This window comes from Candidatus Flexifilum breve, from assembly GCF_016713355.1.
The window spans coordinates 1-461,373 of record NZ_JADJPI010000037.1 but is presented as its reverse complement, the minus strand read 5'-3'; the positions used below and the strand labels follow the sequence as shown (position 1 = coordinate 461,373).

Sequence of the window (461,373 nt, the reverse complement as noted above, 5' to 3'; positions counted from 1 at the left end):
CCCACTCACTCGTCTCTGCGATATTTTTGACCTCGTCTATAGCACGGGCAACAATACTTGGTATTGGTCAGCCGGCACGAGCATGGCGACCCCGCACGCCGCGGGCATCGCCGCGCTGATCATCAGCGAGCACGGCGGCAGCCTCGCTCCGGCGCAGGTCGAAGCGGAAATGCGTGCGCGTGCTACGCATCCCGGCTCGAACGGTCGCGATCCCTTCTATGGCCTGGGCGCGATCAGCAGCGGCTACTAAGCCCGCGTAACTAATTCCGGTAAAGGCTCTACTCTCGGGTAGAGCCTTTACATTGGGAGGCTTTCTTGGGTCGTTTGCTGCTGTTTTTCAGCCCATTTGACCGCGCTGCCACCGTGACGATCGTTCGGACGCTGGAGGCCGCTGGCGTCAGCGTTCACCCCGTGCGCGCGGGCACCACGCGCTGGCAGACCATCGCCGCACCGAGCGCGGCAGTGTTCATCATTAGCCCGCTGGCGCTGCGTGATCCGTTGCTGCGCCAGCAAATGCGCGCCGCGCGGCAGCGGGGTTTACGCTGCATCGCCGTGGCGGTCGCGCCGCTGGATCACGCAATTCACGCGGTACCCTTCATTGACGCGTCCGTCGATTTACAGGCCGGCAGCGCAGAACTCATTGGAATGTTGGGCGCGAGCAAAGCGCGCGTTGTCCCTAATCGAAGCTGGTTATGGGTGGTCGCGGCCTTGATCGCCCTGTTCGTCATTCTGCCGATCTCCATCGGCATGGCGTTAGGCGACCGAGCCGCCAACGAGGCGACGCTGCCGACGCTGCATCCCTTTTCCGATCTACCCACGCCGCTGGTCAGCGCGGAGGAAACAGCCGTCGTCGAAGCTTCGTCGTCGCTCATGCCGACTGCTCCCATCGTCATCACCGTGATGCCCACACCCAGTTTGACATCGACACTTCCGGCGACAGCCACCGAAACCCCATCGGTCACTGCCACCGTTACCAACACGTGGACGGCGCTGCCCAGCGCGACGGCCACGGACACGAGCACACGCACTCCACGTACGACACGCAGCACTACGCCCGCGCTCACAACGACTGCTACCCGCGCAGTTGACGAACTGGAAGCCCGCTTCACAGCGGATCTCACTACCGGATCTGCGCCGCTGGTCGTCGTATTTGAGAACAACAGCCGCGGCGAAATCAGCGCGTATGCGTGGGACTTCAACGGCGATGATCAACCGGACAGCACGTATGCCCGTCCCTTCCCGTTCACCTACGAACAGCCCGGCCTTTACACGGTGACGCTCACGGTTTACGGCGAGGACGGGGAAAGCGCCAGCGAGACGCTGGAGATCACGGTGACGGGCAGCACCAATCCGCTGAGCCCTACACTGCCCAGCGGATCCAGTACCACGGCGATTGAGCCCGCGCAGGCGTTGTTCTACGCGGACAGCACCTCCGGCGACTATCCGCTCACGGTCGTGTTCACCGACGACAGTTGGGGCACGATTGCCAGCTATGCGTGGGACTTCGACGGCGATAGTCAGGTTGACAGTAGCGCACCGGAACCGCCGCCGTTCACCTATACGCGCGCCGGGATGTTCACAGCGCTTCTCCGCGTGACCGGAGCAGATGGCAGCATCGACGAAGAGCGAGTCACGATTGAAGTATTCGCGCCCGCGCCGCCCGTGACGCGCCCGCAGCGCATCATCCGCACGCTGCCACCCACCGCGACCGTCACGACTGCCGCGCCGACTCTGACGTTCACATCCACAGCGACTGCCACCCTCATGCCGACCGCGACCTTCTCGCTGACACCAACCCAGACGTTCACATTGGCAGCGACGGCGACGCTCATCCCAACAGCTACACCCACGCTCACCGCCACGCCCACTTTCACCTTGACGCCGTCCAGCACTTTCACGCCAACCGCGACCGCCACGCTCACGCCGACGGTTGTGTCCCCACAGCCACTGCCACTCACGGCGTCATTTGACAACGGCGCGACCGATTGGCTGGCGACGGGCAGTTGGATGCTGACCACCGAAGCGGCCGCGAATGGCATTGGCTCGGGCTGGCGCGCGACCGCGGGCGCATCCAGCTCGACGCTGCTGTGGTCGACGCCCATCGATTTGCGCGCGGCGCTGGTACCGCAGGTGAGCTTCCAGTCGTACCAGTCCGCAGCCAACGCTTCAGCCGCGCAGGTGCAGATCACGAGCAGCGGCGGAACGCAGAGCTACCCCATCCCACCCTCGGCGGCGGGCTGGTCGATCATCGAGCTCGACCTGAGCGCGTTCCGCGGGCAGATCATCAGCCTGAGCTTCGTTTGGATACCCGCGGCGAACACCAATGACGTGTGGCTGATCGACTCGCTGGTCGTGCAGGAAACGCCCGCAACGCTGATCCCGAGCGCAACCCAGACCCCCACCGAAACGCCCACGTTCACGCCGACCTTCACCAACACGCCAGAGCCATCAGCAACCGAACTGATCACCGTCCCGGTCGAAACGACTGCGGAAGCAACCATGAGCGTCACCCCGTAGTGGATTAAGCCCTGCAAACCAAAACGGACGCCATGAGGCGTCCGTTTGTTTTTACCAGCGCCCCACGTTAGCGCGTGCGGACGCGGATCACGCTCAGGGAGTGGGCAGGCACGGTGTAGCTGAACCGCGGCGCGACCATCAGCGGGCGCGTCTCCGGCTTGACGATATGTGTATGCCAGAACGAGTACGAGTTTTCTGCCAGCGGCGCACCGCTCAACACGGTACAGATCGCCTCCGGTTGCAGATTGACCACACCAGCGAGATCGATCTGCAGCTCGACGGACACGTCGGCGCGGCTGACGATCTTGAGTATCAGGTCGCCCGACTGGACTTCAACCACAGTGGAGGCGGCGAGGGTCTTGTCTTCGGCATAGCTCAGATCGGTGGGCAGATAGCTCTCGCCGGCATTCACGCCGAATAACTGCTGGACATAATAGTTGATCGTCGGGTAGACATTGGTGTTATCAAAGTAGATCAGGTCGGGTTCCCACTGACTGCGGCGCTGTTTGCCGAGCAGCGGCGCATACGATGACAAGCGCACGATGTCGCCGTTGCGTTCGAGCGTGGTCAAGTAGGCGGCTTCGGCGAGCGCGGAGCGTAGGGTGCTGCGCCGACCCATGTCATGCGCCGCGTATTCGCCGAGATAGACCGTCGTTGAGACGCTGCGGTCGTAGGCGTCGAAGCGACCGAGATTGTCCCAAAACCAGTCCGGCGACTTATAACCGTGCTCATCCACCATTGGGATCTGGTAGTCGCGGGCGAACTGCCAGCCATCCTCGTAATCCTCGCCTTCGGGGCGTGGGCCGACCGTGCCGATCACCGTGATCTCCGGGTATTTGGCTTTCACCGCGTTGGTGATCAGCAGAAAGCGCTCTTTGAACACGTCGGTGATGCGGTCTTCGTTGCCAACGCCGAGATATTCCAGATTGAACGGTTCGGGATGACCCGCCGCCGCGCGTTTTGCTCCCCACGGCGAATCGACCAAGCCGTTCGCCCACTCGATAAGGTCGAGGACTTCCTGCACATAGTCGTCCATCTCATCCAACGGGATGCCACACTGCCCCTGCTCCCACAGACCGTTGTAGCGCGCGCCGGTATTCGGGCAGCACACCCCGGCAGGAACGACGGGCAGCGGCTTCGCGCCGATGTCTTCGCAGAACTGGAAGTATTCGAAGTAGCCAAGGCCGACGCTCTGGTGGTAGTTCCAGATGTTGAACTGCTCCTTGCGCGTCTCGATGGGGCCGATGGTGTCTTTCCAGCGATACAGATTGCCCAGCCCGTCGCCGTGCACCAGACAGCCGCCGGGAAAGCGGATGAAGCGCGGCCTGAGGTCAGCGATCACCTGCGCGAGATCAGGGCGGAGGCCGTTGGAGCGATTACGGAAGGTCGCGCGCGGGAACAGGGAGATCACGTCCAGCGCAACAGTACCCACCCCACTCACCTGCACGCTGAAGCGCCCGTGATTGTCGCTGCCAGTCGCCACCAACGCCGTGGTCAGCTTCGTCCACGTGCCCGTCGGGGCGGGCAGCACGGCTTCGCCGAGCACCTCGCCCAAGCGACCTTCCAGCCGCACGGTCAGCGCGCCGATTGTGCCAGCGAGCGTCCGCGCGAACAACGCGACATCGTAGGTCGCCCCCGCGTTGATCACAATCCCATCGTAACCCGTGTTGCGCAGCCCGACCGCGCCGTCGACGTTCAGCGCGAGGTAATGCGGGTTGTTCGGGTGAATGGGCGCATCCGTACCCAGCGCGATTGAGCAGGTACCGCCCCCGACACGAGTTCCCACCCGGTGAAGAAGTTCCAATCCGGGTTGTCGGCGGAGGAATAGGCAAACGAGCGATTCTGAATGAGTTCGGCGTACAGACCGCCATCGGCGGAATAGTTAATATCTTCAAAAAAGATGCCGAACAAGTCCGGGCTGATCGCCTTCGGCTGATCGGCCTGCACGGTGAGGCGAGCGGTGGTACTGGTCATAGTGGAAGTTCCTACAGAAACAGGCAAGAGCAAGTAACGAGCACCGATGTTAGCCGCACACGAAGCTGGCGGTCAAGTCACGGTCGACTTGGGAACGTACCCGTGTGCTTAGGCTATCGATTTGTTGGCTGCGGCAAGAGTATAATGGGTGCGAAAAGTCGAGACTGAAGCAGCCAAACAGGGATTGTGGTGGCGCATCAGCGCGCGCTGCAGTGCCGCTGATCAGCTAACATCAAAAGCGCGAAACGAGATGTCGTTACCTCATCTGCTGCATCACCGTTATCAACTCCTCCAGCCCCTCGGTGAAGGCGGCATGGGCAGCGTGTATCGCGCGCTGGATCGCCTCACCAACCAGATGGTCGCGCTCAAATTTGGCAAGCTCGGCACATCACGCTCAGACACTGACTCATGGGCAAAACAGGCGACCGCCCGCATGAGCCTGATGCGCGAATTTCAAACCCTCACTCAGCTCAATCATCCGCACATCGTCAGCGTGCTCGATTTTGGCTTTGACGACCAACTGCGCCCGTTCTTCACGATGGTACTGCATGAGCACGCGCGGGATGTACTCACCGCCGCCCGGCAGACGGACTCTGCCGGCAAAATTCAGTATCTGATCGAAACGCTGCAAGCCCTCGCCTACCTGCACCGCCATCATGTCATTCACCGCGACCTCAAACCGTCCAATATTCTGATTGACGAGAGCGGTCAGGTGCGCGTCGTCGATTTTGGGCTGGCAACACCGCAGGGGATGGCGTCCGGGTTGGATGGCACACTCGCGTATCTCGCGCCAGAAGTCCTCGAAACTTTCAGCGTGAGCCCCGCCTCCGATCTGTACGCGCTGGGGATTGTCGCCTATGAACTGTTCGCGGGCGTGCATCCGTTCGCCAAACTCAGTATCGGGCAGCTCCTGCAAGCGAAAGTTCGCCGAGCGCCGGATCTCAGCCTGGTTCAAGCGCCGGACGGGGTGCGCACCGTGATTGAGCGGTTGCTCCAGCGCCATCCCACCGCTCGTTATGCCAGCGCCGAAGCAGTGATTAGCGCCTTATGCGCCGCGGTTGACCACCCGGCCCCGGCCTTCAGCGCCACCCTCGGCGAGCATTACTGGCAATCCGCGCGCTTTACGGGACGCGAACGCGAACTCACCCAGTTGACCACCGCGCTCGATACCATGTTGAACGGTCACGGCAGCGCCCTGGTGTTCATGAGTGCCAGCGGCACGGGCAAAAGTCGTCTGCTCGACGAACTGCGCGTCAGCGCTGTGACGCGCGGCGCGCTCGTACTGCGCGGTGGCGGCGTGGAAGACGGTGGCCTCCCCTATGCGCTGTGGCGCGGCATCGTCCGCGAGCTGCTGCTCCTCACCCAAGTCACAGACGGACAAGCGGCAGTGCTCAAAGCGCTGGTGCCTGATATTGACGATTTGCTCGGTCGTCCGATTCCGAGTGCGCCGCCGCTCTCTGCGGATGCCGAACAAGAGCGCCTCATCTTCACGCTGCTGCAGGTCTTCCGCCAGCAGACCAAGCCGCTCGTACTCCTGCTTGACGACCTGCAGTGGGCGGCGGAAAGCCAGATCGCGCTCACCCGGATCTGCGAACTGGCGCCCCATCAGCGCCTATTGATCGTCGGCGCCTACCGCACGGACGATCCCGCCTGGTCGCCGACCATGTTCAGCAAACTGCAGGTCATTCCGCTCAGGCCCTTTTCGGTCACCGAAACGCAGCTCATCAGTGAATCGATCATCGGCGATCTGAGCCCCCGTCCCCACCTCGTCAAGTTTCTGGTCGACCACACGGAAGGCAACGCCTTCTTTCTCATCGAGACGCTGCGTACGCTTGCCGCCGCAGCGGACAGTCTGGAAGCGATTGGCGCGGCGGAACTCCCGAACGAGATCGTGCCACAGAGCGTGCTCAACGTCGCGCAGCAGCGGCGCAATCGACTGCCCGCGGCTTACCAACCGGCGTTGTCCAGCGCCGCCCTGCTCGGTCGCGATTTGGATCTCGCCCTGTTTGCGACGCTCGCCCCGGCGCTCGATCTCGAAGACTGGCTGCTGCGCGCCGAAGATGTCGGCCTGATCCAGTTCGAACAAGGCCGCTGGCGCTTCACCCACGATATGATGCGGGCGGGCATCAGCGCGGCGCTGACGGCTGACGAACGCCCCACGCTGCATCGGCGCTGTGCGCTGGCTATCGAAGCGCTCTATGGTCACCGCAGTGAGTCCGCCGCCCGCCTCGCGCAGCACTGGAAAGCAGCGGGCGATCTCCTGAAGGAACTACACTATACACTCAGCGCCGCCCAGCAGTGGCTGCGCCTGAGCGATTTCCAGACCGCGCGCGAACAGCTCGTCTCGCTGCTGGAACGTGTAGGCGACAACCCGCGCTTGCTTCGCGAACGCAGCACCTTACATGCGCTCATTGCCGAAACCTATCAGAAGACAGTCGGCTACCAACAAGCCCACGCGCACTACGGGGCGAGTCTCGCGCTCGCCACACAGACGGGCGACGCCAGCATGCAAGCCGAAGCGCAGCTCGGCTTGGGACAGATGCTGATCGTGCTCGGGTTGGCCCGTGAAGCGGAAGCCCCAATCCGGCGCGCGCTGGCTGCCTATCAAGCCGGTGAGGATCGCTCGAAGCTGGCCAAGGCGATCTTTGCGCTGGGCGAGCTTTACCTTTTAAATCGTGACTATCCGAACGCCCGCCGGCAGTTTCAGGCGAGTCTCGACACCTTGGCAACTGTTCCCGATCCTGAGTTCTACGCTCGCATCCTGACCCGGTTGTCGAATATCGCGAATACCTGTAAGGAATATGAAACCGCTGAAAATCTGGCGCAAACGGCGTATACCACATTCCGTGAAATCGGTAATCGCTTCGAAATGGGCAATGCGTTGACGGCGCTCTTTCTCGCCGCTATTTGTCAGGATAAAGACGAGGCAGCCGAGGCCTACGCGCGGGAAAACCTACAAATCTGCACCGAAATCAACCATCTACGGGGTGTAGTGACGATCCAGATCAACCTCGGTTACTTCGCCTTCATCCGCGGTCACGCCGCGGAGAGCATCACCCACTACACTCAGGCCGCAGTCGCCAGCGAAGTGATCGGCTTAGCAGATAAAGCCTGTTCCGCATGGTCATCCTTGCTGCAAATTCATGCCTTACTCGCACAGTGGGAAGAAGCGCGCAGCAGTGGTCAAGCGTGGCTGCGAACCACCCAGGCACTCACGAGTGGAAGAGCCAATCTGCATGGTTTGTATGGCTTGATCCGACTGGCAATCCACGATCAGCGCATTGAAACCGCGGCGCACTGGTTAGGCGCGCTGGACCAGCACGGCGTGCCCGAAGATCGCGATGAGGAGGATCTGCTCCACTTGCACCAGCAGATCGGCCAACTGCTGGCCGCGGAGACGTTGCGCGCCGCGCTGGCGGATGGGGCCAGCTGGACGATCAGCGAACTGATGGACAATTTGCAGGCCTATTTCGACGCAGCGGATCAGGCGCGCACGCCGTTTGCCTCCACCTGATGCCTCTGGTAACTTCCCCACGAATGCACACTTTTCGCCAACCGTTAAGCAGTGCATACTAGGGGCTCTGATTTGAAAATTGCCAAGTCTCTCCTTAAGGAGTTAATCGATGATCGAATTTAGCGTTGATCCGCACAGTGCGGGGCGTCCGTTCCCGCATTACTGGGAGCACTGTGTCGGGAGCTGCCATGCCGTCATGGGGCTGCGCGCTGACTGGCGGGAACAGCTCGAAAAGAGTCACCGCGAACTCGGCTTCCAGTATGTGCGCTTTCATGGCCTGCTCGACGACGATATGAACGTCGTGATGCGCGATTGGGATCATGCGGCCGGGCGTTCGAAAGGTACGGTGCGCTATTCCTTCTACAACATCGACTCGATCTTCGACTTTCTTCTGAAGATCGGCATGAAACCGTTCATCGAACTGGGCTTTATGCCGTCGGTGCTGGCGTCCGGCACGCAGACCTGCTTCTACTACAAGGCGAACGTCACGCCGCCCGCCGATTGGGCGGAATGGAAACCTGATCCGCGCGTTGACACAGCATCTGGTCGACCGCTACGGCATTGACGAAGTGCGGACGTGGTTCTTTGAGGTGTGGAACGAGCCGAACCTCTCGTACTTCTGGGGCGGCACGCAGGCGCAGTACTTTAAGCTGTACGAGCACGCCGCGCGCGCCGTCAAGAGCGTGAACAGCCTGCTCCCGGTCGGCGGCCCGGCGACCTCGGTCAATTCATGGATCCCCGAAATGCTGGAGTTCTGCCGCACCAACAACGTGCCCATCGATTTCGTCTCCACGCATCACTACCCCACGGACGATCCGCTGTGGCGGCACAGCGACATCAGCGAGGAAGAGATCTACAAGCAGTTCGGGCACGAATTCGGCAAATACGAGCGCGGTGTGCTGCACAAGATGACCGCCCGCGCCCGCGAACAGGCGGGTGATCTGCCCCTCTACTACACGGAGTGGAACACCTCGGCGTGGATGGGCGATTCCATTCATGATGACGCCTATTCGGCGGCGCTCACGCTCAAGGCGATTGCGGACAATGACGGGCTGGTGCAGGCGTATTCGTTCTGGACCTTCTCCGATCTGTTCGAAGAGCCGGGGCAGTTCTCCGCGCCGTATCACGGCGGCTTTGGCCTGCAAAACATCTACGGCATCCCCAAGCCGACCTACCGCGTGTTCGAGCTGCTGCACAACCTCGGGGATCAGCGCTTAGCAGTGAGCGGCGGCGCGGACGCGACCGTCGAAGTGCTGGCCGTGCGTGGCGGTCACACACTGCAACTGCTGGCGCATAACCACAACACCCCCGGTCAGCCGATTGCCACCGAAGACGTGACCATCAATCTGCCCGGTCTCGCCCCGAGCACGCCCGTGACCATCGCCCACATCGACGATGAGCACCTCAACCCGAAGGCCGCGTGGATCGCGCAGGGTCAACCCGAGTACCCCACCCGCGCGCAGCTCGCCGAACTCGAACAGGCCGCGGAGTTGATCACACAGCCCGCCACGCTGGAAGCCACGGGCACGGGCAGCGCGATCAAGTTTGCGCTGCCACCGCACGGCGTCGTCGCGATCACGCTGACGCTGCCGTAAATCCGACGTTTACAGACAAAACGGGCGATCTTGATGATCGCCCGTTTGTGCTTTTAGCCGTCAGACAACTGGATTGAACAGGTTACGCGGAATGCGCGGCGTGCTCGTGTTCCGCCTCGTCGACATGATGGTTAGTCGCGTGCTCAAATGTGACCTTGAAGCCCGGCGGCAGCGGCAGCGCGTCGAGGTTGACCTGCTTGACGGTCAGCGCGATGTCGTCGTCGGCTTCCATCAAGGCGTCGCGCAGGAACTTATCCGTCGACATGTGCAGCAGATTGTACGGGAAGCGAGTGCGCAGCGCGCCGATGTAGATCTGGAAGTGGACATCCGGCGTTTCGGACTTCAGTTCCTTGAGGATGGCCGTTACCATGTGATACAGGTCGCGGTACGGGTCATCCACGATCACCATCACACTCGGATCCCAGCCGTTGAGTTCGGCGATTTCCCGCGACCGCTTTTCGAAAGCTGCCGCGCGCTTCGCATCCACGCCGATGTGAATGATCTTGAGCGGGATACCGCGCTTCACAATCGCGCTGACCACGCTGACCGCCAGCTTCGACCACGTATCGCAGAAGTAGACGGCCAGTTCCTTGTGCACAGCCGGGTCGAAGGGGACGGCGGTATGCTCAAAGACGGGCGTTTCGTCGAGACGCAGGCGCGCGGCGGTTTCCTTATAGTGGCGGTGAATCTGGAAGAATACCCACACCAGCGTCGGGATGAGCAGCACGATGAACCACGCGCCGCTCGTGAACTTGGTGATGATGAATACGATCATTACGACGAAGGTGATCACCGCGCCAATGCCCGACACGGCCAGCTTAACCCGCCAGTGCGGATCGTAGAAGATTTTCGTCTCCAGCCCGTAGGTGAATTCGCCCGGCTTGACGTGCCCGGAGCGCCAGAAGCGACGCAGCATGCCCGTCTGGCTGATGGTGAAACCGAGGAACACGCCAATCGCGTACAGCGGAATCAGGTTGGTGACAATCGCGCCCGTGATCAAGACGAGGACGCTCGCACCAATGGAGAGCGTGAGCACGCCCCATGTGAAGACCAGACGGCGACCGCGATACGTCAATTGACGCGGCAGGAAACCGTCGGCGCTGGCCAGCGCGGCGAGCTGCGGGAAGTCGGCAAACGGCGTGTTCGCCGCCATGAACAGCACAGCGAACGCCCCGATGATCGTCAGCACATAGCCACGTAGCCAATCCCCTGATCACCGTAAAGGTGCGTGCGAGCTGGCTGATGACCGTCTCGTGATGACGGCACAGCATCGCATTGGCGAGCGGTAATGCTCAGGAAGAAGGTAATGAGGATCGCCGCCATGACCACGAGCGTCTTCGCGGCGTTCTTGGCGCGCGGCTGCTTGAACAACTGCGTGTCGTTCGAGATGGCTTCGATCCCGGTGAGCGCCGTACACCCAGACGAGAATGCGCGCAGCAGCAGGAGCAGGGTGATCGGCTCCAGTACGTTGTGTTGAATGGCTTCGACGCCCTGCACTGTGCCGAGCGTGCCCGTCAGCAGACGGACAAAACCGATGATCAGCATCAGCCCCATCGTCCCGAGGAAGAAATAGGTCGGGATGGAGAACAGGCGCGCGCTCTCTTTGACGCCGCGCAGGTTGATGACGGTCATGAAGGCAATGATACCGATGGTGATTTCAACACGCCACGGCGCGAGATCTGGCATCACGCTGATCACGTTGGCGACGCCGGCGCTGATGCTCACGGCCACTGTCAAAATATAGTCAGTGAGCAGCGCCGCGCCGGTCACCTGCGCCAGTTCTTCGCCGAGATTTTCCTTGGCGACACGGTAGCCGCCGCCGCCCGCCGGATTCGAGAAGATGGTCTGGCGATACGAAATCGTTACGATCCCGATGAGGAGCGCAATCGCAATCGCAATCGGGATAGAGATGGCATTTCCGGTAAAACCGAACAGCGCGAAACCGCTGATCGCCGCCGTATTGAGGATGATCAAGATTTCCTCAGTCGCATAGGCGACCGAAGACATCGCGTCGCTCGCCAGCACTGCGAGGCAATGAAATTCGGCGCAGTTTGATGAGCGATTTCGGCGGATTGCAAGCGCTTGCCCAACAACGTCGAGGCAAACTGCTCGCGGAGATCGTAGATGGTCATAACAAGACTGGCTCCTACTAGGTCACGGACAAAATTATACGTCCGGGGGTAGTCAACCGAGCCTCAGAATGCGTACCAATATGGTCAAAGCAGTATCAAGATGACATCAAAGAAAGATCAAGATCCTCAATTCTCCTCTCGCTGACGGTTCGCTCATAGCGCTGTGTCCGAACCACGGGCAGGTATAATCAGGACGATATCAGGAAGCAGGTTGCGCTCGGCAAGTGTGCCGCGCTGATGCCGGGGCGGACTATAATCTGAAGTGAATGCACAAGCCGCAAACTGGCAGGTGAATATGGACAAGTTGAAACTCCTCGTGATCGATGATGAACCGCAGATTCGGCGGCTTCTGGAGCATGGTCTAAACAGCTACGGTTACAGCGTCGTGACGACCGATAACGGCGAAGATGGCATCGTGCTCGCCGCGCAAATTGAACCCGCCGCCATCATCCTCGACATCCAACTGCGCACCGCGCCAGATGGCGTCGGCGTGTGCAAGGCCATTCGGGAATGGTCGGCGGTGCCGATCCTCATTCTGTCGGTCGCCGACGCCAAAGCGATCAAGCTGGCCGCGCTGGATGCGGGCGCCGATGACTACATCACCAAGCCGTTTGATATGGCGGAACTCGAAGCGCGGATTCGCGCGGTGCTGCGCCGCTCGATCATGCGCGACACCAAAACGGCGGATGCGATCATTCAGGTGCGCGATCTTGTGCTCGATCTGGTCAAGCGGCGCGTCACCCTAAAAGGTGAGGAAGTTCACCTCACGCCGACCGAATATGATCTACTGCGTCTGCTGGCCGCGCACCCGGGACGCGTCGTCACCAACCAGATGCTGCTCGACGCGGTGTGGAGTCAGGACAAAGCGCCGCAGCCGCACTATCTGCGCGTGTACGTCAACACGCTGCGCAAGAAGCTCGGCGAACGCGCCGACAGCGAGTTCCATTACATCATCACCGAACCGGGCATCGGCTATCGCTTCACCGACCTCCCCTAGCCCGTGATCTGGATGTCACGACACAATTGAAATCAGCACAAGTGGTAAGGGTAGAAATGGACGATCAGCGCCCCAATCTCGACGGGCTTCTTCAACCGACGCCAGCGGCGGGGGGCGGCAGTGTCGATGCATACGGGCAGCCTAAACTGCGCCGCCTGCGCCTGCCCCGCCGGACGAGCAGTTGGCGGGCTTATGCGCTGGCGCTGGCCGTCGTGCTGATCTGCACGCTGTTGGCCTCGCTGGTCTACCCGCTGTTCGCCCCGGCGAATCTCGTCATGATCTATCTGCTCGGCGTGGTGATCGCCGCCTCGCAGTATGGCCGCGGCCCGTCCGTGCTCGCCTCATTGTTGAGCGTGGCCGCCTTCGACTTCTTCTTCGTGCATCCACATCTGACGTTTGCCGTCGCCGATACGCAGTACATTTTCACGTTCGTCACCATGCTGCTCGTCGGCCTGACCATCAGCACACTGACCGTGGAGATCAAGCAGCAGGCCGAACAAGCCCTTGAACGCGAACGGCGTACCGCCAGCCTGTACGCGCTCAGCCGCGACCTCGCCAACACCCGCGACCCCGATGCGCTGGTCGGCCTCGCGGCACAGCATATCGGCGGCGTGTTCAACAGCCGCGTCACCATTCTGCAAACCGCAGGTGGACTGCAGCCCGCCGCCTTCAACGCCGAGCTGATCGACGCGCAGGAAGCGACGGTCGCGCGCTGGGTCTATGAGCATCAGCGCTTGGCCGGGCTGCATACCGATACGCTGTCCACGGCGCGCGGCTTGTATCTGCCGCTCACCGCATCACAGGGGGTGGTCGGCGTGCTGGCGGTGTTTCCGAACGATCCCCGGCGGTTCATCCCGGTCGATCAACTGCATCTGCTGGAAACCTTCGCCAATCAGACAGCGCTCGCGCTAGAACGCACCCGCCTCGCCGATGACGCGGCGCGCGCGCAAATCGAGGTGGAGGCGGAACGCACGCGCAACACCCTGCTGAGTTCGGTCTCGCATGATCTGCGCACGCCGCTGGCGGTGATCACGGGCGCGACCTCCAGCCTGCTCCAGCGCAAGGAAGCGCTGACGGAGACCGACCGCCGGGAATTGGCGCAGGTCGCCTTTGAAGAGTCGGAACGGCTGAATCGCTTTGTCGGCAATCTGCTGGACATGACCCGCCTGGAATCCGGCGCGATCCACGTCACGAAAGAGTGGCAGCTCCTCGAAGAAGTGATTGGCGCGGCGCTCAACCGCATTCATTCCCGCACAGCCAGGCAGGCGATCCATGTGTCGATCCCGGCCGATTTCCCGCTGGTGCAGTTTGACGAAAGCCTGATTGAACAGGTGCTGAATAATCTGCTCGAAAATGCGCTTAAGTATTCCCCACCGAACACGCCGATTGACATCAGCGCGCAGGCCGGGGCGGACGAAATCACGGTCGAGGTGGCGGATCGGGGTCCGGGTCTGCTGCCCGGCGATGAGGAGCGCATCTTCGACAAGTTCTACCGCACCCAACCGAGCCTCACAAAAGGCGTCGGACTGGGACTGGCGATTTGTCGCGGCATCATTCAGGCGCATGGCGGGCGCATCTGGGCGGAGAATCGGCCGGGCGGCGGGGCGGTGTTCCGCTTCACGCTGCCCGTCAGCGGTGACGCGCCGACCGTCGAGGAGGAATATGAACTGTAGCCCACTAGCGCAGCACGGAAGCGGCGCTCGCTGGTAGCTACAGTCTCTTTGGGGCCAGCGGACGCAATAATGCAATTTAACTTGCGGTCCCGGGGCGTACAAGGCGACCGTGGTCCTTTCCCGCTTGGGAAACGCATAAATCGCGTCCGCAACATCCCAAAACCGACCTACAACCCGTTTTCACGGCATCCTACGCACTTACCCACGCGGCACACCGCGCTATTTCTGGCGCGGCTGCATCAGCACTTCGTCGACATAGCACCACAGCCAGTTTTCACCCTTCTCGAAGGTCTGGATGAGCGGGTGTCCGGTCGCGTGAAAGTGCTTGGAGGCATGCTGATTCGGGGACGAATCGCAGCAGCCAACGTGCCCGCAAATCAAGCAGATGCGGAGCTGCACCCACGACTCCCCGGTCTGCAGGCACTCTTCACAGCCCTGCGCGCTCGGTGTGACGCGCTGGGCTAGGCCAAGATGGGTGCAAGCTTTAGGCATCGTTCTAGTCCTCACTGCTGCTGGTGGTCACTTCGATCTGGGGTTCTTCCTCGGCGGGAAAGGCTTCGCCGATGGTGTAATTGAAGGCGAAATCGATGTACTGCACATCGAGATCATTCTGCATGAGGCCGACGATCACGCAGCCATCCCGATACGCCGACCGGGCGATGGACTGCGACGCGACCGGAGCCGAAAACAAAATCAGAATGCCGAGCGCAACCGCTTTGGGCGCAGTCGCGGGCAGCAGCAGCGCCGACGCGATCAGCAGGCCGACGATGCCGACCGACGAGACTTTGCTGCTGGCATGCAGCCGGGTGAACACATCCGGCAGGCGGATGGCGCCCCACACGCCAATCACGCTGAAAAAGACGCCGATGAGCAGGATGAGCGCGCCAATCAATTCCAGCACCATCAGAAGAACCGTCCTTCCGCGATATAGCGAGCGATCGCCAGTGTCGCGACGAACGAAAAGGCGGCCAGCGCAATGCCGATGTCGATCATCTGGGCGTTGTCGAGCACCAGCCCGAGCACGACGATGATCCCGACGAACACGTTCGTCGTCAGGTCGAGCGCCTGCAAGCGCTCCATCGCCGACGGCCCCGTCCAGATGCGATAGGTCGCCGGCACCAGCGCGATGACCAGCACGATCAGCGCGAGGTTTTCAATCAGTTCGATCAGGCCGTTCATGCTCGGTCACCCCCATATTTCGCGCAGCAGTTTGAGGCGTTCCTGCTGCTCGGACTCCAGCAGCAAACGCGACGTTTCGGATCGAGGCGGTGGACGTAGAGCGTCCCATCGTCGTCAAAGTCGATCACCAGCTCGCCCGGCGTCATGTTAAGCCCGTGCGCGCTCAGCGCCGCTAAGCGTTGTTCGGGCGTGGTGTCCCCAGTTTTGAGCGCCAGAATCCCGGTCTTGAGATCAATTTTGGGGCGCATGAGCATGCGGGCGACGTGCACGCTGGAGACGATCCCATTCCAGAGGAGCAGGCCGCTGTAGCGCACCAACGCGATCAACTGGCGCAGGGTGAAGCGTCCATGAAAGCGCAGCCCCACCAGACTCAGGCCGGCCAGAGTGAGCACACCAATCACGTAGCCGACCAAGAGGCTCTCCCAGTTAACGCGCCCGGTCACCGCCACCCACAACAGGCTGATCGGCAGCGCGGGAATGAGAATCTGCATCACTGCACCTCCCCGGCCTGCGCCAACTGCGGCAAACTGGCACACAAATCGAACGCTTCAGAGCGCAGCAGACTCGGCGGCAGCACGGCGCACGTATACACATTCGGCTGGGTGATCTGCGCGACGGTCGCTTCCGCCACACTAATCAGCGGCGTGGCGAAGAGCCCAAGCACAATACAGAAGCCGAGCAGCAGCGCGGCGCGAGCGGGCTGTCCGGTCGATGCGTCTCGATCTCAATCGTGCCGTGCGCGGGCGGCTCGGCATCCGGCGGAGCCCCCGGCGCGCGCTGAAAAATCCACTGCCACGCCCGCGTCATGTAGATCAGCGTGAGGATGCCGCCCGTGATGACGAGGCCGAGGATCGGCCAGCTCTGCACGTCGACGCCACCGCGCACGAGCGCCAGTTTGCTGATGAAGCCGTTGAACGGCGGGACGCCCGCCAGCGCCAGCCCACCCACCAGATAGAGGATGCTCAACAGGACGTAACCGCGTCCCGCACCTTCTAAGTCTTTCATGTCGGAACTGTGACCGTTGATGCGGCTGGCCAAGGCGCCGGTCAGCATGAGCATGCCCGATTTAATGTAGGCGTGGTTGACGATGTAGATGATCGCCGCGACCAGAGCGATGGGCGATCCCCACCCAATAGCGACCAGCATGAAGCCCACCTGCCCCAGCGTCGAATAGGCGAGCATGCGCTTGGCGTTCCATGTACGCAGCGCCGACAAGCCGCCGAAGAAGATACCGACCAGCCCGAGAACGATCAGAATGTTCTGGATGAACGGCGCTTCCTGCGTGAAATAGAGCGTGTTGCTGCGGATGATGCCGTAAATGCCGACCTTGACGACGACGGACGAGAGCAGCCCGCTCACCGGGGTGGGCGCGGTGGTGTGAAAGTCCGGCTGCCAGAAGTGGAACGGCACCACCGCGCTTTTGATCAGCAGCGCGCTCATGAACAGCACGGCGGCGGGCAGTGCCAGCAGCGGACGCTCTCCGGTCGCCAGCTCCTGCGCGATGTGCGCCATCGTCAGCGTCCCGAACGTCGTGTAGACCGCCGCGATACTGAGCAGCAGCAGCACCGAGCCAATCCCGCTGATAAACAGGTACTTAATCGCCGCTTCCAGCCCGAGGCGGTTATCGGAGACGGCCACCATGACGACTGACGACATCACCATCAGTTCGAGAAACACGAAGAAGGTGAACACATCCCCGGTGTAAAAGCTGCCCGCCAACCCTGCGCCCACGCACAAAAACGCAGGCATGAAAACGGGATACGTCAGCGAATGATCGCGGCACTGCAAGCAGTAGAGCAGCCCCGCCGCCACCACGCTCGTCCCCATGACCGCGAACACGGAGGCCATCAGGTCGGCGACGAGCACGATGCCAAACGGCACGGCATAGCCGCCGACGCGGTAGATCTGCACGGCGTTCGCGCCGCCTTGCAGGTTCGCCAGCAACACGGCCACGCTGCCCACACACGCGATGATCCCCGCGCCGAGGGCGACGACGCGCTGCGCGCGGTTGCGCCCGGACAGCAGCAGACAGATCGCCGCGCCGATGAGCGGGACAATGATCGGGGCGAGGATGAGCGGATTGTCGATTCCGGTCATCGCCTAGCCCTTGAGCTGATCGACTTCATCGGAATCGACGGACTTGTAGCGATTCGCCGCGGCGTTGACCATACCAAGCAGCAGCGCATACGAACCGAAGCCGATCACGACCGCCGTCAAAATCAGCGACTGCACCACCGGGTCGCTCGGCTGACCGTTGACCGCCTGATCGGTATAGGCGGGCACCTGACCATCAAACACCCCGGCGGAGAGCATGAACAGATTCACCGCCGTGAATACCACATAGAAGCCCATCGCCGCCTTGACCAGATCGCGACGCAGCATTTGAAAGACGCCCAAACCGAACATCAGCCCAGTGGTCAGCGCAAACAGAATACTCATAGCTGTTCAATTCCTTCCGGATTGGTGATCGCGTTCAAAATATTGACCATGCTGGCGAAAACCGTCAGCGCAATAGCAATTTCAAACAGGGTGCTGGAACTGAAATGCAGCCCCGCGGGCAGCGGAATGTCGCCGAATTTGTTGTGCGCCAGAAAGTCCTTGCCCAGCAGCAGCGGCAGCGCTGCATTGAACAACGCGAGGCTTAACCCCACCCCGATCAAGCGATCCGCGCGGATGCGGCGCAGCCGTTCGACGCTGTAGCCGAACACCTGATACCACAGCGCGAGGCTGATCCCGCCGATGACGCCCGCCGTAAAGCCATCGCCCGGCGCGTTACCCGCGTATAAGAGCTGCGCGAGCGCGATGATCACCGCGAATGGCAAGAACAGCGTGGCGGCCCAGCGGGTCAGCGGCGTGGTGATCTGGCTCATGGGCATGGGCAGTTGGAACGCGCCGTCCATGTCGCGGCGTTTGGTCAACTGCAGCACAGTGAGCGCGCCCAGCCCCGCCATGCTGAATACCGTGATTTCGATCAGCGTATCCGTCGCGCGGAAATCGGTGATCATCGCGCCGACGACATCGGTCACGCCGACGCTTTCGGTGTTGGTGAGGTACCACTCCGCGATGATGCTCTCGCGATCCGGGCGGTTGATGACCGCGGCTAAGGCGAAGGCGGTCACGCCCGCGCTCACCATCACGGCGACGAGCACATCGCGGCGCAGCGTGGCGCGCCCCTTCCCCCACAGCACATCCGCCGCCCGCCGCCGCCGCTTTTCGCTGATGCGGCTCAACATCACGATGATCAGCACTGCGCCGAGCGTTTCGACCAGCACCTGCACCAGCGCGACATCGGTCGCGGGTTCGAGCAGGAACACCCCGGCGACCGAATACCCGGCCACGCCCAGCGCCAGCGCCGCCAGCAAATGCCCTTTGAACAGCACGCTCGCCAGCGTCGCCACCAGCGACAGAATGAGCAGCACCGCCTTGAGCAGATCGGTTGCGTCGCGCAGGCTGAACTCGACGCCGACGGTCTGCAGGTATTGTGTGCCCGGCAGCACCATCAGCACGCCAACGACACCGAGAATCACGGCGAGGTAGTGGCTCAGCTTGCCGTTTTGCGCGCGCAGCAGGAAATCGCCAGCGCGATCAACGCCCCGCAGCAGCGCTTTGTAACCGCGCGCCACACTGAGCGGTTCCGGGAGTTCCCGCAGCCAGAAGCGCCGCGCCAGAAAGACCGCGATACCAGCGGCGACGATGATCAGGCTGAGGATGAATTCCGTATTCACCCCGGCGAACAGGTACAGCGAGAACTCGCCGGGCAAGATGGTCGCCAGCAGCGGGTTGATCAGCGGCTCGAGCAGCAGCGCCCGCACCAGCGACAAGATCGCGATGACGGCCGGCCCCAAAAAGATCAGGCGATTCGGCGCATGGTGGTGGGCGTCATCATGTGGGGCGTGACCCGCGGCGTGATCCTCTTCGACTGGCGTGCTAGCATCGGCGGAGCGCGCCGGACGGAAGAACACATCCCACACAAAAATCGCCGCGACGATGACCAGCAGCCCCGCCGCCACAAAGACAACCAGCGCGATCAACGTCGCGTATTCGCCGTGATAATGGGTCAGCGCGTGGATGAGCGTCTCTTTGGAGACAAAGCCCATGAGCGGCATGATGCCTGCCATCGACAAGCCGGAGACGATAGCGATTACCGCGCCGATGGGCATGGAACGCGCCAACCCGCCGAGCTTGTCGATTACGCGTGTGCCCGTCGCGTGATCGATCACGCCGACGAGCATGAACAGCGGGCTTTTGTACAGCGCGTGACCGATGATGCCCACCAGCGCTGCCAGATAGCCTTCGTAATGCGGCAGGCCGAGCAGCAGCACGAGCGCCCAACCAACTGACGGTGGCGTAGGCCAGCAGCGCTTTGAGATCGCGTTTGAAGGGCGCATTCAGCGCGCCGACGAGCATGGTCACCGTGCCCACACCGACGAGCGCTGTGAACCACAGATCGGTGTCCGCCAACGTGGGATAGAAGCGCGCCAGCAGATACACCCCGGCCTTGACCATCGTCGCGGAATGAAGGTAGGCGCTGGCAGGGGTCGGCGCGGTCATGCCGCCGGGCAGCCAGAAGTGAAAGGGCACCTGCGCGCTCTTGGTAAAGCAGCCCGCGAGGACGAGCAGCGTGATCGCGGCGTAGTGGGGGTGATCGCGCAGCGGCGCGTTTAACACCTGCGCGAGATCAAACGAGCCGCTGGCCGTGCCCATGAGGATGAGGCCGACAAACAGCGCCAGCCCACCCCCGCCGGTGATCACGAGTGCCTGTGCTGCTCCACTCCGCGCTTCCGGCTTGGTGCCATCAAAGCCAATCAGCAGGAATGAGAACAGGCTGGTGAGTTCCCAGCACACAAACAAGAGGATGAGATTGCCGGAGAGGACAACGCCCAACATACTGCCCGCAAAGGCCATCAACAGGGCGAAGAAGCGCGGGGCGCGGGGATCGTCGTCGAGATAGTAGCCCGCATAGAGGAAGATCGCCGCGCCAATCCCGGTGATCAGCAGGGCGAAGAGGAGCGCCAGCCCGTCGATGTAGAGCGCGAACGTGAGGCCGAAGCTGGCGACCCACGCCTGTTCGACGATCACCGCGCCCTGCGTGGCAATCGTCGGGAACAACGTCAGCAGCCAACCGAACAGCGCCAGCAGCACCGCCGCCAGCAGCCAGTTCAGTCGCGTTGCGTGCATGCGCCCGCCGATGATGGGAAGCGCAGCGGCGAGCGCAAATGGGATCAGGATCAGCGCAAATTCCATATCGGTTCCAATGGTCTATCGGGTATTTTCAGCTTAGCGCCCCAACTTGTGATGCATTTAAGATGACTCTAAGAACTTTCTTATTTCTGACTGAAAGCTTAAAAGCGAGTCTAAGATAGTGGTTAATCAGGCTGGTAGAGGACACGCGAATCGATGCGATTACTGCTCGTCGAGGATGAAGAAGGGATCGGCAAATTTATCTGTCAGGGACTGCGCGAAGCCGGGCACACGGTCGACTGGGTGCAGGACGGCGAAAAAGGCCTAGACCACGCCGCGAACCTCGACTATGACATCGTGGTGCTGGACCTGATGCTCCCCAAGATGGATGGGCTGCAGCTGCTCCCCCGGCTGCGCGATTACGGCGTCAAGACGCCCATTCTGGTGTTGACGGCGCGCGACGCGGTGGAAGATCGGGTGCGCGGCCTCAACGCGGGCGCAGACGATTATCTCGTCAAGCCATTCGACTTTTCCGAACTGCTGGCGCGCATCCATGCCCTGCTGCGCCGCCCGCCGCTGCAAACAACGAACCTGCTCAAAGTGGGAGATCTCGAAATGGATACGCTGCGGCATGTGGTGCGGCGCGATGGGCGCGTGCTGGATCTCAGCCAACGCGAATTCATGCTGCTGGAATACCTGATGCGCAACGCCGGGCACGTCCTCACGCGCACACAGATTGGCGAGCGCGTGTGGGGCTTCGACTTCTACAACGAATCGAACGTGGTCGATGTGTATATCGGCTACCTGCGCCGCAAAATCGACAAGCACGCGCCGCAGCCGCTCATCCAGACGGTGCGCGGCATCGGCTACCGTTTGAGCACCGATGAAGAACTGGACTAGACTCAATACGCTGCACACCCGCCTCACCCTGTGGTATGTGGCGCTGCTGGCCGTAACCGTCCTCGGCTTCTGCTTGTACCTCCAGTTTGAACTGGAATTGAGCCTCGCCAATCAGGTTGACGCCGGGTTACAGGTGGCCGCCTCCCAACTGCTCGTCGATGTCGACGACAGCGTCGATCCGCCCATGCTGCGCCCCATGTCCGACTCGGCGGTCACGCAGTTGATGCAGTCGCGCTTTGCCCTGCGCCTTGTCAACGAGAGCGGCGAGGTCGTCGCCGAAGTGGGGATTTTCCCCGAGGGTATTCCCGTAACGCCGACGCGCACCGGGTTCACGACGGCGGAGGCCGAAGGCACCACCTGGCGCATCCTCACGCAGCGCGTCGAAACGCAAACCCAGCAGTTCGACGCGTGGCTGCAAATGGCGCAGTCGCTCAACATGGTCGCCGATACGCGCAGCAGCGTGCTGCGCATCATCCTGATCGGCGTACCGCTCGTGCTGATCGTGGCGGGCTTGGGCGGCACCTTCATGGCGACGCGCGCGCTGCGCCCCGTCGATGCGATTACGCGCACGGTACAGTCCATCAACGCGACCGACATGACGCGGCGCATCCCCATCCAGCAGACCGCCGACGAAATCGGGCGGCTGGCGACCACGCTCAACTCCATGCTCGACCGTTTGCAGTTCGGCTTCGAAAAAGAGCGCCGCTTCACCGCCGACGCCTCGCATGAGCTGCGCACGCCGCTCACTGCGATCAAAGGTCAGATTGGGGTGACGCTGGCGCGGTCGCGCACGCCGGACGAATATGAGGCCACTTTGAGTCAGGTGCAGTTGGAAACGGATCGCCTGATCCGCCTTGCCAACGATCTGCTGTTCCTCACCCGGTTGGACGCGGCTCCGGCCTTCATCCAACCGGAACCGATTGACCTGAGCGATCTACTCAGCGCCGCCGTCGACCAGATCGGCTTAATCGCCGCCGACAAACAGATTCGCGTGACGACCGACTTCCCCGAAGCGCTGCCGATGCTGGGCTATACCGATCACCTCATTCGGCTGTTCTTGAATCTGCTCGACAACGCGGTCAAGTACACACCGCAGGGCGGAGCCATTCATGTGACCGGAAGCAAGACCGAGACCGACGTCCAGATCACCATTGGGGACACCGGCAAAGGCATCCCCGCGGAGCATCTGCCCCATTTGTTCGACCGCTTTTACCGGGCAGAAGCGGATCGCAAATACAGCGGCGGCGCGGGGCTGGGGTTGGCTATCGCCCAGCAGATTGTGCTGGAACACGGCGGCCACATTGGGGTTGAGAGCACCGTCGGTCAGGGAACGCGAGTGCAGGTGGGTTTACCCGTCACACCGCCGAGCTGTTGGTAAGAGCGATCTTAGATCAACCTTAGATCCGTCTCAAAGTCGCTTGCTAGACTGGAAGTCGAAGCAAAAGGCGGGAGGCTACCTATGAGCGGATTTAGCGCAATCATTGAAATAGCACTCACCATTATCGGTTGTGCGTTCTGGATTCTGATTCTGGTGGCGGTCAGGCCGCAGTGGGTCATGCAAAAACCCCGCGCGCGGCTGCTGCGATCCATTGTCGAAGGTGGCCTGTGCGCGTTCATCTGGCTGCTGCTGTTGGTGGTGACGGCAAACCCGATCACCCTGGAGAGCATCGAGGTGGCCGCGCTGTGCGGCGTGATCTGGGCGGCGGTTGCGACCTACATCCGGGGACGCTATCAGCTCGCGGCACCGGAAGCCTCCCTTTAAATCAACTTCAGCGTAACGAGTTAGCCTGCGTTCATCAGCGCCGCTGCTTTACCGTGCTTAGGTTACGACCGTGTGCCTAAGCGCGTCGATCAGCGGCCTGCTCCCTACCAAAGACAATCGTTCCCTTTCCTTCGGCTGTATGTTGTCGACAGCGCCAGATTCACCCACCCCACCCTAGTTCACCTTTACGCCGTTTTTACGGCTTTGCGCACTTTCCTTGCGTCCTTTTTCGACTGTTCAGTTCAATAATCAGAGGCAGTTTACGATCAGGCGCAGAACGATTGGGCGTATTCAAGCATGAACAAACTCAAGCTCCTCGTAATCGATGACGAGCCGCAGATTCGTCGGTTACTGGATCATGGGCTGAAGGGCTATGGTTATCAGGTATTTTCGGCTGACAACGGCGAAGACGGCATTGCACTGACCGCCCAGTTACAGCCCGCGGCCATCATTGTTGACATCCAACTGAATTCCGCGCCCGATGGCGTGGCCGTCTGTAAGGCGATTCGTGAATGGTCGTCCATTCCCATCCTCGTCGTGTCTGTAGAAGACACCAAAGCGACCAAACTCGCCGCCTTTGAAGCTGGCGCAGATGATTACGTCACCAAGCCCTTTGATATGGCGGAACTGGAAGCCCGGATTCGCGCCATTCGGCGGCGGGCATCAGTGGGCGAATCGGCTAACCCCGGTGGGATCATTCAAGTGCACGACCTCAAGATCGATCTCATCAAGCGCCGTGTCACGCTCAAAGGGCAAGAGATTCATCTCACGCCGACCGAGTACGAACTCCTGCGCATGCTCGCGGCGCATCCCGGTCGCATCGTCACCAACCAGATGCTGCTCGATACCGTCTGGCACGATGACAAAGCCGCTCAACCGCACTATGTCCGCGTGTACATCAATACGCTGCGCAAAAAGCTAAATGATCATCCGGACAGTGAGTTTCATTACATCGTCACCGAACCCGGCATTGGCTATCGTTTCGCCGAACTCACCTGAATTCTTCACCAACCGAACGTAAATCGAGGGAGTGCCCGCAGTGGATGTCGTATTCGTCATCTTAGTTCTGATTTTCTTTGCCTTGTCCTGGGGTTTCATCAAACTGTGTGAACGGGTCTAGGAGATACGTTGATGACCGTGTTGTATATCGTTGCCGGGCTGATCGCACTGGCACTGCTGATTTATCTGGTGATCGCTTTGCTCAAACCGGAGATGTTTTCATGACCAGCATCGGGATTCTACAACTCATCCTGTATGTCGTTGTGCTGCTGCTCTGCGTCAAGCCGCTCGGCTCGTACATGGCGAATGTCTATGAGGGCAAGTCCGCGCTGAACCGCATCTTCGCGCCCGTTGAACGCGGTCTTTACCGCTTGTTCGGCACCCGGGCAGACGTCGAAATGAATTGGAAAACGTATGCGCTCGCCTTCCTCGCCTTCAACCTTATCGGGCTGCTGATCGTGTACGTCGTCCAGCGCGCCCAAGGAAGCCTGCCGCTCAATCCGGCCGGACTCGCGTCAGTCTCCCCCGATTCGTCGTTCAATACGGCGATCAGCTTTGCCAGTAATACCAATTGGCAGGGATACGGCGGCGAGACGACGATGAGCTACTTAACCCAGATGGTCGGGCTCACTGTGCAGAACTTTGTCTCGGCGGCGTCCGGGATGGCAGTCTTGGTCGCGCTGTTTCGCGGTCTGTCTCGTCGCACAACGAGCGTCATCGGCAATTTCTGGGTAGACCTCACCCGCTCGACGCTCTACATCCTCCTGCCGTTGTCCATCATCCTCGCGCTGCTGCTGGTCTCTCAGGGTGTCGTGCAAACCTTCGACAATTATCAGACCGCACAGGTGGTCGATTCAACTGCACTGACGGATGCTGACGGAAACGCAGTCACCGAACAGGTAATCGCCGTTGGCCCCGCCGCAGCGCAGGTAGCGATTAAACAGTTGGGAACGAACGGCGGCGGCTTTTTCAACGTCAATTCGGCGCACCCGCTCGAAAACGCAACACCACTGTCCAATTTCCTCGAATGCCTCGCCATTCTCCTCATCCCGGCGGCGCTGTGCTACACCTTCGGCAAGATGATCGGGGATACGCGGCAGGGTTGGGCGATTCTCGCGGTGATGACGATCATCTTTGTGGTGCTGTTGGGCGTCGCCACCTTTGCCGAACAAGGGGGCAACCCGAATTTCCCTGACGGAGTTGATCAAACGGCAAGTGCTGTCAATCTCGGCGGCAATATGGAAGGCAAAGAAGCACGCTTCGGCATCCCGACGTCAGTCTTGTGGGCAGTAGCCACTACTGCCGCGTCGAACGGATCCGTCAATTCCATGCACGACTCGTATACGGCGATTGGCGGTCTTGTTCCCATGTGGCTGATGCAGTTAGGGGAGGTCGTGTACGGTGGTGTTGGATCAGGTCTTTACGGCATGTTGATCTTCGCCATTATCGCGGTCTTCATCTCCGGCCTGATGGTCGGGCGTACACCGGAATATCTCGGCAAAAAGATCGAAGCCTACGAGATGAAAATGTCCTCGCTGGTGATTCTGATTCCGCCCGCGGTGGTATTGATCGGCACGGCAATCGCCGTCATCAGCACGGATGGCTTGGCGACGGTCTACAACACCGATCCCGCCGTGCATGGGTTCAGCGAAGTGCTGTATGCCTTCTCGTCAGCGGGCAACAACAACGGCAGCGCGTTCGCCGGGTTGGGCGCGAATACGCCGTTCTATAACACGGCGCTCGGTATTGCCATGTTGTTCGCGCGCTACTGGCTGGCGATCCCCACCCTGGCGATTGCCGGGTCACTGGCCGCGAAAAAGATCATCCCGGCGGGTGAAGGCACGCTGCCGACACACACGCCGCTGTTCGTCGTCCTGTTGATCGGGATCATCATTCTCGTCGGCGCCCTGACCTTCTTCCCGGCACTGGCGCTGGGTCCCATCGCCGAGCATTTCATGATGATTGGAGGCTGAGATCATGACTCTCGAAACCAGAGCAAACACGCGTCCCCTGCTTGACCCGCCCATTGTGCGTCAGGCGGTGATCGATGCGTTCAAGAAACTGAATCCGCGGCAGCAGTTGCGCAATCCGGTGATGTTCATCGTGCTGGTGGGCGCCGTACTCACGACCATCCTGTTCATCCTCGCGCTGATCGGCCAGGGTGAAGCCGCCCAGTACGCTCTGAGCGTCGGCGAGACGCCGGAACGCGCCGCCGAACTCTCACGCGGTGCCGCGCCGTTCATCTTCGCAATTGCCGTGTGGCTGTGGTTCACTGTGCTATTTGCTAACTTTGCGGAAGCGATGGCCGAAGGTCGCGGTAAAGCGCAAGCGGATACGCTGCGCAAAGCGCGCCGTGATGTGAACGCTAAGAAACTGAACAATCCGCGCAACCGCTCGCAGTTCACCACTGTGCCCGCCTCCGCCTTGCGTCGTGAAGACGTGGTGATCGTCGAAACAGGCGACATTGTCCCCGGCGACGGCGAAGTCATCGAAGGCGTGGCCTCGGTGGACGAAAGCGCCATCACGGGCGAAAGCGCCCCGGTCATCCGCGAAAGCGGCGGTGACCGCAGCGCGGTGACGGGCGGCACGCGCGTGCTCTCCGATTGGCTGGTGGTGCGCATCTCTGCCAACCCCGGCGAAGCGTTCCTCGACCGCATGATCAACATGGTCGAAGGCGCGAAACGCCAGAAGACGCCCAACGAGATCGCGCTGAGCATTCTGCTCTCCGTGTTCACGATCATCTTTCTGCTGGCGACAGTCACACTGCTGCCCTTCTCGCTGTACGCGGTGAACGCCAGCGGGCAAGGCACGCCGATCACCATCACCGTGCTGGTCGCGCTGCTCGTGTGCCTTATCCCGACGACGATTGGCGGACTGCTCTCCGCCATCGGCATTGCGGGCATGGATCGCATGATTCAGGCCAATGTGATCGCCATGTCGGGGCGCGCGGTCGAAGCCGCGGGCGATGTCGACGTGCTGCTGCTCGACAAAACCGGAACGATCACCCTCGGCAACCGCCAAGCCGCCGAATTCATCCCCGCGCCCGGTGTGAGCGCCGCGCAGCTCGCCGATGCGGCGCAGTTATCTTCGCTCGCCGATGAGACGCCCGAAGGCCGCAGCATCGTCGTACTGGCGAAGGAACAGTTCAAGCTCCGCCAGCGCAACATCGAGGAACTCGGCGCGGCGTTCGTACCATTCACTGCGCAAACGCGCATGAGCGGCGTCAACATCGATGGACGTGAGATTCGCAAAGGTGCAGCCGATTCGATCCAATCCTTTGTGATGGATTGCGGGGGACAGTTCCCGCCACAGGCGCGGCAGATCGTCGATGAGGTGGCGCGGCAGGGGGCGACACCGCTGGTCGTCGCCGATGGGAAGCAGGTCTTAGGCGTGATTCGCCTGAAAGATGTCGTCAAGGGCGGCATCAAGGAGCGCTTTGGCGAACTGCGGCGCATGGGCATCAAGACGGTGATGATCACCGGGGATAACCCGCTGACCGCTGCCGCCATCGCCGCGGAAGCGGGCGTCGACGACTATCTCGCGCAGGCCACGCCCGAAGCGAAGCTCAAGCTGATCCGCGAACATCAAGAAGGCGGGCGCCTGGTCGCCATGACGGGCGACGGCACGAACGATGCCCCCGCGTTGGCGCAGGCCGATGTCGCGGTCGCCATGAACACGGGCACACAGGCGGCCAAAGAGGCGGGGAACATGGTAGATCTCGACTCGAACCCCACCAAGCTGATCGAAATCGTGGAGATTGGCAAACAGCTGCTCATGACGCGCGGCGCGCTGACGACCTTCTCGATTGCCAACGATGTGTCGAAGTATTTCGCCATCATCCCGGCGGCGTTCGCCTCGGTCTACCCGCAGTTGAACGCGCTCAACATCATGGGGCTGGCCACGCCGAACAGCGCGATTATGTCGGCGGTGATCTTCAACGCGCTCATCATCATCTGCCTGATCCCGCTGGCGCTGCGCGGTGTCAAGTATCGTCCCATTGGGGCGTCGGCGCTGCTGCGCAACAACTTGCTCATCTACGGGCTGGGCGGGCTGATTGCTCCCTTCATCGGCATTAAGGTTATCGATCTGATTCTCGTCGCCCTGGGTTTGACGTAAAGGACAAGAGCATGCAGCAGCAACATAAAGTGGAATGGGCGCAGGTGCTGCGCCCGGCCATCATCTCGATCATCTTCTTCACAGTGCTGACGGGCGCGCTTTACCCGATGCTCATCACCGGGTTAGCACAAGTGATCTTCCCGTATCAGGCGAACGGCAGCCTGATCACCGATGCGCAGGGCAATGTCATCGGCTCGGCGCTGATCGGACAAGAGTTCAGCGATCCCGCCTATTTCTGGGGACGCCCGTCGGCGACCAGCCCCGTCCCCTACAACGCGGCAGCTTCATCGGGCTCGAACTATGGGCCGCTCAATCCCGCGCTGATCGGTGAGGGTGGGCTGATCCAGACGCGCATCGCCGCGTTGGCAGCCGCTAATGCCGCCGCGGGCGTAACCGTGAGCGGCGCGATCCCGGTGGATCTGGTGACGGCCTCGGCCAGCGGCCTTGACCCGCACATCAGCCCGGCAGCCGCCGAGTATCAAGTGCTGCGCGTAGCCGCCGTGCGCGGCCTAGACGCCGCCGTCGTGCGCGAACTGGTCGCTCAGCATACCGACAGCCGCACGTTCGGTTTACTCGGCGAGGCCCGCGTCAACGTGCTGGAACTCAATCTCGCACTAGACGCGCTCGAGGGTACATAATCGGAGTGAGTAGGAGTGGTAAGGGCAGACATGGACGATTATCGACCCAACCCTGATGAGCTTCTCCAGCAGATCCAGGCGGCAGAGGAGAAACGGCGACGCGGTCGGCTGAAGATCTTCTTCGGGGCGGCGGCGGGTGTTGGCAAGACCTACAGCATGCTTGATGCCGCCCATCTGCGTCGCGCCGACGGGATCGACGTGGTGGTCGGCTACGTTGAACCGCACCCCCGCCCGGAAACGCTGGCTCAGCTCGACGGGCTGGAAGCCGTCCCCCCGCGCATGATCGATTACAAAGGCACACAGCTCCGCGAGTTCGACCTCGACGCAGCCCTAGCCCGCCACCCCGCGCTCATCCTCGTCGATGAACTGGCGCACACCAATGCGCCGGGTTCACGCCACCCAAAGCGCTGGCAGGATGTCGAAGAACTACTGGCGGCGGGCATCGACGTGTATACGACCGTCAATGTGCAGCACATCGAAAGCCTGCGCGATGTCGTCGCCCAGATCACCGGGGTGACGGTGCAGGAAACCGTGCCGGATTCGATCATTGAGTCGGCGGACGAGGTCGAATTGATCGACCTCGCGCCCGAAGACCTGATCAAGCGCCTCAAAGACGGCAAAATTTACCAGCCACAGCAGATCGAGAATGCGCTGCGCAGCTTCTTCCGCACCGGGAATCTGCTGGCTTTGCGCGAACTGGCCCTGCGCAACACCGCCGCCCGCGTCGATGAGCAGATGAAAGAATACCGCCGCGATCATGCTATTCAGCAGACATGGCCCGCGGGCGAGACACTGCTCGTGTGCGTCAGCCCGAGTCCGCTCGCGCCGCGCTTGGTGCGCGCCACCAAGCGCATAGCTTCCAGCCTGCACGCCGATTGGATCGCCGTGTATGTCGAGACGCCGCGCCCGCTGAAGCCTGCAGATCGTTTGCGCATCACCGAGACACTCCGCCTCGCGGAGCAGCTTGGCGCGCAGACCGTCACGCTGCACGGCGCGCAGGTCGGCGACGAAGTGCTGCATTACGCCCGTGAACACAACATCAGCCGGGTGATCGTCGGCAAACCGACGCATCCGCGCTGGCGCGACCTGCTGTTCGGCTCGATGCTCGACGATTTGATGCGGCGCAGCGGGGACATCGATGTGTATGTCATCACCGGCGAACCGGAACAATCGCGCCCGCTGTTAGCGCAAATGCCGCGCCGGACGAGCAGTTGGGGCGCTTACGCGCAAGCATTGGCCATCGTGCTGATCTGTACGCTGCTGGCCGCGCTGGTCTACCCGCTGTTTGTCCCGGCGAATCTCGTCATGATCTATCTGGTGGGTGTGGTCATCGTCGCCTCACGCTATGGTCGCGGGCCGTCAGTGCTCGCTTCGTTTTTGAGCGTCGCCACTTTCGACTTCTTCTTCGTGCAGCCGCATCTGACGTTCGCCGTCACCGATACCCAGTACATTTTTACGTTTGTCACCATGCTGATCGTTGGGCTGACGATCAGTACACTCACCGTGCAGATCAAGCAGCAGGCCGAACAGGCGCGCGAACGTGAACAGCGCACCGCCAGCCTGTACGCACTCAGCCGCGACCTCGCCAATACCCGGGACAGCGACACGCTGATCCGCCTGGCGACCAAACACATCACCGAGGTCTTCGCCAGCCGCGTCAGCGTGCTGCTCCCGGACGCCCACGGGGATCTCACAGCGAGTTCACCCCATGACGAAACGTCGGTTCAGCCCGAGACCGCGGTCGCGCGCTGGGTTTACGACCATCAGCGCTTAGCCGGGCTGAATACCGATACCCTACCGGGTTCAAAAGGTCTATACCTGCCGCTGACCGCCGCGCACGGTGTGGTCGGCGTGTTGGCGGTTTTCCCCTTGACGCGAAACGCTTCACGGCCAGTGAACAACTCCATTTGCTCGAAACATTTGCCAACCAAACGGCGCTGGCCCTCGAACGCGCACGCCTAGCGCAGGATGCGGCGCACGCGCAGATCAAGCTGGAGACCGAAAGGACGCGCAATACGCTGCTCAGTTCCGTGTCGCATGACCTGCGGACGCCGCTGGCCGTGATTACGGGCGCGACCTCGAGTCTGATCCAGCGTGAAGCGACGCTCACCGCCGCCGATCGCCGCGAATTGGCGCACGTCGCGTTTGAGGAATCCGAGCGGTTGAATCGCTTTGTCGGCAACTTATTGGACATGACGCGGCTGGAATCGGGCAGCATCCATGTGCATAAAGAGTGGCAGTTGATCGAAGAGGTCATCGGCACCGCGCTGAATCGCGTCCACAGCGAGACCGCGCCCCATCCCATGCACGTCACTATCCCGCCGAATTTCCCACTCGTCCAATTTGACGAAAGCCTCATCGAGCAAGTGTTAATTAATCTATTGGAAAATGCTTTAAAATACACCGCCAGTGGCACACCGATCACCATTGCCGTCCACGCCGCTGACAAAGAAGTACTCGTCGAAATCGCGGATCGCGGCCCGGGCCTTCAACCCGGTGACGAAGACCGCATCTTCGACAAGTTTTACCGCTCACACCCCGCAGCAAGCGAAAGGCGTGGGACTCGGTCTGGCCATCTGCCGGGGATCATTCAGGCGCATGGTGGGCGGATTTGGGCGGAAACCCGCCCGGATGGCGGCGCCGTCTTCCGGTTCACGCTGCCGCTCACCGGAGAGCAACCGCCCGTCCTTGAGGAAGAATATGACACCAATGTCTAGCCCGGACGCGCTGCCGGGCGCGCTGATTCTGCTGATCGAAGATGATACGCAAATTCGCCGCTTCCTGCGGACGACGCTGACGAACAGCGGCTATCGCCTGCTCGAAGCGACATCCGGGCAAGAGGGGATGCGGCTGGTCAGCACCCAACATCCCGACCTGATCATTCTCGATCTCGGGTTACCGGATGTGGATGGTCTCGATGTCACTGAACAACTGCGCCAGTGGACGTCCACGCCGATTATCGTCCTGTCCGCGCGCGACAAGGAAGGCGACAAAGTGCAGGCGCTGGATCGCGGCGCAGATGATTACCTGACCAAGCCCTTCGGCACCGAGGAACTGCTCGCGCGCTTGCGCGTGAGTCTGCGGCACCGCCAGCAAACACTGTATGTGGAAACGCCCGTGTTCAGTTTTGCCAACGTGCGGATTGATCTCGAACACCGGCAGGTATACGTGGCTGAAGCCGAGGTGCACCTCACGCCCATCGAGTACAAACTGCTGACGATCCTCGTCCGCTATGCGGGCAAAGTCGTGACACAAAAGCAGCTGCTCAAAGAGATCTGGGGGCCAACTTATGAAAAAGAAACCCACTACCTGCGCATTTACATGGGTCAGCTCCGGCACAAGCTCGAAGCTGACCCCGCGCAGCCGCGTTGGCTCATCACCGAACCGGGGGTAGGCTACCGGCTAAAGGTGGATGAGTGATCATTTCAATCGTCAGCGGCCCCTCTTTCGGCACAGGCATCGGTTGATCCAACGTGACGAGTTTGCTGCCGAGGAACTGACCAGCGCGCCACACTTGGAAACGCTGCCAGTAAGGGATCCAGCTTCGGGGGAAATGGGCGAATACAATCTCCGCTCCAAAATGCTCCACGGCTTGCAGGAGTGCGTCAAATGACGAGATGAAATGCATCGCTTCAATGGTCAGGTTGACGCCGTAATCTTCAGCCGTTGCGCGGTATTCGTCGAGGCGGCGGTATTCGCGCGGGGTGGTTGGCAGATATCCGATATCCGTACCCAGATAACCGGGGTGGGGCACGGGGATCAAGCGCAGCACGATGACGCGCGCCTGGCTGTTGCGCGCGACGATGCACGCTTGGGTGATGGCCTCGCTTGTCCAACGAGCTTCGGCAAATTGAACTAGGATGGTTTTCATGGGTGAACCTGTATTAACCACAGCTAGGGTCATTGTAGGTTGAGGTTGGGTCAAAGAGCGGACAGGAAGCTCGGCATTCCCGCAAAAAAACCGTAAAGACGGGAATGCCGAGCGGAACTAGGTGGCTGAATTCGGCGTGGCGGCGTGTGACGCGGTTTCCGCCTGTTCGTCGATGTGGTGATCCGTCGCATGTTCGAACGTCACCTTGAAGCCTTCCGGCAGAGGCAGCGCATCCAAATGCACCTGCTTGACCGTGAGGGCGATGTCGTCACCCGCTTCCATCAGGGCGTCGCGCAGGAACCGATCGGTCGACATGTGCAGCAGGTTGTACGGGAAGTGCGTACGCAGCGCGCCGATATAGATCAGGAGGTGAACATCGGGATACTGCGTCATCAAGTCTTTGAGAATGGTGGTGACCATGCTGTACAAGTCGCGGTAGGGGTCGTCAATGACCTCCATCACGCTCCGATCCCACCCGTTAAGTTCGGCGATTTCCTGCGACCGCTTCTGGAACGCCGCTGCCCGCTTGGCGTCCACGCCAATATGAATGATCTTGACCGGGATGCCTCGCTTGATGATCGCCCCCACCACGCTCACCGCCAGTTTAGACCACGTATCGCAGAAGTACACCGCCATTTCGCTGTGGATGGTGGGGTCAAACACGATGGCTTTCTGGGCAAAGACCGGGGTTTCATCCAGCTTCAATCGCGCGGCCGTCTCTTTGTAATGCCGGTGAATACGGAAGAACACCCACACCAGCGTTGGGATGAGCAGCACGATGAACCAAGCACCATGAGAGAACTTGGTGATGATGAAGACGATCATCACCATGAAGGTCACTACCGCGCCCAACCCGGAGATCGCGATCTTGATCAGCCAGCGTGGGTCATAGGTAATCTTCGTTTCCAGCCCATAGGTGAACTCACCCGGCTTCAACTGCCCCGCCCGCCAGAAGCGGCGCGTCATACCCGCCTGACTAATCGTGAAACCAAGGAACACGCCAATCGCATAGAGCGGGATCAAGTTGGTGACCACCGCGCCCGTGATGATGACCAACACCATCGCGCTGATCGAGAGTGTCAGCACGCCCCACGTGAACACCAGACGCCGCCCGCGATAAGTGAGCTGACGCGGCAGAAAGCCATCCGAGCTGTGCAGCGCCGCCAACTGCGGGAAGTCGGCAAAGGGCGTGTTCGCCGCCATGAAGAGCACCGCGAACGCCCCAATGATCGTCAGCACGTAGCCCAGATAACCGATCCCGTCACTGCCGTAGACCGTGCGCGCCAATTGACTGATCACCGTTTCTTCGTGCGATGGGACGGCCTGAACGGCGTTCGCCAGCACCGTAATGCCGAGGAAGAACGTGATCAGAATGACCGCCATGACCACGAGCGTATTGGCCGCATTTTTCGCGCGCGGCTGCTTGAACAACTGCGTATCATTGGAAATCGCTTCGATCCCGGTGAGCGCTGTGCAACCGGACGAGAACGCGCGCAAAAGGAGCAGCAGAGTCACCGGCTCGACTGCTTCATGGATGGCTTCGACCCCGGTCACGGTGCCGAGCGACCCCGTCAGCAGGCGCACAAACCCGACAATGAGCGTCAGCCCCATCGTGCCGAGGAAGAAATACGTCGGGATGGAAAATACCCGCGCGCTTTCCTTAACCCCGCGCAGATTGACGTGAACCCGGTCAGTGCTGCCGTGCTCAAAATGATCAAGATTTCCTCAGTGGCATAAGCCACCGACGACATAGCATCGCTCGCCAGCACGGCGAGCGCGATGAAGTTGGGCGCGGTCTGATGCGCGATTTCGGCGGATTGCAGGCGTTTACCAATCAGCGTGGAGGCAAATTGCTCACGGAGATCACGAATAGTCATAGCAGAACTTGCTCCTCATGCAGTACGAGGGCAAGTGTACGGCGGTCAGCCGTCAAATGGGCATTAGGGATACGCCAACCGCCGGAAAGATTTCGTCAAGGCCGTGTCAAGTTTTCATAAAGACGCTGCCTCGTGTGCACGCTGTGTGCTCCTTCGAACGGTAGGCCACGGAGTGGGATCAAGGTTTGGCTGAGAAACAAAATAGTCTGCGTAATTGCAGACTGTAAGAGTGTCCAAGCAGGTCGTTAAGCCGCCTTATCCATACCCACTACAATAAGTGCCTTTTCTCGGACTTATGTAGCAGGTAAGAATCGGTTTGAAACGAAACTGTTGCTTGATTTTCGTTTTAGCCGAAGTGTATGGAATAGCCCTTCGCAGATTCAGAAAACTCTATAAAACTGTGTCCGGATACCAACATCGAATTAGAGGGTGTCCGCATAGCAGCCTCGGCTACCTTGTTACGGCTGCCTTTGCAGAACAAATTTGACTCTCACTCTCTGTGGACTAGTTATAGGGAGCAGATCACTACGATCTTTATGCCAGTTCATCCAGCTTGCGCCGCAGATAGGCGTGTTCCAGATTATTCTGGCACAATTCCAGCGCCCGTTTATAGGCACCTGCGGCGGCTTCACGCTGATTTGTGCGGCGTAAGAGGTCGGCGTAGGCGACATGAAACGGAAAAATTCTTCCATTTCCAGCTTCAGGCGGTGCAGAATCTGCAGCCCTGCCTGTGGGTTTCCCGACATCGCCATCGCCACTGCCCCGTTGACTTCTACGACTGGCGAAGCGGTCATCTGGAACAGCGTCTGGTAGAGTTCTACGATTTGCGCCCAGTCAGTCTTTTGGGCGGTTTCTGCCTGTGCGTGTACGGCACTAATCGCTGCCTGTACCTGATAAGGACCGGGATTGAGCAGCCGCAGGGCGTTATCGAGGATCGCTGTCCCTTCGTTTATGCGGTCGTGATTCCACTTTGCGCGATCCTGATCTTCCAGCACGACCAGTTCACCGTTGCCGTTGACACGGGCATCTCGCCGGAGTCATGCAAGAGCATCAGTGCCAACAAGCCCCGTGCTTCCGCACTGATCGGCTTATCGGGCAGCAGTTCCACCAGAATACGGCATAAGCGAATCGCTTCGCTGCAAAGTTCGTGTCGAATCAGGGTATCGCCGCTGGTGGCGACATAGCCCTCATTGAAGATCAGATAGATCACGGTCAGCAGTGCGTCCAACCGCTGCGGGAGCAGTTCGGAGGGGGGTACACGGTAGGGGATACCTGCGTCCCGAATTTTGGTGCGTGCTCGCGCCAGACGCTGTGTCATCGTCGTCGGCGGGACGAGAAAAGCGCGGGCGATTTCGTGCGTGGATAAGCCGCCTAACGTACGCAGGGTGAGTGCGACCTGTGCATCCAGATTGAGCGAGGGATGGCAGCAGGTGAACATTAGCTTCAGGCGTTCATCCGGGATAGTCTTCATTTCTTCTTCCTCATCGTCTTCATCCCCTTGAAGGGAGTCGAGGATGACCTGCTGTTTGCGGGTGAAGTTCGAGTCGCGGCGGATGCGGTCAATCGCTTTACGTTTCGCAATCGTGGTGATCCATGCACCGGGATTACGGGGGACGCCGTCCTGCTTCCACTGTTCTAATGCCGCGATCAGCGCATCCTGCAAAGCATCTTCTGCCAGCTCGAAATCACCTAGCGTGGCGATCAGCACGGCGAGGATTTTGCCATGCTCCTGCCGGAAGGTGGTCTCGATTTGTGCCGCAATCTGTCCTGTGGTCATCCTCTATCCGTCATCAGACGGGCGGATTTGAAATCCGCCCCTACATGCACGTTTATTCAAACGTAACCACTGGGCGGATTTCAACGCTGCCCTCTCGCGCAACGGGGATTTTCGAGGCGATGTCGATGGCTTCATCAAGGTCTTTGCAGTCGATGACGTAGAAGCCAGCCAGACCTTCGCGGGTTTCGACAAACGGGCCATCGGTGGTGAGCGTTTTGCCATCGCGGACGCGGATGGTGGTGGCAGCAGAGGTGGGGTGGACGGCTTCGCCTGAAACGATGGTGGCGCGCTGGCGAGCATATTCAAAAAAGGCGTTGTAGTCCTGTATCTCCTGCATCTGTTCTTCCTTCGTCATGTTGGCGGCGGCGGCTTCGTCACGATATTTAAGCATCATGTATTTCACGGGAAGTTCTCCTGACCTGGTTTGTGTGAATGATTAGGCTGAAACGCACTTTTTCGCATTTCTATCAATACGTCGAATGAGAGTCCATCAAAATGACATCTTTGTTCTCATGTTAATCCTTCTCTCATTTTTATATTCGAACTGATGCTGCCGGAAATCTACAATATCGATAGGTTGTTGTGTTTCAGCATTCGTTGAACAAACAGATCAGCATGATGAGTGTGGGAGCAAAGAGGCGGGCATAGACACTACCGATTACTATTAGCGGCGCATAGGGCATAGCATAACACGTATGCGTATTGAAGTTTGAAACGCGTCCCAAGTTTCCGGTTAAAGTCGGGACATTATCCACATGACAACAGGACAGAGCATCCACTAACGTAGAAGAAAGGATCATTCCGCCTGCTTTAGCCAAGGAGCATGGTCATGATTAATCCACTGACGATTACGGATAGCAAAGGTCAACGGGGAGCAGTTGCTACCAGACAGATCCCACGTTTTGCCCTTCGATTGCTGCTCTGTACAGTGATTGTGCTTGTGTGTTCTCCAGTGTTCGCCCAAACTTCCCCCGGCACATTTTGTGTAAGTGATGAGATGGTGACACTGTATCGTTGTCCACATCACACCTGCCCAAACAATACTCATCTCGGTAGTCGTGTCCCTATGTATCGTCTTGGTTCAGCCGAACTGGAAAATACGATTTGGACAATTGTTCGTTATGACAACCGCTACTATTTCGCGCCAGATCTCACGTGTGTTCCAATGAAAACGCTGTGGTCAGAAGTACAACCACAGCTCGATCAGTATAGCGAGATACTGGCGATGAACCCTGATGATGTAGACGCGCTGATCGGGCACGCACAGCAGTATTCGCAGCTGGGCGAATATGAACTCGCGCTTGCGGATCTGGAGCATGCTCTTGAAATAAATCCGGAATCCGGTCTAGCGCATGGTTGGCATCAACTGATTTTGAACAATTTAGGGCGGTTGAATGAATTGTGGGCAGAAATTGTCCCACCAAACTTGCCGCCTGCCGAACTTTACGACGAAAGCAGCAGCTTGGACTGGTTCGAAGATGTCAACTCTGTGTTTTACCTCGATCACGGATGGAGTCTCGTGTACTTCCCAGTGAGCGCGTATGTATCGGTTCCCTTGGGCTGGCAAGCCGTTGATCGGATCAGCAGCGGCTATTTACTTTATCCGCCGTCAACCGATTACGAAGGCTATGAGGTACTGCTGCGCTTCAGCTCATTTGGCTACGAGGGGGATGATCGTACCAGCGCCGAAGCTGCCGCTGAATTGATCGAAGCTTATTCGGCTGAATCTAACTATGTTGTGATTGACCATGCGATCATTGATGCTCATTCTGGCTATTTGCTCGTCGATATGGTTGAAGATGATCAGCATTACTATCTGGTGGTGGGTTTCGCCGAGTCCCTGAATTTTGGCTGGTTTCACCTCGCCACCGCTTTTACGCGTGAACCTGAACGCTGGGATGATTATTTCCCGGTGATCCAAGCCATCTTCGCCCATTTGCGGACAGTCGATAGTGCGCCCGCACCTATCCGCCTGCCGGACAGCTTAATTGATCTCAGCGCGTTCGAAGTTGAATAAAGAAACAGACGGAGTTAGCTGTTAAACCCGCCTATCAAAAAGTGGCCCATCATGTCTGCAACAAAGTTGAATAATTGGGAGCATGCATCATGAAACAGCGTATCGGGTTACTCCTCCTCTTCAGCTTGCTGCTGCTCTTGCCAGCACAGACACCGCTGACAGCGCAGCAGGTTATCCTGCTCGATCCTACCGGAGTTTTTCCTATCGGCTTGACATCGCGCTACTGGATAGACGAAAACCGCTTCGACTTCGAGACGTTCACGCAAGAAAGCGATCTCCAGCCAGGGTATGGCGCTCACCGTGACCGATACGTTACTAAAAGCCGAACCAACGCGGCGTTCGGCGGCGGTGACAACGGCGGAAACAGGTCAACTTGTGGAAATCACAGTCCTTGATGGGCGTTGGGCCAATATCACGTTTGATGAGTATTCGGGGTGGGTCGTTGCCGCTGAGCTCATCAATGTTGACGCCTCGGTGGTGAACGATCCTCTGCATCACCGCCACCTCGTGGCTCGTGTATGGTATCCCTCCATCGAAGCTCCAGATGCCCCGCTTGCACCCTATATGCCTGATTTCGTCGGCCCAGCGGCAGAACGTGTGATTCCTCTGTGGGGCTTTGACACCTCTGATCGCAACGACCGACAGTTCGTCGCAATGGCTTCTCATGCACGGATTGACGTCCCCGTCAGCGATCAAGCTCGAACGCTATCCCGTTATCCTCCTCACGACGCCTTTTCCCCGGAAACGCTCACGATGCTGGCAGAAGAATTGACGAGTCAGGGCTATATCGTTGTTGGAATTTATCACACTTACCCCATCGTTTACGGCGATGGAACTTTATGGGGGGCGAGTTCCGATTCTGGCGTGGAACTGAAGAAATCATCGTTAATTATTTAGCCCAGGATATCCGCTTTGTGCTGGATCAGTTGGAGCATGAAAATGCTGCGGATGGTTTGCTGGAAGAGCAGCTTGATCTGGAACATGTGGGCATCATCGGTGGCTATTTCGACGTCCCGGGCGTTTTGCTGGCCGCAACCGAAGATCCGCGCATTGACGCGGTGATCGGTATGGGGACGAACGGTATACCCGTACCCCAATTCGAGCAGGCATACCTAGAATTTCACTGGCCCCAAGGTGCAGAGCTGCCGCTGGGACCGTACCACAGTGTTTACCCTACGTCCAATGATTTGACGTTCTTCGATTTCCCGGCCTGGGATCTTCCCGGACTGCCCTCGGGCACAGATGAAGAGGGATCAGCCCATAGCCTTATGTTGATGGCGTCCCTTCGACCACGAGATATCGAAATCGTGCGCACCTACGCACGGGCGTTCTTCGATACTTACCTGCGCAGCGAGCCTCTGGGACTGCTAGGGGAAGCGTCACTCGACTATCCTGAGCTGAATATCATTTGTTACACCCCGAACTAAACAAGCAGGATGAGGCAGTGCCTCATCCTATGCTCACGATAGTTTTTGTCATGTTCCTCTATCCTATCACTGGCGCATAATCATAGAACAAGTGTACCATCCTCAGCAGGGGTTAGTGCGTTTGCAGAGGGTGTGTATAGTGGGCGAAACGACAGAGAAGGTCTACTGCTTTATTCGGGATTATGTCGGGAAACATGGGAAAGCACCGAGCTACGCGCAGATCGCGGAAGCGTGCGGCATTCGTCCCGGTACAGTGGGGGCGCACCTCTCGTATCTTGAGGCTCGCGGGTTGATCCGGCGGGCTGACAATACGCGCCGTGGCATTACCCTGCTGAAGATCAAGTCAGATTGACGGTGGCATCTCGGCTCGGAAACGGTTTCCACATGGTCATCGGAGGAACCAACCACCAACACCGATGATCGAGACTTCTCGGGTGGTCATCGTCCGAGGTAGGTGGTTTTGAAAGAATCAGGCGGAGATTGTTCTACCCCCTCCTCTTGGTAATAAACGCGCACCATTAAGTGAGCAAAACGAACTTCGTCACCGCGTTCGACGACATATTGGAATCCGGGGCGCAGTCGAGCCAAGTTCAAGTATGTCCCATTGGTGCTGCTCAAATCGGTCAGCAGCAGCGTTCGCTCATGCCACAAGAAGCAGGCATGCCGACGTGAGACACCGTGCTGCAACGCTCCATAACGGGTCAGATCAATCGGCACATGGACTGAATGCTCTTCATCGGAACGACCGACCACCAATCGCGTCGCAAGGGGAAAAGTCACTATGGAGCGGGGTTGTACGTCAATTTCGAAGATCAGCAAGCTTTAGTGTCGATAGCGGCACTCGGTTGCGTATCGCCCTCGGTATCCGCCTCTCCCAGAATCCGTAGCTTGGGAAGCGTACCGGTTGGTTTGTCGCAGTTCAGACAAGTGAGCCGGTTCGGTTGAAGGTCAGCCCCACATAAAGGACAAGCGTTCATACGGTTTCCATCCCAGAAGTTACACTGTACCGGTTTGTGGAAAGAGGCAACCATGTCTGTTCAGTACTATATCCGAGAATTGAAATAAAATATGTAAAATCTCTAGCGATTGCGCAGCGGAATCGCCATTAGAAGTGGCCGTTTTTTTCTCTCGAATTACGTACGTAAATCCGCCTTTTCGTACGTAATTTGTGGTAGAATGGGAGGTAGCAAGTCGACGATTTGAACCGTTTTTCAGGACATGACCACCATGATTCAACCACCTCAAGAACAGCCCAATGCGCTTCAGACTGTGGATACCACCGCCGCGATGAAGTTTGCCGAGTTGGCGGAAATGACACTCTGGAGTGTCGCCAAGACCAGCGCGCGGGTCTATGGGCAGACGCTGAAGGCGTGGTGCGCGTGGTGCGACCTGAACGGCCTCGACCCGCTCGACCTGCGCCCGGCGGTGGTACTGGAATTCATCAGCGAAGGTGATACCACAGCGGCGACGCGCAAGCGGCAGCTGTCGGCACTCCGGAAGTTGGCGCAGATGGCCTATGTTCTGAATCCGACGGACGACACTCGCCGCTTTTATGAGGCGTTACGGATTCGTCCGACCACCCACGGAAGGCGTCAGCGACAAGACGCGGGCGCGCCGAGCGCTGACGCCCGCCCAAGCCGACAAGGTACTGCGAGCATGGGACGGTGATACGGCCCCGGAACGCCGCAATCGTGCCCTCATCAGCTTGCTCGCTCTGACCGGCATTCGCCGCGCCGAAGCGGCATCCCTGCGCTGGCAGGATATCGATTTTGAGAACGGCATCATCCATATCGCTCACGGCAAAGGCGACAAGCAGGGCGATGTCCCGGTCGCCAGCGATTATGCGCTGGAAGCCCTCCACGCATGGCGCGCACTGCTGCCATCTGGACGGGACTATGTCTTTTGCCCCGTCGAGCGCGGCGGCCATCTGGGCAAAGACAAACCCATCACGGGGACTGATATTTACCGCATCGTCAAGGCGACGGAAGCGCTCACAGGGATTGAATTCAAGCCGCATGACCTGCGCCGAACGCTGATTACCGAGGCACTGGCCACTGGGACGCCAATTCAAACGGTACAAGCGATTGCTGGCCACAGTCGCGGCGAGACCACGCTCCAATATGCCCAAGCGGTCGATGCGCGGAAAGCCCGCAAAGAATTGAAGCTGAGGTATGGCTGAGAAATAACTCCTGCTCGACGCCCATTTCAGTACAATCGACGCCGAACAGGTTCATCAGTATAATGACAAAACGTTCAGGAGGTATCCCATGCGTCAGGTTATCCTCATCCCCGATCCAGACGGCGGTTTTGTCGTCGAAGTCCCTAGTTTGCCCGGTTGCTATTCGCAAGGAGAGACCGAGGCAGAAGCGCTCGCCAATATTCGTGAGGCGATTGATCTCCATATCGAGAGCATGATTGCGCACGGTGAGGAAGTGCCCGAGGATTACGCGCCGATCCAGCTGGCAACGATTTAGGCTCGGCCTGTTCTCGGTTCACAATTTCACGGATGATCTAGGTAGCGGCTTTGCTTTCAGTCGAGGCAGGTACAGCATGGGTAAGCTTTCTCCCGTTTCGGCGCGCGACTGTCTCCGTGCCTTGCAGCGAATCGGCTTTAAGGTTGACCGGCAAAGCGGCAGCCACATCACACTGATTCTGCGAAGACCCGGCTGCTCGTGTCACCGTCCCCAACCACCGCGAATTGAAGATCGGCATGTTACGAAGAATTATCCGCGATGCCGATCTGACCGTCGATGAGTTTCTCGAATTACTCAATTAGACTACGCCACATGCATTGCAGACGACCTCGCCGTCGTCTGCGGTTGGCGAATAATCTCTAGTCACGCTTCTTTATTTCGGAAAGCCGTTCGATTTCGCTGCTTAGACTGGCGCGTTCTTCTTCGCTGAGGGGGAGTTCGCGCAGTTTTTTGCAGGCTTGCGCTGGCGGTTGCTGTTTCTTCCACGTCCAGTGCGATTTCCGCACGCAGCAGAAGCGCACGAGCAATGAGGATTTTTGCCTCGTCTGAATGGCGTTCTAGCGCGACATCCAGAATTTTTGCCGCGCCAGACAAATCAAGCTTGAACTCGCGGAAGCGCGTAGCCCGTGAAATCGCAAACTCCATTGGACTTTGGTCTCCCCTTTGCTCGGAGTTGACTGTGATTTCTTCGTCTTCATTCCCAAATTTGATGAATGTCACCCAATTGCCTGAAGGGTCGGTCACGGTGAAGCGCGTTTGGCCTGGTCTGATGCGCGTGATACGTGGTAAACCCTTGTTCGGAACACGTCCCAATTTCCCCTTCAAGGCGTTGGAAAAATTCTGGTGTACAACCTCGACATCTGTCACCATCACCAGACAGTTACAGGGGTTTTCTTCGGGCTTTAGCCCATTTTGCTGGATAAAATGCAGGCCGTATTCGCCACGACTCATCACTCCATAACCATAGGGGCTTTTCTGATAATAGGTTTTTTCGTAGCCGAGCGCTTCCCAGAAATCGAGCGTTTCATCCAGCGAAGCAGCGAACAATACGGGGACAGTCATCCATTCTTTTTGATTCATTTTGTTCTCCAATTGCTTCTTAGCCTTATCCTAAAGGGCTGATGTACTGTTGGAGACTTAGGCCATGACCTCGACTGTAAATCCGCCAGGAGCTTTGACATAGAACGTCCAGGCATGATGGTGTTCGGGCGCGGCAACATCGAAACCATCGGCTTTCAGGACTTCGTAGATTTGATTAACCTTTGCTTCGCTTTCCTGCCCAAAACCAATGTGAAAGGTCTCGGGATAGCTGCCCGAACCTTTCATCAGACTGAGCACAAGGCCATCGTCATCGAAAAGCACGGTAAAGCCTTTGTTGCCGCCCTGATTCGTCATGCGGAAATATTTCTCGAGAAATTCCGCTGCTGCGAGGACATCCGTCACAGTGAGATTGATGTGATTGATTTTCATACCACCTCCTTTTCCCTTATTTTAAGGGGCTGGTGGAAAGGTGAAGGCTTTTAGCTCTTGTCGGGATTCGCTGCCAGATATTCGGCGACTTCCTGCTTCATATCAGGCGCATTTTTGACCTGGGCGAGATTTCCGAGAGTGCCTTAATCACGGCGGCAGGACTGCTGACTTTCAAGGCAATCACCTGAAATGCACGCGGGATTCGTATCTGTGTATGGTCATGGAAGACGACAATCACGACTGTTCCGATAGCACTGCCATCACTGCGGCTGATTTTGCTCCACATCCAGCGCTGCCTCTCGCTCTCATTTTCGCCCCATTCCCGCGAATTCATCAAGCTGCCGGGCAAGCGTGGACTCGCCTGCAATCCCAATTCTTTGAAGCGCTCATGAACCTGCTGGAAAAGCTGCTTGCCATAAATCGCGTAGACACTATCGCCAATATGCGGATACATTTCTACCATCTTGCTCTGGCAATGCTGAAAACGGCTTTCCCAATGCTGGTTGATGTGCTCCTGAATGTAGCGCCCGATGCTATGAATATCGTCCATATGGCCTCCTGATCAACTTGGCTATTTTCATGATAGAGGCTTGGAGGATAGATGGAGGGTTTTAGCGCGATAGCTCAATCAATTTCCTGAGTTGCTGGATGATGGCTTGGGCGCGGGATTCGAGTTCGAGGAGGCTTGAGAGCCAGTGATCAGCGATGACTTCGATATATTCATTGGCGCTTTCTTCGAGCGGGAGTTCAAGCTTTTCGCCGAGCTTTTCGCTTTGGCCTGCCTCATAAGCTTGCAGCATGCGCAAAATCGCCATGAGGCTGTAGCCGGCCTGTAGCAAGCTGCGAATCACGCAGATCCGGCCCAAATTCGCGCATCCCATAGAGGCGATAACCACTCTGTACTTCACGCGGAACAGTGATCAGGCCATTGCGCTCCCAGTTGCGGAGCATATCCACGCTGACATTGAGGCGCTTTGCTGCTTCGCCAATCGTGACGGTATCCTCAAAGGCATCCAGCAAATTTCCTGCCGCCCACTGCTCCAGAAATTCAATTGCTGCTTCGGTGGATGTGCGTTCCATGCGGATAAGTGCCAGATATTGGAAGGCTAATTCAATCGCCGTGCCGAAATTCTGGTTAGCGGCATTCCGCAAAAGCTGAAATATGGCTCTTTATCGCCAAGATACGGCCAATGCAAAGTCAGGCGCACGAGCCTAGCATACTCCAGATGCAATTCGCTGTACTGGCGATAGCGATTCTCCCCGCGTGGAATGGGCGGCAAAAGCCTGCTTCTTCGTAGAGGGAACGGTATTCACATGAACGCCCAGTGCTTTGGCGATGTCGCTGGTTTTCATCTTGAGTCGACAGTAAACAGTTTTCAGTAAGGGATAGGCCAGTTCACAGAAGTAAACGGGATTTTCTTAGCCGCAATCCTGAGCTTGCGGCGTTCACGAATCATAATAAAAAGCCTCCAATAGCATACCAGGCTACACATTATTTTGCTGCTTTTTCAATTGCTTATCATAGCCACCTGGAAGACTCAGGAAAAGGTAAATGGGCACTTCCGATCATCCAAAGCGCTACAACTTCCAGCAATGAGATATAGCCCAAGAGATGAGCAAACGGAACTACAAGCGCAACAGCGGCGGCCAACACCCCCACCATTCCTCCCTAGTAAATCCAGAAACTATGTTTATTGGGAGTTTTCGTTCATGACTGAGGGGTTTTAATACGAGAATCCTGAGCGTTAACCGACCTTTTGCGCTGCTTTCTCCCGCAAGTGAGTCAAGAAAGGCTCTTTTCTCGTATTAAAAGGGATATTTTAGGACAAGTTTAGGAATGTCACCTATATAGTCATTCAGATGCGCTAATTAGGCAACACAACCGTGATGATCTACTTTGGCGACGGACGTCTCGTCAGATCAAACTGCGCGTCAGTCATTGTATAAACAGTTGAATATATCAAGCCAATCCAGGGAACCAAGGTAGGCCAAACTCTTTTTCCTTATAGTAGACCTTCTTCTGCCTGTAACTCTGTCCGCGCTTTGTATTCAACCCGCGCGGTGCTGACATCATCCACATGCGACTCTGCCCACGCGCACAACTGTTTGAGCGGCTCGACCAACGTTTCGCCCAGCGCTGTGAGTGAATACTCACACGCGGTGGCGTGACTGGGTAGACCTTACGCTTTACCAGCCCATTCTGTTCCAGACGGCGCAGGGTGAGCGTGAGCATCCGAGTCGAAACTCCCTCGAGCAGCACCTTCAACTGTGTGTGGCGCAGTGTGCGACCGTGCAGGTGATAGATGATCAGAATCGCCCACTTATCCGCCACTAGTTCCAGCACACCGCGCAGACCAAATTCGTTCGGATGCATGAGGTTCAGTTCCTTTTCATAACTTAGGCACATAAATGTATGTGCATTACATGAATGCGTATCACGCTTTCTGACACTGACATTTTACAATGGTGACATCGTTTCTTGATACCCCGGAGACAGCCTGATGTCCCAACCCAACATTCTGATCACCGGCGCGACTGGTACGATTGGGAGCGCGCTAATTGCCGAGCTTGAGCAACATGGTATCGCTGCCCGCGCGGGCGTGCGCACCATTCCGGATGTGCCACCCGACGGCATAACGCAGTACGTCCCATTCGACTTTGCACAGCCTGCCATGATGGACTCAGCATTGCGCGGGGTACGCACCCTGTTTCTTCTCACCCCGAACACGGGCGAGGCGATCGACTATGCACGCACGGCGATCGCGGCGGCGCGCATGGCGGGCGTGAGCCACATCATTCGCTTATCCGCCTATAGTGACCCGGATGAAATCTACAACCCGCACCGGATCACTGATGAATTAGTCGTTGAAAGCGGCATGGCCTACACCCTGCTTCAGCCAATCCCGTTCATGCAAAATTTCGTCAGCGCCTTCGGCGCAACCATTCGATCTCAATCGGCGTTGTACGAGCCGCTAGGTGACGCGCGCGTCAGTTACATCGACGCCCGCGATGTCGCCCGCGCCGCCGCCGCCGTCCTGAGCGATCCCGCCGCGCACGCCGGACAAGCCTATCACCTGACTGGACCCGACGCGCTGTCGGATTACGACATCGTCCGCATCCTGTCCGATGTGACCGGACGCGCAATTCAGTACGTGAATATTCCCGAGGAAGCAGCACGCGCGTCATTGGTTGGCATCGGCTTGCCCGCGTCCGTCGTCGAGACGGTGATAGGGCTGTACGGGCTGATGCGCGCGGGCAAACGTGAATCCGTCACACAGCATGTCGAGGCGATCACCGGACAACCCGCCACGCCCTTCGCCGTTTTCGCCCGTGACTACGCCGCTGCATTTACTGCCTGACGGCGAGAAAGGTTAAACACGATGTTCATGGTTGAAGCACGCACGCAAATTGCCACCCCGCCTGCTTTGCTGTGGGGCGTACTGATGGACGTGGGGCGCTACACTGAGTGGAGTACGCTGCTGCACGCCGAACAGACGACCTCCCCCAACTCGGCGCGACGATCCGGCTGCGGCTGGCAATACCGGGTGGTCCGACCTACAGCTTTGCACCAGAGGTCATCACACTGGAGGCGAATCAGCATTTCGCGTGGCGGCAAAAAACCGCGCTGGTCGGCATCTTCGACGGCGAGCATCATTTCGTGCTTACTCCGGTTGGGACAGAGGCGACTGAATTGCATAACTACGAGCGCTACAGCGGGCTGCTCTCCCCAATCATCCAACGACTGCCGATGATGCAGGGCGCTGCGGGCGGGTTCGAGGCGATGAACGACGAGATCAGGCGGCGCAGCGAAAGCTTGTACACCAAGGGAGGTGCACGATGATCACCCTCTCTCGACGCGACGACGTTGAACTGGTCGATTGGGGTTGGATACAGATGCGCAGCCCGGTGCTGTACCACATGCCGTACGGTTCGCTGGCGGTGTTCACCGACGGTCTGATGCATCCAGGGCAGGGCTTCGACATGCACCCACATCGCAATCTGGAGATCGTTTCGGTCATCCTAGAAGGCGAGGTCACACACCGCGACTCGACGGGCAACCTTACGCGTATGGCGGCGGGTAGCGTCCAACGCATCACCGCTGGTGGGCATCTACCACGCCGAACACACCACGTCGCCGGAAGCAGTACGCATGTTCCAGATTTGGTTCATCCCAATCGCGCCGAACCTGTCGCCCGACTATGCGCGCACTGACTTCATAGGTGTGCAGCCGAAAAACATCCTGTACCCAGTCGTCGTCCCGGCGATGGACACCCATCCGCCATCAGGTGCACTGGTCATGCAGGCGGATGGGTGGGTCTTCATGGCGAACATTACGCCGGGGCAGACCGTTCGCCACACACTGCACGCTGAGCGTAAGTTGTTCGTGTATGTCATCAGCGGGCAGATATCGGTCAACGGGCTGGCGCTAGCAGATCACGGCACGGACGCATCTTCCCGGAAGTATTTTCCTGTGAAGGTTAACCCAGTACCGAGCTTGCCCCGAAGAGTGGTTCTTCCGCAATTGGATGTTGCCTGCGGATCGATGTAGAAAGGGTTGTGAGGGAAAATGCGCTGAAAAGACTCACTTTCACCAGGAGGTCGTGACATGTCCTTGCAGCCTCGGTTCGTTTCGGAGGTACTAAAAGAGAACCGACGAGTAGCAAAAGCCGCCCGTTTCGCTACTCAAGGTGATAGGGCTGGAGTATGAGCTACTCGGCCTCTCACTGCGCGACAATTTGATGACGCTCTACCGCGCGCAGCTCCGCTAACGGGGCGTGCTCGTCAGCCGCGATCTCGACCGCTATCAGGATGGGGCTGCGGTGACGGTGGCCGGGCAGATTCTCGTGCATCAGGCGCCGCCGACCGCCAAAGGGCATCACTTCATCACGTTGGAAGACGAAGCTGGCTTCCTCAACATCATCGTGCGCCCCGACGAATACGCCCAGTACCGCCGCGTGCTGCGCTTGACGTTCATCCTTGGTTTATCGTTCGTACTCGGTGGGGGTGTCGTCGGGGTCTGCGAAAAAGCGAGACAATTGATCTGCGCACGCGCCCCAATTCCGGCATCTGGCGTACGCTACAAAGCGCGGTGCGGGTGACCATCGCCTTTGGTCTGGTTGGAGGCGTGATCGGCGCGCTGATCGGTTGGCTGCTGAGCACACTCCCCGAAAATGACCGTAACTTTGTGGCAGCCTTCAGCAACACGTTCATCCCCAGCTTCCTTATTCTCGGAGTCGCGATTGGTCTGGCACTCGGCTTGATAATGGACGGCACGGAGGCGGTCGTCATGACCACCTTCCAGTTGGAGCTAAAAAGCTTAGAAATTCTGGAGGTTGATGAAGGAGACGCGGAGTAATCAGCTTAGGCTGAAAGCCTGTGTAGCTGAGGAACTTACTCGAAGCCCTATAGTCAAAGAGCCTTTGCTAGAGAGGCTCTTTGCCTATTGGCCTCACTGTAGTTTACCGCTGGTAGAAGGTGCCAAGCAGAGCCGAAACAGTAAGGGATTTATCTTGGCCACGACAAAAGTCCGACGTTAGGTACTTATCGTCTTGAGTCAGCGGCAGAACCTGCGAAATGACTATAGAATAAGTCAATCTATGTGAAACCTATAGTCCAACAGAGCAGGCAGAGCCGCAGTGACCTATATCTTTGTGTCCTACGCCAGTGCTGACCGCGAGTTCGTCGCGCGGCTGATCCCTGATCTCCAGAATGCGAACATCACCGTCTGGATTGACCAGCTCAACCTGAAAACCGGAACGCCCGACTGGGAACAAGCCCTTCGGTCAGCGATCTCTCAAGCTTCTGCAGTACTGCTGATTGCGACGCCTCAGTCACTCAAGTCCCAACCCGTCTCAGCTGAACTTGCTATCGCCCGCATGTATAACGTGCCTGTCTATCCGGTGTGGGCGGACGGGCAGCACTGGGTTGAAGCGATCACGATGGATCGCTTCAAGTCGCAGTATATTGACGCTCGCAGTGAGAAGTACAGCGCGGGGTTGGCGGCCATCATCGCGACGCTCGGCGGTCAAGGCATCACGCCTGCCGTGCCCGAGGCCATCGTTCCACCGGCGGCGGCTGAAGTCCCCATCTTCAATCCGTATAAAGGACTGCGCGCCTTCACCGAACAAGACTCGGCGCTGTTCTTTGGGCGGGAGCGCTTTGTCACGCAGCTCGTGGACAAGCTCGACGAAACGCTGCGGAACAACGAACCGCGCCTGCTCGCTGTGATTGCGCCAGCGGCTCTGGCAAGTCGTCGGTGCTGATGGCGGGTCTCCTCCCGAAGCTGCGTGGCGGCGGGATTGCTGACAGCAACCAGTGGCACTATCTCCCAGCGCTCGTGCCCGGCGCACACCCACTGGAAAGCCTCTCTGATGCACTGGCTGGCGTGCTGCCCAACGTGAGCATGACCGCCCTTGATGAGGATTTGCGCAATCCGAACGGGCGCGGACTGCACCGCCTAGCTGGGCGAGTTGGCGGGGAACAACACGTTGTACTCTACATAGACCAGTTCGAAGAGCTGTTCACGCAAACTGCTGATGAGGCAGAACGAGCGCAGTTCATCAGCCTGCTGACCACGGCCATTACCGAGCCGGACGGCAAGCTGATCGTGCTGCTCACCCTGCGCGCGGATTTCTACGACCGACCGCTCAACTATCCAGAACTCGGCGCGCTAATGGACGCGCACAGCGGTGTCGATTTTGCCGATGGCGCTGGCCGAAGTCTTTGACGCCGTGCAGAAACCCGCCACCGCCGCGGGTTTAACCTTCGACGAGGGACTGGCCGCCGATCTCGTATTTGAAGTCCGCGAGCAGCCCGGCTCGCTGCCACTGCTGCAATTCGCGCTCGACCAGTTGTACAAGGCGCGCACTGACCGGCGGCTCACGCGATCCGCTTATGAGGCTATCGGCGGCGTGCGCGGCGCGCTGGCGAAACACGCCGAAGCAGTCTATGCGGGTCTACCAGCGGATGCCGACCGCACCTTAGCTCGCGCCTTATTTCTGCGCTTGATTGAGCCGGGTGCCACCGAACAGGACACTGTGCGCCGCCGCGCCGAACGCTCTGAATTGACACTCGCTGATAGTTCTCAGACCGAACGCCTACGCACCGTCGCCGATACCTTCGTCGATGAACGTCTGCTGGTCACCAACCGCACGGGAGACACAGAAACGCTGGAAGTGGCGCACGAAGCGCTCATCCGCGAATGGGAGCGCTTGGGCACGTGGCTGCACGAAGCGCGCGAGGATATTCTGCTTCAGAAGAAGATTAGTGCAGATACCCTCTCATGGGTCAAAGACAATCGGCAAGCAGACTACGGAGCGCTCTACAGTGGGCGAGTCCTGCGTGAGGCCCTGCAATGGGCGGAACAAAACCTGCCAAGCGCCGACGAAGCGGCCTTTCTACGCGCGGGGACGGAACGAGAAGCACAACTGGAAGCGCTCGAACTCTCGCGCAAGCGCGAGCTGGTGAAAGCCGCCGAACGCGCTGAGACATCTCGCCGTGCATCGGTTGCCGCGGCGAACCGAGCACGTATCATCCTCCTTGCTTTGATCGCCTCTGTGCTCATTGCAGCAGTCGCCTTCTTCCTGGCTAATGCCCAATACGTTGCCAATCAGAGCAGGCGAATGCCACCCCTGACCCTCGTTGGCGAGCAGGTGCTGAGTGCCAATGCCGCACTGACCCCGATCCCGATCACGCTTGCCGCCGCCAATGCACAAGTCACGGATGCGGCAGCGCTCGTAGCCACATCGGGCGCGGAAGCGACCTACGCTTCCGCTTTGGTCAATGAAGTTGTCAACGATACCAACCGACAGCTAGACGCTGCTGCAACCGCACGGATCGGTGCGGAGAACGCAGCGGCAGATGCCGGAACACTCGTGGCAAATGCCACGGCGACACTCGGCGCCGTGCAGGCGCAGGGGACGCAAGTCGCGGCACAGGCAACCTATTTCGGTATCGAGCAGGCGCGTATCGGCACACTCTCGGCAGGTGCGGTGGTCATTCCGCCGGGCACACTGACGCCAGAACTGCTGCTGCCAACATTGACCGGGATCGCGCAGCTTCGCCTGTGGGAACCACGCATCATCGTCGAGGAAATTGAGGGCGTGAAGATCGAGATGGTCGAAGTACCGCCGGGCTGCTTATAATGGGCAGCGTGGCGGGCGGGGATGAGGTCCCCGTGCATGAGCAGTGCTTCAATGAACCGTTCCGCATGACCGCTACGAGGGTCTCCTGCGCAGTTCACCGCGCTGAATGGCGAGATGGCAGCAGATTTCGCGTTCCCCGGTGAGGCTCGTCCGGTCGAGAACATCAACTGGTTCGAGGCGCGCGATTTTTGTGCACTGCGCGAAGCACGCTTGCCTACCGAACGCGAATGGGAGTATGCCGCACGCGGCCCCGACAGCCTGACCTACCCATGGGGCAATGTTTTCGTGCCGGAAAACGTGGTCTACAACCGTGTCGCAGCGCAAGGGACAGCGGATGTGGTGGATGCAGAGGGCAACCCTGCCCGACCGGGCGGTGCGTCGTGGGTGGGCGCGCTGGACATGAGCGGGAATGTATATGAATGGACGAGTACACGCTACGATGAGCTCGACTATTCACAGCTCACACTCAACTTTCAGGGGCTGTTCCCATACCCGTACCGCGAGAACGACGGGCGTGAAGCGGACGAAACGCAAATAGCTTTTAATCGCCGCGTATCAGAACAATCATTCTACGTACTGCGCGTTTTACGCGGCGGCGCGTGGGACTTCACGGGCACGGTCGTCCGGGGTGCGGCTCGTAACAAAACAGCCCTGAAGGCGTGAGCGGCAACTTCGGTTTTCGCTGTGTCCGCTCGTTGACCTTCGGTCAACATAGTTCTGATGCCTCATCGCCGAAGCAAGTAGGGACGATTTGTGTGTAGGGACGGGGCAATCTCCCGCCATTTTTATCTGCCTAACGCCTTAAAAAAACGGTCTATCCTAGTATACAGACCGTCATACAATATATTGACTTACTATTAAGGAGTGTCCAAGTAGGTCGTTAAGCCGCCTTTTGTCGTGGGTGATCATCTATCTGGGACGGCGATTGCTCGCCGCCTCTAGCAGCATACCCGGCGCGGGACGGGTCGCCCCAGTGCGCCTGCTTTGCCTTGCTCCCGGTGGGGTTGCCTAGCCGCCGACATTACTGCCGGCGCTGGTGGTCTCTTACACCACCGTTTCACCCTCGCCGCCCTTGCAGACGGCAATATACCTCTCTGTTGCCCTATTCCGTCGGGTCACCCCGCCCGGCTGTTAGCCGGCACCGCACCCTATGGAGGACGGACTTTCCTCGACGCCGCAGCGCCGCGATCACCTGACCTGCTTGGACACACCTGCCATTATAGACGCTTGTGCGCGCCGCACAGAGGGCGGATTCACATGAACAGCGGGTAAATAGTTGGGTAGACGTGGGTTGTCATCGCCTTTACAATGAGACAGGTATTGTTACAGGAAGTGTGGATGGCTACCCTCGTCAAACCGAGTTCTCCCCAGCGTTCACTGCGCCGCCTGCTTCAGCGCGTGCGTTCCTATTACGCCCACGGGGAGATCACCGCGCTGGTGATCGCGGTGCTTTTGTTGCTCATGCCCGCCCTGTCGCTGAACAGCGCCGCGGGTTGCTCGATATGCGCACGCTGCTGCCCGTCGCGGCGCTGAGCGTGTTTTTCGGCTTTGTGCTGGCGCGCAGCCAGTACAACGAGCTGATCGGCTTAATCATCACCACCATTTACGGCGGCTGTTTCGTCGTGCTGATCGCCGCGCTCAATGACCCCGCGGGATTGGGGCGCGGCATCTATAACGTGTTCATCCGCCTGTTCACCTGGATTGTCGACGCGACGACGGGTGGCATTAACCAGGACAATCTGATCTTCACGCTGCTGGTATCCAGTCTGTTCTGGTTTTCTCGGCTACAACCTGTCATGGCATCTATTCCGCATCGACCGCGTGTGGCGTGCGATTCTACCGCCCGCGCTGATTTTGTTGGCGAACAGCATCTACTACACCGGGGCGAACAACCTCGACGGCTACCTGATCCTGTTCGTATTCCTGTGTCTCCTGTTGATCATCCGCTCGAACCTCGACGCGCGTGAGTGGGACTGGTATCTGCGGGGCATTCGCTTCCCGCGCAAAGTCCGTAACCAGTTTTTCCGCGTGGGCGCGGTACTGGCGTTGGTGATTTTGACCGCCGCCTTCATCATTCCCTCCAACGACATTCAGGAGCGGCTCAACCGCTTTCAGGAATCCTGCAAAACGACCCGCTGATGCAGTTCAGCGAGTTCTGGAATCGCCTTGTTCGAATCGGCGGAGACGCAAGGCCCAGCCACGACCGATTACTACGGCAGCGACGAACTCAGCCTCAGCGGATCGATCCGTTTGGGCGATCGGGTCGTGTTTCTCGCCAGCGCGCCACAGGGTCGGCGCTACTACTGGCGGTCACGCACCTTTGACAACTACAACGCCGGGACGTGGACCTCCGCCGCGCAGATCCGCCTCACGGATCCCGATGCGCCGCTGGACATCCTGCATGAAGCCTACTTCCCGGAGGCGCGCGCGTGCCCGTCCAGCAGATCTTCACGATGGGTTTGAATGCGTCACGCTTAGTATACTGCGCCGCAGCCGCTCCGCGTCGACCTGCCGACGCGCACGGACTTGAGCTATACCGCCGCCGAGAATTCGCCCGATCAGAGCATGGTGATTTCGGTCATCCGTCCGATGCGCGTCGTCTACGAAGGCGAATCGTATTCCGCGACCAGCCTGATGCGCAACGCGACGGGCGATCAACTGCGGCCAAGCGGGGACGAACTATCCGCAGTGGGTGCGCGACACGTGTACCGTCGGCGATCCCCAGCGCGACGGCCCGCACGCTGGCTCGCCCAACAGATCGTTCAACGAAGCGGGCGCAGTGACGCCGTACGACCGCGCCAAAGCGCTGAGGCCTGGCTGCGCGCCAACATCACGTACAGCGAGACGATCCCCGGTGCCGCCCGCCAACCGGGATGCGGTTGATTGGGTGTTGTTCGATCTGCGGCGCGGCTACTGCAACTACTACGCGTCGGCGATGGTGGTCATGCTGCGCACCATGGGTATCCCCGCGCGCATGGCGGCAGGCTTCGCGCAAGGTGAATGGGATGCTGGCTGAAAACGCCTATGTCGTGCGCGAAAAAGACGCGCATACATGGGTGGAGGTTTATTTCCCCGGTTACGGCTGGGTGGAGTTTGAGCCAACTGCGGCGCAACCGCCCTTCGTGCGTCAAAACGATGACCCGCCCGCGGTGATCGCTCCGACACAGCCGCCAAGCGCGACGCCGACCTTCACGCCCTCGCCGACGCCGACTAACACGCCGGAACCGCAGGATGTCGCGCCGACCGACAGCCGCTCGGATCTCATTCCGCCTACGCTGACTAACACGCCGACACCAACGCCCTCCCCACGCCCGTGATCATCCCGACGCAGCCGCCGCCGATCTGCCCACAGCCGCGCTCACCGCTCGTTCCTGATTCCGGCGATTGCCGGGGCATTGCTGGTCTTGCTGGCCGTAATTCTGCTCGCAGGGCTGGGCGTGTTCATTTACTGGTGGTGGGAATGGCGCGGGATGCGTGGGATGAGCCCAATTGCGCGCGCTTACGCCCGCCTCGAACGCTATATCCCGATGATCGGCATTCGCACATCGCCGCAGCAGACGCCCAGCGAACGCGCGCAAACCATTGTGCGCGAGCTACCGCTTGCCGAGCCGCCCATCAACGCGATCACGCGGCTCTACAGCTCCGAGCGTTACGGACGTCCGGCGCGTGAAGCCGATCGCGCTGCAGCATGAGACTGCTGACCGCGCTTGGGTCGATGCGCGCTCGAACATTCTGGCGCGCTGGTTCCGCCGTGTGTTTATGCCGTGGAAAAAGTGAAGGACTGAGGTGAAAGGACTGAGGACTGAGTAACAAACCGACACGGTTTGTTTCAAGTAAGTTCGCAGAAGTAATCCACGAGGTGCTGTAGGGGCACACCTAGGTGTGCGCCCCACAATGGGCAGACACAGAGGTCTGCCCCTACATAAGGACTTTCGGAAAACTACTTCAGTCCTCAGTCCTGTAGTTACTCAGTACGCGTTTACCGCTCGTTGATGAGGCTGAACACCATCGGGCGGCGTTTGGTTTCGTTGTAGAGCATGCGGCTCAGGGCTTCCTGCAGACGATCCCGGCGGCGACCATTACGGATCTGCCGGGTGCTGTTAAGCACCTCGATCACCGTGCTCTTGATCTGTTCGAGCAATTCATCGGCGTCTTTCAGATAGATGAAGCCGCGCGAGATGATTTCGGGGTCGCCGATCAGGCGTCCGTCACCATCGACCGTTGCCACCACCATCATGAAACCGTCGCGCGCCAGAATTTCGCGATCGCGGAACACAGCGCGACCGATATCCCCTACGCCGCTGCCGTCCACAAAGACATAACCGCCGGGGATGCGTTCATTGGTCATCCGCGCACCGTGGCGATCCACTTCGATCACCTGCCCGTTTTCGACCACAAACACATTTTGCGGCTGGATGCCTGACTGCATCGCCAACCGCGCATGTGCGCGCAGATGGCGCAGTTCACCGTGAATGGGCATGAAGAACTTCGGGTTCGTCAGGCTCATCAACAGGCGCATCTCTTCCTGATTCGCGTGACCGGACACGTGCACGGGCGCAATCGGATCGTAGATGACTTCTGCGCCCCGCTGGAACAGGCGGTTGATCGTGCGGCTGACCGTCTCTTCGTTGCCGGGGATGGTGTGCGACGACAGCACAATCGTGTCGCCTTCCATCACGTCGAGGCTGCGATGCTGCCCCGTCGCCAACCGTCCGAGCACGGCGGTCGGTTCACCCTGCGAACCCGTCGCCATGATGACAATACTCTGCGGTTGGTAGCTGCTGATGCGATCCAGTTCGACGATCATATCGTCGGGAATGTCGAGCAGACCAATCTTGAGCGACGTTTTGACGTTCTCGCGCATGCTGTGACCCGCAATCGCGAGCTTACGGCCATAGCGCCGTGCCAAGTTAGCCACCTGCTGAATACGCGAAATGTGCGAGGCGAAAGTCGCCACAATGATGCGGCCCTTGGCATCGCGGAAAATATCGTCAAAGGCGGCATTGACGATGATCTCCGACTGCGTCCAGCCCGGTTTTTCCGAGTTGGTGCTGTCGCCCATGAGCATGAGCACGCCGCGGCGGGAGAACTCCGCCAGCTTGGCGTAATCAGTGCGCTTGCCGTCAATCGGCGTGTTATCGAATTTGTAGTCGCCGCTGTACACGATCAGGCCGTGCGGCGTGTTGATGCCAAAACCCACGCAGTCGGGAATGCTGTGGGTGACATGGTAGCTTTCCAGCGTGAACGGCCCCACCGTGATGGTATCGCCGGGTTTGAACACGTTGATGGTCGTCTCGTTGCTCAGGCGCGCGTCGCGCAGCTTGACTTCGATGAGCGCGGCCGTGAGCGGTGTGGCGTAGATCGGCACTTTGCGGAACTGGTCGATGACATGGGCCACCGCACCCGTATGGTCTTCGTGACCATGAGTGTAGACGATCCCATGCAGGATCAGGTCTTTACGTTCGAGAATGTAGCGGAAATCAGGAATGATATAGTCGACGCCCAGCATGTCATTTGCAGGAAACATCACCCCGGTATCGATGATGAACGCGTCGCGCCCATACTCGAACAGAGTCATATTCTTTCCGATTTCCCCGCACCCACCAATCGGGACGATTCGGAGCTTCGGTTTTGTTTTTGCCATAGGTGAATGGGCGCACACAGGCGCCCTCGTCTTCCTTTCAATACGAAAGATAGCTTACATTAAATGCAAGTCTCGTAATAAATTGATGCAATCTCTTTGGGACCGCTCGGCGGAGCTTCCGAGCAGACGATCATTAAAAGTCTGATGAACATCAGCTATTTCTGGCCATTATAGCATAAATCTCAAACGCGCGATCTGTCTATCCACATTACGGCGCAAATCTTGAGAATCTGCTCATCTTCCCAGCGTATGCGACAGGTTGTTGAGAACCTGCTCGGCGGTCACAGGCGGCTCCCCTTCCCAGCTCACCCGCTGGATGAGCAGCGCGCCATCGCTCGTCAGCACGACCACCCCTTCGCCACGGCGAATCTCGATCACGCGCCCGATCACGCGCCCTACGTAGGGCGGCACGGCGACGCGCTGCGCCGCCCAGATATACAGGCGATGACCGTTGAGCGTGGTAAAGGCGCCGGGATAGGGCGCGCTCACGGCGCGGATCAGGTTGTAGATCACCGCCGTCGGCTGTGTCCAGTCGATGCGGTTATCCTCGGGGATGCGCTTGCAGGTATAGGTCGCGCGGCTTTCGTCCTGTTCCGTGCGCCCCGCCGTCCCGTCCAGCAGCGCGGGGAGCTGCGCCGCCAGCACCGCCAAATAGCTTTGCGTGACGGCTTCCATCACATCGGCGATGGTGTCGTCGGGGCCAATGGGCACACGCTGCTGCGCGATGATGCGGCCGCTGTCGACGCCCTCGGCGATCTCAAACAGGGTGACGCCGGTGTGATCTTCCCCATTGATGATCGCCCACACCGTGGGCGCAAAACCGCGGTAGGCGGGCAGCAGCGAATCATGCAGCACGTACGTCCCCAGGCGCACCCGCTCATAGACTTCGCGCGGAATGAGATAGCGCCAACTGACGGTCAACATCAAGTCGATGGGAGTGTTCGCCCAGAAATCCGCCCACTTGGGCGCGCCGACCTGCCGCGCCTCGTAGAAGGTCGCGCCATGCGCTTCCGCCAACTGCTGGATATCATCCAGAAACGGCGGTTCGTGCGCCTCTTCGCGAAAGCTGAACACGATCAGTTCGGCCTCCGGTTGCTGACGAATCAATTGTTCGAGGACACGGAAGCCGCGCCGCGTCGCACACAGCAAAGCAATGCGCATTTGCCGTTAACCTAGCTTCCGCTGGCGGGCGAGAACGGCCGTGGACCAGCGGTGATACCAACTGCCAGTCGCCGTGGGGACAAATCCCTGCCGGGTATATAAACGCTGCGCGCCCACGTTGCGCCCCTGCGTGACCACCTCAACCGTGCGGAAATCGCGCTCCCAGAACCAGCGCAGCGTCCCCTGAACGAGGCTGGAGCCTAAGCCCTGACCGCGCGCCTGCTCGCCAATGGCGATCAAGGTGAGCTTGGCGCGGCGGCCTTCCGGCGTCTGCGCGATTTGCAGCGCTGAATAGCCCACGGGCTGCTCGTCGCCCTGGTCGACGAGCACCGCATCGGCAATCGCCCCGGCCATGCTCCGCTCAATCCACGTCACAAAGAGATCATCGCAGCGATTGTCGGGGATGACCGGGTCAAAATAGAAACGCGAGTCCCGGTGTCCAGTGCGGGCAATCTCCCGGAGCACGGGCAGGTCTTCCGGTTGGCTCAAGCGGATGGCGGTGGGCTGCGGTGGCGGTGCGGTGAGCTTCGCCGTCAGCACGACACGGTTATCAACGTACATAAAACCGCCTTGCTGCGCCAACCATGCCGTTTGACGATCCGCCGAATCGGCGAGGAAGTACAGGCAGTCGACCGGCTGCTCCGCGCACCATGTTTCGATCTGCGTCAACGTCTCCGCGGTCAGTTGATTGACGTTGGCGCAACCAATGTTAAAGCCGAAGAAGTCGGGATCCCAGTCGAGGCGTTGGCAAAGATCAGTCATGCCGCTCCTGTGTGTTCACGCACCGTATAGACCGGGCGGTCCATCGTGCGGAAGTGAATGCGCGCCAAGTATTCGCCGATGACGCCGAGCGCGAACAACTGCGCTCCGCTGAAAATCGAGATGATCGAGGCGATGAACGGGAAGCCCTGCACCACCTGCCCTTCGACCAGGTAGCGTCCGATCACATATACCAGAATGATCACCCCGAACGCCGCGAGTACCAAACCAATGATGCTGGCAATTTGCAGCGGCAGTGTGCTGAACCCGGTGATCATGTTGATAGCATGGCGAATCAGCTTGCTCAGGGTGTAGCCGGAGACGCCAATCGTGCGCTGCTCATGCCGCGTGGTCACCGCGCCGAAGCGGGTAGTCCCCCACGTCAGCAGCACGTCGATGGAGACATACGGGCTGCTGTAGTTGGCGAAGGCGTCGCGCAGAACCGCACGGAACACGCGAAACGCGCTGACTTGGCGCGCGATATCGACGCCCATGCTGCTCTGCAGGACGAGTTTGGTCGCCTGAGACGCGAGATCGCGCAGCAGGCCGTGCTGTTCGTGTTCCGGCGCGCCGTAGACCACATCCAGATCGTTGGCGCGGAGATAGTCCAGCATTTTGGCGATTTCGGCTGGCGGATGCTGCAAATCGTCGTCAATGGTGACGATCAACTCGTAACGCGCCTGGCGAATAGCGCAGAGGAGCGCGTTGTGCTGCCCATAGTTGCGCATCATATTGATGCCGTGCACCCACGGGTAGCCCGCGGCCAGTTCGCGAATCGCCGCCAACGTTTTACCGCCGTCCGGGCTGCCATCGTTGACGATGATCGCCTCAAACGGCGCGCCACCCGTCAACGTGGGGAGCACGCGCTCCAGTTCGGCGATGAGCGGGGGCAGGCTTTCGCTGCTGCGGTATGCCGGAATGACAACGGAGATCGATTCCAAATCGTTTAGTTCCTCAGCGGACGCCGAACCGCGGGCGTCCCGGCGACATTAACTGTACAGATAGCGCTGGTGCATGGCAGCGTGCGTCTCCTGCACGACCTTGAGCACGGCATCCGGGCAGTGTTCGCCGGGCACGCCGCCCTGTTCAATGTAAGCGTTGCGCAGGATGCGCCCCCAGTTGCCCGTGCTGCGCAGCTTGGGATCATTGATGTACTGCTGGATCGTTTCGGCTTCGTGCCCGCTGAGCGGTTCGAGCATCCGTTCCAGACTGGTATACACCTCGTCAATGTCGCGCGGCATCACTTCGTCAATCTCTTCGAGCGCGGCATGCATAAAGCGACGCTTCAGCGAATAGAACTCGGAGAGGCGCATCTGCCGACCGCCCGCCGTGGTCAGCACCATGTCCGTGCCAACGCGATCCGACTGATCTTGCTGCGCGTGGAACGATTCAATCGAGAGCGGGCCGAGGATGTCCCACATCACCTTGTTGTCGTGCATCGGGCCGAGGTCACAGCCGTGCTTGCGGAAATACGATTCGACTACGGCGTGCGTGAATTCAAAGTCAGTGATGACCGCTGCCATGCGCGACGCGCTGATGTTGGTCGGCATGCCTGTGCTTTCGACCGTGCACACGCGCTTCGACGTAGTGAGGTCAGGGCGCACGCGCCCGATCGGGTTGTGCATCACCGAAATCGGCAGGCCGAGGTCGTCATTGTACATGGTGGCGCGCCCGGTCGCGTTGGCGCGTTCCAGCAGCAGCAGTTCGGCATATTGATCCAGCCCATTCGCCATCAAATGCGGGCTGATCGGGAGTTCGAGATAGCGCCCGGTGACGGTCGTGGCGCGGACGTATTCGCGCGCGTCGAGCAGTTCCGCATCGCAGGTGCCGTTGATGAACGGGCAGCCCTTGAGCACCGCCGAATTGGCGATCGCCGTCGCGCTCTTGAGGATGGTGTAGAACGTGAGCAAGCCGAGCGCTTCGGAGCGGCCCGCCAAGTCAATGTGAATGTGACAGCCCTGATTGCGGAACATGTTCACATGGTGACAGGTCGCCGGATCGACATGGAAGCGCGCCTGCGCATCCGCCAACCGCTGCGCGTATTCCGGGAACAGACCGTTGACTTCCAGCATGAGATCGACCGCCGTCTGCACCTTCGGGTGATCGGTCATCTTGAAGTCAGATTCGGTCGGGTAGCACGAAAAGACGGCGGTGATCAACCCGGTGTCTTGGCTGGCAGCGGCGAGCGCGGTCAAAATGCCGTTGAGCGCGTTGCGTGTCTTCACATAGCCGACGCTCGGCGCAATGTGGGCTTCGACCTGATACTGGCAGGCTTCGCGATCCAGCTTGGGGTAAATGCCGATGCGCAGCGCATGGTTGTAATAAGCGCTCATGAAATTCTGCACGGACTGTTCCGAGGGCGATGCGCCATCCGGGTGCAGCAAGCCGAGTTCGATCTCCGCGCCGATCACGCGCATCCGGGTGATCGAGTCTTCCGTCTCCGCCACATTCGTGTGGTTGACGCTGGGGTTCATGTTGTACGGGACAATGCTTTCGGCGAGGCTGTGCCCAGCGCGGTAACGACTGCTGACGACACTGCCCAAAATAATCTTGCGGCCACCATATTCTGAAAGAATGACATTTCCACCAGAACCAGCGGCATCGTCAGTTTTGTAGAGGCTGACCGGAGCGCCCACCGCTTCGGACAACTTGTTGAGGGGCAGTGTATCACCCGCGTGCTGCAGCGTGTCTAACTGGCGGTTGAACTGCCGCCGTTGGCGCTCTATTTCCAGCCACGGAACATCCTGACTGAACGCCGTCAGTGCGTCATTAGTCGGCAGAGACATCCGCATTGTTGAAACTCCCGTCATATTTCTAAACACACCGTAATTGTGTCTTATCCGCGCCTATCCTTCAAGTCATTATGTTCGCGATCTTGGAAGCAAAAATCGCGGCGCGCGGCTCCCCCCAGCCGCATGGACGCGGGCGACTGGCCGCATTATCCTAACGATTGGAAAAGAAACGCAATTCCGAGTATTATCTAGCCTATAAATTGCAGCCCTCATTTAACGGAGAGCGCCCTGAATGACGACGATCTATTCCCTCCCTAACGTGGAGATCACGCATCTGGTCGATATTGTGGAAGAGCGCCCGATCGCCCTGCTCGCCGGGGAACGCGCGTGGCGCGCAGTCAATTCCCTGCTGAGCCTGCCGATTGTGGTACAGGCTAACCCGGAACGACTGGAAGCGGATTATCTGGACGGCCTCGCGGCTGATCTGCCACCTGAAGTTGAAGCGGTCTACGGGATCGGCGGGGGCATGGTGGCCGACGCCGCCAAATATATCGCCTCGCGCCGCGGGCTGCCCGCCGTCGTCATGCCGACCGCCTTGTCGGTCGATGGTTTTTTCACCCCCATCGTCGCCATGCGCGGCGGCGGTTCGGTCAGCTATGTTGAGACCGGCCCCGCGGAACGCATTTACATCGACTGGGACGTGATTCGCACCGCGCCGCAGCATTACCGGGGCGCGGCCATCGTCGAACTGCTGACGATTGTCACCGGGCTGCTCGACTGGAAGTACGCTGCCGAGCATAACAAGAACACGGCGGACATGCGCTACGTCGAATGGGCGGCCAAGGTCATGGCGGGCATTGCGCAGCAAGCCTTCAAGATCGCGGCGGGCGTCGGACGCGGCAACGTCGAAGCGCTGCGCAACCTGCTCGATCTGATGTGTCTCGAAGTGCAGATCACCAATCAACTGGGGCACACACGCCCGCAAGAAGGCAGCGAACAGTACTTCGCCTACGCGCTCGAACCGCGCATGGTCACGCGCCATATGACGTATGCCGATATGGTCGCGCCGGGCATTCTCATCTCCGCCGCCCTGCACAATCAGGACGTCTCGTCGATCCGCTCCACGCTGGAATCGGCGGGCATTCGCCTCAACCAACTGACGGCACAGGACATCCGCGACACCATCAACATCCTGCCGAACTACGTACGCAAGCACAACCTGCCGTACAGCATTTTGAACGATCTCGACCTCACCTCGGAACGCGTCGACGAAATTCTGGCGCAGACCGGGCTGGACAAATCGAGCTAAGCCCATTGACGCTCAGCCCGCCAGTGGTGTGGGCTGTGAACTCGTCGCACCGGCGTGAGTCCACTCACCCGGTGTGACGCAGACAGCGTCTTTGTCAATGTACGTACACCTCAAGCAAGAAGGACAGCAAAGACTATGATTCGCTTTGGTACGGATGGTTGGCGGGCGGTGATCGCCGACACGTTCACCTTCGCTAATTTGCGCATGATCTCGCAGGCCGTCGCCGACTCGGTCAAGAAGAACCACGTCGGCAGCGAACCGCCGCAGGTCGTGATCGGCTATGATACGCGCTTCCTCTCTGACCGATTCGCGGCGGAAACGGCGCGCGTGCTGGCGGGCAACGGCATCATCGCGTGGCTGACGCGCACCGACGCGCCCACGCCTGCGATCTCCTACAATGTCAAGGAAATCGGCGCCGACGCGGGCGTCGTGATCACCGCGAGCCACAACCCGCCGCGCTACAACGGCTTCAAGCTCAAGGCGAGCTATGGCGGCAGCGCGACCGCCGAGGAATGCGCCCGCGTCGAAGAGGCGCTGGTTGACATGGAACGCGATGCGCGCGGCCCGAACATCATGGAATTTCAGAAAGCGGTTGATCAGGGTTTGATCCGGCGCTTTGACCCGGCGTGGTCGTACTATCAGCATCTTGCCACGCTCGTCGACCTCGACAAAATCTCCGAAGGCGAGCTGAATATCGTCTCGGACGCGATGTGGGGCGCGGGGCGCGGCGCGTTCACGAGCATTTTGTCACGCACGCGCTGCCACGTGACCGAAATTCGCGGCGCGCTCAACCCCGGTTTCGGCGGCATTCACCCCGAACCGATCCTCAAGAACCTCAACGAGCTGGTCGCTGCTGTGCAGCGCAACCAAGCCGATGTTGGCCTCGCGACCGATGGCGACGCGGATCGCATCGGCGCGGTTGATGCGCGCGGCAACTTCATCGACCCGCATCACGTGATGGCGCTGGCGCTGCGGCATCTGGTCGAACGCAAGGGGCAGACGGGCGAAGTCGTCAAGACCGTCTCGACTACGCTGATGATCGATTCGATCTGTCGGAAGCACAACCTCACGCTGCATGAGACGCCCGTCGGCTTCAACCACATCGGCGACCTGATGATGCACAAAGACATTCTGATCGGCGGCGAGGAAAGCGGTGGTATCAGCATCAAGGGGCACATCCCCGAAGGCGATGGCATCATCATGGGACTGCTGCTGCTCGAAATTATGGCGACAGAAGGCGCGCCGCTGCACGAAATCGTCGCGGATTTGCAGGCGGAACACGGCCCGGCGCACTATTCGCGGTTGGACGTGCACCTCACGGCGCAAAAACCGAAGAAACAGATCGTCAGAGCGCTGCAAGACAGCGCCCCGGCGACGCTCAACGGCGAGCAGGTCGTACGCGTCGACACGATGGACGGCATCAAGTTCTACATGAGCGACAATTCGTGGCTGCTGATCCGCCCGAGCGGGACGGAACCCGTGCTGCGCACCTATGCGGAAGCGCGCACGCCGGAAGCGGTCAAGGCGCTGCTGGAAGCGGGCGACGCGATGGGTCAGCGCGTCACCGGGCACTAAAAGCAAAGATACTTAACGCAAAGGCCGAACAGAGGACACAGAGTGAAAGTTTAATGAATTTTCTCTGTGCTCTCTGTGTTCTCTGTGGTTCATATTTTGTTACTTGATCAAGGTTTCGATCTGCTGTTTGACACTCTCGGCGTCACGCACGTGCCAGCCAATCGCCGCGGCTTCACCCTCTGCCCCCGTGAAGTTCACCTTGAGAATCGGCGTGAACGACCAGCGTCCCATGAAATTTGACACCAGTTCTACGGACTGAATTCCCCGGATAGGCACGCGGAATTCGCGATTCGTCACCCACTGCTTGAAGTACAGCTCATCCCGCGTGATGACCAGAATGCCGTTTCCGCGCAGGCGCACACTCGGATCCGCGGTCAGGCCGGCGAAATTGGCGTTGAGCACCGCCAGTGCCTGCGGAAACTGTTCCCGGGCCTTCGCGATCTGCGCCCGTGACACTCGGCTGAGAATCAGCAGCGTCACGACCATGATGATGCCGACAATGACGAGCGTTACAACCGTGATGAGAATGCCGAGTTCCAGTGGGTTCATTGCGCACGCCTCCGTTAGCTGCTGGAACTGCTGCTTCGACCACGCACGAGCCGGTTGAGCAGGTCAAACCAGAACGGCGCGCCCTGCGCGATGGCGAGGCTGGTAATGGCGATGCCGATCAGCTTGCGCAGGATGAAGCCGAGCCAGTCCGGGTTATTGGACGGGTTGAGCAGCCACAGATTGCGCGTGTTATCGCACAGCAACCGCGAATCGCCGTCTGAGGTGAAGCAGTCGACCGTGAGCGGTGTGTTTTCCCACGAAATCGGCAGGTTGAGCGCCAACAAGCGGTTCAGAAGCTGTTCGACCTGCGCGATGGCGACGGTCGTTTCGACCAGCGGATTCGTCTCGGCGGCAGGTTCGGGCGTGGGCGTCGGTTCGAGCGTTGGCTCAACGCCCTGCGCGCTCAACCCCGCTTCGGCGCTCGCCTCAACCGTCGCTTCGGGCGTGGGTTCGAGTGTCGGTTCAAGCGTCGGCGTGGCCGTGGGAACCAACTGCTGAAGTTCCCCGCTGTCCACGACCTGATTCGCCGCTGCGACCACCGCCGCGCGCAGCGACGGATCATCAAACAGCGAGCGGGCAATCTGGAGCGAATCGGCGTTCAGCACGAGCGCCAGAAAAATCCCGATGCCCAGCGAGAACAGGGTGATGCGCCGCTTGTACAGCTCGGTGAGCTGATCCATGCGCTGATCAAACCACGTTTCAAGCTGCTGCTGCGCTTCGTCGAGCGTGCGCGCGGAGGTCACCAGCACTTTGACCGCTTTGCGGAACGAGTCTTCGTTGACGTAGCGCAGGCCTTCGAGCAGCGGCATCACGCGGCTGCCATCCTGATTATTCAGGTTGAGCGCCTTGCGCCGCGCGTCGATCTGGTTGTAGACCTTTTGCAGTTCGTCGCGATCCGACGGATCGCCGAGTTTGTAGATCTCACGCTGGAATTCCTCAAACGTGAGCGAACCGCCCGGCAGCAAGTCGACCATATGGGACAGGCGGTCGCGTTCCGCGCCTTCGAGCACGCTGTCGATGACGCCGTAGAGCGGCGCGAAGAGCGTGAGCGCGGCCTTCTCCGCGAGGATGTCAGTCATGACTTTGGAGAAGATCTTCGGGTCAATCCATTCGACGCGGTTAAGCGAGGCCGTCTCCTGCGCGCGTTCCTGCGCCTGAGCCAACGGATGGCGCCAATTGAAGCGAATCACGTTCGTCAGAAAGCGGATGATCACTTCCTGCCAGTGCGCCCGGACGCGCGTCCTCTGCTCTACCATATTGATGAGCGGGTGATGCAGAAACAGGTCTTTGACTTCGGGATCGCTGAGAATCGCGTCCAACCCCTGCTTCAGGTGGCGGGCGCGCGTTTTAAACAAGTAGGCAATGATCGTGTTGAGCGTCGTCGCGATGATGCTCAACAGACTGTAGACAAAAATCAAACCGATGGCGACTTCAATAATGCCTAATCCGGTCATGGCATTTCCCCTCTTCGAGCGCAAGCGCTGTGCATTCCTTAGTCTAAGCGAATGTGCCGAAATCGCAAAAACCGGACAGCACGCTGAGCGCAGGGCGACAAAGACCTGCACATGCTATTTCAATGCGGAGAAATATCGCACAACCCGCTGCACGCTGTTATAATGCGTACCGCTATCTGAACACTGTTATAAAACGAAAGCAACTGCAAGGAGATTACGCTTATGGCGTTCGACAAAATCGTCGTGCCGTCCGAGGGTGTTAAGGTCACTGTCGAGAACGGTAAGTTGAATATGCCTGACAACCCCATTATCTGCTTCATCGAAGGGGACGGGATCGGCGGAGACATCACGCGTGCCAGCAAACGCATCTGGGATGCCGCTGTCGAAAAAGCTTATAACGGCAAGCGCAAAATCGCATGGATGGAGATTTACTGCGGCGAAAAAGCGGCGGATCTCTACGGCGGTAACTACATGCCCGAAGAAACCTTCGAAGCGCTGCGCGAGTACAAAGTCGGCATCAAAGGCCCGTTGACGACCCCGGTTGGTGAAGGCTTCCGCAGTCTCAACGTGACGCTGCGTCAGGTGCTCGACCTGTATCAGTGCGTGCGCCCGGTCCGCTGGTATAACGGCGTCCCCAGCCCGCTCAAGCGTCCCGACGAAGTCGACGTGGTCATCTTCCGCGAAAACACCGAAGACGTGTACGCAGGGATCGAATACGAATCCGGCGCCGAAGACAACGCCAAGCTGGCGAAGTTCCTGCGCGAAGAGCTGGGCGCGGAATTCTTCGAAGGCGCGGGCCTCGGCATCAAGCCGATCAGCGCGTTTGGCACAAAGCGCCTCGTGCGCGCGGCGATCCAATATGCGATTGACCGTAAGCGCAAGAGCGTCACACTGGTGCACAAGGGCAACATCCAGAAGTTCACCGAAGGCGCGTTCATGAAGTGGGGCTACGAAGTGGCGCGCGAGGAATTCCCCGAAGAAACCATTTCGTGGGATGAAGTCGAAAAGAAGCACGGCGGCAAAGTGCCCGCGGGCAAGATCCTGATTCAGGACAGCATCGCAGACATCATCTTCCAGAAGATGCTGCTGCGCCCGACCGAATTTGACGTGCTGGCGACCCCCAACCTCAACGGCGACTATCTGTCGGATGCGGTCGCGGCGGAAGTCGGCGGCGTCGGCATCGCCCCCGGAGCCAACATCGGCGACGAAGTGGCGCTGTTCGAAGCGACGCATGGCACCGCGCCGAAGTACACCAATCTGGACAAGGTGAACCCCGGTTCGCTGCTGTTCAGCGGTGTGATGATGCTGGAATACATGGGCTGGCAAGAAGCGGGCGACCTGATCACCAAGGCGTACGAAAAGACCCTCGATCAGAAGATCGTCACCTACGACTTCGCCCGCCAGATGGATGGCGCGACCGAGGTCAAAACGAGCGAATTCGCGAGCGCAGTCATCCGCAATATGGACTAGCCTAGCGCCAGTTAGAGATAAAACAGGCACCTGTAGTTACGCCTAACTGCCGTTCCGCATCCGACCCCACCCCGGCCCTTCCCCGAATTCGGGGAGGGGCGACAGATAAGTGAGTCTGTGTAGGGACGAGGCATGCCTCGTCCTGAGCGGTTTGGTGGGTGATCACAGTATGGGCGCAGATGCGGATGGATCGACAAGCAGCTTATCCCTAACTGACGTTAACTTATTGTTTGTTACTTCCCTCGTGCTCCGGTGCGAGGGAAGGTAAATCTCCGTTATACGTCCCTGCACAAGCGCCAGATCAACGAAGTGGTGTATAATCCCGTGCAGCATCCTATCCGCTGCAAGGTGAGGAACATCAATGGCGAAAAGCATCCTGATAGTTGATGACGACGCATTGAACCGCGAACTGCTGCAGACCGTCCTCAAGCGCGCTGGCTACACGGTTTTGCAGGCGAACAGTGGTAAATCGGCGATCAGTCTGGTCGAAACCGAAATCCCGAACCTGATTCTGCTGGATGTGCGCATGGTTGGCATGTCGGGTTATGAAGTGTGCAAACACCTGAAGAGCAACCCGCAGACAAAGGCGATCCCCGTCATTATGCTCACCGCCTACGACGAAAAATCGGGCGAGCGCGAGCATGCCGAAGAAGCGGGCGCAGACGACTTCTTCCCCAAAATGCGCGGCTGGCAGGTGCTCATCGAACACATCCAGAAGTTGATCAACTAGGAAATTCACGTGGCTTATCGAACGCCTAGAAATCGAGGCGGGCTGCCCGGGCTGCTGGTCTTCGTCTTGGGCGCGGCCTTGATCTTCGGCGGCTTCTATATCTGGCAGGGCGCAGCGAATTTCATCCGCACGGGGGGCATGGGCGTTGTCGAGGCGACCGAGCAAGCGCGCGTCGTCGCCAGCGCGACCGCCGTCCGGGTGACGCGACTCGCCACGCAGGGCGCGGTCAGCCTGCCGCCCACGGCGACCATCCAGCCCGAATGTCAGGACTTTCGTGTGGCTGTGCCGAATGCGGTCGTGCGTGAACTGCCCGCCCCCAACGGTCCGGTCGTGACCGGACTCACGCAGGGGACGATTGTGTGCGTGCTCGGGCGGGAAGCCGGCACCGAATGGTATATCATCGACCAGAACCCCGATACGCGCCGCGCCGAAATCGCGTACATGCATGAAACGGTGATCGAAGCCGTCTACCCGACGCTGACGCCGAGCATCACCCCCACTCCATCGAACACGTTCACGCCGCCGCCGACGGTCACCAACACGCCAATTCCGAGCGCCACCGACGCGCCGCCGACCGCGACGCGCGACCGCCGCACGCCGCTGCCGAGCAGCACGCCTATCCCGACCATTACCCCCACGCCAAACACCATTCAGAACGCGTAAACAAAAAGGACGAGGGGGCGCCTCGTCCTTCAGATTCAACTACCAATTAGCGTTTAATCGCCGCCAGGAGAGGGCGCGTGTGCGACCCGCACGGCCAAGCGATTCGAATGCTGCCGCGCCATCGTCGCTTCGATGATGATCGCCGAGGTGATGCGTAAAGTCGCGCCGATCAACAGCACGGGGATGAGCACAGCGCCACCGCCCGCCAGCGCACCACCCAGCGTTGACCCCAGCGCCATGCCGAGACCGAGCGCCTGATGATAGGCGATAGAATACGGCGCACCATTTTCGGTCGGCGCAGTCTCCATATAGAAGCCGAACAAGCCAATGCCCGCCGTCGCCGCCCAACTCGCCCCGGTGAACAGCGCGCCGATCAACGTCAGATTGACATTGGGCGCCAGCGTAATGATCACGATGCCGAGGCCAGTGCCGAGCATGCCGAGCGCCATCAACGGACGGTTGCCGATTTTGCGGACGACGCGCGGCGCGATCAAACCAGCCGCGGCCGCCGACGCCAGTTCGACAAGGCCAAACAACGCGACGAAACCTTCCGCCGCATTATGATGCCGCACGAGAAACAGGGTCACGTAGGGCGCAGCCACCATGAAGGTGAAATGCGTCAGCCACGCGAACAGAATGACGGGTTGAAAGGTGCGCGACCGCCACGCCGTGAGCGGCGCCAGCAGCGACTCTTTGAGCGACACCTTGACGTGTGTCAGCGCCGCTTCCGGCAAAATCGGCTTGCAGCGCGAGACGTGATAGACGCTCATCAAGGCGAAGACGAACGAAAGCAGGTACATCGACTGGTAGTTCAGCGGGAATGGCGCGTGTTCCAGCCACATCCCATAGAGGAGCGCGGCGATACCCAGCGTCACGTTGAGCGAAAGCTGACGGAAGCTCAAGAGTTCCGTCATGCGGCTGTTAGAAACGGTTTCCCGCATGAAGACCACAAAGGTGACGGACGCCATCCCTTGCGCCAATGCAGGCAGCGAGACCGATAAGACCAGCCACCACGGTTGGAAAGCGGTGGGAAAGAGTGGGGCAAACACCGGCAATAAGAAGGGTAAACGGACGATCAGTGAGACCGGAATCAGCGCGCGCAGAGTGGTCTGATAACGATTACGCCACCAAGCGCCAAGGGTCGATGTGAGCAGCAGCAAAAACGCAGGCACCGAACTGATCAGCCCCAATTCAAAGGGCGAAGCGCCTAAACGAATGGCGAACACCGGGAGAAAACGGTTCGTCGCGGCAAAAGCCAAACCGAACCACGCGATATCTATCACGAGATGATTGAAATTCGATCGCTCGGTATCGACGTTATGCACTTGTGTATCCAGCATGGTAGAGAAGATCCAATGAAACTTGGTTGAGTCGCCAGAGACAACCCTAGTACGAGATGACACATTCCACAATAAGTCCATTTGACCGTGTTGGATATAAAGGATTCTCTCAATTTTTAGTGAAGAATGCTGCTAAAAAGCAGTGTACGAAGCACCCATAAATCGCTGATTTTTCAGCCAAAATCAGAATGGGACATTCTGCGCCCGCACTTTAGACAAGCTGCATATGTTGCGCTGCGAGTCAGCTCGTATACTTAGCCATAACTGACGTTCTTTGAAAGGTTACTTAAGCCATGATTTCCAACCTCGCCATCGCCCAGCAAGCCAAATTACAACCGATCAGCCAGATCGCGGAGGAGATGGGACTGTCGCCCAAAGATTTTGATACGTACGGCAGTCCGTACGTCGCCAAAGTCAACCTCGACGTGATCGAGAAGCTGAAAGACCGCCCGACGGCGAAGTATGTGGTGGTCACGGCGATCACGCCCACGCCGCTCGGCGAGGGCAAAACGACGACGACCGTCGGCTTGGGGCAGGCGATGAAACACCTGGGCAAGCGCGGCATCGTTGCCATGCGCCAGCCCTCGCAGGGACCGACGTTCGGCATTAAGGGCGGCGCGGCGGGCGGCGGTTATGCGCAGGTCGTGCCGATGGAGACGTTCAACCTACATCTGACCGGCGACATTCACGCCGTCACTGCGGCCAATAACCTGCTCGCGGCCATGATCGACAACCGCCTGCTGCGCGGCAACCCGCTCAACATTGATCCGGAAACGATCACGTGGAAGCGCGTGCTTGACGTGAACGACCGCGCGCTGCGCCATATCATCGTCGGCATGGGTGGCAAGACCGAAGGCGGCTACCTGCGCGAAACGGGGTTCGATATCTCCGTCGCCAGCGAAGTCATGGCGATCCTCGCCCTCACCCGCTCGCTGAAAGACATGCGCGAACGCTTCGGGCGCATCGTCATCGGCCTGACCTACGACAAGCAGCCCGTCACTGCCGATATGATCGGCGGCGCGGGGGCGATGGCCGTGCTGATGAAAGAAGCGCTGCGCCCCAACCTGCTGCAAACGCTGGAAAACACGCCCGCGTTCGTGCACGCCGGGCCGTTCGCTAACATCGCGCACGGCAACAGCAGCATCCTCGCCGATTTGATCGCCACCAAATGCGGTGACTACGTCTTCACGGAAGCGGGCTTCGGCGCGGACATCGGCGCGGAGAAGTTCTTCAACATCAAGTGCCGCACGAGCGGGCTCAAGCCGAATGCCGCCGTGCTGGTCGCGACGGTGCGCGCGCTCAAATCGCACAGCGGGCGCTACAAGGTCGTCGCAGGTAAGAAACTGCCGCCGGAAATGCTCGAACTCAACGTCGCGGATGTGGAAGCGGGCGCGGCGAACCTGATCAAGCAGATCGAGAACGTCAAGAAGCACGGCGTGACGCCGGTCGTCGCGGTCAACGTGTTCGAAGGCGACCATGCCGAAGAAATCGCCGCTATCAAGCGGATCGCGGTCGAAGCAGGCGCGCTCGGCGCGGCGGTCTCGCGGCACTTCGCGGAAGGCGGCGCGGGCTCGGTCGAACTGGCGGAGATGGTCATGAGCGCGGCGGAAGGCGAGAGCACGTTCCAGCCGCTGTATGACCTCGACCTGCCGATCAAGACCAAAATCGAGACGATTGCCAAAGAAATCTACGGCGCGGACGGCGTGAGCTTCGAAGCCGCCGCCGAACGCCAGATTCGTGACTACGAAGCGAATGGCTTCGGCAAGCTGCCGATCTGCATGGCGAAGACGCACCTCAGCCTGAGCCACGACCCGACGCGCAAGGGCGCGCCAAGGGTTTCACGCTGCCCATCCGCGAAGTGCGCGCGAGCGTCGGCGCGGGCTTCATCTACCCGCTGTGCGGCGACATGATGACCATGCCCGGTTATGGCGAACACCCCGCCGCCGAAAACGTCGATATTGACGACGACGGCGAAACGATTGGTCTGTTCTAAGCGCCTCTGTGCCAGGCCTCCTGGGGGCTGATTCTTCCCCCGCATCCTCTCCATGCGTAAATTCGCGCCCGCTTTTTAACTGGGGAACTGCGTAGGCAGTTAAACGTGCCAGCGCTTATCGCCTATGAGGAGCCCTCATGGAACAGGTGCGATGTTGAAAGGTTCGGCATTGTTATCGCGCGTGTTTGCCTACTGCTCCGCGTGGTCAGCGGGGTGTCACTCGCGGTGTCCCGTGAAGGTTGTCGCGGCGCAGAATTCGAGTCCGGCGGCCGTTCGCACGTGCTCCGCCCGCCCCACCAGGAGACTATGCGGTCAGTTCGCCTTGATGACATGCGGAATTGAAGCCGGGGCCCCGGAGTGCTTCGCGAAGAGCAATTTGCACGGCGGATGCCCACGACTTCTCTCCCCGCGCCGCCAAGGTCACCTTCTGCTTTCTTCGACTGCGGACCAGGTCGCGCTGCTCAACCCGCCGAACGCACCGTCGCCAGTCACCTCTGTCGTGGGCTGGAAGACCTGACGCAGCTATGCAGTGAGGAACCGCCCATGAAGGATGCTTCCCGCTGCGACGGGGGTCACCCGAGTGACAATGGGATCGCCAATCGGCTGGCGACCCGTCCAGGCCGCAGGGGCAAGACATCTGGATCCTGTCGCTCATTTTTCACCGGGATTTGGCGCGCAACCAGCGTTCTATTCCGCGCTGCTCACAGAACTTGCCAGTCAGGGTTACATCATCGCGGTCATTACGCACACCTACAGCATCCCCGTAACGCGGTTCCCGAACGGCGATCTGATCATGGCAAATGGCGGCAGGTGACGCTCAACGAAGCGGATATGGGGGCGGTGGGTACGCGCCGGACGCACCTTTCTCGGCGACAACCGCTTCGGGCAAACCGCAGCCAGATATCCTTGCAGAGGATTACTGAACTTCTGGCGGGCACCTCGACTTGACGCAATCGGCCCAAGCGTACTGTCCCGAGGTCCCCGAAGGCTATTGGACCATTGGCTTCCCTCTAGAATCAGACACTCTTCAAGGACTGCAAATTGGCGATCGGGTCGACGTACTCGCGGCAGTCGACGGACAGCTTCGGGTGATGGTCGCCAATGTGCTGCTCGCTGACGTGCGCGACGGAATGGTGACGCTCGCCGCACCGTCGTGGCAGCACAGCATCCTGATCTGGCTCTACACCAGCGGCGCATCCTATGCGTTGCGCCAGTACACGGGCGACGTCTCAGCAGTCGCCACACTGGATGCCATGCCGACCGAATACACCTTCACCGCGCCCGAACCGCTGCCCGATGGCTATGTATTCGACCTGATTGTCGACCGCGGCCGCCGGGCTACATGTTGACAGGGCTGCCAGATTCCGCGCAACATCGAGTTCACCGTCGGATATCGGCATTTCTGTTCAGCGCGCCGTTGTTTGGCATTGTTGAGGGAACGACGGTCACCATCGGCGCCGCCGGCGACGCTTTCGCCGTGATTATCCGTTCAATCAGGGGGCACCTTCCTCCCAGGATAATATCGACGCGCAGTAAAACGAAAAATCGTTTAGGGGGGTGACGTGACTCAACCGCTGTTTTTGTGCGTGTCGGGCGCTCAAACGCTGAATAATGCGAGCTTGATCGTGTAGAATGAGACTCTGAATGACCGACTCCTGAATGGGAGGGGGAACTTATGTCGTTTTTCGGCAACCGCCGTCAATCTGAACAACAACCACCGCCGCCACCGCCGAAGCCCCAAGCACCACCGCCCGCCGCTGCCCCGTCGCAGCCTGTGGGCTTCGAAACGGTTTTAGGCGCAAATACGACGCTGGAAGGCACGCTGCGCAGCAACGCCAATGTTCGGTTGGATGGCACGTTTACCGGAACGTTGGAAATCAATGGGAATGTCCTCGTCGGCGAAACCGCCAAGATCAACGCGGACATCAACGCGAAGAATGTGTCGATTGCCGGAGCGGTGCGCGGCAATGTCAGCGGCAAGAAGGTGCAGCTTTTGCGCACGGGTCGCATTTGGGGCGACATCCGTGCCGCGGCGCTCACCACCGAAGAAGGCGCGTTTATCGACGGCAAGATCACGATGATCAGCCAGGAGATGCCGCCGGGCAGCGCCGTACCCAAACTGGAAGAAACAGCCGAGGAAAAGGAGAGTTCTATGGACAAGCTCAAGCTCGATCCGCCGAACATCCCTGCCGACCCCGATGCCATTTCACCATCCGTCACGCCGACCAGCGAACCCGCCGACGTTGACGCTGTCTCACCTGCCGTCACCCCGACCGGAGCACCGGAAGATACGACGAACAGTCTCGGCGCAACCGAGACCGATGTGGACGAACTCTTCGACCAGCCCACGGGCGACACCGTGCAGGATGGCCTCGTCGAGAACATCAGCGAGGGGCACGAGAACGAACTCCACGTCGGCGGCGACTGGACAGCCGGGCAGACCAACGAAGACTTCGGCAAAGACACGCCGACCGACGAACCACGACAATCAACTTAGGACTACGGTAGGGAAGCTGGCATGATCAGGGTGTTATTCGTCTGTCTCGGCAACATTTGCCGCTCACCAATGGCCGAAGCGATCTTTCAGGATATGGTGAACAAAGCCGGACTGAGCAGCAAAATCATGGTTGACTCGGCGGGCATTGGCTCATGGCATGTGGGCGAACGCGCGCACAACGGCACGCTGGAGATTCTGACGAAGAACAAAATCAGCTACGACGGGCGCGCGCGGCAGATTGAGCGCGTCGACCTCGACAAGTTCGATTACGTGCTGGCGATGGATCGGGAAGTCTTGCAGTACATTTTGCGCAACGGCACGGGCGCGCAAGCGGAAATCACGCTGTTCCTGACCTATGCCAAACTCGCGGGCGCGGTCACAGGCGATGAAGTGCCCGACCCGTACTACGACAACTCGTTTGACCGCGCTTACAGCTTGATTCAGCGCGGCTGCGCGGCTCTGCTCGACAGCATCAGGCAGTCCGAAGGCGTCTAAGCGGACGTCTGAGTTTTCGCACTGGGCAAAACCTTGTTAGGGCGCACGGCCGTCCGTCCTCAAACCTCAGTCCTTATTGCCCTATTCCCGTTCCTCAAGCGGCTTCCACGCCAACCCCAGCGGCCCAACATAATCCACACTCGGACGAATGAGGCGGTTGCTCTCCACCTGTTCGATAATGTGTGCGGTCCACCCCGCCATGCGGCTCATCGCAAACAGAGGCGTGAACATATCCACGTCGATGTCGAGCGTGTAGAGCGCGATGGCGCTGAAGTAATCGACGTTCGGGTACAGGTTGCGCTCGATGAAATACTGATCAGCGCGCGCCAGCTTGGCGAGGTTATCGGCGATCAGGAACCACTTCATGTTGCCCGACGCCTTCGCCAGCGCCTCGGAGCGTTCGCGCAGCACCGCCGCGCGCGGATCGAGTGCCTTGTAGACACGGTGACCGATCCCCATGATGCGGCGATTGCCATTCTTGATATTGTCATTGAACCAGCGGTCCACATTCTCAACTTCGCCGATCTCCATGAACTGGAGCATGGCTTCCGTGTTCGCGCCGCCGTGCGCCGGGCCTTTGAGCGTGCCGATGGCGCTGACGATGGCGCTGTGCATATCCGAGCCCGTGCTGACGGTCACGCGCGAGGCGAACGTGCTGGCGTTCATGCCATGCTCGGTGAGCAGCACCATGTAGGCGTTGATGGCGTCGACGGCGGTGGCGGCGGGTTCAGCGCCCGTGATCATGTAGACAAAGTTCGCCGAGAGATTCAGGTCTTTGCGCGGGGCAAGCGGTTCTTTGCCCTCACGGATGCGCATCCAAGCCGCGCTGATGGTCGTCACCTGCCCGGTCAAACGCACAGCCTTACGGCGCAGCGCGTCAAGCGAATAGTTTTCGCTGTCCGGGTCGTAGAAGGCGAGCGCGGAGACGGCAGTGCGCAGTACTGCCATCGCATTGGCATCCTTAGGGAACGTTTTGAGGAGAGTCAGCACTTCATCAGGGATGCCAGCGTTCTCAGCAATTGCGGCGCGGAGCTGCTCCAGTTCGGTCGCATTCGGCAGCTTACCTTCCCACAGCAAATATACGACTTCTTCGTATAGGGCGTGGGCGGCTAAGTCTTCAATCTTGTAACCGGAGTAGATCAATTTGCCTTCGGTACCGTTGACAAGACTTAGTCGACTATCACCAATAGAAACGCCATCGAGTCCCTTTTTCGCCTGACTCATCGCTCAAAACTCCTTACGGGCTGGGTTGTGTAGCGCGTGAGTATAGCGATTTGTGCCGTTCGTAACAAGCGAAAGAGCGATTGAGCGCCCCAAATAAAAAGGGCGCAGCAGAGCTGCGCCCTCCCAGGTGTTACACGAATACGAGCTAACGCTGATCGACCGGCACGTAGTCACGGGCAGTTTCGCCCGTGTAGATCTGGCGCGGGCGGTTGATGCGCGTCTGCGGGTCGTTGTGCATTTCTTTCCACTGGGAAATCCAGCCGGGCAGACGACCGAGGCCGAACATGACCGTGAACATCGACGTGGGGATGCCGAGCGCGCGGTAGATGATGCCGCTGTAGAAGTCGACATTCGGGTACAGCTTGCGTTCGATGAAGTACGGGTCGCTGAGCGCCGCGTCGGCCAGCCCGCGGGCGATGTCGAGCAGCGGATCGGTCACATGGAGCGCGTTGAGCACATCGTCCGCCGCCTTGCCGAGGATCTTAGCGCGCGGGTCGAAGTTCTTGTACACGCGGTGACCGAAACCGAACAGGCGGAAGTGGGAATTCTTATCCTTCGCCATGTTGACGTACTTCTGCACGTCGCCGCCATCCTTGTGGATGTCTTCCAGCATCATGATGACTTCCTGGTTCGCGCCACCATGCAGCGGCCCCCACAGCGCGTTGACGCCCGCGGCGACCGAGGCAAACACGTTCGCCTGGCTGCTGCCGACCATACGGACGGTCGAGGTGCTGCAATTCTGTTCGTGATCGGCGTGCAGAATGAGCAGCAGGTCAAGCGCCTTGACGACAACATCCGGAATGTCGTAGTCGTGCGTCGGCACCGAGAACATCATGTGCAGGAAATCGGCGGTATAGCTCAGGTCGCTGCGCGGGTAGACGTACGGCTGGCCGACCGACTTCTTGTAGGTGAAGGCCGCCAGCGTCTTGAATTTCGCCAGCAGACGCATGATGTTGGTGTCGATGATTTCGGGATCCAGCAGATCGGGATGATAAGCGGAAAGCGAAATGACCATCGCGGACATGATCGCCATCGGGTGCGCGCTCGGCGGATAGCCTTCAAACAGCTTCTTCATGTCTTCGTGCACGAGCGAGTGCTTGTTCAACCGAGCATTGAACTTTTCCAGTTCATCCGCCGTCGGCAGGTGGCCGTAGATCAGCAGGTAGCAAACTTCGACAAACGTTGCCTGGGTCGCGAGCTGTTCAATCGGATAGCCGCGATAGCGCAAAATGCCTGCATCGCCATCAATGTAGGTGATCGAACTGCTGCACGCACCGACATTCCCATAACCGGGATCATACGCAATTGCGCCGGTCTGCGCGCGCAACTTGCTGATGTCGATGGCGACTTCGTTTTCCGAACCTGCGAATACGGGGAACTCGTATTCCTTGTCATTCAAAATGAGCTTGGCGTTGGGCATTTTTGCTTCCATTCAATAGATTTTGACGTGTTCAAGCCTTTGACTGTCAAAGTTACCTGAAACTCGCCATTCGACGCATGATAGGTGACATACCTTTGACGGGATATTTTACACTAGCTGGTTCTGTAATGGAATGAAATGTGGGGAACGCTAAGGTTTACGTGTAGCTTACGGGTCGTGCTCATCCCGCACTGCCAGCCACTATCCATGCTATGGTGGCGACTGATGCGCCCGTGTGCCCTAACCGCTATACTGCCAAACGCCAGGTTTGACAGTCATCATTCCAAAGCCAGCGTTTTGCACAAACGCGCAGCCGTTTAAAATCTCCCGTCTGCACATGGGCGAACCTCAGGCATGACGGCATACTCTATAGATGCTCAGACGACGTGGTGACTTACCTTACAGCTTGAAACAGTCTGTAATTGAGGTCGCGTAACCCCTTGCAAAGTTTTTCGGACTATGATAGTCTCTTCAACATGACTAACTTGAGTGGACACGTCGACTTCAAACACCCCGCGCACATCGGCCTGATGTGTAGCATGATGATGTGTTGTCTGGAGTACAGGGATACCCCCGGACGTGTCGCGCTGCGCGGTAGAGTGTAAGTCGTTAACCGCGTATATCACGCTGAAATGTGAGAGCCGACCTTCCGGGGTCGGCTCTTTTTGTTTCTGGTCGTGATGAGTTATTTGCGTAGGGTTTGCCCTACACCGCACTTGGGAGAAAGTATGCGCGTCATCTTGGAACGAGCGCTGCAGAAGCGCATCTTTGCACATTTGGAATCGACCTACCCCAACGAGGGCGGCGGTTTCCTGCTCGGGACGCAGACGGCGGATACGCTCGTCATCACGGAGACGATTCCCGTCGAGAATGTCTTCGAGGCTGAGGAGCAGTATCACCGCTACGCCATGACACCGCTCGACTGGGCGCGTCTGGAAGATCAAGCGGATGAACGCGGGCTAACGCTCGTCGGCTACTACCACAGCCACCCGGATTCTCCCGCAATTCCCTCGGTTTATGACCGTGACCACGCTCTACCCCATTTTTCCTATTTGATCACCCAAGTACAAAACCAGCAGGCCGTCGAGATGCACGCGTGGCGCTTGCGTGACGACCGCACTGCGTTTGATGCAGACATATTGGATGTTAGAGGAGAGAACAAGACGATGGCTCAGCCGCTGGTGACGACCCAATGGGTTGCCGACAACAAGAATAGTGTCCGTTTGATCGAAGTCGACGTGGATACCACGCAGTACGAACAGGGGCACATCCCCGGCGCGGTCGCCTTCAACTGGCAGACTCAGCTCCAGAACCAGACGACGCGCGATATCGCCTCGCCGGAAGAATTCGCCGCCCTGCTCAGCCAGGCGTCGGTTACACCGGACACGCATGTCGTGCTGTACGGCGATAACAACAACTGGTTTGCCGCCTACGCCTTCTGGCTGTTCCAGTACTACGGCCACACCAACATCAGCCTGCTGGACGGTGGCCGCAAGAAGTGGATCGCCGAAGGCCGCGAAACCACGACCGATGTCCCCACCTACCCCGCCACGAGCTACACCGTCACAACGATCAATCACCATCTGCGCGCCGACCGCGACTACATCAAGCAGCGCCTCGAAAAGCAGGGCTTCGGCTTGGTCGACGTGCGCTCGAATGACGAGTACACGGGCAAGATCATCGCCCCGCCCGGCATGAGCGAAACCGCGCAGCGCCCCGGTCACATCCCCGGCGCAGCGAACATCCCGTGGGCGCAGGCCGTCGCGGAAGATGGCTCGTTCAAATCGAAGGAAGAACTGACCAAGCTGTATGGTGCGAAGGGCATCAGCGCGGATGTGCCGGACGTGGTGGCGTACTGCCGCATCGGCGAACGCTCGTCGCACACGTGGTTCGCGCTCAAATACATTCTCGGCTTCGAGAACGTGCGCAACTACGACGGCTCGTGGACCGAATGGGGCAACCTGATCGGCGCGCCGATCCGCAAGGGCGAACAGCCGTAAAACAACAGTAGTCAGCGAACAGTTTACAGTTCACAGTGAAAGATCAACCTCACCCCTGCCCCTCTCCTTGAGGCGTGGGGTGAAAAACATCGCTGTAGGGTCACGGCATGCCTTGCCCGACCAAAAGCAGAAACATTGTAGGGACGAGGCAGGCCTCGTCCGCCCAACTTCCAACCTGTGACAGAACGACGAGGAAGACCTCGTCCCTACGAAGGAATGAGAGAGAACGACGATGGCAGGCACGAACGGAACCGAACACCAAAAGGGCTTTGATACGCTGGCGCTGCACGCGGGCTACTCGCCCGACCCGACGACGGGGTCACGCGCCGTCCCGATCTACCAGACGACCTCCTACCAGTTCCGCGACACGGAACACGCGGCGAACCTGTTCGCGCTGGCCGAACCGGGCAACATCTACACGCGCATCATGAACCCGACGAACGCGGTGTTCGAAGAACGCATCGCCGCGCTCGAAGGCGGCATCGCGGGTCTGACGACGGCGTCCGGCCAATTTGCCGAAACGCTCACCGTGCTGACGCTGGCGAACGCGGGCGACGAAATCATCGCGACCTCGGCGCTCTACGGCGGCACCTACACGCTGTTCTCGCAGAGTCTGCGCCGCCTGAACATCACCGCGCATTTCGTCCAAAATGCGGATGTGGCGGGCATCGAGGCCAAAATCAACAGCAAGACCCGCCTGATCTACCTCGAAACTATCGGCAACCCGAAGCTGGAAATCCCTGATTTCGAAGCGATTGCCGCGCTCGGCAAAGCCTACGGCATCCCCGTCGTGGTCGATAACACCTTCGGCACGCCGTACCTGTTCTCCCCATTCAAGTGGGGCATCAACATCAGCCTGCACTCGACCACCAAGTGGATCGGCGGGCACGGCCTGAGCATCGGCGGCGTGATCGTCGACGGCGGCAACTTCGACTGGAAGGCCAGCGGTCGCCATGACGGCATCGTCGCCCCGGAACCGGCGTATCACGGCGCGGTCATCGCCGATGTGGCGGGGCCAGCGGCGTTCATTGCCCGCGCGCGGATCGTCGGCCTGCGTGATTTCGGCGGCAGTCAGGCACCGTTCAACACGTTCCTCAACATCATCGGGCTGGAGACGCTGTCGCTGCGCATGCAGAAGCACGTCGCCAACGCCAAGGCGGTCGCTGAATATCTCCAGCAGCACGCGGCGGTCGAATGGGTCAATTACCCCGGTCTGCCCAATCACCCCAGCTACGAACGCGCGCAGAAATATCTGCCGAAGGGCGCAGGCGCGGTGCTCGGCTTCGGCATCAAGGGCGGCAAGGATGCCGGACGCAAGTTCATCGACAACTTGAAGATTTTCTCGCACCTTGCTAATGTAGGTGACGCGCGTTCTCTGGCGATTCACCCCGCCACGACCACTCACAGTCAATTGAGCGAGCAGGAACAGGCGACGACCGGCGTCACGGACGATTACGTGCGCCTCGCCATCGGCATTGAAGACATCAACGACATTCTGTGGGATCTGGATCAGGCGCTGGCGGTGTCGCAGGGCGTGAGCGTCCACGCGGTGTCGTAACCATTGCATCCGAGCGCCGGGGCGGGGGACGCCCTACCCCGGCGCGCAGCATCCGGAGAGGGATATGCGCACGCACGAGCCGAACTCAGTCGGGATCGTAGCTAAACAATATGCACACTTTGACCAACCACTCCACCTGCGCACCGGGCAGGTCCTGGAGCGGTTTACGCTGGCTTACGAAACCTATGGGACGCTCAACGCGGATCGCTCGAACGCGATTCTGATTTGCCATGCTCTCTCCGGCGATTCGCACGTCGCCGGGTACTACACGAATGATCCCGACGAAAAACCGGGTTGGTGGGATGAGGCAGTCGGACCGGGTAAGATGTTCGATACCAACCGCTACTACGTGATCTGTGCAAACGTGATCGGCGGGTGTCAGGGCAGCACCGGGCCGTCATCGCCCGCTCCGGATGGTCAGCCGTACGGGCTGCGCTTCCCGGTAGTGACCATCGCCGATATGGTGGCGGCACAGCGGTTACTCATGGACCGGCTCGGCATTGAGCGGTTGTTCGCGGTGGCGGGCGGCAGCATGGGCGCGATGCAGGCGCTGCAATGGACGGTCGATACGCCGGAACGCGTGGCGAACTGCCTGTTTCTCGCCGCGACGCCGCGCTCGTCGACGCAGAATATCGCCTTCAACGAGATCGGGCGGCAGGCGATTTACGCCGACCCGCGTTGGAATCGCGGTGACTACTACGGCGCGGATCGCGAAGCGCCGGATGCGGGGCTGGCGGTGGCGCGCATGGTCGGGCACATCACCTACATGAGCGAACGGTCGCTGGAAAGCAAGTTCGGGCGCACGCTGCAAGGGCATGAGCAGCTGCCGTACACCTTTCTCGCGCCGGAATTCACGGTCGAGAGCTACTTGCAGCATCAGGGCGAAAAGTTCGTGCAGCGCTTTGACGCGAACAGCTACCTGTATATCACGAAGGCGCTCGACTACTTCGACATTCAGGAAGACTATCCGACGATGGCGGACTCGCTGCGGCGCACAAGCCCCGACACGAAGTTCCTCGTCGTGAGCTTCTCGAGCGATTGGCTGTACACGGCGGCGCAGGCGCAGGAACTGGTCAACGCGCTGCATACGGCGGCGCGCACGGTGCGCCATCATGAAGTGATCGCGGAATTCGGCCACGACTCGTTTCTGGTCGAGGTCGAAACGATGACCCACCTCGTCGGCGGGTATCTCGACGAACAGTGGACACTGCGCGGCGCATCCATCGCCGCAGATTGAAGTAACCTCACCCCACTCGCTGCGCTCGTTTCCCCTCTCCTAAAGGAGAGGGGTTAGGGGTGAGGTTGATACGACCCGGTGGCTGAACGGCTAGGCAGCGGTCTGCAAAATCGTGTGAACGGGTTCGACTCCCGTCCGGGTCTTGGAACTTTTAATGGCAATGAAAGCGAGAGTCAGAGAGTCATGGCAAGCATCAAAATTCCGACGCCCCTGCGCGTCTACACGGGCAACAACGCTCAGGTCACGGTGAGCGGCGAGACCGTCGGGGCGGCATTGACCGACCTGACGACCCAGTACCCCGAACTCAAACAGCACCTGTTCAATGGCGACCAACTGCGCAACTTCGTCAATGTGTACCTCGGCGAAGAAGACATTCGCTTTTTGAGCGGGCTGGACACCGACATCGACCCGGATACGCTGCTGCGTATCATTCCCAGCATCGCCGGAGGCTGATCAATGCGCAAAGTTGACCAGAGCGGTCTCAAGACCGGGCAAGCCCTGACTATCATCCTGCTGCTGGCGGCGTTCATTCTGAGCAGTCCGCTGCTTGTCGCCATCGTCGCGATTTCGCAGTTCCTCGGCGCGCTGGATGTGTCGTTCGCGCCGTTCCGCGTGGCCTATAAGACCGTCGGGCAGCGCTTCGTCAAGCCGAACGTCATCACCGACAACCCGGAACCGCATCGCTTCGCCATGCTCGTCGGCTCGATCTTCAACGGTGTGGCGACGCTCGCGCTGCTGAGCGGGGCGTCAACCGTCGGCTGGGTGCTGGTGTGGATCGTGATCGTGCTGGCCAACCTGAATTTCTGGCTCAACTTCTGCGTGGGCTGCCTGATGTACTATCAGCTCAATCGCTTCGGTGTTCCCGGCTTCAAGTACGCGCCAATTCCGGACTAGGGGAAAGACAGGTCTATGCTTGAGCGACTGCTGATCGCTGCCGTGCTGCTGGCGGCAGGCTATGTGGCTTATCGCGTGTGGATCGCCCGGCAGAAGGGCACGGTCAACGCGCTCGTGCCGGTCGACCCGCTGCTCACCAATGTCGCGCCGGGCGTTCCGGTGATCGTCTATTTCACCACGCCCATGTGCGTGCCGTGTAAAACGCAGCAGCAGCCCGCCCTGGAACGCCTGCGCAACGAAGTGACAGTGCAGATCGTCAAGGTCGATGCCTGCGAAGACCCGGAGGCGGCGGATCGCTGGGGCGTGTTCTCGTCGCCGACGACCTTCGTCATCGACGGCTACGGCCAAACACGCGCGGTGAATCACGGTGTTGCCGATTTTCACAAATTGAAGGCACAATTGCAGGCATAGCGTTCACTTTCTGAAGTGAATTGTAGGGACAAGGTATGCCTTGTGCTCACGCTTGACCAAACAGAGGACGACGCATGCGTCGTCCCTACTCTAGGGACAACAGGATATGCAACCATTAGTGAATGAACTAGGTGACCTGTCCAACGCGGAGATCAACCGCTACGGGCGCCACCTGATTATGCCGGAATTCGGCATGGACGGTCAGCGCCGTTTGAAGGCGTCCAGTGTGCTGATCATCGGCACGGGCGGCCTCGGCAGTCCGTTGGCGCTGTATCTGGCGGCGGCGGGCATCGGGCGCATCGGGCTGGTCGATTATGATGTGGTCGACGAGACCAACTTGCAGCGGCAGATCGTGCACGGGCAAAGCAGCGTCGGCGTGACCAAAGTCGACAGCGCCGAGCGCCGGCTGCGCGACCTGAACCCGTTCCTGCAAATCGATAAGTACAACGTCCCGCTGACCAGCGAGAACGCGCTGGAAATCCTCGCGCCGTACAATGTCATCATCGACGGCACGGACAACTTCCCGACGCGCTATCTGACCAATGACGCCTGCGTCAAGCTGGGCAAGCCGAACGTGTACGGCAGCATTCTGCGCTTTGAAGGCCAGCTCAGCGTGTTTTACGCCAAAGAAGGCCCGTGCTACCGCTGCATGTTCCCCGAACCGCCGCCGCCGGGACTCGTCCCGAACTGCGCGGAAGCGGGCGTGCTCGGTGTGCTCCCCGGCGTGATCGGCACGATGCAGGCGACCGAAGCGATCAAGCTGATCACGGGCATCGGCCAGACGATGGTCGGGCGCATGCTGCTCTACGATGCGTCGGACATGACGTTCACGACGATCAAGGTGCGCAAGAACCCCAACTGCCCGGTGTGCGGCATCCCGCACGAGCAGGTGCAGTTGATCGACTACGAGCAGTTCTGCGGCGTCCCGGCGCATGACCATGTGCCGAGCGCGGCGGCGGTGAACGGCAATGGCAACGGCAAAGTCACCGACCCGAACGCTCCGGTCAAGGGCATCGACGTGGTGCAGTTGAAGGCGCTGTATGACAGCAGCACCCCCTTCGTGCTCGACGTGCGTAACCCAGAAGAGTTCGAGATCGCGATCATGCCGGATACGGTCAAGATTCCCAAGCCGCAGATTCAGTTGGCGGTGGAAGATGTGAAGGCCGGACGCAAGACGGTCGAGCAGACGGTGCTGGCGCAGATTCCGCGCGACCGCGAGGTGATCGTGCACTGCCGTTCGGGCGTGCGCTCGGCGGATGTGATCAAGCTGCTGCGGCAGGTCGGCTGGGATAACGACAAGCTGATCAACGTGGAGGGCGGCATCCTCGCATGGGCGCGGCAGATCGACACGAGCCTGCCGACGTACTAGGCCAGATTATCACTCAGGACAAGCGCGGCTTCGGTTGCGCTTGTCCTTTTAACCCTCAGATTCAATCAGGCGAACAGTGATTTGCTCATCGGTCGCCGGATCATAATATCCAGTGAACCTCAGCCGTCCGTCTTCGAACCATTCGATATGTGTGTAGTTGATCAAAGCGCCTCCGGTCAGATTCGCCACCAGTCGATCTTCCACCACATCGTAAATCGCGCCATTACTCAGCAGCATACGCGCTTGATCCGATGAGGTCGCCAGAATTTCAACGAATTGGTCATGCGGGAGCTCCTCTGCAGCGATCACATAGACACCCCGGTTCGTGCTCAGCAGCAGATCCGTTCCCATAAACGGTTGAACATCTGCCAGCCAGCAGGGTTGCAAAGCCGCATCCGCAATCTGCCCATCAGCGCCTAAGGCTGACAGGTGTCGCGCCGTGCGCCTGCTGCAGCATATAGTCGATCTCGCCACGATACAGCACAGTGGGTCTGCTGCTGGCTGAGGTCACGTCGAGCGAAACGAGCTCGGACTGTCCGGCCTCCGCATCAATGATCCGCAGCAGGGTGAGCGTTTCACCATCAGAGCGGATAATGCCGCACGAGGCTTCTGGCCCGGCGAGAACCGTTTCGATCTGACAATCGGTCTCCAGATCATATTCGCGCAGTCCAGCCGCATCGTACATCGTGAACTGACAGGGCGCACTGCCCATCGAGGTTCCGGCCATCTGAGAGAGCCAGCGTCCGCTGATCAGCATTTCCGCTCGTACCCTTGGTTGAGTGATGATGTCGGGATAACCGTCGAAAATCACGCTCAGGCTGTTTGGTGCTGTTACATCGAAGCCGTAAAGCGTATCCCAAAGACTGTCACTGTTGGTTGTGTTGATGATGGCACCCTGAGTCGCGCTCAACCAACTCAAAATATAGGGCGGATAGCTCGAAAACAGGTCATAGGGAATCGCCCCTAAACTGACAAAATCGTCAGTGTGGGTTGACACCGCGTAATAGTCATAGCGGTTGTCGCCGTAAGCGCCCAAAAGCAGCCAACCGCCATCCGGTGATAGGCTAGGCTGACGATACACGCCATTTTCGTAGCTTGTCCAAGCGGCGCTGATCGGCAGTCGTCGCAATTCGCCGGTCTCTGCTTGACATAACACCGCCTCTCCGCTGGGATCATCCATTAGAATCCAGCCCGAATGTCCGGATACGGGGTCAAAACCGCACAGGTTGTGCGGCAGAGTCGTCACCGCGCGAGGTACGGGACTCCGGTCGATAACGGCCACAACAGACAGATCAAACGGGATAAGATCGACTTGCGCCTGTGCCTTGGACAACCACCCCAGACTCAAGAGCGTGAGTAGAATGATTACACCAACGGGTAGTGAGCTGCTCGTCTTCATAGAGTTTCCCTGAGACGCCTGTTAACTGCCGGGGAGCACCCGCGTGGATGCTCCCCGGTTGCTTTACTTTCCGCGAATGATCGTATCCGCCCATTCGATGTGTTCGGGGTAATGCCAGAAGGTGTTGGCGGCGATGCGTGTGAACACCGGGTCGCCGTCGCTGTTCTCCTGACCCGCGGGCATGTACGCGCCATAGGGCTTCTGCAAATCCGCCCATGTCAGCGAGCGCGCCTTGGCGATCAACCCTTGATGCGCTTCCGCCATGCGCCGCTTGACTTCGTCCCACGGCACAGCGTGCGTGCGCTGGCGAATCTGCTCGTTCATCAGGTCATACTGGCGCGCCGCCCACGCCGCCGGGTCGATGCCCATCGCGGCATTGCGATCCTGTTTGTTCAGCAGCGCGGTCACCCCGCCCGTCCACACCGCCAGATGCATCACATGATCTTTCGCCGTCCAGCCCGCCGCATCGGTCGCTCCGGTCGCCTCGGCTTCGGTGAGTGACTCGCAGTAGCCGCGCAGGTAGTCCCACGCCTTGTCCGCGTAGGCGACCAAAGTGTCCAGCGAATCGATGGGATCGGTCATCTGGATCGCTTCAATCCACGGGCGGTGTTCGGCGTAATGCAGATAGCCATCGCCCATGACGTAATCAAGGATCGGGCGGCCTTCGTTGTCGGCCTGATCATCCGGCAGGAAATTGCCGTAGGGACGGTGCAAGTCCTCCCACGACAGGCGTTCGAGCGCGGCCATCATGCGCCCATGCGCGGCCTCGAAGCGGCGCAGGACTTCGCCCCATGACAGGTAGCGGTTGTTCTGCTGGATCGCCGCGTTAATCTCGTCCAGCTCATGGCGATCCCAGATCGCCTGATCCACGCCCATCGTCGCCACGCGCGGACCTTTGTTGAGCAGCGCCGCGACGCCATCTTCCCACACGGCGAGGTGAATCACATGGTCTTTGATCGTCCAACCTGCCGCATCCGTCGCAATCGTAACGCGCGTCAGATCAAGCGGAGTCACGAAGGCGATAAAATCGTCGTACCCCTCGCGCATCCGGCTCAGCAGATCGGCTTTGTCTGTGGGATCGTCGTCTGCGCTGTCGCCACGCGCGATGGCTTCCAGCCACGGCAGGTGTTCTTCGTAATGCTCATAGGTGTTCCCGGCGATATACAGATAGAACGGTTCCTGACGGTAACGCTCGCTGGCCGTCGGCAGATACGTGACCAGCGGCGCGTTGATGTCCGTCTCGCTGATCGACTCCACGTGCGCCAGCAGCCGTGTGTGCACCGCGTCAAGGCGGCGCAGCACCTCGTCAAAGGGGATATCCTTGGTCTGCGCCTGTACCGCCGCGTTGATCCCATCGACATTCAACGGGTCGAACAGCGCCGCGTCAACACCCATCACCTCGGCGCGCGACCGCCCGGTGAGCAGCGCCCACACGCTGTCTTCCCACACCACCGCGTGCATGACATGATCTTTGATCGTCCAGCCCACCGCGTCGGTGTGCACCGAATGCTGCTCCGGTGTCAGCGTGTGCAGATACGCGACAAATTCGGCGTAGCCTTGCCGCATCTTCGTGAGTAATTCGTCTTTTTGCACCTAATTCCCCTTTCCAAACATGACTTCCAGCGCCCGCCACACGGTATTCGACCACATGGTGTAATTGTGGCTGCCGCTGAATTCGTGATAAATCACGTTATAGCCGTGCGTGCGCAGCAGTTCGTGCATCTGGCGGTTGCCCGTGAGCAGCCATTCGAGCGTGCCCGCGTCCTGCCAGATCTGGATCGACCGGCCCTCGCCCAGCTTGATCAACTTATCGATGAGCATTTCGCGGCCATCCGGCGCAATCCCGAACGCCCCCGACTGGCTAATCACCTTGCCGAAGATCTCCGGCATGCGCACGCCCGCCCACAACGCCATCAGCCCGCCCATCGACGCGCCGAGCACGCCGTAGCTCCCCGGCTGCGCCTTGATGTCGATCAGGTTGAGTTCCGTCTGTGCCAGCGGCAGCACATGTTCGCGCACGAAGTACAGCGTCGTGTCGTTCTCCGTGTATTCGACCATGCGCGCCGATCCGCCATTGCCGAGCAGCGCCAGCGCAATCGGCTCAATGCGCCCCTGCGCGATCAGGTTGTCGACGATGTTGCACAGGTAGGCACGGCGCATGTAGTCCGGCCCATCCCACACCACGACCAGCGGCACGGCTTCGGTCACAGGCGGCTGATAGAGGTAGACCTCGCGCGGCGCGCTCGCCACCGTGCTCCCCGCCTCGACCAGATGTCGGGTCACCGTCCCACGCTGCACGCCTTTTTTGCGCGCCACCAGATCGGTCAGGTCGCATTCTGGCATGATGAACACATGGTTGACCGCATCCATGCCGTTCCATACTACATGCGGATTAAACGGGTCGGCGAGTCGCTCCTCGCGCGAGAGCATGTAGGCATATTCAATATAGGCGTCGGCGGGCAAAGTCATGGTGTGTGCCCACACATCCGGCTCAATCTGCTCCAACTGAATCGGGCGCCCCGCGCCATCCCAGTCATTAAAATCGCCGACCAGTATTGGAGCAGGTTCCGCGCCTTCGCCATACCAGACAAACGTCACTTGATCACCATCAATTAACGGGGTACCTTCATCCCGTGCTCGTTCTAACCATGTCATCAGGCTCATCTCCACCTTAGAAATTAATTTCATAAATTCTATCGAATCCTGACCTTTAGGCTATCTGCATGGTGACAGAGATTGTTAAAATTGGATCAAGATCACTTTTAGGGATGTCACATGCCTGTTTTGTTGCTCTCGCGTGGTGACCAAGCCAGCCGCACCTTGCTCAAGCAAGCGATTGAGGCGCGCTATGGTCACAGCCCGCCGATGATCGAAACGACGAAGATCGATCTCAAGGGGCGCAGCCGCGTTAAACTGCCGTTTACGACGACATGGATGCCAGTCGAAGCGACGGTGTACGTTAAATTTCCCTCGGCGATTCGCTGGGATTTCACCATGCGTCCGGTGGGACTGCCCGTGAGCAACATGAGCGAAGCCTTCGATGGGTCGGCGCTGCGGCGCACGCGCGTGCTGCGGAGTTCCGAGGTCAACACGGATACGGGGCTGCTCCATTCATTACGCGCGCGTCTGTGGTCCATGGCGGTGATGCTGCTTACGCCGCTCTCTGATCCCTCGGTCGAAGTGCGCATGCTCGGCGAGACGACGCTCGTCGTCGAAAATACGCAGACGGATATTCGCGTCAATCTGCAGTTGAACGCCGATAAAACGGTGCATCAGATCGGCACGGTGTGCTTTAACCCGCTCACGGAAAAAGAACAGATCTACACCTTGCGCGCGACGCATGGGCAGGAACAGATCGGTGACATCATGTTCCCGCGGCAAATTGAGGTGCTGTGGGATGACGAAGTCGAGTCCGAGCTCAACCCGGTCAGCATTGAGACGAACCTGAGCCTCGACGATAGTTTCTTCCGCATTTAGGTCTTGTAGCGGTCGGGCATGAGCTGCCGCTGGACGTCGTAGACCTCAAACCCGCGCTTGATGTAGTTGGGAAGCGCGGCCGGGCTGTCCAAGTTGCAGGTATGCACATACACCCGCTTCGCCCCATCTTTCCACGCCTGATCAATCGCCGTGCTCAATAGATGCTTGCCGAGCCCTGCGCCCATGCTGCCGGGGAATAAGCCGAAATAGGCGATTTCGGTATCGTCGCCCTGCCGTTCCAGCTCAAAGTACCCGGACACCACCCCATCGACAGACAGCACGTAAATGCTGACTTCCGGGCGCGTGATCGCTGCCAGCAGGTCGGCGTCAGACATCAGCCGCCGATCACGCCAGAACAGCGCCTCGCCGACACCGTCATACAGGCGGCGGTAGAGCGGCACATCAGGCGTCGTCAGCTGCCGAATTTCGACTCCGTCACGTTGGATGAAGGCGGGCATGAAGAGCGTGGCATCGGTCATTTCGAGATACGTAATGATGAGGAATTCAGGAAAATCGCTCGCTGGCGCAGTCATCAGCATACCCCTCTTAATCCAAATCCGTTATAATCGGCATTCATCTATTTTGATGAAAACAACGCGCTCAGGATCGGGCAATTTGCCCAAATCTTCAGAGCGTTGACCGTCAATAATTCACAAAACGAACCAGCAGACTTTTAGTATTGAGGTCACTCATGGATTTCTCGCTCTCCGAAGAACACCTGCAAGCTCAGAAAATGGTGCGCGACTTCGCCGCCAAAGAAGTGATCCCGGTCATCGGCGAATGGGATCGTAAGCAAGAAATGAACCCTGCCTTCCTGCCGCGCATGGCGGAACTCGGCATCCTCGGCATCTGCATCCCCGTCCGCTACGGCGGTCAGGGCTTTGACTACATCACGCTCGGCCTCGTCTGCGAAGAACTGGAACGCGCGGACACCCATCTGCGCGTGATTATGTCGGTGCACGCGGGCCTCAACAGCCTGTCGATTCTGCAATGGGGTACGGAAGAACAGAAGCAGCGCTTCCTCGTGCCGCAGGCCAAAGGCGAGAAGTACGGCGCATTCGGCTTGACCGAACCGGGCGTCGGCAGTGACGTGATCAACATGGCGTCGACCGCGCGCCGTGAAGGCGACGTGTACATCCTCAACGGCGAAAAGATGTGGATCAGCCTCGCGACCAAGGCGCACAATTTCCTCGTCGTCGCCAAGACTGATCCGAGCGCGGGGCATCGCGGCCTGACGGCGTTTATCGTTACCAGCGACATGAAGGGCGTCAAGACGGGCGATATTCACGGCAAGCTCGGCGTGCGCGCGGGTTCGACGGGCTGGGTCGCCATGGAAAACGTGGAAGTTCCGGTCGCCAACCGTCTCGGCGAAGACGGCGAAGGCTTCAAGATTGCGATGGCGGCGCTGGATAACGGGCGCTACACCGTCGGTGCGGGCGCGGTCGGCTTGATTCGCGCATGCCTCGAAGACAGCATCACGTATGCCAAGGAACGCCGCACCTTCGGCAAGCCGATTGCCGATCACCAGTTGATCAAGCAGAAGATCGGCTACATGCAGCAGTGGTACGACGCGGCGAGCCTGCTCATCTACAAGGCGGGCTGGATGAAGAACATGGGTATGCGCAACACGCGCGAGACGGGCATGGCGAAGTGGTATGCCACCGACATGAGCGTGCAGGCCGCGCTGGAAGCTGTGCAGATTCACGGCGCGTACGGCTTCAGCGATGAGTACCCGGTCGAGCGTTACCTGCGTAACAGCAAGGGCGCGGTCATCTACGAAGGCACCAGCGAAATCCACCAGTTGATGCAGGCCGACTATGCGCTTGATTACCGGCACGACGGCAATCTGCGCTGCGAACTGCCCGCCTACGACTCCGAATACTGGCAGAGCGAGCCCGTCGAGGGGTAATCGCGCCTCTTTCGCCCGTGAACTCAACGACGACACCTGAAATCTCTTTAGCGTCTCTCCCGCAGTTTTACGAGCCTGAGAGCAGAGGCCAATTCCCGACCTCATGGTGCTCCTGCCCGACCCAGTCGCCGGCTTAACGAACTGGGCTTACGGTATTGGCAGGCGTGAAAATCGTCTTTCTCGGCGACAGCCTGACGTGGGGCGGCTATGGTGGCAACTTCGTCGATGAAGTCCGGCGCTTGCTCCCCGACCACGAGATCATCAATGCGGGCGAAGGCGGCAACACGGTGCTCAATCTGCTGCGGCGGCTTGAGCGCGACGTGCTCAGTCACCAACCGGACGCCGTGTTCGTCATGGTGGGCGGCAATGACGCGATCTCATATAGCCAGTTCAAAACGCGCTCGTACTATCGCCAGGCACAGGACATCGAGAATGGGTTTGTCACGCCGGAGATGTTCGAAACGGGCTATCGCGATCTGCTCACGCAGCTCCAGCTCGCGCATGTGATCACGTGGGTGGGGCTGGAACCGTCCGAGTACAACCAGACGGTCACCGATACGCTCTATGATTACAATCAGCGCTTGCGCGAGATGGCCCGGTCGATGAATGTGCCCGTGCTCGACCTGATGAGCGAATTCAACCCGGCACATGTACCGGAGCGTCAGCCACTGGATATCGGCTTCATTCTGACGATTGGCAAACGTGAGCAAACCGGCTGGAACGAGTTCGAGAAGGCGCAGAAAGAAGGCGGCTACTCGTTCAGCTTTGACGGGCTGCACCTGACCCCGCTCAGCGCCAAGAAGATCGGCGCGCGGATTGCACAGTTTGTGCAGGGACAGACCTCTAGGCCACAATTGAACGGTCAAACCAAAAGCAAAGGACCAGGCCATGCCAGTAGCTCCAGAGAATAGCCTGACCGACTTCCGTCTGACCAAAGGTGGATCGGAAATACCTACAGCCCCGATGAGAATCTGTTTGGTGGGATGCGTTCGACGCGCGCACATCCTCCCCCCGATTTCCCCAGCGGAGCAAAAGACCTCGCTCATGAGCGAGGTCTTTTGCTTGCTATGGAGGTGCAGGACTTCGCAATCCTGGTCCGATAGACTCGAAACTATGCGTCTACAGGTTTAGCCAGATGTTTGTTCTCGTAACGCCTAGCCCCATCCGACGTGGTACGGGCGTTACCAGCCGATAGTTCTTTGACCCCGTGAATCGACATGGCGGGTGCCGCACGCTGTATTTGGTGACGCCCAGTAGTTCTCCGCACAGCGACGGACAACGTGGACGGCTGGGTTACTATGACCCAGCACCCTGACTATACAGCCTTAGGCGGCGTAAGCCAGAGCAGGTTGGTTGTTGTTGGCATTTATAGCCGTGCCCATTTTAACGCAGGTAGGCGCTGCGACCTGCAACATAGCCCCAGCCTCTACCGTCGAGACTATTTCACCCCCGGGTAGATGTGGTGCTAGCCACATCGATCAGTTTAGCAGAATTTAACCGAGAAGTAAACGCCACCCGCATAAGAAGCGCATCAGAACACTTTCGTCCAGAAATAGCCGATATACGCTTCGGTGAAGCCGATGGTGTTGTAGAAGGCGTTCTGCCCTTCCCCGGAACCGGTTTCCACATAGATGTGCTGCGCGCCCAAGGCCTTGAAGCGGTGCAGACCTTCGAACATCAGGGTTTGCGCGAGATGCTTGCGCTGATGATCAGGGTGCGTGCACACCGGCTCGAAGACGCCGTAGCGATTGGTCGGCTCGTAGGTCAGACCGACGTGCGCCGCGAACGTGCCATCCGGCGCTTCCGCGACGAGATTCAGCGCGTGCTGAAAGGAGGGCGACCGCAGCACGAAATTCTCGTACTCCCGCGCGGTATGGATGTTACGATTGAACGCCGCATTGAGCAGCGCCGCCATGTGTTCGTAATCGGCTTGTTCGGTGCGCGTTTCCCGCAGGCTGTACCCGTCGGGCATGGTCACCGTTGGCAGGGGCTGATTCCCGAGAGGCATATGCCGCAGCATCCAGAAATACGACCCTTTGGTGAAACCATGCTGAGTCAACACCTGCTGACGCGGCGTGTCATGCTCAAAGGCGACCGTTTCGAGCTGGCGTTGACCGTCATCGTTCGGCGCGGGCAGCGTTTCAACCGCCCACGTGACCATTTCCGCTTCGATTCGACTGCGGTAATCCGGGTGAATCTCAAAGTGCGCGTTGCCCGGTCGGCTCTCCGCGTGCGCCACGCCGATCAGTTGGCCGTCGGCGGTCTCCCACAGGCGGATATTCTGCGCCCACTCCGGGCTGAGCACTGCATCCTCATTGTGATAGCGCTGACCGTCCCAGTGCCGGATCTCCCAGACGTAACCGGGACCGACGAGCGGATGCAGGTCGATGAGCAGTTGGCGGACGCGGAAAAAGTCGGCTTCGGAGTCAATGCGGGACGGGCGAGAAGTGATGGAGCTAGACATGGAGTTGCCTTACGGTGGGGATGTAGGGGCAGACCTACGTGTCTGCCCTTGAGGGCGCACACACAGGTGCGCCCCTACATAGCGAATGCTGGACTGCTTACTTGCCGAGGCGCTTCTTCGCTTCAGCGGTGATCGCCGGGAGAAGCGCATAGAGATCGCCGACGAGGCCGTAACGCGCCATCTTAAAGATGGGCGACTCGGCGTCTTTGTTGATCGCCACGATGATCTTGCTCGACCGCATACCGGCCTGATGCTGGATCGCGCCGGAAATGCCCGCCGCGATGTACAGATCCGGCGCGACGACCTTACCCGTCTGCCCGACCTGATGCGCATAGGAGATGTAACCCGCGTCAACCGCCGCCCGGCTCGCGCCGACCGCGCCGCCGAGCACATCGGCCAATGGCTGCAGCACGTTCGCAAAGCCATCTTTGGCTTTCCAGACCGCCGCATCGTCGCCCGACACGCCCGCCGGGGCGTCCTTCGGGTTGTTCGCCATTCCGCGCCCACCCGAGACGATGATGGCCGCGTCGGACAGGTTGACCGTACCCGCTTCCGCTTCGAAGCTTTCGATCTTGGTGCTGATCTGATCTTCGCTCAACGCCGGGGCGACGGTGGTCACGTCGGCGGTCGCCGCCGCATTCGGCGTCGCCGCCTTGAACGTGCGCGAACGCACGGTGATGAACATGGTTGCGCCGCCGGTGATGGCATTTTCGCTCAGCACCTTGCCCGCATAGACACCGCGTTCCGCGGTCACACTGCCGCCGTCCACACTGAGCGACAGCACGTCGCCGAGCATGGGGCTGTCAGTGTCCGCCGACGACGCGGCCAACAGTTCACGGCCACGCGTAGTCGCCACGGCGAGCACGGCCTTCGGCGCTTGTTCCTTGACCAGCTTGGTCACGAGCGCGGCATAGGCTTCCACGCGGAATTCCTTCAGCGTCGCGTCGTCGCTGACCAGCGCCTTGTTCGCGCCATAGGTCGCGGCTTCTGCGGCGACGGCAGCGGCATTGGTTCCGAAGACAAGAGCGGTCAGCGGCACGCCGAACGCATCGGCAGCCATCCGACCCGCGGCGAGAGCTTCCCACGCCGCCGGAATCGCCTTGCCTTGAAAGGTCTCAATCCAGACAAAAACGGCGCTCATAGAACTTTTTCCTCCAGCAGGCGGTCGATCAACTTCTGCGCCTGTTCTTCGGGCGTACCCTCGATCAATTCAAAGCGCGTGTCGCGCGGGGGCAGATTCTTGTACTTGGTCACCTTCGCGTTGACGGCGGGCAGCGCCACGCCGAGATCGCCCAGCGACCATTCGGGAATGACAGCCTTCGACGCCTTACGGATGCCGATGAATGACGGATAGCGCGGCTCGTTGATGTCCTTGAGGACGGTGAGCACGGCGGGCAGCTTGGCGGTGACGACCTGCTTGCCCTCTTCCACAGTGCGTTCGACCTTGATGGTCTTGGCAGCGGGGTCAATGGCGAGGATCTTCGAGACATTGCTCAACAGGCTGTAGCCGAGCTTGCGCGCGGTCTGGTACGCATGCTGATCGGTGCCGACATCGATGCTCTCGCGCCCGAAGAGGACGAGATCGACCGAGCCAACCTTCTTGACAGCAGCGGCGGCAACAGTCGCGTAGGCCAGCGAGTCCGCGCCTTCGAGCGCCGCATCCCACACGCGGGCGGCTTCATCCAGCCCCATCGCGAGGCTGTGCTTCAACGCTTCGTTGTGCATGTCCGGGCCAATGGCGACGACGGTCGCCTTGCCGCCCGCGGCTTTGGCCTGAACGATGCCTTCTTCAAGGGCGTATTCGTCCCACGGGTTGACGACGAGCGCGGCGTCTCCCCACGTGACTTTGCCCGCTCCATCCACCTCCACCTTCGCGGCGGTGTCGGGCGTACTGCGTGTAAATACGACGACGTGCAAGGTATATCCTCCCAAACATTATTAGGGGTTTTTCTGCATTGCTTTGTGATTGTAACGCAAGTTGAATTAAATAATCAAATCAAAATTCGATTAGCGCGGAATGTCATGTAAAACGAGGAAAAGCCGCGTCCGCCCCTCAATCACGAGGGGCGGAGAAACCTTGGCGTTAGGCCGAACGGCGCTCGTTGGCGGCGACGTAATTGAGGAACAGCGCGGCGAGCGCGCCCGGCACCCATCCTGCAACGGTGAGCGCCAGCACAATCAAAATTGTGCCGCAGCCCCGGTCAATCACTGCCAGCGGCGGCAGGAGTATGCATAACAACGCGCGACCCAGACCCATCGTAGTGCTCCCTTCATCATGGTCATTTCGTATATATATACGAGCGAGCGGGCGCAGGGTTGCAGAGTCTCCCCCGGATTTCAGGGGGTAGATCAACGGGGTTCGTCGTGTCGGGGCAAGGTTCGCCGATAGGTGACGTGAAGTCTGTGTTTTTGGCCTCACCCCCTGCCCCTCTCCGAACGGAGAGGGGAGAACCGCGCAGTCGTGAAGTCCCCTCTCCCGTGGGAGAGGGGATTTAGGGGTGAGGCTGATGGGACCACGCTATCCAGCGTAGCTCCAGGCGCGCCTTGCCCCTACCCATGCATACACCACCCCAATACTCGCGTACATGTCAGGCATCGATTGAGCGCCGCAGTCTTGCGACGGTTTGACACGCTCTGCTACACTGGGACGGCTGTACAGCAAAGTTTGAGTAGGTTGATATGAAACGACTATTCCTGATGCTGCTGTTGATCGGCGCGGCGTATGCCCTGAGTGCGTGCAACTTCTTCTCGCAGCCCGGCGATCTCCAAACCGAAAACCTCGCCAACGACCTCGCCAACACGGAGATCGCCGCGGTGCGCCAGACGGCCACGGTCGGCGCTGACCGGCTGCTGGTGACGCTGCAATTCGTCGAGACCTCGGTCGGCATCATGCAGCAGCAAGGCACGCGCATCGCCGCGACGATGGTCGCCGCGGGCATGCCCATCATCGATACCAGCGCCATCACCCCCATCGCGCCCGCGAACGACCCCGGCGCGACCGCGAACCCGGCCAATAACCTCGTGACGCCCGTCATCAGCGGTCAAGGGGCGGCGAGCGGCAACATCACCATTCAGAACCCGCCTACCCCGACTCCACTGGCTACGAGTGATCCGAATGTGCCACGCCTCGATAATATTCTCCTGGCGGAACAGGTCGGCCCGGATGACTGTCCGCTCGGCGCGTCGACCACCTTCTCGGGTGCGACAACCGACATCTACGCGACGGCAATTGCCTACAACCTGTCCTCGGCCAATACCTTAAGCTCGCGCTGGCTGCGCGACGGCACTGAGATTGCCCGCTACGACTGGACGCCGAACTTCAATATCACGCAGGCCTGCATCTGGTTCCATCTGCCGTCGGCGGCGGTGGAATTCGTCCCCGGCAATTGGAGCGTCGAGATCACGCTGGATGGCGCGCTCGTCGGTTCGCCGATCAATTTCACGATCAACGCGGACGCCACCGGCGGCGCGGATACTTCAAACAGTGGAGGCTAAGAGACTATGGCGATCAATGTCGGCTGGCAGGATAAAAATCAGGAAATCATTCGCTGCAACGCCGAAGGGCGCTGGACGTGGGATGATTTGCAGCGCGCGCTCAACGCGACGATCAAGCTCATGGACACCGTCGAGCACAAGGTCGACTTCATCATCGACCTGCGCAAAGGCAGCTTTGCCATCAACCCGCTGAGCATTCTCGGGCAGGCGCGCAGCGTCGCCACGCCGGAAACGCACCCGAACGAAGGCGTCAAAGTGGTGCTGGGCGCGAACGGTATGGTGCAGACCGCCTATGATGGTTACCGCCGCATCATCGCGGGCATGGGCAAAACGCAGATTTTTCACTTCGCGGACAGCGAAGCCCACGCGCAGCAAATCATTGAGCGCGAACGAGGCAAGTAAAGTGATGCCCTGTGAGGACAACGTAGATTGTGACCGCTTGAGCCAAATCCAGCCACTAACCGTTCGATCAGTTCACGCTGGTTCACTTCTCGCATATAGTGAGACAGGATGTTTAACCAGATGAGACATGGTGGCGGTATGTGGCGTTACGCTTTTCCCGGTTCTGAGGATGAGAAGCCCAGTAAAATCACGTGGGGCTTGATCAAGCGCGTGCTAGCTTACGCCGCGCCCTACAAACGCGAGATTGCAATCACGCTGGTGCTGATTCTGTTCACGAGCGGTCTCGGTCTGCTCACGCCGCTGATCTTCCGTGATTTGATCGATAATACGCTGCCTTCGGGGAATGTCGAACGGCTCAACCTGCTGGCGCTGGCGCTGATTTTGATTCCCATCCTCAACAGCGTGATCGGCATCATCAACCGCCGCCTTAACTCCACCATCGGCGAGGGCGTGATCTACGACCTGCGGCGGGGGTTATACGCGCATTTGCAGCGGATGTCGCTGCGTTTCTTCACCAACACGAAATCCGGCGAGTTGATGAGCCGTCTGAACAACGACGTCGTCAACGCGCAGAATGCCATCAGCAACACGATTGTCGGCATCGTGACCAACATCGTCACGGTGATCGCCACGCTCGCCGTCATGCTGACCCTAGAATGGCGGCTGACGATCATCGGGCTGGCGGTCTTCCCGCTGTTCATCATCGGCGCGCGCTTGATCGGGCGCAAGCTGCGCGATATCGCCCGCGAACAGATGGACATCAACGCCGAGATGAACGCCATGATGAACGAAACGCTCAACATCAGCGGCGCGCTGTTGATCAAGCTGTTCGGGCGCACCAGCCTCGAAACCGACCGCTTCGCCCAACGCGCAAGCCGGGTGCGCGACATCGGCGTGCGGCGCGCGGTGCTCGGCAGTCAGTTCTGGGCGATTCTGGGCGGCGTCGGCGTGATCGGCACGGCGCTGGTCTACTGGCTCGGCGGGCATCTCGTGTTGAGCGGCGTATTCACGATCGGCACGATTGTTGCCTTCGCAGCGTATCTCGGTCAGCTCTATGGCCCGCTCGAATACCTGATCAATGTCCCGGTCGAATTCTCCACTTCCATCGTCAGCTTTGAGCGTGTCTTCGAAGTGATCGACCTGCCCATCGAAATCGACGAGAAGCCGCACGCCATCGCCAAAGCCCCGAAAGAGATTCAAGGTGAGCTGGTCTTTGACGACGTGACCTTCCTGTATCAGCCGACCGGCACGGGCGGTCTGCGCGACGTGCACCGCTATGGGCGTATGGAGAATGTCAAAGCGGTGCTCTCTGGCGACGGCAAAGCCGCGCCGAACGGCCTGCAGATGCCGACCGCCCCGGTCACGCAGGCGCGCGAAACCGCGCTCGAACACATCAGATTCACGATTCAGCCGGGGCAGTTGGTCGCGCTGGTCGGGCCGAGCGGCGCGGGCAAAACGACCATGACCTACCTGATTCCCCGCCTGTACGATCCGTCGCAGGGGCGTATTCTGCTCGACGGGCACGATCTGCGCGACCTGACGCTCGATACGGTCACGCATGCGGTCGGCATGGTGACGCAGGAAACGTATCTGTTCCACGACACCATCCTGACGAACCTGCTCTACGCCTGCATGGACGCAACCCAGGCCGACGTCGAAGCGGCCTGTCGCGCGGCGAATATCCATGACTTCATCATGGGGCTGCCCGACGGCTACCTGACCATCGTCGGGGAGCGCGGCTACCGCCTCAGTGGTGGTGAAAAGCAGCGCTTGGCACTCGCCCGCGTCATCCTCAAAGACCCGCGCGTGTTGGTATTGGACGAGGCGACCAGTCATCTCGACAGCCAGTCCGAAGCGCTGATTCAAGAAGCGCTCGAAAAGATCATGCACAACCGCACCAGCATCGTCATCGCGCACCGCCTGAGCACCATTCTGGCCGCGGATCAGATTCTGGTGATGGATCGCGGGCGCATCATCGAACACGGCACGCACGCCGAATTGATCGAGCAAGCGGGGCTGTACGCGCAGTTGTACGAAACGCAGTTCCGGCATCAGCGGGAAGTTGACAGTCTGCAGTTCACAGTGGACAGTGAGAACGAGTCCGCGCTGTAATTCTCCGCATGCCTAAAATCCAGTCGGGGCATGGCACACCCTGCCCCGACGCATCTGCAAAACTACGCGCTTTGACGGTCAACTGACCACTGTAAACTTTTCTTCCCACTTGGTTCACATGGTCTTATACAATGGTACCGACTCCGGATGGTAGAATGATCTGGTTCCTAGGATTCGGAGTTAACCCAACTTGCGTGAAGAACTGCGCCAGCACGTGCGCCATAATTTTGCTGTGAATGTCACTGATGCCGGGTTCTACGGCCTCGGCTTGAGCTTTGCTTCGTTTAGCACAATTCTGCCTCTCTTTGTCTCCACCCTGACCGACTCGACGCTGTTGATCGGCATGATTGGCGCGATCCACTCGATTGGCTGGTTCTTCCCGCAATTGCTCACCGCGAAATCGGTTGCACAACTGCCGCGCTTCCGCCCGATGGTGCTCAAGATGACGCTCAACGAGCGCATCCCCTACTTCCTGCTCGCGCTGGTCGCGTGGCTGGCGGTCGGCGTGCTCAACCGTGAGCTGGCGCTCATCCTGACATTCCTCATCATCATGTGGCAGGCGTTCGGCGCAGGTCTGACAGCGACTGCGTGGCAAAGCATGGTGGCGAAGATCATGCCGGACAACATGCGCGGTACGTTCTACGGGACGCAGTCCGGGTTGGCCAACCTGACCGGGATCGGCGGCGCGGTTTTATCGGGCATCATTCTGCAAACGCTCCCATCGCCGCTCGACTTCACACTGTGCTTCATCATCTGCGGCATCGCGATGATGCTCTCGTTCGCGTTTCTGGCGCTGACGCGTGAACCGGCGATTGAGCCGCCCAAAGAAATGACGATGAGTTGGGGCGCATACTGGCACAAGCTGATGACTATCCTGCGCGAAAATGCGAATTTCCGCTGGTTCATCGTGGCGCGCATCATCGGGCAGGTCGGCGTGGTGGGCGCGGCCTTCTATACCATTCATGTCGTCCGGCACTTTGGCGTGGCGGAAGGCACGGTCGGCGTGATGGCGGGCGTGCTCAGCCTCGCAGTGACGGTCGCGACGCCGTTCTTCGGCTGGCTGGGCGACCGTTACAGTCACCGCGCCGCCTTCGCGGTCGGCATGCTGCTGGCAGGCGCCAGCGCGTTCATCGCGTTCATCGCGCCGTCGGCGGAGTGGTTCTATCTGGTGTTCGCGCTGATGGGCGCGGCCAATGGCGCGCTGTGGACCTCGCCGATGGCGCTCAACGTCGAGTTTTGCAGCGAGAGCGAACGTCCGTATTACATCGGGCTGGCGAGCACGCTGGTTGCGCCCATGTCGCTGATCGCGCCGATTGCCGCCGGGCTGCTGGCCGATTCGACGGGAATTCCGACCACGTTTGTGCTGGCGACAGTCGGCGCATTGATCACAGCGGCGGTGGTGGCGTTTGTGGTGCGCGAACCGCGCCACGTCCTGAGCCCGGTACAGCCGACCTACGCGGCTCAGGCGATGGATTAAAAGAGGCGTAATCCCACAGGTCGAAAAGGGTGTTGAGTCAAGCTTTAGGCAGGCTCAACACTCACTACTTATCCACGTTTTAGATAATCAGCATTGGAAGAATTAAGCCTGTGTGTTATAATTTCCACACAGGTAAGTGTAAGTCTACGCATGTTCGCCCTGTCCAACCTACACGGGGCGTTTTCACATAACAAGGGTAATGGATGACACTCACGTTTGAAAGTCTGGGCTTGCGCCAGCAACTCGTGCAAGCCGTGATGGAACTGGGCTATGAGAACCCGACTCCCATTCAAGAACGCGCCATTCCGGCGCTCCTCGAGGGTCGTGATGTTCTTGGACAAGCCCAGACGGGGACGGGCAAAACGGCCGCCTTCGCGCTGCCTTTGCTCGAACGCTTAGATATGAGCACCCGCAATGTGCAGGGGCTGATTCTCACGCCGACGCGTGAGCTGGCGCTGCAAGTGACGGAAGCGCTCTATCAGTACGGCAAACATATGGGGACGCGCGTGGTCGCGATTTACGGCGGCTCATCGTACGCGCGGCAGTTGAAGCGGTTGGAAGAAGGGGTGCATGTGGTCGTGGGCACGCCCGGCCGCGTGATCGATTTGATTGAAAAGCGGGCGCTGCGCCTGAATCATGTGAGCTACATGGTGCTCGACGAAGCCGATGAAATGCTGAAAATGGGCTTCATCGACGATGTCACGACCATTTTGAACCAGACGCCGAGCGAACGGCAAACGGCGTTGTTTTCGGCGACGCTCTCCGACCCGATCCGTGAGATCGCGCGCAAATACATGCATGATCCGCAGGTGGTAGCGATTGAACAGAAGACGCTCACCGTGCCGCAGATCGAGCAGCGCTACTATCTCGTGGAAGAAAACTCGAAGGTCGCGGCGCTGACGCGGCTGCTCGAAGTCGAACATGTGTCGAGCGCGTTGATCTTCACGCGCACCAAGATCGGCGCGTCCAACCTGGCCGATACGCTGCTGGCGCGGCAGTTCCCGGTCGAAGCGCTGCACGGCGATCTCAGCCAGGAAGCGCGCGAGACGGTCATGCGCCGTTTCCGCCGCGGGCAGATCACGATCCTCGTCGCAACGGACGTCGCCGCGCGCGGCCTCGACATTCAGGATATGTCGCACGTCGTCAACTTTGACGTGCCCTACGACGCGGAAGACTATGTGCACCGCATCGGTCGTACGGGGCGCGCGGGCCGCGAAGGCATCGCCATCACCATGGTGACGCCGCGCGAACGCCGCTGGCTCAAGACGATTGAGCAGTTCACCCGCCAGCCGATCAAGCGCGGCAAGCTGCCCACGGTCGACGAAGTGATCGCCAAGCGCGATCAGAGCTTCACCGAAAAGTTGAGCGGCATGCTGGAGACCGAAGACTTCGAGCGTGAGGTCAACTTCCTCAACAGCTTGATCGCGGTCGGCTATGATCAGGCGGAAATCGCCGCGGCGGCTATTCGCGTGGCGCGCTCGTTCGAAACGCAGCGTCCGATTGAAGATATTCAGGAACCGCGCGAACGCACCTACGCCGAACGGCAGGCCGCCCGCACAGGTGATCGACGCTTTGGCGGCGAGCGCCGTTACGGGCGTGAAGGCGAACGCGGCGGCAGTCGCGAAGAGCGCGGTGGTGAGCGCGAGAGCTTTGACGGCGACCGTCCGCGCCGCCGCACGGGTGAGCGCGAATCGGGCATGGTGCGCCTGATGATCGACGCGGGGCGCGTGCACGGCATTCAGCCCGGCGATGTGGTCGGCGTGATTGCCAGCGAAGCGGGCATCCCCGGTCGCGCGATCGGCGCCATCGACATCCAGAAGAACCAAACGTTCGTGGATGTCAACGAGATGCATGTCGAGCGCGTGCTCAAGCGGATGCGCACGGGCACGATGCGCGGGCGACAGGTCACCCTGCGCCGCGCTGACGCGTAAAAATTAACCTCACCCCAACCCCTCTCCGGAGGTTGAGGGGCGTAACCAGGGTACAACCAACGTAGGGACGAGGCAGCTGCCTCGTCCTTTTGTTTCCCCAACCCCATCTTTACCCCGCCGTGACGGTTTCTGCCGCTATAATCACGCTAGAGAACAGGGGATGACATGGCAGTAGCAGTGGTGGACAAGCAGCAGCAGGCGACGTTGACAGGATGGCGCGCAGCCCTGATCTATGGCATCGGGATCGCGCTGGCGCACCGCGTCCTGCTCACCCTGTGGATGGCAATCGTGTGGGGTATCGTCGGCGCGAGCCTCGGCAGCACGCGCATCGACTTTCACAGCGTGAACGCGCAGCTCCCGGCGCTGACCTCACCGCTGGAGCAGAGCGTTTTCGGCGTGTGGCGGCGCTGGGATGCCGTGCATTACCTCGACCTCGCCGTGAACGGCTACCGCCTCGACAACGCAGGCGCGACCGTGTTCAGTCTGCTCACGCCGTTCACCTTCCACACCGCCGATGCGCTGCTGCCCGGGAGCATTGATCTCGCTGCGGCGGTGGTGGAGACCGTCGCCTTCAGCGCGGCGCTCGCCCTGCTCTACCGCGTCGTTGAGCTGCTGTTCAGCGATGAAAAGCTGGCGCGCTGGTCGGTCGTCGCGCTGGCGCTCATGCCCGTCTCCTTCTTCTTCGCTGCGCCTATGTCGGAATCGATTCACCTCGCCTTCGTGTTGGCGTTCGTCTACTGCGCACTGAAAGATCGCTGGGCGCTGGCGGGCGTCATGGGCATGTTCGCCACGCTGGCACGGTCACAAGGCGTGTTCCTGGTCGGCGTCGGCGGGCTGCTGCTGATCGAGCGGTACGGTTGGCCGCCGCGTCAAGCGCTCGGCACATACGGGCGCCAAATGCTGCCGCGCGCCGTCTGGTTAGCGCTGATCCCGCTCGGCATGTTGATCTTCCTCGCCTACCGCGCCAGTTTGAACCTACCGCCGCTCGACGCCATCTACAGCAGCTACTCCTACGCCTTCTTCGTCAATCCCATCGAAGCCGTGCTCATCAATCTGCGCTGGATCGCCGCCAACCCCAACCTCGCCCTGTTTCACCCGGATATGTGGGCGCTGTTCCTCTCGATTGGCCTCATCGTGATGATGGTATTCCGCCCGCGCCACCGCCGCCCCGCGCTCGTCTTCTACGTGGTGGTCAACCTCGCCTTCCAGATCACCAAAATCAACTATGACTGGGGGACGAACGTCGTCATGTACTCGCAGAGCGTGGCCCGGTACGCGCTGCTCCTGTTCCCGCTAACCGTGTTGATCGCCGATGGGCTGAAGTCCACGACCAAGTGGGGGCGCATCGTCGGCGTACTGGTGCTGCTGACCAGCGTGTTGGCGCTCAGCGCGGGCTATGTCCTCGCCCTGACCGGCCCGTAAACGACCGCGTCCTTATATGGTTCTAGCCGCCGTGGGCGAGCATTTCTATAATCAAGACACTCACATCAACCTCAAGTGGAGCACATGAGCATGGCGGAACAGGGCAAACCCAAGTTCGCCTTCTTTGAAGGCAAAATAGTCCCGATTGAAGACGCGAAAATCAGTGTCATGACGCACGCCTTTAACTACGGCACGGGCGTCTTCGGCGGCCTGCGTGGCTACTGGAACGACGACGAAAACCAGTTGTTCGTCTTCCGCCCGCACGATCACTTCGAGCGGCTGACGCAGTCCGCCAGCCTGCTGCGCATCAACGTGCCGCACAGCGTGCCGCAGTTGGTCGGCATCCTCAATGAACTGCTGCGCACGGAAGGCTTCCGCGAGAACGTGTACATTCGTCCGCTGGCCTACAAGTCGACCGAGATGATCGGCGTGCGCCTGCACGATGTCGACGACGAAATCACCATGTTCGCCATGCCGTTTGGGCGCTACGTCGAAAAAGAAGAAGGGCTGCACGTCGGCTTTTCGTCGTGGCGGCGCGTGGATGACAACGCGATTCCTGCGCGCGGTAAAATCACCGGGGCCTATGCTAACAGCGCGCTGATCAAGTCGGATGCGGTGCTGGCGGGCTACGACGAAGCGCTCGTGCTCAACGAAGACGGGCATCTGGCGGAAGCCAGCGCCGCGAACTTGTTCATCGTGCGTAAAGGCGTGGTTTACACCCCGCCCGTCGAGTCGAATGTACTGGAAGGTATCGTGCGCCGCTCGCTGATCACGCTCATGCGCGACGAACTCGGCCTCGACGTCGTCGAACGCAACGTAGATCGCACGGAAGTGTACATTGCCGACGAGATGATCATGTGCGGCACGGGCGTGCAGGTCGCCGCGGTGACGCGCGTCGAACACCGCGCCATCGGGTCGGGACAAATGGGGCCGATCACGCGCAAGGTGCGCGATCTGTTCTTCGATGTGGTGCGCGGGCGCGTAGACAAATACCGCGAATGGCTCACGCCTGTGTACGAAAACGTCACCGCAAAATAGAAAAGAGTAAGGCAAAAGATTCAACGCAAAGGCGCAAGGACACAAAGGCGCAAAGCGTAATAACAAAGGACGCCCAGATGGGCGTCCTCATTTACTTTTCTTAGCGTCTTGGCGTCTTCGCGCCTTTGCGTTGAATCTCGATCTTTACGCGAGCGAGTAAACGCGCCCCACGGCGAACTGTTCGCGGGCGGCGGCGGCCAGTTCTTCGCGGAACTTGGGATGCGCCACGTTGATCAGTTCCTGCACGCGCTGCGCAATCGTCTTGCCGAACAGCGTCGCGATGCCGTATTCGGTCGCGATATAGCGCACATCATTGCGGGTGGTGGTCACGCCCGCGCCCGGCTTGAGCATGGGCACAATGCGGCTCAGCGTGTCGTCCTTGGCCGTGCTCGGCAGCGCGATGATCGACATGCCGCCCTTGCTCCGGCACGCGCCGCGCACAAAGTCGACCTGCCCGCCCACTCCCGAATAAAACTTCGTGCCGATGCTGTCGGCGCATACCTGCCCCGTCAAATCGACTTCCAGCGCCGAATTGATCGAGACCATCTTGTCGTTCTGCGCGATGATGAACGGGTCATTGACGTATTCGGTCGGGTGCAGCTCAATGATCGGGTTATCGTTGACGTAATCAAACAGCGCCTTCGTGCCGATCACAAAGCCAGCGACGACCTTGCCCGTGTGAATGCTCTTGGCGCGGCAGGTCACCACGCCCGCTTCCACCATGTGCATGACGCCATCGGAGAACAGCTCGGTGTGAATGCCGAGATTCTTGTGATTGGTCAGGCGGCTGAGCACGGCATCCGGGATGCCGCCGATGCCAGTTTGCAGGGTCGCACCATCTGGGATGAGCGCGGCAATGTGCTCGGCGATGCGATCCTGAATTTCCGAGGCCGGATGCGGGTTGACCTGCGGCAGTTCGTAATCGACATGGATGCAGTAGTCGATCTGATTGACGTGAATGAAGCTGTCGCCTAACGTGCGCGGCATGTGCGGGTTGATCAGCGCGATCACCATCTGGGCGGATTCGGCGGCGCTCTTGGTCACGCCGACTTCAACACCATACGAGCAGTAGCCATGTTCATCCGGCGGGCTGACGTGGATGACGGCAATATCAATGGGGAGCAACCCATCGCGGAACAGGGAGGGGATTTCGGAGAGGAAAATGGGCGTAAAGTCGGACGTGCCCGAATTGACCGCTTTCCGCATATGGTCGCTGATGAACAGGTTGTTCACGCGAATATGATCGGCGATGTCCGCCGTGATGTATTCACGCATGCCGATGCTCAGCACCTGCACCAGTTCAACATTGTCGAGCTCTTCATAACGCGCGACCAGCGCCTGAAGGAAGGGGATGGGCGTGGAGCAGTTGCCCGTGACGAACACGCGCTGCCCCGACTTCACTTTCGCTGCCGCCTCTTCGGCGGTGATCATGCACACTCTGCGCTGCATAGGCATCTGCCTCGAATGATCCGATTATCTGTCTGTAGGTTTTTTCACAATCGAACATAGCCTACCCCCCTTTACTCTGTGGCAATAGTGTCAATCATCGTAAGCCACAAGCGATATATGACACTACGCCGCACCCCGGACTAGGCCGAAGATAAGGTTAAGATTGAAAATAGTGGAGTGATCATTATGTTAGATTACGTGCTTGTCCCCCTAGATGGCTCACATTTAGCCGAATCAGCCCTTGAACATGCGATGAAGATCGTTAAGCCGGAAGGCACGCTGATTCTCCTCACGGTGCTGCAGACGCCAGAGTATCCTATTTACGACTTCTATCCGATGACCACGACGATGGCGCAAAAGTACGACAAGACGGTCAGTGATGCGCTGCCGCGCGCCAAAGAGTATCTCGCGGGCATCGCCGCGAATATCGAAGCGAAGTCGAAGCTGCTGGTTTCGTATTATGCGGAGGTGGGCGACCCGGCCGAGGTGATCGTGAAGATCGCCCAGGATCACCATGTACAGGCGATCTGTATGTCGACCCATGGGCGCTCGGGCTTCACGCGCTGGCTGTTCGGCAGTGTGACGGCGAAGGTGCTGGCGACGGGCTACTGCCCGGTATATGTTGTGCCCGCGCAGCAAATGGAAAAACGCAAGACATCCGAGCTGGTCGCTGCGAAGCACAACGGCCAATAACAGCGGCACACGCAGCACGCTGCGACAAGAGGTAAATAACCGGACATGGGGGTTGCAAGGGCGCACGGCCGTGCGCCCCTCTGTTCGCTCATGAATTTCGATCGAGAACTGACTCTAGAGAACGCTAAGACAGAGTGCGGTCTCTATTTCGTGTCCGGATTCGACGGAGGAACAAGTTCGTTGATGTTGTGCTTGACCGCATAGGCGGCGGCTTCGGCGCGGTTGGAAACGCCGATCTTCGCCAGCACACTGCTAACATAATTGCGCACCGTGCCCTCGCCCAAGTACAGCTTGACCGCGATCTGCCGGTTGGTCAGCCCTTCGGCGACCAACGCGAGCACGGCCAGTTCCTGCGGCGTGAGGTCGGAGAAAGCGGCGGCTTGCTGCGCCTGATTCGCTTTGCGCATCTCCTGAAAAACGGTCGACGTCATGGCCGGATCCAGCATCCCCTCGCCGCGGCTGACACGCTCCACCGCCTGCACCAGTTCGTTATCCCCGATGCGCTTGAGAATATATCCCGATGCCCCAGCTTGAATGGCCGTGAATAAGAGTTCGTCTTCGGCGTAAGAAGTGAGCATAATCACACGACAACCCGGCACGGATTCGACGATGCGGCGGCATGCCTCGATGCCCGAGAGACCGGGCATACGGATGTCCAGAACCGCCACATCCGGGTGATTCTCCTGGGCTTTGGCAACTGCCTCTTCACCCGTTCCTGCTTCCGCAACCACCCGGAAGTGTCCTTGCCGTTCGAGCAGTGCTCTCAGCCCGGCACGCACAACCGAATGATCGTCGGCAATTAATATCCGTACGATTTTCGACATGGCTTTAACTCGCCTAAGTGATAGAATTGTCGTTAAGGGTTCGTAACTAGCAAGGATATCATAAGTAACCATATGACATCTAGTGACGAATATGCTCAAAAATCCGTGTCATCTGTACTCCCTCGGCTAAAGGAAATTGCCGAGATGGTCATGCGCGCCGCCGAAGCGGATACGCTCGGCGAGGTTCTGGAGCGCATTGCCGAGGCGTCCCGCGAATTGGTCGGGGCGAAATATGCCGCATTGGGCGTGCCGGATGGCAAAGGCGGACTCGAGTTCTTCGAATTCAGTGGTATGGATCGAGAACACGTCCCCATCATCGGGCATCTCCCCTTAGGCCGCGGTTTGATCGGTGCGGTCATGCGTGAACGCCAGCCCATCCGGGTCGAACACATGCAGAGCGATCCACGCTCCTCCGGGTTTCCCGCTAATCATCCCAATATGGAGCGCTTTCTGGGCGTGCCCGTCATGGCGGGCAACGTGCTTTATGGGCAGTTGTACCTCGCGGATCGGCTCGACGGCAAGCCGTTCAACGAGCAGGATCAATGGCTGATCGAAACGCTGGCCGGGTACGCAGCGCTGGCGATTGCCGGAGCCAACCTGCGGGAGCAGCAGCGGCGCGTCGCGCTGCTGGAAGAACGCGACCGCATCAGCATGGAGCTGCACGACGGCGTGATCCAGTCGCTGTATGCGATTGGCATGCACATGGAACTGCTGCGCCTCTCAGAGAAACCCGTCGAAGCGACGGAACTGCAGGGCATGGTCGGCAGTCTGAACGATGTGATCGAAGATATTCGCAGTTATATTCAAAACCTCAAATTGCGCGAACGCTATGGGCGGAACTTGCGCGAGTTTATTTACGATATCACCCGTAAATTGCACATTCCACGTACAGTCAACATCGAAATCGACACGCCCTCCGAAAACCTCGCCACACTCAGCCCGCAGATCTACGAGGCTATGTGCCAGATGGCGAATGAAGGTATCAGCAACGTGATTCGGCACGCCAGCGCCAGCCATCTCAAAATCTCGGCGTCGCAGACCGACCGCGCCTTCCAGCTCAAAATCGCCGATGACGGCGTCGGCTTTGACCCCGACGAAGTCGAGGCGCATTCCGGCTTAGGCTTACGCAATATCCAACACCGCGCGCGCCTGCATGGCGGTGATGTTTACATCGATACGGCTCCCGGACAAGGCACCTGTTTGACCATTAGCCTGCCACTGAATGCCAAAAAACCGGTCGTCCGCCCCGCGTGACGATCATCACCCAAAGCACAGTACCATCGTTTACACAGTCTCCCGTATTTTGTAAGAAAGCGGGAGACTAAACCGTTCCTCCCGCGATTTGGGAGATAAATTGCCATGTTAGAAAACATTATGGTCAGTGAATGGATGACGAGCCCGGTGCTGTCGATCACCCCATCCACCCCGATCGCGAACGCGCACCAGATGATGAAAGATTACGGCATCCGGCGCTTACCGGTCGTGGAAGATAACCGGCTCGTTGGGATCATCACGTTGGGCGATGTGCGTGAAGCCAGCCCTTCGGATGCGACCACCCTCAGCATCTGGGAACTGAATTATTTGTGGGCACAGTTGACGGTGGATCGCGTGATGTCGCGCAAGGTCCTGACCGTGCATCCGACTGATTTGGTTCTGGAAGCCGCTCGGATTATGCTGGAACACAAGGTGAGCGGTCTACCCGTCGTGAATCAGCGCGACGAGCTCATTGGCATCATCACCGAAAGCGATATTTTCCGCATGCTGGTAGAATCAAAGACCAAAGCCATTGAACCCAAGCCGTAACTGGCATTCACCATCACGCAGTGAACAATGACCCCTGTGCTGGCAGGGGTCATGAATTTTCCAGAGGGAACCCAATGAATGTATCCGACATGATGACCGCTAAGCCTGTCTCGATTCATCAGGACGGCTCTTTGCGTCAGGCGCTCGAACTTATGGACAAGCACCACTGCCGTCATCTGCCGGTGATGAACGGTGAAGGCCAACTGGTGGGGATTATCAGCGACCGCGATGTGCGGACAGCGCTCAATTCCCCGCATATCCTGCGCGAACGCTGGCAGGATGAGCAGTTGGCGACCTCGCTGCGCGTGCGCTCCATGATGACCCCCGCTCCCATCGTCGTCGAACCGGACGCCGAAGCCGACGAAGCCGCGCGCCTGATGCTCGACAATCACATCAGCTGCTTGCCCGTCATCCTCGGCGAATCGCTCGTAGGGATCGTCACGACCTCTGATATCATGATGGCGTTTATGAACCTGTACCGCTCAGTCCGCCGCTATCACGAAATGCCGCCCGGCAAATAGGCTGCCGGATTCCTACTGCTCTGCGTCCGAAAGACCCCGCCGCTGAAGCGGGTCACTGATCAAACCACCGCCCCGCACGGTCGCGCCGATCACCAAAGCCGCGCTGATTAAGACAAGATTTTTGACAATGTACTGCCCTTCGATGGTCAGGACGAACGGAAACGTCGTGAACACGAGATCGGGCCGCAGCAGCACCGGGGAGAGCGTGCCCGGCATCTGCAGGAACAGCAGCAGAATGGCCGCGCGCATAAACTTCCCGGTGATGAAGCCCACCCCGATCAGAATTTCCCAGATGGCGAGTAACGGCAAAAACAGCGCCATCGGCACGAACGTGATCGTCTCGCGGATCAGAGTTTCGGCGGGGCTGAGCGAGGGAATCAGCTTGAGCGCGCCAAACCAGACGAAGATAATCCCCATCGAAATGCGCAGCAGCGTCACCCCGCTGCGCGCCATCCAGCGAGTCACGCGCTCGTCGACGCGGTTGAACTCGCGAAGCAAATGCTGGTTGCGGACCGTCATTCCAGTAATCCTCATTCCACTTGTGGCATTGTGAATAAACGTACAATGAAAGATGCAGGTATAGCCCCCTAATTTTCGGGGCTGGTACGCGGTTTACAACTATCCCTCACTCGCAACTTTCGCTATGCTTGGTGCGTAACATCTCCAAACAGCGACGCAACTATCAGGAGCAACTGTGACGCTTCCGAACGGCAAACACCCGGTGATTCGCACCCGCGACCTCACCAAAGACCTCCCACTAGGCAAAACGGTCGTGCATGCGCTGCGCGGCGTGGATATGGATATTTACGCGGGGGAGATGGCAGGCATCGTCGGCCCGTCCGGCAGCGGCAAGTCGACGCTGCTTGGCTTGATCGGCGGGCTGGATACACCGACACGCGGCACGATTGAGATCGACGGCGTGAACATCACGCGCATGAACGAAGATCAACTGACCGAAATCCGCAACGAGAAGATCGGTTTCATCTTCCAGTTTTTCAACCTGATTCCGACGCTGACCGCGCTGGAAAACGTCGTGCTGCCCATCCAGTTTGCGCGTAAAGCTCGTTTCAGCCCGGAAAAGCGCGCCAAAGAACTGCTCGACCTGCTCGGCCTCAAGGATCGTATGAAGCATCGCCCGTCTGAACTCTCCGGCGGGCAGCAGCAGCGCGTCGCCATCGCGCGGGCGCTGGCGAACAACCCGCCCCTGCTCCTCGCCGATGAGCCGACGGGCAACCTCGATTCGGAATCGGGCGTGCTGGTGCTGGAGGCGCTGCGCGAGATCCGCGCGAATGCGGGGACGACGGTCGTCATCGTCACGCACGACCGCGCGCTCGCGGAAAAGACCGACCGCGTCATGACGCTGGTCGACGGACAGATCGTGCATTAGGTCAAGCGAGCGGAAATTTGGATATTCGTTTCTAGCGTAAGGACAAGGCTTGCGTGGGTAAAAAAGCATCCGTATAACTTCGACCTCACGCTAGCGGACGCGATAAATCGCGTCCCTACGAAAAAGAATTCGCCTGGCAAGCGCTGTTGTCTCTCCTCCCCGAATTCGGGAAGGGGCCGGGGGCTATCAGGGGGTCGGAATCTGCCCAAGCCGTGGGCGCACACGCAGGTGCGCCCCTACATTCCGGTCGAATATTCTGTTTCCGACTCTAGAACCGCATACAGGCCGACTACCTGTCAATCCATACGGCAATTTGCCCAACGCAGTGTTAAAATGGGCTCGCAAATTGCCCTTATGGAGTCTTTCCGATGAGTTCGACCTACGAAACCTATCCCGTTGAAGTCGCGGGCGTCAAACGCGAGCTTCGCCTGTTCACCATCAAGCCCGGCATCCGCATCGCCATCCTGAACATCCTCGGCGACACGGAATTTGTGCAAGCCGTGAGTCAGGCGCTGGCCGAGAAGCTGGCCAACCAGCCCATCGATGTGATTGTCACCGCCGAAGCCAAGAGTATCCCGCTGGCGCACGCCGTCGCCGTCGCGATGAAGCTGCCCTACGTGGTGCTGCGCAAGTCGTTCAAGCCGTACATGGGCGACGCGCTACGCTCGGAAACGCTGAGCATCACGACCGGCGAACCGCAGACCTTGTTCCTCGACGAGAAAGATCGCGATTTGATTCGGGGCAAGAACGTCGCCTTGGTTGATGACGTGATTTCGACGGGCAGCACGCTGCAAGGCATGCGCCTGATCATGGATCATGCGGGCGCGAAGGTGACGGTCGAAGCCGCCATTTTCACCGAAGGCGACCGCGCCAAATGGTCGAACATCGTCGCACTCGGTCACCTGCCCGTCTTCTTTGACGAGAAGTAACGCTCAAGCAGATTCTCGAAGAGCTGAGGCGAGGCGCAGCGCCTCGCCTCAGCCATGGGTTAGTGGAGACGCCTCATCGCCGCCTTGCTGCGCCTCACCACGATTATCAGTCTGCTGTGCATCGGGTTGAGCTTCGCCGTCGCTCCACTGGGACATGGGCAACCGCCGCCCGCCGTACTGGCGCAGTTTCGCGCCTGCACCGACGCGCCCTGCTTCTTAGGGATCGTGCCGGGAGAAACGCGCATTGATGCGGCGTCAGTGATCTTAGGATCCGCCGGGTTTCAGTTCAATACGAATGAACGGGTCTTCTATTCCGCCGACCGGGAAACGCGCGTCTTTCTGACCTTCAACGGCACCAGCACCATTCAATCGATTATGGTGCAGTTCGTGGCGCGCGCGGCGCCGAACATCGCGCAAATGATGCAGACCTTTGGCAAACCCTGCGAAATGTTCGCGGGAGCGCCGTTTGTCCTCGATTTTGCGGGGCTGAATGCGCTCACCAGCTCGGATGGCGGGCATGGCTTCGTGCGGGTGCGTCCGACAACGCGCATCCTCTCCGTCTACGACAACGCGCGCTACCAATGCGGCAACGAAAGCTATATCGGCTTGCCGTGGCGCGGCTTTGCCCGCTACCCATCCGCCAATCCCTAGCGCACCTTTTCGATCACCAGCAGATGCGATAACCCAAACGTGTCGAGCGGCGTGCCTTCAATGTTTTGCAGCACGGCGCGCAGCACTTTGCCCGCCCCACCCAACCGCGCAATGATGTTGTCGTAGCCGCCGTAGATGCGCTGATGCGTCACCACACGCGTCGGCGTGCCCGCGAACAGGCGCCGGATACTGCGTTCGGTGTAGGCGCGCACATGCGGCGCAAGGCGATTACGCAGCGCATCCGGCAGGTAGTTGATGAGCGGCGTATTGCCAAAGTGATACTCACCCTGCCAGTAATGGCCGTGCGTCTCAAAGGGATACCAGCGGTTGGGCGCGAAGATCACGATGCGTCCGCCGGGACGCAGCACGCGCACCATCTCCAGCGCGGCGGCGCGGTCATCATTGACGTGTTCCAGCACTTCATGCGAGAGGATCAGATCAAACGTGTCGTTGGGGTACGGCACGGCTTCGGCGACGGCGACCACGGCGGTCGGCGTATCGGCGCGGGTATCGACGACGCGGTCATATTCGATGTCGAACGCTTCGACGTGCGGGGTGTAACGCCGCCCGATCTGCGAAGCGTACATGCCGACGCCGCAGCCATCGATTAGCACGCGCGCCTGCTCACCTTTCGCCGCCAGTTCGCCCCATTGAGCGATCATCTGCAAGCGGCGTTCCTGGCCCGCGCGCCACACATAACTCGGTTCACCGCGCAGCGCGGCCAAATCAGACGGCATGGAATGGACTCCCTTGTGTGCGGACGACCGTGCGGGTCGATGCCTAGAAATGCGGCAGGTGCGGGATCAGCGTTTAGGCCTCTTTCCCGTTGTTGCTGCGCTCCGCGGCGGCAATTGCGAGTTTGGTCGTCATATTTTGCTTGAGCAGCCGCGCGGTGTCATGCATGTACACCGGGAAGATGATCGTGATCTTCGTGCCTTTGCCCGGCGCGCTGCTGATGCTCAACGTCCCGTCAAGCATTTCGGCGCGTTCCCGCATATTGATCATACCTAAACTGCCGCGAGTTTCGTAGTTCCCGCTGACGGCATCGACATTGAAGCCCTTGCCGTTATCCGCGACTTCGAGCACGGCCATGCCGCTTTCACCGGTGACACTCACGCTGATGATCTGCGCTTCGGCATGTTTGCGGGCATTATTGACTGCCTCTTCCGAGATGTAGAAGATCACGTCCTGCTGCTGGCGATCCAGCACCGATTCGATCTGCGCATCGACCCGCACGGAGACCGCCTGCTTGTGCATTTCCATCATCTTGTCCGCGAGCTGATTCAGGGCAGCACGTAAGCCCTGCGTCTCCAGCACCAGCGGGCGCAGCACAAACAGCATGTGGCGCATGTCTTTGGTCGTATTCCGCGCGAGGTCTTCCAGCTTCTTAAGTTCATCCGGCACCTGCGCAGGCTGTTTAGTCACCAGCTTGGTGATATAGCCCGCACGCATGGCAATCGCCGCCACACCTTGAATCGGGCCGTCGTGCAGGTCGCGCGCCAGCTTCTTGCGGGCTTCTTCTTCCGCGTCGATGATGCGCTCTTTTTCGGTCAGGAGATTGTGGTACAGGAGTGAGTTTTGCAGCGCCAGCGTGGTTTGAATGCCGATCATCGTCAGCACTTCGATGTGATCCTGCGTGAAAGCGCTGGGGCGTTCGCTGGCGTAGATCAGCACGCCGAAGTTGTCATAGCCAGCGCGCAGGGGAATGCACAGCAGCGACTTGGCATACTGCAAACCGATGAAGAAGCCAAGTTCCGGGTCTTTGCGCACATCCGACCCGAAGATCGGTATGGCTTCAGTCAGCGCCTGCGCGACGATCCCCTGCTTGCCCGCCAGCGTTTTATCTTCGTCGGCACGCGGGAAGCGGCGGCACGAGGCGATATGCAGTTTATTGTCGAGTGAGTGAAACAGGAACACGGCGGAGATCAAGCCGCTGCCTTCGCGTTCCGGCAGCGCCAGCCCGAGCCGCCCCGCCCCAAGCGCCGCATCCAGCACCTTGCGGTAGTTGAGATTCGCGCCGAGCGTGTAGGTCAGTTCGGAGATCGCGCGGGTATATTCCTGCCGATCCTGATTGTGTTCCTCTTCGGCGAGGCGCAGCGCGTTGATGCGGCGGCGCAGCGTGCCATACCAGCGATCCAGTGCATAGCTCGTGAGCACCATCGAGGCGGCCAGCAGCGCCAGATTGAGCAAATCACCCGTATGTTCGGTGATTGACCCGTGCGTCCGCAGAACCGACAGCGCCGAGATGATCACCAACCCGAGCGCTTGCAGCGCATTCCACTGCACATCCGGGCGCACCAGCGCCGACACCAGCAGCAGCGAGGCTGCGGTGAAAGTCACGCGTGCATCCGAGACTTGATTGAAGGCAAACGCTGCGAGCGTCAGGGCATCGGCCACCGCAAATGAGGGGGAAAGCATCGACCCGACGCCGCGTCCCTGCAAAACGAGCAGCAGGATGACATTCACCAGCATCGCTTCCACAATGGGAGTGATATACGCGCTGATCGCTGCGTTCGGGTCGTTAAGCACGATGATCGCCACAGCAATCAATAGGATGATCAGCCAACGGGCCGCGTAAAGCGCCCAATCGCGCTGGCCAAATCGCTCCGACTTCGTCTGCATAAATCCTCCGCACCTTGATCGAGGTGTGTCTCTGCCTATTTTAGCGTGAAGATGCGTTCGAATGGATTGTGAATCTCAGGAATCGGACACGATTCGGCATTTGAGCAGAAGTGAGCAACCTGTCACTGCGGGAAAAAGCGGAGTGAATGTGTCACCACTGCACCAGTAAGCCTTCCATGGTCAAGCCGGGGCCGAACGCCATCAGTACGCCGTAGTCATGGGGTTGTGGTTTGTTACAACGTTGGATGTAGTCTAACACGAATAAGATGGTTGCGGAGGACATATTTCCGAATTCGTTGAGGATATGATGGGAGACGGCGACCTGCGCGTCAGTCAGGTCGAGACTCCGCTGCACATGGTCGATGATGGGGACGCCGCCGGGGTGGATGCCCCAATGGGTCACATCGGAGCGGGCGAGTCCGGCTCCAGCGAGCAAATCGTCGACAAAGGAACCGATCTGCGCACCGAGGAGTTCGGGCACATAGCTGGAGAGATACATGCGAAAGCCCGTGTCCGAGATCGTGAACGTCATGTGCTCGAAGGTCGTGTAGTCGCAGCGCGTCGCACTGCGGACGAGGCGCGGGTAGTTGATTGTTCCCGGCTGCGATCCGATCACCGCCATGGCGGCGCCGTCGCCGAACAGTGCCGACGTGACGACGTTCTCGGTCGAATCGTCAAACTGCATGTGCACGGAACACAATTCCAGCGCGAGGACAAGCGCGCGTCGTTCCTGATCTGGTGCGCTCGACACCGACTGCTGGGCACGCAGCAAACCGGGGAACGCGCCATAGCAGCCCATGCTCAGAATGCATGAGCGGCGCAGATCCGGGCGCATGCCAAGGCGCGCCGCCAACTGTAAGTCGAGACCCGGCGTCGAGAAGCCCGTACATGAGACGATGATCAGATCGTCGATATCGGTGGGCGCTAACCCGGCGGCGTCCAGCCCACGGCGGATCGTCGCTTCGCCGAGCGGCACCGCTTCCCGCATGTACAACTCGTTCCGCGCCGCCGTGCTGCGTTCTTCGAGGAAGAACTGGTCGCCCGTGACGAAATGCCGCCAACTGACGCCCGCGCGCTCGAAGATCGTGCGCATGGCGCGCGCCCGGCGCGTCGCCTGCCGCCGGGAGGCAATGTTGATGAAGTACTCGGCGATTTCAGCCTGGGTGTAACGCGCGTCGGGCACGCCAATGGCGAGCGCTTGAATGGCCGGAACGGTCATAGACAAATCTCCTTACCAGATGATCGGGACGGTCAGGGGTGAGCTGGTGCACGCGTTTGACGGACAAAGTACTGACCCAAGGCGGGGGCGGCATTGATCAAGGTCAGCCCGGCGGACAGCAGCGCGGGTCGAAAGAGCGACGCCTGCAGCCAGCGCCCCAAACGGATGCGCGCCACGAACTGCTCGCGCCACGCCGTGGTGTAGAGGCGTTTGAGCGTTACCGCGTCGCTCTCCCCCCATAGATAACGGGTGATGTGGTCGGCCGCCAGCAAACCACTGTGCAGCGCCATCGACATCCCATCGCCCGCCAGCGGCGCGATCATCCCCGCCGCGTCGCCCACCATGAGAATGTCGTGTTCGACAGGCTGCTTGTCATGGTCGTTGAACGGCACCTGACTGATGCTCAACCACCCGGTGACGTGCTCCGCGGTGGCGAAAAAGCGCATCAGATGGCGGTTCTGGCGCTGCATCCACTGCACAAAGGCGGGAATCGAGTCGCCGCGCTTGAAGGTCTCCAGACGCACCAGCAGGCACACGTTGACCAGCCCGGCTTCGATGCGGGAAACGCCGCAGTAACCGCCGGGAAAAGCGTGCAGATCGACGGTGTCGGCGCGCACCGCGCCGCGAAAATGGGCTTTGAGGCCGACATAGGGCTGCGGCTGCGCCATGAACGGACGGTTGAGCACACGATCCAACGCTGTGCGCTTGCCATGCGCGGCGATGACCGCACGGGCGCGGATCGAATCGCCCCGCATGGTGACAGTGAAACCTTCGGTCAGATTTCCCGATACGCCCGTGACCTTCTGGCCGGTGACGACATGCACGCCGATGGCGCGCGCCCGGTCGATGAGCAGTTGGTCAAGCTTGTGGCGGCTGAGGCCGAGGCCCGCGCTCGTGTGTGTCAAAGCGCCGGTCCACTCGCCGCCCGCCGCCGAAGTGACGCGCACACGGGTGAGGCGCGCTGGCTGCTCTGCCTCAATGGCGGGGAGCGCTCCGAGCGTGGTGAAGTAATTGACGGCTTCCGGCGACAGAAATTCGCCGCATACCTTATGCCGGGGATACGTGCCCGCTTCGATCAGCATGACGGGCAGGTCGGCTTGCGCGGCGCGGATAGCGGCGCTCGTCCCCGCGATACCACCCCCGATCACAATCAGCATCAGGCCCTCCTGTCTTTGTCGACGACCAGCGTCATCCGAAACAAGGGATGCAGATGGACGCGGGCGTGGGGCAGCCCGGCTTGCCGCGCAAGATCGCGCAGTTCTGCGGGCGTGTAGCCGCGGCGCACGGAGACATCGGCGTCGTAGCGGGTGATGGCGCTGCGGGCGAAGATCGGCTGCACCAGCTTGAAGCCAACGAGCGGCAGCACGCCGCGCACCAGATCGGTCATGATCAGGCCGTGGCGCACGCGGGCGTAACAGTCGCGCAGCAGCGTGATCACTTGCTCGGGGGAGAAGTGGTGCAGAAACAGCGACGAGAGGAAATAATCGACATGACCCGGCGCGAACGGCAGGTGCAGCGCATCGGCCTGCAGCAGATACACGCCATCGGCGGGTTGCTGGCGAGCGAAGTCGAGGTTACGCGTCGAGAAGTCGACCGCATAGCATTCGCAGCCCCCTCGGGCGCAGATCAGGCGCGGCAGCGCGGCGGAACCCGTGCCCAGATCAACCAGCCGAATTGGCGCTTGGGTGCTCTGCAAACGGCGTAAACGTGGATAGAGATGAGCGGTGAGCGCGCTCACACCGCCGAGGTAGCGATTAATCCGTTCCAGATCGCGCAGGGAAGCGTGCGCTTCCGCCAGTGTACCCGCGCCGAGGTCAAGGAGTTCCGGCTGATCCAGTCGCCGCATCATCGCATCTGACTTTCGTCTACAGGGTCAACCGACCCATGCGGCAGTTTTCGCTCTCAATACCTTACTTTTAACATTAAATCAACCGAAGTGAAGCTCTCGCTGAGTGAAACATGAATATTTCGATAAGGGGCGGGTGGGGTAAAATTGGTTCGACACTGGCGGTGATTGTTGTTACAATCTAACGTGGTACCGATTGAAAGCGAACGGAGGTGAAGCGAAAGCAACTGATGAAGGTCAGTCTGTGCGTGTTTGTGTTTCAAATTATCTATTACTACAAGCGAAGGGACACGATCCTGATGAAGAAATTGGCTATGCTCTCACTTTTGCTGCTCGTGCTGGTCGGAGCCTTCTCCGTCGCCGCGCAGGACGCCGTCACCCTCACCATTGAAAGCTGGCGCAACGACGATTTGGCAATCTGGGAAGATGTCATTATCCCCGCGTTTGAAGCACAGCACCCGGAGATCAATGTTGTCTTCTCGCCCACCGCGCCGACCGAATACAACGCCGCGCTGAACACCAAGCTGGAAGCGGGCACCGCGGGCGACCTGATCACTTGCCGTCCGTTTGACGCTTCGCTCCAACTGTTCGTTGACGGGCACCTGTCCTCGCTCAACGACCTGCCCGGCATGGAAAACTTCAGCGATGTCGCTAAGAGCGCGTGGATCACCGATGATGGCTCGGACGTGTTCTGCGTGCCGATGGCCTCGGTCATTCATGGCTTCCTGTACAACGCCAGCATCTTCGAAGAACTCGGCCTGAGCGAACCGGCGACCGAAGAAGAATTCCTCGCCCTGCTCCAGACGGTCAAGGACAGCGGCAGCTACGCACCGCTGGCGATGGGCACCGCTGACCAGTGGGAAAGCGCCACGATGGGCTTCCAGAACATCGGCCCGAACTACTGGGGTGGTGAAGCAGGCCGCCTCGGCTTGATCGACGGCACGGCCAAGTACAACGAAGGTGGCTTCCTCGCCGCGTTTGAAGCCCTGTCGCGCTGGACGCCCTTCATGGCGGACGGCTATCAGGCACTGACCTATGCCGACGCGCAGAACCTGTTCATGTTCGGGCAGGCCGCGGTCTACCCGGCTGGCTCGTGGGACATCGGCTACTTCGAAAATTCCGGCATCGACTTTGAACTCGGCGCGTTCGCCCCGCCGCCGCCCGCAGGCGCGGACACCTGCTACATCAGCGATCACACCGACATCGCCATGGGTATGAACAGCGCCAGCCCGAACGCTGAAGCCGCGCGCACGTTCCTCGAATGGATGACCTCGCAGGAATTCGCAGAACTGTACACCAACCAGCTCCCCGGCTTCTTCACGCTGTCGAACCACGAGATCAGCGTCGAAGACCCGGTCGCGGGTGAATTCCTGAGCTGGCGCGGTCAGTGTGAAACGACGATCCGCTCGTCCTACCAGATTCTGTCGCGCGGTGAGCCGAACAACGAAACCGACCTGTGGACGCAGAGCGCCCAGCTGCTGAACGGCGCCGTGACGGCGCAGGAAGCCGCCGACACGGTGCAGACTGGTCTGGAACAGTGGTACGCGCCGCAGCAGGGGTCGTAAGTCTCCCGGCACGGTCAGCAACCATCATCTGAGTTACACGGCAGGGGCGCAGCATGCTGCGCCCCTGCCCATAGAGCCACTGTTCTGGCGTAAAGGACTCGGTGTGCAGTATGGTACGTGAAAAAACACGCTCCCTCTCCCAAAGCACAACGCCCCAGAAAAGCAAAAAACCTTTTCCGGTCCATATTCTGGTGTTTCTCGCCCCGGCGGTGATCATCTACACGGCATTCATGATCATTCCCCTGCTCGGTTCGCTCGGTCTCGGCTTCTTCACGCAGAACGAGACTGGCTCAGTCGTATTTGCCGGGCTAGACAACTACATCCGCCTGCTGACGGATCCACTGTGGTCGCCGCGGTTGTGGGGCGCGCTGCGCAATAATGTTATTTTCTTCATCGTACACATGTGTGTGCAAAACCCGATCGGTCTGTTCCTCGCCGCGCTGATCAGCTCGCAGTTGATCGGCAGCCGCGCCGCGACCATTTACCGCTCGCTGATCTTCACGCCGACCGTGCTCTCAGTGGTGCTGGTCGGCTTCATCTGGCGCTTGATCCTCAGCCCCGTGTGGGGCGTCGCTGACGATTTATTGGCGGCGGTTGGCATTCAGAGTCAGCCGTGGCTCGGGCTCGAAACGACGGCGCTGCCCGTGCTCTCGCTGATTTCGGTGTGGCAGTGGGTAGGGATTCCGATGATGCTTTTCCTCGCCGCGCTCATGGGCATCCCCGACGAGATCGTCGAAGCCGCCCGCGTCGATGGCGCGACCGCGTGGAGCGTGTTCTGGCGCATCAAGTTCCCGCTGATATTGCCGACGGTCGGCATCGTCGGCGTGCTGACGTTCGTCGGCAACTTTAACGCCTTTGACCTGATCTACACCACGCAGACCGCACTGGCCGGGCCAAACTTCTCGACGGACATCCTCGGAACACTGTTCTACCGTACGTTCTTCGGCTTCCAGCTCCAGCTCGGCAACGACTACATGGGCGCGGCAGTCGCGGGCGTGATGTTCGTGATCATCGCGGCGGGTGTGCTGGCCTATCTGTTCGGCTGGCAGCGCCGCATCCTCAAAATGGACATTCAGCTATGACGACGTTGACGGGCAAACAATCATGAGATGGCTGCAAAAATTAGGCGTCCACGCGGCGCTCATCCTGTACACGCTGGTCGCCATCTCCCCGGTCTTGTTGATCGTCATGAACTCGTTCAAAAACCGCCGGGCGATCTTCCAGAGTCCGCTCAGCTTCCCGACGCAGGAAACGTTCGATCTGGTCGGCTATGAGACGGTGTTCGACCGCTCGGCCTTTCACCTGTACTTCGGCAACAGCCTGATCGTGACAATCGTCTCGCTGCTGCTGATTCTGCTGGCTGGGTCGATGGCGGCGTACGCGCTCGCGGAGTATCGCTTCAAGGGTAACACCTTCCTCGGGCTGTATATGGCCGTTGGCATCATGATCCCGATCCGGTTGGGGACGGTCGTGCTGCTCAAAATGCTGGTGGCGCTCAGCCCACCCTCGCCGCTGATCAGTCTGGTGCTGATCTATACGGCGTCTGGCTTGCCCTTGGCGGTGTTCGTGCTGTCGCAGTTCATGCGCCAAGTGCCCAAAGAACTTAAAGACGCGGCGCGGGTCGACGGAGCGAGTGAGTACCGCATCTACTGGATGACGCTGCCGCTCGTGCGTCCCGCCATCGGCACGGTGATGGTCATCAACATGATTCCAATCTGGAACGATCTGTGGTTTCCGCTGCTGCTCGCCTCCGCGCCCGAATCGCGCACGGTGATCCTCGGCGCGCAGATCTTCCTTGGCCAGTTCGTCAGCGACTGGAACGCGGTCTTGTCGTCGCTCACGCTGTCCATGCTGCCGGTGATCGTGCTGTACTTCATCTTCTCGCGGCAGTTGATCCGCGGGTTGACGGCGGGCGCCGTGAAGTAGAAGCGAGTTCACAGTGAACAGTGATCAGTTGACAGTCAAAATGCTGGAATAGGCGTTTGGTAGGGACGCGATTCATTACATCCGCGTCTTATCAACCTCACCCTGCTTGCTGCGCAAGCCGTCCTTCTCCGTGGGGAAAGGGACATAACCGAGCCCTTGCCCCTCTCCCTATGGAGAGGGGCAGTTGAGCGAAGCGAAACGGGGTGAGGTTAGGCACATTGCTGATTCTGAATCGACTTCATGACTCTTCCTCGGCACGATGGGACGCAAAAAGGAGACTTATTGCATGGTCAAAGTAGGTTTAGTTGGCGCTGGCTTGATGGGCTCGACGCACGCTGCCGGGTGGGCGCAGACCCCGGCGACGCTGGCGGGCTTTTACGCGCTGAACCGGGCGCAGGCCGAAGCACAGGCCGCGCTCTACGGCTGTCAGGTCTATGACAGCCTTGACGCACTGCTCAACGCTGTGGATATTGTCGATGTGTGCTCACCCACCGACTACCACTACGAACACGTCATGGCGGCGGCCAACGCGGGCAAACACATCATCTGCGAAAAGCCTATCGCGCTCAGCGTGGCGCACGCGCGGGAAATGGTCGCCGCGTGTCAAGCGCGCGGCACACACTTTCTGATAGCACATGTGGTGCGCTTCTTCCCCGAATATGAGCTCGCGAAAACGACCGTCGCGCGCGGCGACATCGGCGACCCGGCGGTCGTGCGCCTGACGCGCTGCAGCGCCGTCCCCAAGTGGACGACCGTCGAAGGGGCAACCAACTGGTTTCTCGACCCGGCCAAGTCGGGCGGCATGATGGTCGACCTGATGATCCACGACTTCGATTACGCGCGGTGGATCGCCGGGGATGTGGTCAGCGTGTACGCCCGGAGCGCCCGCGGACAAAATCCGGATGCGGCCGGCGACTACGGCATCGCCATTCTGACGCATGCCAGTGGCGCGATCTCGAACGTCGAGGGCGGCTGGTGCTACCCGCAGGGCATGTTCCGCACGGCGCTGGAAATAGCGGGCAGCGCGGGCGTAATCGAACAGCCGGTCGGCAGCGCTACGGCGGTCAACGTGTATCTGCATCAGACCGAAGACACGGCCTCCGTGCCCGTGCCGCGCAGTCCGCTCGCCGAAAGCCCGTATGTCACCGAGATCAAACACTTCTACGATGTGATCGTCAACGGTGCGACCCCACGCGTCACCGCCGAAGATGGCTTGCGCGCGCTGGAAATCGCGCTGGCCGCCGTCGAGTCGGCCAAGACCGGGCGTCCCGTCAAGCTGGAGAGTGCCTCATGATGCGCATCGGTTTACTGAGCTTTGCCCACGTCCACGCCGAAGGCTATGTGCGCGCATTACAGGCCATGCCCGATGTCGAACTCGTCGGCGCGGCGGACGACAACACGGCGCGCGGTCAGCACTTCGCCGAGCAATTCGGCATTCGCTTGTTTGACTCGTATGCTGCCTTACTCGCCGCGGGCATTGACGGCGTGATCGTGTGCTCGGAGAACAGCCGCCACCGCGAACTGGTGGAACTGGCCGCGGCACAGGGGGTCGCCGTGCTGTGCGAAAAACCGCTGGCGACGACCGTCGCCGATGCGCAGCGCATGGTCGACGTGTGCGCGCAGGCCAATGTCCCGCTGATGACGGCCTTCCCCATGCGCTTCAGCCCGCCCGTGATGGAAATAAAAAAGCTGATCCCGGCGCTGGGCGCGATCTACGGCATCAACAGTACCAATCAAGGCTCGCTGCCGGAGTTTCATCAGGCGGAAAATCTCGCGTTTCTGGGACGAAACTGGTTCGCCGATCCCGAGTTGGCAGGCGGCGGCGCACTGATCGACCACACGGTGCACCTCGCCGACCTGTTCCGCTGGTTGTTCGACGCGGAAGTTGCCGAGGTCTACGCGCAGACCAACACGATCATTGGGCGGGACAAAACGAGCGTCGATACGGGCGGGCTCGTCATGCTGACCTTCCGGAACGGCATGTTCGCGTCGATTGATTGCAGTTGGAGCAAGCCCGCCGCTTACCCGACGTGGGGCGGCCTCGCGCTCGATATCATCGGCACGAACGGCGTGGCGACCGCCGACGCTTTCAAGCAGCGGATCGCCGTATATGCGCATAAGCCGCGCTGGGCGTTCTGGGGATCGGATGCGAATGCCGGGATGATCCGCGATTTCCTCGACGCCGTGCGCGACCAACGCGCCCCGACTGTCACGGGCGTTGACGGCCTGCGCGCGACGGAGATCGTCGCGGCGGCGTATCAGTCGGCCAAAACGGGGGAACCGGTCAAGATCTAGCCGCGTCCTAACATCGTAGGGATGTTTGCCCCTCTCCCGATGGAGAGGGGCGGTTGAGCGCACCGAAACAGGGGAGGTTACTTCACCGGAATCTGGAACGCGTAGCCGAAACGATTCTGCGGGTCGTACTGCGCCTTGATCGCCGTCAGCCGTTCAAACTTGGCCGCTGTGTACGCCTCGCGGATGCGCCGCTGCGCTTCCTCACCGTCGAGGAAATTCGCGTACACGGCTTCAGAGCGCGCCGCGCCGAGTTCCTGCATAAACTTCGCTGTATATTGCTGGAAGAACTGGCCCGCTTCCGGCGTCGGCGCGACGCCGATCATGACCAAATTGAGCGTTTCGTCACGGTGGCTGTAGGCGTTGGCGTCCGCGCTCACGCGGCTGATCGCGCCGCCCATGTGGCGGACTTCAGCAAACACCAGCGGCGGTTGACCGCCCTGCCCCAGCCCATAGCGGATGATCGTGTCAATCGCGTCGTCGCTGAGCTCGCGCAGATACGTGCCATTCGTCGCGCTCGGCATCGGGTCGACCGGATCATTGCTGATCGCACGCATTTCGCTGACGGGCAGCGTCTGGAACATATTCGCCATGGGGGCGCGCCACTCCAACCACGGCTGAATGTACGCCGCACCTTGCGCCGCATCCCCGACATACGCGCCGCGCACCATCAGCGCCGATTTACCGCGCAGGAATTCGGGCACCTGCGGCAGCGGCGGGAAGTTCATCAGCACAATCGAACTGGTAAATTCGTCGGGCAGCGTCTTGATCCACTCGCGATAGAAGCGGTAGACATCCGCCGCCATCTCAATCGGATACAGCAAATTACCGCCGTACACGGTCTGCACCGGGTAGAGCTGAATCTCCATGCCCGTGACCACGCCGAACGCGCCGCCACCGCCGCGCAGCGCCCAGAACAGATCCGGGTGCTCGTCTGCGCTCACGCTGAGAATGTCACCCTGCGCATCCACGACTTCCAAACGAACGACGCTGTCCGTCGCCAAGCCGTACTTCCGCCCGAACCAGCCCATCCCGCCGCCCAGCGTATAGCCGACCACGCCGACGGTCGGCGAGGAGCCGAACAGCGGCGTGAGGCCGTAGTTTTGCGTGTGGGCGACGACTTCACCCCACTTGAGACCCGCGCCAACCCAGGCGCGCTGAAGTTCCGGATCCACGGTGATATCCTTCAGCGCCGAGGTGATGATCAACGCCGCGCCTTCATCCGCCGGACGGATCGTACCGTGCCCGGTCGATTGTACCGCCACACCTAAACCTTCCGCGGCCGCCGCGCGCACCGCTTCCGCAACATCGTGCGCGGTCTGCGCCACGACAATCCACGCCGGGTGGTGATTAACGCTGAGGTTCCACGCCTTGCGCGCGTCCTCATAACCTGCCGTGCCCGGTCGATACAGTGTCAATTCGCCCATGAATTGCGTCATGGTAGTCCCCCTACCTGTGTCTGATTTCACAAATACGGGTACATCATACGAGCGATCACTTATATGTTCATCCGCCAATGGATGGAGTTACGGGCGCGGCATTCGCCTGAGATTTAGATCGGACTAGTGATCTGTTCGAGGGTAATCAAGTAGGTATAAGCTTCGGCGAAACTGCGACCGCACATCTCTTCGTTAGGGCGCAGGCGGTTACACACCTCCGGGCGTTCGGGCGTCCCGAAGATCAGGCAGCGGTTATCTTCACTGAGCTGTACACAGCGCACCCCTGCCGGTTTGCCCTCCGGCATGCCCGGAATCGGCGACGAAATCGAGAGCGCGATACAGCACGCGCCACACCCTACCCGACAATCCATGACTACATCCTACCTAGGCGACAAGTGACCTGCCCGAGCACGGGCAGGTCGACCATTATACACCCCAGAACAACCGCATCCCGATCAGCAGCGTGATGAGCACAAGCGCGGTCAGCGGCAGGCCGACGCGCACGAAATCTGCGGGTTTGTAGCCACCTGGCCCCATCATCAGCACATTGACCGGATGGGCGATCGGTGTGAGGAAGGCCGTCGAACAAGCGACCGCCACGGCCACGCCCATGGCTTGGGGGCTCACGCCCATTTGCTCCGCCGCGGTGATGGCAATCGAGCCGATGATCAGCGCAACTACCTGCCCACCGATCACCTGCGTGAGCAGCATCGTCAGGAGGAACAACGCCGCGATCAGCGTCATGCCGCCATACGGCGCGACCACGCCAACGAGCAGTTCTCCGATGCGTGCCCCTAACCCGGTGTTGACGAGCGCAATACTGATCGGCAGCATACCCGCAATCAAGAAGATGACCCGCCACTCGATCGCGCGGTAGGCTTCGTCTAGGCTGATGCAGCGCGTCAGCGCCAACGCAGCTACACCAAAGAGCATCGCTTCGCTGGTAGGCATCAGCTCGAAGATCGCGACCAGCAGTACTACGATGGTGATCGCCAGCGCGATGGGCGCTTTGTGCGGAAGCGGTGGCCGGTAACGGTGACCGCTTTGCAGCACCATGAAGTCGCGCTCCTCCGCCAATGAGCGGATTTTCGCGGGCGCGCCGACCATCAGAATCGCGTCGCCCACCTGCAGCGGCAGTTTGCCGACATCCGTGCGGTAGCTGCGCCCCTCTCGCCACAGCGCGACCGCTGTCAGTTGGTGCTTGCTGCGAAAGCGCGTATCGGTGAGCGTTGATCCGATGATGCCCGAGCGCGGGGGGATGACGACCTCAGTCAAATCCACGGTGTAATCGCGCTTGCCATTCGATTTGGCATCGGGACGCCCGATCTCAACACCCCAATCATGCATCAGCGAAACCCGATCCTCGCGTCCGAGAATCACGAGATAGTCCTGCGGCTGGATCATCTCGACGGGCAGCGGGTTCAGGATCGCGCGGTGCCCACGCCAGATCGCCAGCACGGTCAAGCCGAGCGCTTCCCCGATGCGGCTCTGTTCCAGCGTCACATGGGCGAGCCGCGATCCCGGCAGCACGCGCAGTTCCCACAAACGTTCGTCCAGGTGATAGGTTTTGGAGAGCGACTGCGAGAGGAGATAGGCACTGGCGGTCTGCGCGGATGAGGCGTTGGCCGGCAGCAGACGCCGCCCGACCAAGAGCATATAGGCGCTGCCGACCAGCAGAATCAGCCCGCCCACCAGCGCGAAATCGGTCATGCCGAGCGCATCGAGGCCGCGTTCGCGCAGGATACCGCTCATGATGATGTTCGCCGTGGTGAAGTAGGTCGCCATCCCGCCGAGCAGCGTGCCGAACGAGAGCGGAATCAGTATCTTCGACGGCGCCACATTCGATTCGCGCGCGACTTGCGCCGCCGCGGGCAGCAGCACCGCCCCCGCGGCGATGTTGTTCATCACGAGCGAGAGCGCCGCCCCGGCCAGCATGAACAGCGCGACCAAGCGCATCTCAGAGCCCGCACCTATCGCTTTCATGCGCGCCGCAATCCACTGAATGATGCCCGTGTCTTCCAGCGCCTGCGAGATGATAAACAGGCCGATGATGGTGATAACTGCCGACCGGCTGAACCCGGACAACGCTTCTTCCGGGGAGATGATCCCGGTGAGCGGCAGTCCGACGATGAGCATCAAACCGACGAGATCCGGTCGAACCCGCCCCGAAATGATCAGTGCTACAGTCGCGAACAGGACGATGATGAGCGTCAGCTCCGGCAACGAAAGCTGCACAAACTCCCTTTCCTCTACGTGCTGGTGTGCACCGCAAAACCAAGCGACTCGTGAACGCAGTTGGCGGCGGTCAAACGGGCACAGCATACACACTGACTGATGGATTCTCAGCGTACACCAGAGTGCCCCATTCCGCCTCGCGAATCGCTGGGCGGATTTACCAAACTCTTCCCTAAATGTGCGAATTTTACAAAACGTTTACGCGAGCATTACACATTCTTCAGTATTCTTAATGTCATCTCAATTCTATGCTGTACCAAAGGTAGAAAGAGTTTGGAGATGTGCGTGCAAACCCGGTCTGAACAGTTCCAGACCACCATTGACGCAATCCCACAGCCCATTCTCGTGTTTGACAGTCACTTGAAGGTCTGCGCGGCAAACAGCGCTCTGCTCACGTGGCTGAACCGATCGTTAGCGGATCTCTGCGGCTGCTCGTTGTCCAGTCTGATGCCCGAGGCGCACGCCATCCCACTGGTGCCTGACGCGGATACCGTCTACAACGTCGATCTCGCGCTGCTCGGTCACTCGGTCCGTGTGTTCAGTCTGCGCCCCATCGCCGACACCGACTGTTCGCTCATGGCGCTGCACGCGACCCCGCTCCACACCGAAACCGTTCGTGACAAGATCATCCAAAAGTTCAATCTGGTGGTGCAGTCCGGTCAGGAATTGAGCAGCACCTTTGACCCCGACCTGATCTTTGAGCGGTTGTATACCATTCTGTCCCGCTCGATGGACTGCACGACCTTTCTGCTCTCCAGCTACAGCGCCGACGACCAACTCATCCGCTGCCTGCACGCCCGGCATGAGGGCGAACTGCTCGACTTGTCCGTGTTCCCGGCTATTCCGCTCCAGCGTGACAATCCGCATGCGACGCAAAGCCTCGCCATCGATACAGGCAAATCACTGCTGATCAACGACTTTGTTGCGCATACCAGCGGCAAAACGCCGACTATGTACGTCGACCAGGACAGCAAGGTCTACGATGGGACAGACGACGAAGAAGATTACACCCGGTCGGCTTTGATCGTGCCGATGCGGCTCGACAATCAGGTCGTCGGCGTGGTTCAGGTGCAAAGCTACAAGCTCAATGCCTACACCGAGGATGACCTCCGCTTTCTAGAAGCGCTCGCGCCGCAGATCGCGATTGTGCTGCAGAATGCTTCGCTGCATCAGAGGCTCCAGCGTTACGCCGCCGAACTCGAAGACCGCGTCGCCCAGCGCACCCACGCGCTGGAGCAAGCGCTCGTCAACGAAAAGCAGCTCACCGAGATGAAAGCGCGTTTCACCTCCATGCTCTCGCACGAATTCCGCAATCCGCTGGCGGGCATTCAAAGCGCGCTCGATCTCATCAATCTGTACGGCCATCGCATGACGCCCGAACAGCAGAAAGAGCGCTTACAGCAGATTCAGGCGCAGGTGGATCGCCTCAAAGATATGACCGAAGAAGTGCTGTTTATCAGTCGCTCAGATACGGTGGCGGTGCAGCTTCGGCTGGAAGCTGTAGATCCGTTCATGCTGTGCCAGATCATCGTCAATGAGATGCAGCCGATCACGCCTGATCACCGCCTCAACCTGACGCTGAACGGGGTGCCAGGTTCCGTGCTGCTGGATGTCAAACTGTGCCAGCAAGCCATCAGCAACCTGATTTCGAACGCGGTCAAGTATTCACCGGGTCGGGATCACGTGGATATCGCGGTCACCTTGGATGAGAAAGAACTGTGCATCGCCGTCTGTGATTCCGGCATCGGCATCCCCGAAGCGGAACTGCCGCACCTCTTCGACACGTTCTATCGAGCGTCGAATGTCGGGGGGATTGCGGGGACGGGGCTCGGCTTGGTGGTCGCCAAACGCGCGGTCGAAGCGCATGACGGGCGCCTCGAAGTCGAGAGTCACCCCGGCGAAGGGACAATCTTCCGCATCTGCCTGCCCGCGCGAACAGCGTAAACAACAGCAACCTGTTCGTAGGGAAACTGTAAAGGGTTGCCTAACCTCACCCCGTTTCGCTGCGCTCAACCGCCCGTCTCCAAGGGGCGAGGGGAAAGGACGCGGCGGATCGTGTCCCTCTCCGTAGGGCCCCGTAGGGAGAGGGACGGCTTGCGCAGCAAGCAGGGTGAGGTTGATTTCGCCAATAGTGAAATACGCTCACGCCTCGTCCCGACAGGTGATGGGCTGATTGGGCAGCCGCTGACGGCTATATGACCCAACAGCTACACCAGCACCGCAAACTTGACCACCTCGACACCTTCCGGGTTGATTTTGAGCAGTTCGCCCGGCTGAATGTAGTCGTTTTCGTGCTGGCGGCTGAACTCTCCACGCGTGAGCCAGCTTTTGAGCGCGGCGATCACAATGCCGTGCGTGCATACCCACACATGCTGATGTTCAGTCACGTTCACGTCGTCGATGAAGGCTTTGACGCGGTCGACGATCTCGTTGAACGGCTCATCGACGCGCTCGTTCAGGCGTGGGTCGGCGACAAACGTCCGTCCTGTAATGTCGGTGACGATCTGCGCGGTCTGCTGGCAGCGCAGGAATTCTGAGCGCGCCCCCCAGTCATAGGGACAGGTGTCGAGAAATCGTCCTAAGCGCTGCACGGGCGGAATGCCTTCCGGCAGCACCTGCGCGGTGCGAATCTGCGCGCCATAGCCAGTCTTGCTGTGCGTGGCGAGTCCATGTCGGAAGATGTACCAGTGTTTGGTGACGTTCATGTTGTCGTGTCGCCTCATCAACATTGCATTCAGAAATTTGATCACAGGCTAGTGCTGCACATGCTGCAAAGTCGCCGCGTACACGTCGACCACGCGCTCGGCGACCGTTGTCCAGTTCAGGTCTTGCACCGTGTTGAGCATCTGCTGGCTGATCTGGTCGTGCTGCGCGCGATCCATCAGCAGACGCCCCATCTGCGATGCCAGCAGGAGCGGGTTGTTCACTGAGGTGATCAGCAGGTCATGCCGTCCGTCGATCAGCGTGGAAATACCCGTGGCGTTCGTCGTGATGATCGGCGTGCCGCACGCCATCGCTTCGGCGGCGGCCATGCCAAACGACTCGTAGTGCGACGGCATGACGGCGACATCGGCGGCGTTGTAGTAGTACGGCAAAATCTCCTGCGGCTGCTGCCCGGCAAATCGTACCAGCGGCGCCAAGCGGAGTAAATGGCGCAGTTCTTCCAGCTTTTGCAGCTCCTTCGACCACTGCGACGGCGGCTGCGACACGTTCCCACCAATGATCGTCAGCCCGACACGCATGTCTGGGTTCTGCTCAATCATGATCTTGGTGGCGTAGAGCAGCATGTCGATCCCCTTGAGCGGCTCAATGCGCCCGCAGAACAGGATCAGCAGTTCGTCGGGATCCATGCCGAGATGCGCGCGCGCTTCCCGCTGATCAATCGGCTTGAAGTTCTCCAGATCGACGCCCGGCGGGATGACGACCACGCGGTTGAGGTCGGCTTCGAGCAGATATTGCAGGTAACGCTGATCGCTTTCGCTCGGCGCGATGATCGCGTCGGCCACGCGCACCAGCTCGAATTCGGCGTCAATGCGCGGTCGTTCTTCCAGTTCCAGTTCGTCGCGCGCGACGAGGTTTTTCATCAGCGCCAGTGTGTGGAAGGTCATGATCAACGGGAGCGGCGTCGTTTTTTGAATCTCGATGCCGATCAAGCCGGAGAGGTAGTAGTGACAGTGCATGACGTCGTACTGCACACCCTGCTCAGCAACGAATTTGTGATAATTGGCTACGAATTCGGGCAGATACTGTATGAGCTGCTTCTTGGGGACGGGGCTTTCCGGGCCAGCGGGCACATGAATCACGCGGAAGAAGGGATCGACCTGCACGATGTGCGGTTGATGCGAGTCCTGACTGCGCGTGAACACATCGACGGCGATGCCCTGTCGCGAAAGTTGGCGCGAGAGCTCATAGACATAAACGTTCATCCCGCCCGTTTCTTTGCCCTCCTGCTGCGCCAGCGGGCAGGTATGAAACGAGATCATCGAGACACGGCGAATCGGTGCCGACATAAACAAACTAGCTCCCAATGGAAAACAATAAGGCTCGTCAAGGTGTTAGACGCTGCATACTGACCATATCATCCCATAAACCTCATCAGAAGATTAGGCTTATGTTCGATTTCGAGTAGAATGTGACCAGTCCGCGAATTCGTGGTACTGTGGACAAGGTGTGATCTTCAACGCTGGTGAGTGCGTGTGCGACTCTGGATTCTGACTCAATTCTATCCGCCGGAAATGGGCGCGGCGGCCGTGCGGCTCAGTCGATTAGCGCGAGATGTGGCCGACGAAGGGCATGAGGTGACGGTGATCACCAGCGTGCCCAATTACCCGGAAGGCATTATTCCGCCGCAGTATCGATCCCGGTTGTTCTACCGTGATCAACTGGAGCGCGTAACCGTGGAGCGGGTGCGGGTATACGCCTCGCCCAAGAAACGCGCGCGTCAGCGGCTCGCCAACCAAATCAGCTTTATGGGACTGGCGGCGCTGCGCGGCACGTTTTTGCCGCGTCCGGACGTCATTCTCGTTGAGTCGCACCCGCTGTTCGTGTGTCTGGCGGGCGGCTGGCTCAAACTGATGAAGCGCGCGCCGATTCTGCTCAATGTGTCGGATCTCTGGCCGGAGTCTGCCGTGGCGACGGGTGTGCTGAAAGAAGACAGTCTGCTGGTCAAACTGGCGCGCCCGGTGGAAAAATGGGCGTACCGGGACGCCGCGCACATCGTCGGCCTGACGAGCGGCGTCGTCGACGGGATCATCGCCGTCGATGGGAAACCCGACCATGTCACGCTGATTCAGAATGCGGTCGATCTGCGCAAATTCTGCCCGCCGACCGAAGATGAACGTCTGGCGGCGCGGGCGAAGTTCGGCCTCGATCCGGACAGATTCACGCTTGTCCACGTCGGCAACATGAGCCTGACCTACGACTTCGATCTAATTCTGAATGCGGCGGCGCAGCTCCCCGAAATAAGCTTTCACTTTGTGGGCGGTGGCAGTCAGTTTGAGCGCGTGCGTCAGCAAGTCGAAGCCCGGAAACTCACCAACGTGATCCTCGCGGGGACGCTGCCGCACACCGATATGCCGAGCGCGTGGGCGAGCGCGGACGCTACGCTGGTCGCGCTGGCGGATCACTCGGTGGCGGGCGGCACACTGCCCGCGAAAATGTACGAAGGTCTCGCCACCGGCACACCGATCATCGCGGCCATTCGCGGCGAAGGCGCGACACTGCTGCAGGCCGCCGAAGCGGGCGTCGTCGTCCCCATCGGTGATGTCAACGCGCTGGTGGAGGCCATTCGGGCGCTCGCCGCCGATCCCGAACGGCGCGATCAACTGGCGCAGGCCGGACGCCGCTATGCTGAACAACACCTCGCGCCCGAACGCGTCAAAACCGGCTATCTCTCGCTCTTGCAGCGCATCGCTCGACAGGAATCGCTATGACCACCCAACCACCGCTCACTTTCGCCGTCGTCGGCTGCGGCCGCATCTCCAGCCGCCATACGCAGGCGCTCGCCGATCTGGCGCCGTCACACAACGTCAAGCTGACGGCCGTGTGCGACATCATCGACTCCCGCGCCAAAAACACCGCCGCTAAGTATGGCGTCAAGGCTTACACCGATTATCAGCAGGTGCTGGACGATCCCGACATCGACGTCGTGTCGGTGTGCGTCCCCTCCGGGCTGCATTCGCCAATGGGACAAGCGGCGGCGCGCGCGGGAAAGCATGTGCTCATGGAAAAGCCGATTTCGCTCTCGCTGGCGGATGCCGACGCCTTGATCGAAACCTGCGAACGTGAAGGCGTGACGCTCGGCGTGGTGCTGCAAAACCGCTTCAATCCGCCGATGCGGGAACTGCGCGCGCTGGTCGATTCGGGTCAGCTCGGCCAGCTGCACCTCGGCAATGCGACGGTGCGCTGGTATCGCCCGCAGGAATATTACGAGGACGGCTGGCACGGGACATGGTCGATGGACGGCGGCGCGCTCATGAACCAGTCGATTCATCACATTGACGCGCTCGTCTGGCTCATGGGCGAAGTCAAAAAGGTCACGGCCTATACCGGGACGCTGGCGCATCGCATGGAAGCCGAAGATGTGGGCGTCGCCGTTTTGCAGTTTGTGAGCGGCGCACTGGCCACTATCGAAGGCTCAACTATCACCTACCCCGAAAACCTCGAAGGCTCGGTCGCGCTGTTTGGGCAGCACGGCTCGGTCAAGGTGGGCGGGACGGCGCTCAATCGCAAGGTCTTCTGGAAAGTGCAAGGCAGCCTCGAACATGAACGCGAACTGCTCATGCGCGAAGCGGTCGACCCGCCGTCGGTTTACGGCTACAGCCACCGCGAACAGTACATCGAGATGATCGACGCCATCCGTCAAAATCGCCTGCCCGCCACGCATGGTCGCGAAGCTCGGCGCTCGCTGGAGGTGGTCACGGCGATCTATCAATCCGCCGCAGAAGGCCGTGAGATCGTGCTGCGGTAAGAACGTCACCCCGGCCCCGCGCCGGTTGGCGGCGGGGCTGTGCTGCTCGGTTGGATACAGTAACAGGTGCATTTTGCGTCAAATTGCCCGTGTGATTTTGGCTCTTCAGCCTGTAGTTTTGGTCGTGTTGATCGCGGCCACATGGCTGCTGTCGTATCAAGCCCGCATGCCGTGGCTGCTGCTTTATGTGCCCGTGCTCATTGCCCGCCTCATCGACCAACGGCGCTTGTGGGTGCGCACGCCGCTTGACATCCCGCTGCTCGCTCTGCTGCTCCTCGCGAACATCAATCATCTGATCACGCCATTCACGTGGGGCTGGGAGATGAGTGGGCGCATCACCTTCGGCATCGTGATCGTGCAGCTTCTCACCGATATTGGCCGTGGACGGCGCGCATTCTCCGTATTGCTGCTGGCAACCAGCGCGCTCACGCTCGGCGTGGGTCTGCTGGCGCTCGTCAGCTCGCAGTGGATCGGCAAGTCGTCAGCACTGCTGACGATTGCACAAGCCATGCCCGTGTGGAAACAGTTCCCCGGCGCGGAAGGCGGCTTCAACGTCAACGAGATCGGCGGGGCGCTGGCATGGTTCGTGCCGTTCGCCTTCGCGCTGCTCATCAGCGCTTGGTCGAAGCGCCTGCATGCCGGGCTGTACGGCGTCGGCTTCGCGGCCGTCGCGCTGGCCATCGCGCTCGGTCAAAGCCGCATGGCGATTGCGGGCGTGCTCGTCGTGCTGTTCGCACAGGCCGCGCTGCTCATCCCGCGCCGCCGCTGGAAAGTCGCCGTGTGCGCGGGGATCGTCGTGCTCATGCTGCTGGAGATCGGCCTGGTAGCCGGCGTCTTCGACACCGCTAGCGATCAAACCGCCGGGATTGCGTTGAATCAACGGGATGAGCAGACAGCGTCGATGCGTTTCGACATCTGGAGCGTGGGGCTGCGCGCAATTATGAACTACCCGATCACGGGGATTGGCATCAACAAATTCCGCGCGGCGGATTTCCGTGATGCGGGTTATACCGTCGTCGGCTATCCCGAACGCAATCCACCGCACGCGCACAATGAACTGCTGCACGTCACACTCGACATGGGGCTGCCGGGGCTGCTGGCCTATGTGAGCCTGCATGTGGCGCTCGCGTGGTGTTTATGGCAGGTATGGCGCGGCGGTGATGTGCGTCTGCGCGGCGTGGCGGTCGCCGTGGCGGGCGGTCTCCTCGCCCACGCGATCTTCGGGCTGGCGGATGCGGTCACGCTGGCGGATCGTTGGATCTGGGCGTTCTGGTGGTTGGTAGGTCTGGGTGCGGCGGTCTATGTACAACACAAACAGACTGTACCACGCGATCAGCACTTAACCTGAGGAGCGAGGGGCGGGACGAGTCCCGCCCCTACTCCAGACCTCAACCCCGCTTTAAGAAGATTGACCGGCGTCGATGGCTGCGCTCGCGGCCATGATCTGGTCGGCGAGCGGCCCCAACGGATCCGATACGTGGCGTTCGCCGGGCGGGAAATACACGATGCCCATCAAGGGCATGCGCGACCGTAAGCGCGGCATGTCGTACCCTTCCGCAAGATGCAAGCGCGCTTCCGGATGGTTGATGTCGAGCATCGGCGTGTAGAAGTAGCGATATTCGCGTTCCAGGCCTTGCAGCAGTTCCAGACTCGTACGGCTCATCCACGTATTGGTCGTGGCATCAAACAGCTCCCAGTGATCATCGACCCACACTTCTTCCCATGCATGTTCACCGACAAATTCGATCGTGCGAATGGTCAGGCCGAGCGCCAGCGCGATATGATTCTGCGGCACCATGTAGGTGCCACAGTGCGCGCGCTCCTGCGTGAGAAACTCGGCGACCGAAGCCGGAAAGGTGGTCACGCCGTAGGGCATGCTGATGTGGCTGATGTACATGCTGAAAATCCCAGCGAGCCGCGTGGGGTTGTCTTCCCGCCACAGCAGTGCCAGCCGTTCGGCATTCGCTTCATAGTAGGCAGCGACCGCGGCAAGGATCTCTTCGTCGGTGACTGCGCCCGCCTCAGCTGCGAGCACTTGCAGGGTGGGCACGTCCGGGCCGGGCTGATGCTCGAAGACGAGGTTATAGGTGGGCGGCGGTGGGTTTGAGCCTTGCAGCGCAAGCACCGACCACACGCCGAGCAAAAAGGCGATCAGCGCGATGAGGATAATCCGAATCAAGCGTAAGACGTGTTTCATGAGCGGCATCCCGACTAGGTGAAGTGTTTCCATTTTAGCGTGAGTTATCTGAAAATGTGGCTGGAGCTAGTTGAGTCGGGCGCGGCTATGTTATGCTAGCTTCGTCGACCTATGCTCTCTGAGAGAGAAAACCATGCGAACCATTGCGAAACCCCAACCGGGTGAATACGCGCCGTACACGCTCGACTACATGAAGCTCGTCGCCGATGACGGCCTCGTCTTGCAGCATTTGGAAACAAGTTTGTCGGCAGTCGAAACCGTGATCAACGAGATCCCGGCGGCTTGGCTGACCAAGCCGTGCGCCGAAAATGAGTGGACGGTGCAGGAGATCCTCGTGCACATCATGGACACCGAGCGGATCTTCGGCTATCGTGCATTGCGCGTCGCGCGCGCGGATCTCACCGAACTCGCCGGGTTTGATCAGGACACATTTGTGGCCTCGTCTGGCGCAAACCAGCGCTCGCTGGCGTCGATCTGGGCGGAATACACCAGCATCCGCGCGGCGACGCTGTCACTGTTCAATTCGTTCGACGATGAGGCCTATGTGCGCGTCGGCGCGGCAAACAAGAACCCCCTCAGCGTGCGCGCGGCATTGTATATCATCGCCGGGCACGAACTGCATCACCTGAAGAGCATCCGCGAGAACTACGGCGGACGGTCGTAAACCTGAGGATGACATATGGGGCGCACCTCATGCGCCCCGACTTACTCGAGTGCCCCGGCGACCTGTACACGCTGATCAACGCCCGCGCGCAGTTCCTTCTGCATGCGGTCAAAGCGGCGCTTGACGTGCATCCCGGCGCGCTCGTAGAGAGCAACCGCCCCGGTCAGGCTGGAGGCATCGACGTAAAGCGAAGCTGCCCGTTTGCCACGCGCCTGAAACTGTGCCAGCGCCGAGGTTAACAGGCTGAACGCAATCCCCTGCCGGCGATTCGCGCGGCGCACCCCCACGCTCGCAATATAGGCGACATCATCAGCGCCGTTGTAGGTCGGTTCGCCCAAACACACGCCGACCGCTACGCCGTCTTGTTCGGCGACAAACCAGTAGCCTTCGTGGAAATTCTTCTCCCAGTAGTGCCGCCAATCGGTATAGTCTTCCTCATAGGTGCGCGGGACAAAACCCCACATGTCGAGCCACGCTTCGCGGCGTACGTCGAAGACATAATGCCAATCCTCGTCGCGGCGAAACTCACGGATGGTCAACCCGGCGGGGAGCACCGGGGCGGGCAGCAGTTCGTTGAAGTCGATCCACATCAAGTAGGAGGAACGCACCACTTCCAGACCCAACTGCCGCAAATGTGCCTGATACCAATCATCGTTGTGATAGCACCACGCGGTGACGGTCACGCGCTCATGTTCGGGGACGAGCGCCAGCGCGTCACGAGCGCGGGTTTCCGCCCACGCCGTCAAATACGGCATGACGACGGTATCGGTCGCCCAGAAGTCGGGATGCATGTACAAGTCGATCTCCACATCACGGAGCAACCGCAGATATACCCACCCAAACCCGATCAGCTCGCCCTGCGGGGTGTGCACTACCCGCACATCGCGGTCAAGGTCGACGAACGGTTCCTGCATGGTATCGACAATTTCTTCGAGCGTCTCTTCCGGCTCGCCAATCAGCTTTTGGGAAACAGCGTGGTAGATGGCCAGCATGGCCGGCGCATCGTCGAGCCGCGCCGGGCGGGCGGTCGAGCCATCGGCCAGCGTGACAATATTGCTCATGGTTCACTCCGAGTCTAGGATGGGTCACAACGGTTCTAAGTCTACGAGATGTCAGGAGATGTGTCAACGGGCGTTCAGGATACGCTATACTCACCCGCGTATGGGAACAAGTACGGGTATGGATGGCATGAGTGAACGCTGGCGTCTGCATGTACAGGGGATTGTACAAGGCGTCGGTTTTCGTCCCTTTGTCTATGGGCTGGCGCTTCGCTATGAACTCGGCGGGCATGTCGGCAACAACGGCGACGGCGTGTTCATCGAAGTCGAAGGCGCGGCGGCGGCACTCCAGCAGTTTCACGCGGCGTTGACCGCCGAACTCCCCCCGCTGGCGCACATTGATGCGCTCACGGTGACCGCACTGCCCCTGCTCCACGAGACCGAGTTCAGCATCCGCGCCAGCCAGAGCAGTGACCGCGTGAGCGCGCACATCCCCGCCGATGTCGGCGTATGTGACGCTTGCCTGCGCGAACTCTACGACCCGGCGGATCGACGCTACCGCTACCCGTTCATCAACTGCACGCACTGCGGGCCGCGCTTCACCATCATTCAAGCGATTCCCTACGACCGCGCCAGCACGACCATGTCCACCTTCCCGATGTGCCCGGAATGCGCCGCCGAGTATCACGACCCGCTGAGCCGCCGCTTTCATGCGCAGCCCGTCGCCTGCCCCGTGTGCGGGCCGCGCATCTGGTTACAGGCGAAACACGGTGACTCGGTTCGCGGCACAGAGGCCACCTTGACCGCCGTCAGTGAGCTACTGCGCGCCGGGCAGATCGCCGCCATCAAGGGTTTGGGCGGCTTTCACCTCGCCTGTGACGCCACCAACGACGCCGCGCTGGCGCTGCTCCGTGAGCGCAAAGGCCGCGTCGACAAGCCATTCGCCGTGATGGTGCGCGATCTGGAAATGGCACGCCACATCGCCCACATCAGCGACGAGGAAGCGGCGCTGCTCGTCAGCCGCCAGCGCCCCATTGTGCTGGTCAAACAGCATGCCGACAGCCCATTGAGCGCCGGAGTCGCGCCGGGAAATCCGTACGTCGGCCTGCTGCTGCCCTACACGCCGCTGCACTACCTGCTGCTCGACGCGCTGCCCGACCCGCTGGTGATGACTTCCGGCAACCTCTCCGGCGAGCCGATTGCGATTGACAACGCCGAAGCCCTTGACCGCCTCGCGCCGCTGGTCGATGCGTGGCTGCTGCATGACCGCCCGATCCACACGCCGTGCGATGACTCGGTGCTGCGCGTATTCGAGGGCGGCGAACTGCCAATCCGGCGATCACGCGGCTACACTCCCTTTGCAATCAAACTGCCGTTCGCCGCGGAGTCGGTGCTGGCGACGGGCGGCGAACTCAAGAACACATTCTGCCTCACGCACGAAGGCTACGCCTTTTTGAGCCAGCACATCGGCGACATGGAAAACTTCGAAACACTCACCGCCTTCGAGCGGGCGCAGGCGCATCTGCGGGAGCTCTATCGCGCCGAACCGCGCGCCCTCGTGTGCGATCTGCACCCCAACTACCTGACGACCCAGTGGGCGCAGCGCGCCGCCGCGCAAACGGGACTGCCGCTCATTCAAGTCCAGCATCATCACGCGCACATGGCGGCGGTGCTGGCCGAACATGGTCACGATGGCGCGCAGCCCGTGATCGGCGTGTGCCTCGACGGCACGGGCTATGGCACCGATGGCACGATCTGGGGCGGCGAGGTGCTAATCGCCGACTACGCCGATTTTCGGCGCGCGGCCTACCTTAAGCCGGTGCCGCTGCCGGGCGGTGATGCGGCGGTCAAGTTCCCGTATCGCATGGCGCTGGCGCAGTTATGGGCGGCGGGCATTGAGTGGAATGACGATGTGCCGCCCGTCGCTGCCTGTCCGCCTGCCGAACGCCAAATTCTGCGGCGCCAGTTCGAGACGGGCTTTCAAACCGTGCCGACCAGCAGCATGGGGCGGCTGTTCGACGCGGTGGCCGCGCTGATCGGCGTGCGCCAACGTGTCACCTATGAAGCCCAAGCCGCCATCGAACTGGAAGGGCTTGCCGGAGACGACGCCCAGCCCTACGCTCTCGCCATTGTGGCGGATGCGGGGGGCGCGCTCGTCCTCGATCCCGCGCCGCTCATCACGCAGATCGCCGCCGATGTGCGCGCGGGCGTCCCAGTCAGCCGGATCGCGGCGGGCTTTCACAGCGCGGTGGCCGAGGCACTGATCGCCGTCTGTGACCACCTGCGCGCAGACGGTCACGGCAGCACAGTCGCCTTGAGCGGCGGGGTGTTCCAGAATGTGCGCCTGCTCGACGCGCTGGTGCGCGGGCTGCGAGAGCACGGTTTCACGGTGCTGGTGCAGCGTCAAGTGCCGAGCAACGACGGCGGCTTGGCGCTCGGTCAGGCGGCACTTGGCGCATGGCGTCTCCAGCAAAATCGACTGAAGTGAATTTCATGAGAAAGGATCACACGATGATTGCACAAGTTCCGTTTGGGCGCACCGGGCATCTGAGCACCCGCGCCCTGTTCGGCGGCGCGGCCTTCTGGCAAACGCCGCAAGCTGATGCCGACCGCATTCTCGATCTGCTGCTGGAATATGGCATCAATCACATTGACACGGCGGCCAGCTACGGCGATTCCGAGCTGCGCATTGGCCCGTGGATGGCGCAGCATCGCGCCAAGTTCTTCCTCGCCACCAAAACCGACGAGCGCACCTATCAAGGCGCGAAAGATCAGTTTCACCGCTCGCTCGAACGGCTGCGCGTCGACTCGGTCGACATGATTCAGATGCACTATCTGGTCGACCCGCAGGAGTGGGACGTGGCGATGGGACCGGGCGGCGCGCTCGAAGCCTTGATCGAAGCGCGCGAACAAGGGCTAACACGCTTCATCGGCGTCACCGGGCACGACATCAGCGTGGCAGCGATGCACAAACGGTCGCTGGAACGCTTCGACTTCGACTCCGTGCTGCTGCCGTATAACTTCGTGCTCCTGCAGAACCCGCAGTACGCCGCCGATTTCGAGGCGCTGATGGCGCTGTGCCGTGAACGCAACGTCGCCGTGCAAGCCATCAAGTCGATTGCGCAGGGTGGCTGGGATAATCAGCCGCACACGCACACGACCTGGTATAAGCCACTGAGCGAACAAGCCGCGATCGACAAGGCGGTGCATTGGGTGCTGGGACGCGATAACTTCTTCCTCAACACCCCCGGCGATCTGACACTGCTGCCCAAAGTCCTCGACGCGGTCAGCCGCTACGAACGCCGCCCGAGCGATGAAGAAATGCGCGCGGAAGTCGAGCGGACGCAGAGCACTGCGCTGTTCACCTGATTACATCTGCAAAGGAATTTGTAGTGTTCACCCATCTGATTCACCGCCCGCGCACGGGGGCGGCGTGGCAAAAAATCCCGTGGCATGACCCCGAGTTCAGCCGCCGCATGCTGGTGGAACATCTCACGCAGGCGCACGACATGGCCAGCCGTCGCCAGACGATCATCGATCAGCAGGTGGCATGGATCCAGCGCAAGCTTCTGCGCGATCAGCCATCACACATTCTCGACCTCGGCTGCGGTCCCGGTTTCTACACCAGCCGCCTGACCGCGCTCGGGCATACGTGCCGCGGCCTCGACATTTCCCCGGCCAGCATTGCCTATGCGCGGGAGCAGCACCCGGAGATCGAGTATGTGCTCGGGGATGTGCGCACGCTCGATTACGGGAGCGACTATGACTTCGCAGCCATGATCTTCGGCGAACTCAACGCTTTCGCGCCCGACGAAGCCGAGCACATCATCGCGAAAGCGCACGCGGCGCTCAAACCCGGCGGCCAACTGCTGCTGGAAGTGCACCCCTATGCGGTCGTGCATCGTCTGGGGCAAGGTGCGCCGTCATGGTACACCGCCGAACAAGGCTTGTTCGCGGATGAGCCGTACCTGTGCCTGACCGAAGCCAGCTTTGAGCAGGATCACGCCGTGTTCCAGCATTACGTGTACGCGGCGGAAAGCGGCGCACAGTCCCTTTACACATCGATGCTGCAAGCGTACACCGACGACGAATATCTTCACCTGCTGCGCGCCTTCAGCCGCATCATGTTCTACCCGTCGCTAACGGGCGACGCCGACGGCGGCAATCTGTTTGTGATCGTGGCGGAGAAGTAACAGCGACTTTCGGTCGGGGTGCAAACTACTGCGCCCCGACCCCACTGACCGAAGGGTTAGGCCAGCGCGAACGCCGCCTCGGCCCGGTTGACAATCATCTGCGCGATGACGAGCAGCGCTAGTTTGAAGTCAGGGTGGCGGCAGAGCAGTTCGCGCGCCGTAGCCAGACCGACAATCCCCCCGCCGACCTCAATGGCGCTGTAATGATTTTGTGTTGATATAGCTGGTTCATGCCTGTGGGTGAAAACTGTCGAAGTACGGTTATACTATGCCATATTCAGAGTGTCCGCAACCCGACTGCGGACAGGTTACTTTCAGGGACAGGTGTATGGCAACGTATATTCACCCCACCGCCGACGTCGCTGCTGACGCGCAGATCGGTGAGGATACCAAGGTGTGGCATCTCGTGCAGATTCGCCCCGGCGTCAAAATCGGCAGCGAATGCATTTTAGGGCGCGGCGTGTACGTCGATGCCCATGCCGAAATCGGCAACCGCGTCAAAATCCAGAACTATGTCTCGGTCTACGAAGGCGTGATCATCGAAGATGGTGTGTTCGTCGGCCCGAACGCCGTGTTCACTAATGACAAGATTCCGCGCGCCGTCAACCCCGATGGCTCACTGAAAAGCCCGACCGACTGGAAGATCTCGTACACGCGCGTGGGCGCGGGCGCGGCGCTCGGCGCGAACTGCACGATTGTGTGCGGCGTCACCATCGGCAAATGGGCCATGGTCGGCGCGGGGTCAGTCGTGACCAAAGACGTACCGGATTACGCGCTCGTGGTCGGCAACCCGGCGCATGTGATCGGCTACGTGTGCAAGTGCGGTGAACGCCTGCCCGAAGGCGTCGACCCGGCGACGTATGTGTGCGATCACAAGTAGACGGTTTCACCTGCCCCGCTGAGGTTGCGCCATGCGTTTATCCCGATTAGCGTTCGTCTTCGCCGCCGTCTACTTCACGTTGATCGGGGGTAGCGTTTATTACTTTCAAATCTTCGGTGTGCGGGTACTGCACCACGCCGTCGTGACGGTTCTGCTCGGCGTATGGCTGCTGCGGCGTATGCGCCGCGGGCTGCCCACCACGCCGCTCAACCCGCTCATCGGCGCGCTGATCGGTGTGTGGGCGCTGTCAGCGTTCTTCAGCCTCGATCCGCGCTCAGCGTTCGAAAACCTGTGGTTTCCGCTGTCACACGTCGTGCTGTTCTTCATCATCGCCGACTTGATCGGGCGTGGGCGCGAATCCCTGTTGATGGAGACGTTCTTCCTCGTCACCGCGCTGATCGCCGTGCTGGCGCTCGCGCAATTGATGGCGTGGTATACGGGCATCGACCTGATCCCCGAACCGGGCGTCGGTTGGCTGAACGTCGGCCTGCTCATCCCACCCGAAACGCCCATGATCTACATTCCGCTCGGCGTCAGCACGTGGATGGCGGGGTTCGCCGCGCCCACCATGATTGTGGCGCTCGGTTGGGCGTTTAGTTCGACTAAACGCAGCTACCGCGTGGTCTTTTTCGGCATCGCGGGGATGCTGCTGCTGGTCCTAATCGGCACATTCTCGCGCGGCGGTTTCCTCGGCGCGGGGGCGGGTCTCGCCGTGTTGATCGGCTTGCGCCTGCTGCGCGCTGTGCTTCCGGCACAAAGCACGCCAGCGATCAAGCGTCCGCAGTTCGCCCGGTTACTCCCGGTTCTCGGGCTAGCGGTCGTGATCTTGGCCGCCGTGATCGGCTTGATCGTGTGGATCGGGCGCTCAGAAGCCCGCGCCTCCGGTGACGACTTACGCTTCGGCTTGTGGGGCGGCGCGGCCTCAATGATCGCGGCTGACCCGCTGACGGGCGTTGGGCCGGGGCTGTTCGGACGCGCTTACCGCGAAATCCGGTCTCCGGTCAACGTCGATGATCGCCTGTCGACGGCGCACAATGCCTACCTCAACAACGCCGCGGAAACTGGACTGCCCGGCGTACTGGTGATGATCGGCTTCGGCGTCGTGATCGCGCTGCGCTGGTGGTCACTGTGGCGGCGGGCTGATACACCGACGCGCCAGCGGCGGCTTGAAGGCGCGGGAGCGGCGCTGATCGCATTAGGGATCCAAAGCGTTTTCGACACGTTCACCTATACACCGTTGGTGCTGCTCAGCCTCGTCTTGATCATATACTGCACGGTCGAACCGGGGTCATTGCTCACCGTCACGCCGCCGCGCTGGAATCGCGTGGGCGCGGGCGCGCTGGCCGCGGTCATCAGCGTATACGGCCTCGCCTTCATCCAGTTTGACCGGGCGCACGCGCAGTTCAACGCCAGCGTCCGCGGGAACGATCTCGACGCGGCCCGGCAAGCCGCCGAAATTGATCCTCATTTACACCTGTATCAACTCCAAATCGCGTATTTGACCAGCACAATCCCCGCCTATGAGCAGGCGCTCACCCTCGAACCGACGTGGGAAACAGGCTGGCTGAATCTCGCGGGGCTGCGCGAACAAGCCGGAGACATCAGCGGCGCGCTCGATGCTGCCTGGCAGGCGCGTGAACTGCGCTACGCCAACACGGGCGCGTTCAACTGGGCACGCATCGGCGATGCCAACAATGCCGCGCCGGACGCCGACATCCTGCTCAATTACCAGATGGTCACTTATGCGGAAGTCCCGCTCTCCGATTTCTGGATGCAGACAGAGCGCCGCCGCGCGGCCATCGCCGAACTCATGCGCGCAGACAGCTACGCGCTGGACTTGCGTTACCGGGTCGCTACCACGTTCGATCCCGATTACGCCGTCTCGCTGGTAAACCCGACACCGACGAGCGCCATGCAGTGGTGGATTGTCGGTCAGCATGAACTGACTGTGCAGGGCGATCCCAGCCGGGCGGCGCACGCCTTCACCCAAGCCATCGAGCGTGACCGCGGCAATGGCGATTACTACGTATCCCGGGCGCGGGCAGAGGTGAGCGTTGAGCCAGCGGCGGCGCAGCGCGATCTGGACATTGCCGACATGCGGCCGACGTGTCAGGAACTGCCCAACGCGGTCCGGTTAGCGCTGGTCGAGTCGCCGGAAGTGCTGAACCGTCTGCGCGCGGTCGCCGTGCCCGGTCGCATCATCGAACAGAACTTTGAGGGCGTGCTGTTTCAGGGGCGCGTCGCTTCGATCGAGCTGCTGCCGTCGATGCGCCTGCCCGGCCCACCGACTGAAGTGCTCCAGCCGTGGTATGATCTCGCTGCCGCTTATGAGGCCAACGGGCAGCCCGATGCCGCGCTGAACGTCTACCGCGCGATCCTTGACCTCGCACCGTATGAACAACTTGCTAGCGAAGGAATCAACCGTCTATCATGACGATAACCTCAACACATCCGCTTGCATCCCTGCTGCGCCTGAGTATTCCGGTCATGGCAAAGCTTGTCCGCAGAATTCCGCCTGTTCACTGGCGTGTCTGGTTTTATCAAGATCGACTGCGGAAGTTATTCTCGCCGCTGTACGCGGGCAATCCAGCCGACTGGACTATCATTCACGACTTTGACGGCAGCCTAAAGATGAAACTGCGGCGGTCAACCTATCTCGGCGGCCTCATCTACTGGCATGGCTATCAATCGCGCAACGAATTACTACTTCTGAATCGATTGTTGTCCCCAGATATGACCTTTGTCGATATCGGCGCCAATATGGGCGAATTCACGCTCTTTGCCGCAAAACGCCTGACAAACGGTCAGGTTATCGCTTTCGAACCGCAGCCCTCACTTTACCAGCTCCTGCAAGAGAACATCGCGCTCAATCACTTCCAACAGGTGCGCACATATAACTTGGCACTCGCAGATCAACCAGGCACGCTGACAATGTACACGTCGACCGATGCAGTAGCCCATGCAGGCGTCAATGAAGGATTGGCAAGTCTGTTTCAGTCGACCGAGCGGGCCGAGGTCGTCGGTGAAGTTGCAGTAGAACTCCTTGACACCCTCCTTGAACACGAACCCCGCATCGACTTTATCAAGCTTGACGTCGAAGGCGCGGAACCGCTCGTGCTGCGTGGAGCAAAAAAACTGCTCGCAAAACATAAGCCGCAGATTTTGATGGAACTCAATCGGGAGGCGCTCACCGCCGGAGGATCGAGTCCGGAGTTCGTATTAGGAGAACTCCGCGAGCTTGGGTATCGCTTTGAACTGGTCATCAATGACGGGCGAGGATTGACCCGCCCAACCGAAGCCTTCCCAGATTTGTGTGATGTTCTGTGCATTGGGGACACCCATTGAACCGAATCTCACTGCGTGGAGCATCGTTTGATCGCCTGAGAACGCAGATCGCCTTGGTCGCAGGCAGTACAGCGATCGGACAAATCCTCGTCACAGCCAGCGCCCCACTGATCGCGCGATTGTTCACCCCCGCGGATTTCGGAGTGAGCGCTGGCTATTCATTTCTCTTGATGCTGCTTCTGGCTGTGAATTCACTGCGCTATGAGTTCGCGATTCCGCTCCCCAAAAGTGACGCAGAAGCATCCAATCTGACGGCACTTACGATATCACTCGTAGTTGGGCTGTCCATCCTCTTCACGGCTCTGGTCTGGGGATTTGCCGACCAAATCACGCGCCTCTTAAACGAACCGCGCCTCCGTGAGCTGCTGCCACTGCTGCCAGTCGGCCTCATCATTGGCGGAGTACTACTCGCGCTCAATTACTGGTTGACGCGGCGCAAACAATTCGCGCCGCTTAGTTTAATCCAACTTAGCAGCAATATTGGACAAGTCAGCGCTCAGATCATCGCTGGCGTGGCTCATATGGGGGCGTTTGGCCTAGCCCTAAGCTTCATGGTCGGTCAGTTTATCGCCTGTGTAATTGCACTACGCCGCACCCTGCCATTACCGGATGTTCAACCGCGCACATGGCTGCCGCTGGCACGAGAGTATAAGAACTTTCCGTTGTTCACGACAGCAGCGTCCCTGGTGGACATCGCCGGAACAAACTTACCGGCAGTCCTATTTCTGGCCTATTTTTCGGCCACCGAAGCGGGATATTTTTCGCTGACTATGCGTCTGATGACGCTGCCCGCATCTCTGATCAGTAATGCGGTCGCTCAAGTCATTTATCCACGGCTCTCCGAAGCTCGAGAAGATAAACTAGCCTTACGCGCGCTGTTCTTGAACATTGCAACTGCTTTGCTCATCTTGTCTCTGGCCGGTTTCGGCTTTGTACTCGTGGCTGGTGGACAGCTCTTCTCAATCGTTCTGGGAGAACTGTGGCGAGCCTCGGGGGTTTACGCGCAGATTCTGGCACCCTTCTTTCTAATCTCATTTATTTCCTCACCACTTAGCACACTCTCACTCGTATTCGAGCGGCAAAAAGTTGGACTAGCCTTCAGTGTGATAGTGACCGTTTTACGAGTAGCAGCGCTTTTGCTCAGCGCATTGACAAATTCACCTGAAGTCGGAGTCGCACTCTTCTCACTCACCAGCTTCATCATCTATGTCGTGTATCTAGTTTGGCTGTTACATCTGGCAGATTTGCGCTTAAGCGATTGGTTGTGGTCACTTCGTGGGTTAATTGCACTGAATGGATTGCTGATCTTGGCAGGCTTTATGTTGTCAAACACACCTTTTGTCCTGCTGGTAGGCATTGGTTTTGCAGCAGTAGCATTGTTCTATGTACGCAAGGTAAACCTGTCATGAGCCCACATTGGCCACTACATGTCTTGTTTCTGCCATCCTGGTATCCATCACCAGAGATGCCAGTCAATGGAATTTTTACTCAAGTACAGGCGCAAGTTTTACAGAATGCAGGCGTGCAAGTCGGTATCGTTTTTCCGGAACTCAACTATTGGCGACGCTTCAGTTTGCGGGTTTTGTTCGATGGATTAAGACGAACTGGTTTTCACGATGAGGGTGGAATTCGAGCATATCGCCTCCATGCTTGGTACATGGTGTGGTTTCAACGCTGGTTAGGTACTCAAGCGTATGTTTTCGGAACAAAGCAGTATATTGAGCGGCCTTCGCGACCCGACCTAATTCATGTCCATGTGGCTGATTTCGCGGGCTTTGCGGCGCTTCGACTTTGGGAAACAGAGCGTATTCCCTATGTGATTACTGAACACAGCAGTGCCTATCTTGAAAATCTCTATTCTCTAGAACAACTACGTAAATTGCGTCCGATTTTTCGGTCTGCGCAGCACGTCATTGCGGTTAGCCAAGCGGCTGCTCAATCACTACTTGATTCTGACATGTGTGATCAATCAAAACTAAGCGTTATTTCTAACGTCATCGATACAAACTTTTTTAGTCCAAACACAACTTCAAAGAAAGATGATGGGAAGTTTCGATTTTTGACCATTGGACTTATGGCAGCGGTGAAACGCTTCGACTGGGTACTTGGGAGCTTTGCAGCTGCGTTTGGCAACCTCACTGATGTCATACTCGAAGTCGGCGGTGATGGCGAACTACGTCCGCAATTGGAGCAACTCGTTCATGAGTATGGTATTGAGGCCCAAGTTAGCTTTCTAGGTCAACTTGACCGGGAAGGGGTAAGATCTGCGCTACGTCGTGCTGACACATTCATTCTCGGAAGCCAATTTGAGACTTTTGGAATTGTCCTTATCGAAGCTTTGGCATGTGGTGTTCCAGTGGTTTCAACTGCTTGTGGTGGTCCCAACGAAATCGTTACGCCTGAAACAGGGCTACTTGTACCCGTAGATGATCAAGTAGGGTTCGCCAACGCACTCCAAACAATGCGAACCTCTGCCCATAACTATGATCCAATGGCTCTGCACCAGTATGTAGTCGAGCGATACTCCGCACATAAAGTGAGTGCCGACTTGATCGCACTGTACAATTCAATCCTATAACGACAAATTAGCTCCTGCTAACCCGCAACAAGAAGGATCGGTCGATGCTTGCGCGCGCCATCACTTACGCCTGTTTTCTCCTGTATCTGACGCTCGGTGCAACTTTCAACGGCATAGTGCAGCCCCAAACGCGCCTGCTCGGTCTGCTCGGCGTGATCGCCATCGGCGGCGCGTGGCTGGTCGCGCGGCGGCGCTGGCGCAGCACGAGCACCGTGCTCGATGGCGCGTTCCTCCTCTGGGCGGTCGCCTTGAGCGCGTCACTGCTGGCCAACACGGATCAGGCGCGGCGCATCCTCATAGGCTTGTGGTATGTCGGCGCATACCTCCTCCTGTGGCTGCTGCTGCACGACCTGCTCGCCAATCGCCTCATCACGCGGCGCGTACTCATGAACGCACTGCTGCTCTCCGGCGTGCTCATCGTTGCCTTCGGCTACCTGCAAACCCGCACCTGGTTCACCTCAATGCTGCCGCTCATGCTCAACGGCGCAGTGGATTTTTCGCTGCCGCGCCCGGTCAGCACGCTCGGCAACGCGAATACGCTCGGCGCATTTCTCGCTGTGCTCCTGCCCTTGGCGCTCGAAGCCACACGGAGCAGCAAAGGGATCGGTCGCGGCCTGCTGGCACTCTACGTGCTCTTGATCGGCGGCTTGCTCGGGCTGACCTACTCGCGCGGCGCGTGGGTCGGGGCGGCGGCGGGAGTCGGCCTGTACGTCGTGCTGCTCCTGTGGCGCGCGGGTTGGCTGGCTCCAAAGCGCTGGCGGGCGGTCTGGTCAACCCAGAATACCCTTCGGCGGAGCCTCATCGTCGCTGTGCTGCTGATGGTCTTCGGGGTGGCGGCGCTCGGATCGTTCCTCGTCGCGCGCTCAATCCTCAGCCCTGGTGGGCGTTCGCTCGACACCCGTACATGGATTTACGAAACCGCGTGGCAGACCTTCCGCGAACAACCGCTCACCGGTTCCGGATTATTCACGTTTGGCACCGATCTGGCGCGCTTCAACGGCAATCCCCCGCGTGAACCGCATGCTCATGCCCATAATCTCCTGCTGCATGTGGCCGCCGAACTGGGCGTGCTCGGCCTGCTGGCGCTGGTGATCAGCGCCGGGCTGATCGTACGTACGCTCGTTCAAAAAGCCCGCCGTGACCCTGTCATCATCGCGGGCGCGGGTGGCGTCATGGCGTTCGCCGGACATCATCTGTTTGATGTACCGAGCCTCAACCCCGTGATCGCGCTCATTGGCTTAGTCGCGCTCGTGATCGCCGTCGCCCCTTTCGAATCCGTCACCTTGGTCGGGACGCGGCGGCAAATCATGCGTTTCGCCGTCCCCATTGGCGCGCTGGTGCTGGCGCTGACCGGGTTGTGGAGCGTCAGCATTTACCAGCAGTATGTCAGCATCATCACGCAGACAGCGAAAGGCGAGCTCACGCCGCTGGACGGCGCGCGCCAATTGCAAAGCGTCGTCGAGGCCGATTCCGGGATGGCGCTCTACGTCTATGAGCAGGGTTTTCTCTACGGCTTGGCAGGTGAGAGGCAAGCGGCTATCGCGGCCTTTGAACGCTACACCCAGCTTGATCCCGATTACGCGCTCGGCTGGCTAAATCTCTACGCGCTCTACCGCGCCGCCGGGGATCTCGAACGCGCAGGCGCGGCCATTGCCCGCGCGCATCAGGTCAGCCCGGACGAGCAGCACATTACCTATCAACTCGCCGAGACGCAAACGCTGCTCGGCGACATCGAAGGCGCGCGTGCCAGCTACCAACTGGCGCTAATCACCGAACCGGATTTCCAGATGCTGCCGACATGGAACGCCGATCCGCTGCGCGTTGAGGTGCTCGCCGCGACAACACAAACCGTGCCGACGGCGGGCAGCATCGTCCGCGACCTGCGCCGGGGCGATCTGCAGGCGGCGCAGGCCGGCTTGACCTACTATCGCGCCATCACGCCCAGCCCGACGAGCGCCGCCGTCTTCGATGCGCTGTTCGCGCTCCGCGCGGACGACCGCGCTGCCGCCGAACTCGCGTTGGTGACTGCGCAAGCCGTGATTCAGGGTCAAGGCGATAGCGCGTGGAGCGCCTATGGAGCCGCCTGCCTCGCCCGCTATGACGGTGACGAAACAGCAGTCGCAACTGCGCTGACCGCGGCCCGGGAGGCACTCACTCTGGAGCCGTTCGAAACGGACTGGCCGTTCGGCGCGAACATCGGCTACACCCAGTTGATGCGCATGATGATTCCGCGCGTCTTCCTGCCGGAAGTCGGCTATCCGGTCGTCAGCCCCACCCTCAGCGCGCTGCTGGAGACGTTCGCCGCTGTGCCGGAAACGCGCTATAGTTCCTGTCCATAAACGGTCGCAGGGCTGCGACCGTCTACACAGCCTCGTAAGGAGCCATCTTGAACGAACCACTACGTGCAGGTGTGATCGGGGTGGGCGCAATGGGTCAACATCACGTTCGCGTCTACCGGGAAATTCCGGGCGTTGAACTGGTGGGGATCGCCGATGCTGACGAAAAGCAGCGCGCCAACCTGTCACAGCGACACAACGTGACTGGCTACAGTGACTTCCGCCAATTGTTTGATGAAGCTAAACCGCAGGTGGTCACGGTCGCCGTGCCCACGGCGCTGCATTTCGAAGTCGCCAGCGCCGCCATCGAACGCGGCATCCATGTGTTGATCGAAAAGCCGATTGCTGAAACCGAAGCCGATGGGCGAGCACTGATCGAGCTGGCCGCCGCGCACGGCGTGGTGCTGGCGGTTGGTCATATCGAACGGCATAACCCGGCCATCACCGCGCTGAAACAGGCCATCAGCGACGACAAGCTCGGGCGCATCTTCCAACTGCGGGCGCAGCGCATCGGTCCCTTCCCCGCCCGCATCCGGGATGTCGGCGTCGTCCTCGACCTTGCCACCCACGATATTGACATTCTGTGCCACCTCGCCAGCAGCCAGCCGATCCGCGTGTTCGCGGAGACGCAGCAGAATATCCACAGCACGCGCGAAGACATGGTGAGCGGCATTCTGAGCTTCGGCAACGGCATCACCGCCATGCTGGAGGTCAACTGGCTGACGCCAACCAAGAGCCGCCGCCTCGTCGCCCTTGGCGCGCGCGGCATGTATGAAGTGGATTACATCACGCAGGACCTGACCTACTATGAAAATGGTCTGGCGCAGCAGGACAACTACAGCAGCTTGCAGCTCCTGCGCGGCGTGAGCGAAGGCCGCGTGATCCGCGAACCGGTCGAAAAGCGCGAACCGCTGCGGCTGGAAGTTGAAGATTTTATCGGTGCGGTGCGCGAAGGTCGCGCGCCGCGGGTCACCGGAGCGCACAGCCTGGCGGCGCTGCGCATCGCCCACGCGCTGGTGCTCTCCGGTCAGACTCATCAAGTTGTGGAAATCGAAAACTAAATGATCGAACAGTTAACCGCGAACATCACCGCAAAGACGGCTGCGATCGGCGTGATCGGTCTCGGTTACGTCGGGCTGCCCGTCGCCTGTATGCTGGCCAACAGTGGTTTTCAGGTGACCGGCATCGATATTGACGCCGACCGCATCGCCACTATCAACCGGGGCGAAACGCCCATCGGCGGCGAAGAACCGGGCATCGCCGAGCTGATCGCGTCCGTGGTCGGGGCGGGCCGCTTGCATACCACCACCGACTACGCCGCCCTGCGCACCGTCCAAGTGATCGTCATCTGCGTGGACACTCCTGTCGATGAAGGCACACATCTGCCCTCGTACCGGGCACTGCGGTCCGTGCTGGCGCAGTTGGGAGGCGTGCTCGCGCCGGGCGCGCTCGTCATCATCGAATCGACGATTGCGCCGGGAACCATGCAGCGCGTGGTCATTCCCGGTCTGGAAGCATCGACCGGCCAGCAGGCAGGCCGCGATTTCTATCTCGGGCACTGCCCGGAACGGGTCACCCCCGGCCTGCTGCTGCACAACCTGACGCACATGAGCCGCACGGTCGGCGGGCAGACGCCCGCGGTCGCGCAGGCGATGATCGCGCTGTACCAGAACTATGTCACCGGCGAGCTTGACCCTGCCGATCTCCTCACCGCGGAGATCGTCAAGACGGCAGAAAACGCCTACCGCGACGTCCAGATCGCTTTTGCCAACGAAGTCGCCCTGATCTGCGAAGCGCTCGGCGCGAACGTGTACGACGTCCGCAAGCTGCTCAATAAATCGCCGGGACGCAATATGCTGCTGCCCGGCGCGGGCGTCGGCGGGCACTGCATCCCGAAAGACCCGTGGCTGTTGATTGCCAACACGCGCGATCAGGTTCAGCCGCAGTTGATTCCGAGCGCGCGGCAAGTCAACAACCGCATGCCGCTGCATATGGTCGACCTGGTCGAGGGCGCGCTGGCGCGGCATGGCATTGTGCTGAAAGGCGCGAAAGTCGCCGTGCTTGGTTACGCCTTCCGCGAAGATACGGACGACGACCGCGACAGCCCGACGGGCTACATGGTTGCCGAACTGGAACGCCGCGGCGCAATCGCCGCTGTGCAAGACCCGTATGTGCCCGAATACAAACGCTCGGTGGTGGATGTGACCGCGGGCGCGCATGCCGTGGTCTTCATGGTGGCGCACACCGTCTACAAAAGTCTGGATCTTGCCGCCACTGGTCAACAGATGAGCACGCGCGTCCTCGTCGATGGGCGCAACATCATCGACCGCGCGGCAGCGGAACACGCCGGTTTCACGTATGCGGGCGTGGGCAACGTCTAGCCCGGCGCGTGCAGCGTGAACTTTTCTCGGAGATGAGGCTGGCCTTCATCTCCATCTGCAGGTCTCGCTTATTCGGCTTCAATGCATTTTTCTCGACTTCGCAGGTTATAGTAAAAGCATTGTTGCTGATTCTGGTAGGAATATACGCTCTATGATCCCCATTTCCAGCCCCCAGTTCGGTGAAGAAGAACTGGCACTCGTCAAGGAAGTCCTCGAAAGCGGCATCATCGCGCAGGGTCCCAAAGTCGCGGCATTGGAGCAGGAATTTGCCAAGCTCTCCGGCACTCAGTTTGCGGTCGCCGTGGCGAACGGCACTGCGGCGCTGCATCTCGCGCTCTTGGCGAACGGCATCGGCCCCGGCGACGAAGTAATCACCAGCCCATTCACGTTCATCGCCAGCGCGAACAGCGTGCTCTACACGGGTGCGCGTCCGGTGTTCGTCGACATCAAAGAAGACACGTTCAACATCGATCCCGCGCTCATTGAATCGGCCATTACGCCGCGCACCAAGGCGATCATGCCCGTCCACCTGTACGGGTTGATGGCCGACATGGATGCGATTATGGATATCGCGCAGCGCCACAACCTCGCCGTGATCGAAGACGCGGCGCAGGCGCACGGCGCGACCAATCAGGGACGCCCGGCGGGCAGTTTTGGCACAGGCGCGTTCTCGCTCTACGCCACCAAGAACATGACCACCGCGGAAGGCGGCATGGTCACGACCAACGACCCCGCCATCGCGGAACGGGTCAAGCTGCTGCGCGCGCACGGCATGAAGGTGCGCTACTACCACGACATGCTCGGCTTCAATTTCCGCATGACCGACATGCACGCGGCGCTCGGCCTCGCGCAGATTCGCAAACTGCCCATGTTCAACGAACGCCGCCGCCAGAATGCCGAATTCTTCAATCAGCACCTCAAGCGGGTGGTCACGCCGCATGCGCCGGAAGGCTACGGCCATGTGTGGCATCAGTACACCATCCGCGTGACCGACGGCGACCGCGATGCCGCCGTCAAGAAGCTGACGGACGCCGGCGTCGGCACGGGCATCTTCTATCCGGTTCCGGTCTACCGCCAGAAGGTCTATACGGAACTGGGCTACAATCAGTCGCTGCCCGTGACTGAACTGGTCACGCAGCAGGTGATCAGCCTCCCCGTGCATCCCAAGCTGACCTCAGCCGATCTCGAAACCATCGTCGCGGCGGTTGAGTCACTGTAGCTCAGAAACTGGAGCGGCGCAGGCGCCTGCGCCGCTCCAGCAGGTGAGTTGTTAGTCAAGGCAGTGGTTCTAACTGCGCTTTCGAATGCGCGCGTAGGCCTGCTCCAACCGCCGCACGAGTGCTTCCTCACTGAAACGATCGACACAAATCTGGCGAATGGTCTGCGGGTCAAAACGAGCGTATTCCGTCCTAATCTGCTGCATAGCTGAGGCGAGAGCCTGTCGATTCCCCGGCGGAACTAAAAACCCGCTCGCGTCGTTCACATAATCTTCCGGCCTCCGAGATCGTGCTGACAACGGGCTTCCGCAAGCCATCGCTTCGGCGACGCTCACGGCAAAAGTCTCGACATGGCTCGACGACACGATCACATGGCTGCGCTGAATGAGATCGCGCAGCTGTTCAAGCGTCATGTAGGGAAGGAATTCCACCTGTGATCCGAGATTCAAACGCGCAATGTGCGCTTCGATCTCCGGCTGGAGCGGCCCGCTGCCACGAATGTAGAGCTTTACCGTGTCGTCACCAGCGAACGCCTGATGAAATCCATCGATCAGGATTTCGAAACCTTTTCGTCGCTCTTTCAACTGCGCGATTACGGTGAAGATGAAGGGAAGCGGCGGCGGAGTCGTACTGGACGGTACAAAGAGATCGGTGTCGATCACATTTCCCAGCACATCGATCTCGACTTCAGGCGCGTATTTGTGCAGCGCCGGGATGAGCGCCTTCCCGACTGAGAAACGGGCATCCATGCTTCGTAGCACGTCACGCACAATCTGCCCCTGTCCCGGAAAAATGACGAGTCCCTCTAAGAAGCTGCTTGAATGTTCCAGCAGTATAGCGGGCACACCGTAATGCACCTGAATCTGAGCTGCGAGATACCCGCCGTAAAACGTGTTGTGGGGATACAGCACGTCGGGCTTGCCGTGCGCACGGCAGTAACGTTCGAAAGCAGCGAACCCGGCCCGTCGAAGTAGAAAGGTGACGGCGACAGGCAGCACACGAGGAAACCAACCCCAGTGCATGCGGTAAACAGAGTAATTAGGCTCATTCGCGTCGACCGTGACTGTGCGTATAGAAGCCAGCCCCTCGCGCTTGATGTGCTCCCATGTAACATTGATTCGCGGAGTCACCAGCACGCCGACCTTGTGCCCAGCTTTGCGCAGCGCCTGAGCCTGCTTTTCGATGAACGTGCCTGTAAGCGGCTGCGCAGGACTCGGATAATAGGATGGGATGATCAAAATGTGCATGAGAGTTCAGCTCTTTTGTTGAATCGGCGCGACAGTGCTGTTCTCGACATGCGACAGCCACTGTTCGGCGGTGACCATCGAATAGATCACCTGATTGTAATTGCGGAGTTCGCGCACATGCAATGAGATCGCCGGGGACGCCGAGCGCGAATTCCGCCAGCCGATGGTCGAGGAACGGCACGCGCGCCTCGATACTGTAGGCCATGCTGTTGCGATCTTCGTAGTGGAGCAGCGCGGGGATGCTGTCGCGCACTGCCTGCTGATACAGGTGCTGGTTCAGGTCGTCCGCGCCCTTGAGCGTGCGCTGCATCTTTTGCTGGGCGCGTTCGTGGGCTGCGCCTTGATACTCAGTTTTGAGCACATGCACGGGTTGACGGCCAATTGTCGCGTACTGGTACAGGCGATACGCCATTTCACGCGCGTTGAAGTGCGAGAAGAAGCGCGGATACGCTTCGGCCATAAAGGCCGCTTGTTCGCCGACCCACCGCCGCGGATCCCGGCGGCGCAGCGCGCCTAAGTGGAACATGACTGCACTCAGGTAACCTGCAAACAGTTCATCCGCCCCCTGCCCGTCAAGCAGTACGGTGACGTTACCGTGCGCCAACTGCATGACGAAATTCTGCGTGTAGACCCCTGTCGCCACCGTGGGGATGTCCTGATGCCACGTAATGCGGTTCATCAGCGACAGCCAGTTCTCTGAGGACGGAGTCGTCTTGTGGCCGATGGTCTTGAACTGATTCGCGACGATCTCCACGTAGCGCCCCTCGTCGAAGCCGCGCACCGGATACACCGACGAAAAGCTGTTCATGCGCCCGCCGTGAAGCTGTTCGGTCGCCAGCGCGACAATCGTGCTGGAGTCCAGCCCGCCGCTCAAGCAGGTGCCGACCGGGACGTCACTGCGCAGCCGCAGCTTGACCGATTCGCGCATCAGGCGCAGGAATTCACCTTCGGGATCGTTGTAGTTGTAGGTCGCGCGCGCCCGTTCAAGGTCAATGTCCCACCACTTGACGGGTTCGCGCACGACGCCATTTTCGACCAGCAGGTAATGCCCGCCCGGCAGTTCACGGATGCCTTCGAAGAAAGTGTACGGCGGGTTGAAGACGCCGCCGTAGTGCAGGAACCAGAATAACTGGTTCATGTCGGGCGCATAGGCGTCGGGGTCAAGCGGACGCAGCACCTTCATCTCGCTGCCAAAGGCGAACAGCCTGGGGTTGTTCACGTAGTAAAAGGGCTTAATGCCAAAGCGGTCGCGCGCGCAGAACAGCCGCCCGCGCTTTTGATCCCAGATGGCGAAGGCGAACATACCGACGAAGCGTTCGAGACAGTTTACGCCCCACTGGTCGTAGGCTTGCAGCAGCACTTCGGCATCGCTTTCACTGTGAAAGACCACCCCTTGCGCCTTGAGTTCGTCGCGCAGTTCCAGATAGTTGTAGATTTCGCCGTTGAAGGTCAGCCAGAGCTGTTCGCCGGCGACGGTCAGTGGTTCGTGCCCGCCCGGCGACAGGTCGATAATGGCCAGGCGGCGATGTACCAGCGCGAGATCCGGTGTCAACGGCGCGGGTTCCGTCACCAGCGGATGCTGGATGATGGGCGCGGTGTCGTGACCATTGCGCAGGCTGTGGTCGCCCGTCGCCGTGTTGAGCAGCAGAAAACCGTCACCATCCGGCCCACGGTGGCGCATCAGCGTAGACGCCTCAAGTAGGCAGTTCGGGTCAACCGGGCTGCCATCCAGACGATAAATTCCCGCAATTCCGCACATAGAGGTCTACTCTCCGAGTAATTGCTTGAACAGGGTGATCAGCTTGGCCATTTCCGTATCGGCATTGATCGCTTGGGCGGCGACGCGCGCCTGCGCCCGCATGCTGATGAGCTGGTCGACGGTCAGCGAGTTAAGCGCCGCGGCGGCCGCGGCCGCCGTGAATGACGACGCGACCACGCCAAATTCATACTCACGGACGAGCTGCGCCATCGCCGGGGAACTACCGATCACCACGGCTAACCCCGCGACGATGAAGTCGAAGAACTTGTTGGGCAGCGCAATCTGATTGTTGTAGTTGGTCGGCGCGAGCACGTAAAAGCCCGCGTCATATTTGGCGATTTCGCTCACGACCTGCGCGGGCGGCACGGGTGGCACAAAGAAGACGCGTCCCGGCGCGACTTCATCGGCCAAGCGGCGCAGCGGCTCGATCTCTGCATCCGTCGCCACGAGCATGAAATACAGCTCAAAGCGCTTGTCCGCCTGCCCCAGCGCATGGATCATGACCTCCGGCTGGCGGTCGGGGCTGTACTTGCCGTGGTGAATGAGCCGGATGCGCTCGGGATTGATCGGGTGATCGGCGACGGTGCGCAGCTTGGGCGCGCTCATCACGACAATCGGGCGAAAGCCGAATTCGCGCTCGTAGCGTTCGGCAATGGGCGCACATACGGTGATGGTCGCCGCAGCTTGGGGGGCATACTTGCGAATCAAGTAGGTGCGGTTGGGCGTCTCCAAACGCTTGAACTTCGGCGTTTCCTGTTCCAACGGCGAATATTCGTGCGCGTCAAAGACCAGTTTCGCGCCGAACTTGCGCGCGAGATGGGCGGCAATGGGCAGCGCGGTCAAGTCATCGGCGAGCACGGCGTCGGGACGCTTATCAACTACCCGACGCGTGATCCAGTAGCGCGCGCGCGCCACCTCCAGCAGATCATACGCTGCCGGGATGACGCGTCCGACGGTCTGCAAGCCGTTGCGGATGATCTTGGCCAGCAGCGGGTCGCGGTCGGGAAAGAGCCGCCAATCCACACCAGAAATATCAGGCTGCGCGCCAAACCCGACCACGGTGAGGTCATAGTCCGGCGCAAGATACTCGATCTGACGCAGCACGCGCCCGTCACTCTTGATCGGGGAGTACGAGATGATGCAGATGCGTTTACGCGACATCGGCGTTGGCCAACAATTCAGAGAGCAGGTTCACCAGTTTTGCCATCTCCACTTCTGCATTGAGGATCTGCGCCGCGCGGCGGGCACGTTCCCGCGCCGCGCGGATATCGTCGGTGGTCAGCGCGTTGAGCGTCTGGGCGAGCGCGGCGGCGGTGAAATCGGCGGTAACCCAACCCACGTCATGCTGGCGGATGAGATCGGCCATCGCGGGCGACCGGCCGACAATCACGGGCTGCCCGGCCACAATCGACTCAAAGATTTTATTCGGCAAAGTTAACCAGTAGGTCGCAGTTGCGGGGGGGATCAGGCTAATCCCGATGTCGTACTGGGCAATGGCGCGCACGATCTCGGTCGGGTAGACGGGCGGCTGAAAGAACACGCGTCCCGGCGCGACCGTCTCCGCCAGATGTACCAGGCTGCGATAGTACGGGTCAGCCTCCGGCGCAACGAGCATCAGGTGCAGGGTATAACGTGCATCGGCCAGTGCTACCGCTTCGATCAGGGTTTCGAGACGGCGGTTCGGAACAGGGCTGCCTTGATGCACCAGCGTAATGTGCTCCGGGTCAATGTCACGGCGCGGCACGTCCACGAACTTCGGCGCGTTATAGACGAGAATCGGGTTGAGGCCAAATTCCGCATGATAGCGATCAGCCATCGGTTGGGAGACCGTCGCCGAGGCCTGCACTTTGCCCGCATATTTCGTCAAAAAATGACGAATCAGCGGGGAGAAAAACAGCTTCCACGCCCGGCTGCTCTCAACTTCGCCCGGCCAGTATTCATCGGCATCAAAGACGACGGGGCGCTGCCCGGCGGCGGTCACCGCCAGCGGAATCGCCGCCCAATCATCGGCAAGAAACGCATCGGCGCGCGCCATGCGCGCACAGTTCAGCGCCTGCTGGTAACGCGGGCGCTGCCAGTACCACACATCATAGAATTTGGGCAGCACGCGCCCCCCAAAGACCAGCGCGCGTTCCCACAGCTTCTGCCGCGGGCTCTCGGTCCGGTCGATTGGCTTCCACGAGCTGATGTGGTCCCACACGCGCTCTGGGTTCCCATAGCCAATCACGGTCAGGTGATAATGCGGCGCGAGATATTCGATCTGCTTGATCAGCCGGATGTCGACCTCAATCGGCAGCGATAACGAAATGATGCACAGGTGTTTGCGCGCCATCATGCCCCTGTCAGCGCCGCGATGATCCGTTCACTGGCGTGACCATCTCCGTAGAAATCAGGATGCGCTGCCGGGCGCGCGGCTAATGCGGCGGCTACGCCTGCGCTGATCGCCCCGGTATCCGCGCCGACAATGCGATTCCAGCCCGCGTCCACCGTTTCGACCCATTCGGTTTCGGTGCGCATGGTCACGCACGGCACGCCGAGCGCGTAGGCTTCTTTTTGCAGCCCGCCGCTGTCGGTAAGGATGACACACGCCGCCTGACTCAAACTCAACATGTCAAGATAGCCGACCGGAGGAATGATGATGACGTTCGCCGGAAGTGCAATCGCAAACCGCTCCAGCGCCTTGCGTAAGCGCGGATGCGCGGGCAGTACGACGGGGCGATCCAGCGCCGCGAACGCCGCGAAAATGCTGGCGAGCGGTTCCGCCGCGTCGGTGTTGGCCGGACGATGCACGGTCGCGAGGAAATACTCACCGGCTGTAACGCCCGTTTCCCGCAGTACGCGGTCGCTGGTGCGCGCGCGGTTCTGCAGCAGCGCGTCGATCATCACATCGCCGACGACGCGCACACCCTCCGTAATGCCTTCGCGGGCGAGGTTCGCCTGCGCCACGTCCGTTGGGCAGAAGAGCAAGCTGCTGATGTGATCAGTCAGCACGCGGTTGTTTTCTTCGGGCATGGCACGGTTGTAACTGCGCAGTCCGGCTTCGACATGGGCTACGGGAATGCCGAGCGCCCGCCCGACCAGCGCGCCCGCCAGCGTCGAATTGGTGTCGCCGTAGATCAGCAGGTAATCGGGCTTTTCCTGCAGCGCAATCGGCTGCAGCGCGAGGATCATGTGCGCGATCTGCTCAAGGTTGCTCAAGGCGCCCACGCCGAGATTGACATCGGGGCGCGGGATGGCCAATTCGTCAAAGAACACATCGGACATGTCGGGGTCATAATGCTGCCCCGTGTGGACAAGGATTTCAGTGTGCTGCTGGCGCAGCGCCCGGCTCACAGGCGACGCTTTGATGAACTGGGGGCGCGCGCCGACAATCGTGATAACCCGCATGCAGACTTCCTCTGGTCAGGAAAACTAGCCCATTGTACCGTATTTTAACGCGGCATGAAGTTTGATGAGGCGAAAGAAAACGCCCGCGCCGCCAAACCCATAAGTTCGGCTTATGGCAGCACATAAGCGATCGGCGCTAGTGCAAGCCAGCGCGCATCCGGTAAAGTCAGCGCAGTATTGATCTGCGCGTTCATGGACTTGTCTGATGCCAATCTATGAGTATGACTGCCCGGGCTGCGGGCGGACGTTTGAAAAACGCGTGCCGATGAGCCAAGCCGATGCTGTCGAATGCCCGAACTGCGGCAGCAAATACCCACAGCGCAAGTTATCCCGCATTGCGATTAAGGGGCATGTGTCCGTGAGCAGCGCGCCCGCGCCCGCTCCGGGCGGTGGCTGAGGGATCGGACGCAAGTGCTGACCGTGTGTCAGCCTCAAGCAGTCCAACCAACCCAGAGCGACTCCCGGAGAGTCGCTCTGGGTGTTTTAGCTACTTGAACATGATGTCTTCGATGGAACCGAGGAACAGCGTCCGGTTGAGCGGTTTGGCAAAGTAGCCGTCAAAGCCGTATTGGAGCGCGTCGTGCTTGAGTTCGGGCGTGTGGTACGCGGTGATCGCAATGCAGCGCAGGCCGTTCAAGCGCGCATCGCCGCGAATCGTCTTGAGCAGTTGAAAGCCATCCTGCCCCGGCAGCGAGAGGTCGATGATTGCGCCCGTGTACGCGCGCGCTTGCAGCATCGTCCACGCCTCTTCGGCCGTTCCGGCGATCTCGCACTGAATTTTGACCTGACTGAGCATGCGGGCAACGACTTCTTGCCCATCCGGATCATCTTCGACGACGAGTATGGGATTGTAGGGCATGGCAAAAACTCCTAAGTAGGGCTAGATAGTTTCGAGTAGTGGCGCGTAGTCCGGCAGCGGTGTGAGCAGCTTGATGATCTGCTGGATGAAGCTCATCGGGTCCAGCGGCTTGGAGATATGATCGAGAAACCCCGCCGCGATGCAGCGTTCGCGGTCGCCCGCCATCGCATGGGCGGTCAGCGCGATCACCGGGATGTTCTGCATCACCTTTTCCTGCTGCAGCAGATACAGCAGTTCCCACCCGTCCATATCCGGCATCGAGAGATCGCTGAGCACAAACTTGTACGGGGCGGAGCGCGCCTGCACTTTCTGCAGCGCCTCGACGCCGTTGCTGGTCATCGTGACCGTCGCCCCCGCGATCTTCAACAGGCGCGAGGCTACCTCCAAGTTATCCTGCTCGTCATCCACGACGAGCACCTCCCAACCGACAAAGGCGCGCGGAATCTTCATCATTTGCTGGTGCTCCCCTGCGCATCCAGCGCGGGCTGCGCGTTGAGGCTGTCCGCGAACACAAACTCGGCACGCTTACGGCGATCAGTCGGCTCGTAGTGCGGCAGATTGAGCGGGAGTTCAACGGTGAAGGTGCTGCCCTGCCCCACATCGCTGACGAGGTTGATCGTGCCGTTCATCAGCAGTACCAACCGCTTGACGATGGCCAACCCCAGCCCCGCGCCCTGCTGCTTGCGCGTTGAGGTCGAATCGACTTGGAAGAAGTCGTCGAAGATCAACTGCTGTTTGGACTGCGGAATGCCGACGCCCGTGTCTTTCACCTGAATGACCAGGCGCTCATCATGCCGCTTGAACATGAGATCAATCGTCCCCTTGTCGGTGAATTTGATCGCGTTGCTGACCAGATTGATCACGATCTGCGACAGGCGCGTTTCATCGTGGTTGATGCTGTCCGGGATCGTCGGATCAACCGAGAGTTCGAGCCGCAGGTCTTTTTCCTGCGCCAGCGGTTTGAGATCGTTGAACAGCCCGGCGGAGATGTGCCGCAGCGCCAGTGGCGTCGGCACGATTTCCAGACCGCCGGTCGCGATGCGCGATAAGTCGAGGATGTTGTTGATCAGAGTGAGCAAACGATTCGTGTTCGCCAGCGACCGTTCTGCCATGTGCGTGTTGTCGTCGTCCAACTGCCCGCTGTAGAGCATCAGATGCAGGAAGCCGATCATGGCGTTGAGCGGCGTGCGCAGTTCATGGCTCATCGTCGCGAGGAACAGGTCTTTCATGCGTGTGGCTTCGACCGCTTCACGCCGCGCCAGATCCAGACCTTTCGCGACGTTGTTGAAAGCGACCGCCGCCTGCGCCAGTTCGTCGCGGCTTTGCAGCACGAGATCACCGGGGATCTGGTTCTTGACGATCCGCTCCGAAGCCTTATCCAGCGCGGCAATCGTCTGCTTCACTGACAGATAGAACCCGGCGAAGACATAGGCGGTCGCTACCAGCGTGATCAACGTGACCACGACGACAAAGGCACGTCCCTGCTCAATGCCGTCGACGCGTTTCTCCAGCAGTTCATCCAGTGAGTTCGCAACTGCGCTGTACAGCCCGAAGCTGCTGTCAAGCGCCTGAGTGGAAATGGCGACAAACGAAGTCAGGATTTCACCATCCTGACGGGCGGCATCCGCCGTCAGCAGCGTGGTATTCAACACATTGAGGAACGATTCGAGGTTTTGCTCATTGGCCGCCGCAATCTCGGCGAGCTGCGCCTCAATCGCCGGATTCGCAGCAAATGTGTAAGCATAGGAACGGATATTCTCGTCCAGCGCCGACTGCGCCAACCCGGAGAGAATCGTCAGACGGGTGACATCGCTGGGCATGAGCGCGCCTTTAGCCAGCGCGGCAGTGCCATCGCTCCGCAGTTGGCTGAAGTATTCCATCGTTTGGGGCAGCGTGGTGATAACGCTGTTCATCAGATAGTAGCTGTCGATATCGGGGTCGAGGATAAGGTTGGAGTTGTTGCCCACCTGCGTAATCAGCGCCAGCAATTGATTGTTGAGCCAGAGGTGCTGCGTTTTGCTTTCGGCGGCGGTGAGCGTCGGCAGCGCAAGCATGAGATCGTCCCATGTCGCTTTGATCGCCGCCCAAGCCTCGGTGACCTGCAGGTCGGCGCCCAGCTCGGCATCGACCGCGTCAACGGCGGCGATCCGCGTGCTGATGGTCTCGCGGACGGTAGCAATGTCAGCCTCAAACAGCGTCGAACCGTTCAGCGCGGCACTCATGAGAGCGTCATGCAGCTGCGTAACCGCCAGTAAGTCGATCAACGGCTCGTTGTAATCAAGACCAAGCTGTTCTTTCGCGCTGAATTCGATGTCGTGGGCGACGTTGACGAGGTATTGGCTCATCACGATCACGAGCGGCACAGCGAACAACACGCTGATCAGCAGGAATTTCTGCAGATATTTGAGTCGGTTCATCAGGGCGATAGCGGGTACGGCGGCACGCTGCATAACATTGTCTCCTGAAACCGCGCAATATATGCGAGATTACGCATTTCATTAATTACTGCGGATTATTGTTAATCTTCGCACATTACAGTTTTCCAGCCAATCATGAAATTCTGAAAAAAACGTGAATAAGTACTCCTATCCCATTGCGTGATCAACGACGCAGCTAGGGTCGGTTCTCAGCAGCTCCAATATAGGGGCGCCCCACGCAAACAAAAAGACGCCGGGCGGCGTCTCAACATTAGTTCATCCGGCTCCTTAGCCGCGAGGCGTATCCTTCTCGGCGATCAGCTTTTCGGCGACCGTGCGGTCGGTAATGAGCACATTGACCCACTTGCCGAGCAGCGCGCCACGGATCGCGCTGTACTTGCGCAGCCCTCCCGCAATGCCCACCGACCGTTTCACGTGACGAAGCTGTTCCAGCGTCATGCCGATCACGCGGCTGTTGAGCGGGTTAACGACCGGAAGGCCGTGAATGTCGAAGAAGCGCATGCAAATATCGCCAACTGCGCCGAGATCACGCAGATGATTCAGTTCTTCGGCGGAGAAGCGGTTGCCGCTGCTGGCGAGCAGTTTCGACGGCTCGACCGTGCCAATACCGACCAGCGCCAACGTCACATGCTCAAAGAGCGTCAGCGCCTCGCGCACAAACGTATCCTCCGAGATAACCTGCGCCATTTCCACCGAGCCGACAACACCCGGCGCAGGCAAAAACATCGACTTGCCGTGCACCAACTGTGTGAAGCGTTCGGTCAGGCGATTGGCGTGAACGCGCGCATTCGGATTGCCGATGCCACCGAGAATTTGCACGATTTGCACGTCCTGCGTGCGGGGGAACGGGCGCATCGCGTCGACCATCGCCAGCAGCGTTGCGCTCCACGACGACAGCCCGATCACCTCATGCGCCTTGATCGTGTTCTGCACGTAGAAAGCTGCCGCCGTGCCCAACGCTCGTTGAAGCTGTTCATCGTCGTCGTCCGCCGCATCGACCACGATCACTTCTTTGAGATCGTAGGCGACTTGCAGCGCGTCTTCGAGTTCAGCATTAAAGCCCGCGGGCAGACTCACCGAAATTTGCACGATGCGCTGTTCGAGCGCCCGCTTGAGCAAACGTGATACGGTCGCCTGCGACAGGTCGAGGCGCTGGGCAATCTCAGCCTGCCCTAAATCCTGCTCGTAGTACAGGCGGGCGACTTTAGCAACGAGACGGAGTTCCTGACGGTTGATCATAAGGTTCGTTTTGGCACTTACATGATCTTGATCGCGAGTGGTTTAACTATAGCGCAAAGCTCAATTTTCGAGATTGCTAGCGGCAGGAAGCAGGTGGACGCTCATCCCTCCCCAAACTCGGAGGAGGGACGAGCGCAAAAAGCGGTGCGTTAGCCGATGTGGTAGTACGTTTCCCAGCCGAAGTAGGTGGTGAAGGCTTCGTTGAGCGTTTCCGCTGAATAGGACGCGTTCATCGCCGCGTGATGCTCAAAGCCGTTCTTGCACACATGGCGCATCAACTTTTGCAGGCCGGGCACGACCACGACCGCGCGGCTGCCGAACGTCTCCAGCGGGTCATTGACGAAGTCGCCATCCCCCACATAGGTCTTGATCACGCCGTTCCGGTCATCGGTGGTGATGCGCGCATAGCTGAAAGGGCCAGCCGGGGTGCGTCCATTGACCGTGCCGTAGGTGTTTTCGACGCCGACCGACGTGCCGAGGATCGGCGCGTTGCCCATTTCCATCGTGTCGCCGAGGAAGACTTCCGCCCAGTTGCCGCAGTGGAAGAGCACGCACTTGTCCGGGTCATCGCCGTAGTTATTGTTCCAGTCGACCAGCGCGCTCGGCGTATCCGACGCGAGCTGCAGCGCGTACATCGACGCCACGCCCGTGATGTCAACTTCGCACGCGCTCGGCATCAGCGATTGGCTCATCATGCTCATGAGCGTGCACACGTTGACGCCGTAATTCTGCTGGAGCGAGGTCCAGCACTGGATCGCGGTCGCGTCGAGGTCGTTGGCGCTCATCCACTCGTCGATCACCACGCCGAGCTTGGCCTGCTTGACGATGGCCGGCGCGGGGACTTTGCCCGTGCGCACATACGAGCCGATGCGTTCCAGCCGTTCGGTCACGCGGCCATCGCCGTCCGCCAGCTTGTTCGCGCGACCAAAGACTTCCGAGAGGTCGAGCGTGCTCACGGTCATGCCGAAGGCTTGCAGCAGTTTTTCGCTGTAGCGGGTGGTGTTGAAGGCGTTCGGACGCGCGCCAATGGCGCCGAAGCGCGCATTGCGAATCCCCTTGACCACGCGGCACACGCCGAGGAACTTACGCAGATCGCGCTTGAACGACTCGCTCTTGGGATGCACGGTGTGCTGATCGGTGACGGTGAAGTTGTAGCCGTACTGGTACAGGTTGTTGCACACCGAAATCTTGCCGCAGAAGGCATCGCGGCGGCGTTCGACGTTGAACTGGTCAAGGCTGTCCGGGTACGCCTGCACGAGGATCGGCACATCGAGGCGTGACAGCTTGATCGCGTCGGCCACGCCGCGTTCGTCACCGAAGTTCGGCAGCGAGACGAGAATGCCGTCGATCCGGTCGGCGTTCTGCCGGAAGAGTTCACCGCACTTCTTGGCGTGATCCCACGTTTCGACCGCGCCGAGTTTGGTCGCGTCTTCGTCGAGAATCACCGCGTCAATATTGAATTCTGCCAGCACCTCAAGGATATCGCGCCGCCCCTCGCTGATCAGCACATCGGGGAAGAAATCGCGGTTGCCGACGATCACGCCTAAGGTCATTTTTTTGCCCATCGAAGTCGCCTTCTTTCTATCTATGTCTCTACACAAGAACCTGAAGCACTGCTGCCTGCCAGCCCGCGTAATCGGCGGCGAACTTCTCCGCCTCCGGCGCAGGCACATAATCGTTGAAGTCGTGCGGGAGTGCGTCGAGATCGGCCAGCGAATTGGCCAGCCCCATGCCGAGCATCCCGGCCAGCGCCGCACCCAACGGCGACAACTCCGGCAGCGCCGCCGCCCGCACCTGCAAACGCGTCACATCCGCAACGAACTGCATGAGGAAGTGGTTGTTGACCATGCCGCCGTCGCCATGCACCTGCTGCATGGTGATCCCGGCTTCCACCCCCATGAGGTCGAGCACGTCTTTGACCTGATAGGCGATGGATTCGAGCGCGGCGCGGACGACGTGCGCGCGCGTCGCCGCCGGGGTCAGCCCGACGATCGCCGCTTTGGCGTTCGGTCGCCAGTAGGGCGCGCTCAACCCGACGAAGGCCGGGATGAGGTACACGCCGCCGTTATCTGGCACGGACTCGGCGAGGGCTTCGGTTTCGCGCGGATCGCTAATTAACTGCAACTGGTCGCGCAGCCATGAGATCGTCCCGCCCGTCAGGTTGATCAACCCCTCGAAGGCATAGGTCGTCTGCCCCTGCACGCGCCACGCAATCGCCGTGACGCCGGCCGTGCCGCCCGTACGCGGCTGGTCGCCGATATTGAGCAGCACGGACGAGCCTGTGCCAAACGTGACCTTCGCCATGCCCGGTTTGAAACAGTGCTCGGCGAACAGCGCCGCCTGCGAGTCGCCCATCACGCCGCAAATCGGGATCGCGGTGGGCAGCACGCCTTCGACAGTGGTTTCACCGAACGTCGCGTTACTGTCGCGCACGTCGGCGAGCGCGCCGCGCGGCACGCCGAACAGGCCGCACATCTGCTCGTTCCACGCCAGCGTATTGATGTCGAAGAGCAGCGTGCGGCTGGCATTCGTCTGGTCGGTGGCGAAGACCGCGCCGCCCGTCAGACGATAGATCAGGTAGGTGTCAATCGTGCCGAGCAGCGCTTCGCCGTTTTCCAACTTACGCTTGATCTCTGGCTCGTTTTCCAGCAGCCACGTCATTTTGGAGGCGGGGAAATACGTGTCGATGCGCAGCCCGGTGATCTTGCGCACGGCGGGGTTGTGGATTGCCAAGCGTTCGCAGATCGGTTCGCCGCGGCGGCACTGCCACACGATGGCGTTGTACAGCGGCTTCCCCGTGCCCCGCTCAAACACGACGAAGGTTTCGCGCTGGTTGGTGATGCTCAGGTAGAGCGGCTGCGCATCGGGATGCCGCGCCAGCAGCGCCCGCACCACGGCGACGGTATTGGCGTAGATTTCCTCGGCGTCGTGTTCGACCCACCCCGGCTTCGGGTAATGCTGCGTGTGTTCCAGGGACTCCCGATCCAGCAGCGCGCCCGTCGCATCGAACAGGAGGGCTTTGGTCGCGGACGTACTCTGATCAAGGGCGAGGATGAGGCTCATCCGGTCACCTCCGCGTGCAGCAGGGTGCGCGCCGTGGCGGCTAAGCCGTCCGGCGAAATGCCATAATGGGCGAAAATCTCCATCTGGCTGCCCGTGACCGTGTATTCATCGGGGAAACCAACAATCTTGAAGGGCAGCATGACCCGCTTTTCCATGAGGATCGACGCGCACCGTTCGCCAAGGCCGCCGTAGACGCTGTGTTCCTCAACCGTGATGATCGCCCGGGAAGTGGCCGCCGCGTGCAGCAGCGCGTCCGTGTCAAAGGGCTTGAGCGTGTGCATGCTGATCACACCTGCGGAAATCCCCTCATCAGCCAGTTTTTCGGCGGCGAGCACGGCCTGCGGCACGGGTTCGCCGATGGCGATGAACGTCACATCCGTCCCGGTCTTCAGCGTGATCGCTTTGCCGATCTCAAAGGTTGTGCCGGGGGCGTGCACGTGCGGCATGTTGCGCTTGCCAAAGCGGATATACAGCGGGCGCGGGTGGTTGAGCGCCGCGCGGATGACTTCCCGCGTCTCGAAGTTGTCGGCGGGCGCGACGATGTCGATGTTATTGATCGCGCGCAGCACCGCGTAATCGTGCAGCGAATGGTGCGTCGAGCCGAGCGCGCCGTAGCTGACGCCCGCGCTGATGCCGATCACCTTCACGCGCTGATCCGAGTAGGCCACGTCATTCTTGATCTGTTCGAGCGAGCGCGCCGTCAAAAAGCAGGCGGGCGACACCGCGAACACCTTTTTGCCCGCCGACGCCAGGCCCGCCGAGATACCGACGAGATTCTGCTCGGCGATGCCCACTTCCACAATCTGATCCGGCAGCGTTTCGCCGAATTTTGTCAACTTGCCCGACCCGCGCGAATCACTGGTCACGGCGAGGATATCGCGGTCGGTCTGCGCGAGACTGAGGAGCGTCTCGGCGAAAACGTCGAGATTCGCTTTGCCGATTTCCATCATGCCTCTACCTCCGCTTGCGCTAGTTCGGCGAGCGCCGCGGCGAATTCGCTGTCCGTCGGCACGCGGTGATGCCACTTCGACCCCGCTTCCATAAAGCTAATGCCCTTCCCTTTCACTGTATGCGCGAGGATCAGGCTCGGCTTGCCTACAGTGAACGGCAGGCGATCAAACGTGCGAACCAGCGCGCCGATGTCGTTGCCGTCGATTTCGGTCACCGCGCAGCCAAAGGCGCTGAACTTGGCGGCCAGCGGTTCAAGACCGTTGACAGCTTCGGTATTGCCGGTGATCTGGAAGTGATTGCGGTCGACGATGACCGTCAGGTTGTCGAGCTGGTAGTGCGCGGCGGTCATCAGGGCTTCCCAGCTGGAGCCTTCGGCCAGTTCGCCGTCGCCGAGCAGCGTGAACACCCGGAACGAGCGCTTGTCCTTCTTCGCGGCGATCGCCATGCCGACCGCCACCGACAAGCCGTGACCGAGCGCGCCGGTGTTCTGTTCAACGCCGGGGACTTTGCGGGTGGGATGCCCGATGAAGTGTGAACCATAGCGGCTGATGGTATCGAGGTCGCTGCGCGGGTAAAAACCTTTGTCGGCCAGCACGGTGAACAGCGCTTCGACGGAGTGGCCTTTGCTCTGCACGTAGCGGTCGTGATCGGGGTCGTGGAAGTTGGCCGGGGTGACGTTCATGACGTCGTTGTACAGCACATTTAAGATATCGACACACGAGAGACTGCCCCCCGTATGCCCGGCATTCGCCAGTTTAATGATCTCCAGTACCGTGCGCCGGTACTGAATGGATTTCAATCTCAATTCGCGTTCATCCATCAGCGTTCTCCACCGCTCAAACTGCGCGCTCAAAAATGATGGGGTCAGTTACTCAGTAAGTCTATTGATCTTTTTGGGTTCGCGGGCGCGGGTGGATACAGGCAGTGTGGCGGGGACTCGGGGAGTCCCCGCCAGCTTAACTTAGCCGCTTGAGTTAGCTCAGGCGAGCGAAAATGCCGTATTCATCCACGTTTTCCGGGGTGATGAGTTCGCACGGAACCGACTGCTTTTCCTGGTCCGGAGCAACCCCCGTCTGAATGTACACGCTGGCCTGTTCCACCGCGAGTTCGGAGATGTACGCCGCCGGCTGGAGCACCGTCGCCGCAATCGTGCCCTGGCGAATGGCTTCCATCACGTCCGGGCTGCCGTCAAAGCCGACCACGATCACATCGGTCATGCCCGCCGCCTGCAAGGCCGCTGCCGCGCCCAACGCCATCGTATCGTTCCCGCTGATGACGCCCTTGATGTTCGGGTTCGCCTGAATGATCGTCTGCATGACGTCGAAGGCTTCGGTCTGCGACCAGTTCGCCGACTGTACCGCCACCTTGACCATGTCCGGGTACTGCCCGATGATGTCATTGTAACCCTGCGAGCGGATGTGGGCGTTGGTGTCGGTTTCGCGACCCAGCAGTTCCACGTATTCGCCAGTTTCACCCATCAAACGCACGAATTCTTCCGCGCCCAGCGTCGCGCCCTGATAGTTGTCCGACACGATCTGCGCCGCTGCCACGCCCGTCGCGTTGATTTCACGGTCGATCAGGAACGTCGGGATGCCCGCGTCCTTGGCCTTCTGCACGGCCGCAATCGACGCATCTGCCCCGGCGTTGTCGAGGATGATGGCCGCCGCGCCACGCGCAATCGCCGTATCGAAGTGCTGATCCTGAAGCGCCGCGTCGTCGTCATGCACCAGCACCAGCGTCTCGTAACCGAGCGCCTGCGCGCGGGCTTCCGCCGCATTCGCTTCTGCCGCGAAGAACGGGTTGTCGTGCGACGGCGTGATGATCACGATCAGTTCGCCGTTGCCCTGCGGAATATCAGAGGCAACTGGAGCTTCGGTCGCTTCGGGCAGACGGGCGAAAATGCCGTATTGATCGACGTTTTCGGGGACGATCAGTTCACACGGAACCGACTGCTTTTCTTCGGTCGGAGCTGCACCGGTCTGAATGTACACGCTGGCCTGTTCCACCGCGAGTTCGGAGATGTACGCCGCCGGCTGGAGCACCGTCGCCGCAATCGTGCCCTGGCGAATGGCTTCCATCACGTCCGGGCTGCCGTCAAAGCCGACCACGATCACATCGGTCATGCCCGCCGCCTGCAGCGCCGCCGATGCACCCAACGCCATCGTGTCGTTCCCGCTGATGACGCCCTTGATGTTCGGGTTCGCCTGAATGATCGTCTGCATGACGTCGAAGGCTTCGGTCTGCGACCAGTTCGCCGACTGCACCGCGACCTTGACCATGTCCGGGTACTGCCCGATGATGTCGTTGTAACCCTGCGAACGGATGTGGGCGTTGGTGTCGGTTTCGCGACCCAGCAGTTCCACGTATTCGCCGGTTTCACCCATCAAACGCACAAATTCTTCCGCGCCCAGCGTCGCGCCCTGATAGTTGTCGGACACGATCTGCGCCGCTGCCACGCCCGTCGCGTTGATTTCACGGTCGATCAGGAACGTCGGGATGCCCGCGTCCTTGGCCTTCTGCACCGCCGCAATCGACGCATCTGCCCCGGCGTTGTCGAGGATGATGGCCGCTGCGCCGCGCGCAATCGCCGTGTCGAAGTGCTGATCTTGCAGCGCCGCATCGTCGTCATGCACCAGCACCAGGGTCTCGTAACCGAGCGCCTGCGCGCGGGCTTCCGCCGCGTTCGCTTCTGCCGCGAAGAACGGGTTATCGTGCGACGGCGTGATGATCACGATCAGTTCGCCGTTGCCCTGCGGCACATCTTGCGCCGCCACAGCCGAAACACTGAGAAGCAGGATTGCCACTAACGCAAAGAGAATTCGTCCTAGATTGAGCTTGTGAAACATATTTCCTCCAAAGAGAGCCTTCACAACACTTATTGCTTGCAAGCTGCCGTGCGGGAGTTTTTAGTTCGCCACGCCTCCCTTCACTTGCGCTTGCTCAACCACCTGCGAAGTCGCTTGTTGAAGCACAAGCTGACGCTGCAGCCGCTGCTGGAATTGGTCGATCACGACGGCGAGGATGATCACGAAGCCGGTGATAGCGACCTGCACGAATTCGGATAGGCCGATCAAGACCATGCCGTTGTTGAGCACGCCGATCACGAACGCGCCGACAATCGTGCCGAAGATGGTGCCGCGCCCGCCGCTCAGCGAGGTTCCGCCGAGCACGACGACCGCGATGGCATTCAGTTCATAGTTCGTGCCCGTCGCGGGGTGCGCCGCTACGAGCTGTGAGGTGAGGATCAGACCGACGACCGCCGCGCAGAAGCCGGAAATCATGTAGACGAGCACCTTGACACGGTTGACACGCACGCCGGAGAGTTCCGCGGCGCGTTCGTTGCCGCCGACGGCATACACCTGCCGACCGAACGGCGTCTTGAGCGCGACGAAGGTCGCGATGATGGCGAACACGATCATCAGCCAGATGGGATACGGCAGGTTGAGGATCGTGCCCGTGCCGAGCAGCGGGAAGCCCGTGTTGCCGAGCGCCTCGAGGCCGACGAGGTTCGGGAAGGTCGCGCCGTTGGAACGCAAGAGTGCCCCACCACGCGCCAGATACAGCATGCCGAGCGTGGCGATGAACGGCGTCACATTGAAGCGCGTGATGACGATGCCGTTGATCATGCCGATGAACATCCCGACCAGCAGTGTGAGCAGCATGACGATGGGGATGTTGAAGAAGATCGACACGCCGAAGATGGGCAGGACCAGCCCTTCGTTGATCAGGCCGCCCGCGATCATGCCGCAAATGCCGACGATGGAGCCGACCGACAGGTCAATGCCACCCGTCAGGATGACGAACGTCATGCCGATGCCGAGGATGGCGTTGATGGCCAACTGCTTGACGAGGATGATCAGGTTGCCGGTCGTCAGGAAGGCGGGCGCGGTGAACGAGAAGATCACCACGAGGATGAACAGCGCGATCAATGTGCGGAGCTGCAAAAACAGCATGCGCGGGTCGCGGCGAATATCAGGTTTCTTGGCGGTGCTGCGCACAGTCATGGGTTTTGCCTGGCTCATGCCGATACCTCTTCTAAGGTGCGAACGGACGCGGCGACAATCGCCTCTTGGGTCAATTCAGAACGATCAAATTCAGCGGTGATGCAGCCTTTGGCCATCACGAGCACGCGGTCGGCCATGGCGAGGACTTCTTTCAGCTCGGAGGAGACGAACACGACGGCCAATCCCTTCAGCGCGAGCTGATTCATGATCTCGAAGATTTCGCCTTTCGCCGCGACGTCGATGCCGCGCGTCGGCTCATCCATCATGAGGACTTTCGGTTCGGTCAGCAGACTCTTGCCGACGACGACCTTTTGCTGGTTGCCGCCGCTCAGGGAGGTGACGAGGTTCGCCACATCCGACACTTTGATGCGCAGTTCGCCGACTTCCTGCTGCACTCCGGCCTTCTCTTTGCGCGCGGACAGGTAGAAGCGGTTGAGGAAGCGTGTCAGGCTGGCGAGCGTGATGTTGTGCGCCACGGACTGCTTTTGCACCAGACCGCGGAGCTGGCGATCTTCAGGGATGAGCGCCAAGCCTTTGCGGATGCGGGTGCGGATGTCGTCGCGGTTGGTCAGCGTCGCGCCATCCAACCAGATCGATCCGCTGGCTTCCGGGTGCAAACCGATCAGGCTTTCGAGCAGTTCGGTGCGTCCCGCGCCCATCAAGCCGTAGATGCCGAGGATTTCGCCGCTGCGCACGGAAAAGCTGACGTGATCGACGACGTAGCCGCCGCCCGAACGGGGCAGCGACAGGTTGTCGACACGCAGCAAATCTTTGGTCGCGGCGTGGTCGCTGCGATGAAACAGCGCTTCTGGCCGCCGCCCGACCATCTTCTCGACAATCCAGTTGAGCGAAACGTCACTGGCGGGCGCTTCGGCGACGAGATGGCCGTCGCGCAGCACGGTGAAGTAGTCGCCGATTTGCAGCAATTCGTCGAGTTTGTGCGAGATATAGACGATGGAGACGTTCTGCGCCTTGAGTTCGCGAATGATGCGGAACAACACTTCGACTTCCGTGTTGCTCAGCGCGGAGGTCGGCTCATCCATGATGAGAATGCGCACGTTCTGCGCCAGCGCCTTGGCGATCTCGATGATCTGCTGCTGGCCGATGCGCAGGTCGCCGACCAGCGTTTTCGGCTCAACATCGAGTTCGAGGCGCTGCATCAGTTCCCGCGTGATGCGCTGCTGCTCAGCTTCGCGGATCATCCCGGTCGGCGTGACGAGTTCGCGCGCCATGAAGATGTTTTCCGACACGCTCAGGTTCGGGTACAGATTCAGTTCCTGATAGATGATGCCGATGCCATGCCGGGACGCCTCACGTGGCGAACGCACGGTAATCGGTTTCCCATCCAGCAGCAGCGTGCCGCTGGTAGGCGATTCGACCCCGGCGAGGATTTTCATGAGCGTGCTCTTGCCCGCGCCATTCTCGCCGATCAACACGTTCACTTTGCCCGGATAGATGTTGAAATCGACATCTTGTAGGGCGACCGTGCCGGGGTAGACCTTGGTGACCTTCTCCGCATGCAGGATGACTGATTCGGTCGTCATGATCATCAACCGCTGATCGTCAGTTCGGCGGGCGTGACGACGATTTGATCAAGTTCCGCCAGCGTGAACGCGCCGTAGAAGGTGATGCTCTTGCCGTTCAGCGACGACAGATCGCCGATGGGCGTGAGGATCTGCGTGTTGATGCGCGCATGCATCTCATTGGAAACGGACGCATATTCCATTTGATTGGTGAATTGGTTGAACTGGATGAACGGCAGCGAGTCCCGCAGCGCCGTCCCACGGATGACGGGGCCAATCGCCAGCGCATAATCGGCCGTGCCATCGCCGTTCGCATCGACGGGCGCAAGACCAGCCCGCGATTCGAGATTCACTTCGGTGATCGTACCGGAGCCGGTCACCATGAAGCTGTACGGCTGGCGGCCCTCGTGGCGACCGTACTGCTCCGCCGCGCCGGTTTCATCCGCCCGCAGCGCGTCGAGCACCGTCATGATGTCGTTCGCCTGTTCGTGCAGCACGGGGATCACCTGCTCATCCCACAACTGCGCGACGTAATTGGCCGCATTGAACTGTTGATCTTCATTGCCAATGATGGCTTTGCCCGTGACAGGATCGAGAGGGCGAATCGTGGCGAGCGTACACCCGCTGAGCAGCACCGCACAGAGGACAAGGATGCTCAGAGCAACCCTGCTGGTCGAAGGCGACAATTTCATACTTTGATCTTTCGACACATCAAACCAATGATTAGCTTGAATATTTATGCACTATCTAATTTTTATTCAAACTACATCAAAGATAATCAACTTCCGGGCGGTTGTCAACAGATGAATGTCATCGACACGGGCGGCGGACACAGTCTTGTGCACTTTGCTGCACTGCTGGCAGCACCGGGCAACCCGGCTGGTCGTTGCAGGCGTTCAAACGGGACCCGATTCAATGTGAAATCTCGCTAATTTGGTTGACGAAAAACTAGGGGATTTCCCCCAATTTTGAGCAGCATTTGGGGGTAACAACTGTCACTTTTTCTCGTGGAAAGCCCGAACAATTGCAAGCGCTTTCAGAATCCGGCTCAAAACCGATTTTGTTTGCTTCAGATGGTGTATATAATCGTGGGAACGTTGCCAAACATAACCGTCTACCGATGCTTGTACGGCAGCGCGGAAGATCCTAAGTCATGGTCGCCGCAAGCGGATCATGAACCGGAGTAGGGCATAACAGAAGTAGTTTGAAGTTCGTTTTCGCTCAAATTTTTCTCTATTCAAGGGGATGTCCCAATGCATTCCAAGTTTGTCCGTGTTCTCTCCATTTTATTTGTGTTCGCCCTCGTTTTGGGGATGAGTGTCTCGGTCGTTCGTGGGCAGGATCCGATCAAGGTCGGTCTGTCGTTCTCGGATTTCGCTACTGAACGGTGGCGTAATGAAGAAATTCTGATGCGCGGCCTGCTGGAAGACCTCGGCTACGAAGTGATTTCGCAGGAAGCGAATCATGACGTCGTGCTGCAGAACAACCAGATCGACAACATGGTCACGCAGGGCGTGGCGGCGATCATCGTGGTCGCTGAAGACGGCGACGCTGCTGCGACCGCGGTTGATGCCGCTGCCGCCGCTGGTGTGCATGTTCTGGCTTACGACCGCCTGATCAAGTCCCCCAATATTGCTGCGTACCTCTCCTTCAACAACGTGGAAGTCGGCCGTCAGCAGGCGCTGGGCGTGCTCGCCGCGCTCGACATCGACGGTGGCACGTGGACCGCTGAAAACCCCGTCCGCCTCGTCAAGCTGGGTGGCAGCCCCACCGACAACAACGCGATCCTGTTCCGTCAGGGTCAAGATGAAATTCTCCAGCCGTACGTTGACTCCGGCGTCATTCAGGTCGTCGCCGATCAGTGGGTTGACAACTGGGATGCGACCAATGCCCTCCGCATTATGGAAAACGTCCTCACGGCGCAGAACAACGAGATCGATGCCGTGGTGGCCTCGAATGACGGTACCGCCCTTGGCGCGCTGCAAGCGCTTGCAGCTCAGGGTCTGGCGGGCGTCGTCCCGATCTCCGGTCAGGATGCGACGGCGGATGGCGTGAACAGCATTGTGCGCGGCCAACTGACGGTCTCGATCCTCAAGGACATCCGTGATCTGTCGCCGCTCGCGGTCGAACTGATCGATGCCCTCATCAAGGGTGAAGACATTCCTGAACTGCAGACGTTCACGATGGCCGAACTGACCAATGACCCGGCGCGTGAAGGCGAAGTACAGGCGTACTTCCTGCCCGTGTTCCAGGTCAATGCGGAAAATGCGTACGACTTGGTCGTCGCCAGCGGCTTCCAGGCGTATGATGATGTGTACCGCGATGTGCCGGAAAACGAACGTCCGCCGCGTCCGGAAATGATGGAAGCCACCGCAGAAGCTTCGAGCTAATCACGCTCTGCGCGTGCGCAAGTTGATGTTGTAGTACCGCCAGCAAAACTTCTGTTATGCCCAAGCAATCTGTAAGGGGACTCTCGGGCTGCATTCCGCCACGGGAGTCCTTTTACCACTAAGGACAGTAAATTTATGGCGAACGCGAGCACTGCAAATATCCTTGAGTTTCAAAATGTAACCAAACGTTTTGCCGGGGTCACGGCCCTGAATGATGTTTCTTTCAGCATCCGACGCGGTGAAATCCACGGGCTATGTGGCGAAAACGGCGCGGGCAAGTCGACCTTGATGAAGATCCTCTCCGGGGTGTACCCCGCGGGGACGTATGAAGGCCATGTGCTCTACGACGGCCATGAGCTCAAACTGGAACACAGTTCGATCCGTCAGGCCGCCGATGAGGGGATCGCCATTGTGTACCAAGAGCTGACGCTCGTGCCCAGCATGACGGTCGGCGAGAATATCTTCCTCGGCAAAGAGCCAGTCGAGCGCGGCGTGATCAACTGGGACAAGCTGTATGCCGACACCAAGCAGCTCCTTGAACGCTACAAGCTGGATATCGTGCCGCAGAAGTTGGTCGGCAGCCTCGGCGTCGGCAAAATGCAGATGACCGAAATCGCCAAAGCGATTTCCGGCAATGCGCAGGTGCTCATTCTCGACGAGCCGACCAGCGCCCTCACCGAATCTGAAGTCGAAAAGCTCATGGAAATTCTGGAGACGCTCAAGGCGCACGGCGTCACCTGCATTTACATCACCCACAAGCTCGAAGAACTGTTCCGCATCACCGATCGGATCACCATCCTGCGCGATGGCAAAGTGATCACCTCGCAGCCAACCGCCGACCTCAACCGCGAACTGCTGGTGAGTCACATGGTCGGGCGTGAGATGAAGGAACGCTTCCCCGAAGGCCACCACGCGACTGAGCGGGTTGTGCTGGACGTGAGCGATCTCCACGCGAAAGACCCGGAGACCAATCGCGAAATCGTCAAGGGCGTCACGTTCCAACTACACGCGGGCGAAATCCTCGGCATCGCCGGGTTGATGGGCTCGGGACGCACCGAACTGGTCGCGACCATCTTCGGCGAATACGGCAAGATCACCAGTGGGTTGATCAAGCTGAACGGCGAGCCGATTGAACTCAAGAGCTCGCGCGAAGCCGTAGCGCATGGCATCGGCCTCGTGCCCGAAGACCGCAAAACGCATGGGCTGGTCCTCATCCAGTCGATTCTCAAGAACATCTCGCTGGCCAACCTGCCCCAGTTCTCGTCCATGTTTGCGATTGACAAGGACGCCGAATTGAAACGCAGCCTGCAGTACGCCAAGAGTCTCGCCATCAAAGCGCCGCATCTGAATGTGCCCGTCGACTCGCTGTCCGGCGGCAACCAGCAGAAGGTGGTCATCTCCAAGTGGCTGATGTCACAGCCTAAGGTGCTCATCCTGGATGATCCCACGCGCGGCATTGATGTCGGCGCGAAATATGAGATCTACAAGCTGATGCGCGAACTGGCGGCGCAGGGTATGGCCATCATCATGATCTCGTCCGAACTGGAAGAAGTGCTCGGTATGAGCGACCGCATCATGGTCATGAGCGGCGGACGGTCGGCGGGGATTATGCCCGCGGAAGGTGCGACGCAGGAAAAGATCATGGCGCTGGCGACTGGAACCACTCTCTCGCAGCCAAGCGCTCTTCTCAACGAAGCCTAGTGAACATCCACCTATTTAAGAGGTAGTTTCTTATGAGCTCGATTTCTTCAGCCTCACCATCCTCGTCGGGAGCGTCGGGTCCTTTGGTCGGCATCGCCAAACTGCTGCGCGCTAATTTACAGACCTACGCGCTGATCTTCGCCACGGTCATCATCTGGCTGTACTTCTCCTACCTGACCAACGGCAGTTTCCTGTCGCCGCAGAACTTCTCCAACCTGTTCCGGCAAATGGTAATCACGGGCTTCCTCTCGGTCGGCATGGTGCTGGTCATCGTCACCGGCAACATTGACCTCTCGGTCGGCAAGCTCGCCGGGTTCGTCTCGGTCGTAGTCGCCGCCGTGCAAGCCAACTTCCTGACCGTGCAGTTCCCCGACCAGCCGATCCTGATCGCGGCGCTGTCGGTGGGGACGGGCATCGCGGTCGGCTTCCTGTGGGGCGTTGTGCAGGGCTACATCATCGCTTATCTGCGCGTGACCGCCTTCATCGTGACCCTCGGCAGCAGTTGGCTGCTCAACGGCTTGATCCTGCTCGTGACCGAAGGCCGTACCATTCCGGCGAATCAGCCCACCTTCGCGCAGATCGCGCAGGGCTACCTGCCCAATGAAATCGGCTGGATCATCGCGGTCATCACGATCATCCTGTTGTTCTACGGCATGATCAGCGGTCGCCGTCGTAAGCGCCGTTACGATTTCGAACTGCCGCCCATGGCACTGGATATCGCCAAGACCGTCGGTTTCTCCGTGCTGGTGGTGGGTTATGTCTACATGGTCAACCAGTACCGCGGTATTCAAGCCCCGGTGCTGCTGCTGGCGCTCGTCGCGCTGGCCGTCGCCTACGTGTCGAACAATACGCGCTTTGGACGCTACGCCTACGCCATTGGCGGCAATCGACAGGCGGCGCAGTTCTCCGGCGTCAACATCCGGCGCAACCTCTTCACGATCTTCGTGCTGATGGGCACGCTGTGCGGCGTCTCCGGCGTAACGCTGGCCTCGTATGTCGGCTATGGCACGATTTCGGCGGGGCAAGGCTATGAGCTCGATGCCATCGCCGCGTATCCTTGGCGGCACATCGACGCTCGGCGGTGTCGGGACGGTGTTCGGCGCAATGGTCGGTTCGATCATCATGGTCAGCCTGACCAACGGTCTGCAAATGACCAACACGCCTGCGGCGCTCCAGTACGTGCTCAAGGGCATTGTGCTGGTCATCGCCGTGTACGCGGACATTCGCATCAAGCGCGGCAGCAGCAACAGCTAAACTCTGCCAGTTCCGGTAACTCAACAGCGGGGGACGATTGCGCAATCGTCCGCCGCTGTTTTGTATTCCTATTTTTTCAAAGCCACAAAGCGAATGTCAGCCAAAGGACGAGGCATGCCTCGTCCCTAAACAGACGCAATCTGTCTCCCCTCCCCGAATTCGGGGAGGACAGGACACTTTTAACATGGGGAACCCTTAAGGAGCTCGTTTGAGGGAAAACGTGGTTTGTAGGGACGCGCAACGGCGCGTCCGTTGCGCCCCTTCCCGGCGGACGCCCCGTTGGGCGTCCCTACAATCCCCTCGATTGTTAAAACTGTCCCTCCATCAACCGAATTCGGGGAGGGGCCGGGGGTGAGGTCGGAATCTGCCCTCTTTCAACCCTCTCATACCTCGTCCTGCCTCAGCGTCTATTGGATAGGGGCTTAGGTTGTCCTGCGCCCAGACCTGATTTCACCGGTTGCTGATCAACTACTTGACACGACTAGAGATTCGTGTTTTACTGTAATTGAACCGGTTCAAATTATGTCTTTTCCGGTCATTCTTTGGTGCTCAAATATGCCTACGATTCGTGATGTCGCGCGGTACGCCAATGTATCCGTGGGCACGGTTTCCAACGTGCTTAACGGCAGCCAACTCGTCAAAGATGAGACCCGCCAGCGCGTGTTGGAAGCAATTGAAGCGCTGCAGTTCCACCCCACCGCCGCCGCGCGCACTCTGAGCACCCAACGCACCAACCTGATCGGCATGATCCGCACCGAGCTCCGCCCACAGAACCAGCGCATCGAAATCGACCCGATGGTGCTCGACTTGATCGAAGGCATCACTGCCGCCGCCATCGAAAGCAGCATTGGCCTCACCTTCTGGACAATCCCGGTGGGGCGCAAAGAGATGGACGTCTACAAGCGGGTCGTCAACAGCCGTCAAGTCGACGGTCTCATCCTGTTCGCGCTGCGCGAGAATGATCCGCGTTTGGCCTTCCTGAACGAGCAGGAGTTCCCGTTCGTGACGTTTGGCCGGCTGGATCGACAGGACACCGACAACTGGATTGACCTCGACAGCACCTACGGCATCGAACTGGCGACGCGCCACCTCATCGAACTCGGCCACCGCCGCATCGGTTACATCGCCCCACCCTCCGAGCAGTTTCTCGCCCGCCAGCGCTGGCAGGGTTTCGTCAACGCCATGAACGCCGCCAACCTGCCCATCGATCATCAGCTCGTGCAGGAAGGCGACTTCAGCGAGAAATCCGGTCAGGCCGCGGCGACGCTGCTGCTCGAACGGGCGCAGCCGCCGACGGCGATTGTGTGTAACAACGACCGGATGGCCTTTGGGGCGATGCGCGCGGTGCAGGCGCACGGTCTCGTCGTCGGTCAGGACGTATCGGTCATCGGCTTCGACGATTTGCCAACGGCGCGCTATACGCATCCGCCGCTCACCACCATCAGCCAACCCATCCACGAGATCGGGAGCGCGCTCTTCAATCTGCTGGTCCGCTACATCAATCGCGATGCGGTTGCTGGACTAGCTGGAACGCTGTTTAAACCGGAACTCGTCGTGCGACAGTCGACCGGGTTCCCGCCGTGAGTTTTAAAGTTCTATAGAATTGAAACGGTTCAAAAGCGAGGTGCAGACGAGACAAATTTCGACCAGTTTCTGTCCATGCAAATAAGTGAATTTCCTTAAGGAGTTGAAGATGAAGACTAAAGTCATGCTCGCCGTTTTGCTCGTCATGTTGTTTGTCGTCCCGGTGACGTTCGCGCAAGAACCGGTCACCATCACCTTCTGGCACACGTACAACGAAGTGTCCGCGGAAAATCAGATGCTGACGGAAACGTTGATTCCGGCGTTCGAAGCAGCCCACCCGGAAATCAATGTCGAATCGGTCGCCTACCCCTATGACGGCTTCCGTCAGGCGCTGCTGACCTCGGCGGCGGGCGGCGAAGGCCCGGATCTCGTCCGTCTGGACATCATCTGGTCGCCGGAATTCGCGGCGCAGGGCATTCTGCTCAACCTCAGCGAAAATATGTCCGACTTCCAGACGTTCGCCGACGCCGTGTTCCCCGGCCCGCTCTCGACCAATGCTTACGACGGTGCGTATTACGGCCTGCCGTTGGACACCAACACCCGCGTGTTCATCTATAACCCGGCCGTGATGCCGGAAGCGCCGGAAACGATTGACGATCTCGCGGCGATGTGTGAATCCCTGCCCGAAGGCAGCTTCCTGTTCAGCGATGGCGGCACCTCCGGCTGGAACATGCTGCCGTGGATCTGGAGCTTCGGCGGCGACATCACCGATCCCGACATCACAACGTCAACGGGTTACGTGAACGGCGAACAGTCGGTCGCGGCGATCCAGTTCCTCACCGATATGGTGCAGAGCGGCTGCTTCTCTGATGGTTACATCGGCAGCGGCCTCGATACGTGGGGCGGCTATTTCGGCGGCACGATCTCCTCGATGCTGGAAGGCCCCTGGTTCTACCCGACGCTGGAACAACAGTATCCGGACTTTGAAGCAGCCGCCGCGCTGATGCCGGCGGGTGACGGCGGCCACATCTCTGTGGTCGGCGGTGAAAACATCGTCGTGATGGCGAGTTCGCAGCAACAAGCAGCGGCGCTCGAATTCCTGCGCTTCACGCAGAGCGACGAATATCAGCTTCAGATGTCGACGGTGGGTCAGCTCACCGTGTTGAGCAGCCTGCTCGAAAATGAATACTTCACCGATCACCCGTACTACGGCGTGTTCCTCGACCAACTGCAGACGGCCAAGGCCCGCACGCCCCACCCCGCCTACAACGAAATCGAAACCGTGCTCAGTGACGCGGCCCAGCTCGCGCTGCGCGGCGAAATGAGCGCGCAGGAAGCCATGGATCTGGCAGCCGAAGAAATTGACGCGCTGCTGGCTGGCAGCTAAGCTCTCACCAGCGGGTGGTGTAGATAGGTTCGCCTGCCTGCACCACCCTATCCACAGAATTTGGGAGGGGAATTGGCGATGAGCAGCAACGTGATAGATACGCGCGCCGCAGCCGGAAAATCAACGCAGCGGCACTCAGCCGACCGGAGCAAACCCTACTACCGCCCCTACGTTCCGTACTTGTTTCTCCTTCCCGGTCTGGCGCTGTATCTGATCTGGTCGTTGTACCCCCTGCTGTACCAGCTTTACATCAGCTTCTTCGACTGGCGCATCATCCCCGGTCAGACGAGCACGTATGTCGGCTTCGCGAATTACGAGGCGGTCTTCGCGGATCGCACCTTCTGGCTGGCTATGCGCAACACCGCCGGGTACGCCGTCGTCACCGTCGCCGGGCAGATGATCATCGGGCTGACGCTCGCGTTTCTGGTACATCGCGTCACCGTCGGCAAGAAGTTCTTTCGCACCGTGTACTACCTGCCCGTCGTCACCTCATGGGTGGTCGTCAGCTTCCTGTTCGTCTACCTGTTCAGCGCGGGCGACGCCGGGTTGATCAACTTTATCCTGATGAAGCTGGGTGTCATCGACAAGGCCATCTCGTGGCTGGCGAGCAGCGACACCGCATGGATCGCGATTGACAGCCTCGGCATCTGGAAAGGCATCGGCTGGGCGATGGTCATCTTCCTCGCCGCGCTGCAAGGCATCCCGACCGAACTATATGGAAGCCGCGGCGATTGACGGCGCGAACGAATGGCAGCGACTGCGCTTCATGACCCTGCCGCTCATCCGCCGCACCATCTTTTTCGTCCTCATCGCGTTGATGATCGGCGGCTTTCAGGTCTTCATCTCCGTCCTGCTGATCACGGGCGGTGGCCCGCTGCACCGCACCGAAGTCGCGCTCACGTACATGTTCGACGAAGCGTTCGGCAGCCTGCATTTCGGCTACGGGGCGGCGTTGAGCTATGTGCTGGCCGTGGTCATCGTGCTGGTCAGCCTCGTGCAGTCGCGCCTGTTCGGTCGTGGTGACAAAGACGTGGAGTATTGATCATGATCGCAACTTCCGGCAGCCAGCAGCGCGTCCTCAACCTCCTGATCTTTCTCGTCCTGTGTGTGGGCGTGTTCATCGCGGTCGCTCCCCTGCTCTACATGACCTCGACAGCGCTCGGCGGCGTCGCCTATGTGCAGACGTATCCGCCGCGCCTCATTCCCGAAACCGTCAGCTTCGAAAACTTCGAGCAGGCGTTTGCCAGCCGCAACTTCCTGCGCGCCTTCTTCAACAGCGCGGGCGTGTCCATCGCGACCTCGTTCCTCGTCACGACCCTAGCCTCGACCATGGCCTACAGCTTCGCGCGCTTTGAATTTCGCTTCAAGAACGTCATTTTCGGCGTGCTGCTGGTGATGATCATGATCCCCGGCGTGGTGCTGCTCATCCCGCAGTTCATACTGGCGAAGAACTTCGGCCTGCTCAACAGCCTGCCGGGGATCGCGCTGGTCTACAGCGCGGGGCCGCTCGCCTTCAACACCTTCCTGCTGCGCGGCTTCTTCGAGAACCTCCCGCGCGAACTGGAAGAATCGGCCATCATCGACGGCGCGAGTCCGTTCACCGTGTTCTGGCGCGTGATGCTGCCGCTGGCCGCGCCCGCCATCAGCACCGTTGCCGTGTTCAGCTTCCTCGGCGCGTGGGATGAATATCTGCTCGCGCTCAACTTTTTGACCGACGAAAGCCTGCGCACGCTGCCCATCGCCATCGCCAATTTCCGCGGCCAGCACGCCTCCAACTGGGGTCTGGTGTTTGCCGGGTCGCTCACGGCCGTCATCCCGACCGTGATCCTGTTCGTCGTCTTCCAGCGCTACTTCATTCAAGGCATCACCAGCGGAGGCGTACGCGGTTAACCTGATGCACGTGTTTCACCGTTTGTTCGTCATCTTGTTCCTGATCCTGTTCCAAGGGGGCGCTGTGTCCGCCGTCGATTCAACTGTACAAATTCTGCCCAATAAAAGCTATTACCATCCCGGCGATACCGTGCAGCTCACGGTGAGCGCCAGCGCGGGCAGCACCGTCCGCGCCCGGGTGACCTACCTGAATACGTTCGTGACCGAACTCAGCGCGCCGCTCACGGACGGCCAAGCCGGGCTCACATGGACGCCGCCCGCCGAAGCGCCGCGTGGCTACGGCGTGACCGTCGATGTGCTGGACGCGAGCGGCACGGTGCTGGCGACGCAGTCGTCGGCCTTCGATGTGCTCAACCACTGGATCGAAGCGCCGCGCTATGGCTTCCTGACCGATTTCAGCCCGGCGCACCGCACTATCGCGCCCACGCTCGACTGGATGCTGCGCCACCACATCAACGGCGCGCAGTTCTACGACTGGCAGTATCGCTGGGAAGACCTCATCCCCCCGGATGATCGCTTTGACGATGGCCTGGGGCGCGATCAGTCGATGGCCACCGTGCGCAACCTGATCGATTTGCTGCATACGGGCGATATCGCCGCCATGCCCTACACCGCCATCTACGGCGCGTCGTGGGCGTTCTTCCAGCAGCATCAGGACTGGGGCATGTTCGACGCCCGCGGTAATGTGCACACCCTCGGCGAAAACTTCATCGCCATCATGGATGCGACGCCCGGTTCACCGTGGAACGTGCATCTACTGGCAGAATTCGCCGATGTCCTCGACAACACCACCTTCGACGGCATTCACATCGACCAGTACGGCGCGCCCAAAACGGGCTTCGACACGCTTGGCAACCCGATTGATATGGCGGACGTCATGCCCGCTTTCATCAACCAGACCGCCGAACTCGTGCAGGATCGGCGCGGCGCTGCCGGCGTCACGCTGTTCAACAGCGTGGGCAACTGGCCAATTGACGCCGTCGCCCCGGCGCAGCAGGACGCCTCGTACATCGAAGTCTGGCCGCCCTACGATGACTACCTCGACCTCAACCGAATCATCACCAACGCGCAGACGCTCGGCAATCAAAAACCCGTCATCCTCGCCGCGTACATCCCGCCGGAGCGCGTGATCAACTGGCGTTTGGCCAACAGCGTGATCCTCGCCAGCGGCGCGTATCATCTGGAAACCGGCGAACCGGGCGCGATGCTGCAAGACCCGTATTTCCCGCGCTTTGGCGACATTGCCGAAGCCGATCAGCCGCAGTTCCTGCGCTACTACGATTTCATCGTGCGCTACGAAAACGTGCTCTCCGTGGGGACGACCGCGGCCAGCGCGGAGCGCCACAGCGCGATCAGCCTGGGCGACGTGCGGATGCGCGGCATTCGGTCGCGCGACCGCGTCGTCCCCATTGTGCGGGCGGGCGCCGATTTCGAGACGTTCAGCCTCCTCAACTTCCTCGATATCGAGGGGGCAGACTGGAATGCGCCGACCACGGTCGGGCCAACGCCGCTCACTGACCAAGCGGTCAGCCTCACGGTCGAGCGTCCGGTTACGGCGGTGTGGTACGCCTCACCCGATACCGCCGAAAATATGAGCGCGAATTCTCTTCCATTTAGCGTCGAAGCGGGTACACTACAGTTCATCCTTCCCCGTCTCGACTATTGGAGCATGATCGTCGTGGAATATGAACATGGCAGTTAAGTCGCCCGGCCTCACGCCGCTGCATGAGCACAGCCTCAAGGTGATTCTGGACAATCAGAACGAGGGTGGAGGCTATCTCGCTTGCCCGGTAATGCCGGACTACCAGTTCTCGTGGTTTCGCGATGGCGCGTTCATCGCCTACGCGCTCACGGTGGACGGCACGCTGAACCCGATCCCCCACGCCGTCGGACGCAACGCCCAGTGGGACAGCGCCGACAGGTTTCACCGCTGGTGCGCGCGCATGATCAACAGCCGCGCCGCCGCTATCGAACGCACGATTGCCCGCGCCGCAAACGGTGAGCCGCTCGTGCTGGCCGACACGCTGAACGCCCGCTATCAACTGCACGGCGACCCGGGGCCAGATGACTGGCCGGAGTTTCAACTCGACGGCCCGGCGATCTGGCTGTGGTCGCTGACCAAATACGTCGATGTGTGCCGCGTCCGGCCGCTGCCGCTGGAATGGGAGCAGGCGGTCGAGCTGACCGCGCGCTATCTGGCCGCGATCTGGCAGTCGCCGTGTAATGATTGCTGGGAAGAACGTGGCACCGAAGTGCACGTCAGCACATTAGCCGCCATTTTCGCTGGGTTGAACGCGGCGGAATATCTCGTCCCCCGGTTGAACTTCAGCGCCGTGAAAGACGCCATTCAGAAATTCATCTTCGCGCAGGGCATCACGCCGGGCTACGAACTCGCGAAAGCGGTCGGGCTGGACATGGTCGACGCCAATCTGCTGCTGGCGGCGCTCCCCGACTTCGGGCTGCTCAAACCGGATGATCCCCTCATGCAGCGCACCATCGCCCGCATTGAGCGCGATCTGCTGGCGCAGGGTCACGGCGTGCACCGGCACCGCGCGGATACCTACTACGGCGGCGGCGCATGGGTGCTGCTCGGGCTGTGGCTGGCGTGGTACTACACGCAGATCGGCCAGCCGAAACGCGCTCAGGAGATTCTCGGCTGGGCCGAGGCGCACGCCGACTCCGACGGCAACCTGCCGGAACAGGTCAACGATGTGATGTTCGCGCCCGATTTCTACGAACCGTGGGTGCAGAAGCGCGGCGAAATCGCACAGCCGCTGCTGTGGACCCATGCCAAGTATCTGCTGGTGCGCAACGCGCTGGCGACGTGATTCTCTCTCCTCAATTTCGAATAGCACTCCTAACCTACCCGTGAGAGTTGTCTCACGGGTGGGTTTGTTTTCTGTTCAAGCTGAGGTTACGCACGGATCGTTTCTGCTTGTGCTGGCACTGCTGGAGGGTAGAATCGCCGAATATGCTTCGCGCGCAGAAAGGCAGAATGGATGACTACTCCCCCGGAGACGACCGTCGCAGCGTCTTTATCCAGAATTATCAAAGTCAGCGAACGCCTTGGGACACCGGAATTACCCCGCCGGAAATCGTTCAGATTCTCCACGAACTGCCGCCCGGGCGCGCGCTCGACATAGGGTGTGGGACGGGAACCAACGTGCGCTATCTACTAGAGCATGGGTGGGAAGCGGACGGTCTTGATTTCGTGCCGCAGGCTGTCGAGACCGCGCGCTTGAAACTGGTCGCATTTCCGCCGACACGCTGCTCGATCAATGCGACCAACTGCGCGCCCCGTATCAACTCGTAATCGACATCGGCTGTGGGCACAGCTTCAGGCAGGCACAGGCGGCGAAGTATGCGCGGGATGTGGCAGACCAGCTCACGCCGGGTGGCACATTGATGTTGTACGCCCACGTCCACACGCCAGCGCGCAACTCGGGTTGGCAACCAGAGGAGGTGCGCGACTTGTTTGAACCCTATTTTTCGCTCATCTGGCAGCAGGTCAACACGGATTCGACGGTTGGCACCCTGGCGGGTTGGTACAGAATGACACGAAAGCCTTGAAGCTGAGACCTGAGCCAAACGGTGTTATGTAACGTCAGTTAGGGATAAAACAGCCGAGTGGCGATGATTTTGCGTGACTGCCCTGTGTATCCGGCCCCGCCCCGAATTCGGGGCGGGGAGACAGATAAGTGCGTCTGTGTAGGGACGAGGCATACCTCGTCCTGAGCGGATTGGCGGGTGATCACAATACGGGCGCAGATGCGGATGGATTGACAAGCAGCTTATCCGTAACTTGTATTTTGAAAGCAGAGGGTGCAAGCTCTCTTTCAAAGTCAGTGGCACAGGGTGAGTTTCCATCCCTAAGCAAGCTGTGAGCTTGGACGTCAGATTAAACCCCCTGGGCCAAGATAGGCGTAGAGGTCGTACGGTATCGAAAGTCGCCTACTTTTGAGGCTGAACTTGGATGGACAAGTTTGACCACAACCCCTATCGATGAAAAGGATCGCCATCATGGTCAATGTCTTGGGAATTGATGTTGCCAAAGCCAAGCTCGATGTCGTCTTGTGCAACGAGGCTCAACAGGAACATAGCGGTGTTTTCCCCAACACTGCCAAAGGGTTTGAGCAACTCCAGATCTGGTTGAGCAAACGGAGCCCGGGAGCGTTACACGCTTGTTTGGAAGCCACCGGTCAGTATAGTGATGCCATCGCCGAGTTTTTGCATCAGGCGGGCTACACGGTGAGTGTCGTCAATCCTGCACGCATCAAAGCGTTTGCTGCCAGCCGACTCAGCCGACAAAAGACCGACCAAACAGATGCTCGCCTCATTGCCCTGTTCTGTCAATCGCAACATCCGGAGGCTTGGACACCCCCGCTACCGGAACAGCGGGCCTTGCAAGCGATGGTACGTCACCTGCATGACCTCAAAGCGATGCGTCAGCAAGAACATAATCGCTTGGCTTCCGGGGTTTCCGCTGAAGCCGTCGTGCAGGCTTTGCAACAACATGTCGCCTTTCTCGACCAGCAGATTGCGGACCTCCAGCGTCAAATCCGGGATCATCTTGACCAGCATCCTCGGCGAAACAGCAGCGCGATCTCCTCGACTCTATCCCGGGCTTAGGCGACACAACTATTGCCACACTGCTGGCTGAAGTTCCCGATATTCGCGCGTTTGACTCCGCTGCTCAGTTCGCTGCTTATGCGGGCGTCACCCCACGTCATCACCGCTCGGGTTCGTCCGTCCGAGGACGCACCCGCATTTCGAAGTGTGGCAATGCCCCCTTCGGGCTGCCCTCTATTTCCCGGCGATGGTTGCTTTACGCCATAATCCCATTGTTCGTGCCTTTGGCGAACGCCTTCGCACTCACGGACTGGCTCCGAAAGCGGTGGTCGTCGCCGCGATCCGTAAGCTGCTGCATTTGGTCTACGGTGTGCTTAAGTCCCGTCGTCCCTTTGATCCCGCTTTCGCTTCACAAATCGTTCGTGCTTGACTTTTTAGACGGTATCTGACGTTATGTAATCAACCTCGGCTGCCACTCAACGGGCAGCCGATCTTTCCCTGACCGTCAGGCTTTCCCTCAACTGCGGGCTTTACTGTCCGACAACCGGCGCATCCCGCAAGCTGATATTGACGACTCCGCTGACATAGCGTCCGCCGCGCGCGTCGCCGGGGACAACCAGACGAATCGGCCCCGACCCACCGGCGATCGGTGCGCCATTCTCTGCATAGGCCACTAAAATCGGTTGATTCCCAAATTCGGGGTCAATTTCGCCCCAGGCGATCACGGCCTGATAGCCGTCGGCTGCTGTCACAACGATGAAGGTGCTGAGGCGATCATTGCGCACATCCGCGTTCAGGTTCGGCTGCGCCGCGCTGATAATCTGCCACAGGGGCACACCCGTGAACGAGGTCGAAACCGTGTCGGTGCGCTCAAATAGGTGACGTCAACGGTCTGCGTCGAAAAACTGCTGGTGAGGTCAGCCACCGTCAGGGTGATAGGGTTCAAGACCTGACCATCTACCGTGAAGGCCGTATTACCCTCCGGCAGGGTCACAGCATAGGGCACTTCGGGGATGCGGACGGAGATGAAATTCCAGTTGACCAGAATGTCCTGTCCCGCATCGGACAGCACATAATCAACAAAGGCTTGTGCCAGCTCGGGGTTGGCGGCGTCGTTGGTGACGGCAATCGGGTAAGTCGCAATCGTGTTCAGATAATCCGGGATGGGGATGGCGATCACCTGTTCGCTGATGTCCGGCGTCACATCCGAGATGTAGACGATACCCGCATCCGCTTCGCCCAGCGCCACTTTAGCCGCCACCTGACGCACATTATCTTCTTCCGAAACTACGTTGGCCAGCACAGCCGTACTGTACACTTCGCCGTAAGCAGGATCGGCGGCGAGACGCTGGAGCATCGTGTCAGTGTAGGTGCGGACGGGAACATCCGGCGCGGCAATGACCAACTGCACTCCCTCATTGGCCAGATCGCGCAGTGTCGCAATGCCCGCCGGGTTATCGGCGGGCACAATGAGAACCAGCCGATTTTTGACGAACGTGCGGGGCGATCCGGCGATCCGCTCGGCATCGCGCGCCACTGTCATCTGGGTGTTATTAGCGCTGGCAAACACGTCAGCAGGCGCGCCTTCAGCGAGCTGCGTGGCGAGGGTCGATGAACCGCCAAAGCTAAACAGCACCTCGACACCGGGGTGAGCGGCCTCAAAGCTGGGGGCGATTTCTTCAAAGGCATCGGTGAGCGACGCCGCAGCAAAGACAGTGAGGGTTTGCGCCTGTTGAGCGCTCACGGCAAAGGTTCCGACCAACAAGGCAATCAAGACGAGAACGAACACGGTTTTCTTCATGAGACGATCTCCTTAGGTCTGCGTGGACTGCAAAACCAACTCGCAGCGGTCGATCCAAGTGAGGACGGCCCCAAGTTGGGTGATCACCATCTCGGCGGCTAAATAGCCCATACTTTGTGGATTATTGCCCTGCGCGCTTTGTAACCGGGCATACTCTGCCTGACAGACGGCACGCTGTCGCGCAATAATCGGCGCTGTCGGAAGCTTCAGGAGTTGAGCGATATACAATCGGCTCAAAAACTCGACTCGAACGCAGCGAATACTGGCCGAGGGAGCGACCGTGCTCAACCACTCGTCGAGCACGCGCCATCCTGCCTCAGTCAGGGAGTATTCGATGCGCGGCGGCGCACTTTCTGACCACTGTTCGACTCCACTGATCCACGCCTGCCGTTCCAGTCGTTTCAAAACGGCGTAGAGCTGACTGGTGCTGAGCTTCCAGACCTTGCCTAACCGCGCCGGATCTTGAAAGGTCTCAAGGAGCTGATACCCATGTTGTCCTTGTGCCGCGAGCAGTCCCAAAATTGTTTCATCAGGTGTCAATGCATTCATGTCTGTATTCCATCATGGAATAGATCCTATTCTAACTTGGAATAGGCCACTGTGCAAATTGTGAAGGCTGGATGAGCGACCGTCCAGAAAGCCCATCGCTTCGGCGAACGGAGGGGTACGACGCACTGAGCGGGTGAGATGCTATATTGAGCGTGGTACCTCCGCAGCGCTCAACAAACGTCGCAGCGCTCGAATAGCGAGGATTAGGAAGGAAAACGGCGCTGGAAATCAGCGCTGGTGCGCGAAACATGCCTTGACCTGCTTATTGTTCTCGATCAGCAGCACCACCTACATCCTTACCGAGTAGCTTAACTATTACGATTGCGGTCGCCCGCATCAGGGAATCGAACAACGCCTCCCGATCCCGCTGCTGAATATAAACCCTCAAGGGCAAATCCAAGGGCGCGACATTTTGCATGGTCTCATCCACGATTATCCCCGTGTCGCCTAGCTTACCCGTGCGGATACGGTTTTCGCACCCCACACCATGTTGCTGCTGCTCCACTGAACTTACGGCAGTGCCTCAGCCCGGGCCTTTGCGGACGTCTATTCCATACTCGGCGAACGCCTTGAAGTCCTGCATGTGCTGTTGCGACTGCTTGCGGAAAGTGCCAGGCATCAGGAGTCCCACTAACCGCATCAGCAAGCCGCTAAACCGGTATTCGTTCTCGCTCACCCAGAGCGTCGTATCCGGACCGACTTCGGTCAGCCGCTCGCGCGCGACATTCCACATGCCCTCGGTGACGATCTCGCGCTCGAAGCGAACAGTGCTCCCTTTTGGGATACTTCCTAGGTCTACCGGTTCTCGGCGTGTGATGGTTTCGGTGGCTTCAAACTTTTGCTGCCCCATCTCCATCACGACCCGCGACTTGGTACCGACTTGACCGTGTACCCCACTCAGCGGCTCATGCAGCACCACGCCCCGCAGCCACTTTGGTATGTGTGCCGGATCGGCGAGCAACTGTGCCACTCTCTCAAGCGGCAGCGCGATCTCGATCGATACAGTGTACTTCATGGCGGTTCCCTCCATATTCAAAAGTGCACGACACACAGGCTATTAGAAAATTTGTTCTGTGTCAAGAAGTGGAAGAAAATCGTGACTGAACAAACCAACAACACCTCAATCCGTATCCTCAAGATCGGCATACCCCGCATCGTTGCCGAGGCCAGCCTGTCCCACCTGAAACCCGAAAAACTTCGGGAGACGACCAAAATCACCTACTCGAAATATAAACCGGTGAGGCATGGGAGATGTGCAACAAAAACGCCGGGGATGTTTCTCCCGACGTTTACCCCGAACAAGGTTCGAGTCCAATCTAACTTGCTCTGTAACTTGGACTCGAACGATTGATACCAGCGGAAAGAACATAAGAAGAAGTTGATCGAGAATTAAGGCTTGAGCCGGAGAACGTCTCTATTTCCCGAACTCGAACCCTGCCCTGCCTCAGCACAACAAAAAAAGCGACCGTGTATGGTCGCTTTTTCGTGTGTTGTGGGCCCTATAGGACTCGAACCTATGACCTCACGGATGTGAACCGTGCGCTCTAACCAACTGAGCCAAGAGCCCGTCACGCCGCGCGTTTGAAGCTACGGTCAACGTGATGTAAAGTATAGCCTGCCTCGTCCACGTTGACAAGGCTCTGTTTTAGAGAGAGACGAGGGTGTAAGTGCGACTTTTGCGCTACCGATTCTCCGCCCTGCTGCGCGCGCTGATGTGGCGCCGGCAGCTTTCCCCGTTGATCACCGCCATGTCGTTGATGACGAGCTGTACGCTCAGCGCGCAGCCTCCCCCGCCCACAGCGACCACGCCGCCGACCGCCGCGCCCATCCCCACGCTCGACACAAGCGGTTGGGAAGTGCTCGCGAATGGGCTGGAACGGCGCTTGATCACCGTGACCGCCAACACTTTTTCGACCCAACTGCTCGTGCTGCGCATCGATCCGGCGCTCTATACGTTGCGCGCGCACTATCGCCCCGGCGAACCGCTCACGCTCGGCACGTGGCGGGAAGTGCTGCCCGGCGCGGTCGCATTCGTCAACGCCAACTTCTTTGATACGGCGCAGCAGGCGCTCGGGCTCGTCGTGAGCGATGGCGTCGCCTATGGGCAAAGCTTCACCGACCGCGGCGGCATGCTGCAAGTGGAGAACGGCGTTCCGCGCGTCCGGTCGATTCTGCAAGAGCCCTACTACGGCGAAGCGCTGGAACAGGCGGTGCAGGGTTTCCCGGTGCTGGTCGCCAACGGGCAGACTTCATTCACCAATACGCAAGGGGATCGGGCGTCGCGGCGGACGATTGTCGCGCAAGACGCTAACGGACGCATTCTCCTGCTGACGACACCCTCGCTGTTCGGGATGCGGCTGGTCGATCTCAGCGCCGGGCTACCCGCGACCGATCTGAATCTCGTCACGGCGGTAAATTTGGACGGCGGTGGTTCAACCATGATGTGGATCGGCGGGAACGCCGCGTATCAGCTTTACTCGTTCGATCCGGTACCAGCGGTATTAGCGGTCTATCCGCGTTAAAATCATCCGGCATAAGGGGCTGCGCTGCGGCGCGGCCTGACACTTTGATTATTGGGAAAACATCATGGCTAATCCAAAGACTTATCTTCGCCCGACTACGCTCGATCAAGCCTCTGAACTGGCGCAGAAACCGGGCAGTTTGCTGCTGGCGGGCGGCGCGCTGGCGCTCGGCACACTTGACCTGCCCTACGCCACCGTGATCGATTTGCAGGCGATCCCGGAACTCAACCGCCTGGACATGGATGAAGGCGGCGTGACGCTCGGGTCAGCGGTCAAGCTGGAGCAGCTGCTCGGTTGGGAAGAACTGCCGGACGTATTCCGGCGCGCACTCACCCGGGCAATCCCCGCCAACATTCGCACCAATCTATCCATCCTCGAAAGCCTGCGCGAGCGCCAGCACCCTATGCTGCGTGAATGGCTGGCGGCCATCACCGCGCACGATATCGGCATCGAATGGCTGAAAGAGGGCCAGCTTGATTGGGAGAGCATCGCCGGGCTGCTCGTTCACGCCGACGAATTCGATCAATTGTTCATCACCTCGATTGACATCCCCGCCGTGCCGCAACGTCAGGCGTTAGGCGCGGCCTTCGTCGCCCGCACGCCCGCTGATGTGCCGATTGTCAACGCGGCGGTGTACGTGTATTTGAACGAGGAAAACACGGTCGAATCGATGTTCGGGGCGCTGTGCGGCGCCACCGCTGATCCGGTGCTGGGGTTCACGCTTGAAACGTTGATCGGAAGCCCGCTCGACGCGGCTAACATCGCCAGCGCGGTCAAGGCCGTCGCGGCACTAGTCGATCCGGTCGGGGATTACCTCGGCAGCGCGGAGTATCGCCGCGAGATGGCGCGGGTGTGCGTTGAGCGGGCGCTCACCGAATGCTTGGAACAGCTCAGCGCGTAACCAGTTCAGCGCGCGCGGAAGTAAACGAGATAGCGCCCCTTGGTGATCACAAAGTCGACCGGGGGCGCGAAATCAGCGGTTTGCCCGTACGCGCACTCGGGATCGGTCTCGAAGCAGATGAGAATATCGGCATCGAGCGCCCGAAGCGCCGCACCGGGCGTCATGTCATGGTAGATGGCGTAGCGATGCAGCCCTTCCCAATCGACGAAGTCACGATCCTGCTGGAGGGTGAACCAGAATAACTCATCGCCGACGACAGTTGTCCCCGTCGGCATTCGCCATGTCAGCAGATCGGCTTCCGCGATGACGCGCGAATTCGGGTCATCGCCCTGTGCATTGGCCATATCGAAGATCGGCGGCGCAGCGAGGGCGGGCAGAACGACGAAGACGGCGATCACCAGTGCCAACCGGGAGCCCACAGCGCGGGCAAACGCATAGGCGACAAACGGCGCGAACAGGGCAAAATAGCCGTAGGTCGTGTTGATGAACAAGGGCAGCAGCAGCAGCGCCGCGAGCAGCAGCGCGACGAGCGCCCGTTCGCCGCGCCACAGCAGCAGCGCGAACGCGATCACGATGGCAAGCAATTCGACTGGCGCCAGCGCCAAACTGAAGCTGACAATATACTGCCCAATCAGTTCGAGCGATGAGGGAGAGAAGCGGAGACCGTTGAGACCCTGATAGTAGGCGGTGAACTCCCGATAATGGCGCAGGCTTTCCCCAATATCTGGCAGAAAGTGTCCCGCGCCGTACAAAGCAACGCCAACCGCGCACGCCAGCGCATAGACGAAGACGTACTGCCACTGACGGCGATAACACAGCGCGATCAGCAGCAGGCCGAGCAGCACGCCGAAACCGAAGGCCGCCGTCGGCACTGCTTCCAGCCCAATCCACAAAGACACCCCCATCACGGCGGCCGGCCACACACGTTTGCGCTGCAAGAAAGCAAGTAAGCCGTACAAAACGCATGAGGTATACACCGCCAGTAGTATGTCGGGGCGCATATTGTGCGCAGCGCGTGTGAAAGCGCTCAACGCCAGCATACAGGCGACGCCAACCAGCATGCGCCCGCGCATGCCCGCCCGCCACAACGCCGCCCCCGTGATCACCACGCTGAGCAAGCCTAGAAACAGCGGCACCACCCGCAAATTGATAAGCGAGGCATCGGTGAAGCGCATCCACAGCCCCATCAGGGCGTAGTAGCCGGGCATCACCGGGTCCGGGTCGCCAAATACGGATGCCGGGAAGTTGACGGCTAACCGACCGGTTCTGGCAAAGTGGGTCGCGGCGCTGCCGAACCACGGTTCATCCGGTAGATCGAGCGGCATGAACTCGCCGAGACTGGACACGTGCATGACGACCAACGCGACTGCGATCAACCCGGCCACCAGCGTTGCATAACCGAGCAAACGCGCGCTCGGCGCAGCGCCGGGCGTAGTGGTCACCATGACCGCCGCCAACGCGCACAGCGCGACTGCATGCACGGTCACGACCCACAGGCTGACGGGAAAGGTCATGAGGCGCGCATGCTGATCGAGATAGGTAATCGAGCCCATCACGAGAAAGGCGATCACACCAGCGGCGACGAGGACGAGCGCCGTCCCGGTGCCATCCGCCAGTTCACGGCGGATGCGGGGCTCCAGCAGCACGAAACCCACAGCCAACGCGGAAAGCAGCAGGTAACCTGTGAAAAGTGTCGATGAATTGATGTGGTAGTAACGAGTCAGCCACTCGGCGTCGAGTGTTTGCCGTGTGGCGAGTATGCCCCACGCCAGCAGCGTGAGCAGCAGCGCGGTCAGAGCAAAAGGGCGGGTACGGAGGCTGTGTATCATGCCGCCTATTCTAATCGGTGCACGGCGAAGATTTCAACCAGCGGCGTGAGCGCGGTATACTAAGAGGGTCACTGGTGTACACAGGTACTACCGGGCTTCAGTCTCACGGTGAAAGTCATATTTGCGTGAAGGAGATCGAGAGTGAGGACATTCACGGCGTATATTGAATATGATGCTGAGTCCGAAACCTATGTTGGCTTGTTTCCTGGCATTCCCGGCGCGCATACATATGCCGATACACTGGACGAACTCCAGGAGAATCTGAAAGAGGTTCTCGAATTGTGCTTGGAAGAATTCGATGGTGATCCTGATGATCTGCCCAAGTTTATCGGAATCCAGCAAGTCGCCGTTAATCTATGAGCAAACTGACCATCATCAATGCCAAGACGATGGAAAAGCTGCTGGCCAAATTGGGTTTCAAAGCAGTTCGTCAAAAAGGGAGTCACATCTTCTATCGACACGCTGATGGCAGGACGACCACAGTTCCCCACCACAAATCCAAAGACCTGGCACGTCCGCTAATTCGTAAAATTCTCAGCGATATTAATTTGACGGCTGAACAATATCAAGAAGAGCTCGATAACCTTTAGGAACTTGTTATGCAAATCACTGTTACCCTCAACAACGAAAAACGCACGTTCGAGGTGCAGCCGCATGAACGCCTGCTGCGCGTGCTGCGCCGCTACGGCTGCTACAGCGTCAAGTTTGGCGACGAGCACGGCCTAACGGGCGCGGACACGGTGCTGCTCGACGGCGTGCCCGTCAATTCCGGCAATCTGCTCGCCATGCAAGCCGATGGTCATGTGATCCTCACGCTGGAAGGCATCGGCACCTCGCGCAACCTGCATCAGCTCCAAGAGGCGTTCATCGAAACCGGGGCGATCCAGTCCGGCTACAACACCCCCGCGCAGATTCTGTGCGCCTATGCTCTGCTACAGCAAAACCCCAACCCGACTGAAGCCGAAGTCCGCGAAGCGCTCTCCGGTGTGCTCGACCGCGAAACGGGTTACGTCAAACCGGTGCAGGCGATTCTGCGGGCGGCGGCGGTGCTGCGCGGCGAAGACGTGCCGCCCTACGAACCGCTCCAGCGGGCCATCCCCGCGCCGCCGGAATTATTCGGTTCGCCGTTCGACGACTCATGGTTCGGCGGGGGCGATGGCGGCGGCGATGTGCAGACGCGCACCAAAGCCGCGATCATCGTGTCGCCGCCGGAAGTCGAAGCGCTCAAGACCGTCGGCAAGAGCGAACCAAAAGTCGACGCGGTCAAGCTGGCGGCGGGGAAACCCGTCTACACGGACGACATCGAACTGCCGGGAATGCTGCATGCCGCGCTGCTGACCTCGCCGCATGCCCACGCCCGGATCAAGCACATTGATACGCGCGCGGCCAAGGCGCTGCCCGGCGTGCATGCCGTGCTGACGTATCAGGATGTGCCGCGGGTGTACTATGCCTCCGGCGGCCAAACCTACCCCAACCCCAAGCCGTATGATCAGGTGAGCCTCGACAACAAGGTGCGCCATGTTGGCGATCGCGTGGCGGTGGTCGCCGCCGAAACGCCGGAGATCGCCCGCGAAGCGCTCAAGCTGATCGAAGTTGAGTATGAAGTGCTGCCCGCCGTGTTCGACCCGCTGGAGGCGATGGCCGACGGCGCACCGATCATCCACGACGATCCGAACGTCGACGGTATCTACGACGCGACACATAACATCGTGCACCGCATCCATGCTGATGTGGGCGACCCCGATGCGCAGTGGGCGCAGGCCGCGCGCATCTTCGAGGGCGAGTACAAAGTCCATCAGGTACAGCAGGCGAGCATCGAACCCCATGTCACGGTGACGTGGTGGGACGAAGACGACCGGATGACCATCCGCACGAGCACGCAGGTCCCCTTCCATGTGCGCCGTATGGTCGCCCCGTTGATTGGCTTGCCCGTCAAGAAAATCCGCGTGATCAAGCCGCGCATCGGCGGCGGCTTCGGCGGCAAGCAGGAAATGCTCATCGAAGATTTGTGCGCGCACCTCACCATCGCGACCGGTCGCCCCGTCCGCTTTGAGTACACGCGCGAACAGGAATTCACCAGCGCGCGTTCGCGTCACCCGCAGATTTTGCGCTTCAAGACGGGCGTCAACGCCGACGGGCGCATCGTCGCGGCGGAACTGCACATCATCGCCAACACGGGCGCGTACGGCACGCACGGCCTGACCGTGCAGATGGTCAGCGGCTTCCGCGGGCTGTCGACGTACAACGCGCCGTACAGCAAGTTCACCTGCGACGTGGTCTACACGAATATTCCCACTCCCGGCGCATATCGCGGCTATGGCGCGCCGCAGGCGCTGTTCGCGCTCGAAGTCCACATCGAAGAGATCGCGGTTGCTTTGGGGCTGGATGTGGTCGAGTTCAAGCGGCGTAACGCCATCAAACAGGGCGACCCGCTGGTGATGGCGGTCGCGCTCGGCGAAGGGCGCGAAGGCATGCCGCAAGTCGTGACCACCTGCGCGCTGCCGGAATGCATCGACATCGGCACGCGCGCGATGAACTGGTATAAGAAGCGCGGCATTGAGCGCACTGTCCCCGGCAAACCGCATCTCAAGCAGGGGATCGGCATGGCGCTGGCCATGCACGGCACGGGGATCGCCGGGTTGGACATGGGCGCGGCCTCGATCAAGATGAACGACGACGGCTCGTTCAACCTGCTGTTCGGCGCAACCGACCTCGGCACGGGCGCGGACACCGTCCTCGCGCAGATCGCCGCCGAAACGCTCGGCGTGCCGCTCAACGACATCATCGTCTACGCCTCCGACACCGACTTCACACCGTTTGACACGGGCGCGTATGCCTCCAGCACGACTTATATCAGCGGCGGCGCGGTGCTCAAGGCGTCGGAAGAAGTGCGCGCGCAAATCCTCGACCACGTCGCCAAGCACATGCTCAACTGCTCGCCCGACGACCTCGAACTCGAAGATCGCAAGGTCGTGCATCGCGATGGGCGCTCCGTGACGATGGAACAGGTCGGCCTGCACAGCCTGCATCAAGCCGACCAGAAGCAGATCATGGCGACCGCCAGCCACATGAGCGAGCTCAGCCCGCCGCCGTTCGCCGCGCAGTTCGCCGAAGTCACGGTCGATACGCAGACCGGGCAGGTCACGGTAGATCGCCTGCTTATGGCGGTCGACTGCGGCATCGCCATCAACCCGATCACCGCCGCTGGGCAGGTCGAAGGCGGCATGGTGCAGGCACTCGGCTACGCCCACTGCGAGGAAATGGTCTACGACGAAGACGGCAAGTCGCTGGCGAACGATTTCGCGCACTATCACATCTACCGTGCGACCGAGATGCCGCAGCTTGAGGTGATCTTCGTGGAAACTTACGAGCCTTCCGGCCCATATGGCGCGAAAGCCGTCGCGGAAATCCCGAAGGACGGCGTCGCCCCGGCGGTGTCGTCGGCGATCTACGATGCCATCGGCGTGCACCTGCGCGAAATCCCGTTCACGCCAGAAAAAGTGTGGCGGTCGATTTACCAGTAACAGTAAAGTCTGCTATTTAGTAGCCAAAACAGCCACTACCGCCGGATCTCGTTTCTCTTTACGCTGGAAGCATTCAACTGGGAGGCGAGATCATGGCGGAACTAGCGAACTACCACCACTTTGACGGAATGCCGTGGGCGACTGGCTACCTTGTCAATGCCCTGGCCTATCAAGGCGTGACCGCTCCACACACCGGAAAACCGTATACCGAAGCGATCTGCTCATGGGCATCAACGGCGGACTGTGCGCGGGCTACTTCTCGTTTGAGTACACGGGTGAACTCCCGCATCTGCATTTTCTGACGCGCTATCTCTTCGACGAAGAACCGGGCAAGGTCTTCGAACGCCTCGCTATTCCCATGCGTATGCAGCAGACGACCGACAGCACGAAAGCCGCAGCCAACGTGATCAATGCGCTAGCGCAGGGTAAGCCCGCCATCGTCTGGGGGGATGTGCTCAGCCTGCCGTACAACTCATTTGCACCGGGTGCTGGTTATTGGCTCATCATGCCGGTACTGGTCTATGGGTACGACCCCGTTGGCGAGGTCAAAATCGCCGATCGGGCGCGCGTCGGGTTGACGGCCAGCGCCGCAGATCTCTCAGTGGCCCGCGCCAAAATCGGCAAGGTCAAGAATCGCATGATGACCATTGGCGCGCCCAACCCCGACAAACTGACCGACGCGGTCCGCAGCGGAATTCAGGCCTGCATCGACATCATGCTGCACGAGCCGCCCGTCGGTCACAAAAGCAGCTTCGGGCTGGACGCCTATCAAAAATGGGCAAAACTGTTGGAAAGCAGAACCAAGGACAGTTGGGCAGTGCGCTTTGCGCCGGGCGCGCGGATGTACGCCGGGCTGACATCCAGCTATCGTTACATTCAGGTCTGGTTCACCGGGGGCCGCGGCGCGCGGCACATCTACGCTGATTTTCTCGATGAGGCAGCCGTCATTCTTGAGAGCCCGGCACTGCAGGAGGTCGCCCAGCATTTTCGCACGGCGGCAGTCGCCTGGGACGGGCTCACGGCGGCGCTCCTACCCGATGCCGTGCCGCTGTTCCGTGAGACGCGCGAACACATGGAACGTAGCTATCACCTGTTTCTCGATCAAGGCAACGCCTCTGTTGATGAGCGGCGCGCCCTTCACCAGCGGTTGAAAGTCTTGGAAACAACCGCGGCAAAGGACTTCCCGCTCAGCGCGACAGAAGCCGTGGCCATGCGCCAGAACCTGAGAGAACACGTTTTGCACGTTCACGACGTGGAGAAAATTGCGTTGTCCGCACTGATGGAAGCGATGGCATAATAGAAAGATAGATTCATCGTCAACCAGTAGGAAAACGTGATGTGGCTGGTGCGTTTGGGCGTTCGGCTCCTCGTCCCTGTGCTCCTCGGCTTTTGTCTCCTGATCGGCGCGGCGGTGCTGGTCGGCGGTGGCGTGCCGACATTTCCCTCGGCGGAAACGGCCGTCGGGAAAAATCCGTGCGCGCTGCCGTGTGTGTATGGCATCACCCCCGGCGCGACTGACCGCCTAACCGCCTTCAGCACCGTCGATCAGATCGCGCTCAACCGCAGCTTTCTCACCATGACGCGCACCTCGTTCACCCTGCCCGACTCGGTGCTGGGGCTGCTCACCTTCGATCAACAGGCCGAACAAGCGACCGTCAGTTCCGTCGGGCTGTGGGGCATGTCGACGCGGCTCGGTTCGGTCGAAATCGGCGAATTCAGCGACCTGCTGGAACGCGGGTGGCGACCGGAGCGGGTGTTCCTCACCTGCGACTTTTCGTCCATCATTCAAATGTTCATCATCATGGACGAGGGACGCGTGCTAACCCGCATCCCGCTAGCAAACATCGGGATTGACGCGCCCGTGCTCTCATTCACCATGTACGGCGGGCGCGGCGGCGCGGATCAGTTCATGGATGCAAATGTCGAGTGCCTGACGGAAACGCAGTGGATCGGCTTTGCTGCCCCGTGGCGGTATTCACAGGCAGCAAGGATAAGCGGAGCAAATTTTGCCGCAAGATCGCATGCAGCAGCGGTCTTGCTGCTAGTAGTAAATGCAGGACAGAGCAAGTTGCTGCAAGTGGCGAGCGCACCGACATGGTGATCGCAATTGTCATCACTGTTTTGCGCTCTTGGTCACCGATAACAACGACTTCCCCGGTGAAAGAGTATCCGCCAAGCAAATAAATAAACGCTAGACCTAAACTGAGTATCAACGCGATAATCAGTCATCGCAAAGCTCATCCCATGGATTTCATACAATTCGCCTGATGATAAGCGACCAGGCTGCGTTAACCGGTGCCGATGGCCGCGCATGGATAGAGTGCCAAGAACGACAAGTCGGATGTGATACCCCAATCTGAACTCCGCAAAAACGACGACCCATGTCACCAAAAACAACAGCATCACCGCGAGTGTAAGCCGCAGGAACCCAGATGCAGCGGCATTATCTCGTTTATAGAGTCGGGGTAGTGCCGCGACTAACTTCACGATCTTCTCAGCGTTGTCGAGATTTTGAGGATCATCGGTCTTTCCATCTGACCAGCAGTAAGGCCCGTATATCAGAATCCGTGATTCCATCACGCTGCCGCCTCGAATAATTCTGATAGTCGCGGAATAGCAATGCATCGAAAATTGATTTCGCGGCTCCACCAAAAGACGCTAGAGCAACGATTGGCTTGTTGAGGGAATAGGCTGAAAACCCGATTGATGCGGTTCCTTCACCACCGCCGATCAGCAGAATTACATCCGATATTTGGACATCCGGAATCATCGACGCACTGCGCGGCAGCCCCGAGGAACTTATCCTCGATCTCAAGATTTTCCAGCTTGCGCAGTTCTGCCAGCGAGTCAAGTTCCGGGGTTGTATTGACTGGCTCAACTTCATTAGGGGAATAGAAAACTACTTTATGCTTCTTTCCATCTTTCAGTGGTTCTTCGTTTGCCCCCTCCATGACATACGCTGCCACAGCGCGGCGCTCTAGCAGGTTCTCCCATTGAGGCACACCAACAACAATTGTCATCCCCTTTCGCGCAAGCAGACGGCCAAGAGTTTTGCATGCGGCAGCATAGCGAGCTATTCGTTTCGCGTAATCCTGTTTCTGCTGCTCACTCCAACTATCTTCCGGCTTTTCGATCGATCCTTTCACCAACACGCGCAATTTAGCCATTAGTAGCTATATCCTTACTACAGCGGCGCTAGTACTTCATATTATAGCACCACGCATAGTAGAACAGCCGTAACCATAATTTTGGCCTGCAAGAGCGTAAGGACAATCACTTGGGAAAAATGCTGTTATTACGCCAACTCGTAACTGGGGGAAGGCTCCCCTGGCGGCTAAACGCGCGGCGTACTGGCGCTTGTAGTATTCGAGGTATTCACCCGTCTTGATCTTGCGCCACCACCATTCATTCTGGCGGTACCAGTCGACGGTGAGCTGAATCCCCGTGTCGAACGAGTGCGCCCGCTGCCAACCGAGCGCCCGTAGCTTGTCGCAGTTCATCGCATAACGGCGATCATGCCCTTCGCGGTCAGGCACATGCTTGAGCAGCGACTCCGGCTTGCCGAGCAGCGCGAGCATGGCCTTCGCCACCTCGATGTTGTAGCGATTGTCTTCCCCGGCGATGTTGTAGGCTTCACCCGCGACGCCCTTGTGCAGCGCCGTGTCGATCCCCGTGACATGATCTTCCACATACAGCCAATCGCGCACCTGCAGCCCGTCGCCGTAGAGCGGCAGGTTTTTATCGTCAATCGCCTCGGTGATGAAGAACGGGAGCAGCTTTTCCGGGTACTGGTAGGGGCCGAAGGTGTTGCTGCCGCGCGTCACGACCGTGTTCATGCCATGCGTGACATGATACGAACGCACCATGAGTTCGCCGCCCGCCTTGCTCGCCGCATACGGGCTGTTCGGCGCAAACGGATCGGTTTCCACCGAGTAGCCTTCGTGCACATCGCCGTAGACCTCGTCCGTCGAGACATGCAGGAAGCGATCCACGCCGTGCTTCTTGGCTTCGTCGAGCAGAATATACACGCCGACCACATCGGTGTGGATGAAGGCGTCGGCGTCGAGGATGCTGCGGTCGACGTGGCTTTCGGCGGCGAAGTTCACCACCGTGTCGATGTCATGCGCCTGAAACACGCGCGTGATCGCCGTACGGTCGGCAATATCGCCGCGCTCGAAGCGGTAATTCGGCTCATCGCTGATCGGCAGCAGATTGTCGACATTGCCCGCGTACGTCAGCTTATCCAACACGATGATGTTGTAATTTGGATAGCGCGCCGTCATGTAGCGGGCGAACGCGCTGCCAATGAAGCCTGCGCCCCCGGTGACGAGAATATTCTTCATCCTTAGCTCGCCCCCTCTTCTTTCTTAGCTTCAGCAGGCTTCTCCGCCGCTGGTTCGGCGGGCTTTTCGGCTGCCGGAGCCGGCTTCGGCTTGAGCACAAAGCGCTCGAATGCCTCGGCGACGCCATCCTGATCATTGCTGGCGACGACGTGCTTGGCCGCTTCTTTCGTCTTGGCGTCGGCATTGTCCATCGCCACGCCGATCCCGGCGAACTGAAGCATTTCGATGTCGTTTTCCGCATCGCCGATCGCCATGACCTGATCCGCCGCAATCTTGTAGTGCTTGCACAGCACCTTGAGCGCGTTGCCCTTCGACCCGCCCGGCGGCAGGATTTCGAGATGTTCGGGGACGCCCGCCTGCATCAAGCGCGCAGAGCCGCCGAGCGAGGCATTCAACTGCCAGCGCAGGCTCTTGATGCCGACCGGGTCGCCAAAGGCGATCACCTTGTTGATCGGCGTGTTGATGAGCACGTTTTGCAGTGCGCCGACGATTTCCGGCGGGTTTTCGTGATAGGTGGAGAACGATTCTTCGATCACCTTGCTGCGCGTTTTGGTGAGCATGCGCGAACCGCTGTAGGCGACGAGCGTAAACCCGCGATCTTCCGCAAAGGTGATCACCTGCCGCGCGACGCCCGGATCGAGCGTCTGCGAATGGATCGTCTTGCCGTCTGCGTCCAGCGCGATCAAGCCCTGATTGAAAATCCCCGGCGATTCGATGCCCAGCTTCTTGAGGTGATTGATCACGGCGTTACGCGTCTTGCCGGTGGCAAATACGACCATCACCCCCTGCGCAATCGCTTCGCGCAGCGCCGCTTCGACGCGTGGGGTCATTTCGTGCTGACTGTTGAGCAGCGTGCCATCGACATCAATGGCGACGAGCTTGATCTCTTTTCTATCCAATGCCATGTTTGTTGTCCTAGATAATCCAAACGTTGCTGTGATCGCCAATATTGAGCGTAAGCGCCTTGGGCAGATCATCCTTCTTCTGCACTGTGGCGTTCCGCCCGATCAAGCTGCCGTGCAAACGCACGCCGAGATCACAGATGTTGCAGTGTTCGAGGATAATGCTGCGCTCGATCTCGCAGTTGCTCACCCGCGTATGATGATGAATGCTCGTATACGGTCCGACATAGCTGTTTTCGATGACGCAGTCTTCGCCGATGATCGTCGGGCCGTGAATCGTGCTGTTGCTGATCTTCGCGCCGCGTTCCACGATCACGCGCCGATCCAACTGCGAGTTCTCGATCACTGCGTCCGGCGCGACGCCCGGCGTGAGTTCTTCGAGCACAAGCGCGTTCGCGTCGATCATGTCGATGCGCTTGCCCGTGTCAATCCACCAGCCCTGATGCACATGCGGCACGACCGTATAGCCGTGCTGGATGAGCCACTGGATCGCATCGGTGATCTCATATTCGTTGCGCCCGGACGGCGGAATGCTGTTGACCGCCTCGAAAATGTGCTTGTCGAACATGTAAATGCCGACCAGCGCCAGGTTGCTCGGGGGGTTCTTCGGCTTTTCGATCAACTGCTCAATCGTGCCATCGGCGCGCAGTTTGGCCACGCCAAACGATGACGGGTCGTCCACCGCTTTCAGCACGATCTGGCTGTTCCACTGGTCAAGGTGGTTGGTGAAATCCGCGATCAGCTTCGCGATCCCCCCCTGTATGACGTTATCGCCGAGAAACATGACGAACGGTTCATCACCGAGATAATCCTGCGAGATCATGACGGCGTGCGCCAACCCACGCGGTTCGTCCTGCGGGATATAAGTGATCTTGACACCCCAGGTTGAGCCATCGCCGACCGCCGCTTTGATCTCCTCGCCCGTCTGCCCGATCACGATGCCGATTTCGGTCACACCCGCGTCGCGGATTGTTTCGATCACCCGGAAGAGCACAGGTTTGTTGGCGACAGGCATCAACTGCTTCGCCCGGGTGTAGGTCAGCGGGTACAACCGCGTCCCCTTGCCGCCGCTCAGGATCAATCCCTTCATCATTCATTTCCTTGGCTGTCGCGTCTGCAAGCACGGCGACATGTCTAGATCGATGTATTGGTGTAGGGACGAGACATGTCTCGTCCTCTCTTAATTCCCGCAAAAACGGACGAGGCATGCCTCGTCCCTACAAGGTAATTGTTAGGCCCGTCCGGCAATCAGGCTGATCAAGGCGACCACGCCAAAGGCCACGAACAGCCAGAACCACCAGGTGCGGAACACGTTCCCACCGCCGAGCAAGGGCGGCATGGCCTGCTTGGTCGGCTGGCTCTGGGGAAGCTGCTTCCACTCGTCGACTGCTTTGGGATCGGGTGGGAGTTCCGGCATCGTGGCTCTCCGAACGCTCTAGTAACCGGACACGTTCTCACGCGGGGCATTCGTCAGCGCCACGCCCAACAACCGGACGTGCACGCGCTCCAACGTCTGCTTCGCGCGCGCCGCTTGATCACGCCGGGTCACGCCGACGCGCATCGCCAGCACCACGCCATCGACCTTCGCGCCGAGCAGCGCCGCGTCCGCCGCGACGAGAATCGGCGGCGCATCGAACAGGATGTAGTGTGCCCGCGCGCGCAGCACGCCGATGACTTCGGACATTTTCGCGCTGCTCAACACATCCGACGGCACAGGCGGCAGTTTGCCGCTCGGGAGCACGCTCAAATTCGGGATGTCGGTTGCGACGAGCGGCGGCGACGACATGGCAGTATCCTGCAAAATCATGTCCGTCAGGCCGCGCTCATTGGCGATGCCCCACAGCTCGTGCTGCGCGGGGCGGCGCAAATCCGCATCCACGATGATGGTCTTGTTGCCCGCCTGCGCAAACGTCACGGCGAGGTTCGCCAGCACGACGCTCTTATCTTCGCTCTGCGCCGACGAAGTGACGAGCAGCGTTTCGAGCGGCCGTTCAACGCTGGCGAACATTAGGTTCGTGCGCAGCGAACGGTACGCCTCTGCCGCGGCAGACCGCGGGTCAGTCAGGGTGATCAGGGTTGCTTTCGCCAAGTCAGTTTACTCCGGGATGGTGGATAAGACAGGCAAGCCGAGCGAGCGTTCGATATCATCGCGGCGGCGCACAATGGCACTTTCGAGATATTCCAGCACGAATACGATCACCGCGCCGAGCCCAAAGCCGATCAGCCCGCCCGCCGCCGTATTGATCGGGACGTTGGGACGCAGCAGACCATACTGCGGGCGATCCACCAGCAGCGCCGTGATGCGATCCGACTGCTGCACGGTCTGGTTTTCCCGGTTGCGGTACTGCACGAGCAAACTGCCCCATTCATAGGCGATATCGTTGGCCATATCGCCATCCGGCAGGTCGATATCGATCTGCATCGTGAAGCGGTTGCTGTCGGCGGTGAAAGTCGCCGCGCCCAGCAGATCGCCGGGGGTCATGTCGAGGTCAAGGGAGTCAATCACCTGCTGCGCGCGGTCGGTACTGCTCAAATACACGCGGTAGGACTGCATCAAACGGATCAGGGCTTCGGTCAGGCCGAGGTCGGTCCGCGCCGGCTGAATCAACACCAGTTGGGTCGAACGGTAGACGGGCGTCTGCTGGCGGCTGATAAGGTACGCGCTGGCCGCGGTGAGGATGGCCAGCAGGATCATGATCCAGCCTCGACGGAGAAGAATGCGCCCATAATCGATCAAGTTCATAGAGTATCCTCGCAAACAAAAGCCGCCTAATTCTACCGCATTCGCCAAAATAGTGAACGTTTGCTTAAACCTGACTGAAATTCATGTCCTTCTTAAGTCACCGTTTTACTCTGTATTCGCTGTGACTAGGACTGAAGCTGTAATGGAATGGTGGTCAAATGGATAAGCTGCTGAGCGACATGAATCGCTTCCACAGACATGATGATGGTGATATGCTTACCGTAATGCACGACAAAATGCAATCACCCGAATTTATGCAAGCCTTTGAGTTAGGATTGCCGCCTGTGGATCACGACAAGATTGAAACGTCGATGGTCAAGATTCTGGAAGCGGTGGGCGAAGACCCCAGCCGCGAAGGGCTGCTCAAGACCCCCAACCGCGTCGCGCGCATGTACGAGGAACTCTTGGACGGCTACCGAACTGACCCGGCCAAACTGCTGAACGGCGCGCTCTTTGATGTCGACTACGACGATATGGTGATCGTCCGCGACATCGAATTCAACAGTCTGTGCGAACATCACATGCTGCCCTTCTATGGGGTGGTTCATGTCGCCTACATCCCGCGCGACAAAGTCGTCGGGCTGTCGAAGATTCCGCGCATCGTGGACATGTTCGCGCATCGCCTGCAGGTGCAGGAACGCATGACGCGGCAGATCGCCGATTTCATTCAGGAAGTGCTGGATCCGCAAGGCGTCGCGGTCGTCGCCGATGGCGTGCACATGTGCTCGATGATCCGCGGCGTCAAGAAGCACGAATCGAGCATGACCACCAGCGCCATGCTCGGCCACTTCCGCACCGATCACATCACGCGGGGCGAATTCATGGCGCATCTGGGACGCCCGACCGCGCACCGCTAACCCCCCCCCCCCGCTGGTATTCGTTCTCGATGGTTACGGTAGGGGCCGCAACGGTTTTGTTTGGCGGCGCGCGCCCCTACGTGCTTTGGTCGCCCCGGACGGCACAGCCTCCCCGCGCCCCTATTCATAAGTTAAACTGCAGCCAGTAGCCCACATCCACCTATGTGATAGAAAACCTGAATATTCCCTGCGTCTGCTGCTGGTCTTTACACATTATTTAGAGGCCGCAAGCACTTTTGACTTGCCAAGGCCACAACACAATGCTATAGTGAATCCTAATGCAGTTGCGATGTGTTATGTCGGGCTGCACTCATCAAGAGCGAGGGAGAGAACGGCTCGTTGATCTCGCGGCAACCCCCGGAGCGCCGGGTAGGTGCCAATTCCGTCCAGAGCAAGACCTCTGGCAGATGAGCGGATAAATCAGTGATTGAGCTGAAGACGTTTCCCTGCCGGAGAAACGTCTTTTTTATTGGAGGCTCACACTCTCATGGTGCAACAACAACAGCAGGCTGCCGGCTCGACTTTCATGTCCTCCCCACGGTACTTCTTCACCTCGGAGTCCGTGTCGGAAGGCCACCCGGACAAGATGTGCGATCAGGTCTCGGATGCCGTATTGGACGCCATTCTCACGAATGATCCGAATGCGCGTGTCGCTTGCGAAAGCTCCACCACGACGGGTATCGTGTTCGTTTTCGGTGAAATCACCACGAGCACGTATGTCGATATTGAAGAACTGGTCCGCGAAACCGTGCGCGGCATCGGCTACACCCGCGGCAAGTACGGCTTTGACGCCGACACCTGCGGTGTGATGGTCTCGATTAAGGAACAGTCGTCAGATATCGCGCAGGGTGTTGACAAGGCGCTGGAAGCCCGCGAAGGCCAGATGAGCGATGCGGAAATCGAAGCGACGGGCGCGGGCGATCAAGGCATGATGATCGGCTTCGCCTGCGACGAAACGCCGGAACTGATGCCGCTGACCATTTCGCTGGCGCACAAGCTGACCCGCCGCCTCGCCGAAGCGCGCAAGTCCGGTGAAATCGACTGGCTGCGTCCCGACGCCAAGAGTCAGGTGACGGTCGAATATGCTTACGGCAAGCCGAAGCGTGTCGACACCATCGTCGTCTCAACCCAGCACGCGCCGGAAGTATCGCAGGAAGAAATCCGCAAGACGGTGATTGAACAGATCATCATGCGCGTCGTGCCCCATCACCTGCTGGACGACAACACGCGCATTTTCGTCAACCCGACCGGTCGTTTCGTCACCGGTGGCCCGCTCGGCGACGCTGGCCTGACCGGACGCAAGATCATTGTCGACACTTATGGCGGCGTGGCCCGTCACGGCGGCGGCGCGTTCTCCGGCAAGGACCCGACGAAGGTCGATCGCAGCGCGGCGTACATGGCGCGCTACATCGCCAAGAACATCGTCGCGGCGGGCATCGCCAAGCGCTTTGAACTGCAGGTGTCGTACGCCATCGGCGTCGCCCAGCCGACCTCGCTGGCCGTCGAAACCTTCGGCACGGGCGTCATCCCGGATGAACAGATCGAAGCGATCATCCGCAAGCACTTTGACATGCGCCCCGCCGCCATCATCCGCGACCTGAACCTGCGCCGCCCGATCTACAAGCAGGTCGCCGCGTATGGTCACTTTGGCCGCGATGATATCAGCGTGCCGTGGGAACAGACCGACAAGGCGGATGCCCTCCGCGCTGAAGCCGGGCTGTAGGAGAAGTTGACAGTTCACAGTCTTCAGTGAACCGTTAAAGACTAGAACTGATGTAGGGGCGCACGGCGGTGCGCCTCTACCATTTAACCCCCGTATCTCTAATTCGCATCGGACGACCGCGTTTGCTTCTGCCACGGATAACTGTGAACTGATCACTGTCAACCTATTCTCATTGCCGCGCTGCCTCGGGTTAGTGTATAGTTTCAGCAGCGGACTATTCACGAAGGTAAGGGCGATTATGCGCGCGTTGAAAGCTATCGGCAGCGGTATCAAAAACTTCATGATTCTGTTCTCGTTCATCGTCAATCTGATTCTGATCATCGTGCTGGTGGTGCTGCTCCTGCTGATCTTCGACATCAAGAACAACGTCGCCTCGCCGCTGCTCACTGGGCTGCACAGCAGTTTCGTCGGGCTGGACGAAGCCACCATCGACTGGACAATCCCCGTCCGCGATACGATCCCCGTCGTGCTCAATGTGCCGCTGGAAACGCAAACCGTCGTCGTGCTGACGCAGTCCGTGCCGCTGGTCGTGAACGCAACCATCACCCTCCCCGGCGTTGGCGTGCTCAACAACGCCAGCGTGAATCTATCGCTGCCCGCGGGGCTGGAACTGCCCGTCGCGCTCGATTTGGATGTCCCCATCAACGAGGAATTACCCGTCGCGCTGGATGTCCGCGCCGTGATCCCCGTGTCGGAGACGCAGCTCCACGACCCGATCAACAACCTGCGCCTCACGTTTGAACCGATTGTCCGCGCGCTGTTCAACCTGCCCGACAATTTTGCCGAAGCTACCCAGTTCGCCGCCGACGCGATCAGCGGGGAGCCGATCTACCTGATGGCGGACAGCGATTATTCGCGCGATCCGTGGCCGGGCTTCTCGGAGACTGCCGGCTTGGGCTACACGCTCGATGATGAACCGGTGCCCATGGCTAACCAACCGATCCCGACGGGACTGGTCGCCATCGGCGGCATTCGCGCGCTCGACGAACTGCTGCGCCCACAGTTGTACGAAGGCGATTCTTCGCCGGAAACGATCAATCAGCAGGCGGTGACCACTATGCAGGGTCAAGCCGTGCCGCCCGAGAACTACGACGGGAGCTACGCCCAGAGCAATTCGCCATAGCGCACCAGTCGGAGTGCGCGCATGTCAATCTGGATGGGGCGCAGCGCGCTGCGCGCCTCCTATTCGTTTCTACGGTCCCGACCTCCTTTGACCGGCCCATCCCCGCCATCGTTAAAGAGTGCATAATAGCCGGATTCACGTCGGGTTCAGGCCGTCAACCTGTGATAAAATCAGTCCAGAAGTTTGCCCAGTGAGAGATGAGAATGTCCAAGCCCGACTCCCAACCCCGCATCTGCGATTACGAAGGTTCGAATTACCGTACCGACTTCTGGGAGGGACGCGGGCGCGAATATGAAGACCGCGTCGAGCGCATCGCGCTGCGCAAGCTGCTGCCGAAAACGGGGCAGCGCCTGCTCGAAGTCGGCGCGGGCTTTGGGCGGCTCACCAACGAATATGCCAATTTCGAGCAAGTGATCGTGCTCGATTATGCGCTTTCGAATTTGCAGGATGCGCAGGAGCATCTCGGGCGGTCGCCGCGTTACATCTATGTGGCCGCTGATGCCTATAAACTGCCGTTCCAGCCGGGCATCTTCGACTGCGTGACGGTCGTGCGCGTGCTGCATCATATGTCGGACGTGACACGCGTGCTCAACCAAATCCGCCGCGTGCTGTCGCCGGGCGGCACGCTGATTCTCGAACACGCCAACAAGCGCAATCTGAAGGCGCTGGTTCGGCACGCGCTGAACAAGCAGGCGTGGGATCCAAACAATCTCGACCCGGTCGAATTTGTCGAACTCAATTTCGACTTTCACCCGGAGCACATCCGGCAGGAGCTGGGACGCGCCGGGTTTGACCTGAAGACACGCGTACCTGTTTCGTTCTTCCGCCTGCAGCCGCTCAAGAAGTACGTGCCGCAGAATGTGCTGGTCGGCATGGACAGCGCGCTGCAAGCGACGGGACTGCTGTATTCGCCGAGCATCTTCACCAAGAGCATCGCCACCGGGCCAACGCCCGACAATCGCTCGGTCGAAACGCTGTTCGCCTGCCCGGAATGCGGCGGCGAGGTCGTGCGCAGCGGCGAAATCCTCACCTGCCGCACCGATGGCCGCCGCTGGGCAGTCCGCGACGGCATCTATGATTTCAAAGCGCCCATCGAAGTCGACTAAATGGCTGACCTGCGCAACCTCGGCCCGAAAAGCCGCCAATGGCTCGCCGAAATCGGCATCACGACCTTCGAAGAGATTGAACGCCTCGGCTCGATGGAAGTCTACCGCCGCCTGAAAGCCAGCCGTCCGCGCGAGGTATCGCTCAATATGCTGTACGGGCTGGAAGCGGCCATCCTCGACATCCCGTGGCAGCACCTGCCGCAAGATGTCAAAGATCAACTCAAAGCACAGGTTGATTAAAGACTCAACGCGAAGAAATTAACCACAGAGAACACAGAGAGCACAGAGGAGAAATTCAGATCTATTTCTCTGTGTTCTCCGTGTTCTCTGTGGTTCAACAGCTTTTTACAGCTCTTCTAGGTATTTCTGCTTGGCGACTTCGTAGCGTTCACGGAGCTGCTGGGTGAGCACTCCCGGCGTGCCATCCCCCAGTTTGATCCCATCAATCTCCACGACGGGCACAATCCCCCGGCTCGCGCTGGTGATAAAGGCTTCGCTCACCCGCGGCACATCATTCACGTGGATTGGCTGACGGCGTACGGGCAGCACCTCCGCTGCGACTTCCAGCGCAATCTGCTGCCCAATCCCCGGCAGTACCCCTTCCCCGGCGGTATACAGCACGCCATCGAGAATCGCGTAAAAATTGCTCGTCGCCCCTTCCAGTACGTGCCCTGCCGCGTCGAGCAGCAGCGACGTATAGATCCCGGGCGGCAGCGTCGATTCCAGCTTCTCGCGGTCGTGCATCCAGCCCGTGGTTTTGGCTTCGGCATTCTGACGGGCGCTGTCCGGCGCGGTGATCACGCGGATGCCGTTGGCGATCACCTCGGGCGGCACGCCCTTGAACGGTTCGACACTCAGGATGAAGCGCTCCGGTTGGTCGGCGGGCACAGTGATGCGATAGCGCACGTCCCCGTAACCTGCCAGCATAATCAACTCACGGAGCGCCGCACGCAGCCGGGAACGATCCAGCGTGAGCGGAATGTGCGCCCGCCGCGCCGAATCTTCCATGCGGTCGAGATGCGCGGTCAGCTTGAGCGCCTTGGTGGTGTCGAACGTGTTGCCGACGGTGTAGATGCCATTGGCGGGTTCATAGCGCGCCGCCGCATTCAGCGACTCAGCCGTGTAGTCGGCGGGTTGCAGCCCTTCGGAGGTCAATATACGGATAGTACAGGGCATGGTTTCACCTCATAAGTCCGGATTGCTTGGAATGCCTACAGTGACATGAGCTCTTTTAGCTGTCAACTGTAAACTGAATACTGTGAACTATTGCTTCTATTCCTGATGACGTGCTTGACACGACTATAGGAAAACGTTAGCATATCTACTAGCGTTGTGCAGGAGACCAATCGTGCCAACAATTTACTGCTTGTCGACTACCGGTATGGGTATGACTACTCCACATATTTATGTGCGGGGTCGCTTACGCTTGCCGTAAAGTCTGAGCAGGACGATAGACAAACAAAGCGCGTGGCCCCGGGGTCACGCGCTTTTTATTTCGCTCAAGGGGACATCATCATGCAAACCATTACCATGAAATTTGGCGGGACGTCGGTCGGCAGTCCGGAAGCCATCAGCAACGTCGTGAATATCGTCGGGGAAGCAGTCGCACAGGGCAACCGCGTGATCGTGGTCGTCTCGGCGATGTCCGGCGTCACCGACCAATTGATCGGTTCGGTGCGCGAGGCAGCGGCGGGCAATCGTTGGGGTTACCTGTCGTGTTCACAAAAGCTGCGCGACCGCCATCACGAAGTCGTCAACCTGCTGACCGTCCCCGGTAAGAATCGCGGCGATGTGCTGAACGACATCGAAATCCTGCTCTCGCAGCACACCGAACTGTGTAATGCCATCAACATTCTCGGCGAAGCCACCCCCCGCATCAGCGATTCGATTGTCGCCTTTGGCGAACGTCTCAGTTCGCGCATCGTCGCCGCCGTCATGCGCCACGCCCGCATCAACGCGCGCGCCTTCGACGCCGGCCAGTTCCTCGTCACCGATGACCGCTTCGGCAGCGCGACGCCCAACTGGGAAGAGACCGAACGCCGCATTCAGAACGCGCTCGTCCCCCTGCTCGATCAGGGCATCGTTCCGGTACTGACGGGCTTCATCGGCGCAACCCCCGATGGCCAGATCACCACGCTGGGGCGCGGCGGCAGCGACTACAGCGGCGCGATCTTCGCCGCGTATTCCAACAGCGACGAGCTCATCATCTGGACGGACGTGGACGGCGTTATGACGACCGATCCGCGCATCGACCGGCGCGCGCGCGTGCTGCCGAACATCTCGTATACGGAAGTGGGCGAACTCGCGTTTTACGGGGCGAAAGTGCTGCATCCTAAGACGGTGCAGCCGATCCTGAACAAGGGCATCCCCATGCGGGTGCGCAATACCTTTAATCCCAAACACCCCGGCACGCTCATCAGCGAAGTCGCCGAGCCGACCCACACCGTCATCAAGGCCGTGACGGCGGTGCGCAACGTCAGCTTGGTCACCGTGCAAGGCAAGGGCATGATCGGCGTGCCCGGCATCGCAGGCCGCACCTTCCTCGCCACAGCGCGCGCGGGCGCGAACATCCTCATGATCTCGCAGGCCTCGTCTGAGCAGAACTTCTGCTTCGTGGTCATGAACGAACGGGTAGAACAGGCGAAAGCCTCAATTGAAGAAGAGCTCGCCAAAGAGATTGCGCGACAGGATGTCGATGGCATCGACGTGATGCAAAAGGTCTCGGTCGTGACGGTAGTCGGCGCAGGGATGCGCGGCACGCCCGGCGTGGCGGGACGCGTGTTCACGACGCTCGGCAACAACGACGTGAACGTGATCGCCATCGCGCAGGGCGCATCCGAGTGCAGCATTTCGTTCGTGGTCGACGAAACCAACATCGAACGCACCGTGTTGTCGCTGCACGATCTGGCGCTCGAAGCCGTCCCCGTTCATTAGAGACATCTAACCGCAGAGAGCGCAAAGAGCACAGAGGAAATTTCGGATATTTTCTCCGTGTTCTCTGTGTTTTCCGTGGTTAATAATCTCTTCTGGTTAAAACGCGAAGGGGTCGCTGTCGTCGTCGAGGCCGAGCGCGTCGCTCATGAGGATCGCGCCCTCATTCGCCTGCGGCAGTCGGCTCAGGTAGCGTTCGGTCACGGCGACGTTGCTGTGCCGCAGCAGGCGGCTGATCTTCTCGATGGGCACACCTGCGTGCTGGAGTGTCCCGGCGACCGAGCGGCGCAGGTCGTGCGGCGCGACGTGCCCGATCTGCGCATCCGCCGCCGCATTGTCGATGATGATCCAGATACCGTTGGGCGACAAGCCGAAACGGCTGATGCGCCCGCCCTTCCAGATGCGGCGGATGAGCGGTGACGTCGGATGCGGTGCGTGCCCCTCCCGTCGAATCGCCCGGTTCCAGTTTTCCAGCGCCAGAATCACGGCACGCGGCATATCGACAAAGGCCGCTTTCTTCCCCTTGCCATGCACCCGCAGCACCACCCGATCATTCTGCTTGCTGATGTCTTCCCAGCGGGCGAGCGCCAGTTCTTCGCGGCGCAGCGCCATCGTGCACAGCATCGTCATGACGACATTGTTGCGCAGCATTTGATTGTCGCTGGTGGCAATGTTACGCCCGGAGATCATCAACTGGCGGATTTCAGCCGTGGCGAGCCAGCGACCGGGGCGCTGCCCCTCCTTCGGCGCGCGGCATTTTGACGCGCGTCATCGTCGCCGGGACATAATCGTCCAGCCACCCCGCCTCGGCCAGCAAGCTTGTCAGCGTGAGAATCGAGGCGCGCGCCTGCATCAACGCCTGCTTGCCCTGCCCGCGGCTGTGCAGCATGCCTAACCACGCGCGAAGCTGCGTCGCGCTCAGGCAGTTCTGCAGCACGGGGATGGGCAGCGCGCACATGCGTTGAATCCGCTGCGGGCCGCGCGTCGGCTTAACGCCCGTCAGATCGACCAGATACTGATCCACCCAGCGGAAGTAGGCGCGATGCGTGTGCTTGCTCCCGGCCTGCCCGGGCAAGACCGCCGCGAAATTGAATGTCAGGTCGTCACGGTCGCCGAGCGGCGCGGGTTGACGAGGTACGGGTAGGTTTCGGTTGTTCATGCCGCCGATTATACGCTGAAAACGGCCAACAGGCGTTAGTCGAAGCGGATGATATCGATTACCTAAATTTAGTTGGTTCGCTCACGTTTACGCTCTTCAGAGATGAAATAGACTATCCTATATGATGAGGCTAATAAGTCGCCGCTCATGTGATGTATGTGCTGGTTAACTATGTCGGGAACTGATCTCGAAGCCATTCTCAGTCAAGCAGAACCACCCGATGCCGACACCTGGCAGCGGCTGCGGGAGGCGCTCCGCACCTACCAGACGCAAGCGCAAGGTAACCGGGACTTTTTCGATCAGGTCCGGGAGCTGTTCCACGCCTACAGCATCCCCCAATGCCTGACGAACCTCGACGGCGTGATCGTCGACATCAACGCGCGCGCTTGCGAACTTTCGGGCTTCACGCGCGACGAATTGCTCGGCCAACAGGTGCTGGATCTCGCCGTGTACAGCACGCCGGAACAACGCGCGCAGTTACTGGAACAGTTCATGCGCGCCGGGCATCTCCGCGACATTGAAGTCGAATCGCGGCGCAAAGATGGTCAGCGGATCGTGGCGATCATGAACTGGGATCTGCTCATCTCGCGGGGGCGGCAGTTCATCCTCACCACCTTGTACGATGTCACCGCCATCCGCGACAGCGAAGAACAACTGCGCAACATGCATCAGATCGCCACCCGGCAGGCGCAGGAATCAGCGCTGCTGCACGAAGCGCGCACCATCCTCTCACGCAGCATGGATTTGCCGACCTTGATCCGCGCGATTGTCGACGGGGTGGCCGAAAAGTTCGGCTATACCCTCGTCAGCCTGTATCTCGTCGAAGATCAGGTGCTCAAGTTACAGCATCACCACGGCTATGTGGTTACTCTCGGCGATCTTCCGCTGGATCGCGGCATCATGGCGCGCGCCGTGCGCCTCAAACATCCGCTGCTGCTCCGCGACGTGAGCACTGATCCAGAGTTCATACAGGCGATCGCGGGCGTTCGTTCAGAAATCGCCGCGCCGCTGTTTGTTGACGACGATGCGGTTGGCGTGCTCAACGTCGAATCGACCGGAAATTTGGAGCTCGGCGACGCCGATTTACGCTTGATCGTCGCACTCAGCGAGCATATCAGCCTCGCCATTCAGCGCGCGCAGTTGTTCAGCAGCCTCGCCGACAGCGAGCGGCGCGAACGCGAACAACGTTTGTTCGCGGAAGCCCTGCGCGATGTCGCCGCCGGGTTGAACGGCACCCTCCCGCTGGAACCGATGATCGACCTGATCATGGGGCACCTGCAGCGCGTCATGCCCCTTTTTGACGGGCTGCGCATGCTGTTCATTCACGGTGAGCGGGGACGGGTGGCGGTGCAGCGTGGCTATCCGGCCGGGAGCTTCGCCGGAACCTTCCCGCTGAGCGAGATACAGTGCATCAGCGATATGTTGACCAAGCGTCAGGTGTGCCTCTATCAGGACGCGCCAGCGCCGTATGACTGGGCGCAGGGAACACCGCTCGCCAGCGTCCGTTCGCTGATCGGCGCGCCGATCATGGCGGATGGCCACGTCATCGGCGTCCTGTTCCTCGATAGTCAGGCGCCGAACACGTTTGCAGAGAAGCACGCTGATTTGCTGCAAGCCTTCGCAGATCAAACTGGGATCGCGCTCAAGAAAGCGCAGCTCCACAAGCGTCTGCGCCGCCAAAACCGCATGCGTCTGCATCAGGCCATGCAGTATGAACGGCGCGTTTCCGAAATGCGGGCGCAGTTCGGCATCGCCATCTCGCACGAATTCCGCACCCCCCTCACGACGATCCACACCGCCGCCGATCTGCTGCGGCTGTATGACGAGCGGCTTACGGCAGAGCGCCGCCGGGAATTACTCGGCAAAGTCAAAACGCAGATCAAGCACCTGACGCATTTACTTGACGATATCATGCTGCTCAGCCGCGCGGAATTGATCGGCATCCAGATCAATCGCAAAGCCGTCGACCTCGACCAACTCTGCCGCGATATCACCTCGGAGATTCAGTGGATCGCCGGGGACAAGCATCGCATTCTCTTCTTCGGCGATGGGCTGTGTCAGGAGGCCTATATCGACGAAGATTTGATCCGCCGGATTTTGATCAACTTGCTGACGAACGCGGTGAAGTACTCACCTGAGGGTGGCAAAGTGCTGTTCATCCTCAACCGGGAAACGGACGATGCGATCATCGAGATCACCGACAATGGCATCGGCATTCCAGCCGAAGAGGTTGATAATCTCTTCCAGACTTTCCATCGCGCGGGCAATGTCGGCTCGATTCCGGGTACGGGGTTAGGCTTGACGCTCGTCAAACAGGCCGTCGAAATGCACGGCGGGGCGATTCAGGTCACCAGTACGGAAGGCATGGGCACGACCTTCACCGTACGCCTGCCGATTGCGCCCCCGCCCACCTAGCCGACCAGCTAGGCACCGCCTACCCAGTCAAATCCAACCTTCTCCGCCTAAAGACGGAGCTAGGTTCAGTCTTTGGCACTTTGTGACCCCTACCGCCATCGGTTAAAGTTGGGGGGTATGTGAAGGGTGGTGGTTCACCCACGCCTTTTGCCGAGGGGGAAAAGATCATGATGAACGAACAAACGATCCGTGACGCGGCTGAGTGCTATGTTCAAGCGCTCGCCGACAACTCGTCGCACTTCCTTGAGCAATTTGCGCCGAATGCGTGGATTGAGGATGCGGACGGGGTTCAGCATCGCGGTCGCACCGCGATTAGTGAGCACATGACGGCGTGGCTGTCCGGCTATCAGTCGGTGCAGTTCACGGTCGAACGGATCGTCGTCGCGCGTGATCAAGCAGCCGTACGCTGGAAGGCAAAAGGCGTGACCGCCACCGGGCATCGGGTGGTGTTCGTCGGCATTTCGATCCTGCGCTTCGACGCCACCGGGCAGATAGCTGGCGCGCGCCAATATGAAACGGGCGTCCTCGCGCAGAGCGCCTGAACCGCCCAAACACCCCTGTGAATCAAAAGCGACCATAGCGGTCGCTTTTTTGTTGGCTAGTCGAGATACTCAGGCAGTTCAAACCAGAAAACCGAACCGCCGGAAGGTGGACAATCTACGCCTACCTGACCACCATGCAGCAGCACCATATGCTTGACGATCCACAGGCCGAGCCCGGTGCTGCTTTCGTTCGCGGTCGGGCGCGGGCTGAGCTTGCCGAATTCGGTGAACAGCAGATTGCGCTCATTCACGGGGATGCCCGGTCCTTGATCCGCGATGCAGAAGCGCACAAAGCCCGGCGTCACTTCGGACCACAGCCGCACAATCGTATCGCTGGGGCTGTACTTGAGCGCATTGCTGACAAGATTGTTCAAAATCTGCGTGACACGCGCCGGGTCGGCGTGCATGAGACCGGGGAGCGGATCAATCTGCACTGTGATGCCTTTGCTCTCCGCCATCATGCTGAACTCTTCGATCACCGGCTCGACCAATTCACCGAGCGCTACCGCGCGCAGTTGCAGACTGATCCGCCCATTCTGACACGCGGCCACGTCGAGGAAATCTTCGATGAATCCGTTCATCTGCATGACGGTGTGCTGCAAGAGGTCGAGCAGTCCCAGCGCGTCGGGGTCATGCGCGAGGCTGGGTCGGAGCAGGGTTTCCACCATGTTGATGTGGGTGAGCGGCGCGCGCAAATCGTGCGAGGCGATGCGCATCAGCCGATCTTTGAGGACGCGCGACGCCTCAAATTCGCGGATCATCCGCTTCTGCAAATCCATCATCCGCTTGAGCTTGAGCTGCGTTTCGATGCGCGCCAGCACAACTTCCACATCAATCGGCTTGGTGATGTAGTCGTTCGCGCCGAGCTGCAAGCCGGACACAATAGCGTGATTCTGCGCCAGCGCCGAGATGAGCACCACCGGGGTATCCTGCGTGGCGGGATGGCTGCGAATGTGGCGCAGGGTCTCTAGCCCGTTCATGCCGGGCAGCATAATGTCGAGCAGAATCAAATCCATCGTCTCCTGTTCCAGCAGCGCCAGCGCGGTATCCGCGCGATCTGCCTCGAAGAGTTGATGTTGATTCTTTAGGATGCGCTTCAGGAGGATGCGATTGACGATTTCATCATCAACAATCAGGATCTTGGCTTGCGTCTCCTGAACATCAGTTGTCGTATACGAGAAATCGGAGGGGATCATTGTGCTCTCTGCGATTGCGCCGATATTTATACAATAGCGCAAGGAGAGCGTAAACTTCATTCATCCCTCATGAAATTTACGTTTGAAATCTACGGTTTGTCAATGCAGTTACGGTACCAAAGTCACACAGCTTGGATCGAGCGAAAAGCAGACGTGCCGGGGCATGGCGGACCCTGCCCCGGCGTGAGAATGAGGGGTGCGGAGGTTTCTAGACCGGCTTGGCTTCTTCGGTGAACTGTTCCTGCTCGGTCGAACCTTCCAGCGCCACCGTCGATGAATGCCCCTGCATGATCGCCTGCTGCACCGCGTCGAAGTAGCCCGTGCCGACGAACGTCTGATGCTTCACGGCTTTGTAGCCATCGGTATGCGCAAGTTCGAATTCGCGATCCTGCAGCCGCGCATAGGCTGTCATGCCTTCGCCGCGGTATCCCAGCGCCAGTTCGAACATGCCGAGGTTCAGCGAGTGGAAGCCCGCCAGCGTGATGAACTGAAACTTGTAGCCCATCGCCCCGAGTTCGCGCTGGAACTTGGCAATCGTCCCCGCGTCGAGGTTGCGCGTCCAGTTGAAGGAGGGCGAGCAGTTGTACATGAGCATCTTGCCGGGGAATTGGCGATGAATCGCCTCGGCGAACTGCCGCGCCTCGTCGAGATCTGGATGCGACGTTTCCATCCACAGCATGTCGGAATAGGGCGCGTAAGACAAGCCGCGGGCAATCGCGCTTTCCAGCCCATGACGCACGCCGTAGAAGCCTTCAAACGTGCGTTCACTGGTGAGGAACGGCTTATCACGATCATCAATGTCGCTGGTGATGAGTGTCGCGGAGTCTGCATCGGTGCGGGCGATGATCAGCGTCGGCACGTCGAGCACATCGGCGGCGAGGCGCGCCGCCACCAGCTTGTTGATCGCTTCCTGCGTCGGCACGAGCACTTTGCCGCCCAGATGCCCGCATTTCTTGGCGGAGGACAGTTGATCTTCGAAGTGCACGCCCGCCACCCCGGCATCGATCATATCTTTCATCAGTTCGTAGGCATTGAGGTTGCCGCCAAAGCCCGCTTCCGCGTCCGCGACCATCGGCAGGAAGTAATCAACACTCTCCTTGCCTTCCAGATGCTGCACCTGATCGGCCCGCGTCAGTGACTTGTTGATGCGCCGCGCCAAGTCCGGGACGCTGTTGACCGGGTACAGGCTTTGATCCGGGTACATTTGCCCGGAGGTGTTGGCATCGGCGGCCGTTTGCCAGCCGCTCACATAGATCGCCTTCAACCCGGCCTGCGCCATTTGCACCGCCTGATTGCCCGTCACCGCGCCGAGCGAGTTGACGTAGGGCTCGGTCGTGAGCAAGTCCCACAGGCGTTCCGCGCCCAGCTTCGCCAGCGTGTATTCGATGTGAATGCTGCCGCGCAGCTTGAGCACATCCTGCGCCGTATACGGACGTTTGATGCCGTTCCAGCGTTCGTTACGCTGCCAGTACTGGTTCAACAGGGTCGGGTTATTCATCACAGCTACTCCAGATTCTCGTACGCGGGTAAGGTCAGAAATTCAGTAAAGGTCGGTTTCCGGATCATCTCGCTGAACAGCAGCCCCGCGGTGCGGAAATGCCCCCCATCAAAGCGCTTCGATCCCACTTCAGCGCGGATCGACTCCATCTCTTCCTCAAACAGGCGATCAAACAAGGCGGGCGTCACCTGCCGACCATCCTCCAGCGTCACACCGTGATGCAGCCACTGCCACACCTGACTGCGGCTGATCTCCGCGGTCGCGGCGTCTTCCATCAGGTTGTAGAGCGGCACGCAGCCATTGCCCCCCAACCATGCTTCCAGATACTGAATGCCCACCCGCAGATTCCACTTGAGGCCGCGTTCGGTGATGATGCCTTCGCTGGGGCGCAGCAGTTCGGCGGCGGTGGGATGCACATCCTCGCGCTGCCGGTTGATCTGGTTGGGCTGCGGCATATGCTCGTTGAACACGGCAAAGGCGGTCGCCACGAGGCCGGGATGTGCCACCCACGTCCCATCGTGACCATCCTGCACTTCGCGCAGCTTGTCGGCGCGCACCTTTCCCAGCGCGGTCTCGTTGGCTTCCGGGTCATGCTTGATCGGGATCTGCGCCGCCATGCCGCCCATCGCGTGGATGCCGCGCTTGTGACACACCTTGATCACGAACTGGCTGTACGCCCGCATGAAGGGCACGGTCATCGTAACCTGCGCGCGATCCGGCAGGATGCAGTCCGGTCGATGGCTGAACTTCTTGATGTAGCTGAAGATGTAATCCCAACGCCCGCAGTTCAGCCCGGCGGAATGATCGCGCAGTTCATACAGAATCTCGTCCGCTTCGAAGGTGGCGAGGATCGTCTCGATCAGCACGGTCGCGCGGATTGAACCCCGCGGAATGCCGAGTTCGTCCTGCGCCAGATTGAACACATCGTTCCACAGCCGCGCTTCGAGGTGGCTTTCCAGCTTCGGCAGATAGAAATACGGGCCGCTGCTGCGATCCAGCAGTTCGCGGGCGTTGTGGAAGAAGTACAGCCCGAAGTCGAACAGGCTGCCGCTGATCGGCGCACCATCGACGAGGAAATGCTTCTCGACCAGATGCCAACCGCGCGGGCGCACCATCAGCACCGCCGTCTGCTCGTTGAGGCGATACTGCTTGCCGGCCTCGTTGGTGAAGGTGATCGTGCGGCGTATGGCGTCACGCAGGTTGATCTGCCCGTCGAGCAGGTTGTCCCACGTTGGCGCATTCGAGTCTTCGAAGTCCGCCATGAACACCTTCGCCCCGCTGTTGAGCGCATTGATGATCATCTTGCGGTCGGTCGGCCCGGTGATCTCCACGCGGCGATCCTGCAAGTCTGCCGGGATAGGAGCGACGCGCCAGTCAGCGTCACGAATGGCCTGCGTCTCCGGCAGGAAGTCCGGCAGTTGTCCCGCGCGAATGGCGGCCTGGCGATCGGCGCGGCGCTGCAAGAGCTCGCGGCGGCGTGCTTCGAAGGCGCGTGCCAGCTTGGCGAGAAAGTTCTGCGCTTCTGGCGTGAGGATCTCCGCATACGCTGACGTAACAGGTCTCGTAATCTCAATCGTTTCGTGAACAGACAAAGTCATAACGACTCCTCAAAATACAGCGCTTGTCAGGCTCAATGGGAGATATCGACGGGCTGCGAACTAATCAAATGCTGATTAGATTGGCTACTTATGTTTTCATTCTATGGAAATTTGCGCGGTGTGTGATGCACAGAATCGTGAAACTTTTCGCGATCTATTCGTACACAGTGTCGGAGATTGCTTGTGAAACCGGTAACATATCTTGCCAGATTCGGTATATTTTCACTGGAAGCGTTTACAATCGATCACATCAAGGGGAAGAGGCGCTGACCTGTTTAGACACAATGTCTGAGTCGACCTCGGTACTGACCGCGCTTCGGCACACCTCTAGACCGCTGCCGCCTTCAATCAACTGCTTGAGGCGAGAAGTGAAGCGGGCGGCGGGTGCGCCATCCGTGATGGCATGGTCAAAGCTGACCGTTACACACAGCAGGTCGCGAATCTCAATGCGTCCGTCGACGACGGCGGGTTTCTTCGCCATGCCGCCTAACGTGAGCATCACGGCGACCGGAACCACGGGAATCCCCACCCCGCGCCCTGACCAAACATACCAACCGAGGTGATCGCCGTGGTGCCACCCATCGCTTTGAAGCGGTGTGGATTCCGCAGCATCAAACGCATGAGCGGACGGCGTAAAAAGGCGGGGATCGCCGCGTACAGTTCCAGCAGGCGCAGCGGGCGTCCGTGTTCGATGGGATTACGCTGCGACTCGCGGATTTCGCGGCACATCTCCAGCACACCGCGGCGATTGGTCTGCCGCAGCACGTGCTGCGCGACGATTTTGCCGCCGCCGGCTTCACGCTCGATCATGATATTCACGTCGACATCGTCATGCACGATCAGCTTGCGCCCTAGGCGAAACGCTTGAATGCGCTTATCCTCGTCGATCGCTTTCCCTAAACAGTGGGCGATGAAGGCCACCACGGAAATGTCGTCACCCGTGCGTTGCTCATATTCGTGGATGGACTTCAACGGGTCCGTCATATCGACTTCGATGAGACCATGGATGACTTGGCGGTCACTCGTGACACGCAGCACATCGTCTGAACCGATACGATGACGAGGAAAAGTCAGCTCTTGAAACCCGGAATTTGGCATAAAAACACCCCCACAGCCCGTTTATAATGATCGTGCGGCAGGGGTGAGGGTGTGAATAGTGACGTTTGTCGCTTTAGCGTGGTGCGGGTGTCACCGCCCTTTCCAGACCGGAGCACGCTTCTGCGCGAAGGCCATAAAGCCTTCGATGCCATCCTCCGAGTTGAAAATCGCCCGTTGGTGCTCATGTTCACGGTCGAGGGCTTCGGCGTAGGTGCTGTCGAGTGATTGCAGCATGGCCTGCTTGCCACGCCACAGCGCCCCCGGTGACTTCTGGCTGATGATCGCCGCGTAACTAACCACATCCTCCATGAACGTCCCAACGGGATAGAGGCGGTTCGCCATGCCGATCCGGTAGGCTTCCTCGGCGTCGACATCCATGCCCGTATACATCAATTCGAGCGCCCGCCCCAACCCGATAATACGCGGCAGCAGGTACGTCCCGCCGCCATCCGGTATCAACCCGACCCGGATGAACAGTTCGGCGAACTTACCGCGTTCGCTGACGAGCCGAATATCGCAGGCCAGCGCCATATCACAGCCGATGCCCGCTGCGAAACCATCGACTGCCGCGATCACGGGCATGGGCAGCGAGCGAATCGCCTTGAGCGTCGGTCCGTAGACTTCGTTCAACACGCGGTGCATTTCCTCAGCGGAAAAGCCGTTCGCGACCGCCTTTTTGATGTCCGCACCGGAACAGAAGGCTCCGCCCGCCCCGGTCAGCACGACGACGCGCGAACCGTCCGACTCACACGCTTTGAGCGCGCCGTGCAGCGCAGTCATCAGCTCAGCATCGACGGCGTTGCGCACTTCCGGTCGATTGAGGGTGAGCACGGTGACAGTGTCATAGCGGTTCACTAACAAAATATCGCTCATCAAAAGCATCCTTTCACACAAGTCTTTAGGTTGAAAGCCGCGCACGGAGCTGCTGCGCCAGTTCGTCGAGGCGCGCGTCACTGATCTGCAAATACTGCCCGTCTTTAAAATCCATAGCGGCAAATTGCTGCTGATCGAAGGGCGTGCCCGGTGGGCAGGGGCACACATGCATATGCACATGCGGGTTGCGTTCCGGGCTCCCCAACGAGGCGACATACACGCGCATTGCCCCAGTCACCTCGGCGACCGCGCGCGCCACCGCCCGCACGACGCTTTGCAGATGCATCCACTCCATGTCGTCGAGATCGCTCTCCCACCGTTCGGCATGGCGCTTGGGGCACACCAGCGTGTAACCTTCCTGCGTCGGGAACTGGTTCAGGAAGGCGATGACATGCTCATCTTCATAGACGATGCGCGGGTCTGCGACGAGCGGGTTACCCGCCACCAGACGACACACGAAACAATCCGACCGAGCGATCTCATCATACTCTTCCGGCGTCATCTGGCGCATAGCGTCCTCACCAACTCATCGGATTCTGCTGGCCGCTGGTCGTCTTGGAGCTGGCCGCGGTCGTTCCAGTTTTGCGCGCCGTACTCGTGGAGCGGGTCGGGCTGGTCGAGCGACTCGCGCCTGTGCTGGATCGGGCAGTCGCCGCGCGCGGCACAGTGGGCTTCGTGCTGACGGCTTTCGCCGCGCCCGCGGCGCGCCCTTCGGACGATTTCTTGGGTGGCTTCTCTTTGGCCTTGAGCGTCCGCTGAAGTTCGCCCACCAGCAGATCGCAGTTGGCGTGATCGCCTGTCATCGGGATATAGAGATACGCGCCGAGCGGGATCACGGCCAGCGCGGGGACAGCATTCCCGCTGGTCAGCAGCAGCACCGCCAGCAGCCCCAGCGCCACAAACACGACAATCTGCCCTTGCTTATCCACGCCGCTCGGCACATCACCGCGCACGGTGGTGACGCCGTTCTCGCGCTCGATCTTCCCGCGCAGCACCGTACGGCGGTGAAAGCGACCGATCACCGGCGTCGACACGCTCAAGGCGAACGAGCCGTTCTTCTCCACCCAACCACCGAGGGATGCGCGCGCCGCGCTCTCTTTGGCTTGCATGCGCGCATTGATAGCAGTCAGAGCCTGAGCGGGCGTTTTTTCCGTGTAAAGCAAAATTCTCAAGATTGGTTCTCCGTGCGTGGTACTCAGCGGACGTAAATCGAACGTCCGTTATTTGCAGGTGAACCGACTGGGGACGCGCTTCTGCCGTCATGGACGCGCAGAAGCGCGTCCCCCTTCGCTCGCCCCCCCCCCCCCCCCCCGCAACCCCCCCCCCCCCCCCACAAACCAGCCACCCCCCCCGCGCGAAGGGGGTTTCAAATCATTGCGCCGACAGTGATCAAATCCAGTCTCTATTTTAGCACATTTGTTTCAATATTGACGGTAAACTGACCGCATTACAGCATCGGAATTGTCAGACCGCCGTCCACCACGAAGACCTGTCCGGTCGTGTAATTGGAGGCGGGCGACGCCAGATACAGCGCGATCCCAGCGATATCTTCCGGCTCGCCGATGCGCTTCATGGGTGTGCGGGCGACAATCGGTTCAAGGATCATCGGGTTATCCCACAGCGCGCGGGCAAACTTGGTGCGCGTCAGGCCGGGCGCAATGGCGTTGACGTGAATGTTGTCGGGCGCGAGCTCCATGGCCAGCGTTTGCGTCAGGTTGATGACAGCGGCTTTGGTCAGGCTGTAGATCCCCTGCATAGTGCCGGGACGGAGTCCATTCACCGACGCGACGTTGATGATCTTGCCGCCGCCCCGCGCCTGCATGTGGGGCACGACGGCCTGTGTCAGCCACACGTTGCCCATGATGTTCACTTCGAGGGTCTTTTGCCACAAGCTGTCTTCGGCTTCGAGGACAGGACCAAAGTGTGGATTGGTCGCCGCGTTGTTGACGAGGATATCCACGCCGCCATACTGCGCGACCGCCGCCGCGACCAACGCTTGCAGGGCGGCTTTGTCGCCGTTGTGCGCCGCCACGCCGAGCGCTTCACCGCCCTGCGCTTTGATCTGCGCGGCAGCTTCTTCCACCTGATCCTGTTTGCGGCTGCTCAGCACAACTTTGACGCCCGCCGCGGCATACACCTGCGCGATGGCCAAGCCAATGCCGCGTGACGCGCCCGTGATAATGGCGACTTTGCCCTGCACATCAAACGGTGATTTCATCGTCATCCTCGCCTGTTTCAGCGGTCAGATTGTATCGTATTATCGGGCAGTGCGCCTGTTCCGGCAACCGCCTGAATCAAGAGCGGAGCTGCCGTCAGCCGCATCTCAAGGTGAAATTCATTGTGCAAGGATTGTTTTGTGAAATTTTGACGAAGTTACCCCAATTTTTTCATACGTTAAGTCTGTATTTCGGAACATTTTGCTATAGTTAATATTGACACTCCACTGCCGTAGACATCGCAAAACTCTGTGTGTGTAGGTAGATAGGTAAGGTCAACCTCGTGATTATTAATCAAGCGTATGAACTCGAAACGGTGAATTTGAGCGGGCTGCCCCTCGCCGGGCTCAATATCGAAGCGCATTTCGGGGATTACAGCATCGACTTCGCGACACCGAACCCGACTGGTCAGGGCGACTGTCACATTTCGCTCGGCAGTGGTGATTTTCGGGGCAGCAGTCTGCTCAACAGCCGCTTCGACCGCATGAACGTGCGCACAGTCAGCGGGCGCATTCGCCTCGCCTTCGATGGACTGTCGCTGGAACACGACATGAGCGTGCGGCTCGCAAGCGAATCGGGCGGCATCTGGCTGGAAATTCCGAATGACATCCCCGCGCAGATCACCTTTGTGACCGACAACGGCCGGGTGATCAAGATGGACGAGGGCTACGAGCAAGTCGATTCGACAATTTATACGACCCGCGGCTATCATTTGAGTGAGTCGCCGCGTCTGACCATCGAAATCGACACGGTGATGGGAGACTTACGCCTGACCAACTGCTGATCTGTCGGGCGCACAACCATTCACAGGATCACCATGCTCTATGACATCACACGGACGGTCTCCGCGAGCAGCGCCGTCTGGCCGGGGGATGCGCCGTATCAAACGCAGCTCGGCTGGAGCCTCGCTGCCGGGCAAGCTGTCAACCTCGTCACGATCACCACGACGCCGCACGTTGGCACGCACGCCGATGCCTACTACCATTACGAAATCGCTGGGGCGCATCCCGCCACCATGCCGCTCGACGCGTATCTTGGGCGAGTGCGCGTGGTCACGGTGAGCAAGCGCGACGGCGCGCTCACCCCGACGGATATCCCCGTCGCGCTGGACGGCGCGGAACGCGTGCTCATTCACAGTCATGTCAGCGATTTACCCGATTCAACGTTCGCGCCCGAATTTCCGTACCTGAGCGTCGAACTGATCGCCTGGCTGGCGTCACTGGGCATCCGGCTGATCGGGCTGGATTCGCCCTCCGTCGACGCCTTCGACAGCCAAGAACTCCCGTGCCATCACGCCTTGGCGCGTCATGGCCTCGTCAACTTAGAAAATGTCTATCTGCGCGACGTGCCGGATGGCGATTACGAGCTGATCGCCCTGCCGCTCAAACTGGACGCGGCGTGCGCGTCCCCGGTGCGCGCTGTGCTTCGCTCCTTGAACGAGAGGTAGGTCAACCCGCATGAGTCCCGTGGCGCTGGTCTTTTACGTCTTATTCGGCGTGATTCTGTTCATCATGTATCTCGGCATTCGCCGCCGCTGGCTGCCCCCGACCCCGTTGGCGATTCTCGGCGTGGTCGGCAGCATCATCACCATGACGCTGATGGCGCTGGCGCAAGGCAACAACATCGTGCAAGCGCTCTTCGTCGGTCTGCTGGTCGGCGGGCTGTTCAGCGCGGGGACGCTGGCGATGGCGTGGTATTTCCACTCGAATACCAAACGCTAAAACCAAGAAAAAGCCTAACGCAAAGACGCAAGGTCGCGAAGACGCAAAGGTGATTTCTGGTCTTAGCGTCTTTGAGCCTTTGCGTCTTTGCGTTGAATCTTGGCTTTCACTCCACCTGTAAAATCACCAATTCGTAGCGACCAGAACCGTCGAAGCGTGACGCTTCGACGACATACGTCCCCGTTGCGGGCAGACGGACCCGGCTGATTTGCGCGTTGACGCCCATCGCGGCGTCCGTGGTGTCGTCGTTGTAGGCGAGGCGCGCGCCGTCCGGGCCGAGCAGTTCGAGCGCGGGGTCGAGATCGCCGCTTTGCGTGATCATCGTCAGCGTGATCACCTCCCCTTCGGTGCCTGCAAACGCCCACCGTTCGACCGGAGCCGCATCGATCAGCGCACCTGCCACGCGGATCACATTGTCTGCGCCAACCGCCGCCCATTGATCGCTGCGCACGCTGAGCAGATACACGCCGCCGCCCTGCACCCACTCCACCGCGACCGTGTACACGCCATCGGCGGGCAGCACGAGATCGGCGATCTGCGCATCGTATGCCCCGAACAAATCCAACCCGAGCTGATCGTCGTTGTAGGCGATCTCCGCGCCCGTCGGACCAGACACGCGCAGCGCCATATCCAGATTGAGCTGGAGCGGATCCGTCAGCGACGGGTCAATCGCGTTGATGCTGATCGTCTCGCCCGCGTGCCCCTGATACGTCCACGCCTGCCGGGGCGCGGCTTCGCTGAGCATGCCATAGCCCACGCCCGCGCCGCTCAAGTGCAGGGGCGCGCCGCCGCGATCCGTGGGCAGGACTTTGCTATAGCCCGTCAATCCGCCGTTCACATCGATCACGAACAGGCGTAAGCCATCTTCGGACAGCGCCGCGCTCCGCCCGCCCACGGCGAGCAGCGTTTCGCGCGTGCCCCACAGCGTCTCATAGACGATGGTCCCCCCGGCGATGACGATGCCGCCGCGCCCATCACCCGTCACATCGAGCGGATCGGCGTGCAGCGGCGCAGAGTCCGGCAGCCAGAAGCCGCTGAGCGTGCCGTCATTCTCCACGGTCGAGAGATAACCGGCCAGTGACTGATCGAGCAGCGATGCCAACCGTTCGACGAGCAGCGGGCGCCCGTCGGCGTCGACCAGCACGAAGGGCGGCGCGGTCGCGTTGAAATTGAGCGGGATCGGATCATCCGCGCCGAGGATATGGAGCGCGTAGTTGATATTGTCTTTATAACGGTCAATCGCGTAGACCGTGCCGTCCGGGGCAACGGCCACGCCGAGCGGCGCATTCCCCGCATACGCACCCACGGGGTCAAGCCACGCACCGTTATGCAGGCGCAGCACGCAGCGGCACACAATGTCTGCGACGTACACGGTGCCGTTCGCATCGGCGGTGATATCCGTAGGCTGGGTTGGGTTCGCAAACGGGTACGCGCCGATGACTGTTCCATCCGCCGCACTGATGGCGAGGACACCCGGCTCATCGCCACCGTACAGCGCGTAGACCACGCCGTTCGCGCTGTAGGTCACCTGCGTCAGCGCGTGGTCACTGTGCGTCCACAGAGGCTGCAAATGCGGGCAAAATCGGCTGCGTGAGCGATAACCCCGCAAACACCTGATCGAGCGGCAGGGTGCCCCCCGTCCAGCGCGCGACGGCCACGATGATGCGGTCATCGGGCAGGTAACCCGCACGCCCTTCCCCCAAATACGCCCGGTTCGCCGTGACTGCTTCCGCGCGCCACGCCGCGCGTCCGTACAGCGTCGCCGCTTCGAAGCCGAAGTGCACGAGATCGAGCGCGGGCAGGTCCGCTGTGAGCGCCTCGGCGGGATCGCCGCTTTCCAGCACGCGCAGTTGAATCGTCAGATTAGCGTTATCGCTGATGGTGACCGCGGGGCCATCGCCCGCGAGGGGTGCGGCTTGCCACGTGCGCGGCAGCGTAAGCGTGATGCCCGCCGTCTCCCACACAAACACGATCCATTCCTCAGCCAGCAGCGGCGCGGCAGTGAGGACGAGCAGAGCGAGGGTGGCGGCGAGGGCAGCGCGCATCAGGTCACCTTTTGGGAATTGAACCGACGACTTTGAAACCGAGGCGCTCAACCTCATCCCGGCGGCGCAGAATCGGATCAAAGGCATACGCGAGCACCGCGAGGCCGAGGCCGACGATCACGCCGATGCCGATGCGCAGCAGCGCGTCAAAGCGATTCATGAGCGGCGGCGGCGCTGCGCTAACCGGAGCGCGATGCAGAATGGTCACAGCGGCGGGTGCGCCGCCCAACTGCCCAAAATACGCCTGACTGCGCGTTTCCAGCACGGTGATCACCGCGTCGGTGATGAGCGTGAGCTGATCGGCATTCGGCCAGCTCAAATACAGCCGCCCGACCACCCCTTCGTTATCGGCGGAAACCGCCAGCGCCGCCGCATCGAACGCATAGCCGTTCTCGGCGGAAACCTGCGCAACTTCAGTCGCAAACGCGCTGCCGCGCACCCAGTCTGTGAAGGCATCAACGGTCAGTTCAGAGGCGCGCCAGATATCCTGATAGTCGCCATCCGTCCGCGGAATCGCGTCCATTGACTGCGCCGCCGTATAGCTCAGCAGCGTGCTGAAGCCGCCGGATTCCCCACGCCGCAGCAAATCTGGCAGCGCCAACGCCGCCGTGATCACGATGGGGATGAGGATCAACCACCACCAACGGCGAACGATTGCCCAAACAATTGCGAGTTCCAACGCTTGCTCTCCCAAGTAGGGACGCACGTCAGCGCGTCCGCTTTATCTGATGAATCGACGCCCCGTTGAGCGTCTCTAGGCCTGCTGCTGAGTCTGAACAGCCTGTTCGATGTACGCCAGCAGCTCCCGCTTGAACACCGCGGTGTCAAACTGTTCGGCATGCCGACGAATCACCCCTGTATCATACCGCGAAGCGTCGAAATCGCGCAGCACGTTGACAAGGCTTTCCACCGTGAGATCGGCGAACACTTCCCCCGTACGCCCCGGAATAACCGTGTCGAGCGCGCCACCGCCGCCATACGCGATCACCGGGCGACCCGCCGCTTGCGCTTGCACCGGCGTGATGCCGAAATCTTCCAATCCGGGGAAGAGGAACGCTGTGCAGCGCGCCATCAGCCCCGGCAGTTGCTCGTCCGGCACATAGCCGAGGAATTCGACGGTTGGCCCGGCCAGCGCCTTGAGCTTCTCCAGATCACGCCCGCGTCCCGCGACCTTGAGCGGCAGTCCAAGCTGCGTCGCCGCCTGCACCGCCAGGTCGATGCGCTTGTACGGGATGAGGCGCGACACCACGAGGTAGTAATCTTCGACCTGTTCCGACGAGACGGGCTGAAAGCGTGTCGTGTCGACGGGCGGGAAGATGATGACCGAGTCGCGCCCGTAGTACGTTTTGATGCGCGCCTGAATCTCCGTCGAGATGGCGATGAAATGCGTCACGCGCCGCGCCGCGTCGAGATCCCAGCTCCGCAGCGCCGCGATGAGCGGGCGCAGCCCGGCCTGCGTCAGCTTGCCGAAACCTTCACGCTGAATATAGGCATCAAGCTGCCATACGTAGCGCGTCGGCGCGAGGCAGTAGCAGATGTGAATCGTGCGTCCGCTCCACCGCAAGCCGTGACAAAAGCCGCTCTTGTTGGTGAGGATGACATCATACGCGGAGAGATCCAGCCCGCCCCACGCCAGCGGATACACGGGCAAGTAGGGCTGATGATGCGCGTGAATGCCCGGCAGTTTGTTGATCCACAGCGGGCGGATATCCCATTGGCGATAGGCAGCGGGCATTAGGTCAGGGGCATAAATACTGGTATAGACGGGGCTGTCGGGGAACATGTCGACGAGCGTTTCGAGGACGTCTTCCGCGCCGCCGCGCTGATTCAGCCAGTCATGGACGAGGGCAAGTTTCACGGGCAGACCGCCCGGCTGATGAGCATAGCATTTCCTTCCGCGCGGCAAACCAATGAGCGCCGCCGCGATCGGACGCTATTCTAGCACGGAAGGCGCGTTGAGAAACGCTTGCAGATCCGCGCTGAGCGGCGCAAGTTCAGTGCGCTGCTCGTCGTTGACGATGCGCTCCACCTCGGCGGGCACTAACTGCTGCTCAATGCGCTGGCGCAGCGCCGCCTCTTCGCCGGGGTCGCGATGCAGCGGTTTGGCGTAGCGCAGAATCGCGCCGAAGCAGCGCGCGGCCAGTTCAGGCTGACGCCGATACAGCGCCAGATCCGCTACCCCATACAGACCATGCAGCACGCCGATCAAGTTGTCGATCTGCAGCCCGATTTCCAGCCATTGGCGAGCGCTGGCAGTCGCCTCAGCCCACTTGCGGAGGGAAATCTGCACCTGCAGCAGCGCCCCGAGTTGGTTGGCCGTGCTCTGTGGGCGCTTGATCTGCTGGCAGAGGGCGATGCCGCGTAGAAAATAGCTTTCAGACGCTTCGAGTTCACCGAACTGAGCGCTGAGATAACCGAGATTACCGTGTAACTGGGAGAGCGCGAGCTGCGCGCCGGATGTTTCACCCAAGCGGATGCAAACATCCCCCCAGCGCCGCGCCTCCGCGTAATCGCCTTTGGTCGCATAGATCGCTGTGAGGGTATTGGTCGTGTTGACCATCGCAAACCGGTCGCTGTGCTTCTCGTTGAGTTCCAACGCCTGCAAAGCATAGTGCACCGCTTGATCGAAATTCTTATCCAAAAAGTACGCCGACGCGAAGATGTTGTAAGCGCGTCCGATCCAATACTCCAGACCGAGAGCCGAAGCGATGCTCAATGCCCGCTGGCCCAGCGCGATCATTTGCGCTGTCTCACCCAGGTCATAGAAGATGACCGCGTAGTTCATCAGCGTTTCGATGACGGTCACGTCCTGTCGGTCAGCATACAGGCGGAGCGCCTCTTCTATCTGGCTGCGCGCGACCTTGAGATCACCGCGACGCACGTTCAACATACCGAGCAAGACAAGCGCTCCGGCGCGCATGGCCGGATCTTGGCGCTCTTCCGCCACCTCAAGCACACTCTGCGCGACCGCCTCGGCTGGCTGATGTTCGAACAATTGGTAGAGCGCTTTGCCGTACAGCAGTTGGAGCGCGATGCGCTCCGGCAACAACGCAGCATCCGCTGTCGCTGTCAGCATTTCATCCAGCAGCCTGCGCAGCAATTTGTATTCCCCGCGCCGAAACAAGTTCTCGCATTCGCGCTGGGCATAGCGCAGCGCCGTCGCGACTTCCCCAGCGGCCCGCCACCACGTATATAAGCGTCCAAAGTAGTTCGGGTCATCGGGGTAGATGGCCTCGACAGCCAGCGCCGCCCGCCGATAATCTTCCGGACGGGCGAGATGCAGCAGCCCCTCGCGCATTTTGTCATGACTGAAGCGCAGCAACCCGGCGCGCGTGGTGATCAGCGCGACATTAATGCCGCGCACCATCCACGCATCAAGATCTGCCTCCGAATCCAGTTGGCGTACATAAGCCAAGTCAATTTCGCGGCCATAGAGTGCGGCCAAAATCATGAGCACCTGCTCAGATTCCGGGAGCAAACGTAAACGCCGCACGCTGATATCGAGCATGCCTTGGGAGAGCACAGTCTCAGGCAAGGTCTCGCGTCCAATTTCGCGCAGGCTCCCCGACGTCTGCGCCAGCGTCCGCAGCGTTTCCACGAGGAAGAACGCATTGCCTTCGGTGTGATGCATGAGGAAATCAACAACCTGGGGATCGCGCCCACTCTCACCCAGAATGGCGGGGCTGAGCAAGCGGATTTCGTCGTACGTGAACGGCAGCAGCGTCAGCACCTGCGCCGCTGGGAACAGATCCGGCATCAGGAGCGCTTCATCCGGGCGATACGACGCGATGATGATCATGGGCAGATCTTTCACCTGCTCGACGAGCTGCACCAGCGGGTACAAGCTTTCCGTCAGCCAGTGAATATCTTCCACGAGCAGCATCGTCGGCGTGTGCAGCCGTATAAAGACATCGGTGATCGTCAGGCTCATGCGCTGCTGATACTGTTCGCCATCCAGACGGGCAGCCACATCGACGCGCTGACCTTGCAGCGCATCAATATCCGGCACAATGTCCTTGAGGATGCTCAGCTCGCTCTCGTTCATCGGCACTTTGAGGGCGAGCGCGCGCAGCGGTTCATACCACAATTGGAACGGCTGGCTGTCGTTCTCCAGCGCCTGCCCGACGATGACGTTCATGCCGTGCACGAGCCCGCGAATGCGCAGTTCGTCGAGCAAGCGGGACTTTCCCACGCCCGACTCCCCGCCGATCAGGTATGCGCCGCCGCGCCCGTAGGTCGCCGCCCGCAGCGCCTCTTCGAGCAGTCTTTGCTCGGTCTCCCGCCCCACAAACGGCGCGGCCTGCAAAAAGCTTTCGCGGATGACCGCGTCTTCGCTCGTCAGCGGCATGTCTGACGCTCTGAGCAGATCGACGATCACGCTGGCGGCGTCGCTGTAGCGGGTGTTGCGGTCACGCGTGAGCAGCCGCGCGATGACGGCCGTCACATCCGGATTGGTCACCGCGGCGACGGGGTGCATATCGGGCGTTTCATGCTGAATACTGTGCATCAGCTTGGTGATATTGCGCGTCTGATACGGGAAGTGCCCCGTGTACAGCTCGTACGCGATCAGCCCGACCGCGTATAGGTCACTTTGCGCGCTGCATGTGCTGCCACTGAAGATTTCGGGCGCGATATATGCCAGCGTGCCCGAGAGATCGCTCACAAGATTAGCTTCGGAGACCAGCCCGAAATCGAGCAAGCGCAGCTTACCCCCGCTGTACAACAGGTTATCCGGCTTGATGTCGCGGTGCACGACCCCATGCCGGTGCAGGTAGGCTAAGCCTTGCAGTAGTTCGATCAACAGGCAGGTTTTCGCGTGCATGTTCAGCCCCAACATCTGGCTGAACTGCAGGATATTCTGCGGCAGGTCCAGAATTTCCATCGTGAAGTACGGCTGATCGTGATCAGTGAAGCCGTAATCCATCACGCTGATGATATTGGGGTGGCGCAGCGCCGCCAGCGTCCGGAACTCATTCGCGAGCGAGATGCGGCTGGCTTTCGGCGTTTGATCGGGCGTGGCACTGCCCGCGCGCACGATCTTCAACGCCACACGCGTCGCGGTGAGGCGATCAAAGGCTTCATAGACGATGCCCATGCCCCCCTGCCCCAAGACGCCGTGCAGTTCATACCGGCGGGCAATCGTCTCAAATGCATTCAGTGCAGAAACCGATACCATAGCATCCCGCAGTACGTTAAATCACCTTAATCATTCTATACGAGATTCCGAACGCCAGAATAAATGAGTAAAAAGCCATATCAAAACAGGCGTAATTGGCGCAATGGGGCGAAGGTCATGCGGTGCAGCGGCGTCGGGCCATGCTCGCGGAGCGCCGCGTGATGGGTCGCCACGCCATAGCCTTTGTGCCCGGCAAAACCGTAACCGGGATACTGCGCGTCGTACTCGACCATCCAGCCATCCCGCGCGACTTTCGCGAGAATGCTGGCGGCGGCGATGCTCAGCGACAGGCTGTCGCCTTTAATGAGCGCGGTGTGCGGGAGCTGGCGGTTCGTCCAGCGAATGGAGTCGATCAGCAGGTAGTCCGGGGTGGCCTGCGCCTGCACGAGGGCGAGCGCGCGTTCCATCGCCAGGCAGGTCGCCGGGACAATGCCGAGCGCATCGATCTCGTGGGCTTCAGCGCGACCGACGCCCCACGTCCGCGCGGTCGTCTGGATGCGCTCAACCAGATTGCCCCGTGCCCGCGCGCTGAGCTGTTTGCTATCGTAGACGCCAGCGAGGAGCTGCGCGACATCGTCACGGTCGAGGGGGAGGCAGACCGCGCCCGCCGCCACCGGCCCCGCCCACGCGCCGCGGCCTGCCTCGTCAATCCCGACGATGACTCGATAACCCTGCGCCACCAGGGCGCGTTCGTGCTGCAGGCCAGCCGTGCGGGGCGCGTGCGGCGCGGTCATTTGCCGACGGGAAGATACACACCCGCCCGCCAGTTGCGCTGAATATCCCAGATTTCACGCAGCAGTTTGAGCGAGTCCTGAACGAGGCGCATGCGGCTGTCCGCATCAAAGTACCACGTGATCGGCACTTCGCGGATCGTATAGCCGCGCTTCTTGGCGAGGAACAGAATTTCGATGTCGAAGCCGATGCCCGTCATCTGCTGCACGCTGAACAGGTCTTCGGCGGAGCGGCGGTTGAACATCTTGAAGCCGCACTGGGTATCTTCGAAGCCACGCACAGCAGTCAGCTTGATGATCCAGTTATTGACGCGCCCCATAAAATGGCGGTATTCCGGCTCATTGATGCGCTGCGCGCCTGCGCCTTCCCGCGTGCCGATACTTACATCGTAGCCATCAGCGTACGGGGGCAGAAACTTGACGATTTCTTCGATAGGCATCGAGAGATCCACATCGCAGATGAAGCGGTATTCGCCCTGCGCCGCCAGCATGCCCGCTTTGACTGCCAGCCCTTTGCCGCGCGTTTGTACCACCATCAATTTGACGTAGGGATGTTCCACAGCAAACGCCTGCGTCACTTCAGCGGTGCGGTCGTGGCTCCCATTCTCGACCACGATCACTTCGGCGCTGAACGATTGGCTCGCCAGAAACGCATCAATTTTCGCGAGGCTGGGGGGAAGCCGATGTTCCTCGTTGTGCGCGGGCATAATGATCGAAAGCAGGGGGCGCTGTTCAGGGGTCAAAACTGATTCTCCGTAAGCGCGTTCCACGCGCATGTATTTACCTCACCTTGATCGCTGGGAATCAACCCACGCCGTCCGAAGTCAGCAGCGCGTCGATCTCCGCAGCCGAGACGCGGCACAGCGCCTGCACCGAGCGCCGCTTCCTGAGCATCCGCGGCAGCCCGATGATTCCGGCGATCATCCCGCGCAGTTTCGCGCGCGCCGCCTGGCCACGCCACGCACGGATTGCCGCCCATGCCTGCCGCGCCTGCGCCCGTAGAATCTGCCCGCCATATTTGCGCCACAGCGCGCCGGGCAAATTCTTGACGAGGATGAAGATCAAATTGCGCCCGTCATAGTAACTGGCGGTCACTCCGCCGCCAGTTGCCGACAGATGATGGTACACGATTGCGGCGGGTGTGTAAAGACAGCGCCAACCGCTCAGATTGACGCGCCAACCGAGGTCGACATCCTCGCCGGAAAAGAAGAAATCGTCGTCCAGCAGCCCGATCTGGTCGAGCATAACGCGGCGGTACGCGGACGAACCGCCGCACGCGCTGAAGACGTATTCCTCGCGGTCAAACTGGCCTTCGTCCTTCTGCCACACGCCGCGATTCCCGGCACGCCCATCCGTGGTGAAGAAGTCGCCCGTCGTATGGATGTGATCGCGCTTTTCGAACAGCAGCATTTTGCTGGCCACGCTGCCGACTTCGGGATGCCGCGCGAACGCATCGACCACCGCCGCCGCCCACCCGGGATCCACTTCGGTGTCGTTGTTGAGCAGCGCCACGATCCCCCCGGTGGCGGCGCGCATCCCCGTGTTACACGCGCCGGTAAAACCGGTGTTCGTCGGCAGTTCGATCAGCTTGACCCACGGGTACTCCCGCTGGATCAAGTCCTGCGAGCCATCGCTCGACGCATTGTCGACGATGAGCACTTCGAGCGCGGGGTGCGTTTGCTGGCGGAGCGCCTCCAGGCACACGGGCAAAAAGCGCGCTCCGTTCCAATTCGGGATGACGATTGAGAGCGTGACCGGCATTAGACAATCGTGTCCAGTACGCTGCCGAGAATACTGATGATCTCGTCGACTTCCGCCGCGCTGATGACGAGCGGCGGCGCGAAAGCGAGCGTGCTGCCAACGTTACGCGTGCGCAGCCCGCGATCCTGACACATGCGCATGACTTTAGCCGCCAGCGCCGGGTCGGCCGTCTTGGAGTCTTTGTCGCTCACCAGTTCCACACCGCAGATCAAACCGAGGCCGCGCACATCGCCGACAAAGCGGAACTCTTTGAACGCTTCCAGACCTGCTTGTAAACGCGCGCCCATCTGCGCGGCATGTTCGACCAGCTTCTCGTTTTCGATCAGTTCGAGGTTGCGCAGCGCAACCGCACACGCCGTCGCGTGACCGGAATAGGTATAGCCGTGCATCCAGCTATCGGTATCCGGCGCGCTCTGAATCGCATCGTAAATCGCATCGCTGATCTGGTTGCCGCCGAGCGGTTGGTAGCCGCTGGTGATCGCCTTGGCGAACGACAGAATATCGGGCTGCACGCCGTAGCGGTTCAAGCCGAACAGTTCGCCTGTGCGCCCAAAGCCTGTGATCACCTCGTCGGCGATCAGCAGCACATTGTACTGATCGCAGATTTCGCGGATGCGGGGGAAGTAGTCGTCGGGCGGGACGATCACGCCGCCGACGCCCTGCACCGGCTCGGCGATGAACGCCGCGACCGTCTCCGGCCCTTCACGCAGAATCGCTTCTTCGAGGAGGCGCGCCGCCGCCGTGCCGATCGTTTCACCGGGTTTGACTTCACCGTCAAAGCGGTAAGGATACGGCGCGCCGATATGCACGAAACCGGGGACTGCCGGGCCAAACATCTTGTGATAGCGTTCGATGCCTGTCGCGAAGGTCGCCGCCAGCGTGATGCCGTGGTAGGCGAACTTGCGCGCGATGATCTTCACTTTTTCCGGCTTGCCCAACCGCTTGAAGTAGTAGCGGGCGATTTTAAAAGCGCTGTCATTCGCTTCTGACCCGCCGGAGGTGAAAAAGGTCGTTTTGAGGTTGGGATACGCATAACCGGAGAGCTTTTTCGCCAACTGGGTCGCGGGGATGTTGGTCATGCCCGCGAAATTCGAGGTGAAGGCCATGCGCTTCATCTGGTCGTAGGCCGCCTGCGCCAGTTCTTCGCGCCCATAGCCGACATCGACGTTCCACAGCCCCGCCATCCCGTCGAGGATTTTGCGGCCGTCGGCGGTGTAGAGATACACGCCTTCGCCGCGCTCGATCACCAGTGGATCGGCGTGGGTTTTCGGGTGCTGGAGCGGGTGGAGCTGCAGCTTGTCCTGTTCCTGTAAAGTGGCATTATCCAGTTGAGAAGTGGTCATCATAAGCGCCTTTTTTTGGTTTGGTCATGCTGGCTACCGAGTCTATATCGAGAACATGCTGTTGTACAGGACATGGAACAGAGAGGGCGCGACCAGATTACGCGACCGCTCGAAAATGTAGCCGAACGCCAGCCCTAACCCCATCTGAAAGACGATGGTGCTGGCCAAAGCCGTGAGCACACCGCCCGGTTCGCCAAAATTGCTGTAGCCGAGGCCGACATGCCACACACCGAAGATCACGGCTTGCAGCACCAGCGCCCACCCCGGCGACAGCAGGCGGCGCAGTCGGGTTTGCAGCGCGCCCCGGAACAAGAATTCCTCGAAGAAGCCGTTGTTAAGCGCGTTCGACAGGATCACCTGCCCCACCCAATTGAGCAGCGCCCCGTTGACGATCAAATAGGCGATAGCCAGCACGGGCACGATGCACCAGATGAACGTCACGCGCAGGACGCGGTGACCGCGCCCTAACCCGAGATCCGGCAGCTTGGCGCCGAGCAGCAGGAGCAAAATCAGCGGAATGACGAAGTACAACACGGGGTTGGTCAGGTAATTGTCGTTGCCGAACGTCCGCCCACTGAAGCGTTCAAGCGCGTCGACCAACGGCGTCCAACCCGGAATCACGGTGTTGAACGGGATGAGATCGTGAAACTGCATCCCACGGAGCCCCGTCAACCCGATGAGGAGGAAAATCACGGCGAGCTGCAAATAGATTTTGCGCCGCTCCCCGGCGTCCACTTCGACAAGGTGCGGGTTGGGTTGGGTGTTCAGCGCGGTGATCAGCATGAACACGGTGATCCCCGTGAGGCTGGCGAGTCCACCCCACGGGGTATGCCCATAGGCGAGCAGCACGACCGCGCCGATCACCCACAGGGCGATGAACGCCAGAGTCGCGCGGGAACGAAAAGTTTCAGACAGAGTGGATTGGGCTTGCTGCCGAACCGATGGTGTGGCTAAAGCGTGGGCGGTCATGGTGCTCCCTTGAATGGCACCGCGCACAGATTAAACCGCTGACGAGGATGAAAGGGTACGGTGAGAGCAGGGACAACGTTATCCCTGCTCGGTCGTGCGCGGTTAGCGGAATAAACCTTCTTTGGTCAGAAATGCGTCCACCGCGGCCTGCCACGGTCGCAGCGTCACACCGACTATTTTACCTGCCAAATTCGCCAGAGGGGTAAATTCCGGCGGCGTCGACGGGCGCGCCCACGCATGGCTGGTGATGCGTCCGATCGGCATCTCGGCGTAACCCGCATGATCCAGCACGTAACGCGCGAAGTCGTAGCGCGAACAGTAGCCATCGTTGACCATGTGATACACCCCCCAACGCCGCGTCGCCATCAGGTTGACCAGCGCGACCGCCAGATCGTCGTTGTACGTCGGACACGCGATCTCGTTAACGACCACCTTCAGCGGTTTGCCCGCCGCCGCTGCGCCCAACATTGTCTGAATGAAGTTTTTACCGCCGTGCGCGAACAACCACGAGGTGCGCGCGATCATGTGGCGTGGGTTAACCCCGACGACCGCCTGTTCGCCGACCCATTTGCTGTAGCCGTACGGGTTGATGGGCTGCGTCCGGTCGTATTCGCGGTACGGCTGTTTCGCCTTGCCATCGAACACCTCGTTGCTGCTCACGTACAGAATCGGGACGCCGAGATCCGCCGTCGCCGCCGCAACATTGCCTGCCCCCAGTCCGTTGATCGTGATCGCATTGTCCGGCTCACGCGCGCAGCCATCCACGTCTGTCCACGCCGCCGGGTGAATCACAAAGTCGGGCTGTGCCGCGGCGATCCACGCGCGGGTGGCCGCGTAATCGGCAATGTCAAATTCGGCAACATCGGCGGGGATCGGCGTATGCCCGCGCGCGCTCAACACCTCGACCACCCGTGAACCTAACCGCCCCGCCGCGCCCGTCACCAGTACCCGCATGGCCATCCCTTTGCAAAGTGAGTTCTAGCACCAGGACTGAGGTTTGAGGACTGAGGAAAAATCGTTTCAGGGTTGTAAGAGCAGACATCACTCTCGTGCAAATTCTCAGTCCTTTCACCTCAGTCCTAAATCATGACTATCCGTTCGTCGCTGCGCGTGTGCGCCCAGACTGGGCTGAAATAGCGATTGTGCAGGTCGATCACCTCGTTGACATCGGTCACGGGTTCGATCACCTCGCGCCCCTGCGCCGCCTTGCGCCATGCGAAATCGGTCAGGTTCGCCGAACCTTTGAACGCCAGCAGCCCATCGATCACCACAATTTTCTGATGCGGAAAGTGCGGGCTGTCATTTGGGAAGACCTGCAGTTTCAAGCGCGGCGCTTCGTCGTGATACTCCGTGATCTCGCGCAGCACCATATCATGCTTGATGCCGGAGACGATGCCGCGCACGTCGACGCGCTGCGCCGTCAGTTTGAGCGCGCCGAGGATCAGCACGCTGATGCCGTAGGTCGTGAAATGCACGAACTTCTCAGCATTTTGCAGCGCCTCAAATAACGCGCGGATCGGCGGGTATGGCGTGTACTGCCCATACGGCGACATGACCGATTCGCGGGTCTTGCGGGCAATGCGGGCCAGCGCCTGACTGTGCTCGATCAGGTCTTTGTAGTGCAGATCCAGCCCTTTGGCGCGTAAATACTCATCCGGCATCGGGTAACGGTCGGTGGCGATGTACTGCACGCCGCATACCGGGCACACCACCCGCCCCACGTCGACCAGCAGCGCGTAACACCGTTCGCACAAATAGCCCGGCGGCGTAAACCGCAGCAGCGAATCAATATCAAAGCCCGTTTGCACTACCGTTCGCTCCAGTGCTCAAACACCGCTTCGAGATCCTGCCGCCATTCGGCTTCAAGGTCATCGGTTGAGCGCTCATCCATCCGCTCGAAGTAGCCGCCGCCGGGGATGCCCGTCTGCTTGGTAACGACCAGCGCACACAATTGCCCATCGCCGTCTTCCCACGCCTCACGGCAGACGTCGCGCAGCAGGCGGTGAAAGATATGCGAATGGTAGTGCAGCGTGACCGTCTGCAAGCGCAGGCACAATTCCGAGTAGGTAATCGTCTCGCGTGCCCGCGCCACCTCGATGAGCAGCGCGCGCATTTCGGCTTTGACCGCCCGGTAATCGGCGTCAATCAATTTGCGCGGCATGCGGTGCTCCTCCAACCTTTTTCCAACGAAGCGCGGCAGATACTAAACCATTTGTTCTGATATCGCAACCCAATCCTTTAGCGGTTACCGCAGCACGACCGTGAGATTCTGGTCGTCGATGATAACCTCGGAAAGCGAGTAGTACCCGCCGCCCGCCTGCACGCTGAGCTGGCGCAGCAGCTCATTGCCGCGCGTCTCAAATTCGGTGATCGTCGTGCCGAAGCTTTCTGGCGGCACGGCGTACAGGCTGCCGTTGAGGTCAACCCCGGCGAAAGCGAACTGACGGCGCGTCGAGTCCAGCGTGAGCACGATGCCCGCCGTCTGCGTGATGCCGCCGTACTCGGGGAAAGTCACGTCGACGTACACGACTGCCCCACCGGGGCGCAGATCGATGCGCGGGTTGCGGATGCGCGGGTCGGGCGATTGGTCGCTGCACAGGGCGCTTTGCGCGCGGCACAGTTCCATCAAGCCCGCTTCGCTGAACGTGGCGACGGCGGCTTGCCCACCGCTCGGCAGTTCGCCTAATGTGAAGTCGTAGAGGTTGCTGTTGGGGTCCAGCTCGCGCACGCCGTACTCGCCCAGATTCAGGCTGATGTCGGCGGGCTGCGTGGGATTGAGCAGTTCGATGGTCGGCACGGGCGTGACTTCGTCAAAGACCTGCGCCGTTTCCCCTTCGGAGCGCAGCCCGGCGATCTGCGCGACAATGCCGGAGAGGTTCGGGCGGAAAAGCAAAACGGCGGCCAGAATCACGAGGGCGGATGCGCCGAGCAGCAGAAAGCAGCCACAGCCCACCGCCACCAGCGAAGTCTGCCGCCGCCGGACGGGTCGAACATAACCGGATGGATTGTTCCGCAAAAAGTGCCTCCAGTGTCACAGTTTACTGTTCAGCGTGCAGCGCGACCGAACTGATCGCCTGTACTGTTCCCAGTTTACTGCGCACTGTCAAGCCCGTTTAGTCGGTGCAGTTCTCGCACTGCGTCACAAAGTAGACGATGCCTTCCGCGCCCACCACGCCCGAATGCGGACGGTTGCCGGGGATATTCAGCCGATCACCGGCCGCTACATTGAAGACATCTTTGCCAATGGTGATTTTGGCGCTGCCACTGGCAAAACCGAGGACGAGATCCTGCGAATTCCGGTGGTTTTCGTAGGTGGCGTGCGGCAGTTCGACCACTTTATGCGCGTTGTGACCGTGGCGGCTGACATGTTCGCAGATCTGATCTTCGGTGAGTCCGACGTAGACTTTGGGCTCGTGAATGGCCATCGTAATGAACTCCTTAACTCGTGATATGGTCATTGTAGCCGGGATCGCCCGGCCTGACCCGTTACGCTCATCAACTTTTTGGTCGCTAAACGTCACACTTTGTAACGTCCCCACCAGCCGACCGTCACAATCCTGCCAGGGTTGAGCACAATCTCGCAATCTTAATCTTAATACTCTGTGAGAGGGTGCGTCGAGATCAAGCCGCATTAATGCGATTTGTCATACAATCGGGTTGGTTATACGGAACTGAAGGTGGCTGTATGAGTCAGGCTAGGCGCGTCATCGACCAAAGTGGGGCTGAAGGCGTTATCGAGATGCTGGATGGCAAGTTCGCCCGGCTGCGTTTGCACACGGGACGCACGGTCGCTATCCCGCGCGAAGCACTCAACTGGGATGCGGAGGCCAACACGTACCGGGTCCAGCTCGATCTCACCCGCCTCGGCTCCCGCGTCGAAGAGCAGACGGTCATCCCGTTAGCCGCGGAAGAACTCACCGTGGACAAGCAGACCGTGGAAAACACCGTGCGCGTCCAGAAGCGCGTCCGCGAAGAAACGGTCGTCGTGGATGAAGTTCTGCGCCGCGACAGCGTGGAAGTCGAGCGCATACCGATGGATCGCTACGTCGATCAACCGTTGGAACCGCGCTACGAAGGCGACACGATGATCATTCCCATTCTAGAGGAAGTGCTCGTCGTGGAAAAACGCCTGCTGCTACGCGAGGAGATCCGTATCACCCGGCGGCAATCAGTGGTGCGCGACCCGCAGGAGCATGTGCTGCGGCGCGAAGAAGCCACTGTCACGCGCGACCAGACCGATCAATCAGTCGAGTAAGAGAAGCAAGAGGAGTCGAAGATGGCACATACAGTAGTAGCGCTCTATGATGACTTTGATACCGCGCGGCGCGTGGTAGAAGAATTGGTGTCCGCGGGCTTTGACCGCGAAGACATCAGCCTGGTGGCCAATGATGCCAGTGGCAGCATGGGCTCGGCGCTCAAAACGGACAAAGACGATGTGACAGCAGGTGAAGGCGCCGGCTTTGGCGCCGTCGTCGGCACGCTGATCGGCTTGGGCGTAGCGCTCATTCCCGGCGTGGGGCCAGTTCTGGCGGCAGGTCCGCTCGCGGCAGCGCTCATGGCGGGCATCGGCGCGGCAGCCGGCGCGGCGACGGGTGGCATCGCGGCCAGCCTGATCGACCTCGGCATGTCGGAAGACGAAGCCGGCTACTATAACGAAGGTCTGCGCGGTGGCGGCACGCTCGTGACCGTCAGCCTCGACGACGACACGTATGTCGGGCGCGCGCAGGACATCATGAACCGCTACAACCCGATTGATGTGAGCGACCGCTTCGGTGGCAGTTCGCTGTCGAGCGACACCAGCGGCCTGACGACGGGCACGAGTGGCCTGAGCAGCGGTCAGAAGCAGTCGAGCATGGGCACGACCAACCGCAATGTCGATGCGGGTGATCAGGTCAGCCTGCCCGTGGTTGAAGAAGAACTGAACGTGGGCAAGCGCACAGTTGAAGAAGGCGTGGCGCGGGTGCGCTCCGTCGTGCGCGAAACCCCGGTCGAAGAACAAGTGCATCTGCGCGACGAACACGTGACGGTCGAACGCCACCCCGTGGATCGCCCGGCAGATCCGAATGATCTCAACGCCTTCCGCGAACAGACCATTGAGGTCACGGAACGGCGCGAAGAACCGGTCGTGCAGAAGCAGGCGCGCGTGGTCGAAGAAGTCGTGGTCGGCAAGGAAGTGGAAGAACACACCGAAATGGTGCGCGATACCGTGCGCCGTACCGATGTGGAAATCGAAAACGCGGAAACGACGGGACGCACGGGCATGTCCGGCATGACCTATCGCCCGTACACTGACTACGAGACCGATTTCCACACGCACTACGACACCAACTACGCGTCGAGCGGCTACACGTTCGACCAGTACACCCCGGCGTACCGCTACGGTTACACGCTGGCCACCACGGATCGCTACGGCGATTACGATTGGGATCGGCTGGAACCGGAAGCCCGCCGCTACTGGGAAGAACGCAACCCCAACACGTGGGAACGCTTCAAGGACAGCATCCGCGAAGCGTGGGATCGCGTGCGCGGTCGTTAGTGAGTTAAGCTCACCCCCTACCCCCTCTCCGGGTGGAGAGGGGAACATCAGGGCAATAAACAGGGCAGACCAAGTGGTCTGCCCTGTTCGTTTGGAAAAGCACAGCTGAATCTGTGCGCAAGTAGCGGACTGATCGGTTTTGGGGTTTGCGAGAGCGATCAAAAGGGAGTCTTAAAAGCGCACAGTTATCTTGATGCAAAAGGTTTTTGTAGGGACAAGGCATGCCTTGTCCACTGTATATTTCTCTAAAAATTAGGACGAGGCATGCCTCGTCCCTACACATAACAACCTTATTGGACGCCCTCTCAATCGTGTCCCTACACAAGCACCATTTTTCGTAGGGACGCAATGAATTGCATCCGCCGCTTCCAAACCAAGTGTTCGTTATCTTGCAGAGCTATCCGCGCGCCTTGCCACGACGATCCGGTAAATCGTCTAATCAAACTCCAGCAGCGGTTCGAGCCGCTGTATGAGCGCCTCCCCGATGCCTTCAATGGCGTCGAGGTCGGCCATGTTTGTGAAGCGCCCCACTTGATCGCGGCGGTCGATGATGCGCTGCGCCAGCACTTCGCCGACTCCGGGGAGCGTCATCAGTTCATCGAGATTCGCCGTGTTGACGTTGACCCGTGCCCCACCCTGCGGCGTCGCGATGATGCTGGTATCAGCGTCGGCTTCGACTGCCCCTATTTCATACACATGGACCTGATCGCCATCGTGCAGCACGGCGGCGAGGTTGACGCGCGTCAGATCGGCGTTGGCCGTTGTTCCGCCAGCCAGTGCGAGCGCATCACTGACGCGGCTGTTATACGGCAAACGGATCACCTGATTCGGCTGGTTGACCGCGCCCGTCACATACACCTGAATCTCGCCGGGCGTGGTCGCGGTCGGCGTCGGCACGGGCGGTTCGATGACGATGTGTATAGGTTCAGGCCGGGTGGTGAGCAGCAGCACCGCGCCCCCGATCAACGTGATGATGAGGAGCGCGAACGCGAGAATTGAGAGGCGGGGTGCGGTGGTCATGGGCGGTCTTTGCGGCGATAGACGAACTTCAGGCCCGACCACTGCGCATCGACGGCGATCACTTTGACGTCGACCAGACCGTGTGCCAAGCCATAGTCGCGAATGATGTTTTCGTCCAAATCGGTGGGGATGCCCGCCGACTTCTTATACCACGAGACCCACAGCATCCCATTCGGCTTGAGCAGCGCAGCAAGGCGCTCAAAATCGGCGTCGAAGGCCGCGTAATCGCGCACGAACAACTGAATCAAGTCGAGCGGCGGATCGAGGCTGATCTCGACATCAGGCAGAAGCAACCCCGGCGTGTACGTCTCCGGCGCGCTGACAAACGCGATCCGCATGCCCGGTTTGACGCCAAGCTTGTCCAGCAGTGACCGTTTGGAATACCCTGCCGCGTCGGTCATGGCACGTCAGCGCGGAGGTTGGGCAGGACGCGGCGGCGGCGGCGGTGGCTGCATCGACGCGAAGGTCGGCGTATTGTTGCTCACGATGATCGATTCTTGGAACAGCGTGCGATTCGGCACGAGGATGCGCTGCGTCTCCGTCTGGAGCGTGGTGTAGCGCAGGTCGATATCGGTCACGATGCCCTCATGCGCTCCCACGCGGATGTAATTGCCGCGCCGGAAGGGGCGGTACATCAGGATGAGGATGCCGGAGAGCAAATTGCCGATGATGTCCTGCAGCGCGAAGGCGACGGCGAACGTCGTGATCCCCAGCCCGGCGACCAGCGCGGAGACATCCACGCCAATCGTGCCGAGCGCGGTCAACAGGCCGGAAACGATGATCGTCAGGCCAATCACCTGCGTCATCAAATCCAGCACCGAGTCATCGAGCCGCGTTTTGCTCCCAAAGCGCCGTACGGTCGCGCGGAACAGAATGCTCACAATCCAGAAGGCAATGAAGATCACCAGAGCCAGCAAAAGCTGCGGAATAAAGCCAATGATCTGTTCGGTTAACGTCGGCGCGACGACTTGCGCGGCGGTCTCGATGGTCTCGGTGGGCATAGTATCAGTTTAGTAGCGGCGGACGATGGACTTGTAGACGGTCGGCTGGCGGTTCTGGATCAACTGCCATTCTTCGCGGCTGCGGCGGATTTCATCCACGTCGATGCGCGCCACGACAAAGCCCTCATTCGGCGCGCCCGTGTCCGGGTTGGTATCGCCCGCCATCGTCGCGTAGATGTCACCGCGCGGCCCGACGATCATACTGTCACCACCGAAGCTCATGGTCACGTCTTCGCCAACACGGTTCGACCCGGCCATGAAGACCGCGTTTTCGTAGGCGCGAGCGCGCATGAAGGTCTTCCATGCGTCCACATCGGACGCTTCCCAGTTCGCCAGCACGCACAGAATTTCCGCGCCATCCAGCGTGAGCGCGCGCGCGACTTCCGGGAACGCGAGGTCGTAACCGACCATCAGGCCAATCGAGCCGATTTCCGTCTCGATCACGGGCATCTGGTAGCCATCGCGGAAGGCCATGCGTTCTTCGCCGCGCAGGTGAATTTTGTTGTAGACGTCGACGACATCGCCTTCCGGCCCCACCAGCACCGCCGAGTTGTAGAGCACGCTTTCGACTTTTTCCTTGGTCACCATGCCAAAGGCGATATACACGCCGTATTCGCTGGCGCGCTGCGCCATCAGGTTGACCGTCGGACCGGGAACACGCTGCGCCTTTTCAGTAAAGCGTAAGCCCAACTCATACCCGCTGGTGATCAGTTCGGGGAACACAATCAGGTCGACGCGCTGGGCGGTCGCCACCTTGCTGATCATGTCGGACATCTTGATCAGATTTTCGTCAGTTTCACCGAGCTTAGGACTCATCTGAACAACAGCGACAGAAACTTCGCGCATGGAATTTCCTTATGAGCGTTAAGCGATTCGACTTAAATTGTACTATGCCCGGCGCAAATTCTCCAAGTAGCCCTCGAGTTCGGGCGGCAGGGGCGACTCGAAGCACAGGCGCTCTTTGGTGCGCGGATGATCAAAGCACAGCTTGGCGGCGTGCAGAAACTGGCGGTGATAGCGCGTCTTGCGGAAGCCGTAGACCTTATCGCCGACCAGCGGGCAGTCGATGAAGGCCAGATGCACGCGAATCTGGTGCGTGCGCCCGGTCAGCAGCTTGACCGAAACGAGTGTTTTGCCATCTTTGAAGCGTTCCACAACCTGAAATTCGCTGATGGCAGGACGCCCGTCGCGCGTAACCTTCATGCGTTTGCGCTGATTCGGATCACGGGCAATCGGCGCGTCGATGCGTCCCAGGTTCGTCTTAGGGGTTTTCTCGGTCAGCGCGAGGTAGACCTTCTCGACCGTACGCGCGGAGAATTGGCGCATTAAGCGCTGCAGGGCGGGCGCGCGGCGCGCAACGAGGATCAGGCCGCTCGTCTCTTTATCGAGGCGATGCACGATACCGCGCCGCTTGGGGGAGTAATCCATCTCGGCGATTTCCGGGTAGCGCGCGAGAATGGCGTTGACGAGTGTGCCCGTCTCGTTGCCCGCGCCGGGATGCACGACCATGCCCGCGGGTTTGTCGATCACGGCGATATCCGCATCTTCGTAGAGCACCACCAGCGGAATCGGCTCTGGTTCGACCGTCTTATCAGGCGGCGCGGGCGGCACCGTGACAATGATGCGTTCGCCCCCCTTGAGCTTGATGCCGGGTTTGATGATCTCGCCGTTGACGCGCACATGCCCTTCACGGATGAGCGTTTGAATCTGCGAGCGGGTCAGGCGGTCGCCGACGTGCGCGACGATCAGTTTGTCGAGGCGTTCGCCTGCCGTTTTCACCGTGAATTCGATGTGTTGAGACATTACAAGCCTTTTATACAGTAACGTTGACCGAAAGGTGAACTATGATACAATGAATACTAACCTGTTTGAGTGATCGTGAGGAGTCGATTCTCTGGAAGCGTTAGATTTAGCCCGCGAAATTGTTCACGCCGTTGAGGATAAGAAAGCCGAAAACATTCTCCTGTTGGATTTACGCCCGGACACCGTAATTGCGGATTTCTTTGTGATCTGCACGGGGACGAGCGACCGCCAAATCCGCGCCCTGGCCGAAAATGTCCGCGAATCCATCAAAACCAAGTTTGGCAAGCTCCCCCACTCCACGGAGGGTGAGCATACCAGCGGATGGATGCTGCTCGACTACGGTGATGTGATCGTCCACATCTTCGGGGAAAGCCAGCGCGAGTTTTACAATCTGGAAAGTTTCTGGCGTCAAGCGAATGTGCTGCTGAGTATTCAGTAGTGATAGGACTGAGGTTAAAGGACTGAGGACTGAGCAAGCAGCAAACTCAGTCCTCGGCACTCAATCCTCAGTCCTGCCTTTTAGCGACCTTCGAAAATCCACGGGTCGGTGACGCGACCCCACGAAATGAGTTCCGCTTCGGTGAAGAAGTTAGCGATTTCGACCAGACCGTTTTCCGGGCTGTCGGAACCGTGCACGAGGTTACGGCCAATTTCCAGACCGAAATCACCACGGATGGTGCCCGCGCCCGCCTTCGCCGGATTGGTCGCGCCGATGGTGCCGCGCGCCGCTTCGATGGCATTCGTGCCTTCCAGCGCGATCACCACGACGGGCGACGACACGATGTAGTCGACCAAACCGTTGAAGAACGGCTTGCCCTGATGCACGGCGTAGTGCTTTTCCGCTAATTCCCGCGACACCTGCATAAACTTCATACCGACGATGCGCAGACCGCGCGCTTCAAAGCGGCGGATGACTTCCCCGGTCAGGCCGCGCTGCACGGCATCCGGCTTCACAATGATGAGTGTACGTTCCACTGCTAAAACTCCTCGATGATCTGAGCTTTGGGCACAAAAAACGGGTCATTGTGACCCGTTCTGGTAAGTCTGCTGCTGATTATAGCTGATTCAGGGCTTCCCGATAAGTGTTGAGCGCGTCCTGCAGTTTGCCCTGCCGCATCAGGCCGTCGCCGAGCACGCGATACACCGCCGGGACGGTGCGGTACGATTTGACCATCTGCTCGAGGTCGGCCACCACGGTGTCGATATCGACGCTCGCGCGGATCAAGCCTTCGTATTCGCTCAGGCTGCCTTCCAGATCGCCGCTCTGTTCGAGGTCGCGCGCGCTCTGGAGCGCTCCCGCGCTGACCGGCGCCCGCGGGATCAGCGGCGCGGCGGTGGTCGGCGGCGGGACAGGTCGCTGCGCCACAGGCGGCACATAGACCGGTTCCGGCTCGGGTTCCGGTTCAAACGTGAACGCGGCGGGTTCGAGATCGGCGGCGGTTTCGGTGAGCCAATCTGGCACTTCGACCGCTTCCGGGTTCTCCAGTTCGGAGAGCCAGTCCGCAAAGGCCGGTTCCGCGGGCGCGAGTTCGACCACTTCCGGTTCGGCGGCAACCGGGAGTTCGGTACCCGCCATCCACGACGGCAGGCCCTGTGCTTCGCCCACGGGCAAATCTTCAGCGGGCAGCGGCTCATCGATCAGCTCGTCGTCCTGCTGTTCCAGCTTTTCGACGGCGGCAATCCGCGCCGGGTCGCTTACATTCCGTTCGTACCAGTCTGGCACTTCGGCTACGTCAATCGTGCCCGCCTGATGTTCAAGGTCAAAGGCTTCGGCCCACGTGTCATCCGGGTCGACTTCAACGCCAGCGGCCGGTGCACTGGCCACCTGCGCCACTGGTTCCGCGGTTTCCGTGAACAGGGAACCGAAGTCCATCGGCTGATCGTCCGGCTCGGCTTCTTCTTTCAACCAGTCCGGCATATCTTCCGATACGGGCGTGGGTGGGAACAACGCGTCGAGGCTGGCGGTCGGCTGCGGTGCGGCGGGCGGTTCAGCGGGTGCGCCGCCCATCTGTTCCAAGAGCCAATCCGGCAGTTCGGCAGGCACCAGCGCAGGTTCTTCATCCAGCTCCGGCATGACCATATCCGGCTCATTGACGATTTCGTCAACCTTCGCCTCGAACAGCACCTGAATCTGTTCCCGGGTGACCGAGCCATCGGCCAGCGCCCGCTGAATCGAGTCCATGGACATCTCGTCTCCGGACTCGTCTTCCGCAACCGGGGCCACCGGCGGCGGCGCGGGGGGCGCATCGTCGGCCAGGCTGCTCAGGAAATCGGACGGATCGCTCAAAGTCGGCGCGGGCGCCCGATTATTCGTCACGGGCGGTGTGTCAAACGAGAAGGCGACATACCCGGGCGCTTCAATTTCGTTCAGTTCCGGCATGGGAATATCGAGCTGTGCCGGGGTGAGCAGTTCTTCGGTATCCGCACCCTGACGCCGTGCCAGCGACTCCAGCCATTCGACCGAGTCCGATCCACCAAACGGATCGCGCGCGGGGGCGGGCTGCGCCAAGGGATCATCCTGCGTGCGGGCGAGGTCTTCCAGCCATGAAAGCGAGCTGCCCGCTTCGGGCGCCGCGGCGGCAGGGGTCGAGTCTTCGGTCGAGAGGTTTGACAGGTCGAGATTGAACAGGCTGTCATCTTCGCCACCGTTGCCACCGGCCAGACTTTCCAGCCACGCCAAACCACCCTCTTGCGCGGGCGGTGCAGACCGGGTCGCGGCGGGAGCGGGCGGAAGCTGCGCAGCGGCGGGACGCGCGGGCGCGGGCTGCTGCACAGTCGGCGGTTGCGCAGGCGGTGCAGGCGGCGCAGAGGTCGCCGGACGCAGCGGAGCCGCGGTCGGCGGTGGTGTGATCACACGGGCGGCCGGGCGCTGCGGTTCAGCCGCAGGCGGCTCAACAGGCTTGACCGGTTCCGGCGCGGGCTTCGGAGGTGGCGGCGCGGCGGCTTTCGGCACGCCCGGCTTGATCGGCTCCATCTTGCCTTCTTGCCCATAGGGAACATATCCCGGTTCGTCGATGACGACGCTGTTCGGGTCAATTTCGGCAATGTCCATGTCAGCAGATGAGACGAGCCCCTCGGTTGCGCCTTGACGTTTCGCCAGTGTTTCGAGCCATTTATTGATCTCTTCCGGCGACATCTTGTCAAAATCTGGCATGTTGTCCATCAAACCACCTCGTTAACGCAACCATTCCGGCAAATCGGCTTCATCGTCGTCGGATACCCAGTCCGGGAAATCCTCGTCAGGCTGAGGGGCGGCAGGTTGTGCCGGGGGAATCAGTCGGTCTAACCAAGCGGGCGTCTTGCTAAAGGTGAACGACGATGCCGCTTCCGCCAATTCCTCATCAACCATATTGTTCAGCCACGCAAATTCACGCGGAGACGCTTCTTCCACCTCGTGCGTCTCTTCCTCGACGGTCTCGGTCGGCGCATAGTCGACATCGAGGCCGGGGACCATCGCGTTCAACCAATCCGGCGTGTTATCCGCCTCAGCATCACTGTGTTCAGTTATAACATCGGGTTCCGTGACCGCGCTAGGGACAGCCTCCGCATCCAGCACGGGGATCACGTCTTCGGCAGGCACAGCAGCGGCGGCAAATTCTTCTTCCGGCGTCGCCGCGATCACCGCGTCATCCGGTGTGTACGGCAGAATGTCCGCGTCAAAGGCGCTCTCGTCCGCCATAAAGGCGGTTTCGGGCGCGTCCGGCAGCGCTTCGGCTTCCGGTTCAGCGTCAAACAGCGACGCGAGTTCTTCGGCGGAAGCGGGCACGGCGGCGTCTTCGTCTTCGGTAGCGATTTCTGGCTCCAGCTCGCTGATCCAGTCGATTTCGGCGTTCGGCGTGGAGGTCGGCGCGGACATGGCATCGACTTCGCTCAACGGCATGTTGAACGCGTCAAATTCGGTGGTCGCGGGCGTATTCAGCTCAGGCAACCAATCGACATCGGCCTCGTCCGCGGGCTGGGCGTCGAGTTCAGCTTCAAGTTCGCTGTCCGCACCCGGATCAAGCGCGCTCAACCAATCGGGCGTGCCATCGGCGGCGACCGCTTCAGCTTCGGCCTCAAGTTCGACTTCAGCTTCTGCCGCGGGTTCCAGACCCAGATCGGTCAGCCAGTCGGCCTCGGCTTCCGCCACAGGTTCAGCCTGGGGTGTCGGCCACGTTTCCGGTTCAGTTTCCGTCAGCCAATCCGGCGTGTCGACTTCAGCTTGCGCTGGGGCGGCTTCAGTTTCCGGTTCCAGTTCGCTCAACCAATCGGGAGCTGCTTCAGCGGCGGGTTCAGCGGGCGCATCAGCTTCGAGGCTCAGTTCACCCAGCCAATCGGCATCTTGGGCAGTAACCGCCGACTCGACGGCGGGTTCGCTCTCGGGTGCAAGTTCGCTGAGCCAATCCGGCGTCTCGGTAACCGTGACTTCGGTTACCGCCGGGGCTTCAGGTTCCAATTCACTCAACCAGTCGGGCGAGGTTTCAGCGGCGGGTTCGGCCTGCGCTTCCTCTTCGACCGGGTCATCGCTGAAGGCGTCCATCCAACTGAGATCGTCGGCGGCGCTGGTAGGCGCGCTGACCGTCTCCGCGGGGGTTTCCGCGACAGGCGCAAATTCGCTCAGCCAATCGGGCGTCTCCGCCTCAGCTTCCGCGTCCAATGCGAATTCTTCGTCGGCTTCTGGCTCCGCTTGTGGTTCCAACGCGCTCAACCAGTCCGGCGTGTCGGCAATGGCCTCAACTTCTGGATCCAGCGCGAATTCTTCGTCGGCTTCCGGCTCGACTTCTGCTTGCGGTTCCAGCGCGCTCAGCCAATCGGGCGTATCGGCGACAGCCTCAGCTTCCGCGTCCAGCGCGAATTCCTCATCGGCTTCCGGCTCGGCTTGCGGTTCCAGTGCGCTCAACCAATCGGGCGTATCGGTCAGAACAGCATCCGCCACCGGGAATTCATCTTCATCATCCGCAGTCGCTTCCGGTTCCAGTTCGCTCAACCAGTCGGGGGTGGACTCGGCAGCAGGCGCGGCTTCACTGGGTCTCGCGCTCGCCTCAGCCATCGCATCCATCCAACTCAGGTCATCGGCGACGGGCGCGGTCTTCGGCTTGATCTCGCTCAGCCAATCCGGCGTCTCTTCCGTGGCCACGGCGTCTTCAAAATCGAGGCCAAAATCATCCGCCGATTCATCGGTCGGCTCGGCGCCCGTTTCCGCTTCGAATTCGCTCAGCCAGTTCGGCGAGGTCTCGGCCACGGGTACGGGCGGCGTGAACTCCGCTTCGACTTCCTGCCGCAGATCGCCGAAGTCGCTCATCCAGCTCGTATCATCGTCCAACCCGCTGACATCCGCAGCAGCGGGAGTCGCGGTTGGCGGGGCAGCGGCTTCCAAATCGCTCAACCAGTCGGGCGCGGCTTCCGGCGCGTCAGTGTTAGGGAAATCCGCATCCGGGTTAGCGGGCGCGGCGAAATCGCCAAATTCGCTCATCCAGCTTGGATCATCCGCGGTGGTCGCGGCGGGCTCGTTGTCAAACAATCCCGTCGCATGAACATCGGCGGGCGTTTCAAAATCGATGCTCGCCTCGGTTTCATTCAACCAGTCGGGCACAGGTTCAGAACTCTTCGCAGATTCATCGCCGAAGTCGATGCCGTTCATCCAGTCGAACGCGTCGTCAGCGGTGCTGGTCGCCGGAGCAGCAGGCGCCGCTGCGGCCAGCCAATCGGGTGAATCCGTTGGCGTGGCGGCGGGTTCTTCGGACGTCTCGTCCATCCACGCGAATTCTTCGTCGATGCCACCGCTCGCTTCTTCATCATCATCGCTGCCGCTGATTGAGCTCATCCAGCCGAGATCATTCTCGTCTGAGTCATCCGATGAACCGCCAGCTTCGTCAGCGGGCTTCAGTTCGGACAGCCAATCGGGGACTTCGGCGCTCACAGGTTGATCGTCGGACGAGGACGCCCCGTCCATATCATCCATCCACGAGAAAGCATCGTCATTGTCGTTTGCGTCTGCGTTGAACCCAGATGTATTGTCGGGCATTTCATCACCGCCGCTCTGTGGCACTTCGTTCCCCCATGTGAGTGTCCCCGTATCGGGCATATCGAGACCAAATCCGGCATCGTCGAGGCCGCTCAACCAATCGGGATTGGTCGTCGTGACGGCAGACGCTTTCTTCTTGTCGTCAAACTGGGCGCTCCACTCATCATCCGCCTCGTCTTCCGTCGCGGTTGGGAGGTTCCAGTCGAAACTCGCATCGTTGAACATCGCCGTCAGGCCGCGGCGCGGTCGCGGTGATTCCGCAGACGCATCGAGCGTATTCGTGACGGGCGGCGGTTCGGCAGCCGGCTCCTCGCTCCAATCGAGGAGCGCGCTGCTGTCATCGTCCTCGGCGGGCTGTCCGGTGGGCGCCGCGGCAGTCAACCAATCGAGGCTGTCGTCCGCGTCGGACAAATCCGGCGAACCGATAGACGTCAGCGGTTCATCATCGCCGAACAAATTATCCGGCTCATCGCTCATTTCGAGATTGTAGCGTCCCATCCACGCCGTCGGATCGTCGGGTTCCGGCATCACGAATTCGTCGTCGGTGTCGCTGAGCAGCGCCGCGGCGGGGGAGAGCACTTCGGCGTCTTCTTCAATTTCGAGCCCGCGTTCACGCAGCCACGCCATCGGGTCTTCAGTCTCAAACCCCGATTCCTCGCCAAACGTCCCCGTCTGAAAGATGGTGTCGATCTCGTCGAGTTCGCCAGTTGAATTCACATGAAAGGGGTTTAGTTCCCCGGAATCCAGCGTTGGCTGCTCGGCTTCCGGCCATTCGCGCTTGGGAGATGGGGCGGGCTTTTCGACAGGCTTGGGCGTGCCTTGCAGCATGGCGCTCACCCATTGATCCCACTGATCATCAGCGGGCGGGTCGTGCGCCAGGGCTTCAAATTCCGCCGTGCGGGTCGTCGCGCCGGAAGTCGGCGTGGTGATGCCCGCCAACCAGTCGGGGTTGTCTTCCGCGACCACGGCGCTTTTGGCGGCGCTGCGGAAATCCAGTTCTTCGAGGCGGAAAGCGTTATCTTCGACCGGCTCGCCTGTCACCAGTTCGACCGCCAGATACGGATCGACAGATTCCAGATGATTAATGTAGCGCTGCGCGTCCGTCGGGCGGCCTTCAGTCAGCCACAACCGGGCCATGATGCGATTCGCGCTCAGGCAGTCGGGGAGCTTTTCGAGCACATCCATCGCGAGTTCTGCCGCTTCCAGCCGAAACTCCGCTTCCCACAGCACTTCGGCCAGCAACAAGCGCAAATCGACGCGCTGCGCCGAGCGCAAAAGCGCGCCGCGCAAGGTGTCTGCCGCTTGCACATAACTCTGAGTTTTCAACGCCTGCCGCGCCACTGCGACCGCCGTCAGCGGAATTTTCGCATTTTCAACGCCGTGGTGCTGGCTGTATAACAGGCGCAGTTGTTCAAGAATATTCTTATCCGCCGGATGCTGCTCAAACGCGCGTTCGAGATGCCAGATCGCATCTTCGGGGTGATTCGTGCGTTCCATCGCCTCGCTCAAACCAACGTGCGCGACGAAATCATCGGGAACCACGCTCAACACGCGCTGCAGCGCCGAAGTCGCCTCTTCCCAACGCCCATTCTCCACCAAGGCCCGCCCCAGATACCGGTAAGCGGCAACATTCTTGGGGAAGTATTGCAGGATGTGACGACAGTGTTGAATCACTTCGTCCGCAGAACTGGCGTTTAAGAGGTTGTCCAGCTTGGCTAGATAGTCTCTTAGGCTAATTTCAGACATACTCTATCCCATACGCGGGTAAACCTGCTGACTAAAGCATAACACGAATCAATAAAAACATACTTGATTTAGGCAGATCGTAGCGAAAATCAAATCAGGAAATTGGTACATGTAGCCCTTGCCGACATTGCAACGCCCGGTAAACTCTTAGGCAGTTTTCTTAATACACGGAGGCAATCAGATGCACCGAAAAGGTTTACTTTTTGTCATCGCCGCCCTCGCATTCGTTGCGCTGGCCGTCGCTCCCGCATTCGCGCAAGATGAGTTCGTTTTTGGTCTCGTGCTCGTCGGGCCGGAAAACGATCGTGGCTGGAGTCAAGCGCACTATGAAGCCGGTCTGTACGTTCAGGAACATGTGCCCGGTTCCCGCATGATCTTCTTCCCCAGCCTCAACCCGGCTGATGCGCCGGAAACCACCCTGCTCGATGTCGCCACCGAGCTGGTTGATCAGGGCGCGCAGGTCATTTTTACGACTTCCGATGCGTTTGAAGAAGATACGGACGCCGTCGCCGCCGCCTTCCCCGATGTCCCGTTCATCAATATTTCCGGCGACAATTACCTGACGGGTGAAGCGCCCGCCAATGTCGGCAACCTGATGGGTCAGGCCGAGTGGAGCAAGATCATCGCCGGGTGCGCCGCTGGTCTCGCGACCGAAACGGGCAGCATCGGCTATCTTGGGCCGCTGATCAACGGTGAAACCCGTCGTTTCGCGTCGTCGGCCTACCTCGGCGCGCGCTACTGCTACGAACACTACAAGGGTGGCAACCCGGATGATCTCACGTTCACCGTAACGTGGATCGGCTTCTGGTTCAACATCCCTGGCGTCACGCTCGACCCGACTGAAGAAACCAACACTTTCTTCGACAGCGGCGCGGACGTCGTCCTGAGTGGTATCGACACGACCGAAGCGATCACGATTGCCGGTCAGCGGGCGGCGCAGGGCGAAACCGTGTGGGCTGTGCCCTACGATTTCATCGGCGCGTGCGATATTGCGCCGGATGTCTGCCTCGGCGTGCCGTACTTCAACTGGGGTCCGAGCTACACGGCCGTGATTCAGTCCGTTCAGGACGGCACATGGTCGCCGAGCTGGGATTGGGTCGGGCCGGATTGGTCAGACATCAATAACCCCGAAACGTCCGCGGTCGGTTTCGTCAAAGGCCCCGGCCTGACCGAAGAACAGAGCGCGCAGTTGGACTCGTTCATTGCCGATCTCGCGGCGTACGCGACCAACCCATTCGTGCCGAACAGCTTCGCGCTGTGGAGCGGCCCGATCAACCTGCAGGACGGCACGGAACTCGCCGCTGCTGGTCAGTTGGTTGACCCGCTGGATGTGTGGTATCTGCCGCAAATCCTCGAAGGCATGGTCGGCGCCAGCGAATAAGTCGGGTGCTTAATCCACGCTTCTGTGGTCAACAGGTAGGGGCAAGGCGACGCCTTGCCCCTACGCATTCAGTACGCAACCTAGCTGTGAGAAAGCTCCCCAATGAAGATCGAACTCAGGCATATTCACAAACGGTTCGGCCCGGTTCACGCCAACAATGACATCAGCATGACGGTCGACGCCGGGAAAATCGTCGCGGTGCTAGGCGAAAACGGCGCGGGCAAGTCGACCTTGATGAAGATTCTTTCCGGCTATCAGCCCGCCGACAGCGGTGACATCATCCTCGACGCCAAACCCGCCAGTTACCACACGCCGCAGGGCGCGATTGCTGCCGGGATCGGCATGCTGCAGCAAGACCCGCTGGATATCCCTGCGTTCACGGTTTTAGAAAATTTCGTTTATGGTCAAAATGTTGGTTTCTTTTACTCCCCGCGTAAATGGCGGGAACGGTTGAAATCGATCTCGGCGCGGCTGGGCTTTGAACTCGATCCCGATCAGCCAATTGCCGCGTTGAGCATTGGTCAGCGGCAGCAGTTGGAGATTGTGCGTCTGCTCTCGATGGGCGTGCGCACGTTGATCCTCGACGAGCCGACGACCGGGATTTCCGCCGAACAAAAAACTATTTTGTTCCAAGCGCTGCGTGAATTGGCGCGCAACGACGGCATGAGCGTGCTGCTCGTGTCGCACAAATTAGAAGATGTGATCGCCCTGTGCGACAGCGTGGTCGTGCTGCGCGGCGGGCGGCTCGTCGGGACGCTGCAGCTCCCGGCGACGATGGAACAGCTCGTGCGCCTGATGTTCGGCCAGGAACTCGCGCCGCCCGCGCACGAATGCCTCGTCAACCCGAAAACGGCGATCGCGCTCGACAACGTCACGCTGCGGGGCAAACGGGTCACGGTGAGCAATTTCAGCATGAAAATCCGCGCCTGTGAAGTGATCGGGCTGGCCGGGTTGGAAGAAAGCGGTCAGGAGTTGATCCTGCGGGCATGTGCTGGGCTGGTCAAAGCCGCGCACGGTCACATTCACTTAGGCGAAACGGATATCACGGGCAAAAGTTATCGCGATTTCCTCGCGGCGGGCGTAGCATTCGGCGCGGCGGGTCGTCTCGAAGAGGGCTTGATCGCCGGGCTGACGCTCACCGAACACATCGCGCTGACCACAGAAAATAAGAGTCTGGTGGATTGGGCGCGCGCCAAGTCACTCACCGACCAGAAGCTCAAGCAGTACAATGTGCGCGGTCGTCCAGACAGCCTGATCGAACAGCTTTCCGGCGGCAATCAGCAGCGCCTGCTCATGGCGTTGATGCCGGAACAGCCCATCCTCATGGCGCTCGAACAACCGACGCGCGGCCTCGACGTCGACTCGGCGCAGTGGATCTGGCAGCAGTTACTCGAACGCCGTGAACGTGGGACAGCGATTCTGTTCTCATCGCCCGACCTCGACGAACTCGTCACCTACAGCGACCGGATTTTCGTCGCTTACGCGGGGCACATCGTCGAAATTCCGGATGCCCGCCAAACGAACATCGATGAACTCGGCCGTTTGATCGGCGGCCACTTTGAGAAGGCAGCCGTATCATGAAAAATCGCACATGGTTATCCGTCGGCTTCGCGCTGCTGCCGATCATCGCCTCACTGGTGATCACCTCTGTGTTGATCATCGCCGTGGGCAGCAACCCGGTGGACGTGTTCGTCGCCGTCACCGAAGGCGCATTCCGCGACTCCCGGGCCTTTGCCGGTGTCGTCAATTTCTGGATTCCGCTGGCGCTGTGCAGCCTCGGTTTGATCGTCACGTTCACGGCGGGGCTGTGGAATATCGGCGTTGAAGGGCAAATGATGGTCGGCGCGGTCTTCGCGTCGTATGCCGCCCTCTTCATCGACCTGCCCGGCCCGGTGCTGATCGTCGTGGAAATTCTGCTCGCCATGCTCGGCGGCGCGCTGTGGGCGGGGCTGGTCGGCTTCCTCAAGACGCGCTTGGCCGTGCACGAGATTTTCGGCGGTGTAGCGCTCAACGCGCTCGCGAACGTGTGGGCGATCTATCTGATCTCTGGCCCGTGGGCGCCGCCGTCAGGCGGCACCGCGCAGGCGACCGCGCCCTTCAAAGAATCCGCCGTGCTGCCGCCGATTTCTCCCGAATTCCCCGTCAGCTTGATCGCGCTGCTGCTCGTCACCGCTGGTTTGGTGCTCATCACCTTCGCCCTGAGCGGGACGCGCTGGGGTTTGCAGCTCAAAGCGACGGGCAAGAACAGCCGCTCCGCGCTGCTGCTCGGCGTGCCGACCAATCGCAGCGCGATCTCCGCGCTCGTCGTGTGCGGCGCGCTGGCGGGCATCGCCGGGTCGTATCGGGTGCTGTTCACCTACGAAAGCCTGCGTCCGCTGGCGTCTGGCGGCATTGGCTTTCTCGCGCTGCTGGTCGTACTGCTGGTTGGCCTGCGTCCGCTGTTCGCCACCCTCGTCGGGTTGGCCTTTGCGGTGATCCTCGCGGGCAGCACCCGCTTGAAAGTCGCCCTCCAGCTCGATCAATCGCTGGCCGGCGTGCTGCAGGGCTTCATCGTCCTGCTCGTGCTGCTCTCCAACGGCCTGCGTCAGCGCTTTACCCCTGAACCTACGGGCGTGGAAACGCCGAAACCGACCGCCACCGTCGAAATCCAGAGGACGCAAGAGCATGGATGAGAGCTTAATCAATATTCTGAACAGCGTGGTCGCCAACGCGACGCCGCTGGTGATCGCCGGGATTGGCGAAACGATCACGGAACGCGCGGGCGTGACTAACCTTTCGCTTGATGGGTCACTGGCGCTGGCCGCGATGATCGGTTTTGTGACCGCGCTGACCACGCAAAGTCTGGCGCTCGGCCTCATCGCGGCGATGATCGCGGGGGCGGTCGTAGCGTTGATTGTCGCGTTAGCCGGGATTGAACTACGGCAGGATCAGGTCGCGGTCGGCTTCGTGCTGACGCTGCTCACCGCTGATCTCGCGCAGTTCCTCGGTCAGGACTACACGCGCATCCCCGGCCCGACCCTGCCCTACGTTCCCATCCCCGTGCTGAAGGATATTCCCGTCGTCGGGGAAATCTTCTTCAATCACGAGCCGCTGGTCTACTTCAGCTATGTGCTGATTTTTGTGACGTGGTATGTGCTGTTCCACACGCGCACCGGCTTATCGCTGCGCGCCATTGGCGAACGTCCCGCGGCGGCCTTTGCCCGTGGCACGAACGTCAACCGGCAGCGCTACCTGTACACGATGATCGGCGGCGCGCTGGTCGGGCTGGCGGGCGCGGCCTATTCGCTGGCCGTCAAGCCGGGCTGGTCAACGCCGCCCGTGATGCGCGGCGACGGCTGGATCGCGCTGGCCATTGTGATCTTCGGCGGCTGGCATCCGTTCCGCGTGGTGCTCGGCGCGTATCTGTTCGCCGGGCTGCGCTCGCTCTCCTCGGCGATTCAGCGCTCGCCCGACATTCAAATTCCGCTGGTGCTGCTCAACGGCCTGCCGTGGCTGCTCATGATCATCACGCTGGTGCTGGTGAGCAGCGGCGCTATCGAACGCCTGCTGCAAATCATGCCCCGCCCGCTGCAAACAGCCATGCGCGGCGTCTTGCGCAGCGATCCCCCGGCGGCGCTCGGCACACGCTTCGACGAGGGGTAGGTCTCGTAGAACCGATGTTTCGGTAGATTTCTAGCACAACAGTTGTAGGGGCGAGGCGAGCCTCGCCCAAGAGACGGGCGGGACAAGGCTCGCTCCTACAGTGAGGTTGAGTTCAATCCCCTGACTAATTCAACGCTATAATGGTGTGGAGAGTGAGGAGCATGGGTACATGACCGCGAATCCACAAGCGCGCCTATCTGTCATCACGGAAGACGAACTGATCCGCTTGGACAGTGAGGGTAAATTCTTTGAAGTCGCCAATGGGGAGTTAGTGCCGATGAGTCCAGTCGGGTATGAACATTCGGAACTCACATTTCATGTTGCCAAACTGCTCGACTCGATTGTGCGAGATCGCAAGCTCGGCTATGTGCATCCTGACAACTTGATCTATGTGCTGGCGCGAAACGAAGCCGAGGGACTAGAAATCGCCCGTATCCCGGATGTGTCGTTCATCCGTCGCGGACGCTTCCCGAAAGATTTCGACCGCAAGCGTCCGTTTCCGGGTGCGCCAAATCTGGCCGTCGAAGTGATCTCGCCGAGCGAAACTGAGACGGTCACGCTGGCGAAAGTCCGCGACTATCTGCGTTATGGTTCCGAGGAAGTGTGGGTGTTGTTCCCCGACGCCCAAGAGGTTTACCAGTACCGCAGCAGTGACCCGAAGACGATCCACGTCTACACGGGCGATGATGTGATCGACACAACCGCTCTTTTCCCCGGCTTGATGCTCAAAACCAGCGATCTGTTCGTGCTGCCCGAACTCGAATAGCTTCTACAACAAACAAAACGGACGAGCGCTCGGCTCGTCCGTTTGATTGCTATTTCTGCTGGGCTGTACGGGTGTCTGTCCGCTTTTATGACTCGGTCTGCGCGTCTCTGAGATCGGTGAAACGCGTCTCCAACTCCGCGTCGCGGAAGTTGAACGGGAAGACTTCGCTCCACGCCAGAACCCATTCGTAGTCGGCCAACGCGCCCGCTGCATCGCCCGTTTCGAGCAGAATCTGCGCGCGGACGTACCGCCGCCGTGCGGTATCCGCCACGTTCAACGCGCTGTTGATCGCTTCGAGCGCCGCTTCGGTATCGCCGAGGCTCAACTGCACGCGAGCGAGGTATTCCTGCGCTGTCGCGCGGTCATCCCGCGAAGTCAATGAGGCCGCCGCCTGCGTGAGATAGGTCTGCGCCTGCTGCAGCGTTTCGCTGTCGCTGGAGTCAGCGCTCTCCGCCAGTATGCGGCCCATGAACAGATTAACCGTGCCGTTGGTGCTCTGACCGCGTGTCAGCAGCGACTCGGCGGCGCTGCGGGCATCGCTCGTTTGCCCGGCGAAGTAGGCTGCGCGCACATAGTTGACGCGGTCTTGCGTCACCGGGTCAGCGTCGAGAATGCGCTGATAGTCGGCCAGCGCGAGGTCGTACTGGCGGCGATTCAGGTAGATGGCGGCGCGGGCGCGCAGCATTTCCAGCGTGTCGGGATCGTCGGTGTTCGCTTGCAACCCACGCTCGATAATTTGCAGCGCGAGGTCGTCACTGCCCTCGGCGATATGCGCTTCCGCCAGCAAGCGATGCGCTTCCGTCTTGCCGGGGAAGTAGAACAGGTAATCCTGCGCGTATAGGACAGCCTGACCGTACTGGCGGCGATCCATGGAGATCTCCACTTGCAGACGGTAGGCGTCTTCGGTGGACGGATCGACGTAACGAGCGAGGAACGCCTGATACAGCGCCTCTTCGTCAGCGCCTTGTGCGTACAGGATCTGCGCCTTTTGCATGATCAAGACAGTGTTCGCCGCCAATTCCTCATGCGCCAACGCCGTATTGACCACTTCGAGCGCCACGCTCAGCCGCCGCTGGCGGGTGTTCGCTTCGATCAGCACGAGATACGGCGCGACCATGCGGAAATCGCGTTCGATGGCGGCTTCGGCATGCGTCTGCATGTCTTCAAGGATCGGCGCGGCGGCCTGCGGATTGCCCGCGTCCAGCGCCTCTTTGGCCTGTCCCCAGTAGGCCTGCGCATACCCGGATTCGACCAGCGCGCGGAAGCTCGGTTCGTCGGGGCGTTCCTCAAGGCGTTCTTCCGCATCTTCGAGGATGTTGATCGCTTCGCTGTAGCGCCCCTGCATAATGCGCGCCAGCGCCTGATAGTAATACGGGTTCGCGTCGAAGCGGCCATCCACGCTAGCGCGGCGTTCGGCTTCGAGCGTGGGCAGCGCGCGCGGAATATCGCCCGCCAGCATCAACTGGTAGGCCTGCGCGAGCGGTGCCTCAAAGATTTGCGGGTAGACCTGCGTCGCGCGCGGGAAGCTGTACGGATTCGAGGTCGGCAGAACGTTCGGAGGGCGATCCGTCGGCGTCCACGTCAGGCGCGGCGTCGGCGAGGGTGTCGGCGTCAGCCCATAGGTCGGTGTGAGCGATGCCGTGGGGGTGAAGGTCGGCGTGGCGCTCGGTCCGTAGACCACGCCGCGTAGGGTGTCGTTGGTGTTCACCGCGTAAATTGCAATGATGGCGAAGACGACGAACACGGCAAAGGCTGCCGCTCCCACATACATACGATAGATGATGATGTCACGTTCGCCCGCGCGGTTGCGCGTCTTGTGCGTCCATTTGATGGTGTTCGGCACGGGTTCGAGCGACCGCCGGATGATCGCGTCAAGGGCTTGCTGCGCCTCGGTGAGTCGGTCAGCCGATGGCAGCGGCACGCCGGGAGTTTGCGTGCGCGCGGTTTCTTCAGCGGCAGCTTTCTTGGTATCTGGCGCATTTGGCAGTCGTTTGACCATCGAGGGCTGCGCCGGAGCTTGGGGCGTCGTCGAGGCCGCCTGCAAGCCTTCCAGCGCTTTCTGCGCCGTTTCGTTGTTCGGGTTGATTTCCAGAATCCGGTTTAGACAAAACACACGTTCTTGCGCATCGCGCGCCACGCTGGCCAGCCACAGCCACCCGGACTCATTGTCGGGTTCGAGGCGAATCGACTGCTGCAATAAGCGGCGCGCTTCGTCCTTGTTCCCCGCCTTCGCCGCCGTAATCCCCTGTTGACGTAGTTCGCGCGCAAAATCGCTGGACACTCTGCTCTCCCCGGTGTAGTCGCTATATTCATTTTAGCGAGAACAGGAAAAGTTTACACAAAGAAGATTTACGAATTGCCGATCGCCAGAAATAAAACGGGTATTTCCCTAGGGAAACACCCGTTACGTGCATCGGAGTTATGTCGGGATAAGGCAAACCTTACCCCGAAGACAGTTAAGCTTACGCCGGAGGCAGGGTCGCGTTGACGATGGTGATACGTCCTTCCGTCTCATAAGCGACCGGCGTGTTCGCCGCCATGAATTCGCGCAGAACCTGATCCAGCGGCTTGCCGTAATCGTAGGCATTGACCGCGTTTTCAGTGAAGACGGTGTAGCCATCACCACCACCGCGCATGAAGTCGTTGCTGGCGACGGTGTAGGTCGCGGCGGGGTCAAGCGCCACCCATTCACCCGCCTCGTTCTGAACTTCCACGCTCACGATGCGGCTGCCCGCTTCGAGGGTCGGATCCCACGTGAAGTGCAGGCCGGAGACCTGCGGGAAGCGCCCAGCCGCGCCATCCCGCACGACGTTGCCGGCATCCACCACCACGCGCGAAACGCCATTTTCGAGCGCCGCAATCACATCCGCGCCCGTCAGTTCAAAGGTCGAGACGAGATTGCCGAACGGCAGCACGTTCACGACTTCACCAACCGTCACGTCGCCTTCATCGATGCTGGCACGGATGCCGCCGCCATTGGTGATGGCGATCTGAGCGCCGGTTTCCGCGCGCATCGCATCAGCGATCAAGTTGCCGAGGTTGCATTCTTCCACGCGGCACACACGGCGATCACCGTTCAGAGCAACCGTCGCTTCCGCGCCCGCGGGGGTCGCGCGCAGTTCTTCAACCGGGCCAGCGAGTTCGGTGACGATTTCTTCGAGCGCTGGGTCGGGCGTAATATAGCGTGACAGCAGGATCGTATCGCCCGTCGCCGCCGTCACGACGCCTTCCGCGTCAAACGTGACATCCAGCCGACCAACATAAGTGCTGTTGCTGCCCGCCTGCACGATGTAAACCGGCGCGCCTTCGGGGTTTTCCATGATGACCGGGTAGCCTTCGACCGCCGCCTGATAGACGTTGCCGAGCAGTGTATGGCTGTGACCGCCGACGATCACGTCCACGCCCGTCACGCCCGCCGCGACTTCGCGATCCAGATCGAGGCCGATGTGCGTGATCAGGACGATTTTGTTGACGCCCTGCGCGGTCAGTTCATCGACCGCCGCCTGCGTCACCGCGACCAGATCCGCACTGAACTGGATTTCGTCACTGGCCTTGGTCAGTTCAGGGGTTTCCGGGGTCGTCAGGCCGATCACGCCGATCTGCTGGCCGTTGACGTCAAGCACCGCAAACGCATTGATCAGTTCGTCCAGTTCGGTGAACGAACCCCAATCGACGATGTTGGCGCTCACCGCTGGGAAGTCGAGCTGGCTGACGAAGTTGTAGAGCACTTCTTCGCCATCGTCGAATTCGTGGTTGCCGAGGGTCATCGCGTCATAGCCGATGGCGTTCATGACCTGCACCTGATCCTGACCGCGCCACTGCACATGGAACAACGTCCCGGTGAAGCGGTCGCCGCCATCCAGCAGCAGGACGTTGTCGCGCGACGCCCGCACCTGATTCACGACCGAAGCCAGGCGCGCCGCGCCGCCGTCGCCGGTGCTGCCCGGCTCATGCCACGAATGGGTATCGTTCGTATGCAAAATGGTGATGGAGAACGTATCCTCCTGGGCGGCCGCCGGCAGGACGACGAGCAGCAGAATGCAGACCAGTAAAGTGAGCTTGCGCATCTAACAGCCTCCTAAATGAAAATAGCAATCAACCGACTATTCTACAGGGCGAGTTTATCATCCGCGTAATGCAGGTGCAAAAGATTGTTAAGAACAATTTTTGTCATATGTGCACAAAATACCGTGATTCTCGCGAATCAAAAGGACGAGGCTGCCCTCGTCCATGGTTTTCAGGTTGACTAAACGGGCGGCCACGGATAATTCGGGCCGGGGCCGGGCTGAGGGTAACGCCGATGTTTAAGCACATGGCGGAGGCGGTTCTGAAACGCGCGGATCTCCGAACCGGAGAGCAGTTTGTGCATCGTCTGGGCATACGGTGTGGTCACATCGTCGAGGATGGAACACAGGCGGTTGATATCGCCGAGCAGCGCATCGCCGATGGGTTGTCCGGCGAAGTCCCAGATCACCGTGCGCAGCTTGTGCACCGAGTTGAAGGTAATGCCATGATCAATGCCCCACAAATGGCCTTCGCTGTCCACGAGGCAGTGACCGCCCTTGCGGTCGGCGTTGTTCACGATGTAGTCGAACAGTGCCATCCGCTTGAGCTGCGGCATCATGGTCTCGTCAAACGAGAAGTAGTTGACCTGCGGATCGTGATCGATGAAATACTGGAATGAGCCGATCCCCCGCGGCCCCTCACGCAGCACGGTCGGCGGCACAACTTCCCAGCAGATCTCTTTGGAGGTGACAAATGCCGCGGTTTCCCGGTAGCACAGCGTACCATCGGGAAAGTCCCACAGCGGACGTTCGCCTCGCTGCGGCTTGTAGACCGCGTTTACCGCGTCGTCACCAAGTCGGATCGTGACGAGAAACGCGTAATTTGAACTCCAGCGCAGGATTCCATGCTCCGTGTCGACCTCGCCCTGTTCCATTACCTCTAGAATGCGGTCCGGCGGAAGCTTCTGGGGGTTACCCTGTTCGCTCATTGGTTATGTCCAGTAATACACTAATCGTCCGTTTTGCCGGGGATCAGGTCTACCTGATTGCACGGTGCTCGTCGCATGGTCGCTGAGCACGCGCATCTGATTACGCGAGCACCACATCCGGACAATCCCGGGCTGAACTGCATCGGGATCCGCATCATCCTGAATCACGACCAGTTCCTGCGCGACCAACACGACCATATTGCGATCTTCATCGTAGCCCAACCCCATCTGCGCCACCCGGAACAGCGGTTCGACCGGGTCACGGAGTTCCATTCCGTAGCGGACGCTTTCGCCCGTGGAGCTGCCGGGGTAACGCTTATCAAGATCCTGCAGCAGCTCACGGATCGCCTCACTAAGCGCCCACGCCTGCTCTTTCTCGATCACCAGCGAGACCATTTCAGTCCCTTTGGCCGCCTGCAAGTGAAAGACGCGCTGGCCTTTCGGGCCGATCGTTCCCACCGTGATAAAGTCAACCGGGTTCAGTTCAATTTCGATATTCGGCATGTATTCTCACCGTGCGTGTGCGCCATCGGACGCGGTTGGTTGTTTCTTCTCGCGCTCCATTTGCGCGATATGAGCGACATCATTCATCGTGCCGATATACGGACGCCCGTAGCCGAGCATCAGCGTGCTGATCGACGCTGGTGACACGACAATGCGCTGGAAAGCGTCGAGGTGCATCCCTAAAAAGTGCGCGAGAATCATCTTGATCAAGTCAGCGTGTGACACGACCGCGACCAGTTCACGCGGGTGCTGCGCCGCCAAACGTTCGATTTCATTCACCGCACGGATCTGCACGCCGCGCATCGTTTCGCCGTTCGGGAAGTAGGCGCGTGACGGGTATTCCTGCACAACGTGCCACATCTTGCGCTTTTGCAGTACGCTGATCTCTTTGCCTTCCCAATCACCGTACCGCACTTCCCCAATCGCCTCATTCGGCTGAATTTGGAGCTTGGGGTGATGCTGCTGGACGGCGGCAGCGGTTTCCATCGTCCGCTCCAGCGGACTGGCGTAAATCTGCGTGATCGGCACCTCTGCCAACCGCTTGCCCAACGCTTCAGCCTGCGCCTTCCCCTCATCATTGAGGTGAACCTCAGGTGTCCATCCCGCCAGTTTTCCCGTCTTCACGAAATCGTTGACGGCATGTCGAATGAGCAAAATTTGGGTCATGGGTCACTGCATATGAGTTCGATCACTAGTGTGGATGATAGCACATTCAAGGACAAAGCGCATGGATTCGCGGCAGTCTTTCATAAAACGCTTCTATAGCCCGGCGATTCAAGGATGAGCGGGAAAGTGCTATAATAGACTCACTTTTGACCCGTTTAGGATTCTCAGGATGAAAATTGGCGTCATTTCTGACATTCATGGCGATTATGAAGCACTCGACAATGCACTCCGCCAGTTAGAAAGCCTGCATCAAGTCACGACGGTATTATGCGCGGGCGATCTCGTCGGGCGCGGCCCAGATCCAGATCGTGTCGTCCAGACCATTCGTGACCGCAATATCGCGACCGTGCGCGGCAATCACGACGAGTGGAGCTACGGTCTGTCAGCGGACAATCGAGCGTATTTGAAGGCGCTGCCGCTGGAATGGCGCGGTGATTTCGACGGGGCGAGCTTGTACATGACGCACGGCAAGCCGGGGAACAACCTGTGGGGCTTGTACCGGGATCATGTGTCGAACACGCTGTTGAATATGATGCTCGTCTCTCTGAAAGTGGACGTGTTGATCACCGGGCATACGCATGTGCCGCTGTATGTGCGCGTGCAAAACGGCTGTGTGATCAATCCCGGTTCGCTGTACACGTTCAATAATGTGCGGCCTACGTCGCACAGTTACGGGGTGCTGTCCGTGCCCGACATGTCGTTTTTGGTCTACGACCTGAACGGGCAGGAACAGGTGATTCTGAGCTAACCGTTCGCTTCTACCCATTTCTCCGCATGAAAGCCGTCGCGGAGAGCACAAACAACAGCGCGGCGATGATGATCAGGGCAATTCCCACACTTGATCCATCGCCGCGTGCTGCTGCTGGCTCCGGGATCGGCGTGGCGGTCGGCGCGCTGGTTGGCATAGGCGTGCGGGTGGGCAGCAGAGTCGCGCTCGGCTCGAGCGTGAACGTGGCTGGAGCGAGGGTCGGCGCAAGCGTCGGCGTCTCACTGGCGATCATCGCCGCCATCGGCGCGAGTTCGAGCGCGACATCTGGTTCGGCAGTCGCCGATTCAGCCTGGCGCAGTGAAGGCGCGATGATATCAGCCGCCGCATCCTGCGCTTCAGTCGTCACCACAACCCCGCCAAACGGCAATATCGTCTCTGGCACGAGCGTCCCTTGCGGGATCGGCGCGGGGAGTTCAGCCGCCGCCGCGCCCGCGAGTTCACCACCAGTCGCTTCGGCCAGCGTCATCGTCGGCAGGGCAGCAGGCACCGCATTGAACGCATCCCCGGTTGGCTGCGCCGCCTGGCTCGCCACCTGCTTCCTGCTGAGCGTACAACTGCACGGAGTCGGTTGCCGTCAGTTCGATCAAGGTCGCGGCAGCAGTTGGTGCCTGCGCCACAGACTGCGCGGTTTCATCAAGTTCTTGCGTCGTCGACAACAGAATCACCCCGGCCAGCAGCATGATCACGGCGGCGGCTGCGCTCAACGCACTAAAAGCGACCGTCGCCGGAAAGCGCAGGACATGGGGTGTCACCATGGCGCGTGTCACCGTGAGCGGGCGCGGTGGCTGCAGCATCGGCAGCGCGCCGATCAGGTTCTTGGTCAGGCGCAAACGTTCGAGTTCCTGACGTAAAGCGGCATCGGCGGCAAGCCGTGACTCGATCCCGGCGCGCTCCTCGGCAGTGAGGGCGTTGTCGATGTAGGCAGATAGGAGTTCTAGATCACGGTCATCGAGCGGCATGGGCTTACGGTTCCGTCTGTTCACTGATTAGACGATAGGCGGCGGGTAAAAGTTCCCTGACCGAGGTCAGACAATCACGAACGGAGGCGCGGGCACGGCTGAGGCGGGACTTGACCGTGCCCAGTGCTGCCCCCACCTGCCCACTGATTTCATCGTAGTCCAAGCCATCAATGTCGCATAGCACGAGCACCAGCTTCTGGTCGGGGTTCAGGCGATCAATGCAGCGCTGCACCGCGCGCTGGAGTTCACGCGACTGCACAATCTCTTCGGGTGTGTCGGTTTCATCGGCGAGCGGCGGCTCGTCGGCATCCTCTGGCGTGAGATCGCTGAAGGTGGTTTGGCGCTGCCGCTTCCGCTTGCGCAGTTCATCATAGCAGCGATTGGTCACGATGCGCATGAGCCACGCTTTAAAGCTGCCGCCGCGGAACGTGCTCAAGCGGCGATACGCCGTGATCATCGCCTCTTGCGCCGCGTCATTCGCACTGGAGGTCTCGCCCATAATGCGGTACGCCAGCGTAAAGGCGGCATTCTGGTATTTGAGCACGAGCGCGTTGAACGAATCGAGGTCGCCACGCTGCGCTGCTGTAATCAGAAACTGCTCGTCGTCTACCATGCTCACCATTGACAATCGTTAGGGGAAATCCTAGAATTATCGGTGTGTAAAGATGGTCAAATCGGCCAATAATTTACACAAACATATGTTGCCGGAGTGATGAAATGGCAACCATAGCGCACTCAAAATGCGCCGCCCTTGCGGGCTTGTGGGTTCGACTCCCACCTCCGGCACCTACCACAGAAAACCGAGTACAAGAACTCGGTTTTTTGTTGCCTCGGTACCGAAATGCTGCTATACAATTCATTCAGCCTCGTGGGTCGTCTTCATCATCAAGGTACACCGCATGCGCGATTACAGTGAGTATCGCAAAATTCTCAACCTGTGGGACGAAGGCCGGAATAAAAGCGAAATTGAGCAATTCACGGGTATTCCTCGTTCGACCGTTCGTGATTGTATCAAGCGTTTTGGAAGTCTGAAAGCATTTGAAGCTTGGATTGCATCCGAAACTCAACCCATGCTTATCCAGAAACTGCGCGGCGAACTAAGCGGTGACCACGCTCATCTCCATCTGGCCTATGCGTATATATTCGGTCTGTACCTCGGTGACGGCAATCTTTCCCTTGTTCGCAAAACCCTGCGTTTACGTATTACTCTCGACGCCAAGTACCCACAGATCATCCAAAAATGCGTCACCGATCTCCAAACAATCCTTCCAAACAACCAAATCGGTTTAGTTCATCGTCGGCGCAATGATCTGCCTAGCTGCATCGATGTGAGCGTCTTCTACAAACACTGGGATCTCTTACTCCCACAGCATGGTACGGGTGAAAAGCATACTCGCCCGATTGTGCTCGAAGCCTGGCAGCAGAATATCGTTGATCAGCACCCGCTCGAATTCTTTCGCGGACTGTATCACAGTGACGGTTCACGCTTCATGAACCGGGTCAAGGTTGCAGGCAAAGCCTACGAATATCCCCGCTACCAATTCACCAACGCGTCTGAGGACATTATCGCCTTATTCTGCGCGGCTTGTGATCGGATAGGTGTCGAGTGGACGCGCAAGCTGCGCCGGGCACGATCAGCCAACCATGTCGACAATCTCGACATTTACATCTCCAAACGACCGGATGTCGCCTACCTCGACAGCGTCATCGGCGCGAAGTCGTAGGGGCGTTGATCTAGCGTCGAGTGCCCGCCCGTGCTTTAATAACAGCCTGATACAGAAATGCACGCAAGCACGCATTGAGGACACATGGGTCGATTTATTCTTTCGCTGCTGGTCGCGCTGATTCTTGGCGCGCTGATTGGGCTGTACATCGGCTGGGTGCAGTTCCCAGCGCAAACGATTGACAGTCCCACCAGCGCTCTTGCCCAGCGCTATAAAGACGAATACACGGTCATGGTGGCTGAAGGCTATCGCGCGGACGGGGATCTCAATGGTGCGCTGGAGCGGCTGCGCTTTCTGAGCGTGGAGAATATTCCTGCCTATGTGCAGGAGACGGCGGAGCGGTTCATCAGCAATTCGCGCGACCTGGAAGATATTCGCGCGCTGGTGCTGCTGGCGGAAGGCGTCGGGCGGTTGACTCCGGTCATGCAGCCCTACCGCCCACTAGGACAAACCCCATGAGCGAACCCCAGGCTATTCCGCGTAAATACCAGCGGTCACGCCGACCGTTCTCGTTTATCGGCCTCCTGCTCGGCCTGATTCTGGGTGTGGGCGGCGCGCTGCTCTACACGTGGGTACTAAGTCCCGTCGAAGTCACCGATACCGAGCCGTGGCAGCTCGACAGCGCCGATAAAACGCAGTACATGGTCGCGATCGCCATGAGTTACGCCTATGACAGCGATCTCAGCGCGGCGATCAATCGCCTCGTCGGCCTGCGGTTGGGCGGCGATCCGATTCAGGCGGTGGCAGATACAGCCTGCTCACTGGCGACAACCGGTTACGCCAACAGCACCAGCGGCCTCAACGCCATCCGCGCGATGATGCGCTTCTATCAACTGCAAGGGCGCACCGGCTGCGCTGACCAGATCATTCCGGCGGGTGACGCGCCCGACAACGTCGTGTCAATTGATGTGCCAACGCCCACCGTCACGCTGACGCCACCCGCAACCAAAACACCGACGCCCGCCGCAAATCAAGCGACGCCGACGCCGCTGTTCGTCGCCGTGCCGACGAGCATCCCACAGAACGATTTCGAGCTCGTCTCGGTCAATACGTCCTGCGATACGGGGGTCATTCAGGTGTTCGTCGTCGAATTGAACGGCAGCACCGGTATCCCCGGCATGGAGATCCGCGCGCGCTGGGACGGGGGCGAGAGCCGCTTCTTCACGGGACTGAAGCCGGAACGCGGCGCGGGCTATGCTGATTTCCAGATGGAATCCGGCATCGACTATCTGATCGACATGCCCGGACGTTCCGATCCGGTATCACGGCCGCTGTCGGCGGTGCCCTGCACGATGGAAGGCGGCGCACGCGCGCTCACCTCCTACACGGTGATTTTCCGCTCGGTCTCGTAAGAGCACGGCGGGCAGCAGCATCAGAATAACAAACCGTATGAACAATAGGAAGAACAGCGCGGTTTCGACCAGCGTCCGTGCAAACACGGACGCTGTCAAACGCGCCGGAGGAGAGGTAGCATGGCGGTACAAGTCAACCGTGAGGCACTGGCCCACGCCCACCAACTGCTTGACGAGGGCAAGTACATCATCAACACCCAGTGGAAAACGGCGCAGCCGACCGAACAGCTGGAAAGCGAGTATCTCGATCAGCATGGCGCGGCGGATTACGCCAAGTGGTATCTCGCCATCGATACGGACGAGAAAGAAGAGTCGAAGGCGCGCTACAAGTTCCCGTTTGGCGATTTCCGCAAGGTGCATCACAGCGGCTTGGTCGCCGCTCGGCAGCGCGCCGCCCAAAACGACTACACCGAGGTCTACGAGGCGGCGGGCGAACTGCTCGAGATCTTCGACCGGATGAATGCCTGCTAAAGCAGTTTACAGTGAACAGTTCCCATATCACTACAGCAACTGTGAACTGTTCACTGAGGCGATTTCGAGTAGATTGAGGTCTGCGCGGGGATCCTCGGGGACTGACCACGCCAACACGCGCGAACCATCCGTGCGAATGAGCAGCGCGGGCGTACCGATTAAGTAGACATCGGGAACGACGAGGTCATAGTTGATCACATCCCCGCCGCGCAGTTCCGCCATCCCCAACCCCGCTGCTGATTCCGCCGCCACCGCCAGTGTGTCCAATTGCCCCACCGCGGGCGCTGTCCAGCGTAAAGCAACAGTACCGTCGTCGCCAGCCCCCATCAGGCGAGTGGGTGCGCTCCAGAACGGCGCAGCGAGTCCACCCGCCGTAAACCACGTTTCGATCTCCCCGCTGGCCCGGGTCACATTCCAGAAAATGTAAGCGTGCGTGGTGTCGAGCGCGGCGCTGAAGTCGTAGAGGCGATCTCCCGGCGCGAGGCTGATCGCACTGGTGATGCTGTCGACCACCAGCGGTACACCATCCACCAGTTCGGCCCGCATGACCTGCCCCGCTTGGACCCAGAAGAGATAGATACCACCGTCATTCGTGCGGATCAGCGCCGGGTATTCGGCATTCGTCGCCACGCGAAACTGATCGAGCGGGCGACCTTCCGCATCGATGTGCCGCGTGTAGAGCGTTAATTCAGAGGGCAGTCCGCCGCTCCACGCGACCCACAGCCCACCCACGCCATCGGGAATCGCACTATAACGCAGCGCGAGACCATCGGAGACAGGCGCAGTGCGCTGAATGGTGAGATCGGGCGCGATCCGCGCGCTGTAGAGCGCTGTCACATCGCCTGCGCGATCCAACCACAGGAGATAGAACGCGCCGTCATTGCCCGCCGGATACAGCCGTTGATCGTAGGGATGCGTTGACGGCAGCGGGAGCACAGTTACGGGCGTGAGTTCGCCCTCGCGGACTTGGCGCGCGTCGTGATGCACGCCCGTCGCATCCGCGCCGACCCACACGGCCGTCAGCCGATCTTCGAAGGCGTAGAGCGCTGGCGCGCGTCCCTGCTGGGCCTCGGCGACCGTGATCCAGCGGGTCGGCGCGGCTTGGCAGGCGGTGAGAAACAAGCCGAGCGTGAAGAGCAATGGGATGTAGCGACGACGGCGATATCGTCCTTTGAGACAGAGCGTGGACGAGGCATGCCTCGTCTCTACAAGTGTACGCAGGCGGTGGAGAGCAGCAAAGCACGGCAGAATCACGATTCGACGGTTTCGACGAACCCCTCGACTCCGGTATAGCGGATCGGCTGCTTGGCATAATATGCGACCGTCTCCACGACGTAGCGCGCCTGCTCCTCGGTGATATTGGTGAGCACCAGTTCGCCGCCCCGCCCGAAGAACACGCCCACATGATAGCGCTCGCCGCCGCTGTACATAATCTTCTTGACGAACCAGCCCGCCGGAGAACTCACCCGGGCGGCTTTGGCCACCTCGACTTCGTCGATCACGTCCCACTCGACGCGCCCGCCTTGAATGTTCAGTTCGTACTCATTGGCGTCAAACCGTTTGCCGATGCTCTCGGCGGGCGGGTTCGGTTTGACCTCCACGCGTTTCAGATAGGCCATCTCAGCTCCCCTCGACTACATTCACCCGGATGATCGCGGGTTCGCTCGCGGTGCCGTTCGAGCGGTACGCGGTGGCGGTCAGCACATGCACGCCCGCGCCCTGCGCCAGCCAATTCATATCAACGGTGAAGACGGGCACGGTCGGCGCTTCGACCGGATGCGCCTCCTGATGCGGCAAATCGTCGATCAGCAGTTCGACACGGGCAATCCCCGTCGAATCGGTGGCCACCAGACCGATCTGCAAATCGGTTCCCGCGCTAACCGACACGCCTTCCATCGGAAACAAAAACTCGACGTGCGGCACATCGGGCGGCGGCGCGGGCGTATTCAGGCTGCACGCTGATAACAGCAGCAGCGCGATCAGCAGCAAATGTTTCATGAAGCCTCCCGCGTCAAATTATGCGATGCGCAATCCCCAGACGCAAGCTAGAATTGCAGGACTCGGAGGCCATACCCCATGCTGCGAATTGATATTTTCACCCTGTTCCCCTCGATGTTCGAGGGTCCCATGACCGAAAGCATGCTGTGGAAGGCGAAAGACCGCCAACTGCTGGATCTGCGTCTGCATCAGATCCGCGACTGGGCGACCGATCGCCATCACACGGTCGATGACACGCCCTACGGCGGCGGCGGCGGCATGGTGCTCAAGCCGACGGTGGTCGTGGACGCGGTCGAGTCGGTGCTGGCAGATGCGCCGCCAGAGCCGAAAACGCCCGTGCTGCTCATGTCGCCGCAGGGGCAGTTGTTCTCGCACGACATGGCCACCTGGCTGGCCAGGCAACCACGGTTTGGCATTGTGTGCGGCCACTACGAAGGCATCGACGACCGCGTGCGCGAACTCGTCATCACGCATGAGGTGAGCATTGGCGATTATGTGCTCACGGGCGGCGAGCTGCCCGCAATGGTGATCGTCGACGCGGTGATCCGGCACATCCCCGGCGTGCTAGGCGCGGAAGGCGGCGCGGATCGCGAGAGTCATGCCGATGGCATCCTCGAAGGGCCGCAGTACACGCGCCCGGCGGAATTCCGCGGTTTGAGTGTGCCTAAAGTCCTACTGGACGGCAACCACGGCGACATTGAACGCTGGCGGCGGGAGGAAGGCTTGCGCCGCACATGGCGGCAGCGTCCCGATTTGCTGAGGAAAGCGCAGCTCACCGACGCGGAAAAGTACCTGCTGGCCAAGTTTGCCGAGGAAGACGCGCGCCGGGGTTGAACCCTTATTGAGCACTTTCGGGGTTTTCGGATATACTGACAAACAGACAGATGTACCGCGTAATGGCTGGAAGAAGGTTGGGGTAATGGCTCAGGAATACCGGAGCGAAATCCTAGAGCGAACACTAAAGACGCTGCATATCGCCGTTGACGGAGTCAAAGCGTCGGTGATCGTGAATATTGATGGTCTGCTGGTTGCTGCCTACCCTCCCGGCGATGAGGAAAACCCGCATGAAAACCCCACGAGCAGTCCGCAGGTAGCGGCGATGTCCGCGACGCTGATCGGCTTGGCTGAACGCACACTCGGACGGTTGGCGCAAGGGGAACTGGAACGACTGCTGATGGAAGGTGAGGAAGGCGTGATGGTGGTCTATCCCGCCGGACGTGCCTCCGTCGCCGTGTTGGTCGACAAGAAGGCACGCCTGAGTCATGTATTGTTCGCCACCAAGAAGGCGGCGGCGGAAATTCAGAAGATCCTAGGCTACTAACTGCGCGGACGCGTGTTGCGCGCTTGAAACAGCACGCGAATGACCATTTTGCCGAGCGTCACCTCATCACCATCCCGCAGCGGATGCGGTTGATGGGCATTCAAACGCACGCCGTTCACCAGCGTCCCGTTACTGCTGCCTAAATCGTAAATCTCCAGCACTTTATCGCGCAGGCGCAGCATCGCGTGATTGCGACTCACGCCCTGCCGATACCCCGCATAGGCGGTCAAATCAATATCCGGTGACGACCCCGTGCCGGGATCGCGCCGCCCCAGCGACGTTTCCGTCTTCGGGTAAATCACAATCGGCGTGGGCGCGCCATCAATTTCTAGGCGCAGCATCATGTTGTCTTCAAAACGGCTGGACCCCGCCGTGTTGACCATGACTTCATGGCTCTCGGTGTCATCGCCCGGCTCTTTGCCGAAGTCCTTCGTGCCAACCGACGTTTCGCGCCCGGTGACCAGATTCGTACCGCAGTTTTCGCATACCAGCACGCCAACGCGGTTGATGTGGCCGCACACGGCGCACTTCTGCGTGTTGGTCGACGTGGCGGGTTTGGGCATTTGCCCAGTTTTGATATTCGGCACACTGGTCGCGGACGGGCTGGCTGGTTCACCGGTCGGATTCGCTGGCATGGGAGCATCCTGCTTCGCTTGAGAAGCCAATGAGCCGGTCGACGGGACTTTGTCGGCTTCAGCGGCGGGTAGTGCCAGATTATCGGTCTCTTTGGGCGCGGGCGCGACGGGCGGCGTTGGCGGGACGGCGGCGCTCGGCTTCGGCACGGTCGGCGGTGGCGCAGCGACCGCGGGCTTAACAGGTGCTTCTGGTTTGACGGGCTGTGCCGGTGCAGCATTCGCCGGCGCGGGTTTAGCGGGTGACGGCGGCGCGGCGGCGGACTCTGGTTTCGGCGGCGGCGCAGCGGACAGTGGTTTGCTAACCATCGGCGGGGTCGCGGGCTTCGGCGGCTCGGTCGAGGCGGCAGTTGGCTTGGGGGCGCTCTCCGGTTTGACGGGCTGCGCGGGCGCAGACGCCGGAACTTCCGGCTTAGGCGCGGGCGGTTGAGCCGCGGACAGCGGTTTGCTGACCGTCGGCGGGGTCGTCGGCTTGGGTGTGGACGGCGGCGCAGCCGACAGCGGCTTGCTGACCGTCGGCGGAGTCGCCAGTTTCGGCGGCTCGGTCGAGGCAGCCGTCGGCTTGGGGGCGTCCGGCTTGACCGGTTGACTTGGTGCCGGTTTTGGCGGTGGAACAGGCGCACCCGGTTCCGGTTTGGGCGGCGCAGCCGACAGCGGCTTACCCACCGTTGGCGGAGTCGCTGGCTTGGGCGCAGCCTCAGGTTTCGCTTCGGGTTTGGGCGCAGCGGCTGGTTCCGGTTTCGGCGCGGACTCCGGCTTGGGCGGCTGCTCGCTTACGGGTTCAGCCGCAGGTTGAGACGACGCATCCCCAGGGGGAGTGGTAGGTTTCGGCGGAGTCGAACCCGATGCCGCAGGTACAGGTGGTAATTTCGAATCTTGCTCGTCAGGCATAGGAAACTCAATAAGTCGTCTCAACTAAATCAGCTTGATTGTAACCGTTCTAGGCTCACAGGCAAGAGATTATAACCGTTTCTTACGATATTCAGTTGACGATCCGCCGCCGAACGACTAAAGTCTGCGTATGCGTACTCGACTCGTCATACTGATCCTGCTCGCGGCGGCCATCCGCCTCCTCGGTCTGCAAACCCAGAGCCTGTGGTTCGATGAAGGCTGGTCGGCGTTTGCGGCCGTGCAGCCTAACCTGATCGCCGCTTTCAATGCCGATCTCACCAACCCGCCGTTGTACTACGTACTGCTCAACGTTCACGCGCACTTACTCGGCGACAGCGAGTTTTCCCTACGGTTATTCTCACTGCTCAATTCTCTTCTTACGATACCTCTATCATACCAGCTAGGCAAGCGGATCGCCGGTGAATCGGAGGGCTGGTATGCCGCGCTCCTCGTGACGCTCTCCGCGCAGCTGTGGTGGGCGGCGCAGGAAGCGCGCATGTATACCCTGCTCGCTGTACTGATCCTGATCGCGGCGCTGGCGTGGCAGCGACTGCTCACGCGCCCGACGCGCACGGCATGGCTCGCGCTGATCGTCGCCGAACTCTTGCTCTTATACGCGCACAACACCGGCGTCGTTGCGGCACTGTGGCTGAATGTCGTCACATTGATTGCGTGGCTGGTGCGGCGCAGAGCAGATCGCCCGCACTGGCGCGGGTGGATCAGCAGTCAGGTGCTCGTCGGGCTGATCTGGCTGCCCTACTTCGTCCTGCGCTTCCTGAACTTGTCAGAAGCGAACGCCGCCGTCACCAGCGCGCCTCACATTGGATTCGCATTGATCTTCGAACTCTGGCTGGCTTTCCTGATCGCACCATACAGCATTTTGCGGAGCGAGATCATCGGGTTCATGTTCCTTGTCTATATCTCCCTCATTCCCGTGATGATCGCGGCGCTGCTGGTCATTCGACGACACGCAGCGTGGCTGGGTTTACATGTGCTCGTGCTAACGCTGGGTTTGGTCGCCGCGCTGATCGTGCTCGGCAACGATCTGCATGGACGCTACCTCGTGATGATCGTGCCCCTCCTGTTCACCGTATGCGGTGTAGTTATCGCGCAGCTACCAAAACGTTGGCGTGTCATCCCTGTAATCGCTTTCGGTATCCCGTTTGCCTTGAGTTGGCAGCTTGGTCAAGACCCACTCTACGGTCACGACGACGCCCGGGGCATGGTGCAGTACTACGCCGATCACCTGACGGCAGATGACACGGTGCTGGCGTGGTCATACGCGGATCGCTACGAATTGGCCTACTACTGGGATCGACTCAGTGTGCAAGCACGGCGCGTCACCCTGCCCGAAGGCGCGGATCTTGATCAAGTGCTGCCGCTGCTGCCCACCAGCGGCGACGTGGCGCTCAACATGTGGTACACGCAGCGCGCCGACTATCGCGGCATGCTGGACTGCGTCTTGCAGCACGGCACACTCACGCCACCTGAACAATTCACAACTTACGGCATGACGAACAACCTGTATCGTTCGTCGGTGCCACTGGCGCCGGACTTCGCCCCGCTCAACGCCGTATTCACCGACAATGCGGGAACACCGCTCGTCCGCGTGGATGCGGTCGGTGCAATTCCCGCGCTCGATGCAGGGGCGGCCTTGTGCCTCCCCGTGCAGATCACGCTGCTGGCGCCAACCGCCGCCGAACTTAAAGCCAAGCTCATCGTGCAGAACGATTTCGGCATGGAGATTGCGCGCGCCGATGCCCCATTCGCCACCGCCAATCAGCGCACCAGCGAAAGCCTTGCGCCCGGCGACTCGCTCAGCGCCTACCCTGTGATCCGTCTGCCCTATGGCGCACCTGCCGGAACGTATCGGCTGTACCTGCGTGTGTACAATGAGGCGAGTAACCTCTCCGGTTTGACCCCACCCGCCGATCAACCCGCCTCAGGACGCGATCTGCTGCTCGGCGTGTGGGACGCACCAACCGCTACATGGACGTACAACGACGCGTGGTCCGATATTGTCGTCGAGGGCGACCTGCACAATAACGCGATGGTCACGAACGGCGATCTGATTAGGTTCAGCGTGCAGTGGAATATTCCGCCGCAAACGCTGACATTACGCGGAGAGAACTGGTCAATCCAACTAGCGCCGCCCGCCGCCCGCTATCCGACATTGGCCTGGCACCTCGTCCGCATTCCCATTGATGCCAACAGCGGCCCTGGGGAACTCACGAACTTCCGCGGAGAACGCTTACTCAGTTTTACGCTTGAAGCCGAGACGAGAGTCACCGAACCACCGGATTACACGGTGCCGCTGCACGTCGAATTTCCCGGCGTCGGCGCACTCATCGGCTACAAGGTCAGCGCACCGCCGTATACCCGCGACACTCCGCCGCAGGTGACGCTGATCTGGCAGGCGGGCGCGGACGAAATCAGTACCGATTACACCGTGTTCGCCCAGTTGATCAGCGCCGAGGGCATGGTCATCGCGCAAAGCGATCACTATCCCGGCGAGCGCCCAACTTCCGGTTGGGTGGCGGGCGAATTCGTCATCGACGTTCATACGTTGACGTATAACGTCGAACCGCAGCCGGGGACGCTCTATGTCGGGCTGTATGATGCGAGCACCAATACGCGCGTGCGTTTGGCCGATGGATCGGATGCAGTGCGGTTAGGGGAATAACAGCAGCCTCACCCCGCGGTTCTGCGCTTTACCGCCCCTCTCCTGTGGGAGAGGGGCAGAGAACCGTCAGGTTCGCGGGGTGAGGTTGAATGATCCTAGTTAGTTGCTCGTGCCCATGTGGAAGACGAGCAGATACTGCCCTTCACTGTCGCCGAAACTGGTCATCATGTAATTGAGGAAGTTCGCATCCGGCGCAAACGTGAACGCGCTCAACGGCACGCTGAGCATAGCGTCGTACTGCCAACCGGGAAGCGTGCCCGTGTTGATGGTGACGTTGTAGTTATCCAACTGCACCGAGTCGCCGAAGCAGGTGCCGCTGTTACCGGCATCATCGCAGAACACATCGTTGCCGCTGCCATCCTGCAGGGGGTTGCCGTCGCCATCGAGCATGTAGATGTACGGATCGACGCCGCTCGTGCCACGGGTCAGCATGTAGACCGTGAGCGGCACGCCGGAATTGAGCATCTGCTGCGTCACGCCGACGAGGAACGGATCCCCCGCCTGATCGCCAGAGGTCACGGCCATGCCTTCAAGGATGAGCAGGAACTCGCCCGTCTGGTCGCCGAAACCGCCCACCACGAGCGAGACATCGGCAAACGTTTCTGAGCTGTTCTGGTCGAAGCGCACCTGCGAACTGAAGTTGGACGCGCTCACTTGACCAGTTGTCGGCAGGTTGGCCGCGTAGCTGGCCGCGTTTGCATCGTCGTCATTGCACAGCCCGTTGCCGTTCGAGTCGAGCACCGCCAGCACGGGGTCAAACCCATTGAGGCCGACCGCGGTCGCCGTGTAGGTGAAACCGGAACGCATCTGGCTGATGACGACTTCGACGCCATTGCTGAAGGTCACGCCCGTATCACATTCGACGGTCATGCCGTTCGGGAGATCGCCGCTGGTCGTCCCGCCGCCACCTTGACCCTGACGCGGAGGCGGATTGCCACCACCGGAGCCCGGGGTTGGGGTCGCATCTGCGCCGCCCTGCCGCGGGGGTGGATTGCTGCCGCCGCCGTTCCCGCTCGGCGCACCAATCGCCGCATGGAAGGCCACGACAAATTCACCCGTCTGCTCGCCGTTGAAGCTGCTCAGCAGGAAGTTGAAGTAGTTCTGGGAGGCATCACTGCTCAGGTTCACGTTGTCGAGTTCAAGTGTGAGCATCGAATCGAACTGATTCGAGCCGAGCGAACCCCGTTCCATCCCGATTGCCGAACCATCGAGGCTCTGCGAATCGCCGTAGCACGAGGCCGCGCCCGCGTCGTCGCATTCGACGGGTGTGCTGCCGTCAAACAACGTCGCGCCATCGCCATCCACCTTGGAAATCTTGGTATCGAGCGAATTTTCCAGCGACACCATGTAGAGCGTGAGCGGCACGCCCGAATTGACCATCGGCGCGGTCACATTGAGCGATACCGGAATGCCGCCAAACGATTCGTTGCCCTCAATCGTCAGCCCTTCGATGACGAGGATGAATTCGCCGGTCGCGTTGCCGAAGCCGCCCACCACGACGGACATCAGCTCACCCGTGCCTTCAAAATCAAGCTGCGAGGCCAGATTGCTCGCACCGACCTCACCCGTGGTCGGCAAATCGACGCCGTAGCCGTCCAGCGCTTCGCCATCGTCATTGCATGTTCCGTTGCCGTCCGTATCAAATACCGCCAGCACCGGGTCAAAATCACCGACGCCGATAGCGGTCGCGCGATACGTCACGCGGTTGGAGGTTTGGACGAGCTGCACTTCGACGCCATTGTCAAAGGCGGTGCCACCCCCACAATCTACGGAAAAACCGTCCTGCGCGCTGACTGGCAGAGTCAACAGCAGCAATGCGAAGAGAACGAACAGGCTTCTTTTCAACATAGTCGCTCCTAACACAGCATAAAAATAGGTATGGTCAAACAGTCGATCCATACTCATTGTCTTACTTTATGGGTTCTTGGTGAATCAAGCATCCGACTTTGTATGGAGTTTCATACGTTGAGCGTATTCCGCCCCGCGGTTCCCTCACTCCAACACAGGCTTGACAAACGTCAGCTAGGGCATTAAATTAGTTAGAACGCTAACGATTAGCAAGTCAACGAATGATGACTGAACGGCATAATCTCGACGATTGGCAGCTGCTCGCCCATGTGAGTCAGGTGTTCCGCACCATCTCCGATGCGTTCACCGATCAGGTGGACATCCCCCGTGGTCAGGCGAATGTGCTGTGCACGGTGGCGAAGCGAGACGGCCTGACTCAATCGGAAATTGCCGAAGAGCTCTCGGTACAGGGCGCAACCGTGACGAACATGCTTCAGCGGTTGGAGGAAGCCGGGCTGGTCGTCCGCCGCCGCGATGCCGACGACAACCGCTTGGTGCGCGTGTACATCACAGATACAGGGCTAGAAAAAGAGCAATCGATTAATGCGCAGTTCGGTGCGCTGCAAGCGCTGATCTTCAAGGGGCTGAGTGAAGACGAGCGGGTGGTTTTGCGCCGCTTGCTGCAGCGCATCAGCGCCAATATCACCGGAACCGGTTGAGCATGTGTTTGCCACTTTCGTTAGCACGCTAATGGTATGAATACAAACGATCCGCAGACCGCGAGAGGAGTACTTCCCCATGACCACCAATCCAACGCCGATTCCCACATCGACACTCGTCCTTCCGCCGACCACGCGGCTGGGGCGCGTGCACCTGACCGTCGCCAGCCTCGACCGGCAGATCGCGTTTTACACGCAGGTGCTCGGTCTAACCCTCCATTGGCGGGAAGACGCAGAGGCCGCGCTCGGCTCAGCCAATGAGATCCTGCTGCGCCTGACCGAAAACAAGACGGCGCGCCGGGTGCAGCATGCCACGGGACTGTATCACTTCGCCATTCTCTACCCCAGCCGCAAAGAACTGGCGCGCATCGTCGCGAAGTTATTCGCGCTGCGCTACCCCAATTCGCCAACCGATCACGGGTTCTCGAAGACGACCTATCTCGAAGACCTCGAAGGCAATACGATTGAACTGTATGTGCGCTCGCTGGACGATGCGACCGTCGAGCTCGTCAACGGGCAGTATGTGGTGCATTACGCTGATGGCCGTGTGACCGATGGCCGCGATCCGCTGGATGTGGAGGCGCTGTTCGCCGAACTCGACGACGATGACCGGCTCGATCTCCCGCTGCCCGTCGGCGCGCAGCTCGGGCATGTGCATCTGTACGCCGCCAGCCTAGAGGACTCGCTGCACTTTTACGCGGACATTCTCGGCTTTGCCGCCGGCTTGATCGCGCCGGCCTTCCGCATGGTCGATGTCGGCCTTGACGCGCAGCAGAATCATGTGATTGCCTTCAACACGTGGAAAGGTCCCGGCGTGCCGCCCGCCCCGCCCAACGCGCTCGGTATGCAGTACTACACGATTGTGCTGCCTGACGCCGTCGAAATGCAGCGGGTTGTCGACCGGGTGCAGGCTGCGGGCCTTACCGCCGAGCAAACCGAAGAGGGGTTCGTCGTGTCCGACCCATCGCGTATCAAAATCCTGCTGACGGATCGCCCGCCGACGCTGACTAACGCCGCTGGGCACTGCCGAAGACGTTAGAGTCGGGCGATTGGACGTAATTCTCCGCCCCGGTTCGAACCAACTTCGAATTTCCCGCAACTACCCCGACCTGCAGGGTCTGCACTCACAAACGATAAAACGTTAACGCTCTCCGCATACCTACCTCTTTACAATAAAACCATATGATAAGCCGTAAATTTCGACGTTGCATTTGACGTCGCCTCAATTCTAAAACAAGGAACTGCAAGGGGGCAGCATGGCAGTCCAATTTGATGAACAGCAAACGCAGTCCAGCGTTCTCACGGAATTTGATCAACTGACGGACGTCCTGCGTTCGCGGTTGAGCAGTCTGGAAGAGCGCGTGTTCACGCGTACCCACGACTTGCAGACCGTAGCGGAAATCTCCAAGCAGGTTACCACCATCCTCGACCTGCAAACCCTGCTGGATGCCGTGGTTGAACTGACGAAATCACAATTCAAGCTGTATCACGCGCACGTCTACCTGCTAGATGACAACGGCGAAACGCTTCGACTGGCCGCCGGCGCGGGTACTGCTGGCGCCGCGATGAAGCAACGCGGTCACAGCATCCGCCTCAATCATCAGAACAGCTTGGTGGCGCGCGCCGCCCGTCTGCAAGAGGCGGTCGTGGTCAACAATGTGGCGAGCGCGCCGGACTTCCTGCCCAACCCGCACCTACCGAATACACGCTCGGAAATGGCGGTTCCGATGGTCGCCGGTCTCACGCTGATCGGTGTGCTCGACGTGCAGTCCGACCAGCTCGACCGCTTCGACGCCGATGATGTGCAGATCAAAACTTCGCTGGCGGCGCAAATCGCCATTGCGGTGCAAAATGCGCACTCCTTCGAAGCCACGCAGTTGGCGCGTCAGGAGACGGAACTCCTCTATAAACTGAGCGCGGTGATCAACTCGGCGCGGGACGAACAACAAATTGTCATGGCGCTGGTCGACCACTGGCCGACTGAGACGCCGCTGAGCATCAGCCTCACCGCCTGGGACACCTTCGATTATGACACTGCCGCGAACATCAACATCCTCGGCGACTGGCGTCCCGGCCTCGAAGACCAGATGCGCGGGGCGAAAGTGCCGCTGGCGCACTTCCCCTCACTGCCCATGTTCAGCCGCACCGAGGTGCTGTTCTTTGACGATGTGGCGCAGGAAACCAAGCTCGACGAGCAGACCAAAGCGAGCATCCTCCAGTACGGCATCAAAGCAGTGCTCTCCGCGCCGCTGACCAGCGGCAACCAGTGGGTCGGCGTGATCAGCTTGTCGGCCCACGAAGCCCGCCAGCACAGCGAGTCCGAAATCCGCGTGCTGCGCAGCCTCGCGGAACAGATCAGCACCGCGCTTGAACGTCTGCGCCTGCAGCGTGAAAGTGAACGCTACGTCGCCGAAATGCGCACGGTGAATGAGTTGAGCGCGACGATCAGCGCCGAACTCGACACCAATCAACTGCTGCCGCAGGTCGTCAATCTCACCAAAGAACGCTTCAACCTCTATCACGCGCACATTTATCTGCTGGATGATGCGGGCGTCAACCTCGTCCTCGCGGCGGGCGCGGGCGAAGCGGGACGACTGATGCTGGAACGCGGTCACAAAATCCCGCTCAGCCGCCCCAACAGTCTCGTCGCCACCGCCGCCCGCACGCGCGAAACCATCGTCACCAATGATGTGACGCAAGCGCCGAACTTCCTGCCCAACCCGCTGCTCCCGGAAACCCGTTCTGAGATGTCTATCCCGATGGTGGTCGGTGCGTCGCTCATCGGCGTGCTCGACGTGCAATCCGACCAAGTCAACCGCTTCACGGCGCGTGATGTGCAGATTAAATCATCGCTGGCGGCACAAATCGCCATCGCCGTGCAGAATGCCCGATCCTTCAAGAGTGTGCAGGCCGCGCAGCAGGAAACCCAACGCGTCTACGACATGTCGCAGGACATGATCGGTACAGCGAGCTTTGCGGGCTACTTCCTCACGCTCAACCCCGCGTGGGAACGCACGCTCGGCTATACGCTGGATGAACTGAAAGCCGCGCCCTTCCTCTCGTTCGTGCATCCTGACGATGTCGAGCCGACGCTCGCCGAAGCCGGAAAACTGGCGCAGGGCGCAAAGGCGATCTCGTTTGAAAACCGGTACCGCTGCAGCGACGACTCGTATGTGTGGCTGTCATGGAACTCCGTGCCCGACACTGAAACCGGCACGATCTACTTTGTCGTCCGTAACATCACCGAGCAAAAAGCGACGGCGCTGGAACTGCAAAACCTGCTGCGGGAAGCGCAAGACGCCCGTCAGGACAGCGAAAAACACGCCGCCGAACTGCGCACTGTGACCGCCGTGAGCACCGCAGTGAGCACCATCCTCGACACCAATGTGCTGCTGAACGAAGTGGTGCAGAAGACGCGCGATGACTTCGGCCTGTACCACGCGCATATCTACCTGCTCGACGACCTGGGCGTCAACCTCGTGCTGGCCGCCGGCGCGGGTGATGCCGGGCGCGTTATGAAAGAACGCGGCCACAGCATCCCCCTCAACCGCGAGGACAGCCTCGTCGCCACCGCCGCCCGCACGCAGATCGGCGTGATCTCCAACGATGTGACCAAAGCGGCGAACTTCCTACCCAACCCGCTGCTGCCGGAGACGAAATCGGAAATGGCGATCCCGATGGTCATCGGTTCCACGCTCATTGGCGTGCTGGACGTGCAGTCCCGCCACCTCGACCGCTTCACGCAGGACGACCTGCAAATCAAGTCCGCGCTCGCCGCGCAAATCAGCGTCGCCGTGCAGAATGCCCGAACCTTCCAGTTCGTGCTCGCCGCGCAGCAGGAAACCCAGCGCATTTACGACATGTCGCAAGACTTGATCGGTACGGCGAACTTTGACGGGTACTTCCTCACGCTCAACCCCGCGTGGGAACGCACGCTCGGCTTCACCATTGCCGAACTGCGCGCCGCGCCGTTCCTCTCGTTCGTGCATCCCGACGATGTCGAACCGACGCTCGCCGAAGCCGGAAAGCTGGCGCAGGGCGCGAAGGCGATCTCGTTTGAAAACCGCTACCGCCGCAGCGACGACTCGTATGTGTGGTTGTCGTGGAACTCGGTGCCCGACACCGAAACCGCCACCATCTACTTCGTCGTCCGTAACATCACCGAGCAAAAGGCGACCGCGCTCGAACTGGAACGTCTGCTGAGCGAAGCGCAAGCCGCCCGGCAGGAGAGCGAAAAGCACGCCGCCGAACTGAGAACGGTGACGGACGTGAGCGCCGCCGTCAGCACCCTGCTCGATACCGAACAACTGCTGTCCGAAGTGGCGCAGAAAACCCGCGACGACTTCGACCTGTACCACTCGCACATCTATCTGTTGGATGACGCGGGCGTCAACCTCGTGCTGGCCGCAGGCGCAGGCGAGCCGGGACGAATCATGAAGGAACGCGGGCACAAAATCCCGCTAGATCGAACGAACAGTATCGTGGCGACCGCTGCCCGCAGCCGCGAAGCCGTCATCGCCAACAATGTCTCCAACGCGCCGAACTTCCTGCCCAACCCCCTGCTCCCGGAGACGGCGTCCGAAATGGCGGTGCCGATGGTCGTCGGCGACACCGTGATCGGTGTGCTCGACGTGCAGTCGGAACAGCTCAACCGCTTCACTCAGGACGACGTGCAAATCAAGACCGCGCTCGCCTCACAGGTCGCCATCGCCGTGCAAAACGCGCGCGCCTTCCAGAACGTGCAAGCCGCCCAGAAAGAAACCCAGCGCGTGTACGACCTGTCGCAGGATATGATCGGCACCGCCACCTTCCAGGGCTACTTCGTCACGCTGAACCCCGCGTGGGAACGCACGCTCGGCTTCACCATCGAGCAGTTGAAGGCCGCGCCGTTCATCTCGTTCGTGCATCCCGACGATGTCGAACCGACGCTCGCCGAAGCTGGAAAGCTGGCGCAGGGCGCGAAAGCCATCTCGTTTGAGAACCGCTATCGCTGCGTCGATGACAGCTACGTGTGGCTGTCGTGGAACTCGGTACCCGACATCGAAACCGGCATGATCTACTTCGTCGTGCGTGATGTCACCGACCAGAAGGCGACCGCCTTCGAAATGGAACGCCTGCTGCGTCAAGCGGAAGAGCAAGCCCAGCGCGAAAAGCTGACCGCCGAACGCCTGCGTGAACTCGACCGTCTGAAGTCGCAGTTCCTCGCCAATATGAGCCATGAGCTGCGCACACCGCTCAACTCGATCATCGGCTACTCGGAAATTCTGCTCGACGGCGACGACGGCGAACTGAGCGAAGAAGCCGCCGAAGATGTCGAGACGATCTATAACAGCGGCAAGCATCTGCTGGCCATCATCAACGACATCCTCGACCGCGCCAAGATTGAATCCGGCCAGATGACGATCACCCCCACCCCGATGGACCTCAGATCGCTGGTGGACGAAGTCATCACCACGTCGCAAGTGCTGGTGAAAGACAAAAATGTCGTCCTCAACTGCATTCGGGAAACCGATGTGCCGCTGGTCAAGGCCGACCGCCTGCGTATCAAGCAGGTGATCACTAACCTCGTCTCGAACGCGGTGAAGTTCACCGAAAACGGCAGCGTGACCGTGCGCTACGGGCTGGACGAGCAGCATGACGCGTTCGTCGAAGTGGCCGATACGGGTATCGGTTTGAAGCCGGAGCACCTGAGCCAGATCTTTGAGCAGTTCAGTCAGGTGGATGGCTCCTCGACGCGCCGCGCGGGCGGCACCGGTCTCGGCCTGACGATCTCGCAGCACTTCATCCGCATGCACGGCAGCGAAATCACCGTGACCAGCGACTACGGCAAAGGTTCGACCTTCCGCTTCACCCTGCCGCTGGCCGAAAAACAGCCGGCCTAAGTTTTCCCCAACACGAGCTTGAGCAGGGCGCAGCATGCTGCGCCCTGCCCTTTCATGACCAAGGACGCCCACTCATGATCGCGTACTTCACCCATGTGGTTTGCCTCGAATGTGGTCACGAATTCGCAGCGGATATCATGGCGGCGGCCTGCCCCCGCTGCCATTCCGGTTGGCTGGACGCGCGCTATGATTACGCCGCGGTCGCGGATGTATGGCGTGACGGGCTGCCCGCGCGCGACGGATCGCTGTGGCGTTACCACGAACTGCTGCCCATCCGCATACCCGACCCCGAAATCTCGCTGCACGAGGGCTACACGCCGCTGATCCGCTTGTATCAGTACGAGCGGATCTACAACCACCCGCATCTCTACATCAAAGATGAGCGGCAGGGACCGACCAGCTCGTTCAAGGATCGGCAGGCGGCGATGGCGGTCACGGCGATGAAGCAGGCCGGGATCACCGAGTGCGTGCTCGCTTCGACAGGCAACGCGGCGGCCGCGTACGCCGCCTACTGCGCGCGCGCGGGCATCAAATTGTGGCTGTTCCTGACCAGCCTCGTCCCGCAGGAGAAGATGCGCGAGGCGGCGCTGTATGGCGCGGAAGTCGTGCGCGTCTCCGGCACCTATGACGAAACCAAGCACGTCGCGGCGGAATTTGCCAAGCGCCGCGGCATTCATCTGGATCGCGGCGCGAAGGCCATTCCCGGCAAAGAGAGCATGAAGACGCTCGGCTTTGAAATCGCCGAACAACTCGGGCTTGCCTTCGATGGGCGGGGCTGGCGCACCCCGGATTGGTACATTCAGGCGGTGAGCGGCGGCATTGGCCCGCTCGGCGTGTGGAAAGCCTTCCAGGAACTGTACGCGATGGGCTTAATCGATCACCTGCCCAAGCTCGGCGTGGTGCAGGCGTCCGGCTGTGCGCCGATGGTGACGGCTTTCCAGGCCCATCAGGCGAAAGCGACGCCCGTCGTCCCCAAAACGCTGATCACGGTGCTGGCGACGGGCGATCCCGGCTTCAGCTATGATCTGCTCTACGCAGCAGTCCAGCAAACCGGCGGCACCATGCTCGCGGTCGATGATGGCGACACGTTCGCCGCCATGCGGCACATCGCCAGCAAAGCGGGGCTGTCGGTCGAACCCGCGACGGCGGTCGCCTTTGCCGGGTTGGAGAAAATGCTCACCAACGGCACGATCCAACCGGGCGAAACCGTGGTCGTCAACTGTTCCGGGCATACCTTCCCGGCAGAAAGTCACGTGCTCGGCGACCAGTATCTGCTCAACCTTGACGTGGCGGACGACACCACGGGCAAGATCGAAGGCTTGAGCGCGGCGCTCGGTCAGCTTGACGAACAGGTGACCACCATTGTCGTGGTCGACGACAACCCCAATGATCGCCGCTTGATTCGGCGTCTGCTGCGCGCCTACAAGAACTACCGCGTGTTCGAAGCGAAAGATGGAGCGGACGCGCTGCGCCTGATCCACGAGCAGAAGCCCGACCTCATCGTCACCGACCTGACCATGCCGGAAATGGATGGCTTCTCACTGCTGGAACACCTCAAAGCAAACCCCGTGACCGCCAGCATCCCCGTGGTCGTCGTCTCCGCGAAATCGATCAATACCGAGGATCGTGATATCCTCAATCAATTCAGCGATTCCGTGTGGACGAAGGGCAATTACGAGACGCGCGAGCTGGTCGATCACATCGTGACCGCGCTCGGCGATACGCCGCTGGAAATCACGCGCCGCCGCCCGAATGAGATCCCTGTCGACGCGAAGATCGCGCCGCGCACCGCCGTGATCATCGACGATGTGGAAGCGGATCGGCGGTTGGTGCGGCGGTATCTGATTTCCTCCGGCGAGTTCAGCGTGAGCGAAGCCGACTGCGGGCGCGACGGGCTCAAGCTGATCTACGAGCAGATGCCTGATCTGGTTGTGCTCGACCTCACGCTGCCGGACATGGACGGATTATCGCTCCTGCAGACCCTCCAGCGTGAGGAAAGCCTTAAGCATATCCCAGTGATTATATATTCAAGCCGCATATTACGAGAGGAGGAGTGCCGACAATTCGGTGTAACAGTCGATAATTTCATTGAGAAATCAACTGTTAACCGAGAAATCTTTATGGAATCTATCCACGAACTCTTGGTATAGTAACCACATAAGTAGTTTCGCAGCACACGAGCAGTCGGAGTAAGGTAATGGTCGCCACCATTCTTTGTGTCGAAGATAATCCACAGAATATGCGTCTTGTTCGGAAGATGCTCAACAGCGCAGGCTATCAGGTGATCGAAGCACAGGATGGTGAATCGGGTTACACCACAATTCTCGAACAGCGCCCCGACCTCGTGTTGATGGATGTCAATTTGCCCGACATCGACGGTTTGCAGGTGACCTCGGCGGTCAAGGCGCTGCCGGATTACACCCACATTCCGATCATTGCGCTGACGGCCAACGCCATGCACGGCGACCGCGAACGCTGCCTCGAAGCGGGCTGCAATGGCTACGTGCCCAAGCCCGTCACCAAGAACGAATTGCTCTCGAACGTGGCCTATTACCTCGAACAGGCGGAACGGCGCACGATATGAGTCTCATCGTGATCATCGAGGACAACCCGGATAACGCTCGCCTCGCGTCGCGCATTTTGCAGCGCGAAGGATTTGAAGTCACGGTCGCCGATGAAGGCGAGTTGGGTCTGCAAATCGCCGTAGAGAGCCTGCCCGCGTTGATCCTCGTTGATCTCGGCCTGCCCGACCTCGACGGGCAGACAGTCGTCGCCATGCTCCGCCAGAACCCCGCCCTCAACCATGTCCCCGTCATCGCCTTCACGGCGTGGCCGGAGGAGACCGCTGAAGAAATGGCGCTCGCCTATGGCTGTGACGGCATCATCAACAAACCCATTGACACCCGGCGCTTCGGCGACCAGATCAAGGCTTTCCTGGAACCGGACTTCAGGAGAATGTAGTTGACTACCCCGCAGACGCAGCTTGCGAACATGGGATCGGCTGATCGGTCGGTTGTCGCCGCCAGCCAGTACACGTTTGAAGCCCTCGCCCAGATCTATAATCAGGGGCGCGTCGATTACATCGTCCCCATGCCTATGAATGCGCGCCGCATGGAAGAATACGTGCGCTTCTACGATGTCGCGCTCGACGCTTCGGTCGTCACGCTCAATGGCGACGCCGAGGAGACAGGCATCGGCATGCTCGGTCGGCGCGACGCGCGCTGTTGGGTCACGCGGCTCGGCGTCATCCCGGAACGGCGCGGCCACAAGGTCGGGCAGTTCATCATGGAGACCCTGCTGACATTGGGCAAAGACCGCGGCGCGACCCTCGCGCAGCTCGAAGTCATCACGGGCAACGAACCCGCGCATCGCCTGTTTCGCAAATTGGGCTTTGAACCGCGGCGTGATCTGCTGATCATCCGCCGTCCTCCCGGCGCGGTTAAAGACAGCCTGCCAGCCTATACGCCGCTCGCCCCCGAAGACATTCCCCTATGCCTCGCGCAGCGTCCTGATCAAGCCTCATGGCTGGACGAAACGCCATCGCTGCTGCACGCAGGTCAGCTTGAAGGGCTGCGCGTGGGCGACGACTGGATCATCTACCGCAAGACCGCCGTGCAGCTATCGTCATTCGTGCTCAGCGAGGCGAATGACCCAACCGCGCTGATTCGCTGCGTGCATCACCGCTATCCCCTGCTCGACACCAAGATCGAGAACGTCGACCTCAGCCGCTGGCCCGCGTATCAGGCAGCCGGCTACTTTGAGGCCTTCGCGCGTATCGAAATGACCTGTCTGCTGTAAATCGCTGTCATCCTGCCCCGATCAAGCACCCGGCGGACGGCTGACCGCGTAACACGCGAGGAGGTTGCCAGAACCCGGCCAGGTCCGCGCCTCAATCAGCTTGAGGTTCACGGGTGGCCGCCCGACGAACAACGGCGTGCCCTCCCCGGCGATCAGCGGGAAGATGGTCAGATGCAGCTCATCAACCAGACTCTGCACGAGCAGATCGTTCCACAGCGTGCGGCTGCCGAAGACGAAAATTTCCTTGCCGTCTCGCTGCTTCAACTGAGCGATCTCAGCGTGGGCATCCGCTAACCGAATTATGCGCGTGTTGGTCCACGGCGCGAGTTCCGGTTCGGTCAGTTTGTCTGAGACGATCACCTTGTCGATGGCATGGATCAAGCGCGCAAACTCCCGGCGAATCGGCGTGGCGTTGGGATCATGAGGCACGCTCAGCCAGTACTCGCGGTTGCCGAGAAATCCCTCACGCCCGCCCAGCAGCAGCATATCCGCCGCGCGCAGTCGTTCGAGGTTGTAGGCGTCAAAGTTCTGGTCACCGTGATAGTCCGGGTGGAAATAGTCGAATAACGGTGCGAGACTTCGGCCTTTGCCTTCGTAGTAACCATCCAGCGTGACCAAACAACTCACGATTAGTTTGCGCATGAATTCGATCCTTTGGGTTACGACAAGCCCATTATAGAACATTTGTCTCAACGCACCAACTGCCGCCCCGCTGACGCGCTTCTAACATAGGCACGCGCATAATGGGCGCATCGTAGAGAATCGAAGGTGCTTACATGCCGGATCTGCGTGTGCTGGTCATCGCCAGCAATCCGCTCGCCCGCGCGGGCTTATCTGCCCTGCTCGCCGATCAACCGGGGTTGAACATCGTCGGACAGGCGGAACACGATGTGCTGGATACGCTCGACATTTATCGCCCGGATGTCACGCTGTGGGATATGGGCTGGGAACCGCTGACCTATCTCGACAGGCTGCGCGATTTACGCGACGCGCGCCAACCGATCGTGGCGCTGCTGGCAAACGTCACCAATGCCATCGAAGCGACGGCGGCGCTCCTGAGCGCAGGCGTGCGCGGTCTGCTGCTGCAAAACTCCAACGGCGACGTGCTGGCGGCGGCGCTCAACGCCGTGACGCGCGGCATGACCGTGATCGCCTCGGCCATTGCCGACTCCGCCCTCGTCGACACCCTCCGCCTGAGCGCCGGGAACGACCGCGCCGCGCCGGACGCGCTCACGCCGCGCGAACTCGAAGTCATCAACCTGATCGCTGAGGGTCTGCCCAACAAAATCATCGCTAATCAACTCAACATCAGCGAGCACACGGTCAAGTTTCATGTCAACGCCATCCTGACCAAGCTGGGCGCGCAAAGCCGCACCGAGGCCGTCGTCCGCGCCACGCGCCTGGGGTATATCACGCTGTAGTCGCGCCGTTACGCCTGCGGGACGGCAGTGGGCAGGCTGACGCGAAACACCGTCCCACGCCCGATCTCGCTGCGCACGTCGATGTGCCCATGATGCAGCGCGATCACCTGCTGGACAATGCTTAAGCCGAGCCCGCCGCCACCCGTATCAAGGCTGCGCGCATCGTCGACGCGGTACAGCGGCTGAAAAATGCGCTGAAGGGATTCGGCGGGCATGCCCGCGCCGCTGTCCTCAATTTCGATGACCGCCGCGTCGTCATCGGTATAGGCGGTCAGCGAGATCGTGCCGCTGGGCTCGGTGAAACGAATTGCATTGTCGAGCAGTTCGCTGAGCGCCTGCGCGACCCGTTCTTGTTCGCCGAGCACCATCAGCGGATCAGTGGGCAGCACGGCATCCAAACGCAGCCCCTTTTTACGCGCCGGTTCCTGCTTCGCGCTCGTGACAGCGGCGAGAACCTCGACCAGATTCAGCGGCGCAAGCTCCAGTGCCGCCTGCTGATCTAACCGCACCAGCGTGATCAGGTTGTCGACCATGCGCGCCATCCGCTCAATCTGTTCTTCAATCGTGCGCACTCGGGCGCGCGCCGCCTCATCGGCCAGCGTGCGTTCCAGCAGATAGCTCGTCGTATTGATGACGGCCAGCGGCGTCTTGAAGTCGTGCGAGAACGCGCGGATGAAGTGCTGCAAGGCGCGCCGCCGCGTCTCCTGCTCGACCAGCGCGATTCGGTCGGCTTCGGCCACCTTAAGCTGCGAGATGTCGCGGATCGTGGTCACGCGCAGGATGCCATCCGGATGCGGGATGTTGACCGAACGCAGCCACCCCTGAAACGTCGACCCATCTTTGCGCCGCATCGTCAGTTCATACGGTTCTTCGCTCAGTTGTTGGATCGCCGCGCGCGCCTGTTCGGCGGCTTCGGCAGTCACCACCGTCACAGCCCCATCCGAGCCGACGATCTCTGCGCGGGTATAGCCCAACAGCCGCGTGAAGGCTTCGTTGACATCCAACACCACGCGATTCTGATGCGCGACGCGGGCGTCGAAGCCCGCGTTCCAGAGCATACGATAGCGCGTTTCGCTGTCTTGCAACGCCGCTTGCGCCTCATACAACTCGGTGATGTCGATGTTCGCCGCCACCCCGCCGATGATCGCGCCGCTGGCATCACGAATCGGCGCGGCAGCGTTGATCATGGTGCCGGACGTGCCGTCAAAGCGTTCGATGCGCAGCACTTCATGCTGGGTGATCTCGCCCTGGTGGAGCGCGCGCGCCATCGCCCACGTCTCCGGCGTCATCGGCGCGCCCGTCTCGACGTCCCACGCCTTGTATTTGGCATACCCGGCGGCGTTCTCCACGCTGGGCATGTCTTCGCCCCACACGCGGTACGCCCCGCCATTCATGTAGATCAGCTTGCCATTCGCGGCGGCAATCGTCACGCCAATCGGCAGGATGTCGAGCACCGCCTGCAGCCGCCGCCGTTCCTGATCAGCTTGGGCGAGCGCCGCTTCCAGCTCCGCCCGCAGTCGATACTCTTCCGTCATATCCGCGAACACGCTGACCGCGGCGATGGGCGTGCCTTTCATGTCGTAGATCGGCGCAGCGTTCACGCGCAGAAAGCGGTGTACATCGTCGACCGTGATCGCTTCAACCTGCACATCGTGCGTGGTTTCGCCGCGCATCGCCCGCAGCAGCGGATAGTCGGTCAAGGCGAGCGGCTGCCCGGACGTCACATCGATCAGGCGGTGTACCTTGCCCGCGCGCTGATCGGCTTCGGTCGGCGGACGCCCGAGCAGTTCTTCCGCGCGCCGGTTCTGCGAACTGGAACCCCCATCCGCCGACACAATCACCACGCCGACCGGGAGCTGCCGCAGCACCGCTTCCAGATACGCGCTCTGCCGGTCGACCTGCACAATCGTCTGCTCATATTCCCGCCGCAGCCGCGAGAGCTGATCCACCATGTGCTCGACCGCCCCGCGGCGGTATTCCGCGCGCAGCCGCGCCGCCTTCTGCTGGTTGATGATCCAGATGAGGAGAAAACTGATGGCGATATAGAGCAGGAACTCCAGCAGATAAATCGGCTGCAGGATGCTCATCGTCCCGTACCAAGTCGCAACAAAAAACAGTGTACAGAGGGCGCCGAGCGCGACCGTATACACGGCAGGCCGGGTCCCGATCTGCCAGGCGACAAAAATCGTCGCCAGATAAAACGTCTGGTAAATGGCCAGCGTATCGCCCGCGGCCAGATGCGTCAGAATGCGGAAGACCAGAGCCAGCAGCACAGCCGCGGTGGCAACTCCGTAACGTACAACCCATGAGCGTTCTAACAGCGACCGAAAACGCTCCAAGACAGCGGGGGGCGGCATTGGCAACTCCAGATTACGATCATTCTCACGAAATTTTAACCGTTATTATATCCCGAATTCCAATTGTCACTAGCCATTCGATTAGGTGGCTGCCCCCTCCAAGGTGCGGTGTGCTGAACGCGGACTTTTGCTTTAATGAGAGTGTGGAGTTGAACCAGTAGTAGGAGCACATGATGACTGATGTCCTGCAAAACCTCTCAAATGATCTGGCGGCGACCGTCGAAGCAGCCAGCCGCAGCCTCGTCCGTGTTGAAGGACGGCGGCGCATGGCGGCCAGCGGCATCATCTGGTCGGATAACGGCTTGATCGTAACGGCGAACCATGTCGTCGAACGTGACGAAAACATCGGCGTGGGCTTGCCCAATGGCGCGGTGGTGAATGCCTCGGTGGTCGGGCGCGACCACACGACGGATATCGCCATCCTCAAGGTACAGGCCAACGAACTCACTCCGGCCGCGTGGGCGACCGACGCGAAGGTCGGACATCTCGTTCTGGCGGTCGGTCGACCGGATGCGGGCGTCCAAGCGACGCTCGGCGTCGTCAGCGCGGTCGGTGAAAGCTGGCGCACGGGCGCTGGCGGCATGATCGACCAGTATTTGCAGACCGACGTGGTCATGTACCCCGGTTTCTCCGGCGGCGCGCTGGTCACGGCGGGCGGGCAGATGCTCGGCATGAACACGTCCGGCCTCGCCAACGGCGTCAGCCTGACGATTCCGGCGGTCACGCTCCAGCGCGTGGCGCAAGCCCTGCAAGCGCATGGCCGCGTGCGCCGAGGTTTCCTCGGCGTGAGCGCGCAGCCGGTGCGGTTGCCCGCACCGGTCGCGGCGCAGGTGCAGCAGGAGACCGGGCTGCTGCTGGCGGCGGTCGAACAAGGCAGCCCTGCCGATCAAGGTGGGTTGTACCTCGGCGACACGCTGGTCGCGCTGGACGGGCAGGCCGTGCGCCACATGGATGACCTGATGGCCATTCTCAGCGGCGACCGCGTCGGCAAGGCCGTCACGGCGAAGATCGTGCGCGGTGGTCAGGTGCACGAAACGTCGGTCACCATCGGCGAACGACAGTAAGCAGAAGATCAGTGGAAAGTTAAAAGTTGAAAGTTGAAAGTGCGCACCGCTTTTGACCTTCAACTTTTGACTTGGATAGGACGAATTGAACGTGGCCAACACCTTTGAGCAGTTGAATGCCGAACTCTCGGACATCGTCGCTGAAGTGGGCAAGAGCGTCGTGCAGGTGCGCGATGAAGGACGCGGCGGCGGCGCAGGGATGATCTGGCACGCGGATGGGCTGATCATCACCAACGCCCATGTTGCCCGCGGCGGACGGCCTCTGACGGTCGCGCTGTGGGATGGCCGCGAACTGCGCGCGCAGTTGATCGCTCGCGACGAGGCGCACGATCTGGCGGCGCTCGCCATTGAAGCGCGTGACTTGCCGACCATTCAGGTAGGCAGTTCGCGCACGCTGACCGCCGGGCAGTGGGTGATGTCGCTCGGGCATCCGTGGGGAGTCGCCAATGCGGCCTCGGGTGGGGTCGTGATCGGCACGGGGCAAGGCGTGGCCGAAGTGCCGACTAACCATGCCGACTGGGTCGTATGCGATCTGCATTTGCGCCCCGGCAATTCCGGCGGACCGCTGTTCGACGTGCGCGGACGCCTGATCGGCGTCAACACGATGATCACGAGTCCCAATGTCGGCATTGCGGTCGGCGTGGACGCGGTCAAAGACTTCCTCAAGCGGTCGCTAGGCGACTTCAAGCCTCAGCGCCAGTCGGAAACCGGGAACGTCAAGGCGGCGTTTGTATAAACGCGCCGTGTCACCCGCTTAGACCCAATCTCTAGACAACGGGGCGCAGTGAGCTGCGCCTCGTTGTCGTTGGCTGCTGGATCAGCCCAACCATTTCCACCACTCCCCAGCACACCTATTCCCGCGTCAGCTCTACCGTAGATCGAAGTCTCCGGTGGAATTGAGGTAGGCGACCAAGGCGTGTTTGACTGCTTCCACAATCCGCTCTTCATCTTCCGGCTGGCGGATCATCGGAATCAGGGCCCGCAAGATATAAACGCAGATGGCTGCATAGAATTGGCTGACCGCTGGCTCAAGCGCGGCATTATTGACGCGCAGAGCACGGTCGAGCCGGTGTTCAATGGGACTGCACAGAGAGTCAGCGACGTAACGCATGACGCTAGACGCGGGTACGGCGTGGAACAGCGGTTGAAAGGCGGGGGTGGCAAGGTAGTAGTCGACCAGCGAGTCGATCAGATCATTGATCTGCACGCTGAGAGGGGCGGAGTAGCTATCAAACACCTTATCCAGCAATCCGCCAAGTTGAACGGAATAACGAGTGGCAATCGCGCTGAGAATAGCTTCTTTGTTTGGAAAGAACTGGTACAGGGAGCCAATAGAAGTATTTGCTCGTATTGCGATGAGGTTGGTGGTTGCTGCTTCGTAACCTAGTTCGGAGAAGACCTGAGAGGCTGCATCTAGAATCGTGTTTACACGGCGCTGACCCCGAGCTTGCTGAGGCTTTCGCCGCATCGGGTTCACGAATATTTATCCTTTGGTACATTATAGGAATTACATGTGACTATACAGAGGAATTAATTGTCATGCAAGGAATAACCACGCATTTCACAAAATTCCACTGTTTATTAGTTTATCTCTTAACCCGTGGTCTTCATACCGGCAGCAATCCCATTAACCGTGGCGAGTACCGCGTTCAGCAGTGCCTCATGTCGTTCCGTGCCCGGGGGCACGCTGCGCAGCTCACGCAGCACCGCGATTTGAATGTAATTGAGCGGATCGACATAGGGGTTGCGCCGCTCAATCGACCGCTGCATAACGGGGGAATGTTCAAGGAGTTCGCGCTGCCCCATGATGGCACAGATCTGCTGGTAGGCGCGCGCATGTTCGGCCCGCATCGACTGGTAGATCTCGTCGCGCAGGCGTTCATCGGTAACCAGTTCGGCGTACAACCCGGCGATGCCCATATCAGCTTTCGCCACATCCAACTCGACATTTTCGATCAATGCCTGAAAGAACGACCAGTCTTTGTACATCGTCTGCAGCAGGTCGATGCCGCCATGCCCGCCTGCGGTGAACGCTTCGAGTGCCGTGCCGACGCCGTACCAGCTCGGGATGATGGCGCGGCTCTGCATCCACGAGAACATCCACGGGATCGCGCGCACGGTTTCGAAGCCGCCCTTCGCGCGCTTGGCGGGACGACTGCCGATGGGCAGCCGCGCCAGCTCGTTGATGGGCGTGGCCTGATACCAATAATCAAGAAAACCGGGCGTTTCGTAGACGAACTTGCGATACGTGCGTTCGCCGACTTCGGACAGCTTATGCATGGCCTGCCGCCATTCCAGCTTGACCTCCGGATGCGTCGGCGACCCAACCGCCGTCAGCACGGCGTGCATCACCTGCTGCAGGTGGCGGTAAGCGATGTTGGCGTTGCTGTAGCGGTAGGCGATGACTTCGCCCTGCTCGGTGATCTTGATGCGTCCGCGCATCACACCGGGCGGCTGCGACAGAATCGCGCGGTTGGTGGGACCACCGCCGCGGCCAATGCTGCCGCCGCGCCCGTGGAAAAGTTCCAGATCGACGTTGTATTTGGCGCACATCTCCGACAGCGCCTGCTGCGCGACGTAGAGGTTCCAGTTGGACGACAGATAGCCGCCGTCTTTGTTGCTGTCCGAATAGCCGAGCATGATCTGCTGGCGCAGGCCGCGCGTCTGGAGGTGTTCCATATAGAGCGCATTGTTGAACAGCACTTCCATGATTTCGGGCGCGCGTTCGAGGTCGTCAATCGTCTCGAACAGCGGTACCAAATCGACAGCGGGGCTGACGCCCACTTCATGCGCGAACAGCAGCATGGTCAGCACATCGCTCGGCGCGGTCGTCATGCTGGTGATTACGCTGTCGATCACATTGGTGCCGTACTTGCGGTGGGCTTTGGCGATCATGCGCCACGTGGCGATGATGCGGTTGGTCGTCTCGGAGAAGGCCGGCTCAATCGGGAACAGCGGGCGCTTCGTGATGAGTTCGCGGTTGAGCAGCGCCTGCTTATCCGTTTCGGCGAGCGCGGCATAACCGTCATGCTGGCCGTAGGCGCGCAGCAGTTCGTCGAGCGCGGCGCGATGCAGGCGCGCATCTTCGCGCACATCGAGCGGCACGAGATGCAGCCCGAAGAGGCGCACCTTTTCCATCAAGCGGTACAACATGCCGTGCGCGACATACTGCCCGCGATTTTCGATCAGGCTGTCGGAGACGAGGCGCAAATCCACCAGCAGATCGGCGTGCGTGCGGTAGGAGTCGGCGTTCAGCCGCTCCCAGATGATGCTCATCGCCTGCCGGTAGACCTCGTCATGGGCGCGCGTGGGGAAACCGCCCTCCTGCACCCATTCGAGCAGTTCCGGCGATACGCCGACTTCGTCCAGCGACTGCGTGAGGTGTTCGCGCAGATACGCCACTTCTTCAAGGTAGACGGTGCGCGCCGCCGCCCGCTGGGTGGTAATCGTCTCCAGCGTGACATCGGCGGTCACGTTAGGGTTACCGTCGCGGTCACCGCCAATCCACGAGGCAAACTGCAAAATCGGCGGCAGGCTCGACCAATCTTCGTCGGGATAGTAATTCTCAAGCACCGCGCGCAGATCGTCGTAAATGTCGAGCGACACGTCCATTACGACCGAGGTGATGAAGTACAGGCCGAAATCGACCTCGTCGGCGACGGTCGGACGGGCGGCGCGGTTGGGGCGCGTCTGCCACATTTCCTCGATCTCTTCGCTGAACGCCAGTTCAAGCTGGCGCGTTTCGCGGGGGAGCAGCGTTTTGCCGTCAACCTCGCTCAGCATTTGCGCGATGCGGCGCAGTTTGATGAGCACTTCTTTGCGCTTGGCTTCGCTCGGGTGGGCCGTTACGACCAGGCGCACACCCAAACGGTTGAGGAGGCTGCGCATGGTCGCCGCATCGATCCCCGCGTTTTTCAGCCCTGCGACCGCCGACTCAATCGAGTCGCTGAGCGGGCCTTTGGCTTCGCGCTGCCGCAGCACGCGGATGCGCTGCTGATCTTCCGCGATATTGATCAATTGGAAGTAGTTGGTGAAGGCCTTCGAGAGAATGCGCACGGAGTCGAGGCTGAGACCATCAATCGTCGTGCGCAGTTCCGCCGCCGCGACTTCATCGCCGCTGCGCCGGGCTTTGGCCGCTTTGCGCACCTTTTCGACCAGATCGAGCGCCGCTTCATCATGCTGATCGCGAATCACCTGCCCGAGCAGATTGCCCAGCCAGCGAATATCGGCACTCAGACGGTTACTCAGGTCGTTGGGTGTGTCGTGCATGGTTCCAAATCTCCGAAGGTTGAAGAGCGCCTACTGTACCAAATTCACCGCAGCTTAGCTAGCAATAAATCACAAGTTCATCAGCGTAATTATCACTACTTTTGCCAGAACAAGCATTCGACTGGCTAACGTTGGCCGTCGATACCCAACAAATTGGGGGGTCTTCGGTCGCAGTGCCGCCCGGGCAGCCCCCATCGGCGGCGATTTCCTGTGCCTGCGACCCAGCGTGTAAGGTCAGTGCAAGGTGATCGACGCACCCTAACGGGCATCTTGTCAATGAGTTTACGGAGTACCGATGTCGGAGCAACACAAACACGAACGACCCTATGCTCAACCCTTTTGGAAGCTCAAGTCCACCATCGAAAAAATCCCGGGGGCGTTTCGCCTCTACAAGTTCATCACTTCCCGCACTGGCGAAGGAAAAATCTACACGGTGAGCCACGGCCCAGTCAGTGGGCTGCGCTGGAAACGTTACAACCGCCTCCCCTACTGGTATCACATCGGCCTCTATGAACCCCAGCTCACCCACTATCTACAGCGGCATTTGCGCCCCAACGATACGTACTGGGATCTGGGCGCCCATGCGGGTTATCATGCGATCACCGCGGCTCGGATCGTCGGACCGCAGGGCAGCGTCGTCGCCGTCGAACCCGATCCCGAAATCGCCGCCATCATGCACGAGCAGATCGCGTTGAATGAGCTGCCAAATATCACGGTGCTGCCCGAAGCAGTCGCCGATACGGTCGGCGCGGTGACGTTCATGCGCAGCGATCTCGACTCGCGCACCAGTGCCATCGCGGGCATCGGCGGCGAAAAAGGCACCGCCGCCCCGCTGGAAGTCCCCACCACAACCATCGATACGTTGAGCGAGCAGTATCCGGCACCGCACATTCTCAAAATGGACATCGAAGGCGCGGAGATTTTCGCGCTGCCGGGGGGTGAGCACCTGCTCAGCGGCAGTCACAAGCCAGCGCATCTGCTAATCGGGGTGCATGGCGAACACGCCCGGCGCTTCACGATGGAGTTCGTGCAGGATCACGGGTACCAACTGATCGCGGTGCCGGGGTTTGAGCCGGAGGTCAATCTGGTCGCCGTGCTGCGCGCGGCGTGAGCCGCACGCAGCCTAATCATACGTAGGGGCGCGATAAAGAGGGTGTCTAACAAGCGCACATCTATCTGGATGAGAGAGGTTTTTGTAGGGACAAGGCATGAAGGTGTTTAAAAAGCATCCCTTAAAGCCTTTCCTCGTCAGCGGACGCAATGGTCCCCGAGCATATCGCGCAGCGGCCCCCCCCTGTTCGGGGAGGGCCGGACCTTTTCAACACGCTCATGCCTGTCCTCTATCCTGCTCTGATGGACGCAGAAGTCATTTCAGAATCAGCACTTTGTCTAACCTCACCCCGTTTCGCTGCGCTCAACCGCCCCTCTCCCAAGGGCGAGGGGCAAGGGCAAGGCGGTTGGTTGTGTCCCTCTACGTGGGGAGAGGGACGGCTTGCGGAGCAAGCAGGGTGAAGTTGAGCATTTTCACCAATTGTGAAATAGCCTCATGCCTTGTCCTGTATATCCTGCTCTAAAAATTAGGACGAGGCCGGCCCTCGTCCCCTACAGGCCCCTTAACCTTATTAGACGAAGCCCTCTAAACCCCTCGTCTCGTCCCTACAGGAAACCTTATTAGACACCCCACGCACAATGCAACGACCTCAGAAATTCGTCTCGATGTCCAGCAGACCCTCTTCTTTCGAACGGCGCAGCGACGTGCGGTACACCCACCCGGAGATCAGCCACAGAATCAGTGTCATCACCGCCAGGACACCGATCAACCCCCAGTCGCTGAAGCTGGCGAAGGTTGGGAAACGCGCCGAGTTCACACCGAGCAGCGCGCGGCGGGTGACCTCCAGCCAGTAAGTCACCGGGAATAGGTAACCCACGGGTTGCAGCCACGCGGGCAGCACGTCGAGCGGAAAGATCGCGCCCGTGAACAGATACAAGCCACCGGACACCAGCGAGCCGAGATCGGTCTGCAAACGCGCCGTCTGCATGGTGACCGCGCCGAGGATCACGCCGAGCGCCGAGAGCGACGCCAAGCCGAGGATGGTCGCCGTGACCAGCAGCAGCACGTTGATATCCAGCGGAATGCGGAATGCGATCACCCCGAACACAAGTGTGATCAAGACCGAGACCGACCCGATGATCAGCCGCGCCACCCCGCGCCCCAGCAGGTAAGCATAGGTGTTCATCGGCGCGGTGTAGATCTGCTTGGCGACCCGGTAATGTTCGCGGTCTTCGATCACCGCCCAACTGACGCCCGTCACCACACTGTTGACGAGGATATACAGCGCATTGCCAAAGTAGATGAAGGCGAAGATCGGTTCGCCCGTCGCGCCATTGGTGATCACGCTGTACATGACCACGAGGATCAGCACACTGGAAATCGGACGCGCAATTGCATACACCGCAAACAGGAACGGTCGCGCCCAGTTTGATTCGATCTGCCACCCGAGCCACGCCGCCGTCACGAACGCGCGCAGTGTCGGACTCTGGGTCACCGCCGGAAGATTAGATAAACGCTGCACAAGTGCCATACCCTACATTCCCCTTACAGCGGACACCGCCGCTGTCCTTACCGTCTCCGCTCAATCAAGCGGCCTTCACGCCGCCCGATCTGTTCCAGTTTACGCAGCGCAAAATACGCCCCGCCGATGAATAACACGCTCAGCAGGATGAGCAGCACAACTTCCAGTTCGACGGGCATCAGCCCGGTGGCATGATTGGACGGGAACAGGAGCTGACGCATCCCGTCCATCCCCATTGTCAGCGGAACCAGCGACGCGGCGGCGGCGACGAATGTCCCCAACGCCCGCACGGGAAAGTAAAACCCGGAGACCAGATAGATCGGCTCTTGCAGCAAATTGGCGATGTGCCACGCTTCACGCCCCGACGCCAGAAAGACCGAAGCGAACATCATGCCCATGCCATAGAGCGCGATCATCGTGAGTAGAAACACGGCGATCAGCGTGGGGATGCTCCCCACACTGTAGACCACGCCAAAAGCCAGCGAACACACGACAATGATCACCACCGCGCGGGTCGCCGACATGATCATCCCGCCAATTGCCATGCCGACCAGGATCGCCATCATCGGCGCGGGACACAACACATAGATCTCGAGGTTGCCGTCCTCTTTATCCCAATAAAGCTGGCTCGCCATTGACCACAGCACGTTCAGCCAGAACGCGGTCATCGCGCCGCCGAGCACCACAAAGCCGATATATTCCTGCGGGGCATTCACGGCGCGATAAACGTAGATGTAACCGACGACGCCGAGCAGCGGGAAAACCGTTTCGAAAAACAGCCAGCTCTTCTGGCGCAGCGCGCCGATGATACGTGGGTAGGCGCGCGCCCAGACCACCGCCCAAAAGAGGGCGACGCCCTGCAATTTCTTGACCCGTTCCTGACTGCGAATGACGTTGTTCTCGACCGCCGCCATCATTCTGCCTCTTTCTCGTCGGCAGCCTGATCCAGCCGCCGCCCGGTCACCTTGATGAACACATCTTCGAGCGTCGGCTCACGCTTCTCCAGCGCAATCAGGCTGGAACCGCGCCGTGTGAGGTAAGCGAGTACCTGCGGCAGCGCGTCTTCGCCGCGCAGCGTGAGCGCCAGTTCGGTGTGGCCGTTCACATCGGCGACGTTGACGCGGCTCACGCCCGGCACGGCTTCCAACAGATCGCCGTCTTTCGGCTTTGCGCCGAGCGGTGCCACTTTGAGATTGAACACAGCCTCGGTCTGCAGCGACTTCTTGAGGTTGGCGGGCGTATCACACACCAGCAGTTTGCCGCCGTCAATGATCGCCAGGCGGTCACACATCTCGTCAGCTTCCGCCATGTAGTGCGTGGTCAGCAGCAGCGTGCGATCCGGATGGTCCTGCATCCACTGGCTGACAAAGCCGCGCACGTCACGCGCTGCCTGCACGTCGAGCCCGAGCGTCGGCTCGTCCAGAAACACCACATTCGGATCGGTCACGAAGCCGCGGATGAAGTTCATCTTCTGGCGCAGCCCGGTTGACAGGTCAGAGACTTTGGCGCGCATACGATCTTCCAGCCCCATGATCTGCGCCAGCGCCGCGATCCGGTCACGGGCGACCTTGTTCTCCAAGCCGTAGAAGCGCGCGAACATCCATAAGCTTTCTTCGACGGTCAGCAAACCGTAGCCGCTGGTCTCCCCGCCGCTCACCATGCTGATGCGCCGCTTGACTTCGTCGGTGTCGCGCACCACGTCATAACCTTCGATGCGCGCCATGCCGCTGCTCGGCAGCAGCAGCGTCGCCAGAATCTTGATCAGCGTGGTCTTGCCCGCGCCGTTCGGGCCGAGCAAACCGAACAGTTCGCCGCGTTCGACCTGTAAGTCGACGCCATCCAGCGCAACCCGGGTCGTTTGGTCGCCTTTTTTCTTCGGTCCACGAATCTTGTAGATGCGCCGGACATCTTTGGTTTCAATCGCCAGTGAAGTACTCAACTGTATCTGAGCCTTTCATGAACTTTCTTGAGCCGTAAAAGCACCATTCAAATTATATACAAAGTTCTGACAAATCAAAATGTCAATTGCGACCACAATTGTGAAATCTGAAGAACGTAAATTCACGACCAGCCCGACAACTGACACTCAACGCAGATTGTAATTTTCCTATAATGAGCTATTCCGACTTACTGTTACCTATAGGAAATAACGATGAGTGATGTTGTCCTGTTCATTCTGGGTCTGGCTGCTCTCGTCGTGGGCGGCAATCAGTTCATCAAAGGGGCGGCGCGGGTAGCAACCGCGCTGGGCGTGTCCACGCTGATCATCGGGCTGACCGTCGTCGCGTTGGGCACATCCGCGCCCGAACTCCTTGTCTCACTGCGCGCCGCGACCACCGCCTCCAGCGATATCGCGCTCGGTAATGTGATCGGCTCGAACATCGCGAATATTGGCGTGATCCTCGCCATCAGCGCCTTGATCACGCCGATCAAGCTGGATTGGAGCATCTTCCGGCGCGAAATCCCGTTCGTCATCGGCTTCTCCGTCCTCGTGCTGCTCATGGCGCTCGACGGTGAGTTGGGGCGCGTGGACGGTCTGATTCTCGTGCTCAGCTTCGCCGCCTTCTCGACGTTGATCTACCGGCAGGCCATTCGCGAACGTGCGGAGATCGAACCAGAACTGACCGTCTACGAGCAGGAAGAGCGCCTCACCAAGCGCGCACCGCTCGTTTGGGAGGCGGCGCGTGTGATCGGCGGGCTGCTCGTGCTCGTCGTCGGCGCGCAGTTCCTCGTCGATAGTTCGGTGAACATTGCACGCGCCTTCGGAGTAAGTGATTTAGTGATCGGCATCACGATGGTCGCCGTTGGCACGTCGCTGCCAGAACTCACCATCTGCGTGCTGGCGTCACTCCGGCGCGAGGACGATATTGTGCTTGGCAACGTATTGGGTTCCAATATTTCGAACCTGCTCGTGATTGTCGGCGTGGTTGCGCTCATTCAACCGATCAGCGTGCCGCGCCCAGTGCAGACCTTTGACCTGCCAGTGATGGTCGTGTTTGCCGGTCTGCTGCTGCTGTTCGTGCGCGGACGCACCTTGACCCGCCGAACCGCGCCCGTGTTCCTGCTCGCCTATGCCGCCTTTATCGCGCTCACGCTGGTGCGCTAGTGCAACGAAACGGTGGCTCAATCGTACAGCATGCATGAAAGCCAACTTTACCGAAGAGGACGATATGCGAAAACTGTGGTGGATTCTAATCGTCGTGCTGGCGCTCAATCTGGGAGCGGCGGCAGCACAGGATGTGGTTGGTACGCCGGGCGCGGACGGGATCGGCGACCCGTTCTATCCCCTGCTCGGAGGCGGCGGCTATGACGTGCAGCATTATACACTGGACGTCGATGTCGACATGGAAGCAGAACGGATCGACGCAACGGCCACGCTCGACATCACCGCGCTGCAGGATCTGAGCGCCTTCAACCTGGATCTCTATCGGCTGGACATCAGCAGCATCACCATCAACGGCGAAGCCGCGACCTTTGAGCGTGACGCGCGCGAATTGAACATCACCCTGCCCACCGCGATCGCCGAAGGAGATACCTTCACCGCCGTGATCGAATATGGCGGCGAGCCGAACCCGATTCGCGAGGCGTCGCTCGGCGGCGTAGGCATCGGCTGGAACTTTGAGCGCGACTTCGTCTATACCGCTAGCGAGACCAACGGCTCGGCGACGTGGTATCCGGTCAACGACCACCCCGCCGACAAAGCGACCTATACCTACATCATCACTGTCCCCGCGCCCTACGTCGTCGCGGCGAACGGCGTGCTGCAAGATACTGTCACCGAAGGCGACCAGATCACCTACACGTGGGAAATGGCGCAGCCGATGGCCAGCTATCTGGCGACGGTCAACATCGATCAGTATGAGGTGAACGCGTACGAAGACAACGGCGTGAGCATCCGCAATTACTTCCCCGCCAGCGTCGCTGACAACGCAACGCGTGTCTTCGCAACCCAGGACGAGATGGTCGCGTACTTCAGCGAGATTTTTGGCGAGTACCCGTTCGATCAGTATGGAGCGGTGCTTACTCGCGCGGAGATCGGCTTTGCGCTGGAAACGCAGACCATGTCGCTGTTCGGCGTATACGTCGCGGATGGGAGTCCGCAGGATGCCGAAGAAGTGATCGCGCACGAACTCGCGCATCAGTGGTTCGGCGATTCAGTCTCCCCCGCGAGCTGGAAAGATATCTGGCTGAATGAAGGCTTCGCAACCTACGCCTCGTGGCTGTGGTTTGAACACACCGAGGGGCCGCGGGCTATGGAGCAGATCGCCAGCAACATTATGGGCTATCTGAGCGGCGATTACTTCCGCCAGCAGGGCATGACGGAAGCAGCCATCAGCGACGAATTGGCGCGCATCGCCGCGCCCGGTAAACCGAGCGAAAATGATCTGTTCAACGGCGGCGTGTATGTGCGCGGCGCCATGACGCTGCACGCGCTGCGCCTGACGGTCGGCGACGAAGCGTTCTTCGAGATTTTGCAGACGTACTATGACCGCTTCAAGTACGGCAATGCGACTACGCAGGATTTTGTGGCCGTGGCCGAGGAGATCAGCGGACAGAATCTCGGCGAGCTGTTCGACGCATGGCTGTACGCGCCGGAAACGCCGGAACTGCCGGAGTAAGTAGTTCACAGTTTACAGTAGACAGTTCACAGTAAAAGCAGAGGACGAACCAGTGTTCGTCCTTTTCGTTTGAAAAGTCGGTTATCGAATCAAATTCACGAATAACCGTAGGGGCGCACCTGTGTGTGCGCCCGAAACCGGGCAGACACATCGGTCTGCCCCTACAACTGCAAACCGCTGGTTGGGTTTGATTCGAGAACCTATTTGGCTACGCAGAAAAACAAACAGGGCGCGAATGTGTCGCGCCCTGACTGTGAACGGTCAACTGACAACCGAAAACTAAACGCTCGCCAACGCTTCCGCCATGAGATCGCCGAGCTGCGTCGGGTTCTGCGCCACGCGCACGCCGACCGCGCTCAAGGCTTCCATCTTGGCCTTCGCCGTGCCCTTCGACCCGCTGATGATCGCGCCCGCGTGCCCCATCTTGCGTCCGGGCGGCGCGGTCACACCCGCGATATAGGCGACGACCGGCTTGGTCACGTTGCTCTTGATGAATTCGGCGGCTTCTTCTTCCTGCGACCCGCCGATCTCGCCAATCATGATGATGCCCTTGGTTTCGGGATCAGCCTGGAAGGCGCGCAAGCAGTCGATGAAGCTGGTGCCGGGTACCGGATCGCCGCCGATGCCGACGCACGTCGTCTGGCCGATGCCCTTCTGCGTGAGTTCGAAGATCGACTGGTAGGCCAGCGTCCCGGAGCGGCTGACGATGCCGACCGAACCGGGCATGGCGACGTTAGTCGGCGTGAAGCCGATGTTGCACTTGCCCGCGCTCAGAATGCCGGAGCAGTTCGGCCCCAGCAGGCGCGTGTTCGGATAATCGCGCTTCAGCGTGTTGAAGACTTCGGCCTGCCGATGCATGGTGATGTGTTCGGTCACGCACACGATGAACGGCACGCCGCCCGCCGCCGCTTCGAGGATCGCATCCCCCGCGACCGAGGCCGGAACGATGATGAACGCGGCATTTGCCCCGTCCTGCGCGACCGCATCCGCGACGCTCGCGCGAATCGGGATGCCTTGCACGTCCGTGCCGACCTTCTTCGGGTTGACGCCCGCGACGACCTGCGTGCCGTACGAGCGGTTGAGCAGACCGTAATAGCTGCCCTGCGTGCCGGTCAAACCGACGACGACAACTTTGGTGTTTTCGTCAACGAAAATCGCCATGGTTTAGTTTCCCCCCGCCAGATCTACCGCTTTACGCGCGCCATCGAGCATCGTCTTGGCGATGATCAACCGCCCCGCGCCCTGTTCCGCCAGAATCTGATGTCCCTGATCGGCATTCGTGCCGTCCAGACGCACGACCAGCGGCGCTTTCAGTTCGACGCGGTTCAAGGCTTCGATGATGCCCTTGGCCACTTCTTCACCGCGCGTGACGCCGCCGAAAATGTTGATGAAAATCGCCTTGACGTTGTGATCCGTGTTGATGACGGTGAGCGCGTTCGCCACGACTTCGGCATTCGCGCCGCCGCCGATGTCGAGGAAGTTCGCCGCCGTGCCGCCCACCTGCGTCACCGTGTCGAGCGTGCTCATGGCGAGCCCCGCGCCGTTGGCAATGATGCCGACCGTGCCGCTCAAACCGATGTACTGCAGGCCCTTCTCTTTGGCGAGCTTTTCGCGTTCGTCCAGGACTTCCAGCCCGCGGAATTCATCCCATTCGGGATGCTTGTACGCGGCGCTGTCATCCAGCGAGACCTTCGCGTCGAGCGCGTACACCCGGCCATCCTTGGAGAGGATCAGCGGGTTGATTTCCACCAGATCCGCGTCACCATCGACAAACGCTACGTACAACTTTTGCAGAATGCTCACCGCGCCTTCGACCGCTTCCGCGTCGAGGTTGGCGCGCTTGACCCAGTCGCGCACAACGGCTTCGCTCAAGCCTTCCACCGGATTGATGTGCAGCGTGGCGATATCCGCCGGGTTGGCCGCCGCCACCGCTTCGATGTCGATGCCACCCTTGGCGGACAGCATGCCCAGATACTTCTTGGCGCTGCGATCCAGCGTGAACGAGGCGTAGTATTCCTTGGCGATATCCGACGCGCTTTCGACCCACACGCGGCGCACGACGTGCCCCTTGATGTCCATGCCGAGGATGTTACCCCCATGGAAGCGCGCTTCATCGGCATTGTTGGCGATCTTGATGCCGCCAGCCTTACCACGTCCACCGACCTGCACCTGAGCCTTAATGACCACCGGATAACCAGTGCGATCAGCCACTGCGACCGCAGCCTCGACGGTATCGGCAGGTTCCCCGGAAGGAACAGGAATGCCAAAGCGGGCAAAGTACTGTTTGCCCTGATATTCGAACAAGTCCAATGGACGCCTCCTAATAAGCGGTTTGCGATTAGCCTTTCGTGCTTAGCAATGCTGGCACAGCCCACAGCTCGTCGCGCTAACGTGAAAAGAGAGTGACCATGATTATGACCCGTCGTGAAATCTTTCGCAAAACAACGAAAGTTCGCTCAAGGGAAAGCATAAGTAAAACATCTGTAAATTCGCTGAAAACGGTTGCGCCGCCTGACCGGGTGCGCTACCTTTATTGCGCTATGTTTCACAGACGATCTTTTGTGCTGCTGGCGACGGTGATCTTATTGACCGCCGCTGGACTGCGCCTCTCCGATTTACACAACTACCCGCCGGGTCCCCATTACGACGAAGCGGTGTATTTCATCGTGTCTCGCAATATCGCCTTCGCGGGCGCGCGCTTCTTTCCGATGGTTGAAGCATATCAGGGTCGCGAAGTCCTGTACATGTACCTCAACGCGCCGTTTTTGCAGCTCATCCACGACGACATCTTCACGCTGCACATGGTCAGCGCCTTCTGCAACCTGATCACCGTCGCGGCGACCATCGCGCTCGGGCGGCTGATGTTTCGCGGGCGGCGCGGCTGGATCATCGGCCTGACGCTAGGCGCGCTGATCGCCCTCAACTTCCCGCAAATCTGGCTGGCGCGGCAGGCGTTCCGCGCGGTGACGCTCCCCTTCATGCAGGCGATCGCGCTGGCATTTCTGTGGCGTGGGTTGACCGTCAAGCGGCGCGACTGGCTGTGGCTGCTGATCGGCGGTTTCCTCGCGGGCGCGACCGTCTACACCTACAACTCGTCGCGCCTGTTTCCGCTCTGGCTCGGTCTTGCAGGCATCGCGCTGCTCATCTTCGACCGGGCGCGCTGGCGGCTGCGCCTGCGGCAAGGGCTGATTTTCTTCGGCATGCTGATTGTGGTGGCCGCGCCGATGGCGCTCTACGCCGTGCAGCGTCCCGATGTCTTCTTCGGGCGATTGGCGGAAGTCACGCAGGCGGATCAATCCGTGTCGCTCGGCGAAAGTATATTGCTCCACGCCAAGATGTTCTTCATCGATGGCGACCCGTACCTCCGCTACAACATCCCTCATCGACCCTACTTCACGCTGCCCGAAGGCCTGCTGCTGCTCATCGGGATTGGAGTCGCTTGTGTGCGCTTGCTGCGCCGCGGCGATCCGCTCGAACGCACGGCCTACGCGCTGGCGATCCTCTCCCCGCTGATGATCATCCCCTCGGTGATTTCCGTCGGTGGGCTGCCGCCAAGCCACATGCGCTCGCTCGGCATGATCCCGTTGATCTTTGTGCTGGTCGCCGTGGGGTTTGAGTGGGTATACAGCCTAGTGGTTCACTTTTGGGGAACGCGAAGCATCGCGACTCCCCCTCGCCCCTGGGAGAGGGGGTTGGGGGGTGAGGTTGCATTCAAGGCATTTGTCCCTCTTTTGCTCACCACCCTAATGCTTGGGGGCTTGCTCGTTGGCCAAACGTACTTCGCGTGGGCGAGCCGCGCCGATGTGTACTACGCCACTGACGCCGATCTCTCCGCCGCGGCGCAATGGCTGGTCGCGCACCATACCGATGAGATCGTTTACATCGCCGCGCAGGATAAGGGCCACCCCACCGCCATGATCGAGCCGCTGCCGCCGGTGACATGGCTGGGTACTGATCTGCTGTTTCGTCCGCCGCTGGATCAAACCGGGCTCTATATCTTCCCGCGCTCTGCCCCGCCGCCGGACAGTTGGCGCGCGTGGCTCGAACCAGGCGCAATTGCCGATCTGCCCCTTGGCCCGGATGGACGCAGCGCCTTTGAAGCCTTTCGCATCAGGGGTGATTTGCCGCTGCCCACGGTGATCCCGGCGCACGCGGAAAACCCCTACCTGCGGCTGATCGGCATGGACGCGCCGAGCATTGAGTCGGGGACCAGCGGCGAGATCCAGCTGCAGTGGGAAGTCATCACCCCGCCGCCAGTCGGCGACTATACGCCGCTTGTGCAGTTGGAAGACGCGCAAGGCAACCTGCTGTCACGCTCCGAGCCCTATATGACGCTCACCAATGAATGGCGCCCCGGCGAAACGCTGATTCAGCGTGTGCCGATCAGCGTGCCAGCCGCGACCCCGCCGGGCGAATACCCGATTCGGGTTGCCTGGGTCGGGCGCAGCAGTAATGAGTACTCCACCTACACTGGCTCTGGGCTGTGGACGGAAGTTGGTGTAATATCAGTATTACGAACAAGTGTATTTAATGAAATAAATGATATTCTCATAAAGCACTCATTTACTATATCTGGCGATCTTTCAATACTTGGTTATAATCTTAGTAATTACATCTATCGACCGGGGGAGTCGATTCCTGTAACGCTATACTGGGCTTCTAGCACGCAGGGGTTACATGCTGTGAATGTCACGGCAGAACTCGACAACAGACGGCTCGATGAATGGATGCCATTTGCCGGCTACGAATGGGCAGCCGGTGAAACCCTCGCAGAACGGCGGCGCTTCGTGATTCCGCAGGACACCCCAGCCGGTGAGTATTCCCTAACGCTCAATGGAGAGCTAATCGCGACCCTCACCATTGCTGGCATTCCCCGCGTCTTCGACATCCCAACCGTGGCCACTCCCGTCAATGCTGTTTTCGGCGATCAACTGGAGTTGATTGGCTATACGTCACATCGTGATGGAGACATACTATTTATAGAAATAAATTGGTATTCCGTTGACGTTATTCAAGATAGCTATAAATTCTTTATTCATGTTCTCGATAATTCTGGTATGATACAATCACAAATTGATACAATTCCACTTGAAAATACCTACCCCACGAACTTGTGGGCTGAGGGAGAAGTGGTCACTGAACGGTATCAATTAACACTCACACCGGCATCACGCACCATTCGACTTGGCGTGTATGACCCGGACACCGGACAACGTTTATCAATGGACGTTAACGGATCAGTTGATTACTTCGAATTCCCCATTGACTGATTTATGAGTTATTTATTAAAATGAATAACTTCAGTTGCAAGTGATTATTAAATGTGTGGTTAAATCATACAGAGTGAGACCGTGTCCCAACTCGTAGTGCGCGTAGCAAACAGCGAAAACGCTGTCATCAGCATCGATCCCCCAGCAGCGGAAGGATACGTTATCGGACGTTCTGACGAGGCCAGCAGCTATGTACCCGACATCGACCTTGTTCAATATGATGCCCGCGAAAAAGGGGTTTCGCGACGTCATTCGGCGCTCGTCCGCTTTCAGGGGGCAACCTGTGTTATCGACCTGAACAGTGTGAACGGCACATTCGTTGATGGTAAACGCCTGGCTCCTGATTCCCCGCACCCCATCGGGCGATCCTGCAATGTCACGCTCGGCACGCTTACCTTGAGTATTTCCAATACCTGAAGGTCCCGGACTTTACGAATTTCGTAAGATCCGCTATCATTATCCGTACGGTTGGCAGAAAGTAAAGCCAGAATGAGCAACATGTTGCAAAGTTCACTGAGATTTAATGGCTCCGTGTGGTGCAATCTCGATATTGCCCTGCGGAACCTCGACCAATTGTTTGGGCGGGCAATTCAACCGCTCGGCCTCACAATTATCGAATGGTATATTCTCCGCGCGTTGTATGAACGCGACGGTCAACACGCGTCGGAACTCGCGCGCGCGGTCGGCAGAGCGGCTACTTCCTTCACGCCGAACCTCGACAAGCTCCAGCAGAAGGGCTTCATCGAACGCCGTCCCGATCCGACGGATCGTCGCGCCGTGCACATCTACCTGACGTCGCTTGCCGAGCAGCATCGCGAAGAAGTGCTTAACAGCGCGCGTCTGGTCGACCAGCAGATTCGCAAGATGTTCAGCGACGAGGAATTCGAAACGTTCCAGAGCATTGTCGCCTACTTGCAGACGCTGGAACCGGACTATTCGGACAACAGCGCCGACTACAAGAACGGTCACGCCGACCGCCGCGGCTAATCCAATCGCTTGAGTCACATCAAGCGCGGCACACCCCCGTTGTAAATTGCACATCAGCGCGGGATAATGTGCCGCGTTTTGATTCTCGGAGATGACTTATGCAGCCTATGACGCCCGAAGACGTGCAAGCCGTCCTCGACCGCCACCAGTTCAATGTGCAGATCACCTTTTTTGACACCACCACGGCCACTTCGCAGCAGGCCGCCGACAACATCGGTTGTGATGTCGCGCAGATCGTCAAGTCGATCTGCTTCATCGCGGGTGAACAGCCCGTCATCGTGCTGACGAGCGGCGCGCAACGCGTCGACGACCGCAAGATCGCGGCGCTGTTCGGCATCGGGCGCAAGCAGGTCCGCGCCGCCAAGCCCGAGGAATGCGTCGACGTGTTCGGCTACGCGCCGGGGAGTGTGCCCCCCTTCCCCCACCGCACACCGGGGATCATCGTCTACATCGATCAGACGCTGCAAAACTACCCCATGCTGTATGCCGCGGGTGGCGCGCATAACGCCATCTTCCCGGTGACGCTGGCGCAGCTCGTCGCCGTCACCAACGGCATGATCACCGATGTGATCAAGGATGCCACCGTACCCTCCGCTTAAATCCCTAACCGACTGATAGGAGTTTGCATGGACGTCATTGCGAAAATTCTGGTGGGGTTGGTCGCGCTCGAACACGTCTACATCCTGTACATGGAGATGTTCGCATGGGCAACGCCGCGCGTCCGCAAGAGCTTTGGCACGACCGAAGCATTCGCACAGGAGACCAAGACGCTGGCGGCCAATCAGGGGCTCTACAATGGCTTTCTCGCCGCCGGTCTGATCTGGGGGCTGCTGCATCCCGACGCGGCGGTCGGCGAACAGGTGCAAATCTTTTTTCTGGCGTGCGTCCTCGTTGCGGGCATTTACGGGGGTATCAGCGTGAAGCGCCGCATCCTCTACGTGCAGGCGCTGCCCGCGCTCATCGCGCTCATCGTCGTGCTGCTGACGTAACCCGAAGTCAAGGGCGCGGCAGTAAATTTACGCCCCAACCGCCGCGCGGACGTGCTGCGCGAGGTAGCTCAACACCTCGATCAGCCGATCCCGCCACGCGGTTCCTTCCTGTGCGGGATCGAGTATCAGCTCGACCGCGGTGCGTGTGACTGCTGTATCGTCACCCAGTTCGCGCGCCAGTTGCTCGCGGTTGACCTCGACCAGATAGGGCAAGCGGATCTCGATCTTCGCGTCGCGGTTCAGCACGTGGGTCGCATTCGCCGCCTGCGCCAGAGTCTTGACCTCGATCTGGAACAGCAGCCCTTCCACCGCCGCGGGCAGTTCGCCGAAGCGGTCGCGCAGTTCCCCGCGCATGGACTCGACGTCTTCGACCTTCGACAGCCCGCCGATGCGGCGGTACATCTGCAGGCGCAGCGACAGCTCAGGGATGTAATCGGTCGGTAAGTAGGCAGGCATCGGCAGGTCGATGATGATGCTGTTCTCGCTGATGATCGGCGCGGTTGGCGTGGTCTTCGCGCCGTCTACTTTTTCGCCCTTGAGTTCGCGCACCGCCGAGGCCAGCATCTGCGTGTACAAGTTCAAGCCGATGGCGGCGACATGCCCCGTCTGCCGCGTGCTGAGGATATCCCCTGCCCCACGCAGTTCAAGGTCACGCATGGCGATCTGGTAGCCGCTGCCGAGGTCAGTGTACTCGCGCAGCGTTTCGAGGCGGGCGCGCGTCTCTTCCGTCAAGCGGTTCGCCGTCGGATGGAAGAAGTAGGCGTACGCCTGCTGCGCGCTGCGACCCACCCGCCCGCGGATCTGGTACAACTGCGCCAAGCCGAACAGATCAGCGCGGTCGACGATCAGCGTGTTCGCGTTGGGGATGTCCAGCCCGCTCTCGATGATCGCTGTAGAGAGCAGAATATCGTACTCCCCGTTGGCATACGCTTCCATGACGCGCTCTAGAATGCGCCCATCCATCTGCCCGTGACCGATCACGATGCGCGCTTCCGGCACAATCTTTTCGAGGCGTTCGCGCAGCACATCGATGGTGTTAATACGGTTGTGCACGACGAACACCTGCCCGCCGCGCTCCATCTCGCGGATCACCGCCTGCCGCACCAAGCGGTCATCAAAGACGCCGACATGCGTGATCACCGGCAGACGATCTTCGGGCGGCGTCTGGATCATGCTGATGTCGCGCACCCCGGTCAGCCCCATGTAGAGCGTGCGCGGGATGGGCGTGGCGGTCAGCGTGAGAATATCGACTTGCGTGCGCAGCTTCTTGAAGTGTTCCTTGTGCTTAACGCCGAAGCGCTGCTCCTCGTCGATGATCACCAAGCCGAGGTTCTTGAGCTGCACATCATCCTGAATGATGCGGTGTGTGCCGACGAGAATGTCGATCTCGCCCTTTTCGAGCTGCTTGATTGCGCGATCCTGCTCCGGCTTGGTACGGAAGCGCGAGAGCATCTCCACTTTGATCGGGAAGGCCGCCAATCGTTGGCTGAACGTCTCATAGTGCTGCTGCGCGAGGATGGTCGTCGGCACGAGCACGGCGACCTGCTTGCCATCGTTGACCGCCTTGAACGCGGCGCGTAACGCAACTTCCGTCTTACCGTAGCCAACGTCGCCGCAGATCAGGCGATCCATCGGGTGGGGCTTTTCCATGTCGTTTTTCACATCGACCACGGCGCGGAGTTGATCCTCGGTCTCCACGTAGGGGAACGACGCTTCGAGTTCGTGCTGCCACGGCGTATCCGGGCTAAACGGGTGACCGGGGGCGCTGGCCCGCGCGGCGTACAGGCCGAGCAGTTCGCGCGCTTCTTCCTCAACGGCCTTCTTCGCCTTGCTCTTGATGCGAATCCAGTCCTGCTGGCCGAGCTTGTTGAGCGTTGGCGGCTTGTCATCCGGCCCAACATAGCGCGACAGCCGATCCGCCTGATGGATGGGCACAAACAGCGTATCCGTGCCGCCATACTCGATCAGCAGGTATTCGCGCTCCACCCCTTCGAGCGTGCGGCGGCGCATGCCGACGAACTTGCCCACGCCGTAATCGATGTGCACGACGTAATCGCCTTCGTGCATGTCCGCATAGGCGAGTTCCGGCGTCTTGGCACGGCGCACGACTTTGCGGCGGCGCGGTTCTGGGCGGCTCCAACCGAACACCTCGGCATCAGTGAACAGGTGTAGGTCGCCATCGGCGGTGCGCAAGCGCCAGCCTTCCTGCAGAGCCCCTTCGACAAACGTGACCGTACGCTTGTCCGGCGGCTCGATCAGCGCGGTCGTCTTGGCCAGCGCCGCCGATTCCTGCTCCTGCCACAGTTCGGTCATGCGCGCGGCCTGCATCGTCACGGCGACGACGCGGTCGCCATCGTTGCGCAGCTTGCGGAGCTGCGTCAGCATGGCTTTCAACTGCCCGCCGAAGCGCGTCTCCGGCGCGATGATGCCTTCGAACAATTCCGGCGTGTCGTCGTCTTCGGCGTGACCGAGATAGACCACATGATGATCGCGGATGGCCGTTTCGAGCATCTCCCACGCGATGTACGGCTGCGGGTAGTCGGGCGGCAGCACCTGCGCGTTGATCTTCTCGGCGCGGTCTTTGACGGCCTGTTCTTCGATGCTCGTCACCACGTCGCGCAGTTCACCGCCATCATCCACGAGGATGAGCGCGTTATCCGGCGCGTAGTCGAGCAGGCTCACCGGGTTGCCGTACAGGTACGGCAGATAGGTTTCGAGGAAGGGGAAGGCCGACCCCATCGAGAGCGGATCGCGATCGGCGAGGGTGCTCGTCGCGTCGCCTTCGGGGTCGGGCAGTGCGTCAAACCACGCGCTGAGCGTGGTCGCGAGCGGCGGCGTGTGTTCCGGCAGGGCTTCGCGGCTCGGTGTGATCGTGATCTGCTTGATCTTCTCGGTCGAACGCTGGGTCGACGGATCGAAGAAGCGCAGGCTGTCGATCTCGTCGCCGAAGAACTCCACGCGCACCGGGCGGTCGAGCGTCAGCGGGTAAATGTCGAGGATGCCGCCGCGCCGTGAGAACGTCCCCGGCTCAATGACCATCGTTGTGCCTTCATAGCCGATCTTCTGCCAGCGATCCAGCAGTTTGCCGATATCCCAGCGGTCGCCGACTTTGAGCGTGAGTGAGGCGCGGCGGAAGGTGTTCACGGGCAGGGTGCGCTGCATCAACGCGCGCGCTGACGTCACGACCAGTGGATGCTGTTCGACCACCGCATCATCCGCCAGCGCAGAGAGCGTTTGCAGGCGGTTGCGCAGCGCCGATTCACCCCACGGCGCGCGTTCGTAGAACGGCGAGGCCGGTTCGGCAAAGCGAAAGATCGGCGCGTCGTCGCCCAACCACACCGGGAACTGCTCGGTGACGTTGTAGGCGCGGTCGATGCGCGCGGTCAGGTAGACGACCGGCGCGCCCCAATCACGGGCTAAGGCCGCGGCGATGAACGGTCGCGCCGAACGCAGCGCCCCGAGCACGGCGGGCGTTTTGCCGGTTTGACGCAAATCAGCGAGCAGCGCCTTATACGCAGGGGCTGTCCGTAACAGATCCAGCAAGCCAGAAAGCTGCATATTCGATTTATCCGCTGACATGTTCGTTTCGACCATTCTAGCGTCCGCGCCGTGTGGGACGAATGAGAAGTTAAAGAGGATTGCTAAAACTGGATGCGCGCACAGGGGTAAACTTCCGCCGTGAGCAGGTGATAAACGGTGAACTCCAACGTGGGCAGCGTGAGCACCGCGCATGTGCCGCTCCCCCGCGACGGATTGACCGAACCGGGATTGACGATGGTGACGCCCGCCCCCTGCGCGAACATTGGTTCATGGGTGTGGCCGAGCACCATGACATCCGCCTCAGCTTCATGTGCCACCCGCTGAAAAATGTGACGTGGGCCGTCCGGATACACGTAGTTCATGTTCCCCCACGGCGCGCCATGCGCGATGAGCACACGCTGATCTTCAACCTCGAAGGCCAACGACTGCGGAAGCCGTTCCAGATACTCGAAGCTCTCTTCGGTCAGGTCATCCCGCCGTCGATCTGGCGCGTACAGGCGGCGGTAGTGTTCGCTGCCCGGCTCAACCGCCCATTCATCATGATTCCCTTGCACACAGGGGATCTGCCGCTCACTGAAATAGCGCACGACGCCCGCACCCGCCGTACGCCCATCGATCAGGTCGCCCGCGCACACCAGCTTATCGACCGCATGGGCTTGCAGCAGCGCCAGCGCGCGGTGCAAGCCAGCTAGGTCGGCGTGAATGTCAGAGAGCAGCCCGAGTTTCATGGCAGCTCAGGTCGTTGGTGGGGTTTCTGGCGCAGGCTCGGTGGGTTTCTCTTTTTTCGGCTTTGGTTCACCCGTGCCATTGTAGCGATTCATGGCGATGTCAACCCCGTCGGTCAGCCACACTTCGACCGCCAGCACGGCGCGATCCGCAACTTCTGCCGCGAGGATATCGTCATCGCCTTTGAACGGTGCGAGGACGTAGTCGGCGGCGTGCATCTTGCCGGGTGGTCGCCCGATGCCGAAGCGCACCCGGTTGATCACCTGATTGCCCATGCGCTGCAAGATGTGCTTCAGACCGTTCTGCCCGCCGGAACTGCCCATTTTGCGAATGCGCAGCGTGCCGAGCGGCAGATCGAGATCGTCAGCAATGACGAGGAGCTGCGTCGCCGGGATTTTGTAGAAGTGCGCCAGCGGCTGCACCGCGTCCCCGCTCAGGTTCATGTAGGTGAGCGGCTTGGCCAGCAGCACCTTCTTGCCGAGGATCGTCCCGCTCCCGGTCAGCGCCTTGTGTTCGGTCTTGCCGAAGGTGATGCCGTGCTTGGCCGCCAACCGATCCAGCACGCGCCAGCCAACGTTATGGCGCGTATTTTCATATTGCTTACCGGGATTGCCTAACCCGACGATCAAGTAAATTTCCGACACGAGCCTACCTCAAGCTAAAAACCAAGATTCAACGCAAAGGCGCAAAGGCACTAAGGCGCAAAGAATTATACCATTAACCCTTTGCGTCTCCGCGTCTTTGCGCCTTTGCGTTGAGTTTTTTCTCAGACGCCGAAATACGGCACGAGCAGCAGCACGACGTTAACGACGATCTGGCACAGCCACGCGGCGGCCAGACCGTTGCGGTCGCGTACGTAGCTGTAGATCATGTTCATGAGCACCAGTGCCGTGCCGATCAGAATCGCGATCACCGGGTAGCGCCCCACGTCGAGCATGGGAAAAAACAACAGAATCGACCAGACACTCGCCAGCGCCCCGGTCACGACGAACGGCTGACGCGCTTGCAGCAGATTGCGAAAGAACAGCGTTTCCGCCAGCGGCATGACGAAGATCAGGAAGGCCGCGACCGCGCCCACTGACAAGTTGCGTACGTCTCCGGCAATGCCCGTCTGGAACATCAGGCGGACGGTGGTTGTCAGGGTGCTGCCGCCGACCAGCAGGAGCGGCGCGGCGACGATCAGCCCGAAGATCGCGCCCCACGCGAGATCCTCGATCTTCTCCTGCGCAATCCGTTCGCCCGAGCCCAACAGCCACGAGAGCACACCAAACAGGGCCATCGCGCCCCAGCCGATCACATAGCGCAGATCGCCTTGCAGCGGAATGAGCGGCGTCAGGCCGATGATCAACGCCAGCGCGAGCAGATAGCCGAACGTCGGGTCGTTGTTCGTCGTGCGGTAGCGCGGCGTTTCATCCTCGTCATCGGCATCCGCCTCGTACACGTCGGTTTCATCGTCAATGACTTCATCGTCATCCACGGCGAGCGGCTGCACGACGAGGTCGTCATCCTCAAATTCGGGATCATCCCGCTTGGGCATATCAAACATGCTGGGTTAGTCCGCCGCCGAATAGGCCGGCGCGAGCACCGTGCGCACCGCGTCCAGCACGCGCGTGACGTGTTCCGCCTTGAACCAGTAGTGCGTCACCGCGCGCAGCAAACCGGGATCGCCGGGGTACGGCGTGATCAGAATGCCATACTCGTCTTTCAGGCGGGCGGAAAGCGCTTCAGCGCTGATCGGCGCGCTTGGCTTAACCCGGAAGAAGATCATGTTCGTGCGCACCATGCTCAGATCAATCTGGATGTCGGGCAGAGCCGCCAAGCCTTCGGCGAGCGCCCGCGCGTTCGCGTGATCTTCGTGCAGGCGCTGGCTCATGTCATGCAGCGCGATCAAGCCCGCCGCCGCGATGATGCCCGCCTGCCGCATGCCCCCGCCGAAACTCTTGCGGATGTGATGCGCGCGCTTGATGAAGGCTTTCGACCCGACGATCACCGAACCGACGGGCGCGCACAGCCCTTTCGACAGGCAGATCGACACGCTGTCCGCGCCCGCGGTGAGGTCTTTCACGTCGAGATTGAGCGCTGCCGCTGCGTTGAAGATGCGCGCACCGTCAATGTGCAGCTTAAGGTTGTGCTCCCGCGCAATTTCCGCGACGCTGTCGGTGTATGCTTTCGAGAGCGGCGCGCCGGAGACGCCCGCCGTATTTTCGAGGCAAATCAGCCGCGTGATCGGGTAATGCACATTGTCGCCGCGAATCGCGTGGCGGATCTGGTCGAGATCCATCATGCCGTCCCGATCAATCGGGAGCGTGTTCGGCTGCACGCCGCCATACATCGCCGCGCCGCCAACCTCATAGCGGAAGATATGCGCGTCTTTGGAGAGAATCATCTCATCGCCGCGCTGACAGTGCGCCAGCACCGACGTCAAATTGCCCATCGTGCCGCTGGCTACAAACAAGCCCGCTTCTTTGCCAAACATGGCGGCGGCGTCCGCTTGCAGTTGGTTGACCGTTGGGTCCTCGCCATACACATCATCCCCCACCTCGGCGTTCGCCATCGCCAAACGCATTTCCGGGGTGGGCACAGTTACCGTGTCGCTGCGTAAGTCAATCATGTCCATGTGGATCATCCCTCCATCGTCGTCAGAATCGTAGTCGGCAAACGAGGCGATTGCAAGAGACTCTCGGCGCATGGACTTAGATCGGCGGGGCCTCCGACCAACCGCAGCAAAAAGGGGCAGCCCCCAAGTCTGCCCCGGTAAACCTGGACCCCAACAGGGGTGAGTGCGCCTTACTGTTTCACCAGCCACGCGCGCGCTTCTTCAAGGTCGCTGAAGATCGCCACGCGCACGCCGAGGTTGTAGAAAATTTCGACAATTTCCTGCATACCCGCCCGACCAATCGCGCTTTCCGGCACGACCATCGCCCAATACTGCCAGCCCGCCGCCGCCGCGCGCGGCCCCCAACTGGTCAGCGTGAATTCAACCGCTTCCGGGGTCACATTGACATATTTACGGTCGTCGGACAGCCATTTGTGCGCCCCGTTCGCCTGCAGGCTCTCCAGCCCGGTTTCGAGGATCGTGCGCAGTTCCGCCGGGGGCAGATCCTGCAAGATCGTATGATAGATGTAGCGCGCCTCCGTCTCGTACTGGACCGTCGCCCACTCGGTTTTCAGGAGCATCTGCAAGACCATATGTCAGTTCCACCCAAGAACCACATTATCATTATTAAGCACATTATAAATCTACCCGAGTATACAAACGTATGAGATTCGCGCCGACGGTTGTCATGCTGCGGTAGAATAGCGACGTAGTACCAACCAACCGAGGCTAGCTTATGACCGTCATCACCTTACAGCATGTCAGCAAGACCTTTACGCAGGACGTGGAAGGAGCGGCGCGCCCGGTCGTCGCCGTGGATGATGTGTCGCTCAAAATTGGCAGCGGTGATGTGCTCGCCATCCTCGGCCCGTCCGGCTGTGGCAAGTCGACGCTGCTGCGGCTCGTCGCCGGGCTGGAAAAGCCGGATCACGGCGCGGTGCTGTACGACAACGTCGATCTGCGCGAGATCGAGCCGTTTCAGCGCGGGATCGGCATGGTGTTTCAAGAAGGCGCGCTCATGCCCCACTGGGAAGCCGAAAAGTCGGTCGGTTTCTTCATGTGGCTGCGCAAACGCGAACACGAAGTGCCTGCGCGCGTGCAGCGCATCTCGCAGATCACCGGGGTCGGCCTCGAAAAATTGATGGAACGCATGCCGCGTCAACTGTCCGGCGGTGAGCGGCAGCGCGTCGCCATCGCCCGCGCATTGACCCGCGATCCGCGCGTGTTCCTGTTCGACGAACCGTTCTCCAGCCTTGACGCCAAACTGCGCGCGCAAGCCCGCGTCGAACTCAAGCGGTTGCTGCAGGAATTCCCCGTCACCTCGATCTATGTGACGCACGACCAGCAGGAAGCGATCACGCTGTCGACTAAGATCGCGATTATGCGGGCGGGGCAAATTGAGCAGGTCGGCACCTACCACTATTTGTACGACAACCCGATCAACCTGTTTGTGGCGACGTTTATGGGCGTGCCCACCATCAACCTGTTTGAAGGCGTGGTGCATGGCCACGTCTGGCAGGGCGAACTCTTCGGCGGCTACCCTGTGCGCGGCGATTTAGCCGATGGCACGCGCGTGATCGTCGGACTGCGTCCCGAAGCCCTCCAGCTCAGCACCGACGACGCCGACTTTCCGGGACGCGTCGAGAGCGTGACGCCCTATTTCGCCGAAAAGCATCTGCTGCTGGAAGTGCGCAACGGCGGCGATGTGTGGCGCATGCACGCCCCGCTCACGGCGACCCTCAAGCCGGGCGATGTGATCCGCGCGCGGTTTGAGGCTGACGCGCTGCACTTCTTCGATGCGGAGACCGGCGTGCGCATCGGCTAGACGTTTTGACATTTCAGGGAAAGCCGTTTAAATTTATTGAAAACGATTACTGTCCGCTGGGGCTGACCACGGCGGGAATATTGCTTTAGTTCGAACCATAGCAGCACCGTCGCCTCCTCATCAACCCTGTGGCTTCAAGATATTGATGCTTTTATTTACGAGGCAAACCGACCATGGCAACCATCAAACAGGTAGCGGATCACGCAAAGGTCTCTGTTGCCACCGTATCGCGGGTGGTCAATAACACCGGCTACGTCAGCGCGGATTTGCGCGAACGGGTCGAAAAAGCGATGAACGCGCTCAACTACAAACCGAGCGCGCTCGCCCGCTCACTCCGGCGGCAGGAAACGCTCACCATCGGCGTCATGCTCCCCCAATTGAACCAACCTTTTTTCAGCACGCTGGCCTTCGCCATCGAAAAAACCCTATTTGCCAACGATTACAAAACTCTGATTTGCAGCTCGGAGGAAGAGAGCGACAAAGAGGCGGCCTACGTCGATATGCTGCTGCGGCAGCGCGTTGACGGCGTAATCATCGTGCCGATTGGCAGCAGCACGGACAACATGAACCGCCTGATCAATGGGCTGGTGCCCGCCGTGCTGGTCGACCGGGACATTCCCGGCGTCCCCGTCAACCGCGTGCTGTGCGACAACGTCGACGGCGGCAGGCAAGCGATCCGGCATCTGCTCGAACTCGGGCACCGCCGCATCGCGATCATCGGTGGCCCCGGTCACAGCAAGGCGATTGATGAACGCATTCGCGGCATCCAACTCGGCTATCAGGAGTTCGGCCTCCCCTACTCCGACGCAAATTTCATCATGAGCGAGTTCAAAGAGTTCGACAACGGGTATCAGGTGGGCAAGCAGCTCCTCAGCGCGCCCGACCGCCCGACGGCGATCTTCGCGCTCACCGACGTGACCGCCGTCGGCGTGCTGCATGCCGCCGCCGAATGCAAACTCGCCCTCCCCGGCGATCTCTCGGTCGTCGGCTTTGACGATATTCCGTTGGCGGCGCACAGCATCCCCGGGCTGACCACCGTCGCCCAACCGATCTATGAGATGGGCGCGACCGCCGCGCAGCTCCTGCTGGCACACCTGCACAGCGACGAACCGGTCGAGCAGACGGTCACCCTCCCCACCCAGTTGATCGTGCGCAACTCTACGGCGCGAGCGCGTTAGGATCGGTTCCACCGCACTGCGGCCACCCCGTCCCGGCTGAATTTGCCGTTTGCGGCGGGGTGCGGATAATTCGACGAAATAACATTTGAGGTAAGGCGTCACGCAAACATGAAACAACACCAGTTCAGTCTGATTCTGTGCTTTCTGTTTTGCCTCTGTGCTGCGCCCCTCACTGCCCAAACACCGACCCTGCGCATCGGCGCGCTCATCAAGAACGAGTCCAATCCATTCTTTCTGACCATGGCGGAAGGCTATCGCTTTGCCGCTGCCCGCTACGGCGTCGAGATCGTCATCGGCAGCACGCCGACCGAAGACTCGGCGGACGATCAGCTCGCCCAGCTCGAAACCTGGCTGAACGAAGGCGGCTTTGATGCGCTGATCGTGACGCCCTTCCGTGCGACCAGCCTCAACAGCGCGCTTCAGCAGGCCACCGACCGCGGCATCCCCATCATCAACGTCGACGAGTTGATTCCGGCAGATGCGCTCGACGGCATCACGCTCGCCGCGCAGGTCGCCTCCAACAATGTGCGGGCGGGCGCGCTCGCCGCCGACCTGTTCCTTGACTATCTCGCGCCCGGCGATCCGGTCGCCGTGATCGAAGGCGCGCCGGGCACGACCAGCAGCAGCGACCGGGTGCGCGGTTTCACCGAGGGCGCGCTGTTCGGTCGTCTGAGTGTCGTCGCCAGCCAACCCGCCAACTGGGATCGCGCGCAGGCCTACGATGTCGCGGCGAACATCCTGCAGAGTTTCCCGGATGTACGCGCCATCTTTGCCGCCAATGATGTCATGGCGTTGGGCGCGCTGGAAGCGATTGATGCGGCGGGTCTGGCTGATCAAGTGCTGGTCGCCAGCGTCGATGCCATCCCCGAAGCGCTTGACGCCGTGCGGGCCGGGCGCTTGGCCGGCACGGTCGCCCAATACCCTGATGAGATGGCGATCCTCGCGGTCGAGGCGGCGCTCAAACTGCTGGCAGGTCGCCCAGTTGCGCCGCAGATCGAAGCGCCGGTCGTGATGATCAGCGCGCAGAACGTCGACACGGCTGGAAGTCATCTCGGTGACCCCACGCTCGGTGATCTGCGCATCGGCGCACTCATCAAGAACGAGAGCAATCCCTTTTTCCTGACCATGGCAGACGGTTATCGCCGCGCCGCCGCCGATTATGGGATCGACGTGGTCATCGGCAGCACGCCGACCGAAAATGCCGCCGATCAGTTGGGCATCCTCGAAACATGGATCAACGAAGGCGGCTTCGACGGCTTCGCGGTAACACCCGTCCGCGCGACCAGCATCAACCACGCGCTCGTCACGCTCAGTCAGGCGAACATGCCGCTCGTCAACGTCGACGAGCTAATCCCCGCGGACGCCCTGATGGGCATTACGCTGGAGGCGCAAATCGCCTCGAACAACGTGCGAGCAGGCGCGCTGGCCGCCGACTTGATCGTCAGTCGTGTCGAACTTGAGGCGGAAGTCGCCGTGATCGGCGGCGCGGCGGACACGACCAGCAGCGCGGATCGGGTGCGCGGCTTCATCGAAGGCGTGATGCGCGGCGGCTTGATCGTCGTGGCCAACCAGCCCGCCGACTGGGATCGGGCGCGCGCCACCGAAGTCGCCACCACCCTGCTGCAAAATCAACCCAACTTACGCGCCATCTTCGCCGCCAACGACGAGATGGGTTTGGGCGCTTTGGCAGCGGTCGAAGCGGCGGGTTTGGCGGATCAGGTGCTGGTTGTGAGCGTTGATGCGATCCCCGAAGCAGTGGACGCGGTGCGCGCAGGTCGACTGGCGGGTACGGTCGCGCAGTATCCGGATGAAATGGCCTATCTGGCCGTCGAAGCGCTGATCAAGGTGATCGAGGGTCGCCCAGTCGCGCCCTACATCGAGTCGCCCGTGGTGCTGATCACGGCGGCGACGGTCGGCGGATAAAATTACGGCTTCACCACGGCACGTCGTGGACTTTGCGGTTCAACATTGACTTAGGAGTCAGGCATGTTATTAGGCATCGACGTGGGGACTTCGAGCGTCAAAGCGGTGCTCTTTGACCCGGAAGGCGCGCGCTTACTGGCAACCGCCGCGCACGAATACCCCATTCATCATCCCGCGCCCGACCGCGCGGAACAAAACCCGGAGGACTGGTGGAACGGCGCGGTCTACGCTGTACGCAAAGCGCTGAGCAGCGCCAACGCTAAACCGGAAGCTGTGCGAGCGATTGGTTTGTGCGGGCAAATGCACGGCGTGACGCTGCTGGACGCGCAGGCCGCGCCCATCGGCAATGCGATCATCTGGGCGGATCAGCGCAGCGCCGCCGAGACCGCCGGACTCATCGAGCGCTTTGGCGCGGACAACCTCGCCCAGATCGCCGGGACACTGCCCGCCGCCGGGTTCATGATTTCGACGTTCTCCTGGATGCAGAAGCACGACCCGGAACCGCTGGCGGCCGCGCGGGCCGTCGTGCTGCCCAAAGACTATGTACGCCTCAAGCTGACGGGCGAAATCGCGACCGACATCAGTGACGCAGCGGCGACCGGACTGTTCGACGTGTTAGGGCGCACGTGGTCGGCGCGCATCATCGACGAGCTCGGTCTGCCGAGTGCGATCTTCCCACCTGCACTGGAGTCGTCGGCGCGCGCCGGACGCCTGACCGCCGAAGCGGCGGCGACGCTCGGCCTCAAAGCGGGCATTCCCGTCGCCACGGGCTGTGCCGATCAGCCGGCGCAGGGGCTGGCTAACGGTTTGATCGCCCCGGGACAGGCGTCGGTCACTATCGGCAGCGGCGGGCAGGTGTTCACGCCCATTGTGCCGAACAGTGACGGCAAACTGCGCACCGATCCGCGGCTGCACGTCTTCAATCATGCTGTGCCAGAGATGTGGTATGTGCTCGGCGCGATTCTCTCGGCGGGGCTGTCATTGCGCTGGCTGCGTGACTTGCTCGTCACCGACTATCCCGCCCTGAGCACGGCGGCGGAGCGCGTCAACCCCGGTTCGAATGGGCTGCTCTTTCTACCCTATCTCTCCGGCGAACGCACACCGCACATGGATGCTTACGCGCGCGGCGGCTTCATCGGCCTGACGCACTATCACGGGCGCGGGCATATGGCGCGGGCGATCATGGAAGGCGTGGCCTTTGCCATGCGCGAAGCGCTCGACATCAGCTTGGGCCTCGGCGGACAGGCCGAACGGGTGATCGCGGCGGGCGGCGGCGCGGACAGCGACGTGTGGCGGCACATCCTCGCGGATGTGTTCGGCGTGCCGCTCCAGCGCAGTCTGCTCACCGAATTGACCGGGATCGGCGCGGCGCTCCTTGGGGGTATTGCTGCGGGCGTATACACCGACGCGCAGGACGCCGCCTCGACGGCGCGCTACGGCGCAATCACGGAACCGGATGCTGCGCGACACGCCTACTATAATCAGTTGTATCAGGAATATCAGGCGCTCTACCCAAGCCTGAAAGACAGCTTCCATCACCTCGCGGCATTGGAATAGATTTCCGTATAGCCAACAAAAAAGCGGCGATCCCCGTGGGGATCGCCGCTCTGATGCAGCTTAGTTGAGGTTGCCGTTCGGCACGCGGGTCTTGACTTGAATGACCTTCGGCTGCGCCTGTTCGGCCTTCGGCAGCGTCAGCGTCAGCACGCCGTCTTCATAGTTGGCCTCCGCCTTGCTGAAGTCGATGTTCTGCGGCAGACGCAGGCGGCGTGTGAAGCGCCCGTAGCGGCGTTCCTTGATCAGCGCGCGCTGGCCTTCGCGTTCAGTCGTGGTTTCCGGAATTTCCGCATCGATCAGCAGATAGTCACCTTCCTGCCGAATGTTGATGTTCTCCGACTTCACGCCGGGGAGTTCCGTGGTGATGACGTAGTTCTTTTCGGTCTCGTGCGCGTCAATCGCCAGCAGGTTGCCGACGACACGGCCTTCTTCAGCATACGGACGCCAGTCGTCAAACAGGCGATCCATCGCGCTCTGCATCGCCGCCAGTTCACGGAACGGGTTCCAACGAGTCATTGTGTTTGCCATTTTAGATTCCCTCCAACTCGAACCTGCAATTTCATCATGCTTCCAAGATAAATGAGCTGGATCGGAATGGCGTAAACAGTTTGTATAAACTTCGTAAGAGAGCGAAGTGAGGGAAGGCAGGCACGGTGCTCAAGTCCCCTCTCGACGTTTAGGGCGCATGCGATAAACAGTCGAATATGGAGTTGTAGGGGCGCACGGCCGTGCGCCCCTACGAATAAGCTTTCCGGATAGAGCATTAGATTCAGGGGTGAGGCAAGGCCGATTCCGCAATAATCTCTACAGCGGTTCGGGGACGGCCTTGGTCGCGGGCTGCGGACGGAGCTGCAAAATGACCACGCTGGCCACAATCGACACCGCGCCCAGCCACTGGATCGGCTGCATGCTCTCGTTCAGGAAGATGAGCGCGAGCACGCTGGTCAGAATCGGCTCAAACGAGCTGACAATCGACGCTTTGGTCGCGCCGAGCTTTTGGATGCCGATGTTGAGCGAGAACACGGGCAGCACCGTGCTGATCACCGCCAGCAGCACGAGGTTGACCCACGCATCGACCGACGATGGCACAGTGATTCCGCCGAGCGGCGCGAGGATTAGCAGGGTGATGAGCGTGCCCGTCACCGTCCACGCGCCCGCGCGCAGCGGAGGCAGTCCGCGCAGCAAGCGATTACTCCACAGGAAATACACGGCGACGATCAGCGCGTTGATGAGCGCCGTGATCAGCCCCGGCAGCGCATCTGCCGTGAATCCGGTCTCGAAGCCCGGCGTGCTGAGCACAATGCCGAGGACCGTGAGCGCCAGCGCGACATACCCCGTACTCGACAGCCGCTCTCCGCGAAACAACGAAATGAGCGCGACCATCGTCGGGTACGTATAGAAAATCACGACGTACGTCCCGGCGGGGGTGCGCTGCAGACCGAAGAAAGCGGCAATCGCGGCCAGTGCGAGCAGGCTGCCCAGCACCATCACGGGGAGGCGAGGCACGCGCCCTTCCAGCGGCGCGACCGGACGACGGAGCGCAATCAGCCAGAACAGCGGCACGGCGACCACATAGCGCCACGCCGCGAGATCAATCGGGTCAAGACCACTGGCGAGCAGCGTCTTTGTGAAGATCGGCAAGCACGAGTATCCGGTCGCCGCAAGGAGGATGTAGATCATCGGTTGTCCTGAGAAGTTGACCGATGCTCAGTCGAGGTCGCTTTCCGGCAGTCGCAGCGCGGGCAGGCGAATCGTTTGCGGAACGACGCCGCCGCCCATCAGCTTGACGACCGCATCGACGGCGGCCTGACCGATCATCGGGATATCAATCTGCGCGCCGCCATGCACGAAGAAGTCATCGTCGAGGTAGCCGCGAGTGCGCTCATCCGCGATCAAACCGACAATCGCTGTCTCGTCGGGGGCATAACCAGCGGCAGCTAACTGATCCGCAAGCGGCGCGGCGAGCCGTTGATTGAGCACCAGCACGAGATCAAACTCGACCGTCTGGAGGGCTTCGACAATGGCGGGAAGCTCATTTTCCCATACTATCGAATAATCTGCCACGATTTCCACATTCGGCGCAGCCTCGAGTAGTGCCGCTTGCATCGCCGCACGAATCGCGAGTGCGGTCGGCGTCGAACCATAGTACAGCAGCGCGACGCGCGCCCGTCCGGCAAATTCCTGGTTGGCAATCTCCGCGCCAATTTCGCCGAGAGCCTGCCCCGTGTCGACGGAGACCGGCTCGATCTGCACGCTGTGTTCGAAGGTGGACGAACTCAGGTAAACAACCGGAATGCCCGCCTGAAACGCTTCTTCCAAGGTTGCCTGCGCTTGGGTCGCGCTGCTCAAGTGGCACACGATGAACGCCTGCGCGCCTTCACTCCACGCTGCTTCGACCTGCGCGTTATAGAGAATCGGGTCACGGTCGCTGTTGTAGAGGCGGATCGGCAGTCCATACTCACGAGCGCGCGCGAGCATTTCGGTATTGATCACTTCAAGGTAGCCGCCGCTGTCACTCGCACACGCCAGATAAGCGATGAAACCGGAGCGCGCCTGCGCCTGCGCGATCTCACCGCTGGTCGGCTGCGCGGCGCGGCTGTCGCCGACCTCTCCCATGAGCAGGCCGGGCGTTGCACGCAGGGCGGCGACGGCGGGCTGCACCGGTTGGTTGGCCACCAGCATAAAGGCCAGCAGCGCGCCCACGATGCCCGTCACAACCGCCAGCAGCAGCGCTACCGGACGGCGGCGGCGCTGACGCGCGCGGTGCAGCTCCTGGGTCAGCCGCTGCAAACCGAGCGCGCCCAGCACATCGCTGACCAGTTGGCGCGCGTTAGCCTGCCGGTCGTCGGGCGACTTGGCGAGTGCCTGCCCAAACACCGGGTTCATCGATTCTGGCAGATGCGGATTGATACTGCACGGCGGCGGCGGCAGGTCATGCAGGTGATGGTAGATGAGCGCGAGCATGCCGTTTTCGCTGGGCAAGAACGGCGGTCGACCAGTCAGCGCGTGGTAGAGCACCACGCCGAGCGAATACAAATCCGTGCGGTGATCCAGCTTGAAATCTTGGAGTTGCTCCGGGGACGCATAGAGCGGCGTGCCGATGATCGGCGCTTGCAGCGAATGATCGATCGACACTTCTATCAGGCGGGCTAAACCGAAGTCCGCGAGGTAAGCGTTGCCGTCTTCGTCCAGCAGGATATTGCTCGGCTTGATGTCCCGGTGAATAACACCCTGACTATGCGCGTAATCGAGCGCAGAGGCTACCTGCTTGAAGATGCGTTCAAACTGGAGATTCGTCAGCGGACCGCTCTTGAGCAAATCGCCGAGGGTGCCGCCGCGCATATAGCGCAGTACCAGATAGGCGCGCCCGTCATCGGTCACATCATAATGGTAAAGCGGAACGATGTGCGGGTGTTCCAGCCGCGCGATCACTTTGGCTTCCCGCTCAAAGCGCGCAATCGCCCGGTCATCGCGATCTAGATCCAGACGGAGCACCTTGAGCACCACATCGCGCATATAGGGGTGCTGACAGGCGCGGTAGACCTCGGCAAAGCCCCCCTGACCGATTTTTTCCCCGATCTCAAAATCGGCAAAGCGAATACCGTCCATCACTGCCCCTTTGCGCTTCTGGTTTGGCGTTATAGGTCGGATCACCCTTCGTCGAAACTGATCCGATCCTCGTTGCCGCGTTTCACGGCATAGTCGACTGGCTGTCGGCAGTGATAACTTCGCTCTCAGTAACCAGAATCGTTCGTGGCAGCGTCCCGCCGCCGAGCATTTTGATGACGGCTTCCATCGTCGCGCGGGCTAAGGTTTCCCGGTCAAAGACAATGGTCGCTCGTAGATAGTGTCCTTGTCGCACGTACTGCCGCGCCAGCGATTCGCCGTTCACGCTGAAGATCGCGACCGCCTCTTCGGCAACACCTTGCTCTTCCAACAGCGAAATCACGCCGAACGCGGCAGCATCCGTCACGGCCAGCACGACATCATAGGCAATGTCATTTTCATGCATGTGCAGCGCGATCGCGCGCCCATCTTCCCGGGTGATGCCAGCATGCCGAGCGATGATCTCGGCTTCCGGCGCGACTTGCAGAAGCGCCGCTTCCATCGCCGCGGCCATCATGGAGGAGGATGGTGAACTAGGCAGGTTGATCACGAGCACGCGCGCCCGCCCGCCCATCATAGCGTGGATGTATTCCCCGGCTTCGACGCCTAACTTACGTCCCATCTCTGAACTATCCACGGCGATCACCGCGCCCTCGTCAACTTGGGGCGGCGCATTAAACGCCAGAATGACCCCGCCCGCCGCCGCCGATTGCAGCGTTGGGGCCAACGCCCGGGCGTCGATCTGGCACACGATGAGCGCCTGCGCGCCTTGCCGCCGCGCATCTTCGATCAGTGTGGACTGCAAGTAGCTGTCCATGTGGGCGTCGAAAACCTGATACTCCACCCCGTACTCACGGGCCACATCCCCCATCGCCCGCGCCAGAAAGGTGGTCAATTCGGTTTCCAGTGTGCACGGGATATATCCGATGAACCCGTGGTCGCCCAAGCGTTGGCGGGCTAAGGCAGCTTCCGCATTGCTCGGCATGCTGTCCTCGACCGTTCCCACGACCCCGGACAACAGCTCGTACTGGGCGTCGGTTGTCTCAGCCGCCCGCGACTGCATGACCAGCACCCCCGCGACCACGACGATGAGCAGTAGGCAGGTGAACACGATGCTGGATCGACGGGAGAGGCGCAGTCGCGGCGTGGGCACCAGGCGGCGGGTCGAGCTCCACGGGCGCCAGTACCGGCGTCAGAAACGTGTTCGGCACCGGGACGTTGAGCGCTTCTGCCAGATCCTGAATAAGAGCGACGGCGCTGCTGTAACGATCCTCGGGCGCTTTCTCCAGCGCCTTCATGAGAATGAGATCGACTTCCCGATTCAGAGCCGGGTTGATGCTGCTCGGGCGCGGCGGCGCTTCGCTCACCTGCCGCCGAATCAGGGCCATGACGCCGTCTGCGTCTACCTGAAACGGCGGTCGTCCGACCAAACCGTGGTACACAACCACGCCGAACGAATACAGGTCGGAACGATAGTTGAGCGCATCACTATCGCGGATTTGCTCCGGAGAGGCGTAGAGCGGCGTGCCCACGAGCGTCCCCGACTCTGTCCAACCGAGGGACATTTCCATCAGCTTCGCCAACCCAAAATCGGTCAGGTAAGCGTTGCCCAGTTCATCGAGCAGAATGTTGCCCGGTTTGATGTCACGGTGCACGACGCCGCGCCGATGAGCGTAATCCAGCGCCAGCGCGATCTGCCCGAACATCTTGATCGCGACATCTGGCGGGAGCGCGCCATTCCGTTTGAGGTACTCCCCTAAGGGGCCGCCGCGCATATAGCGCAGCGCAAGATAGGCAAAATCATCCTGCCAGACGCCGTACGCGTGCAGCGGGACGATGTGCGGATGCTCCAACCGGGCGATCACCTCAGCTTCGCGCTCAAAGCGATAATAGGCGTCTTTACGGTCGGGCATGCGCTCATCGACGGGCACAATCTTGAGCGCTACCTCACGCTTCATCGATCCTTGAAACGCGCGGTAGATCTCGCCTGTGCTGCCACGCGCAATCCGTTGATCGATCGTAAAGCTCCCAATTTGGCGACCACGTTCGAGCATCTATATGGCTTTCCGAGCTGGGTAGTGTGCGATGGGCTGGTGGTAGGATTGCTGTAGCGGTATTATAGCACACATTTCAATATTTATTATTCGAATTCCGCAAAAGTGTTGCTAAGTACATAGAAAACAAAAATCCCCTGTCCAATCAGCTCGGACAAGGGATTCGTACTTACAGAGAAAACAGGTTTACGGAATGAGCGCCGACAGCACCACGCGGTCGCTGAGCGCCGTCACGAGGACCGGCAGCACGCCGATCAGCAGCGTGCCCGCAAAGGCGATATAGGTCGCCCAGTTAACGCGGGAAGTCGCGCCCGCTGCCGGGTCGCCCGAACCATCGGTCAGGTACATGTTGACCACGATACGGATGTAGTAGAACGCGCTCACCACGCTGGTCAGCACACCGATGATCGCCAGCGGCACAAGCCCTGCTTCCAGCGTCGCGCGGAAGACGAAGAACTTGCCGATGAAACCACCCGTGAGCGGGATACCCGTCAGGCTGAGCATGAACACTGCCATCATCAGCGCCAGCAGCGGACGACTGCGCGACAGACCGACAAAGTCCTTCAGGTCGGTGCCCGTGCCGTCATCTTTTTCAATGCCCAACGCCACCGCAAACGCGCCGATGTTGGTGAACATATACGCCAGCAGGTAAATCAGCGCCGACTGCACGGCCATGTTCGCGACTTCGGGCGTGCCCGCCGCCGCCACCGCCATGAGAATGTAACCAGCGTGCGCGATGCTCGAATAGGCGAGCATACGCTTGATGTTGGTCTGTGCGAGCGCGACGAAGTTGCCGAGGATGAGAGTCGCCGCGGCGATCAGCCACACCGTGGTCTGCCACGCCGCCGCTACATCACCCACATTGACCACGAGCGTGGGCAAACCCACGACCATGATACGCAGGAGCGCCGCGAAACCGGCCACCTTCGACCCCACGCTCATGAACGCGGTCAGCGGGGTCGGCGCGCCTTCGTAGACATCGGGCGTCCACTGGTGGAACGGGACGACCGCCACCTTGAAGCCGAGGCCGACGAGGATCAGGCCGGAACCGAGGAGCAGCAGCGCAAGCGCCTGCCCTTCGCCCGCCAGCGCCGCGCTGATCGACGCGAACACACCGTCGAGCTGCGTCGTCCCGGTCGCGCCGTAGATCAGCGCCGCCCCGTAGACGAAGAACGCGCTCGAAAACGCGCCGAGGATGAAGTACTTCATGCCGCCTTCTTCGGATTTGAGTTCCGGAGCGCGGAAGGCCGTGAGTACGTACAGCGGAATGCTCAGGAGTTCGAGCGCGACAAACACGACGATCAGGTCGTTCGCCGCACCCATCACCATCATGCCGACGACGGAGAGCAGCATCAACGCGTAGTATTCGCCGCGTTCAATGCCCGCGCGCTTAAGGTAGTCCATGCTCAGCAGGACACCCAGCGCCGCCGCTCCAAGGATGACGATGTTCAGCATCCCCGTAAAGGCATCCGCCCGGTACAACCCGCTGAAGGCGTCGCCATTGTTGTTGAAGACGAGCAGGTTGGCGGCGAAGGCGAACAGGATGCCGCCCAACGCCAACCACGCGGTAGTCTGTTTGCGATCCTTCGGAATGAACAGATCGACCACGAGCAGAATGACCGCCCATGTCGCCAGCGCAATCGCCGGGAGCGCCCCGATCAGGTTCAGTTCCTCAAGGGAGGGAATGTGAAACATCATTTACCCCTTAAGGAAGCTGCGCAACGGTCGGGAAGTGTTCGCGCACGTGCGTGACGAGCGCATTTACGCTGGCATCCATCGTCTGGAAGAACGGCGCGGGCTGCAAACCGATCCACAGAATGGCGATGATCAACGGGATCATCACGGCGATTTCCTGCCAGTGGAGCGGTTCGAGATTTTCGTTTTCCGGCTTGGTCACTTCGCCCATGAACACCTTCTGGAACATGTAGAGCATGTAGACCGCGGCCAGAATGACGCCGAGCGTCGCGAACAAGGCGAAGAAGAAGCCAAGCACATCACTGCCGAACGTCCCCATCAGGATGGTGAATTCGCCAATGAAGCCGTTCAGACCGGGGAGGCCCATGCTCGACAGCGTGACAAACAGGCTGATCCCACCGAGCAGGGGCATGACTTTCCAGATGCCACCGTAGGCGTTGATGTCCTTGGTGTGACGACGTTCATAGAGCATACCGACGAGCAAGAACAAGCCGCCCGTGCTCAGACCGTGGTTGACCATCTGGAGCGTCGCGCCGCTCAGACCCTGCGCGTTGAGCGCGAAGATGCCGAGTACGACGAAGCCGAGGTGGCTCACCGAGGAATACGCAACGAGCTTCTTGACGTCCTGCTGCGCGTAACTCACCCACGCGCCGTAGATGATGCCGATCACCGCGAGCGTCGCGATGATGGGCGCCCACTGCACGCTCGCATCCGGGAACATCGGCAGGCAGAAGCGCACGATGCCATACGTACCCATCTTCAGCAGCACGCCCGCCAGAATGACCGAGCCAGCGGTTGGGGCTTGCACGTGAGCATCCGGCAGCCACGAGTGCAGCGGCCAGATCGGCACCTTAATCGCGAAGGCGATCAGGAAGCCGAGGAACAGGAACGACTGGGTGCTGAACAGACCGTCGCCGGGGAAGACGAGCGTTCCATTTTGCACATTCGCGATGATTTCCGGCAGCGCAAACGTGTTCGCTTGCAGACCGACGTACAGAATCGCCAGCAGCATGAGGATCGAACCGGCCATCGTGTACAGGAAGAACTTGACCGCCGCGTACACGCGCTTTTCCGAACCCCAGATGCCGATCAGGAAGTACATCGGCACGAGCGTGATTTCCCAGAAGATGTAGAAAATCATCAGGTCCTGCACGACGAACACGCCGATCATGGCCCATTCGAGCAGCATCATGAACATGTAGTAGAGCTTCTCGCGACCGCGTTCGTGCAGCACGTGCGCGCGGAACGACGAGAGGATTGCCAGCGGCATGATGAAGGTCGTCAGGATGACGAGGAGCAGGCTCAGGCCGTCAATGCCGACGTAGTAACTGATGCCATAAGTGGGCAGCCAGTCCCACCGCTGCACCATCTGCAAGCCCGGGTTGTTCGGGTCAAAGCCCGCCCACAACAGGAGCGACGCCACAAACGTGACGATGCTCACACCCAATGCCGTCCAGCGAATTTGGCTGGCCTGTTCTTCGCGCATGAACAGGAGGATGGTGAAACCCACCATCGGCAGGAACAACACTAAAGTTATCAGCGAAAATCCGGTAGCATCCATCCAAAAATTCTCCCCGGTGTATTAACCGCGTTGCAGCAGCGGCAGCAGAATGACAATGATGACCAATACCACGCCGATGAGCAGCGTGATGGCATACGTGCGCACATAACCCGTCTGAACGCCGCGCAGACCACCGCTCACCCATTTTGCCAGACGGCCCATCCCGTTGACCGCGCCATCGATGATGCCGAGGTCAATCGGCTTGCTCAACACCTCGCCCACGGCGTTAAAGCCCTTGTAGATGACGGTGTCGTGGACGTAGTCGTGCCAGAAGGCCCAGTCGAGCGTGTCGGCGAAGAAGCGCGAGAGCGCGTTAAACGGCCGTTCGAACAGGCGATTATAGGTTTCATCCCAGTAGAGCTTGGCATTCGCCAACCGCCACATGCCCGCCGTTTCCTGACGGAGCGCCAGCGGATCGCTGTTGTTGACGACCGCCTTGTTCCGTCCGTAGATGCGGGAAGCCAGCACCATCGCGCCCAGCGCCAGAATGAGCGCGGTGACCGCGATGCCCAACTGGAAAGCGCCCGCGTGGGCGTTCTGCACGGATTGCGCCAGCCAGTCGGTGAAGCGGTGCGCCCCGAACAGGCTGTCGAGGCCGAGGAAGCCCGTCGGCGTGTTGAAGAACCCGGCGACGAGGCTGAAGAACGCCAGCACGATCAACGGGATCGTCATCGTGGGCACGCTCTCCGGCGCGTGATCCGCCGCTTCAGTCCGCGGGTCGCCGTGGAAGACCATCGTCACCTGCCGCCACATGTAGAAAGCGGTGAAAGCCGCTGCGACCAGCAAAATGGCGAAGGCGATGAAACCCTTGAGTTCGCCGTCCTGGAAACCCACCACCCACGCATCCGCGAGGATTTCGTCTTTCGACCAGAAACCGGCAAACGGGATGATACCCGCCAGCGCCAGCGTCCCGATCAGGTATGTCCAATAGGTGATCGGCATCTTGCGCCACAGGCCACCCATGTTGCGCATGTCCTGCGGGTCGAATTCGTGTTCTTCGTGATGCTCGTCGTGGTGGTCATCATGCCCGTGAGCGGAATGCGCCACGTGGTGATGGCCGTGTTCCATGCCGTGAATGACCGAACCGCTGCCGAGGAACAACAGCGCCTTGAAGAACGCGTGCGTCACAAGGTGGAACATCGCCGCGCCGTACGCGCCGATCCCCACCGCCGCCACCATGAAACCGAGCTGGCTGACCGTGCTGTACGCCAGCACCTTCTTGATGTCCCACTGACCGAGGGCGATGAAGCCCGCCGCCAGCGCCGTCGAGACGCCGATGAGCGTCACAATGAACGAGGTCAGTTCGGCGTTGTAGAACAACACATTCGAGCGCACCATCATATACACGCCCGCCGTGACCATCGTCGCGGCATGGATGAGCGCGGAGACCGGCGTTGGACCCGCCATCGCGTCCGGCAGCCAGATGAAGAGCGGAATTTGCGCCGATTTACCGGTCGCGCCGAGCAGCAGGAACAGCGTAATCAGCGTGATGATGGTTTCAATCGACACGGTGAACGGCCCGAGATCGACTTCGCGGCCTTCTTGGAGCATGCGCTCGGCTTGCCCGAATACGCCGAGTTCATCGGTGGCGCGGGCAGAGTTATCCGCCGGATGTTCGGCTTCGGCGGCGTGTTCGCCGTCGACAACCGCCGCTTCAGCGTGATCACCTTCCGCGGGAGCCGCTTCGCTGTGTTCGCCTTCCGCCGGAACCGCAGCTTCACCTTCAGCAACGACCGCTTCTTCGCTGTGTTCCGCCGACGCATGGAGGATGACGGGAACTTCACCGGGCTTGTAGTAGTCGAGTGTGCCGAACGTCCAGAACATCAGGAACAGCGCCATCATCAGGCCGAAGTCGCCGACACGGTTGAGGATGAAGGCTTTACGCGCTGCATTCCCGTTGCGCCAACCGACGCCCTTGGCTTTGTCAAACCAGAAGCCGATGAGCAGGAACGAGCACAAGCCCACACCTTCCCAGCCGACAAACATCATCAGGAAGTTGTTGCCCGTCACCAGAATGAGCATGAACGCAAGGAACATGTTCAGGTAGGTGAAGAAGCGGTGGAACTTGGGATCGCCGTGCATGTAGCCGATGGAGTAGACGTGAATCAGCGAACCGATCCCCGTGACAAACAGCATCATCGTCACACTCAGCGTATCCACACGCATCTGCCACGGGATTTCGACGCCCGCTGACGGGATGCGCAGCCAGCCATCCAGGAACGGCGGGTTGACGATCACCGCCTGATAGCCGCTGCCGCTCAAGTAGCTGAACAGGAGGACGGCGACGACAAATGAGAGAGCCGCCGCGGTCGTCCCCACAATCGCCACGCCCTTCTCCCCCATCCGGTAGCCCCAGAACAGGTTGATGAACGCGCCAATCGCGGGAATGAGGATAATGAGTGGAACTAGCTGTGGATAATTTTCCATAGTTTCCCCTAGAGTGAGGACTGAGGACGAAGGACTGAGGACTGAGTATTGTCTCTACTCATGATCTTTTTCTCAGTCCTCAGTCCTGTATTTGCTCAGTCCTACCTTTTAGCCTTCCATCTGATGCAGTTCGTCGATGTTGATGCTCTTCTTCGAACGGAAGATCGCGACGATCAGCGCCAAGCCGACAGCCACTTCAGCAGCCGCCACCGTGATGATGAAGAACACGAAGAGGTGTCCGCTCTCCGAACCCCACTGGTTGGCGAAGGACGCCAGCGCGAGATTCGTCGCGTTCAACATCAGTTCCACCGACATGAAGACGAGGATGGCGTTGCGCCGAATGAGCACGCCGAGCGTGCCCAGACTAAACAAAACCATGCTGACAATGACGTAGGTATCGATCGTGATAGGCATGCTTATTCCCCCATCTTTTCCGGTAGCTGCGCGGCTTCATCTGCCGGCGCGACGACCTCGTGACCCACCTGCGCGGCGATCACGTTGACGAGCGGACGGCTGACCACGCGCCGCTGGCCCGGACCGCGGCCCTTCGCGCGTTCGATCTCGCGGTGCGTCAGCACGATTGCGCCGATCATCGCCGCGAGGAGCAGCAGACCGAGCAGTTGGAACGGCAGCATGAAGTCGGTGAACAGCATGTACCCGATCGCGCGCGGCCCGCCGAATTCCGGACGCGCTTCCGAGCGAATGGGCAGCGCCACCGGGCGCACAATCGCTTCCGCGCCGCTCACGGTCGGCTCACCCACGAACACAATCAGTTCGCTGTTGTCGGTATCAAATTCATATTCATTCATGCGGAACAGGCGTTCCGCTTGATTGTCCGCGCTGACGAACGACCAGTCGAAGCCGCCCTCCGGGACGTAGAACGCATCCGGAAACCTGACCGGAGGCAATTTCGGGGATGACCACGAGCGTATCGTTATCGTCAAATTCCGAGCGGAAATCGACCAGCGAAATCGGCTCGCTGTAGGCGTTGAACACGGCAACGCGGCTGGCATCATCTTCCGTGACCGTGCTCAGGTCATCGGCGACAACGGTCACCTGCGGCTGCGCGCCCGCGCCATACACAATCAAACTGGAAGCCGTGTTGGTGTCCAGCGTGGTCGTGATTTCCTGCGTAGTGTCATTGGCGAAATGCACCATCAACATGGTTTCGCCCGCGGTCAGTTCGACGAACGCCGTCGCTTCGCGGAATTCCACCGCCTCGACCAGCACCGAACCATCCGCGCCATGCACTTCGAAGCTGCCCGCATCTGGCGCGGCATTGATCACGCGCAGCAGCGGCGGTTGCCCCGGAGTCGGACGTTCCAGCGGACGACCGCCGATCACACCGAGGATGACCCCACCCAACATAATGACGAACGCGATCCCCAGCCCCCCCGCGAGCGGGAGGAACCAGCGGTAGCGACGGTCAGCCCGCGCTTCAGTGGTGTCGGCATCAAGTTTTTCTGAGCCAAGGAGCATGATCACGAACAAGAACAAGACCATGATCGCCCCGGCGTACACGGTGATCTGTATCATGGCGAGGAACGGAGCGTTCAACGTCAGGAACAGGAACGCGATACACATCATCGTGACGATCAGGAATAGGGCGCTGTGCACAGCATTGCTGGTGAGGAGCATCGCCGCCGCAGAAGCAATGGCTAAACCCATTACCAAAATGATTATAAGCTCTAGCATCTTGATTTCCCTGTTGGGCGCTTATCTTGGCTTGTGCAGTTTAACACAAACCCCCGCATAGTTCAAAATTTTAGACGACCACGTTGCCGAACTGCAACATTTACTGACCACGCCGAAAAACAGCCCTTCCAGCGGGTCCCAGTTCGCCTTTGTCCGGTGGTGCTGTCGCCACCACTGCTGGTTGTTGTACACAAAAAGCACCCCTGTTCGAGGTGCTTTGCTAAGCTGCTTACTTCGGGTTCGGCATGTCCGGGATCGGACGGTCGAACTTACCCGGTTCAACCTGCTGCGGTGTGTCCTGCCCGCCGGGCGGTACGGGATCAATCAGCATGTCTTTGACGAAGATCGCGTCCTTGCGGTTGGTGAAGGACAGCTCATGCTCGTGACCGAGCTGAATCGCCTGCGTGGGACACGCGTCTTCACAGTAGCCGCAGAAGATGCAGCGAATCATGTTGATTTCGTACGTCTTGGCGTAGCGTTCGCCGGGGCTGTGGCGGTTGTCGTCGGTGTTTTCCGCCGCTTCCACCCAAATGGCGTCTGCCGGGCAAGCCGCGGCGCACAGCGCGCAGCCGATGCACTTCTCCAGGCCGTTTTCGTAGCGGCGCAGGTGATGACGGCCCTTGTAGCGTTCACGGAACGGCTTCTGCTGTTCCGGGTACTGCACGGTGACCGGTTCTTCCAGTAAATGCTTGAACGTCGTCGCAAAACCGCGAATTATGTTCATCCAGCGTATCCCTTAAACTTGAGTCTCCATACCGACTGCTTCGGTCGCCATCTCTGACATCCGTTGCCAGCGGACGCGATAAATCGCGTCCCTACGAGCTTGCCCCCGGTGAGTGTGTTGGCGCCCCTCCCCGAATTCGGGGAGGGGTCGGGGGTGGGGTCAGGAAGTGCGCCCCGCCTGTTTACTTCTTAGAATCGTCCGGCGCAAGCTTGGCCAAGCTGTCCAGGGCGCCAATCGTCGCCTTGAGCAGCACGAACGGCACCGCAATGATGCCGCCGAGCACCTGCAGCGCCATATAGCCGATGCCGCCGCGTTCGCCCGTCACGACCGGGTCATTCTCCATCGCGTTGGCGTCATCGTTCGTGAATTCACCGGAGCGATTGAGCGCCCACAGCGACCCACCGATGACCACTACGAAGAAGACCAGCCCGGCGATGCCGTAAGCAATCGGGTCACCGAAGATGTCGCCGAGCAGCACCGCGACCGTCGTCCACAGCACCGCGACCAGCGCCAACGGCAGCAGGACTTTCCAGCCGAGCGCCATCAGGCGGTCATAGCGGATACGGGGGAGCGTCGCGCGCACCCACACCATGCCGATCAGGAACAGGATGACCTTGCCGATCAGCACGACCGGGCCGAGGAACGGCAGGTTCTGCACGAGGCCGAAACCGTCGTTGTAGCCGCCGAGGTAGAGCGATGCCACGATGATGCTCACCGAGATCATGCCGAGGTATTCCGCCATCATGAACATGGCGAACTTCATACCGCTGTATTCGGTCATGAACCCTTGCGTGAGTTCCTGTTCCGCTTCCGGCAGGTCAAACGGCGAGCGCGTGATTTCCGCGAGCAGCGCGATCATCAGGATGGCCATCGCCAGCGGGTTCTGGAAGGCATACCACTGCCAGATGTACGTCTGGCTCTCGATGATGTCGCCGAGGCTCATGCTGCCGACCAGCAAAATCGGCACGGCCATCGTCAGACCGAGGCAGAGTTCATAGCTCAACATCTGCGCCGAGGCGCGCAGACCGCCGAGCATGGCGTACTTGTTATTGCTCGACCAGCCCGCCAGCACCACGCCGTAGGTTCCGAGCGAGGTGATCGCCAGCAGCCACAGGATACCCACGTTGACATCGGTCAAACCGAGCGGCACGCGATACCACAGACCGTCAAACCACGGGATCAGCAGCTTCGGACCCAGCGGAATAACAGCCAGCACGATCAGCGCGGGCACCGTCTTGAGGATCGGCGCGAGGTAGTACACCGGCTTATCCGCGCCCGACGGGATGATATCTTCTTTGAAGATCAGCTTCACGCCGTCCGCCGCGGGCTGCAGGAAGCCGCCCGGCCCAACGCGGTTGGGGCCGGAACGCTGCTGGAACCACGCGATGAACTTGCGTTCCAACAGCGTGGTGTAGGCGAACCCGGTGAGCATGACGATCAGGAAGATCAGCGAGAAAGCGATGGAATGGACGGTCGGGCAGCCGCCGCCATTTTCACCGTAGCACTCGCGGATCAGGGACGGGTCGACACCATACGGGTTAAAGTAGCCTTGCAGCGCCGAGTCGCCGAGGCTGTAGAGCGTCGGCGCGAGCAGCACCAGCGCCACAATCCCGACGATCACCACCAGGCCGACGATGATCAGCCAACGCGGAATGCGCCGACTCTGATTCTCAGGGGCAGTAACAGTTTGAGCCATGGGTTATCTCACCAATTCCCTTACCTGACCAACCGCCGGGACGAGCGGCGCGGCGACTCCCGTCGCCAGGTTGCGCGGCAGCAGGATGGCGCCCTGCGGGGCGCTGCCGTTAACGCGCGCTTCGACTTCAATGACCTTCCCGGCGACGTCGATGGCGATCCGGTCGCCATCGCTAATGCCCAGTTTGCCCGCATCCGCCGCGTTGATTTCCGCGAACGGTGCCGGGATGCGCGGAGCCATGAGTTCGGCTTCGCTCGGACGGAACACACGCGCCCGGTTGTACAGGCTGACCGTCGGAATGACGACGAGATCGCCGCTGACCGCCGCGGGCACGTTGACCGTACCATACTCCGCCGCCGCGCCGCCATCCGCCGCCGCTTCGATCTGCACGCCGAGGCCGCCGCTGTTCTTGTAGGCCGTGCCGCCGTAGTACAGGTCGTCACCGCCGACTTCGGGGAACTGACGGTCGACCTTCGCCAGTTCGGAGTACCGTGCTCCGGCGAATGCGCCGACCGTCTGCGTGATTTCCAGCATGACTGCCGCCGCCGAGGTCTTGGTCTTCATCACGCCCAGCTTCTCGCCAATGCGCGAAGCGATCTGCCACAGCGGGAGCGCCGCGCCCATCGGGCCTTGCGCCGTGTAGAAGCGCTGCACGCGGCGTTCGCCGTTGGTAAACGTGCCGTCGCGTTCCGCAAAGCTCTGGATGGGCAGCGCGACCGCCGCCTTCTGCGCCGCTTCGTCGGCGAACAGGCTCAGCGAAATGACCGTTTGCACCTTGCTCAGCCACGCCGCCGCATTGGGATCATCCGCGTACACATCCGCGTCCGCGAGGATGAGCACCTTCGGCGGGTTGGCGATGATGTCGAGCGTTTCTTCAGTCGAGAAGCCCATGTAGTGCAGCCCCATCGCATTCGCGCCGGGGAAGGTCGCCATCAGACCATTCTGCGGCTTGCCGACGTGCCCGGTCTGGATGAGGAAATTGGCCGCCGCCTGCATCAGCGCGCGATGCCCCGCCACATCCAAGCCTTCGGCGCCCGCCACAATGATCAGGTTGTTCATGCCAGCCAGGTGGGCACCAACTTCGTGGTTGATCAAATCGTTCATCCACGCCGCCGCGCCGCCGACCGGGAAGCTGTCGACACAGCTCGCGAAGTCGGCCATGCGCGTGTGCCGGGCGTTCGCGACCGAAATCCACGCGCCGCGATCGTGCGCTTGCTTGAGGCGCAAACGCCACACGGGCGCTTCTTCTTCAATATCGCTGGCGATAATCAGCACGGCGTCGCCCTTGCCGAGCTGGCCGAGGTTCGTGCCCTTGCCCACACCCACCTGTGCGACCAGATCCATGCCCGTATACGGCTGCACCCACGCGCCAAGCTTGTTGTTGCCCTTCGCGCCGATCAACTGCGCCAGCGCGAACGCATCTTCATTCGTCAGGCCGGGGCCAGCAATCGCCGCGACATCGCCGTTCGCGCCATTGATGGCGTTGGCGGCGGCGTTCAGGGCTTCGACCCAGTTATCGACGGGCTTGCCGTTGACCAGCGGTTTCATCAGGCGGTCGGCGCTGCGTGTGAAATGGTGGCCGAAACGCCCCTTATCGCAAATCCAGATTTCGTTGACGTTCTCGTTCTGCCGCGGCATGACGCGCTTGATCATCGCGCGACCGTCGAAGTCGCGGTCAAGGCGCGTGCTGGCGGTCATATCGCAGCCGACCGGGCAGTGCGGGCAGACCGTCGGGACGCCCGTCAATTCCCACGGACGCGCGCCGAAGCGGAAATCCGCGGTGGTCAGCGCGCCGACCGGGCAAATGTCGGTCGTATTGCCGGAGAAGTACGTATCAAAGCCGGGGTCGCTCACGGTGATGATCTGGAGCGAACGCCCGCGTTCGTGGAACGCCAGCACGTCATCGCCGACCACTTCGCCCTGGAAGCGGATGCAGCGCGCGCACTGGATGCAGCGTTCTTCGTCCAGATAAATCAGATCGCCGAGCGGCACATGCTTGTCGAGGTGCTTCTTGTCCTCGAAGACCATGCGGCTGCCCTGCGGCCCGTGCGCCATCGTGAGGTTTTGCAGCGGGCATTCGCCGCCCTTGTCGCAGATCGGACAATCGAGCGGGTGGCTGGTGAGCAGGAATTCCACCACATTTTCGCGCGCCTGATCGACCTGCGGGGTGTTGGTGCGGATCACCAACCCATCGCTGACGCTGGTCGTGCAGGCGGTTTGCAGTTTAGGCATCCAGCGAATCTTCGGGTTGCCTTTGTCGTCCAACATGACCGCCCCGGTGGCGCGATCTTTTTCAATCGACCCCATTTCGACAAGGCACATACGGCACATGCCGACGGGCTTCATCTTGGGGTGGTAGCAAAACACGGGGATGTCGTTGCCGATCCATTTGGCGGCATCGACCAGATTCGTCCCCGCCGGGACTTCGTAAGCCTGATCGTCGATGTAGATTTTGACCGTATTTGCCATCGTTCCTCTCCAAAAGAGGGCTTGATTATACTGCGTAAAATCCGCTAACGGCTAAATTTGTCTGTGTAGGGGCGCACGGCCGTGCGCCCCTACGACCAGAAGATCACCGCCGTGCGCGGCTTTGTTTCAAACCTGCAAGGGCGCGGTCCTGCATCACCTGCGCGACCACGCCCCAATCCTGACTTTCCACCTGCGCCGCCGCGAGATCCAGCGCGCGCCGAAAATCCATTTCCGCATCCGCGTACCGCTTCAGCGTGAGGTACAGCTCACCGCGCAGCACGTAATTCGCCGGGACGTTCGGGCTGCGTTCAATGGCCTGCCCCAACCCGTCGATGCGGAGCGCCGCCGCGTGTTTCGGGCGCAGGAGCAGCGTCCAGAAGTCAATCGCGGGTTCGGCGGGTGGCTCCACGGTGATCGGCGGAGCGACCCATTCGGCCTCTGGCTCAATCACGGGCGCCGCCGCGACGGGCGCGGTCTCTGCACGGGGTTCTGCCATCAGCGCCGTCTCATCTTCAAAGGGGAGCGTCTCGGTTTCGACCTCATCCTCGTCTTCGATGAAGGGCGGACGGAACAGCAGCGTTTCGTCGCCGTCCACTTCGCCTTCCGGCTGCTGCGGCGTCTCGTCCGTCACGCGCTAATCTCCACCCTGCGCCGGGGCCGCGGCTTTACCCCGTGCCGCCCCCGCTGCCGCCGCGGGTTTCGCCGCTGGCTTGGCCGCCGCCGGTTCGGGCGCCTTGACATCCACGTGCTTCTTGAAGTCTTCCGGGAAGTTCTTGATCGTGTGGATGATCGGGTTCGCCGCGAAGTCGCCGAGCGCGCACAGCGTCACACCCTGCATGTTCTTGGCGATATTGGCGATCAGATCCACATCACTGGGCTTGCCCTGGCCGCTCAGAATGCGGTCGACCACCTTGTCGATCCAGTACGTGCCTTCACGGCACGGCGTGCACTTGCCGCAGCTTTCGTGCTTGAAGAACTTGATGGCCTTCGACGCGATCCACGTAATGTCGGTGTCTTCGTCCATGACGATGACCGACGCCGACCCGAGGATCGAGCCGACTTTGACGACATCTTCGTAGGTCAATTTGCAGTCAAGCACTTCGTCGGTTGCGCGCAGAATCGGCCCCGAACCACCCGAGGGCAGAATCGCCTTGATCTGTTTGCCGTTGGGGATGCCGCCGCCATGTTCGAAAATCAGCTCGCGGAACGTCACGCCGAGCGGCAGTTCATAGTTGCCGGGCTTGTTGACGTGACCGCTCAGGCAGAAAATCTTCGTGCCGGGGCTCTGTTCGTTGCCGTTGATGGCCTTGTAGGCCGCCGCGCCGTTGACGATGATCCACGGCACGTTCGTGAGCGTTTCCACGTTGTTGATGACGGTGGGTTCGCCGTACAGACCGCCGCCCTTGTTCGCGGGGAACGGCGGACGCACGCGCGGCTGACCGAGCTTGCCTTCGAGGCTTTCGAGCAGCGCGCTCTCTTCACCGCAGATGTACGCGCCCGCGCCGAGGTGCGTGTAGACCATGCACGACCAGCCCGAGCCGTTGATGTTGTCGCCGCACATATTGCCTTTGACGGCTTCGGCGATGCGATCATCGAGCTGATGCGCGAGATCCCAGAACTCGCCGCGCAGGTAGATGTAGACCGCTTTCGCCTGAATCGCGTAGGCGGCGATCAGCGCGCCTTCGATCAGTTGGTGCGGGTTATTCTCGATGATCTGCCGATCCTTGAACGTCCCGGTTTCGCTTTCGTCCGCGTTGACGACGACATACTTGACGGGTTCGCTCTGCGGGATGAAGCTCCACTTTGTCCCGGTCGGGAAGCCCGCGCCGCCGCGACCGCGCAAATTGGACGCCTTCACTTCGTTGATCACATCGGCGGGCTTCTGCGTGAGCGCCTTCTTCAGACCCTCGTAGCCACCGTTCTGGATGTAGACATCAAACTGATGAATGTTGGGAACGTCTTTTTCGCGGTAAATGATATTCGGCATACTGTCCCCTATTTCTGACTCACGGCGGCGTTGACTTCATTCCGCCATTGTTCGAGCAGGACTTTCATCTTTTCCATATCCAGATTTTCATAGAAATGGAAATTGCACTGCATCATCGGCGCTTTGTCGCACGCGGCGAGGCACATCACGTGTTCGACGGTGAACAGCCCGTCATCCGTCGTGCCGCCCTCTTCGACCTTCAGGTAGCTTTTAAGCTGCGCATGGAATTCATCCGCGCCGCGCAGCGCACAGGCGAGGTCAGTGCAGACCTGCAGCCAGTACTTGCCCTTGGGCTTTTCGGAGTACATCGTGTAGAAGCCAGCAATCGACTTGACCTGCGTCGGGTCAAGGTCGCACAGTTCCGCGACTTCGACCACGCCTTCGGGCGTAATCCAGCCGTATTCTTCCTGCACGATATACAGCAGGGGCATCACCGCTGACCGCTTATCGGGGTACTTGGCGAACGTTCTGCTAATGCGATCCGCATATTTGTCTTTGATCATGTTCAACCCTTTAGAGAAGGACTGAGGTTTGAGGACTGAGGACTGAGTCATACAAGCTCATCCTGCATTGCTCAGTCCACAGTCCTGAGGTTCTCAGTCCTGCTTTTATCTGTCGCTGTCGCCCAGCACGATGTCGACGCTGCCGATGATGCCCACCAAGTCCGCGATCATGTGCCCTTCCGCGATCTTGCCCAACGCGCTGATGTGAATGAACGACGGCGTCTTGAAGTGGACGCGGCGCGGCTTGTTGCCGCCCGTGCCGTGCAAGTAGCAGCCGATTTCACCGCGCGGGCTTTCAATCGCCACGAACACTTCTTGATCCGGCGCGCTGTAACCTTCCGTCCACAGCTTGAAGTGGTGGATGACCGCTTCCATGCTGCGTCCCAGTTCCGCGCGCGGCGGCGGGACGAACTTACGGTTGGTCGAACGGAACGGCCCGGCGGGAATATTCTTCATCGCCTGCTTGATGATCTTGATGCTCTGGCGCATTTCTTGCACGCGCACATAGAAACGATCATACACATCGCCGTGCTGACCCAGCGGCACGTCAAAGTCGTACTTCTCGTAGCCGCTGTACGGCTGCGCCTTGCGGATATCCCAGTTGACACCGCTGGCGCGCAGGCTCGGGCCGCTCACGCCAAGTGAAATGCCTTCTTCCGGCTCAATCACGCCAATGCCCTGCGTACGATCCATCCACAGCGGGTTGTTGGTGAGCAGCTTTTCGTAGTCGTCCACCTTGGCCGGGAAGTAATCGACAAAGCGCTGGAGCGCGGGCAGGAATTCCTCGGGGATGTCACGCCACACGCCACCGGGGCGGATGTAGCTGGACATCAACCGCTGACCGCCGAGCATCTCGTACATGTCGAGGATGTATTCGCGTTCGCGGAAGCAGTACAGGAACACGCTCATCGCGCCCATGTCGAGCGCGTGCGTGCCCAACCACACGAGGTGGCTGTTGATGCGCGTCAGTTCCGAGCAAATCACGCGGATGACCTGCGCGCGTTCCGGCACATCGAGGTCGACCAGCTTTTCCACCGCCAGCGCGAACACCAGATTGTTGTTCATCGGGGCGAGGTAGTCCATGCGGTCGGTCAGCGGCACGGCTTTTTCGTACGTGCGCGTTTCAATGCTCTTTTCGATGCCCGTGTGCAGATAGCCGACATCGGGCAGGCAGGTGACGATTTGTTCGCCGTCCAGTTCCAGCAGCAAGCGGAGCACCCCGTGGGTGCTGGGATGATGCGGCCCCATGTTCAGGAGCATGGTTTCGCCGGTCATCGCGCGTTCGCTAACGAGACCGCGAAGCTGCTCCAGGCTGCCTTCCCACTGCTTCATCGAATCAGGAATGGCGGTTGGTTCTATATTCTGGATACCCGTTACCATCTCGCGTTACTCCTTCGCAAACGGCTTGTGCTTGCTGATTTCGTCCGCATTGAACGAGAACATGACCGTCTCGTAACCGAGCGGGGCATCGCGGCGGGCGGGATGGCCGTCCCAGTCTTCGGGGAGCAGCACGCGGCGCAGATCGGGATGACCATCGAAGATGATCCCCATCATGTCGTAGATTTCGCGCTCCAGCCAGTTGGCGACCTGCCACACGCCGGTCACGGTCGGCACTACCGGTTCATCTTCCGGCAGGTAGACCTTGACGCGCAGGCGGCGGTTGTAGAGCATCGACAGCAGGTGGTAACACACGCCAAACCGCCCGGGACGGTTGTAGTCCGGGTAGTAATCCACCGAGCTGATATCCGACATGAAGTTGTAGATCAGGCCGTTGGTATCACGTAGGTAACGGCAAACGTTGACGATTTCCTTGGGGTGGATCACCAACGTGGTTTCATCGCGGAATTGCACAACGTCGAGGACGGCTTCCGGGAATGCTCCCTTGACCGCCTCGACGGGGTCGAGCGCCTTTGGAATTTGCATTGTCGTCTACTCTTTCACCCACTGGGCGAGACTCTGACCGCGCACCTTTTCATGCAGCGTGAGAATGCCGTGAATCAACTGTTCCGGGCGCGGCGGGCAGCCCGCGACATACACGTCGACCGGGATGATTTCGTCGACACCCTGCACGACCGCGTAGTTGTTATACACGCCGCCGCACGACGCGCAGTCGCCCATGGCCAGCACGTACTTCGGCGACGCCATCTGATCGTACAACTGGCGGATGACCGGAGCCATCTTGCGCGTCACGCGCCCCGCCACGATGATCAGGTCGCTTTGACGCGGTGAAGCGCGGTTCAGCTCCATGCCGAAGCGCGACATATCATAATCGGAAGCCTGGGTCGCCATCATTTCGATAGCGCAGCACGCCAACCCGAACAGGAGGGGCCACATCGCGCCCGTCCGCGCCCAGTTGACGGCGGTATCCAGCGTCGTGGTGACGACGCCGAGATCGCCGAGTTTTGAGGAGATCACTCCCATTCTAACGCCCCTACTTTCCACTCATAGATCAGTCCGATGGTCAAGACGGCAATGAAGACGCCCATCGCGATAAACGCATACAAGCCCATGTCACGGAATACGACCGCCCAGGGCAGGAAAAAGATGACTTCGATGTCGAACAGAATGAACAACACCGCGATTAAGTAGAAGCGCACTGAGTAGCGACGATTGGCGGGACCAATCGGTTTCATACCGCTCTCGTAGGGTGCATTCTTGCGGGTCGTCGGTCGATAAGGCCCGAATAACCGCGAGATCACGAGGATGAGGAGTGAAACGAGGATAGCAACGATGAGCAGTACGCCAATCGGCGCGAATTCATTCAGTGCGTTCATAGGTCTGCACCTAGTATACCGTTCGATTGTTCAAATTGGAACAAATAACCTAACCCTAGATTAACATACAGGGCAAGGCGAGTCAAGAATTTCTCAGCCGATCCGCAGGCCGATTCGCTGCCGTTCGTAGGCGGCGTGATGCAGTGCCAAAATGTCCTGCACGACCAGTTCGCGGTTCTGCGCATGCTGGAAAACCGCCTCTGGTCCGACGCTGAACATATAGTGCGATCCAGCGACGACGCGCACATTGGCGGCAGGGAATTCGAGGTGCGACAGCAGGTCCATCATCGGGACGAGGCCGACGAGCGCATCCCGGTGACCGAGCATCGCCTTGAAGAAGTCGAATTGACGGGGGATTTCGCGGTTATTAAGCAGCCCCATCGCCATGAAGGTCGAGGAGATGATGCCGCGCGGGGTGTTGTTGTACTGGTAGCGGTGCAGTTCTTTGAGGTAGCTGCTGCCACCCGCGCACACTGCCTCGATCATGCCGGGCTTAATAGCGCGTTCGATCACCTCGAAAACGTGCAGGCGGTTGACGATGCCAATGCCCACGCCGAGCGCCGTGAAGAAGGCGCGCTTGGAATCGTCGTCGAGCAGGAGCGCAGGCGCGAGCGCGAGGCGCGTCTCCTCCCCTACCCGCCAATGCAGCGGATCGAGATAGAACAGCGCTGCCCCACCCATGCTGTGACCGACGAAGTTGATCACGCGGTTATGGCTTTCGCCGCGCTGGCGGCGGATCTTCAGCACTTCGATGAGGCTCTCGATGGTTGACATGGCGGCGGGCGGATTGCACTGATCGAGCGCAGGGGTTTGATCGACAAAGCGCGCTTCGCCAAAGCCATTGTGATCGACGGCGATGGCGATCAGCTTCTGGTTGCTCACCGTGACCATACCGGGGATGCTCTCCCAGATGGCATGGTTGCCCGTCCACCCATGCATGAAGATCACATAACCTTCGCATTCGGCGGCCAGTTCTTCCAGCTCATCGTCCGTCGTGAAATGATCGTCTGCCCACATCACCTGCCAGACCATATCCCGCAGCCCGGCATCCAGCAGGAAACCGCGACCGAGCGGCGCGGGGATATAGCCGCCGTTGACGAGGTCGGACATGCGGTAGAGCGCGGTCTGCGTGCCGGGGACATCTCCCTCGGCTCGATGAAAGTGGCCGCGCAGCCAGGCAATTTTCTCAGCGATCATTCTGCCGCCTCCGTGTGTATTCCTTTTCATTATAAAAGGAACAGGTAAAACTCACGTTGAGGTAGTCGCGAGAACAGCTTCAGGAATTTGTTCGCCCCATGCCCGCAGCGCATCGATCACGGGTCGGAGCGTTTCGCCGTACTCGGTCAACGCATACTCGACGCGTGGTGGCACCTCCGGGTAGATCGTCCGCTGCACAATCCCCTGAGCTTCGAGTATGCGCAGGCGTTCAGTCAGCGTTTTGGGGCTGATGCCGTCGAGTTCGGAACGTAGTTCGCCAAAGCGCTTCATTCCCGTGAACAGTTCACGCAGGATCAACAGCGTCCACTTCCCTTCGAGGATCGAGACCGCCTTCTCAATCGGACAGCCTTTTGCACCCATGATGACCCTCTTTTAGTTCATTTAATGTAACTATAGCACTCTATTGTAACTACTTTACAAAGTAAAACAAGCTGCATAGACTGGTCAACATGAGCTGTCAACATTCAACACAGGAGAAAACACACCATGACTACCCAGCGCAATTCGAACTTACTGCGCTATATGCTCGGCTTTATCGGCGTTCTGCAAATCTTCTTCGGGGTGATGTTCGTCTTCCTGCCGAACACCTTCGCGGGTCTCGTCGGTCTGGAAGCGGCGCCACCGTGGGCGCTGTGGATGTTTACCATGTTCGGCGCGCGGGCCTTTGGTTTCGCCTATGGGATGTTCATGGCGCTGCGCGACCCGGCGCGGCACACCTCATGGATTATCGCCATGATCGGTGTGCAGGCGGTCGACTGGTTGGGAACGATGGTTTACCTGCTTAACGGCAGTTTGACGCTCATGCAAGTGTCGACCGCCGCTGTGCTGCCCATCGTCTTCATCGCCGCCTTGGTGACGCGCTTCCCCCGTCGCTCCGCCTCCGCAGCGGTATAGCGGCCAACGAGCAGAGGACGAGACCGATCTCGTCCTCTGCTCCATTTCGACTAAATCGGAATCGGCTGGCGCACCCAGCGATGCGGGCGCAGCGCGTCGACTAGATTGGCGGAGAGCGCTTTCCCATCACTGGCAGCGATGTTCGCCTCGACATTCCGCAGCTTGCGCATGCCGGGGATGATAGTGCTCACCGTCGGCTCGGCGAGGATGAAGCGCAGCGCGAATTCCGGCATCGACATGCCCGCCGGGATCAAGGGCTTGAACGCGTCAATCCGTTCGACCGTCTCGGCGACCGTCTCCGGCGTGAAGTAGTTGCTCCGCCAATCCTCTTTCGGGAAGCGCGTGTCTTTGGTGAATGTCCCGGTCAGGCTGCCCTCGTCAAACGGCACGCGGGCAATCACGCCGATGTTGAGTTCGCGGCACAGTGGATAGAGTTCGTCTTCGGGGTTCTGGTCGAAGATATTGTAGACCACCTGCACCGCGTCGATCAACCCGGTGCGCAGCGCTTCCAGCACATTGGCTGGCTCCCAGCGGTTGATGCTGATGCCGAACGCACCGATTTTGCCGGATGACTTCAAGGTTTCGACGGCGCGCTTCCACCCGTCATCCGCCGTGAAGTGATCATCCCACACGTGGAGCTGCATCAAATCGACCTGCTCGACATCCATGTTTTTGAGCGACGTGTCGGTCATGGCGATCAGGTAGTCGTAGGGGAACACATCGGCGATGTCATACTCCGGCGTGGCCGGCCATTTGCGATTCTTCGGCGGGATTTTGCTGGCGGTGTACAGCTTCTGGTTCGGGTACGCCTTCAGCAGTTGACCGAGCAGCTTTTCGCTGTGCCCTTCCCCGTAGGCCAGCGCCGTATCGAAGAAGTTACAGCCTAATTCGACCGAGCGGTGCAGCGACGCCAGCGACTCGGCATCATCTGAGCCCGTCCAACCGCCCATGCCCCACATCCCATAGCCGATCTCCGCGACCTGCCAGCCCGTCCGTCCAAACGTGCGATACTGCATGCTTTAAGTCCTCCAAACGCACTCTTTCCGTGGGCCGAAGATTAGCGCTCAGGCCGTGCCTTGTCCACTCGTTCACCCGTACTTTTGCTGATGTTCTCGCTTCAAGCGTTGATATTCGGGGTCATCTTTCGCCTGTTGGTAACGCGCATAGAAAATCTGTGCCGACTCAGCTTTGATCGGATCTTCGACGCGGGGAAGCTCTTGACCGTCCGCGTCATATTTGCGCCCGCTTTTGTGATTGGCGTAGCGGCGGGCGCGGGTGAAGCCCATTTGCAGATACTTGCGCGCCATATCCATGCCGACGAAATCGCCTTGCGCTTGGTAGTCAAGGAACATCTGGTAGATGGCATCTGCCGATTCACGGGCGATCTCCGGCGTTTTGAAGCGCCAGTGCGGCAGAATCTCCGACTTATACGGCTCGACCAGCAGCACACCCTGTTCGCCTTTGCCCACGCGGTACAGCTCGGGATGCTCCCGGAAATTTACGTTCGTGAAATCCTGCTCGTAGTCGAAAGCGCTCATCGCCCCACCTGCATTACAGACTTTATGACGTTTCTGCTATTGTACGGCGTGTGATACTTTGGCGGCGTGTGCGTATCATTAGATATGGACGCACGACTCCACATAGCGCGGGCAGCCGCCGTCGATTGGGATGCGGTCTACTGGGACACCCTGCCCCGCGTCTACAACTTTTTCCGCTACCGCGTCGGCGATGATCAACTGGCCGAAGACCTGACTGCGAACACGTTCCTCAAGGCGTGGCGGGCGCGCGACCGCTACCTCGACGACGTGGCGGCCTTTTCAACGTGGCTGTTCAGCATTGCGCAGAACGTGGCGGTCGATCACTACCGCCGCCGCAAGCCGGAAGTTTCGCTCGATGCCCTGCCCAACTTCGCCGACAGCACTTCCATCGAAGACGTGATCGAGCGGCGTGCCGACTCCGCTCGGCTCAACGTGCTGCTCGCTCGCCTATCACCACGCGAACGCGAATTGATCGCGCTCAAATACGGCGCAGAGCTGACGAACCGCGCCATCGCGCAGGTGACCGGGCTGAGCGAAACCAATGTCGGCTCGACGCTCCACCGCACGATCCAGAAGCTGCGCCAGCAGTGGGATGAATCACCATGAACGACGATTTTCTGCATAAGCACCGCCAGGCGCCATCCAAGGCCTTCGCGGACAAATTGTATCGCCAACTCCAAGAGGAGAATGAGGACATGACCGCTCTCCCGATGACCCGCACCTATGCCCGCCGCGCACGTTTCCCGGTCGGAGCGGCGGCGCTGTTCGCGCTGCTGCTCGTGGGCGTGCTGCTCGCGCTGCGTCCGACCTTCACCCCGCCGACGCTCACGCAGATCGACACGGGCTTTCTCAACGCGCTCCAGCCGATCACGCCAGAGAACGCGGGCGACCTCACGCAGGTGGCGCAGCTTGGCAACGGACGCGTCTTTGATGTGGACTGGCACGGCGATATGATCGCCGTCGGCGGGGCGCTCGGCGTGTGGCTGTACGACTCGACGCATCTCACCGAAGCGCCGCGTCTCCTGCCCGCCCAGCAGACCATGTATGCGCGCCGGGTGGCGCTGACGTGGTCGCGAACGAATCCGCTGGTCGCCGCGCCGGACGGCGACACCATCCGTGTGTGGAACGCCGAGACCGGGGAAGAAGTCGGCGCGTTCAGCGACGGCGATGATAAGCACTGGGATGTGGTGGCGATCAGCCCGGATGGGCGTTATGTTGCGGGTGGCGAAAACATGCTCGGCTATGAGGTCACGCAGCGCTGGGCGCTCAACGTGTGGGAGGTCGAAACCGGCGAGATCACCTTCATACGCAATTTGCAGAATCCCATCCTGAATCTTGATTTTAACCCCCTGCGCCTGTATCAATTCGCAGCACAAACGTTCGGCGGGACATGGGTCTTCAATGCTGAAGAGAACGATTTTGCTGGTATCAGCTACCCGCAAAGTCCGGCGACCAACTTAGATGTGGGGCTCGATTACAGCCCCAATGGCGAGACATTGGCGTTCGGCACAGAAAACGGCGTGCTCATCTGGAATGTGGAGACACGACAGGTTGAGCAGGAAATCATCATCAACGCCGATCTGACGCCCTATGTCACCGACGTGGCCTTCAGCACGGATGGCGCGTACTTAGCCATTGCCAGTCGCAATTTCGGCGTCAACCTGTGGAATGTGCTGCTGCAAAGCTGGATCACCGGCGAGCCAGATCATCTCGATCATGAGGGTTTTCAAGATGTGAGCGCGCTGGTCTTCAACAATGCGCTGCGTTCCTCCCTGCTGGCGAGCGTCCAGTTGGGCAGCACCTTGAGTGTATTCTCGTTCGGTACAGGCATGACGTTGACCAATCAGCGTGACTTCACAGCTCCGATCATGCGTGCCGACCTCAATGCCGATAACCGGACAATCGCAGCAGGCGGCATGGACGGCTACATCGACGTGTGGAATCTGGAAACGGGGCGCGAAGTCTATGCGGTCAATTCGGAACTCGCCAATTTGACCGATCTCGCCTTTACGCCCGATGGGTCGCTGCTGGCCTATTCCGGTCGCCTTGGCCGTATTCAGGCGGGGGTGAGCGGCGAACGTGAGCCCGGACGAACGTTGGTGAACCGGCGCGGCGGCGTGTCGCTGCTCAACGCGGAGACAGGGGAATATGTCCGTCGGCTAGGTGATCTCGAAGACTATTTCTACCTGTTCGCCTTCAGTCCGGATGGGGAAACACTCGCCGCCTATGACGGATTCGATAACAACGTTAAAACTTGGAACTGGGAAACAGCCGATGAATCCTCGGCAGGTGAGGCGCTGTTCACGTCCCCGGTGAGTATTGATCGACTCGGTTACAGCGCCGACGGGTCGCTGATCACCGTGACGAGTTTCAACAATGACCTCGCCTTCTATGACGCGGTGACGGGCGACCAACAGACACCCTTTGAAACGCCGATCCCGCGCGTGATCGATGTCGCTTACAGTCCCGATGGGTCGCGGATGGTGGTCGCACAGCGCTTGGCCACCTACACCAGTTACATCACGCTCCACGATGTCGAGGCGGGTGCGCTGATCTTCCCGCTCCAGTACACCACCAACACCGACCTCGTCACCAATCTGACCTTCAGCCCGGACGGAGCGCTGATCGCCGCCATCATCGACGAGAATCGCGTGCATGTGTGGGATGCCGCGACCGGGGAACTGCTGTTCGATCACGGCGACGCGTACATCCCCAACAGCCAGCTCATGTTCAGCCGCGACGGGCGCATGATCGTCACCGCCGACTGGGACGGCCTGATTCGCGTGTGGGGAATACCGGAATAAAAGCATTGAACCACAGAGAACACGGAGAACACAGAGTGATTTGATCCATTTCTCTGTGCTCTCTGTGTTCTCTGTGGTTAACGGTTTGGCTCTACCCGTTGACGACTTCGCCGCCGTTGAGGTGCAGAATCTGCCCGCTCATATACGACGAATCATCGCAGGCGAGGTAGACATACGCCGGGCCGAGTTCTTCCGGCTGACCGGGGCGCTTCATCGGCACATCCGCGCCGTGACTGGCGACCCGCTCCGGTGGGAACGTCGCCGGGATGAGCGGCGTCCAGATCGGTCCCGGCGCAACGCCGTTCACGCGGATCTTCTGCTCCGCCAGTGACATCGACAGCGACCGGGTGAAGGCGACAATCGCGCCTTTGGTCGCGGAATAGTCGAGGAGCTGCGGGCTGCCCTTGTACGCCGTGACCGAGGTCGTGTTGATGATGGTCGCGCCCGCCTTCAGGTGCGGCAGGGCCGCCTTGACCATGTAGAAATACGCGAAGATGTTGGTGCGGAACGTCTTCTCGAGCTGTTCCGCCGTGATGTCGGCGATACTTTGCTGCGGGTGCTGTTCGGCGGCATTGTTGACCACCACGTCTAAATGCCCCAACTCGCGCACCGTGCGTTCCACCGCGGAACGGCAAAACTGCTCGTCGCCGACATCCCCGGCGATCAGCAGGCAGCGCCGCCCTTCCTGCTCCACCTGACGCTTCGTTTCCTCCGCGTCGCCGTGTTCGTTCAGGTACATGACCGCGACATCCGCGCCTTCTTTGGCGAAGTAGACGGCGACCGCGCGGCCAATGCCGCTGTCGCCGCCCGTGATCACCGCCACTTTGCCCATCAGTTTGCCCGCCGGGATGTAGCGCACATCCTCAAACACGGGGCGCGGATGCATCTCCGATTCGATCCCCGGCTGCTGATTCTGGGCTTGCGGCGGATTGACCTGTTTGGCCTGTTGGCTCATTACTCGGCCTTCTGGTTGACCCGGCTTTCGGCAATGCGCGTCAGCAGGCGATCCGTCTCTTCTTCCTGACGGTTGAGCTGGTCAAACAGCAGGGCGACATCCCGGTGATCCATCGTGTTCGCCCACGTGCGCAGCGTGCCATAGGCGGAAATTTCGTAGTGCTCCACCTTTTGCGCCGCCGCGATCAAGGCCGCGTCCACCACATCGGGATCGCCACCCTCTTCGATGACGTGCTCGCCTTCCTTGATCAAGCCCGCCATGCCATCACACTTCTTGCGCGACGGTTTTTCGCCGAGCGCTTCGAAAATGCGCTCGACCATGCGAATTTGCTCTTCCGTTTGGCGCAGATGCGTTTCGAACGCCTTCTTCAGTTCGCGGTTCTTCGCCGCCTCGATCATCTTGGGCAGCGCCTTGGTGATCTGATGCTCAGCGTCGTACGTGTCCTTGAGCATGTCCAGCATCGCTTCATGGAGGTTCTGCATCTTCATGAGGAAGTTCCTCTCGCCTATTCCTTACGAAACATCTTACAGGTATCATTGTAGGCGCAGCGCACAGCCATAGGCAACACTCGTGCGCGAGTTCTCATCGATTGTTCAGATGGCTGCACAGGCGCAGAAATCGTCTTGTCCGCGCGGGGTTGACGCCACTACAATGAACGGCGTGCTGGTTAGGGAAAGGCGAAATTGGACGATTTTCAACACGCACTCGACCTCGATGTGCGCCAAGAACTTGAAGCCGCCGCGCACGCCTATGAGCAGATCATCGCGCAGCCCGACGCGCCGCTGGACGCTTACCTCAACCTCGCGTGTCTGTACTGGCGCTGCATCGATTTCGAGTTCACGTGGTCGCTGAATCTGGAGATTGCGTTCATCTGGCGGGCGGGTGAGCGCGTGTGGCAGGTGCTGGATGCCGCCGATGCCGCCTACCCCGACTGCGCGGAGATCCGCTTTTGGCGGGCGTATTTCCGCCTGACGACGCTCGACCGCCGCCATTTGTCGAGGCGTGCCGCGCGCTCGTTGCCCAACCGAACGCGACGCTCGTCCCCTACTTCTATCTCTACAGCGCCACGCAGGACAGCCGCTACCGCGAGCAGGCGAGAAGGCTGTATTGCGAGGCTCAGACCACCCTCACGACCAAGAATCGCTACATTGTGAGCGTGCTCGAACCGTTCTTTTCGGCTTGACGGTGCTCATTGGGCGCTAGATCGTGCCAAGCAGTACGCGATCATTGTCAGTGGGCTGATCGCCTTGGGCAATAGGCGCTCCCCCTGTCTCCCAAGCGTAAACCGTCACAAGTACCTCGCGGCCGGTGACTCCGGTTAGTGACAAGTTCACCGTTCGACACGCGTCCGTTGCGGCTGGGAAGCTGAAATCGGTTTGGGCGACCAACTGCCCCGCGCATTTTGCAGATGGAGTCCCACTGAGTAATGTTCGCTCTGGCGCCGGATCGTCAGCGAACAGGATGCTGGTGAAATTCAGTAGTACCAGCGCGGCGCAGGGAGCGGCACGTCAGGTTGTAGACCAAAGCTACCAAAGCGGATTGGGATCGGTTTCCGGGCGGGCGGGCGAACAAATTCAGCGTGAGTTCGGGTGTATCCGCTACTTTGACGCATTCGTGATAGCCCACCTGCTCCAATAAAAGTTCAAATTCATCCCGGTGATTCAGCGGCTGCGCAGGCGTTGAAGCAACCCATACGCGCTCGGAATCGCCAATGTCTGATCGCGCCAGTTCTTGATATTGGGCGAAGCCGTAATGATCCGGTTGTTCGATTAATGCGTGCCGAACGGGCAGATCGTGCAGGTAGTAATCGATTTCTACATCGTGATACACTGCCCACGTCCAATCGGGCAGCAGAAACACCACTTGATCATCGGGTTGAACATTTGTTTGTAGCGCCGCCCGCAGTTCGCGCCACGGCAAATGCCAGTGCGGATTATGCAGTAGTGAACTCGACACTGGATCGAGAGTCACCCACACGCCACCCGCCACAATCACCGCTAGAACAGCCCCACCCCACACACGCCTAAGCTGCATGAGGCGCTCAATGCCCAGACCACCCAGCAGGGACAGTGGTGACCACAACGCCAATAAATAGCGAACTTCCAACAGCACGCCCAGACGCGCGTTGATCGCTAGGAGCAGTGTAAGGAGCGTAAACGCGCAAAACCAGAGGAAGATCGACTCTTTGCGCCGCTGGATACTCAGTCCCAACAGGGCGACGAGTAAGCCCGTGCTGCCGTTGCTGAACAGGTACAGGACGCCGCGCACGACCTGTTCGGTGCTGAGCGCACCGAGTCCCCGAACGCTCGTCTCGCTTAAGGCTTGCGTTACGCCACGTATCAAAATCAGCAACCACGGTAGGAACGCCAGCGCGGCCAGCGCAAACACACCGCTAATTTGCCACCACAAGAGAGGCCGCTCGCGGAAGATCCGTGAGCGCATCGTTACCAAGTGGTACAAACCGAGCACTACGCCGATCAAACCGGCAAAGTAATGCGTATACAACGCGCCGACTAATCCAACGAACAGCAACGCATACAGGTATAGACCGCGTTTGCCGTTGATCAAGCGCCAGTAAGCCCATGCGCTGATCAGTGTGAGCAGCACATACAGCGTATAGGCGCGCATTTCGTGCAGAAAATAGACGTAGTATGCGGACGAACCGAGGACGACAGCAGTGGCGATCCCAACTGTAACTGAACGCAGATCGCGCCCTAGGCGATACGCCATCGCTATGCCGATCATCCCGACGAAGAACGACAACGACCGCGCTGCCAGTTCTGACCAACCAACAAGTTTTCCCCATTGACTGAGTAATATGTAGTAAAGCGGCGGTTGCCAAGGGTCATCTGCGCCAATGTGCATCCACACATCCACCGGGGTACGTGGCTCAAAGTACGCGCCGCCTGCGTGGTAAATAGACCAATATTCATCTAACCAGATGGAGTCCAGATTGAGGCCACGGATACCCAACCAACTCACAAGCAGGAACAGCGGAAGGAGGATCATCAAAGTGCGAGTTGACGAACGGGGCATGTGCTAGAGTACCTAGATAACTTCACAACTAGCGTAGTTTAATTGACATCACACTGTCTTGCGAGAAGCCGAGCCGCCCGTAGAAGTTCTTGGCACGGTCGTCAGCGCGCTCACTGTTGACCATCAGGTGACAAGAAGTCGTATTTAGAACCACTAAACATTTTCCCCTTGCTACTTGGATCAATGGGAGGCCACAAGTTTCCAATTTCACTCTAGTCCCCTCTATCGAAGAATCGTTGATTTAGTACGTACTGCAAAGAGAACGAGGACAGATTCTAGAAAACTTAAGGTTCTTTTCCTGTAGGACACACGCATAATGATTATATCAATTGCTTTGTTTACTACATAGGAGAGACGCCATGAGCGTCGATGTTCGTTGGGGAGTCGAAAATCGGGTCATTCAATGTACGATGTGGGGAGATGTGACAATTGAGGAGTTGCGGGAAGCTATAAAGCAAGGTGAGCTAATGTTCGAGTCGAGTCCATATGATCTCATTCACGATGTCATTATTGCTCATGAATTAATGAGCTATCCTGCTCTGCCACGGCTCCTCGAACTGCGCGAATTCTTTCGTCATCCTAAATTTGGATGGGCGATCTTGATCTCAGACGATAAAATCGTCAGCTTTTTCACCACTGTGATTGCTGCGGTTAATCATCGTTTCCGTTCATTCCCCACGATTGGAGAGGGATTAAATTTTCTTGAAAATCGAGATGCACGCCTCATACAACCGCTAGTAATGCATGACGTGAAAAGCATTATGGAGGAGTAACAATAGTATGGGGGGGTATTTTGCGGAATCCTACCCATTCCTTGTCCCTCTGTTGTCATCATTGGAAATATTCGTAAGTACTTCCATGAGCTGCGTTACTTGTGTTATCAACTCGAAGTTTTGGTCATGTTAGAGTTCTGCAATCCCAACTTGCATGACCAAAACAAATCTCTATCGCTTTGTTTCCCTAAAGCAGTAATTGGCGATAAATCACTAAATTACGAATGCTTCTGTTAAACATGGTAGAGGTTGCCTTTATAGTACAAACCCTCTATTCTGTACCTCATATATGCCGGGGGAACGCGAGAAACGACCATCACATGAGCTTGATCGAGATCTGGCGCTTGCGTATGCCGCAACCTTTATTCCCCGATACGACCAATATCCCCTCCAGCTCAAAAATGGCACGTACATCGCTATCAAACAAACCCTTCATCCTGACTTGATCGTTGCCCACTTGCGCGGCTTTATCACCATCGGAGCTTATGCGCTTACTCCGGAGAGCCGGGCAAACTGGATCTGCCTGGACGCCGATAACAGCGACCAGTGGGAAAAACTCCAGCACGTCTCCCTCTCCCTCTCAAAGCGCGATGTTCCATCGTATCTGGAGTCCTCGCGGCGCGGTGGTCATCTCTGGCTCTTTGTTCCGTCTCTGACCGGAACAGATGCTCGACGGTTTGGCAAGCAGTTGGTGACCAATTACCGCATTGGCGCAATCGAAATATATCCAAAACAAGACCGCTTACGAACCGGAGCCGGTTCCTTCGTGCGCTTCCCCTTAGGCGTGCACCGCCTTACCGGCCATCGCTATCACTTCATTACCCCAACTGGGCAACCGCTCGCTTCAACCATCCGGGAGCAGATTGCGCTCCTGGCAAACCCTCAGCGCGTCCCGGAAAGCTATATCACGCAAGTGCTCGCACGCGCCGCTGAAACGCCAGAACAACCCCCGACTCCCCCATTCCAACCGAGAAAAGAGACCGCTCGAAAAAGACGTTCTCTCAGCGGAACCCCCTCAGAACGCATCAAAGCGAGTCTCAGTGTCCGCGACTTTGTTGGACAATACGTTGAACTAGATGCGAACGGACGTGGGCACTGTCCCTTCCATGAAGACGAACACCAAAGCTTTCAGGTGAGTGATGAAGGAAACTTCTGGAATTGTTATGCCGGTTGTGGTGGTGGTAGCCTGATTGACTTCTGGATGAAGTGGCGCGAAACGCAGGGAGAAGACGGGAGTTTCAAGGCGACCATTTCAGACCTTGCTCAAATGCTTCTGAAATGAGCCAATAGCACAAGTTTCGTTAACGGTTTGCTTTTTTATGCTGAATTATAGTTCTTGCTCCCTGCTCCGCTCGCGCTAGAAAATCGTTCTTTTCGTATCCTAAAACATCAAGCCACTTGTCGAGCAGAACACTAAACTTTTCATCCTCGAGAACGCCGGCTTCTGCCAGTTCATAGTCTTCCCTAGCTACGCCAAGCACACGCGGAATATCACTTTTTCTCACCTTCATGTTTATCCGAATGTAGCCCATCGTCCCAGCAATCAGCTCTTTTGTCTCTTGTTCAAGTTGCGCGTCACCACCGTCTTTCTTCTTGCGCTCCGCTTCTATTTTGAGCCGCGTGTATCGTAACCAAAAATCTTTTTCGGGGTTATCTAATTCTGTAAAAGTATCGTGATTAGTCGGCATTTTCGCGTCTTTGCGCGAAAATAAACGCTGAAACCATTCTTTCATATATACACATAGTATATCAGACGGTGTCAAACATGATCGACCTAGATGATGCAGCACCGAGACATCGAAGACCTGAGAGCGAGGCACTTATCGGCGCTCTCATCGCCTCATATGACCATGCCACCTCCCACATTTCAGAGTTTGCTAAGTTGCAGTATCAGCTGGTGGCGATTGCCTATGGTTTAGCGGGTGCCGCCATTGCGTTCTTTGGTGATCAGCTGACTCAACCTCAAGTGCAGGTGCAAGGAACGTTCTTACTTGCTCTTCCCGTTATCTTTTACGCGCTGGTCTTTGTCCAGGTTTACCTACATTCTCAAATCAAGCGGTATGGGCGCTACGTGAACTATAAACTTAGGCCCAAAATGGAAGCCATTGTTCAAACACAACTTAAAACTACGGAACAAGTTGCATTATGGGACTGGGAAGAAACGTATAAGCATGGCATCACCAAATCCATAGGGACAGCGATTGAAGGTCTTGCGTCCCGTATTCTGTCCCTCCTTATCCTCGCGTTGCCCTTAATTCCAGCAATGGGAGCAATTGTCATATTTGAACTTTTGAACGCAGGGAGAACTTACAGGGATGTTGAACTATTCGTTCGCAACGCAAACCTGGTTGGACTCGTGGGCGCTATAGCCTTGATTGGCATTATCGGGTATGTCAATGTCACTTCACTTGAACGTGAAGGGCAGAGGTACGCTGAAAAAGAAAAACAGTATGTTCTCCAATTGTTGGACAAACAGACTAGTCAACTAGGAAGTGACCCAGTGAAAGATGCAGTTATCGCGGGGCTTATCGAGGATCAAACCGATCCTGAAATTCTCTTGCAAGCTGCGCTCCTTGCGAGCAGCCCGGAGCATGCGCGGAAACTTGTTGACAGAGTGAGAAAGATCAAAAAACCAACGCCCCTCACATCCTAAACTGCACCACCGGTAACAGGAAGAAGCCCGTGCTTTTCGTGGTTAGTGCTTGGAACGGAAGATAAATACGGAGAAGATGGATATTTCAAGGGGGCGATCAAAAACCTCGCCAGACTTCTTTTGGATTGACCGTTTTGAGACACTGTAGTAGGTCTAAAAACGGATGAAATAGGGTTTGTATGTAATTTACCTAGAGGCGCTTGTAAAACCTTTTTGAGGAACCTTCCTGAGTCTTAATCTCCCGTTCTTCTCTTACCCGGCCAAATTTATCCCGAAGCGTGTATAGAATTTGTCAAAGCTCACGATGCCTTGCCATCCAAAGTAACGCACAACGGCGACATTGGCGCAGTCAATCAGACTCACCTTCTCCAAGGTTTGCTCGATAAACAAGGTTTGCGCTTGCTCACGCAGGTAGTCACCGATGTCAATCACCTGAAACTCTGACTCCTGAAGGAAAGTCACAAAGCGACAAGCGAGGGCATGGGCGTAGCGCCGACTGATGAGGGTAGCTGTTTCGGCCACCACAAAATTCGTAGTCGCTAGCAGTTCCCCTTTTTGGTCGATGACGCTCAATGCTGTTTTTACTCGGGCATGATGGACGTCGGTGGCAATAAATAGGCCAATGAAGGCATCGCTATCCACTAGAAAGGTGGCCCGTTCACTCACCTGCCTCCGTTTCGTCTCGCCCCCACCCGTATAAGTATTCATCTATAGTGGTCGAGGCATCTGTGGCCGGTTCTTGGATCATGCCCTCGAGCTCTCGTAACCCGTCAAACACAGCCCGACGGCGTTTGGTTTGCAGCTCATCAATCACGGGATGGAGATAGTCTTCTATCACTTGCCCCATCGGTTTTCCAATGTCATCAGCCACCCGTTTGAGTTTGTCATGAAAGGCCGGACTGAAATTCATGGTGGTGCGGATGGACGGTTGCATACGCATCAATGTTACAACATCGAAATATATTCTGCAACATATCTGCTCCTTTCCCTTATTGACACTCCCCCTCTCAGTATGGTTATGATGGTTCTGGTACTGCCTCAGTCCCGTCTATGACCCAAGAACCACACAAACGCCATACCAACGAAGACCTCATCAAGTTTTACGTGCCGCGCGCGCTCAAACTTGAACTCCAGGCACTGGCCGTATCCCGGAATATCGCACTCTCTGCACTCCTCAGACTCGTCATCACCGAGTATGTGAAGAGCAGGAAATAACACTTATGGTCATTTCTGTAGTCAATCAAAAGGGCGGCGTGGCGAAAACGACGACTGCCATCAACCTCGCAGCCGGACTCGCCATCGAAGGCTACAAAGTCCTGCTGATCGATGCCGATCCCCAATCGAATACCACCCAGGTTTTCATTCATCCTGAGGTGGAACTTGAGCCGGAAAAAACGTTGTTTAACGTGCTGATGAAGTTTGCGTCCCTGCCGACCGTGGTTCGACCCACGGAACAGACCAATCTAGCCTTTGTCCCGTCCCACATTCGCCTCTCCAGTGCCGATCTGGAGCTCGCGCAGGCCCTCGATAATCGGAGCGCGCGGTTAAAACGCGCGGTCGACGAGATCGAAGGGAATTATGACCACATCATTATCGACAATCCCCCCTCCCTCGGGCTGCTCACCATCAATTCGTTTGTCGCCAGTGATGCCTTGATCATCCCCGTCTCCACCGCGTTTTTTGCTTTGACCGGCTTGGTCCAGCTTCAGGAAACGATTGCGATGGTCAAACAGACGAACCTCAATCCCTCGCTGCGGATACTCGGAGTCTTGTGTACCTTTGCCGATTACACCAATGTCTCCAAAGATGTGGAGGCGCAATTACGCTCATTTTTTGGCGATCTAGTTTTTCAGACCGTCATTCCTAGAAATGTTTCCCTGGAGGAGGCTCATTCACGGCATACCCACATATTTAACCGGGCTCCCCGCAGCGGCGGAGCCCTCGCCTACAAGGCGTTGGTGCAGGAGGTCATCAAGCGATGAAGAAATCCGGACTCGCCGACAGCCCTTTCTTTACTCTCTCAAACCGTGAGGAAGTGATGCAAACTCCCCCCTCTCTGCCCCAGCCGGTTTACGAACGCCCACCCGTTCAACCGAACGAACGAACGGATACACGAACGAACACCTCATCGCCCGTTCAATCGACCGCCCGAACGAACGAGCGTCCGAACGATAGCACGAACGAACGGCTGCCCGAACGAACGCCTGTACCCTCAGCGGCTCCGAAAAGTCGGGCTTATCACCGCTATACCTACGATATATTCGATGACCAGGCTGAAGCAATTGATGATCTCACCTTCCGTTGGCGCAAAGAAAAAGGGAAGCATGTCACCAAAGGCTTTGTTATGCGAACTCTCCTCGACGAAGCCCTCAAGGATCAGAAGTGAACGTCCGTTCGTGCGTTCGAACGCACGAACGGACGTGCGCGCACCCGTTCAGGTGTTCGTTCGAACGCTTTTAGCGCCTCTTGACGATCTAAACTCCCTGTGTTCATACTGTGATTGAAGCCTCTTGAGTCAGTATGAGATGCGGACGACACCATGGCAGGTGTTACCGTCTAGGGGAAGCCCGAACGGAACGCTCAAGAGCCGGTCGCTGCTAGAGAAAAAAGAATAGCCGGAACGTTTTAAGGCCACAAAAAAAGCGCCTTGAAACCAGCCAAAGCGCCGTTTTTGAGTTCACTTTCGTCGTTTAGAAATCTAAGCACGTATTGCAACTTAAGCGAGAGATTTTTTAATCTACGAAATTTGCGGAGCAAATTTAAGTGTTGAACTTTGTCCCGCCTATTGTCAACCCCACTCCTACACCCCCTTGGCCTGCCCACAGTCAGCGTGTGGGGACAGGCGAGGGGAGCGGCTGTCGCCTGATGTGTCCCTCGTCGGCGAGGGTCTTCGTTCGGCGCTCGTTTTAGCCCGCGGTGGCGGGCTGAACTCGCCCCTCTCAGCCCACCCCCTCACTCCGAGTGCCACCCGCGCGTCGGTCTGTCGTCTTGCCGTTGGCTCGTCTTCCAGCCCGACTGCCAAAAATTCCGCTCCCGCGTTCGTCCCCTCCGTGGTGCCTTGGGTTGAACACCCCAAGTCCTCACTCTGTTCAGTCTTCCGACTGCCCAACGGCGACTCGCACCGGGAGTGCCTTCCATCGGCTTGACAGCCTCCGTCAGCGGCGCAAGCCTAGCGGCTTGCTAATTTTTGGCAGTCGGGCTGCGCCCTCCGCGCGGCGGCGAATTTGCTGCGCTCGAAGTGGGGGATTAGGCGGCGCGTTTTTCTTGGCTTTCAAGAAAGCTCACGGCTTCAGGAGGGGAGAGGATGGGGATACCCTCAAACTGGCGGCGGGGCAAAAGGTGCTGCGTGTCACGACTGACAATCCCATCAGCGTGCGCTGTACCCTATGCAAGCAGAGGCGTTTCATGCGCGGATATTCGCCCCGCCTTTATGCGCCATTCACGACGCATTTTGTCACATCTACCTCAACTTCACCCACGAGAACATTTCCCCTCACCACAACGTCGGTGCGCCTGCCGCTTCGGCTCCGTTTTCGATTACCGTACTTTGAAACCGTATCTATCTGGATCGTACTTGCGCAAACTGTAAAAATCGAGTTCCATAAAACTAGGCATTGGAGTGAAAGGGGCAGCGGATGCGGCGGCGCTATTACACGGATGATGATGCAGCGATTGCAGATTTTGTCTCCTGGTCGATTGTCTTAACGGGCATGGGGGTTGCTGCCCTCATTAAGGCCCTCATCCCCAAACCCGCGGCGTATACCCCGGCGGCCCCCGATGACCCGACCCATGTTTCGAGTCTTCTGGAGCGCGCGCCGAAAGTGGACTGGTCGCGCGCGAAACTGCCAAAAGTCGATCTGGGCAGCTTCAAACCCAAGAAACTGGGCAACCTCGATGACCTCAAGGCAGCGGCGCAGGATTTGAAGTCGATGAAAGTGTCTTGGGAAGCGGAAGACCGTCCACAGATTATTCCGCGGACGGAGGTCAAACACGCGTTTTCATACCCCCAGATCATCGATGAACCGCGCGCCTATCACCTCTATCCGGCGCGCGCTCCGCTGGAACCGGGGAATACCGTTCAATTCCTGGAAGCCGTCTTGCGTGGCTGTCCGCGATTATCGTTTGAGATTGTGGCTGATGGGAAGCTGACGGTTTGGCAAGTCGTTGACTATGAAGGCCGCTATCCACCGCAGATCATTTTTGACCACCTGCGCACGCATTTTCCCGGCGCCCAGGTCGAAGTTGTTGACCCCAATACGCTCACGCCCCGGCAATATCCTTTCTACCGGCATCTCCTCCTTTTTGGTTTAACCAATGAATTCGCCGCCCCTCTCCCGTTTTTTGGTCAGGGGAAAGCGGGCGATCATCTCCCGACACTGACGCGCCGAATGGATTATCTCGACCCCAATCGCGAAGAGCGGGTGCTCTACCAACTGTTGTCGTTGACGGCCTCCCCCGAAGCGGGGGATCGGGCCGGACAGCGACTCATTAAGGGCACAGTCAAACCGACGTCGGGGATTATCCAGGACAAAGATGATCCGCTCTCAGGCTTTGATGTCCGGCTGCTGAACGCCAAGCTCGGCAGCCCGCTCTACCACACATTTCTAGCGGTGACGCTCGAAAGTCAGGACGCCAAGCGCCTGGATGAATTGGCGCAGATTGCGCATGATGTGCTGCAGGTCAGGCTGCCCCAGTATAACGGGATTACCCTCGTTGGTTCGCCCAACTTGAAGCGGGCGGTTGAGGATGAGGGGGCCGCGAGTATCGCCTGGTTTGAAACGCTCTTGACCGCCATGGTCCAAGCCTATCAACCGGAATGGAGGCGCTTGCTGTCGGTGTTATCGCCCGCAGAAATTGCTACCCTCTGGCATGTCCCGGATGAAACGTATACCGGCGAAAAGATTGCGTGGGCTGAGTCGCCCGTGCCGCCAGCGGTCGTCGGCGTTGAAGGGCAGGATGACCGGCTCTTGATCGGCGATGTCAGCCAGCGCGGGGCCAAAACACCGGTCTTTCTCCATCCGCGTGACCGGGTGTTTCACCACTACATCACCGGGAAAACGGGCACAGGCAAAAGTACCCTGATTGAAAACCTCGTCGTGCAGGATATCGCCGCCGGACGGGGTGTCGCCGTCATTGACCCCCATGGCCAACTGGTGGATCACTTGTTACTGCACGGCATCCCGAAGGAGCGCGCAGATGATGTCGTACTCCTTGAGTGCGGGCGCACGGATTATCCGGTGCCGCTTAATCCCTTCCGCATCCCCAAGGGGATCTCATTTGCCACAGCCTTTAATTACTTGTACTGGGTAATGCGCAAAATCTACGAAGGCATCTGGCGTGAAGGGCGGATGGATTTTGTCATGCGCAACGTCCTGCAAGCCCTGCTCTGCGATCCGGAAGCGACGCCCCTCGATATTGAACGGCTCTTTACCGATCAAGCCTATCGAACGAAGCTCATTGCCCTGATTGACGATCATGATGAGGGCTCGATCGCCGTCTCCCGGTACTGGCGGGAATTTGGGAGCAAGTCGCAGGGGCAGCGCGATGAACTGGCGCAGCCCATCCTCAACCGCACGGGTGCCTTCCTGGGCAATCGTTCGCTCGAAAACATGACCTGTCACCCAACCATGCTCAATTTCCAATCCCTAATTGCTGAGAACAAGGTTGTTTTGATCAACCTGTCGGGTGACGCCATTCGGAGTGAAGTGGGCGGCTTAGGCGCAATTTTCCTCGCGGGCTTTTATCTTGCGAGCGAACGGTTGGGCTATCTGCCGGATGGGGGAGCGCCCCGCTTTTACCTGTATGTGGATGAGGTGGAGCGGATTATCTCGACTCCCATTCCTGACATGTTTGCGCAGGCGCGCAAGTTCGGGTTGTCCTTGACCTTAGCCAACCAATTCCTCGATCAGCTGCCGAGTGATACGCTCCACGGGATTTTAGGGAATGTCGGCACGCAGTTTTTGTTTGAACTCGGCGAGCAGGATATCCCGACCTTTGCGCCGTATCTCGAACCAGAGCATGACCGCCGGGTGCTGCTTAACATCGGCACCCATCGCATGATGGTCAAGACCCGCGCGCAGGGTAAAACCCTCCCGGCATTTGTCGTCGACACCCGCCCCAATCCCACTGGACGGGGTACCCCGTTCCCACGGCCCGAGACGGTGACGGGCGACGGGTTTGTTCCCAAAACCGAGGTGCGCGCGTGGCTGACGCGTCGCTATACACCGCCAGAACCACCGCCCACACCGCCTCACGAGAAACCGGCCAAGAGCGACCTTGGGGATTACGAATGACCGCGGAAAAGCGCAACCGGCTCTCGCGCCACGCGCGTGAAGTCGAAGGGGAACGCCCGCCAATGCGGTTGACCGAGCGTGATAAAGACGTGATCAAAGCAGTGAATGACCACCGCGCGCTCTTTACCCATCAGCTGCAGCAGCTCTTTTTCGGTTCACGGTCGACAGCCCAATACCGGCTGGCGCTTCTGTTTCAGCACGAGTACCTCAACCGGCAGTATCCCACGCTCTTTGGGGACGCGGCCGGAAGCACGGAAGCCCTCTACACATTGGGGAAGCGGGGAGCGCAGCTTTTGGTGGACACCTGCGGTTATGATGAGGGCGACTTGCGCCTCCCCAAGCGGCGCGGCTTTTCGTGGAAGTTTATCGAGCACCTGCTCAAGATTAACGATGTGCGCGTATCGGTCGCCGTCGCCTGCCAGACCCATGGCTTTACGCTGGATACGTGGTGGGATGAAACGGTCTTTCGGGCGCACCCGGATTACGTCGCACTCAAAGATCGGCGGGGCAGAACCCGCAAAAAGCCGGTCTTCCCGGACGGGTACTTTGTCCTGTCCACCCCGCTCGGCACGTCACGCTTTTTCCTGGAAGTCGACCGCGGCACCGAAGCGCTCGCTAAGTTCGCGCCGCAGATTGCGGTGTATGAAGCGTATGTGGCGAGTGGCCAGTATCAGGCGCGGTTTAACGCCAAAAGCTTGCGCATCCTGATCGTCACCAGTTCGCCCAAGCGGCTTGCGCACTTAAAACGTGTGGTTGAGAAAGTCGGCGGCGACCGAAAGTATTGGTTCACGACGTTTACGGCCTTGTCACCTAAGACGTGTCTGACGGCACCTGTTTGGGAACGGTTAGGCAGCAAGGAAGCCCTTCCGCTCATTGACGTAAACGCCTAGGCTTGCAGAGGGCGCCCGTAACCTGCTAGGGTGGAGGGTATGTTGGAACCCCGGACGACACCCCTCTACGCCTACGATGCCCCAGACGGGGCGGAAACGTCCGCACCGGTCAAAGAGGCGGGTGACGGTGAAATGATCCCGTCTATGCGCCTTACAGACCGCGATAGACGCATTCTGGAAGCCGTGCACGCCTATGACGGAATCCTGGCCGATACGCAGATTAAGGCGCTCTTTTTCACCGGCGACTCGCAGATGCAGCTGCGCACCCGGTTACTCTGTCAGCATGGATACTTGAAACGCCCGACGCGGAAACAGCGGGCCGCCCTCACCCGCGGCGTGTATTGGTTAGGGGAGCGGGGAGCGGCGTATGTGGCCGGGCTATCGGGCCAACCGCTTGCAGAATTTGCCTGGCGCAAAGAGCCGCGTTGGGGACAGTTGGAACACGACTTGACCCTCAATGACGTGCGCATTGCTTTTGTGCAGGCGTGTCACGGCAATCCTGACTTCGCCATTGACGAGTGGATTCCCTCAACCGAGTTCTGGGCGCACCCCGACCGAGTAACCTATACCCTGGCAAACGGACGCTCCGCGTCGCGTTTTGTGCGACCCGATGCCTATATGGTTATTTCGCAAGGGGAGTATTCCGGCAAATTTCTCTTGGAAGTGGATTTGAGTACTGAGGATCAACCGCGCATTGCGCGGGACAAACTCCTTCCGCTCGTGGCCTACCTGCGGAGCGAAGCCTATAAGAAGCGGTTTGGGTACACGTCCGGGCGAATATTGTTTGTGACGACCGGGGACCGACGCCTCTCCAATCTCAAACGCAATGCCGAAGTCGCCACCGGACCAGACGCCCGTCTCTTTTACTTCACGACATTATCCCAGTTGACGGCTCAGACCGTCCTTCAGACGCCGATCTGGCTGCGCGGAGGGCAGGAAGAGGCAGTTGGGTTGTTTCGAACGGCTGAGTTAGAAAAAGTCTAGCACTTCGTTTACAGTGGACACTACCCGCGTAGGACTTGCCCTAGTGCGTGTCTGTACACAAGAGGAACGCGCTCTTTACTTCTTCACCTGCCGAAGTGAGCGAGAGGGAACCAGGGAAATGCAGGGTTTCTCGCCTCTCGAGGGCAACCCTACGTTGGGATTAACGTGGTAAACAAAACAGTGTTCGTAATGTAGCGTTCTATACCCATATTTTGTTTTACCGCTAAAGAACCGAAGATAATGTAGAGAATAGTGGAAATTTTGACCAAAACCATCAGTATGGATCGTTTTTCTCAAAATTAGCATCACAGATGTGAATTCGGATAGAATTGAACCATATTATTATTTGTGCGTTTCGGAACGTTGATAATATAATCTAGAGAAACAAACCCTGTGATTGTAGTAGGGGAACGATGGATAACATTGAACTTAACATAACTGCCGCCGCACAATCGGGGAGCTACAATTTTCTGTCCCCGATTGAAACACGCGAATTAGTCCTCCAATATCTCCCACTTTTTGTACGGGCTTGTTTGGATTCCGACTACGACTTTTTTGTCCCAATCGAGAGCGAGGGAATGGCGCTCTTTGTTTCACCAATGCAATATCCCAATGGGCAGCATAGAATATTGCCTTCTACAACCCTCGATAACATTGAGCCCGCCGCTCTAAATGGGAAAAGAATCCTAGTCGTAGACGCATCTGTAAACTCTGGGCAGACGCTACTGGATTTGGCTACAAAGATTGAACAACGCTTCAACTGTCGAACCTCATTTGCAGCATTTATTGTGAGGAATGATTTTGAGCATAAAAGTGGATTAGTTATTAAGGGTTATTTGGAACTTCCCTCGAACCAGTATATTTGGGCAAAAGAAACCCTCATAGAGTACTTTCTTAAGTCCGTCTTTGTTCGTTCCGATGACCCTCCGATGTGGGAATTCAACCTTTTACCAGAAGAGGTAATTAGTCTAGCCCATACACTTTTGCGCGTGCCGAATCTAATAGTGATCCCAAGTGCAATAGATACTATTCGGCGCTTCACAATTGATAGTGTACAAGCAACCGATAATGGCTGGCTCCCTAACGGCGTATACGCCGATGGCGAGTCAAAAATCCGGTGTTTGCTGGATGAAAACAATCATCAACTTAGAATTCTGCCACTGTTCTATCCGCAAGTCGATGTCAACACATCATTGGATATTACAGATATTTTGCGCTCAATGGATTATGTACTTGCACAAAATGAAAAGTCTGTAGAAAAGACTCTAGATGTCGAGAAGTTGTATGGACTTCGTTTCGATTCTCCCTTTCGTATCTTTAGATTATATTCTGTGCTAGGCGCTGTATTACTTTTGAGAGATTTTCTAACGCAAATTGACAATTTGGGCTTTTCGGTGGATTGGCGACGTATAAACGTTTCGATCCAAAGTCAACAGATCTTTAGTATGACTCGGGAATCTGATTTGCTCGAAATCGTTAATCACATATTAGCGGCCTTGGAAAGTACCGAGTATTCCCACTCCCAACTCAGGTTACCTCACAGTCTCTTTAGAGTTAGGCGAGAAACAATCAAGGGATATGGCGAGTGCATGGCGAAATTTGCTGAAGAGTCATTGGTTAGTCCAGAGCAAGCACTTATCGAAAAACTTGGGCTTTGGATGGTTCAACTAGAAGAAGAGGGTTTGGATACAGAGAAGATTATTGCACGAGGGCTAACATCGTCAGAAATTCAAGCTCGTCTTGGCTTTGCAGACTGCCAGATTGCCAGTATTGCCATGGATGCTCTCATAGATGAAGGCATCCTTAAACCGCGAACTATGGAGAAAGACGGTTTATTGTCACGACGTTATAGTATAGCTTCCGAGACTGCCCGTAAAAGAATCCGTGCGTATGGATTAGCAGTTTCTGCTATAATCAGGCGAGAAAAACATAATATAACTAACACTTCGGGTGGGCTATCGGAAAATGCATCGAACACAATTCGGAATCCTCGATCAAACACCGAAAGACGCAATTCTACTAATTGAACTTGGCTTTCATACGCAACAGTTTAATTCTGAATCAGCGACAGGAGTCACCCTTTACCGATTGAATAAGTCCGTAGCTGCTATACTACGCCATTGGGAAGCGTTACAACGTCTTCCATCAGTCTACCGAGGTTCACATTACTGGGGAATAAAACATACAGCTTATCGATATGGTCAGATAGGCTATGCTCGTCCTTCGCCGAGCGATCCTCCTTCGAATACACCGTTCGGTGTCTACTATCTAGACGATATTGTTCGCCGGAATGCATTCTTTGATGCCGTTGGTGTGGTTGTCAATGATGATGCACCGCAACGAGATTACGAAGCTTACGTCGCAACGACGCGTATAGAATTCCCCTTGCCCGAACACAAGCTATACGGAGCTTTTAAGACTAGTTCGGAGATCGATCCAACCGATCTAGAAATAGTAAGGCAGCTTGCCATTCTATATTCTAAGGCAACTTCAGAACAACTTGCGATATTAGCTACCTGCCCCACTGAGCAAGATGCAGTTATGGCAGTCTCGAACGAAATACGCCTCTGGATACATGATATCGACCAAATACTTAACTCAATTGATAAACTGAGTGCCCCTAGTACTTCTAATCGTAACGTAGAAACCGAAAATATTAGTTTATATCTTAATAGTGCGTTTGAATGCGGACGTGAAGTCGGAAAGAAGATAAATTGGTACAAAGCTGCTAGAGAGGCAGCGTTTGCAGTTTGGACTGAAGGTCGCAAACTGATGCCGGTGGGTGACGGATTACTTTCGCCATTAGCTGATCTAAGTCTCGCAAGCACACATGATCCCAGTCCAAGATTAATCGCTGCAAAAGAACTTGCAAACATTATGACTGGATATGTCGGGCTTATATTCAATACTTTGAGTAGATTTGGTATGGCTGTTAGGCTCTCCAATACCAAAGTCGATATTGCAGTTAAAAGAATCACAGCCTTATCTGAGGAAGCCATTCCAGAATATTCGAAGCTTGCAATGGATTTATCCTTTAGCGCCAATACTTCCAATAAGAATTATTTAATACAAGCAAATCAATCTTTACGTGCTATTTACAAAGGCATCAGCCTCACATTAGAGCAGAAGAAATTTCCACCAACTTGTCACAGGGACGATATATTCGTATAAGTTTGAAAAATTACCAGATCGTTAAATTTTAGTGCTGTTCATGACTTCATAGTTGTGATGCTCAACAAAATCGCGTATTCTTTCGTTCAGTTGGCCGTAAAACAGTTCCTCGCCAACGAGATTTCCAGCTTGGATGAGAACATAATCAAAGTCATCAACTAATTCACGACCGTGTTCATTTAGCAACGAAACAACATCATATGGTGTTCTGTGCAGATGAACAGCAATAATCGACATGGCGAAGGTGTGTACTAGAAGTTTGCTTGTGCCGAGCGCATGTAATTCAGAGGCGAATGTTTGCGAAACATATTTGTTTAACGCATTGAAGGTCTGCGGGAAATTTTGCTTGTTTTGGCAATATGCGTGCTCATACTGTATTGTTTCTTTAACCATATGACCATATATATTAACATAACATTCCTGAAAGCACAATCAAATGCCACCAAATATACAACCCGCATTAGTACAAGCTGTTGGAACACTTCTTGGAGGGTTAATTGCACTTGGAACCGCAGTACTTGTTACCATATTTACCAACCGTCGGCTCAAGATTGAGAGGTATGCCGAAAGAAGAAAAGAGCTTATAAGGGAAATTTACGAGGATGAGATGCAAAGTCTCCACCTCATAGAGTCTCATATATATAAGATCAAAGCTCTTACAAACAGCATGTCTAATCCTTTTGTTAACCCCAAAACCCTCGTCCAAGAGATGTTACGCGACCTGTGGCAGCTAGGAGCTGAAAGCGCTCGAGCCCGGTTCGAGGCTGAAACTTCGGAATCCATAGTACTTATGGAGTGTCTGAGCGAACTGGACAAACTATTTCAAGATGCGTGGAAACAGGTTACAAGTGGACAGGATCAAGGCGAGCGATTCAAAGAATTGGACGATCAAGTATCAGTGATCATGCATAGAGCTGGATTAGAAATCAATCGACTGCGAAGGAGGGCTCGGAAAAATATCGCGAAAGATCTATTGCAGATCAAGTAAGAGATAAAGAACCTTCTTAAAAGGATATTGTGGTCCGCCATTTAGGTGAAGGCAGATTAAACTAGGCAAGTGCTATACATTTACAGCTTGTGAGACTACTCGCAATCATTGACTACAATATCAAACACTTTTTCAACATCTGCGCCGATAACACACACGGCACAATCGTGATGTATCCGCAATCATCACCGAATACATCGACAAAAGCGCATGGACTGGCCGGTAACTATCATCTGGATGCCGCTGAGGAAAACTTAACTGAGGGCAGAAACGTCTCGGTGTAGACACTTCAGGTCTCTAGATCAATTTCCTGAAATTTTGTTTTTCTATAATTATCGGTTTATGAAAGCAACGTAACATATTCCTCATCTTTTCCTTGAGACAAGAAAAAGAGCGTCACATCAATATGGATGAGCTTGACAAACGACAGTGGTGTTCGCTACGGTAGTAATTCTTCAAGTATGAAATTGTCTTTATCGGCGCTCATCACTAACATTTTTCAGGAGGGGAATGGAGAGGGATAAATCCCCTCACAATCCCACATTCTGCATCAAGCCGTTTGAACGGCGAGCGCTAGCATACAATGGTTACACATCCCCAGTTCCCCAAAACGGTTCGCAATCCTTGCCTGTCACCTGTGAGGTAGTTCGGCTTGCCGCCGCTCAGGTTCTACCCCGCGCCAATCAAACAGGCCGCACGGTCTGGGAACTCCCAAAGCCGATCACGCAAACAACCATCACCGAAGTGGATACAAAAGTGAAGCTTTTGGAACACTTCGACAACCAGCGCGCTCAATGGTCAAAGCTGAAAAGGAACCTCAATGTAGAGCAGAGAACTACGGTCGAAAATCACCATCTCCCGGTCAAGGTAGAGGGGGATAATGCCGTTTTTCCAACCTTTTTACTGGCAGGAACACTGGAACAACTCGACAGACTCGCTCATCCACCGCTCTTGCCTGCGCGCCTAGCTCATTTCTTTGAGCGGGATTTTCGTCGGGTGGAACCCATGTTTCACACGGTCTTCTATCGCAAGTATCATTCTGAGGTGTTGGCAGATGCCAAACAACAGGCATTTCTGGGGCTGTACAAAAAATGGCTAAAAAATCGCAATCTCCTGACCTAATCTGCTGCCAATATTGTCACAGCAGCAATTTATAGCGTATCGAACTGGCGACAGAAATCACAAGAAGTTCGCGCCAATGAGGGAACACTGTTAATCGATAGCCATGGAAAAATCATGGGGCACTCGGCGGTTCACGGAACACAAAGATGGACAGATCGGCTTGATTTCCAGTTTGACCTTACCAAGGCTGTCAATGTTGTCTTGTATCAGTATGAGAGTGACGCCGATTATCGGGAAACGTACGCAGTCATGCAAGATATTCTTGACGAAGTTCGATTTCAACAAGGTCAGAACGCTTTGGGTCTAAAAAGGGGAGAGTATATGAAAAAAAGAAACACCCTGAAAGGCGCTCTGCGAGAGCAGTTGATCGACTACGGTCATCAATAAAATAGAAAATTGGGCCACACATCAAGAAATTTCAACTAGATTCGGCGCTAAGCTCATCTAATTCTTCGAGTAGTGCCTCCCGTCTGAAAGTACGTTCCATAGAATTTTCATTTTCATCAACGACCTCGATCTGCCTCTGTAGAAAGGTAAATCTGGTGGTATGTGTGTCATCTTCTGATAAATCGGAGGCGTTAGGGTATTCAGGTGTTGGCATAGTTCGATGTTATAACATCGAACTATGAAGGATCAACCTTGGAATCTTCTAAGCCTCATGCCTCGTCCTCTTTTGGCGTCTTTCAAATACTGGCTTGGAAACCTCAGCATATATGGAGGGAAACAAGGACCGAAACTAATCCTAACCCGTAAACCTTTGAAACTTATGTCTTTTCACTTACGCTCAAAGGAAAACCTGTGGGGACGGATAACTACAGCTTGCGGCTCACCCAAGCTAATTACCGTCCCAGTTCATAAGTGAAGAGACCAACAACGCAAACGCAGATGGCACAAGATCGTTGATATTTCTCGAGCCATTCCAATTTTTTCTGGACTGGCGCATACTGGGTAACATAATAGGTTACTTGACACGGTTTGTGGGGTATTGGAGAGTATCCGTGACTAAAGGAATCCGAGGTAAACAGAGTGTAGCAGTTGATTCCAAGCACACTGTATCTGGCACCAACACCCTTATCGATACACTCTCAACTGCGCAATTAACCTACTCCAACGAGCAAATCACACGTGATTCGTTGTTACAACCCACTGAGATCTCTCGGAATACATAGAGGACTTTCCAACAGATCCTGAAAAGAAAGCGGCGGCCTGCCTCGACTTGGTAGTCCGAGCCGGTGATGCCGGATATGGCGAGGAGTCTGGCAAAGGAAGACCACAAAGCCGGGAAAAGCTCGAAGCCAACCTAACCAATATTTATGCGGCACTGGAATGGAGTTTTATCCACCAGCCCGTAACGGCAGTGCGAATCGTTGAACGTATCACTACATTTTTGGGAGACACAGGACGAAAATTCGAGCAGATAGATTTCTGTGAACGTGCACTCGCGCACGCGCGAAAGCAGAATATGAGGGTGAGCATAATTGGTCTACTTGCGCGTTTAGGGTGGAACTACACAGTTAATGGGGATTACTCCATCGCGGAAAAACACTTGAGTGAAGCAAAGAGACTTATCGAAAGCCACACCTTTGTTGGGGAAATCGCGAGTGATGTGTATCTCCGACACATCCAAGTACTGCGTGATCTCGGTCATTTGTATGCCCGCCAAGGATTTTACTCTCAAAGCCTTGAGCTCATTCATTCGTCCGGTTCAATGGCTCAGAAACTGTATGACGCACTTCCAAAGTTGCAAGCGGAGGTTTTTCATGCCTGGACTCTCTGCCTTCAAGGTCAGAACACGGCAGAGCTTGAACCCTTAATCCTAGCAAAAGTTATATTGGAGAGAAATTTAGTTGCACTGAAAGATCATCCACGGCAACTATCATTGGCTTTGCGCTTACTTGGGGAAATTGCATTTGCAGAGAGACGTTACGAGAATGCGTTTGAGTATTTAGCCCAAGCCTCTAGCATTTGTGAGCAGCGTTACTTCAAAGCTCCAGAGTATATCGCGTTGATGATAACGTGGGGAGATTATCATAAGCAGGCAAAGGGTGACCTAGAACGAGCTGTCGTGTGTTACCGCATTGCCCGAGAATACGCTCTGCGGTGGGATATGGTCCAAGAAGCTAGGCGAGCACAAAGGCTCTTGACCGCAACTTTCGCAGACAGTTCGTTTCCAACCATACATGCCCAACCCAAAATACCACTTAGTTTGAAATATAATTATAATAGTGATATTATATCTTATAGTGAGATTACCCCTACCCATAATCTCGCCAGCTATGCTATGAACGTAGAGTGGCGCGAATCTATCGAACCGAACCCGAAACAACCACAGATTGACAGTACAAGGCGCTTGCTGCATGCGTTCTTATCAAATTTTGAACAACTAGGAGAGGAAGACAAACGTCAACTTATTTTGGAAGCGAGTGAAGCACTATCGATAGCAAATGATGGAACTTCAGAACCGCTACCAGAGGAAACACAAGCAGCGATAACGGCAGTAATTGACGAAATCAAAAACAAGCCGCGTGGGATTCATGAAGATACAAAGTTTGAGAGCGCATTGAAGTTATTCCTCGCAAATGGTGTTGAGGGTGTAGAAGTCGGCGACCTGCGATCATATTTTGGTGTAAACGAAGATGACAAGAAAGGTAAGGAGAGTCTCGTCCTTGTTGTTACTCGGCTAAGTAAGAAACTAGAGAAATATCATCATACCGTTTCCCGCAGATGCTTCTACCAAATAACGCCTATAGAGAACCCCCCTACACGCTCAGAGTGACTCTCATATACTGTTAACTTTTTCTAGCCGAGTCAATATTATAATCATTCATAGATGAAGCAAAAACTTCATCTATTGACTTCGTTGTTTCCTCGCACTCCCGTCTCTCGTTGTAAGTGGCCAAGCACCTTAACAATTGATACGCTTGACCCCGGTTTTTCATGTAGTCTCACAAAGAGACATTTTTCGGTTTCGCCCCCTTAACATCTAATCCAACAGTGGTCCAGCTATATTGATATCGCCTCGCTCTCCTTAGGAAATTCTCCCACCAGACTCGTTTTCGACAAAAGAAAGTGAAGAGTCGTCTCATGAACCGTGCCCGAATTGCACACCTGCTCCTCGTTGTATTTGTCTTCGTTGTAGTTCCGTCACTCCCTTCTCATGCTCAGACCGAAACTTGTATCGAATTGTTACCTCAACCGTGGCAAATTTCCGGAAACAATGGCGCATCAGAAGCTTATCAGTCAATTCCTTCTGATGCCCTCTTCGGCAGAGAATTTGTGCGAATAACGTACGATCTTGGTGGATTGATGGCTCTGGGGGGTGATGCCGCGGCCCTTATCGTGGATCAGAATGGCTGGCGATACATTAGCTTGTCTAACTATGGACAAAATGGGTTAAATTGCGTTCAGACAGTTGATGTTCCTCTCAATCAGTTTGCTGAGGGAGGTAACTTCCTAGATCTGAGCCAACCGGTTGGAACGCTTCATACTCGATTTTGGTATGGAAGCTCATTCACGGTCACGATTTACAGTATTCAAGCCTGTAGTGTTCCTGTTGCGCCAACAGCCACTCCGCTTCCAACCCTAACGCCAATTCCCACCGCTACGATAATCCCGACAAATGTGCCGACTTTGACACCGCAGCCCACGGCGACCACCATCCCAACTCAGGCACCGACAATTACACCGACGACAAGTGTCGTTATTCCACCTCTCCCGCCGGGCGGCGTTGAACTCCTGACACAAGCATGGCGGTTGCAGGGGAACAATGGAGATAGTCAACAGTATCAAAGCATTCCAGCGAATGTTTTGATGGCGAAAGACATGCTTCGTGTTACCTACAATTTGAATGGGCTAAATGCATTGGGCGGCGACGCGAGTGCGCTAATCTTTAACCAAAATGGATGGCGATATATTAGCCTCTCGAATTATGGTCGAAACGGATTGAATGGAGTTCAAACAGTTGACATTCCCCTGAACCAGTTTCAGGAAAACGGTAACTATCTGAATCTGACACAACCTGTGGGAACTCTTCAGGCACGGTTTTGGTATGGAAGCCAGTTTACGGTTGATATTTACAGCATAGTTGTATATTCATCATCAATTCCAACTGCTACCATTACTACGTTTCCTACAGCATCCCGTACGCCAACCGCCCTCCCCACGGCCACAGCAATTACCGCGCCCACCCTACCAGCAACTGTCAGCGCACTGCCTCCATGTCCGGGAGGCACCGGGCCTAATGGAATTCGTGCTGGCGGCTATCCGCCATTTCGTCTTACTCAAGATGAACGACAGTGGCTGTTTAATGCATTTGGAAATCCCGGTATCGCTCCAGTCGGATATGGAGGGCAACCGTGCGGCACTGATTACGGATCAGCTGAAAGCAACTTCTTCGCAATGGTCTGCACGCGCGGAAACGTCGGACCATCCGGCATACGACCTGGAGGATACACACCGCAAGATTTGACACAAGATCAACGGCAGTGGTTGTGGAACGAATTTCGGGAAAGTGGTGGAGGTGGAAACGGCATCGCCCCCGTTGGATATGGCGGACATGGGTGCCCTAATGGACCATTACTGCGAATCTGCCCATCCGGGAATGGCCCAAGCGGGATAGTAGCAGGAGGGTATACTCCGCAGAATCTTACTCAAGAGCAGCGACAGTGGCTCTGGGATATGTTTGGTCATTCTGGCACTGCACCTGTTGGTTATGGAGGCGAACCATGTGAGCGCCCAACTCCAACTCCTGCGCCGCCCCAACCAACATCAGCTGCACAGCCGACGCATATTCCTAATCTATGGGCACTAAACAACACAGTCTATCTATGTATAGGAACGGAGATTCGTACGGGCTCAGGACTATCCTACCCTATCCAAACAACTCTTACGGTATCAAATTGGCAAGTTGTGGTAGTTGGGGGCCTTCGCAGCGGGGATAACTACATATGGTGGAACATTAGCCGCGCTGCTGTTGGCGATCCATCAGGCGGAACGGGGTGGGTACGGCAGGATCAGGCGGATTGCTTCACTACTTTCCCGCAAGCCACTGCAACGGCGATCATTATCTCCCATACTCCTGCTTCGCCAGTTTCAACTGCAACGCTAACTTTTCGTCCAGAACACAATGTTCAGTTGTTGTATTCTCCTTTTCAGCACACATATAATCTACAGGTGAGTGTAAGCGTCGATGGAATCAACTGTGTTATCCGTAATGGGGCTGAGATTATAGCCGATGAAATTGTCCGATTTCAACTTTGGCTAGACAGTATGCCCGAATCAGATAGGCTTAGCGCAGTGGTCGATTATTTTCTACCTGATATCATATCGGTTCAAGGCGAAATTGAGAGGCTGCGCAAGTTCCTTACAAACCAGATACAAACGCAGTTTGTATGTACTAATGTGTTCTATCAGGTGGCAGAGCGAGATGGAGAGAGTCCCCCTCACTTCATGGATATGTCAGGACTTGGAAATGTCGTGTTTGGTTACTACATGCAGAAGTATAATGTACAATTCGAGGACTTCATTTCTGCGGTCGACCAGCGCGTACATCCTCTCACCTCCAACGCAATTTCGGACAACCCTGACGATCAAACACAGCGTAGATTAGGTCGCATGATTGCAGATGCCGTAGGTCATTCGTCTTCACCAAATCCTGCATTCATCTCTGAGGCAGCCAGAGATGTCGGACTGTTCTAACTGAGGAAATGGGAGTTATGTAGTTGGGTGAAGAAATGAATCCGCCTAATTAGTCACTCTACTCATGACTATGTAACTCCCACAAGAGATACAGCTGTACTCTGAAATAAATTGACTAGACAAGATTCTTTAACTTCAAGTGCAGTATTACATAGAAAATAAAAATTAGGGGAATAGCTATTCCTATGGGAACTGCAAGTATAATATTATTAAATATTACTTTTGTAACTTGATGCAGCATTGGTGCTCTCTTGATGTACCAAACTGAGAAGCAGAAAGTCAAAAAGATCGTTAGACTATACCACCAAATTACGTTTAGAAGACTGAAAAAGGTAACTGCTAGCATATAATCACTAAATTGTGCTATTGGAAAACTTTTACCGCCATTAAAAAAGAGAGTTCTCGTGAGATGGCCAACCACGAAGAGAGTAGATACACAGTGTGCGAGTAGTGGTAATCTAATCGAGTGAAAAAACATAGCCATAAAATATTTAATTTTTTATATTTATAACGCATGATTATATCATAAAATCTCCTTGAGCCACAGATTCTCCACGTCAGTCTCTGTTCAAATCTTAACATTCTGTAAAAACGTTAGTTTACATTAATTCTTATATTTTAAATATTTCTTCAGATATTTCCTGTAATTTGGAGTATATTCCTCCTTGGGCGACCAGTTCTTGATGGGAGCCATATTCTGCAATTCGACCGTTTTCAATAACTGCGATTATGTCAGCAAAGCGGATAGTGCTCATCCGGTGCGAAATATACAGACTAGATTTCCCGTTGCTGTATAACCTCATTAATTCGTACAATTCCTTCTCTGATTCGATATCTAAAGCCGATGTAGGCTCGTCCAAAACAATCACATCGCTTTCCCGCATCATCATCCGAGCCAACGCAACCTTTTGCCATTGCCCACCAGACAGATCAGTGCTCAATCCGTCCTCATTTAGCCAGCGGCTCAAAATTGTGTTGTACCCATTGGGAAGCGTGGTAAGTAGTTTTTCCAAGCCTACTTTTGTCGCGACTTGTGTGACTAATTTAAAATCCTCTACCTCTTTTATATTCCCAACGGCAATGTTTTCTTTTAGGGACAAATCGAAGCGTACATAGTCCTGAAAGATAGCTGCCATCCGCGTACGAATGTCTACCGGATCAAAATGTCGGATATCAATTCCATCCCAACAAATTACTCCTTCAGTGGGCTCATACAACCGCGCAAGCAACTTGACAATTGTGGATTTTCCGGCACCATTTTCTCCAACAAGTGCAACTGATTTCCCTTGAGGAATTGATAGGTTTAGGTCTCTCAATATCCAAGGTTGATCTTCTGAATATCGAAATGATACATTTTTGAACTCAATTCCGACTTGTAGCCTTCTAATAGATTTCTTCGGTGGAAGCAAAACCAGTTTTGCAGAGGGCCGCGATAGTAAGTCCTCAAATTCTCTGAAATACAATCCGGTTTCTCGTAGTGTAACAAAACTGACCATTATGTTTTCTAAAGACTTCCTCACCCCGTTAAATGCATTAAGATAGAAACCAATATCTCCAACGGTAATTGCGCGTGCCAAAGCTTGAATGACTACAAATCCGGTCACAAGTAACATGACAATGCTCGAAACGATCTCGAGAACAAGGTGTGTCACAGCTTCGATGCGGTCAAGCTTACTTAGCTGATTTTGAAATTCACTATTTAACGATATAAACTTGCTCAAGAAATACTGTCCCAGACCATAGAACAGTACTTCTTTAATATATGTGTTGTCCGACAACAAACTCATCAAATACGCTGCTCGACGTTGTTTGAAAATATTACTTCGGAAGATTTCGTGTTTTCGACTAGAGAATCTAGCGTAAAGAAAAATACTCGGAAGCACACTAAGTACGACACCAAGAAGTAAAACAGTGTTGAAAAGAAACAATAACCAGAAGAAACTAACGATAGTGACTGTTGCCTCAAGTAAACCGAACAAACCGATCAACAGCTGGTTGGAGACATTCTGAGCACCTCTCGTCGCCATTGTTATATTGTTATACAAACTGGGATTTTCGAAATGAGCTAGGCTGTCAAACTCTGTCAGCTTTGTAAGAATAATCACTTGAGATTTAGTTGATACTTGGCGAGCCAGTTCCATTTGGAAATAATTACTGATAATACCGAGTGCAACTATAACTAACGAAATTATCACATAACCAATGAGTAGTGGCAGAAAACTTCGTAATGCATCTTCCCTATTTGTGTTTGTCTGAAGGAACTCCACTAACACATCAAACAGAGTTTTCCAAATCCAAGCTGTCGCTACCGGCAGAATACCTTGAAATAGCTTGATAACAATAACCCCAAAAGATAGCACTGGAGCTATTCTAGACACGAATGCTGCCATACGAATAAAGATACGGAAATCCGTGGATAAATTTGCAGTCATTTTTATACTAATTGTCTGTTTCTTTTTGGCGTCGAGGAATTCGGAGCAACACCAATCCAATTACTGCATTGTAGGGGATTGGACCCCAATGTCTAGAATCAGAACCTTTACCATCAGCACTCAGAAATAGGTGCGATGGAGGTAATTTTAGAATGTAATATTCCCCACAGGTTTCTAAAATTGATAATAGTGGTACAAGAGGATCGATTTCCTCCACCCTTACCCTGTATTCATCTCCAGGTAATGCTATAACCCGTTTTATGACATGCACCGGCTTAGGGAAAGGAATCGATGCAACGTTGGACAAGTCGCAGATAACTATGCTCTGTCGCTGTATTAAGCGTTGTTTAAAGACGCGAATTGCGACCACACGATCACGAGGCTGTAAGGAGGGCACCATACTGGTACCAGAAACACTGACGAGGAGAAGTGCCTTCTTTGTGAAAAGCAGCAATGACAAGCTAATGAACAAACCTATAACGATAATTGTTGACATAAATATGAACTCACAATTCAATAACTAACTCAAGCAACTACCTTACTGAAGCAGTTGCTTGAGTTCACCTAATTATGGAGTGCAGGTGTTGCTGCAGCCGTTTGAGTAGTCCTGACAAACAGTTGCAGTACCAATACGTGATCCTGTCGTACGACCGTTGACATAAACTCTCCACTCATAGGTTTGCGCTGTGTAGCACTGTTGGCCACCACATGAGCCGCATATGCCCGATGGTACAAGGTTTTGAACACATGTTGCAGTATAGAGGTAGGAGCCACAACTTACAGCCTCAGCACTCATTTGAGGAAGAAAGAAGTTCCCGACGTTTTGAATGACCTGATTGAGTGGCTCAAACTGTCCAACCAGCTTGTTGACAAACTCCAATAACTTGGGAGTCATTTTGCATCCCTTTCTATGCGGTTTACCACATCGGTTAAAGAAAACGAGCCTAACGATAGCATCTGTTCAAATCATTCGTGACCTACCTTTCCGTATTAGGTACATAACCTGGACTGAGTGGAGGTGTTTTATTCGAGGGCAGAAACCAGGGTAGTCCATTCACTGTTTAGCTCTCCTCCACCTTCAATTTTTCCGTCTTCCGAGATAGAACAAAAAGTGGGTGTGGCATAGACGGCGTAGTTTTCCACTAAACTGTTTTCTCCTCGAGGAGCAATAAGAATCGGGAAATCAATTTCGAACTGGTGGATTAATTGCCTCGTTTGTTCCATAGACGCTATACTTGTAATCACTAACGAAATGTTCTTTTTCAATAAGCTGGACCTCAATCTGATTAGCTCAGGCATTTTCATGAGGCATGGGTTGCAAGTGGGGGAAACAAAAACTAGGATGAGCTTTCTCCCTACAAAATCTGATAGGCTATATGCTCCACCGTCTGTAGTTTCAGCTAGAAATGTAGGCGCTGCGCTTCCAACCGGAAGAGGTGAGTTACTTGGTGTGGTCGGATTGGGAAGAATACTAGTTTTCTTGATAAGTGCGAGAGTTAGCAAGAGATTGAATGCGACTATCAACCCTAAAGCTATTAGGGCTAGTCCGAAGATATTGTCCACTTCTACTCCTCCACCCTTGTGCATTAGCTTTATATATCTGTCCTAATAGTAATTCCCCCGAGTTTTATTAAAACGAGTGCTAAGGCTGTTGCAGTCAGAAATGAAGGGAGAAATGCAGGAAGATTTATAGTTTCGAAAATTACACTTTGCGTTGTATTGCTAAGTATTGCGCCAGTTATGCTAACAACCAGCATAAAAGAATTCCGGAAGATTTCGTAGAATCCTATATTTTTGTTTGACGACCCAAAACACGTACACGTCGTGTTGATTCCTCGAACTAGAACTGATGATACAGTAAAGAGAAAAATGAATAACACAATACTCGACAATAGAAAACCTACCTTAACCCCTTGTTCTCCTAGAGCCAACAACATCACTATACATGTTTCGGCTATACATACTGCATAAGCGCACAGGCGTACTAACCTAGTAGGAAGTAAGTCAAAACTACGGATTGTCTCCACCAATACGGTAAATTTCCCATACTTCTTTACGATTGCGCTCAGGAAAACGAATAGAATGAAGTACCTTGACATTAGAACTAGACTGGGTTCAATAGATTCCATCTCATCTAAGCCACTATGACACCGGATAGTGCATATAATAGGGCTAAATTGTTATGGGCATATTTCAAATTGGAAATGGCATGAAACGCTTTGAACCTGTCTTGAAAACTAATTTCAATTGCTGTAAGAATTGACACCAATTGTTACAGTGCCAATATATGCGCAGATTAACTAGACTTAGTGCTCCATCCGGTAAATGAGTTACTCTAAAAGGAAGGAGGGAAAGATGCCGAAGCGAAAATAATCCAGTGTGAGGGGCGGTCGGTGGGCTGACCAGCGGGCCGCTGGATAGGTTTTGGCACTCACCGGTCCCATCTCGTCGACACACAACACACAGGTTTCAGGCGGCGGCGTTGTGTACAAACTCACAATCGCCCCCTTTTCTCCACAAACTGGGGATCAGGTCTTTCCGTGAAATAGGTTTTTTCCTGATACCACTTCAAGCCCTCGTGTTCCAGAATCGCCCCCAACTGACTGCGCTAGATGGGGTAGTTCAAGTGTTGGTTGACATACTCCACCAAGCGATCCAGTGTCCATTGATTGTAAGGCAATCCCAACTGCAGAGGATGCGTTGTGGCGGTCACAACCATGTGTCCTCTGGCCTCCTCGCCATAGGTTAGCGGGCGCCCACTCCGGGGGATGTCCTGTAAACTGGCTATTCCATGCTGGTTAAAGCGCTTCACGACATTCCATACGGTCTCCGGACGGCGGTTTACCGCGGCTACAATCGCTGCGACGGATTCGTTTGCTGCATACAGCAGAAAAATCGTGGCGCGCTCCACATGCTGTTGGGCCGCGGTTCGTGACCGGCGCAGTTTTTCAAGATAGGTTTGCTCGTCCGGGGTAAAGGGACGGAGTTCAGGACGACGAGCAAACGTCTGGGTCTTTCGCGCCTTTGAACCCCGGACGGGTCAGGCGACGACCTACATCGCCCCGGGTCGGGGCGCAGTCCATTTTCTCGCCTTCCTCGACCAGCTGGTCGCCCACTGGCTAGGCGAGGTGATCCTGATATTAGATAATCTCGCCTCACACAAAACGTTGGATATGTTGTTATGGGCGTTAGCTCATCCTCAGGTTCGGTTTCTTTTTCAACCCCCTATGCGCCTTGGCTCAATCTGATTGAACCGTGGTGGAAGACCTTACGTTCATTGGCTTTGAAAGGGCGTCGTTTTGAAGACGCGGACGACCTCACAGCAGCTATTTCAGTGGCGACCCGCTACTGGAATGAACGTCGCAAACCCTATATTTGGCGCAAAATGCGTTCTTAACTCATTTACCGGATGAAGCACTTAGCTTAATTTAAACCGAGGGGCAGAGGAGGCGGTAGCCGATACCTCGCACGGTTTCAATATAGTCCGGCGAATGCGCATTGTCCTTGAGAGCACGACGTAGCTCTGTAATACGCGTATCTACTGTTCGAGTTCCAACTGCATAGTCCCATCCCCAAACATCATCAAGCAATTGCTCTCGTGTTACAATTTCACCTGCATGAGCTAAAAGATACTCTAGCAAGGAAAGAGCACGTGGCGTGCATTCAATTTCGTTGCCATAAATCTTTGCACGCCTTGTTCTCTGGTCATAGGTTAATTCACCGCAATGTAGAATTTTATTCTGGTTCGATATCGAAGTTTTTGATGATACCCGTCGCAAAATTGCGCGTACACGTGCCATAAGCTCAAATGGCACAATAGGTTTGTTCAACACATCATCTGCACCTTCTTCCAATACAATAGCCCGCTCTGTTGCATCACAATCTGTAGTAAGAAGTATTATTGGCCTTAGATCGCCAATTCGACGCAACTGTCTTACAAGTTCACGACCATTAAAGGGCAAGACACCTATTTCACATATGATCATGTCTGGTTGAAAGGCGCTAATCTGTTCAAAAACGCTGTTCAAATCTGATAATACATGCACCAAAAAACCGCCCATACTTAGAAATCGTTCTATGTCGCCTAGTCGTTGAGATTCAATATCAATTAAGAGTAATTTGAATGAACCTATCTCATTCAGCATATAAACCTCCTGATTGACATATTTATACTATTGGGACTGAGATGCTTCGCTCAAATTTGTACAGAACACTTAAGTACAGTAACATTAGTTCGCATGAATTATTCTAAGAGGGTAATTAGTGAATGCTTTTGGTATAAGCGTATTTATTGATATACTAACAAATTCAAGTCCTGAAGCCTATAGAGGTGAAGAAGATGCTGGTGGATTGGGTAGTGCGTGAAGGGAGTATCGTTCTTTCGTGGTGGTTGGTAACAACAGCAATTGGAATCACCACGGTGCCATTGTGTATCCGCTTATTTAGGTCACTTCCTGATTATGGAATAACACTAGCACGCGTTATTGGTTTGGGGCTCGTCTGCTACATATATTGGTTGCTTGCGACTCTAGGGTTTCTGCAAAATACACTTGGCAATATTCTATTCTCGATTACGATATCGACTCTCATTTCGATAATTGGGTATTTTACCGGTTCACGAAGTCAATTAATCGACGACTTAAAGCATTACTGGAGACATCACAAACTTCAATTTGTTCTAAGCGAGCTTATTTTTCTCATCTTGTTTATTGGTTGGGCAATAGTTCGTGCACATCAAAATGAACTACGTTCGACAGAAAAACCCATGGACCTCATGTTCATAAGTTCAATAATGAGAAGCAATAATTTCCCACCGAATGATGCTTGGCTCTCAGGATACTCGATCAGTTATTACTACTTCGGATACATTATTGCAGCTGTACTTTCAATGTTGACGAATGTTTCGTCGCCAACAGGCTTTAACCTCTATGTTTCTCTCGTATTTGCGTTAGTAGGAAGTGGCGTATTTGGCGCAACTTACAACTTGATTCGGAAATCAACTCAAGATTTAAGTACTGAGACTGCAACTCGAAGAAATTCAGTAATTGTTGGATGTAGTATTCTAGCAGTGATCTGTACGTTAATAATTGGGAATTTTCAGTTTCCTCTAGTTGAGATACCTTATGAAACTGGTTTAGCCTCTGACTCTTACCTATCCTTTTGGAACACTCCAGAGCGCCTGACTCCGAATAATATGCCTCAGAGGGATATTTCTACTTGGGACACATGGTGGTGGTTCCGTGCATCAAGAATTATAAATGATATAGGATTAGATGGTGTAGCAATCGGTGCACAACCGATAACAGAGTTTCCGCAATTTAGTTTTCTACTGGCTGATAGCCATCCACATGTAATGTCCCTACCATTTGCCATTGTAGCGATCTCGATCGCCATGAGTGTGATTTTCAGCTCTGGCAAACTTGATAACATCGTGATTACTTTCTTTTGTCTATTTGTTGGACTTCTAATCTTTCTAAACACGTGGGATGCTCCAATTTACTTTGGATTAGTAGTAGTTTGTGATTTTCTCCGGCGAGGTTGGGGCAATGGTCGCTTAACATTGACGGCAAGCGATGCTTTTGAACTCACCTCATTTGTGTTCAAGTTGGTGCTTGGGTCAGTGATTCTATATCTGCCCTTTTTACTCACATTTCGCTCCCAAGCAGCAGGCATAGAGTTTAATTCGATATACATTACTACAATGCCTCAGTATTTTCTGATTTTCGGCCCTTTCATAATCCTCCTTGGTATTTTTCTTATAGTCGAAGCTATTTACTATAGAAATATAATTAATATGAAATTATCAGCAAAAATATTGTCTATTTTCTTCTTTTCTCTCATTGCGCTCTCCACGCTTTTCACTATGTTTAAGTGGGTATTTGATAATGAGATGTCTCACACAGTATCGCCAGACAGTATTAACAGAACTATTCTGATCTTGGCAGAACTACTTGGTCGTCGGGTTTCGGGTATTCCAACTTTGCTTCTGATTCTAGGAGGGCTAAGTATCGTTATTGGCTTATTACTCTCTAAAAGACATGAAAATGAATATAAAAAGATTTCATTATATTGGAGAACTAAATATTTTTTATATTTATTAATAGGTTGGGCATTGCTGTTGACTTTACTTCCCGAGTTTATTTTTCTTCGCGACGTCTTTGCTACTCGCATGAATACAGTATTCAAGTTTTACTATCAAGCTTGGCTCATGTTCGCAATTACATCTTCAGTAGGCTTCTACTTTGTTCTGGCAAACAGGGAGATCAGGAAAAGAACGGTGTTTATCATGACTTTGGCTGTTTGCTTAGTAGTATTATTGGGCGGTTTGTACCCAGTGTTCGCAATACATGTCCGTTCTTATATTGAGACAGGGCGGGCAGTTTCGAATGTGACGCTTACTCTAGATTCTGGCAGAGGATTTACTAATAATGTTGATGACTATGCTGCTATCCAATGTTTAAGCGATTATGTTGGCAGAGATGAGGCCGTTGTTGTTGAGGCCGTTGGGAATTCGTATGATCCGGGGTATGGAAGAGTAGCTGCTCTGACAGGTATACCAATTGTTATGGGCTGGGCTGGTCATGAGTCGCAATGGCGCGGAAACACTTACTCTGAAGCAGCGGGCAATCGTGTTGCTGATATTGCAACTCTCTATAATGCCCTAACGTGGCACGAAACAGAACCGATACTTAGGCTCTATAACATCGACTTTATCTTTTACGGCCATACAGAACGCAATATTTACGATCGTGCAGGAGAATTGAAATTTAGAGACAATCTTGAAATTGTATGTCAACGGGGTAACAGTTATTTTTATAGTACTCAACATCTAACGTCATAACCTATCCCAAGCGACGGGCCGTGATCTATCCCCCAAAAATCTAGTCGAAGCAAAGTGAGACTATCGGACATAGAATGCCATCAGGAGGAGGATAGTTTCATGGCAAGTAAAGGTACGCGTTACAGCGAAGGACAGATCATCTCAGTTTACCTCGAGGAGTTCGTGAGTGTTGTTATCACCGATTTGGATGTATGGGATAAGTATTAGTCAGATTGATCCCTGAGACAAAGGGTAGTCCCGTTGATGAAGTCAATGTCCAATCAACGGGTAATGCAATGACGTTTTAACCAGCGATTGAGGTTAGCGGGTGTCGACTCGTAGCGATTAGCAATAAACCGTTGAGTTGAACCGTTTTTCAACAGTGCTTCAATTTCTGGACGAAATCGATCAAGCTTGCTTGTCCCGATACCCTGAGGACGCCCTAGCTTTATTCCTGCCAATTTGCGGGCTACAAGCGCTTCCTTCGTCCGTTGACTGATTAGGTCTCGTTCAATTTCCGCTGCCATGGAGAAGGCCATAGCAACGATTTTTGACTGGATGGAATTGTCGAGACGCCAGTTTCCCTTGACCGCATAAAGATATATGCCTTTTTGAAACGCAATCGACAAGATTTCCATGCACTCTAGCATCGAGCGCCCCAAGCGCGAGAGCTCACTGACAATCAGGGTATCGCCGTTTTGTAGTTGGTTTAGTACCTGAGCAATCTTGCGTTTGTGCCATGATACGCGCCCCGACACGGTTTCTTCGACCCACTGCACTTGCCCCAACCCTTTTTCATTAGCGAGGTGCAGAATGTCGAACTTGTTTTTCTCAAGGTCTTGCTCAGTGGTCGAGACCCGTAAGTAGGCGATTGTGTGTGGTTTTGGCATAGTTCAGTGAAAACGTGTTGGAGGATAACGGCTGTTGTCATAATAACAGTCCTTTTCAGTGAATAAAAGTAGTACAAAATACGAACGTTTTTGCGACAATTCTGAGACAAAATCTTGTATTTCGTCTGACCCAAGCTATCTGCCATAAAGAGTTCCCCGTGTTAGAGCGCTTAGATCATCGTTGGGCTTATGGAATTCTTCTTTGCAGTAAGCTTAGTGCTTCATCAGGCAAATCGGTAAACGAAGTACTTAGTGGCCGGATATCATCTCGGCCTGCTTTGTCTGAATTCTTCCGGGAATTCCCCCCTTGCGAACAACGAGTATATTGGTATTTTCTAAGAATACTACGTCCACTGTGCGTTGATCGAGGCATCGGAAACGCTGCCAATTCCATGCAAAGTATTCTTCAGGATAAATAGAACCTATATACCCGTATTTGTCACAAGGACTACGCTGCGCGGATTCAATTCTGATATCATCATCCTGTGTTTCAAATACGACTGTCCGATCATCAATCTCTGTAAATACCTCCTCCAGATACTGTTGCATTTCACTCTCAAAGTACTGCTTGACCAGCATGTCTGCGCCCATGTTTGCAGCCTTTTCCTTCAATGAAGTACGCAATACATCGTCATATTCATATTTCTATAGTACAAACGTCCATTTTCCGATCAATGTCGCAAATGTCTCCGGCTTGATATTTTACAAGGCAGGGTCGTGGTACTAGTTTTAATGACTCAGGAGTTTCCTCTACTTCTTGGCATACAGTTGGTCGAGGCTCGGAATGGTTAAATGCGCGGAGAAACCTTCTACCGAGAGCTTTCCCGCAAGGTATACGGTACTGGGCACTGATAACAGCCAGTCGCATTGAGCATCCCATTGATCTGCCCCCTATGACTGGCTCATCCGCTAAGTTGGTGCGAGCATAAAGGAAAATAGAGTCGTCAGCCAATAGTATCCTTTAATAGGAGACAAAAGACTCAATGACGACTGCGACAATTCCATTCGGTTTGCCTGGATTTCTCTGTCACCAAGTGAAAGTCGTGGACACGGGAATTGAGCTTGAGGCGGAGGCAACGCGCAGTTATGCAATTTGCCCTGCCTGTGGATTCCGCTCCACCTCCATTCATAGCCATTATCTGCGGCGCATCGGTGACTTGCCGTTGGAGGAAGGCAGTGCACTTGCGGTTACGGGTACGCCGGTTCCGTTGCCGAAATCCCGGGTGTTTACAACTGATTTTCACGGAAAGAGTACCCGAAATTGCATCGCCATATGCTCGCCGAAGTACCCGTCTCAGTGAAGTCTTGAGACAGCTTGGTTTAGCGCTGGGCGGTGAAGCAGGTAGCCGAACTCGCACGCCAACTACAGATGACCGTCAGCGGCGATACCGTCTTGCGTATCCTCCGTCAAACCACCGTCAAGCCGCTGAGCAATCCCAAGGTGGTGGGGATTGACGACTGGGCGTTCGCCAAAGGGCGTCGTTATGGAACGATCCTTGTCGACTTGGAACGTGGCGTGCCGGTGGACCTGCTGCCCGACCGAACGACTGCGACTTTGGCTGCTTGGCTCCAAGCCCATCCCGGCATTGAAGTGATTACTCGGGACCGATTCAGCGACTATGCTCTGGCGGTGAACCAAGTCTGTCCTACGGTCCAACAGGTCGCTGACCGCTGGCATTTACTCAAGAACCTGCGCGAAACTCTAGAACGAGTGCTCCGGCGGCTCCATGAACGCTTACGAAGCTTACCTCCTTCAACAGAGCTACTGACGGTCACTAACTCCTCGCGCTCGAGGAGATTACGACCTCCATCCGCCAACGAACAAGCGACCACAGACGCGAGCCGTCTGCGGCGTTACCAACTCTACCAAATGGTTCACTACCTGCTCGCTCGTGGACTTTCCCAACGAAAGATCGCTAGCCTGCTGAACCTGCATCGCATCACAGTTCGGCTTTATACAGAGGCGAAGACGTTTCCGGAGCGAATACCTACTCAACCGCGTGCCAGTATTTTGGATGCTCACTTAACCTATCTCCAGCAACGTTGGCAGGCGGACTGTACGAACGCCAGCCAGCTCTACCGGGAAATTCAGGTTCGCGGCTACAAGGGCAGTTACCAGCAAGTTGCTCGCTGGGCTCATGTGCAGCGTCAGTTGAAATCTTCGACCAAGGAAGCAGCTCCCCTACCGGTCATTTCCACCTTCGCCTTGCCTGCCGCTCGTCACCTAGCTTGGTTGTTTGTGCGGCTGCCAGACAAGCTTTCTACCCATGATAAGGTCTTGCTTACTCATGTTTGCCAGGACCCGGCGTGCAGGCAGGTTTATGACTTGGCCCAACAATTCCATACGATGCTGTGCTCACATTCCCCTGACTTCCTCGATGAATGGCTTAAAACATGCACCCATTCCCAATTTCCCGACCTCCGTGAATTTGCGTTGGGGCTGCTTCACGATCTCGATGCGGTTCGCAATGCCTTCAGCTCTCCTTGGAGCAACGGCCCGGTTGAGGGGCACATCTGTCGTCTGAAGTTATTGAAACGCCAGATGTATGGACGAGCCAAGCTTGATCTGCTTCGTATAGGAGTGCTGGCTCGTTCCTTACCACTTGGACCAACTTAGCGGATGAGCCAGTTTTTTGGGGGATAGATCAATCGACCAACCGTAATTATCCTATTTGGCGATTCAACAAGATGTAGTGGGCGTTCACTAGTTAAAGCTTTGCACAATCGTGGCGACTTAATCCCGTTTGTTGCCGCAGTCGAACACCACGATCCCTTAGAAGCGGCCGTATGTTTGTCAGAGGGGGCGGACGACTACATCTCAACAGCTACAGAGGTCATTGAACTTGTCGCCAGAATACAATCCGTCATAAAGAGGGCAACTGCAAAACAGGTTTCAGCCAAAGAAAGAGTGATGACCCTCGGCAGTCTTTGCCTCGATCAAGTTCAGCACCGTGTATTTGTAGCATCGCAGGAAGTTAGCATCACTCCAAAAGCATTTGCACTGCTGCGTCATTTTATGTTACACCCTAATAAGATCTTTTCACGTGAGCAACTATTGGATGCGCTTTGGGGTTGGGACAAAGAATTCAATGATAGAGTGGTGGATGTCAGAGTATGGGAGTTAAGAAAATTACTGAGTTCCGACTCCTCAGGAATAAATTACATTGAGACTGTAGTCGGAGTTGGTTATAGATTCGTTAGCGACAGAGACGATGTATCTACATAGCTCATGGGGCTGGCATACCGGCTACCCATCAATCCCCCTTATGCGGAGAATGTTATGAGAATTACTCGTTTAACGTAGTAAGTTCCGTTAGAGCGTCACACATAATCAAGTAGTTTTTGCCCAGTTGACTTCTCTGCTACGTTGATCAAGACTCATAGTATGGCATTGGTCAATAATCCCCACCTTAATAAAAATAGTGGATTTGTACCAATCGTCTGGTACAGTCTAAAAACTTTGAATCGCAAGCGCGAGCTGGAACGGCTTATAGTTTGGGCATCCTATAAAGGGTTTCGAAAGGTCAGGCTTGCGTATGCACAACGACGGGATGACGATGAACTCCGTTTATTCCGTTATGAACAATATTCAAGAGAGGCAGTTCATCTCGCACGAGTAGTACACACGATAGCGGGTTTACTCTTTCCCCCGCCGAAGCGGTTTCGGCGAGGCGCAGCGGCGGCGTATCGTTCCCGACACGTTGACACGCGATCAAAATAGCTTATAGTGTATCTATGTGTATACAAGTGACGCTCCCGGCAGGTGCTGGTAACACCAACCGAGAGCTAACCCACCACGCTGACGGAAGCAGCGAGGCAGGCTAAGGTGCAATTATTCATATTGCCTATCTTGCCGTCAATGCTTTGTCAGCGTTGGCGGCTTTTTATTTTCTATCACGGTGTATGAAAAACATTTCTCTCCAGCATCAATCGGTTCTCCCCCGCCCTCCTCGCTCTAACCTAACCAAGATTGATTTCAACACCGCGTATGCCATTCTCTTTCGCGCTTATCTTCGTAGAAAAACCAACCGCATAAGTTCAAAGCAAGTGAAACAAGGAGACGAACATGAGCAGGCGCTTTCTTAAATCACAGCAGAACGAGCAGTCGAGCATAAACAACGCATCACACCTTCCCATTGACGATCAAGTAGCCGTGTATTACCGCCAATCCACCGATGCACAAGTTGGAAACATCTCAACTGACATTCAAACTATCGATATGGCGTTGTACCTTCAGCAACAGGGCTGGAAGCAAGACGACATCGTGTTGATAGACATGGACGAAGGTGTCAGTGGAACGAAACGCATTGACGAACGCCCGGGGATGCGAACGCTCTTCGATTTGATCGTAGAACGCCGAATTCGGGCTGTTGCCTGTCAAGACGAAGACCGCTTATTTCGCGACGTCACGCAAATACAAGTCAACATCTTCATCCAAGCGTGCAAAGAAGCACGGGTATTGGTCATTACTCCGAGCATGGTGTATGACTTTGCTCATGAGCAGCTCGGCGTCTTTCATGCCCGCCAATTTCGCTTCAAGTGCGAAATGGCAGCGGAGTACATCAACACAGTCATCATCGGCAAGCTGCACCGAGCGAAACAGCGGTTGATGCGTGAAGGTCGATGGGCTGGGGCCAATCTCCCACCCGGGTTCATGGTCGATACCCGTAAGACACTTCCCGACGGCAGCCCTAACCCTCATTGGTACAAATATGTCCCGTTTGAGCCATTTGCCGAAGTCATTCGTACCTATTTTCGAATATTCATAGAAGGTGGCGGCTCGATTGCCACAGCTCTCCGCCGAATTCGTAAGGAGCGGATTTACTATCCTGACCCTACAACCTGCTTACCACCCGAAGGATTTGCGACCAACTATCGGATGCGGAAGCGCGGCGACGGATATTATCCCGGACGCAGTGGTTTATGGCTCATCCTGACCAATCCCGCCTATATCGGCCATTGGTGCTTCCAAGATGAGGTAATTCGTCGCAACAACCATCCGCCGATTATCTCGCAAGAGCAGTTCATGCAGGCGTTTAACTACCTGTCGAAATATGACCTCGACGGCAGTCCTAATGCAACATACCACCCTGTCAATCAAAACGCACGTCCGACCTTAGATAGTGAGCGACCTGTAGAGCGCCCCTTGTTTTCAGGCTTAATCTATGGCTACAGCAATAATCGCTGGAAACAAGTCGGCACACAATACGTCCTGAAACGACAGTGCTATATGTACCTACTGGTCGAACACGATTTGGTGGAGTGCATCCCACTCTGGGAACGCACCGCGGATTGGGTAGACGAAGCGCTTGTTCGCCACTTTCATGAAAAACTGTACGCAACCTTCAATGCGGATGTATGGAAACAAAACATGGCTCAGTTTTCTGAGTCAATTGAGCGCGAAAAACGACATAAACGAGATCAACTGGCCGCTCACGAAGAAGCACTCCAGAACATGGTGACCAGCCTAGAGACTCTCTCAGAGGTTAGCCTTATTCAGGCAGTGGAAGCACGGTATAAAGCGACGAAAAATGAGCGTGATCGCCTCAGAGCAGAGCTTGAAACGATAGAAACAGAAAACCGGCACTATGAAATGATGCAGTCGCTGCAGGCGACATTTGCAGCGTCAGTCGTTGAATGGCCCTCAATGTCACGGGATGACAAGCACATCGTTTTACAGGCATTTATCGCCCGAATTGAGGCAGTTGATGTGGAACGCTACAAGGGAATGAGACTCATTGTTTACTGGCGGGATGGAAGCAAAGACGAGCTACGGCTGAATAAGAAACCTACTGTCGGACAAGGATGGACACAACATAATATCGACAAGCTGCTTGTTCTCGTTGATGCTGGAGCCTCGCAGGCTGATATAAGTGCCGCGTTTCCCGAGAAGCGATGGAAACAAATCCGTCAGCAGATTGATCGCTGGCGTGAGCGTGTTGTGTTTTCCCCTGCGTATCTACGCCCGCACGAAACCTATGCAGATTTCATTGCTCGCGGCGGACAATCGCTACGCACTACCAGCTACCGTTGGTCAGAAGAAGATTTAGCAGTGATACGAAACCTCATTGACGATGGCGCAACTCAGCTCACGCTGATGAAGGCTTTTCCATTCCGTCGTTGGCGTGATATTCGCTCGAAGCTAACGGCTCAGTGGGGTTCGGAGTGTGTGATTGCCCTTGACGAAGGTGTATCACCAAAAGAGACATATCAGGAATACCAAAAACGCTCGGGAGATCTAAATGTGGGTTCCGACTTGAGTTCACCATCAGGTGATGAAGGTTCAAGCGTTCCGCACGCCGCATCACCGCTTCGAGCAGTGCCGTCCCTACTCCGCGCCGTTGATAGGTGGGCAGCACGGCGAGGTCGTTGATTAGCCCGCGCCCTTCGGTCAGGCCGCGCACAATCGAGAGCGCCACCATGCCGATCAGGATCGGTGGCTGTTGGCGAGCTTCCGCCACGAACACCTCAAGGCCCGCGCTCTCGCGGAAACGCTGAAAGACTTCGCGCCAGTCGTCGCGCTCAGGTCGCGGTTGGCGGGGATGAGATGCAGCAGCGCCATGATCTGCTGCGCGTCGGAGAGTTCCGCCGGGCGGATGATGAAGTCGGCGCGTTCCACATGGCGACCGTTCGCCCCGCCCTGCTCAGCTTTTGCGCGCCGCTCCAACCACTGCGCGATCATCTCGCGGTGCGTGCGGAACGGCAGCAGCGGCAGGTCTTCCGGCAAAAAGACTTGCGCATCGTCGGCATCGTCGCCCGCGTGCAGTTCGCCGCCCACCGGACGCGCCCGGTAGAAGATCATGATGCCGCTCTGGGGCGGGCCTTCGGGGTAGGAATTGACCGTCGCCAGTTCGAGGATTTCGACTTTCAGCCCGGTCTCCTCTTCGGCCTCGCGGATCGCGCCTTCTTCCGCGCTCTCGTCCGCTTCGATGTAGCCGCTCGGCAGCGCCCACATGCCTTTGTGCGGCGGTCGGTTGCGCTTGATCAGCACGATGCCGCCGTCCATCTCAATCACCACGCCGACGGTCGGCACGGGGTTGACGTAATGCACATAGCCGCAGTTGGCGCACGCCTGGCGGATGCGTCCGCCGTCTTCACGGGTGGTCAGGTTGTGCCCACACACGGGGCAGTAGGTCATTTGCTTGGGCATACACGACTCGTTTCTTCCAGTTCCATTGTAGCCCAAAGTGCGCAAATGCGGGGAGCGGCTTGGGTCGGGGATCAAGGTGTAGGGGCGAGCGCACTCCGAAACACGGCAGATCTGTAGGGAGGGGCAAGCCCCTCCCGTGGGTGGGCGAGACAAGGCGGTAAGTGCGTAGAATGCCGTTAAGCCTCTTTGATTGGCCTCACCCCTGCCCCCTCTCCGAACGGAGAGGGGAAACGCGCGCGTTCTTGAAGTCCCCTCGCCCTTGGGAGAGGGGATTTAGGGGTGAGGCTGATGGTTACAGAATCACCACCGCCAGCGCGAGCACCGCGCTGATGACCGCGCCGATCACCACACCCTTGAAGTAATTGGTGATGTGCATCGGCCAATTGGTGTAGGCGTCCATGTGCGCTTCGGAGCCGGGCAGGAACACGAACGCAGGCTTGAGCACGAGGATCATGAACCAGTCAAGCACGACGGCGTCCCACAGATTGACCACGTTGAAGATGATGTAGAGGTGGACGAACACCGCCACAAAGCTGATGCTCCCACCGCTGACGGACTCCAGCGCCTGCCCCGACAGGAACAGCCCGCCAACGATCAAGACCAACAGCACGGCGGCCAGCCCGGTTTGCAGCCGCTTTTCACCCGCGGTCAGCGGCGCTTGCAGGTCACGGATGACGGGCGGATAGTCGTGCATCCACAGTCGCGCGTTGTACGCCAGCGAACCGACCACCAGCACCGTGAACACGAAAATCGCGAGCACACTTTCAATCACCAACCGATCCAATGCGATGTTTTCCATGATAGTTCCCCCCGGAATTCTGATTAGACAAATCTATATTTAATTTTAGACCAGTCTAAATTAGAGTCAAGTGGGTGGCGGAAAGATCCGCCTAAAGATGGAGATCGACCAGCTCACCCTGCTTGCCTGCGCAAGTAGAGCGAGGGGGTAAACCGTGAAAACGGGTTACAGGTCGGTCTGGGGATGTTGCGGACGCGATAAATCGCGTCCCTACGAGAGAACGGCGCTTGTGTAGGGACGTAACGAATTGCGTCCGCGGCAAGCCAGCAAAAGCAGTGCTGTCTCCCCTCTCCCCGCTTGCGTGGGAGAGGGGTTGGGGGTGAGGGGTATTCTTATTCTTCGGCGGGCTGCAGCGCCTCGATCAGCGCGTCGACGTACAGGCGCGTGAACTCCTCGTCCGGCACGCGGTCAGGGTCAAACCCGGTGATGTCCATGCCGACCGCGAGCCCCGAGTCGAGGAACACACGCAGCACCGTGATCATCTCGGCGTAGCTCATGCCGCCGGGGAGCGGCGCGGCGACCGCGGGCATGACCTCGCAGTCCAGCACCGACGCGTCGAAGTGCAACCAGAAGCCATCGACGCCGCGCTGCTTGAGCAGTTCCACCGCCAGCATCGACGCCATTTCGAGGCCAATTTCGCGGGCATAATCCAGCGTGAGGATGCTCACATCCGTCTCGAAGATCAGGTTGCCGGGGTACGACTCGCGATCCAGCATGTCACGGTTGCCGAACACTACCGCATTCGAATCGCGCACATACGGGCGCTGCCCCTCCAGATTGGTGAGCTTGTCGTAGCCGTACCCCGTCGCGAGCGCGAGCGTCATGCCCGCCGCCGCTTTGCTGGTCGAGGTCTCTGAGGTGAGGAAGTCCGCGCCGCCGCTCAGGTAGATCAGCCCGCAGCGCCCCACCCGCTTGAGGCCAAGCAGCGCGCCGATCAGCAGGCTGCTGTCGCCGCCGATCACGAGCGGGAAGTAATCCGGCGCGTTTTCGGTCACATGCCGCGCCAAGCGCCGCGAGAACTGCCGCAGCCGTTCGAGGTTGCGCACGCGTGTGCGCCGGGTGACGCGCGGTTGATAGTCGGCGGGTTTGAGACCGTGATACACCTTGTAGCGCAGGCGCTGCAGCAGCCCCGCCTTGAACAGCGCCAGCGGCGCACGCACCGTCCCGGGGTCGCGACCCGGCGCGGGCGGCGTCAGCCCCAAATTCGACGGCGCGCTGATGATGCAGATCTTCCTCATGGTGTCCTCGCACGGTGACCGCCAGCCTCAGTTCTAATATAGACGATGAGGCATGCGATGTCTGTAGAGAAACGCGACCAAGCACCCATTGTCGCGCGGCGGCACGGGGAGGCTAGCCGAAAGGTCAGGGGGCGGCGTGGTGAAACGCCTCGACCAGCGCATCGACATAGGCGCGGGCAATGCTGCCATCGGGATCAAGGTCAGGATCATAGATCGTGATCTCCATGCCGACCGCCAGCCCTGAACTGAGGAACACGCGCAGCGCGACGATCAACTCGGCGTAGCTCAAGCCGCCGGGCATCGGCGAATCGACCGCGGGCATGATCGCGCTGTCGAGCACATCCGCGTCAAGGTGAATCCAGAAGCCTGGCACGCCGCGCTGCTTGAGCAGTTCCACCGCCTGATGTGCCGCCATTTCCACGCCCACCTGCCGCGCATAGTCCAGCGTGATCATGCTGATGTCCGTCTCGAAGATCGCTTTGGCGTAGTACGTCTCGCGATCTTCAATGTCGCGGTTGCCGAACACCACCACATCCGATTCGCGGATGTACGGCTTCAGCCCTTCCATGTTGGTGAGCGCGTCCGGCCCATAGCCCGTGACCAGCGCGAGATCCATGCCCGCCGCCGCTTTCGAGGCCGAGGTTTCCGGCGTCTGGAAGTCGGTGTGCCCGTCCATGAAGATCAGCCCGTAGCGCCCCACCCGCTTGAGTCCGAGCGCCGCGCCGAGCAGCAGGCTGCAATCGCCGCCGATCAGTAGTTGGAAATTCACATCGACCGGCGTGAGCGAGTCCACCATCTGCGCGATGAACCATGACTGGCGGCACAGTCCGCGCCGATTGCGCACATTCGTTTCCGGTTCAATGTCCGGCGAATACGGATCGACTTCAATGCGCCCACCGTCCATCGCGTTGAGCATGACCAGCAGCCCCGCATTCATGAGCGCGTCCGGCGCTTTATACGTGCCGGGGATGCGATCTGGTGCGGGCGGACGCAGTCCGAGCGGCGTCGGCACACGAAACGCCGTGATCTGCTTGTCCGTGAAGATGCGCCGGGGATGCAGCGCCGCCCGCCGCTGATCGTAGGATGTGTCGATTTCGACGGGGAGCGTGATCTTGTCGCGCACCGCTTCCCAGAAACGCAGAGCAGATTTGCCCCACTTCCGCGTACGGGTAATATGGCGAAAAAGTCACGCCATCCGCCCACGACTTGAGCGCGGGCAAGAAAGCGAGTACCGCTTCAGCTTCGGCAGATGTGAAGATACTCGCATTCGCGACCAGTTTGCGGTTGTGATGCGTGCTGAAGGGTTGGCCAGAGCTCGGCGCAAGGGCGACGAGAATGCTATCGAGCAGCGTATCCACTTCGTGAGGGTGCAGCAGAGAATGGATCATGAACGCGGGGAGGTAGAACCGGAAAGCTTCTGGCGCTAGATTGGTGACGCAGTCGCGCCAGTTGAAGATCATCTCCGTCGTGAGGTCGCGCCAGTGCTGCCCCTGCCACTCGGCCTTGAGGTCGGCGCACTCGTAGAACGTGTGCCAATCGCCCTCTGGCGACGGCGCGGGCGTCTCGGCAAACGCCGCCTCGATTTGGGCAACAGCTTGGGCGCGCAACTCTTCCGCCCCCCCCCCGGGACATGGGCAACCTCACTTCGGGGAATAAAAACAAACAGGGCGGTACATTGACCGCCCCGCTGCCCTAAATTTCCAGATAATCGCGCAGTTGGCGACTGCGGGTCGGGTGGCGCAGTTTGCGCAGCGCCTTCGCTTCGATCTGGCGGATGCGTTCGCGCGTCACGCCGAAATGCTTGCCGACTTCTTCGAGCGTGTGATCCTGCCCGTCGAGCAGACCGAAGCGCATTTCCAGCACTTCGCGCTCGCGTTCGCTGAGCACGCCCAACGCCGAACGGATCTGTTCTTTCAGTAGTTGGCGGCTGGCGGCGTCCACCGGGCCGGGGACTTTGTCGTCTTCGATGAAGTCGCCGAGCAGGCTGTTGTCTTCCTGACCGATCGGCATTTCGAGGCTCATCGGCTCTTGGCTCAAGCGCATGATCTTGCGGACTTTTTGCGCGGCGCGGCGCAGCTTGCGCGTCAGGCCGGGGTCCATGCGCGCCCCGTCGCGGCGAATCAGCTTGATAGCGCGCGTCTCTTCCGGCGTGAGGAAGTCCATCTCCAGCGCGATCTGCTCGGCGCTCGGTTCTGCGCCCAGTTCCTGCGTGAGCTGGCGCTGCACGCGCATCAGGCGGTTGATCGTCTCGACCATGTGCACGGGAATGCGGATCGTGCGCGCCTGATCGGCAATCGCGCGGCTGATCGCCTGGCGAATCCACCACGTCGCATACGTGCTGAACTTGAAGCCCTTGGTGTGGTCGAACTTGGCGACCGCGCGCAGCAGGCCGATGTTGCCTTCCTGAATCAGATCGAGGAAGTTGATGCCGCGCCCCATGTAACGCTTCGCCACGCTCACGACGAGGCGCAGGTTGGCGCGGGTCAGCGACTCGGCGGCGAATTCCGCCTGCTGTTCCATCTCCTCAAACTTCTCCGGCAAAATTTCCAGCGCGAGGTCATCTTCTACCAACCACGCGTGGAACTGCTCGACGCTCGGCAGCGTGCCTTCTTTTTCGTAGGCACGCCCGACCAGTGTCTGTTCGCGGAAGGGGATCAGGTAGAGCGCGTGGAAGCTGGCAAAGACGCGCCGCGCCAGTTCCGTCCACGCATCATCGCGCCCCCAGTCGCGCTGACGCAGGAATTCGCGGATATACGAGTGTCCGGTCGTATCCCAGTGTTCGGCGACGAACTGCGCTTCGGTGATGAGCGCCTTGAGATCGGGCGGATTCAACTTAAACGGTTTGACCGACGCCAGCACTTCATCCCACGACTTGACCAAGCCCGCGTAAATCGCCTCGATCACTTCGGCGGGTTCGGGCATGCGCGGTAGTTGACCGGGTTCAGCGGCGCACAGCTTGTCGAGCGTCGCCTGCAGCAGGCGGTCCGCGGCGATCTGCGCGCTCAACCACGTTTCGCGGTTGGGGTCGAGCAGCGGCACCTGCCCGATCTCCTTGAGGTACATGCGCACCGGGTCATCGGCGAGGGCAAACGTGTCGAGGCGCATGCCTTCGAGGATCATGTCTTCGTCGACGTCGTCAAGGCCATCCTCGTCAGTCAGCAGATCGAGTTGATCATCACCTTTGACGTCGATTTCGTCGTATAACTCATCGTCATCGCCCCCGTCATCATCGAAGTCTTCAAATTCGACGTCGCTGGTCAATTCGTCCGCATCTTCTGCCGACGCCTTCGTGAATTCGTCCGTTTGCCGGACTTCATTTTTCTTGGTGCGTTTCTTCGCCATAACCTCACTCAACTGCGCTGTGACTGTGCCCGACGATTTAACTCTGCATCAATGAGCCGCTTCGCTAAAACAGAACCGTTGATCAGCGACATAATGTCGCCGTCCTCTACCGACAGGAACAACATTTCCTGTCGCTCACGCTCTAAGCGCGCACGGCGCAAGAGCAGTACTTTGACGATCAGATCCACACTGGGATCGACCGTGCGGGCGGTACGCTTGTCCTGCCTGATCATGTCGAGGTCAGCGCCAAAAGTGACGCGACCGCGCAATTCCGCCCATTGATCGGCCAAGACCGAGTTCAGCTCGTCGAACAGTTCGGACGGGAGATGAGTTCGAACATAGGCCGCAAAATCCATCTCATCCTGGGCCACGGCGACCATGAACAACTGCATGAGGGTACGATAGGCTGTCCGGGTGAAGTCCTCCGAGGAAAGATCTGACAGCGTGGCTTGTAAGAGTGGGTTATCCCCGGCGAGTTCACGAAATTTGCGGTTTACATGATAGTACAGATCCGGCTGTGTGAACAGGATCCGTAAACAATCCAGTTCGAGCGGGGGCTTATCGTCCGCCAAGATCGGCGCGACCGCGACCGCCCGCTGCAGGATGCGCGGCGAGTCGAAGTCCGGCATATCATCCGACGAATCGACCGGGGCGCGCGGCGGTTCCGGCATGGGGGGCGGCTTCGGCGCAGGCGTAGACGCCTTGAGTTTGTTCGCCTGATCCAGCATCCAGCCTTCGAGCCGCTCCTGCGGGAGCGCCAGCGCCGCCGAAAGTTTGATCACGTTCATGCCGTTGGAGAGATCATTTTCCGACGCCGTGAGGATCGGCAGCAGACGCAGGGCGACGGCTTCACGGTCGGCCAAGGTGGGGCGGCTTGGCAGCGTCGCTTTTTCCGCCTCAATCAGGTAATCAACGACCGGTTGAGCCGCCTCGACGAGCTGTGCCCAGCCTTCCGGGGTCTCGCGGATAAAGTCATCCGGGTCTTTTGCCCCCGGAACCGCAAGTACCCGAATATCAATCGCCAATGTTCCCGAATCGCTGTATTGGAGCGTTTCCCGCGCCACTTCAACGGAGCGTTTCGTCGCATTCTGTCCCGCAGCGTCAGAATCGAGGGCCAAAATGATCTTCTTCGCCCACTTCGGCGCGATCAGCTTGAGCTGCATTTCGGTGAGCGCCGTGCCCATCTGCGCGACCACGTTGGTATACCCGGCTTGATGCGCTTGTATCGCGTCGAGGTAGCCTTCGACGATGACGGCCGTCCCGCTGTCGCGGATGCTCTTGGCGGCGAGATCCAGCCCAAAGAGTAAGCGGCCTTTGTCGAACAGCGCCGACTGCGGCGAATTGAGATATTTGGGGTTGTCTTCGGCGGCCAGCGCGCGCGCGCCGAACCCGGCCACCCGCCCGCGCTCATCACGAATCGGGATAATCAGGCGGTTGCGGAAGCGGTCGTAGACGCGCCCGCTGTCGTTCTTGCTGGCGATTCCCGCGTTGACCGCGTCGTCTTCCGTGTAACCGAGGTTGAGCAGCATGTCGAGCGCGTAGCGCCAGCCATCCGGCGCGTAGCCGATGCCGAACTGTTCGATGGTCGCCTCAGTCAGGCCGCGCTTCTTGCGCGCATACTTGAGCACTTCGCGCGCTTCAGGTTGTTTCAGCAGTTCGTGGTAGTAATCCGCGACGACTTTGAGCAGACCGCGCAGGCGGTCGACTTCCTGATCGCGCGCTTTGGCTTCCGGCGACTGCGGCTTAAGGTCGATGCCCGCCTCTTTCGCCAGCGCTTCCAGCGCCTCGTGGAACGTCCAGCCGTTCTGCTTCATCACGTAATTGAAGATGTCACCGCCGGTCGCGCACGCGCCAAAACAGCGCCACGTCTGGCGGTTTTCATCGACAAGGAAACTCGGCGTCTTTTCGTGGTGGAAGGGACACGGCGCTTTCCAGCGACCGCTGCCCGCCCGCTTGAGCGGCACCGTCTTGCTGATGTATTGAACAATGTCGAGTCTGGACTTAATCTCGTCTGCGACTGACATCTGCGATTATCCCATTACGTTGATCTGAGGCACCATTATAGGCGCGTCGGCGCGTGGGGACAACCTCAATCGAGCCGTCCTAACACGTAACGCACCAAGGCCAACGTGATGATCATCAAAACAATGACAAAGGGCACGCCCCACCACATATCAAACGACGGGAAGGTGTGTTCGAAGTTCATGCCATAGAACCCCGTGATCACCGCCAGCGCGCCCGTCCCAATCGTGATTACGGTCAGGCGCTGCACAATCACATTCAGGCGATTCGAGGCTGATGAGAGATACAACTCAATGGCACCGGAGACGGTATCGCGCGAGGTCACGATCATATCGCTGACGCGGATCAGGTGATCGTACACATCACGCATGTAGTAGCGCATCACATCCTGGCTGACGAACGCGTTATCCTCGCGCAAGAATACGTTGAACATGTCGCGCTGCTGCCCGGTGACGCGCGCCATTTCGGCCAGCGCCCGCTTGATAGTGAACAATTCCTGCAGCAGTTCGGGCGTCGGCTTCTCGATAATCTCCTCGCTGATGTCCTCGGCGCGGTCGGTCATGCCGTCGAGCACGGGGAAGTAGCCATCCACGATGTGATCCGCCAACGCGTACATCACATAGCCAACCGACATCTTATGGCCGTTGCCCACCCGGACATGACACTGATGCTTGACCGCCTCAATCACGGGTTCGTCGATGTAGTCGCGCACGGTGACGAAATACTTGCGCCCGACAAACACGTCCAGTTCGCGGAACGTCAGTTCGTCGGCAAACGTGTTGATCGGGTTGAGAATCGTAAATAAGTGATCCGGATATTCTTCAATTTTCGGGCGCTGCCGTTCGTTGAGCGTATCTTCGATGGCCAGCGGGTGAAAGTGGAACACCTCGCGCATCATCTTGATGTCGTCGGGGGACGGATTGACGATATCGACCCACACGAAACCGTCAGCCTTGAGCAGGGTCGCCCAATCGGGGGCTAGGATTTCCTGACTTGATCCGTTTTCCTGAAACTGGACGACTTGCATTTGGATGTACCTCACGAGAAGCTGTGGTTGTGTGTAGGGACGCCCAATGGGGCGTCCGCAGCCCGCTCAACGACCGAAACGGACGCGCCGTTGCGCGTCCCTTCAGGCGTAGTTCCGCTGTTCATTCTTGTAGAAGGGGGAAGGCGCGCCCTACCCCTTCTAGACAACGCCTCTAGAACCCGCTCAAATGGCTGAGATCCGCACGCCCGGCCTGCATCGCGCTGATCGCCTGCAGCAAACCGAGACGATTGCGGCGGATCGCCGAATCTTCGTGATTGACGAGCACGCCGTCATTCTTGCCCGTGCCGAAGTACGCGCTGATCGACGGGATAATAGGCGCGAAGGCGGACAGAAAGTCATTGACGCCGCTGTCAGCGGTCAGCTTGGCCGCCGCCGCTTGATAGGCCGCGTACAGCGCGCCTTCTTCCGACTGAATGAACAACGCCGGATCAACCGCGAACTGTTCCTTCTCATTGCGCGTGATGCGCACGCAGCGCGCGAAGCCGTCGAGAATGTTCTCCCAACCGTCACGCTTGACCCAGTCGCTCAACTCGCGGATGCCCTGCAGCGCCCGCGCCGGGTTGCGCGACTGTGCCGCCAGTACGGAAGCGACGACGTCATACGACCAGCCCTGCTCCTCGATCCACACGCGCAGACGCCCGGCGATGAAGTCGAGCACGTCGCGCTGCACTTCGGCGGAGACGGGGATCGGCTGTTCTTTCGCGACCAACTCAACGGCCTGCGCCAGATCGACATCCACACCCTTGCTCGTCACGATCAGGATGACGCCAAGTGCGGCGCGGCGCAGCCCATACGGGTCGGCGTTGCTCTGCGGCGCGAGTCCGGCGGCGAACAACCCAACGAGGCTGTCGAGGCGATCGGCCAGCGCGAGGATCGTCCCGGCGGAGCTGGCGGGCAGCTTATCGCCCGCGAAACGCGGCAGCCAATGCTCGAAAATCGCCTCTGCGACTTCCGGCGGGTTGCCGCTCAAGCGCGCATATTCACGCCCCATAATACCTTGCAGCGAGGTCATTTCGACCACCATCTGCGTGGCGAGGTCGGCCTTGGCGACATGGGCGGCACGCTGCGCAATCGCTGAGTCAGTTTCGCCGATGGTGAGCAGCTTGGCCATACCGTCGACCATGCGGGCGACGCGCTCGTTCTTGTCGAGCATCGAGCCGAGCTTTTCCTGAAAGGTGAGCGTCGCAAGGCGTGGCAGGAAGTCGGCGAGGCGCTTCTGCGTATCCTTCGAGTAGAAGTATTCGGCGTCGGAGAAGCGCGCGCGCAGCACCTGTTCGTTGCCGTGCGCGACCATATCCAGATGTTGATCATCGCCGTTACGGATGGTGATGAAGTAGGCCAGTAGGTCGCCCTGCGCGTTTTCGATGGCGAAATAGCGCTGCTTATCGCGCATCACCGTGACCAGCACTTCACGCGGCAGCTTGAGCGACGATTCGTCAAAGCGCCCGACGAGGGCGACCGGACGTTCAACCAGATTGGTGACTTCTGCCAGCAGCTTGTCATCTTCGAGCGCGCGCCCGTTGAGGCTGGCGGCCAGCTTGGCGACCTGTTCGCGGATGGCGGCGCGGCGGGCTTCGCGGTCAAGCACGATGCCCTGCGTTTCCAGCGCCTGTAAGTATTCGTTCAAGCCGGCGACCACCGATTCCGGCGAGTCGAACGGACGCAGACCGCGCGTGATATTGCCGCTCGCCAGGCCCGCATACTCAAACGGGACGACCGCCCCGCCGAGCAGCGCGACGAACCAGCGAATCGGACGCGAGAAGGCGACACCGCTGCTGTTCCAACGCATCGACTTGCCGAACTTGATCCCGGCAACGAGACCGGGCAGCGCTTCGGCCAGCACGGTCGCGGCGGGACGCCCCTTCTGCTTGACGCGCGCCACAACGTAGCGCCCACCGTCGAGGTCTTCGACCACAAGGTCGCTCACGTTGATGCCCTTGCCGCGCGCGAACCCTTCAGCAGCTTTGGTCGGCTTGCCCTCGGCGTCAAACGCGCGGTCGGCGGACGGGCCTTTGAAGACCTGTTCGACTTCGGTCTGCACCGGAGCGACGCCCTGCGCGGTGATCACCAGACGGCGCGGCGTTGCATACGCCTTGACGTCGCCGTGCGCCAAACGCAGATCGTCAAACAGCTTGGGCGCGGCGGCGACGAGCTGATCGAGCGCGTCATCGACATCACCCGCGGGCAGTTCTTCCACGCCGATTTCCAGCAGGAAGTCCGCCGGAGCGACCGCCGCTGCCGGGGCGTTCTGCTCCACGCGAGCGGGCGCGGCCAAGGTCGGCGCAAAAGTCGACGCCATCTTGTCGAGCGGATACTCCATTTCCATGCGCTGCTGCGTGAATTCCTTGGCGATGCGGCGCGTCATCTCGCGCATGCGCTTGAAATAGGAAGCGCGTTCGGTCACGCCGATCGCGCCGCGCGCGTCCAGCACGTTGAACAGGTGGCTGCACTTGAGCACATAATCGTAAGCGGGGATGACCAAGCCCGCTTCGAGCGCGCGCCGGTATTCGCCTTCGTACACGTCATACGTCTGGCGCAGGCCATTCACATCCGCGACTTCGAAGTAGTACTTGCAGTGTTCGATCTCGCTGCGCAGGAAGATATCGGCGTACTTCAGATTCGCATCCTGCCCGTACAGCCAGTCGATGTCCCACACGGCGTTCTTGCCTTGCAGGGGGATGGCGATGCGTTCCAGCCCGTAGGTGATTTCCACCGAGACCGGATTGAGTTCGATGCCGCCCGCCTGCTGGAAGTAGGTGAACTGCGTGATCTCCTGCCCGTCGAGCCACACTTCCCAACCGAGACCCCACGCGCCGAGCGCCGGGCTTTCCCAGTTGTCTTCGACGAAACGGATGTCGTGTTCACGCTGGTTGATGCCCAACGCTTCGAGCGAGCGCAGATACAGTTCCTGCGGGTTGCCCGTATCCGGCTTGAGGATGACCTGGTACTGGTAGTAGTACTGCATGCGGTTCGGGTTTTCGCCGTAGCGACCGTCATCGGGGCGCACGCTCGGTTCGACGTACGCGACGCGCCATGGTTCGGGACCCAACACGCGGAGTAGCGTGGCCGGGTTGCCCGTGCCCGCGCCGACTTGAACGTTGTACGGCTGCCAGATCACGCAGCCCTGAGCCGCCCAGAACTCGTGCAGCTTCATGATGATCTGCTGGAAGGATAACGGATTCGCCATGCGGAATTCCTAACCGATTCGTCCTGAAATGTGGAGGCTATTATAGCCGATTCAGCGGATTGTCTAAGGGCGGGTTTGAGCGGTACCGAACGCTAGGCGTAGGGGCAGACCTATGTGTCTGCCCACTTTGGGCGCACACGTCGGTGCGCCCCTACAAAAAATGGTGAAGGCCGTCCTACCCGCGCTGCTTGAGGATGCCCGCCGTCAGATCGGAGAGGCGCGTGCGCTGCTGACCGTGCGCGTCGAAATTCGCCGGGTCGAGCCACGTCTCGAACGCGGCCTGTAGTTCCGGCCATTCCGCATCAATGGCGGCATACCACGCGGTGTCGCGGTTGCGCCCCTTATAAATGAGGGCTTGCCGGAAAACGCCTTCATACGACAGACCTAAGCGCTGCGCCGCCGTGCGTGACTTGGCGTTGAGCGCGTCACACTTCCATTCGAAGCGGCGGTAGCCGAGTTCAAACGCGCGCCGCATCATCAGGTAGATCGCCTCGGTCGCGGCGGCGGTGCGCTGCAGCAGCGGCGAAAAGTTGATGTGCCCCACTTCTATCGATCCCGCCGATGGGGTGATGCGCAGATACGCGGCCACGCCGACCGCTTGATCGGTTCGCGCATCGACCACCGCGTGAAACACTGGGTCGATCACCAGTGAGACGCGCTGGAGCCATTCGGTATAGCTGGCGAGCGAGTCAAACGGACCATCGGCGAGATACGTCCAATTGCGGTCATCGTCTGCGGTGCTGTAGGCCGCGTACAGATCGGCAGCATGGCGCTCAATCTCGAGTGGTTCGACGCGGCAGTAGCGTCCGATCAGCGGTTCGCGCGGGGGGACCGGCGGCGGCGTCCAGTTGGGCACGGCAAAACTGATGGGCTGTCCCAAATGATTTAGTCTGGTCATGAGGATGATCCTACCTGCTTGATGGCAATAACCGCCCGCAAGTATAGCGGGAAATGCGGCAGGTGGGCGCAAGTCAGACAGCATTGCTGCGCCACGCGGAACCATTAGAGGTGATTCATAGCTTTATTACCATTTCCAATAACGTAGAATCGACCGCAATGTCGCGCAAAGTCATAGTATTGATACGTAACAAATATTCTGCGACTTTTCGCTTTACATTTGAGTTCAAATCACCATAAGATAAGTGTATAGATTTTCAGACAAATATGCAGGTTTGCTTAGTTAACCATCAATCGTAGTTAATTGTATGCGTACCTCGTTCCGATCTTCGGTGGAACCACTTTCCGATGCCCCTACCCTCCGGGTCGCATACGCTCAATGACGGGAGCGCACCTTGACTCACCCCCTGATTCTTTTGGTCGGTGAAGAACTTCAGGTCCTTGATATTTGGGCCTACGCTTTGAAGCGTGTTGGTTACGAGACCGTCTGCCTGACATCCTTAAAGGCCGCGCGCGAATGGCGGTCGGAAAACACAGCCGATCTGATCGTACTCGACGAAAACACGCCGCATAAAGAAACCCCACTGCATGTGCAGCACCTCCGCGCCCAGGCCCACGAGCCAATTATGTGGCTCACGCCCAAAGATTACGAACGCTGCCTGGAAGCGTACCGGGTTGGGGCGGACGAATGCTGTTCCAAACCGATTTCGCCGGAGCTCTTTCTGGCCAAGGTCCAGGCATGGCTGCGTCATTCTGGTCACCCGTTAACGGCTCAAGCCCAGACGATCAAACGCGGGGAGTTTGAGCTGTTTCCGGAAACGCTGGAAGTGCGGGTCGCCGACCGGCGAGTGACTCTCACGACGCTGGAGTTCCGCCTGCTGCAGATGCTCATCCTGCGCGCTGATCAAGTCGTGCCGTCGAATGAGCTGATCAAGCGCGTGTGGGGGTATGAACCCGGCCTCGAAGGCGCGGTGCTCAAGAACACCATTTACCGCTTGCGTCGCAAAGTCGAGCCGAGCGCCGCCGATCCTCGGCATATCATCTCCGTGGTCGGCGAAGGCTACCTATTTCGACCCTAATTATTACGCTTTCCATGACCATTTATTTCCGGTTTGTAACAGACCTAAGACATAGAAAAATTGGGTTGCGACCTGCAATAGGACTTAAGGGTGATAGGATGAGTTATGGAGGGATTTAAGAGTAGTTACTAAGGGAATAATTGATGCTTTACCCTTTCATATATTCCTCCAGACAGCGCCAATCTTCACTCAGAAGGACGAGTCTTTAAGTGTAATTGGAGGAACCCAAAATGTTACGCCGCACTTTTCGCCTCACCGTATTACTGCTCATTCTGGTCGCGCTCTTTGCAGTCTTCGCAGCACCAGCGGCAGCACAGACCTTCTATACTGGCAATCCAACCTGCACCGATATTGGGCTACCCAGTCATATCCAAGCGGGTGATTGGGCAACTTCTGGAACGTTCACCCTGTATGGTTCTCAGACCTTCACCCTCACCGTCTACAACGACTCTAAGACGGTGGACTGGTCGTCGACGATTGGGATTGATGCCGTCATCGTGAAGGCGGGCAACGGAGCCAATGTTTATTTCTACAACGAAGCGACCTCTGGCACTGGCCTGCAAACACCCCTGAATGACGGTGGCAACCAAGCGGCGCTGAGTCACATTCGTATTTGCTACGACTACGAAGTCACCGTGTCGAAAACCGCCAACACGACCTTCACCCGCACCTATCAATGGTCAATCGACAAGTCGGTGTTTCCGGACACGCTAGATATGTTCACAGACGACAGTGGACAGGTTTCTTATTCCGTCGTCGTCAATAAAACCGGTTACACGGACAGCAACTGGGCGGTGAGTGGTTCAATCTCGGTTTGGAACAACACGCCGATCACAGCAACGATTACCTCTGTGAGCGATGATGTCTCTGGCTATGGTGCGGTTATGCCGAACTGTGGCGTCACCTTCCCGTATGACTTGGCCGCAGGCGCGACGCTTGTTTGCACGTACGCCTCCGCGCTGCCCGACGGAAGCGCCCGCACCAACACGGCGACGGTTACGACCAGCGGCTCAGTCGGCGGCGGCAGCGCCAATGCAGCGATCACTTTCGGCGCGCCGACGACTGAAGTCAATGCTACGGTCAGCGTGACTGACAGTATGCAAGGCTATCTCGGATCCGCCAGCGGCTACACCGCATTCGATTATTCGCGGACGTTCACCTGTGATGCCGATGAAGGCAAGCATGACAACACCGCAACCATCAACGAAACCGGGCAATCAGACTCGGCGAGTGTCACGGTCAACTGCTACGAACTGACCGTCACCAAGGATGCGAGTACGTCGCTCACGCGCACTTGGGATTGGACGATTGCCAAATCCGGCGATCAAACCGATCTCACACTCGCAACCGGTCAAAGCTTCCTGGTCAATTACGAAGTCATCGTGAGCGCTCTGTCTGCGGACAGCAACTGGGCGGTGACTGGGAACATCTATGTTGCCAACAACACGCCGCTCAATGCCCCACTCACCGGCGTGAGTGACATCATCTCTGGTTTCGGTGGAAGCGTAACGGTGGACTGCGGTTTGACGTTCCCCTACACGCTGGCAGCAGGTGCGACCCTCGCCTGCACCTACAGCGCCGCGCTCCCCGATGCCGCAAGCCGGACCAACACCGCTACTGCCACCTTGCAGAACACGCCCAGCGGCACGACGGGCTTCAGCGGCACGGCGAATGTAAGCTTCGGCACGCCGACGGTGACGCAGGTGGACGAATGCATCAACGTATCCGATGACCAGCTTGGATCGCTCGGGACGGTGTGCGCGGATCAGCTCCCCAAGACCTACAGCTACTCTCTGACGGTCGGCCCGTATGCGGTGTGCGGTGATTACACCTTCACCAATATTGCCAGCTTCGTCACCAATGACACTGCTTCATCGCGCAGTGATGATCATGTCGTGAACATTACTGTCCCGTGCGCAGGCTGCACGCTGACGCAAGGCTACTGGAAGACGCACTCGGATCGCGGCCCTGCACCATATGACAGCGCGTGGATCACCGCTATGACACCGCTTGGTGAAGATACGCTGTTCTTCAACACGGGCCTGAGCTGGTACACTGTCTTCTGGACGCCCCCGGCGGGGAATGCCTTCTACAATCTGGCGCATCAGTACATGGCCGCCAAACTCAACATCCTGAATGGCGCGGCGACCACCCCAGCCGTCACCAGTGCGATCGCCAGTGCGGAAGCGTTGTTCGCGAGCCTGCCGGCGGGGTCAATCACCCTGACCAATGCGCAAACCCGCAACGCGCGGAACTGGGCCAGCACACTCGACCAGTACAATAACGGCTTAATCGGCCCCGGACACTGCGACGAATAAACCGATTTCGCACCCTTTAGTATGCAAATAGTATGCAAAACTCAGATTTCAACCGCGCTGGCCGTCAAACAACCGCCAGCGCGGTTTCATTTTGCGCGCGGGTTAAAACGTCGGATGTCCCAGCGCCGTCAGGATCAGCGCGATGCCGACGAACAGCAGCGCCACACCAAACGCGCCAACGCCATCCCACAGCTTCAGCCACTTACGCCCCACGGTAAACCCGCCGACGAACAGCAGCGCCGCACCCGCCAGCAGCTCGGCCAACGTGTGTCCGGGGATCGGCGCGCTCGTGTTCAAACCGGGGGGCACGGGCGGCAGTTCCATCGTCAGGGTGTAATCCCGCACCACATCAAACTGTTTCGGACGCTGGATGGTCACGCGCACGCGCCAATCGCCCGGCTGACTGAGATTCGCGCCGTCAGCGGCATACTCACCGTCGCGGGTCAGCGTGGGGCGCAGTTCGCTTTGACCGAGATTACGCGCCAGATAATCGAAGCGCACGCGGATGAGTGTCGCATCGTCGACCGGGTCGATACCGTCATTGAGCAGCAGCACCTTGAAGGTGTTCTGCCCCACCCACCCCGGCTCAACCGTGAAATGCACATGCAGCCCATCGTCGCCAATATCGACCTGCGCAAAGGTGTTATCTTCCGGCGGTTGGCGCAAAGCGAACGCCGCCCGCGCCGGGTTCACTGACGCCATGAGCGCCGCGCCGATGATGGCCACGACCAGCAGCCCGATCTCCGCGCCGACAAGGTTATACAGGATACCCGTCCACTGCTCATTCCCAGCGCGCAGCCGCCGCCCGGTGCGCACGAAGTTGATCGCGGCGATCCCCAGCACGGGCGCGATCAGAATCAGCTTGACGAGCAGCGCCTGCCCGTAGAGCGTCGTCAAGAGCGCGTCGAGGCTGCCCACGAACAACCACCCGCTGAACACACCCGTGATGACCAGCGTCAGCAGCGCCACCCGCGCCATGTTCGAGAACCACGCCGTGAGCAAGCCCAGCGATTCCGCCCGCCGCGCTAGCGGAATCACCGCGAAGAAGTGCATCAAGCCGCCGAGCCACAGCGCCGTCCCCAACAGATGCAGCCATGTGACCAGCGTAATCGCCAGTGGATCGTGGGCAGCGCTGGCGTGGCTGTACTGGCTCTGCGCCAGCAATATCCCCGCGCCGATGAGCAAAGCAGTCACATAACCGCCGGAGCGCTGCCGGGGCAGCCACAGGCTAATCCCCATGAGCGACCACAAGCCCAACCGCACGAGCCACACGTCGCCGAAACGCGTTGCGTTGATGACGCGCGTCATTTCACCTTGCACTTCATTGGTATACAACAGCAGGTTGACGAACAGCACGACCCCATACAACAGCCAACCGATGAGGATTAAGTGCGTGACGCGCCGCGGCACAGACGCCGCGACCTGCGCGGGCTGCCACACGAAGACGATGAAGCTGACGCCGCCTATCAGCAGCGCGACGGCGAGGTGCGTCAGCCAACGTAGGGCGGTGTCCGGCGCGGGGATCGTGTCCTGTCCCGCCGGGTTGAGGGCTGCGCCCGCCGCCGTCCCAATCGCAAAGGCATAGCTGCCGCGCGTTTGATGCCCGTCCTCCGCGGAAAGCGCGCGCCACACGACCGTGTACAGCCCCTCTGGCAGGTCGCCCGGCACCAAGTGCATGATGGTGGTATCAGTCGGGTCGACAACGGCGGCGGGCGTGACAACCGTCGTCCCGTCGCCGCGCTCCAGCACAATCGCGCTGAATTCCGGTTCCAGCCGTTCGGTGAAATACAGGCTGATCACGGCGGGCGCTTCCGCCAGTTGACTATTCGCGGGTGGATCCGCCCGGTAGAGGTTGCTGTGTGCAGAAACATGCTGCACCGTCAGCAGCAGACTGATGAGGCACAGCAAGAGGATGCGACGATGATGCATACTACGGACCTTTTACAATAAAATGCCAAACCTTGCGGGACAAGACGCTCGCCTCGTCCAAAATCGGCCATGGTGCTGAACCTCACCGATAGGTGGCTAGAAGACCGTGACCGCCTTTTCTGGAGCTGAGGACGAGGCATGAAGTCATTTCACAATCGGCAGTTTGTCTAACCTCACTCCTTAAAGGTCCGTTTGGGGGCGGGGGACTTACGATCTGCGTCCTTCTCCTCTCCTTGTGTAGGGGGGCATTGGGTGAGGTCTGAGCAGTTTCACCTATTGTGAATTGGCTCATGCCTCGTCCCTCCACAAGCGTCATATCTGTCCTCTCCCCTCTCTGAATTCGGGGAGGGGGTGGGGTTAACCGCCGACTTACGATCCCGCCGCGGCGCGCAGGGCTTCCAGTTCAGCGCGCAGCGCATCGATTTGCGCTTGCAGCTCGTCGATGCGGGCGGAGTCATCCTCCAGCGCCGGAAACAAAATATCCGTCGCGGGTTCGACCACGCTGAATTCGCCATCCGCTGAGGTGAACGTCTCGTTGACGACGAGGTCGCCCAGCGTGCCCGTCAGGATGAACGTATAATCACCGGGAAGCGTCGGAATGAGATCGGCGGTGTAGTGACCGGGCTCATTCGCGACGGGCTCAAGGCGCAGCGGCAGCGACTGCGGGCCGAACTGCACGGTCAGCATGAGCGTTTCTTCGGCATCGCGCCGGGGAGCTTCGGTTTCATGGTTGGTGATCGTGAGCTCCGGGCCGTTAAATACGCCCACATAGGCCGGTTCCACACGCCAGCCGAAAACGATTTCGTAATTGCCGACGATCCGGCCTTCATGGGCGAAAACCGGGGCGCTGAAGACCACCAGCATCAGCGCAACAAGGAAGAGCGTGATCCACTTTTTCATGCAGCTATCTCTCCGTAACTCACATTATGCAGGCGTGTTCTTATAAGCATGAACATCAAAAACCTGACACAACGACTGAAACGCGCACCCGCTCGTAATCTCAAACGCCTTGATGATGGCGAATTGGTCGATTTAGCGCGCGGTGGCGATAAAGAAGCGTTCGGAGAATTATACGAGCGTTATCTCGAGAAAATCTATAACTATGTGTACTACCGCACCGGGAATCATCACGACGCCGAAGATTTGACGGCGCGCGTCTTCACCCGGGCGATGGCGCATATTGAAACCTACACCGAGCGCGGCGTGCCCTTTCAGGCCTGGCTGTACCGGATCGCCCATAACCTCGTGGCGAACTGGCACCGGGACCGCGGTCGGCGCAAGGTCATCCCGCTGGATGAATTTATCGCCAGCAGCCTGGGGTCGGAGTCGCCCGACCATCAGGCGGAGGATAACGAAGAACGCGAAGCCTTGCTCCGCGCGATTCGGCGGTTGCCTGAAGAACGGCAGCAGCTCCTCATGCTCAAGTTTGTCGAGCATCTGTCGAATGCGGAAATTGGCGACATCATGAACCGGACGGAAGGCGCGGTCAAATCGCTCTACCATCGCACGCTGATCGCTTTGCGGGACGAATTGGGGACGGCGGTGGAACCAAGCACCAGCAGCAGGGAAACAAGAGAGGGTTAGTAGGGTAATGGGACAGTCGAACTTCGAAAATCTGCTTGCCGCCGTGACCGATGCCATCCTGGAAGACGAACAGGACATCGATCAGATCATCGGTCGCTACGCGGTGCCGCGTGGTGATGTGGAAAACTTCATCCGCTTGATTCGCCGCCTGCACATCACTTTTATTGGGGTGCGCCCGTCGCGCCGTTTCGCCTATCATCTGCGTCAGGAACTGGTCGGCCAGCCCGAACGCAACGTGATCAATCGTGTGCGCTTTTTGCCGCCGCGCGTGCAGATCGCCGCGGGCGTCGCGCTGCTCGCTGGGTTCATGCTCCTGTCGCGCCGCCGCTTGCTCGCCGAATTAACCAGCGGCGCGGAAGTTGAAGAAGCCCCCGCCACCTAGACCACCCCGAGATCAGGCAGTCCGATGCTCAAGCTTGTACTGCTTGATCTCGTTTAAGGCATCCGCCATCGTCCGGACAAACCGATATTTGCTCTTGGTGTTCGCCAGTTTATACGCTGAGAACGCCATATTGAGGATCGTCTCCACCAGACTCCCCGCATTCACGATGATCACCAAGCGCTGCTTTTCCGGGTCGGAGAGCAGATGTTCGCGCATCTTCAGCAGGGTTGACTTGCCCTCTGGCAGGATATTCGTGCCCCGCTCGAACAGGTAGACGGCGAAACCATCGCGCTCCATCGGCAAAAACTGCGCATCCACGAGTGACATCACTTTGCTGGCTTCGTCCCAATCCCAGCGCTTCAACACATGCGCCAGCACAATGGTGTGTTCGGGGTCATACCATGAGACCTTGTAGAGATCGGTGCTGAGAATGACGTCCATCTTGATTCTCCTCTGGGAAGGTGATTTCACGGCGCGGGGTTGCGCGAAGACGCCTTGACAAGCGTCCCGAATGGCTAACGCGGATCCGATATGTGCACTGCGGCGCTGTACGGGTGCTGGGCTTCATACTCGGCGATGGCTTGCAGCGCCTGCCCCAGCGTGCGCACAAAGCGAAACTTGCTGCTGGTATCCAGCAGGCGGTACGCGCTGAAGACGATCTGCAGAATCGTTTCGACAACTTTGCCGGAATTGACGACGAGCACCAACCGCAGGTTTGGCGGGTCAACGGCGAGGTGCTTGCGCATGTTTTGCAGCGCCGATTTGCCCTCCGGGAAGATATTCGCGCCGTGATCGAACACGTAGACCGAATAGGCATCATGTGTGAAGCTGAGGAAGATTTCGTCCATCTTCGCGAAGAGTTTGTCGGCGTCGGTCCAATTCCAGTGCGTATGAATGTGGGCGAGCACAATTTTGTGGTCGGGATCGTACCAGGAGATCGAAAAGGCTTCGTCAGAATGGATTAGGTCCATGAGGCGCATTCCTATTGCATCGCGTACTCCTTAAATTATTCACAGATAAGGGGCTGGCCAAACGTAAGGGTTGGCTCGCATAAGCAAAAACGGACGCGATTTCCCGCGTCCGTGAAGTGAAATTGATGAATTTTTCAGACGGATGACGAAAAGCGCAGCGGACTTAGCGCATAGCCATCAAGCGATCACGCAGGCGCGCCGACAGATTCACGATGATCGTGCCCACAAATTGGGCATCGCGCCCGACGAGGTAACGGGTGCGCGGACGGGGCGCAGTCAGGGCGTGGCCAATCGCCTGCGCGACGAGTTCGGGGGCAGCGCCGTTCTTGGCAGCGGCAAAGGCGCGCTGGCGGGTGGCCTCAACCTCTTGGCCATACAGCGTCTGCCACTGGGCGGGCATTTTCAAACCGATGGCGTCGCCCATCTGGGTCGCCGTATCCCAAATCGGTGTGGCGATTTCGCCAGGCTGAATCGCGACTACCTCAATGCCCCACGGCTTCAGCTCTTGCCGCAGCGCATCATTGATCGCTTCGAGCGCATACTTCGAGGCATGGTATGGGCCGACGATCTTGCCCGAAACTAACCCGCCAATGCTGCTGATGTTGACAATGCGCCCGCGGGCTTGGCGCAAGAGCGGGATAAACGCCTGCGTCACCGCGACCTGCCCGACCACGTTAACTTCGAGCTGCCAGCGCAAATCTTCCACGGGGATGAATTCGAGTGGCGCGGCAACCGCGATCCCAGCATTGTTGACGAGTCCATATAAACCTGCTTCGCCCACGATCTGTTTGATTTGCTGGGCCGCACTGGCGATCAACGTGGGGTCGGTTACATCAATCTGAATCGGACGCAGCCGGTTGGAAGCTTCCCGGCACAACGCCTCGCCATCGGCGAGTTTGCGGACGCCCGCAAACACATGAAAGCCTAACTTGTCGAGATGCAGAGCCGCCGCCCGCCCAATGCCTTTAGACGCGCCCGTGATGAGTACATACCGTTCCGCCATGATCCACTCTCCGTACACTAAAACCCATTGACGAGACTACCTACCGATAGGTCAGGAAAACACGCAAAAAAAGAGGGCTTAGGCGCGCAAGCCATCCATGTACAAGCGCACGAGCTGATCCGCCAGCCCCTCAATCGGCTTATGCTTGTACTCGCTCTCCTCATGCAGGCTCTGCACCGAGACGATGAAGGTCACCGCGACCATATGTGCGTCAACTTCCCGAATTTCGCCCCGCGTCTGCGCCGCCTCGATCAGCGTCGTGACCGGCTCGAAGATCGCCGCGTTCCCCGCCATGAGCACTTCATAAGCATATTCGGGCGGGAGCGCGCGAATATCGGTGCGAAACAGGCGCGACGTATCGAAGGGTAGGTGCGTCACATGGAATAGGGCGATCGCCGTGAGCTTTGACCGGAGATCAGGTTTGGCCGCGGCCAAGGCGCTGCGCACTCCGTCGCCGATTTCCGCCAGCATCCGCATCATCACTTCCGTATACAGTTGATCTTTGCCCTGCGGCGCATGGTAATACAGTGACGCCTTCCGCACGTTCAACACCGCGGCGATATCGTTCATCGTCACGGAGAGATAGCCGCGATCCCGAAAAAGGGCTGCTGCTGCCTGCAAGACTCGTTCCCGCGCTTCGCTGCTGTCCGACATTTTACCTACCTAACGGTCAGTCAATAAGATAGTACTTTTCGCTGTCGGTGTCAAGTACCCCACTTTACAACCAATGCAAAACGGGTTATAGTGATCCTATAAATCAGGCGCTTTTTCCAAGCGCAAAATTTCACATCCCTGTTGACACTTAACGCGGTTCTGCGCTATAATGCGCGTTCACGTTTTGTCTCTATTTGCCTCGTTGGTGGGGATGCGCCCTAGTTGCAGTAAACCCAAGGACTCGTCGGAACGATAGTTACTATCGTGTCCCGTTTTTTGATTCTTCCGTACATAGACTGAGGAGCGGTGCATTGCAACGGTATACTCAAGTCAAGAATTATGCTCGTACTGCCGATGTACAACTGCTGCCATCGCTGATCGAAGTACAAGTCAACGCGTTCAAATGGTTCCTCGAACACGGCCTCGCAGAACTGTTTGATGAGATCAGTCCGATTGAAAGCTACAACGGCAACCTGAAGCTGTACTTCCCCGGCAACAGCCGCGAAGCACAGGAATTCGGCTTGCGGTACTGGTTCGAAGAACCGAAGTACAGCGAAGAAATTTGCCTCGAACGCGATATGTCGTTTGCCGCCCCGCTCTATATCCGCGTGGCGCTCGTCAATCGTGAAGCAGGCGATGAAGTTGTCACTTCTGACATCTTCCTGGGCGATTTCCCGATCATGACTGAAAAGGGAACGTTCATCATCAATGGGACGGAACGCGTGGTCGTCAGCCAGCTCATCCGCTCCCCCGGCGTCTACTTCGACGCCGAAGAAGACCGCACCACGGGTCGTCTGCTGGCGAACTCCAAGCTCATCCCGGATCGCGGCGCGTGGATGGAATTCGAAACGCGCAAAAGCGACTATCTGGCGATTCGCTTCAACCGCAAGCGCACGATCCCCGTGACGATTCTGTTGCGCGCGCTGGCCGCCGTCAACGACAACATGCCCGCCGAGCTGTCCCCCATTCAGACGGGCAGCGATGAAGAGATGATGGGTTTGTTCGCCGCGGTGGACATCGATCCCGATCATCAGTTCATGGCGAGCACGCTCAAGATGGAACCGGTGTGGGAACTCAAGAAGGAACAGACCGTCGCGCAGGCGGCGTTGATCGAGTTCTACCGCCGTATGCGCCCCGGCGACCCACCCACGCTCGACAACGCGCGTGAATATCTGGAAAGCCAGTTGTTCGACCAGCGCCGTTACGATCTCGAACGCGTCGGTCGCTACAAGCTGAATCAGCGCCTCGGCCTCGACAGCACGATTCCGCGCACCACACGCACCGTCACCAAGGGCGATATCGTCAAGGTGCTGGAGCGTATGATCCTGATCAACACCGGCAAAGCCAACAAAGACGACATCGATCACCTTGGCAACCGCCGCGTGAAGACCGTGGGCGAACTACTGCAGAACAAGCTGCGCGTCGGCCTGCGCCGCACCGAACGTGTCGTCAAGGAACGCATGTCGATCCGTGAGAGCGACAACCTCACGCCCGTGACGCTCGTCAACATCCGTCCGGTCGTCGCCGCGATCCGCGAATTCTTCGGCTCGTCGCAGCTCTCGCAGTTCATGGAACAGACCAATCCGCTGGCGGAACTGACGCACAAGCGGACGCTCTCCGCGCTCGGCCCCGGCGGTCTGCGCCGTGAACGCGCTGGCTTCGATGTGCGTGACGTGCATCACAGCCACTACGGTCGCATCTGCCCGATTGAAACGCCGGAAGGCCCGAACATCGGCCTGATCGGTCGTCTCGCCAGCTATGCCCGCGTCAATGAATACGGCTTTGTCGAAACGCCGTACCGCCGCGTGATCAAGTTCCTCGCCGGAACGGACGCCGACCTACTGGGCCGCGTGATCCGCGAAGACGTGACCGATGCCGATGGCAACGTGCTCGTCAACGAAGGCACGGTCGTCGACGAAAAGGTCGCCAAGAAGCTGGCCAAGATCGACAAAGTGCCGATCATGCCGTTCGTCGAAGCGGACATCATCTACCTGTCGGCAGATGAAGAAGACAACTACGTCATCGCGCAAGCGAACGCGCAGTTGGGCGAACGCAACGAATTCATCACCGACCGCGTGTCCGCGCGCCACAACCAGAAATTCCTGGTTGTTCCCGCTCGCCGCGCCGACTATATCGACATTGCGCCGCGCCAGATCGTGGGCATCAGCGCCGCGTTGATCCCGTTCCTCGAACATGACGACGCCAACCGCGCCCTCATGGGTTCGAACATGCAGCGCCAAGCCGTCCCCCTGCTCCGCCCAGACGTTCCCATTGTCAGCACGGGCATGGAAGACAAGGCCGCGTATGACAGCGGTCAGGTGCTGGTGGCGGACGTGGACGGCGAAGTCGTCAGCGTGCAGGGTGATCGCATCATCGTGCACACGACCAACGGCGACGAACGCATCTACCGTCTGCGCAAGTACAACCGTTCCAACCAGTCGACCTGTGTCGACCAGCGCCCCATCGTCAAGAAGGGCGAGCACATCAAGAAGGGCACCGTCATCGCAGACAGCTCGTCCACGTGGATGGGTCAGCTCGCGCTCGGTCACGACGTGCTCGGCGCCTTCCTGTGCTGGGACGGCGGTAACTACGAAGACGCGCTGCTGATCAGCGAAGACATGCTGCGCAACGACAAGTTCACCAGCATCCACATCGAAAAGCACGAAGTGGAAGCGCGCGATACCAAGCTCGGCCCGGAAGAAATCACCTACGATATTCCGAACGTCGGCGAAGACGCGCTCAAGGATCTGGACGAATTCGGCATCGTGCGCATCGGCGCGGAAGTCGGCCCGAATGACATCCTCGTCGGCAAGATCACGCCGAAGGGCGAAAAAGAACTCAGCCCGGAAGAAAAACTGCTCCGCGCGATCTTCGGTGAGAAGGCGCGTGAAGTGAAGGACTCCTCGCTGCGTCTGCCGCACGGTGAAAAGGGTAAGGTCGTGGATGTGAAGACCTTCACCCGCGAAGAACACCCGGATCTCCCCGCGGGTGTGGAGAAGATGGTCCGCGTGGCCGTCGCCCAGAAGCGTAAGATGACCGTCGGCGATAAGATGGCCGGTCGGCACGGCAACAAGGGTGTTATCTCGCGTATCGTCGCCATTGAAGATATGCCTTATCTGTCCGATGGGCGTCCGGTCGAAATCATCCTCAATCCGACGGGTGTGCCCGGTCGTATGAATCTCGGTCAGGTGCTGGAAATCCACCTCGGGTGGGCAGCGGAACGCCTCGGCTTCCGCGCGATCACCCCGGTGTTCGACGGCGCGAAGGAATGGGAAATCCAGTCCGAACTCGGGCGTGCGTGGATGATGGATCAGTCGTGGAAAGAAATTACCGACCGCGCCTGGGAATGGATCACGCAGTTCGAGTACAACCCGGAAGACCTCGAAGACGACGACGAAGTGCGCCGCCTGTTCGTCCATGACTGGATTGGTCAGAGCGGTCTGTATGACCCGGATCAACTGCTGGGCGATATCGGCTACACGCGCCGCGCCGTGTTCGCGGAATGGCTGCGCGAAAAGGGTTACGACCCCGATGGCGTTCTGCTGTTCGATACGACGGGCCTGAGCGCGGACGAACGCAAGCGCCGTGATCAGAATGCCTTCGACGTGGCGCTGCGTCTGTGGATGCAGTGGGCCGACCCCGAGCATGTCGTACCGGAAGGCTTGAGCGGCAAGGAACTGCTGCCCTACGCCGACCGCGTGATGTTCAACACGGGTAAGGCCGTCCCGGTCTACGGCAAGCACATCCTGTACGATGGCCGCACGGGTGAAAAGTTTGACCAACCCGTGACCGTCGGTATCATCCACTTCCTGAAGCTGGCCCACCTCGTCGAAGACAAGGTGCACGCCCGCTCGACTGGCCCGTACAGCCTCGTCACCCAGCAACCGTTGGGCGGTAAGGCGCAGTTCGGTGGTCAGCGCTTCGGTGAAATGGAAGTGTGGGCGCTGGAAGCCTACGGCGCGGCGTACACGCTGCAGGAAATGCTCACCGTTAAGTCGGACGATGTGCAGGGGCGCGTCAAGACCTACGAAGCGATCATCAAGGGTGAGCCGATTGAAGAACCGGGCATCCCGACCTCGTTCCGCGTGCTGGTGAAGGAACTGCAAAGCCTCGGCCTCGCAGTCGAAGCCATCAGTGACACGGGTGAAGTCATCCGCTTCGGCAAGGAAGACGAGAAGCAGAAGCCTCCGAAGGTGCCGACGGGTCTGCTCGGCATTGGCGGCGGCACGGGCACCGACCCCGACTTCCTACCGTAACCTTACCTTCTCACCCCCTCTCCATCTGGAGAGGGGGAACCACCAATCAGTGTAGGGACGAGGCATGCCTCGTCCTTTTTATTTAGTGCTTCATCCGGTAAATGGTCGAATGCGTGTAGGGGCGGCCGCCCCCGAGCTAGATGGTCCCTGACCTCCTCCCATGATTTCCTTGCTCGTTTGTCGAACATTTGGTCAAATTACTTCTTGACTCTCCAGCCGCTGGAAGGTCTATCGTTGAGTCTATCAGGAAGCGCGAGGCCACATGATCCGAATTGGTGAGTTTTCACAGCTGTCGCGGGTACCCGTCAAAACGCTGCGCTTTTACGACGAGATCGGCTTGCTCAAACCCGCCATCGTCGACAAGTTCACCAGCTACCGCTATTACACGCTGGATCAACTGCCGCGACTGCATCGGATTCTCGCGCTCAAAGAACTCGGGCTGTCCCTCGACCAGATCGCCACGCTGCTCAACGAAGACTTATCGGTGGAGCAAATTCGAGGCATGCTCCGCCTGAAACAAGCGGAACTTCAGCAGCATATTCACGAAGAGCAAGAGCGGCTGGCGCGGGTCGAAGCGCGCATCCGCCGGATTGAAATGGAGGGTCAAATGCCAACACAAGAAGCCGTGATCAAACAGACGCCGAGTTTCCGGGTGCTTGCATACCGGGAACTGCTGCCCGATACCAAAGCGATTCCCGCCTTCTTTGAGCACGTGATGGGCGCGGTAATGATGAGCAGCGTCCCATTCAGCGCGCCCATGCTGGCGCTGTATCATCATGACGCCTTTCGCACCGTGGAGATGGATACGGAAATCGCCATCCCCGTCCCCGATGACTATCACCGCGAGGTCCGCATTGACGAGCAGCGGGTGATGACCATTCGCACGATCCCCGCGCATGACACCGTCGCCTCGATGCTGCACCACGGGAGCTATGCCAACATCGACGACACGTATATCGCCCTCTCCCGCTGGATCGTCGAACGCGGTTACAACATCATCGGGCCGGCTGCTGAAGTCTATCTCCGCTCGATGGGCGACACGCAGAACCCGGACGAACTGCTTACGGAGATTCAGTTCGTAGTCGAAAAGGTGCCGTCTAGCACCGTCTAACCAATCTATAAAGCACCGCATTGGGACGAGGTCAGCCTCGTCCTTTTGTTTGCTATAATCAAAGTGACCTGTTGGATGTGAGGATCAGCCCATGGCGGACATGGCGAAAACCAAGATCACGGCGCAGGAGTTCTCCGAACTCCCCGAACAGCCGGGATTCCCCATCGTGGAACTCATCGACGGAGAGATCATTTTGAGCGCGAGCCCAATTGACAAACACCAAAGAATCGCCGTGCGGATTGTCGGTATACTCCTGGAGATGAAACTCGGGGGTGAAGTCTTCTTCGCCCCTTTTGACGTACACCTTGACGAATTCAATGTCGTCGAACCGGATGTGATGTGGATCGCAGAAAACAGTCAAGCGGCGGTGAATAAATGGGTTTACGGCGCTCCCGATTTGATCGTTGAGATTCACTCTCCAAGCACCATTCGCATGGACAAGCTGAAGAAGTCCGCGCTCTACGAAAAACATGGCGTGCGCGAATACTGGATGATCGACCCGGAACACGAACAGGTCGAAGTGTGGGTGAACGGTCCCAACGGCTTTGATCGCCTAGGTCTGTACGGCAAGACAGGCAGTTTTACCTCCCCCGTACTCGGCCAATCCGTCGACCTGACCCCGGTGTTCCGCTAATGCAGATCACGCACCGGCACGAGTGGAACATCACCCCGGCGGAAGCGATTCGCTTGCAGCAGCAGATGCGCGGCGAAACCGAGTATCAGCGGCCGCTCGACTTGAACGCGATCAAGCTGGTGGCCGGCGTCGATGTAAGCGTCAAGCCGAACCCGGAAACCGGGCGCGACCATTCGCAGGCCGCGATTGCCGTGCTCTCATTCCCCGACTTACAGCCCGTCGAAACCGTGCTCGCCGATATGCCGACGCCCTTCCCCTACATTCCCGGTCTGCTCTCGTTTCGCGAAGGGCCTGTTCTGGAAGAAGCCTTCAAGAAGCTGCAATCCACGCCGGATGTGTTCATCTTCGATGGCATGGGGCGCGCACATCCCCGCCGCATGGGGATCGCCGCACACATGGGCTTATGGCTGCAGCGACCGACGATTGGCTGCGGCAAGACCCACCTGCTCGGCAAATACGCTGAACCCGCCGATGTGAAAGGCGCGTACAGCGAACTGACGGATCACGGCGAACTGATCGGCGTGGTGCTACGCACGCGCGCGGGCGTCAAACCGGTCTACATCTCCGTCGGCCATCTTGCCGACCTCGCCACCTCGATTGAACTCGTCATGCGCTGCTCACCGAAATACCGCCTCCCCGAACCGATCCGCGCCGCGCACAACGCCGCCGGGCAATTTGGTGACTGAAAAACATTAAGATTTCACAGCCGGTGCTTCATGGTAATATGCGTGAGTTGTCACATGAAGAGAAAGCCGCTATGAGCAGCACAATCGATCTGTATACGCTAAAGTGGAGCACGCTCAACTTCTACGATCTGGTGCAGGTATACCGCGATCTCGCCGTCGAACTCGACCATGTCACCGATGAATTCACCCGCGCGGTCGAAGTCGACAAACGCGCGTACTATCATGGCGCGATGACCGCGCTGCAATCCTCACAGGGCAAGCTGCTCGCCAAGCTGGCAGAAATCCTCGAAGAACACGGCCACCTTGACCCGCTCGACTACCCCGACTTCGACGCGCGCATTCGCCGCGCCCGCCCCATCATGGAACTGATGGTACAAGACCTGTTCAACTAACGCTGACGATAGGCTTGTGCGCGTCCCCGATTCGCCAGCTCATGCGCGATGCGATGATAAACGTCACTGGCTTTCAAGTAGGTCACCGTCAGCCGCACCCGCTCGACCCGGATCGCCGCGTAGTAGGCGATCACGGGCAGCGAATCGGTGTACAGGGTGATCGCCTCCCCATCAGGGACGAGCGCCAGCGCCTGTTCCGCCGCCAGGCGTTCGGCTTGGTGCGCGTCCGCGCCGGGACAGCCACCGCACACTTTCAGATCACCGGGACGCCCATAGATGCCGTAGCCGATATAGCCCAGCTTATACGAGCCGTCGATCCAGAAGCGCCGCGCAGCGGTCACAACAGCGCGTCCAAAAGCTGCGGCAGGCCGTCAAAGACATAATCCGGCTGCGTCGGGCTGACTTCGAGTTCAGCGCGGGTGGTAACGCCTGTCAAAACCAGCGCCGTCTGCAAACCCGCCGAATTGGCCCCGTCGATGTCCGTATCCATCCGGTCGCCGATCATGAGCGTATTGGCCGCCGACGTGCCGAGCAGTTCCAGGGCTGCGTCGAACATCGGGCGATTCGGCTTGCCCATCATCAGCGGCGCTTGGCCTGCCCCGGTCTGAATCGCCGCGATGATGCTGCCCGCTCCCGGCACGAGACCATCAGCCATCGGGAACGTTTTGTCGCCGTTCGTGCCGATGAAATCCGCGCCACCGCGGATGAGCTGCACTGCCCGCTTCAGCTTGTTGTAGGTCAGGTCAAAGTCGATGCCGACTACCACCACGCGCGCCGCGTCGCTGAGATCGAAGCCCGCGCGCACGACCATGTGCCGCAGCCCGTCCCCACCCACGACATAGACCGGCGTGCCTTGCGGATATGTCCGCGTTAAGTAGCTGATCGTCACCCGCCCCGAGGTGAGGATCTGATCCTCGCGAATGCCGTCGATGCCCATGTGCGCCAGCTTCTGCACATAGTCGGTGGGCGATTTAGCGCTGTTATTGGTCGCCGCCGCGAAGGGCAGACCACGCGCTTTAAGCTTATCAAACAGGGCGATTGCGCCGGGGAGCAGTTCATCGCCGCGCCACACCACCCCATCCATGTCCATGACGACACCGTGAATCTCGGTCATTCAAATTCCTATCTATGCCAATGGGATAACAATCGTCGCAGTCAGGGGAATTAGCGCTTCCGGCGGGCATAGGTCGCCTGCCACACCTCGCGATATTCTTTCTTGCTCTCCTGTACCCAGCCATCGGCACTCAGAGCGTCCAGCAGCTTTTTCATCTCGGCCTGCGACAGGCTTTGGCGTGTTTCCGACTTCGCTTTGCTCGCATCATCCGCATCCCGGTAACTGATTCGCACACCCCACCACGACCACGGGGTGTCGAAGGTTCGCTCACCGCTGATATCCGTATATTCCCAACCCGGTTGCGCAGCCATAAGCTCGTTTCTCCTTGTTCGACATCAAAGCCAGCCTCAATCTGTGCAATGATACTCAGCGCGGCGGCGTGTTACAATCGGCGGCATTCACGTCTGTGCCTCACGGCAACTTGAGGCTCGATTTTAGGAGACCCGACACGATGACCTTTTCGATTGCCGCGTATGATCCCGACGAAGGCGCCTGGGGCGTCGCCGTCGCCAGCAAATTCCTCGCCGTGGGCGCCATGGTGCCGTGGGTGCGCGCGGGTGCGGGGGCAGTGGCGACCCAGTCCTATGCCAAGATCAGCTTTGGGCCGGACGGACTCGGCATGATGGGCTCCGGCATGAGCGCGGAAGAGACGCTCCAGCGCCTGCTCGAAGCCGATCCCGGTCAGGCGACGCGCCAGGTCGGCATCGTCGACGCCGATGGGCGTGCCGCCGCGCATACCGGCGTCAAGTGCAACGACTGGGCGGGGCATCGCATTGGCGTGGGCTTCTGCTGTCAGGGCAACATCCTCACCGGGCCGGACGTGCTCGAAGCGATGGCGACCGCCTATATAAGTGCTGAAGGTGAATTCGCCGATCGGCTGATGGCGGCGCTGCTGGCGGGCGACCGCGCGGGTGGGGATCGACGTGGGCGGCAGGGTGCGGCGCTCTACGTGGCGAAGACCGATGGCGGTTATGGCGGCGACAACGACCGCTATATCGATCTCCGCGTGGACGACGACCCCGATCCGGTCGCGCGGCTGGAAGGCTTGCTCACGCTGCATCACCTGTATTTTGGCGAGACGCGCCCCGAAGACCGCGTGTTGATCACGCCGGAACTCGTGCGCGAACTTCAGCTCATCATGCGCGAGCAAAAATACTACAGCGGCGACCTCAACAGTCAGTGGGACGAGCCAACCATCGAGGCCTTTGACCGCTTGATCGGCACGGAAAATCTCGAAGAACGCTGGCGCGCCACCGATGCGCCTACGCACATCGACCGCGTGGTGCTGGCTTACCTGCGGGGACGGTTCGGGAAAAAGTGAGCCGCCGCCGCGCCCTCTATCTCATTCTGCTCATCGGCGCGGTGATCCGGCTGCATGCGCTCGGTCAGGATGTGCGCTTTCATCCGGATGAAGCGCTGTTCGCCACGTTTGCGCGCCAGGCGGCGCTCAACGGGGATTGGCTGCTGCACGGATCACTGGATAAGCCGCCGTTAGCAATCTACGCGAGCGCGCTGTCGATGACGCTGTTCGGCGCGCGCGTCGACAACACCATTCTGACCTTCGACTACCGTGTCGGGGAGATCACCGCGCGGCTGCCCGCCGTCTTCGCGCAGATTCTGCTGGTCGCGGTCGTCTATGCACTGACGCGGCGTTTGTACCGGGGACGCACGGTCGCGGCGTGGGCGGCGCTGTTCGCCGCCTGTTCCCCGGTTGCCGTAGCGTTCAGCGCGACCGCCTTCACCGATGGGCTGATGCTCCTCTTGATGACGCTCGCGCTGTGGGCGATCAGCCGCGGCAGTTGGTTGTGGAGCGGCATCTGGTTAGCGCTGGCCGTGGCCAGCAAGCAGCAGGCGTTGTTTTACCTGCCGCTCGTGCTGGCGCTCGGCTGGGCGGTGGATGGGATGAGTCTGCGCCGCTGCGCGCAGTTCGCCGCACCGCTCGGTCTGGGCGCGCTGGTACTCATCGCGTGGGATGCGGCGCGGGCGCAGTCAACCAGCTTCTGGACGCTGGCGGCGGCGAACAACGCCATCGACGGACTCGCCGCCGATCCGGGTGCGCGCCTCGGGGCGTGGACAGACCTTGGACGCCTGCTGCTCGGCACGCCGACGTTTTTGCTGCTCGGGGGCGCGGCGCTGGCCGTGATCAGCGGCGTGATTCGCCGTCCCCGCGAGCAGGCCACCGTGATCGATACGGTGCTCGCCCTCGCCGTGATCGTGTACATCGGCGCGCATGTGCTGATCAACTTCAACGTGTACGACCGCTATCTGCTGCCGCTGGTGCCGCTGCTGGCGATTTTGGGCGCGCGCGGCGGCGTGTGGCTATGGGGACAGATCAGCCGCATTTCCCCGCGGGGGGAAGTCGCGGTGATCGCGGCAGCTATCGCGCTGGCGCTCGTCGTTGGCGGGTGGAATGCAGCCGAAGGCAATGTGAATGTCGGCGGGGATGGTGGCAACGGTCGGCGCGGCGTCTACACCGACATCAATGAACTGGCCGACTTTCTCAATCAGCAATCTCTGGGCGCGATCATCTATGACCGCTGGATCGGTTGGGAATTAGGCTATTATCTGGGGGAATGGACCGATAAACGTAAGGTGTATTATCCAACCATCGAAACGCTGGTCGCCGGAGCGCTCGATCAACCTGATCCTGCTCCCCGCTATCTGGCCGCTCCCGTCGATCAACCGATCGCCAGTTGGCTCGATGCGCTGCGGGAGGCAGGTTTCACGGTGACGCGCGTCTACAACGCCCAGCGCTTCGTCGTCTATGAGCTGCTACCGCCGCCCCGCCTTTAGCATCTCTTGCACCACCGTCACGAGATTGTGGGCGATATAGGGCTTGGTCAGATAGCGATCCGCGCCGCCGTTCAGCGCATCACGGATTTGATCCGGGTCCACCAAGGCGGACAGCACCAGCACGGGCATCTCGTCATAGGCGGGCTGACCGCGGATCACGGCCAAAAATTCCATCCCGCTGATGTCGGGCATCATGAGATCGAGAATCAAAAGATCGGGGCGGAGCCCTGACTCAAGCTGCTGTCCGGCCAAGCGCGCATGTTCAACTGTCACCACGTTTAAGTTGATCCGTGCGAGCAAGATGCGAACGAGCTGCAAGAGATCGGGGTCATCATCAACCACGAGGATGCATTTTCCGCTCAAAGTCACCGCTTACACGCCTTTCTGCGTTTCGGAGGAAACGATCGTAATGTAGCTTACCACAGCCTGTTTTGCTCATCCCTATAGATCGGTGTATTCTCAAGATTATATCGTGCACCAGGAGGTCTTCGCTTGAAACGTTTGATCCAGCTTGTCGTGTTATTGGCGATCCCGTTACTTTCGGCAGGGTGTTTTCGTTCGGCTGGGGACACAATTGAGCCGACTCAGGATGCCGCCTCGAACTCGGTCGTGCTGGAAGCTACCACCACTACCCCGTCGAGCGGCTTACCCGGCACGCCGACGCTTCCTCCCATTACCATTCTAGCACCGAACACGCGCCCAGCGGTAACTGATGAAGTTCCGGTCGAAGCCGCGACCACGCGCTCACCGCAAACCATCGTGCCGCCGCCGACCGCCACGCCGCAGTTCATCACGCCCGGTTCGCCGCTCGGCCCCGTCCCGATTGAGACGAGCACGCCGCGTCCTGCCTCGGAAATCACGGCTGAAGCAGAAAGTGCTGGCGACACGGGTGAAGGCGAGACCACGCGCATCAATAACGATCCGTGCATCTACATCGTGGAATCGGGCGACAGCCTGTATTCGATTGCCATTGACCATGATACTACCATTGATGATTTGCTGGCGGCGAATCCTGACCTCGATGGCGATCCGCCCGTCATTTTCCCGGAGGATGAGCTGAATCTGCCGGACTGCGACGGCACGACGACCCGCACGCCGCGCCCGACCGCCACGGCTGAGCCGACCAACGCGCCCGGCACCGCGACCGCAGGCGAAGTCTACACCGTCGAACCCGGCGACACACTGTTCAACATTGCGACGCGCTACGGCGTGACCATTGCCGACATCGTCGATGCTAACCCCGGCCTCGACCCGGATCGACTGTCGATTGGACAGCGCATCATCATCCCGCCGGACGAGGAATAAACGTCTGAGATTCACCGTAGGGGCATGGCGCGCCATGCCCCTACCCCTGTCGCCCTACTCCGCCAACTGCGCCGACCAGATCGTCAGGTCGTCAAACGCAATGTCGGCCACGCCCCCTTCGGCGACAGCCGCCGTGAGCCCCGCGAAGCCATCCGTGTAGCGTGAGTCGCGCGCCTCAGCGATGAACTGTCCATTGACATACAGCGCCAGATAATCGCCGATGCATACCGCCCGGATCCGGTTGATGCCGCGATCCTGATTCACCACGTCAGTGCGTGTCCAATCGATCAGACCGTCGACTTGCTCGGTTGCGCCGCGCCGAATCGAGTAGTAGCCGTCGCCGCTGATGAGAAAGTAGTAGCCGTCGCCGTCGTTGTTGGAACTAGCGCGGCACAGCACGCCGTAAGCGTTGTTCCGGTAGTCGGAAAGCTGCGTGGTCTCCACTTCGATCACCACATCGGAATGGCGCTCGACGTTCAGGCCGGAGACGAAGCCCGCCTGTTCGGAATAGGCGCGGTACGTGCCATCCTCGATGCGAAAGTCGATGCCATAGCCTTCGGCAATCCGCCCGCGCCACGCGTACCCCTCATCAAAACTCTCGCGCAGCAGCGCCTCGTTGAGGATGAACTGCTCAGAGGGCCGCGCCGTGCAGCCGACCAGCAGTCCCAGCGCGCTCAGCAGGAGCAGCACACCGCGCATAGTTGTGACCCTTTCCTAGTATGAGAACCTTGAACATAACAGCCGTTTTGTTCGACTTTTAAGGTTTGCCCGCCACATCCTTCGGTGTATAATCGGTGTGGTGGACGAAGTTCACTGAAAGAAGAACAAGCCCAAGGTTATACACCATGATTGAAGTTGTTATCGACAGCATCCGCGTGAGCCTCATGTCGCAGTATCGCATCGTGATCCTCAAGGATTCAACGACCGACCGATATTTGCCGATTTGGATTGGTCCGTGCGAAGCGGATGCGATCACGATTGAACTGCAGGAGATGCCGCCGCAGCGTCCACTCACGCATGACCTGCTCAAGTCGATGATCCGTGAACTTGGCGGCAAAGTCGTCCACATCCTGATCAGCGATCTCCGCAATGACGTGTATTATGCCCGCATCGTCATCGATGTGGCAGGGCGACAAATTGAAGTCGACGCCCGCCCCAGCGATGCCATCGCGCTGGCTGTCCGCGCGAAAGTGCCGGTCTTCGTCTCCGATCACGTGATGGAACGGCATTCGATTGAGCCGGAAGAAGATGTCGAACGCACGATCGGCGGCAAAGAACTCGATGAAGATCGCCTGAGCGCGTTCAAAGATTTCGTCAACAGCCTGGATCTCGACGATTTAGACGACGAAGAAGAATAACGATCCACCATCTGTCGGTTCGGTCGGCACAACTTGTAACACGACAACGGCGTACCGCTACCGGAGCGCCGTTTTGTTTCTCTTTGGATAGGGTTCATGACCTCTAACCCCGGTATCCTTAGGCTTGCGCCTCACAGCCCTGAAGCCGAAGAGGCGGTGATCGGCGGCGTACTGACCGATCCCGATCTGTTCCTCGGAATTGCTGCATACCTGCGTCCCGAAGACTTCCACATCAACCGCCTCGCGATTGTCTGGGAGGCGATGATGCGCGTCGCCGACCGGAACGACGGCATCGACGTGCTGACGGTCAGCGAGGAGATTCGCGCGCTCGGCAAGGCGGAACAGTTCGAAGATAAGGCGCGTGGCTTTCTCGTCAACCTGATCAACCGCACGCCGACCTCGGTACACACCGAAGCGTACGCCCGCGTAGTCGAACGCCTCGCGATCTGCCGCCGCCTGCTCACCGCCGCGGACGAGATCAAAACGCTGGCGTATGACGAACAGCTCCCGGTGGAGCGCATCACCAGCGAGGCCGAGTCGCGCCTGTTCCGCGTGACGGAACGCAATCAGCGCGGCGACCTCGTGCCGATGTATCAGGCGATTGACACGTTCTTCGCCAGCATCGAACACAAAATGCAGCACCCCGACGAGCCGATGGGCTTACCGACGGGCTTCCGCGACCTCGACGGACTGCTGAGCGGCTTGCAGCGCAGCGACCTCCTGATCTTTGCAGGGCGGCCTGGCATGGGCAAGTGCGTTGCGGCAGACACGCTCGTCCCGACTGAATTTGGTCTTCTACCGATTGAAGCGCTGCGCCCATCCAATGTTAACGGCATCACTGACGACGAGGGGGGAACGTTCTACCCGCTCAACATCGAGGTACAGACGCCCACTGGAACGCAAACCGCGACGCACTTCTACGACAGCGGCCTTAAACCAACGCGGCGGCTGCAAACGCGCGGCGGCTACGCCCTGACGGCGACCTATGTTCACCCGGTGTTGACGCTGGTCGAAGGTGGACAAAAAGTCTGGAAGAATTTGAGCGATCTGTGCGTCGGCGATTTTGTCGCTGTGCAGCGCCATGCTCCCTTGTGGGGAGATAGAACTGAGCTGCCGGAATTCAGTTACAAGTTAAAGAACTTGGGTACTACAAGGCTGCCTACGCTGCCTTCCGAAATGACACCCGATCTTGCCTATATCCTCGGTCTCTTGGCAGGTGACGGTAATCTCACGCAGCCAAATTATGTCAGCTTCTCCTCCGCCGATCCTGAAATCGTCGATCTGCTGTATGGCTGGGCGCGATCAATGGGATTACACCCACATCCACGACGAAACTACGACCACCAAATTGGTAGCATCGTCCTCAATACATGGCTGAAGCACATTGGTCTGGCCGGGTATGCGTACGAAAAAGAAGTTCCGTACACGGTACTGCAAGCACCTCAAGACTGCGTACGAGGTTTCCTGCAAGGCTTATTCGACACGGATGGCCATGCCACTACCAAGTCAGGCTATGTCGAATACGTGACAACGTCGGAGAAGTTGGCGCGGCAAGTGCACGCGTTGCTGCTGCAATTTGGGGTTGTAAGCAAGCTCAAACGCAAAGAGAACAAATATCGCGGATCATGGAACATCCTGATCTTTGGTGCGGCTGCCCAACGCTTCTACGTAGAAGTTGGGTTCCGCCTAGAGCGCAAACAGTCAAAGCGTCAGTGTCTGCCCACCCGTACCAATTCCAACATCGATCTTGTGCCGTATCTCCCGCCGCGCACTTCAACGATCCCGAAAACGGAACAGACGCAGCTCTATCGTTACTTCTTGGGACACCGCAGCCCGTCCTACGCCTTACTGAAACGCATGGCGACCTATGCGCCGGAAGTAACACATCTGCTCGAACCCGAGTACTACTGGGATGAGATCGTTTCCGTTGAAGACGCGGGAGTACAACCGTGCTACGATCTCACTGTTCCGGAAGGAAACGCCTTCGTCAGCAACGGGATCGTCAGCCATAACACCAGCTTCATGCTATCCGTCGTGATGAATGCCGCAAAACTCGGCGCGCGCATCCTCATTTTCACCATGGAAATGGGGCACGAGCAGATCGTTCAACGTTTCGTCTCGATGGAAACGGGCATCAACACCCAGAAACTGCGCACGGGTCAGCTCGATGCCCGCGAGTATTCGCGCTTTGTTGAGGCAACGGGACGCTTAGGCAATCTCAACATCTTCATTGACGACTCGGCGGCCATCACGCCCATCGAAATGCGCACAAAAAGCCGCCGGATTCAGCACGAATTTGGCCTCGATCTGATCATCGTCGATTACTTACAGTTGATGAGCGCGGGCGCGGGCTACGAAAATAACAGCGTGCAGGAAGTCAGCTATATCAGCCGCGCGTTGAAAGAGTTGGCGCGTGAGTTGAACGTGCCGGTGCTATCGGCGGCGCAGCTTTCCCGCGCGGTCGAACAGCGTCAAGACAAGCATCCGCAGTTGAGCGATCTGCGTGAATCCGGTTGTTTGACAGGTGAGTCACTGGTTTACCTGCCGGATACTGGTGCTTACGTGCCGATCCGGGAGCTTCAAGGTCAGTCCGGTTTCCGCGTGCTGAGCCTTAACACGAATACGTGGAAACTCGAACCTGCCGAAGTTAGCCGCGCATGGTGTACGGGAATCAAATCCGTCTACAAGCTGACAACGCAGCTTGGGCGCACCATCCGCGCGACGGGCAATCACAAGTTCCTGACGATCAACGGGTGGAAGCGGTTGGACGAGCTCACAACCGAGGACTGCCTCGCCCTCCCCCGCGTTTTACCGAGTCCGCAAGAGCAGACGATGAGCAACGCTGAACTAGCCCTGCTCGGGCATTTGATCGGCGATGGCTGCACGCTGCCCAAACACGCGATCCAATACACAACGCGCGAGGACGATATTGCGCAGATTGTCGCCAACCTAGCGACCGAAGTGTTCAGCGATCAGGTGCGCCCGCGCATCTATCGAGAACCGGGCCGCAACTGGTATCAGGTGTTCCTCACCTCAACCCAGCATTTGACGCACGGCGTGCAAAGTCCCGTGCGCGTGTGGCTGGACGAGCTAGGTGTGTTTGGTCTGCGTTCCTATGAAAAGCGCGTACCAGCCAAAGTCTTACAGCAACCTGCGAACGCGATTGCCTTGTTCCTGCGTCACCTGTGGGCGACCGATGGGCATATTGGTCTTAGGAAAACGACCAAAGGCCAGTATCCGAACATCTACTACGCGTCGAGCAGCCTGGAACTCGCCAGCGATGTGCAATCGCTGCTGCTGCGCCTCGGTATCAATGCCCGGCTGACCCGCGTTCCACAGACGGGCAGAGGTCGCGATCAGTTCCATGTTGCCCCATCGGGACAGGACGACTTCCGCCGCTTCGTTCAATCGATTGGCGCTGTTGGTGCACGACGCGCTGAGTCGCTGTGTGCAGTCAGCGCGTATCTGGACACGCATATTGCCAACACGAACCGCGATATCATCCCGCGACAGGTCTGGCGCACCTATGCTGTCCCGGCGATGGCCGCATATCAGCTCACGGCTCGGCAAATGCAGTCTGAACTCGGCAACGCCTACTGTGGGACCGGCTTGTACAAACAGAACATCAGCCGGGAACGGGCGGCACGTCTCGCCCAAGTCGTACAATCCGAACCGATTGCCGCATTGGCGCAAAGCGATGTTTACTGGGATGCAATTGTCTCCATTGAACCGGATGGCGAAAGCGAAGTGTTCGACCTCACCGTGCCGACGAATCACAACTTCGTCGCCAACGACATCATCGCTCATAATAGCTTGGAGCAGGACGCTGATATCGTGATGTTCCTGTATCGCGATGTGGTCTACAACGAAGCAACCGAGTTTCCGAACAAGGCCGAGATCATCGTCGGCAAGCACCGCAACGGCCCGACGGGGAGCATTGATCTGCACTTCGAGCGGTCGCTGACCAAGTTCTCTGACGCCAAGACTATGAAAATCGATCTGGGCAGCCTATGACGAAGTTCAACGGCTTCCTCCCCGGCAAACAGCCGACCTTCGCGGTCTACACGCAGTTCATCAGCGAACTACTGCCGCTCATCGACCATGTCGTCGAGCTCAAGGTCACATTGTACGCGATGTGGGCGATCCAGCAGCGCGAAGGCACGTTCCGCTATTTGCTGCGGCGCGACTTCACCGCGAACGCGGCATTTCTGGCCGGCATCGGCGGCGAAGCAGCCCTCGATGACGGGTTGGCGCGGGCGTGTGCGCGCGAAACGCTGCTCAGTACCGAAGTGGAACTAGGCGAATCGCCAGAGCGCCTGTATTTTATCAATACGGCGCTGGGTCGGACCGCGCTGGAGCAAGTCCGCCTCGGCTTATGGCCGCCCGGTGACGAAGGTTTAGTAGAGATTTTGCCGGAACGACCCAACATTTATCGTCTGTACGAGGATCATTTCGGGTCGCTGACGCCGATGATCGCGGACATGCTCAAGGACGCCGAAAAAGACTTCCCATTAAGTTGGATTGTCGAAGCTATGCGGATCGCCGTCGCCAAGAATGCGCTCAACTGGCGGTTCGTGCAGGGAATCTTAGATCGCTGGCAGCGAGAAGGTAAAGGCAATGCGGTCGATCAAAGACCTGATGAACGGGATGGAAAACGATACATCTCCGGGGAATATGCCGACTTCCTCGAGTGGTGACGATGATGGGCTGTGCCCCCTGTGTGGACGCGAGTCGCTGTGCGACGGACTCGGCTATGTGCGCGCCGATCTCCCGGTAGGGCATCCGCAGTTCGGGCAGTTGTTCCGCTGTCCCAACTACCGCACCAACGCCGAACGCAAAGAAAAGCTGCGCAAACTCGGTAATCTCGAAGCCTATAAAGACAAAACGTTCGAGAGCTTCGACACAGAAAATATTCCGAACCTGAGTCCCAAACAGCGCGACTCCCTGCGCGAAGCGCTGCACTATGCGCAGGCGTACGCCAGTCAGCCGACCGGATGGATTCTGTTTGAAGGTACATACGGCACGGGCAAAACGCATCTCGCCGCCGCGATCGGCAATTCGCTGCTCGACCACGAGGAGCGCGTGATTTTCGTCACCGTGCCCGACCTGCTCGACTATCTGCGCGGCGCGTACGCCCCCAACGCTGAATCCGGCTACGACGAAACGTTTGATCGCCTGCGCGAAGCGGGCGTGCTGATCCTCGACGATCTCGGCGTAGAAAACCCGAGCGAATGGGCGGGCGAAAAGCTGTTCCAACTGCTCAACCATCGCTATGTGTACCGCCTGCCGACCGTCGTCACCACCAACGCCGATATTGAAACGATTGATCCGCGCCTCGCCAGCCGTCTCGCCGATAACAAGCTGGTGCAGCACGTCAGATCAAAGCGCCGGATTTCCGCACCAACAAAAAACACGTCGGTCGATGAAGTGCCGGATCTCGGCCTGTACCGCGAAATGACGCTGGAAAACTTCGATACGCGCACGCGCACCACCGTCGAAGAACGCTCGAATCTGGAACGCGCAGTGCAAATCGCGCGCGAAATTGTCGAGATCAAATCGATGTGGCTGGTGCTGATTGGCCCATCTGGGACGGGCAAAACGCATCTCGCGGCAGGCATTGCCAACGAGCTGGATAAGGCGGGCGTCGGCGTGATCATGGTCACAAACACCGAACTGCTCGACTATCTCCGCTCCGGTGTGGACAGCCGCGTGCAGTTGAAGCTGGAGCGCCGCCTCTCGATTCTACGCAACGTATCCGTGCTCGTGCTTGACGATCTAAACTTCGAGTCAATGTCGGCGTGGGCGCGTGAAAAGGTGTTTCAGGTATTGGATTACCGCTATCTGCGCCGCATGAAGACGATTATCACCAGCATACGATCCATTGAGGAAATGGACGCCCGCGTGCGCACGCGCATTCTCGACCGCCGCCGTTCGGCTGTCTACGTCCTCACTGGACGCCCGTATGTCGACCGGATGCCCAGAACCTACTGACCTATGGCCACTTCGATCCTGAAGCCGATCACCGTTTCGCCCTACAGCCGCCGCGACCGCCACATCGTCTCTGACCTGTTGTTCCGCAACTACAATGTCCACACGCACCTCGACTGGCAGGAGCCCGATAAGTAGCTGGAAACCCAGCAGGGTGTCACACGGCTGGCGTGGCAGCATGGGCGGCTGATGGGCATCCTGGCGACTGCCGCGCCGCTCGACAACACCACATGGATTCGCATCGCCGCGCTGGCCGATAACGCCGATGCTGCCCGCACGTTTAACGCGCTGTGGGACTCGGTGGTCGTCGAATTACTCGGGAATAACGTCCAGCAGGTCGCGGTGCTGCTCATCCGCGACTGGCTAATCCCGTTCGTGCAACCGCGCGGGTTCGCGCCCGCCGAGGAAGTTGTAACCCTGCGCCGGGCGGATTTGCCCGCCCCGCCCGAGGAGATGCCGGCGAACCTCACCATTCACCCGACGCGCGACGGAGACATTCCCATCATCGCGCGCGTCGATCAGGCCGCGTTCGCGCCGCCGTGGCAGCTTTCGGATGTGGATGTGCGCGAGGCTGTGCGCGCCGCCGCCTACTGCACCGTCGCCGTGAGCAACGAACGGATCGTCGGCTATCAAGCGAGCACGATGTACTTCGACGGGGGACATCTGGCGCGGCTGGCCGTGCTGCCCGATGTGCAGGGGACGGGCGTCGGATCGGCGCTGGTCAATGATCTGCTGCGGCGCTTCGCGCGGCGCGGCATCACGGCTGTGACGGTCAACACGCAGTTGAGCAACACGCGCTCACAGCATCTTTACGAACGCTACGGCTTTCAGCGCAACGGCTACGATCTGCCCGTGTGGATGCTTAATCTATAGCGTCGCGGGCCTCACCCCGCTCCGCTCAACTTCCCTCTCCCGTGGGTTCACGGCAGGACAGTTTTAATATTTCGACACCGTCTTCCCTCAGACGCCTTTTAGGGGGCCTTTGGCCGTCCGCTGAGCGCGCAGAAGGGTCCCTACAGGTTGGGGGTTGAAGTGAGATCTTTAAAACGTCATATCCTCTAACGCTTCGCGGAACGCTTCGGCCTGCGCATTCGTCAGCGAGCTGTTGAGCTGCACCATCACGTTATTGCGAAAATAGACATAGACCACCCCGCGCCGCGTCGACGAGTTGTTGCGCAGGCTCTCAATGTACGCCTGCCATGCGGCGAGCTGATCCGCTGTCTCAAACGTGATCACCTGCCCGCCGAGCGGGGCGATGCTGGCGATATGGAAAACGACGCGCTCGTCATAGTCTGCGGGGTCATCCCGCCCGGCGACGATCTGTTCATCGTCCGGCGCAATCGCCGTGTCCAGTCCGGCCGTCGTAAAGGCGTTGAACACATCTTGCGGGGTGAACAGGTTAAACGGCAGCGGCGTCGCTGTTGGCGGCCCAAACAGACTCACGCCGCCGCAACCCGTCAGCAGCAGGGGCAGCAAAAGCAGTGTTGCGATCAGCAGGGACAAAAGGTATCGTTTGGACATGCATCCGCTCCTAGCGAAAAGAATCAACCATGACAATGGTTTATCATGACGAAGATGGTAACGTAGATTATTTAAGAGGCAAGCGCGTCGGCGTTATTGGCTACGGCAACATGGGCAGTCCGATGGCGCTCAATCTACGGGACAGCGGCGTCGACGTGATTCTCCATGAGCCCCGCGCGGAGCGGCGCGAACAGGCGCTGGAAGATGGCTTCTCCCCCGTCGCCATCGCCGAACTGGTGGCCGCCGCAGACATCATTATGCCGCTGCTGCGCGACGAGGCCATGCCCAAAATCTACCTTGAAGGCGTATCGCCGCATTTGCGCCGCGGTCAAACGCTGATCTTCAGCAGCGCGTACAACCTCACCTTCGGTTTTATCGAAGCGCCGCCGTTCGTCGACGTGGGGCTGGTCGCCGCGCGCACACGGCGCCGCCGTCCGCGACCGCTACCTGTCTGGCGAAGGCTACGCCTCGTTCGTCGCCGTCGCGCAGGACGCCAGCCGCAGCGCGTGGCCGACGATCCTCGCGGTGGCGAAAGCGGCGGGCGCGCTCAAAGTCGGCGCCATTGAAACGCGCTTTGAGCAGGAGACTGAACTCGACCTGTTCTTGCAGCAGGCCGTACTGCCCGTGCTGCACCATGTCGTGATCACTGCGGCGGAGCTGCTCATGAAACTCGGCTACCCGCCCGAAGCCGTGTTCACCGAGCTGTATCTCTCGGGCGAAACGTCCGACTATCTGCGGGCGGCAGCGGTCAGAGGGCTGCTCAAAGCGCTCGATCCGCGGTCGCTGACGGCGCAGTACGGTATCCTCAGCCGCTACGAACGCTTCAATGATTTGAAGCTGGAACGCCTGATGGAGATCACGCTGGAAGAGATTCGCAGCAGCAAATTCGCGCAGGAATGGTCGAAGGAGTTCAACGCCGATTACCCGCGCCTGCGCAACCTGCTCAAAGCCGCCGCGCGATGGACACATGGGGAGCTCGAACAACAGACCATCGACGCGCTCCAGCGCGATGGCGATTAAGTTGCCCGATAACGCATCGGGAGTAACAATTAAGTGAGTTGGAATCGTCTAGAAAACTGTCGACAAACTATATTTTAGGCAGGTAAAGTCATGACTACGCAGCTTCAAAACCACCACCCTCGCCGCGCGCCTCAACGCGGTCAAAGACCTCGGCAAATTCAGCGCGCAGGTGATGAATGACTTCGCCAGCTACCTCACCACCGCGCCGGATGAGGGATCTCTTCCGCGTCAGTCCCTACTACGCGCGGCGCACGGGTACGTCCGTGCGCGAAGCGACCGATCTCTTCCTGTACGCGACGCTTGGCATTCTGGAATTCAACTGGGGCGTGCTCTGCCCCTCGTGTCATGCCTTCGTCCCCATCGCCGGGCGGGCTGCGTGCCATCCAGAATCAGGAATACCGCAACCACTGCATGATCGGCTTTGATGTGTCCGTCGACGATAATATCGAAGTCGCGTTCACGGTCGCGCCATCGACGCGCAGCATTCGCTTTCACGACATGGAGCTGCTCGACTTTCAGCGCGATTGGCTGCTGTGGTTCTATACGCACAGCATGTACCACGCGCCAGAAATCCGCCAGATCGCCGTGAAGCTGATGGTCACCTCGGACAAAATCGGCGTCGATGCGCGGCGCACCGTCGAAGTCGGTCTGGTGGACGGCGCGAACTATTTCGTGACGACGCCGGATATTCACGCCTTCGCCAACCTCGGCTGCGGATCCTAACGCGGCGAGCGACATCACGTTTGATCTGTTTGATGGGCGCATTGTGCCGGAAGGCGCGTATGTCAAACCGGGCAAGGTCAAAATCACCTTCCGCAACCGCATCGGCAAAGAGAGCGTGTACGGCGTGATCTACGACCCACGCCACGGCATCCCCAACCTCAACGACGAATCCGCGCAGTTGACCGCGCATTTCAGCCAACCGATGGAGTTTCTGACGGGCAAGCAGGTCGCGACCTCGAGGTGTTCCGCGAATTGTTCCGCGCGGAGAGTATCCCGTCCGATCTCGGCCTCGCCTTCAAGGCGTGACCTTTCTGTTCACCGACCTCAAAGGCTCGACCCGCCCTGTATCAGCGGGTGGGTGATATCCGCGCTTATCGAAATCGTGCGCAAGCATTTCACCCTGCGCGTGACATCATCGCGGAATGCGGCGGCGCGGTCGTCAAGACGATGGGTGACGCGGTCACTGGCGACCTTCTCTGAACCGCTCACCGCGCTGCAAACCGCGCTTCGTGATCAACCAGCAGATCAGGAAGATCGGCGACGATCACGATGCCTGATCATCAAGATTGGGATTCATATGGGGCCGTGCATCGCCGTCGAAAACCGCGAACGCCCTCGATTATTTCGGGCAAACGGTGAATTTAGCGGCGCGCGTTGCAGGCGGCCGTTGCCGAAGCGGGTGGCTCGTCATCACCGACCCGGTCTACCCACCGGCGCGCAGGAAAGCGATCGTGGAAGCGAAGCTCACCTCGAAGACCGATTCGGTGCTGCTCCGCGGCATCGACGCGGCGAAGCAGGTGTATCGGCTGGCGCAAAGATGTTTTCCGACCCCACCTCGCCCCTCCCCAGATGTCAGGGAGGAGCCAACGTTGATCGCCAGATCTTCCCACTCCCCGCTTGCGTGGGACCAGGATTAGGGTCAGGGGTATATACAGACGTCTTACCTAATCTCCCGATATGAATTTACTCCGCAGGGTGTCCTTCTCCGGGCGTGGCGTTGATGAACCGCATCACGCGGTAATTCTCGGCCAGCGGCACGCCGACCTCTTTTCCGGTCGCCTCATCCCACTTGCGGATCATATCGGCGTCGTCTTCGCCCACCTGCGACCGGTGCGCCAGCAGCGACTGGATCTTCTTGTCACACGGCGGCGGTCACGTCGATGGCGATGTTCAGCTTATCGCTCATCATCAGGTACACCTCGTTAACGTGATGCGGTTCCTAAGCCCTCGTCGAGCAGTTCGGGAAGATCGGGCGCGTTTCGCCGAGGAAGATGGCGTACAACGACGCTTCACCCGTCGCCCGGTGATCCGGGTGATTGATATAGTCGAAGCCCTCGCCGGGAGCATCACCCTGCGTTGGATCCATGATCAGCACGCGATCCGGGCGCAAACGGCGGATCAGACGGGTCAGATCGCGGCGCAGTTCCATTGAAGGCGTAAGCGCGCCATCGGGATAGCTGAGGAAAACTACCTCTTTGACGCCGACGATCTCCGCCGCTTCAAGCTGCTCCGCTTGACGGCGCTCCACCAGTTGATTGTAAACCACATCTTTGTCGTTGCTGCCCGCCACCGCGCCATCGGTGACGATGCAGTGGTCACCTCCGCGCCGCCCGAAGTCCACACGGCCCACACTGCCCGCTGAACCACATTGTGTGTCGTCCGGATGCGCCACGATCCCCAGAATTTTGAACGGCGCGACGATCGGTTTTTCGAGTTCCATACGTTATCCTCAGGTCATTGTGTAGAACACCACTACTTTATCTTATGCGGTGTCAGGGGGAAACAGTGATGGACTTACCACCCACCTCGTCCGGTCTGCTGCGCCATTTGGGATACGTTGATCGGGGGCGTGGTCGCGAATGGCACGGGCGCGGCGCCGCTGGTATCACCGCCCTGGTCAGACGCGCCGCGACCATTTCCTATTCGTCGCCGTGCATCTCGCACAGCTTGTCGTATTCGCGCTCACCTTTCCCAGCGCCAACTGGCTCGCGGTGATCGGGGCGTATGCCTGCCTGCTCTGTCCGCGCTGGCGATCTTGGCCGCGCCCGCCGAAATCAGCGCCCGGTGAGTTATCTAAGCTATATCGGCGCGCTGGGGGTAGCACTGCTGTTCAACGCGCCAAGGTCTGGAATGGTTTCTACCGATCCTGTACTTCAAGCTGCTGGTGAGTCACCTTGGCATGGGGGTTGATCAGGGGTGGGCAGCGGGGCGCACGCTGGATCAGCTGCGCTCGCTGCCCGTGAGTGGCGACGCCACGTTTAAGATGATAGCTTCGACTTCGGATAGTTCTTAAAGCGCGGCCATGAACAGATCGCGATAAGCGAAGCGCATCCGCTTCGCTGGTCGCCTCAAAGCACAGGCTCAGCAGCGGTTCGGTATTGCTGGCGCGCAGCAGTCCCCATCCGTGTTCAAACTGCACGCGGATACCATCCAAGGCGACGATTTCGCCCTTGCCTTCCAGCGCGGCGCGCACGCCATCGATCACACGGGCTTTCGCTTCATCAGGCGAGTTGCGGGCATATTCTGGCGTGCTGTAGAGCGTCGTCAGGCTGGCGTTGAGCGCGGCCGGCGATTGCTTCGCGGTGGCTGGTACCAGCAGCAGGCGTCCCGCCGCGACATACGCATCGTCAAAGCCGTAGTAGTCTTCGCCGAGGAAGTGTGTCCGCTCATCTCACCGCCGAGCAGCGCGCCCGCATCTCGACCATCTTGGCCTTGACCAGCGGTGTCCGCTCGCCCGCGATCGGCGTGCCGCCTGCCTGCGCGACCGCGTCAAAACAGCACCTGGCTGCTCAAGACATCGCCGACCACCGTTGAGCCGGGATGCCGGGTCAGCATGTCCCGCGCCAGCAGCGCCAAGCAAGCGATCCGCCGCGATACCATTCCCCTGCTCATCGGCTTCGCCCATGCAGTCAGCGTCCCCGTCAAACGCGGTGCCGAGGTCCGCGCCAACTGACGCACCTTGTCGCCCAGCGCGCGCCAATTCTCCGGCACCTGCGGGTCGGGCTGGTTGATTCGGATGGCTCGATCCGGCTCGCAAAGAACAGCTCGATCACGGTGTGCCCAAGTGTCAGGAACAGCTTCGGCGCGAAGATGCCGCCAGTTCCGTTGCGCACTCTACCACAATCTTGAGTGGATGCGTTTTGATGCTCAACTTCGGCACAATGTCGCTGTAGTAGTCCTCTACTGAATTCGATACGAGTCAATCTCGCCCACTCCGTCGTCAACTCTTCCGTCTGTTAGGGGCGCAGAATCTCCTGAATGCCATCTCCATACAGGTTTCGCGCCCACGCTCGGCTGAAGCCATTCTGATCCGGCGAGGTGGCTGCCCGTGACCATCATGCCGCCCGCGTTGTTGCGCTTCGGCCGTTCCAATGAACGAGCGGCGTGGAAGTCGGCGCGATGTCCACAACGGTAAGCAGCCCGCCTGACTCAGAAACCGTGCATGTGCCGCATCCATCAGCGCGGTCGACGAATGGCGGTTATCCGCCCAACAACGACTGTGCGCCGCTCCTCAACATTGCGCAGATACGTCCCAAACGCCTGCCCGTCAAGCGGGCGACTTCCCGTGAGCGGCGCATCTTGCCGTACCGTGCCGCGAGATATCGTACTTTTGAACAGCTTCGGATTAACAGTGGCCATGGACGGGTTGAAAAGTTGAAAGTTAGAGTCACACTCGCCCTCCTACTTTTAACTTTTGCACTTCACCTTTCTACTATGATAATCTTGTTTTACGTACGCGGCGGCGATCCAGAACATCTTCATGGACGTGCGTCCCCAGTCCCACTTCAACCGCCTCGCCGATCTTGACACCGGGCATCGTCATCATCGGTGACGCCGAGGAACGCGCCTTGTCCCACAATCGCGCGAACTTGTCGCCCCCGCTGTCCAGCGTCCCCTTGACCGTGCTCTTGACATTCTTGCGGTCAATGCGCAGATTGGCAGTCGTGCAGCCCGCCGAGAAGTTCACTGGCGCGAACACGCTGTCAAGCACGCGCAGGCGTGCATATCGCGGTGATCCGCCATAGCTGCGCGCGACCTCCGTTGTGTAGCCGGCGTGCAGTGGTTGAGCACCATCGACTGACGCACCAACGCATTGTTGCCGACAATCAATATCCGCGCCGATGTAGGCCGGGCTAATCGCCGCGCCGAGGAACTACACCTTCGCGCGTTCACCGGCAAACACGTCGCCGATCAGCGTGGCCGACGGAGCCACGAACGCGCTCGCGACGATCTTGCCAGAAATCTTCGACGGGTAGTAATTCATCAAATCAAAGATTGTGCCTGGGAACGGGCGTTCCACACGGGCCGCGGTACGGCACAACCTTAAAGACAGTACTGCGTGGTAACGAAATCCATCGCCCGTTCATAGTGATCATCGCTGGCAATGGGCTTGGCGTACTCCTGCCGAGATCGCGTTGAACATGAGCGCTATCCGGTGGATGTGCGCCACGATGTTGACGCGCTCGGTCGGTCTCCGCGCCCGGCTTCTCGACGATCAGTGATGCGTCGCTCAGGCCGTAGATCAGGTAACCGCCAGGGAAATAGTCTTCGCGCTCATAGCCAGCAATATACGTGCCCGTAGGATGGCGGCGTACGCGGTATGTCGGCGTGCAGTTGATCATCCACGACATCATGCACCTGCACGACATAAGATCGGCGTTTCCGGTTGGTTAGGCAGGGCCGGCGCCGCCTGC

426 protein-coding genes, 3 tRNA genes, 2 other RNA genes, 15 pseudogenes and 1 riboswitch (1 of these 447 only partly in view) are annotated in these 461,373 nt (G+C 59.1%); of the genes and pseudogenes, 222 read left to right on the top strand and 224 right to left on the bottom strand.

Going from position 1 to position 461,373, the window contains the following annotated elements; all coding sequences use genetic code 11:
- Together IPK17_RS33110 and IPK17_RS33105 are read left to right on the top strand one after the other, a co-directional pair.
- On the top strand, positions 1-250 hold the 3' portion of the coding sequence (locus IPK17_RS33110; RefSeq protein ID WP_343421994.1) for a S8 family peptidase. It extends 1,118 nt beyond the left edge of the window; the window shows 250 of its 1,368 coding nt (coding positions 1,119-1,368); its start codon lies beyond the left edge, outside the window; the stop codon is at positions 248-250.
- Positions 251-315: 65 nt separating this feature from the next.
- Positions 316-2,517: a PKD domain-containing protein gene (locus tag IPK17_RS33105; protein WP_343421993.1), complete on the top strand. Its 2,202-nt coding sequence runs from the start codon at positions 316-318 to the stop codon at positions 2,515-2,517.
- Between the two features lie 67 nt (positions 2,518-2,584).
- Here IPK17_RS33105 and IPK17_RS33100 read toward each other — a convergent pair whose 3' ends face one another.
- On the bottom strand, positions 2,585-4,303 hold the full coding sequence (locus tag IPK17_RS33100) for an alpha-L-arabinofuranosidase family protein (protein ID WP_343421992.1): 1,719 nt from the start codon (positions 4,301-4,303) through the stop codon (positions 2,585-2,587).
- Positions 4,213-4,491, bottom strand: coding sequence for a hypothetical protein (locus IPK17_RS33095; RefSeq protein WP_343421991.1), 279 nt, complete (start codon positions 4,489-4,491; stop codon positions 4,213-4,215). The genes IPK17_RS33100 and IPK17_RS33095 overlap by 91 nt, the downstream gene beginning before the upstream one ends.
- Before the next feature lie 250 nt (positions 4,492-4,741).
- On the opposite strand from IPK17_RS33095, the gene IPK17_RS33090 reads away from it, so the two are divergent.
- Together IPK17_RS33090 and IPK17_RS33080 are read left to right on the top strand one after the other, a co-directional pair.
- Positions 4,742-8,005 (top strand): serine/threonine-protein kinase, encoded by a 3,264-nt coding sequence (locus IPK17_RS33090; protein ID WP_343421990.1) that lies wholly within the window; start codon positions 4,742-4,744, stop codon positions 8,003-8,005.
- Positions 8,006-8,114: 109 nt separating this feature from the next.
- Positions 8,115-9,600 (top strand): annotated as a pseudogene (locus tag IPK17_RS33080) (GH39 family glycosyl hydrolase).
- Positions 9,601-9,682: 82 nt separating this feature from the next.
- Here IPK17_RS33080 and IPK17_RS33075 read toward each other — a convergent pair.
- Together IPK17_RS33075 and IPK17_RS33070 are read right to left on the bottom strand one after the other, a co-directional pair.
- The gene (locus tag IPK17_RS33075; RefSeq protein ID WP_343421987.1) at positions 9,683-10,789 is read right to left on the bottom strand and encodes a hypothetical protein; all 1,107 of its coding nucleotides are present in this window, start codon (positions 10,787-10,789) and stop codon (positions 9,683-9,685) included.
- Positions 10,783-11,607 carry an APC family permease gene (locus IPK17_RS33070; protein ID WP_343421986.1) on the bottom strand — a complete coding sequence of 275 codons (825 nt, stop codon included), beginning with the start codon at positions 11,605-11,607 and terminating at the stop codon, positions 10,783-10,785. Before IPK17_RS33070 ends, IPK17_RS33075 begins: the two co-directional genes overlap by 7 nt.
- Before the next feature lie 420 nt (positions 11,608-12,027).
- Between IPK17_RS33070 and IPK17_RS33065 the strand changes: the two genes are divergently transcribed.
- Both IPK17_RS33065 and IPK17_RS33060 read left to right on the top strand, forming a co-directional pair.
- Complete coding sequence (locus IPK17_RS33065) at positions 12,028-12,729, top strand: response regulator transcription factor (protein ID WP_343421985.1); 702 nt, start codon at positions 12,028-12,030, stop codon at positions 12,727-12,729.
- A gap of 56 nt (positions 12,730-12,785) precedes the next feature.
- Entirely contained in the window at positions 12,786-14,402 is a 1,617-nt protein-coding gene (locus IPK17_RS33060) for a DUF4118 domain-containing protein (RefSeq protein WP_343421984.1), read from the top strand.
- Positions 14,403-14,621: 219 nt separating this feature from the next.
- Here the strand turns inward: IPK17_RS33060 and IPK17_RS33055 are convergent, their stop codons facing one another.
- The 9 genes and pseudogenes from IPK17_RS33055 to IPK17_RS33015 form a co-directional block, all read right to left on the bottom strand.
- Entirely contained in the window at positions 14,622-14,894 is a 273-nt protein-coding gene (locus tag IPK17_RS33055; RefSeq protein WP_343421983.1) for a UBP-type zinc finger domain-containing protein, read from the bottom strand.
- A 4-nt stretch (positions 14,895-14,898) separates the two neighbouring features.
- On the bottom strand, positions 14,899-15,306 hold the full coding sequence (mnhG, locus tag IPK17_RS33050) for a monovalent cation/H(+) antiporter subunit G (protein WP_343421982.1): 408 nt from the start codon (positions 15,304-15,306) through the stop codon (positions 14,899-14,901).
- A complete protein-coding gene (locus tag IPK17_RS33045; protein ID WP_343421981.1) occupies positions 15,306-15,581 on the bottom strand; it encodes a monovalent cation/H+ antiporter complex subunit F in 276 nt (91 codons plus the stop codon). Before IPK17_RS33045 ends, mnhG begins: the two co-directional genes overlap by 1 nt.
- Positions 15,578-16,072 (bottom strand): Na+/H+ antiporter subunit E, encoded by a 495-nt coding sequence (locus IPK17_RS33040; RefSeq protein WP_343421980.1) that lies wholly within the window; start codon positions 16,070-16,072, stop codon positions 15,578-15,580. Before IPK17_RS33040 ends, IPK17_RS33045 begins: the two co-directional genes overlap by 4 nt.
- Complete coding sequence (locus tag IPK17_RS33035) at positions 16,072-16,245, bottom strand: hypothetical protein (protein ID WP_343421979.1); 174 nt, start codon at positions 16,243-16,245, stop codon at positions 16,072-16,074. The genes IPK17_RS33040 and IPK17_RS33035 overlap by 1 nt, the downstream gene beginning before the upstream one ends.
- Positions 16,218-17,678 carry a complex I subunit 5 family protein gene (locus tag IPK17_RS33030; RefSeq protein WP_343421978.1) on the bottom strand — a complete coding sequence of 487 codons (1,461 nt, stop codon included), beginning with the start codon at positions 17,676-17,678 and terminating at the stop codon, positions 16,218-16,220. Before IPK17_RS33030 ends, IPK17_RS33035 begins: the two co-directional genes overlap by 28 nt.
- A 3-nt stretch (positions 17,679-17,681) precedes the next feature.
- Positions 17,682-18,020: a sodium:proton antiporter gene (locus IPK17_RS33025; protein ID WP_343421977.1), complete on the bottom strand. Its 339-nt coding sequence runs from the start codon at positions 18,018-18,020 to the stop codon at positions 17,682-17,684.
- Positions 18,017-20,468, bottom strand: a pseudogene (gene mbhE, locus IPK17_RS33020) (hydrogen gas-evolving membrane-bound hydrogenase subunit E). The gene IPK17_RS33025 and the pseudogene mbhE overlap by 4 nt, the downstream one beginning before the upstream one ends.
- A 39-nt stretch (positions 20,469-20,507) precedes the next feature.
- Positions 20,508-20,759 (bottom strand): annotated as a pseudogene (locus IPK17_RS33015) (putative monovalent cation/H+ antiporter subunit A); the annotation flags it as partial.
- A gap of 219 nt (positions 20,760-20,978) precedes the next feature.
- On the opposite strand from IPK17_RS33015, the gene IPK17_RS33010 reads away from it, so the two are divergent.
- From IPK17_RS33010 to IPK17_RS32960, 11 genes are all read left to right on the top strand, one after another.
- Positions 20,979-21,662: a response regulator transcription factor gene (locus IPK17_RS33010; protein ID WP_343421976.1), complete on the top strand. Its 684-nt coding sequence runs from the start codon at positions 20,979-20,981 to the stop codon at positions 21,660-21,662.
- Entirely contained in the window at positions 21,646-23,040 is a 1,395-nt protein-coding gene (locus IPK17_RS33005; protein ID WP_343421975.1) for a sensor histidine kinase, read from the top strand. Before IPK17_RS33010 ends, IPK17_RS33005 begins: the two co-directional genes overlap by 17 nt.
- An 81-nt stretch (positions 23,041-23,121) precedes the next feature.
- A complete protein-coding gene (locus tag IPK17_RS33000) occupies positions 23,122-23,424 on the top strand; it encodes a hypothetical protein (protein ID WP_343421974.1) in 303 nt (100 codons plus the stop codon).
- A 297-nt stretch (positions 23,425-23,721) separates the two neighbouring features.
- Positions 23,722-24,423 carry a response regulator transcription factor gene (locus IPK17_RS32995; RefSeq protein WP_343421973.1) on the top strand — a complete coding sequence of 234 codons (702 nt, stop codon included), beginning with the start codon at positions 23,722-23,724 and terminating at the stop codon, positions 24,421-24,423.
- A 132-nt stretch (positions 24,424-24,555) separates the two neighbouring features.
- A complete protein-coding gene (gene kdpF / locus IPK17_RS32990; protein WP_343421972.1) occupies positions 24,556-24,648 on the top strand; it encodes a K(+)-transporting ATPase subunit F in 93 nt (30 codons plus the stop codon).
- On the top strand, positions 24,645-26,396 hold the full coding sequence (gene kdpA, locus IPK17_RS32985) for a potassium-transporting ATPase subunit KdpA (protein ID WP_343421971.1): 1,752 nt from the start codon (positions 24,645-24,647) through the stop codon (positions 26,394-26,396). The genes kdpF and kdpA overlap by 4 nt, the downstream gene beginning before the upstream one ends.
- A gap of 4 nt (positions 26,397-26,400) precedes the next feature.
- The gene (kdpB, locus tag IPK17_RS32980) at positions 26,401-28,539 is read left to right on the top strand and encodes a potassium-transporting ATPase subunit KdpB (protein ID WP_343421970.1); all 2,139 of its coding nucleotides are present in this window, start codon (positions 26,401-26,403) and stop codon (positions 28,537-28,539) included.
- A gap of 11 nt (positions 28,540-28,550) precedes the next feature.
- Positions 28,551-29,177, top strand: coding sequence for a potassium-transporting ATPase subunit KdpC (gene kdpC / locus IPK17_RS32975; RefSeq protein WP_343421969.1), 627 nt, complete (start codon positions 28,551-28,553; stop codon positions 29,175-29,177).
- Between the two features lie 30 nt (positions 29,178-29,207).
- Entirely contained in the window at positions 29,208-31,139 is a 1,932-nt protein-coding gene (locus IPK17_RS32970; protein ID WP_343421968.1) for a DUF4118 domain-containing protein, read from the top strand.
- Entirely contained in the window at positions 31,085-31,894 is an 810-nt protein-coding gene (locus tag IPK17_RS32965; RefSeq protein WP_343421967.1) for an ATP-binding protein, read from the top strand. Before IPK17_RS32970 ends, IPK17_RS32965 begins: the two co-directional genes overlap by 55 nt.
- On the top strand, positions 31,878-32,597 hold the full coding sequence (locus IPK17_RS32960; RefSeq protein WP_343421966.1) for a response regulator: 720 nt from the start codon (positions 31,878-31,880) through the stop codon (positions 32,595-32,597). Before IPK17_RS32965 ends, IPK17_RS32960 begins: the two co-directional genes overlap by 17 nt.
- On the opposite strand, the gene IPK17_RS32955 is transcribed toward IPK17_RS32960, so the two are convergent.
- The 5 genes and pseudogenes from IPK17_RS32955 to IPK17_RS32935 form a co-directional block, all read right to left on the bottom strand.
- Positions 32,554-33,048, bottom strand: coding sequence for a putative universal stress family protein (locus IPK17_RS32955; protein WP_343421965.1), 495 nt, complete (start codon positions 33,046-33,048; stop codon positions 32,554-32,556). The genes IPK17_RS32960 and IPK17_RS32955 overlap by 44 nt on opposite strands.
- A 117-nt stretch (positions 33,049-33,165) precedes the next feature.
- Positions 33,166-34,659 carry an APC family permease gene (locus IPK17_RS32950; protein ID WP_343421964.1) on the bottom strand — a complete coding sequence of 498 codons (1,494 nt, stop codon included), beginning with the start codon at positions 34,657-34,659 and terminating at the stop codon, positions 33,166-33,168.
- Complete coding sequence (locus tag IPK17_RS32945; protein WP_343421963.1) at positions 34,650-34,925, bottom strand: hypothetical protein; 276 nt, start codon at positions 34,923-34,925, stop codon at positions 34,650-34,652. Before IPK17_RS32945 ends, IPK17_RS32950 begins: the two co-directional genes overlap by 10 nt.
- A 534-nt stretch (positions 34,926-35,459) precedes the next feature.
- A pseudogene (locus tag IPK17_RS32940) lies at positions 35,460-36,702 on the bottom strand (RNA polymerase sigma factor).
- Positions 36,703-36,754: 52 nt separating this feature from the next.
- On the bottom strand, positions 36,755-37,096 hold the full coding sequence (locus IPK17_RS32935; RefSeq protein ID WP_343422593.1) for a YciI family protein: 342 nt from the start codon (positions 37,094-37,096) through the stop codon (positions 36,755-36,757).
- 435 nt (positions 37,097-37,531) lie between these two features.
- On the opposite strand from IPK17_RS32935, the gene IPK17_RS32930 reads away from it, so the two are divergent.
- The 5 genes from IPK17_RS32930 to IPK17_RS32910 all read left to right on the top strand — a co-directional run bounded on the left by IPK17_RS32930 (position 37,532) and on the right by IPK17_RS32910 (position 40,498).
- Positions 37,532-38,719, top strand: coding sequence for a tetratricopeptide repeat protein (locus IPK17_RS32930; RefSeq protein ID WP_343421962.1), 1,188 nt, complete (start codon positions 37,532-37,534; stop codon positions 38,717-38,719).
- An 89-nt stretch (positions 38,720-38,808) separates the two neighbouring features.
- Positions 38,809-39,114 carry a hypothetical protein gene (locus IPK17_RS32925; RefSeq protein WP_343421961.1) on the top strand — a complete coding sequence of 102 codons (306 nt, stop codon included), beginning with the start codon at positions 38,809-38,811 and terminating at the stop codon, positions 39,112-39,114.
- Positions 39,095-39,616: a hypothetical protein gene (locus tag IPK17_RS32920; RefSeq protein WP_343421960.1), complete on the top strand. Its 522-nt coding sequence runs from the start codon at positions 39,095-39,097 to the stop codon at positions 39,614-39,616. Before IPK17_RS32925 ends, IPK17_RS32920 begins: the two co-directional genes overlap by 20 nt.
- A gap of 17 nt (positions 39,617-39,633) precedes the next feature.
- Complete coding sequence (locus IPK17_RS32915; protein WP_343421959.1) at positions 39,634-40,146, top strand: alpha/beta hydrolase; 513 nt, start codon at positions 39,634-39,636, stop codon at positions 40,144-40,146.
- 139 nt (positions 40,147-40,285) lie between these two features.
- Positions 40,286-40,498 carry a LexA family protein gene (locus tag IPK17_RS32910; protein ID WP_343421958.1) on the top strand — a complete coding sequence of 71 codons (213 nt, stop codon included), beginning with the start codon at positions 40,286-40,288 and terminating at the stop codon, positions 40,496-40,498.
- Positions 40,499-40,584: 86 nt separating this feature from the next.
- On the opposite strand, the gene IPK17_RS32905 is transcribed toward IPK17_RS32910, so the two are convergent.
- Positions 40,585-40,965 (bottom strand): FHA domain-containing protein, encoded by a 381-nt coding sequence (locus tag IPK17_RS32905; protein WP_343421957.1) that lies wholly within the window; start codon positions 40,963-40,965, stop codon positions 40,585-40,587.
- 408 nt (positions 40,966-41,373) lie between these two features.
- Between IPK17_RS32905 and IPK17_RS32900 the strand changes: the two genes are divergently transcribed.
- The 5 genes and pseudogenes from IPK17_RS32900 (at position 41,374) to IPK17_RS32880 (ending at position 42,922) form a co-directional block, all read left to right on the top strand.
- Positions 41,374-41,814 (top strand): site-specific integrase, encoded by a 441-nt coding sequence (locus IPK17_RS32900; RefSeq protein ID WP_343421956.1) that lies wholly within the window; start codon positions 41,374-41,376, stop codon positions 41,812-41,814.
- The gene (locus IPK17_RS32895) at positions 41,699-42,325 is read left to right on the top strand and encodes a tyrosine-type recombinase/integrase (RefSeq protein ID WP_343421955.1); all 627 of its coding nucleotides are present in this window, start codon (positions 41,699-41,701) and stop codon (positions 42,323-42,325) included. The genes IPK17_RS32900 and IPK17_RS32895 overlap by 116 nt, the downstream gene beginning before the upstream one ends.
- Before the next feature lie 88 nt (positions 42,326-42,413).
- A complete protein-coding gene (locus tag IPK17_RS32890) occupies positions 42,414-42,620 on the top strand; it encodes a type II toxin-antitoxin system HicB family antitoxin (protein WP_343421954.1) in 207 nt (68 codons plus the stop codon).
- 76 nt (positions 42,621-42,696) lie between these two features.
- Positions 42,697-42,783, top strand: a pseudogene (locus IPK17_RS32885) (type II toxin-antitoxin system HicA family toxin); the annotation flags it as partial.
- A gap of 73 nt (positions 42,784-42,856) precedes the next feature.
- Entirely contained in the window at positions 42,857-42,922 is a 66-nt protein-coding gene (locus IPK17_RS32880; protein WP_350341676.1) for a type II toxin-antitoxin system HicA family toxin, read from the top strand.
- 61 nt (positions 42,923-42,983) lie between these two features.
- Here IPK17_RS32880 and IPK17_RS32875 read toward each other — a convergent pair whose 3' ends face one another.
- From IPK17_RS32875 to IPK17_RS32850, 6 genes are all read right to left on the bottom strand, one after another.
- Complete coding sequence (locus IPK17_RS32875) at positions 42,984-43,700, bottom strand: DUF8817 family protein (protein ID WP_343421953.1); 717 nt, start codon at positions 43,698-43,700, stop codon at positions 42,984-42,986.
- A 57-nt stretch (positions 43,701-43,757) separates the two neighbouring features.
- The gene (locus tag IPK17_RS32870) at positions 43,758-44,090 is read right to left on the bottom strand and encodes a VOC family protein (RefSeq protein WP_343421952.1); all 333 of its coding nucleotides are present in this window, start codon (positions 44,088-44,090) and stop codon (positions 43,758-43,760) included.
- Positions 44,091-44,187: 97 nt separating this feature from the next.
- Entirely contained in the window at positions 44,188-44,640 is a 453-nt protein-coding gene (locus IPK17_RS32865; protein WP_343421951.1) for a DUF6022 family protein, read from the bottom strand.
- Positions 44,641-44,701: 61 nt separating this feature from the next.
- Positions 44,702-44,890, bottom strand: coding sequence for a hypothetical protein (locus tag IPK17_RS32860; RefSeq protein WP_343421950.1), 189 nt, complete (start codon positions 44,888-44,890; stop codon positions 44,702-44,704).
- Positions 44,874-45,242: a MerR family transcriptional regulator gene (locus tag IPK17_RS32855; RefSeq protein WP_343421949.1), complete on the bottom strand. Its 369-nt coding sequence runs from the start codon at positions 45,240-45,242 to the stop codon at positions 44,874-44,876. The genes IPK17_RS32860 and IPK17_RS32855 overlap by 17 nt, the downstream gene beginning before the upstream one ends.
- An 808-nt stretch (positions 45,243-46,050) precedes the next feature.
- A complete protein-coding gene (locus IPK17_RS32850) occupies positions 46,051-46,464 on the bottom strand; it encodes a winged helix-turn-helix transcriptional regulator (protein ID WP_502749594.1) in 414 nt (137 codons plus the stop codon).
- Positions 46,465-46,591: 127 nt separating this feature from the next.
- Between IPK17_RS32850 and IPK17_RS32845 the strand changes: the two genes are divergently transcribed.
- From IPK17_RS32845 to IPK17_RS32800, 9 genes and pseudogenes are all read left to right on the top strand, one after another.
- Complete coding sequence (locus tag IPK17_RS32845; protein ID WP_343421948.1) at positions 46,592-47,449, top strand: NmrA family NAD(P)-binding protein; 858 nt, start codon at positions 46,592-46,594, stop codon at positions 47,447-47,449.
- A gap of 107 nt (positions 47,450-47,556) precedes the next feature.
- The gene (locus tag IPK17_RS32840) at positions 47,557-47,931 is read left to right on the top strand and encodes an SRPBCC domain-containing protein (RefSeq protein ID WP_343421947.1); all 375 of its coding nucleotides are present in this window, start codon (positions 47,557-47,559) and stop codon (positions 47,929-47,931) included.
- Positions 47,928-48,302: a pirin family protein gene (locus IPK17_RS32835; protein ID WP_343421946.1), complete on the top strand. Its 375-nt coding sequence runs from the start codon at positions 47,928-47,930 to the stop codon at positions 48,300-48,302. Before IPK17_RS32840 ends, IPK17_RS32835 begins: the two co-directional genes overlap by 4 nt.
- Positions 48,241-48,639: a pirin family protein gene (locus tag IPK17_RS32830; protein WP_343421945.1), complete on the top strand. Its 399-nt coding sequence runs from the start codon at positions 48,241-48,243 to the stop codon at positions 48,637-48,639. The genes IPK17_RS32835 and IPK17_RS32830 overlap by 62 nt, the downstream gene beginning before the upstream one ends.
- Before the next feature lie 226 nt (positions 48,640-48,865).
- Positions 48,866-49,189, top strand: a complete 324-nt coding sequence (locus tag IPK17_RS32825; RefSeq protein ID WP_343421944.1) for a hypothetical protein — start codon at positions 48,866-48,868, stop codon at positions 49,187-49,189.
- A complete protein-coding gene (locus tag IPK17_RS32820) occupies positions 49,186-49,446 on the top strand; it encodes a hypothetical protein (protein WP_343421943.1) in 261 nt (86 codons plus the stop codon). Before IPK17_RS32825 ends, IPK17_RS32820 begins: the two co-directional genes overlap by 4 nt.
- 280 nt (positions 49,447-49,726) lie before the next feature.
- Positions 49,727-50,817: pseudogene (locus tag IPK17_RS40810) on the top strand (nSTAND1 domain-containing NTPase).
- On the top strand, positions 50,780-52,234 hold the full coding sequence (locus IPK17_RS32805; protein ID WP_343421940.1) for an nSTAND1 domain-containing NTPase: 1,455 nt from the start codon (positions 50,780-50,782) through the stop codon (positions 52,232-52,234). The pseudogene IPK17_RS40810 and the gene IPK17_RS32805 overlap by 38 nt, the downstream one beginning before the upstream one ends.
- 114 nt (positions 52,235-52,348) lie before the next feature.
- Complete coding sequence (locus tag IPK17_RS32800) at positions 52,349-52,897, top strand: formylglycine-generating enzyme family protein (protein ID WP_343421939.1); 549 nt, start codon at positions 52,349-52,351, stop codon at positions 52,895-52,897.
- 202 nt (positions 52,898-53,099) lie between these two features.
- Here IPK17_RS32800 and rnpB read toward each other — a convergent pair.
- An RNA gene (gene rnpB, locus IPK17_RS32795) (RNase P RNA component class A) lies at positions 53,100-53,438 on the bottom strand.
- Between the two features lie 134 nt (positions 53,439-53,572).
- Between rnpB and IPK17_RS32790 the strand changes: the two genes are divergently transcribed.
- The 8 genes from IPK17_RS32790 to IPK17_RS32755 all read left to right on the top strand — a co-directional run bounded on the left by IPK17_RS32790 (position 53,573) and on the right by IPK17_RS32755 (position 55,926).
- Positions 53,573-53,767, top strand: coding sequence for a hypothetical protein (locus tag IPK17_RS32790; protein ID WP_343421938.1), 195 nt, complete (start codon positions 53,573-53,575; stop codon positions 53,765-53,767).
- Positions 53,737-54,201: a hypothetical protein gene (locus IPK17_RS32785; protein WP_343421937.1), complete on the top strand. Its 465-nt coding sequence runs from the start codon at positions 53,737-53,739 to the stop codon at positions 54,199-54,201. Before IPK17_RS32790 ends, IPK17_RS32785 begins: the two co-directional genes overlap by 31 nt.
- The gene (locus IPK17_RS32780) at positions 54,170-54,373 is read left to right on the top strand and encodes a hypothetical protein (RefSeq protein WP_343421936.1); all 204 of its coding nucleotides are present in this window, start codon (positions 54,170-54,172) and stop codon (positions 54,371-54,373) included. Before IPK17_RS32785 ends, IPK17_RS32780 begins: the two co-directional genes overlap by 32 nt.
- A gap of 27 nt (positions 54,374-54,400) precedes the next feature.
- Positions 54,401-54,697, top strand: coding sequence for a hypothetical protein (locus tag IPK17_RS32775; RefSeq protein ID WP_343421935.1), 297 nt, complete (start codon positions 54,401-54,403; stop codon positions 54,695-54,697).
- Positions 54,698-54,760: 63 nt separating this feature from the next.
- Positions 54,761-55,117: a hypothetical protein gene (locus tag IPK17_RS32770; RefSeq protein WP_343422609.1), complete on the top strand. Its 357-nt coding sequence runs from the start codon at positions 54,761-54,763 to the stop codon at positions 55,115-55,117.
- The gene (locus tag IPK17_RS32765; protein ID WP_343422591.1) at positions 55,014-55,250 is read left to right on the top strand and encodes a transglutaminase-like domain-containing protein; all 237 of its coding nucleotides are present in this window, start codon (positions 55,014-55,016) and stop codon (positions 55,248-55,250) included. Before IPK17_RS32770 ends, IPK17_RS32765 begins: the two co-directional genes overlap by 104 nt.
- Complete coding sequence (locus IPK17_RS32760) at positions 55,240-55,551, top strand: transglutaminase domain-containing protein (protein WP_343421934.1); 312 nt, start codon at positions 55,240-55,242, stop codon at positions 55,549-55,551. Before IPK17_RS32765 ends, IPK17_RS32760 begins: the two co-directional genes overlap by 11 nt.
- Before the next feature lie 87 nt (positions 55,552-55,638).
- A complete protein-coding gene (locus IPK17_RS32755; protein WP_343421933.1) occupies positions 55,639-55,926 on the top strand; it encodes a DUF4129 domain-containing protein in 288 nt (95 codons plus the stop codon).
- Positions 55,927-56,213: 287 nt separating this feature from the next.
- Here the strand turns inward: IPK17_RS32755 and IPK17_RS32750 are convergent, their stop codons facing one another.
- From IPK17_RS32750 to IPK17_RS32730, 5 genes are all read right to left on the bottom strand, one after another.
- A complete protein-coding gene (locus IPK17_RS32750; RefSeq protein ID WP_343421932.1) occupies positions 56,214-57,878 on the bottom strand; it encodes a ribonuclease J in 1,665 nt (554 codons plus the stop codon).
- A gap of 234 nt (positions 57,879-58,112) precedes the next feature.
- A complete protein-coding gene (locus IPK17_RS32745) occupies positions 58,113-59,039 on the bottom strand; it encodes a methionyl-tRNA formyltransferase (protein ID WP_343421931.1) in 927 nt (308 codons plus the stop codon).
- Positions 59,040-59,045: 6 nt separating this feature from the next.
- Positions 59,046-59,801 carry a GNAT family N-acetyltransferase gene (locus tag IPK17_RS32740; RefSeq protein WP_343421930.1) on the bottom strand — a complete coding sequence of 252 codons (756 nt, stop codon included), beginning with the start codon at positions 59,799-59,801 and terminating at the stop codon, positions 59,046-59,048.
- Positions 59,798-60,739 (bottom strand): glycosyltransferase family 2 protein, encoded by a 942-nt coding sequence (locus IPK17_RS32735; protein ID WP_343421929.1) that lies wholly within the window; start codon positions 60,737-60,739, stop codon positions 59,798-59,800. Before IPK17_RS32735 ends, IPK17_RS32740 begins: the two co-directional genes overlap by 4 nt.
- Before the next feature lie 48 nt (positions 60,740-60,787).
- Positions 60,788-62,590, bottom strand: coding sequence for a hypothetical protein (locus IPK17_RS32730; protein WP_343415670.1), 1,803 nt, complete (start codon positions 62,588-62,590; stop codon positions 60,788-60,790).
- A gap of 232 nt (positions 62,591-62,822) precedes the next feature.
- On the opposite strand from IPK17_RS32730, the gene IPK17_RS32725 reads away from it, so the two are divergent.
- A complete protein-coding gene (locus IPK17_RS32725; protein WP_343421928.1) occupies positions 62,823-63,839 on the top strand; it encodes an iron-containing alcohol dehydrogenase in 1,017 nt (338 codons plus the stop codon).
- Between the two features lie 135 nt (positions 63,840-63,974).
- The gene (locus IPK17_RS32720; protein WP_343421927.1) at positions 63,975-65,414 is read left to right on the top strand and encodes a phosphoglucomutase/phosphomannomutase family protein; all 1,440 of its coding nucleotides are present in this window, start codon (positions 63,975-63,977) and stop codon (positions 65,412-65,414) included.
- A gap of 99 nt (positions 65,415-65,513) precedes the next feature.
- Here the strand turns inward: IPK17_RS32720 and IPK17_RS32715 are convergent, their stop codons facing one another.
- The gene (locus IPK17_RS32715; RefSeq protein ID WP_343421926.1) at positions 65,514-65,963 is read right to left on the bottom strand and encodes a hypothetical protein; all 450 of its coding nucleotides are present in this window, start codon (positions 65,961-65,963) and stop codon (positions 65,514-65,516) included.
- A gap of 14 nt (positions 65,964-65,977) precedes the next feature.
- Complete coding sequence (locus IPK17_RS32710) at positions 65,978-67,417, bottom strand: hypothetical protein (RefSeq protein ID WP_343421925.1); 1,440 nt, start codon at positions 67,415-67,417, stop codon at positions 65,978-65,980.
- Positions 67,418-67,639: 222 nt separating this feature from the next.
- Here IPK17_RS32710 and icd point away from each other — a divergent pair, with 222 nt between their 5' ends.
- The 3 genes from icd to IPK17_RS32695 all read left to right on the top strand — a co-directional run bounded on the left by icd (position 67,640) and on the right by IPK17_RS32695 (position 70,280).
- The gene (icd, locus tag IPK17_RS32705; RefSeq protein ID WP_343421924.1) at positions 67,640-68,887 is read left to right on the top strand and encodes an isocitrate dehydrogenase (NADP(+)); all 1,248 of its coding nucleotides are present in this window, start codon (positions 67,640-67,642) and stop codon (positions 68,885-68,887) included.
- 361 nt (positions 68,888-69,248) lie between these two features.
- On the top strand, positions 69,249-69,617 hold the full coding sequence (locus tag IPK17_RS32700) for a response regulator (RefSeq protein ID WP_343421923.1): 369 nt from the start codon (positions 69,249-69,251) through the stop codon (positions 69,615-69,617).
- 9 nt (positions 69,618-69,626) lie between these two features.
- Positions 69,627-70,280, top strand: coding sequence for a hypothetical protein (locus IPK17_RS32695; protein ID WP_343421922.1), 654 nt, complete (start codon positions 69,627-69,629; stop codon positions 70,278-70,280).
- Between the two features lie 53 nt (positions 70,281-70,333).
- On the opposite strand, the gene IPK17_RS32690 is transcribed toward IPK17_RS32695, so the two are convergent.
- The gene (locus IPK17_RS32690; protein WP_343421921.1) at positions 70,334-71,620 is read right to left on the bottom strand and encodes an MFS transporter; all 1,287 of its coding nucleotides are present in this window, start codon (positions 71,618-71,620) and stop codon (positions 70,334-70,336) included.
- 293 nt (positions 71,621-71,913) lie between these two features.
- Here IPK17_RS32690 and IPK17_RS32685 point away from each other — a divergent pair.
- The 5 genes and pseudogenes from IPK17_RS32685 (at position 71,914) to IPK17_RS32670 (ending at position 76,605) form a co-directional block, all read left to right on the top strand.
- Positions 71,914-73,613 (top strand): annotated as a pseudogene (locus IPK17_RS32685) (formate--tetrahydrofolate ligase).
- Positions 73,614-74,163: 550 nt separating this feature from the next.
- Positions 74,164-74,427 carry an alpha/beta hydrolase gene (locus IPK17_RS40805; RefSeq protein WP_350341669.1) on the top strand — a complete coding sequence of 88 codons (264 nt, stop codon included), beginning with the start codon at positions 74,164-74,166 and terminating at the stop codon, positions 74,425-74,427.
- 274 nt (positions 74,428-74,701) lie between these two features.
- Positions 74,702-74,962: a hypothetical protein gene (locus IPK17_RS32680; protein WP_343421920.1), complete on the top strand. Its 261-nt coding sequence runs from the start codon at positions 74,702-74,704 to the stop codon at positions 74,960-74,962.
- Between the two features lie 326 nt (positions 74,963-75,288).
- Entirely contained in the window at positions 75,289-76,110 is an 822-nt protein-coding gene (locus IPK17_RS32675) for a bactofilin family protein (protein ID WP_343421919.1), read from the top strand.
- Between the two features lie 21 nt (positions 76,111-76,131).
- Complete coding sequence (locus IPK17_RS32670) at positions 76,132-76,605, top strand: low molecular weight protein-tyrosine-phosphatase (RefSeq protein ID WP_343421918.1); 474 nt, start codon at positions 76,132-76,134, stop codon at positions 76,603-76,605.
- An 81-nt stretch (positions 76,606-76,686) separates the two neighbouring features.
- Here IPK17_RS32670 and IPK17_RS32665 read toward each other — a convergent pair whose 3' ends face one another.
- Positions 76,687-77,829 (bottom strand): citrate/2-methylcitrate synthase, encoded by a 1,143-nt coding sequence (locus IPK17_RS32665; protein WP_343421917.1) that lies wholly within the window; start codon positions 77,827-77,829, stop codon positions 76,687-76,689.
- 145 nt (positions 77,830-77,974) lie between these two features.
- Complete coding sequence (locus tag IPK17_RS32660) at positions 77,975-79,249, bottom strand: citrate synthase (RefSeq protein WP_343421916.1); 1,275 nt, start codon at positions 79,247-79,249, stop codon at positions 77,975-77,977.
- 728 nt (positions 79,250-79,977) lie between these two features.
- Here IPK17_RS32660 and IPK17_RS32655 point away from each other — a divergent pair.
- The 8 genes from IPK17_RS32655 (at position 79,978) to moeB (ending at position 86,718) form a co-directional block, all read left to right on the top strand.
- Positions 79,978-81,249, top strand: coding sequence for a rhodanese-like domain-containing protein (locus tag IPK17_RS32655; RefSeq protein WP_343421915.1), 1,272 nt, complete (start codon positions 79,978-79,980; stop codon positions 81,247-81,249).
- A 232-nt stretch (positions 81,250-81,481) separates the two neighbouring features.
- A complete protein-coding gene (locus IPK17_RS32650) occupies positions 81,482-82,807 on the top strand; it encodes an O-acetylhomoserine aminocarboxypropyltransferase/cysteine synthase family protein (RefSeq protein ID WP_343421914.1) in 1,326 nt (441 codons plus the stop codon).
- Positions 82,808-82,871: 64 nt separating this feature from the next.
- On the top strand, positions 82,872-84,044 hold the full coding sequence (gene metX, locus IPK17_RS32645; RefSeq protein WP_343421913.1) for a homoserine O-acetyltransferase MetX: 1,173 nt from the start codon (positions 82,872-82,874) through the stop codon (positions 84,042-84,044).
- A gap of 72 nt (positions 84,045-84,116) precedes the next feature.
- Positions 84,117-84,187, top strand: a tRNA-Cys gene (locus tag IPK17_RS32640).
- Positions 84,188-84,227: 40 nt separating this feature from the next.
- The gene (locus IPK17_RS32635; RefSeq protein ID WP_343421912.1) at positions 84,228-84,497 is read left to right on the top strand and encodes a MoaD/ThiS family protein; all 270 of its coding nucleotides are present in this window, start codon (positions 84,228-84,230) and stop codon (positions 84,495-84,497) included.
- A gap of 3 nt (positions 84,498-84,500) precedes the next feature.
- On the top strand, positions 84,501-84,938 hold the full coding sequence (locus tag IPK17_RS32630; RefSeq protein WP_343421911.1) for a DUF4395 domain-containing protein: 438 nt from the start codon (positions 84,501-84,503) through the stop codon (positions 84,936-84,938).
- A 15-nt stretch (positions 84,939-84,953) separates the two neighbouring features.
- Positions 84,954-85,349 carry a thioredoxin family protein gene (locus IPK17_RS32625; protein WP_343421910.1) on the top strand — a complete coding sequence of 132 codons (396 nt, stop codon included), beginning with the start codon at positions 84,954-84,956 and terminating at the stop codon, positions 85,347-85,349.
- A gap of 106 nt (positions 85,350-85,455) precedes the next feature.
- Positions 85,456-86,718 carry a molybdopterin-synthase adenylyltransferase MoeB gene (moeB, locus tag IPK17_RS32620; RefSeq protein ID WP_343421909.1) on the top strand — a complete coding sequence of 421 codons (1,263 nt, stop codon included), beginning with the start codon at positions 85,456-85,458 and terminating at the stop codon, positions 86,716-86,718.
- Between the two features lie 48 nt (positions 86,719-86,766).
- Here the strand turns inward: moeB and IPK17_RS32615 are convergent, their stop codons facing one another.
- The 4 genes from IPK17_RS32615 to IPK17_RS32600 all read right to left on the bottom strand — a co-directional run bounded on the left by IPK17_RS32615 (position 86,767) and on the right by IPK17_RS32600 (position 90,805).
- Positions 86,767-87,069, bottom strand: a complete 303-nt coding sequence (locus tag IPK17_RS32615; protein WP_343421908.1) for a hypothetical protein — start codon at positions 87,067-87,069, stop codon at positions 86,767-86,769.
- A gap of 58 nt (positions 87,070-87,127) precedes the next feature.
- The gene (locus IPK17_RS32610; RefSeq protein ID WP_343421907.1) at positions 87,128-88,117 is read right to left on the bottom strand and encodes a hypothetical protein; all 990 of its coding nucleotides are present in this window, start codon (positions 88,115-88,117) and stop codon (positions 87,128-87,130) included.
- A 63-nt stretch (positions 88,118-88,180) separates the two neighbouring features.
- Positions 88,181-89,710 (bottom strand): ClbS/DfsB family four-helix bundle protein, encoded by a 1,530-nt coding sequence (locus IPK17_RS32605; RefSeq protein WP_343421906.1) that lies wholly within the window; start codon positions 89,708-89,710, stop codon positions 88,181-88,183.
- Positions 89,711-90,805, bottom strand: coding sequence for an alpha/beta hydrolase-fold protein (locus tag IPK17_RS32600; protein WP_343421905.1), 1,095 nt, complete (start codon positions 90,803-90,805; stop codon positions 89,711-89,713).
- Between the two features lie 87 nt (positions 90,806-90,892).
- Here IPK17_RS32600 and IPK17_RS32595 point away from each other — a divergent pair, with 87 nt between their 5' ends.
- Positions 90,893-91,594 (top strand): DUF6544 family protein, encoded by a 702-nt coding sequence (locus tag IPK17_RS32595; RefSeq protein ID WP_343421904.1) that lies wholly within the window; start codon positions 90,893-90,895, stop codon positions 91,592-91,594.
- Here the strand turns inward: IPK17_RS32595 and IPK17_RS32590 are convergent.
- Complete coding sequence (locus IPK17_RS32590) at positions 91,591-92,127, bottom strand: GNAT family N-acetyltransferase (RefSeq protein WP_343421903.1); 537 nt, start codon at positions 92,125-92,127, stop codon at positions 91,591-91,593. The two genes, IPK17_RS32595 and IPK17_RS32590, sit on opposite strands and share 4 nt — an antisense overlap.
- A gap of 158 nt (positions 92,128-92,285) precedes the next feature.
- Between IPK17_RS32590 and IPK17_RS32585 the strand changes: the two genes are divergently transcribed.
- Together IPK17_RS32585 and IPK17_RS32580 are read left to right on the top strand one after the other, a co-directional pair.
- Positions 92,286-93,503: an acyl-CoA dehydrogenase family protein gene (locus IPK17_RS32585; protein ID WP_343421902.1), complete on the top strand. Its 1,218-nt coding sequence runs from the start codon at positions 92,286-92,288 to the stop codon at positions 93,501-93,503.
- Positions 93,504-93,667: 164 nt separating this feature from the next.
- On the top strand, positions 93,668-94,414 hold the full coding sequence (locus IPK17_RS32580; RefSeq protein ID WP_343421901.1) for an SGNH/GDSL hydrolase family protein: 747 nt from the start codon (positions 93,668-93,670) through the stop codon (positions 94,412-94,414).
- A gap of 154 nt (positions 94,415-94,568) precedes the next feature.
- Here IPK17_RS32580 and ssrA read toward each other — a convergent pair.
- The 5 genes from ssrA to IPK17_RS32555 all read right to left on the bottom strand — a co-directional run bounded on the left by ssrA (position 94,569) and on the right by IPK17_RS32555 (position 98,224).
- Positions 94,569-94,954, bottom strand: a transfer-messenger RNA (tmRNA) gene (ssrA, locus tag IPK17_RS32575).
- An 80-nt stretch (positions 94,955-95,034) separates the two neighbouring features.
- Positions 95,035-95,967 (bottom strand): GNAT family N-acetyltransferase, encoded by a 933-nt coding sequence (locus tag IPK17_RS32570; RefSeq protein WP_343421900.1) that lies wholly within the window; start codon positions 95,965-95,967, stop codon positions 95,035-95,037.
- Between the two features lie 97 nt (positions 95,968-96,064).
- On the bottom strand, positions 96,065-97,108 hold the full coding sequence (locus IPK17_RS32565; RefSeq protein ID WP_343421899.1) for an electron transfer flavoprotein subunit alpha/FixB family protein: 1,044 nt from the start codon (positions 97,106-97,108) through the stop codon (positions 96,065-96,067).
- Positions 97,105-97,884 carry an electron transfer flavoprotein subunit beta/FixA family protein gene (locus IPK17_RS32560; RefSeq protein WP_343421898.1) on the bottom strand — a complete coding sequence of 260 codons (780 nt, stop codon included), beginning with the start codon at positions 97,882-97,884 and terminating at the stop codon, positions 97,105-97,107. Before IPK17_RS32560 ends, IPK17_RS32565 begins: the two co-directional genes overlap by 4 nt.
- 166 nt (positions 97,885-98,050) lie before the next feature.
- Entirely contained in the window at positions 98,051-98,224 is a 174-nt protein-coding gene (locus tag IPK17_RS32555) for a YqaE/Pmp3 family membrane protein (RefSeq protein ID WP_343421897.1), read from the bottom strand.
- 422 nt (positions 98,225-98,646) lie between these two features.
- Between IPK17_RS32555 and IPK17_RS32550 the strand changes: the two genes are divergently transcribed.
- The 7 genes from IPK17_RS32550 to IPK17_RS32520 all read left to right on the top strand — a co-directional run bounded on the left by IPK17_RS32550 (position 98,647) and on the right by IPK17_RS32520 (position 107,844).
- The gene (locus tag IPK17_RS32550) at positions 98,647-99,462 is read left to right on the top strand and encodes a hypothetical protein (protein WP_343421896.1); all 816 of its coding nucleotides are present in this window, start codon (positions 98,647-98,649) and stop codon (positions 99,460-99,462) included.
- 6 nt (positions 99,463-99,468) lie between these two features.
- Entirely contained in the window at positions 99,469-99,864 is a 396-nt protein-coding gene (locus tag IPK17_RS32545) for a hypothetical protein (protein WP_343421895.1), read from the top strand.
- A gap of 138 nt (positions 99,865-100,002) precedes the next feature.
- Complete coding sequence (locus tag IPK17_RS32540; RefSeq protein ID WP_343421894.1) at positions 100,003-101,976, top strand: ABC transporter ATP-binding protein; 1,974 nt, start codon at positions 100,003-100,005, stop codon at positions 101,974-101,976.
- A gap of 190 nt (positions 101,977-102,166) precedes the next feature.
- Positions 102,167-103,453, top strand: coding sequence for an MFS transporter (locus IPK17_RS32535; protein WP_343421893.1), 1,287 nt, complete (start codon positions 102,167-102,169; stop codon positions 103,451-103,453).
- Positions 103,454-103,656: 203 nt separating this feature from the next.
- The gene (locus tag IPK17_RS32530; protein WP_343421892.1) at positions 103,657-105,384 is read left to right on the top strand and encodes a DEAD/DEAH box helicase; all 1,728 of its coding nucleotides are present in this window, start codon (positions 103,657-103,659) and stop codon (positions 105,382-105,384) included.
- Positions 105,385-105,549: 165 nt separating this feature from the next.
- Positions 105,550-106,806, top strand: coding sequence for a mannosyltransferase family protein (locus IPK17_RS32525; protein ID WP_343421891.1), 1,257 nt, complete (start codon positions 105,550-105,552; stop codon positions 106,804-106,806).
- Positions 106,807-106,890: 84 nt separating this feature from the next.
- On the top strand, positions 106,891-107,844 hold the full coding sequence (locus IPK17_RS32520; RefSeq protein ID WP_343421890.1) for a branched-chain amino acid transaminase: 954 nt from the start codon (positions 106,891-106,893) through the stop codon (positions 107,842-107,844).
- Positions 107,845-107,988: 144 nt separating this feature from the next.
- On the opposite strand, the gene IPK17_RS32515 is transcribed toward IPK17_RS32520, so the two are convergent.
- Positions 107,989-109,293, bottom strand: coding sequence for an acetyl-CoA hydrolase/transferase family protein (locus tag IPK17_RS32515; protein ID WP_343421889.1), 1,305 nt, complete (start codon positions 109,291-109,293; stop codon positions 107,989-107,991).
- A gap of 186 nt (positions 109,294-109,479) precedes the next feature.
- Between IPK17_RS32515 and IPK17_RS32510 the strand changes: the two genes are divergently transcribed.
- On the top strand, positions 109,480-109,986 hold the full coding sequence (locus IPK17_RS32510) for a universal stress protein (RefSeq protein WP_343421888.1): 507 nt from the start codon (positions 109,480-109,482) through the stop codon (positions 109,984-109,986).
- A gap of 143 nt (positions 109,987-110,129) precedes the next feature.
- On the opposite strand, the gene IPK17_RS32505 is transcribed toward IPK17_RS32510, so the two are convergent.
- Entirely contained in the window at positions 110,130-110,810 is a 681-nt protein-coding gene (locus tag IPK17_RS32505) for a response regulator transcription factor (RefSeq protein ID WP_343421887.1), read from the bottom strand.
- 144 nt (positions 110,811-110,954) lie between these two features.
- Between IPK17_RS32505 and IPK17_RS32500 the strand changes: the two genes are divergently transcribed.
- The 3 genes from IPK17_RS32500 (at position 110,955) to IPK17_RS32490 (ending at position 113,134) form a co-directional block, all read left to right on the top strand.
- Positions 110,955-112,064, top strand: a complete 1,110-nt coding sequence (locus IPK17_RS32500) for a GAF domain-containing sensor histidine kinase (RefSeq protein ID WP_343421886.1) — start codon at positions 110,955-110,957, stop codon at positions 112,062-112,064.
- Between the two features lie 105 nt (positions 112,065-112,169).
- On the top strand, positions 112,170-112,613 hold the full coding sequence (locus IPK17_RS32495; protein ID WP_343421885.1) for a CBS domain-containing protein: 444 nt from the start codon (positions 112,170-112,172) through the stop codon (positions 112,611-112,613).
- A gap of 74 nt (positions 112,614-112,687) precedes the next feature.
- Positions 112,688-113,134, top strand: coding sequence for a CBS domain-containing protein (locus tag IPK17_RS32490; protein ID WP_343421884.1), 447 nt, complete (start codon positions 112,688-112,690; stop codon positions 113,132-113,134).
- A gap of 12 nt (positions 113,135-113,146) precedes the next feature.
- Here IPK17_RS32490 and IPK17_RS32485 read toward each other — a convergent pair whose 3' ends face one another.
- A complete protein-coding gene (locus tag IPK17_RS32485) occupies positions 113,147-113,653 on the bottom strand; it encodes a DoxX family protein (RefSeq protein ID WP_343421883.1) in 507 nt (168 codons plus the stop codon).
- Positions 113,654-113,828: 175 nt separating this feature from the next.
- On the opposite strand from IPK17_RS32485, the gene IPK17_RS32480 reads away from it, so the two are divergent.
- The 3 genes from IPK17_RS32480 (at position 113,829) to IPK17_RS32470 (ending at position 116,101) form a co-directional block, all read left to right on the top strand.
- Positions 113,829-114,521: an ABC transporter ATP-binding protein gene (locus IPK17_RS32480; protein WP_343421882.1), complete on the top strand. Its 693-nt coding sequence runs from the start codon at positions 113,829-113,831 to the stop codon at positions 114,519-114,521.
- A gap of 368 nt (positions 114,522-114,889) precedes the next feature.
- On the top strand, positions 114,890-115,450 hold the full coding sequence (locus tag IPK17_RS32475) for a phosphoribosyltransferase family protein (protein ID WP_343421881.1): 561 nt from the start codon (positions 114,890-114,892) through the stop codon (positions 115,448-115,450).
- Positions 115,451-115,534: 84 nt separating this feature from the next.
- Positions 115,535-116,101, top strand: a complete 567-nt coding sequence (locus tag IPK17_RS32470; protein ID WP_343421880.1) for a hypothetical protein — start codon at positions 115,535-115,537, stop codon at positions 116,099-116,101.
- Here IPK17_RS32470 and IPK17_RS32465 read toward each other — a convergent pair.
- The 5 genes from IPK17_RS32465 to IPK17_RS32445 form a co-directional block, all read right to left on the bottom strand.
- Positions 116,098-116,838, bottom strand: a complete 741-nt coding sequence (locus tag IPK17_RS32465) for a class I SAM-dependent methyltransferase (protein WP_343421879.1) — start codon at positions 116,836-116,838, stop codon at positions 116,098-116,100. The two genes, IPK17_RS32470 and IPK17_RS32465, sit on opposite strands and share 4 nt — an antisense overlap.
- Positions 116,839-116,911: 73 nt before the next feature.
- Entirely contained in the window at positions 116,912-118,723 is a 1,812-nt protein-coding gene (locus IPK17_RS32460; protein ID WP_343421878.1) for a GAF domain-containing sensor histidine kinase, read from the bottom strand.
- 151 nt (positions 118,724-118,874) lie between these two features.
- Entirely contained in the window at positions 118,875-119,942 is a 1,068-nt protein-coding gene (locus tag IPK17_RS32455; protein WP_343421877.1) for a type III polyketide synthase, read from the bottom strand.
- Between the two features lie 32 nt (positions 119,943-119,974).
- Entirely contained in the window at positions 119,975-121,099 is a 1,125-nt protein-coding gene (locus tag IPK17_RS32450) for an NAD(P)/FAD-dependent oxidoreductase (RefSeq protein WP_343421876.1), read from the bottom strand.
- Entirely contained in the window at positions 121,099-121,791 is a 693-nt protein-coding gene (locus IPK17_RS32445; protein ID WP_343421875.1) for a methyltransferase domain-containing protein, read from the bottom strand. The genes IPK17_RS32450 and IPK17_RS32445 overlap by 1 nt, the downstream gene beginning before the upstream one ends.
- Positions 121,792-122,087: 296 nt before the next feature.
- Here IPK17_RS32445 and IPK17_RS32440 point away from each other — a divergent pair, with 296 nt between their 5' ends.
- From IPK17_RS32440 to IPK17_RS32420, 5 genes are all read left to right on the top strand, one after another.
- Positions 122,088-123,353, top strand: coding sequence for an ABC transporter substrate-binding protein (locus IPK17_RS32440; protein ID WP_343421874.1), 1,266 nt, complete (start codon positions 122,088-122,090; stop codon positions 123,351-123,353).
- A 110-nt stretch (positions 123,354-123,463) separates the two neighbouring features.
- Entirely contained in the window at positions 123,464-124,435 is a 972-nt protein-coding gene (locus IPK17_RS32435) for a carbohydrate ABC transporter permease (RefSeq protein ID WP_343421873.1), read from the top strand.
- Positions 124,436-124,457: 22 nt separating this feature from the next.
- A complete protein-coding gene (locus tag IPK17_RS32430; RefSeq protein ID WP_343421872.1) occupies positions 124,458-125,279 on the top strand; it encodes a carbohydrate ABC transporter permease in 822 nt (273 codons plus the stop codon).
- A 286-nt stretch (positions 125,280-125,565) separates the two neighbouring features.
- Positions 125,566-126,573: a Gfo/Idh/MocA family protein gene (locus IPK17_RS32425; RefSeq protein ID WP_343421871.1), complete on the top strand. Its 1,008-nt coding sequence runs from the start codon at positions 125,566-125,568 to the stop codon at positions 126,571-126,573.
- On the top strand, positions 126,570-127,574 hold the full coding sequence (locus IPK17_RS32420) for a Gfo/Idh/MocA family protein (RefSeq protein WP_343421870.1): 1,005 nt from the start codon (positions 126,570-126,572) through the stop codon (positions 127,572-127,574). Before IPK17_RS32425 ends, IPK17_RS32420 begins: the two co-directional genes overlap by 4 nt.
- A 77-nt stretch (positions 127,575-127,651) precedes the next feature.
- On the opposite strand, the gene IPK17_RS32415 is transcribed toward IPK17_RS32420, so the two are convergent.
- From IPK17_RS32415 to IPK17_RS32405, 3 genes are all read right to left on the bottom strand, one after another.
- Positions 127,652-129,010: an FAD-binding oxidoreductase gene (locus tag IPK17_RS32415; protein WP_343421869.1), complete on the bottom strand. Its 1,359-nt coding sequence runs from the start codon at positions 129,008-129,010 to the stop codon at positions 127,652-127,654.
- A 113-nt stretch (positions 129,011-129,123) separates the two neighbouring features.
- Positions 129,124-129,381: a YkgJ family cysteine cluster protein gene (locus IPK17_RS32410; RefSeq protein WP_343421868.1), complete on the bottom strand. Its 258-nt coding sequence runs from the start codon at positions 129,379-129,381 to the stop codon at positions 129,124-129,126.
- A gap of 55 nt (positions 129,382-129,436) precedes the next feature.
- Positions 129,437-131,245, bottom strand: coding sequence for an SLC13 family permease (locus tag IPK17_RS32405; protein ID WP_343421867.1), 1,809 nt, complete (start codon positions 131,243-131,245; stop codon positions 129,437-129,439).
- 279 nt (positions 131,246-131,524) lie between these two features.
- On the opposite strand from IPK17_RS32405, the gene IPK17_RS32400 reads away from it, so the two are divergent.
- On the top strand, positions 131,525-133,189 hold the full coding sequence (locus IPK17_RS32400; RefSeq protein WP_343421866.1) for a sensor histidine kinase: 1,665 nt from the start codon (positions 131,525-131,527) through the stop codon (positions 133,187-133,189).
- Between the two features lie 263 nt (positions 133,190-133,452).
- Here the strand turns inward: IPK17_RS32400 and IPK17_RS32395 are convergent, their stop codons facing one another.
- Entirely contained in the window at positions 133,453-133,950 is a 498-nt protein-coding gene (locus IPK17_RS32395) for a phosphoglycerate mutase family protein (RefSeq protein ID WP_343421865.1), read from the bottom strand.
- Positions 133,951-133,998: 48 nt separating this feature from the next.
- Positions 133,999-135,255, bottom strand: coding sequence for a glycosyltransferase (locus IPK17_RS32390; protein ID WP_343421864.1), 1,257 nt, complete (start codon positions 135,253-135,255; stop codon positions 133,999-134,001).
- 186 nt (positions 135,256-135,441) lie between these two features.
- On the opposite strand from IPK17_RS32390, the gene IPK17_RS32385 reads away from it, so the two are divergent.
- From IPK17_RS32385 to IPK17_RS32375, 3 genes are all read left to right on the top strand, one after another.
- Positions 135,442-136,677, top strand: a complete 1,236-nt coding sequence (locus IPK17_RS32385) for a glycosyltransferase family 4 protein (RefSeq protein ID WP_343421863.1) — start codon at positions 135,442-135,444, stop codon at positions 136,675-136,677.
- Complete coding sequence (locus IPK17_RS32380) at positions 136,674-137,714, top strand: Gfo/Idh/MocA family protein (RefSeq protein ID WP_343421862.1); 1,041 nt, start codon at positions 136,674-136,676, stop codon at positions 137,712-137,714. The genes IPK17_RS32385 and IPK17_RS32380 overlap by 4 nt, the downstream gene beginning before the upstream one ends.
- Positions 137,715-137,787: 73 nt before the next feature.
- Complete coding sequence (locus tag IPK17_RS32375; protein WP_343421861.1) at positions 137,788-139,062, top strand: O-antigen ligase family protein; 1,275 nt, start codon at positions 137,788-137,790, stop codon at positions 139,060-139,062.
- 51 nt (positions 139,063-139,113) lie between these two features.
- Here IPK17_RS32375 and IPK17_RS32370 read toward each other — a convergent pair whose 3' ends face one another.
- Positions 139,114-139,911 carry a hypothetical protein gene (locus tag IPK17_RS32370; RefSeq protein ID WP_343421860.1) on the bottom strand — a complete coding sequence of 266 codons (798 nt, stop codon included), beginning with the start codon at positions 139,909-139,911 and terminating at the stop codon, positions 139,114-139,116.
- Positions 139,912-140,044: 133 nt separating this feature from the next.
- Between IPK17_RS32370 and IPK17_RS32365 the strand changes: the two genes are divergently transcribed.
- Complete coding sequence (locus IPK17_RS32365; RefSeq protein WP_343421859.1) at positions 140,045-140,575, top strand: DinB family protein; 531 nt, start codon at positions 140,045-140,047, stop codon at positions 140,573-140,575.
- Positions 140,576-140,616: 41 nt separating this feature from the next.
- Here the strand turns inward: IPK17_RS32365 and IPK17_RS32360 are convergent, their stop codons facing one another.
- Complete coding sequence (locus IPK17_RS32360; protein WP_343421858.1) at positions 140,617-141,636, bottom strand: GNAT family N-acetyltransferase; 1,020 nt, start codon at positions 141,634-141,636, stop codon at positions 140,617-140,619.
- 127 nt (positions 141,637-141,763) lie between these two features.
- Here IPK17_RS32360 and hypF point away from each other — a divergent pair, with 127 nt between their 5' ends.
- The 12 genes from hypF to IPK17_RS32300 all read left to right on the top strand — a co-directional run bounded on the left by hypF (position 141,764) and on the right by IPK17_RS32300 (position 158,505).
- Entirely contained in the window at positions 141,764-144,061 is a 2,298-nt protein-coding gene (hypF, locus tag IPK17_RS32355) for a carbamoyltransferase HypF (RefSeq protein WP_343421857.1), read from the top strand.
- 23 nt (positions 144,062-144,084) lie between these two features.
- Positions 144,085-144,942, top strand: coding sequence for an aldo/keto reductase (locus IPK17_RS32350; RefSeq protein ID WP_343421856.1), 858 nt, complete (start codon positions 144,085-144,087; stop codon positions 144,940-144,942).
- Positions 144,943-144,965: 23 nt separating this feature from the next.
- Complete coding sequence (locus IPK17_RS32345; RefSeq protein WP_343421855.1) at positions 144,966-145,766, top strand: class I SAM-dependent methyltransferase; 801 nt, start codon at positions 144,966-144,968, stop codon at positions 145,764-145,766.
- Positions 145,767-146,094: 328 nt separating this feature from the next.
- Positions 146,095-146,646 (top strand): acyltransferase, encoded by a 552-nt coding sequence (locus IPK17_RS32340; protein WP_343421854.1) that lies wholly within the window; start codon positions 146,095-146,097, stop codon positions 146,644-146,646.
- Between the two features lie 31 nt (positions 146,647-146,677).
- A complete protein-coding gene (locus tag IPK17_RS32335) occupies positions 146,678-149,080 on the top strand; it encodes an O-antigen ligase family protein (RefSeq protein ID WP_343421853.1) in 2,403 nt (800 codons plus the stop codon).
- Complete coding sequence (locus IPK17_RS32330; protein WP_343421852.1) at positions 149,077-149,991, top strand: FkbM family methyltransferase; 915 nt, start codon at positions 149,077-149,079, stop codon at positions 149,989-149,991. The genes IPK17_RS32335 and IPK17_RS32330 overlap by 4 nt, the downstream gene beginning before the upstream one ends.
- A complete protein-coding gene (locus IPK17_RS32325) occupies positions 149,970-151,400 on the top strand; it encodes an oligosaccharide flippase family protein (RefSeq protein WP_343421851.1) in 1,431 nt (476 codons plus the stop codon). Before IPK17_RS32330 ends, IPK17_RS32325 begins: the two co-directional genes overlap by 22 nt.
- Positions 151,397-152,569 carry a glycosyltransferase gene (locus IPK17_RS32320; RefSeq protein WP_343421850.1) on the top strand — a complete coding sequence of 391 codons (1,173 nt, stop codon included), beginning with the start codon at positions 151,397-151,399 and terminating at the stop codon, positions 152,567-152,569. The genes IPK17_RS32325 and IPK17_RS32320 overlap by 4 nt, the downstream gene beginning before the upstream one ends.
- 44 nt (positions 152,570-152,613) lie before the next feature.
- On the top strand, positions 152,614-154,908 hold the full coding sequence (locus IPK17_RS32315; RefSeq protein ID WP_343421849.1) for an O-antigen ligase family protein: 2,295 nt from the start codon (positions 152,614-152,616) through the stop codon (positions 154,906-154,908).
- 47 nt (positions 154,909-154,955) lie between these two features.
- The gene (locus IPK17_RS32310) at positions 154,956-155,966 is read left to right on the top strand and encodes a Gfo/Idh/MocA family protein (RefSeq protein ID WP_343421848.1); all 1,011 of its coding nucleotides are present in this window, start codon (positions 154,956-154,958) and stop codon (positions 155,964-155,966) included.
- Positions 155,967-157,286, top strand: a complete 1,320-nt coding sequence (locus IPK17_RS32305; protein ID WP_343421847.1) for a nucleotide sugar dehydrogenase — start codon at positions 155,967-155,969, stop codon at positions 157,284-157,286.
- 151 nt (positions 157,287-157,437) lie between these two features.
- Positions 157,438-158,505: a DegT/DnrJ/EryC1/StrS family aminotransferase gene (locus IPK17_RS32300; protein ID WP_343421846.1), complete on the top strand. Its 1,068-nt coding sequence runs from the start codon at positions 157,438-157,440 to the stop codon at positions 158,503-158,505.
- A gap of 69 nt (positions 158,506-158,574) precedes the next feature.
- Here the strand turns inward: IPK17_RS32300 and IPK17_RS32295 are convergent, their stop codons facing one another.
- The 5 genes from IPK17_RS32295 to wecB are packed head-to-tail and all read right to left on the bottom strand — an operon-like array spanning position 158,575 to position 164,896.
- Entirely contained in the window at positions 158,575-159,501 is a 927-nt protein-coding gene (locus IPK17_RS32295; RefSeq protein WP_343421845.1) for a glycosyltransferase, read from the bottom strand.
- 46 nt (positions 159,502-159,547) lie between these two features.
- Positions 159,548-161,509 (bottom strand): asparagine synthase (glutamine-hydrolyzing), encoded by a 1,962-nt coding sequence (gene asnB, locus IPK17_RS32290; protein WP_343421844.1) that lies wholly within the window; start codon positions 161,507-161,509, stop codon positions 159,548-159,550.
- Positions 161,510-161,515: 6 nt separating this feature from the next.
- On the bottom strand, positions 161,516-162,670 hold the full coding sequence (locus tag IPK17_RS32285; protein WP_343421843.1) for a glycosyltransferase: 1,155 nt from the start codon (positions 162,668-162,670) through the stop codon (positions 161,516-161,518).
- Positions 162,660-163,844 (bottom strand): glycosyltransferase family 4 protein, encoded by a 1,185-nt coding sequence (locus tag IPK17_RS32280; RefSeq protein ID WP_343421842.1) that lies wholly within the window; start codon positions 163,842-163,844, stop codon positions 162,660-162,662. The genes IPK17_RS32285 and IPK17_RS32280 overlap by 11 nt, the downstream gene beginning before the upstream one ends.
- Complete coding sequence (gene wecB / locus IPK17_RS32275) at positions 163,841-164,896, bottom strand: non-hydrolyzing UDP-N-acetylglucosamine 2-epimerase (protein ID WP_343421841.1); 1,056 nt, start codon at positions 164,894-164,896, stop codon at positions 163,841-163,843. The genes IPK17_RS32280 and wecB overlap by 4 nt, the downstream gene beginning before the upstream one ends.
- A gap of 205 nt (positions 164,897-165,101) precedes the next feature.
- On the opposite strand from wecB, the gene IPK17_RS32270 reads away from it, so the two are divergent.
- Positions 165,102-165,293, top strand: coding sequence for an FmdB family zinc ribbon protein (locus IPK17_RS32270; RefSeq protein ID WP_343421840.1), 192 nt, complete (start codon positions 165,102-165,104; stop codon positions 165,291-165,293).
- Positions 165,294-165,383: 90 nt separating this feature from the next.
- Here IPK17_RS32270 and IPK17_RS32265 read toward each other — a convergent pair whose 3' ends face one another.
- The 13 genes and pseudogenes from IPK17_RS32265 to IPK17_RS32205 all read right to left on the bottom strand — a co-directional run bounded on the left by IPK17_RS32265 (position 165,384) and on the right by IPK17_RS32205 (position 179,665).
- Positions 165,384-165,755 carry a response regulator gene (locus IPK17_RS32265; protein WP_343421839.1) on the bottom strand — a complete coding sequence of 124 codons (372 nt, stop codon included), beginning with the start codon at positions 165,753-165,755 and terminating at the stop codon, positions 165,384-165,386.
- A 21-nt stretch (positions 165,756-165,776) separates the two neighbouring features.
- The gene (locus IPK17_RS32260) at positions 165,777-166,208 is read right to left on the bottom strand and encodes a response regulator (protein ID WP_343421838.1); all 432 of its coding nucleotides are present in this window, start codon (positions 166,206-166,208) and stop codon (positions 165,777-165,779) included.
- Positions 166,205-168,205, bottom strand: coding sequence for a sensor histidine kinase (locus IPK17_RS32255; RefSeq protein WP_343421837.1), 2,001 nt, complete (start codon positions 168,203-168,205; stop codon positions 166,205-166,207). The genes IPK17_RS32260 and IPK17_RS32255 overlap by 4 nt, the downstream gene beginning before the upstream one ends.
- 255 nt (positions 168,206-168,460) lie before the next feature.
- Positions 168,461-169,432, bottom strand: coding sequence for a sugar-binding transcriptional regulator (locus IPK17_RS32250; RefSeq protein ID WP_343421836.1), 972 nt, complete (start codon positions 169,430-169,432; stop codon positions 168,461-168,463).
- A gap of 149 nt (positions 169,433-169,581) precedes the next feature.
- Positions 169,582-170,997, bottom strand: a complete 1,416-nt coding sequence (locus IPK17_RS32245; RefSeq protein ID WP_343421835.1) for an L-fucose/L-arabinose isomerase family protein — start codon at positions 170,995-170,997, stop codon at positions 169,582-169,584.
- A gap of 28 nt (positions 170,998-171,025) precedes the next feature.
- The gene (locus IPK17_RS32240; protein ID WP_343421834.1) at positions 171,026-172,495 is read right to left on the bottom strand and encodes an FGGY family carbohydrate kinase; all 1,470 of its coding nucleotides are present in this window, start codon (positions 172,493-172,495) and stop codon (positions 171,026-171,028) included.
- On the bottom strand, positions 172,492-173,442 hold the full coding sequence (locus tag IPK17_RS32235; protein ID WP_343422590.1) for a transketolase family protein: 951 nt from the start codon (positions 173,440-173,442) through the stop codon (positions 172,492-172,494). Before IPK17_RS32235 ends, IPK17_RS32240 begins: the two co-directional genes overlap by 4 nt.
- The gene (locus tag IPK17_RS32230; RefSeq protein WP_343421833.1) at positions 173,442-174,266 is read right to left on the bottom strand and encodes a transketolase; all 825 of its coding nucleotides are present in this window, start codon (positions 174,264-174,266) and stop codon (positions 173,442-173,444) included. Before IPK17_RS32230 ends, IPK17_RS32235 begins: the two co-directional genes overlap by 1 nt.
- Positions 174,267-174,420: 154 nt before the next feature.
- Positions 174,421-175,335: a D-ribose ABC transporter substrate-binding protein gene (locus IPK17_RS32225; protein ID WP_343422589.1), complete on the bottom strand. Its 915-nt coding sequence runs from the start codon at positions 175,333-175,335 to the stop codon at positions 174,421-174,423.
- Positions 175,336-175,338: 3 nt separating this feature from the next.
- Positions 175,339-176,292, bottom strand: a pseudogene (locus IPK17_RS32220) (D-ribose ABC transporter substrate-binding protein); the annotation flags it as partial.
- Positions 176,293-176,352: 60 nt separating this feature from the next.
- Positions 176,353-177,450, bottom strand: a complete 1,098-nt coding sequence (locus IPK17_RS32215; protein WP_343422588.1) for an ABC transporter permease — start codon at positions 177,448-177,450, stop codon at positions 176,353-176,355.
- A gap of 14 nt (positions 177,451-177,464) precedes the next feature.
- Positions 177,465-178,994, bottom strand: a complete 1,530-nt coding sequence (locus IPK17_RS32210; protein WP_343421832.1) for a sugar ABC transporter ATP-binding protein — start codon at positions 178,992-178,994, stop codon at positions 177,465-177,467.
- A gap of 5 nt (positions 178,995-178,999) precedes the next feature.
- Positions 179,000-179,665 carry a DUF2291 family protein gene (locus tag IPK17_RS32205; protein WP_343421831.1) on the bottom strand — a complete coding sequence of 222 codons (666 nt, stop codon included), beginning with the start codon at positions 179,663-179,665 and terminating at the stop codon, positions 179,000-179,002.
- A gap of 561 nt (positions 179,666-180,226) precedes the next feature.
- Between IPK17_RS32205 and IPK17_RS32200 the strand changes: the two genes are divergently transcribed.
- The 13 genes from IPK17_RS32200 to IPK17_RS32140 all read left to right on the top strand — a co-directional run bounded on the left by IPK17_RS32200 (position 180,227) and on the right by IPK17_RS32140 (position 194,137).
- Positions 180,227-181,363: a substrate-binding domain-containing protein gene (locus tag IPK17_RS32200; protein ID WP_343421830.1), complete on the top strand. Its 1,137-nt coding sequence runs from the start codon at positions 180,227-180,229 to the stop codon at positions 181,361-181,363.
- Positions 181,364-181,498: 135 nt separating this feature from the next.
- On the top strand, positions 181,499-183,064 hold the full coding sequence (locus IPK17_RS32195) for a sugar ABC transporter ATP-binding protein (protein ID WP_343421829.1): 1,566 nt from the start codon (positions 181,499-181,501) through the stop codon (positions 183,062-183,064).
- A 32-nt stretch (positions 183,065-183,096) separates the two neighbouring features.
- Positions 183,097-184,530 carry a sugar ABC transporter permease gene (locus IPK17_RS32190; RefSeq protein WP_343421828.1) on the top strand — a complete coding sequence of 478 codons (1,434 nt, stop codon included), beginning with the start codon at positions 183,097-183,099 and terminating at the stop codon, positions 184,528-184,530.
- A gap of 343 nt (positions 184,531-184,873) precedes the next feature.
- Positions 184,874-185,902 (top strand): LacI family DNA-binding transcriptional regulator, encoded by a 1,029-nt coding sequence (locus tag IPK17_RS32185; protein ID WP_343421827.1) that lies wholly within the window; start codon positions 184,874-184,876, stop codon positions 185,900-185,902.
- Positions 185,903-186,011: 109 nt separating this feature from the next.
- Positions 186,012-187,229, top strand: coding sequence for an extracellular solute-binding protein (locus IPK17_RS32180; RefSeq protein ID WP_343421826.1), 1,218 nt, complete (start codon positions 186,012-186,014; stop codon positions 187,227-187,229).
- A 78-nt stretch (positions 187,230-187,307) separates the two neighbouring features.
- On the top strand, positions 187,308-187,964 hold the full coding sequence (locus tag IPK17_RS32175) for a carbohydrate ABC transporter permease (protein WP_343421825.1): 657 nt from the start codon (positions 187,308-187,310) through the stop codon (positions 187,962-187,964).
- Positions 187,945-188,271 carry a carbohydrate ABC transporter permease gene (locus IPK17_RS32170; protein ID WP_343421824.1) on the top strand — a complete coding sequence of 109 codons (327 nt, stop codon included), beginning with the start codon at positions 187,945-187,947 and terminating at the stop codon, positions 188,269-188,271. Before IPK17_RS32175 ends, IPK17_RS32170 begins: the two co-directional genes overlap by 20 nt.
- 2 nt (positions 188,272-188,273) lie before the next feature.
- A complete protein-coding gene (locus tag IPK17_RS32165) occupies positions 188,274-189,119 on the top strand; it encodes a carbohydrate ABC transporter permease (RefSeq protein WP_343421823.1) in 846 nt (281 codons plus the stop codon).
- Positions 189,120-189,123: 4 nt separating this feature from the next.
- Positions 189,124-190,821 carry a glycoside hydrolase family 66 protein gene (locus IPK17_RS32160; RefSeq protein ID WP_343421822.1) on the top strand — a complete coding sequence of 566 codons (1,698 nt, stop codon included), beginning with the start codon at positions 189,124-189,126 and terminating at the stop codon, positions 190,819-190,821.
- Positions 190,811-191,947 (top strand): glycoside hydrolase family 15 protein, encoded by a 1,137-nt coding sequence (locus IPK17_RS32155; protein ID WP_343421821.1) that lies wholly within the window; start codon positions 190,811-190,813, stop codon positions 191,945-191,947. The genes IPK17_RS32160 and IPK17_RS32155 overlap by 11 nt, the downstream gene beginning before the upstream one ends.
- A 167-nt stretch (positions 191,948-192,114) precedes the next feature.
- Positions 192,115-192,432 (top strand): class I SAM-dependent methyltransferase, encoded by a 318-nt coding sequence (locus IPK17_RS32150; RefSeq protein WP_343421820.1) that lies wholly within the window; start codon positions 192,115-192,117, stop codon positions 192,430-192,432.
- A gap of 707 nt (positions 192,433-193,139) precedes the next feature.
- Positions 193,140-193,748: an IS110 family transposase gene (locus IPK17_RS32145; protein ID WP_343421819.1), complete on the top strand. Its 609-nt coding sequence runs from the start codon at positions 193,140-193,142 to the stop codon at positions 193,746-193,748.
- Positions 193,736-194,137, top strand: a complete 402-nt coding sequence (locus tag IPK17_RS32140) for a transposase (protein WP_343422587.1) — start codon at positions 193,736-193,738, stop codon at positions 194,135-194,137. Before IPK17_RS32145 ends, IPK17_RS32140 begins: the two co-directional genes overlap by 13 nt.
- 81 nt (positions 194,138-194,218) lie before the next feature.
- On the opposite strand, the gene IPK17_RS32135 is transcribed toward IPK17_RS32140, so the two are convergent.
- From IPK17_RS32135 to IPK17_RS32115, 5 genes are all read right to left on the bottom strand, one after another.
- Positions 194,219-194,524, bottom strand: a complete 306-nt coding sequence (locus tag IPK17_RS32135) for a hypothetical protein (protein WP_343421818.1) — start codon at positions 194,522-194,524, stop codon at positions 194,219-194,221.
- Positions 194,482-195,489, bottom strand: a complete 1,008-nt coding sequence (gene modA / locus IPK17_RS32130) for a molybdate ABC transporter substrate-binding protein (protein ID WP_343421817.1) — start codon at positions 195,487-195,489, stop codon at positions 194,482-194,484. Before modA ends, IPK17_RS32135 begins: the two co-directional genes overlap by 43 nt.
- A 12-nt stretch (positions 195,490-195,501) precedes the next feature.
- Positions 195,502-196,038: a PadR family transcriptional regulator gene (locus tag IPK17_RS32125; protein ID WP_343421816.1), complete on the bottom strand. Its 537-nt coding sequence runs from the start codon at positions 196,036-196,038 to the stop codon at positions 195,502-195,504.
- A 523-nt stretch (positions 196,039-196,561) separates the two neighbouring features.
- Positions 196,562-197,053, bottom strand: a complete 492-nt coding sequence (locus IPK17_RS32120) for an SRPBCC family protein (RefSeq protein ID WP_343421815.1) — start codon at positions 197,051-197,053, stop codon at positions 196,562-196,564.
- 478 nt (positions 197,054-197,531) lie between these two features.
- Positions 197,532-197,605 (bottom strand) — tRNA-Val (locus IPK17_RS32115).
- Between the two features lie 109 nt (positions 197,606-197,714).
- On the opposite strand from IPK17_RS32115, the gene IPK17_RS32110 reads away from it, so the two are divergent.
- The gene (locus IPK17_RS32110) at positions 197,715-198,560 is read left to right on the top strand and encodes a phosphodiester glycosidase family protein (protein ID WP_343421814.1); all 846 of its coding nucleotides are present in this window, start codon (positions 197,715-197,717) and stop codon (positions 198,558-198,560) included.
- A gap of 64 nt (positions 198,561-198,624) precedes the next feature.
- Complete coding sequence (locus IPK17_RS32105; protein ID WP_343421813.1) at positions 198,625-199,461, top strand: FAD binding domain-containing protein; 837 nt, start codon at positions 198,625-198,627, stop codon at positions 199,459-199,461.
- Between the two features lie 5 nt (positions 199,462-199,466).
- Here the strand turns inward: IPK17_RS32105 and IPK17_RS32100 are convergent, their stop codons facing one another.
- A complete protein-coding gene (locus tag IPK17_RS32100) occupies positions 199,467-201,290 on the bottom strand; it encodes an ArnT family glycosyltransferase (protein WP_343421812.1) in 1,824 nt (607 codons plus the stop codon).
- A 141-nt stretch (positions 201,291-201,431) separates the two neighbouring features.
- On the opposite strand from IPK17_RS32100, the gene IPK17_RS32095 reads away from it, so the two are divergent.
- The 5 genes from IPK17_RS32095 (at position 201,432) to IPK17_RS32075 (ending at position 206,915) form a co-directional block, all read left to right on the top strand.
- Positions 201,432-201,650 carry a type II toxin-antitoxin system HicB family antitoxin gene (locus IPK17_RS32095; protein WP_343421811.1) on the top strand — a complete coding sequence of 73 codons (219 nt, stop codon included), beginning with the start codon at positions 201,432-201,434 and terminating at the stop codon, positions 201,648-201,650.
- Positions 201,647-201,880 (top strand): type II toxin-antitoxin system HicA family toxin, encoded by a 234-nt coding sequence (locus IPK17_RS32090; protein ID WP_343421810.1) that lies wholly within the window; start codon positions 201,647-201,649, stop codon positions 201,878-201,880. Before IPK17_RS32095 ends, IPK17_RS32090 begins: the two co-directional genes overlap by 4 nt.
- A gap of 9 nt (positions 201,881-201,889) precedes the next feature.
- Positions 201,890-204,814 (top strand): molybdopterin-dependent oxidoreductase, encoded by a 2,925-nt coding sequence (locus tag IPK17_RS32085; protein ID WP_343421809.1) that lies wholly within the window; start codon positions 201,890-201,892, stop codon positions 204,812-204,814.
- A gap of 133 nt (positions 204,815-204,947) precedes the next feature.
- Complete coding sequence (locus IPK17_RS32080; protein ID WP_343421808.1) at positions 204,948-206,111, top strand: BtrH N-terminal domain-containing protein; 1,164 nt, start codon at positions 204,948-204,950, stop codon at positions 206,109-206,111.
- A gap of 39 nt (positions 206,112-206,150) precedes the next feature.
- The gene (locus tag IPK17_RS32075; RefSeq protein WP_343421807.1) at positions 206,151-206,915 is read left to right on the top strand and encodes a hypothetical protein; all 765 of its coding nucleotides are present in this window, start codon (positions 206,151-206,153) and stop codon (positions 206,913-206,915) included.
- 616 nt (positions 206,916-207,531) lie between these two features.
- Here the strand turns inward: IPK17_RS32075 and IPK17_RS32070 are convergent.
- The 7 genes from IPK17_RS32070 to IPK17_RS32040 all read right to left on the bottom strand — a co-directional run bounded on the left by IPK17_RS32070 (position 207,532) and on the right by IPK17_RS32040 (position 212,802).
- Positions 207,532-207,981: a hypothetical protein gene (locus IPK17_RS32070; RefSeq protein ID WP_343421806.1), complete on the bottom strand. Its 450-nt coding sequence runs from the start codon at positions 207,979-207,981 to the stop codon at positions 207,532-207,534.
- A 36-nt stretch (positions 207,982-208,017) separates the two neighbouring features.
- A complete protein-coding gene (gene rfbB / locus IPK17_RS32065) occupies positions 208,018-209,157 on the bottom strand; it encodes a dTDP-glucose 4,6-dehydratase (protein ID WP_343421805.1) in 1,140 nt (379 codons plus the stop codon).
- Positions 209,158-209,159: 2 nt separating this feature from the next.
- The gene (locus IPK17_RS32060; protein ID WP_343421804.1) at positions 209,160-210,062 is read right to left on the bottom strand and encodes an HAD family hydrolase; all 903 of its coding nucleotides are present in this window, start codon (positions 210,060-210,062) and stop codon (positions 209,160-209,162) included.
- Between the two features lie 10 nt (positions 210,063-210,072).
- Entirely contained in the window at positions 210,073-211,149 is a 1,077-nt protein-coding gene (locus IPK17_RS32055; protein WP_343422586.1) for a glucose-1-phosphate thymidylyltransferase, read from the bottom strand.
- A 141-nt stretch (positions 211,150-211,290) separates the two neighbouring features.
- Positions 211,291-211,476, bottom strand: a complete 186-nt coding sequence (locus IPK17_RS32050; protein WP_343421803.1) for a hypothetical protein — start codon at positions 211,474-211,476, stop codon at positions 211,291-211,293.
- An 18-nt stretch (positions 211,477-211,494) separates the two neighbouring features.
- Positions 211,495-212,148 carry a CpsD/CapB family tyrosine-protein kinase gene (locus tag IPK17_RS32045; RefSeq protein ID WP_343421802.1) on the bottom strand — a complete coding sequence of 218 codons (654 nt, stop codon included), beginning with the start codon at positions 212,146-212,148 and terminating at the stop codon, positions 211,495-211,497.
- A gap of 6 nt (positions 212,149-212,154) precedes the next feature.
- The gene (locus IPK17_RS32040) at positions 212,155-212,802 is read right to left on the bottom strand and encodes a YveK family protein (protein ID WP_343421801.1); all 648 of its coding nucleotides are present in this window, start codon (positions 212,800-212,802) and stop codon (positions 212,155-212,157) included.
- Between the two features lie 158 nt (positions 212,803-212,960).
- Here IPK17_RS32040 and folE point away from each other — a divergent pair, with 158 nt between their 5' ends.
- The 5 genes from folE (at position 212,961) to IPK17_RS32015 (ending at position 217,851) form a co-directional block, all read left to right on the top strand.
- Positions 212,961-213,659, top strand: coding sequence for a GTP cyclohydrolase I FolE (folE, locus tag IPK17_RS32035; protein WP_502749540.1), 699 nt, complete (start codon positions 212,961-212,963; stop codon positions 213,657-213,659).
- Between the two features lie 307 nt (positions 213,660-213,966).
- Positions 213,967-214,073: riboswitch (SAM riboswitch) on the top strand.
- A 73-nt stretch (positions 214,074-214,146) separates the two neighbouring features.
- Entirely contained in the window at positions 214,147-215,382 is a 1,236-nt protein-coding gene (gene metK / locus IPK17_RS32030) for a methionine adenosyltransferase (RefSeq protein WP_343421800.1), read from the top strand.
- 238 nt (positions 215,383-215,620) lie between these two features.
- Positions 215,621-216,505, top strand: a complete 885-nt coding sequence (locus IPK17_RS32025; RefSeq protein ID WP_343421799.1) for a hypothetical protein — start codon at positions 215,621-215,623, stop codon at positions 216,503-216,505.
- Positions 216,506-216,708: 203 nt separating this feature from the next.
- Positions 216,709-217,611 carry a methyltransferase domain-containing protein gene (locus IPK17_RS32020; RefSeq protein ID WP_343421798.1) on the top strand — a complete coding sequence of 301 codons (903 nt, stop codon included), beginning with the start codon at positions 216,709-216,711 and terminating at the stop codon, positions 217,609-217,611.
- On the top strand, positions 217,612-217,851 hold the full coding sequence (locus IPK17_RS32015; protein ID WP_343421797.1) for a TfoX/Sxy family protein: 240 nt from the start codon (positions 217,612-217,614) through the stop codon (positions 217,849-217,851).
- Positions 217,852-217,956: 105 nt separating this feature from the next.
- Here the strand turns inward: IPK17_RS32015 and IPK17_RS32010 are convergent, their stop codons facing one another.
- Entirely contained in the window at positions 217,957-218,787 is an 831-nt protein-coding gene (locus IPK17_RS32010) for an aminotransferase class IV (RefSeq protein WP_343421796.1), read from the bottom strand.
- Positions 218,788-219,126: 339 nt separating this feature from the next.
- On the opposite strand from IPK17_RS32010, the gene IPK17_RS32005 reads away from it, so the two are divergent.
- Positions 219,127-220,545 (top strand): aspartate kinase, encoded by a 1,419-nt coding sequence (locus tag IPK17_RS32005; RefSeq protein WP_343421795.1) that lies wholly within the window; start codon positions 219,127-219,129, stop codon positions 220,543-220,545.
- Between the two features lie 96 nt (positions 220,546-220,641).
- On the opposite strand, the gene IPK17_RS32000 is transcribed toward IPK17_RS32005, so the two are convergent.
- Positions 220,642-221,232, bottom strand: coding sequence for a tyrosine-type recombinase/integrase (locus IPK17_RS32000; RefSeq protein ID WP_343421794.1), 591 nt, complete (start codon positions 221,230-221,232; stop codon positions 220,642-220,644).
- Between the two features lie 13 nt (positions 221,233-221,245).
- A complete protein-coding gene (locus IPK17_RS31995; protein ID WP_343421793.1) occupies positions 221,246-221,701 on the bottom strand; it encodes a hypothetical protein in 456 nt (151 codons plus the stop codon).
- Between the two features lie 171 nt (positions 221,702-221,872).
- On the opposite strand from IPK17_RS31995, the gene IPK17_RS31990 reads away from it, so the two are divergent.
- Positions 221,873-224,116 (top strand): PAS domain-containing sensor histidine kinase, encoded by a 2,244-nt coding sequence (locus IPK17_RS31990; RefSeq protein ID WP_343421792.1) that lies wholly within the window; start codon positions 221,873-221,875, stop codon positions 224,114-224,116.
- 167 nt (positions 224,117-224,283) lie between these two features.
- On the top strand, positions 224,284-224,658 hold the full coding sequence (locus IPK17_RS31985) for a nuclear transport factor 2 family protein (RefSeq protein WP_343421791.1): 375 nt from the start codon (positions 224,284-224,286) through the stop codon (positions 224,656-224,658).
- A gap of 56 nt (positions 224,659-224,714) precedes the next feature.
- Here the strand turns inward: IPK17_RS31985 and IPK17_RS31980 are convergent, their stop codons facing one another.
- The 9 genes from IPK17_RS31980 to IPK17_RS31940 all read right to left on the bottom strand — a co-directional run bounded on the left by IPK17_RS31980 (position 224,715) and on the right by IPK17_RS31940 (position 233,139).
- A complete protein-coding gene (locus IPK17_RS31980) occupies positions 224,715-225,854 on the bottom strand; it encodes a hybrid sensor histidine kinase/response regulator (protein ID WP_343421790.1) in 1,140 nt (379 codons plus the stop codon).
- Positions 225,855-226,062: 208 nt separating this feature from the next.
- A complete protein-coding gene (gene aceA / locus IPK17_RS31975; protein WP_343421789.1) occupies positions 226,063-227,352 on the bottom strand; it encodes an isocitrate lyase in 1,290 nt (429 codons plus the stop codon).
- Positions 227,353-227,357: 5 nt separating this feature from the next.
- Positions 227,358-228,950 carry a malate synthase A gene (gene aceB / locus IPK17_RS31970; RefSeq protein ID WP_343421788.1) on the bottom strand — a complete coding sequence of 531 codons (1,593 nt, stop codon included), beginning with the start codon at positions 228,948-228,950 and terminating at the stop codon, positions 227,358-227,360.
- Positions 228,951-229,200: 250 nt separating this feature from the next.
- Entirely contained in the window at positions 229,201-229,467 is a 267-nt protein-coding gene (locus tag IPK17_RS31965; protein ID WP_343421787.1) for a 2-oxo acid dehydrogenase subunit E2, read from the bottom strand.
- Positions 229,449-230,048 (bottom strand): dehydrogenase, encoded by a 600-nt coding sequence (locus IPK17_RS31960; protein WP_343421786.1) that lies wholly within the window; start codon positions 230,046-230,048, stop codon positions 229,449-229,451. The genes IPK17_RS31965 and IPK17_RS31960 overlap by 19 nt, the downstream gene beginning before the upstream one ends.
- A 90-nt stretch (positions 230,049-230,138) precedes the next feature.
- Positions 230,139-230,921, bottom strand: a complete 783-nt coding sequence (locus IPK17_RS31955; protein ID WP_343421785.1) for an enoyl-CoA hydratase/isomerase family protein — start codon at positions 230,919-230,921, stop codon at positions 230,139-230,141.
- A 25-nt stretch (positions 230,922-230,946) separates the two neighbouring features.
- On the bottom strand, positions 230,947-231,432 hold the full coding sequence (locus tag IPK17_RS31950; RefSeq protein WP_343421784.1) for an HIT family protein: 486 nt from the start codon (positions 231,430-231,432) through the stop codon (positions 230,947-230,949).
- 7 nt (positions 231,433-231,439) lie between these two features.
- Entirely contained in the window at positions 231,440-232,093 is a 654-nt protein-coding gene (locus tag IPK17_RS31945; protein ID WP_343421783.1) for a hypothetical protein, read from the bottom strand.
- A gap of 275 nt (positions 232,094-232,368) precedes the next feature.
- Entirely contained in the window at positions 232,369-233,139 is a 771-nt protein-coding gene (locus tag IPK17_RS31940; protein ID WP_343421782.1) for a glucose 1-dehydrogenase, read from the bottom strand.
- Positions 233,140-233,420: 281 nt separating this feature from the next.
- On the opposite strand from IPK17_RS31940, the gene IPK17_RS31935 reads away from it, so the two are divergent.
- Genes IPK17_RS31935 through IPK17_RS31925 form a run of 3 tightly spaced genes read left to right on the top strand, consistent with a single transcriptional unit; the run spans position 233,421 to position 234,858 of the window.
- Positions 233,421-233,921: a DUF4097 family beta strand repeat-containing protein gene (locus IPK17_RS31935; RefSeq protein WP_343421781.1), complete on the top strand. Its 501-nt coding sequence runs from the start codon at positions 233,421-233,423 to the stop codon at positions 233,919-233,921.
- Between the two features lie 33 nt (positions 233,922-233,954).
- Positions 233,955-234,584 (top strand): cyclase family protein, encoded by a 630-nt coding sequence (locus IPK17_RS31930; RefSeq protein WP_343421780.1) that lies wholly within the window; start codon positions 233,955-233,957, stop codon positions 234,582-234,584.
- A gap of 10 nt (positions 234,585-234,594) precedes the next feature.
- A complete protein-coding gene (locus tag IPK17_RS31925; protein ID WP_343421779.1) occupies positions 234,595-234,858 on the top strand; it encodes a hypothetical protein in 264 nt (87 codons plus the stop codon).
- A gap of 106 nt (positions 234,859-234,964) precedes the next feature.
- Here IPK17_RS31925 and IPK17_RS31920 read toward each other — a convergent pair whose 3' ends face one another.
- The 15 genes from IPK17_RS31920 to IPK17_RS31850 all read right to left on the bottom strand — a co-directional run bounded on the left by IPK17_RS31920 (position 234,965) and on the right by IPK17_RS31850 (position 250,308).
- On the bottom strand, positions 234,965-236,428 hold the full coding sequence (locus IPK17_RS31920) for an NHL repeat-containing protein (protein ID WP_343421778.1): 1,464 nt from the start codon (positions 236,426-236,428) through the stop codon (positions 234,965-234,967).
- Complete coding sequence (locus IPK17_RS31915) at positions 236,403-236,903, bottom strand: hypothetical protein (protein WP_343421777.1); 501 nt, start codon at positions 236,901-236,903, stop codon at positions 236,403-236,405. Before IPK17_RS31915 ends, IPK17_RS31920 begins: the two co-directional genes overlap by 26 nt.
- A gap of 4 nt (positions 236,904-236,907) precedes the next feature.
- Positions 236,908-237,582: a YveK family protein gene (locus IPK17_RS31910; RefSeq protein ID WP_343421776.1), complete on the bottom strand. Its 675-nt coding sequence runs from the start codon at positions 237,580-237,582 to the stop codon at positions 236,908-236,910.
- Positions 237,583-237,657: 75 nt separating this feature from the next.
- Positions 237,658-238,761: a glycosyltransferase gene (locus IPK17_RS31905; RefSeq protein WP_343421775.1), complete on the bottom strand. Its 1,104-nt coding sequence runs from the start codon at positions 238,759-238,761 to the stop codon at positions 237,658-237,660.
- Positions 238,762-238,836: 75 nt separating this feature from the next.
- Positions 238,837-242,079 carry a serine/threonine-protein kinase gene (locus IPK17_RS31900; RefSeq protein WP_343421774.1) on the bottom strand — a complete coding sequence of 1,081 codons (3,243 nt, stop codon included), beginning with the start codon at positions 242,077-242,079 and terminating at the stop codon, positions 238,837-238,839.
- Between the two features lie 80 nt (positions 242,080-242,159).
- Positions 242,160-242,813, bottom strand: coding sequence for a ribonuclease HII (rnhB, locus tag IPK17_RS31895; protein ID WP_343421773.1), 654 nt, complete (start codon positions 242,811-242,813; stop codon positions 242,160-242,162).
- On the bottom strand, positions 242,810-243,553 hold the full coding sequence (locus IPK17_RS31890; RefSeq protein ID WP_343421772.1) for a dolichyl-phosphate beta-glucosyltransferase: 744 nt from the start codon (positions 243,551-243,553) through the stop codon (positions 242,810-242,812). Before IPK17_RS31890 ends, rnhB begins: the two co-directional genes overlap by 4 nt.
- Before the next feature lie 61 nt (positions 243,554-243,614).
- On the bottom strand, positions 243,615-244,571 hold the full coding sequence (locus IPK17_RS31885; RefSeq protein ID WP_343421771.1) for a glycosyltransferase family 2 protein: 957 nt from the start codon (positions 244,569-244,571) through the stop codon (positions 243,615-243,617).
- Positions 244,571-245,917, bottom strand: a complete 1,347-nt coding sequence (locus IPK17_RS31880; protein ID WP_343421770.1) for an aminotransferase family protein — start codon at positions 245,915-245,917, stop codon at positions 244,571-244,573. The genes IPK17_RS31885 and IPK17_RS31880 overlap by 1 nt, the downstream gene beginning before the upstream one ends.
- Before the next feature lie 39 nt (positions 245,918-245,956).
- Positions 245,957-246,883, bottom strand: a complete 927-nt coding sequence (locus IPK17_RS31875; protein WP_343421769.1) for a CPBP family intramembrane glutamic endopeptidase — start codon at positions 246,881-246,883, stop codon at positions 245,957-245,959.
- A 102-nt stretch (positions 246,884-246,985) separates the two neighbouring features.
- Complete coding sequence (gene rfbD, locus IPK17_RS31870) at positions 246,986-247,837, bottom strand: dTDP-4-dehydrorhamnose reductase (RefSeq protein ID WP_343421768.1); 852 nt, start codon at positions 247,835-247,837, stop codon at positions 246,986-246,988.
- Between the two features lie 125 nt (positions 247,838-247,962).
- The gene (locus tag IPK17_RS31865; RefSeq protein WP_343421767.1) at positions 247,963-248,691 is read right to left on the bottom strand and encodes a phospholipase D-like domain-containing protein; all 729 of its coding nucleotides are present in this window, start codon (positions 248,689-248,691) and stop codon (positions 247,963-247,965) included.
- A complete protein-coding gene (locus tag IPK17_RS31860; protein WP_343421766.1) occupies positions 248,691-249,044 on the bottom strand; it encodes a hypothetical protein in 354 nt (117 codons plus the stop codon). The genes IPK17_RS31865 and IPK17_RS31860 overlap by 1 nt, the downstream gene beginning before the upstream one ends.
- Before the next feature lie 84 nt (positions 249,045-249,128).
- Positions 249,129-249,899 (bottom strand): hypothetical protein, encoded by a 771-nt coding sequence (locus IPK17_RS31855; protein ID WP_343421765.1) that lies wholly within the window; start codon positions 249,897-249,899, stop codon positions 249,129-249,131.
- A 97-nt stretch (positions 249,900-249,996) separates the two neighbouring features.
- The gene (locus IPK17_RS31850; RefSeq protein WP_343421764.1) at positions 249,997-250,308 is read right to left on the bottom strand and encodes a cupin domain-containing protein; all 312 of its coding nucleotides are present in this window, start codon (positions 250,306-250,308) and stop codon (positions 249,997-249,999) included.
- Positions 250,309-250,568: 260 nt separating this feature from the next.
- On the opposite strand from IPK17_RS31850, the gene IPK17_RS31845 reads away from it, so the two are divergent.
- Entirely contained in the window at positions 250,569-251,138 is a 570-nt protein-coding gene (locus tag IPK17_RS31845) for a YsnF/AvaK domain-containing protein (RefSeq protein ID WP_343421763.1), read from the top strand.
- 21 nt (positions 251,139-251,159) lie between these two features.
- A complete protein-coding gene (locus tag IPK17_RS31840; RefSeq protein ID WP_343421762.1) occupies positions 251,160-252,419 on the top strand; it encodes a DUF2382 domain-containing protein in 1,260 nt (419 codons plus the stop codon).
- A gap of 435 nt (positions 252,420-252,854) precedes the next feature.
- On the opposite strand, the gene IPK17_RS31835 is transcribed toward IPK17_RS31840, so the two are convergent.
- Genes IPK17_RS31835 through IPK17_RS31815 form a run of 5 tightly spaced genes read right to left on the bottom strand, consistent with a single transcriptional unit; the run spans position 252,855 to position 256,243 of the window.
- Positions 252,855-253,439: a ComEA family DNA-binding protein gene (locus IPK17_RS31835; RefSeq protein WP_343421761.1), complete on the bottom strand. Its 585-nt coding sequence runs from the start codon at positions 253,437-253,439 to the stop codon at positions 252,855-252,857.
- Complete coding sequence (locus tag IPK17_RS31830) at positions 253,436-253,840, bottom strand: DUF3052 domain-containing protein (RefSeq protein ID WP_343421760.1); 405 nt, start codon at positions 253,838-253,840, stop codon at positions 253,436-253,438. The genes IPK17_RS31835 and IPK17_RS31830 overlap by 4 nt, the downstream gene beginning before the upstream one ends.
- 6 nt (positions 253,841-253,846) lie before the next feature.
- Positions 253,847-254,440, bottom strand: coding sequence for a mechanosensitive ion channel family protein (locus IPK17_RS31825; RefSeq protein ID WP_343421759.1), 594 nt, complete (start codon positions 254,438-254,440; stop codon positions 253,847-253,849).
- 9 nt (positions 254,441-254,449) lie between these two features.
- Positions 254,450-255,286: a carbon-nitrogen hydrolase family protein gene (locus IPK17_RS31820; RefSeq protein ID WP_343421758.1), complete on the bottom strand. Its 837-nt coding sequence runs from the start codon at positions 255,284-255,286 to the stop codon at positions 254,450-254,452.
- Positions 255,287-255,328: 42 nt separating this feature from the next.
- Positions 255,329-256,243 carry an RluA family pseudouridine synthase gene (locus IPK17_RS31815; protein WP_343421757.1) on the bottom strand — a complete coding sequence of 305 codons (915 nt, stop codon included), beginning with the start codon at positions 256,241-256,243 and terminating at the stop codon, positions 255,329-255,331.
- Positions 256,244-256,334: 91 nt separating this feature from the next.
- Here IPK17_RS31815 and rsfS point away from each other — a divergent pair, with 91 nt between their 5' ends.
- Positions 256,335-256,682, top strand: a complete 348-nt coding sequence (gene rsfS, locus IPK17_RS31810; protein WP_343422584.1) for a ribosome silencing factor — start codon at positions 256,335-256,337, stop codon at positions 256,680-256,682.
- A gap of 80 nt (positions 256,683-256,762) precedes the next feature.
- Here rsfS and ndk read toward each other — a convergent pair whose 3' ends face one another.
- The 3 genes from ndk to IPK17_RS31795 all read right to left on the bottom strand — a co-directional run bounded on the left by ndk (position 256,763) and on the right by IPK17_RS31795 (position 263,993).
- The gene (ndk, locus tag IPK17_RS31805; protein ID WP_343421756.1) at positions 256,763-257,218 is read right to left on the bottom strand and encodes a nucleoside-diphosphate kinase; all 456 of its coding nucleotides are present in this window, start codon (positions 257,216-257,218) and stop codon (positions 256,763-256,765) included.
- 79 nt (positions 257,219-257,297) lie between these two features.
- Complete coding sequence (locus IPK17_RS31800; protein WP_343421755.1) at positions 257,298-259,406, bottom strand: hypothetical protein; 2,109 nt, start codon at positions 259,404-259,406, stop codon at positions 257,298-257,300.
- A 12-nt stretch (positions 259,407-259,418) separates the two neighbouring features.
- A complete protein-coding gene (locus tag IPK17_RS31795) occupies positions 259,419-263,993 on the bottom strand; it encodes a tetratricopeptide repeat protein (protein WP_343421754.1) in 4,575 nt (1,524 codons plus the stop codon).
- 181 nt (positions 263,994-264,174) lie between these two features.
- Here IPK17_RS31795 and IPK17_RS31790 point away from each other — a divergent pair, with 181 nt between their 5' ends.
- The 5 genes from IPK17_RS31790 to IPK17_RS31770 all read left to right on the top strand — a co-directional run bounded on the left by IPK17_RS31790 (position 264,175) and on the right by IPK17_RS31770 (position 269,782).
- Positions 264,175-265,374 (top strand): BMP family lipoprotein, encoded by a 1,200-nt coding sequence (locus IPK17_RS31790; protein ID WP_343421753.1) that lies wholly within the window; start codon positions 264,175-264,177, stop codon positions 265,372-265,374.
- A gap of 102 nt (positions 265,375-265,476) precedes the next feature.
- A complete protein-coding gene (locus IPK17_RS31785) occupies positions 265,477-266,955 on the top strand; it encodes an ABC transporter ATP-binding protein (RefSeq protein ID WP_343421752.1) in 1,479 nt (492 codons plus the stop codon).
- Positions 266,952-268,046: an ABC transporter permease gene (locus tag IPK17_RS31780; RefSeq protein WP_343421751.1), complete on the top strand. Its 1,095-nt coding sequence runs from the start codon at positions 266,952-266,954 to the stop codon at positions 268,044-268,046. Before IPK17_RS31785 ends, IPK17_RS31780 begins: the two co-directional genes overlap by 4 nt.
- Positions 268,039-269,016 (top strand): ABC transporter permease, encoded by a 978-nt coding sequence (locus IPK17_RS31775; protein ID WP_343421750.1) that lies wholly within the window; start codon positions 268,039-268,041, stop codon positions 269,014-269,016. The genes IPK17_RS31780 and IPK17_RS31775 overlap by 8 nt, the downstream gene beginning before the upstream one ends.
- Before the next feature lie 169 nt (positions 269,017-269,185).
- Positions 269,186-269,782 (top strand): Uma2 family endonuclease, encoded by a 597-nt coding sequence (locus IPK17_RS31770; RefSeq protein ID WP_343421749.1) that lies wholly within the window; start codon positions 269,186-269,188, stop codon positions 269,780-269,782.
- 85 nt (positions 269,783-269,867) lie between these two features.
- On the opposite strand, the gene IPK17_RS31765 is transcribed toward IPK17_RS31770, so the two are convergent.
- The 5 genes from IPK17_RS31765 to IPK17_RS31745 form a co-directional block, all read right to left on the bottom strand.
- Positions 269,868-272,063 carry a tetratricopeptide repeat protein gene (locus tag IPK17_RS31765; protein ID WP_343421748.1) on the bottom strand — a complete coding sequence of 732 codons (2,196 nt, stop codon included), beginning with the start codon at positions 272,061-272,063 and terminating at the stop codon, positions 269,868-269,870.
- 181 nt (positions 272,064-272,244) lie between these two features.
- Positions 272,245-273,849 (bottom strand): bifunctional metallophosphatase/5'-nucleotidase, encoded by a 1,605-nt coding sequence (locus IPK17_RS31760; RefSeq protein ID WP_343421747.1) that lies wholly within the window; start codon positions 273,847-273,849, stop codon positions 272,245-272,247.
- 179 nt (positions 273,850-274,028) lie between these two features.
- Positions 274,029-274,721, bottom strand: coding sequence for an SCO1664 family protein (locus tag IPK17_RS31755; RefSeq protein ID WP_343421746.1), 693 nt, complete (start codon positions 274,719-274,721; stop codon positions 274,029-274,031).
- A 57-nt stretch (positions 274,722-274,778) separates the two neighbouring features.
- Entirely contained in the window at positions 274,779-275,279 is a 501-nt protein-coding gene (locus IPK17_RS31750) for a DUF3090 family protein (RefSeq protein WP_343421745.1), read from the bottom strand.
- Between the two features lie 6 nt (positions 275,280-275,285).
- Positions 275,286-275,945 (bottom strand): MSMEG_4193 family putative phosphomutase, encoded by a 660-nt coding sequence (locus IPK17_RS31745; RefSeq protein WP_343421744.1) that lies wholly within the window; start codon positions 275,943-275,945, stop codon positions 275,286-275,288.
- A 169-nt stretch (positions 275,946-276,114) separates the two neighbouring features.
- On the opposite strand from IPK17_RS31745, the gene IPK17_RS31740 reads away from it, so the two are divergent.
- A complete protein-coding gene (locus IPK17_RS31740; protein WP_343421743.1) occupies positions 276,115-276,693 on the top strand; it encodes a metallophosphoesterase family protein in 579 nt (192 codons plus the stop codon).
- A gap of 10 nt (positions 276,694-276,703) precedes the next feature.
- Here the strand turns inward: IPK17_RS31740 and IPK17_RS31735 are convergent, their stop codons facing one another.
- The 3 genes from IPK17_RS31735 to IPK17_RS31725 are packed head-to-tail and all read right to left on the bottom strand — an operon-like array spanning position 276,704 to position 278,295.
- On the bottom strand, positions 276,704-277,246 hold the full coding sequence (locus IPK17_RS31735; RefSeq protein ID WP_343421742.1) for a hypothetical protein: 543 nt from the start codon (positions 277,244-277,246) through the stop codon (positions 276,704-276,706).
- Entirely contained in the window at positions 277,152-277,673 is a 522-nt protein-coding gene (locus IPK17_RS31730; RefSeq protein ID WP_343421741.1) for an anti-sigma factor, read from the bottom strand. The genes IPK17_RS31735 and IPK17_RS31730 overlap by 95 nt, the downstream gene beginning before the upstream one ends.
- 4 nt (positions 277,674-277,677) lie before the next feature.
- Positions 277,678-278,295 (bottom strand): RNA polymerase sigma factor, encoded by a 618-nt coding sequence (locus IPK17_RS31725; protein ID WP_343421740.1) that lies wholly within the window; start codon positions 278,293-278,295, stop codon positions 277,678-277,680.
- An 81-nt stretch (positions 278,296-278,376) separates the two neighbouring features.
- Here IPK17_RS31725 and IPK17_RS31720 point away from each other — a divergent pair.
- The 5 genes from IPK17_RS31720 (at position 278,377) to IPK17_RS31700 (ending at position 281,220) form a co-directional block, all read left to right on the top strand.
- Positions 278,377-278,459: transfer RNA gene (locus IPK17_RS31720), tRNA-Leu, on the top strand.
- Positions 278,460-278,572: 113 nt separating this feature from the next.
- Positions 278,573-279,397, top strand: coding sequence for a hypothetical protein (locus IPK17_RS31715; RefSeq protein ID WP_343421739.1), 825 nt, complete (start codon positions 278,573-278,575; stop codon positions 279,395-279,397).
- An 84-nt stretch (positions 279,398-279,481) separates the two neighbouring features.
- Positions 279,482-279,856 carry a hypothetical protein gene (locus IPK17_RS31710; RefSeq protein ID WP_343421738.1) on the top strand — a complete coding sequence of 125 codons (375 nt, stop codon included), beginning with the start codon at positions 279,482-279,484 and terminating at the stop codon, positions 279,854-279,856.
- On the top strand, positions 279,853-280,749 hold the full coding sequence (locus tag IPK17_RS31705; RefSeq protein WP_343421737.1) for a hypothetical protein: 897 nt from the start codon (positions 279,853-279,855) through the stop codon (positions 280,747-280,749). The genes IPK17_RS31710 and IPK17_RS31705 overlap by 4 nt, the downstream gene beginning before the upstream one ends.
- Positions 280,750-280,869: 120 nt before the next feature.
- Complete coding sequence (locus IPK17_RS31700; protein WP_343421736.1) at positions 280,870-281,220, top strand: hypothetical protein; 351 nt, start codon at positions 280,870-280,872, stop codon at positions 281,218-281,220.
- Positions 281,221-281,250: 30 nt separating this feature from the next.
- Here the strand turns inward: IPK17_RS31700 and IPK17_RS31695 are convergent, their stop codons facing one another.
- The 3 genes from IPK17_RS31695 to IPK17_RS31685 form a co-directional block, all read right to left on the bottom strand.
- A complete protein-coding gene (locus IPK17_RS31695; RefSeq protein ID WP_343421735.1) occupies positions 281,251-282,360 on the bottom strand; it encodes a hypothetical protein in 1,110 nt (369 codons plus the stop codon).
- A gap of 110 nt (positions 282,361-282,470) precedes the next feature.
- A complete protein-coding gene (locus IPK17_RS31690; RefSeq protein WP_343421734.1) occupies positions 282,471-282,839 on the bottom strand; it encodes a hypothetical protein in 369 nt (122 codons plus the stop codon).
- A 1-nt stretch (position 282,840) separates the two neighbouring features.
- The gene (locus IPK17_RS31685; RefSeq protein ID WP_343421733.1) at positions 282,841-283,218 is read right to left on the bottom strand and encodes an Ig-like domain-containing protein; all 378 of its coding nucleotides are present in this window, start codon (positions 283,216-283,218) and stop codon (positions 282,841-282,843) included.
- Positions 283,219-283,299: 81 nt separating this feature from the next.
- Here IPK17_RS31685 and trmD point away from each other — a divergent pair, with 81 nt between their 5' ends.
- Together trmD and IPK17_RS31675 are read left to right on the top strand one after the other, a co-directional pair.
- Positions 283,300-284,052, top strand: coding sequence for a tRNA (guanosine(37)-N1)-methyltransferase TrmD (trmD, locus tag IPK17_RS31680; RefSeq protein WP_343422583.1), 753 nt, complete (start codon positions 283,300-283,302; stop codon positions 284,050-284,052).
- Between the two features lie 85 nt (positions 284,053-284,137).
- Complete coding sequence (locus IPK17_RS31675; protein ID WP_343421732.1) at positions 284,138-284,539, top strand: roadblock/LC7 domain-containing protein; 402 nt, start codon at positions 284,138-284,140, stop codon at positions 284,537-284,539.
- Here the strand turns inward: IPK17_RS31675 and IPK17_RS31670 are convergent.
- Positions 284,536-286,062 carry an FHA domain-containing protein gene (locus IPK17_RS31670; protein WP_343421731.1) on the bottom strand — a complete coding sequence of 509 codons (1,527 nt, stop codon included), beginning with the start codon at positions 286,060-286,062 and terminating at the stop codon, positions 284,536-284,538. The two genes, IPK17_RS31675 and IPK17_RS31670, sit on opposite strands and share 4 nt — an antisense overlap.
- Before the next feature lie 130 nt (positions 286,063-286,192).
- Here IPK17_RS31670 and IPK17_RS31665 point away from each other — a divergent pair, with 130 nt between their 5' ends.
- The gene (locus tag IPK17_RS31665) at positions 286,193-288,745 is read left to right on the top strand and encodes a glycosyltransferase family 39 protein (protein ID WP_343421730.1); all 2,553 of its coding nucleotides are present in this window, start codon (positions 286,193-286,195) and stop codon (positions 288,743-288,745) included.
- A 99-nt stretch (positions 288,746-288,844) separates the two neighbouring features.
- On the opposite strand, the gene IPK17_RS31660 is transcribed toward IPK17_RS31665, so the two are convergent.
- Positions 288,845-290,593, bottom strand: a complete 1,749-nt coding sequence (locus IPK17_RS31660; RefSeq protein ID WP_343421729.1) for a hypothetical protein — start codon at positions 290,591-290,593, stop codon at positions 288,845-288,847.
- Positions 290,594-290,814: 221 nt separating this feature from the next.
- Between IPK17_RS31660 and IPK17_RS31655 the strand changes: the two genes are divergently transcribed.
- The 7 genes from IPK17_RS31655 to IPK17_RS31625 all read left to right on the top strand — a co-directional run bounded on the left by IPK17_RS31655 (position 290,815) and on the right by IPK17_RS31625 (position 300,932).
- On the top strand, positions 290,815-291,252 hold the full coding sequence (locus IPK17_RS31655) for a MarR family winged helix-turn-helix transcriptional regulator (RefSeq protein ID WP_343421728.1): 438 nt from the start codon (positions 290,815-290,817) through the stop codon (positions 291,250-291,252).
- Between the two features lie 79 nt (positions 291,253-291,331).
- The gene (locus IPK17_RS31650; protein ID WP_343421727.1) at positions 291,332-292,291 is read left to right on the top strand and encodes a VOC family protein; all 960 of its coding nucleotides are present in this window, start codon (positions 291,332-291,334) and stop codon (positions 292,289-292,291) included.
- A 217-nt stretch (positions 292,292-292,508) separates the two neighbouring features.
- Positions 292,509-297,134: a GAF domain-containing protein gene (locus tag IPK17_RS31645; protein WP_343421726.1), complete on the top strand. Its 4,626-nt coding sequence runs from the start codon at positions 292,509-292,511 to the stop codon at positions 297,132-297,134.
- A gap of 74 nt (positions 297,135-297,208) precedes the next feature.
- On the top strand, positions 297,209-299,284 hold the full coding sequence (locus IPK17_RS31640; RefSeq protein ID WP_343421725.1) for a pyridoxal-phosphate dependent enzyme: 2,076 nt from the start codon (positions 297,209-297,211) through the stop codon (positions 299,282-299,284).
- Positions 299,285-299,331: 47 nt separating this feature from the next.
- Positions 299,332-299,718, top strand: a complete 387-nt coding sequence (locus IPK17_RS31635) for a response regulator (RefSeq protein ID WP_343421724.1) — start codon at positions 299,332-299,334, stop codon at positions 299,716-299,718.
- Positions 299,715-300,095 (top strand): response regulator, encoded by a 381-nt coding sequence (locus tag IPK17_RS31630; RefSeq protein ID WP_343421723.1) that lies wholly within the window; start codon positions 299,715-299,717, stop codon positions 300,093-300,095. The genes IPK17_RS31635 and IPK17_RS31630 overlap by 4 nt, the downstream gene beginning before the upstream one ends.
- Entirely contained in the window at positions 300,096-300,932 is an 837-nt protein-coding gene (locus IPK17_RS31625) for a GNAT family N-acetyltransferase (RefSeq protein WP_343421722.1), read from the top strand. It begins immediately after the preceding gene.
- Positions 300,933-300,953: 21 nt separating this feature from the next.
- Here the strand turns inward: IPK17_RS31625 and IPK17_RS31620 are convergent, their stop codons facing one another.
- Positions 300,954-301,574 carry a dihydrofolate reductase family protein gene (locus IPK17_RS31620; protein ID WP_343421721.1) on the bottom strand — a complete coding sequence of 207 codons (621 nt, stop codon included), beginning with the start codon at positions 301,572-301,574 and terminating at the stop codon, positions 300,954-300,956.
- Between the two features lie 134 nt (positions 301,575-301,708).
- Here IPK17_RS31620 and IPK17_RS31615 point away from each other — a divergent pair, with 134 nt between their 5' ends.
- Positions 301,709-302,353 (top strand): LuxR C-terminal-related transcriptional regulator, encoded by a 645-nt coding sequence (locus tag IPK17_RS31615; protein ID WP_343421720.1) that lies wholly within the window; start codon positions 301,709-301,711, stop codon positions 302,351-302,353.
- Between the two features lie 8 nt (positions 302,354-302,361).
- Here the strand turns inward: IPK17_RS31615 and IPK17_RS31610 are convergent, their stop codons facing one another.
- A complete protein-coding gene (locus tag IPK17_RS31610; protein WP_343421719.1) occupies positions 302,362-304,710 on the bottom strand; it encodes an ATP-binding protein in 2,349 nt (782 codons plus the stop codon).
- 170 nt (positions 304,711-304,880) lie between these two features.
- On the opposite strand from IPK17_RS31610, the gene IPK17_RS31605 reads away from it, so the two are divergent.
- Positions 304,881-305,774: a S1C family serine protease gene (locus IPK17_RS31605; protein WP_343421718.1), complete on the top strand. Its 894-nt coding sequence runs from the start codon at positions 304,881-304,883 to the stop codon at positions 305,772-305,774.
- A gap of 91 nt (positions 305,775-305,865) precedes the next feature.
- Positions 305,866-306,510 carry a S1C family serine protease gene (locus tag IPK17_RS31600; protein ID WP_343421717.1) on the top strand — a complete coding sequence of 215 codons (645 nt, stop codon included), beginning with the start codon at positions 305,866-305,868 and terminating at the stop codon, positions 306,508-306,510.
- Between the two features lie 132 nt (positions 306,511-306,642).
- On the opposite strand, the gene IPK17_RS31595 is transcribed toward IPK17_RS31600, so the two are convergent.
- Together IPK17_RS31595 and ppc are read right to left on the bottom strand one after the other, a co-directional pair.
- Positions 306,643-307,242 carry a TetR/AcrR family transcriptional regulator gene (locus IPK17_RS31595; RefSeq protein WP_343422582.1) on the bottom strand — a complete coding sequence of 200 codons (600 nt, stop codon included), beginning with the start codon at positions 307,240-307,242 and terminating at the stop codon, positions 306,643-306,645.
- A gap of 125 nt (positions 307,243-307,367) precedes the next feature.
- Positions 307,368-310,043 (bottom strand): phosphoenolpyruvate carboxylase, encoded by a 2,676-nt coding sequence (gene ppc, locus IPK17_RS31590; RefSeq protein ID WP_343421716.1) that lies wholly within the window; start codon positions 310,041-310,043, stop codon positions 307,368-307,370.
- A 295-nt stretch (positions 310,044-310,338) separates the two neighbouring features.
- Here ppc and IPK17_RS31585 point away from each other — a divergent pair, with 295 nt between their 5' ends.
- On the top strand, positions 310,339-311,154 hold the full coding sequence (locus IPK17_RS31585; RefSeq protein ID WP_343421715.1) for an FkbM family methyltransferase: 816 nt from the start codon (positions 310,339-310,341) through the stop codon (positions 311,152-311,154).
- A 589-nt stretch (positions 311,155-311,743) separates the two neighbouring features.
- Here IPK17_RS31585 and IPK17_RS31580 read toward each other — a convergent pair.
- Genes IPK17_RS31580 through IPK17_RS31570 form a run of 3 tightly spaced genes read right to left on the bottom strand, consistent with a single transcriptional unit; the run spans position 311,744 to position 314,555 of the window.
- Positions 311,744-312,625, bottom strand: coding sequence for an ABC transporter permease (locus IPK17_RS31580; RefSeq protein ID WP_343421714.1), 882 nt, complete (start codon positions 312,623-312,625; stop codon positions 311,744-311,746).
- Between the two features lie 38 nt (positions 312,626-312,663).
- Complete coding sequence (locus tag IPK17_RS31575; protein WP_343421713.1) at positions 312,664-313,533, bottom strand: ABC transporter permease; 870 nt, start codon at positions 313,531-313,533, stop codon at positions 312,664-312,666.
- Positions 313,530-314,555, bottom strand: a complete 1,026-nt coding sequence (locus tag IPK17_RS31570) for an ABC transporter ATP-binding protein (protein ID WP_343421712.1) — start codon at positions 314,553-314,555, stop codon at positions 313,530-313,532. The genes IPK17_RS31575 and IPK17_RS31570 overlap by 4 nt, the downstream gene beginning before the upstream one ends.
- 213 nt (positions 314,556-314,768) lie before the next feature.
- Between IPK17_RS31570 and IPK17_RS31565 the strand changes: the two genes are divergently transcribed.
- On the top strand, positions 314,769-315,722 hold the full coding sequence (locus tag IPK17_RS31565; protein ID WP_343421711.1) for a calcium/sodium antiporter: 954 nt from the start codon (positions 314,769-314,771) through the stop codon (positions 315,720-315,722).
- A 64-nt stretch (positions 315,723-315,786) separates the two neighbouring features.
- Complete coding sequence (locus tag IPK17_RS31560) at positions 315,787-317,235, top strand: M1 family metallopeptidase (protein ID WP_343421710.1); 1,449 nt, start codon at positions 315,787-315,789, stop codon at positions 317,233-317,235.
- A 279-nt stretch (positions 317,236-317,514) separates the two neighbouring features.
- Here IPK17_RS31560 and sucD read toward each other — a convergent pair whose 3' ends face one another.
- Together sucD and sucC are read right to left on the bottom strand one after the other, a co-directional pair.
- On the bottom strand, positions 317,515-318,396 hold the full coding sequence (gene sucD / locus IPK17_RS31555) for a succinate--CoA ligase subunit alpha (RefSeq protein WP_343421709.1): 882 nt from the start codon (positions 318,394-318,396) through the stop codon (positions 317,515-317,517).
- Between the two features lie 3 nt (positions 318,397-318,399).
- Positions 318,400-319,545 (bottom strand): ADP-forming succinate--CoA ligase subunit beta, encoded by a 1,146-nt coding sequence (sucC, locus tag IPK17_RS31550; RefSeq protein ID WP_343421708.1) that lies wholly within the window; start codon positions 319,543-319,545, stop codon positions 318,400-318,402.
- A 251-nt stretch (positions 319,546-319,796) separates the two neighbouring features.
- Between sucC and IPK17_RS31545 the strand changes: the two genes are divergently transcribed.
- From IPK17_RS31545 to IPK17_RS31525, 5 genes are all read left to right on the top strand, one after another.
- A complete protein-coding gene (locus tag IPK17_RS31545) occupies positions 319,797-322,505 on the top strand; it encodes a hypothetical protein (protein WP_343421707.1) in 2,709 nt (902 codons plus the stop codon).
- An 81-nt stretch (positions 322,506-322,586) separates the two neighbouring features.
- Positions 322,587-322,922 carry an FHA domain-containing protein gene (locus IPK17_RS31540; protein WP_343421706.1) on the top strand — a complete coding sequence of 112 codons (336 nt, stop codon included), beginning with the start codon at positions 322,587-322,589 and terminating at the stop codon, positions 322,920-322,922.
- Positions 322,923-323,003: 81 nt separating this feature from the next.
- The gene (locus tag IPK17_RS31535) at positions 323,004-323,492 is read left to right on the top strand and encodes a MarR family winged helix-turn-helix transcriptional regulator (protein WP_343421705.1); all 489 of its coding nucleotides are present in this window, start codon (positions 323,004-323,006) and stop codon (positions 323,490-323,492) included.
- A gap of 98 nt (positions 323,493-323,590) precedes the next feature.
- On the top strand, positions 323,591-324,091 hold the full coding sequence (locus tag IPK17_RS31530; RefSeq protein ID WP_343421704.1) for a YbaK/EbsC family protein: 501 nt from the start codon (positions 323,591-323,593) through the stop codon (positions 324,089-324,091).
- 27 nt (positions 324,092-324,118) lie between these two features.
- Positions 324,119-324,481, top strand: a complete 363-nt coding sequence (locus tag IPK17_RS31525) for a DUF1304 domain-containing protein (protein WP_343421703.1) — start codon at positions 324,119-324,121, stop codon at positions 324,479-324,481.
- A gap of 27 nt (positions 324,482-324,508) precedes the next feature.
- Here IPK17_RS31525 and mfd read toward each other — a convergent pair whose 3' ends face one another.
- The 6 genes from mfd to IPK17_RS31495 all read right to left on the bottom strand — a co-directional run bounded on the left by mfd (position 324,509) and on the right by IPK17_RS31495 (position 331,936).
- Positions 324,509-328,075: a transcription-repair coupling factor gene (gene mfd, locus IPK17_RS31520; protein ID WP_343421702.1), complete on the bottom strand. Its 3,567-nt coding sequence runs from the start codon at positions 328,073-328,075 to the stop codon at positions 324,509-324,511.
- Between the two features lie 47 nt (positions 328,076-328,122).
- Positions 328,123-328,749 (bottom strand): metallophosphoesterase family protein, encoded by a 627-nt coding sequence (locus IPK17_RS31515; RefSeq protein ID WP_343421701.1) that lies wholly within the window; start codon positions 328,747-328,749, stop codon positions 328,123-328,125.
- A gap of 6 nt (positions 328,750-328,755) precedes the next feature.
- Positions 328,756-329,382 (bottom strand): aminoacyl-tRNA hydrolase, encoded by a 627-nt coding sequence (gene pth, locus IPK17_RS31510; protein WP_343422581.1) that lies wholly within the window; start codon positions 329,380-329,382, stop codon positions 328,756-328,758.
- A gap of 131 nt (positions 329,383-329,513) precedes the next feature.
- Positions 329,514-330,293, bottom strand: coding sequence for a hypothetical protein (locus IPK17_RS31505; RefSeq protein WP_343421700.1), 780 nt, complete (start codon positions 330,291-330,293; stop codon positions 329,514-329,516).
- A gap of 6 nt (positions 330,294-330,299) precedes the next feature.
- A complete protein-coding gene (ltaE, locus tag IPK17_RS31500; protein WP_343421699.1) occupies positions 330,300-331,364 on the bottom strand; it encodes a low-specificity L-threonine aldolase in 1,065 nt (354 codons plus the stop codon).
- 170 nt (positions 331,365-331,534) lie between these two features.
- A complete protein-coding gene (locus IPK17_RS31495) occupies positions 331,535-331,936 on the bottom strand; it encodes a hypothetical protein (RefSeq protein ID WP_343421698.1) in 402 nt (133 codons plus the stop codon).
- Between the two features lie 143 nt (positions 331,937-332,079).
- On the opposite strand from IPK17_RS31495, the gene IPK17_RS31490 reads away from it, so the two are divergent.
- The 4 genes from IPK17_RS31490 (at position 332,080) to xylB (ending at position 337,826) form a co-directional block, all read left to right on the top strand.
- A complete protein-coding gene (locus tag IPK17_RS31490) occupies positions 332,080-333,168 on the top strand; it encodes an ABC transporter ATP-binding protein (protein ID WP_343421697.1) in 1,089 nt (362 codons plus the stop codon).
- Positions 333,169-333,341: 173 nt separating this feature from the next.
- A complete protein-coding gene (locus IPK17_RS31485) occupies positions 333,342-334,346 on the top strand; it encodes a LacI family DNA-binding transcriptional regulator (protein WP_343421696.1) in 1,005 nt (334 codons plus the stop codon).
- 108 nt (positions 334,347-334,454) lie between these two features.
- A complete protein-coding gene (locus tag IPK17_RS31480; RefSeq protein ID WP_343421695.1) occupies positions 334,455-336,269 on the top strand; it encodes a substrate-binding domain-containing protein in 1,815 nt (604 codons plus the stop codon).
- 63 nt (positions 336,270-336,332) lie between these two features.
- Complete coding sequence (xylB, locus tag IPK17_RS31475; RefSeq protein WP_343421694.1) at positions 336,333-337,826, top strand: xylulokinase; 1,494 nt, start codon at positions 336,333-336,335, stop codon at positions 337,824-337,826.
- A 60-nt stretch (positions 337,827-337,886) separates the two neighbouring features.
- On the opposite strand, the gene IPK17_RS31470 is transcribed toward xylB, so the two are convergent.
- From IPK17_RS31470 to IPK17_RS31360, 24 genes and pseudogenes are all read right to left on the bottom strand, one after another.
- Positions 337,887-338,342 (bottom strand): Hsp20/alpha crystallin family protein, encoded by a 456-nt coding sequence (locus IPK17_RS31470; protein ID WP_343421693.1) that lies wholly within the window; start codon positions 338,340-338,342, stop codon positions 337,887-337,889.
- Positions 338,343-338,630: 288 nt separating this feature from the next.
- Positions 338,631-339,506, bottom strand: a complete 876-nt coding sequence (locus tag IPK17_RS31465; protein ID WP_343421692.1) for a DMT family transporter — start codon at positions 339,504-339,506, stop codon at positions 338,631-338,633.
- Between the two features lie 27 nt (positions 339,507-339,533).
- Complete coding sequence (locus IPK17_RS31460) at positions 339,534-341,435, bottom strand: protein kinase domain-containing protein (protein WP_343421691.1); 1,902 nt, start codon at positions 341,433-341,435, stop codon at positions 339,534-339,536.
- 82 nt (positions 341,436-341,517) lie between these two features.
- The gene (locus IPK17_RS31455) at positions 341,518-342,543 is read right to left on the bottom strand and encodes a sugar ABC transporter substrate-binding protein (RefSeq protein ID WP_343421690.1); all 1,026 of its coding nucleotides are present in this window, start codon (positions 342,541-342,543) and stop codon (positions 341,518-341,520) included.
- Positions 342,476-343,486, bottom strand: coding sequence for a serine/threonine-protein kinase (locus IPK17_RS31450; protein WP_343421689.1), 1,011 nt, complete (start codon positions 343,484-343,486; stop codon positions 342,476-342,478). Before IPK17_RS31450 ends, IPK17_RS31455 begins: the two co-directional genes overlap by 68 nt.
- Before the next feature lie 186 nt (positions 343,487-343,672).
- Positions 343,673-345,184, bottom strand: a complete 1,512-nt coding sequence (locus tag IPK17_RS31445) for an NADH-quinone oxidoreductase subunit N (protein ID WP_343421688.1) — start codon at positions 345,182-345,184, stop codon at positions 343,673-343,675.
- A gap of 7 nt (positions 345,185-345,191) precedes the next feature.
- Positions 345,192-346,742 carry a complex I subunit 4 family protein gene (locus IPK17_RS31440; protein ID WP_343421687.1) on the bottom strand — a complete coding sequence of 517 codons (1,551 nt, stop codon included), beginning with the start codon at positions 346,740-346,742 and terminating at the stop codon, positions 345,192-345,194.
- An 849-nt stretch (positions 346,743-347,591) separates the two neighbouring features.
- Positions 347,592-348,206, bottom strand: a pseudogene (locus IPK17_RS41185) (proton-conducting transporter transmembrane domain-containing protein); the annotation flags it as partial.
- Between the two features lie 345 nt (positions 348,207-348,551).
- A pseudogene (locus IPK17_RS41180) lies at positions 348,552-349,085 on the bottom strand (proton-conducting transporter transmembrane domain-containing protein); the annotation flags it as partial.
- A gap of 192 nt (positions 349,086-349,277) precedes the next feature.
- Positions 349,278-349,583: an NADH-quinone oxidoreductase subunit NuoK gene (gene nuoK / locus IPK17_RS31430; protein ID WP_343421685.1), complete on the bottom strand. Its 306-nt coding sequence runs from the start codon at positions 349,581-349,583 to the stop codon at positions 349,278-349,280.
- 2 nt (positions 349,584-349,585) lie between these two features.
- Positions 349,586-349,978 (bottom strand): NADH-quinone oxidoreductase subunit J, encoded by a 393-nt coding sequence (locus IPK17_RS31425; protein ID WP_343421684.1) that lies wholly within the window; start codon positions 349,976-349,978, stop codon positions 349,586-349,588.
- Positions 349,971-350,837, bottom strand: coding sequence for an NADH-quinone oxidoreductase subunit J (locus tag IPK17_RS31420; protein WP_343421683.1), 867 nt, complete (start codon positions 350,835-350,837; stop codon positions 349,971-349,973). The genes IPK17_RS31425 and IPK17_RS31420 overlap by 8 nt, the downstream gene beginning before the upstream one ends.
- A gap of 256 nt (positions 350,838-351,093) precedes the next feature.
- The gene (gene nuoI / locus IPK17_RS31415) at positions 351,094-351,588 is read right to left on the bottom strand and encodes an NADH-quinone oxidoreductase subunit NuoI (RefSeq protein WP_343421682.1); all 495 of its coding nucleotides are present in this window, start codon (positions 351,586-351,588) and stop codon (positions 351,094-351,096) included.
- A 181-nt stretch (positions 351,589-351,769) separates the two neighbouring features.
- Positions 351,770-353,284 (bottom strand): NADH-quinone oxidoreductase subunit NuoH, encoded by a 1,515-nt coding sequence (nuoH, locus tag IPK17_RS31410; protein ID WP_343421681.1) that lies wholly within the window; start codon positions 353,282-353,284, stop codon positions 351,770-351,772.
- 3 nt (positions 353,285-353,287) lie between these two features.
- On the bottom strand, positions 353,288-355,753 hold the full coding sequence (gene nuoG / locus IPK17_RS31405; RefSeq protein ID WP_343421680.1) for an NADH-quinone oxidoreductase subunit NuoG: 2,466 nt from the start codon (positions 355,751-355,753) through the stop codon (positions 353,288-353,290).
- A 103-nt stretch (positions 355,754-355,856) separates the two neighbouring features.
- Positions 355,857-356,384: a tetratricopeptide repeat protein gene (locus IPK17_RS31400; RefSeq protein WP_343421679.1), complete on the bottom strand. Its 528-nt coding sequence runs from the start codon at positions 356,382-356,384 to the stop codon at positions 355,857-355,859.
- 3 nt (positions 356,385-356,387) lie between these two features.
- On the bottom strand, positions 356,388-357,740 hold the full coding sequence (gene nuoF / locus IPK17_RS31395) for an NADH-quinone oxidoreductase subunit NuoF (RefSeq protein WP_343421678.1): 1,353 nt from the start codon (positions 357,738-357,740) through the stop codon (positions 356,388-356,390).
- Between the two features lie 8 nt (positions 357,741-357,748).
- Positions 357,749-358,243: an NADH-quinone oxidoreductase subunit NuoE family protein gene (locus IPK17_RS31390; protein ID WP_343421677.1), complete on the bottom strand. Its 495-nt coding sequence runs from the start codon at positions 358,241-358,243 to the stop codon at positions 357,749-357,751.
- A gap of 105 nt (positions 358,244-358,348) precedes the next feature.
- Complete coding sequence (gene nuoD, locus IPK17_RS31385; protein ID WP_343422580.1) at positions 358,349-359,575, bottom strand: NADH dehydrogenase (quinone) subunit D; 1,227 nt, start codon at positions 359,573-359,575, stop codon at positions 358,349-358,351.
- A gap of 54 nt (positions 359,576-359,629) precedes the next feature.
- Positions 359,630-360,166 (bottom strand): NADH-quinone oxidoreductase subunit C, encoded by a 537-nt coding sequence (locus tag IPK17_RS31380; protein WP_343421676.1) that lies wholly within the window; start codon positions 360,164-360,166, stop codon positions 359,630-359,632.
- Positions 360,167-360,172: 6 nt separating this feature from the next.
- A complete protein-coding gene (locus IPK17_RS31375) occupies positions 360,173-360,664 on the bottom strand; it encodes an NADH-quinone oxidoreductase subunit B (protein ID WP_343421675.1) in 492 nt (163 codons plus the stop codon).
- On the bottom strand, positions 360,655-361,017 hold the full coding sequence (locus tag IPK17_RS31370) for an NADH-quinone oxidoreductase subunit A (RefSeq protein WP_343421674.1): 363 nt from the start codon (positions 361,015-361,017) through the stop codon (positions 360,655-360,657). Before IPK17_RS31370 ends, IPK17_RS31375 begins: the two co-directional genes overlap by 10 nt.
- Before the next feature lie 93 nt (positions 361,018-361,110).
- Positions 361,111-362,214 carry a lipase family protein gene (locus IPK17_RS31365; RefSeq protein WP_343421673.1) on the bottom strand — a complete coding sequence of 368 codons (1,104 nt, stop codon included), beginning with the start codon at positions 362,212-362,214 and terminating at the stop codon, positions 361,111-361,113.
- A gap of 51 nt (positions 362,215-362,265) precedes the next feature.
- Positions 362,266-362,595, bottom strand: coding sequence for a winged helix-turn-helix transcriptional regulator (locus tag IPK17_RS31360; RefSeq protein WP_343421672.1), 330 nt, complete (start codon positions 362,593-362,595; stop codon positions 362,266-362,268).
- 126 nt (positions 362,596-362,721) lie between these two features.
- On the opposite strand from IPK17_RS31360, the gene IPK17_RS31355 reads away from it, so the two are divergent.
- Positions 362,722-363,129 (top strand): hypothetical protein, encoded by a 408-nt coding sequence (locus IPK17_RS31355; RefSeq protein ID WP_343421671.1) that lies wholly within the window; start codon positions 362,722-362,724, stop codon positions 363,127-363,129.
- A gap of 50 nt (positions 363,130-363,179) precedes the next feature.
- On the opposite strand, the gene IPK17_RS31350 is transcribed toward IPK17_RS31355, so the two are convergent.
- Positions 363,180-364,145: an aldo/keto reductase gene (locus tag IPK17_RS31350; protein ID WP_343421670.1), complete on the bottom strand. Its 966-nt coding sequence runs from the start codon at positions 364,143-364,145 to the stop codon at positions 363,180-363,182.
- A 72-nt stretch (positions 364,146-364,217) separates the two neighbouring features.
- Positions 364,218-364,667 (bottom strand): DUF4385 domain-containing protein, encoded by a 450-nt coding sequence (locus tag IPK17_RS31345; RefSeq protein WP_343421669.1) that lies wholly within the window; start codon positions 364,665-364,667, stop codon positions 364,218-364,220.
- 84 nt (positions 364,668-364,751) lie between these two features.
- Here IPK17_RS31345 and IPK17_RS31340 point away from each other — a divergent pair, with 84 nt between their 5' ends.
- Positions 364,752-365,273: an RNA polymerase sigma factor gene (locus IPK17_RS31340; RefSeq protein ID WP_343421668.1), complete on the top strand. Its 522-nt coding sequence runs from the start codon at positions 364,752-364,754 to the stop codon at positions 365,271-365,273.
- An 89-nt stretch (positions 365,274-365,362) separates the two neighbouring features.
- Positions 365,363-367,471 (top strand): WD40 repeat domain-containing protein, encoded by a 2,109-nt coding sequence (locus IPK17_RS31335; protein ID WP_343421667.1) that lies wholly within the window; start codon positions 365,363-365,365, stop codon positions 367,469-367,471.
- 91 nt (positions 367,472-367,562) lie between these two features.
- Here IPK17_RS31335 and IPK17_RS31330 read toward each other — a convergent pair whose 3' ends face one another.
- Both IPK17_RS31330 and IPK17_RS31325 read right to left on the bottom strand, forming a co-directional pair.
- Positions 367,563-368,426 (bottom strand): SDR family oxidoreductase, encoded by an 864-nt coding sequence (locus tag IPK17_RS31330; RefSeq protein ID WP_343421666.1) that lies wholly within the window; start codon positions 368,424-368,426, stop codon positions 367,563-367,565.
- On the bottom strand, positions 368,426-368,914 hold the full coding sequence (locus IPK17_RS31325) for a YciE/YciF ferroxidase family protein (protein WP_343421665.1): 489 nt from the start codon (positions 368,912-368,914) through the stop codon (positions 368,426-368,428). Before IPK17_RS31325 ends, IPK17_RS31330 begins: the two co-directional genes overlap by 1 nt.
- 195 nt (positions 368,915-369,109) lie before the next feature.
- Between IPK17_RS31325 and IPK17_RS31320 the strand changes: the two genes are divergently transcribed.
- Positions 369,110-369,580, top strand: coding sequence for a hypothetical protein (locus tag IPK17_RS31320; protein ID WP_343421664.1), 471 nt, complete (start codon positions 369,110-369,112; stop codon positions 369,578-369,580).
- Positions 369,581-369,875: 295 nt separating this feature from the next.
- Here IPK17_RS31320 and IPK17_RS31315 read toward each other — a convergent pair whose 3' ends face one another.
- Positions 369,876-371,462 (bottom strand): glycosyltransferase family 39 protein, encoded by a 1,587-nt coding sequence (locus tag IPK17_RS31315; protein ID WP_343421663.1) that lies wholly within the window; start codon positions 371,460-371,462, stop codon positions 369,876-369,878.
- A gap of 359 nt (positions 371,463-371,821) precedes the next feature.
- On the opposite strand from IPK17_RS31315, the gene IPK17_RS31310 reads away from it, so the two are divergent.
- Both IPK17_RS31310 and IPK17_RS31305 read left to right on the top strand, forming a co-directional pair.
- Positions 371,822-372,235: a hypothetical protein gene (locus IPK17_RS31310; protein WP_343421662.1), complete on the top strand. Its 414-nt coding sequence runs from the start codon at positions 371,822-371,824 to the stop codon at positions 372,233-372,235.
- A gap of 289 nt (positions 372,236-372,524) precedes the next feature.
- Complete coding sequence (locus tag IPK17_RS31305) at positions 372,525-373,517, top strand: TOTE conflict system archaeo-eukaryotic primase domain-containing protein (RefSeq protein ID WP_343421661.1); 993 nt, start codon at positions 372,525-372,527, stop codon at positions 373,515-373,517.
- Between the two features lie 19 nt (positions 373,518-373,536).
- Here IPK17_RS31305 and IPK17_RS31300 read toward each other — a convergent pair whose 3' ends face one another.
- On the bottom strand, positions 373,537-373,968 hold the full coding sequence (locus IPK17_RS31300) for a hypothetical protein (protein WP_343421660.1): 432 nt from the start codon (positions 373,966-373,968) through the stop codon (positions 373,537-373,539).
- 32 nt (positions 373,969-374,000) lie between these two features.
- Between IPK17_RS31300 and IPK17_RS31295 the strand changes: the two genes are divergently transcribed.
- A complete protein-coding gene (locus tag IPK17_RS31295; protein WP_343421659.1) occupies positions 374,001-374,888 on the top strand; it encodes a hypothetical protein in 888 nt (295 codons plus the stop codon).
- A gap of 252 nt (positions 374,889-375,140) precedes the next feature.
- Here the strand turns inward: IPK17_RS31295 and IPK17_RS31290 are convergent, their stop codons facing one another.
- Positions 375,141-375,554, bottom strand: a complete 414-nt coding sequence (locus IPK17_RS31290; protein WP_343421658.1) for a type II toxin-antitoxin system VapC family toxin — start codon at positions 375,552-375,554, stop codon at positions 375,141-375,143.
- Positions 375,547-375,822, bottom strand: a complete 276-nt coding sequence (locus tag IPK17_RS31285; protein WP_343421657.1) for a hypothetical protein — start codon at positions 375,820-375,822, stop codon at positions 375,547-375,549. The genes IPK17_RS31290 and IPK17_RS31285 overlap by 8 nt, the downstream gene beginning before the upstream one ends.
- Positions 375,823-375,938: 116 nt before the next feature.
- On the opposite strand from IPK17_RS31285, the gene IPK17_RS31280 reads away from it, so the two are divergent.
- The 8 genes from IPK17_RS31280 to IPK17_RS31245 all read left to right on the top strand — a co-directional run bounded on the left by IPK17_RS31280 (position 375,939) and on the right by IPK17_RS31245 (position 386,226).
- Positions 375,939-376,103: a hypothetical protein gene (locus IPK17_RS31280; RefSeq protein ID WP_343421656.1), complete on the top strand. Its 165-nt coding sequence runs from the start codon at positions 375,939-375,941 to the stop codon at positions 376,101-376,103.
- A gap of 5 nt (positions 376,104-376,108) precedes the next feature.
- On the top strand, positions 376,109-376,870 hold the full coding sequence (locus tag IPK17_RS31275) for a ParA family protein (RefSeq protein WP_343421655.1): 762 nt from the start codon (positions 376,109-376,111) through the stop codon (positions 376,868-376,870).
- Positions 376,867-377,274 carry a hypothetical protein gene (locus tag IPK17_RS31270; protein WP_343421654.1) on the top strand — a complete coding sequence of 136 codons (408 nt, stop codon included), beginning with the start codon at positions 376,867-376,869 and terminating at the stop codon, positions 377,272-377,274. Before IPK17_RS31275 ends, IPK17_RS31270 begins: the two co-directional genes overlap by 4 nt.
- A gap of 1,249 nt (positions 377,275-378,523) precedes the next feature.
- The gene (locus IPK17_RS31265) at positions 378,524-381,181 is read left to right on the top strand and encodes a type IV secretory system conjugative DNA transfer family protein (protein WP_343421653.1); all 2,658 of its coding nucleotides are present in this window, start codon (positions 378,524-378,526) and stop codon (positions 381,179-381,181) included.
- On the top strand, positions 381,178-382,071 hold the full coding sequence (locus tag IPK17_RS31260) for a replication-relaxation family protein (protein ID WP_343421652.1): 894 nt from the start codon (positions 381,178-381,180) through the stop codon (positions 382,069-382,071). The genes IPK17_RS31265 and IPK17_RS31260 overlap by 4 nt, the downstream gene beginning before the upstream one ends.
- A 39-nt stretch (positions 382,072-382,110) precedes the next feature.
- On the top strand, positions 382,111-383,055 hold the full coding sequence (locus IPK17_RS31255) for a replication-relaxation family protein (protein WP_343421651.1): 945 nt from the start codon (positions 382,111-382,113) through the stop codon (positions 383,053-383,055).
- Between the two features lie 413 nt (positions 383,056-383,468).
- Positions 383,469-385,082: a hypothetical protein gene (locus IPK17_RS31250; protein WP_343421650.1), complete on the top strand. Its 1,614-nt coding sequence runs from the start codon at positions 383,469-383,471 to the stop codon at positions 385,080-385,082.
- A complete protein-coding gene (locus IPK17_RS31245; RefSeq protein WP_343421649.1) occupies positions 385,021-386,226 on the top strand; it encodes a hypothetical protein in 1,206 nt (401 codons plus the stop codon). Before IPK17_RS31250 ends, IPK17_RS31245 begins: the two co-directional genes overlap by 62 nt.
- A gap of 21 nt (positions 386,227-386,247) precedes the next feature.
- Here the strand turns inward: IPK17_RS31245 and IPK17_RS31240 are convergent, their stop codons facing one another.
- Entirely contained in the window at positions 386,248-386,619 is a 372-nt protein-coding gene (locus IPK17_RS31240; RefSeq protein WP_343421648.1) for a hypothetical protein, read from the bottom strand.
- A 43-nt stretch (positions 386,620-386,662) separates the two neighbouring features.
- Here IPK17_RS31240 and IPK17_RS31235 point away from each other — a divergent pair, with 43 nt between their 5' ends.
- The 5 genes from IPK17_RS31235 (at position 386,663) to IPK17_RS31215 (ending at position 394,033) form a co-directional block, all read left to right on the top strand.
- Positions 386,663-387,214, top strand: coding sequence for a hypothetical protein (locus tag IPK17_RS31235; RefSeq protein WP_343421647.1), 552 nt, complete (start codon positions 386,663-386,665; stop codon positions 387,212-387,214).
- 510 nt (positions 387,215-387,724) lie between these two features.
- Positions 387,725-388,336 (top strand): hypothetical protein, encoded by a 612-nt coding sequence (locus IPK17_RS31230; RefSeq protein ID WP_343421646.1) that lies wholly within the window; start codon positions 387,725-387,727, stop codon positions 388,334-388,336.
- Between the two features lie 114 nt (positions 388,337-388,450).
- Complete coding sequence (locus tag IPK17_RS31225) at positions 388,451-388,723, top strand: hypothetical protein (protein ID WP_343421645.1); 273 nt, start codon at positions 388,451-388,453, stop codon at positions 388,721-388,723.
- Positions 388,724-389,552: 829 nt separating this feature from the next.
- The gene (locus IPK17_RS31220) at positions 389,553-391,112 is read left to right on the top strand and encodes a hypothetical protein (RefSeq protein ID WP_343421644.1); all 1,560 of its coding nucleotides are present in this window, start codon (positions 389,553-389,555) and stop codon (positions 391,110-391,112) included.
- Positions 391,113-391,420: 308 nt separating this feature from the next.
- Entirely contained in the window at positions 391,421-394,033 is a 2,613-nt protein-coding gene (locus tag IPK17_RS31215) for a hypothetical protein (protein ID WP_343421643.1), read from the top strand.
- A 611-nt stretch (positions 394,034-394,644) separates the two neighbouring features.
- Here the strand turns inward: IPK17_RS31215 and IPK17_RS31210 are convergent.
- The 5 genes from IPK17_RS31210 to IPK17_RS40790 all read right to left on the bottom strand — a co-directional run bounded on the left by IPK17_RS31210 (position 394,645) and on the right by IPK17_RS40790 (position 399,376).
- A complete protein-coding gene (locus IPK17_RS31210) occupies positions 394,645-396,465 on the bottom strand; it encodes an ABC transporter ATP-binding protein (protein ID WP_343421642.1) in 1,821 nt (606 codons plus the stop codon).
- Between the two features lie 7 nt (positions 396,466-396,472).
- Complete coding sequence (gene lepB / locus IPK17_RS40800) at positions 396,473-396,961, bottom strand: signal peptidase I (protein ID WP_350341668.1); 489 nt, start codon at positions 396,959-396,961, stop codon at positions 396,473-396,475.
- A gap of 527 nt (positions 396,962-397,488) precedes the next feature.
- Entirely contained in the window at positions 397,489-398,028 is a 540-nt protein-coding gene (locus IPK17_RS31205; RefSeq protein WP_343421641.1) for a peroxiredoxin family protein, read from the bottom strand.
- 29 nt (positions 398,029-398,057) lie between these two features.
- Positions 398,058-398,564: a MauE/DoxX family redox-associated membrane protein gene (locus IPK17_RS40795; protein ID WP_350341675.1), complete on the bottom strand. Its 507-nt coding sequence runs from the start codon at positions 398,562-398,564 to the stop codon at positions 398,058-398,060.
- Between the two features lie 509 nt (positions 398,565-399,073).
- Positions 399,074-399,376 (bottom strand): helix-turn-helix domain-containing protein, encoded by a 303-nt coding sequence (locus IPK17_RS40790; protein WP_350341667.1) that lies wholly within the window; start codon positions 399,374-399,376, stop codon positions 399,074-399,076.
- A gap of 130 nt (positions 399,377-399,506) precedes the next feature.
- Between IPK17_RS40790 and IPK17_RS40785 the strand changes: the two are divergent.
- Together IPK17_RS40785 and IPK17_RS31200 are read left to right on the top strand one after the other, a co-directional pair.
- A pseudogene (locus tag IPK17_RS40785) lies at positions 399,507-399,713 on the top strand (hypothetical protein); the annotation flags it as partial.
- A complete protein-coding gene (locus tag IPK17_RS31200; protein ID WP_343421640.1) occupies positions 399,647-399,862 on the top strand; it encodes a transposase in 216 nt (71 codons plus the stop codon). The pseudogene IPK17_RS40785 and the gene IPK17_RS31200, both read left to right, overlap by 67 nt.
- A gap of 31 nt (positions 399,863-399,893) precedes the next feature.
- Here the strand turns inward: IPK17_RS31200 and IPK17_RS31195 are convergent, their stop codons facing one another.
- The gene (locus IPK17_RS31195; RefSeq protein WP_343421639.1) at positions 399,894-400,610 is read right to left on the bottom strand and encodes a response regulator transcription factor; all 717 of its coding nucleotides are present in this window, start codon (positions 400,608-400,610) and stop codon (positions 399,894-399,896) included.
- A 194-nt stretch (positions 400,611-400,804) separates the two neighbouring features.
- Between IPK17_RS31195 and IPK17_RS31190 the strand changes: the two genes are divergently transcribed.
- A complete protein-coding gene (locus tag IPK17_RS31190) occupies positions 400,805-403,306 on the top strand; it encodes a DUF2298 domain-containing protein (RefSeq protein ID WP_343421638.1) in 2,502 nt (833 codons plus the stop codon).
- Positions 403,307-403,566: 260 nt separating this feature from the next.
- On the opposite strand, the gene IPK17_RS31185 is transcribed toward IPK17_RS31190, so the two are convergent.
- Together IPK17_RS31185 and IPK17_RS31180 are read right to left on the bottom strand one after the other, a co-directional pair.
- Positions 403,567-404,175, bottom strand: a complete 609-nt coding sequence (locus IPK17_RS31185; RefSeq protein WP_343421637.1) for a recombinase family protein — start codon at positions 404,173-404,175, stop codon at positions 403,567-403,569.
- A 249-nt stretch (positions 404,176-404,424) separates the two neighbouring features.
- Entirely contained in the window at positions 404,425-404,766 is a 342-nt protein-coding gene (locus tag IPK17_RS31180; protein WP_343421636.1) for a hypothetical protein, read from the bottom strand.
- Between the two features lie 742 nt (positions 404,767-405,508).
- Here IPK17_RS31180 and IPK17_RS31175 point away from each other — a divergent pair.
- From IPK17_RS31175 to IPK17_RS31165, 3 genes are all read left to right on the top strand, one after another.
- On the top strand, positions 405,509-406,792 hold the full coding sequence (locus IPK17_RS31175; protein ID WP_343421635.1) for an ISL3 family transposase: 1,284 nt from the start codon (positions 405,509-405,511) through the stop codon (positions 406,790-406,792).
- A gap of 99 nt (positions 406,793-406,891) precedes the next feature.
- The gene (locus IPK17_RS31170; protein ID WP_343421634.1) at positions 406,892-407,401 is read left to right on the top strand and encodes a winged helix-turn-helix domain-containing protein; all 510 of its coding nucleotides are present in this window, start codon (positions 406,892-406,894) and stop codon (positions 407,399-407,401) included.
- A gap of 840 nt (positions 407,402-408,241) precedes the next feature.
- Entirely contained in the window at positions 408,242-410,548 is a 2,307-nt protein-coding gene (locus tag IPK17_RS31165; protein ID WP_343421633.1) for a recombinase family protein, read from the top strand.
- Here IPK17_RS31165 and IPK17_RS40780 read toward each other — a convergent pair.
- The 12 genes and pseudogenes from IPK17_RS40780 to IPK17_RS31110 form a co-directional block, all read right to left on the bottom strand.
- Positions 410,484-410,648 (bottom strand): annotated as a pseudogene (locus tag IPK17_RS40780) (GNAT family N-acetyltransferase); the annotation flags it as partial. The gene IPK17_RS31165 and the pseudogene IPK17_RS40780 overlap by 65 nt on opposite strands.
- Positions 410,603-411,313: an NUDIX hydrolase gene (locus tag IPK17_RS31160; protein WP_350341674.1), complete on the bottom strand. Its 711-nt coding sequence runs from the start codon at positions 411,311-411,313 to the stop codon at positions 410,603-410,605. The gene IPK17_RS31160 and the pseudogene IPK17_RS40780, both read right to left, overlap by 46 nt.
- A gap of 304 nt (positions 411,314-411,617) precedes the next feature.
- Positions 411,618-412,124, bottom strand: a complete 507-nt coding sequence (locus tag IPK17_RS31155) for a hypothetical protein (protein ID WP_343421631.1) — start codon at positions 412,122-412,124, stop codon at positions 411,618-411,620.
- Between the two features lie 332 nt (positions 412,125-412,456).
- Complete coding sequence (locus IPK17_RS31150) at positions 412,457-413,362, bottom strand: arginase family protein (RefSeq protein ID WP_343421630.1); 906 nt, start codon at positions 413,360-413,362, stop codon at positions 412,457-412,459.
- 124 nt (positions 413,363-413,486) lie between these two features.
- On the bottom strand, positions 413,487-414,266 hold the full coding sequence (locus IPK17_RS31145; RefSeq protein WP_343422579.1) for an arginase family protein: 780 nt from the start codon (positions 414,264-414,266) through the stop codon (positions 413,487-413,489).
- A 49-nt stretch (positions 414,267-414,315) separates the two neighbouring features.
- Positions 414,316-414,969 (bottom strand): DUF6714 family protein, encoded by a 654-nt coding sequence (locus IPK17_RS31140; RefSeq protein ID WP_343421629.1) that lies wholly within the window; start codon positions 414,967-414,969, stop codon positions 414,316-414,318.
- A gap of 85 nt (positions 414,970-415,054) precedes the next feature.
- A pseudogene (gene rpoD / locus IPK17_RS31135) lies at positions 415,055-415,861 on the bottom strand (RNA polymerase sigma factor RpoD); the annotation flags it as partial.
- Positions 415,862-416,359: 498 nt separating this feature from the next.
- Positions 416,360-416,425 (bottom strand): annotated as a pseudogene (locus IPK17_RS31130) (sigma-70 factor domain-containing protein); the annotation flags it as partial.
- A gap of 287 nt (positions 416,426-416,712) precedes the next feature.
- On the bottom strand, positions 416,713-418,728 hold the full coding sequence (gene dnaG / locus IPK17_RS31125) for a DNA primase (protein ID WP_343421628.1): 2,016 nt from the start codon (positions 418,726-418,728) through the stop codon (positions 416,713-416,715).
- A gap of 65 nt (positions 418,729-418,793) precedes the next feature.
- Complete coding sequence (locus tag IPK17_RS31120; RefSeq protein ID WP_343421627.1) at positions 418,794-419,753, bottom strand: magnesium transporter CorA family protein; 960 nt, start codon at positions 419,751-419,753, stop codon at positions 418,794-418,796.
- Positions 419,754-419,925: 172 nt separating this feature from the next.
- The gene (gene glyS, locus IPK17_RS31115; RefSeq protein WP_343421626.1) at positions 419,926-422,961 is read right to left on the bottom strand and encodes a glycine--tRNA ligase subunit beta; all 3,036 of its coding nucleotides are present in this window, start codon (positions 422,959-422,961) and stop codon (positions 419,926-419,928) included.
- Between the two features lie 175 nt (positions 422,962-423,136).
- Entirely contained in the window at positions 423,137-423,859 is a 723-nt protein-coding gene (locus tag IPK17_RS31110) for a GNAT family N-acetyltransferase (protein WP_343421625.1), read from the bottom strand.
- A 394-nt stretch (positions 423,860-424,253) separates the two neighbouring features.
- Here IPK17_RS31110 and IPK17_RS31105 point away from each other — a divergent pair, with 394 nt between their 5' ends.
- Positions 424,254-424,937 (top strand): response regulator transcription factor, encoded by a 684-nt coding sequence (locus IPK17_RS31105; protein WP_343421624.1) that lies wholly within the window; start codon positions 424,254-424,256, stop codon positions 424,935-424,937.
- 230 nt (positions 424,938-425,167) lie between these two features.
- The gene (locus tag IPK17_RS31100; RefSeq protein ID WP_343421623.1) at positions 425,168-427,255 is read left to right on the top strand and encodes a hypothetical protein; all 2,088 of its coding nucleotides are present in this window, start codon (positions 425,168-425,170) and stop codon (positions 427,253-427,255) included.
- A 102-nt stretch (positions 427,256-427,357) separates the two neighbouring features.
- On the opposite strand, the gene IPK17_RS31095 is transcribed toward IPK17_RS31100, so the two are convergent.
- Both IPK17_RS31095 and IPK17_RS31090 read right to left on the bottom strand, forming a co-directional pair.
- Positions 427,358-429,184, bottom strand: a complete 1,827-nt coding sequence (locus IPK17_RS31095; protein WP_343421622.1) for a copper resistance protein CopC — start codon at positions 429,182-429,184, stop codon at positions 427,358-427,360.
- Positions 429,185-429,553: 369 nt separating this feature from the next.
- On the bottom strand, positions 429,554-430,084 hold the full coding sequence (locus IPK17_RS31090) for a hypothetical protein (protein ID WP_343421621.1): 531 nt from the start codon (positions 430,082-430,084) through the stop codon (positions 429,554-429,556).
- Between the two features lie 48 nt (positions 430,085-430,132).
- Here IPK17_RS31090 and IPK17_RS31085 point away from each other — a divergent pair, with 48 nt between their 5' ends.
- Together IPK17_RS31085 and IPK17_RS31080 are read left to right on the top strand one after the other, a co-directional pair.
- Entirely contained in the window at positions 430,133-430,768 is a 636-nt protein-coding gene (locus tag IPK17_RS31085) for an RNA polymerase sigma factor (protein ID WP_343421620.1), read from the top strand.
- A 7-nt stretch (positions 430,769-430,775) separates the two neighbouring features.
- Positions 430,776-431,150: a hypothetical protein gene (locus IPK17_RS31080; protein WP_343421619.1), complete on the top strand. Its 375-nt coding sequence runs from the start codon at positions 430,776-430,778 to the stop codon at positions 431,148-431,150.
- Between the two features lie 12 nt (positions 431,151-431,162).
- Here IPK17_RS31080 and IPK17_RS31075 read toward each other — a convergent pair whose 3' ends face one another.
- From IPK17_RS31075 to IPK17_RS31060, 4 genes are all read right to left on the bottom strand, one after another.
- The gene (locus IPK17_RS31075; RefSeq protein WP_343421618.1) at positions 431,163-431,591 is read right to left on the bottom strand and encodes a hypothetical protein; all 429 of its coding nucleotides are present in this window, start codon (positions 431,589-431,591) and stop codon (positions 431,163-431,165) included.
- Between the two features lie 74 nt (positions 431,592-431,665).
- Entirely contained in the window at positions 431,666-432,121 is a 456-nt protein-coding gene (locus IPK17_RS31070) for a hypothetical protein (protein WP_343421617.1), read from the bottom strand.
- Between the two features lie 163 nt (positions 432,122-432,284).
- Entirely contained in the window at positions 432,285-433,124 is an 840-nt protein-coding gene (locus IPK17_RS31065) for an SDR family NAD(P)-dependent oxidoreductase (protein ID WP_343421616.1), read from the bottom strand.
- 78 nt (positions 433,125-433,202) lie between these two features.
- Positions 433,203-433,778, bottom strand: a complete 576-nt coding sequence (locus IPK17_RS31060) for a TetR/AcrR family transcriptional regulator (RefSeq protein ID WP_343421615.1) — start codon at positions 433,776-433,778, stop codon at positions 433,203-433,205.
- Between the two features lie 296 nt (positions 433,779-434,074).
- Here IPK17_RS31060 and IPK17_RS31055 point away from each other — a divergent pair, with 296 nt between their 5' ends.
- The 5 genes from IPK17_RS31055 to IPK17_RS31035 all read left to right on the top strand — a co-directional run bounded on the left by IPK17_RS31055 (position 434,075) and on the right by IPK17_RS31035 (position 440,857).
- Complete coding sequence (locus IPK17_RS31055; protein WP_502749816.1) at positions 434,075-438,034, top strand: DNA-directed RNA polymerase subunit beta; 3,960 nt, start codon at positions 434,075-434,077, stop codon at positions 438,032-438,034.
- Between the two features lie 262 nt (positions 438,035-438,296).
- A complete protein-coding gene (locus IPK17_RS31050) occupies positions 438,297-439,145 on the top strand; it encodes a MerR family transcriptional regulator (RefSeq protein ID WP_343421613.1) in 849 nt (282 codons plus the stop codon).
- Between the two features lie 91 nt (positions 439,146-439,236).
- Positions 439,237-439,779, top strand: a complete 543-nt coding sequence (locus tag IPK17_RS31045; protein WP_343421612.1) for a Uma2 family endonuclease — start codon at positions 439,237-439,239, stop codon at positions 439,777-439,779.
- A complete protein-coding gene (gene nfi, locus IPK17_RS31040; protein ID WP_343421611.1) occupies positions 439,779-440,465 on the top strand; it encodes a deoxyribonuclease V in 687 nt (228 codons plus the stop codon). The genes IPK17_RS31045 and nfi overlap by 1 nt, the downstream gene beginning before the upstream one ends.
- A 71-nt stretch (positions 440,466-440,536) precedes the next feature.
- Positions 440,537-440,857, top strand: coding sequence for a hypothetical protein (locus tag IPK17_RS31035; RefSeq protein ID WP_343421610.1), 321 nt, complete (start codon positions 440,537-440,539; stop codon positions 440,855-440,857).
- Here IPK17_RS31035 and IPK17_RS31030 read toward each other — a convergent pair.
- The 3 genes from IPK17_RS31030 to IPK17_RS31020 are packed head-to-tail and all read right to left on the bottom strand — an operon-like array spanning position 440,854 to position 442,282.
- Positions 440,854-441,198 (bottom strand): ribonuclease H family protein, encoded by a 345-nt coding sequence (locus IPK17_RS31030; RefSeq protein WP_343421609.1) that lies wholly within the window; start codon positions 441,196-441,198, stop codon positions 440,854-440,856. The two genes, IPK17_RS31035 and IPK17_RS31030, sit on opposite strands and share 4 nt — an antisense overlap.
- Positions 441,195-441,971 carry an HAD-IIA family hydrolase gene (locus tag IPK17_RS31025; protein ID WP_343421608.1) on the bottom strand — a complete coding sequence of 259 codons (777 nt, stop codon included), beginning with the start codon at positions 441,969-441,971 and terminating at the stop codon, positions 441,195-441,197. The genes IPK17_RS31030 and IPK17_RS31025 overlap by 4 nt, the downstream gene beginning before the upstream one ends.
- Before the next feature lie 50 nt (positions 441,972-442,021).
- On the bottom strand, positions 442,022-442,282 hold the full coding sequence (locus tag IPK17_RS31020) for a hypothetical protein (RefSeq protein ID WP_343421607.1): 261 nt from the start codon (positions 442,280-442,282) through the stop codon (positions 442,022-442,024).
- Positions 442,283-442,422: 140 nt separating this feature from the next.
- Between IPK17_RS31020 and IPK17_RS31015 the strand changes: the two genes are divergently transcribed.
- Both IPK17_RS31015 and IPK17_RS31010 read left to right on the top strand, forming a co-directional pair.
- The gene (locus tag IPK17_RS31015) at positions 442,423-443,292 is read left to right on the top strand and encodes a DUF1028 domain-containing protein (protein ID WP_343421606.1); all 870 of its coding nucleotides are present in this window, start codon (positions 442,423-442,425) and stop codon (positions 443,290-443,292) included.
- Positions 443,289-444,764, top strand: a complete 1,476-nt coding sequence (locus tag IPK17_RS31010; RefSeq protein ID WP_343421605.1) for an ArnT family glycosyltransferase — start codon at positions 443,289-443,291, stop codon at positions 444,762-444,764. Before IPK17_RS31015 ends, IPK17_RS31010 begins: the two co-directional genes overlap by 4 nt.
- On the opposite strand, the gene IPK17_RS31005 is transcribed toward IPK17_RS31010, so the two are convergent.
- Complete coding sequence (locus IPK17_RS31005) at positions 444,744-445,133, bottom strand: response regulator (RefSeq protein ID WP_343421604.1); 390 nt, start codon at positions 445,131-445,133, stop codon at positions 444,744-444,746. The genes IPK17_RS31010 and IPK17_RS31005 overlap by 21 nt on opposite strands.
- 123 nt (positions 445,134-445,256) lie before the next feature.
- Here IPK17_RS31005 and IPK17_RS31000 point away from each other — a divergent pair, with 123 nt between their 5' ends.
- On the top strand, positions 445,257-446,069 hold the full coding sequence (locus tag IPK17_RS31000; protein ID WP_343421603.1) for a LysM peptidoglycan-binding domain-containing protein: 813 nt from the start codon (positions 445,257-445,259) through the stop codon (positions 446,067-446,069).
- A gap of 54 nt (positions 446,070-446,123) precedes the next feature.
- Here the strand turns inward: IPK17_RS31000 and IPK17_RS30995 are convergent, their stop codons facing one another.
- Positions 446,124-446,768: a hypothetical protein gene (locus tag IPK17_RS30995; protein WP_343421602.1), complete on the bottom strand. Its 645-nt coding sequence runs from the start codon at positions 446,766-446,768 to the stop codon at positions 446,124-446,126.
- A gap of 146 nt (positions 446,769-446,914) precedes the next feature.
- Here IPK17_RS30995 and IPK17_RS30990 point away from each other — a divergent pair, with 146 nt between their 5' ends.
- From IPK17_RS30990 to IPK17_RS30965, 6 genes are all read left to right on the top strand, one after another.
- Positions 446,915-447,427, top strand: coding sequence for a bifunctional nuclease family protein (locus IPK17_RS30990; protein ID WP_343421601.1), 513 nt, complete (start codon positions 446,915-446,917; stop codon positions 447,425-447,427).
- Between the two features lie 96 nt (positions 447,428-447,523).
- Positions 447,524-451,441: a replicative DNA helicase gene (locus tag IPK17_RS30985; protein ID WP_343421600.1), complete on the top strand. Its 3,918-nt coding sequence runs from the start codon at positions 447,524-447,526 to the stop codon at positions 451,439-451,441.
- Positions 451,438-452,124 (top strand): DnaD domain-containing protein, encoded by a 687-nt coding sequence (locus IPK17_RS30980; RefSeq protein WP_343421599.1) that lies wholly within the window; start codon positions 451,438-451,440, stop codon positions 452,122-452,124. The genes IPK17_RS30985 and IPK17_RS30980 overlap by 4 nt, the downstream gene beginning before the upstream one ends.
- Positions 452,045-453,418 carry an ATP-binding protein gene (locus tag IPK17_RS30975; protein ID WP_343421598.1) on the top strand — a complete coding sequence of 458 codons (1,374 nt, stop codon included), beginning with the start codon at positions 452,045-452,047 and terminating at the stop codon, positions 453,416-453,418. Before IPK17_RS30980 ends, IPK17_RS30975 begins: the two co-directional genes overlap by 80 nt.
- 3 nt (positions 453,419-453,421) lie before the next feature.
- Complete coding sequence (locus IPK17_RS30970; RefSeq protein ID WP_343421597.1) at positions 453,422-453,553, top strand: hypothetical protein; 132 nt, start codon at positions 453,422-453,424, stop codon at positions 453,551-453,553.
- 51 nt (positions 453,554-453,604) lie between these two features.
- Entirely contained in the window at positions 453,605-454,288 is a 684-nt protein-coding gene (locus IPK17_RS30965) for a GNAT family N-acetyltransferase (protein WP_343421596.1), read from the top strand.
- 168 nt (positions 454,289-454,456) lie between these two features.
- Here IPK17_RS30965 and IPK17_RS30960 read toward each other — a convergent pair whose 3' ends face one another.
- Complete coding sequence (locus IPK17_RS30960; protein ID WP_343421595.1) at positions 454,457-454,936, bottom strand: hypothetical protein; 480 nt, start codon at positions 454,934-454,936, stop codon at positions 454,457-454,459.
- A 29-nt stretch (positions 454,937-454,965) separates the two neighbouring features.
- Between IPK17_RS30960 and IPK17_RS30955 the strand changes: the two are divergent.
- The 4 genes and pseudogenes from IPK17_RS30955 to IPK17_RS30940 all read left to right on the top strand — a co-directional run.
- Positions 454,966-455,434, top strand: a pseudogene (locus tag IPK17_RS30955) (NAD(P)-binding domain-containing protein); the annotation flags it as partial.
- 27 nt (positions 455,435-455,461) lie between these two features.
- Positions 455,462-455,956, top strand: coding sequence for a ketol-acid reductoisomerase (locus tag IPK17_RS30950; protein WP_343421593.1), 495 nt, complete (start codon positions 455,462-455,464; stop codon positions 455,954-455,956).
- Positions 455,957-456,301: 345 nt separating this feature from the next.
- The gene (locus tag IPK17_RS30945; RefSeq protein ID WP_343421592.1) at positions 456,302-456,679 is read left to right on the top strand and encodes a DUF5939 domain-containing protein; all 378 of its coding nucleotides are present in this window, start codon (positions 456,302-456,304) and stop codon (positions 456,677-456,679) included.
- Between the two features lie 43 nt (positions 456,680-456,722).
- Entirely contained in the window at positions 456,723-457,640 is a 918-nt protein-coding gene (locus IPK17_RS30940) for a hypothetical protein (protein ID WP_343421591.1), read from the top strand.
- 2 nt (positions 457,641-457,642) lie between these two features.
- Here the strand turns inward: IPK17_RS30940 and IPK17_RS30935 are convergent, their stop codons facing one another.
- Entirely contained in the window at positions 457,643-457,780 is a 138-nt protein-coding gene (locus IPK17_RS30935; RefSeq protein ID WP_343421590.1) for a hypothetical protein, read from the bottom strand.
- Positions 457,781-457,898: 118 nt separating this feature from the next.
- Complete coding sequence (locus IPK17_RS30930) at positions 457,899-458,399, bottom strand: PIG-L deacetylase family protein (protein WP_343421589.1); 501 nt, start codon at positions 458,397-458,399, stop codon at positions 457,899-457,901.
- A gap of 68 nt (positions 458,400-458,467) precedes the next feature.
- On the opposite strand from IPK17_RS30930, the gene IPK17_RS30925 reads away from it, so the two are divergent.
- Positions 458,468-458,674 carry a hypothetical protein gene (locus IPK17_RS30925; protein ID WP_343421588.1) on the top strand — a complete coding sequence of 69 codons (207 nt, stop codon included), beginning with the start codon at positions 458,468-458,470 and terminating at the stop codon, positions 458,672-458,674.
- 142 nt (positions 458,675-458,816) lie between these two features.
- On the opposite strand, the gene IPK17_RS30920 is transcribed toward IPK17_RS30925, so the two are convergent.
- Positions 458,817-459,227, bottom strand: coding sequence for a hypothetical protein (locus tag IPK17_RS30920; protein WP_343422578.1), 411 nt, complete (start codon positions 459,225-459,227; stop codon positions 458,817-458,819).
- Between the two features lie 174 nt (positions 459,228-459,401).
- On the opposite strand from IPK17_RS30920, the gene IPK17_RS30915 reads away from it, so the two are divergent.
- A complete protein-coding gene (locus IPK17_RS30915) occupies positions 459,402-459,632 on the top strand; it encodes a hypothetical protein (RefSeq protein ID WP_343421587.1) in 231 nt (76 codons plus the stop codon).
- A 759-nt stretch (positions 459,633-460,391) separates the two neighbouring features.
- On the opposite strand, the gene IPK17_RS30910 is transcribed toward IPK17_RS30915, so the two are convergent.
- Positions 460,392-460,670, bottom strand: a complete 279-nt coding sequence (locus tag IPK17_RS30910; RefSeq protein ID WP_343421586.1) for a hypothetical protein — start codon at positions 460,668-460,670, stop codon at positions 460,392-460,394.
- Positions 460,671-461,373: the final 703 nt, after the last annotated feature.

Bases quoted from the DNA above. Each gene is read 5' to 3' on its own strand.
- IPK17_RS33095 (WP_343421991.1), bottom strand. From the start codon at position 4,491: ATGACCAGTACCACCGCTCGCCTCACCGTGCAGGCCGATCAGCCGAAG.
- IPK17_RS33090 (WP_343421990.1), top strand. From the start codon at position 4,742: ATGTCGTTACCTCATCTGCTGCATCACCGTTATCAACTCCTCCAGCCC.
- IPK17_RS33070 (WP_343421986.1), bottom strand. From the start codon at position 11,607: ATGTCTTCGGTCGCCTATGCGACTGAGGAAATCTTGATCATCCTCAAT.
- IPK17_RS33065 (WP_343421985.1), top strand. From the start codon at position 12,028: ATGGACAAGTTGAAACTCCTCGTGATCGATGATGAACCGCAGATTCGG.
- IPK17_RS33060 (WP_343421984.1), top strand. From the start codon at position 12,786: ATGGACGATCAGCGCCCCAATCTCGACGGGCTTCTTCAACCGACGCCA.
- IPK17_RS33055 (WP_343421983.1), bottom strand. From the start codon at position 14,894: ATGCCTAAAGCTTGCACCCATCTTGGCCTAGCCCAGCGCGTCACACCG.
- mnhG (WP_343421982.1), bottom strand. From the start codon at position 15,306: ATGGTGCTGGAATTGATTGGCGCGCTCATCCTGCTCATCGGCGTCTTT.
- IPK17_RS33045 (WP_343421981.1), bottom strand. From the start codon at position 15,581: ATGAACGGCCTGATCGAACTGATTGAAAACCTCGCGCTGATCGTGCTG.
- IPK17_RS33040 (WP_343421980.1), bottom strand. From the start codon at position 16,072: ATGCAGATTCTCATTCCCGCGCTGCCGATCAGCCTGTTGTGGGTGGCG.
- IPK17_RS33030 (WP_343421978.1), bottom strand. From the start codon at position 17,678: ATGACCGGAATCGACAATCCGCTCATCCTCGCCCCGATCATTGTCCCG.
- IPK17_RS33025 (WP_343421977.1), bottom strand. From the start codon at position 18,020: ATGAGTATTCTGTTTGCGCTGACCACTGGGCTGATGTTCGGTTTGGGC.
- IPK17_RS33010 (WP_343421976.1), top strand. From the start codon at position 20,979: ATGCGATTACTGCTCGTCGAGGATGAAGAAGGGATCGGCAAATTTATC.
- IPK17_RS33005 (WP_343421975.1), top strand. From the start codon at position 21,646: ATGAAGAACTGGACTAGACTCAATACGCTGCACACCCGCCTCACCCTG.
- IPK17_RS33000 (WP_343421974.1), top strand. From the start codon at position 23,122: ATGAGCGGATTTAGCGCAATCATTGAAATAGCACTCACCATTATCGGT.
- IPK17_RS32995 (WP_343421973.1), top strand. From the start codon at position 23,722: ATGAACAAACTCAAGCTCCTCGTAATCGATGACGAGCCGCAGATTCGT.
- kdpF (WP_343421972.1), top strand. From the start codon at position 24,556: ATGACCGTGTTGTATATCGTTGCCGGGCTGATCGCACTGGCACTGCTG.
- kdpA (WP_343421971.1), top strand. From the start codon at position 24,645: ATGACCAGCATCGGGATTCTACAACTCATCCTGTATGTCGTTGTGCTG.
- kdpB (WP_343421970.1), top strand. From the start codon at position 26,401: ATGACTCTCGAAACCAGAGCAAACACGCGTCCCCTGCTTGACCCGCCC.
- kdpC (WP_343421969.1), top strand. From the start codon at position 28,551: ATGCAGCAGCAACATAAAGTGGAATGGGCGCAGGTGCTGCGCCCGGCC.
- IPK17_RS32970 (WP_343421968.1), top strand. From the start codon at position 29,208: ATGGACGATTATCGACCCAACCCTGATGAGCTTCTCCAGCAGATCCAG.
- IPK17_RS32960 (WP_343421966.1), top strand. From the start codon at position 31,878: ATGACACCAATGTCTAGCCCGGACGCGCTGCCGGGCGCGCTGATTCTG.
- IPK17_RS32955 (WP_343421965.1), bottom strand. From the start codon at position 33,048: ATGAAAACCATCCTAGTTCAATTTGCCGAAGCTCGTTGGACAAGCGAG.
- IPK17_RS32950 (WP_343421964.1), bottom strand. From the start codon at position 34,659: ATGGGGCTGACGCTCATTGTCGGGTTTGTGCGCCTGCTGACGGGGTCG.
- IPK17_RS32945 (WP_343421963.1), bottom strand. From the start codon at position 34,925: ATGACTATTCGTGATCTCCGTGAGCAATTTGCCTCCACGCTGATTGGT.
- IPK17_RS32935 (WP_343422593.1), bottom strand. From the start codon at position 37,096: ATGATGCTTAAATATCGTGACGAAGCCGCCGCCGCCAACATGACGAAG.
- IPK17_RS32930 (WP_343421962.1), top strand. From the start codon at position 37,532: ATGATTAATCCACTGACGATTACGGATAGCAAAGGTCAACGGGGAGCA.
- IPK17_RS32925 (WP_343421961.1), top strand. From the start codon at position 38,809: ATGAAACAGCGTATCGGGTTACTCCTCCTCTTCAGCTTGCTGCTGCTC.
- IPK17_RS32900 (WP_343421956.1), top strand. From the start codon at position 41,374: ATGATTCAACCACCTCAAGAACAGCCCAATGCGCTTCAGACTGTGGAT.
- IPK17_RS32895 (WP_343421955.1), top strand. From the start codon at position 41,699: ATGAGGCGTTACGGATTCGTCCGACCACCCACGGAAGGCGTCAGCGAC.
- IPK17_RS32890 (WP_343421954.1), top strand. From the start codon at position 42,414: ATGCGTCAGGTTATCCTCATCCCCGATCCAGACGGCGGTTTTGTCGTC.
- IPK17_RS32875 (WP_343421953.1), bottom strand. From the start codon at position 43,700: ATGAATCAAAAAGAATGGATGACTGTCCCCGTATTGTTCGCTGCTTCG.
- IPK17_RS32870 (WP_343421952.1), bottom strand. From the start codon at position 44,090: ATGAAAATCAATCACATCAATCTCACTGTGACGGATGTCCTCGCAGCA.
- IPK17_RS32865 (WP_343421951.1), bottom strand. From the start codon at position 44,640: ATGGACGATATTCATAGCATCGGGCGCTACATTCAGGAGCACATCAAC.
- IPK17_RS32860 (WP_343421950.1), bottom strand. From the start codon at position 44,890: ATGCTGCAAGCTTATGAGGCAGGCCAAAGCGAAAAGCTCGGCGAAAAG.
- IPK17_RS32850 (WP_502749594.1), bottom strand. From the start codon at position 46,464: ATGCATCCGAACGAATTTGGTCTGCGCGGTGTGCTGGAACTAGTGGCG.
- IPK17_RS32845 (WP_343421948.1), top strand. From the start codon at position 46,592: ATGTCCCAACCCAACATTCTGATCACCGGCGCGACTGGTACGATTGGG.
- IPK17_RS32835 (WP_343421946.1), top strand. From the start codon at position 47,928: ATGATCACCCTCTCTCGACGCGACGACGTTGAACTGGTCGATTGGGGT.
- IPK17_RS32830 (WP_343421945.1), top strand. From the start codon at position 48,241: ATGTTCCAGATTTGGTTCATCCCAATCGCGCCGAACCTGTCGCCCGAC.
- IPK17_RS32800 (WP_343421939.1), top strand. From the start codon at position 52,349: ATGGCAGCAGATTTCGCGTTCCCCGGTGAGGCTCGTCCGGTCGAGAAC.
- IPK17_RS32790 (WP_343421938.1), top strand. From the start codon at position 53,573: ATGGCTACCCTCGTCAAACCGAGTTCTCCCCAGCGTTCACTGCGCCGC.
- IPK17_RS32785 (WP_343421937.1), top strand. From the start codon at position 53,737: ATGCGCACGCTGCTGCCCGTCGCGGCGCTGAGCGTGTTTTTCGGCTTT.
- IPK17_RS32760 (WP_343421934.1), top strand. From the start codon at position 55,240: ATGCTGGCTGAAAACGCCTATGTCGTGCGCGAAAAAGACGCGCATACA.
- IPK17_RS32750 (WP_343421932.1), bottom strand. From the start codon at position 57,878: ATGGCAAAAACAAAACCGAAGCTCCGAATCGTCCCGATTGGTGGGTGC.
- IPK17_RS32745 (WP_343421931.1), bottom strand. From the start codon at position 59,039: ATGCGCATTGCTTTGCTGTGTGCGACGCGGCGCGGCTTCCGTGTCCTC.
- IPK17_RS32740 (WP_343421930.1), bottom strand. From the start codon at position 59,801: ATGACTGATCTTTGCCAACGCCTCGACTGGGATCCCGACTTCTTCGGC.
- IPK17_RS32730 (WP_343415670.1), bottom strand. From the start codon at position 62,590: ATGCGGATGTCTCTGCCGACTAATGACGCACTGACGGCGTTCAGTCAG.
- IPK17_RS32725 (WP_343421928.1), top strand. From the start codon at position 62,823: ATGACGACGATCTATTCCCTCCCTAACGTGGAGATCACGCATCTGGTC.
- IPK17_RS32720 (WP_343421927.1), top strand. From the start codon at position 63,975: ATGATTCGCTTTGGTACGGATGGTTGGCGGGCGGTGATCGCCGACACG.
- IPK17_RS32715 (WP_343421926.1), bottom strand. From the start codon at position 65,963: ATGAACCCACTGGAACTCGGCATTCTCATCACGGTTGTAACGCTCGTC.
- IPK17_RS32710 (WP_343421925.1), bottom strand. From the start codon at position 67,417: ATGACCGGATTAGGCATTATTGAAGTCGCCATCGGTTTGATTTTTGTC.
- icd (WP_343421924.1), top strand. From the start codon at position 67,640: ATGGCGTTCGACAAAATCGTCGTGCCGTCCGAGGGTGTTAAGGTCACT.
- IPK17_RS32700 (WP_343421923.1), top strand. From the start codon at position 69,249: ATGGCGAAAAGCATCCTGATAGTTGATGACGACGCATTGAACCGCGAA.
- IPK17_RS32690 (WP_343421921.1), bottom strand. From the start codon at position 71,620: ATGCTGGATACACAAGTGCATAACGTCGATACCGAGCGATCGAATTTC.
- IPK17_RS40805 (WP_350341669.1), top strand. From the start codon at position 74,164: ATGCTTCCCGCTGCGACGGGGGTCACCCGAGTGACAATGGGATCGCCA.
- IPK17_RS32675 (WP_343421919.1), top strand. From the start codon at position 75,289: ATGTCGTTTTTCGGCAACCGCCGTCAATCTGAACAACAACCACCGCCG.
- IPK17_RS32670 (WP_343421918.1), top strand. From the start codon at position 76,132: ATGATCAGGGTGTTATTCGTCTGTCTCGGCAACATTTGCCGCTCACCA.
- IPK17_RS32665 (WP_343421917.1), bottom strand. From the start codon at position 77,829: ATGAGTCAGGCGAAAAAGGGACTCGATGGCGTTTCTATTGGTGATAGT.
- IPK17_RS32660 (WP_343421916.1), bottom strand. From the start codon at position 79,249: ATGCCCAACGCCAAGCTCATTTTGAATGACAAGGAATACGAGTTCCCC.
- IPK17_RS32655 (WP_343421915.1), top strand. From the start codon at position 79,978: ATGCGCGTCATCTTGGAACGAGCGCTGCAGAAGCGCATCTTTGCACAT.
- IPK17_RS32650 (WP_343421914.1), top strand. From the start codon at position 81,482: ATGGCAGGCACGAACGGAACCGAACACCAAAAGGGCTTTGATACGCTG.
- metX (WP_343421913.1), top strand. From the start codon at position 82,872: ATGCGCACGCACGAGCCGAACTCAGTCGGGATCGTAGCTAAACAATAT.
- IPK17_RS32635 (WP_343421912.1), top strand. From the start codon at position 84,228: ATGGCAAGCATCAAAATTCCGACGCCCCTGCGCGTCTACACGGGCAAC.
- IPK17_RS32630 (WP_343421911.1), top strand. From the start codon at position 84,501: ATGCGCAAAGTTGACCAGAGCGGTCTCAAGACCGGGCAAGCCCTGACT.
- IPK17_RS32625 (WP_343421910.1), top strand. From the start codon at position 84,954: ATGCTTGAGCGACTGCTGATCGCTGCCGTGCTGCTGGCGGCAGGCTAT.
- moeB (WP_343421909.1), top strand. From the start codon at position 85,456: ATGCAACCATTAGTGAATGAACTAGGTGACCTGTCCAACGCGGAGATC.
- IPK17_RS32615 (WP_343421908.1), bottom strand. From the start codon at position 87,069: ATGGGAACGGATCTGCTGCTGAGCACGAACCGGGGTGTCTATGTGATC.
- IPK17_RS32610 (WP_343421907.1), bottom strand. From the start codon at position 88,117: ATGAAGACGAGCAGCTCACTACCCGTTGGTGTAATCATTCTACTCACG.
- IPK17_RS32600 (WP_343421905.1), bottom strand. From the start codon at position 90,805: ATGAAATTAATTTCTAAGGTGGAGATGAGCCTGATGACATGGTTAGAA.
- IPK17_RS32595 (WP_343421904.1), top strand. From the start codon at position 90,893: ATGCCTGTTTTGTTGCTCTCGCGTGGTGACCAAGCCAGCCGCACCTTG.
- IPK17_RS32590 (WP_343421903.1), bottom strand. From the start codon at position 92,127: ATGACTGCGCCAGCGAGCGATTTTCCTGAATTCCTCATCATTACGTAT.
- IPK17_RS32585 (WP_343421902.1), top strand. From the start codon at position 92,286: ATGGATTTCTCGCTCTCCGAAGAACACCTGCAAGCTCAGAAAATGGTG.
- IPK17_RS32570 (WP_343421900.1), bottom strand. From the start codon at position 95,967: ATGTCTAGCTCCATCACTTCTCGCCCGTCCCGCATTGACTCCGAAGCC.
- IPK17_RS32565 (WP_343421899.1), bottom strand. From the start codon at position 97,108: ATGAGCGCCGTTTTTGTCTGGATTGAGACCTTTCAAGGCAAGGCGATT.
- IPK17_RS32555 (WP_343421897.1), bottom strand. From the start codon at position 98,224: ATGGGTCTGGGTCGCGCGTTGTTATGCATACTCCTGCCGCCGCTGGCA.
- IPK17_RS32550 (WP_343421896.1), top strand. From the start codon at position 98,647: ATGAAACGACTATTCCTGATGCTGCTGTTGATCGGCGCGGCGTATGCC.
- IPK17_RS32545 (WP_343421895.1), top strand. From the start codon at position 99,469: ATGGCGATCAATGTCGGCTGGCAGGATAAAAATCAGGAAATCATTCGC.
- IPK17_RS32540 (WP_343421894.1), top strand. From the start codon at position 100,003: ATGTGGCGTTACGCTTTTCCCGGTTCTGAGGATGAGAAGCCCAGTAAA.
- IPK17_RS32530 (WP_343421892.1), top strand. From the start codon at position 103,657: ATGACACTCACGTTTGAAAGTCTGGGCTTGCGCCAGCAACTCGTGCAA.
- IPK17_RS32525 (WP_343421891.1), top strand. From the start codon at position 105,550: ATGGCAGTAGCAGTGGTGGACAAGCAGCAGCAGGCGACGTTGACAGGA.
- IPK17_RS32520 (WP_343421890.1), top strand. From the start codon at position 106,891: ATGAGCATGGCGGAACAGGGCAAACCCAAGTTCGCCTTCTTTGAAGGC.
- IPK17_RS32515 (WP_343421889.1), bottom strand. From the start codon at position 109,293: ATGCAGCGCAGAGTGTGCATGATCACCGCCGAAGAGGCGGCAGCGAAA.
- IPK17_RS32510 (WP_343421888.1), top strand. From the start codon at position 109,480: ATGTTAGATTACGTGCTTGTCCCCCTAGATGGCTCACATTTAGCCGAA.
- IPK17_RS32505 (WP_343421887.1), bottom strand. From the start codon at position 110,810: ATGTCGAAAATCGTACGGATATTAATTGCCGACGATCATTCGGTTGTG.
- IPK17_RS32500 (WP_343421886.1), top strand. From the start codon at position 110,955: ATGGTCATGCGCGCCGCCGAAGCGGATACGCTCGGCGAGGTTCTGGAG.
- IPK17_RS32495 (WP_343421885.1), top strand. From the start codon at position 112,170: ATGTTAGAAAACATTATGGTCAGTGAATGGATGACGAGCCCGGTGCTG.
- IPK17_RS32490 (WP_343421884.1), top strand. From the start codon at position 112,688: ATGAATGTATCCGACATGATGACCGCTAAGCCTGTCTCGATTCATCAG.
- IPK17_RS32485 (WP_343421883.1), bottom strand. From the start codon at position 113,653: ATGACGGTCCGCAACCAGCATTTGCTTCGCGAGTTCAACCGCGTCGAC.
- IPK17_RS32475 (WP_343421881.1), top strand. From the start codon at position 114,890: ATGAGTTCGACCTACGAAACCTATCCCGTTGAAGTCGCGGGCGTCAAA.
- IPK17_RS32465 (WP_343421879.1), bottom strand. From the start codon at position 116,838: ATGCCGTCTGATTTGGCCGCGCTGCGCGGTGAACCGAGTTATGTGTGG.
- IPK17_RS32460 (WP_343421878.1), bottom strand. From the start codon at position 118,723: ATGCAGACGAAGTCGGAGCGATTTGGCCAGCGCGATTGGGCGCTTTAC.
- IPK17_RS32455 (WP_343421877.1), bottom strand. From the start codon at position 119,942: ATGACCGTTCCGGCCATTCAAGCGCTCGCCATTGGCGTGCCCGACGCG.
- IPK17_RS32450 (WP_343421876.1), bottom strand. From the start codon at position 121,099: ATGCTGATTGTGATCGGGGGTGGTATCGCGGGGACGAGCGCCGCTATC.
- IPK17_RS32445 (WP_343421875.1), bottom strand. From the start codon at position 121,791: ATGATGCGGCGACTGGATCAGCCGGAACTCCTTGACCTCGGCGCGGGT.
- IPK17_RS32440 (WP_343421874.1), top strand. From the start codon at position 122,088: ATGAAGAAATTGGCTATGCTCTCACTTTTGCTGCTCGTGCTGGTCGGA.
- IPK17_RS32435 (WP_343421873.1), top strand. From the start codon at position 123,464: ATGGTACGTGAAAAAACACGCTCCCTCTCCCAAAGCACAACGCCCCAG.
- IPK17_RS32430 (WP_343421872.1), top strand. From the start codon at position 124,458: ATGAGATGGCTGCAAAAATTAGGCGTCCACGCGGCGCTCATCCTGTAC.
- IPK17_RS32425 (WP_343421871.1), top strand. From the start codon at position 125,566: ATGGTCAAAGTAGGTTTAGTTGGCGCTGGCTTGATGGGCTCGACGCAC.
- IPK17_RS32420 (WP_343421870.1), top strand. From the start codon at position 126,570: ATGATGCGCATCGGTTTACTGAGCTTTGCCCACGTCCACGCCGAAGGC.
- IPK17_RS32415 (WP_343421869.1), bottom strand. From the start codon at position 129,010: ATGACGCAATTCATGGGCGAATTGACACTGTATCGACCGGGCACGGCA.
- IPK17_RS32410 (WP_343421868.1), bottom strand. From the start codon at position 129,381: ATGGATTGTCGGGTAGGGTGTGGCGCGTGCTGTATCGCGCTCTCGATT.
- IPK17_RS32400 (WP_343421866.1), top strand. From the start codon at position 131,525: ATGTGCGTGCAAACCCGGTCTGAACAGTTCCAGACCACCATTGACGCA.
- IPK17_RS32395 (WP_343421865.1), bottom strand. From the start codon at position 133,950: ATGAACGTCACCAAACACTGGTACATCTTCCGACATGGACTCGCCACG.
- IPK17_RS32390 (WP_343421864.1), bottom strand. From the start codon at position 135,255: ATGTCGGCACCGATTCGCCGTGTCTCGATGATCTCGTTTCATACCTGC.
- IPK17_RS32380 (WP_343421862.1), top strand. From the start codon at position 136,674: ATGACCACCCAACCACCGCTCACTTTCGCCGTCGTCGGCTGCGGCCGC.
- IPK17_RS32370 (WP_343421860.1), bottom strand. From the start codon at position 139,911: ATGAAACACGTCTTACGCTTGATTCGGATTATCCTCATCGCGCTGATC.
- IPK17_RS32365 (WP_343421859.1), top strand. From the start codon at position 140,045: ATGCGAACCATTGCGAAACCCCAACCGGGTGAATACGCGCCGTACACG.
- IPK17_RS32360 (WP_343421858.1), bottom strand. From the start codon at position 141,636: ATGAGCAATATTGTCACGCTGGCCGATGGCTCGACCGCCCGCCCGGCG.
- hypF (WP_343421857.1), top strand. From the start codon at position 141,764: ATGAGTGAACGCTGGCGTCTGCATGTACAGGGGATTGTACAAGGCGTC.
- IPK17_RS32350 (WP_343421856.1), top strand. From the start codon at position 144,085: ATGATTGCACAAGTTCCGTTTGGGCGCACCGGGCATCTGAGCACCCGC.
- IPK17_RS32340 (WP_343421854.1), top strand. From the start codon at position 146,095: ATGGCAACGTATATTCACCCCACCGCCGACGTCGCTGCTGACGCGCAG.
- IPK17_RS32335 (WP_343421853.1), top strand. From the start codon at position 146,678: ATGCGTTTATCCCGATTAGCGTTCGTCTTCGCCGCCGTCTACTTCACG.
- IPK17_RS32330 (WP_343421852.1), top strand. From the start codon at position 149,077: ATGACGATAACCTCAACACATCCGCTTGCATCCCTGCTGCGCCTGAGT.
- IPK17_RS32320 (WP_343421850.1), top strand. From the start codon at position 151,397: ATGAGCCCACATTGGCCACTACATGTCTTGTTTCTGCCATCCTGGTAT.
- IPK17_RS32315 (WP_343421849.1), top strand. From the start codon at position 152,614: ATGCTTGCGCGCGCCATCACTTACGCCTGTTTTCTCCTGTATCTGACG.
- IPK17_RS32305 (WP_343421847.1), top strand. From the start codon at position 155,967: ATGATCGAACAGTTAACCGCGAACATCACCGCAAAGACGGCTGCGATC.
- IPK17_RS32300 (WP_343421846.1), top strand. From the start codon at position 157,438: ATGATCCCCATTTCCAGCCCCCAGTTCGGTGAAGAAGAACTGGCACTC.
- asnB (WP_343421844.1), bottom strand. From the start codon at position 161,509: ATGTGCGGAATTGCGGGAATTTATCGTCTGGATGGCAGCCCGGTTGAC.
- IPK17_RS32285 (WP_343421843.1), bottom strand. From the start codon at position 162,670: ATGTCGCGTAAACGCATCTGCATCATCTCGTACTCCCCGATCAAGAGT.
- IPK17_RS32280 (WP_343421842.1), bottom strand. From the start codon at position 163,844: ATGATGGCGCGCAAACACCTGTGCATCATTTCGTTATCGCTGCCGATT.
- wecB (WP_343421841.1), bottom strand. From the start codon at position 164,896: ATGCGGGTTATCACGATTGTCGGCGCGCGCCCCCAGTTCATCAAAGCG.
- IPK17_RS32270 (WP_343421840.1), top strand. From the start codon at position 165,102: ATGCCAATCTATGAGTATGACTGCCCGGGCTGCGGGCGGACGTTTGAA.
- IPK17_RS32265 (WP_343421839.1), bottom strand. From the start codon at position 165,755: ATGCCCTACAATCCCATACTCGTCGTCGAAGATGATCCGGATGGGCAA.
- IPK17_RS32260 (WP_343421838.1), bottom strand. From the start codon at position 166,208: ATGATGAAGATTCCGCGCGCCTTTGTCGGTTGGGAGGTGCTCGTCGTG.
- IPK17_RS32255 (WP_343421837.1), bottom strand. From the start codon at position 168,205: ATGCAGCGTGCCGCCGTACCCGCTATCGCCCTGATGAACCGACTCAAA.
- IPK17_RS32250 (WP_343421836.1), bottom strand. From the start codon at position 169,432: ATGATCAACCGTCAGGAACTCCGTCTCGTTGCTAAAGTCGCCCGCCTG.
- IPK17_RS32245 (WP_343421835.1), bottom strand. From the start codon at position 170,997: ATGGGCAAAAAAATGACCTTAGGCGTGATCGTCGGCAACCGCGATTTC.
- IPK17_RS32240 (WP_343421834.1), bottom strand. From the start codon at position 172,495: ATGAGCCTCATCCTCGCCCTTGATCAGAGTACGTCCGCGACCAAAGCC.
- IPK17_RS32235 (WP_343422590.1), bottom strand. From the start codon at position 173,442: ATGGAAATCGGCAAAGCGAATCTCGACGTTTTCGCCGAGACGCTCCTC.
- IPK17_RS32230 (WP_343421833.1), bottom strand. From the start codon at position 174,266: ATGGATGAACGCGAATTGAGATTGAAATCCATTCAGTACCGGCGCACG.
- IPK17_RS32215 (WP_343422588.1), bottom strand. From the start codon at position 177,450: ATGACTGTGCGCAGCACCGCCAAGAAACCTGATATTCGCCGCGACCCG.
- IPK17_RS32210 (WP_343421832.1), bottom strand. From the start codon at position 178,994: ATGACGACCGAATCAGTCATCCTGCATGCGGAGAAGGTCACCAAGGTC.
- IPK17_RS32205 (WP_343421831.1), bottom strand. From the start codon at position 179,665: ATGAAATTGTCGCCTTCGACCAGCAGGGTTGCTCTGAGCATCCTTGTC.
- IPK17_RS32200 (WP_343421830.1), top strand. From the start codon at position 180,227: ATGCATTCCAAGTTTGTCCGTGTTCTCTCCATTTTATTTGTGTTCGCC.
- IPK17_RS32195 (WP_343421829.1), top strand. From the start codon at position 181,499: ATGGCGAACGCGAGCACTGCAAATATCCTTGAGTTTCAAAATGTAACC.
- IPK17_RS32190 (WP_343421828.1), top strand. From the start codon at position 183,097: ATGAGCTCGATTTCTTCAGCCTCACCATCCTCGTCGGGAGCGTCGGGT.
- IPK17_RS32185 (WP_343421827.1), top strand. From the start codon at position 184,874: ATGCCTACGATTCGTGATGTCGCGCGGTACGCCAATGTATCCGTGGGC.
- IPK17_RS32180 (WP_343421826.1), top strand. From the start codon at position 186,012: ATGAAGACTAAAGTCATGCTCGCCGTTTTGCTCGTCATGTTGTTTGTC.
- IPK17_RS32175 (WP_343421825.1), top strand. From the start codon at position 187,308: ATGAGCAGCAACGTGATAGATACGCGCGCCGCAGCCGGAAAATCAACG.
- IPK17_RS32170 (WP_343421824.1), top strand. From the start codon at position 187,945: ATGGAAGCCGCGGCGATTGACGGCGCGAACGAATGGCAGCGACTGCGC.
- IPK17_RS32165 (WP_343421823.1), top strand. From the start codon at position 188,274: ATGATCGCAACTTCCGGCAGCCAGCAGCGCGTCCTCAACCTCCTGATC.
- IPK17_RS32160 (WP_343421822.1), top strand. From the start codon at position 189,124: ATGCACGTGTTTCACCGTTTGTTCGTCATCTTGTTCCTGATCCTGTTC.
- IPK17_RS32155 (WP_343421821.1), top strand. From the start codon at position 190,811: ATGGCAGTTAAGTCGCCCGGCCTCACGCCGCTGCATGAGCACAGCCTC.
- IPK17_RS32150 (WP_343421820.1), top strand. From the start codon at position 192,115: ATGGATGACTACTCCCCCGGAGACGACCGTCGCAGCGTCTTTATCCAG.
- IPK17_RS32145 (WP_343421819.1), top strand. From the start codon at position 193,140: ATGGTCAATGTCTTGGGAATTGATGTTGCCAAAGCCAAGCTCGATGTC.
- modA (WP_343421817.1), bottom strand. From the start codon at position 195,489: ATGAAGAAAACCGTGTTCGTTCTCGTCTTGATTGCCTTGTTGGTCGGA.
- IPK17_RS32125 (WP_343421816.1), bottom strand. From the start codon at position 196,038: ATGAATGCATTGACACCTGATGAAACAATTTTGGGACTGCTCGCGGCA.
- IPK17_RS32120 (WP_343421815.1), bottom strand. From the start codon at position 197,053: ATGAAGTACACTGTATCGATCGAGATCGCGCTGCCGCTTGAGAGAGTG.
- IPK17_RS32105 (WP_343421813.1), top strand. From the start codon at position 198,625: ATGGCTAATCCAAAGACTTATCTTCGCCCGACTACGCTCGATCAAGCC.
- IPK17_RS32100 (WP_343421812.1), bottom strand. From the start codon at position 201,290: ATGATACACAGCCTCCGTACCCGCCCTTTTGCTCTGACCGCGCTGCTG.
- IPK17_RS32090 (WP_343421810.1), top strand. From the start codon at position 201,647: ATGAGCAAACTGACCATCATCAATGCCAAGACGATGGAAAAGCTGCTG.
- IPK17_RS32085 (WP_343421809.1), top strand. From the start codon at position 201,890: ATGCAAATCACTGTTACCCTCAACAACGAAAAACGCACGTTCGAGGTG.
- IPK17_RS32075 (WP_343421807.1), top strand. From the start codon at position 206,151: ATGTGGCTGGTGCGTTTGGGCGTTCGGCTCCTCGTCCCTGTGCTCCTC.
- IPK17_RS32070 (WP_343421806.1), bottom strand. From the start codon at position 207,981: ATGGCTAAATTGCGCGTGTTGGTGAAAGGATCGATCGAAAAGCCGGAA.
- rfbB (WP_343421805.1), bottom strand. From the start codon at position 209,157: ATGAAGAATATTCTCGTCACCGGGGGCGCAGGCTTCATTGGCAGCGCG.
- IPK17_RS32060 (WP_343421804.1), bottom strand. From the start codon at position 210,062: ATGGCATTGGATAGAAAAGAGATCAAGCTCGTCGCCATTGATGTCGAT.
- IPK17_RS32055 (WP_343422586.1), bottom strand. From the start codon at position 211,149: ATGAAGGGATTGATCCTGAGCGGCGGCAAGGGGACGCGGTTGTACCCG.
- IPK17_RS32050 (WP_343421803.1), bottom strand. From the start codon at position 211,476: ATGCCGGAACTCCCACCCGATCCCAAAGCAGTCGACGAGTGGAAGCAG.
- IPK17_RS32040 (WP_343421801.1), bottom strand. From the start codon at position 212,802: ATGAACTTGATCGATTATGGGCGCATTCTTCTCCGTCGAGGCTGGATC.
- folE (WP_502749540.1), top strand. From the start codon at position 212,961: ATGGATAAGCTGCTGAGCGACATGAATCGCTTCCACAGACATGATGAT.
- metK (WP_343421800.1), top strand. From the start codon at position 214,147: ATGGTGCAACAACAACAGCAGGCTGCCGGCTCGACTTTCATGTCCTCC.
- IPK17_RS32025 (WP_343421799.1), top strand. From the start codon at position 215,621: ATGCGCGCGTTGAAAGCTATCGGCAGCGGTATCAAAAACTTCATGATT.
- IPK17_RS32020 (WP_343421798.1), top strand. From the start codon at position 216,709: ATGTCCAAGCCCGACTCCCAACCCCGCATCTGCGATTACGAAGGTTCG.
- IPK17_RS32015 (WP_343421797.1), top strand. From the start codon at position 217,612: ATGGCTGACCTGCGCAACCTCGGCCCGAAAAGCCGCCAATGGCTCGCC.
- IPK17_RS32010 (WP_343421796.1), bottom strand. From the start codon at position 218,787: ATGCCCTGTACTATCCGTATATTGACCTCCGAAGGGCTGCAACCCGCC.
- IPK17_RS32005 (WP_343421795.1), top strand. From the start codon at position 219,127: ATGCAAACCATTACCATGAAATTTGGCGGGACGTCGGTCGGCAGTCCG.
- IPK17_RS32000 (WP_343421794.1), bottom strand. From the start codon at position 221,232: ATGATCTCCGGGCGTAACATTGCCACCAGCGACAATCAAATGCTGCGC.
- IPK17_RS31995 (WP_343421793.1), bottom strand. From the start codon at position 221,701: ATGAACAACCGAAACCTACCCGTACCTCGTCAACCCGCGCCGCTCGGC.
- IPK17_RS31990 (WP_343421792.1), top strand. From the start codon at position 221,873: ATGTCGGGAACTGATCTCGAAGCCATTCTCAGTCAAGCAGAACCACCC.
- IPK17_RS31985 (WP_343421791.1), top strand. From the start codon at position 224,284: ATGATGAACGAACAAACGATCCGTGACGCGGCTGAGTGCTATGTTCAA.
- IPK17_RS31980 (WP_343421790.1), bottom strand. From the start codon at position 225,854: ATGATCCCCTCCGATTTCTCGTATACGACAACTGATGTTCAGGAGACG.
- aceA (WP_343421789.1), bottom strand. From the start codon at position 227,352: ATGAATAACCCGACCCTGTTGAACCAGTACTGGCAGCGTAACGAACGC.
- aceB (WP_343421788.1), bottom strand. From the start codon at position 228,950: ATGACTTTGTCTGTTCACGAAACGATTGAGATTACGAGACCTGTTACG.
- IPK17_RS31960 (WP_343421786.1), bottom strand. From the start codon at position 230,048: ATGCCAAATTCCGGGTTTCAAGAGCTGACTTTTCCTCGTCATCGTATC.
- IPK17_RS31955 (WP_343421785.1), bottom strand. From the start codon at position 230,921: ATGAGCGATATTTTGTTAGTGAACCGCTATGACACTGTCACCGTGCTC.
- IPK17_RS31950 (WP_343421784.1), bottom strand. From the start codon at position 231,432: ATGCGCCAGATGACGCCGGAAGAGTATGATGAGATCGCTCGGTCGGAT.
- IPK17_RS31940 (WP_343421782.1), bottom strand. From the start codon at position 233,139: ATGAAATCACCGTTTGATGTGCAGGGCAAAGTCGCCATTATCACGGGC.
- IPK17_RS31930 (WP_343421780.1), top strand. From the start codon at position 233,955: ATGCTCTATGACATCACACGGACGGTCTCCGCGAGCAGCGCCGTCTGG.
- IPK17_RS31925 (WP_343421779.1), top strand. From the start codon at position 234,595: ATGAGTCCCGTGGCGCTGGTCTTTTACGTCTTATTCGGCGTGATTCTG.
- IPK17_RS31915 (WP_343421777.1), bottom strand. From the start codon at position 236,903: ATGCGCGCTGCCCTCGCCGCCACCCTCGCTCTGCTCGTCCTCACTGCC.
- IPK17_RS31900 (WP_343421774.1), bottom strand. From the start codon at position 242,079: ATGGTATCGGTTTCTGCACTGAATGCATTTGAGACGATTGCCCGCCGG.
- rnhB (WP_343421773.1), bottom strand. From the start codon at position 242,813: ATGACCGCGCCGCACGCGCCCCGCACGGCTGGCCTGCAGCACGAACGC.
- IPK17_RS31885 (WP_343421771.1), bottom strand. From the start codon at position 244,571: ATGCCGGTCACGCTCTCAATCGTCATCCCGAATTGGAACGGAGCGCGC.
- IPK17_RS31880 (WP_343421770.1), bottom strand. From the start codon at position 245,917: ATGATGACCACTTCTCAACTGGATAATGCCACTTTACAGGAACAGGAC.
- IPK17_RS31875 (WP_343421769.1), bottom strand. From the start codon at position 246,883: ATGACCGCCCACGCTTTAGCCACACCATCGGTTCGGCAGCAAGCCCAA.
- rfbD (WP_343421768.1), bottom strand. From the start codon at position 247,837: ATGCGGGTACTGGTGACGGGCGCGGCGGGGCGGTTAGGTTCACGGGTG.
- IPK17_RS31860 (WP_343421766.1), bottom strand. From the start codon at position 249,044: ATGCCGCGCAAATTGATTGACGCCGATTACCGGGCGGTCAAAGCCGAA.
- IPK17_RS31850 (WP_343421764.1), bottom strand. From the start codon at position 250,308: ATGGCCATTCACGAGCCCAAAGTCTACGTCGGACTCACCGAAGATCAG.
- IPK17_RS31845 (WP_343421763.1), top strand. From the start codon at position 250,569: ATGAGTCAGGCTAGGCGCGTCATCGACCAAAGTGGGGCTGAAGGCGTT.
- IPK17_RS31840 (WP_343421762.1), top strand. From the start codon at position 251,160: ATGGCACATACAGTAGTAGCGCTCTATGATGACTTTGATACCGCGCGG.
- IPK17_RS31835 (WP_343421761.1), bottom strand. From the start codon at position 253,439: ATGACCACCGCACCCCGCCTCTCAATTCTCGCGTTCGCGCTCCTCATC.
- IPK17_RS31830 (WP_343421760.1), bottom strand. From the start codon at position 253,840: ATGACCGACGCGGCAGGGTATTCCAAACGGTCACTGCTGGACAAGCTT.
- IPK17_RS31825 (WP_343421759.1), bottom strand. From the start codon at position 254,440: ATGCCCACCGAGACCATCGAGACCGCCGCGCAAGTCGTCGCGCCGACG.
- IPK17_RS31820 (WP_343421758.1), bottom strand. From the start codon at position 255,286: ATGCGCGAAGTTTCTGTCGCTGTTGTTCAGATGAGTCCTAAGCTCGGT.
- IPK17_RS31815 (WP_343421757.1), bottom strand. From the start codon at position 256,243: ATGTCTCAACACATCGAATTCACGGTGAAAACGGCAGGCGAACGCCTC.
- IPK17_RS31800 (WP_343421755.1), bottom strand. From the start codon at position 259,406: ATGGACAACATGCCAGATTTTGACAAGATGTCGCCGGAAGAGATCAAT.
- IPK17_RS31795 (WP_343421754.1), bottom strand. From the start codon at position 263,993: ATGTCTGAAATTAGCCTAAGAGACTATCTAGCCAAGCTGGACAACCTC.
- IPK17_RS31790 (WP_343421753.1), top strand. From the start codon at position 264,175: ATGCACCGAAAAGGTTTACTTTTTGTCATCGCCGCCCTCGCATTCGTT.
- IPK17_RS31785 (WP_343421752.1), top strand. From the start codon at position 265,477: ATGAAGATCGAACTCAGGCATATTCACAAACGGTTCGGCCCGGTTCAC.
- IPK17_RS31780 (WP_343421751.1), top strand. From the start codon at position 266,952: ATGAAAAATCGCACATGGTTATCCGTCGGCTTCGCGCTGCTGCCGATC.
- IPK17_RS31775 (WP_343421750.1), top strand. From the start codon at position 268,039: ATGGATGAGAGCTTAATCAATATTCTGAACAGCGTGGTCGCCAACGCG.
- IPK17_RS31770 (WP_343421749.1), top strand. From the start codon at position 269,186: ATGACCGCGAATCCACAAGCGCGCCTATCTGTCATCACGGAAGACGAA.
- IPK17_RS31760 (WP_343421747.1), bottom strand. From the start codon at position 273,849: ATGCGCAAGCTCACTTTACTGGTCTGCATTCTGCTGCTCGTCGTCCTG.
- IPK17_RS31755 (WP_343421746.1), bottom strand. From the start codon at position 274,721: ATGGAACAGGGCGAGGTCGACACGGAGCATGGAATCCTGCGCTGGAGT.
- IPK17_RS31750 (WP_343421745.1), bottom strand. From the start codon at position 275,279: ATGCCGAATATCGAAATTGAACTGAACCCGGTTGACTTTATCACGGTG.
- IPK17_RS31745 (WP_343421744.1), bottom strand. From the start codon at position 275,945: ATGACCCAAATTTTGCTCATTCGACATGCCGTCAACGATTTCGTGAAG.
- IPK17_RS31740 (WP_343421743.1), top strand. From the start codon at position 276,115: ATGAAAATTGGCGTCATTTCTGACATTCATGGCGATTATGAAGCACTC.
- IPK17_RS31730 (WP_343421741.1), bottom strand. From the start codon at position 277,673: ATGCCGCTCGATGACCGTGATCTAGAACTCCTATCTGCCTACATCGAC.
- IPK17_RS31725 (WP_343421740.1), bottom strand. From the start codon at position 278,295: ATGGTGAGCATGGTAGACGACGAGCAGTTTCTGATTACAGCAGCGCAG.
- IPK17_RS31715 (WP_343421739.1), top strand. From the start codon at position 278,573: ATGCGCGATTACAGTGAGTATCGCAAAATTCTCAACCTGTGGGACGAA.
- IPK17_RS31710 (WP_343421738.1), top strand. From the start codon at position 279,482: ATGGGTCGATTTATTCTTTCGCTGCTGGTCGCGCTGATTCTTGGCGCG.
- IPK17_RS31705 (WP_343421737.1), top strand. From the start codon at position 279,853: ATGAGCGAACCCCAGGCTATTCCGCGTAAATACCAGCGGTCACGCCGA.
- IPK17_RS31700 (WP_343421736.1), top strand. From the start codon at position 280,870: ATGGCGGTACAAGTCAACCGTGAGGCACTGGCCCACGCCCACCAACTG.
- IPK17_RS31690 (WP_343421734.1), bottom strand. From the start codon at position 282,839: ATGGCCTATCTGAAACGCGTGGAGGTCAAACCGAACCCGCCCGCCGAG.
- IPK17_RS31685 (WP_343421733.1), bottom strand. From the start codon at position 283,218: ATGAAACATTTGCTGCTGATCGCGCTGCTGCTGTTATCAGCGTGCAGC.
- IPK17_RS31675 (WP_343421732.1), top strand. From the start codon at position 284,138: ATGGCTCAGGAATACCGGAGCGAAATCCTAGAGCGAACACTAAAGACG.
- IPK17_RS31670 (WP_343421731.1), bottom strand. From the start codon at position 286,062: ATGCCTGACGAGCAAGATTCGAAATTACCACCTGTACCTGCGGCATCG.
- IPK17_RS31665 (WP_343421730.1), top strand. From the start codon at position 286,193: ATGCGTACTCGACTCGTCATACTGATCCTGCTCGCGGCGGCCATCCGC.
- IPK17_RS31660 (WP_343421729.1), bottom strand. From the start codon at position 290,593: ATGTTGAAAAGAAGCCTGTTCGTTCTCTTCGCATTGCTGCTGTTGACT.
- IPK17_RS31655 (WP_343421728.1), top strand. From the start codon at position 290,815: ATGATGACTGAACGGCATAATCTCGACGATTGGCAGCTGCTCGCCCAT.
- IPK17_RS31650 (WP_343421727.1), top strand. From the start codon at position 291,332: ATGACCACCAATCCAACGCCGATTCCCACATCGACACTCGTCCTTCCG.
- IPK17_RS31645 (WP_343421726.1), top strand. From the start codon at position 292,509: ATGGCAGTCCAATTTGATGAACAGCAAACGCAGTCCAGCGTTCTCACG.
- IPK17_RS31640 (WP_343421725.1), top strand. From the start codon at position 297,209: ATGATCGCGTACTTCACCCATGTGGTTTGCCTCGAATGTGGTCACGAA.
- IPK17_RS31635 (WP_343421724.1), top strand. From the start codon at position 299,332: ATGGTCGCCACCATTCTTTGTGTCGAAGATAATCCACAGAATATGCGT.
- IPK17_RS31630 (WP_343421723.1), top strand. From the start codon at position 299,715: ATGAGTCTCATCGTGATCATCGAGGACAACCCGGATAACGCTCGCCTC.
- IPK17_RS31620 (WP_343421721.1), bottom strand. From the start codon at position 301,574: ATGCGCAAACTAATCGTGAGTTGTTTGGTCACGCTGGATGGTTACTAC.
- IPK17_RS31615 (WP_343421720.1), top strand. From the start codon at position 301,709: ATGCCGGATCTGCGTGTGCTGGTCATCGCCAGCAATCCGCTCGCCCGC.
- IPK17_RS31610 (WP_343421719.1), bottom strand. From the start codon at position 304,710: ATGCCGCCCCCCGCTGTCTTGGAGCGTTTTCGGTCGCTGTTAGAACGC.
- IPK17_RS31605 (WP_343421718.1), top strand. From the start codon at position 304,881: ATGATGACTGATGTCCTGCAAAACCTCTCAAATGATCTGGCGGCGACC.
- IPK17_RS31595 (WP_343422582.1), bottom strand. From the start codon at position 307,242: ATGCGGCGAAAGCCTCAGCAAGCTCGGGGTCAGCGCCGTGTAAACACG.
- ppc (WP_343421716.1), bottom strand. From the start codon at position 310,043: ATGCACGACACACCCAACGACCTGAGTAACCGTCTGAGTGCCGATATT.
- IPK17_RS31585 (WP_343421715.1), top strand. From the start codon at position 310,339: ATGTCGGAGCAACACAAACACGAACGACCCTATGCTCAACCCTTTTGG.
- IPK17_RS31580 (WP_343421714.1), bottom strand. From the start codon at position 312,625: ATGGCACTTGTGCAGCGTTTATCTAATCTTCCGGCGGTGACCCAGAGT.
- IPK17_RS31575 (WP_343421713.1), bottom strand. From the start codon at position 313,533: ATGATGGCGGCGGTCGAGAACAACGTCATTCGCAGTCAGGAACGGGTC.
- IPK17_RS31565 (WP_343421711.1), top strand. From the start codon at position 314,769: ATGAGTGATGTTGTCCTGTTCATTCTGGGTCTGGCTGCTCTCGTCGTG.
- IPK17_RS31560 (WP_343421710.1), top strand. From the start codon at position 315,787: ATGCGAAAACTGTGGTGGATTCTAATCGTCGTGCTGGCGCTCAATCTG.
- sucD (WP_343421709.1), bottom strand. From the start codon at position 318,396: ATGGCGATTTTCGTTGACGAAAACACCAAAGTTGTCGTCGTCGGTTTG.
- IPK17_RS31535 (WP_343421705.1), top strand. From the start codon at position 323,004: ATGTTGCAAAGTTCACTGAGATTTAATGGCTCCGTGTGGTGCAATCTC.
- IPK17_RS31530 (WP_343421704.1), top strand. From the start codon at position 323,591: ATGCAGCCTATGACGCCCGAAGACGTGCAAGCCGTCCTCGACCGCCAC.
- IPK17_RS31525 (WP_343421703.1), top strand. From the start codon at position 324,119: ATGGACGTCATTGCGAAAATTCTGGTGGGGTTGGTCGCGCTCGAACAC.
- mfd (WP_343421702.1), bottom strand. From the start codon at position 328,075: ATGGTCGAAACGAACATGTCAGCGGATAAATCGAATATGCAGCTTTCT.
- IPK17_RS31515 (WP_343421701.1), bottom strand. From the start codon at position 328,749: ATGAAACTCGGGCTGCTCTCTGACATTCACGCCGACCTAGCTGGCTTG.
- IPK17_RS31505 (WP_343421700.1), bottom strand. From the start codon at position 330,293: ATGTTTGATATGCCCAAGCGGGATGATCCCGAATTTGAGGATGACGAC.
- ltaE (WP_343421699.1), bottom strand. From the start codon at position 331,364: ATGGACATGATTGACTTACGCAGCGACACGGTAACTGTGCCCACCCCG.
- IPK17_RS31495 (WP_343421698.1), bottom strand. From the start codon at position 331,936: ATGGTCTTGCAGATGCTCCTGAAAACCGAGTGGGCGACGGTCCAGTAC.
- IPK17_RS31490 (WP_343421697.1), top strand. From the start codon at position 332,080: ATGACCGTCATCACCTTACAGCATGTCAGCAAGACCTTTACGCAGGAC.
- IPK17_RS31485 (WP_343421696.1), top strand. From the start codon at position 333,342: ATGGCAACCATCAAACAGGTAGCGGATCACGCAAAGGTCTCTGTTGCC.
- IPK17_RS31480 (WP_343421695.1), top strand. From the start codon at position 334,455: ATGAAACAACACCAGTTCAGTCTGATTCTGTGCTTTCTGTTTTGCCTC.
- xylB (WP_343421694.1), top strand. From the start codon at position 336,333: ATGTTATTAGGCATCGACGTGGGGACTTCGAGCGTCAAAGCGGTGCTC.
- IPK17_RS31470 (WP_343421693.1), bottom strand. From the start codon at position 338,342: ATGACTCGTTGGAACCCGTTCCGTGAACTGGCGGCGATGCAGAGCGCG.
- IPK17_RS31465 (WP_343421692.1), bottom strand. From the start codon at position 339,506: ATGATCTACATCCTCCTTGCGGCGACCGGATACTCGTGCTTGCCGATC.
- IPK17_RS31460 (WP_343421691.1), bottom strand. From the start codon at position 341,435: ATGGACGGTATTCGCTTTGCCGATTTTGAGATCGGGGAAAAAATCGGT.
- IPK17_RS31450 (WP_343421689.1), bottom strand. From the start codon at position 343,486: ATGCTCGAACGTGGTCGCCAAATTGGGAGCTTTACGATCGATCAACGG.
- IPK17_RS31445 (WP_343421688.1), bottom strand. From the start codon at position 345,184: ATGATGTTTCACATTCCCTCCCTTGAGGAACTGAACCTGATCGGGGCG.
- IPK17_RS31440 (WP_343421687.1), bottom strand. From the start codon at position 346,742: ATGGATGCTACCGGATTTTCGCTGATAACTTTAGTGTTGTTCCTGCCG.
- nuoK (WP_343421685.1), bottom strand. From the start codon at position 349,583: ATGCCTATCACGATCGATACCTACGTCATTGTCAGCATGGTTTTGTTT.
- IPK17_RS31425 (WP_343421684.1), bottom strand. From the start codon at position 349,978: ATGAATGAATATGAATTTGATACCGACAACAGCGAACTGATTGTGTTC.
- IPK17_RS31420 (WP_343421683.1), bottom strand. From the start codon at position 350,837: ATGGGTTTAGCCATTGCTTCTGCGGCGGCGATGCTCCTCACCAGCAAT.
- nuoI (WP_343421682.1), bottom strand. From the start codon at position 351,588: ATGAACATAATTCGCGGTTTTGCGACGACGTTCAAGCATTTACTGGAA.
- nuoH (WP_343421681.1), bottom strand. From the start codon at position 353,284: ATGGCTCAAACTGTTACTGCCCCTGAGAATCAGAGTCGGCGCATTCCG.
- nuoG (WP_343421680.1), bottom strand. From the start codon at position 355,753: ATGGCAAATACGGTCAAAATCTACATCGACGATCAGGCTTACGAAGTC.
- nuoF (WP_343421678.1), bottom strand. From the start codon at position 357,740: ATGCCGAATATCATTTACCGCGAAAAAGACGTTCCCAACATTCATCAG.
- IPK17_RS31390 (WP_343421677.1), bottom strand. From the start codon at position 358,243: ATGATCAAAGACAAATATGCGGATCGCATTAGCAGAACGTTCGCCAAG.
- nuoD (WP_343422580.1), bottom strand. From the start codon at position 359,575: ATGAAGCAGTGGGAAGGCAGCCTGGAGCAGCTTCGCGGTCTCGTTAGC.
- IPK17_RS31380 (WP_343421676.1), bottom strand. From the start codon at position 360,166: ATGCAAATTCCAAAGGCGCTCGACCCCGTCGAGGCGGTCAAGGGAGCA.
- IPK17_RS31375 (WP_343421675.1), bottom strand. From the start codon at position 360,664: ATGGGAGTGATCTCCTCAAAACTCGGCGATCTCGGCGTCGTCACCACG.
- IPK17_RS31370 (WP_343421674.1), bottom strand. From the start codon at position 361,017: ATGAACGCACTGAATGAATTCGCGCCGATTGGCGTACTGCTCATCGTT.
- IPK17_RS31365 (WP_343421673.1), bottom strand. From the start codon at position 362,214: ATGATCGCTGAGAAAATTGCCTGGCTGCGCGGCCACTTTCATCGAGCC.
- IPK17_RS31360 (WP_343421672.1), bottom strand. From the start codon at position 362,595: ATGGGTGCAAAAGGCTGTCCGATTGAGAAGGCGGTCTCGATCCTCGAA.
- IPK17_RS31355 (WP_343421671.1), top strand. From the start codon at position 362,722: ATGACTACCCAGCGCAATTCGAACTTACTGCGCTATATGCTCGGCTTT.
- IPK17_RS31350 (WP_343421670.1), bottom strand. From the start codon at position 364,145: ATGCAGTATCGCACGTTTGGACGGACGGGCTGGCAGGTCGCGGAGATC.
- IPK17_RS31345 (WP_343421669.1), bottom strand. From the start codon at position 364,667: ATGAGCGCTTTCGACTACGAGCAGGATTTCACGAACGTAAATTTCCGG.
- IPK17_RS31340 (WP_343421668.1), top strand. From the start codon at position 364,752: ATGGACGCACGACTCCACATAGCGCGGGCAGCCGCCGTCGATTGGGAT.
- IPK17_RS31335 (WP_343421667.1), top strand. From the start codon at position 365,363: ATGACCGCTCTCCCGATGACCCGCACCTATGCCCGCCGCGCACGTTTC.
- IPK17_RS31330 (WP_343421666.1), bottom strand. From the start codon at position 368,426: ATGAGCCAACAGGCCAAACAGGTCAATCCGCCGCAAGCCCAGAATCAG.
- IPK17_RS31325 (WP_343421665.1), bottom strand. From the start codon at position 368,914: ATGAAGATGCAGAACCTCCATGAAGCGATGCTGGACATGCTCAAGGAC.
- IPK17_RS31315 (WP_343421663.1), bottom strand. From the start codon at position 371,462: ATGCCCCGTTCGTCAACTCGCACTTTGATGATCCTCCTTCCGCTGTTC.
- IPK17_RS31310 (WP_343421662.1), top strand. From the start codon at position 371,822: ATGAGCGTCGATGTTCGTTGGGGAGTCGAAAATCGGGTCATTCAATGT.
- IPK17_RS31305 (WP_343421661.1), top strand. From the start codon at position 372,525: ATGCCGGGGGAACGCGAGAAACGACCATCACATGAGCTTGATCGAGAT.
- IPK17_RS31300 (WP_343421660.1), bottom strand. From the start codon at position 373,968: ATGAAAGAATGGTTTCAGCGTTTATTTTCGCGCAAAGACGCGAAAATG.
- IPK17_RS31295 (WP_343421659.1), top strand. From the start codon at position 374,001: ATGATCGACCTAGATGATGCAGCACCGAGACATCGAAGACCTGAGAGC.
- IPK17_RS31285 (WP_343421657.1), bottom strand. From the start codon at position 375,822: ATGCAACCGTCCATCCGCACCACCATGAATTTCAGTCCGGCCTTTCAT.
- IPK17_RS31280 (WP_343421656.1), top strand. From the start codon at position 375,939: ATGACCCAAGAACCACACAAACGCCATACCAACGAAGACCTCATCAAG.
- IPK17_RS31275 (WP_343421655.1), top strand. From the start codon at position 376,109: ATGGTCATTTCTGTAGTCAATCAAAAGGGCGGCGTGGCGAAAACGACG.
- IPK17_RS31270 (WP_343421654.1), top strand. From the start codon at position 376,867: ATGAAGAAATCCGGACTCGCCGACAGCCCTTTCTTTACTCTCTCAAAC.
- IPK17_RS31265 (WP_343421653.1), top strand. From the start codon at position 378,524: ATGCGGCGGCGCTATTACACGGATGATGATGCAGCGATTGCAGATTTT.
- IPK17_RS31260 (WP_343421652.1), top strand. From the start codon at position 381,178: ATGACCGCGGAAAAGCGCAACCGGCTCTCGCGCCACGCGCGTGAAGTC.
- IPK17_RS31255 (WP_343421651.1), top strand. From the start codon at position 382,111: ATGTTGGAACCCCGGACGACACCCCTCTACGCCTACGATGCCCCAGAC.
- IPK17_RS31250 (WP_343421650.1), top strand. From the start codon at position 383,469: ATGGATAACATTGAACTTAACATAACTGCCGCCGCACAATCGGGGAGC.
- IPK17_RS31245 (WP_343421649.1), top strand. From the start codon at position 385,021: ATGCATCGAACACAATTCGGAATCCTCGATCAAACACCGAAAGACGCA.
- IPK17_RS31240 (WP_343421648.1), bottom strand. From the start codon at position 386,619: ATGGTTAAAGAAACAATACAGTATGAGCACGCATATTGCCAAAACAAG.
- IPK17_RS31235 (WP_343421647.1), top strand. From the start codon at position 386,663: ATGCCACCAAATATACAACCCGCATTAGTACAAGCTGTTGGAACACTT.
- IPK17_RS31230 (WP_343421646.1), top strand. From the start codon at position 387,725: ATGGAGAGGGATAAATCCCCTCACAATCCCACATTCTGCATCAAGCCG.
- IPK17_RS31225 (WP_343421645.1), top strand. From the start codon at position 388,451: ATGGGGCACTCGGCGGTTCACGGAACACAAAGATGGACAGATCGGCTT.
- IPK17_RS31215 (WP_343421643.1), top strand. From the start codon at position 391,421: ATGAACCGTGCCCGAATTGCACACCTGCTCCTCGTTGTATTTGTCTTC.
- IPK17_RS31210 (WP_343421642.1), bottom strand. From the start codon at position 396,465: ATGACTGCAAATTTATCCACGGATTTCCGTATCTTTATTCGTATGGCA.
- lepB (WP_350341668.1), bottom strand. From the start codon at position 396,961: ATGTCAACAATTATCGTTATAGGTTTGTTCATTAGCTTGTCATTGCTG.
- IPK17_RS40795 (WP_350341675.1), bottom strand. From the start codon at position 398,564: ATGTCAAGGTACTTCATTCTATTCGTTTTCCTGAGCGCAATCGTAAAG.
- IPK17_RS31200 (WP_343421640.1), top strand. From the start codon at position 399,647: ATGGGCGTTAGCTCATCCTCAGGTTCGGTTTCTTTTTCAACCCCCTAT.
- IPK17_RS31195 (WP_343421639.1), bottom strand. From the start codon at position 400,610: ATGCTGAATGAGATAGGTTCATTCAAATTACTCTTAATTGATATTGAA.
- IPK17_RS31190 (WP_343421638.1), top strand. From the start codon at position 400,805: ATGCTGGTGGATTGGGTAGTGCGTGAAGGGAGTATCGTTCTTTCGTGG.
- IPK17_RS31185 (WP_343421637.1), bottom strand. From the start codon at position 404,175: ATGCCAAAACCACACACAATCGCCTACTTACGGGTCTCGACCACTGAG.
- IPK17_RS31180 (WP_343421636.1), bottom strand. From the start codon at position 404,766: ATGGGCGCAGACATGCTGGTCAAGCAGTACTTTGAGAGTGAAATGCAA.
- IPK17_RS31165 (WP_343421633.1), top strand. From the start codon at position 408,242: ATGAGCAGGCGCTTTCTTAAATCACAGCAGAACGAGCAGTCGAGCATA.
- IPK17_RS31160 (WP_350341674.1), bottom strand. From the start codon at position 411,313: ATGACCTACTGCCCCGTGTGTGGGCACAACCTGACCACCCGTGAAGAC.
- IPK17_RS31155 (WP_343421631.1), bottom strand. From the start codon at position 412,124: ATGGAAAACATCGCATTGGATCGGTTGGTGATTGAAAGTGTGCTCGCG.
- IPK17_RS31150 (WP_343421630.1), bottom strand. From the start codon at position 413,362: ATGAGGAAGATCTGCATCATCAGCGCGCCGTCGAATTTGGGGCTGACG.
- IPK17_RS31145 (WP_343422579.1), bottom strand. From the start codon at position 414,266: ATGGACGGTGGGCGCATTGAAGTCGATCCGTATTCGCCGGACATTGAA.
- dnaG (WP_343421628.1), bottom strand. From the start codon at position 418,728: ATGTCAGTCGCAGACGAGATTAAGTCCAGACTCGACATTGTTCAATAC.
- IPK17_RS31120 (WP_343421627.1), bottom strand. From the start codon at position 419,753: ATGCAAGTCGTCCAGTTTCAGGAAAACGGATCAAGTCAGGAAATCCTA.
- glyS (WP_343421626.1), bottom strand. From the start codon at position 422,961: ATGGCGAATCCGTTATCCTTCCAGCAGATCATCATGAAGCTGCACGAG.
- IPK17_RS31110 (WP_343421625.1), bottom strand. From the start codon at position 423,859: ATGACCAGACTAAATCATTTGGGACAGCCCATCAGTTTTGCCGTGCCC.
- IPK17_RS31100 (WP_343421623.1), top strand. From the start codon at position 425,168: ATGTTACGCCGCACTTTTCGCCTCACCGTATTACTGCTCATTCTGGTC.
- IPK17_RS31095 (WP_343421622.1), bottom strand. From the start codon at position 429,184: ATGCATCATCGTCGCATCCTCTTGCTGTGCCTCATCAGTCTGCTGCTG.
- IPK17_RS31090 (WP_343421621.1), bottom strand. From the start codon at position 430,084: ATGAAAAAGTGGATCACGCTCTTCCTTGTTGCGCTGATGCTGGTGGTC.
- IPK17_RS31085 (WP_343421620.1), top strand. From the start codon at position 430,133: ATGAACATCAAAAACCTGACACAACGACTGAAACGCGCACCCGCTCGT.
- IPK17_RS31080 (WP_343421619.1), top strand. From the start codon at position 430,776: ATGGGACAGTCGAACTTCGAAAATCTGCTTGCCGCCGTGACCGATGCC.
- IPK17_RS31075 (WP_343421618.1), bottom strand. From the start codon at position 431,591: ATGGACGTCATTCTCAGCACCGATCTCTACAAGGTCTCATGGTATGAC.
- IPK17_RS31070 (WP_343421617.1), bottom strand. From the start codon at position 432,121: ATGGACCTAATCCATTCTGACGAAGCCTTTTCGATCTCCTGGTACGAT.
- IPK17_RS31065 (WP_343421616.1), bottom strand. From the start codon at position 433,124: ATGGCGGAACGGTATGTACTCATCACGGGCGCGTCTAAAGGCATTGGG.
- IPK17_RS31060 (WP_343421615.1), bottom strand. From the start codon at position 433,778: ATGTCGGACAGCAGCGAAGCGCGGGAACGAGTCTTGCAGGCAGCAGCA.
- IPK17_RS31050 (WP_343421613.1), top strand. From the start codon at position 438,297: ATGATCCGAATTGGTGAGTTTTCACAGCTGTCGCGGGTACCCGTCAAA.
- IPK17_RS31045 (WP_343421612.1), top strand. From the start codon at position 439,237: ATGGCGGACATGGCGAAAACCAAGATCACGGCGCAGGAGTTCTCCGAA.
- nfi (WP_343421611.1), top strand. From the start codon at position 439,779: ATGCAGATCACGCACCGGCACGAGTGGAACATCACCCCGGCGGAAGCG.
- IPK17_RS31035 (WP_343421610.1), top strand. From the start codon at position 440,537: ATGAGCAGCACAATCGATCTGTATACGCTAAAGTGGAGCACGCTCAAC.
- IPK17_RS31025 (WP_343421608.1), bottom strand. From the start codon at position 441,971: ATGACCGAGATTCACGGTGTCGTCATGGACATGGATGGGGTGGTGTGG.
- IPK17_RS31020 (WP_343421607.1), bottom strand. From the start codon at position 442,282: ATGGCTGCGCAACCGGGTTGGGAATATACGGATATCAGCGGTGAGCGA.
- IPK17_RS31015 (WP_343421606.1), top strand. From the start codon at position 442,423: ATGACCTTTTCGATTGCCGCGTATGATCCCGACGAAGGCGCCTGGGGC.
- IPK17_RS30995 (WP_343421602.1), bottom strand. From the start codon at position 446,768: ATGCGCGGTGTGCTGCTCCTGCTGAGCGCGCTGGGACTGCTGGTCGGC.
- IPK17_RS30990 (WP_343421601.1), top strand. From the start codon at position 446,915: ATGATTGAAGTTGTTATCGACAGCATCCGCGTGAGCCTCATGTCGCAG.
- IPK17_RS30985 (WP_343421600.1), top strand. From the start codon at position 447,524: ATGACCTCTAACCCCGGTATCCTTAGGCTTGCGCCTCACAGCCCTGAA.
- IPK17_RS30980 (WP_343421599.1), top strand. From the start codon at position 451,438: ATGACGAAGTTCAACGGCTTCCTCCCCGGCAAACAGCCGACCTTCGCG.
- IPK17_RS30975 (WP_343421598.1), top strand. From the start codon at position 452,045: ATGCGGTCGATCAAAGACCTGATGAACGGGATGGAAAACGATACATCT.
- IPK17_RS30970 (WP_343421597.1), top strand. From the start codon at position 453,422: ATGGCCACTTCGATCCTGAAGCCGATCACCGTTTCGCCCTACAGCCGC.
- IPK17_RS30965 (WP_343421596.1), top strand. From the start codon at position 453,605: ATGGGCATCCTGGCGACTGCCGCGCCGCTCGACAACACCACATGGATT.
- IPK17_RS30960 (WP_343421595.1), bottom strand. From the start codon at position 454,936: ATGTCCAAACGATACCTTTTGTCCCTGCTGATCGCAACACTGCTTTTG.
- IPK17_RS30945 (WP_343421592.1), top strand. From the start codon at position 456,302: ATGCCTTCGTCCCCATCGCCGGGCGGGCTGCGTGCCATCCAGAATCAG.
- IPK17_RS30930 (WP_343421589.1), bottom strand. From the start codon at position 458,399: ATGGAACTCGAAAAACCGATCGTCGCGCCGTTCAAAATTCTGGGGATC.
- IPK17_RS30925 (WP_343421588.1), top strand. From the start codon at position 458,468: ATGGACTTACCACCCACCTCGTCCGGTCTGCTGCGCCATTTGGGATAC.